The organism is Azospira oryzae (assembly GCF_004217225.1).
In the GTDB taxonomy this organism is placed as follows: Bacteria; Pseudomonadota; Gammaproteobacteria; order Burkholderiales; family Rhodocyclaceae; genus Azospira; species Azospira oryzae.
The window spans coordinates 1,304,726-1,757,815 of record NZ_SHKM01000001.1; the positions used below are offsets into that span (position 1 = coordinate 1,304,726).

At 67.0% G+C, this 453,090-nt stretch carries 423 protein-coding genes, 1 tRNA gene, 1 pseudogene and 2 riboswitches (2 of these 427 only partly in view); of the genes and pseudogenes, 172 read left to right on the forward strand and 253 right to left on the reverse strand.

Annotation, left to right across the window (positions count from 1 at the left end):
* The 4 genes from EV678_RS05930 to EV678_RS05945 form a co-directional block, all read left to right on the forward strand.
* A protein-coding gene (locus EV678_RS05930) for an efflux RND transporter periplasmic adaptor subunit (RefSeq protein WP_130458833.1) crosses the window boundary here: on the forward strand, positions 1-1,003 show its 3' portion. It extends 158 nt beyond the left edge of the window; the window shows 1,003 of its 1,161 coding nt (coding positions 159-1,161); the start codon falls outside the window, past its left edge; its stop codon occupies positions 1,001-1,003.
* Positions 1,000-4,140, forward strand: a complete 3,141-nt coding sequence (locus EV678_RS05935; RefSeq protein ID WP_328590241.1) for an efflux RND transporter permease subunit — start codon at positions 1,000-1,002, stop codon at positions 4,138-4,140. The genes EV678_RS05930 and EV678_RS05935 overlap by 4 nt, the downstream gene beginning before the upstream one ends.
* Positions 4,141-4,142: 2 nt before the next feature.
* Positions 4,143-5,552, forward strand: a complete 1,410-nt coding sequence (locus EV678_RS05940) for an efflux transporter outer membrane subunit (RefSeq protein WP_130458834.1) — start codon at positions 4,143-4,145, stop codon at positions 5,550-5,552.
* Between the two features lie 178 nt (positions 5,553-5,730).
* The gene (locus EV678_RS05945) at positions 5,731-6,174 is read left to right on the forward strand and encodes a YXWGXW repeat-containing protein (protein WP_207222186.1); all 444 of its coding nucleotides are present in this window, start codon (positions 5,731-5,733) and stop codon (positions 6,172-6,174) included.
* 339 nt (positions 6,175-6,513) lie between these two features.
* Here the strand turns inward: EV678_RS05945 and EV678_RS05950 are convergent, their stop codons facing one another.
* From EV678_RS05950 to EV678_RS06060, 23 genes are all read right to left on the reverse strand, one after another.
* Entirely contained in the window at positions 6,514-7,701 is a 1,188-nt protein-coding gene (locus EV678_RS05950; protein ID WP_130458835.1) for an O-succinylhomoserine sulfhydrylase, read from the reverse strand.
* 77 nt (positions 7,702-7,778) lie between these two features.
* On the reverse strand, positions 7,779-9,317 hold the full coding sequence (gene purF / locus EV678_RS05955; RefSeq protein ID WP_014238198.1) for an amidophosphoribosyltransferase: 1,539 nt from the start codon (positions 9,315-9,317) through the stop codon (positions 7,779-7,781).
* Positions 9,318-9,362: 45 nt separating this feature from the next.
* A complete protein-coding gene (locus EV678_RS05960; RefSeq protein WP_014238199.1) occupies positions 9,363-9,857 on the reverse strand; it encodes a CvpA family protein in 495 nt (164 codons plus the stop codon).
* 12 nt (positions 9,858-9,869) lie between these two features.
* Positions 9,870-10,607, reverse strand: coding sequence for an SPOR domain-containing protein (locus tag EV678_RS05965; RefSeq protein ID WP_130458836.1), 738 nt, complete (start codon positions 10,605-10,607; stop codon positions 9,870-9,872).
* Between the two features lie 13 nt (positions 10,608-10,620).
* Positions 10,621-11,937, reverse strand: coding sequence for a bifunctional tetrahydrofolate synthase/dihydrofolate synthase (gene folC, locus EV678_RS05970; RefSeq protein WP_130458837.1), 1,317 nt, complete (start codon positions 11,935-11,937; stop codon positions 10,621-10,623).
* A gap of 213 nt (positions 11,938-12,150) precedes the next feature.
* Positions 12,151-13,017: an acetyl-CoA carboxylase, carboxyltransferase subunit beta gene (accD, locus tag EV678_RS05975; RefSeq protein ID WP_014238202.1), complete on the reverse strand. Its 867-nt coding sequence runs from the start codon at positions 13,015-13,017 to the stop codon at positions 12,151-12,153.
* 169 nt (positions 13,018-13,186) lie between these two features.
* On the reverse strand, positions 13,187-13,990 hold the full coding sequence (trpA, locus tag EV678_RS05980) for a tryptophan synthase subunit alpha (protein ID WP_130458838.1): 804 nt from the start codon (positions 13,988-13,990) through the stop codon (positions 13,187-13,189).
* Positions 13,991-14,001: 11 nt separating this feature from the next.
* A complete protein-coding gene (gene trpB / locus EV678_RS05985; protein WP_014238204.1) occupies positions 14,002-15,198 on the reverse strand; it encodes a tryptophan synthase subunit beta in 1,197 nt (398 codons plus the stop codon).
* 143 nt (positions 15,199-15,341) lie between these two features.
* Positions 15,342-15,989 carry a phosphoribosylanthranilate isomerase gene (locus EV678_RS05990; protein ID WP_130458839.1) on the reverse strand — a complete coding sequence of 216 codons (648 nt, stop codon included), beginning with the start codon at positions 15,987-15,989 and terminating at the stop codon, positions 15,342-15,344.
* Positions 15,986-16,813 carry a tRNA pseudouridine(38-40) synthase TruA gene (gene truA / locus EV678_RS05995; protein ID WP_130458840.1) on the reverse strand — a complete coding sequence of 276 codons (828 nt, stop codon included), beginning with the start codon at positions 16,811-16,813 and terminating at the stop codon, positions 15,986-15,988. Before truA ends, EV678_RS05990 begins: the two co-directional genes overlap by 4 nt.
* On the reverse strand, positions 16,810-17,472 hold the full coding sequence (locus EV678_RS06000) for a CbiQ family ECF transporter T component (RefSeq protein WP_165397457.1): 663 nt from the start codon (positions 17,470-17,472) through the stop codon (positions 16,810-16,812). Before EV678_RS06000 ends, truA begins: the two co-directional genes overlap by 4 nt.
* A 97-nt stretch (positions 17,473-17,569) precedes the next feature.
* Positions 17,570-20,539, reverse strand: a complete 2,970-nt coding sequence (locus EV678_RS06005) for a FimV/HubP family polar landmark protein (RefSeq protein WP_207222188.1) — start codon at positions 20,537-20,539, stop codon at positions 17,570-17,572.
* Positions 20,540-20,781: 242 nt separating this feature from the next.
* Positions 20,782-21,915, reverse strand: a complete 1,134-nt coding sequence (gene asd, locus EV678_RS06010; protein ID WP_130458843.1) for an aspartate-semialdehyde dehydrogenase — start codon at positions 21,913-21,915, stop codon at positions 20,782-20,784.
* Between the two features lie 93 nt (positions 21,916-22,008).
* Positions 22,009-23,073 (reverse strand): 3-isopropylmalate dehydrogenase, encoded by a 1,065-nt coding sequence (gene leuB, locus EV678_RS06015; RefSeq protein WP_130458844.1) that lies wholly within the window; start codon positions 23,071-23,073, stop codon positions 22,009-22,011.
* 143 nt (positions 23,074-23,216) lie between these two features.
* Complete coding sequence (leuD, locus tag EV678_RS06020; protein WP_109040228.1) at positions 23,217-23,855, reverse strand: 3-isopropylmalate dehydratase small subunit; 639 nt, start codon at positions 23,853-23,855, stop codon at positions 23,217-23,219.
* Positions 23,855-23,977: an entericidin A/B family lipoprotein gene (locus EV678_RS06025; protein ID WP_014238212.1), complete on the reverse strand. Its 123-nt coding sequence runs from the start codon at positions 23,975-23,977 to the stop codon at positions 23,855-23,857. The genes leuD and EV678_RS06025 overlap by 1 nt, the downstream gene beginning before the upstream one ends.
* Positions 23,978-23,997: 20 nt before the next feature.
* On the reverse strand, positions 23,998-25,404 hold the full coding sequence (leuC, locus tag EV678_RS06030; RefSeq protein WP_130458845.1) for a 3-isopropylmalate dehydratase large subunit: 1,407 nt from the start codon (positions 25,402-25,404) through the stop codon (positions 23,998-24,000).
* A gap of 92 nt (positions 25,405-25,496) precedes the next feature.
* Positions 25,497-26,369 carry a M48 family metallopeptidase gene (locus EV678_RS06035; RefSeq protein ID WP_130458846.1) on the reverse strand — a complete coding sequence of 291 codons (873 nt, stop codon included), beginning with the start codon at positions 26,367-26,369 and terminating at the stop codon, positions 25,497-25,499.
* A 30-nt stretch (positions 26,370-26,399) separates the two neighbouring features.
* Positions 26,400-27,566 carry an MFS transporter gene (locus EV678_RS06040; RefSeq protein WP_130458847.1) on the reverse strand — a complete coding sequence of 389 codons (1,167 nt, stop codon included), beginning with the start codon at positions 27,564-27,566 and terminating at the stop codon, positions 26,400-26,402.
* 67 nt (positions 27,567-27,633) lie between these two features.
* Complete coding sequence (aroC, locus tag EV678_RS06045; protein ID WP_014238216.1) at positions 27,634-28,740, reverse strand: chorismate synthase; 1,107 nt, start codon at positions 28,738-28,740, stop codon at positions 27,634-27,636.
* Positions 28,741-28,838: 98 nt separating this feature from the next.
* Positions 28,839-29,492: an RluA family pseudouridine synthase gene (locus EV678_RS06050; RefSeq protein WP_130458848.1), complete on the reverse strand. Its 654-nt coding sequence runs from the start codon at positions 29,490-29,492 to the stop codon at positions 28,839-28,841.
* Positions 29,493-29,572: 80 nt separating this feature from the next.
* Positions 29,573-29,989 (reverse strand): DUF411 domain-containing protein, encoded by a 417-nt coding sequence (locus EV678_RS06055; RefSeq protein WP_130458849.1) that lies wholly within the window; start codon positions 29,987-29,989, stop codon positions 29,573-29,575.
* Complete coding sequence (locus tag EV678_RS06060) at positions 29,983-30,495, reverse strand: ankyrin repeat domain-containing protein (protein WP_014238219.1); 513 nt, start codon at positions 30,493-30,495, stop codon at positions 29,983-29,985. The genes EV678_RS06055 and EV678_RS06060 overlap by 7 nt, the downstream gene beginning before the upstream one ends.
* Before the next feature lie 262 nt (positions 30,496-30,757).
* Between EV678_RS06060 and cysK the strand changes: the two genes are divergently transcribed.
* Positions 30,758-31,690: a cysteine synthase A gene (cysK, locus tag EV678_RS06065; protein ID WP_130458850.1), complete on the forward strand. Its 933-nt coding sequence runs from the start codon at positions 30,758-30,760 to the stop codon at positions 31,688-31,690.
* Between the two features lie 68 nt (positions 31,691-31,758).
* Complete coding sequence (locus EV678_RS06070; protein ID WP_130458851.1) at positions 31,759-32,295, forward strand: RBBP9/YdeN family alpha/beta hydrolase; 537 nt, start codon at positions 31,759-31,761, stop codon at positions 32,293-32,295.
* 10 nt (positions 32,296-32,305) lie between these two features.
* Here EV678_RS06070 and EV678_RS06075 read toward each other — a convergent pair whose 3' ends face one another.
* Positions 32,306-32,788 carry a hypothetical protein gene (locus EV678_RS06075; RefSeq protein ID WP_130458852.1) on the reverse strand — a complete coding sequence of 161 codons (483 nt, stop codon included), beginning with the start codon at positions 32,786-32,788 and terminating at the stop codon, positions 32,306-32,308.
* Between the two features lie 241 nt (positions 32,789-33,029).
* On the opposite strand from EV678_RS06075, the gene gdhA reads away from it, so the two are divergent.
* Positions 33,030-34,376 carry an NADP-specific glutamate dehydrogenase gene (gdhA, locus tag EV678_RS06080; protein ID WP_130458853.1) on the forward strand — a complete coding sequence of 449 codons (1,347 nt, stop codon included), beginning with the start codon at positions 33,030-33,032 and terminating at the stop codon, positions 34,374-34,376.
* 69 nt (positions 34,377-34,445) lie between these two features.
* Here the strand turns inward: gdhA and EV678_RS06085 are convergent, their stop codons facing one another.
* The 5 genes from EV678_RS06085 to fdxA form a co-directional block, all read right to left on the reverse strand.
* Positions 34,446-36,113 (reverse strand): long-chain-fatty-acid--CoA ligase, encoded by a 1,668-nt coding sequence (locus EV678_RS06085; RefSeq protein ID WP_130458854.1) that lies wholly within the window; start codon positions 36,111-36,113, stop codon positions 34,446-34,448.
* Positions 36,114-36,443: 330 nt separating this feature from the next.
* The gene (locus tag EV678_RS06090) at positions 36,444-36,893 is read right to left on the reverse strand and encodes a CBS domain-containing protein (RefSeq protein WP_014238225.1); all 450 of its coding nucleotides are present in this window, start codon (positions 36,891-36,893) and stop codon (positions 36,444-36,446) included.
* Positions 36,894-37,018: 125 nt separating this feature from the next.
* The gene (locus EV678_RS06095; RefSeq protein ID WP_165397458.1) at positions 37,019-40,360 is read right to left on the reverse strand and encodes a UvrD-helicase domain-containing protein; all 3,342 of its coding nucleotides are present in this window, start codon (positions 40,358-40,360) and stop codon (positions 37,019-37,021) included.
* On the reverse strand, positions 40,353-43,154 hold the full coding sequence (locus EV678_RS06100) for a PD-(D/E)XK nuclease family protein (protein ID WP_130458856.1): 2,802 nt from the start codon (positions 43,152-43,154) through the stop codon (positions 40,353-40,355). Before EV678_RS06100 ends, EV678_RS06095 begins: the two co-directional genes overlap by 8 nt.
* Positions 43,155-43,169: 15 nt before the next feature.
* A complete protein-coding gene (gene fdxA / locus EV678_RS06105) occupies positions 43,170-43,493 on the reverse strand; it encodes a ferredoxin FdxA (protein ID WP_014238228.1) in 324 nt (107 codons plus the stop codon).
* 230 nt (positions 43,494-43,723) lie between these two features.
* On the opposite strand from fdxA, the gene trxA reads away from it, so the two are divergent.
* The 4 genes from trxA to EV678_RS06125 all read left to right on the forward strand — a co-directional run bounded on the left by trxA (position 43,724) and on the right by EV678_RS06125 (position 47,689).
* Positions 43,724-44,050 (forward strand): thioredoxin TrxA, encoded by a 327-nt coding sequence (gene trxA / locus EV678_RS06110; protein WP_014238229.1) that lies wholly within the window; start codon positions 43,724-43,726, stop codon positions 44,048-44,050.
* A 301-nt stretch (positions 44,051-44,351) separates the two neighbouring features.
* Complete coding sequence (rho, locus tag EV678_RS06115) at positions 44,352-45,614, forward strand: transcription termination factor Rho (protein ID WP_014238230.1); 1,263 nt, start codon at positions 44,352-44,354, stop codon at positions 45,612-45,614.
* 113 nt (positions 45,615-45,727) lie between these two features.
* Entirely contained in the window at positions 45,728-45,943 is a 216-nt protein-coding gene (gene rpmE, locus EV678_RS06120) for a 50S ribosomal protein L31 (protein ID WP_014238231.1), read from the forward strand.
* A 102-nt stretch (positions 45,944-46,045) separates the two neighbouring features.
* A complete protein-coding gene (locus EV678_RS06125) occupies positions 46,046-47,689 on the forward strand; it encodes a hypothetical protein (protein WP_130458857.1) in 1,644 nt (547 codons plus the stop codon).
* A 110-nt stretch (positions 47,690-47,799) separates the two neighbouring features.
* On the opposite strand, the gene EV678_RS06130 is transcribed toward EV678_RS06125, so the two are convergent.
* Together EV678_RS06130 and orn are read right to left on the reverse strand one after the other, a co-directional pair.
* On the reverse strand, positions 47,800-48,468 hold the full coding sequence (locus tag EV678_RS06130) for a c-type cytochrome (RefSeq protein ID WP_235832412.1): 669 nt from the start codon (positions 48,466-48,468) through the stop codon (positions 47,800-47,802).
* Positions 48,469-48,525: 57 nt separating this feature from the next.
* Positions 48,526-49,071 carry an oligoribonuclease gene (gene orn, locus EV678_RS06135; RefSeq protein WP_130458859.1) on the reverse strand — a complete coding sequence of 182 codons (546 nt, stop codon included), beginning with the start codon at positions 49,069-49,071 and terminating at the stop codon, positions 48,526-48,528.
* A gap of 140 nt (positions 49,072-49,211) precedes the next feature.
* Here orn and EV678_RS06140 point away from each other — a divergent pair, with 140 nt between their 5' ends.
* The 4 genes from EV678_RS06140 to rlmF all read left to right on the forward strand — a co-directional run bounded on the left by EV678_RS06140 (position 49,212) and on the right by rlmF (position 52,952).
* Positions 49,212-50,483: a M48 family metallopeptidase gene (locus EV678_RS06140; RefSeq protein ID WP_130458860.1), complete on the forward strand. Its 1,272-nt coding sequence runs from the start codon at positions 49,212-49,214 to the stop codon at positions 50,481-50,483.
* 11 nt (positions 50,484-50,494) lie between these two features.
* Positions 50,495-50,830 (forward strand): 4a-hydroxytetrahydrobiopterin dehydratase, encoded by a 336-nt coding sequence (locus tag EV678_RS06145; protein ID WP_014238236.1) that lies wholly within the window; start codon positions 50,495-50,497, stop codon positions 50,828-50,830.
* On the forward strand, positions 50,827-51,714 hold the full coding sequence (gene rsgA / locus EV678_RS06150) for a ribosome small subunit-dependent GTPase A (RefSeq protein ID WP_130458861.1): 888 nt from the start codon (positions 50,827-50,829) through the stop codon (positions 51,712-51,714). The genes EV678_RS06145 and rsgA overlap by 4 nt, the downstream gene beginning before the upstream one ends.
* 278 nt (positions 51,715-51,992) lie before the next feature.
* Positions 51,993-52,952, forward strand: coding sequence for a 23S rRNA (adenine(1618)-N(6))-methyltransferase RlmF (rlmF, locus tag EV678_RS06155; protein WP_130458862.1), 960 nt, complete (start codon positions 51,993-51,995; stop codon positions 52,950-52,952).
* Between the two features lie 64 nt (positions 52,953-53,016).
* Here rlmF and leuA read toward each other — a convergent pair whose 3' ends face one another.
* Positions 53,017-54,699: a 2-isopropylmalate synthase gene (gene leuA, locus EV678_RS06160; protein WP_130458863.1), complete on the reverse strand. Its 1,683-nt coding sequence runs from the start codon at positions 54,697-54,699 to the stop codon at positions 53,017-53,019.
* Between the two features lie 163 nt (positions 54,700-54,862).
* Here leuA and EV678_RS06165 point away from each other — a divergent pair, with 163 nt between their 5' ends.
* Positions 54,863-55,330 (forward strand): Lrp/AsnC family transcriptional regulator, encoded by a 468-nt coding sequence (locus tag EV678_RS06165; RefSeq protein WP_130458864.1) that lies wholly within the window; start codon positions 54,863-54,865, stop codon positions 55,328-55,330.
* A 222-nt stretch (positions 55,331-55,552) separates the two neighbouring features.
* Here the strand turns inward: EV678_RS06165 and EV678_RS06170 are convergent, their stop codons facing one another.
* Positions 55,553-56,467, reverse strand: coding sequence for a PoNi-like cognate immunity protein (locus EV678_RS06170; RefSeq protein ID WP_130458865.1), 915 nt, complete (start codon positions 56,465-56,467; stop codon positions 55,553-55,555).
* Between the two features lie 104 nt (positions 56,468-56,571).
* Here EV678_RS06170 and EV678_RS06175 point away from each other — a divergent pair, with 104 nt between their 5' ends.
* The gene (locus EV678_RS06175) at positions 56,572-56,862 is read left to right on the forward strand and encodes a hypothetical protein (RefSeq protein WP_130458866.1); all 291 of its coding nucleotides are present in this window, start codon (positions 56,572-56,574) and stop codon (positions 56,860-56,862) included.
* Positions 56,863-57,036: 174 nt separating this feature from the next.
* On the opposite strand, the gene EV678_RS06180 is transcribed toward EV678_RS06175, so the two are convergent.
* The 3 genes from EV678_RS06180 to EV678_RS06190 form a co-directional block, all read right to left on the reverse strand.
* The gene (locus EV678_RS06180) at positions 57,037-57,969 is read right to left on the reverse strand and encodes a transglutaminase family protein (protein ID WP_130458867.1); all 933 of its coding nucleotides are present in this window, start codon (positions 57,967-57,969) and stop codon (positions 57,037-57,039) included.
* Between the two features lie 2 nt (positions 57,970-57,971).
* On the reverse strand, positions 57,972-60,551 hold the full coding sequence (locus EV678_RS06185; RefSeq protein ID WP_130458868.1) for a circularly permuted type 2 ATP-grasp protein: 2,580 nt from the start codon (positions 60,549-60,551) through the stop codon (positions 57,972-57,974).
* A 66-nt stretch (positions 60,552-60,617) separates the two neighbouring features.
* Positions 60,618-63,971, reverse strand: a complete 3,354-nt coding sequence (locus EV678_RS06190; protein WP_130458869.1) for a transglutaminase family protein — start codon at positions 63,969-63,971, stop codon at positions 60,618-60,620.
* 253 nt (positions 63,972-64,224) lie between these two features.
* On the opposite strand from EV678_RS06190, the gene EV678_RS16140 reads away from it, so the two are divergent.
* Both EV678_RS16140 and EV678_RS16145 read left to right on the forward strand, forming a co-directional pair.
* Positions 64,225-64,647 (forward strand): ProQ/FINO family protein, encoded by a 423-nt coding sequence (locus EV678_RS16140; RefSeq protein WP_014238244.1) that lies wholly within the window; start codon positions 64,225-64,227, stop codon positions 64,645-64,647.
* Between the two features lie 14 nt (positions 64,648-64,661).
* Positions 64,662-65,093, forward strand: a complete 432-nt coding sequence (locus tag EV678_RS16145; RefSeq protein ID WP_207222189.1) for a hypothetical protein — start codon at positions 64,662-64,664, stop codon at positions 65,091-65,093.
* A gap of 70 nt (positions 65,094-65,163) precedes the next feature.
* Here the strand turns inward: EV678_RS16145 and EV678_RS06200 are convergent, their stop codons facing one another.
* From EV678_RS06200 to EV678_RS06210, 3 genes are all read right to left on the reverse strand, one after another.
* Positions 65,164-65,892, reverse strand: a complete 729-nt coding sequence (locus EV678_RS06200; protein WP_130458871.1) for a proteasome-type protease — start codon at positions 65,890-65,892, stop codon at positions 65,164-65,166.
* Between the two features lie 76 nt (positions 65,893-65,968).
* Entirely contained in the window at positions 65,969-66,913 is a 945-nt protein-coding gene (locus EV678_RS06205; protein ID WP_014238247.1) for an alpha-E domain-containing protein, read from the reverse strand.
* A gap of 151 nt (positions 66,914-67,064) precedes the next feature.
* A complete protein-coding gene (locus EV678_RS06210) occupies positions 67,065-68,480 on the reverse strand; it encodes a circularly permuted type 2 ATP-grasp protein (protein WP_207222192.1) in 1,416 nt (471 codons plus the stop codon).
* A 244-nt stretch (positions 68,481-68,724) separates the two neighbouring features.
* On the opposite strand from EV678_RS06210, the gene EV678_RS06215 reads away from it, so the two are divergent.
* The gene (locus tag EV678_RS06215) at positions 68,725-70,368 is read left to right on the forward strand and encodes a methyl-accepting chemotaxis protein (RefSeq protein ID WP_130458872.1); all 1,644 of its coding nucleotides are present in this window, start codon (positions 68,725-68,727) and stop codon (positions 70,366-70,368) included.
* A 72-nt stretch (positions 70,369-70,440) separates the two neighbouring features.
* Here the strand turns inward: EV678_RS06215 and EV678_RS06220 are convergent, their stop codons facing one another.
* From EV678_RS06220 to EV678_RS06245, 6 genes are all read right to left on the reverse strand, one after another.
* Complete coding sequence (locus EV678_RS06220) at positions 70,441-72,069, reverse strand: methyl-accepting chemotaxis protein (RefSeq protein WP_130458873.1); 1,629 nt, start codon at positions 72,067-72,069, stop codon at positions 70,441-70,443.
* Positions 72,070-72,233: 164 nt separating this feature from the next.
* On the reverse strand, positions 72,234-73,412 hold the full coding sequence (locus EV678_RS06225) for an acetyl-CoA C-acyltransferase family protein (RefSeq protein ID WP_130458874.1): 1,179 nt from the start codon (positions 73,410-73,412) through the stop codon (positions 72,234-72,236).
* 27 nt (positions 73,413-73,439) lie between these two features.
* Entirely contained in the window at positions 73,440-74,360 is a 921-nt protein-coding gene (locus EV678_RS06230; protein ID WP_014238252.1) for a CobD/CbiB family protein, read from the reverse strand.
* A 168-nt stretch (positions 74,361-74,528) separates the two neighbouring features.
* Positions 74,529-75,155 carry a CoA pyrophosphatase gene (locus EV678_RS06235; protein ID WP_014238253.1) on the reverse strand — a complete coding sequence of 209 codons (627 nt, stop codon included), beginning with the start codon at positions 75,153-75,155 and terminating at the stop codon, positions 74,529-74,531.
* Positions 75,139-75,399: a hypothetical protein gene (locus EV678_RS06240; protein WP_014238254.1), complete on the reverse strand. Its 261-nt coding sequence runs from the start codon at positions 75,397-75,399 to the stop codon at positions 75,139-75,141. The genes EV678_RS06235 and EV678_RS06240 overlap by 17 nt, the downstream gene beginning before the upstream one ends.
* A 21-nt stretch (positions 75,400-75,420) precedes the next feature.
* Positions 75,421-76,023, reverse strand: a complete 603-nt coding sequence (locus EV678_RS06245; RefSeq protein WP_235832413.1) for a retropepsin-like aspartic protease family protein — start codon at positions 76,021-76,023, stop codon at positions 75,421-75,423.
* Between the two features lie 70 nt (positions 76,024-76,093).
* On the opposite strand from EV678_RS06245, the gene EV678_RS06250 reads away from it, so the two are divergent.
* Complete coding sequence (locus EV678_RS06250) at positions 76,094-76,804, forward strand: type 1 glutamine amidotransferase (RefSeq protein ID WP_130458876.1); 711 nt, start codon at positions 76,094-76,096, stop codon at positions 76,802-76,804.
* A gap of 66 nt (positions 76,805-76,870) precedes the next feature.
* Here the strand turns inward: EV678_RS06250 and EV678_RS06255 are convergent, their stop codons facing one another.
* From EV678_RS06255 to EV678_RS06280, 6 genes are read right to left on the reverse strand one after another with little or no spacing between them, the layout of a single operon-like run.
* Entirely contained in the window at positions 76,871-77,365 is a 495-nt protein-coding gene (locus tag EV678_RS06255) for a YajQ family cyclic di-GMP-binding protein (protein WP_130458877.1), read from the reverse strand.
* A gap of 12 nt (positions 77,366-77,377) precedes the next feature.
* Positions 77,378-77,692, reverse strand: coding sequence for a pyrimidine/purine nucleoside phosphorylase (gene ppnP / locus EV678_RS06260; protein WP_014238258.1), 315 nt, complete (start codon positions 77,690-77,692; stop codon positions 77,378-77,380).
* Positions 77,692-77,913 carry a DUF2788 domain-containing protein gene (locus EV678_RS06265; protein ID WP_014238259.1) on the reverse strand — a complete coding sequence of 74 codons (222 nt, stop codon included), beginning with the start codon at positions 77,911-77,913 and terminating at the stop codon, positions 77,692-77,694. Before EV678_RS06265 ends, ppnP begins: the two co-directional genes overlap by 1 nt.
* Positions 77,914-77,925: 12 nt before the next feature.
* Entirely contained in the window at positions 77,926-79,155 is a 1,230-nt protein-coding gene (locus tag EV678_RS06270) for an argininosuccinate synthase (RefSeq protein ID WP_130458878.1), read from the reverse strand.
* An 18-nt stretch (positions 79,156-79,173) separates the two neighbouring features.
* Positions 79,174-80,097 carry an ornithine carbamoyltransferase gene (gene argF, locus EV678_RS06275; RefSeq protein ID WP_014238261.1) on the reverse strand — a complete coding sequence of 308 codons (924 nt, stop codon included), beginning with the start codon at positions 80,095-80,097 and terminating at the stop codon, positions 79,174-79,176.
* Positions 80,098-80,121: 24 nt separating this feature from the next.
* A complete protein-coding gene (locus EV678_RS06280) occupies positions 80,122-81,294 on the reverse strand; it encodes an aspartate aminotransferase family protein (RefSeq protein ID WP_130458879.1) in 1,173 nt (390 codons plus the stop codon).
* 214 nt (positions 81,295-81,508) lie between these two features.
* On the opposite strand from EV678_RS06280, the gene EV678_RS06285 reads away from it, so the two are divergent.
* A complete protein-coding gene (locus tag EV678_RS06285) occupies positions 81,509-82,273 on the forward strand; it encodes a ParA family protein (protein ID WP_130458880.1) in 765 nt (254 codons plus the stop codon).
* 48 nt (positions 82,274-82,321) lie between these two features.
* On the opposite strand, the gene EV678_RS06290 is transcribed toward EV678_RS06285, so the two are convergent.
* The gene (locus tag EV678_RS06290) at positions 82,322-82,540 is read right to left on the reverse strand and encodes a hypothetical protein (protein WP_014238264.1); all 219 of its coding nucleotides are present in this window, start codon (positions 82,538-82,540) and stop codon (positions 82,322-82,324) included.
* Between the two features lie 290 nt (positions 82,541-82,830).
* Here EV678_RS06290 and EV678_RS06295 point away from each other — a divergent pair, with 290 nt between their 5' ends.
* A complete protein-coding gene (locus tag EV678_RS06295) occupies positions 82,831-83,124 on the forward strand; it encodes a DUF3579 domain-containing protein (protein WP_130458881.1) in 294 nt (97 codons plus the stop codon).
* A 146-nt stretch (positions 83,125-83,270) separates the two neighbouring features.
* On the opposite strand, the gene rpsT is transcribed toward EV678_RS06295, so the two are convergent.
* On the reverse strand, positions 83,271-83,537 hold the full coding sequence (gene rpsT, locus EV678_RS06300; RefSeq protein ID WP_014238266.1) for a 30S ribosomal protein S20: 267 nt from the start codon (positions 83,535-83,537) through the stop codon (positions 83,271-83,273).
* A gap of 171 nt (positions 83,538-83,708) precedes the next feature.
* Here rpsT and murJ point away from each other — a divergent pair, with 171 nt between their 5' ends.
* Positions 83,709-85,253 carry a murein biosynthesis integral membrane protein MurJ gene (murJ, locus tag EV678_RS06305; RefSeq protein ID WP_130458882.1) on the forward strand — a complete coding sequence of 515 codons (1,545 nt, stop codon included), beginning with the start codon at positions 83,709-83,711 and terminating at the stop codon, positions 85,251-85,253.
* Between the two features lie 35 nt (positions 85,254-85,288).
* Entirely contained in the window at positions 85,289-85,918 is a 630-nt protein-coding gene (locus EV678_RS06310) for a YbhB/YbcL family Raf kinase inhibitor-like protein (protein WP_130458883.1), read from the forward strand.
* On the opposite strand, the gene EV678_RS06315 is transcribed toward EV678_RS06310, so the two are convergent.
* Both EV678_RS06315 and EV678_RS06320 read right to left on the reverse strand, forming a co-directional pair.
* Positions 85,908-87,053, reverse strand: a complete 1,146-nt coding sequence (locus EV678_RS06315) for a MalY/PatB family protein (protein WP_130458884.1) — start codon at positions 87,051-87,053, stop codon at positions 85,908-85,910. The genes EV678_RS06310 and EV678_RS06315 overlap by 11 nt on opposite strands.
* Before the next feature lie 2 nt (positions 87,054-87,055).
* Positions 87,056-87,448 (reverse strand): cupin domain-containing protein, encoded by a 393-nt coding sequence (locus EV678_RS06320; RefSeq protein ID WP_014238270.1) that lies wholly within the window; start codon positions 87,446-87,448, stop codon positions 87,056-87,058.
* Positions 87,449-87,586: 138 nt separating this feature from the next.
* Between EV678_RS06320 and EV678_RS06325 the strand changes: the two genes are divergently transcribed.
* Positions 87,587-88,357 carry an SDR family oxidoreductase gene (locus EV678_RS06325; protein ID WP_130458885.1) on the forward strand — a complete coding sequence of 257 codons (771 nt, stop codon included), beginning with the start codon at positions 87,587-87,589 and terminating at the stop codon, positions 88,355-88,357.
* Between the two features lie 65 nt (positions 88,358-88,422).
* On the opposite strand, the gene EV678_RS06330 is transcribed toward EV678_RS06325, so the two are convergent.
* The 8 genes from EV678_RS06330 to EV678_RS06365 form a co-directional block, all read right to left on the reverse strand.
* Entirely contained in the window at positions 88,423-90,492 is a 2,070-nt protein-coding gene (locus EV678_RS06330) for a sodium-translocating pyrophosphatase (RefSeq protein ID WP_014238272.1), read from the reverse strand.
* Between the two features lie 116 nt (positions 90,493-90,608).
* Entirely contained in the window at positions 90,609-91,877 is a 1,269-nt protein-coding gene (locus EV678_RS06335) for a 6-phosphofructokinase (RefSeq protein WP_130458886.1), read from the reverse strand.
* Positions 91,878-91,893: 16 nt separating this feature from the next.
* Complete coding sequence (adk, locus tag EV678_RS06340; protein ID WP_014238274.1) at positions 91,894-92,547, reverse strand: adenylate kinase; 654 nt, start codon at positions 92,545-92,547, stop codon at positions 91,894-91,896.
* Between the two features lie 148 nt (positions 92,548-92,695).
* Positions 92,696-93,475 (reverse strand): 3-deoxy-manno-octulosonate cytidylyltransferase, encoded by a 780-nt coding sequence (gene kdsB / locus EV678_RS06345; protein ID WP_130458887.1) that lies wholly within the window; start codon positions 93,473-93,475, stop codon positions 92,696-92,698.
* 20 nt (positions 93,476-93,495) lie between these two features.
* Positions 93,496-93,672 carry a Trm112 family protein gene (locus EV678_RS06350; protein WP_014238276.1) on the reverse strand — a complete coding sequence of 59 codons (177 nt, stop codon included), beginning with the start codon at positions 93,670-93,672 and terminating at the stop codon, positions 93,496-93,498.
* Positions 93,623-94,714 (reverse strand): tetraacyldisaccharide 4'-kinase, encoded by a 1,092-nt coding sequence (gene lpxK, locus EV678_RS06355; protein ID WP_207222196.1) that lies wholly within the window; start codon positions 94,712-94,714, stop codon positions 93,623-93,625. Before lpxK ends, EV678_RS06350 begins: the two co-directional genes overlap by 50 nt.
* Before the next feature lie 3 nt (positions 94,715-94,717).
* On the reverse strand, positions 94,718-95,137 hold the full coding sequence (locus EV678_RS06360; RefSeq protein ID WP_014238278.1) for an ExbD/TolR family protein: 420 nt from the start codon (positions 95,135-95,137) through the stop codon (positions 94,718-94,720).
* Positions 95,138-95,151: 14 nt separating this feature from the next.
* Complete coding sequence (locus tag EV678_RS06365) at positions 95,152-95,757, reverse strand: MotA/TolQ/ExbB proton channel family protein (RefSeq protein WP_014238279.1); 606 nt, start codon at positions 95,755-95,757, stop codon at positions 95,152-95,154.
* A 397-nt stretch (positions 95,758-96,154) separates the two neighbouring features.
* Between EV678_RS06365 and xseA the strand changes: the two genes are divergently transcribed.
* The 5 genes from xseA (at position 96,155) to leuE (ending at position 100,730) form a co-directional block, all read left to right on the forward strand.
* Positions 96,155-97,555, forward strand: coding sequence for an exodeoxyribonuclease VII large subunit (xseA, locus tag EV678_RS06370; protein ID WP_130458888.1), 1,401 nt, complete (start codon positions 96,155-96,157; stop codon positions 97,553-97,555).
* 102 nt (positions 97,556-97,657) lie between these two features.
* Entirely contained in the window at positions 97,658-98,245 is a 588-nt protein-coding gene (locus EV678_RS06375) for a superoxide dismutase (protein WP_130458889.1), read from the forward strand.
* 71 nt (positions 98,246-98,316) lie between these two features.
* Positions 98,317-98,994 carry a 2'-5' RNA ligase family protein gene (locus tag EV678_RS06380; protein ID WP_130458890.1) on the forward strand — a complete coding sequence of 226 codons (678 nt, stop codon included), beginning with the start codon at positions 98,317-98,319 and terminating at the stop codon, positions 98,992-98,994.
* 70 nt (positions 98,995-99,064) lie between these two features.
* The gene (gene clpX, locus EV678_RS06385; protein ID WP_014238283.1) at positions 99,065-100,066 is read left to right on the forward strand and encodes an ATP-dependent Clp protease ATP-binding subunit ClpX; all 1,002 of its coding nucleotides are present in this window, start codon (positions 99,065-99,067) and stop codon (positions 100,064-100,066) included.
* Positions 100,067-100,082: 16 nt separating this feature from the next.
* Positions 100,083-100,730 carry a leucine efflux protein LeuE gene (gene leuE / locus EV678_RS06390; RefSeq protein ID WP_130458891.1) on the forward strand — a complete coding sequence of 216 codons (648 nt, stop codon included), beginning with the start codon at positions 100,083-100,085 and terminating at the stop codon, positions 100,728-100,730.
* Positions 100,731-100,812: 82 nt separating this feature from the next.
* On the opposite strand, the gene EV678_RS06395 is transcribed toward leuE, so the two are convergent.
* The 9 genes from EV678_RS06395 to fdnG all read right to left on the reverse strand — a co-directional run bounded on the left by EV678_RS06395 (position 100,813) and on the right by fdnG (position 111,431).
* The gene (locus EV678_RS06395) at positions 100,813-101,448 is read right to left on the reverse strand and encodes a carbonic anhydrase (protein WP_014238285.1); all 636 of its coding nucleotides are present in this window, start codon (positions 101,446-101,448) and stop codon (positions 100,813-100,815) included.
* Positions 101,449-101,685: 237 nt separating this feature from the next.
* Entirely contained in the window at positions 101,686-102,357 is a 672-nt protein-coding gene (locus EV678_RS06400) for a dihydrodipicolinate reductase C-terminal domain-containing protein (protein WP_130458892.1), read from the reverse strand.
* A 248-nt stretch (positions 102,358-102,605) separates the two neighbouring features.
* Positions 102,606-103,436 (reverse strand): abortive infection family protein, encoded by an 831-nt coding sequence (locus EV678_RS06405; RefSeq protein WP_130458893.1) that lies wholly within the window; start codon positions 103,434-103,436, stop codon positions 102,606-102,608.
* An 85-nt stretch (positions 103,437-103,521) separates the two neighbouring features.
* Positions 103,522-104,457, reverse strand: a complete 936-nt coding sequence (locus EV678_RS06410; protein WP_130458894.1) for a hypothetical protein — start codon at positions 104,455-104,457, stop codon at positions 103,522-103,524.
* A 305-nt stretch (positions 104,458-104,762) separates the two neighbouring features.
* Entirely contained in the window at positions 104,763-105,797 is a 1,035-nt protein-coding gene (moaA, locus tag EV678_RS06415) for a GTP 3',8-cyclase MoaA (RefSeq protein WP_130458895.1), read from the reverse strand.
* 13 nt (positions 105,798-105,810) lie between these two features.
* The gene (gene fdhD, locus EV678_RS06420; protein ID WP_130458896.1) at positions 105,811-106,764 is read right to left on the reverse strand and encodes a formate dehydrogenase accessory sulfurtransferase FdhD; all 954 of its coding nucleotides are present in this window, start codon (positions 106,762-106,764) and stop codon (positions 105,811-105,813) included.
* 89 nt (positions 106,765-106,853) lie between these two features.
* The gene (locus tag EV678_RS06425) at positions 106,854-107,474 is read right to left on the reverse strand and encodes a formate dehydrogenase subunit gamma (RefSeq protein ID WP_130458897.1); all 621 of its coding nucleotides are present in this window, start codon (positions 107,472-107,474) and stop codon (positions 106,854-106,856) included.
* On the reverse strand, positions 107,471-108,364 hold the full coding sequence (gene fdxH / locus EV678_RS06430; RefSeq protein ID WP_130458898.1) for a formate dehydrogenase subunit beta: 894 nt from the start codon (positions 108,362-108,364) through the stop codon (positions 107,471-107,473). Before fdxH ends, EV678_RS06425 begins: the two co-directional genes overlap by 4 nt.
* 13 nt (positions 108,365-108,377) lie before the next feature.
* Positions 108,378-111,431 carry a formate dehydrogenase-N subunit alpha gene (gene fdnG, locus EV678_RS06435; protein WP_130458899.1) on the reverse strand — a complete coding sequence of 1,018 codons (3,054 nt, stop codon included), beginning with the start codon at positions 111,429-111,431 and terminating at the stop codon, positions 108,378-108,380.
* 446 nt (positions 111,432-111,877) lie between these two features.
* Between fdnG and fdhE the strand changes: the two genes are divergently transcribed.
* The gene (fdhE, locus tag EV678_RS06440) at positions 111,878-112,756 is read left to right on the forward strand and encodes a formate dehydrogenase accessory protein FdhE (protein WP_130458900.1); all 879 of its coding nucleotides are present in this window, start codon (positions 111,878-111,880) and stop codon (positions 112,754-112,756) included.
* Between the two features lie 618 nt (positions 112,757-113,374).
* Here the strand turns inward: fdhE and EV678_RS06445 are convergent.
* The 16 genes from EV678_RS06445 to aceK form a co-directional block, all read right to left on the reverse strand.
* Positions 113,375-113,755 carry a hypothetical protein gene (locus EV678_RS06445; protein WP_130458901.1) on the reverse strand — a complete coding sequence of 127 codons (381 nt, stop codon included), beginning with the start codon at positions 113,753-113,755 and terminating at the stop codon, positions 113,375-113,377.
* A gap of 116 nt (positions 113,756-113,871) precedes the next feature.
* Complete coding sequence (locus tag EV678_RS06450; protein ID WP_130458902.1) at positions 113,872-114,438, reverse strand: hypothetical protein; 567 nt, start codon at positions 114,436-114,438, stop codon at positions 113,872-113,874.
* 520 nt (positions 114,439-114,958) lie between these two features.
* Positions 114,959-115,174, reverse strand: a complete 216-nt coding sequence (locus EV678_RS16580) for a tautomerase family protein (protein ID WP_130458903.1) — start codon at positions 115,172-115,174, stop codon at positions 114,959-114,961.
* A 1,186-nt stretch (positions 115,175-116,360) separates the two neighbouring features.
* Positions 116,361-116,900, reverse strand: a complete 540-nt coding sequence (locus EV678_RS06460) for a hypothetical protein (protein ID WP_130458904.1) — start codon at positions 116,898-116,900, stop codon at positions 116,361-116,363.
* Positions 116,901-116,994: 94 nt separating this feature from the next.
* Positions 116,995-117,387: a hypothetical protein gene (locus EV678_RS06465; RefSeq protein WP_130458905.1), complete on the reverse strand. Its 393-nt coding sequence runs from the start codon at positions 117,385-117,387 to the stop codon at positions 116,995-116,997.
* A gap of 79 nt (positions 117,388-117,466) precedes the next feature.
* The gene (locus EV678_RS06470) at positions 117,467-118,015 is read right to left on the reverse strand and encodes a tetratricopeptide repeat protein (protein WP_130458906.1); all 549 of its coding nucleotides are present in this window, start codon (positions 118,013-118,015) and stop codon (positions 117,467-117,469) included.
* Between the two features lie 579 nt (positions 118,016-118,594).
* Positions 118,595-120,724: a cache domain-containing protein gene (locus tag EV678_RS06475; RefSeq protein ID WP_130458907.1), complete on the reverse strand. Its 2,130-nt coding sequence runs from the start codon at positions 120,722-120,724 to the stop codon at positions 118,595-118,597.
* Positions 120,721-122,106: a sigma-54-dependent transcriptional regulator gene (locus EV678_RS06480; protein WP_130458908.1), complete on the reverse strand. Its 1,386-nt coding sequence runs from the start codon at positions 122,104-122,106 to the stop codon at positions 120,721-120,723. The genes EV678_RS06475 and EV678_RS06480 overlap by 4 nt, the downstream gene beginning before the upstream one ends.
* A 64-nt stretch (positions 122,107-122,170) precedes the next feature.
* A complete protein-coding gene (locus EV678_RS06485) occupies positions 122,171-123,355 on the reverse strand; it encodes a SpoIIE family protein phosphatase (RefSeq protein ID WP_165397459.1) in 1,185 nt (394 codons plus the stop codon).
* Positions 123,356-123,419: 64 nt separating this feature from the next.
* Positions 123,420-123,731 (reverse strand): STAS domain-containing protein, encoded by a 312-nt coding sequence (locus EV678_RS06490; protein WP_130458910.1) that lies wholly within the window; start codon positions 123,729-123,731, stop codon positions 123,420-123,422.
* A 166-nt stretch (positions 123,732-123,897) separates the two neighbouring features.
* Positions 123,898-124,476, reverse strand: a complete 579-nt coding sequence (locus tag EV678_RS06495) for an SRPBCC family protein (RefSeq protein WP_130458911.1) — start codon at positions 124,474-124,476, stop codon at positions 123,898-123,900.
* A gap of 57 nt (positions 124,477-124,533) precedes the next feature.
* Positions 124,534-125,079, reverse strand: coding sequence for a chorismate--pyruvate lyase family protein (locus tag EV678_RS06500; RefSeq protein ID WP_130458912.1), 546 nt, complete (start codon positions 125,077-125,079; stop codon positions 124,534-124,536).
* Positions 125,076-125,534 carry a DUF192 domain-containing protein gene (locus tag EV678_RS06505; protein ID WP_130458913.1) on the reverse strand — a complete coding sequence of 153 codons (459 nt, stop codon included), beginning with the start codon at positions 125,532-125,534 and terminating at the stop codon, positions 125,076-125,078. The genes EV678_RS06500 and EV678_RS06505 overlap by 4 nt, the downstream gene beginning before the upstream one ends.
* Before the next feature lie 94 nt (positions 125,535-125,628).
* The gene (locus EV678_RS16045) at positions 125,629-125,787 is read right to left on the reverse strand and encodes a hypothetical protein (RefSeq protein ID WP_014238303.1); all 159 of its coding nucleotides are present in this window, start codon (positions 125,785-125,787) and stop codon (positions 125,629-125,631) included.
* Positions 125,726-126,391, reverse strand: a complete 666-nt coding sequence (locus tag EV678_RS06510) for a pseudouridine synthase (RefSeq protein WP_130458914.1) — start codon at positions 126,389-126,391, stop codon at positions 125,726-125,728. Before EV678_RS06510 ends, EV678_RS16045 begins: the two co-directional genes overlap by 62 nt.
* A 1-nt stretch (position 126,392) precedes the next feature.
* On the reverse strand, positions 126,393-128,153 hold the full coding sequence (gene aceK, locus EV678_RS06515) for a bifunctional isocitrate dehydrogenase kinase/phosphatase (protein ID WP_130458915.1): 1,761 nt from the start codon (positions 128,151-128,153) through the stop codon (positions 126,393-126,395).
* Between the two features lie 225 nt (positions 128,154-128,378).
* On the opposite strand from aceK, the gene EV678_RS06520 reads away from it, so the two are divergent.
* Together EV678_RS06520 and icd are read left to right on the forward strand one after the other, a co-directional pair.
* Positions 128,379-130,619, forward strand: a complete 2,241-nt coding sequence (locus EV678_RS06520; protein ID WP_130458916.1) for an NADP-dependent isocitrate dehydrogenase — start codon at positions 128,379-128,381, stop codon at positions 130,617-130,619.
* Positions 130,620-130,990: 371 nt separating this feature from the next.
* Entirely contained in the window at positions 130,991-132,217 is a 1,227-nt protein-coding gene (icd, locus tag EV678_RS06525; protein ID WP_130458917.1) for an NADP-dependent isocitrate dehydrogenase, read from the forward strand.
* Positions 132,218-132,301: 84 nt separating this feature from the next.
* On the opposite strand, the gene nfsB is transcribed toward icd, so the two are convergent.
* From nfsB to nosZ, 13 genes are all read right to left on the reverse strand, one after another.
* Positions 132,302-132,955, reverse strand: coding sequence for an oxygen-insensitive NAD(P)H nitroreductase (gene nfsB, locus EV678_RS06530; protein ID WP_130458918.1), 654 nt, complete (start codon positions 132,953-132,955; stop codon positions 132,302-132,304).
* A gap of 122 nt (positions 132,956-133,077) precedes the next feature.
* Positions 133,078-134,778, reverse strand: coding sequence for a cation:proton antiporter domain-containing protein (locus EV678_RS06535; RefSeq protein WP_130458919.1), 1,701 nt, complete (start codon positions 134,776-134,778; stop codon positions 133,078-133,080).
* A 248-nt stretch (positions 134,779-135,026) separates the two neighbouring features.
* Positions 135,027-135,545 (reverse strand): TlpA family protein disulfide reductase, encoded by a 519-nt coding sequence (locus tag EV678_RS06540; protein WP_014238310.1) that lies wholly within the window; start codon positions 135,543-135,545, stop codon positions 135,027-135,029.
* Positions 135,545-136,372 (reverse strand): ABC transporter permease, encoded by an 828-nt coding sequence (locus EV678_RS06545; protein ID WP_014238311.1) that lies wholly within the window; start codon positions 136,370-136,372, stop codon positions 135,545-135,547. Before EV678_RS06545 ends, EV678_RS06540 begins: the two co-directional genes overlap by 1 nt.
* A 24-nt stretch (positions 136,373-136,396) precedes the next feature.
* Positions 136,397-136,831 carry a protein NosL gene (locus EV678_RS06550; protein ID WP_130458920.1) on the reverse strand — a complete coding sequence of 145 codons (435 nt, stop codon included), beginning with the start codon at positions 136,829-136,831 and terminating at the stop codon, positions 136,397-136,399.
* Positions 136,828-137,697, reverse strand: a complete 870-nt coding sequence (locus EV678_RS06555; RefSeq protein WP_014238313.1) for an ABC transporter ATP-binding protein — start codon at positions 137,695-137,697, stop codon at positions 136,828-136,830. The genes EV678_RS06550 and EV678_RS06555 overlap by 4 nt, the downstream gene beginning before the upstream one ends.
* A gap of 102 nt (positions 137,698-137,799) precedes the next feature.
* Entirely contained in the window at positions 137,800-138,765 is a 966-nt protein-coding gene (locus EV678_RS06560; protein WP_130458921.1) for a NapH/MauN family ferredoxin-type protein, read from the reverse strand.
* Between the two features lies 1 nt (position 138,766).
* A complete protein-coding gene (locus EV678_RS06565) occupies positions 138,767-139,639 on the reverse strand; it encodes a 4Fe-4S dicluster domain-containing protein (protein WP_130458922.1) in 873 nt (290 codons plus the stop codon).
* Positions 139,636-141,027, reverse strand: coding sequence for a nitrous oxide reductase family maturation protein NosD (gene nosD / locus EV678_RS06570; protein WP_130458923.1), 1,392 nt, complete (start codon positions 141,025-141,027; stop codon positions 139,636-139,638). The genes EV678_RS06565 and nosD overlap by 4 nt, the downstream gene beginning before the upstream one ends.
* The gene (locus EV678_RS06575) at positions 141,024-142,007 is read right to left on the reverse strand and encodes a hypothetical protein (protein ID WP_014238317.1); all 984 of its coding nucleotides are present in this window, start codon (positions 142,005-142,007) and stop codon (positions 141,024-141,026) included. Before EV678_RS06575 ends, nosD begins: the two co-directional genes overlap by 4 nt.
* A gap of 189 nt (positions 142,008-142,196) precedes the next feature.
* On the reverse strand, positions 142,197-142,928 hold the full coding sequence (locus EV678_RS06580; RefSeq protein WP_014238318.1) for a c-type cytochrome: 732 nt from the start codon (positions 142,926-142,928) through the stop codon (positions 142,197-142,199).
* 139 nt (positions 142,929-143,067) lie between these two features.
* A complete protein-coding gene (locus EV678_RS06585; protein WP_014238319.1) occupies positions 143,068-143,379 on the reverse strand; it encodes a c-type cytochrome in 312 nt (103 codons plus the stop codon).
* A gap of 83 nt (positions 143,380-143,462) precedes the next feature.
* Positions 143,463-145,760, reverse strand: a complete 2,298-nt coding sequence (gene nosZ, locus EV678_RS06590; protein ID WP_130458924.1) for a Sec-dependent nitrous-oxide reductase — start codon at positions 145,758-145,760, stop codon at positions 143,463-143,465.
* A 327-nt stretch (positions 145,761-146,087) separates the two neighbouring features.
* Between nosZ and EV678_RS06595 the strand changes: the two genes are divergently transcribed.
* From EV678_RS06595 to EV678_RS06605, 3 genes are read left to right on the forward strand one after another with little or no spacing between them, the layout of a single operon-like run.
* A complete protein-coding gene (locus EV678_RS06595; protein WP_014238321.1) occupies positions 146,088-146,564 on the forward strand; it encodes a hypothetical protein in 477 nt (158 codons plus the stop codon).
* 8 nt (positions 146,565-146,572) lie between these two features.
* Positions 146,573-147,169, forward strand: coding sequence for an SCO family protein (locus tag EV678_RS06600; protein ID WP_130458925.1), 597 nt, complete (start codon positions 146,573-146,575; stop codon positions 147,167-147,169).
* Between the two features lie 25 nt (positions 147,170-147,194).
* A complete protein-coding gene (locus tag EV678_RS06605) occupies positions 147,195-147,692 on the forward strand; it encodes a copper chaperone PCu(A)C (protein WP_130458926.1) in 498 nt (165 codons plus the stop codon).
* Between the two features lie 67 nt (positions 147,693-147,759).
* Here the strand turns inward: EV678_RS06605 and EV678_RS06610 are convergent, their stop codons facing one another.
* From EV678_RS06610 to EV678_RS06635, 6 genes are all read right to left on the reverse strand, one after another.
* Positions 147,760-148,155: a hypothetical protein gene (locus EV678_RS06610; protein ID WP_014238324.1), complete on the reverse strand. Its 396-nt coding sequence runs from the start codon at positions 148,153-148,155 to the stop codon at positions 147,760-147,762.
* A gap of 108 nt (positions 148,156-148,263) precedes the next feature.
* A complete protein-coding gene (locus EV678_RS06615) occupies positions 148,264-148,680 on the reverse strand; it encodes an ExbD/TolR family protein (protein ID WP_130458927.1) in 417 nt (138 codons plus the stop codon).
* Positions 148,681-148,690: 10 nt separating this feature from the next.
* Complete coding sequence (locus tag EV678_RS06620) at positions 148,691-149,410, reverse strand: MotA/TolQ/ExbB proton channel family protein (RefSeq protein WP_130458928.1); 720 nt, start codon at positions 149,408-149,410, stop codon at positions 148,691-148,693.
* Positions 149,411-149,428: 18 nt separating this feature from the next.
* On the reverse strand, positions 149,429-150,097 hold the full coding sequence (locus EV678_RS06625) for an energy transducer TonB (RefSeq protein WP_130458929.1): 669 nt from the start codon (positions 150,095-150,097) through the stop codon (positions 149,429-149,431).
* Positions 150,098-150,307: 210 nt separating this feature from the next.
* The gene (locus EV678_RS06630) at positions 150,308-150,646 is read right to left on the reverse strand and encodes a c-type cytochrome (protein ID WP_014238328.1); all 339 of its coding nucleotides are present in this window, start codon (positions 150,644-150,646) and stop codon (positions 150,308-150,310) included.
* Between the two features lie 88 nt (positions 150,647-150,734).
* On the reverse strand, positions 150,735-152,327 hold the full coding sequence (locus EV678_RS06635; RefSeq protein WP_235832414.1) for a nitrite reductase: 1,593 nt from the start codon (positions 152,325-152,327) through the stop codon (positions 150,735-150,737).
* Positions 152,328-152,601: 274 nt separating this feature from the next.
* Here EV678_RS06635 and cobA point away from each other — a divergent pair, with 274 nt between their 5' ends.
* Positions 152,602-153,399: a uroporphyrinogen-III C-methyltransferase gene (gene cobA / locus EV678_RS06640; RefSeq protein WP_130458931.1), complete on the forward strand. Its 798-nt coding sequence runs from the start codon at positions 152,602-152,604 to the stop codon at positions 153,397-153,399.
* A 6-nt stretch (positions 153,400-153,405) separates the two neighbouring features.
* Here the strand turns inward: cobA and EV678_RS06645 are convergent, their stop codons facing one another.
* Both EV678_RS06645 and EV678_RS06650 read right to left on the reverse strand, forming a co-directional pair.
* Complete coding sequence (locus EV678_RS06645; protein WP_130458932.1) at positions 153,406-154,326, reverse strand: 1,4-dihydroxy-2-naphthoate polyprenyltransferase; 921 nt, start codon at positions 154,324-154,326, stop codon at positions 153,406-153,408.
* 152 nt (positions 154,327-154,478) lie between these two features.
* Positions 154,479-154,565, reverse strand: a tRNA-Leu gene (locus EV678_RS06650).
* A 132-nt stretch (positions 154,566-154,697) separates the two neighbouring features.
* Here EV678_RS06650 and queA point away from each other — a divergent pair.
* The 6 genes from queA to EV678_RS06680 all read left to right on the forward strand — a co-directional run bounded on the left by queA (position 154,698) and on the right by EV678_RS06680 (position 161,160).
* A complete protein-coding gene (gene queA, locus EV678_RS06655; protein WP_130458933.1) occupies positions 154,698-155,735 on the forward strand; it encodes a tRNA preQ1(34) S-adenosylmethionine ribosyltransferase-isomerase QueA in 1,038 nt (345 codons plus the stop codon).
* A 137-nt stretch (positions 155,736-155,872) separates the two neighbouring features.
* The gene (tgt, locus tag EV678_RS06660; RefSeq protein WP_130458934.1) at positions 155,873-156,997 is read left to right on the forward strand and encodes a tRNA guanosine(34) transglycosylase Tgt; all 1,125 of its coding nucleotides are present in this window, start codon (positions 155,873-155,875) and stop codon (positions 156,995-156,997) included.
* A 92-nt stretch (positions 156,998-157,089) separates the two neighbouring features.
* A complete protein-coding gene (gene yajC / locus EV678_RS06665; RefSeq protein ID WP_014238334.1) occupies positions 157,090-157,419 on the forward strand; it encodes a preprotein translocase subunit YajC in 330 nt (109 codons plus the stop codon).
* A 61-nt stretch (positions 157,420-157,480) separates the two neighbouring features.
* Complete coding sequence (gene secD, locus EV678_RS06670; RefSeq protein ID WP_014238335.1) at positions 157,481-159,349, forward strand: protein translocase subunit SecD; 1,869 nt, start codon at positions 157,481-157,483, stop codon at positions 159,347-159,349.
* Between the two features lie 23 nt (positions 159,350-159,372).
* Positions 159,373-160,320: a protein translocase subunit SecF gene (gene secF / locus EV678_RS06675; RefSeq protein ID WP_014238336.1), complete on the forward strand. Its 948-nt coding sequence runs from the start codon at positions 159,373-159,375 to the stop codon at positions 160,318-160,320.
* A gap of 123 nt (positions 160,321-160,443) precedes the next feature.
* Positions 160,444-161,160 (forward strand): cytochrome b/b6 domain-containing protein, encoded by a 717-nt coding sequence (locus EV678_RS06680; protein WP_130458935.1) that lies wholly within the window; start codon positions 160,444-160,446, stop codon positions 161,158-161,160.
* 102 nt (positions 161,161-161,262) lie between these two features.
* Here the strand turns inward: EV678_RS06680 and EV678_RS06685 are convergent, their stop codons facing one another.
* From EV678_RS06685 to purB, 4 genes are all read right to left on the reverse strand, one after another.
* Positions 161,263-161,733, reverse strand: coding sequence for a c-type cytochrome (locus EV678_RS06685; RefSeq protein WP_014238338.1), 471 nt, complete (start codon positions 161,731-161,733; stop codon positions 161,263-161,265).
* 242 nt (positions 161,734-161,975) lie between these two features.
* Positions 161,976-162,293 (reverse strand): DUF2322 family protein, encoded by a 318-nt coding sequence (locus EV678_RS06690; protein WP_014238339.1) that lies wholly within the window; start codon positions 162,291-162,293, stop codon positions 161,976-161,978.
* 37 nt (positions 162,294-162,330) lie between these two features.
* Positions 162,331-162,561, reverse strand: a complete 231-nt coding sequence (locus tag EV678_RS06695; protein WP_130458936.1) for a hypothetical protein — start codon at positions 162,559-162,561, stop codon at positions 162,331-162,333.
* A gap of 31 nt (positions 162,562-162,592) precedes the next feature.
* Complete coding sequence (gene purB / locus EV678_RS06700) at positions 162,593-163,960, reverse strand: adenylosuccinate lyase (protein WP_130458937.1); 1,368 nt, start codon at positions 163,958-163,960, stop codon at positions 162,593-162,595.
* Between the two features lie 205 nt (positions 163,961-164,165).
* Between purB and EV678_RS06705 the strand changes: the two genes are divergently transcribed.
* The 4 genes from EV678_RS06705 to EV678_RS06720 all read left to right on the forward strand — a co-directional run bounded on the left by EV678_RS06705 (position 164,166) and on the right by EV678_RS06720 (position 169,650).
* Positions 164,166-164,774 carry a glutathione S-transferase gene (locus EV678_RS06705; RefSeq protein ID WP_014238342.1) on the forward strand — a complete coding sequence of 203 codons (609 nt, stop codon included), beginning with the start codon at positions 164,166-164,168 and terminating at the stop codon, positions 164,772-164,774.
* Between the two features lie 166 nt (positions 164,775-164,940).
* Complete coding sequence (locus tag EV678_RS06710; protein WP_130458938.1) at positions 164,941-165,948, forward strand: response regulator; 1,008 nt, start codon at positions 164,941-164,943, stop codon at positions 165,946-165,948.
* A complete protein-coding gene (locus EV678_RS06715; RefSeq protein WP_130458939.1) occupies positions 165,945-168,584 on the forward strand; it encodes an EAL domain-containing protein in 2,640 nt (879 codons plus the stop codon). The genes EV678_RS06710 and EV678_RS06715 overlap by 4 nt, the downstream gene beginning before the upstream one ends.
* Before the next feature lie 85 nt (positions 168,585-168,669).
* A complete protein-coding gene (locus tag EV678_RS06720; RefSeq protein ID WP_130458940.1) occupies positions 168,670-169,650 on the forward strand; it encodes a response regulator in 981 nt (326 codons plus the stop codon).
* 51 nt (positions 169,651-169,701) lie between these two features.
* Here the strand turns inward: EV678_RS06720 and mnmA are convergent, their stop codons facing one another.
* The 3 genes from mnmA to EV678_RS06735 are packed head-to-tail and all read right to left on the reverse strand — an operon-like array spanning position 169,702 to position 171,868.
* Positions 169,702-170,826 (reverse strand): tRNA 2-thiouridine(34) synthase MnmA, encoded by a 1,125-nt coding sequence (mnmA, locus tag EV678_RS06725; protein WP_130458941.1) that lies wholly within the window; start codon positions 170,824-170,826, stop codon positions 169,702-169,704.
* Complete coding sequence (locus EV678_RS06730; RefSeq protein ID WP_207222198.1) at positions 170,823-171,419, reverse strand: hypothetical protein; 597 nt, start codon at positions 171,417-171,419, stop codon at positions 170,823-170,825. The genes mnmA and EV678_RS06730 overlap by 4 nt, the downstream gene beginning before the upstream one ends.
* The gene (locus EV678_RS06735) at positions 171,416-171,868 is read right to left on the reverse strand and encodes an NUDIX hydrolase (RefSeq protein WP_014238348.1); all 453 of its coding nucleotides are present in this window, start codon (positions 171,866-171,868) and stop codon (positions 171,416-171,418) included. Before EV678_RS06735 ends, EV678_RS06730 begins: the two co-directional genes overlap by 4 nt.
* Positions 171,869-172,015: 147 nt before the next feature.
* On the opposite strand from EV678_RS06735, the gene EV678_RS06740 reads away from it, so the two are divergent.
* The 9 genes from EV678_RS06740 to EV678_RS06780 all read left to right on the forward strand — a co-directional run bounded on the left by EV678_RS06740 (position 172,016) and on the right by EV678_RS06780 (position 180,768).
* Positions 172,016-172,936 carry a branched-chain amino acid transaminase gene (locus tag EV678_RS06740; protein WP_014238349.1) on the forward strand — a complete coding sequence of 307 codons (921 nt, stop codon included), beginning with the start codon at positions 172,016-172,018 and terminating at the stop codon, positions 172,934-172,936.
* Between the two features lie 26 nt (positions 172,937-172,962).
* A complete protein-coding gene (locus tag EV678_RS06745; protein WP_014238350.1) occupies positions 172,963-173,151 on the forward strand; it encodes a zinc-finger domain-containing protein in 189 nt (62 codons plus the stop codon).
* A gap of 28 nt (positions 173,152-173,179) precedes the next feature.
* On the forward strand, positions 173,180-174,187 hold the full coding sequence (gene waaF, locus EV678_RS06750; protein ID WP_130458942.1) for a lipopolysaccharide heptosyltransferase II: 1,008 nt from the start codon (positions 173,180-173,182) through the stop codon (positions 174,185-174,187).
* A gap of 15 nt (positions 174,188-174,202) precedes the next feature.
* Positions 174,203-174,640 carry a YybH family protein gene (locus EV678_RS06755; protein ID WP_014238352.1) on the forward strand — a complete coding sequence of 146 codons (438 nt, stop codon included), beginning with the start codon at positions 174,203-174,205 and terminating at the stop codon, positions 174,638-174,640.
* The gene (locus EV678_RS06760; RefSeq protein ID WP_130458943.1) at positions 174,640-175,632 is read left to right on the forward strand and encodes a hydrolase; all 993 of its coding nucleotides are present in this window, start codon (positions 174,640-174,642) and stop codon (positions 175,630-175,632) included. Before EV678_RS06755 ends, EV678_RS06760 begins: the two co-directional genes overlap by 1 nt.
* 61 nt (positions 175,633-175,693) lie before the next feature.
* A complete protein-coding gene (locus EV678_RS06765) occupies positions 175,694-177,088 on the forward strand; it encodes a phosphomannomutase/phosphoglucomutase (RefSeq protein ID WP_130458944.1) in 1,395 nt (464 codons plus the stop codon).
* 10 nt (positions 177,089-177,098) lie between these two features.
* Positions 177,099-178,343 (forward strand): EAL and HDOD domain-containing protein, encoded by a 1,245-nt coding sequence (locus EV678_RS06770; RefSeq protein ID WP_130458945.1) that lies wholly within the window; start codon positions 177,099-177,101, stop codon positions 178,341-178,343.
* A gap of 5 nt (positions 178,344-178,348) precedes the next feature.
* Positions 178,349-179,611, forward strand: a complete 1,263-nt coding sequence (locus EV678_RS06775) for an EAL and HDOD domain-containing protein (RefSeq protein WP_130458946.1) — start codon at positions 178,349-178,351, stop codon at positions 179,609-179,611.
* 218 nt (positions 179,612-179,829) lie between these two features.
* Positions 179,830-180,768, forward strand: coding sequence for a C-GCAxxG-C-C family (seleno)protein (locus EV678_RS06780; RefSeq protein ID WP_014238357.1), 939 nt, complete (start codon positions 179,830-179,832; stop codon positions 180,766-180,768).
* A 54-nt stretch (positions 180,769-180,822) separates the two neighbouring features.
* Here EV678_RS06780 and EV678_RS06785 read toward each other — a convergent pair whose 3' ends face one another.
* Both EV678_RS06785 and EV678_RS06790 read right to left on the reverse strand, forming a co-directional pair.
* Entirely contained in the window at positions 180,823-181,326 is a 504-nt protein-coding gene (locus EV678_RS06785) for an NUDIX domain-containing protein (protein WP_130458947.1), read from the reverse strand.
* The gene (locus tag EV678_RS06790; protein ID WP_014238359.1) at positions 181,326-181,637 is read right to left on the reverse strand and encodes a hypothetical protein; all 312 of its coding nucleotides are present in this window, start codon (positions 181,635-181,637) and stop codon (positions 181,326-181,328) included. The genes EV678_RS06785 and EV678_RS06790 overlap by 1 nt, the downstream gene beginning before the upstream one ends.
* A gap of 232 nt (positions 181,638-181,869) precedes the next feature.
* Here EV678_RS06790 and EV678_RS06795 point away from each other — a divergent pair, with 232 nt between their 5' ends.
* Genes EV678_RS06795 through EV678_RS06805 form a run of 3 tightly spaced genes read left to right on the forward strand, consistent with a single transcriptional unit; the run spans position 181,870 to position 184,244 of the window.
* Positions 181,870-182,178, forward strand: coding sequence for a DUF4242 domain-containing protein (locus EV678_RS06795; RefSeq protein ID WP_014238360.1), 309 nt, complete (start codon positions 181,870-181,872; stop codon positions 182,176-182,178).
* 52 nt (positions 182,179-182,230) lie between these two features.
* On the forward strand, positions 182,231-183,553 hold the full coding sequence (locus EV678_RS06800) for a cytochrome-c peroxidase (protein WP_130458948.1): 1,323 nt from the start codon (positions 182,231-182,233) through the stop codon (positions 183,551-183,553).
* Positions 183,554-183,587: 34 nt separating this feature from the next.
* Positions 183,588-184,244, forward strand: coding sequence for a Crp/Fnr family transcriptional regulator (locus EV678_RS06805; RefSeq protein WP_014238362.1), 657 nt, complete (start codon positions 183,588-183,590; stop codon positions 184,242-184,244).
* Between the two features lie 74 nt (positions 184,245-184,318).
* Here the strand turns inward: EV678_RS06805 and alaS are convergent, their stop codons facing one another.
* From alaS to EV678_RS06825, 4 genes are all read right to left on the reverse strand, one after another.
* Positions 184,319-186,940, reverse strand: coding sequence for an alanine--tRNA ligase (gene alaS, locus EV678_RS06810; RefSeq protein WP_130458950.1), 2,622 nt, complete (start codon positions 186,938-186,940; stop codon positions 184,319-184,321).
* A 251-nt stretch (positions 186,941-187,191) separates the two neighbouring features.
* Complete coding sequence (locus EV678_RS06815) at positions 187,192-187,575, reverse strand: hypothetical protein (RefSeq protein WP_130458951.1); 384 nt, start codon at positions 187,573-187,575, stop codon at positions 187,192-187,194.
* 120 nt (positions 187,576-187,695) lie between these two features.
* Positions 187,696-188,490 (reverse strand): glycerophosphodiester phosphodiesterase, encoded by a 795-nt coding sequence (gene ugpQ / locus EV678_RS06820; RefSeq protein ID WP_130458952.1) that lies wholly within the window; start codon positions 188,488-188,490, stop codon positions 187,696-187,698.
* 20 nt (positions 188,491-188,510) lie between these two features.
* Complete coding sequence (locus EV678_RS06825; RefSeq protein WP_130458953.1) at positions 188,511-189,875, reverse strand: extracellular solute-binding protein; 1,365 nt, start codon at positions 189,873-189,875, stop codon at positions 188,511-188,513.
* 175 nt (positions 189,876-190,050) lie between these two features.
* Between EV678_RS06825 and EV678_RS06830 the strand changes: the two genes are divergently transcribed.
* The 3 genes from EV678_RS06830 (at position 190,051) to EV678_RS06840 (ending at position 192,509) form a co-directional block, all read left to right on the forward strand.
* The gene (locus EV678_RS06830; protein WP_130458954.1) at positions 190,051-190,764 is read left to right on the forward strand and encodes a hypothetical protein; all 714 of its coding nucleotides are present in this window, start codon (positions 190,051-190,053) and stop codon (positions 190,762-190,764) included.
* Between the two features lie 79 nt (positions 190,765-190,843).
* Positions 190,844-192,028, forward strand: coding sequence for an acyl-CoA dehydrogenase (locus tag EV678_RS06835; RefSeq protein WP_130458955.1), 1,185 nt, complete (start codon positions 190,844-190,846; stop codon positions 192,026-192,028).
* 49 nt (positions 192,029-192,077) lie between these two features.
* Entirely contained in the window at positions 192,078-192,509 is a 432-nt protein-coding gene (locus tag EV678_RS06840; RefSeq protein WP_130458956.1) for a hypothetical protein, read from the forward strand.
* 204 nt (positions 192,510-192,713) lie between these two features.
* Here the strand turns inward: EV678_RS06840 and EV678_RS06845 are convergent, their stop codons facing one another.
* Entirely contained in the window at positions 192,714-193,766 is a 1,053-nt protein-coding gene (locus EV678_RS06845; protein ID WP_130458957.1) for an aldo/keto reductase, read from the reverse strand.
* 154 nt (positions 193,767-193,920) lie between these two features.
* On the opposite strand from EV678_RS06845, the gene EV678_RS06850 reads away from it, so the two are divergent.
* Genes EV678_RS06850 through EV678_RS06860 form a run of 3 tightly spaced genes read left to right on the forward strand, consistent with a single transcriptional unit; the run spans position 193,921 to position 198,168 of the window.
* Positions 193,921-196,074, forward strand: coding sequence for a hypothetical protein (locus tag EV678_RS06850; RefSeq protein ID WP_130458958.1), 2,154 nt, complete (start codon positions 193,921-193,923; stop codon positions 196,072-196,074).
* A gap of 16 nt (positions 196,075-196,090) precedes the next feature.
* Entirely contained in the window at positions 196,091-197,782 is a 1,692-nt protein-coding gene (locus tag EV678_RS06855; RefSeq protein WP_130458959.1) for a Na/Pi cotransporter family protein, read from the forward strand.
* Positions 197,783-197,802: 20 nt separating this feature from the next.
* Positions 197,803-198,168, forward strand: coding sequence for a Crp/Fnr family transcriptional regulator (locus tag EV678_RS06860; protein WP_130458960.1), 366 nt, complete (start codon positions 197,803-197,805; stop codon positions 198,166-198,168).
* A gap of 18 nt (positions 198,169-198,186) precedes the next feature.
* Here EV678_RS06860 and EV678_RS06865 read toward each other — a convergent pair whose 3' ends face one another.
* From EV678_RS06865 to EV678_RS16150, 6 genes are all read right to left on the reverse strand, one after another.
* Complete coding sequence (locus tag EV678_RS06865) at positions 198,187-198,405, reverse strand: hypothetical protein (protein WP_130458961.1); 219 nt, start codon at positions 198,403-198,405, stop codon at positions 198,187-198,189.
* A 53-nt stretch (positions 198,406-198,458) separates the two neighbouring features.
* On the reverse strand, positions 198,459-201,287 hold the full coding sequence (locus EV678_RS06870) for a class I SAM-dependent DNA methyltransferase (protein ID WP_130458962.1): 2,829 nt from the start codon (positions 201,285-201,287) through the stop codon (positions 198,459-198,461).
* Between the two features lie 224 nt (positions 201,288-201,511).
* Entirely contained in the window at positions 201,512-201,688 is a 177-nt protein-coding gene (locus EV678_RS16050) for a hypothetical protein (protein ID WP_014238385.1), read from the reverse strand.
* 180 nt (positions 201,689-201,868) lie between these two features.
* Complete coding sequence (locus EV678_RS06875; protein WP_130458963.1) at positions 201,869-203,023, reverse strand: pyridoxal phosphate-dependent aminotransferase; 1,155 nt, start codon at positions 203,021-203,023, stop codon at positions 201,869-201,871.
* 186 nt (positions 203,024-203,209) lie between these two features.
* A complete protein-coding gene (locus EV678_RS06880) occupies positions 203,210-203,932 on the reverse strand; it encodes a DUF2325 domain-containing protein (protein WP_130458964.1) in 723 nt (240 codons plus the stop codon).
* Between the two features lie 254 nt (positions 203,933-204,186).
* Positions 204,187-205,146, reverse strand: coding sequence for a YXWGXW repeat-containing protein (locus EV678_RS16150; protein WP_207222200.1), 960 nt, complete (start codon positions 205,144-205,146; stop codon positions 204,187-204,189).
* 196 nt (positions 205,147-205,342) lie between these two features.
* On the opposite strand from EV678_RS16150, the gene mtnA reads away from it, so the two are divergent.
* Positions 205,343-206,434, forward strand: a complete 1,092-nt coding sequence (mtnA, locus tag EV678_RS06890; protein ID WP_014238389.1) for an S-methyl-5-thioribose-1-phosphate isomerase — start codon at positions 205,343-205,345, stop codon at positions 206,432-206,434.
* On the forward strand, positions 206,424-207,074 hold the full coding sequence (locus EV678_RS06895; protein WP_130458965.1) for a class II aldolase/adducin family protein: 651 nt from the start codon (positions 206,424-206,426) through the stop codon (positions 207,072-207,074). The genes mtnA and EV678_RS06895 overlap by 11 nt, the downstream gene beginning before the upstream one ends.
* A 79-nt stretch (positions 207,075-207,153) precedes the next feature.
* On the opposite strand, the gene EV678_RS06900 is transcribed toward EV678_RS06895, so the two are convergent.
* Both EV678_RS06900 and EV678_RS06905 read right to left on the reverse strand, forming a co-directional pair.
* Complete coding sequence (locus EV678_RS06900; RefSeq protein ID WP_130458966.1) at positions 207,154-207,729, reverse strand: hypothetical protein; 576 nt, start codon at positions 207,727-207,729, stop codon at positions 207,154-207,156.
* A 339-nt stretch (positions 207,730-208,068) separates the two neighbouring features.
* Complete coding sequence (locus tag EV678_RS06905; RefSeq protein ID WP_014238392.1) at positions 208,069-208,980, reverse strand: universal stress protein; 912 nt, start codon at positions 208,978-208,980, stop codon at positions 208,069-208,071.
* A 386-nt stretch (positions 208,981-209,366) separates the two neighbouring features.
* On the opposite strand from EV678_RS06905, the gene EV678_RS06910 reads away from it, so the two are divergent.
* Positions 209,367-210,068: a Crp/Fnr family transcriptional regulator gene (locus EV678_RS06910; protein ID WP_014238393.1), complete on the forward strand. Its 702-nt coding sequence runs from the start codon at positions 209,367-209,369 to the stop codon at positions 210,066-210,068.
* A gap of 21 nt (positions 210,069-210,089) precedes the next feature.
* Here EV678_RS06910 and EV678_RS06915 read toward each other — a convergent pair whose 3' ends face one another.
* The 5 genes from EV678_RS06915 to EV678_RS06935 form a co-directional block, all read right to left on the reverse strand.
* Complete coding sequence (locus tag EV678_RS06915) at positions 210,090-212,054, reverse strand: monovalent cation:proton antiporter family protein (protein ID WP_130458967.1); 1,965 nt, start codon at positions 212,052-212,054, stop codon at positions 210,090-210,092.
* A 36-nt stretch (positions 212,055-212,090) separates the two neighbouring features.
* The gene (locus tag EV678_RS06920; RefSeq protein WP_130458968.1) at positions 212,091-213,359 is read right to left on the reverse strand and encodes a putative Na+/H+ antiporter; all 1,269 of its coding nucleotides are present in this window, start codon (positions 213,357-213,359) and stop codon (positions 212,091-212,093) included.
* A gap of 196 nt (positions 213,360-213,555) precedes the next feature.
* Entirely contained in the window at positions 213,556-214,215 is a 660-nt protein-coding gene (locus tag EV678_RS06925) for a response regulator transcription factor (RefSeq protein WP_014238396.1), read from the reverse strand.
* Positions 214,212-215,981, reverse strand: a complete 1,770-nt coding sequence (locus EV678_RS06930) for an ATP-binding protein (RefSeq protein ID WP_130458969.1) — start codon at positions 215,979-215,981, stop codon at positions 214,212-214,214. The genes EV678_RS06925 and EV678_RS06930 overlap by 4 nt, the downstream gene beginning before the upstream one ends.
* Positions 215,982-216,071: 90 nt before the next feature.
* The gene (locus EV678_RS06935; RefSeq protein ID WP_130458970.1) at positions 216,072-217,439 is read right to left on the reverse strand and encodes a citrate transporter; all 1,368 of its coding nucleotides are present in this window, start codon (positions 217,437-217,439) and stop codon (positions 216,072-216,074) included.
* Positions 217,440-217,517: 78 nt separating this feature from the next.
* Between EV678_RS06935 and scpB the strand changes: the two genes are divergently transcribed.
* The 4 genes from scpB to EV678_RS06955 all read left to right on the forward strand — a co-directional run bounded on the left by scpB (position 217,518) and on the right by EV678_RS06955 (position 220,539).
* Positions 217,518-218,354 (forward strand): methylmalonyl-CoA decarboxylase, encoded by an 837-nt coding sequence (gene scpB, locus EV678_RS06940; RefSeq protein ID WP_235832415.1) that lies wholly within the window; start codon positions 217,518-217,520, stop codon positions 218,352-218,354.
* 46 nt (positions 218,355-218,400) lie between these two features.
* Positions 218,401-218,793, forward strand: a complete 393-nt coding sequence (locus tag EV678_RS06945) for a VOC family protein (protein WP_130458971.1) — start codon at positions 218,401-218,403, stop codon at positions 218,791-218,793.
* Between the two features lie 34 nt (positions 218,794-218,827).
* The gene (locus tag EV678_RS06950) at positions 218,828-219,226 is read left to right on the forward strand and encodes a hypothetical protein (protein ID WP_130458972.1); all 399 of its coding nucleotides are present in this window, start codon (positions 218,828-218,830) and stop codon (positions 219,224-219,226) included.
* A gap of 788 nt (positions 219,227-220,014) precedes the next feature.
* Positions 220,015-220,539 carry a hypothetical protein gene (locus EV678_RS06955; protein ID WP_130458973.1) on the forward strand — a complete coding sequence of 175 codons (525 nt, stop codon included), beginning with the start codon at positions 220,015-220,017 and terminating at the stop codon, positions 220,537-220,539.
* Between the two features lie 129 nt (positions 220,540-220,668).
* On the opposite strand, the gene EV678_RS06960 is transcribed toward EV678_RS06955, so the two are convergent.
* From EV678_RS06960 to EV678_RS06980, 5 genes are all read right to left on the reverse strand, one after another.
* Complete coding sequence (locus EV678_RS06960; RefSeq protein ID WP_130458974.1) at positions 220,669-221,448, reverse strand: gamma-glutamyl-gamma-aminobutyrate hydrolase family protein; 780 nt, start codon at positions 221,446-221,448, stop codon at positions 220,669-220,671.
* 131 nt (positions 221,449-221,579) lie between these two features.
* Positions 221,580-222,704, reverse strand: a complete 1,125-nt coding sequence (locus tag EV678_RS06965) for a YbdK family carboxylate-amine ligase (protein WP_130458975.1) — start codon at positions 222,702-222,704, stop codon at positions 221,580-221,582.
* On the reverse strand, positions 222,697-223,941 hold the full coding sequence (locus EV678_RS06970; protein ID WP_130458976.1) for a cation:proton antiporter: 1,245 nt from the start codon (positions 223,939-223,941) through the stop codon (positions 222,697-222,699). The genes EV678_RS06965 and EV678_RS06970 overlap by 8 nt, the downstream gene beginning before the upstream one ends.
* A 186-nt stretch (positions 223,942-224,127) precedes the next feature.
* Entirely contained in the window at positions 224,128-226,875 is a 2,748-nt protein-coding gene (locus EV678_RS06975; RefSeq protein WP_130458977.1) for a cation-translocating P-type ATPase, read from the reverse strand.
* 64 nt (positions 226,876-226,939) lie between these two features.
* Positions 226,940-228,145, reverse strand: coding sequence for an MFS transporter (locus tag EV678_RS06980; protein ID WP_130458978.1), 1,206 nt, complete (start codon positions 228,143-228,145; stop codon positions 226,940-226,942).
* 134 nt (positions 228,146-228,279) lie between these two features.
* On the opposite strand from EV678_RS06980, the gene EV678_RS06985 reads away from it, so the two are divergent.
* Positions 228,280-229,152: a LysR family transcriptional regulator gene (locus EV678_RS06985; protein ID WP_130458979.1), complete on the forward strand. Its 873-nt coding sequence runs from the start codon at positions 228,280-228,282 to the stop codon at positions 229,150-229,152.
* 968 nt (positions 229,153-230,120) lie between these two features.
* On the opposite strand, the gene EV678_RS06990 is transcribed toward EV678_RS06985, so the two are convergent.
* The 6 genes from EV678_RS06990 to EV678_RS07015 form a co-directional block, all read right to left on the reverse strand.
* Positions 230,121-230,540, reverse strand: a complete 420-nt coding sequence (locus EV678_RS06990) for a hypothetical protein (protein ID WP_130458980.1) — start codon at positions 230,538-230,540, stop codon at positions 230,121-230,123.
* A 41-nt stretch (positions 230,541-230,581) separates the two neighbouring features.
* The gene (locus tag EV678_RS06995; protein ID WP_130458981.1) at positions 230,582-231,487 is read right to left on the reverse strand and encodes a potassium channel family protein; all 906 of its coding nucleotides are present in this window, start codon (positions 231,485-231,487) and stop codon (positions 230,582-230,584) included.
* Positions 231,488-232,148: 661 nt separating this feature from the next.
* Positions 232,149-232,652 (reverse strand): hypothetical protein, encoded by a 504-nt coding sequence (locus EV678_RS07000; RefSeq protein WP_014238409.1) that lies wholly within the window; start codon positions 232,650-232,652, stop codon positions 232,149-232,151.
* Positions 232,653-232,865: 213 nt separating this feature from the next.
* On the reverse strand, positions 232,866-234,305 hold the full coding sequence (gene tldD / locus EV678_RS07005; protein ID WP_014238410.1) for a metalloprotease TldD: 1,440 nt from the start codon (positions 234,303-234,305) through the stop codon (positions 232,866-232,868).
* Between the two features lie 99 nt (positions 234,306-234,404).
* The gene (locus EV678_RS07010) at positions 234,405-235,238 is read right to left on the reverse strand and encodes a carbon-nitrogen hydrolase family protein (RefSeq protein WP_130458982.1); all 834 of its coding nucleotides are present in this window, start codon (positions 235,236-235,238) and stop codon (positions 234,405-234,407) included.
* A complete protein-coding gene (locus EV678_RS07015; RefSeq protein ID WP_130458983.1) occupies positions 235,219-239,196 on the reverse strand; it encodes a YhdP family protein in 3,978 nt (1,325 codons plus the stop codon). The genes EV678_RS07010 and EV678_RS07015 overlap by 20 nt, the downstream gene beginning before the upstream one ends.
* Positions 239,197-239,354: 158 nt before the next feature.
* On the opposite strand from EV678_RS07015, the gene glnE reads away from it, so the two are divergent.
* Complete coding sequence (gene glnE, locus EV678_RS07020; protein ID WP_130458984.1) at positions 239,355-242,138, forward strand: bifunctional [glutamate--ammonia ligase]-adenylyl-L-tyrosine phosphorylase/[glutamate--ammonia-ligase] adenylyltransferase; 2,784 nt, start codon at positions 239,355-239,357, stop codon at positions 242,136-242,138.
* 135 nt (positions 242,139-242,273) lie between these two features.
* Here the strand turns inward: glnE and EV678_RS07025 are convergent, their stop codons facing one another.
* The 3 genes from EV678_RS07025 to EV678_RS07035 form a co-directional block, all read right to left on the reverse strand.
* Positions 242,274-242,543, reverse strand: coding sequence for a hypothetical protein (locus EV678_RS07025; RefSeq protein ID WP_130458985.1), 270 nt, complete (start codon positions 242,541-242,543; stop codon positions 242,274-242,276).
* A gap of 78 nt (positions 242,544-242,621) precedes the next feature.
* The gene (locus EV678_RS07030; protein ID WP_130458986.1) at positions 242,622-243,140 is read right to left on the reverse strand and encodes a YcxB family protein; all 519 of its coding nucleotides are present in this window, start codon (positions 243,138-243,140) and stop codon (positions 242,622-242,624) included.
* Between the two features lie 92 nt (positions 243,141-243,232).
* Complete coding sequence (locus tag EV678_RS07035; protein WP_130458987.1) at positions 243,233-243,442, reverse strand: hypothetical protein; 210 nt, start codon at positions 243,440-243,442, stop codon at positions 243,233-243,235.
* A gap of 431 nt (positions 243,443-243,873) precedes the next feature.
* On the opposite strand from EV678_RS07035, the gene EV678_RS07040 reads away from it, so the two are divergent.
* Both EV678_RS07040 and EV678_RS07045 read left to right on the forward strand, forming a co-directional pair.
* Entirely contained in the window at positions 243,874-245,298 is a 1,425-nt protein-coding gene (locus EV678_RS07040) for a DEAD/DEAH box helicase (RefSeq protein WP_014238415.1), read from the forward strand.
* Positions 245,299-245,404: 106 nt separating this feature from the next.
* A complete protein-coding gene (locus tag EV678_RS07045) occupies positions 245,405-246,553 on the forward strand; it encodes a methyltransferase (protein WP_130458988.1) in 1,149 nt (382 codons plus the stop codon).
* A gap of 83 nt (positions 246,554-246,636) precedes the next feature.
* On the opposite strand, the gene EV678_RS16055 is transcribed toward EV678_RS07045, so the two are convergent.
* The 11 genes from EV678_RS16055 to EV678_RS07100 all read right to left on the reverse strand — a co-directional run bounded on the left by EV678_RS16055 (position 246,637) and on the right by EV678_RS07100 (position 255,658).
* Positions 246,637-247,047: a hypothetical protein gene (locus tag EV678_RS16055; RefSeq protein WP_014238417.1), complete on the reverse strand. Its 411-nt coding sequence runs from the start codon at positions 247,045-247,047 to the stop codon at positions 246,637-246,639.
* A 135-nt stretch (positions 247,048-247,182) separates the two neighbouring features.
* Entirely contained in the window at positions 247,183-247,749 is a 567-nt protein-coding gene (locus EV678_RS07055; RefSeq protein WP_014238418.1) for a hypothetical protein, read from the reverse strand.
* Between the two features lie 68 nt (positions 247,750-247,817).
* The gene (locus EV678_RS07060; protein ID WP_130458990.1) at positions 247,818-248,558 is read right to left on the reverse strand and encodes a PP2C family protein-serine/threonine phosphatase; all 741 of its coding nucleotides are present in this window, start codon (positions 248,556-248,558) and stop codon (positions 247,818-247,820) included.
* A 21-nt stretch (positions 248,559-248,579) separates the two neighbouring features.
* Complete coding sequence (locus EV678_RS07065) at positions 248,580-248,891, reverse strand: hypothetical protein (protein WP_014238420.1); 312 nt, start codon at positions 248,889-248,891, stop codon at positions 248,580-248,582.
* Positions 248,892-248,952: 61 nt separating this feature from the next.
* Positions 248,953-249,849, reverse strand: a complete 897-nt coding sequence (locus EV678_RS07070) for an HDOD domain-containing protein (RefSeq protein ID WP_014238421.1) — start codon at positions 249,847-249,849, stop codon at positions 248,953-248,955.
* A 6-nt stretch (positions 249,850-249,855) separates the two neighbouring features.
* Entirely contained in the window at positions 249,856-251,118 is a 1,263-nt protein-coding gene (gene glcF, locus EV678_RS07075) for a glycolate oxidase subunit GlcF (RefSeq protein WP_130458991.1), read from the reverse strand.
* 1 nt (position 251,119) lies between these two features.
* On the reverse strand, positions 251,120-252,220 hold the full coding sequence (gene glcE / locus EV678_RS07080) for a glycolate oxidase subunit GlcE (RefSeq protein ID WP_130458992.1): 1,101 nt from the start codon (positions 252,218-252,220) through the stop codon (positions 251,120-251,122).
* Complete coding sequence (locus EV678_RS07085; protein ID WP_130458993.1) at positions 252,217-253,677, reverse strand: FAD-linked oxidase C-terminal domain-containing protein; 1,461 nt, start codon at positions 253,675-253,677, stop codon at positions 252,217-252,219. Before EV678_RS07085 ends, glcE begins: the two co-directional genes overlap by 4 nt.
* Positions 253,670-254,479 carry a FadR/GntR family transcriptional regulator gene (locus EV678_RS07090; RefSeq protein WP_130458994.1) on the reverse strand — a complete coding sequence of 270 codons (810 nt, stop codon included), beginning with the start codon at positions 254,477-254,479 and terminating at the stop codon, positions 253,670-253,672. The genes EV678_RS07085 and EV678_RS07090 overlap by 8 nt, the downstream gene beginning before the upstream one ends.
* Positions 254,480-254,535: 56 nt before the next feature.
* A complete protein-coding gene (locus EV678_RS07095; RefSeq protein ID WP_130458995.1) occupies positions 254,536-254,931 on the reverse strand; it encodes a hypothetical protein in 396 nt (131 codons plus the stop codon).
* Positions 254,924-255,658, reverse strand: a complete 735-nt coding sequence (locus tag EV678_RS07100; RefSeq protein ID WP_130458996.1) for a sulfite exporter TauE/SafE family protein — start codon at positions 255,656-255,658, stop codon at positions 254,924-254,926. Before EV678_RS07100 ends, EV678_RS07095 begins: the two co-directional genes overlap by 8 nt.
* Before the next feature lie 109 nt (positions 255,659-255,767).
* Between EV678_RS07100 and EV678_RS07105 the strand changes: the two genes are divergently transcribed.
* Complete coding sequence (locus tag EV678_RS07105; protein WP_130458997.1) at positions 255,768-256,667, forward strand: LysR family transcriptional regulator; 900 nt, start codon at positions 255,768-255,770, stop codon at positions 256,665-256,667.
* Positions 256,668-256,692: 25 nt separating this feature from the next.
* On the opposite strand, the gene EV678_RS16465 is transcribed toward EV678_RS07105, so the two are convergent.
* Both EV678_RS16465 and EV678_RS07110 read right to left on the reverse strand, forming a co-directional pair.
* Positions 256,693-256,818, reverse strand: a complete 126-nt coding sequence (locus EV678_RS16465) for a hypothetical protein (RefSeq protein WP_268907595.1) — start codon at positions 256,816-256,818, stop codon at positions 256,693-256,695.
* A 235-nt stretch (positions 256,819-257,053) separates the two neighbouring features.
* The gene (locus EV678_RS07110; protein WP_130458998.1) at positions 257,054-258,373 is read right to left on the reverse strand and encodes a glycerate kinase type-2 family protein; all 1,320 of its coding nucleotides are present in this window, start codon (positions 258,371-258,373) and stop codon (positions 257,054-257,056) included.
* A gap of 359 nt (positions 258,374-258,732) precedes the next feature.
* Between EV678_RS07110 and EV678_RS07115 the strand changes: the two genes are divergently transcribed.
* Positions 258,733-259,209: a bacteriohemerythrin gene (locus EV678_RS07115; RefSeq protein ID WP_014238430.1), complete on the forward strand. Its 477-nt coding sequence runs from the start codon at positions 258,733-258,735 to the stop codon at positions 259,207-259,209.
* 287 nt (positions 259,210-259,496) lie between these two features.
* Here EV678_RS07115 and otnI read toward each other — a convergent pair whose 3' ends face one another.
* A complete protein-coding gene (gene otnI, locus EV678_RS07120) occupies positions 259,497-260,306 on the reverse strand; it encodes a 2-oxo-tetronate isomerase (protein ID WP_130458999.1) in 810 nt (269 codons plus the stop codon).
* Between the two features lie 85 nt (positions 260,307-260,391).
* Between otnI and EV678_RS07125 the strand changes: the two genes are divergently transcribed.
* Positions 260,392-260,970: a cob(I)yrinic acid a,c-diamide adenosyltransferase gene (locus EV678_RS07125; protein ID WP_014238432.1), complete on the forward strand. Its 579-nt coding sequence runs from the start codon at positions 260,392-260,394 to the stop codon at positions 260,968-260,970.
* Between the two features lie 163 nt (positions 260,971-261,133).
* On the opposite strand, the gene EV678_RS07130 is transcribed toward EV678_RS07125, so the two are convergent.
* A complete protein-coding gene (locus EV678_RS07130) occupies positions 261,134-261,532 on the reverse strand; it encodes a RidA family protein (protein ID WP_130459000.1) in 399 nt (132 codons plus the stop codon).
* A 188-nt stretch (positions 261,533-261,720) separates the two neighbouring features.
* Here EV678_RS07130 and EV678_RS07135 point away from each other — a divergent pair, with 188 nt between their 5' ends.
* Positions 261,721-262,623 carry a LysR family transcriptional regulator gene (locus EV678_RS07135; RefSeq protein ID WP_014238434.1) on the forward strand — a complete coding sequence of 301 codons (903 nt, stop codon included), beginning with the start codon at positions 261,721-261,723 and terminating at the stop codon, positions 262,621-262,623.
* Positions 262,624-262,761: 138 nt separating this feature from the next.
* Here the strand turns inward: EV678_RS07135 and EV678_RS07140 are convergent, their stop codons facing one another.
* On the reverse strand, positions 262,762-263,286 hold the full coding sequence (locus EV678_RS07140) for a cysteine hydrolase family protein (RefSeq protein WP_130459001.1): 525 nt from the start codon (positions 263,284-263,286) through the stop codon (positions 262,762-262,764).
* Between the two features lie 118 nt (positions 263,287-263,404).
* On the opposite strand from EV678_RS07140, the gene EV678_RS07145 reads away from it, so the two are divergent.
* From EV678_RS07145 to EV678_RS07165, 5 genes are all read left to right on the forward strand, one after another.
* The gene (locus EV678_RS07145) at positions 263,405-264,364 is read left to right on the forward strand and encodes a helix-turn-helix domain-containing protein (RefSeq protein ID WP_130459002.1); all 960 of its coding nucleotides are present in this window, start codon (positions 263,405-263,407) and stop codon (positions 264,362-264,364) included.
* Between the two features lie 219 nt (positions 264,365-264,583).
* A complete protein-coding gene (locus EV678_RS07150) occupies positions 264,584-265,741 on the forward strand; it encodes an efflux RND transporter periplasmic adaptor subunit (RefSeq protein ID WP_130459003.1) in 1,158 nt (385 codons plus the stop codon).
* A complete protein-coding gene (locus EV678_RS07155) occupies positions 265,741-268,827 on the forward strand; it encodes an efflux RND transporter permease subunit (RefSeq protein ID WP_130459004.1) in 3,087 nt (1,028 codons plus the stop codon). The genes EV678_RS07150 and EV678_RS07155 overlap by 1 nt, the downstream gene beginning before the upstream one ends.
* Positions 268,824-269,144, forward strand: a complete 321-nt coding sequence (locus tag EV678_RS07160; RefSeq protein WP_014238439.1) for a DUF3240 family protein — start codon at positions 268,824-268,826, stop codon at positions 269,142-269,144. Before EV678_RS07155 ends, EV678_RS07160 begins: the two co-directional genes overlap by 4 nt.
* An 8-nt stretch (positions 269,145-269,152) precedes the next feature.
* Positions 269,153-270,421 carry a TolC family protein gene (locus tag EV678_RS07165; RefSeq protein ID WP_165397460.1) on the forward strand — a complete coding sequence of 423 codons (1,269 nt, stop codon included), beginning with the start codon at positions 269,153-269,155 and terminating at the stop codon, positions 270,419-270,421.
* Positions 270,422-270,545: 124 nt separating this feature from the next.
* Here the strand turns inward: EV678_RS07165 and EV678_RS07170 are convergent, their stop codons facing one another.
* The 14 genes from EV678_RS07170 to EV678_RS07235 all read right to left on the reverse strand — a co-directional run bounded on the left by EV678_RS07170 (position 270,546) and on the right by EV678_RS07235 (position 287,297).
* Positions 270,546-271,052, reverse strand: coding sequence for a GNAT family N-acetyltransferase (locus EV678_RS07170; protein WP_130459006.1), 507 nt, complete (start codon positions 271,050-271,052; stop codon positions 270,546-270,548).
* 82 nt (positions 271,053-271,134) lie between these two features.
* Positions 271,135-271,392, reverse strand: a complete 258-nt coding sequence (locus tag EV678_RS07175) for a YjhX family toxin (protein WP_014238442.1) — start codon at positions 271,390-271,392, stop codon at positions 271,135-271,137.
* A gap of 744 nt (positions 271,393-272,136) precedes the next feature.
* Positions 272,137-272,556, reverse strand: coding sequence for a hypothetical protein (locus EV678_RS07180; protein ID WP_130459007.1), 420 nt, complete (start codon positions 272,554-272,556; stop codon positions 272,137-272,139).
* A 136-nt stretch (positions 272,557-272,692) separates the two neighbouring features.
* Positions 272,693-272,962, reverse strand: a complete 270-nt coding sequence (locus EV678_RS07185) for a hypothetical protein (protein ID WP_130459008.1) — start codon at positions 272,960-272,962, stop codon at positions 272,693-272,695.
* A gap of 107 nt (positions 272,963-273,069) precedes the next feature.
* Positions 273,070-273,573: a hypothetical protein gene (locus tag EV678_RS07190; RefSeq protein WP_130459009.1), complete on the reverse strand. Its 504-nt coding sequence runs from the start codon at positions 273,571-273,573 to the stop codon at positions 273,070-273,072.
* 85 nt (positions 273,574-273,658) lie between these two features.
* Positions 273,659-274,018, reverse strand: a complete 360-nt coding sequence (locus EV678_RS07195; RefSeq protein ID WP_130459010.1) for a hypothetical protein — start codon at positions 274,016-274,018, stop codon at positions 273,659-273,661.
* A gap of 648 nt (positions 274,019-274,666) precedes the next feature.
* Positions 274,667-275,557, reverse strand: a complete 891-nt coding sequence (locus EV678_RS07200) for an NAD(P)-dependent oxidoreductase (protein WP_130459011.1) — start codon at positions 275,555-275,557, stop codon at positions 274,667-274,669.
* Positions 275,554-278,586, reverse strand: coding sequence for a sensor domain-containing diguanylate cyclase (locus EV678_RS07205; RefSeq protein WP_130459012.1), 3,033 nt, complete (start codon positions 278,584-278,586; stop codon positions 275,554-275,556). The genes EV678_RS07200 and EV678_RS07205 overlap by 4 nt, the downstream gene beginning before the upstream one ends.
* Positions 278,587-278,599: 13 nt before the next feature.
* Positions 278,600-279,499, reverse strand: coding sequence for an NAD(P)-dependent oxidoreductase (locus tag EV678_RS07210; RefSeq protein ID WP_130459013.1), 900 nt, complete (start codon positions 279,497-279,499; stop codon positions 278,600-278,602).
* Between the two features lie 145 nt (positions 279,500-279,644).
* On the reverse strand, positions 279,645-281,294 hold the full coding sequence (locus EV678_RS07215) for a methyl-accepting chemotaxis protein (protein WP_130459014.1): 1,650 nt from the start codon (positions 281,292-281,294) through the stop codon (positions 279,645-279,647).
* A gap of 127 nt (positions 281,295-281,421) precedes the next feature.
* Positions 281,422-281,631: a YgaP family membrane protein gene (locus EV678_RS07220; protein ID WP_014238448.1), complete on the reverse strand. Its 210-nt coding sequence runs from the start codon at positions 281,629-281,631 to the stop codon at positions 281,422-281,424.
* Positions 281,628-284,879: an efflux RND transporter permease subunit gene (locus EV678_RS07225; RefSeq protein ID WP_130459015.1), complete on the reverse strand. Its 3,252-nt coding sequence runs from the start codon at positions 284,877-284,879 to the stop codon at positions 281,628-281,630. The genes EV678_RS07220 and EV678_RS07225 overlap by 4 nt, the downstream gene beginning before the upstream one ends.
* 26 nt (positions 284,880-284,905) lie before the next feature.
* Positions 284,906-286,180, reverse strand: coding sequence for an NAD(P)/FAD-dependent oxidoreductase (locus EV678_RS07230; protein WP_130459016.1), 1,275 nt, complete (start codon positions 286,178-286,180; stop codon positions 284,906-284,908).
* Between the two features lie 82 nt (positions 286,181-286,262).
* On the reverse strand, positions 286,263-287,297 hold the full coding sequence (locus EV678_RS07235) for an efflux RND transporter periplasmic adaptor subunit (RefSeq protein ID WP_165397461.1): 1,035 nt from the start codon (positions 287,295-287,297) through the stop codon (positions 286,263-286,265).
* A 327-nt stretch (positions 287,298-287,624) separates the two neighbouring features.
* Here EV678_RS07235 and aroG point away from each other — a divergent pair, with 327 nt between their 5' ends.
* From aroG to EV678_RS07250, 3 genes are read left to right on the forward strand one after another with little or no spacing between them, the layout of a single operon-like run.
* Positions 287,625-288,722 (forward strand): 3-deoxy-7-phosphoheptulonate synthase AroG, encoded by a 1,098-nt coding sequence (aroG, locus tag EV678_RS07240; RefSeq protein ID WP_014238452.1) that lies wholly within the window; start codon positions 287,625-287,627, stop codon positions 288,720-288,722.
* 11 nt (positions 288,723-288,733) lie between these two features.
* Entirely contained in the window at positions 288,734-290,380 is a 1,647-nt protein-coding gene (locus EV678_RS07245; RefSeq protein WP_130459018.1) for an ArnT family glycosyltransferase, read from the forward strand.
* On the forward strand, positions 290,380-291,288 hold the full coding sequence (locus tag EV678_RS07250; RefSeq protein ID WP_014238454.1) for a decaprenyl-phosphate phosphoribosyltransferase: 909 nt from the start codon (positions 290,380-290,382) through the stop codon (positions 291,286-291,288). The genes EV678_RS07245 and EV678_RS07250 overlap by 1 nt, the downstream gene beginning before the upstream one ends.
* A gap of 230 nt (positions 291,289-291,518) precedes the next feature.
* On the opposite strand, the gene EV678_RS07255 is transcribed toward EV678_RS07250, so the two are convergent.
* Positions 291,519-292,889: an ATP-binding protein gene (locus EV678_RS07255; protein WP_130459019.1), complete on the reverse strand. Its 1,371-nt coding sequence runs from the start codon at positions 292,887-292,889 to the stop codon at positions 291,519-291,521.
* Entirely contained in the window at positions 292,889-293,587 is a 699-nt protein-coding gene (locus tag EV678_RS07260; protein ID WP_130459020.1) for a winged helix-turn-helix domain-containing protein, read from the reverse strand. Before EV678_RS07260 ends, EV678_RS07255 begins: the two co-directional genes overlap by 1 nt.
* An 86-nt stretch (positions 293,588-293,673) precedes the next feature.
* On the opposite strand from EV678_RS07260, the gene EV678_RS07265 reads away from it, so the two are divergent.
* A complete protein-coding gene (locus EV678_RS07265) occupies positions 293,674-295,797 on the forward strand; it encodes a putative bifunctional diguanylate cyclase/phosphodiesterase (protein ID WP_130459021.1) in 2,124 nt (707 codons plus the stop codon).
* 139 nt (positions 295,798-295,936) lie between these two features.
* A complete protein-coding gene (locus tag EV678_RS07270) occupies positions 295,937-297,232 on the forward strand; it encodes an acetyl-CoA hydrolase/transferase family protein (RefSeq protein ID WP_130459022.1) in 1,296 nt (431 codons plus the stop codon).
* 73 nt (positions 297,233-297,305) lie between these two features.
* On the opposite strand, the gene EV678_RS07275 is transcribed toward EV678_RS07270, so the two are convergent.
* Positions 297,306-298,589: an MFS transporter gene (locus EV678_RS07275; RefSeq protein ID WP_130459023.1), complete on the reverse strand. Its 1,284-nt coding sequence runs from the start codon at positions 298,587-298,589 to the stop codon at positions 297,306-297,308.
* A gap of 172 nt (positions 298,590-298,761) precedes the next feature.
* Here EV678_RS07275 and rfaE2 point away from each other — a divergent pair, with 172 nt between their 5' ends.
* The gene (gene rfaE2, locus EV678_RS07280) at positions 298,762-299,253 is read left to right on the forward strand and encodes a D-glycero-beta-D-manno-heptose 1-phosphate adenylyltransferase (protein WP_014238460.1); all 492 of its coding nucleotides are present in this window, start codon (positions 298,762-298,764) and stop codon (positions 299,251-299,253) included.
* 9 nt (positions 299,254-299,262) lie between these two features.
* Complete coding sequence (locus tag EV678_RS07285) at positions 299,263-300,171, forward strand: cation diffusion facilitator family transporter (protein WP_130459024.1); 909 nt, start codon at positions 299,263-299,265, stop codon at positions 300,169-300,171.
* A gap of 85 nt (positions 300,172-300,256) precedes the next feature.
* Here EV678_RS07285 and EV678_RS07290 read toward each other — a convergent pair whose 3' ends face one another.
* Entirely contained in the window at positions 300,257-300,673 is a 417-nt protein-coding gene (locus EV678_RS07290) for a YbhB/YbcL family Raf kinase inhibitor-like protein (RefSeq protein ID WP_130459025.1), read from the reverse strand.
* 77 nt (positions 300,674-300,750) lie between these two features.
* Positions 300,751-303,726 carry an HD domain-containing phosphohydrolase gene (locus tag EV678_RS16300; RefSeq protein ID WP_130459026.1) on the reverse strand — a complete coding sequence of 992 codons (2,976 nt, stop codon included), beginning with the start codon at positions 303,724-303,726 and terminating at the stop codon, positions 300,751-300,753.
* Positions 303,727-303,914: 188 nt separating this feature from the next.
* Between EV678_RS16300 and EV678_RS07300 the strand changes: the two genes are divergently transcribed.
* Positions 303,915-304,292 carry an oxidoreductase gene (locus EV678_RS07300; RefSeq protein ID WP_014238464.1) on the forward strand — a complete coding sequence of 126 codons (378 nt, stop codon included), beginning with the start codon at positions 303,915-303,917 and terminating at the stop codon, positions 304,290-304,292.
* Positions 304,293-304,366: 74 nt separating this feature from the next.
* Here EV678_RS07300 and EV678_RS07305 read toward each other — a convergent pair whose 3' ends face one another.
* A complete protein-coding gene (locus EV678_RS07305; RefSeq protein WP_014238465.1) occupies positions 304,367-306,250 on the reverse strand; it encodes a potassium transporter Kup in 1,884 nt (627 codons plus the stop codon).
* Between the two features lie 308 nt (positions 306,251-306,558).
* Between EV678_RS07305 and minC the strand changes: the two genes are divergently transcribed.
* The 3 genes from minC to minE are packed head-to-tail and all read left to right on the forward strand — an operon-like array spanning position 306,559 to position 308,534.
* A complete protein-coding gene (gene minC / locus EV678_RS07310; protein WP_130459027.1) occupies positions 306,559-307,407 on the forward strand; it encodes a septum site-determining protein MinC in 849 nt (282 codons plus the stop codon).
* A 46-nt stretch (positions 307,408-307,453) separates the two neighbouring features.
* The gene (gene minD / locus EV678_RS07315; RefSeq protein WP_014238467.1) at positions 307,454-308,266 is read left to right on the forward strand and encodes a septum site-determining protein MinD; all 813 of its coding nucleotides are present in this window, start codon (positions 307,454-307,456) and stop codon (positions 308,264-308,266) included.
* Position 308,267: 1 nt separating this feature from the next.
* Entirely contained in the window at positions 308,268-308,534 is a 267-nt protein-coding gene (gene minE / locus EV678_RS07320) for a cell division topological specificity factor MinE (protein ID WP_014238468.1), read from the forward strand.
* 93 nt (positions 308,535-308,627) lie between these two features.
* Here minE and EV678_RS07325 read toward each other — a convergent pair whose 3' ends face one another.
* Together EV678_RS07325 and EV678_RS07330 are read right to left on the reverse strand one after the other, a co-directional pair.
* A complete protein-coding gene (locus EV678_RS07325; RefSeq protein ID WP_130459028.1) occupies positions 308,628-309,485 on the reverse strand; it encodes a transporter in 858 nt (285 codons plus the stop codon).
* Positions 309,486-309,570: 85 nt separating this feature from the next.
* Positions 309,571-311,121 (reverse strand): tetratricopeptide repeat protein, encoded by a 1,551-nt coding sequence (locus EV678_RS07330; protein ID WP_165397462.1) that lies wholly within the window; start codon positions 311,119-311,121, stop codon positions 309,571-309,573.
* Positions 311,122-311,456: 335 nt separating this feature from the next.
* On the opposite strand from EV678_RS07330, the gene EV678_RS07335 reads away from it, so the two are divergent.
* The 17 genes and pseudogenes from EV678_RS07335 to EV678_RS07415 all read left to right on the forward strand — a co-directional run bounded on the left by EV678_RS07335 (position 311,457) and on the right by EV678_RS07415 (position 329,224).
* Positions 311,457-312,443, forward strand: a complete 987-nt coding sequence (locus tag EV678_RS07335) for an ABC transporter substrate-binding protein (protein ID WP_014238470.1) — start codon at positions 311,457-311,459, stop codon at positions 312,441-312,443.
* Positions 312,444-312,447: 4 nt separating this feature from the next.
* Positions 312,448-313,266 (forward strand): ABC transporter permease, encoded by an 819-nt coding sequence (locus EV678_RS07340; protein WP_014238471.1) that lies wholly within the window; start codon positions 312,448-312,450, stop codon positions 313,264-313,266.
* 2 nt (positions 313,267-313,268) lie between these two features.
* The gene (locus EV678_RS07345) at positions 313,269-314,060 is read left to right on the forward strand and encodes an ABC transporter ATP-binding protein (protein ID WP_014238472.1); all 792 of its coding nucleotides are present in this window, start codon (positions 313,269-313,271) and stop codon (positions 314,058-314,060) included.
* A gap of 143 nt (positions 314,061-314,203) precedes the next feature.
* Positions 314,204-316,036, forward strand: a complete 1,833-nt coding sequence (locus EV678_RS07350) for a sensor histidine kinase (protein ID WP_130459030.1) — start codon at positions 314,204-314,206, stop codon at positions 316,034-316,036.
* A gap of 19 nt (positions 316,037-316,055) precedes the next feature.
* Positions 316,056-316,415: a 5-carboxymethyl-2-hydroxymuconate Delta-isomerase gene (locus tag EV678_RS07355; RefSeq protein ID WP_130459031.1), complete on the forward strand. Its 360-nt coding sequence runs from the start codon at positions 316,056-316,058 to the stop codon at positions 316,413-316,415.
* Positions 316,408-317,754 (forward strand): sigma-54-dependent transcriptional regulator, encoded by a 1,347-nt coding sequence (locus EV678_RS07360; RefSeq protein ID WP_328590242.1) that lies wholly within the window; start codon positions 316,408-316,410, stop codon positions 317,752-317,754. The genes EV678_RS07355 and EV678_RS07360 overlap by 8 nt, the downstream gene beginning before the upstream one ends.
* 96 nt (positions 317,755-317,850) lie before the next feature.
* Positions 317,851-319,020 carry an ATP-binding response regulator gene (locus EV678_RS07365; RefSeq protein WP_165397463.1) on the forward strand — a complete coding sequence of 390 codons (1,170 nt, stop codon included), beginning with the start codon at positions 317,851-317,853 and terminating at the stop codon, positions 319,018-319,020.
* Positions 319,017-319,646 (forward strand): response regulator, encoded by a 630-nt coding sequence (locus tag EV678_RS07370; protein WP_130459034.1) that lies wholly within the window; start codon positions 319,017-319,019, stop codon positions 319,644-319,646. Before EV678_RS07365 ends, EV678_RS07370 begins: the two co-directional genes overlap by 4 nt.
* Before the next feature lie 246 nt (positions 319,647-319,892).
* Positions 319,893-320,252: a response regulator gene (locus EV678_RS07375; RefSeq protein ID WP_130459035.1), complete on the forward strand. Its 360-nt coding sequence runs from the start codon at positions 319,893-319,895 to the stop codon at positions 320,250-320,252.
* Positions 320,253-320,809: 557 nt separating this feature from the next.
* Positions 320,810-321,109: pseudogene (locus tag EV678_RS16585) on the forward strand (methyl-accepting chemotaxis protein); the annotation flags it as partial.
* 295 nt (positions 321,110-321,404) lie between these two features.
* The gene (locus tag EV678_RS07385) at positions 321,405-321,773 is read left to right on the forward strand and encodes a response regulator (protein WP_014238480.1); all 369 of its coding nucleotides are present in this window, start codon (positions 321,405-321,407) and stop codon (positions 321,771-321,773) included.
* A gap of 10 nt (positions 321,774-321,783) precedes the next feature.
* Positions 321,784-322,098, forward strand: coding sequence for an STAS domain-containing protein (locus tag EV678_RS07390; RefSeq protein WP_014238481.1), 315 nt, complete (start codon positions 321,784-321,786; stop codon positions 322,096-322,098).
* Entirely contained in the window at positions 322,095-324,314 is a 2,220-nt protein-coding gene (locus EV678_RS07395; protein ID WP_130459036.1) for a chemotaxis protein CheA, read from the forward strand. The genes EV678_RS07390 and EV678_RS07395 overlap by 4 nt, the downstream gene beginning before the upstream one ends.
* A gap of 57 nt (positions 324,315-324,371) precedes the next feature.
* A complete protein-coding gene (locus EV678_RS07400) occupies positions 324,372-326,543 on the forward strand; it encodes a HAMP domain-containing methyl-accepting chemotaxis protein (RefSeq protein ID WP_130459037.1) in 2,172 nt (723 codons plus the stop codon).
* An 11-nt stretch (positions 326,544-326,554) separates the two neighbouring features.
* Positions 326,555-327,073, forward strand: coding sequence for a chemotaxis protein CheW (locus tag EV678_RS07405; RefSeq protein WP_130459038.1), 519 nt, complete (start codon positions 326,555-326,557; stop codon positions 327,071-327,073).
* 15 nt (positions 327,074-327,088) lie between these two features.
* Positions 327,089-328,345: a two-component system sensor histidine kinase NtrB gene (locus EV678_RS07410; RefSeq protein WP_130459039.1), complete on the forward strand. Its 1,257-nt coding sequence runs from the start codon at positions 327,089-327,091 to the stop codon at positions 328,343-328,345.
* Between the two features lie 198 nt (positions 328,346-328,543).
* Complete coding sequence (locus EV678_RS07415; protein ID WP_130459040.1) at positions 328,544-329,224, forward strand: PLL family lectin; 681 nt, start codon at positions 328,544-328,546, stop codon at positions 329,222-329,224.
* Positions 329,225-329,329: 105 nt separating this feature from the next.
* On the opposite strand, the gene ssb is transcribed toward EV678_RS07415, so the two are convergent.
* Both ssb and EV678_RS07425 read right to left on the reverse strand, forming a co-directional pair.
* Positions 329,330-329,824 carry a single-stranded DNA-binding protein gene (ssb, locus tag EV678_RS07420; protein ID WP_014238487.1) on the reverse strand — a complete coding sequence of 165 codons (495 nt, stop codon included), beginning with the start codon at positions 329,822-329,824 and terminating at the stop codon, positions 329,330-329,332.
* A gap of 32 nt (positions 329,825-329,856) precedes the next feature.
* The gene (locus tag EV678_RS07425) at positions 329,857-331,035 is read right to left on the reverse strand and encodes an MFS transporter (RefSeq protein WP_130459302.1); all 1,179 of its coding nucleotides are present in this window, start codon (positions 331,033-331,035) and stop codon (positions 329,857-329,859) included.
* A gap of 336 nt (positions 331,036-331,371) precedes the next feature.
* On the opposite strand from EV678_RS07425, the gene aspA reads away from it, so the two are divergent.
* From aspA to EV678_RS07490, 13 genes are all read left to right on the forward strand, one after another.
* Positions 331,372-332,790, forward strand: a complete 1,419-nt coding sequence (aspA, locus tag EV678_RS07430) for an aspartate ammonia-lyase (protein ID WP_014238489.1) — start codon at positions 331,372-331,374, stop codon at positions 332,788-332,790.
* Between the two features lie 91 nt (positions 332,791-332,881).
* The gene (locus tag EV678_RS07435; protein ID WP_014238490.1) at positions 332,882-334,195 is read left to right on the forward strand and encodes a dicarboxylate/amino acid:cation symporter; all 1,314 of its coding nucleotides are present in this window, start codon (positions 332,882-332,884) and stop codon (positions 334,193-334,195) included.
* 20 nt (positions 334,196-334,215) lie between these two features.
* On the forward strand, positions 334,216-334,566 hold the full coding sequence (locus tag EV678_RS07440) for a GlpM family protein (RefSeq protein WP_130459041.1): 351 nt from the start codon (positions 334,216-334,218) through the stop codon (positions 334,564-334,566).
* A gap of 112 nt (positions 334,567-334,678) precedes the next feature.
* Positions 334,679-335,446: a sulfite exporter TauE/SafE family protein gene (locus EV678_RS07445; RefSeq protein ID WP_014238492.1), complete on the forward strand. Its 768-nt coding sequence runs from the start codon at positions 334,679-334,681 to the stop codon at positions 335,444-335,446.
* Between the two features lie 74 nt (positions 335,447-335,520).
* Complete coding sequence (locus tag EV678_RS07450; RefSeq protein ID WP_130459042.1) at positions 335,521-337,401, forward strand: sensor histidine kinase; 1,881 nt, start codon at positions 335,521-335,523, stop codon at positions 337,399-337,401.
* Positions 337,398-338,747: a sigma-54-dependent transcriptional regulator gene (locus EV678_RS07455; protein ID WP_130459043.1), complete on the forward strand. Its 1,350-nt coding sequence runs from the start codon at positions 337,398-337,400 to the stop codon at positions 338,745-338,747. The genes EV678_RS07450 and EV678_RS07455 overlap by 4 nt, the downstream gene beginning before the upstream one ends.
* Before the next feature lie 127 nt (positions 338,748-338,874).
* Complete coding sequence (locus tag EV678_RS07460; protein ID WP_014238495.1) at positions 338,875-339,336, forward strand: type IV pilin protein; 462 nt, start codon at positions 338,875-338,877, stop codon at positions 339,334-339,336.
* Positions 339,285-339,899: a GspH/FimT family pseudopilin gene (locus tag EV678_RS07465; RefSeq protein ID WP_235832416.1), complete on the forward strand. Its 615-nt coding sequence runs from the start codon at positions 339,285-339,287 to the stop codon at positions 339,897-339,899. Before EV678_RS07460 ends, EV678_RS07465 begins: the two co-directional genes overlap by 52 nt.
* Entirely contained in the window at positions 339,893-340,270 is a 378-nt protein-coding gene (locus EV678_RS07470) for a type IV pilus modification PilV family protein (RefSeq protein ID WP_014238497.1), read from the forward strand. The genes EV678_RS07465 and EV678_RS07470 overlap by 7 nt, the downstream gene beginning before the upstream one ends.
* Positions 340,271-340,288: 18 nt before the next feature.
* Positions 340,289-341,410: a PilW family protein gene (locus tag EV678_RS07475; RefSeq protein ID WP_130459304.1), complete on the forward strand. Its 1,122-nt coding sequence runs from the start codon at positions 340,289-340,291 to the stop codon at positions 341,408-341,410.
* 4 nt (positions 341,411-341,414) lie between these two features.
* Positions 341,415-342,047, forward strand: a complete 633-nt coding sequence (locus tag EV678_RS07480) for a pilus assembly PilX family protein (protein ID WP_050804331.1) — start codon at positions 341,415-341,417, stop codon at positions 342,045-342,047.
* Between the two features lie 35 nt (positions 342,048-342,082).
* On the forward strand, positions 342,083-345,586 hold the full coding sequence (locus EV678_RS07485) for a pilus assembly protein (RefSeq protein ID WP_130459044.1): 3,504 nt from the start codon (positions 342,083-342,085) through the stop codon (positions 345,584-345,586).
* A 53-nt stretch (positions 345,587-345,639) separates the two neighbouring features.
* The gene (locus tag EV678_RS07490) at positions 345,640-346,308 is read left to right on the forward strand and encodes an energy transducer TonB (RefSeq protein ID WP_130459045.1); all 669 of its coding nucleotides are present in this window, start codon (positions 345,640-345,642) and stop codon (positions 346,306-346,308) included.
* A 1-nt stretch (position 346,309) separates the two neighbouring features.
* Here the strand turns inward: EV678_RS07490 and ispH are convergent, their stop codons facing one another.
* The 8 genes from ispH to tsaE all read right to left on the reverse strand — a co-directional run bounded on the left by ispH (position 346,310) and on the right by tsaE (position 354,646).
* Positions 346,310-347,239 carry a 4-hydroxy-3-methylbut-2-enyl diphosphate reductase gene (gene ispH / locus EV678_RS07495; RefSeq protein ID WP_130459046.1) on the reverse strand — a complete coding sequence of 310 codons (930 nt, stop codon included), beginning with the start codon at positions 347,237-347,239 and terminating at the stop codon, positions 346,310-346,312.
* An 83-nt stretch (positions 347,240-347,322) separates the two neighbouring features.
* On the reverse strand, positions 347,323-347,766 hold the full coding sequence (locus EV678_RS07500) for an FKBP-type peptidyl-prolyl cis-trans isomerase (RefSeq protein WP_130459047.1): 444 nt from the start codon (positions 347,764-347,766) through the stop codon (positions 347,323-347,325).
* Positions 347,766-348,326: a sulfite oxidase-like oxidoreductase gene (locus EV678_RS07505; protein ID WP_014238504.1), complete on the reverse strand. Its 561-nt coding sequence runs from the start codon at positions 348,324-348,326 to the stop codon at positions 347,766-347,768. The genes EV678_RS07500 and EV678_RS07505 overlap by 1 nt, the downstream gene beginning before the upstream one ends.
* A gap of 15 nt (positions 348,327-348,341) precedes the next feature.
* Entirely contained in the window at positions 348,342-348,842 is a 501-nt protein-coding gene (gene lspA / locus EV678_RS07510; RefSeq protein WP_130459048.1) for a signal peptidase II, read from the reverse strand.
* Positions 348,835-351,627, reverse strand: a complete 2,793-nt coding sequence (ileS, locus tag EV678_RS07515) for an isoleucine--tRNA ligase (RefSeq protein WP_130459049.1) — start codon at positions 351,625-351,627, stop codon at positions 348,835-348,837. The genes lspA and ileS overlap by 8 nt, the downstream gene beginning before the upstream one ends.
* 26 nt (positions 351,628-351,653) lie before the next feature.
* The gene (locus EV678_RS07520; protein ID WP_130459050.1) at positions 351,654-352,577 is read right to left on the reverse strand and encodes a bifunctional riboflavin kinase/FAD synthetase; all 924 of its coding nucleotides are present in this window, start codon (positions 352,575-352,577) and stop codon (positions 351,654-351,656) included.
* A 225-nt stretch (positions 352,578-352,802) separates the two neighbouring features.
* Entirely contained in the window at positions 352,803-354,170 is a 1,368-nt protein-coding gene (locus EV678_RS07525; protein WP_130459051.1) for an N-acetylmuramoyl-L-alanine amidase, read from the reverse strand.
* On the reverse strand, positions 354,119-354,646 hold the full coding sequence (gene tsaE / locus EV678_RS07530; RefSeq protein ID WP_130459305.1) for a tRNA (adenosine(37)-N6)-threonylcarbamoyltransferase complex ATPase subunit type 1 TsaE: 528 nt from the start codon (positions 354,644-354,646) through the stop codon (positions 354,119-354,121). The genes EV678_RS07525 and tsaE overlap by 52 nt, the downstream gene beginning before the upstream one ends.
* 18 nt (positions 354,647-354,664) lie before the next feature.
* Between tsaE and queG the strand changes: the two genes are divergently transcribed.
* Positions 354,665-355,783, forward strand: coding sequence for a tRNA epoxyqueuosine(34) reductase QueG (queG, locus tag EV678_RS07535; RefSeq protein WP_207222240.1), 1,119 nt, complete (start codon positions 354,665-354,667; stop codon positions 355,781-355,783).
* Between the two features lie 7 nt (positions 355,784-355,790).
* Here the strand turns inward: queG and EV678_RS07540 are convergent, their stop codons facing one another.
* The 5 genes from EV678_RS07540 to EV678_RS07560 form a co-directional block, all read right to left on the reverse strand.
* The gene (locus EV678_RS07540; RefSeq protein WP_130459052.1) at positions 355,791-356,216 is read right to left on the reverse strand and encodes a DnaJ family domain-containing protein; all 426 of its coding nucleotides are present in this window, start codon (positions 356,214-356,216) and stop codon (positions 355,791-355,793) included.
* A gap of 12 nt (positions 356,217-356,228) precedes the next feature.
* A complete protein-coding gene (locus EV678_RS07545) occupies positions 356,229-357,077 on the reverse strand; it encodes a sulfurtransferase (protein ID WP_130459053.1) in 849 nt (282 codons plus the stop codon).
* A complete protein-coding gene (locus tag EV678_RS07550; RefSeq protein ID WP_130459054.1) occupies positions 357,077-357,433 on the reverse strand; it encodes a SpoIIAA family protein in 357 nt (118 codons plus the stop codon). Before EV678_RS07550 ends, EV678_RS07545 begins: the two co-directional genes overlap by 1 nt.
* A 93-nt stretch (positions 357,434-357,526) precedes the next feature.
* The gene (locus EV678_RS07555; RefSeq protein ID WP_130459055.1) at positions 357,527-358,384 is read right to left on the reverse strand and encodes a DMT family transporter; all 858 of its coding nucleotides are present in this window, start codon (positions 358,382-358,384) and stop codon (positions 357,527-357,529) included.
* A gap of 110 nt (positions 358,385-358,494) precedes the next feature.
* On the reverse strand, positions 358,495-359,604 hold the full coding sequence (locus tag EV678_RS07560; RefSeq protein ID WP_130459056.1) for an aromatic ring-hydroxylating oxygenase subunit alpha: 1,110 nt from the start codon (positions 359,602-359,604) through the stop codon (positions 358,495-358,497).
* Between the two features lie 146 nt (positions 359,605-359,750).
* On the opposite strand from EV678_RS07560, the gene EV678_RS07565 reads away from it, so the two are divergent.
* From EV678_RS07565 to folE2, 4 genes are all read left to right on the forward strand, one after another.
* On the forward strand, positions 359,751-360,017 hold the full coding sequence (locus EV678_RS07565; RefSeq protein WP_014238516.1) for an exodeoxyribonuclease VII small subunit: 267 nt from the start codon (positions 359,751-359,753) through the stop codon (positions 360,015-360,017).
* Between the two features lie 47 nt (positions 360,018-360,064).
* Positions 360,065-360,973 (forward strand): polyprenyl synthetase family protein, encoded by a 909-nt coding sequence (locus EV678_RS07570; RefSeq protein WP_014238517.1) that lies wholly within the window; start codon positions 360,065-360,067, stop codon positions 360,971-360,973.
* Between the two features lie 43 nt (positions 360,974-361,016).
* Entirely contained in the window at positions 361,017-362,870 is a 1,854-nt protein-coding gene (gene dxs, locus EV678_RS07575) for a 1-deoxy-D-xylulose-5-phosphate synthase (RefSeq protein WP_130459308.1), read from the forward strand.
* A 93-nt stretch (positions 362,871-362,963) separates the two neighbouring features.
* Positions 362,964-363,761, forward strand: coding sequence for a GTP cyclohydrolase FolE2 (gene folE2 / locus EV678_RS07580; protein WP_130459057.1), 798 nt, complete (start codon positions 362,964-362,966; stop codon positions 363,759-363,761).
* Positions 363,762-363,976: 215 nt separating this feature from the next.
* Here folE2 and rplS read toward each other — a convergent pair whose 3' ends face one another.
* Genes rplS through rpsP form a run of 4 tightly spaced genes read right to left on the reverse strand, consistent with a single transcriptional unit; the run spans position 363,977 to position 366,018 of the window.
* The gene (gene rplS, locus EV678_RS07585) at positions 363,977-364,348 is read right to left on the reverse strand and encodes a 50S ribosomal protein L19 (RefSeq protein ID WP_014238520.1); all 372 of its coding nucleotides are present in this window, start codon (positions 364,346-364,348) and stop codon (positions 363,977-363,979) included.
* 16 nt (positions 364,349-364,364) lie between these two features.
* A complete protein-coding gene (gene trmD, locus EV678_RS07590; RefSeq protein WP_130459058.1) occupies positions 364,365-365,174 on the reverse strand; it encodes a tRNA (guanosine(37)-N1)-methyltransferase TrmD in 810 nt (269 codons plus the stop codon).
* Between the two features lie 37 nt (positions 365,175-365,211).
* Complete coding sequence (rimM, locus tag EV678_RS07595; RefSeq protein WP_014238522.1) at positions 365,212-365,760, reverse strand: ribosome maturation factor RimM; 549 nt, start codon at positions 365,758-365,760, stop codon at positions 365,212-365,214.
* Between the two features lie 6 nt (positions 365,761-365,766).
* The gene (gene rpsP, locus EV678_RS07600; protein WP_014238523.1) at positions 365,767-366,018 is read right to left on the reverse strand and encodes a 30S ribosomal protein S16; all 252 of its coding nucleotides are present in this window, start codon (positions 366,016-366,018) and stop codon (positions 365,767-365,769) included.
* A 269-nt stretch (positions 366,019-366,287) separates the two neighbouring features.
* On the opposite strand from rpsP, the gene EV678_RS07605 reads away from it, so the two are divergent.
* Positions 366,288-367,814 (forward strand): hypothetical protein, encoded by a 1,527-nt coding sequence (locus EV678_RS07605; RefSeq protein WP_130459059.1) that lies wholly within the window; start codon positions 366,288-366,290, stop codon positions 367,812-367,814.
* On the opposite strand, the gene EV678_RS07610 is transcribed toward EV678_RS07605, so the two are convergent.
* Positions 367,811-368,641: a YihY family inner membrane protein gene (locus EV678_RS07610; RefSeq protein ID WP_014238525.1), complete on the reverse strand. Its 831-nt coding sequence runs from the start codon at positions 368,639-368,641 to the stop codon at positions 367,811-367,813. The two genes, EV678_RS07605 and EV678_RS07610, sit on opposite strands and share 4 nt — an antisense overlap.
* A gap of 84 nt (positions 368,642-368,725) precedes the next feature.
* On the opposite strand from EV678_RS07610, the gene EV678_RS07615 reads away from it, so the two are divergent.
* Entirely contained in the window at positions 368,726-369,088 is a 363-nt protein-coding gene (locus EV678_RS07615) for a DUF2069 domain-containing protein (protein WP_014238526.1), read from the forward strand.
* Between the two features lie 63 nt (positions 369,089-369,151).
* Here the strand turns inward: EV678_RS07615 and EV678_RS07620 are convergent, their stop codons facing one another.
* The 5 genes from EV678_RS07620 to EV678_RS07640 form a co-directional block, all read right to left on the reverse strand.
* Positions 369,152-370,693, reverse strand: coding sequence for a 2-isopropylmalate synthase (locus EV678_RS07620; protein ID WP_014238527.1), 1,542 nt, complete (start codon positions 370,691-370,693; stop codon positions 369,152-369,154).
* A 128-nt stretch (positions 370,694-370,821) separates the two neighbouring features.
* On the reverse strand, positions 370,822-371,703 hold the full coding sequence (locus tag EV678_RS07625; RefSeq protein WP_130459061.1) for a J domain-containing protein: 882 nt from the start codon (positions 371,701-371,703) through the stop codon (positions 370,822-370,824).
* 320 nt (positions 371,704-372,023) lie between these two features.
* Entirely contained in the window at positions 372,024-375,131 is a 3,108-nt protein-coding gene (locus EV678_RS07630) for an efflux RND transporter permease subunit (protein ID WP_130459062.1), read from the reverse strand.
* Between the two features lie 4 nt (positions 375,132-375,135).
* Positions 375,136-376,287: an efflux RND transporter periplasmic adaptor subunit gene (locus EV678_RS07635; RefSeq protein WP_130459063.1), complete on the reverse strand. Its 1,152-nt coding sequence runs from the start codon at positions 376,285-376,287 to the stop codon at positions 375,136-375,138.
* Positions 376,288-376,303: 16 nt separating this feature from the next.
* Positions 376,304-377,560: a TolC family protein gene (locus EV678_RS07640; protein ID WP_130459064.1), complete on the reverse strand. Its 1,257-nt coding sequence runs from the start codon at positions 377,558-377,560 to the stop codon at positions 376,304-376,306.
* 76 nt (positions 377,561-377,636) lie between these two features.
* On the opposite strand from EV678_RS07640, the gene EV678_RS07645 reads away from it, so the two are divergent.
* Positions 377,637-378,347, forward strand: coding sequence for a response regulator (locus EV678_RS07645; RefSeq protein ID WP_014238531.1), 711 nt, complete (start codon positions 377,637-377,639; stop codon positions 378,345-378,347).
* Positions 378,331-379,719: a sensor histidine kinase gene (locus tag EV678_RS07650; protein WP_130459065.1), complete on the forward strand. Its 1,389-nt coding sequence runs from the start codon at positions 378,331-378,333 to the stop codon at positions 379,717-379,719. Before EV678_RS07645 ends, EV678_RS07650 begins: the two co-directional genes overlap by 17 nt.
* A gap of 1 nt (position 379,720) precedes the next feature.
* On the opposite strand, the gene pssA is transcribed toward EV678_RS07650, so the two are convergent.
* The 5 genes from pssA to ilvB form a co-directional block, all read right to left on the reverse strand.
* Positions 379,721-380,485, reverse strand: coding sequence for a CDP-diacylglycerol--serine O-phosphatidyltransferase (gene pssA / locus EV678_RS07655; protein ID WP_014238533.1), 765 nt, complete (start codon positions 380,483-380,485; stop codon positions 379,721-379,723).
* A 12-nt stretch (positions 380,486-380,497) separates the two neighbouring features.
* Entirely contained in the window at positions 380,498-381,142 is a 645-nt protein-coding gene (locus EV678_RS07660; protein WP_014238534.1) for a phosphatidylserine decarboxylase, read from the reverse strand.
* A 138-nt stretch (positions 381,143-381,280) separates the two neighbouring features.
* Positions 381,281-382,297: a ketol-acid reductoisomerase gene (gene ilvC / locus EV678_RS07665; RefSeq protein WP_014238535.1), complete on the reverse strand. Its 1,017-nt coding sequence runs from the start codon at positions 382,295-382,297 to the stop codon at positions 381,281-381,283.
* Positions 382,298-382,326: 29 nt separating this feature from the next.
* Positions 382,327-382,818, reverse strand: coding sequence for an acetolactate synthase small subunit (gene ilvN / locus EV678_RS07670; protein WP_014238536.1), 492 nt, complete (start codon positions 382,816-382,818; stop codon positions 382,327-382,329).
* Between the two features lie 17 nt (positions 382,819-382,835).
* Positions 382,836-384,536, reverse strand: a complete 1,701-nt coding sequence (gene ilvB / locus EV678_RS07675; RefSeq protein ID WP_014238537.1) for a biosynthetic-type acetolactate synthase large subunit — start codon at positions 384,534-384,536, stop codon at positions 382,836-382,838.
* Positions 384,537-384,752: 216 nt separating this feature from the next.
* Here ilvB and EV678_RS07680 point away from each other — a divergent pair, with 216 nt between their 5' ends.
* The 4 genes from EV678_RS07680 to EV678_RS07695 are packed head-to-tail and all read left to right on the forward strand — an operon-like array spanning position 384,753 to position 386,861.
* Complete coding sequence (locus EV678_RS07680) at positions 384,753-385,292, forward strand: RNA polymerase sigma factor (protein WP_235832439.1); 540 nt, start codon at positions 384,753-384,755, stop codon at positions 385,290-385,292.
* On the forward strand, positions 385,289-385,660 hold the full coding sequence (locus EV678_RS07685; RefSeq protein ID WP_165397465.1) for a DUF3619 family protein: 372 nt from the start codon (positions 385,289-385,291) through the stop codon (positions 385,658-385,660). The genes EV678_RS07680 and EV678_RS07685 overlap by 4 nt, the downstream gene beginning before the upstream one ends.
* Positions 385,657-386,382, forward strand: coding sequence for a DUF3106 domain-containing protein (locus EV678_RS16165; RefSeq protein ID WP_207222202.1), 726 nt, complete (start codon positions 385,657-385,659; stop codon positions 386,380-386,382). Before EV678_RS07685 ends, EV678_RS16165 begins: the two co-directional genes overlap by 4 nt.
* Positions 386,382-386,861: an RDD family protein gene (locus EV678_RS07695; protein ID WP_130459067.1), complete on the forward strand. Its 480-nt coding sequence runs from the start codon at positions 386,382-386,384 to the stop codon at positions 386,859-386,861. The genes EV678_RS16165 and EV678_RS07695 overlap by 1 nt, the downstream gene beginning before the upstream one ends.
* A gap of 97 nt (positions 386,862-386,958) precedes the next feature.
* On the opposite strand, the gene lptG is transcribed toward EV678_RS07695, so the two are convergent.
* Together lptG and lptF are read right to left on the reverse strand one after the other, a co-directional pair.
* Positions 386,959-388,065, reverse strand: a complete 1,107-nt coding sequence (gene lptG / locus EV678_RS07700; RefSeq protein WP_014238542.1) for an LPS export ABC transporter permease LptG — start codon at positions 388,063-388,065, stop codon at positions 386,959-386,961.
* Complete coding sequence (gene lptF, locus EV678_RS07705) at positions 388,062-389,147, reverse strand: LPS export ABC transporter permease LptF (protein ID WP_014238543.1); 1,086 nt, start codon at positions 389,145-389,147, stop codon at positions 388,062-388,064. The genes lptG and lptF overlap by 4 nt, the downstream gene beginning before the upstream one ends.
* 101 nt (positions 389,148-389,248) lie before the next feature.
* On the opposite strand from lptF, the gene EV678_RS07710 reads away from it, so the two are divergent.
* From EV678_RS07710 to EV678_RS07725, 4 genes are all read left to right on the forward strand, one after another.
* The gene (locus EV678_RS07710; protein WP_130459068.1) at positions 389,249-390,745 is read left to right on the forward strand and encodes a leucyl aminopeptidase; all 1,497 of its coding nucleotides are present in this window, start codon (positions 389,249-389,251) and stop codon (positions 390,743-390,745) included.
* 15 nt (positions 390,746-390,760) lie between these two features.
* Positions 390,761-391,192: a DNA polymerase III subunit chi gene (locus EV678_RS07715; RefSeq protein WP_014238545.1), complete on the forward strand. Its 432-nt coding sequence runs from the start codon at positions 390,761-390,763 to the stop codon at positions 391,190-391,192.
* Positions 391,189-391,680 carry a hypothetical protein gene (locus EV678_RS07720; protein WP_130459069.1) on the forward strand — a complete coding sequence of 164 codons (492 nt, stop codon included), beginning with the start codon at positions 391,189-391,191 and terminating at the stop codon, positions 391,678-391,680. The genes EV678_RS07715 and EV678_RS07720 overlap by 4 nt, the downstream gene beginning before the upstream one ends.
* A 100-nt stretch (positions 391,681-391,780) precedes the next feature.
* The gene (locus tag EV678_RS07725; protein WP_130459070.1) at positions 391,781-394,618 is read left to right on the forward strand and encodes a valine--tRNA ligase; all 2,838 of its coding nucleotides are present in this window, start codon (positions 391,781-391,783) and stop codon (positions 394,616-394,618) included.
* A gap of 182 nt (positions 394,619-394,800) precedes the next feature.
* Here EV678_RS07725 and pabB read toward each other — a convergent pair whose 3' ends face one another.
* From pabB to EV678_RS07740, 3 genes are all read right to left on the reverse strand, one after another.
* On the reverse strand, positions 394,801-396,621 hold the full coding sequence (gene pabB, locus EV678_RS07730; protein WP_165397466.1) for an aminodeoxychorismate synthase component I: 1,821 nt from the start codon (positions 396,619-396,621) through the stop codon (positions 394,801-394,803).
* 67 nt (positions 396,622-396,688) lie between these two features.
* Positions 396,689-396,916 carry a sulfurtransferase TusA family protein gene (locus EV678_RS07735; RefSeq protein WP_014235129.1) on the reverse strand — a complete coding sequence of 76 codons (228 nt, stop codon included), beginning with the start codon at positions 396,914-396,916 and terminating at the stop codon, positions 396,689-396,691.
* Positions 396,917-396,996: 80 nt separating this feature from the next.
* Positions 396,997-398,484: a M48 family metalloprotease gene (locus tag EV678_RS07740; protein ID WP_130459072.1), complete on the reverse strand. Its 1,488-nt coding sequence runs from the start codon at positions 398,482-398,484 to the stop codon at positions 396,997-396,999.
* Between the two features lie 42 nt (positions 398,485-398,526).
* Here EV678_RS07740 and moaC point away from each other — a divergent pair, with 42 nt between their 5' ends.
* The 3 genes from moaC to soxZ are packed head-to-tail and all read left to right on the forward strand — an operon-like array spanning position 398,527 to position 399,851.
* A complete protein-coding gene (gene moaC / locus EV678_RS07745) occupies positions 398,527-399,021 on the forward strand; it encodes a cyclic pyranopterin monophosphate synthase MoaC (RefSeq protein ID WP_130459073.1) in 495 nt (164 codons plus the stop codon).
* A gap of 32 nt (positions 399,022-399,053) precedes the next feature.
* Positions 399,054-399,524, forward strand: coding sequence for a thiosulfate oxidation carrier protein SoxY (gene soxY, locus EV678_RS07750; RefSeq protein ID WP_130459074.1), 471 nt, complete (start codon positions 399,054-399,056; stop codon positions 399,522-399,524).
* A 9-nt stretch (positions 399,525-399,533) separates the two neighbouring features.
* Complete coding sequence (gene soxZ / locus EV678_RS07755; protein ID WP_014235133.1) at positions 399,534-399,851, forward strand: thiosulfate oxidation carrier complex protein SoxZ; 318 nt, start codon at positions 399,534-399,536, stop codon at positions 399,849-399,851.
* Between the two features lie 85 nt (positions 399,852-399,936).
* Here the strand turns inward: soxZ and EV678_RS07760 are convergent, their stop codons facing one another.
* Complete coding sequence (locus EV678_RS07760) at positions 399,937-400,140, reverse strand: cold-shock protein (protein ID WP_014235134.1); 204 nt, start codon at positions 400,138-400,140, stop codon at positions 399,937-399,939.
* Positions 400,141-400,452: 312 nt separating this feature from the next.
* Between EV678_RS07760 and clpS the strand changes: the two genes are divergently transcribed.
* From clpS to EV678_RS07785, 5 genes are all read left to right on the forward strand, one after another.
* The gene (clpS, locus tag EV678_RS07765; protein WP_014235135.1) at positions 400,453-400,770 is read left to right on the forward strand and encodes an ATP-dependent Clp protease adapter ClpS; all 318 of its coding nucleotides are present in this window, start codon (positions 400,453-400,455) and stop codon (positions 400,768-400,770) included.
* Entirely contained in the window at positions 400,771-403,026 is a 2,256-nt protein-coding gene (gene clpA / locus EV678_RS07770) for an ATP-dependent Clp protease ATP-binding subunit ClpA (protein ID WP_130459075.1), read from the forward strand.
* Positions 403,027-403,124: 98 nt separating this feature from the next.
* Positions 403,125-403,616, forward strand: coding sequence for a ribonuclease E activity regulator RraA (gene rraA / locus EV678_RS07775; protein ID WP_130459076.1), 492 nt, complete (start codon positions 403,125-403,127; stop codon positions 403,614-403,616).
* Positions 403,617-404,033: 417 nt separating this feature from the next.
* Positions 404,034-405,344, forward strand: coding sequence for an isocitrate lyase (gene aceA / locus EV678_RS07780; RefSeq protein ID WP_014235138.1), 1,311 nt, complete (start codon positions 404,034-404,036; stop codon positions 405,342-405,344).
* A gap of 221 nt (positions 405,345-405,565) precedes the next feature.
* Complete coding sequence (locus EV678_RS07785) at positions 405,566-406,453, forward strand: DMT family transporter (RefSeq protein WP_165397467.1); 888 nt, start codon at positions 405,566-405,568, stop codon at positions 406,451-406,453.
* A gap of 1 nt (position 406,454) precedes the next feature.
* Here EV678_RS07785 and EV678_RS07790 read toward each other — a convergent pair whose 3' ends face one another.
* Positions 406,455-406,937, reverse strand: coding sequence for a thioredoxin domain-containing protein (locus EV678_RS07790; RefSeq protein ID WP_130459078.1), 483 nt, complete (start codon positions 406,935-406,937; stop codon positions 406,455-406,457).
* Positions 406,938-407,062: 125 nt separating this feature from the next.
* A riboswitch (glycine riboswitch) is annotated at positions 407,063-407,167 on the forward strand.
* A 265-nt stretch (positions 407,168-407,432) separates the two neighbouring features.
* Between EV678_RS07790 and EV678_RS07795 the strand changes: the two genes are divergently transcribed.
* Together EV678_RS07795 and EV678_RS07800 are read left to right on the forward strand one after the other, a co-directional pair.
* Positions 407,433-408,047 carry a trimeric intracellular cation channel family protein gene (locus EV678_RS07795; protein WP_014235141.1) on the forward strand — a complete coding sequence of 205 codons (615 nt, stop codon included), beginning with the start codon at positions 407,433-407,435 and terminating at the stop codon, positions 408,045-408,047.
* Positions 408,048-408,181: 134 nt separating this feature from the next.
* Complete coding sequence (locus tag EV678_RS07800) at positions 408,182-408,613, forward strand: CBS domain-containing protein (RefSeq protein WP_014235142.1); 432 nt, start codon at positions 408,182-408,184, stop codon at positions 408,611-408,613.
* 39 nt (positions 408,614-408,652) lie between these two features.
* On the opposite strand, the gene EV678_RS07805 is transcribed toward EV678_RS07800, so the two are convergent.
* A complete protein-coding gene (locus tag EV678_RS07805; protein WP_130459079.1) occupies positions 408,653-409,561 on the reverse strand; it encodes a LysR family transcriptional regulator in 909 nt (302 codons plus the stop codon).
* Positions 409,562-409,700: 139 nt separating this feature from the next.
* Here EV678_RS07805 and EV678_RS07810 point away from each other — a divergent pair, with 139 nt between their 5' ends.
* From EV678_RS07810 to aceB, 3 genes are read left to right on the forward strand one after another with little or no spacing between them, the layout of a single operon-like run.
* A complete protein-coding gene (locus EV678_RS07810; protein WP_130459080.1) occupies positions 409,701-410,390 on the forward strand; it encodes a haloacid dehalogenase type II in 690 nt (229 codons plus the stop codon).
* Positions 410,390-411,175, forward strand: coding sequence for a sulfite exporter TauE/SafE family protein (locus EV678_RS07815; protein WP_014235145.1), 786 nt, complete (start codon positions 410,390-410,392; stop codon positions 411,173-411,175). Before EV678_RS07810 ends, EV678_RS07815 begins: the two co-directional genes overlap by 1 nt.
* 52 nt (positions 411,176-411,227) lie before the next feature.
* Positions 411,228-412,826: a malate synthase A gene (aceB, locus tag EV678_RS07820; protein WP_014235146.1), complete on the forward strand. Its 1,599-nt coding sequence runs from the start codon at positions 411,228-411,230 to the stop codon at positions 412,824-412,826.
* Positions 412,827-412,937: 111 nt separating this feature from the next.
* Here the strand turns inward: aceB and EV678_RS07825 are convergent, their stop codons facing one another.
* Positions 412,938-413,738: a TIGR01458 family HAD-type hydrolase gene (locus tag EV678_RS07825; RefSeq protein WP_130459081.1), complete on the reverse strand. Its 801-nt coding sequence runs from the start codon at positions 413,736-413,738 to the stop codon at positions 412,938-412,940.
* Positions 413,731-413,964, reverse strand: a complete 234-nt coding sequence (locus tag EV678_RS07830) for a DUF2789 domain-containing protein (protein WP_014235148.1) — start codon at positions 413,962-413,964, stop codon at positions 413,731-413,733. The genes EV678_RS07825 and EV678_RS07830 overlap by 8 nt, the downstream gene beginning before the upstream one ends.
* 109 nt (positions 413,965-414,073) lie before the next feature.
* Between EV678_RS07830 and EV678_RS07835 the strand changes: the two genes are divergently transcribed.
* The 3 genes from EV678_RS07835 (at position 414,074) to EV678_RS07845 (ending at position 417,043) form a co-directional block, all read left to right on the forward strand.
* Complete coding sequence (locus EV678_RS07835; RefSeq protein ID WP_014235149.1) at positions 414,074-415,012, forward strand: hypothetical protein; 939 nt, start codon at positions 414,074-414,076, stop codon at positions 415,010-415,012.
* A gap of 245 nt (positions 415,013-415,257) precedes the next feature.
* A complete protein-coding gene (locus EV678_RS07840; RefSeq protein WP_130459082.1) occupies positions 415,258-416,448 on the forward strand; it encodes an acetylornithine transaminase in 1,191 nt (396 codons plus the stop codon).
* A gap of 148 nt (positions 416,449-416,596) precedes the next feature.
* Complete coding sequence (locus EV678_RS07845; RefSeq protein WP_130459083.1) at positions 416,597-417,043, forward strand: c-type cytochrome; 447 nt, start codon at positions 416,597-416,599, stop codon at positions 417,041-417,043.
* A gap of 250 nt (positions 417,044-417,293) precedes the next feature.
* Here the strand turns inward: EV678_RS07845 and EV678_RS07850 are convergent, their stop codons facing one another.
* Together EV678_RS07850 and EV678_RS07855 are read right to left on the reverse strand one after the other, a co-directional pair.
* Positions 417,294-418,373 (reverse strand): hypothetical protein, encoded by a 1,080-nt coding sequence (locus tag EV678_RS07850; RefSeq protein ID WP_207222204.1) that lies wholly within the window; start codon positions 418,371-418,373, stop codon positions 417,294-417,296.
* Between the two features lie 129 nt (positions 418,374-418,502).
* Positions 418,503-419,789: a hemolysin family protein gene (locus tag EV678_RS07855; RefSeq protein ID WP_014235153.1), complete on the reverse strand. Its 1,287-nt coding sequence runs from the start codon at positions 419,787-419,789 to the stop codon at positions 418,503-418,505.
* A gap of 214 nt (positions 419,790-420,003) precedes the next feature.
* Here EV678_RS07855 and EV678_RS07860 point away from each other — a divergent pair, with 214 nt between their 5' ends.
* Both EV678_RS07860 and EV678_RS07865 read left to right on the forward strand, forming a co-directional pair.
* Positions 420,004-420,366 (forward strand): CidA/LrgA family protein, encoded by a 363-nt coding sequence (locus EV678_RS07860; RefSeq protein ID WP_130459084.1) that lies wholly within the window; start codon positions 420,004-420,006, stop codon positions 420,364-420,366.
* Positions 420,363-421,118 (forward strand): LrgB family protein, encoded by a 756-nt coding sequence (locus tag EV678_RS07865; protein ID WP_130459085.1) that lies wholly within the window; start codon positions 420,363-420,365, stop codon positions 421,116-421,118. The genes EV678_RS07860 and EV678_RS07865 overlap by 4 nt, the downstream gene beginning before the upstream one ends.
* An 83-nt stretch (positions 421,119-421,201) precedes the next feature.
* Here the strand turns inward: EV678_RS07865 and EV678_RS07870 are convergent, their stop codons facing one another.
* Entirely contained in the window at positions 421,202-421,549 is a 348-nt protein-coding gene (locus tag EV678_RS07870) for a nucleotide pyrophosphohydrolase (protein ID WP_130459086.1), read from the reverse strand.
* A 141-nt stretch (positions 421,550-421,690) separates the two neighbouring features.
* On the opposite strand from EV678_RS07870, the gene EV678_RS07875 reads away from it, so the two are divergent.
* The 5 genes from EV678_RS07875 (at position 421,691) to fliD (ending at position 426,203) form a co-directional block, all read left to right on the forward strand.
* Positions 421,691-422,383 (forward strand): Bax inhibitor-1 family protein, encoded by a 693-nt coding sequence (locus EV678_RS07875; RefSeq protein ID WP_130459087.1) that lies wholly within the window; start codon positions 421,691-421,693, stop codon positions 422,381-422,383.
* A 129-nt stretch (positions 422,384-422,512) separates the two neighbouring features.
* Positions 422,513-422,836 carry a DMT family transporter gene (locus EV678_RS07880; RefSeq protein ID WP_014235158.1) on the forward strand — a complete coding sequence of 108 codons (324 nt, stop codon included), beginning with the start codon at positions 422,513-422,515 and terminating at the stop codon, positions 422,834-422,836.
* Positions 422,837-422,927: 91 nt separating this feature from the next.
* The gene (locus EV678_RS07885; RefSeq protein ID WP_014235159.1) at positions 422,928-423,758 is read left to right on the forward strand and encodes an SIR2 family NAD-dependent protein deacylase; all 831 of its coding nucleotides are present in this window, start codon (positions 422,928-422,930) and stop codon (positions 423,756-423,758) included.
* A 9-nt stretch (positions 423,759-423,767) separates the two neighbouring features.
* Positions 423,768-424,670: a M48 family metallopeptidase gene (locus EV678_RS07890; protein ID WP_235832418.1), complete on the forward strand. Its 903-nt coding sequence runs from the start codon at positions 423,768-423,770 to the stop codon at positions 424,668-424,670.
* A gap of 93 nt (positions 424,671-424,763) precedes the next feature.
* A complete protein-coding gene (gene fliD / locus EV678_RS07895; protein ID WP_130459088.1) occupies positions 424,764-426,203 on the forward strand; it encodes a flagellar filament capping protein FliD in 1,440 nt (479 codons plus the stop codon).
* Between the two features lie 268 nt (positions 426,204-426,471).
* Here the strand turns inward: fliD and EV678_RS07900 are convergent, their stop codons facing one another.
* Positions 426,472-427,521 carry an ankyrin repeat domain-containing protein gene (locus EV678_RS07900; protein WP_165397468.1) on the reverse strand — a complete coding sequence of 350 codons (1,050 nt, stop codon included), beginning with the start codon at positions 427,519-427,521 and terminating at the stop codon, positions 426,472-426,474.
* Positions 427,522-427,636: 115 nt separating this feature from the next.
* Between EV678_RS07900 and EV678_RS07905 the strand changes: the two genes are divergently transcribed.
* Positions 427,637-428,212, forward strand: coding sequence for an energy transducer TonB (locus EV678_RS07905; RefSeq protein WP_130459090.1), 576 nt, complete (start codon positions 427,637-427,639; stop codon positions 428,210-428,212).
* 86 nt (positions 428,213-428,298) lie between these two features.
* Here EV678_RS07905 and EV678_RS07910 read toward each other — a convergent pair whose 3' ends face one another.
* Positions 428,299-429,510, reverse strand: coding sequence for a CaiB/BaiF CoA transferase family protein (locus EV678_RS07910; RefSeq protein WP_130459091.1), 1,212 nt, complete (start codon positions 429,508-429,510; stop codon positions 428,299-428,301).
* 85 nt (positions 429,511-429,595) lie between these two features.
* Between EV678_RS07910 and EV678_RS07915 the strand changes: the two genes are divergently transcribed.
* The 4 genes from EV678_RS07915 to EV678_RS16060 all read left to right on the forward strand — a co-directional run bounded on the left by EV678_RS07915 (position 429,596) and on the right by EV678_RS16060 (position 433,746).
* A complete protein-coding gene (locus tag EV678_RS07915) occupies positions 429,596-430,006 on the forward strand; it encodes an HIT family protein (protein ID WP_014235165.1) in 411 nt (136 codons plus the stop codon).
* A gap of 102 nt (positions 430,007-430,108) precedes the next feature.
* Entirely contained in the window at positions 430,109-430,885 is a 777-nt protein-coding gene (rsmA, locus tag EV678_RS07920) for a 16S rRNA (adenine(1518)-N(6)/adenine(1519)-N(6))-dimethyltransferase RsmA (protein ID WP_014235166.1), read from the forward strand.
* Positions 430,886-431,071: 186 nt separating this feature from the next.
* Positions 431,072-432,700: an NAD(P)/FAD-dependent oxidoreductase gene (locus EV678_RS07925; protein WP_130459092.1), complete on the forward strand. Its 1,629-nt coding sequence runs from the start codon at positions 431,072-431,074 to the stop codon at positions 432,698-432,700.
* A 38-nt stretch (positions 432,701-432,738) separates the two neighbouring features.
* Positions 432,739-433,746, forward strand: coding sequence for a hypothetical protein (locus EV678_RS16060; protein ID WP_165397469.1), 1,008 nt, complete (start codon positions 432,739-432,741; stop codon positions 433,744-433,746).
* A 146-nt stretch (positions 433,747-433,892) separates the two neighbouring features.
* Here the strand turns inward: EV678_RS16060 and EV678_RS07930 are convergent, their stop codons facing one another.
* The 20 genes from EV678_RS07930 to EV678_RS08025 form a co-directional block, all read right to left on the reverse strand.
* The gene (locus EV678_RS07930) at positions 433,893-434,084 is read right to left on the reverse strand and encodes a YgaP family membrane protein (protein WP_014235169.1); all 192 of its coding nucleotides are present in this window, start codon (positions 434,082-434,084) and stop codon (positions 433,893-433,895) included.
* A 135-nt stretch (positions 434,085-434,219) separates the two neighbouring features.
* Complete coding sequence (locus EV678_RS07935) at positions 434,220-434,888, reverse strand: Crp/Fnr family transcriptional regulator (RefSeq protein ID WP_130459093.1); 669 nt, start codon at positions 434,886-434,888, stop codon at positions 434,220-434,222.
* Between the two features lie 25 nt (positions 434,889-434,913).
* A complete protein-coding gene (gene xth / locus EV678_RS07940) occupies positions 434,914-435,687 on the reverse strand; it encodes an exodeoxyribonuclease III (RefSeq protein WP_130459094.1) in 774 nt (257 codons plus the stop codon).
* A gap of 6 nt (positions 435,688-435,693) precedes the next feature.
* On the reverse strand, positions 435,694-436,203 hold the full coding sequence (locus EV678_RS07945; RefSeq protein WP_130459095.1) for a glutaredoxin family protein: 510 nt from the start codon (positions 436,201-436,203) through the stop codon (positions 435,694-435,696).
* A gap of 34 nt (positions 436,204-436,237) precedes the next feature.
* Positions 436,238-438,319 carry a M3 family metallopeptidase gene (locus EV678_RS07950; protein ID WP_130459096.1) on the reverse strand — a complete coding sequence of 694 codons (2,082 nt, stop codon included), beginning with the start codon at positions 438,317-438,319 and terminating at the stop codon, positions 436,238-436,240.
* Positions 438,320-438,430: 111 nt separating this feature from the next.
* Positions 438,431-439,201, reverse strand: a complete 771-nt coding sequence (locus tag EV678_RS07955) for a DUF2189 domain-containing protein (RefSeq protein ID WP_130459097.1) — start codon at positions 439,199-439,201, stop codon at positions 438,431-438,433.
* A gap of 165 nt (positions 439,202-439,366) precedes the next feature.
* Entirely contained in the window at positions 439,367-440,305 is a 939-nt protein-coding gene (locus EV678_RS07960) for a phosphoribosylaminoimidazolesuccinocarboxamide synthase (protein WP_130459098.1), read from the reverse strand.
* 43 nt (positions 440,306-440,348) lie between these two features.
* Positions 440,349-441,659 carry a DUF3422 family protein gene (locus EV678_RS07965; protein ID WP_130459099.1) on the reverse strand — a complete coding sequence of 437 codons (1,311 nt, stop codon included), beginning with the start codon at positions 441,657-441,659 and terminating at the stop codon, positions 440,349-440,351.
* A 69-nt stretch (positions 441,660-441,728) separates the two neighbouring features.
* Positions 441,729-442,793 (reverse strand): class II fructose-bisphosphate aldolase, encoded by a 1,065-nt coding sequence (fba, locus tag EV678_RS07970; RefSeq protein ID WP_130459100.1) that lies wholly within the window; start codon positions 442,791-442,793, stop codon positions 441,729-441,731.
* Positions 442,794-442,991: 198 nt separating this feature from the next.
* The gene (gene bluB, locus EV678_RS07975) at positions 442,992-443,762 is read right to left on the reverse strand and encodes a 5,6-dimethylbenzimidazole synthase (RefSeq protein ID WP_130459101.1); all 771 of its coding nucleotides are present in this window, start codon (positions 443,760-443,762) and stop codon (positions 442,992-442,994) included.
* Between the two features lie 45 nt (positions 443,763-443,807).
* Positions 443,808-444,003, reverse strand: a riboswitch (cobalamin riboswitch).
* 67 nt (positions 444,004-444,070) lie between these two features.
* Positions 444,071-445,516 carry a pyruvate kinase gene (pyk, locus tag EV678_RS07980; protein ID WP_014235179.1) on the reverse strand — a complete coding sequence of 482 codons (1,446 nt, stop codon included), beginning with the start codon at positions 445,514-445,516 and terminating at the stop codon, positions 444,071-444,073.
* A gap of 91 nt (positions 445,517-445,607) precedes the next feature.
* A complete protein-coding gene (locus EV678_RS07985) occupies positions 445,608-446,312 on the reverse strand; it encodes a hypothetical protein (protein ID WP_130459102.1) in 705 nt (234 codons plus the stop codon).
* An 11-nt stretch (positions 446,313-446,323) separates the two neighbouring features.
* Entirely contained in the window at positions 446,324-446,884 is a 561-nt protein-coding gene (locus tag EV678_RS07990) for a sugar transferase (protein WP_014235181.1), read from the reverse strand.
* Positions 446,881-448,068 carry a glycosyltransferase family 4 protein gene (locus tag EV678_RS07995; protein ID WP_130459103.1) on the reverse strand — a complete coding sequence of 396 codons (1,188 nt, stop codon included), beginning with the start codon at positions 448,066-448,068 and terminating at the stop codon, positions 446,881-446,883. Before EV678_RS07995 ends, EV678_RS07990 begins: the two co-directional genes overlap by 4 nt.
* Positions 448,055-448,984: a glycosyltransferase family 2 protein gene (locus EV678_RS08000; RefSeq protein WP_130459104.1), complete on the reverse strand. Its 930-nt coding sequence runs from the start codon at positions 448,982-448,984 to the stop codon at positions 448,055-448,057. Before EV678_RS08000 ends, EV678_RS07995 begins: the two co-directional genes overlap by 14 nt.
* Positions 448,981-450,171 carry a glycosyltransferase family 4 protein gene (locus tag EV678_RS08005; RefSeq protein ID WP_165397470.1) on the reverse strand — a complete coding sequence of 397 codons (1,191 nt, stop codon included), beginning with the start codon at positions 450,169-450,171 and terminating at the stop codon, positions 448,981-448,983. Before EV678_RS08005 ends, EV678_RS08000 begins: the two co-directional genes overlap by 4 nt.
* Before the next feature lie 7 nt (positions 450,172-450,178).
* Entirely contained in the window at positions 450,179-451,060 is an 882-nt protein-coding gene (locus EV678_RS08010; protein WP_130459106.1) for an alpha-1,2-fucosyltransferase, read from the reverse strand.
* Entirely contained in the window at positions 451,053-451,787 is a 735-nt protein-coding gene (locus tag EV678_RS08015) for a glycosyltransferase family 2 protein (RefSeq protein WP_130459107.1), read from the reverse strand. The genes EV678_RS08010 and EV678_RS08015 overlap by 8 nt, the downstream gene beginning before the upstream one ends.
* A gap of 3 nt (positions 451,788-451,790) precedes the next feature.
* Entirely contained in the window at positions 451,791-452,765 is a 975-nt protein-coding gene (locus tag EV678_RS08020) for a GDP-mannose 4,6-dehydratase (protein ID WP_130459108.1), read from the reverse strand.
* Positions 452,762-453,090 carry the 3' portion of a glycosyltransferase family 4 protein gene (locus tag EV678_RS08025; RefSeq protein ID WP_130459109.1) on the reverse strand. Its footprint extends 775 nt past the window's final position, so 329 of the gene's 1,104 nt are visible here — the last part of the coding sequence; the start codon falls outside the window, past its right edge; it ends in the stop codon at positions 452,762-452,764. The genes EV678_RS08020 and EV678_RS08025 overlap by 4 nt, the downstream gene beginning before the upstream one ends.

Here is a 453,090-nt window from a genome sequence, read left to right on the forward strand (position 1 = left end):
GCCCGGCCGGGTCAGCGCCCTGCGCACGGCGGAAATCCGGCCCCAGGTCGGCGGCATCGTGCTGCGCCGGCTGTTCGAGCAGGGTGCCGAAGTGCAGGCCGGCCAGCCGCTGTTCCAGATCAACCCGGCACCCTTCAAGGCCGAGGTGGACAGTGCCGCCTCGGCCCTGAAGCGGGCCATCGCCGCCATGGAGCGGGCCAAGCTGCAGGTGGACCGCTTAAAGCCCCTGGTGGATGCGGATGCGGTGAGCCAGCAGCTCTTCGACGACGCCCTCTCCCAGTACAACCAGAGCTCGGCCGACGTGGCCCAGGCCAAGGCCGCCCTGGCGCGCCGGCAACTGGACCTGGACTTCGCCACCATCCGTTCCCCCATCGCCGGCCGCATCGGCGAGGAGCTGGTGACCGAGGGCGCCCTGGTGGGCCAGAGCGACGCCAACCCCATGGCCCGGGTGCAGCAGATCGACCAGGTCTATGTGGATGTGCGGCAGCCGGCCTCCATGCTGGAAGCCATCCGCAAATCCGCCGGCCAGAGCGCCAGCAGCGACGGCGGCAAGGACGGCAACGTGAAAATCCTCGACGCCCAGGGCAATCCCTATCCGGTCTCCGGCCACATCCTCTTTTCCGGCATCAATGTGGATGCGGGCACCGGCGACGTGGTCATCCGCATCCGGGTGAACAACCCGGAGCGGCATCTGCTGCCGGGCACGTTCGTGCGGGCCAAAGTGCCCCAGGGCGGCGACATCCAGGGGCTGCTGGTGCCGCAGCAGGCCGTGTCCCGCTCCTCCACCGGCCAGGCCCGGATCTGGGTGGTGGGCCAGGACGGCAAGGCCGGGGTCAAGAACGTGGAACTGGGCAAGCTGGTGGAACGCCAGTACCTGGTGCGCAACGGCCTCGTCGCCGGCGAGCGGGTCATCGTCGAAGGCCAGGACCGGCTGCAGCCGGGCATGCCCGTCTCGGCCCAGCCCTGGGCCCTGGCCGCTGACGGCAAGACGGTGGCGCCATGAGACTGCCTGCCTTCTTCGTCCGGCGCCCCATCTTCGCCTGGGTGATCGCCCTCTTCATCATCCTGCTGGGCCTCATCGCCATTCCCCAGCTACCCATCGCCCGCTACCCCACGGTGGCGCCGCCCATGGTCAGCATCTATGCCGTGTATCCCGGCGCCACGCCCCAGACCATGAACGACGCGGTGGTGGGGCTGATCGAGCGGGAGCTTTCCAGCGTCAAGAACCTGCTCTACTTCGAGTCCTCCACCGACACCTCCGGTTTCGCCCAGATCACCGCCACCTTCAAGCCGGGCACCAACCCGGAGCTGGCCCAGGTGGACGTGCAGAACCGCATCAAGACGGTGGAGCCGCGCCTGCCGGCCGTGGTGCGGCAGAACGGCCTCAAGTTCGAATCGGCGGCCTCCTCCTTCCTCATGTTCATCAGCCTCAAGTCCGACGACGGCCGCCACAGCGAGGTGGCCCTCAACGACTACATGGCGCGCAACATGGTGGAGGAACTGCGGCGGGTGGACGGGGTCGGCCGGGTGCAGCTGTTCGGCTCCGAAGCCGCCATGCGCATCTGGGTGGACCCGGCCAAGCTGGTGGCCTACAAGCTTTCCATGAGCGACCTGAGCGACGCCGTGACCCAGCAGAACACCCAGATCGCCCCGGGCCGGGTCGGCGGCGCCCCCACGGTGGAAGGCCAGCGGGTCACCTTTCCGGTCTCGGTGCAGGGCCAGCTGACGACCCCCGAGCAGTTCGCCGCCATCGTCCTGCGGGCCAATCCGGACGGTTCCAAAGTGGTGCTGGGCGACGTCGCCCGGGTCGCCCTGGGCGCCCAGAGCTACGGCGAGTCGAACCGGGAGAACGGCAAGCTCGCCGCCGCCCTGGGGGTGCAGATGTCCCCCGGCGCCAATGCGGTGCGCACCTCGGCCGCGGTCAAGGCGCGCCTGGCCGAGCTGGCCAAGACCATGCCGCCGGGCATGAGCTATTCGGTGCCCTTCGACACGGCCCCCTTCGTGCAGATTTCCATCGAGAAGGTGGCCCAGACCCTGCTCGAAGCCATGCTGCTGGTGTTCCTGGTGATGTACCTGTTCCTGCAGAACGTGCGCTACACCTTCATTCCCGCCATCGTCGCCCCCATCGCCCTGCTCGGCACCTTCACCGTGATGCTGGCCACCGGCTTCTCGGTCAATGTGCTGACCATGTTCGGCATGGTGCTGGCCATCGGCATCATCGTGGACGACGCCATCGTGGTGGTGGAGAACGTGGAGCGCCTCATGGCCAGCGAGGGGCTGTCGCCCAGGGAGGCAACCCTCAAGGCCATGAAGGAAATCTCCGGTGCCGTGGTCGGCATCACCCTGGTGCTGATCGCCGTGTTCATTCCCATGGCCCTGGCCGGCGGCTCCGTCGGCGTCATCTACCGCCAGTTCACCCTGTCCATGGCGGTCTCCATCCTCTTCTCCGCCTTCCTCGCCCTGACCCTGACGCCGGCCCTCTGCGCCACCCTGCTCAAGCCGGTGGACGGCGCCCACCACGAGAAGGGCGGCTTCTTCGGCTGGTTCAACCGCATGTTCGAGCGCATGACCGGCCGCTACGAAACCCGGGTGGTCGCCATGGTACGGCGCAGCGGTCGGGCCATGGCCGTCTTCCTGGCCATCACCGGGGTGCTGGCCCTGGGCTTCTGGCAGCTGCCTTCGGCCTTCCTGCCGGAGGAGGACCAGGGCTACTTCATCACCTCCATCCAGCTGCCCTCCGATGCCACCACGGAGCGCACCCTGGACGTGGTCAAGGCCTTCGAGGCCCATGCCGTCGGCCGTCCCGGCATCGAGGCGGTGCAGGCCGTGCTCGGCTGGGGTTTCTCCGGCTCCGGCCCCAACGCCGCCATCATCTTCACCACCCTCAAGGAATGGCACGAACGCCAGGGCGCCACCGCCCCCGCCGAGGTGATGGCCGCCCAGGAAGCCATGGGCGTGGCCCGGGAAGGCATGGTCATCAACCTGATGCCGCCGGCCATCGAGGAGCTGGGCACCTCGTCCGGCTTTTCCATGCGCCTGCAGGACCGGGCCAACCAGGGCTACGCCACCCTCATGGCAGCCCAGCAGCAGCTGCTGGCCATGGCCGCGGAAAGCAAGCTGGTAACCGGCGTCTATCCGGAAGGGCTGCCGCCAGGCAGCAGCGTCCGCCTCGACATCGACCGGCAGAAGGCCGAGGCCCTGGGCGTCTCCTTCGCCAACATCAGCGACACCCTGTCCACCGCCATGGGTTCCCTCTACGTCAATGACTTCCCCAATGCGGGACGCATGCAGCAGGTCATCATCCAGGCCGAGGCCCGTTCCCGCATGCAGGTGGAGGACATCCTGCGCCTGCACGTGCGCAACAACGCCGGCGGCATGGTGGCCCTGAGCGAGGTGGTGACGCCTCAATGGAGCGATGCGCCGCTGCAGCTGGTGCGCTACCTGGGCTATCCGGCCGTGCGCATTGCCGGCAGCGCCGCCCCGGGCGCCTCCAGCGGCGAGGCCATGGCCGAGATGGAGCGCCTGGCGGCGAAGCTGCCGCCCGGCTTCGCCGTGGAGTGGACCGGCCAGTCCCTGCAGGAGCGCCAGTCGGCGGCCCAGGCGCCGCTGCTGATGGCCCTCTCCATGCTGGTGGTGTTCCTGGTGCTGGCGGCCCTATACGAGAGCTGGACCATTCCCCTGGCGGTGATGCTGGTGGTGCCCCTGGGCCTGATCGGCGCCGTCTTCGCGGTGTACGCCCGGGGCATGCCCAACGACGTCTTCTTCAAGGTGGGCATGATCACGGTGATCGGCCTCTCGGCCAAGAACGCCATCCTCATCATCGAATTCGCCAAGCAGCTGCACGAGCAGGGCATGGGCCTGATCGAGGCCGCCGCCGCGGCCGCCCGCCTGCGCCTGCGGCCCATCCTCATGACCTCCCTGGCCTTCGCCCTGGGCGTGGTGCCCCTGATGCTGGCCAGCGGCGCCAGCGCCGAGACCCAGCACGCCATCGGCACCGGCGTTTTCGGCGGCATGATCACCGCCACCGTGCTGGCCGTGTTCCTGGTGCCGGTGTATTTCGTCTTCGTCCTCAGCCTGAGCGAGCGGCTGGCCGCCTCCGCCACCCTGCAACGCCTGCGCCAGCGCTGGAACAAGGATTGACCATGCGTTTATCTCCCCTCAGCCTTTCCCTCCTCTTGGCCCTCGGCGGCTGTTCCCTGGCGCCGGCGCTGCCAAAGCCGGCCCTGCCCGTGCCCGACACCTACGGCACTGCCCCGGTTGACGAGGCGACGGCAAAATCGGCGACTGCTTCCGCCGCCGCCATCGGCTGGCGCCGCATGTTCGGCGACCCGCGCCTGCAGCGCCTGATCGAAGTGGCCCTGGAACACAACCGGGACCTGCGCCTGGCCGTGCTCAACGTCTCCCAGATGCAGGCCCAGTACGACATCCAGCGCAGCTACCGGGTGCCCGGCGTCGATGCCGGGCTGGAAGGCTCGCGCCAGCGCAGCTCCAGCGACGGCGGCAACAGCACCGCCATCCAGGAGACCCGTTCCGCCAGCCTGGGCATCAGCGCCTTCGAGGTGGACCTGTTCGGCCGCGTCAGCTCCCTCTCGGAAGCCGCCTTCGCCCGCTACCTGACCAGCGAGCACGGCCTGCGGGCGGCCCGCCTCAGTCTCATCGGCGCCGTGGCCGAGGCCTATTTCGCCGAGCGCCTGGCCGACGAGCAACTGCGCCTGACCGAACTGACCCTGGCGGACTGGCGCCAGTCCCTGGACCTGGCGCGCAAGCTGAAGCTGGCCCAGCAGAGCAGCGGCCTGGACATCGCCCAGGCCGAAGGCCAGGTCGCCACCGCCGAAGCCGATCTGGAAAGCCGCCAGCGGGCCCTGGCCCAGGCCCGCAACGGCCTGGCCCTGCTGCTCGGCACGGAGCCGCCGGCGGACCTGCCGCCACCCACGCCCCTGGCCCAACAGCCGGTGCTGACCCAGCTGCCGCCGGGACTGCCGTCGGACCTGCTGGCCCACCGGCCCGACATCCAGCAGGCGGAACAGGCCCTCATCGCCGCCAACGCGGACATCGGCGCCGCCCGCGCCGCCTTCTTCCCGCGCCTGCTGCTGACCTTGTCCGTGGGCGCCATCAGCCCCTCCTTCGGCAGCCTCTTTGCCGGCGCCCACCAGACCTGGGCCTTCACACCCCAGATCAGCCAGCCCATCTTCCAGGGCGGGCGCCTGCGGGCCGAACTGCGGCTGGCCGAACTGCGCCGCTCGGCCGCCGTGGTCGAGTACGAGAAGGCCATCCAGACCGCCTTCCGCGAAGTGCGCGACGGCCTCGCCGGCAGCGCCACCTTCGGCCGCCAGATCCAGGCCCAGGAGCGGGCCGTGGCCAGCGCCGAGCGGCGCCGGGAGCTGTCCACCCTGCGCTACCGGGCCGGCCTGGACAGCCGCCTGGAACTGCTCGACGCCCAGCGCCAGGCCTATGCCTCCCAACTGGGTCTGCTGGAACTACGGCGGGACGACATCCGCAACGCCATCGGCCTCTACAAGGCCCTCGGCGGCGGCCGCCTGGAACAGGGCTGAGGGCCGCAGCAGCTCTCGATCTCCAGCCCGGCATGGCAGACAGGCCGTAGGGCTAAGGCGAGGCCGGCGCCTGCCGCCGGCCCAATGGCAACAAATTGTGTCCGGGCTCAACGGGGCGCCGGGGCCCGGCGTTATTTCCGCCAAGGGAGGCCTCCTGTCTCCCGCTGCGGAGATTGCCATGCCTACCCCCCGTTTCATCCCTCCCCGCCTCGCCCGCCTGCTGCTGGCCCTGGCCGCCACCCTGCTGGTGACGGCGCCGGCCCGGGCCGATCAATGGTCGGTACGGGCCATGCCCGCCGGCCTGGCCATCGGTATCGAGATCGGCACCCCGCCCCCGCCGCCCCGCTACGAAGTGATGCCGCCGCCCCGGGGCGGCTATCTGTGGGCCCCGGGCTACTGGGCCTGGGACGGCTACAACTACGTCTGGCTGGAAGGCCGCTGGCTGCGCCAGCGCCCGGGCTACATTTACGTGCCGGGCCGCTGGGAGCAGCGCCACCAACACTGGTATTTCAACGAGGGCAACTGGCAGCCCCGCCACCACCATCATCCGGGACCCGGCTACGGCCCGGGGCCGGGGAACTGGCACGGCGGGCCGCCGCCCCGGGGCCATCACCACCACTAGGTCGGTCCCCGCCATTGCCGAAGAAAAGGGAATGACATGCTTAACCTGCCCGGGGCATTTGCCGGTAGTCCGCGCCTGTTTCGGGGGTAAAAGCCACCATGGCTGAGAGGCAATAAGGACGGCCTTCTTCGGCATGGCACGGCTGACATTCCCGTCCCTATTGCCTCCTGGGGCAATGCTGTTTTCGGCCGCCGGCAGCGCGAACCCATTCCCTTTGGGGAGGGCGGTTCGCTCTCTCCGGGATGGCAGATCAAATGTGTGGCTGCCAAAGAAAAAGCCCCCGGCAAGCGGGGGCTTTCTCATCTGCGACGCGCGGCCGGCAAGGCCGTCCCGACGGCCTCAGAGCTGGGCCAGGCCCCGCTCCAGATCGGCCTGCAGGTCCTGCACCGCTTCCAGGCCGACGGCGATGCGCAGCAGGCCGTCGCCGATGCCGGCGGTGGTCCGGGCCTCGGCGCTGATGCGGCCGTGGGTGGTGGTGGCCGGGTGGGTGATGGTGGTCTTCACGTCGCCCAGGTTGGCGGTGATGGAGAGCAGACGGCAGTTGTCCACCACCTTCCAGGCCTCCGGCTTGCCGCCCTTGACCTCGAAGGAGACGATGGCGCCGCCGCTCTTCTGCTGGCGCATGGCCAGGGCGTGCTGGGGATGGGAGGCCAGGCCGGGGTAGAAGACCCGGGCCACCTTGGGGTGGGCTTCGAGCCAGGTGGCCAGCTCCAGGGCATTGGCGGACTGGGCGGCCATGCGGATCTTCAGGGTTTCCAGGCCCTTGGCCAGGACCCAGGCGTTGAAGGCGGAGAGGGTCGGCCCGGCGGTGCGCAGGAACTTGAAGACCTCTTCGGTGAGTTTCTTCGAGCCCACCACGGCGCCTCCCAGGACCCGGCCCTGACCGTCCAGGTACTTGGTGGCCGAATGCACCACCAGGTCGGCGCCCAGTTCCAGGGGCCGTTGCAGGGCGGGGGTGCAGAAGCAGTTGTCCACCGCCACCAGGATGCCCTTGGCGTGGGCGATCTCGGCCAGGGCGGCGATATCGGCCACTTCCGTCAGGGGGTTGGAGGGCGTCTCCAGGAAGAACAGCTTGGTTTCGGGACGGATGGCGGCGGCCCACTCTTCCGGACGGGTCTGGCTGGCGTAGGTGGTGCTGATGCCGAAGCGGGCCAGGATGTTGTTGAAAAGCTGGATGGTGGCGCCGAAGAGGCCGGCGGAGGCCACCACGTGGTCGCCGGCCTTCAGATGGGCCATGACCAGGGACATGATGGCGGACATGCCGCTGGCGGTGCAGATGGCGCTCTCGGCCCCCTCCAGGGCTGCCAGGCGGTCCTGGAACAGGCTCAGGGTGGGGTTGGAGAAGCGGGAATAGACATTGCCCTCCTCCTCGCCGGAGAAGCGGGCGGCGGCCTGGGCCGCGTTCTCGAAGACGAAGCTGGAGGTCAGGTACAGCGCCTCGGAATGCTCGTTGAACTGGCTGCGCTCCTGGCCGGCGCGCACCGCCAGGGTTTCCAGCTGCCAGTCGTTGTTGCTGTCGATGCTCATGGGGGTTCCTTAATGACCAAGCCCGTTCGGGAAATCCGGAACGGGCCTGGTGGTTTTTTCTCTGCTCCGGTGGGCGCTCAGTGTTCGGCGTTGTTGCCCATCAGGTTCAGGTCCAGCTGCTGGGTGGCATTGCTGTCATCCTCGTTGCTGGACTTGCCCTTGCCGCCACGGCCGTTCTCCACCTTGTCCAGGTAGGCCGGCGTGATGTCGCCGGTGACGTAGGTGCCGTCGAAACAGGAGGTGTCGAAACAGGTCAGCTCCGGATTGAGGGCGCGCACGGCGGCCTTGAGGGCGTCCAGCTCCTGGTACACCAGGGCGTCGGCACCGATTTCCTTGGCGATCTCGTCATCGGTGCGGCCGGTGGCGATGAGTTCGCCCCGGGTCGGCATGTCGATGCCGTACACATTGGGGTAGCGCACGGGCGGCGCGGCGGAGGCGAAGTACACCTTGAGGGCGCCGGCGGCCCGGGCCATCTCGACGATTTCCCGGCTGGTGGTGCCGCGCACGATGGAGTCGTCCACCAGCAGCACCCGCTTGCCCTTGAACTCGTGGGAGACGGTGTTGAGCTTCTGGCGCACGCTCTTCTTGCGGGTGGATTGGCCCGGCATGATGAAGGTGCGGCCGATGTAGCGGTTCTTCACGAAACCTTCCCGGTAGGGAATGTTGAGGGCCTGGGCCAGCTGCATGGCGGAGGGCCGGGAGGAGTCGGGAATGGGAATGACCACGTCGATGTCGGCCGGGTTGAGCACCTGCTTGACCTTCTCGGCCAGGAACTCGCCCATGCGCAGACGGGTTTCATAGACGGAGACGCCGTCCATGAGGGAGTCGGGGCGGGCCAGATAGACGTACTCGAAGATGCAGGGGGCGTACACCGGCTTGTCGGCGCACTGGCGGCTGGAGAGGTTGCGCTGCAGGTCGATGAAGACGGCCTCGCCCGGGGCGATGTCGCGCATCACCTCGAAGCCCAGGGTATCCAGGGTCACGGACTCGGAGGAGATCAGGTATTCGTAGCCCTCTTCCACCGGATTGCGGCCCATCACCAGGGGACGGATGCCGAAGGGATCGCGGAAGGCCAGCAGGCCGTAGCCGGCGATCATGGCCACCACGGCGTAGGCGCCGCGGACCCGGCGATGCACGCCGGCGACGGCGCGGAAAATGATGTCCGGATCGAGGCGGGCGCCCTTGGCGGCGGCCTGCAGTTCATGGGCCAGGACGTTGAGCAGCACCTCGGAATCCGAGTTGGTGTTCACGTGGCGCAGGTCCTGCACGAACATTTCCTCCTTCAGCACTTCGGCATTGGTCAGGTTGCCGTTGTGGGCCAGGGTCAGGCCGAAGGGGGAATTGACGTAGAAGGGTTGGGCCTCGGCGAAGTTCCAGGCGGAACCTGCCGTGGGATAACGGCAATGGCCGATACCCCAGTTGCCCGGGAGGGCCCGCATGTTGCGGGTACGGAACACGTCCCGCACCAGCCCCGGCCCCTTGTGCATGTGGAAGGTATTGCCTTCCGCCGTGGCGATGCCCGCGGCGTCCTGGCCCCGGTGCTGGAGCACCATGAGGCCATCGTAAAGGAGCTGGTTAACCGGCGTGGTCGCGACGACCCCGAGAATACCGCACATAGAACACCACCTGTCTGTTACAAAACTTGGGCCGGAAGCCGGAGGCTACCGGTACTTGATCCTTTTCGCCACCTCGTCGGGCAGCCAGGGCCTGGCCAGCAGCACCGCCGTCTCGAAGGGCGGCGCCAACTGGGCCTGGGCCCACCAGCTCGCCTTGGGCAGGGAAGTCATGCCCCCGGCGGCAAACAGCAACAACACGATCAGGGCGCCCCGGGCCACGCCGAAGACCACGCCCAGGAGCCGGTCCGCCAGGCCCAGGCCGAGGGCCCGGATCAGGCCCCGCACCGCCAGCCGCAGCAGAGCCAGCAGCAGCAGGACGCCGACGAAGACCAGGATGTAGCCGGCCACCAGGCGCCACACCGGATCGGCGATGAGGCCGGAGAGGAACACCTGGGCGGCTTCCGGACCGAAGGCCCGGGCAGCGAGGAAGCCGAGGATCCAGGCCACCAGGGCGATGATCTCGCCCACCACGCCGCGCCAGGCGCCCAGCAGCAGGGAGGCCAGGATGATGCCGATGATGGCAAAGTCCAGTGCGGTCATTGCCGGTCGTGCTTATTTCGCGGAGACGATGCCGTTGACACCGATTTTCTTCATTTTATCCAGGGCCTTTTCCGCCGCTTCCTTGCTCGGGAAGGGGCCGGCGCGTACGCGGGTCTTGGCGCCCTGGGGGGAATCCAGGTTCTCGGTGTAGGACTTGACGCCGATTTCGTTGAGCTTGGTCTGCAGCACCTTGACGTTGCCGGGGTTGGCAAAGGCACCGATGAGGATGACGTGCTGGCCGGCCGCGGCCGCCGGCTTGGCGGCTTCGGGCTTGCCGGCACCGAGCAGGGCGGCGGCGCGCTTGGCTTCGGCCTCGGCCTTGGCCTTCTCGGCAGCGGCGGCCTTGTCGGCGGCAGCCTTCTCCGCCGCCTGCTTTTCCGCAGTCCTGTCCACGGGCTTGGCGGCAGGCTTTTCTACCGGGGCGGGCGTGACGACGGGGGGCTTTTCTGCCGGCTTGGCGGGGGCCTCGGCGGCCGGGGCCACGGCGACCACGGGGGGCGGTGCCAGTTCGGTCCTGGCCGGGGCGGAGGGCTTGGCCGGCGCCGGCGTCGTCAGGGCCTGGGGATTGAAGGCGGTCTGGTCCTGGCCGGGGATGCGGATCTGCACGTCGGGGGTGGGCGGCGGCGGTGCCTGGTCCATGACCATGGGCAGCACGATGGCGGCGAACGTGACGAAGGCCACGGCCCCCACCAGGCGGCGCCGGGCACGTTTTTTCAGTTGCAGTTGTGCGTCACTGTCCGTCACTTGCATGCCCGAAGCACCTTTAGCTGGGGGTTTGACCCGGTTGGCGATGTCGCTGGCCCACATGGGGCAGCACACCGGCCACCGTATGGAAGGATCCGAAAACCAGGATTCTATCATTCTCGGCAGCCTGCTTCAGGGCTGCCTGCCATGCGGCGTAGGGGGAATCGTGGCAGTGCACCTCGCCGCCGAGGCCGGCCACGGCCTCCGCCAGCTGCACCGCAGAGGCGCCCCGGGGTACCGCCAGGTCGGCCAGCAGCCAGGTATCCACCTTGCCTTTGAGGGCGGCCAGGGTGGTGGCGATGTCCTTGTCGCCGAGCATGCCCACCACCGCGTGGGTGCGGTTGTAGAAGCCCATGTTGCCCAGGTTGTCGGCCAGCACCTGGGCCGACTGGGGATTGTGGGCCACGTCCAGGACCACCGCCGGCTGGCCGGGCAGGACCTGGAAGCGGCCGGGCAGCTCGGTCTCGATGAGGCCGGCGCGGATGGCGCCCATGGAGACGGGCAGGCGGTCCTTGAGGTAGTCCAGGGCGGTCAGGGCGGCGCTGGCGTTGGCCAGCTGGGCCGTGCCGCGCAGGCCGGGGAAGGCCAGGGCGCGGCGCTGCAGGGCCTCGCCCTGGCGCAGCCAGTAGCGCCATTGCAGGCGGTCCTCGGCGCTTTTCTCGAAACCGAAGTTGCGGCCGATGAGTTTCAGCTCGGCACCGATGGCGGCGGCGTGGTCCAGCAGGGACTGGGGCGGCTTGGCGTCGGCGCAGATGGCGGGCTTGCCGGGGCGGAAGATGCCCGCCTTTTCCCGGCCGATGTCTTCCCGGGTGGGGCCCAGCCAGTCGGTGTGGTCCAGGGCGATGCCGGTGACCACGGCCACGTCCGGCTCGTAGATGTTCACCGCATCGAGGCGGCCGCCCAGGCCCACTTCCAGGACGATGGCCTCGACCCCGGCAGCGGCGAAGACTTCCCAGGCGGCCAGGGTGCCGAATTCGAAATAGGTCAGGGCCTCATCGCCCCGGGCCGCTTCCACCCGGGCGAAGGCGGCGCACAGGGCCTCATCCGCCACCGGCTGGCCGTTGAGGCGCACCCGCTCGTTGTAGCGCAGCAGATGGGGGGAACTGTAGGAGCCCACCTTGCAGCCGGCCCGGTCCAGGATGTTCTCCAGATAGGCGCAGACCGAACCCTTGCCGTTGGTGCCGCCGACGGTGACGACCGGGCAGAACTCGCTCTGCCCCAGGGCTGCCTTGACCCGGGCCACCCGCTCCAGGCCCAGCTCGATGCCGGCCTGGCCCTTGGGATGGAGGGATTCGAGATGGGTGAGCCAGTCGGACAGGGTGGTGGGGGATGACATAGAAAGGCTAGCCACAGAGGGCACAGAGATCACAGAGGAAAGTCAAAAGCACCTACCCTGGAAGGCAGGAGGGACGCGGACTTCGGCCATGGCAGGCTGAAGAATGGCGTCCCTGTTGCCTCCCGGGGCACAGGTCCACACAGTTTGCTCCGGCCTTACGGCTGGAGAGAAAACCCTCTGTGTTCTCTGTGCCCTCTGTGGCAAAAAAGATTTTCAGGCAGCCGCAGGCAGCTTCTGCAGCAGGGCCAGCAGCTGGGCGATCTTGTCGCGCATTTCGCGGCGGTCCACGATCAGGTCGATGGCGCCCTTTTCCAGCAGGAACTCGGAGCGCTGGAAGCCTTCCGGCAGCTTTTCCCGCACCGTCTGCTCGATCACCCGGGGACCGGCGAAGCCGATCAGGGCATTGGGCTCGGCGATAACCACGTCGCCAAGGAAGGCGAAGGAGGCGGAGACACCGCCCATGGTGGGATCGGTGAGCACGGAAATGAAGGGCAGGCCGGCTTCCGACAGCTTGGTCAGGGAAGCGGTGGTCTTGGCCATCTGCATCAGGGAGAACAGGCCTTCCTGCATGCGGGCGCCGCCGGAGGCGGTGATGCAGATGAAGGGCACGTTCTGTTCCAGGGCCACCTGGACGCCGCGGATGAAGCGCTCACCCAGCACGGAGCCCATGGAGCCGCCCATGAAGTTGAATTCGAAGCAGGCCACGACCACGGGCAAGGTCTTGATGGCGCCCTGCATCACCACCAGGGAATCGGTCTCGCCGGTGTCTTCGGTGGCGTCGTTGAGGCGCTCCGGATAGCGGCGGCTGTCCTTGAACTTGAGGCTGTCCACCGGCAGCACTTCGGCGCCGATCTCGAAACGGCCTTCCGGGTCCAGCAGCAGGTCCAGGCGTTCCCGGGAATTGAGGCGGTTGTGGTGGCCGCACTTGGGGCAGACGTGCAGGTTGCCTTCCAGGTCGGTGGCGTAGAGCACCGCCTCGCAGGACGGGCACTTGCGCCACAGGCCTTCCGGCAGGTTGGACTTGCGCGGCGCGCCTTCACGCTTGATCTTCGGGGGCAGCAGTTTCTGCAACCAGCTCATGGCGTTCTCCGGTACTTTTTTAAATTCGGGTTGGCCGCAGAGGGCACAGAGATCACAGAGTTAAAACAGTTCCTGGACAACGCGACAGGGCCTGATCAAAAGCCCTCGCGGCATGACTGTCCTGTCGGTTTTACTCTCTGTGTCCTCTGTGCCCTCTGTGGCTAAAAAATTACTTGCTGGCGGCATCCACACCGCGGCGGATGTCGGCCACCAGGCCCTTGACGCGGGCCACGGCGTCATCCGGGTACTTTTCCATTTCCTCGATGATGCGGCTGCCCACCACCACGGCGTCGGCCATGCCGGCGATGCGCTTGGCGGTCTCCGCATCGCGGATGCCGAAGCCCACGCCCACGGGCAGGCCGGTGGCTTCGCGGATCTTGGGAATGCGTTCGGCCACTTCGTCGAAGTTGAGGGCGCCGCTGCCCGTCACCCCCTTGAGGGAAACGTAATAGACGTAACCCCGGGCCAGCTGGCCCACCTGATTGATGCGGGCATCGGTGGAGGTGGGAGCGAGGAGGAAGATGGTGTCCAGGTCCCGGGCGTTCATGGCGGCGCAGAAGGCGGCGCTTTCCTCCGGGGTGTAATCCACCACCAGCACGCCGTCCACACCGGCCTCGGCGGCGGCGGCGACGAAGGCTTCCATGCCCATGGCCTCGATCGGGTTGGCGTAGCCCATGAGGACGATGGGAGTCTCGCCGTCCTTCTCACGGAATTCGCTGACCATGGCCAGCACCTGGCGCAGGCTGACGCCCTTGGCCAGGGCCCGCTCGGAGGCACGCTGGATGGTGGGGCCGTCGGCCATGGGATCGGAGAAGGGCACGCCCAGCTCGATCACGTCGGCGCCGGCTTCCACCAGGGTGTGCAGCAGGGTGACGGTGAGGGCCGGATGGGGATCGCCGGCAGTGATGAAGGGAATCAGGGCCTTCTTGCCCTGGGCCTTGAGCGCGTCGAAAGTCTGTTGGATGCGGGACATGGGGCGGGCTCTCAGAATTGGATGCCGGACTTTTCGGCGACGGTGTGCATGTCCTTGTCGCCGCGGCCGGAGAGATTGACCAGCAGGATCTTGTCCTTGGCCAGGGAGGGGGCCAGCTTGGCGGCATAGGCCAGGGCGTGGGAAGACTCCAGGGCGGGAATGATGCCCTCGAAGCGGCACAGGTCATGGAAGGCCTGCAGGGCTTCGCTGTCGGAAATGCCCACGTATTCGGCCCGGCCCGAATCCTTCAGCCAGGCGTGCTCGGGGCCGACGCCGGGGTAGTCGAGGCCGGCGGAGATGGAGTGGGTCTCGGTGATCTGGCCGTTCTCGTCCTGCAGCAGGTAGGTGCGGTTGCCGTGCAGCACGCCGGGGCGGCCCTTCTGCAGGCTGGCGGAATGGCGGTTGGTATCCATGCCCTCCCCCGCGGCCTCGACGCCGATCAGCTTGACGCTCTCATGGGGAATGTAGGGATGGAAGATGCCCATGGCGTTGGAACCGCCGCCGACGGCGGCGATCACCGCGTCGGGCTGGCGCCCGGCCATCTCCGGCATCTGCACCAGGGCCTCCTTGCCGATGACGGTCTGGAAGTCCCGCACCATCATGGGATAGGGATGGGGACCGGCCACGGTGCCGATGATGTAGAAGGTGTTCTCGATGTTGGTGACCCAGTCGCGCATGGCTTCGTTGAGCGCGTCCTTGAGGGTCTTGGAGCCGGACTCCACGGGCACCACGGTGGCGCCCAGGAGCTTCATGCGATAGACGTTGGCGGCCTGGCGCTTGACGTCCTCGGAGCCCATGTACACCACGCACTCGAAGCCGTAGCGGGCGGCCACGGTGGCGGTGGCGACGCCGTGCTGGCCGGCGCCGGTCTCGGCGATGACCCGGGGCTTGCCCATGCGCTTGGCCAGCAGGGCCTGGCCGATACAGTTGTTCACCTTGTGGGCGCCGGTGTGGTTAAGGTCTTCCCGCTTCAGGTAGATCTGGGCGCCGCCCAGCAGCTCGGACCAGCGCTTGGCATGGTAGATGGGGCTGGGACGGCCCACGTAGTGCTTCAGCTCGTAGTCGAACTCGGCCTGGAAGGCAGGATCGGTGCAGGCGTGGGCATAGGCCGCCTTCAGTTCTTCGAGGGCGGCAATGAGGGTTTCGGAGACGAAGATGCCGCCGTAGGGGCCGAAGTGGCCGGAGGCGTCGGGCAGGTTGTAGGACATGGTAGGACTCCAGAAGACGAACGTTGAGAAGGACGGGGACTGCTTAGTCAGCCGCCGTCTCTCAGGTGTGGTCCGCCAGGTGGTGGCGCCAGTGAGTGCGAGTATGTCCGCCCGGTTTCTTGCGCATAAATCAGTTCGTCAAATCAATCGTTGTCGGCACTGCGAACGGCGGCGATGAAGGCCCGGATCTTGGCGGCATCCTTGATGCCCTTGGCCGCTTCGACGCCGGAGGACACATCCACCGCCGCCGGGCGCACCCGCCGTACCGCCTCCGCCACATTGTCCCCGTCCAGGCCGCCGGAGAGCACGATGCTCTGGGCCAGGCCGGCCGGGATGAGGGACCAGTCGAAGGTCTTGCCGCCGCCGCCGTAACCATCGACGAAGGCATCCAGCAGGATGGCCCGGGCCGAAGGGTAAGCAGCCGCGTATTGTACCAAATCCAGATCGGGCCTTACGCGGGCCGCCTTGAGGTAGGGCCGCAGGTAGCGCCGGCACTGGCTTTCCGTCTCGTCGCCGTGGAATTGCAGGACCTCCAGGGGCACTTTGGCCAGCACGGCCTCCACCTGGGCCGGTTCCGGATTCACGAACAGCCCCACCGCCGCGACGAAGGGCGGCAGCCGCCGGACCAGTTCCGCCGCCCGTTCGGGCGTGACGTAGCGCGGGCTGGGCGGGTAGAAGACGAAGCCGATGGCGTCGGCGCCGGCGGCCACGGCGGCATCCACGTCCGCCTCCCGGGTCAGGCCGCAGATCTTGATGCGGGTCTTGGTACGGGCATGGGTGGCGCTCGTCATGGTTCCAGGCTCCAGATTTGGGGCAGCACCGTGGTCTCCGGCAGGCCCCAGTGGGGTTCGTAGCTGACGCCGGCCAGGTAGAGGCCGGAGGGACTGAAGGTGGGGGCCGCCAGGCGCCGGTCCCGGGCCGCCAGCAGTTCGCCGATCCAGGCCGGCTCGTGCTTGCCCTTGCCCACATAGACCAGGCTGCCCACCAGGTTGCGGATCATGTGGTGCAGGAAGGCGGTGGCCTCGAAGTCGAACACTACCAGCTCGCCCTGGCGGCTGACCCGGGCCTGTCGCAGTTCCTTCACCGGCGTCTTGGCCTGGCACTCGGCGGCGCGGAAGGTGGAGAAATCGTGTTCTCCCAGGAGCAGGTCGGCCGCCGCCTGCATTTTCGCCACGTCCAGGGGCAGATGGAACCAGCCCACCCGGCCGGCGGCCAGACCCGGCCGCACCGGGCGGTTGAGCAGCAGGTAGCGGTAGCGCCGCCCCCGGGCGGAGAAGCGGGCATGGAAATCGGCGGGCACGGCCTGGGCCCAGCGCACGGCGACGCCGTCGGGCAGATGGGAATTGACGCCCCGCACCCAGGCCGATTCGGGCCGGGACACGGGCGCGTCGAAATGCACCACCTGGGAAGTGGCATGGACGCCCGTATCGGTGCGGCCGGCGCAGGTGGTGGCCACCGGCACCCCGGCAATGGCGCCCAGGGCGGCCTCCAGGGCATCCTGCACGGTGCGGCCGCCGGGCTGGGTCTGCCAGCCGTGGAAGGCATTGCCGTCGTACTCCAGGCCCAGGGCGATGCGGCCCGGGGTGGTGGTGGAAAGAACAGTGGATTCGCTCATGGCAACCACAGCGGAGAGGCAAGCAGGACGAGGATGCTGAGGCCCATGCCGGCGAGAAGCAGACGGTCAGGGCCTGGCAGGGGATGCAGTTCCACCTCCAGGACGCTTTCCTGCTCCTGGGCCGGCATCTCCAGAAAACGGCGCCAGTCCTGGCCCCGGGGCCAGGCTTCGGCGGAATCCACGTGCCGCATTACCAGCAGCAGGCGGGCGATGCCCCGCTCCGGCGCCAGCCCCAGGTAGCGCAGGGGCTGCAACAGGGTCAGCAGGCCCTGGGCCAGGGCCGCCGGCCGGGTGCGATGCAACAGCCAGGAGACGGCCAGCAGCACCGTCGCCAGGCGCAGGCACTGTTCCAGGCCGAGGAACACCCCTTCCCGGGAAGGGCTCCAGGCGTGGTCGTAGAGGGGCGTGCCCGGGGTGCCCAGGGCGAAGACGAGGAAGAGGGATAGCAGCAGCCAGCGCGTGCGCCGCAGCAGGGTGCGGCAACGCCCGGCCACACCGTCGGCCCGCAGCAAAGGCAGGACCAGGGCGGCCGCCAGGAGCGCCGGCAGGGCCTGGGCTGCCAGGGCCAGGAGCAGGCACAGCAGCAGGCGCACGGCCGGATGACGGGCGGAGGGCGTCGTCGGCATGGCAGCGGGCAAGGGCGGGGCGGAACGGTTCAAGAAGAGGGCCAGGGGGTGCGAAGCCCGCACTGTAAAACAAATGCCGCAGCCGGGATACCCGGGCTGCGGCATGGAGGGGGCGGAACGACGACGGCGCTCAGCTGCCGACGCGCTCCATCAGGGTGCGGGCCACGTCCTGCTGTTCGGCATTGCCTTCGCCGAGCACTTCCTGCAGCAGTTCCCGTGCCCCTTCCAGATCGCCCATTTCTTCATAGGCCTTGGCCAGATCCAGCTTGGTCGCCACTTCCTGCCAGCGGGCATCGTCGCCCTCGGCATCGGCAGCCTGCTCGGCTTCCAGCTGAGCCTCCAGCTGGGCGCCCAGTTCCGGATTGACCACGGTTTCGGCGGAGTCGAAGGACGGAGCCGGTGCAGCACTCACCTCCTCCATCGCCAGCTCGGGCATGACCACGGTTTCATCCGCCGCCGGCGTCAGGGTGGTCTCGGCCGCGGCTGCAGCAAGGTCATCCAGGCTGAGGGCTTCGTCGGCAACTTCCGGCAGCACCACGGTGTCGTCGGCGGCACTGACGGCCGGCTCGGCAGCCGGCGCGGGCGCCGCATCCAGGTCCAGATTGATGCTGGAGAGATCGAAGGCGCGGGGCGCCTCTTCCACCGGCAGGGCCTCGTCATCCAGCTGGATGTCCAGGTCGCCGCCGGGGGCTTCCGCGGTGATGGAAACAGGCTCTTCGGCCCCGGCCCCCAGATCGAGGTCGAAGTCGATGATGTTGTCGGCAGGAGCCGCCGGGGCTGCCTCAGGGGCCGCTTCCGGCAGCTGGAAGTCCAGCACTTCGGGCTCGGCAGCGGCGGCAGGGGCGGGCTCGGCCGCACCCAGATCCAGGTCGAAGTCCATGGCGCCGGACAGGGCGGCTTCAGGTTCGGCAGCGACGTCGGCAGCGGTATCGGCCTGGGGCGCGGCAGGAGCCTCGAGACCCAGGTCGAAGTCCAGGCTGACCAGGTCGGGCACCGGCTCGGCCGCCGCTTCCTGGGGCGCTTCCACCACCGGCAGGGGCTCCGCTTCGGCAGCGGCTTCAGCCAGCTGGGACAGGGTGCCGGGCATGGTCACCGTGTCCTTCAGCTGCTCGGCGCCGACGATCATGGTGGCATCGGGATCGAAATCGGCAGCAGCAGCCGCGGTCGCCGCGGGTGCCGGGTTGCCGCCGTAGAGCGGGTTGGCCGGGTCCAGCTTGGCGCCCATGGCGGCAGCCTTTTCCCACTCGGCGCCAACGCCGCCGGTCTGGGCGTAAAGCTCGCTGGCCAGGGTTTCGAACTGCTTGACGGCCTTGCGGTTGGAGTAGATTTCCAGCAGCTTGACGTGGATGGCGAAGCGCTTGGGATCCTTCTGCATGGCTTCGAGAAGGATTTCCTCGGCCTGGGCATCCCGGCCGTAGGCCATGTACACATCGGCTTCGGCCACCGGATCCACTTCGTCGGTATCGATGGTGCCGGGGCCGGCCTGGCTGAAATCGGTGGCCGGGGTGTTGGAGGTATCCACGCTCTGGCCGCCGGTGCTCTTGAACACGGAATTGGCGCCCAGGCTCGGCTGGGACAGGGAGCTGGTGGGCGGCAGGGTGGCCTCGCCGGCGGGAGCCTGGCGACGGCGACGGACCACGGCCAGGGCGCCGAGGCCGGCGATGGCGACCAGGCCGCCGCCCAGGAGGGGCAGGTTGTCCAGCAATTCGTCCACCAGACTGGGCTCTTCCACCGGGGCCGGCGGCGGCACCACCACCGGCGGCTTCGGTGCCGGCGTGGGCTCAGGCTTGGTTTCCGGTGCAGCAGCTTCGGCCGGTTTGTCCTCCGGCTTGGCGGCCTCGGCGGGCTTGGCGTCCTCGACCTTGGGCGGTTCGGGCTTGACCTCGGGCTTGGGCGGTTCCACCGGCGCCGTTTCGGCAGGCTTGGCAGGGGCGGCGGCGGGCAGCGGGGCCGCTGCGGCCGGCTTGGCCGCGGCCTGCTTCTGCAGATCGGCCAGGTTCTGGTTCTTCAGTTCCAGCAGTTTCTGCAGTTCGCTGACGTTCTTCTCCAGGGCCGCCATGCGTTCATTGGCGTCCTTGAGGGCCTTGTCCTTGGCAATCAGATCCTCTTCGCTGGCCTTGCCGGCACCGGCCTTGCCCGTGGCCGGACCTTCGGTCTTGGCGACCTTCACCTGGTCCTTGGGCGCAGCGGCCGGTGCCGCCTTGTCTTCCACCTTGGCGGTGACGCGGCCGGCAACGGCCTGGGTGGCGCCGTCGTCCTTGGGCGCCTCCTGGGCCACGGCCCCGGCCAGCTTGCGGCGGTAGGCATTCCAGTCCGAGGACTGGGCGAAGACGATCTTGCGCGCCTCGCTCTCGGAGACAGCAGCGACGGACTCCTTGTCCGGCACCGCCAGAATCTTGCCGGCCTTGAGGCGGTTCATGTTGCCGCCGTCAAAAGCCTCCTTGTTGGCCCGGTACAGGCCCACCAGCATCTGCTCCAGGGAGACGCCCTCGTGCACGGTCTCGCCGGCAATCTTGCGCAGGGTGTCGCCCTTCTTCACCTCGACGCTGCCCACGGCAGCAGCGGGCTGCTCGGCGGTCTTTTTCTCGGCGGCGGGCCGTGCCTCTGCCACCGGCTTTTCTTCCGCCGCCACCTTGGGTTTGCGGCTGGCAGTCACCTTGGCAGGTTTCTCTTCCACGGCCCGGGCGGCCGGCTTTTCTTCCACGGGCGCCAGGGGACGGGTTTCAAGACGGGGAGGCTGCTTGGCCTCGACCGTGGACACCTGGGCACCGCCCTTGATGGCCATTTCCGGCGGATCGAGAAGGAAGGTGTATTCGCGCACCAGGCGGCCGGAGGGCCAGCTCAGCTCCAGCAGCATGTCCACGAAGGGGTCGTTGATGGGCTTGTCCGAACTGATGCGGATGACCGGCTGGGCGCCCTTCTGGTCCAGGGAAAATCTGATGCCGAGCAGGGTGGAAGCGTATTCGATGCCGGCCTGGGCAAAGGCATCCTGGGAGGCCAGGCGGGCCGTCATGTTGGACAGTTCCGCCTTGGTGGCGGAAACCTCCACTTCGGCGCGCAAGGGCTGCCCCAGACCGGAATAAACGGTGATCTTTCCCAACCCTGCCGCATCCGCCGCGAAAGGCATACACGCAAGCGCGGTTGCCAGGAGCGAGGCACGAATTTTCATATTGGTATCTTTAGTTTTGGCCACGGCGCCACCCTGAGCGTCGATTTTGGAAGAAATAAAATAACATCAGCAAGTTAGCCATGCAAGCTAATCTTTATTCTAATGTAGTTATCCCTTTTGTATAACAAAACCGGGGCTCTCGGCCCCGGTTCTGGTATTGGCTCCCGGCCAAATCAGGCTTCGAGCAGGATGCGCAGCATGCGGCGCAGGGGTTCGGCAGCGCCCCACAGCAGCTGGTCGCCGCAGGTGAAGGCGGCCAGGTACTCGGGACCCATGGCCATCTTGTGCAGACGGCCGACGGGCACGGTCAGGGTGCCGGTGACGGCGGCAGGGGTCAGCTCGCGCTCGGAAATCTCGCGCTCGTTGGGCACCACCTTGGCCCACTGGTTGGCCTTGGCCAGCATGTCGCTGATCTCGTCCAGGGGCACATCCTTCTTCAGCTTGATGGTGAGGGCCTGGGAGTGGCAGCGCATGGCGCCGATACGCACGCAGAGGCCATCGATGGGAATGGAGCCCTGGCTACGGAAAGCGGGCTTGCCCAGAATCTTGTTGCATTCGGCGCCGCCCTTCCATTCTTCCTTGGACTGGCCGTTTTCCACGGGCACGTCGATCCAGGGGATCAGGCTGCCGGCCAGGGGGGTGTTGCGGAAGTTCTTCTTGGGGAAGGCGTCGGAACGGATGGTTTCGGCCACCTTGCGGTCGATTTCCAGGATGGCGGAAGACGGGTCGGCCAGCAGGTCGGCCACGGAAGCGTGGATGGTCCCCATCTGGGCGATCAGCTCGCGCATGTTCTGGGCACCGGCACCGGACGCGGCCTGGTAGGTCATGGAGGTGGCCCACTCGATCAGGTCGTTCTGGAACAGGCCGCCCAGGCCCATCAGCATCAGGGAGACGGTACAGTTGCCGCCGATCCAGTTCTTGCCGCCCTTGGCCAGGGAGTCCTGGATGACGTTCTTGTTCACCGGGTCGAGGATGATCACGGCGTCGTCGGCCATGCGCAGGGCGGAGGCGGCGTCGATCCAGTGGCCGTTCCAGCCGGCGGCGCGCAGCTTGGGGAAAACTTCCTTGGTGTAGTCGCCACCCTGACAGGTGATGATGATGTCGCAGGTCTTCAGGGCGTCAATGGAAGTAGCGTCCTGCAGGGGAGCAGCCGCCTCCTTACCACCGAACACCGGGGCCTTGCCGCCGGCGTTGGAAGTGGAGAAATACACCGGTTCGATATGGGCAAAATCACCCTCTTCCACCATGCGCTGCATGAGGACGGAACCGACCATACCGCGCCAACCAACCAGACCAACTCGCTTCATCACTGCTTCCTTGGGTAAGAACTTAATGAATATGTAACGGTATCACAGGCGGCGAGGTTTACCACCCCGCCGCCGTCAAGGTTTTGCCTGGGATTACAGGGCGGCCAGGACGGCGTCGCCCATCTGCCTGGTGCCCACCTTGGTGGTGCCCGGCTCGTAGATGTCGCCGGTGCGGTAACCCTGGGCCAGCACCTTCTTCACGGCGTTTTCCACCTTCACGGCGGCTTCTTCCATATTGAAGGTGTAGCGCAGCATCATGGCGGCGGAGAGGATGGTGGCCAGGGGATTGGCCACGCCCTTGCCGGCGATGTCCGGGGCGGAACCGTGGGAGGGCTCGTAGAGGCCCTTGTTGTTGGCGTCCAGGGAGGCGGAGGGCAGCATGCCGATGGAGCCGGTGAGCATGGAGGCTTCGTCGGAGAGGATGTCGCCGAACATGTTACCGGTGACCATCACGTCGAACTGCTTGGGATTGCGTACCAGCTGCATGGCGGCGTTATCCACCAGCATGTGGGACAGTTCCACGTCCGGGTATTCGGGGGCCAGTTCGTTGGCGATGTCGCGCCACAGCTGGGTGGTTTCCAGCACATTCATCTTGTCCACCGAGCACAGCTTCTTGTTGCGCTTGCGGGCGGCTTCAAAAGCCACGCGCAGGATGCGGCGGATTTCGGACTCGCTGTAGTGCATGGTGTTGAAGCCGAAGCGCTGCTTCTGGCCGTCGATCTCGCGCTCCTCGATGCCGCGGGGCTGGCCGAAGTAGATGTCGCCGGTCAGTTCGCGCACGATGAGGATGTCCAGGCCGGCCACCACTTCGGGCTTCAGGGTGGAAGCATTGGCCAGTTCCGGGTAGAGGATGGCGGGGCGCAGGTTGGCAAACAGGTTGAGTTGCTTGCGAATGCCCAGCAGGCCGCGCTCGGGGCGCTGTTCCCGGGGCAGGGTGTCCCACTGGGGGCCGCCCACGGCGCCCAGCAGCACGGCATCGGCTTCCTGGGCCAGCTTCTGGGTGGCTTCCGGGTAGGGGTTGCCGGTGGCATCCACGGCACAGCCGCCGAGCAGGGCGGTTTCCATTTCAAAGCCCAGGTTCAGGGCTTCCAGCACGCGCACGGCTTCCGCCATGATTTCGGGACCGATGCCGTCACCGGGGAGAACGCAAATTTTCATTTTCAGAACCTTAAAGGACTTGGCCACAGAGGGCACAGAGAACACAGAGGTTGAAACCTCGCGGTGCCACGGACACCTGCGTTAACAGGCCAAATCCGCTGCCTTTCTCTGTGAACTCTGTGCCCTCTGTGGCAAAAATTAGATCAGGAAAACAGCCAGGGCTGTTCGGCCCGGCGGCGCTCCTCGAAGGCCTTGATCTTGTCGGCATGGCGCAGGGTCAGGCCGATGTCGTCCCAGCCGTTGAGCAGGCATTCGCGACGGAAGGCATCCACTTCGAAGGGAATGGCGTGACCATCGGGGCGCACCACCTTCTGCTGCTCCAGATCCACCACCAGCTTGAAGCCCGGGGTGTATTCGGTGAGGCCGAACAGGGCATCGATCTCGGCCTTGGGCAGGACGATGGGCAGGATGCCATTCTTGAAGCAGTTGTTGAAGAAGATGTCGGCGAAGGATTCGGCGATGACCACGCGGAAGCCGTAGTCCAGCAGGGCCCAGGGGGCGTGCTCGCGGGAGGAGCCGCAGCCGAAGTTGCTGCGGGTCAGCAGCACGGAGGCGCCCTGGTAGCGCTGCTGGTTGAGCACGAAGTTCGGATTCAGGGGCCGCTTGGAGTTGTCCATGCCCGGCTCGCCGTGATCCATGTAGCGCCACTCGTCGAAGGCATTGGGACCGAAGCCGGAACGCTTGATGGACTTGAGGAACTGCTTGGGGATGATGGCATCGGTATCGACGTTGTTACGGTCGAGGGGGGCCACCAGGCCGTCGAGTTTGGTGAATGCCTGCATTATTTGGTCGCCTTCTGGATGGCCTCGCCACCCTTTTCGATGTCCTGGCCGATACCGCGCACGGTGTTGCAGCCGGCGGACAGGAAAGCCAGGGCTGCGAGAATCAGGGTCAGTTTCTTCATGGCTCTAATCTCCTCGGTCTTCAGAGAATGTCACGCACGTCGGCGAAATGACCGGCGATGCCGGCGGCAGCGGCCATGGCCGGACTCACCAGATGGGTACGGCCACCGGGGCCCTGACGGCCTTCGAAATTGCGGTTGGAGGTGGAAGCGCAACGCTCGCCCGGCTCCAGCCGGTCGGCATTCATGGCCAGACACATGGAGCAGCCCGGCTCGCGCCACTCGAAGCCGGCGGCAACGAAAATCTTGTCCAGGCCTTCGGCCTCGGCCTGGCGCTTGACCAGACCGGAGCCCGGCACCACCAGGGCCAGCTTGACGTTGGCAGCCTTCTGGCGGCCGCGCACCACGGCGGCGGCTTCGCGCAGGTCCTCGATGCGGGAATTGGTACAGGAACCGATGAAAACCTTGTCGATGGCGATCTTCTTGATTTCCAGATTGGGCGTCAGGCCCATGTACTGCAGGGCCCGCTCCATGCCTTCGCGCTTCACCGGATCGGCTTCCTTGGCCGGGTCCGGCACGGTGGCGCCGATGGGCACCACCATTTCGGGGGAGGTGCCCCAGGTCACCTGGGGCTGGATTTCCTCGGCCTTCAGATCGACGGTGCAGTCGAAGCAGGCGCCTTCGTCGGACTTCAGGGTGCGCCAGTAGGCCACCGCCTTGTCCCAGGTCTCGCCCTTGGGCGAGAAGGGGCGGTCCTTCAGGTAATTGATGGTGGTGTCGTCCACCGCCACGAAACCCATGCGGGCGCCGGCCTCGATGGCCATGTTGCACAGGGTCATGCGGCCTTCCATGGAGAGGCCGCGGATGGCGGAGCCGCCGAATTCGATGGCATAGCCGGTACCGCCGGCGGTGCCGATCTTGCCGATGATGGCCAGGGCCACGTCCTTGCCGGTGACGCCCTTGCCCAGCTTGCCCTCGACGCGGATCAGCATGGACTTGGACTTCTTCTGGATCAGGCACTGGGTGGCCATCACGTGCTCCACCTCGGAGGTGCCGATGCCGTGAGCCATGCAGGCGAAGGCGCCGTGGGTGGAGGTGTGGGAGTCGCCGCAGACCACGGTCATGCCTGGCAGGGTGGCGCCGTTTTCCGGGCCCACCACATGCACGATGCCCTGCCGCATGTCCTTGAAGGGCCAGTAGGCGAGAGCGCCCACTTCACGGATGTTGGCGTCCAGGGTTTCCACCTGCTGGCGGGAAATGGGGTCCTTGATGCCCTCTTCCCAGTGGTCCGTGGGGGTATTGTGGTCGGCGGTGGCGACGATGGAGGAGACGCGCCAGGGCTTGCGGCCGGCCAGCTTCAGACCCTCGAAAGCCTGGGGGCTGGTCACTTCATGGACCAGGTGGCGGTCAATGTAAATCAGCGCAGTGCCATCGGCTTCTTCATGTACCACATGGTTCTGCCAGAGCTTGTCGTAGAGGGTTTGCGGCATTTTTGTTCCGGCCTTGGGAAAAGGGTGGAAATTTTATCGCAAAAAGGCGTTTTCAGGGCCGCCCGGGGCCTGGGGGACTGGAAACCCCTGTCTCATTTCCGTCGTTTTGCCGGTTTCTCGGCGCCTTCCCTGGCGGCATCCTTCGCCGGCTCTCCCGCCTTTTCCCGCTCCCCTCCGGACGCGGCCTCCGGGGCCGCTTCGCTGTGGGGCACGTAGTAGCCCATGGCCTCGGGCAGCCACTGCTGGATCTGGCGGATGCGGGTGCCGTCCGCCGGGTGGGTGGAAAGAAACTCCGGCGGCTTGCCTTCCCGCTTGCTCTCCTCGGCCATGCGCTGCCACAGGGCCAGGGCCGCATGAGGGTCGTAGCCGGCCTTGGCCATGTAGATCAGGCCCATGCGGTCCGCCTCCGATTCCTGCAGGCGCGAATAGGGCAGCAGGTAGCCCACCGCCGCCCCGGCGCCGAGCAGGCCGGCGTACATATTGGCCTTGCGCGAGTCGCTGGCGGAAACCACCACCGCAGCCGTCAGCCCGGCCACCAGCATCTGCTGGCTCATGCGTTCGCCACCATGGCGGGCAATGGCGTGGGCCACCTCGTGGCCGACCACCGCCGCCAGGCCCGCATCGTCCCGGGTCAGGGGCAGGATGCCCGTATAGACGGCCACCTTGCCGCCGGGCAGGCAGAAGGCATTGATGGCCTTATCGTTCTCCACCACCTTGAATTCCCACTGGTAGTTCTTGCCCGTGGCGGCGGCAATGCGCTTGCCCACCCGCTGCAGCTGGGCATTGAGGGCCGGATCGTCGGAAATCTTTTCCTTTTTCAGAATGTCCTCGTAGGAACGCAGCCCCATCCGCACCTCCTCCCCTTCGCCGAGCAGCAGCAGCTGGCTGCGCCCGGTCAGGGGCACCGTCTGGCAGGCGGTAAAGAGGAGGACGGCGGAGGCAAGAAGCCAGGGACGCAGGTTCATGGCGCAATCAATCCGAAAGAAAGTGAATACTCAACGCACCGGGGCCGCCGGGGCTGACTCGTCCCGCACCCAGCCGGCCACCAGGACCAGGCCGCAGACGGCAAACAGGGCGCCGATGCCGAAGGTGGCGGCATTGCCCAGGCCGTCCCAGGTCCAGCCGCTGACCAGGCCGCCGAGGAGGCCGCCGGCACCGAAGGAGAGACTGGAATAGAGGGCCTGCCCCCGGGCCTGGCAGCGCCCCGGAAACCAGCGGTTGATGGCGGCGATGGCCGCCGCATGGTAGGCGCCGAAGGTGAGGCCGTGCAACAGCTGGGCGCCGAGCAGGACCGACAGGGAATCCACGCCCCAGCCGATGAGCAGGAAACGCAGCACGGCGGCGGCAAAGCTGGCCAGCAGCACCTGGCGCAGGGAGAAGCGGCGCAGCAGGCGGGCCATGAAGAAGAAGACGCCGATCTCGGCGATCACGCCGAGAAACCACAGGCTGCCCACCAGGGTCTTGCTGTAGCCGTGGTCGGCCAGGTAGATGGAATAGAACAGGTAAAGGGCCCCATGGGCCGCCGACATGAGAAAACAGGCCCCCAGCAGGGCCCGCACCCGGGGCTGGGCCAGGATGGTGGATACGGGCGGCGTCGCCACGTGCTGGGGCGGCGTCGGGCTCTCCGGCACCAGCAGGGCGAAGGCCAGGATGCCGCCCATGAGGGCGAAGGACATCCACAGCACACTGGCCGGCGGCAGGTAATCGAGCAGGGCGCCGGTGGCCAGCACGGTGACGATGTAGCCGATGGAGCCCCAGATGCGTACCCGGCTGTAGCGGGCCGGTTCGGCGTGGAGATGGTCGAAGACCACGGTTTCCATGAGGGGCAGGGCCGCCGACCAGAAGAAGGCCAGCAGGGCCATGGCGCCGAGCAGGGGCACCAGGGTCTGGGCGAAGAAGAACAGGTTGAAGACCACCACGCTGACCCCGGCCGCCAGCCGCACCAGGGGAATGCGCACGTGCAGGTGGTCCGCCAGCCAGCCCCAGACGGCAGGGGAGCACAGGCGCATGAGGGCCATCTGGCTTAGGATCAGGCCGATTTCCCAGGAGGAAAGGCCCAGGGACTGGAGATAGAGCCCGAAATAGGGCTGGAAAACGCCGACGAAGGCGAAATGGAAGAAGTAGTAGCCAGAGAGGCGCCAGTACGGCAGGGATGGGTGCATCCGGCAATTTTACCGGATGCACGGCCCCGGGCTCATGCCTTCGCCGCGGGGCCTGACGGGGGACCGATCAGCCGCGGCCGGGAGCGGCCGGCAGGCGGGGCGTGGCACAGACCACATCGCCGCACTGGGCGCGGTGGCGCAGGGCATGGTCCATCAGCACCAGGGCCAGCATGGCCTCGGCGATGGGCGTGGCGCGGATGCCGACGCAGGGGTCGTGGCGGCCTTCGGTGGCCACTTCCACCGCATTGCCCTGCACATCCACCGAACGGCGCGGCTGGGCAATGGAAGAGGTGGGCTTGATGGCCATGTTCACCACGATGTCCTGGCCGGTGGAAATGCCACCGAGGACGCCGCCGGCATGGTTGGAGAGGAAGCCGGCGGGAGTCATCTCGTCGCCGTGCTCGCTGCCCTTCTGGGCGATGCTGGCAAAACCGGCGCCGATCTCCACACCCTTGACGGCGTTGATGCCCATCATGGCGTAGGCGATTTCCGCATCCAGGCGGTCATAGACCGGCTCGCCCCAGCCCGGCGGCACGCCGGTGGCGGTGACGGTAATCTTGGCACCGACCGAATCCAGGGACTTGCGCAGGGCATCCATGTAGGCCTCCAGTTCCGGCACGATGGCGGCGTTGGGGGCGAAGAAGGCATTGCCGTCGATGGCGGCGGCGTCCACGAAGGGAATCTCGATGGGGCCCAACTGGCTCATCCAGCCCCGGATGCTGATGCCGTAGCGCTGCTGCAGCCACTTGCGGGCGATGGCGCCGGCGGCCACGCGCACCGCGGTTTCCCGGGCGGAGGAACGACCGCCGCCGCGGTAGTCGCGGAAGCCGTACTTCTGGGTGTAGCCGTAATCGGCATGGCCGGGACGGAAGGTGCTGGCGATATTGCCGTAGTCTTTGCTGCGCTGGTCCTGGTTGCGGATCAGGAGGCCGATGGGCGTGCCGGTGGTCTTGCCCTCGAAGACGCCGGAAAGAATCTCCACCGTATCCGGCTCCCGCCGCTGGGTGACGTGGCGGGAGGTGCCGGGCTTGCGCCGGTCCAGTTCGGCCTGGATGTCGGCCTCAGTCAGCTCCAGCCCGGGAGGGCAGCCATCGACGACGCAGCCGATGGCCGGGCCGTGGGATTCGCCGAAGGAAGTGACCGTGAACAGGGTGCCGAAAGTATTGCCGGACATGGGCGCAGAAACCTTGTGCTGGAAAGGTTTCGGAGTTTATCACAGGCCCGCCCGGCGCCCTCCCCGGCCAGGACGGCCGAGGCGTAAACAGGCCGATTTCAGAAGGGCGGCGGCGACTCGAAGCGGAGGACCTCGTCGGTGATGGGATGGCGGAATTCGAGACGGGAGGCGTGCAGCAGCAGACGTTCGGCCCGCACCTGGGCCGGCCCGGCATACAACTCGTCCCCCAGGATGGGATGGCCGATGGCCGCCATGTGCACCCGCAGCTGGTGGGTACGGCCGGTCACCGGCTCCAGTTCCACCCGGGAACAGTCTGCGGCGACATCGCTGGCCAGGCGGCGGAAACGGGTCAGGGAAGGCTTGCCCTCCTGGAAATCCACTTTCTGCCGGGGCCGGTTGGGCCAGTCCACGATCAGGGGCAGATCCACCTCCCCTTCCTTGTCCTGCAGCACGCCGGCCACCACCGCCTGGTAGCGCTTGCTCACCTTGCGCTCGCGGAACATCTCGAACAGCTTTTTCTGCATGGCCGGCCCCCGGGCCAGCACCAGCAGGCCGGAAGTGTCCATGTCCAGCCGGTGGGCGATCATGGCGTCGGCAAAGACTGCCTGCACCCGGGACACCAGGCAGTCCGCCTTGTCCTCGCCGCGGCCGGGCACGGAAAGCAGGCCGGCCGGCTTGTTGACCACCACCAGGGCGCCGTCTTCGTAGAGCAGGTCGAGGCCTGCATCGGGGGGAGGCTGATAGGAAATCACGGAAGCTGCCAGGTCGCAAAAAAGGCGCAGCCTACCTCAAGAAGGCGCCGCCCGGCCACCGCCGGCCCGGGAACTGCGGCTCAGGGCGCCGCCGGGAAGGGGGCGGAACGGCCGCCCCAGAACATCAGCTCGCTCTGGCCGGCGGGCGCCGGCGTGCCGGCCCGGGCCAGACCCAGGGCCACGGGCTTTTCCTTGAGCAGCTGGCGGATCAGGGCCGGCGGCACCGGCCCCTCGATGATGTAGCCGCCGGTGCGGGCAGTGACGAAGGAGGCGAAATTCTCCGGCACCGCCAGCCAGCGGCGGGTGGAGGCCACGCTCACCACTTCGTTGCGGCGCACGGTAAAGCCGTTGGCGCGCAACTGGGCTTCCCATTCACCGCAGGGACGGCAGGCGGATTCGTGGAAAATCTCGATCACCGGTGCCCCGCCCTCCTGGGCATGCAGGGGCAGGGCCGGGGCCAGCAGGGCCAGGCACAGCAGCAGGCGGCGGTTCAGCATCCGGCTTTCCCCGGCTTGCAGCCTTTGAGCATCCACAGGGAAATGATGCCCACCGCCTCGTTGGCCATGGTCTTGCGGCCCATGCTGGTGACCGTGCGGCCGTTGCTGGTCACCGCATTGACGTCGGCGCCGGCCTGCAGCAGCAGGGTGGCGTTGGCCGACTTGTCGGCGTAGGCCGCCAGATGCAGGGGGGTGGCGCCCTCCCCGTCCCGGGCATTGACGTCGGCGCCGGCGGCCAGCAGGGCCTTGACCACGCCGCTGTCCGGATTGGTGGCGGCCAGGTGCAGGGGGGTGGAGCCCATGTCGGTGCGGGCGTCCTTGAGGCCGGGCTGGCGCTTGAGCAGGGCCTGCATCTCGGCGGCCGTGCCCAGGCGGGCCACGTCGTGCACCGGCTGGTCCGGCGACAGGCTCTGGGCGTGGGCATGGGGCGCCAGGAAAACGGAGAGGAACAGGCTGAAGACGACGCCGATGCAAAGGCCGATCAGGGAGCGGAGGGCATAGGGCATGGCACGGTCTCCGGCGACGCAGGAGGGAAAGGCGGGGAACTGGCGTGGGCGCATGGTTTGAGCGGAGTCCGGGAATTTCGTTGGATGCAGCGTAGCATCTACCACCCCCTCGCGGCTTGTCTTTCACCTGCATCAAAACCCGGAGGCGCCGGGGCGGTCGAAATAACCAGACGTTATCTCTTTAGTCCCACCTGATCTTTGTTCGCCGGGCGCCATGGTTTAGATTGGCGCCATTCTCCGCATACCGCCCAAAGGAAATTCCATGAAAATCGCCAAGGATGTGACCCAGCTGGTGGGCAAGACCCCCCTGGTCCAACTCAACCGCGTCGCTGCCGGCATCGAGGGCACCGTGGCCCTGAAGCTGGAATATTTCAACCCGGCCCACAGCGTCAAGGACCGGATCGCCGTGGCCATGATCGACGCGGCCCAGGCCGCCGGCAAGATCAAGCCCGACACCATCGTCCTGGAACCCACCTCCGGCAACACCGGCATCGGCCTGGCCATGGTCTGTGCCGCCCGCGGCATCAAGGCGGCCTTCGTCATGCCCGAAACCATGAGCCGGGAGCGCAAGCTGCTGCTCAAGGCCTACGGCGCCGAGCTGATCCTCACCCCCGGCCCCGAAGGCATGGGCGGCGCCATCAAGAAGGCCCAGGAGCTGGCCGAGAGCGACTCCCGCTATTTCATTCCCCAGCAGTTCGAGAACCCGGCCAACCCGGAAGTGCATCGCAACACCACCGCTGAGGAAATCTGGGCCGACACCGACGGCCAGGTGGACATTTTCGTCGCCGGCGTCGGCACCGGCGGCACCGTCACCGGCGTCGGCGAAGTGCTGAAGGCCAAGAAACCCAGCGTCCAGGTCTTCGCCGTGGAGCCCGATGCCTCCCCGGTGCTCTCCGGCGGCGCCAAGGGCCCCCACCCCATCCAGGGCATTGGCGCCGGCTTCGTGCCCGCCGTGCTCAACACCCAGGTTTACGACGGCGTGGTGCGGGTCAAGAACGACGACGCCTTCGCCACCGCCCGCCGCCTGGCCACGGAAGAAGGCCTGCTGGTGGGCATTTCCTCCGGCGCCGCGGTGTGGGCCGCCCTGGAAATCGCCAGGAAACCGGAAAACAAGGGCAAGCTGACCGTGGTGGTGATCCCCTCCTTCGGCGAACGCTACCTGTCCACCGCCCTCTACCAGCACCTGGAAGTCTGACCCCGGATGCTCCCGAACGCCCCGGCCCGCCGGGGCGTTCGGCTGTCCGGGCACGGCAGGAAGCGCCCATGAGCAATCCCCATCCCGTCCTCATCGTGCCCGGCTTCGGCAACTCCGGGCCCGACCATTGGCAGAGCCGCTGGCAGGCTGCCGAGCCCCATTTCCGCCGGGTCGAGCAGCAATCCTGGGAGGCACCCCATTACACAGACTGGCGCCATGCCCTGGAAGCGGCCGTGGCGGCGGCACCCAACCCGCCCATCCTGGTGGCCCACAGCCTGGGCTGCCTGCTGGTGAGCCGCTGGGCGGAAGAAAGCCGCCTGCCGGTACAAGGCGCCCTACTGGTGGCGCCCCCCGACCCCCAGGGGCCGGCCTTTCCGGCCGAGGCCAGGGGTTTCTCGCCCCTGGCCCGTAGCGCCCTGCCCTTTCCCAGCCTGGTGGTGGCCAGCCGGGACGATCCCTACGGCCACCTCATCTTCGCCGCCCAGTGCGCCGCCCTGTGGGGCAGCCGCTTCGTGGACGCGGGCTACTGCGGCCACATCAATGCCGACAGCGGCCTCGGCGACTGGCCCTGGGGCCGGGAACTGTTGCGCAGCCTCGAGGCCTGAAGCACCGGCCTCAGTGGGCCATGGGCTTCCAGCCCGGGTGGTCGAAGTAGCGGCCGTAATCCTCCAGGGCGCCGAGCACCTTGGCGGCGCCGCGGCGGGGATCGCCGCCCTTGCTCTTGCCGGCCATGGCCTCGATGCCGGCGCCCAGGTCGGCCAGCACCAGATGCAGCATGGCGTCGGCTTCCGGTGCCAGTTTGCAGGCGGCAACGATGCCGCCCACCTCCCGCTCCAGACTCGCCGCCAGCTTGGCGTAGCCGGCCCGGTTCAGGCGGTTGCCGTGGATTTCCGCCAGACGGGGCTCCATGGCAGCCTGGATACGGCTCATGCCGTCCCGCAGGGGCGCATCGGTGGCCCACTTCTGGCCCTGGTTGAGCTGCAGGGTCGGCGTGGCGGCGCCGTGGTGGTGATGGCTGTGGTCCGCCGCCAGGCTGGATGACAGGGGCGCCGCCAGGGCCAGCAGGCTAAGGACGGTCACGAGGGGTTTCTTGTTCATGTGCTCACTCCGGTTTCTCTAGGGGCCCCTATGCTCCCCATCCGGCCAGGGAAATAACATGATCCGTCTTAAAACGAGGCGGCGGCAGAAGGTCGCAGCGCCGGCAGGAAACGGCGGCTGCCATGACCCGGCAGGGGAAGCCCAAGCCCTGCCGGCAAGGGGCATTCCGAGCTTTTGGCGTCTACGTGCACCAAATTGGTGCATAATTCCCGGCGTTTTTTTCATCTTCCGAAAGCACGCCATGAACGACACCCTGGATTCCTTTCTTGCCCGCCTGCAACTCCGGGACCCGCAACAGCCGGAGTTTCTCCAGGCCGTGAAGGAGGTCCTGGAAACCCTGTGGCCCTTCCTCCAGGAAAATCCCCGCTACCGCCGCCTGGGCCTGCTGGAACGCATCGTCGAGCCGGAGCGGGCCATCATGTTCCGCGTGCCCTGGGTGGACGATGCCGGCCAGGTCCAGGTCAATCGGGGCTACCGCATCCAGATGAGTTCGGCCATCGGCCCCTACAAGGGCGGCATCCGCTTCCACCCCTCGGTCAATCTCTCCATCCTCAAGTTCCTGGCCTTTGAGCAGGTGTTCAAGAACTCCCTCACTACCCTGCCCATGGGCGGCGGCAAGGGCGGCGCCGACTTCGACCCCAAGGGCAAGAGCGACCTGGAGGTGATGCGCTTCTGCCAGGCCTTCATGGCCGAACTGCACAAGCACATCGGCGCCGACATCGACGTACCGGCCGGCGACATCGGCGTCGGCGGCCGGGAGGTGGGCTACATGTTCGGCATGTACAAGAAGCTGGAAGGGGAGTTTTCCTCCGTCCTCACCGGCAAGGGCCTGGACTACGGCGGCAGCCTGATCCGCCCCGAAGCCACCGGCTACGGCACCATCTACTTCGTCGAGAACATGCTGGCCACCCGCAACATGGGTCTGGAAGGCCTGCGCGTCACCGTCTCCGGCTCCGGCAATGTGGCCCAGTTCGCCGCCCAGAAGGCCATGCGCCTGGGAGCCAAGGTCATCAGCGTTTCCGACTCCGGCGGCACCGTGCACGACCCGGACGGCATGACCGAAGAGAAGTGGTCGGCCCTGCACCACATCAAGGAAGTGCAGCGGGGCCGGGTCGAGGACTATGCCCGCCAGTTCGGCCTCACCTTCCTGCCGGGCCAGCGGCCCTGGTCCATTCCCTGCGACGTGGCCCTGCCCTGCGCCACCCAGAACGAGCTGGACGGCAACGACGCCCGCACCCTGCTGCAGAACGGCGTGCGCTGCGTCGCCGAGGGCGCCAACATGCCCTCCACCCTGGAAGCGGTCCATGCCTTCCTCGAGGCCGGCATCCTCTACGCCCCGGGCAAGGCCTCCAATGCGGGCGGGGTCGCCGTCTCCGGCCTGGAAATGAGCCAGAACGCCCTGCGCCTGTCCTGGACCCGGGACGAGGTGGACCAGCGCCTGAAGCAGATCATGCTCTCCATCCACGCCGCCTGCGTCGGCCACGGCAGCGGCCGGGGCCAGCGGGGCAGCATCAACTACGTGGCCGGCGCCAACATCGCCGGCTTCGTCAAGGTGGCCGATGCCATGCTGGCCCAGGGCGTGGTCTGATCCCGGCGCCAAGGCCAAAACAAAAGGCCCCGCATGCGGGGCCTTTTTCATGGGACCAGGTGCGGCGGATCAGGCCGCTTCCTTCAGGGCCCGGCGCAGGATCTTGCCCACGTTGGTCTTGGGCAGGTCGTCGCGGAACTCCACCAGATGGGGCACCTTGTAGCCGGTGAGGTTCTCCTTGCAGTGGGCGATGAGCTGCTCCTTGGTCACCGACTTGTCCTTGAGCACCACGAAAATCTTCACCGCCTCGCCCGAATGCTCGCTCGGCACACCCACCGCGGCCACTTCCATGACCGCCGGATGCATGGCCACCACGGCCTCCACCTCGTTGGGATACACATTGAAGCCGGACACCAGGATCATGTCCTTCTTGCGGTCCACGATGCGCACGAAGCCCTTCTCGTCCATGACACCCACGTCGCCGGTGCGCAGGAAGCCGTCGGCGTAGAACACCGTGGCGGTTTCATCCGGGCGCAGCCAGTAGCCCTTCATCACCTGGGGGCCGCGGATGCAGATTTCGCCGGCCTGGCCCACCGGCAGGTCGTTGCCCAGGTCGTCGCGGATGACGATCTCGGTGGAGGAGATGGGCAGGCCGATGGCGCCGTTGAATTCGCCCAGGTCCAGGGGATTGATGGTGGCCGCCGGCGAGGTCTCGGTCAGGCCGTAGGCTTCGATCAGGGGCTTGCCGGTGACCTGGCGCCACTTCTGGGCCACTGATTTCTGCACCGCCATGCCGCCCCCCAGGGCCGCGCGCAGGGCCGAGAAATCCAGCTTGGCGAAGTCCGGGTTGTTGAGCAAGGCGTTGAACAGGGTGTTCACCCCGGTGATGACGGTGAACTTGTACTGGGCCAGTTCCTTGACGAAGCCCGGAATATCCCGGGGATTGGTGATCAGCACATTGGTGGCGCCGATCTTGAGGAAGGTCAGGCAGTTCGCCGTCAGGGAGAAGATGTGGTACAGCGGCAGGGCGGTGATGATCAGCTGCTGGTCCTTGTGCAGGAAAGGCTCGATCCAGGCGTGGGCCTGCTGCAGGTTGGCGATGATGTTGCGGTGGAGCAGCATGGCGCCCTTGGCCACGCCGGTGGTGCCGCCGGTGTATTGCAGATAAGCGATGTCCTCGTGGCCCACCTGCACCGGACGTAGGGTGGCGCCCTTGCCCCGGACCATGGCGGCCTTGAACTTGACGTGGCGCGGCAGCTTCCAGGCCGGCACCATCTTCTTCACGTGGCGCACCACCAGATTGACCACGGTGCCCTTGAGCAGGCCCAGCATGTCGCCGAGGGAGGTGACGATGACGTGCTTCAGGCCCGGCACCAGGGGAAGGGCCTGCTCCAGGGTGTGGGCGAAGTTCTCGACGATGACGATGGCCTCGGCGCCGGAATCCTTCAGCTGGTGTTCCAGTTCCCGGTGGGTATAGAGGGGGTTGCAGTTCACCACCACGTAGCCGGCCCGCAGGGCGCCGAACATGCACACCGGATACTGCAGCAGGTTGGGCATCATCAGGGCGACGCGGGCGCCCTGGGGCAGCTTCAGCACGTCCTGCAGATAGGCGGCAAAGTCCCGGGAGAGCCGGTCCAGCTCGCCGTAGGTGATGCCCACGCCCATATTGATGTAGGCCACCCGGTCCCGGTACTGGGCACAGCTCTGCTCGAAAAGCTGGCCCAGGGACTTGAATTCGTTGACGTCGATAAACTCCGGCACGCCTTGCGGGTAACTCCGCAGCCAGATCTTTTCCATGGTTTGGTCTCCTCCTATGGCAGTGGCCAAGGGTCTTGTGGGTTTTCTTATTGACGGTTCAAACGACCGTTTGAAATCATTGTAACCCGAGTTTCACCCCCTTGGTAGTGGGACAGCCGGGGCCCGGGGGAAATCCCCTAGGCCCTGCCGATTCATCGCCTCACCCGGCCCCCGGCGGCCATCGCCACGGCCCTGCCGCCAGCCCCGGCAAAGGCTCCTCGGGCTGCGCCCCGGAACACCTCCCGGGCTTTTCCCGGGCCGTAAACGCCGCTGCCCGCCGGACCTGGAAGGCACGGCGGGCAGCTTGGCATGGGAGGCTACGGCGGCGGATCAGGCGGAGCCTTCCTCGTCCGGCCAGTTCTTGATGTAGTTCTTCAGCATCTTGTTCTCGAAGTTCTGTTCCTCGAGCACGGACTTGGCCACATCGAGGAAGGAGAGCACGCCCATCAGGGTGGTGCCGTCCATCACCGGCACGTAGCGCTGGTGGTTTTCGATGAGCAGGTGGCGCAGCTCGTTGGTTTCCATATCGGGGCTGGCCGTGATGGGCGCGGAGAGCATCACGTCCTCGACCTTGACGCTGGCCAGGTTGCCCTTGTGCCGGTGCACCGCCTTCAGCACTTCGCGGAAGGTCAACATGCCGACCATCTTGCCGCCGCCCATGACCACCAGGGAGCCCACGTCGTTTTCGGCCATGGCGGCCACGGCGTTGTCCAGGGTCTGCTGGGGCATGGCCGTGAACAGCACCGTTCCCTTGATCGCCAGAATATCCCGCACATGCATGTCTGTTCCCCTTGTCGCTTATGTTCGCTGTCGTCGCTGTCTCATTGTCTCCGGCACCTGGGGAGGGCCGGACCCGGATTAGTGATCGGATGTTAGTTCATCCCCTGCAATAGGGAAAGTGGCGTTTACCCCAAATCGGACAGCATTTCTTTCACCTCCAGCAGGGTGCCGTCGCCGAACACCAGGGCGGCGCGTACGGGCTTCTGCCCATAGAGGGGGGTCAGCAGTTCCCGGTATTCCGCCACCTGGCGACGGTACTCGGCCAGGCGCTTGGTGTCGGCGCGGGAACTCTTGTAATCCACCACCCACACCGCCTCCGGCGTTTCCACCAGACGATCGACCCGCTTCACCTGGCCTTCGGCGTTGCTGATCTCGGCCTCGTTGCGGGCCACCAGGGACGGGTCGAGCAGGAAGGCCAGCTCGGGCCGGGCCATCAGGCGCCGGGCGGCGGCCTCGGCTTCCTCGCCGCCGGCTTCGCTGGCCGTGGCGCCGCCCACCTTGCGCCACCAGTCCGGCTCCAGGGCAAGGCCGGCGGTGAGGCGCTCGAGGCAGCCGTGGAGGAGGATGCCGAAGAGGGCGTCCTCCCCCGGCCCCAGGCGCCGCTCGCCCACGGGCTCCACCGCCAGGAACGGCGCAGGACGCCATTGTTCAGGCAGACCCGGCGGAGACTGGCTTCCCTCCTGGCTCCCGGCCATGGCATCCAGACAAAGATCGCCGTAGACCAGGGTGCCGGCCTCGTCCGCCGTCGCCCCCAGGGCAGCCAGGGCCCGGGCCAGGCGCTGGTAGGGACTGTGCTCGGGAGAGTCGCCCTTCTTCGGCGCGCTGCCGCTGGCGACGAACACCTGCTTGGCCCGGGTGACGGCGACGTAGAGCAGGTTCAGTTCCTCCCGCTCCGCCAGCTTCGCCTCGCCCTCGAACAGGGGCTCCCGGGCCGCCCCCCGGTCGGCCTTGATGCCGTAGAGGGAAAGGTGCTCGGGCCGGGGCGCTTGCGGCGGCCAGTCCACCAGCAGGCTCCAGGCGTCGGCGGGACCGCCGCCCTCGGCATTGGCGTCGAGCAGCCAGACGACGGGCGCTTCCAGGCCCTTGGCGGCGTGGATGGTGAGGATGCGCACCCGGCCCTGGCCGTCGTTGCTGTCACCTTCGACGATGCCCTCGTCCGGTGCCTCGTCGGCATCCGCATCGCGCAGGCGGGACAGCTCGTCGATGAAGCGGGGCAGGCTGGGGTAGCGGCCGCCGTCCAGGTCCAGGGCCAGTTGCAGCAGGGCCAGCAGATTGGCTTCCACCCCGGGCCAGAGGGCCGCCGGCACGGCTTCCCGGTAGCGGGCCAGCAGCTCGCCCTGGTGGAAGACCCGGTCCAGCAGGTCGTGGGCCGGCAGCACGTCGGCAGCCTTCAGCCAGCCGTCCAGCAGGGCGAAGGCCCGGGCCAGGCGCGGCCGTGCCTCGCCCCGGTTGCACAGGCCCATGAGGCGCTCCCACCAGGGGCCGGGGCCGGCGGCGGCCAGTTGCAGCAGGTCGTCGTCGCCCACGGCGAAGAGGGGCGTGCGCAGCACCTGGGCCAGGGCCAGGTCGGCGGAGGGCAGTACCAGGAATTCAAACAGGGCGGCGATGTCCCGGGCTTCCAGGGTCTGCAGCAGGCCGCCCCGGGAGGCCGCCAGATAGGGGATGCCGGCGGCCTTGAGAGCCCGCTCGTAGGCGGCCAGCTGGGTGCGCTTGCGCACCAGCAGCATGACGTCGCCCCAGCGGGCCGGGCGTTCGCCCTCCCCTTCCTTGACCCGCAGCGTGGCCATGAACTGCTGCAGACGTGCTGCCAGGCGGGCCGCCTCCTCGTCCCGCCGCGGGTCCCTGACTTCCGTCGCCGGGGTGGTGAGGGGATCGCGCAGGGCAGCGCCGGCGCTTTGCTCCTCCTCTTCCGCCAGGCTCACCAGGGGCAGCAGCTCCACCTGGCCCGGCAACTGCCCGGCCAGGGAACTCTGGGGGCGGAAGCCGGTGAAGGCGGGCTCGACGCTGAAGAGGGCATTGACCACCTCCACCACCGACCGGGCGTTGCGCCGGGTGGCGTCCTGGGCCAGGCGGCGGGCGCCGAAGTTGTGTTCGAGGAAATCCGCCGCCGTGGCGAAAAGCCGGGGCTCGGCCTGGCGGAAACGGTAGATGGACTGCTTGGGGTCGCCCACCAGGAACAGGCAGGGGGCCTCGCCACCGTCGCCATGGGTGTAGGCATCGAGCCAGGCCAGGAGGATCTGCCATTGCAGGGGGTTGGTGTCCTGGAACTCGTCCAGCAGGATGTGCTTGTAGCGGGCGTCCAGGCGGGCCTGCAGGAAGGCGGCGTGGCCCTCGTCCTGCAGCAGTTGCAGCACCTGCCATTCCGCATCGACGAAGTCGATCAGGCGGCGGGCCTGCTTGTGCTTTTCCAGGCGCTCGAGGAAGGCGGCCCCCAGGCTGAGGCCGTGGCGGTTGAACTCGAGAATCTGCTCGGCCCGCAGCACTTCCCGGGTGGCCAGGAGAGACTGACCGAGACGCTGGTGCAGGTCGAGGAAGCGGGCAGCGCCGTCGCTGCCAAAGCGCTTGTCGAGGGCGCCGGAAGGCTTGCGCGAGCGCAGGGTGCCGCTCTGGGTCAGCAGCACGCTGCCGAGAATGTCGAAGGCAGCCTCCGCCGCCAGTCCCGGCTGCAGGGCCCCGCGCAGGGTGGCGGCCAGGCCCTGGTCGGTCTTGGTCTCGCTCTGTTCGAGAAAGCCCAGGTAGGCGTGGTAGTCGGCCTCCCAACCCGGGGTGAAGAAGGCCTCCAGGCCCTCCCCCGCTTCGCCGACGCCGAGCAGCTGTTGCAGCCGCTCCAGGGCATGGGCGACGCCGTCTTCCTGGCCGCCGGTGTAGGCCAGCCATTCGGCGCGGCGGGCCACCAGGCGCATCAGCAGACCGCGGGTGCTGTCCAGGCCGGCGCCCTGCAGCAGGGCGGTGAAGTGGCCGGCCAGTTCCCCTTCCGGATCGGCCTGCAGTTCGGCGGCGAAGTTCTGCCACAGCTCTTCCAGCAGGCGCCCGGTGGATTCCACCAGGCTGCTGCCGGCCAGGCCGGAGACCAGGGGCGCGGCGGCGATGAGCTGGAGGAACCAGCCGTGGAAGGTATGCACGGAAAGGGGCGGCTGGGCATCGGCCACCCGCTCGTAGAGGCCCCGGGCCCGGCGCAGCAGGCCGGCGTCCGCCGTCATGCCGCGCTCGGCGAGGAAAACAGTGGCCTCGACATCGGGCATGGCTGCCAGGTCCCGCAGCCAGCCCATGACCCGCTCCTCGATTTCCCGGGCCGCCTTGCGGGTGAAGGTGATGGCCAGGATGTCGCCGGGGGCGGCGCCCTCCAGCAGCAGGCGGACGATGCGGGAAGCCAGCAGCCAGGTCTTGCCGCTGCCGGCACAGGCTTCCACCACCACCGAACGGCGGGGGTCCAGGGCGTCCAGCACCAGTTGGCGGGGATCAGTCATGGCGGGGCTCCCCCGGGGCACTGGCATTCACGCCGTCGTTCATTTCATCCACGTGTTCGTAGCGGCACAGGCCGGACATTTCGCAATAGGTGCACAGGGCGGCGACGCCGTGGGCCGGCAGGGAGGCGCCGGCCCGCATGGCCTGCACCGTCCGCACCAGGCGCGCGGCCTGGGCCTGGGCATCGGCCTGCAGGTCTTCGCTGGCGGAGAGGGCTTCCACCTTGTCGTCGTCCAGCACCACGTAGGCGGCCTCTTCCGCGTCCTCGCCCACCAGGGCGGCGTAGGCGGCCAGCTGCAGGTCCTCTTCCAGGCCGGACTTGATGGCCTGGCGGCTGCGGGTCTTGTAGTCGAGCAGGGAATAGCCGTCGGGGCCGGTATCGGTGCGGTCGATGCGGCCATGCAGTTCCACCTGGACGCCGTCGGCCAGGGGGAAGAGGCGGCTCTGCTTGGTTTCGGCGTCGTGCCAGTACCAGCCCTCGGCCTCCCGCTGGCGCTGCCAGACGAGATAGGCGGCGAGGCGCTTTTCCCAGCGCAGGCGCCAGCCCAGGGCCAGGTAGTTGTCGGCCAGGGCCCGGGCGAAGACCTCCCGGGTGAGCGCCTGCAGGGCCGCCAGGGCTTCGGCCTCGGGCACCGGGGTCAGCACCGGGTATTGTTTATGGAAACGTTCCATCACTTCGTGCACCAGCAGGCCGTAGTCCCGCTTTTCCATTTCCTCGCTGACCTCGTCCAGCTCGTTGAGGCGCAGTACGTGGCGGGCGAAGAAGCGGTAGGGGCAGCCGACCAGAGCGGTGTAGGCGCTGACCGAATACTTGAGGGGCACCGCCTCCGGCGCCAACACCGGCGCCGGCCGCCGGGTGGGGCCGGGGCGCGCCTCGTCGCCTTCCGGCGGATCGGCCAGGGCGGCCACGGCGCCCTGCAGGCTGCTCCCCCAGGCGAAGCGGTGCAGGGCGGCGAGGCGGTCCAGCTCCGGCGCCAGCAGCTGGGGTTCCCCGTCCCGTTCCTCCTGCCAGGTCACCGCCACCTGGGGCACGCTGGCCAGGAGCAGGGCCAGGTCGGCACGCAGGCGCTCCTGGGCCACGGCCCGGGTGGGCAGGCCCAGTTCCTGGCGCACGCTCTGGTTGAAGAAGGCGGCGGCCGGCTCGGCGGGCTTGAGGCGCCCCGCATCGCCGCCCAGCAGCACGGCGGCCTCGAAGGGCCGCAGGCGGGTGGCGGCCAGGTGGGTCATGAGCACCGGACTGTCGATGGAGAGGTCGCGGAAGACTTCGCTTTCCAGCTCCCGGTTGAGCCAGTCGCGGAAGACGTGGAAGGGGAAGCGGTCCCGGCTCTCCGCCAGTTCCTCCCGGCGCTGGGCCAGCAGGTCCAGGATCACTGCCCCGGCGGCATCCTTGAGCAGGCGCTGGCGGGCGCCCAGGGCGTCCACCGCCTTTTCCAGGCGGGCGATCCAGTCGGGCAGGGTGGCATCGCGGCTGGCCAGCAGCTTGAGGGCCGCTTCCAGACGATCGAGCAGGGCCAGGGCCCGCTCCTGGGCGGCGGTGGGCTGATCCACGGCCTGCAGCACCCGGCGCATGCCGGCCAGGCCGGCCTTGACGCCGCCCCGGCGCACCGCCTGCTCCAGGGCGAAGACGGCACCCTTGCGGGCGTTGTCCCGCAGGTCGTCGCAGAGGAAGGGGGACTTCAAGAGGTCCAGCACGTCCTTGTAATAGGCGGCGCCGGCCACGGTCTCCAGGAGGCCGTCGAGGACGGCGCCGGCCCGGGAGGTGGACAGCTTCCAGCCGGTCTCGTCCGCCACCAGCACCTCGCGCCGCTCCAGCAGGGCCCGCACCCGGCGCGCCACCAGGCGGTCCTGGGCGATCAGGGCGATGCGCCGCTTGCCCTCCTGCAGCCATTGCAGCACCAGGGCAGCAGCGCCCCGGGCCTCCTGTTCCCGACCCCGGGCGGCAAGTATCTGCAGGCGCTCGGCCAGGGGGCTAGCGGGCACCCGGGCCGGCAGGGCGTGGGCCCGTTCCAGCAGGGGCGCCATCTCCTGAGCCGGATCGGGCAGGGGCCAGGCGGCGGCCAGGGTGCGCATCAGAGGCGCTTCATCCTGCTGCCGCGGCATGGGGTAGTAGAGGAATACCGGCTGGCGCTCGGCGTAGCGCTGGTAGAAGGCTTTTTCCGCCGGCTTCAGGGCCGTTTCCGGCGGACCGTCCAGCACCGCCACCAGAGGCGCCGCGGCGGCCTCGGCGGCCTCGGCGAGGCGGGCCAGTTGCAGGGCGTAGGCGCCGGGGGCGTCGGGCCGGCCCAGGCCGGCCAGGACCCGCCACAGTTCATGCACCACCCGGGCCTCGAAGGCCAGGGGCACGCTGTGGCGAATGGCGTAGGCCGCCTCCAGCTCGGCGACGAAGGCGGCTTCGTCCGCCGGCAGGGCCAGGGCATTCTCGGTGAGTTCGTCGAAGAGGGCCGCCATCTCCCCGGCCACGCCCCACAGGGCGCCCTCCTCGAACCAGCGGCGCTCGGCCAGGGCGGCCCGCAGCAGCAGCAGGCGCTCGCTCTCCGGCAGGGGGGCAGGCTGCAGCACCTGGGTCCCGGCCCAGCGGGCCAGGGTGTCGCACACCGGCAGCAGCAGGGGCTGGGCGGCCACCCTGCCCAGTTCACGGCGCAGCAGGGAGGCCAGGGGCAGGCCCGGGACGCAGACGTGCAGGGACGCCAGGTTGAGGCCCAGGCCGCGCTCGGCGCCCAGGGCCAGGATGCCCTGGGCCACGGCCGGCAGAAAACCGGGACCGGCAGGCAGGGGCAGGATTTGCAGGGCGGACATCGAGGCGGACCCGGCTCAGCGTTGCAGCAGCTTGAGCTTGTCCGGCTTGCCGTTCCACTCGTCCGCATCCGCCGGCGCCGGCTGGCGCTGGGTGATGGCCGGCCACTGGCGGGCCAGCTCGGCGTTGAGTTCGATCATGTGCCGCTGTTCCACGGGCACGTCGTCCTCGGCGAAGATGGCCTCCGCCGGGCACTCGGCCACGCACAGGGAGCAGTCGATACATTCCTGGGGGTCGATGGCGAGGAAGTTGGGCCCCTCGCGGAAGCAGTCTACGGGGCAGACATCGACGCAATCGGTGTACTTGCAGCGGATGCAGTTTTCAGTGACGACGTAGGCCATGGGAATCTCGAAATAATATCGGCATGCGGAATCGGGAATTGCCAGACGCAACCGGCCTTCGCCTGAAGTCGGGCCGTGGCGCCGGATTCCCGGGAGACGAAGTTTACGGCAACTTCCCATGCCCGTGGTTTTTCGTTAGGATAGGCCCGTTCCAACCTGTCCGCCCCTTCCGGCGCCGGACACATTTCCCCCAATCTCCAAAGACTTAGATTCCCAACGAGGCTTTTTCCATGAGCGAACACATCCATTACGTCACCGACGACAGCTTCGAGGCCGAAGTTCTTCAGTCCGAGCAACCCGTGCTGGTGGACTACTGGGCCGAATGGTGCGGTCCCTGCAAGATGATCGCCCCGATCCTGGACGAGGTGTCCACCGAATACGCCGGCAAGCTCAAGGTGGCCAAGCTGAACATCGACGACAACCAGAAGACCCCGGCCAAATACGGCATCCGCGGCATCCCCACCCTGATGCTGTTCAAGGGCGGCAACGTCGAGGCCACCAAGGTCGGCGCCCTCTCCAAGTCCCAGCTCACCGCCTTTATTGACAGCAACCTGTAAAGTCTTTAGGCTGCCTGCCTGAAAGTTCCGGCCGCGCCGCACCAGGGCGCCTAGCGCATACGAACACTAAAAACCTGCGCGATTAAGGGTTGGACTTTCAGGCTGCAACACACCGGGTTCTCCGGGCCAAGAAGCACCGTCGCTCTCCCCCGCCCTGACCGTTTTCGTTTCAGCCCTGACCGGGTCCGGCCCGCACGCCGCACCTTCGATTCCCGACACTTTCTCTGTCTGCCTTCCACTGCCTGTCGTTTCAACGCGGCTTCCGTCCGCCCTTCCTGAAACTCGACACTCCCCCTACGCCATGCATCTATCCGAACTGAAAAACCTCCACGTCAGCCAATTGCTGGAAATGGCGACGACCAACGAAATCGAGGGCGCCAACCGGCTGCGCAAGCAGGAGTTGATCTTCGCCCTGCTCAAGAAGCATGCGAAGAAGGGCGAGAGCATCTTCGGCGACGGCGTCCTGGAAGTGTTGCCCGACGGCTTCGGTTTCCTGCGCTCCCCGGAAACCTCCTACCTGGCCAGTACCGACGACATCTACGTCTCCCCCTCCCAGATCCGCCGCTTCAACCTGCATACCGGCGACACCATCGAGGGCGAGATCCGCACCCCCAAGGACGGAGAACGCTACTTCGCCCTGGTCAAGGTGGACAAGATCAACTACGAGTCCCCGGAAGCGTGCAAGAGCAAGATTCTCTTCGAGAACCTGACGCCCCTGCACCCCTCCTCCCACCTGCACCTGGAGCGGCCGATCCGCGCCGAGGAGAACACCACCTCCCGCGTCATCGACATGATCGCCCCCATCGGCAAGGGCCAGCGCGGCCTGCTGGTGGCCCCGCCCAAGTCCGGCAAGACCGTGATGCTGCAGCACATCGCCCACGCCATCACGGCCAACCATCCGGACGTGCAGCTGATCGTCCTGCTCATCGACGAGCGTCCGGAAGAAGTGACGGAAATGCAGCGCACCGTGCGCGGCGAAGTGGTGGCCTCCACCTTCGACGAACCGGCCACCCGCCACGTCATCGTCGCCGAAATGGTCATCGAGAAGGCCAAGCGCCTGGTGGAACACAAGAAGGATGTGGTCATCCTGCTCGACTCCATCACCCGCCTGGCCCGCGCCTACAACACCGTGCAGCCCGCCTCCGGCAAGGTGCTGACCGGCGGCGTGGACGCCAACGCCCTGCAGAAGCCCAAGCGCTTCTTCGGCGCTGCCCGCAACATCGAGGAAGGCGGCTCCCTCACCATCATCGCCACCGCCCTGGTGGAAACCGGCTCCCGCATGGACGACGTGATCTACGAAGAGTTCAAGGGCACCGGCAACATGGAAATCCACCTGGATCGCCGCATGGCCGAGAAGCGCATCTACCCGGCCATCAACGTGAACCGCTCCGGCACCCGCCGCGAGGAACTGCTGCTGAAGCCCGACGTGCTGCAGAAGATGTGGGTGCTGCGCAAGCTCCTGTACAACATGGACGACCTGGAAGCGATGGAATTCCTGCTGGACAAGGTCAAGGCCACCAAGGCCAACGCCGAGTTCTTCGACGCCATGCGCAGCGGCCGCTGAGGCCCGGCGGCGCCCCGACAAAACATTTGCAACTACTGGAAAGTTCAGGGATAATCCCGCGTTTTCCAGGGGCCGGTCACAACCGCCGGCCAAGAGACTCGAAAGGACACACCATGAAGCCCGGTATCCACCCCGAATACAACGACATCCAGGTCACCTGCTCCTGCGGCGCCACCTTCACCACCAAGTCCACCATGGGCAAGCCCCTGAACGTGGAAGTGTGCTCCTCCTGCCACCCGTTCTACACCGGCAAGCAGAAGATCATGGACACCGCCGGCCGCGTTGAAAAGTTCAACCAGAAGTTCGGCAACCTGCGCAAGTCCGCCTAAGCTTCTGCGGACGATCCGGCGCCTGGCGCCGCGCAATGAAAAAGGCAGCCACGGGCTGCCTTTTTTGCTTTGACCGCCCTTACCTCCAGTCACCTATCGGCCATGATCGACCGCCACTTCCCCGGCCCCGCCACGCGCTACCCCGTCCCTTTCCGGGGACTGCCCCTGCTCCTGCTGCTCGCCCTGTTCCTGCTGCCGGGACTGGTGGGCCACGATCCGTGGAAGGCCGAGGACGCCACCCACCTGGGCATCGTCTGGCGCCTGCTGCAGGGCGACGGCGGCCTGGTCCTGCAACTGGGGCGGGATGCCTGGCCCGACGCCATGCCGCTCTACTACTGGACCGCAGCCCTGGCCGCCAAGGCCTTCGCCTGGCTGCTGCCCTGGTTCGACGGGGCGCGCCTGGCCACCGCCCTCTATGCCGCCCTGACCCTGGGTTTTCTCGCCCTGGCCAGCCGGGAGCTGCACGGCCGCGACGAAAGCGCCTCTGCCCCCCTGCTGCTGGCCGGCTGCATCGGCCTGCTGGTGCATAGCCACGAAGCCCAGCCGGCCATCGCCTTCCTCGCCGCCCAGGCCGCCACCCTGGCCGGCCTCACCCTGCTGCGGCGCCACCCCTGGAGCGGCGCCCTGGTCTTCGGCGGCGGCGCCCTGACAGCCTTCCTCGCCGCCGGCCTGGCCGCCCTGCCCGGCCTGCTCCTGCCCCTGGTGCTGCTGCCCTGGCTGGCGCCGCGCAAAACCCTGGTCGTCCCCCTGTTGCTGCTGTCCCTGGCCCTGTCCGCCATCGGCCCCCTGCTATGGTCCGTGCTGCTGACCCCGGCCCAGGCCGGCGTCTGGTGGAACGGGGAACTGGCCCAGCTGCGCAGCCTGGAAGCCAGCTGGCGCAACGCCCTGGTCCTGCTCAACATGCTGCCCTGGTACGCCTGGCCGGCCTTGCCCCTGGCCCTGTGGACCCTGTGGGCCCGGCGCCGGGAATGGCTGACCGCGACGCCCGCCCCGGCCCTGCTGCTGCCCCTGGCGGCCTTCCTCGCCAGTTTCCTCACCGTGGTCAGCACCGTGGATGCCAAGAGCGTGGCCGCCCTGCCCCTGCTGCCCCCCCTGGCCCTGCTCGGCGCCGGCGGCATCAAGACCCTGCGCCGCGGCGCCACCAATCTTTTTGACTGGTTCGGCATGATGACCTTCACCGTGGCCGCCGCCCTCATCTGGCTGGGCTGGAGCGCCATGGTCTTCGGCCTGCCGCCCAAGATCGCCCGCAATTTCGTCAAGCTGGCGCCGGGCTTCGAAGGCAGCTTCGCCCTGTTCCCCGTGCTCTTCGCCCTGGCCCTCAGCGCCGCCTGGTTCTGGCTCATTTTCTCCTCGCCCCGTTCGCCCTACCGGGGCCTGACCCACTGGACCGCCGGCGTCACCCTGCTGTGGGGGCTGGTGGCCGCCCTGTGGTTCCCCTGGGTGGACTACGGCAAGAGCTACCGCCCGGTGGTGGCCGGCCTGACCCAGGCCCTGCCGGCCAAGCACGGCTGCGTCGCGGTGCGGGGCGAACTGTCGCCGGCCCTGAAGGCCTCCCTCGACATCTTCGGCGACCTGCGTCCCCTGCCCCTGGCCAGCAGCGAAGGCAAGCGCTGCGACTGGATGCTGGCCCTGGTGCCGGTGAAGAGCAGCGGCACCGCCGGCACCGGCTGGGAACGGGTCTGGGAAGGCGCCCGCCCCGGCGACAAGACGGAAAGGCTGCGTCTGTACCAGCGCCGCGCCGGCTGAGGCCGCCGCAAGGATCGCCTTTTTCCAGACAAGAAAAAACCCGGGCCCCTGTTCCTGCGAAGGAGAGGGGCCCGGGCTTTTTGACGACGCCAGACGCGGGCTGAAGCAGCTCAGCGCTTGGTGGTCAGGTAGGCGGCCACGGCCTTGATGTCGTCGTTGGTCAGGGGCGCGGTGGCGATCTGCATCAGGGGATCGATGCGCTCGCCGGTCTTGTCCCGGTAACGGGTGATGGAGCGGATCAGGTATTCCTTCTGCTGGCCTGCCAGGCGGGCAATTTTCTCGTTGCCGCGGGCGTCCTCGCCGTGGCAGCGCACGCACAGCTTGCCGAAGGTATCCTGGCCGCGGCGCACCAGGGCGGCGTCCGCATTGCCCGGCACCACCTTGGACTCGGAATAGAACAGGGAAATCTGCACCCGCTCGTCGTCGGACAGCACCTTGATCAGGCCCTGCATGAATTCATCCTTGCGCTGGCCGGAGCCGAACTTGCGGATCTGCTCCAGCAGGTAGGCCGGGTTCTGGCCCGCCAGGTTGGGCACTTCCGGGTACTTGCTGTTGCCGTCCTCGCCGTGACAGTTGGCGCAGAAGAAGGAGGCCTTCTTGCCGGCGGCGACGGCGGCGGCGATGTTGATCTTCATGGCCGCCAGCTTTTCTTCCGGCGTGGTCGGGGCCGGCGCGGCGGCGGGGGCCGGGGCGGTTTCCTTCTTGGGCGGCGCGGCGTGCGCGGGCGCCGCCAGCAGACCCAGGGACAGGCTCAGGGCAAGGGGCAGGGGAAATGCCATTCCCAGAATTTTTCTCATTGTTCCTCCCAACGTGGTAAATGTTTTTTCCGCGGATTCTCAGACCCGCAGGAATTTTTCGCGGTAGTACCGCAATTCTTCGATGGATTCGTGGATGTCGGAAAGGGCCGTGTGCAGGCCCTTCTTGGCGAAGCCCTGGGCCACCTCGGGCGCCCAGCGCCGGCACAGCTCCTTGAGGGTGCTCACATCCAGATTCCGGTAATGGAAATAGTCTTCCAGGGCCGGCATGTAGCGGGCCATGAAACGGCGGTCCTGGCCGATGGAATTGCCGCACATGGGCGTGGCGCGGCGGGGCACCCACTGGGCCATGAAGGCCAGGGCCTCGGCCTCGACCTTGGCCTCGTCGGTGGCGGAAGCGCGCACCCGGTCGATCAGGCCGGACTTGCCGTGGGTGTTCTTGTTCCAGTCGTCCATGCCGTCCAGCACCGCCTCGGCCTGGTGCACGGCCCACACGGGGGACTCGGCCAGGACGTTGAGATTGACGTCGGTGACCACCATGGCCATTTCGATGATGCGATCCTGGTCCGGGTTGAGGCCGGTCATTTCCATGTCCAGCCAGACGAGGTGGTTTGCGTCCTGTGCCATAATCCGAGGAGAAACTTGCGAAGCCTCTATTTTGTCACAGCTTCATGCCGGCTGACTGCCTTCCTGCATCATCGGCCTGCCGAACCTGCCCCGGACCAGCCCCGAATCCGCTTTTTCCCTGTCGAGACGACTTTCCTGCCGTGACCTTCACCCTCGTATTCCTCGCCGCCCTCCTCCTCAGCCTGGCCCTGCGCCTGGGTCTGGCCCGGCGCCAGATCGCCCACGTCCAGGCCCACCGCGGGGCGGTGCCGGCCGAATTCTCCGCCCGCGTCTCCCTGGAGGCCCACCAGAAGGCCGCCGACTACACCGTGGCCCGGAACCGCTTCGGCATGGCCGCCACCCTCCTGGAAGCCCTGGTCCTGCTCGGCTTCACCCTGGGCGGTGGCATCCAGGCCCTGCACGGCCTGTGGCAGGGCTGGCTGCCGGACAGCCCCCTGGGCTACGGTCTCGGCCTAATCGGCAGCGTCACCCTCATTTCCGGCGCCATCGACCTGCCCTTCGCCTGGTACCGCCAGTTCGTGCTGGAGGAGCGTTTCGGCTTCAACCGCATGACCCCGGCCCTGTTCCTCACCGACCTGCTCAAAAGCACCCTGCTGGGCGCCGCCATCGGCGCCCCGGTGGTGCTGGCGGTGCTGTGGCTGATGGGCTCCATGGGCGAGAACTGGTGGCTCTACGTCTGGCTCTTCTGGTCCGGCTTCAATCTTTTGCTGCTGTTCATCTACCCGACCTGGATCGCCCCCCTCTTCAACAAGTTCGCGCCCCTGGAAGCGGGCGAGCTGAAATCCCGCATCGAGGCCCTGCTGGCCCGCTGCGGTTTCGCCGCCTCCGGCCTCTTCGTCATGGACGGCTCCAAACGCAGCGCCCACGGCAACGCCTATTTCACCGGCTTCGGCAAGAACAAGCGCATCGTCTTCTTCGACACCCTGCTCTCCCGCCTCTCCCCGGTAGAGGCCGAAGCGGTGCTGGCCCACGAACTGGGCCATTTCAAGCGGCGCCACATCGTCAAGCGCATCGCCCTGCTCTTTGCCATGTCCCTGGGCTTCCTCTGGCTCCTCGGCCAGCTCATGGAAGCGCCCTGGTTCTATGCCGGTCTCGGCGTCTCGGCCCGGAACACGGCCCTGGCCCTGATCCTCTTCTTCATGGTGGCGCCGGTGTTCACCTTCCTGCTGACGCCCCTTTCCAGCCTGCTCTCCCGCCGCCACGAATACGAGGCCGATGCCTACGCGGTGGAGCACGCCGACGGCGAGCAACTGGTGGCCGCCCTGGTCAAGCTGTACGAGGACAACGCCAGCACCCTGACCCCGGACCCGCTCCATTCCCTGTTCTACGATTCCCACCCGCCCGCCGCCCTGCGCATCGCTCACATCACCCGCCTGAGCCAGCGCCGGACCGGCGCCGGGGCAACCGCCTGAAGGAAAGCGCCATGCTCCTGGACGATCTGGCCCGCGACACCTGCCGTCACCTCTCCGGCCCCCAGCACCGGCTGGACGACGCCACGGTGGCCATGCTGCTGCCCCTGCTGCCCGGCTGGAGCCGGGAGGACGGCCATATCGCCAAGACTTTCCATTTCACCGGCTACGAGGCGGCCATGCTCTTCGCCAACGGCGTCGCCTGGCTGGCCCAGCGGCAAAACCATCACCCGGAACTGCAAGTGAACTACAACACCGTGCGCGTCACCTACGGCACCCACGACGTGGGCGGCCTCTCCCGCAACGACTTCATCTGCGCCGCCAAGATCGAAGCGCTGGCGGCCCTATGAGCGAGCGCATCCCAGGTCAGGTGGTGGCCGCCCACGGCCGCCAGTACATGGTGGAACTGGCCGGCGGGGAGACCCTGCTGTGCTTCCCCCGGGGCAAGAAGAGCGACATCGCCTGCGGCGACCGGGTCGAGATCAGCCGCCCGGCCAAGGACCAGGGCGCCATCGAGGCCATCACGCCGCGCAGTTCCCTGCTCTACCGCTCCAACGAATACCGGCAGAAGCTCATCGCCGCCAACGTCAGCCAGGTGCTGATCGTGGTCGCCACCGAGCCGGGCTTCAGCTTCGAGCTGGTCTGCCGCACCCTGGTGGCCACCCAGGACCAGGGCGTGGCCGCCCGCATCATCCTCAACAAGTGCGACCTGGCGGACAAGATCGCCCCGGCCCGCCAGGCCCTGGCCCCCTTCGTCGCCCTCGGCGTGCCGGTGCTGGAGCTTTCCGCCCTGCACGGGGCCGAGGCCCTGCGCCCGCTCCTGGCCGGCCACACCAGCCTGCTGGTGGGCCAGTCCGGCATGGGCAAATCGACCCTGGTGAACGCCCTCATTCCCGAAGCCCGGGCCGCCACCCGGGAAATTTCCGAAGCCCTGGATTCGGGCAAGCACACCACCACCCACGCCCGCCTCTACCACCTGGACCCGGCCAAGCCCGAGGCCGGCGACCTGATCGACTCCCCCGGCCTGCAGGATTTCGGCCTGCAGCACCTGTCCCGCAGCGACATCGAGCACGCCTTCGCCGAACTGGCACCCCACCTGGGCCAGTGCCGCTTCCGCGACTGCCGCCACGACCGGGAGCCGGACTGCGCCCTGCGCAGCGCCCTCGAAGCAGGCCAGATCGACCCGCGCCGCTGGGCCGTGTTCCGCACCCTGTACCAGGGCGCCAGCAGCTAGGCAGGCCAGGGGCCAGGCAGGACGGCCATCCCGGGCATGCCATGACGGAAAGGCAGGAGGGACGGGCGTCCTGGCGGTGGTATCGGTAGAATCCGGGCCCGCCGCCGAACCGCCGCCCCGGCCGGAAACGCCGCTGCAAACCGCTCGCCTCCCTTGCTGCCCCACCCGCCGGCCTTGCCGCCGCCAGCCCAACGGCCATTCATGCCCTTCCCCACCCTTTCCCCGGCGCCGTCGCCGATCCGTGGGATACTCGCCCCCTCTCTCACCGCCCATCGCCCATGACCAATCCCGCCGCCCCCGCCAGCCCCAAGCCCGGCCTGCATCCGCGCAACCGCCACGCCCACGGCTACGACTTCGCCACCCTGGCGGCCATCACGCCCGAGCTGGCCCGCTTCATCGTCACCACGCCCGCCGGCAGCCCCAGCATCGACTTCGCCAACCCGAAGGCGGTCAAGGCCCTCAACAAGGCCCTGCTGGAAGCGGACTACGGCGTCTCCGGCTGGGACATCCCCCCCGGCTACCTGTGTCCGCCCATCCCGGGCCGGGCCGACCTGCTGCACCACCTGGCCGACATGCTGGCGGAAGGCAACGAGGGCCGCATCCCCACCGGGGAGCGGGTGCGGGTGCTGGACATCGGCGTCGGCGCCAACGGCGTCTATCCCCTCATCGGCCACGCCGAATACGGCTGGCGTTTCGTCGGCGTCGATACGGAGCAGAAGTCCCTGGACAACGTGGCCCGCATCGTCGCCGCCAACGAGCACCTGGCCGGCGCCATCGAGCTGCGCCACCAGCCGGTGCCGGACAACATCTTCGTCGGCGTGCTGCGCTCCGGCGAGAAGTTCGACCTGACCCTGTGCAACCCGCCCTTCCACGCCTCCGCCGCCGACGCCCGCTTCGCCAGCGAGCGCAAGCAGAAGAACCTGGGCCAGACGCCGGGCAAGGGCGGCTCCAACTTCGGCGGCCAGGACAACGAGCTGTGGTATCCCGGCGGCGAACGGGCCTTCCTCACCCGCCTGATCGAGCAGAGCGCCGGCATCCCCAAGCGGGCCCTGTGGTTCTCCGCCCTCATCTCCAAGGCGGAAAACCTGCGCCATGTGGAAGCGGCCCTGGCCAAGGTCAAGCCCACCGCCAGCCGCATCATTGCCATGAGCCAGGGGCAGAAGCAGAGCCGCCTGGCGGTGTGGAGCTTCGTCGGCCGGGCCGAGCGGCAGAAGTGGATGCTGGCCCGCTGGGGCTGAGCCGGCAGCACGAAAAAAACGGGGCCCGCGGGCCCCGTTTTGCATGCGGCGACGGCCGCCGGCCTCAGGCCGCCTGGTGGGTGCGGAACTGCTGGCCGCTGCGGTTGAGGCCGCTGACGATGGCCTTGAGGGAGGCGGTGACGATGTTGCCGTCGATACCGACGCCGTAGAACTCCCGGCCGTCGCAGGCCATCTCGACGAAGGCGCAGGCCCGGGCCTCGCCGCCGTCCTGGCTCGGCGCCATGGAGCGCTCCTCGTAGCTGCGCACCTGGACCTGCAGGCCGGCGCCGCGCAGGGCATGGATGGCGGCATCGATGGGGCCGTTGCCTTCGCCGCTGAGCAGGTGGGCGGTGCCGTCGATGTCCACCGAGAGGCGGATGCCCTGGGCGCTGCCGTGCTCGAACAGGTGGTGCTCCCGATAATGCACCGGCGCCACCGGCTCCAGGTAGGTGCGACAGAAGAGCTGCCAGATGTCGGCGGCGGTGAGTTCGCTGCCGTGGCTGTCGGCGTGCTGCTGCACCACCCCGGAAAACTCCACCTGCAGTCGGCGCGGCATGACCACGCCGTACTCCGTCTCCAGCAGGTAGGCGATGCCGCCCTTGCCCGACTGGCTATTCACCCGGATCACGGAATCATAGCTGCGGCCCACGTCGGCGGGATCGATGGGGAGGTAGGGAACGTTCCACGGCGCATCCGCCTTTTGAGCGGAAAAACCCTTCTTGATGGCGTCCTGGTGGGAGCCGGAGAAGGCCGTGAAGACGAGATCACCCACATAGGGATGGCGCGGGTGAATGGGCAACTGGTTGCAGTGTTCGACGGTACGGGCGACGGCGTTGATGTCGGAGAAGTCGAGGCCGGGATGGACGCCCTGGGTGTACATATTGAGGGCCACGGTGACGATGTCCACATTGCCGGTGCGCTCGCCGTTGCCGAAGAGGCAGCCCTCGACCCGGTCGGCGCCGGCCATGAGGCCCAGCTCGGCGGCGGCCACGGCGGTGCCCCTGTCGTTGTGGGGGTGCAGGCTGAGGATGACGCTGTCGCGGCGGGCCAGGTGGCGGTGCATCCACTCGATCTGGTCGGCATAGACGTTGGGCGTGGCCATTTCCACCGTGGTCGGCAGGTTGAGGATCACCTTGTTGTCCGGGGTGGCGCCCCAGGCGGCGGTGACGGCGTCGCACACTTCCAGGGCGAAATCGAGTTCGGTGGCGGTGAAGGTTTCCGGGCTGTACTCGAGCACCACCTCGGTCTCCGGCATCTCGGCGGCCAACTGCTTGATCAGGGTGACGGCTTCCACCGCCATGGCCACCACCTCGGCCTTGCTCATGCCGAAGACGAAGTCGCGGAAGGGCTGGGAGGTGGCGTTATAGACATGGACGATGGCCCGGGGGGCGCCCTTGATGGACTCCATGGTGCGGCGGATGAGGTGTTCCCGGGCCTGGGTGAGGACCTCGATGGTCACATCCTGGGGGATGTGGCCGTCTTCGATGAGGCTGCGCACGAAGTTGAAGTCGGTCTGGGAAGCGGAGGGGAAAGCCACCTCGATTTCCTTGAAGCCCACCTGGCAGAGGGTCTTGAACATGCGCATCTTCTTCTCGACATTCATCGGCTCGAAGAGGGACTGGTTGCCGTCCCGCAGGTCCGTGCTCATCCACATCGGCGGGGTGGTGATGACCCGGCTGGGCCACTGGCGGTCGGCGAGTTGCACCGGGGCGAAAGGCCGATATTTGCTGGACGGGTTGGACAACATGGCGGGCTCCTGAATGAATCAAACGATGGAGCAATGTTAGAGAATTCGGGCCCGCAGGTGCTTGCGTTCTTCAGCCCAAAAATGACATTTACGGCAATTTAATTGCGCTAAATCACCTATTGCACAATAATAATTTTACGCATTCACAAACCCCGGGAATTTTATGGAAATCGACCGCTACGACCGCCAGATCTTGCAGCTGCTGCAGGAGGACGGACGCATCAGCAACCAGGACCTGGCCGACCGCATCGGCCTCTCCCCCTCCCCCTGCCTGCGCCGGGTGCGGGCCCTGGAGGAAGCGGGCCTCATCACCGGCTACCGGGCCCAGCTGGACGCGAAAAAGCTGGGCCTGTCCCTGATGGCCCTGATCGGCATTTCCATGGACCAGCACACGCCGGAGCGCTTCACCAATTTCGAGGCGGCCATCGCCCAGGTGCCCGAAGTCCTGGAATGCCTGCTCATCACCGGCCAGCAGTCCGACTACCAGCTGAAGGTGGCGGTGCAGGACATGGACGCCTACCAGGAGCTGCTGCTCAACCGCATCAACCGCATCGCCGGGGTCACCGGCGTCCATACCAGCTTCGTCCTGCGCCGGGTCATCGACCGCAACACCCTGGCCGTGGCCCCTTGAAACTTGCTTATGGAGTAAGCGACCTGGATTGCGACGCAACCTTGATGATCGGCGGCACTTGGACTTGAGCCGACACTGATCGTAAAAACAAGCGCGATGGCAAATAAGGGAGCAAACGTTTCAAGTCAAGGCCACGGAATTTATAGAGGTGTTACTACTCTTGCTTTGGCTGCTGGAAGGTTTAGGTTGCCTCCATTGGCGGCATGGGGCTCACAAAGGTTACTACTTGAGCTTCCCCATGCCGAACAAGCGGGCAAGCCATCCTGTTTTTTGTTGAGAACAGCAAGGTAAGCACTTTCCATCAGTACCACTCTTGGCCTCATCCATTTTCACAGGGTGCGTAGTTGGCTTATCCGGTCGAAGAAGATCGCCGGGATAGTTGGGATGCCCAAGGCAAAGTTGGTCATCCAACCCAAAGGCTTTGACTGCCGCAACAGCCTCGATGCACCAATAGCCGAAATAGCCACCTTCAAGGGTGTGGTATTTATACCAATAAGGTTGCTCGTACAAGGCAGCATCCTCCGACAGCCCCTTTTTTTGTGGGCGATTCAACTCGGCATACCACTTCTGCACAAAGGTGTAGAGCAGTTGGGGCTGCTGATCCGCCGGGGCATTAATCGTTTCAAGTAGTCGTTGGTAGGGTTTGGGATGACAAAGCTTCGCACCTACCCTGCGCCCCGGCTGACGGGTTGCGATGATGCGGTCAAGCAATGCATCTTCACCTTCGTTGCCAATCAGGAGCAGCAAACGTTGCCACTGAACCTCGGGAATCTCTAGAGAAAGGGCAAGACCGACCAGCCAGAAGCAATTGATGTAATGATCAAGGTTCACTACCCAAGAATGACGCGTGTATTGCTGCCGCTCTGTCCAGACATCCTTACCCAAGCGTTCGGCCTCCTCCCAAGCGTCAAGCATTGGTGGGATGTATTGCGCTAACTCGCGGATGGGATCTCCATGGCAGTAATGCTGGAGAAGTAGACTAAGGTTGTACCCCAACAATGAGTAGACATACTGGGGACGATAGCCGGGATTGCCAGAAGGCTCCTGCAAGAGTCGTTTTCTCTCGTCTATAGTGCTTTCGTAGAAAAGCATCCACTTTTCAAAATAAACTGAGTCTTTCAAAGGATCACGGATCATCTCAGCACTCTCGTTAGTATCGTGCTCACCATCGTTGACGTCGCTTTGGTGATTTTTCCAGAACTATCAACGATGAAGATAAGGGGCTCTCCAGCGGAATCGGTTTGAACACCCTGTTCTTCGAATCGACCCTGAGAAGGTGGAGGTTCAATCTTCACCGTTTCGACAGGATTCCCCAACGACTTCAGTATCCGACCCGCGTCGGTATTCACCCCGGTCAGCCAATCATCACTCATTTGCATCCCATCCGCCGTCTGCTTGAGTGTCGACGTTCTGAATATGCACTCCAACACAACATAATCATCCGCCGATGTGCTGCTAATCCTATACAGGTCGTCAATGCCAGTCTGGCCAATACTGGTGGCGCGGCTGAGCCGTTCTGCATGGTGTTGTGAATCGCCACGGCTTTGCTAACCACTCTGTAGCCAGTTGGAATATTGGTTTTCGAACGTTACCGGAGAAGCGTTGCCGGCATAACCGTAACGGTATTTCGGGTTGCAGATCATTTCGATGTGGTTGAAGACATCGTGGCGTGCTTCGTCGTGGTCGATGAATATCTTGCGACGGGATCAAACCAGGGGCAGCACCGTCACCGCCACCTCCAGCTCGTGGGCGCCGCCGCCCAGGATGACGCCGCGCATGGGGGAAACGTCGCCGAAATCCCGGCCCCAGGCCAGGGTGATGTGGCGGCTGTCGGGAATGAGGTCGTTGGTGGGGTCCAGATCCACCCAGCCCAGGCCGGGACAGAACAGGGAAACCCAGGCGTGGGAGGCGTCGGCCCCGATCAGCCGGGGGCTGCCCGGGGGCGGCTCGGTGAGCAGGTAGCCGCTGACGTAACGGGCCGGCAGGCCGAGGGAGCGCAGGCAGGCCAGCATGAGGTGGGCGAAGTCCTGGCAGACGCCCCGCTTCCTGGCCAGCACCTCGGCCACCGGGGTGGCGACGCTGGTGGCCTGGGGGTCGAATTCGAACTCGGCATGGATGCGCCCCATGAGGTCCCGGGCCGCCGCCAGCAGGCCCCGGCCGGGGGTGAAGGACGGCGCCGCATAGGCGGCGAAGGCGGGCCCCAGGCTGACGAAGGGAGAGGGAAAGGCGAACTGCACCGCCTCCAGCAGTTCCGCCGGCGGCGGCAGGGCGCCCCGGTACACCAGGGCCTGGCGCCAGCCTTCCCAGGGCTGGCCCGGGGGCAGTTCGCCGGCAAAGCGGGGCAGCACCTCGATCTCGGTCTCGGCCCGCACCGTGAGGCTGTCGTGGGGACCGTCGAAGGCCAGCTGGGTGACCGGATTGCCGAAGGCGTCCCAGCGCTCCAGGCGCAGGGATGGCAGGGGCTCCACCTCCAGCCGGTGTTCCCGTACCGTCTGCCAGGGCAGGGGCCGGGGCGTCAGATGCAGCAGCTGCTGGGAGAGGGCCACCGGGGCGCCGTAACGGTATTCGGTGGCGTGGGTGATGCGGTAGGCCGCCGCCAGGGGCGCCTCCGGGGCCGGAACCGGATCGTGCAAGGGCATGCTCAGGCCGCCACCGTCTGATGGCTGACGTCGCCCACGTGGGTGAAGTAGCGCATGGCCAGGCGGTCGGAAAGCTCCCGCACCGCCGCCGCCAGGGCCCACAGCACGGCCGCCAGGTCCTCGCAGGCATTGCAGCCGATGCAGTCGCCGCAGACGTCGCCCTGGAAGCGGGAGAGGTCCACGCTGCGCAGGCGGGCCAGCAGCAGTTCCAGGTCGTCGGTGAAGGGGGCGCCGGCCTCCCCGGCCCCGCCGCCCAGGGACTGTTGCAGGCGGCCCAGGTAGCGCCCCACCACCTGGGCCTGGAAGGCCACCGAGTGGGGGTTGTCCTCGTCCAGCACCAGAAGGTCGATCACCGGCAGCAGTTCGGGCTGGGAGAGGTAGCGGGAGCGGTAGGTGATGGTGCTGTCGGCCAGCTCCAGCAGCCACTCCAGGCCGCCCTGGCCCTGGGAGCGGTCCTTGCCCTCCAGGGCGAGGAAGCCGGCGATGGCCGAGGCCAGGAAGTGCAGCCGCTCCAGGCGGCGGCCCACCACGTGGAAGCGCCAGCCGTCGTCCCGGGTCATGTTGTCCATGGTGAAGCCGGCCAGGGAAGCGCAGGAGAGCAGGGCCTGGTCGAGGCAGGCCAGGGTCTCGCCGGGCTCGGGCCGGCTTTCCTTGCTGGCCTGCATGTCGTGGTTGAGGCGGTTGATGGCGTGCCAGTGGTCCATGGAGAGGCGCTCCCGCACCTGGGTGGCGGACCATTGCAGGCGCTTCAGGCCTGCCGCCAGGCCGGTATCCCAGGCGTCGTCGAAGACCGCCCGGGTCAGCCGCTCGGCCAGGGTCGGGGGCAGGGCCGGCGGCCGGGCCGCCGCCTGTTCCCCGGCCTCGTCCCGGGGCGGCAGCAGGCCCATGGCCTCGCCCACCGCCAGGGCGGCGAACAGCTCCGGCCCCGGCTCGCCGCCGGCGTCGATGAGCCGGGTCAGGGCCACCCGCAGGAAGCGGCTGGTGTGGTCGCAACGCTCCGAATAGCGGCCCAGCCAGAAGAGGTTTTCCACCACCCGGGAAGAGAGGCTGCGACCGCCCCGCACCACGTCCCGGGCGCCGATGGAGGGTTTGAGCAGGCTGAAGGTGGACACCGGCTCGTCGGACAGCACCCAGGCGTCCTTGGAGGCGCCGCCCCGCTGCATGGAAATGACCCGGGCGCCGGCACCGCCGGCCACCCGGGCGAGGCCGCCGGGCATCACCCGGTAGCCCTGGGGCGTGGCCACGGCATAGACCCGCAGACCCGCCGGCCGGGCCAGCAGGCGCCGCTCGTGGCTGCGGCTCCAGGTGGGGGCCTGGGACAGCTGTACCAGTTCCTGGGCAACGTAGGCCTGGGGCTCGGCCTGCAGGCGGGCCAGCAGCTGCTCCCGCTGGGCGCCCTTCAGGTCGGCGCCGAAAATGGGGTCGAAGCGGCGGCCGGGAAAGGCCGCCTTGATCACCAGCTGGTCCAGGTGTTCGCTGGTGTATTTGAGGGCCGGCGCCTCGCCGCACCACCAGGTGGCCACCGAGGGCATCTGCAGGGGTTCCCCCAGGAGGCGCTCGCAGATGGCCGGGAGGAAGCCCGGCAACGCCCCCGACTCCACCACGCCGCTACCCAGGGCATTGGCCACCAGCACCCGGCCGGCCCGCACCGCCTGCAGCAGGCCGGGCACGCCGAGGGCGGAATCGCCGCGCAGCTCCAGGGGGTCGCAGAAGTCGTCGTCCTGGCGGCGCAGGATGGCGTGCACCCGCTTCAGGCCGGTGAGGGTCTTAAGGAAGACGGTCTCGCCCCGCACCGTCAGGTCCGGCCCTTCCACCAGGGGGAAGCCCAGGTAGCGGGCCAGGTAGGCGTGCTCGAAGTAGGTTTCGTTGTAGGGCCCGGGCGTGAGCAGCACGATCAGGGGTGGCTCGCCGCCCTCGCCGCTGTCCGGGGCGTAGTGGGCCAGGCTCTCCTGGACGCTGCGGAAGAAGCCGGCCAGGTGCTCCACTTTCAGGTCGCGGAAGAGGTCGGGGAAGACCCGGGAGACGATCAGCCGGTTTTCCAGGGAATAGCCGGCGCCGGAGGGGGCCTGGGTGCGGTCGGCGATGGCCCACCAGCGGCCGTCCGGCGAGCGGGCCAGGTCCACGGCGTAGAAATGGAGGAAGGTGTCGCCGGGCTGGCGCACCTGGCGGCAGGGCCAGAGGAAGCCGCCGTGGCCGTACACCAGGGCCGGCGGCAGCAGGCCCGAGGCCAGCAGGTCCTGGGGGCCGTAGAGGTCGGCCAGGACGGCGTTGAGCAGGGTGGCGCGCTGGGCCACGGCGGCGGCGAGCTGGCGCCACTCGTCGGCGGGGATGATCAGCGGCAGGGGGTCCAGTTCCCAGGGCCGGTCGGTGCCCTTGGGGTCGGCATAGACGTTGTAGGTGACGCCGTTTTCCTGGATGCGCCGCTGCACGAAGGCCAGGCGGGCCCGCATCTGCTCCGGCGAGGCGGCGTCCAGGTGGGAAAAGAAGGCTTGCCAGTGGGGACGCACCGCGCCGCCGGCGGCGAGCATTTCGTCGTAGCGGCCGGCGGAATCGGGATAGATGGAGAGAAGGGTGCGCGCCATGGCGTTCCGCAAAAAAGCGCGGCGGGGAAAAGGGGCGCCGCGCTGGTGGTTTTTTCCAGGGAGGGACTAGGGCCGGCCCTGGCGGCGCAAGTCTAGCGTAAACGGGAATTCCGGGTTCTGCAGCGGCGCCGCCTGGCCCCGGCCCGCCAGGGGGCCCGGAGTGTGGCCCATGGGGAAGAAGCGGGCCAGGCGCCGGCTCTCGGCCTCGAAGGCATTGACCGGGAAGGCCTCGAAATTGCGCCCGCCCGGATGGGCCACGTGGTACTGGCAGCCGCCCAGGGAGCGGTCCATCCAGGTATCCACCAGGTCGAAGGTCAGGGGCGCATGGACGCCGATGGTGGGATGCAGGCAGGCGGCCGGCTGCCAGGCCCGGTAGCGCACCCCGGCGACGAACTCGCCGACGGTGCCGGTGGGCTGCAGGGGCACGGCATGGCCGTTGCAGGTAAGGCGGTAGCGGTCCGGTGGCAGGCCCGTGACCTTGACCTGGAGCCGCTCCACGGAGGAATCCACATAGCGCACGGTGCCGCCGGCGGCGCCCTCCTCGCCCATGACGTGCCAGGGCTCCAGGGCGTGGCGCAGCTCCACGGCGACGCCGCGTACGGCGAAGTCGCCGATGCGGGGGAAGCGGAATTCCAGGTGGGGCGCGAACCAGGCCGGGTCGAAGGCGTAGCCCGCCGCCTGCATTTCCGTCACCACGTCGGCGAAATCCTGGGCGATGAAGTGGGGCAGCATGAAGCGGTCGTGCAGCTCCGTGCCCCAGCGGGCCAGCCGCTCCGGGGCGTAGGGACGGGCCCAGAAGCGGGCCACCAGGGCCCGCAGCAGCAGTTGCTGGGTCAGGCTCATGCGGGCGTGGGGCGGCATCTCGAAGGCCCGCAGTTCCAGCAGGCCCAGGCGCCCCGTGGGGCCGTCGGGGGAGAACAGCTTGTCGATGCAGAACTCGGCCCGGTGGGTGTTGCCGGTGACGTCGATGAGCAGGTTGCGCAGCAGCCGGTCGGTGAGCCAGGGGGCGCCTCCCTCCCCCGGCGGCGGGAACTGGCGGAAGGCGGTCTCCAGCTCGTAGAGGCTGTCGTTGCGGGCCTCGTCCACCCGCGGTGCCTGGGAGGTGGGGCCGACGAAGAGGCCGGAGAAGAGGTAGGATAGGCTGGGGTGGTTGTGCCAGTAGGAGATGAGGCTGCGCAGCAGGTCGGGCCGGCGCAGGAAGGGGGAATCGGCCGGCGTGGCGCCGCCGAGGACGAAGTGGTTGCCGCCGCCGGTGCCGGTGTGGCGGCCGTCGAGCATGAACTTCTCGGTAGAGAGGCGGGTTTCCCGGGCCGCCTCGTAGAGGTGGCTGGTGCGCTCCACCAGTTCGTCCCAGGATTTGGCCGGGTGGATGTTCACCTCGATCACCCCCGGGTCCGGCGTCACCCGGAACACTTCCAGGCGGGGGTCCCGGGGCGGCTCGTAGCCTTCGAACATGACCGGCAGGCCCTGGGCTTCGGCGGTGGCTTCCACCGCCGCCAGCACTTCCAGGTAGTCCTCCAGGCTGCCCACGGGGGGCATGAAAATGTAGAGCACGCCGTTACGGGGTTCGGCGCACATGGCGGTGCGGGTGATCCAGGCGGCGGATTGGTGATGCCCCGGGACCCGCTCCCCGCCTGCCTCTCCAGGAATGCCACCCGGAGATGCGCTTGCTGCCTGCCTGCCAGGCATGGCCTCCGTGGGGATGCCCGGCATCTGCCGCCGCAGTTCGGCGTGGCGGGCCAGGGGCGCCCGGGGCGCCGCCGGGTCCGGCGGATTGAGGTAGGGGTAGTCGGACTGGCTGACCCAGGGCTGGGAATCCAGGGGCAGGCGGTAGCCCACCGGGGAGTCGCCGGGGATCAGGTAGCAGCGCTCGCTGCGCAGGAACCAGGAACCGCTCTGCCAGCGGCCGGCGGCCGTCTTGCCCAGGGGCAGCACCTGGCCCACGGCCTGCTCCAGGCCCCGGGTGAACACCTTGGCCAGACGTGCCCGCTCCAGGGGATCGTCGAGGCGGGCATCGAAGGGATCCACGTTGGCCGGCAGGCGCCGCTCCCGCCACAGGTAGTAGAAGGCGTCCTCATAGGCGGGGAACACATGCTTTTCCTCCAGGCCCAGGCGCCGCGCCACCTCGCCGAGGAAGGCGCCGGCCCGGGCGGCATCGACGCCGTAGTCCCGGGACTCGTCGGCGTACAGCTCGGGCCGCTGCCACAGGGGCTCGCCGTCCTGGCGCCAGTAGCAGTTGAGGGACCAGCGGGGCAGCTGTTCCCCCGGATACCACTTGCCCTGGCCGAAATGCATGAAGCCCCGGGGGGCGTACTTCTCCCGCAGGCGGTGGAACAGGTCGGCCGCCAGCAGGCGCTTTTTCGGCCCCAGGGCCTCGGTGTTCCACTCGGCCCCGTCCGGGTCGTCCATGGAGACGAAGGTGGGCTCGCCGCCCATGGTCAGGCGCACGTCCCGGGCCGCCAGGTCGCTGTCCACCGTCTGCCCCAGGGCTTCGATGCGGGACCACTGTTCCTCGCTGTAGGGCTTGGTCACCCGGGGCGCTTCCCAGATGCGGCTGACGCCCATGGTGTGGCCGAACTCGCATTCGCACGGCTCCAGGGCGCCGCTGATGGGCGCCGCCGAGGAAGGCTCGGGGGAGGCGGCCAGGGGAACATGGCCCTCGCCGGCGAAGAGGCCGGAGGTGGGGTCCAGGCCGATCCAGCCGGCGCCGGGCAGGTACACCTCGCACCAGGCGTGCAGGTCGGTGAAATCGGCTGCGGGACCGGAGGGACCGTCCAGGGATTTGACGTCGGCGGTGAGCTGGATCAGGTAGCCGGAAACGAAGCGGGCCGCCAGGCCCAGGTGGCGCAGCAGCTGGCAGAGCAGCCAGGCCGAGTCGCGGCAGGAGCCGGAGCCCTTGGCCAGAGTCTCTTCCGGTGTCTGCACCCCGGGCTCGAGGCGGATCAGGTAGGAAATGTCCCGGGCCAGGCGGGCGTTGAGGGCCACCAGGAAATCCACGCTGCGGCACTTCTCCCGGGAGATGGAAGCCAGATACGCCTGGAATTTCGGCGTCGCCGGCAGGGTGTACAGATAGGGCGCCAGCTCGTGTCGCTGCCAGGCCTCGTAAGCGAAGGGCACCTCCTCCGCATAGGGTTCGAGGAAGAAGTCGAAGGGATTGATGACCGACATCTGGGCCACCAGATCCACCTCCACCCGGAACTCCCGGGTCTTCTCCGGGAACACCAGGCGGGCCAGCCAGTTGGCCTGGGGATCCTGCTGCCAGTTGATGAAGTGCTCCCCCGGCATCACCTTGAGGGAATAGGAGAGGATGGGGGTGCGGCTGTGGGGCGCCGGACGCAGCCGGATCACCTGGGGCCCCAGGGCGATGGGCCGGTCGTAGCGGTAATGGGTGACGTGGTTCAGCGCGACGTGGATGGACACGGGGCGGCTCCGGGCGATGGGCGATAGCCGGATTTAGCAAGAGCCGGGCCATGCCCCAGGACGGGTCACCCCCTGGAGAGGCGCATGGATACTGGGCCCCGGGCCGGCCGCCGGCCATCATCCGCACCATCCCGGAGCACGCCTGCCCCGGGCGCACCAGGAACGGGAGCCCCAGCCCCCTGTTACAGCCCAGTTGCAGCATTTTCCCTGCGTGATAACCTCCCACCCTTCCGCATTTCAACCCAACACCCAGATGACCTCTCCCGCCTTCAGCACGCCCCGCGAATTCCTCGCCGAACTGAGCGAAAAATTCCAGGTTTTCCGCGACCACCTGCCCCTGGCCATCGGCATCAACCAGCAACTGGCCGCCCTGTATCCGGAAATCGACCCCAAGCTGCTGAAGGTGAGCCTGTTCCGCCACACCAACTCGGTCCGCTACCTGAAGAACATGGAGAAGGCCACCCAGCGCCACGACCTGCAGGGCAACGCCGCCGGCGAGGTGGCCGAGGAACACCGCCAGCACGCCTCCGAAGTGCTGAAGGAACGCTTCAAGAAACAGGCCGAACAACGCCGCGCCGAAGCCGCCGCCAAGAAGGCCGAAGAAGATGCCAAGAAGGCGGAAGCCCAGCGCGCCGCCAAGCTCACCGCCCTGGCCGAAAAATTCGGCCGCAAATAAACAGGAAAACCGCCATGGCCACCAAAGCCCCCGTCAAAGCCGCCACCGCCGCCAAGCCCGCCACCAAGCCCGTCGCCAAAGCCGCCGTAAAACCGGCAGCGAAGCCCGCAGCCAAACCCGTCGCCAAGCCGGCAGCGAAGCCGGTCGTCGCCAAGCCGGCCGCCAGCACCAAGCCCGTTGCTGCCGCCAAGCCGGCGACCAAGAGCGCCGCGCCCCAGCGCCTGCTGGGTGCCGCCGACCTGATGGGCGCCCTGGACCTGGCCGACGAGTTCTACGCCATCGCCTACAACATCGAGACCTCCCTGCTCAACGGCGGCGCCGTGCCGGGCCAGGACTACACCCGCCTGGACCTCTACCAGCTGGCCCAGCCCTTCGTCCTGGAACTGTTCAAGGGCAACGAGAAGTTCTCCTACATCTATCCGGCGGTGGAAGTGAACAAGCCCTGAGCCGTTTCCCGGCCCAAGCAAAAGGCGCCCGCGGGCGCCTTTTTTGTTGCCTGCCGGCCCGCTCCCGGCCTCAGTCCCAGGCCGGGTCGGGCAGTTCGGCGAAGACCTGGCGCAGGCGCTCGCCCCATTGGGTGCGGATCTGGTTGAAGTAGGGATCGTCGGCGCCGATCTTGATCTGGTGGGTGACCTTGAAGTCCCCCCTCTCGTAGACCAGCAGGTCCAGGGGCAGGCCCACGGAGAGGTTGGAGCGGATGGTGGAATCCATGGAGATGAGGGCGCATTTGGAGGCCTCCTCCAGGCTGGTGGCCTTTTTCACCACCCGGTCGATGATGGGCTTGCCGTACTTGGATTCGCCGATCTGGAAATAGGGCGTGTCGTGGGTCGCCTCGATGAAGTTGCCGGCGGCGTAGATCTGGAACAGGCGCGGCTCCTCGCCGTGGATGTGGCCGCCGAGGATGAAGGCGGCGGCGAAATCGACGCCGAATTCCTTGAGGGCGGCCGCATCCCGCTGGTGCACCTCGCGCAGGGCGTCGCCCACCAGGCGCGCCGCCTCGAACAGGTTGGGGGCGTTGTAGAGATTGGGCTTGTCAGTGGCCGCCAGGTGCTCGTTCAGCACATTGACCACGGACTGGCTGATGGAGAGGTTGCCCGAGGTCATCAGCACCAGCATGCGCTCCCCCGGGCGCTCCCACACGGTCATCTTGCGGAAGGTGTTGATGTGGTCCACCCCGGCGTTGGTGCGGGAATCGGAAAGGAAGACCAGGCCGGCATCGAGCCGCATTGCCACGCAGTAAGTCATGTCGTCGTCGCTGTTTTTATGATGATGAAAAAAGGCCGGCGGCAGCTGCCGCCGGCGCCTCCCCGACTGATGCGCCTCAGGCCGGCACCAGGAAGTCCTGGGAGATGCGGTTGCCCAGGTCGTAGATGTCGTCCATGAACTCGGTCAGGTACTCGTGCAGGCCATCCTCCAGCACGTCGTCGATGCGGCCGTAGTGCAGGCGCGAATGCAGCAGGCCGGCCCGGCGCAGGGTCTCGCTGGACTGGCGGTTGCCCACCAGGCCCAGCAGGTGATTCACCTTGTCCAGGCAGTGGTGCAGGGAACGGGGCATGTCCATGCGCAGGATCAGCAGCTCCGCCACCCGGGCCGGGGTGATGACGTCCCGGTACACCTTGCGGTACACCTCGAAGGCGGAAAGGGAGCGCAGCAGGGCGCCCCACTGGTAGAAGTCGGTGACGCCGCCCTCCTCCCCTTCACCGTTGGGCTGCAGGAAGTGGTATTTCACGTCCAGGATGCGGGCCGTGTTGTCGGCCCGCTCCAGGAGGCCGCCCATACGGATGAAGTGGGCCGCCTCGTCCTGCAGCAGGGTGCCGAAGGTGACGCCCCGGGTCAGGGCCGAGCGCAGCTTGACCCATTCGAAGAACTCGGTGATGCCGCCGGCCATGATCTGCTCGAAGCTCTGGGCCCGCAGGTCGATCCAGGCGGCGTTGATGGTCTCCCACATTTCCGTGGTGAGGGTGCCGCGCACGGCGTGGGCGTTCTCCCGGGCTGCCCGCAGGCAGCTGTAGATGGAGGAGAAGTTGCTTTCGTCCCGCACCATGAAGCGCAGCACGTTTTCCGCGCTGGGCTCGCCGTAGGCCTTGGCGAAGGGCTCTTCCAGGCTGTTGAGGACGATGATGGCGTTCCAGTTCTGGTTCGCCGCTTCCGGCGACTGGGGCACCAGGGACATCTGGTAGGTGACGTCCAGCAGGCGGGCCAGGTTCTCGGCCCGCTCGATGTAGCGGGCCATCCAGTAGAGGTGATCGGCGGTTCGGCTGAGCATGATGGTTTCCTAGTCTTTTTTAGCCACAGAGGACACAGAGATCACAGAGAAAAAGCAGAAGCGTTCCGGGCCCGCACGTTTTGCGGCAACACGCCAGCCGCAGCCACGGTTTTACCCTCTGTGTTCTCTGTGCCCTCTGTGGCAAGGTTTCTCATTCCAGCACCCAGGTGTCCTTGGTGCCGCCGCCCTGGGAGGAGTTCACCACCAGGGAGCCTTCCTGCAGGGCCACCCGGGTGAGACCGCCGGGGACCATGGTCACTTCCTTGCCGGAGAGGACGAAGGGGCGCAGGTCGATGTGGCGCGGCGCCACACCCGATTCGACGAAGGTGGGGCAGGTGGACAGGGCCAGGGTGGGCTGGGCGATGTACTTCTCCGGGCTGGCGATGAGGCGCCGGCGGAAGTCCTCGATCTCGGCCTGGGTGGAGGCCGGCCCCACCAGCATGCCGTAGCCGCCGGCGCCATGGACTTCCTTCACCACCAGTTCCGGCAGGTGGGCCAGGGTGTAGGCCAGGTCCTCGGGCTTGCGGCACATGTAGGTGGGCACGTTGTTGAGGATGGGTTCCTCCCCCAGGTAGAAACGCACCATTTCCGGCACATAGGGGTAGATGGACTTGTCGTCGGCCACCCCGGTGCCCACGGCATTGGCCAGGGTCACCTTGCCGGCCCGGTAGGCCTGCAGGATGCCGGGCACGCCGAGCATGGAATCGGCACGGAAGACCTGCGGGTCGATGAAGTCGTCGTCGATGCGGCGGTAGATCACGTCCACCCGCTGGGGGCCCTGGGTGGTGCGCATGTAGACCGTGTCGTTATCGACGAAAAGGTCCCGCCCTTCCACCAGTTCCACCCCCATCTGCTGGGCCAGGAAGGTGTGCTCGAAGTAGGCGCTGTTGTAGGCCCCCGGAGTCAGCACCACCACCGTGGGATCGGAGACACCGTTGGGGGCGGAGGCCCGCAGGGTCTCCAGCAGCAGGTCCGGGTAATGCTCCACCGGGGCCACCTTGTGCTTGGAGAACAGCTCGGGGAAGAGCCGCATCATCATCTTGCGGTCTTCCAGCATGTAGGAGACGCCGGAGGGGACCCGCAGGTTGTCTTCCAGCACGTAGAACTCGCCGGCCCCGGCCCGCACCAGGTCCACGCCGGCGATGTGGGCATAGATGCCGGCCGGCACGTCCACCCCGCGCATGATGGGACGGAATTGGGCGTTGCCCTCCACCTGCTCCCGGGGAATGCGCCCGGCCTTGAGGATTTCCTGGTCGTGGTAGATGTCGTGGAGGAACAGGTTGAGAGCCTTGACCCGCTGCTTGAGGCCGGCCTTGAGGGCCTTCCACTCATCTGCCGGGATGACCCGGGGAATGATGTCGAAGGGGATCAGCCGCTCGGTGCCGGCCTCCTCGCCATAGACGGCGAAGGTGATGCCGACGCGGCGGAAGGCGATGTCGGCCTCGGCCCGCTTGCGGGCGATGCGTTCGTCAGGGGTTTCGGAAAGCCAGCGCCGGTAGGTCTGGTAGTGGGAGCGGACGGCGCCGTCGGCACCGTTCATTTCGTCGAAGAAGCTGGGCTTGTTCATGATGGTCGCGCCATGAGGAAGGGCGACAATCAAATAGCAGGGGTTGTGCCAGGATCATAATCGCTTGATCCTTAAAGGACTTCCGGGGAATTGGCGGAAGCGGCGCCAGAAAACGGTGCCACCATGCACCATGGGCAGAAGCGGGCGCACCAATTTGAAGCAGAAAAGTGTGATTTCCTTCACAGCATGGCTGGTGGCGGAAATATAATGCGCACTTCATGTTTCATATAGTTTGGACAATCCCATGCTTGATCAACTTTCCCTGCGTACCCGACTCCTGGCGGTAGTGCTGGTGGCGCTCCTGGGGGTCCTGGCACTGGCGGCCATCGCCGCCTTCAATACCCGCTCCCTCATGCTGGATGAGAGAAAAGGCCAGATTCGCGCCATCACCCAGGGCGCCTACAACGTGGTCGCCTACTATCAAAGCCAGGAAGCCGCCGGCAACCTCAGCCGCGACGAGGCCCAGGCCCACGCCAAGGCGGCCGTGCGGCAGATCCGCTTCAACGGCCCCGACGGCAAGAGCGACTATTTCTACATCTGGACCCCCGATGGCATCAGCGTCATGCATGCCCTGAAGCCGGAATGGGAAGGCAAGCCCATGGGCGACCAGGTGAAGGACGGCAGCGGCAAGCTGATCATCCGGGAACTGGCAAGCCTGCTGCAGAACCAGGCCACCACCTACATGGACACCCAGTTCGTCAAGAAGGCGGGCGACCCCACCATGTATCCCAAGGTGCTCTACGCCCAGAAATTCCCGGCCTGGGACTGGATCATCGGCACCGGCGTCTATATCGACGAAGTGGACCGGGAGTTCCAGCAAACCCTGATCTACCAGGGCCTGCTGGCTCTGGTGGTGCTGGCCCTGATCGGCAGCATCTGCTACCTGGTGACCCGCAGCGTGCTCAAGCAGATCGGTGGCGAACCTGCCGCCGCCACGGCCATCATGCAGCAGGTGGCCGGCGGCAACCTGCATGCGGCCATCGGCCAGACCCAGCCCGGCAGCCTGCTCCATGCCCTGAGCCAGATGGTGCTCTCCCTGCGCCAGATGCTCACCGAAATCCGCCAGGACGCGGAAACCCTGGCCAGCAACTCCCAGGCGATCAGCTCCGCCTCCAGCCAGCTGGCCGACACCACCGGTGCCCAGGCCGATGCCACCTCCTCCATGGCCGCCGCCATTGAACAGCTGACGGTCAGTTCCAGCCACATTTCCGACAGCGCCGAGGAGACCCAGGGGGATTCCCACAAAGCCGTGGATCTCTCCAAACAGGGCCGGGAACGGGCAGAGCAGGCCGCCGAGGCCATGCAGCGCATCGCCGCCACGGTATCCGAAGGCTCCACCCGCATCCGCACCCTGGATCAGCAGGCCAACCAGATTTCCTCCATTGCCGGGGTGATCAAGGACATCGCCGGGCAAACCAATCTGCTGGCCCTCAACGCCGCCATCGAGGCGGCCCGGGCCGGCGAGGCGGGCCGCGGTTTTGCCGTGGTCGCCGACGAGGTGCGCAAGCTGGCGGAACGGACGTCCTCCGCCACCATCGAAATCGAGCAGATGATCGCCAGCATCCAGAGCGAGACCAACAACGCGGTGCAGTCCATGGACGACGCCCTGCCCCAGGTGGAACAGGGGGTCAGCCTGGCCCAGGCGGCGGCCGAATCCCTGGCCACTATCGAGGCCGGCGCCCTGCGCACCCTGGAGCACATCCAGGAAGTGGCCAATGCCATCCGCGAACAGAGCGCCGCCAGCACCTCCATCGCCCAGCGCGTCGAAGCCATTGCCCAGACGGTGGAAGAAACCAGCACCACCATGAACAACACCATGACCTCTGCCCAGGACCTGGAACGGGTGGCCCACAACCTGAAGGGCCTGGTGAACCGCTTCCAGACATGAGGCCGGCAAAGCCCAATGAAAAAAGCCCGGAGCTTCGGCCCCGGGCTTTTTTTGTGGACCTCGTCGACCGGCTTAGCGCCCGGGCTGGAACTGAAAGTAGGCGATGAGGTTGCGCAGTTCGCCGGCGGTGGCCAGCAGCTGTTGCACATTGCGCTCCGCCTCGCCGATGGCGGCGGCGTTTTCCTCGATCAGGGCGGCAATCTCGGAGACGCTCATGGCCACGTCCTGGCTGGCCTGGGACTGCTGCACCGTGGCCTGGGCGATGTGGCGCGCCATCTCGTCGATGTGCTGCCCGTCCTGGACCACTTCGGCCAGGCTGACCCCGGTCTCGCCCATGGCCTCGTCGTTGTGCCCCACCTGGGCGCCGGCGGATTCGATGCTGCCGACGGCGCTTTCGGTGATCTTCTGGATTTCCGTCACCATTTCGGCGATTTCGGCGGTCTGCAGGCGGGTGCGCTCGGCCAGCTTGCGCACCTCGTCGGCCACCACGGCGAAACCGCGCCCCGCCTCGCCGGCCCGGGCCGCCTCGATGGCGGCGTTGAGGGCGATGAGGTTGGTCTGGTCGGCGATCTCCTGAATGCCCTGGGTCACCACCCCGATACGGTTGAGGGACTGGAACAGGGTGGCCATGGTGTTGGAGGCGGTATCCACCGCCGAGACCACGGCCCGGGAGGCCTCCCGGCCCTGGATCATGCGCCGCTCCACCCCGGCGATGCGCTCCCGGGTAGTGCCCACGGCGCTGGCCGTCTCCTGGGCATCGGCCGAGACCTGTTCCACCGTGGCGCTCATCTCTTCCATAGAGGCGGCGATGCGGCTCACCGAGTCGGACTGGGACTCGGACTGGGAGGAGACGCTGGACATCTCCAGGTTGAGCTGGGTGGTGTTGCCGCTGACCCGGTTCGCCGCTTCGGCAATCTCCGCCAGCATGACCTTGAGGTGAGCCTGGGTGGTGAGCAGGGAATCCTGCAGCTTGCCCACCTCGTCCAGACGGTCGTGCCACAGGTCTTCCGACAGGTCGCCCTGGGCCACCCGGTCCAGGCTGCTGTTGGTGGCATCGATGGCGCGGAAGATACCCTGCTGCAGGCCGATCTGCACCGCGCCGGCAACCAGGCCGGTGAGACTCAGTATCTGCACCAGGGCGACGATGCTGTCGGCGGAAAAGCCGATGCCGCTGCCGAACCAGACACCGATGCCAGTCAGCAACTGGGCCGCCATGACGAATAGGGTGAGGCCGGCCATCTTCTTGCGCAGGCTGACCTTGCGCCAGCCGCCCGGCCGGGGAATGGCGCCGCCCCCCTTGCCCAGCTTGGCGTAAAGAGCCTCGGCAGACTGCACCTGGGCCCGGGAGGGCTCGGTGCGCACCGACATGTAGCCGATGGTCTGACCCTTCTGCCGCACCGGCACCACCAGGGCATCGACCCAGTAATGGTCGCCGTTCTTGCAGCGGTTCTTGACGATACCGCGCCAGGGGCGCCCTTCCTTCACCGAGATCCACAGGTCGGCAAAGGCGGCCGGCGGCATGTCCGGGTGGCGCACCAGATTGTGGTTCTTGCCGATCAGTTCATCCCGGGTGAAGCCGCTCAGCTCGACGAAGGTGTCGTTGGCGTAGGTGATGATCCCCTTCAGATCGGTTTTCGAAACGATGTACTTGCCCTTGGTAAAGGGCACTTCAACTTGTGTGACGGGAAGATTGTTTTTCATGTTTCCCTACTACTCCCTGAGAGCCACTCTCATTTGGATGGCCTCGCGATGTTATCTCAACTTCATTACATTTGCCCTTAGCATGAATCACAGATCGTGCCCGGTAGACGAAAAAAAGCCCGACGGGATGGCTCCCGTCGGGCTTTTCAGCCTAACCCGTTGTTTTAGATGCGTTCGTAGATGGTGGTGATGCCCTGGCCGCCGCCGATGCACATGGTGGCCATGCCGTAACGGGCACCGGTACGCTGCATTTCATGCAACAACTTGGTGACAATGACGCCGCCGGTTGCACCAACCGGGTGCCCCAAGGCAATGGCGCCGCCATTGACGTTGGTCTTGGCGGGGTCCAGGCCCAGGCCCTTGGCCACGGCCAGGGACTGGGCGGCAAAGGCTTCGTTGGACTCGACCAGGTCGATCTGGTCCAGGGTCAGGCCGGCCTTCTGCAGGGCCAGCTTGGAGGACGGGATCGGACCTTCGCCCATGATTTCGTTGGGCACGCCGGCGATGGCGTAGGACACGAGGCGGGCGATGGGCTTGTGACCGGCAGCGGCGGCCTTGGCGGCATCGGCCAGCACCAGGAAGGCAGCGGCGTCATTGATGCCGGAAGCGTTGCCGGCGGTAACGGAACCGTCCTTCTTGAAGGCAGCCTTCATCTTGGCCAGGGCTTCCATGGTGGTGGCGCGGGGATGCTCGTCGGTATCGAAGACCACGTCGCCCTTCTTGGTCTGGAAGGTGATGGGCACGATCTGGCTCTTGAAACGGCCTTCGGCGATGGCCTTGGCGGCGCGGTTCTGGGATTCCAGGGCGAAGGCGTCCTGCTCTTCCCGGGTCAGGCCCCACTTGGCCACCAGGTTTTCGGCGGTGATGCCCATGTGGCCGACGCCGAAGGGGTCGGTGAGGACGGAGACCATGGCGTCGATGGCCTTGGTGTCACCCATGCGGGCGCCGGAGCGCAGGGCCGGCAGCAGGTAGGCGCCGCGGGACATGACTTCGACGCCGCCGCCGATGGCGTAGTCGGCGTCACCCAGCATGATGGCCTGGGCGGAGGAGACGATGGCCTGCATGGCGGAACCGCACAGGCGGTTCACGGCGAAGGCCACGGAATCCATGGACATGCCGCCCTGGATGGTGGCCAGGCGGGCGACGTAGGCATAGCGGGTTTCGGTGGGAATACAGTTGCCGACGGTGGCAAAGGTCACGGCCTTGGGGTCCACACCGGCACGGGCAATGGCTTCCTTGACGACCAGACCACCCAGCTCGGCGGGCTCCATGCCAGCCAGGGAACCGCCAAAACCACCCACAGCGGAACGAACGGCGGACAGAACTACGATTTCCTTGCTCATGAGCATCTCCTTGTTATAACTGACTTATCAACCCACCCAAGTGGCGAGCCCGATCAACAGCAACAGCAACAGCCACAGCACCAGGGCCCGCCAAACCAGGCCCACCGTGCTCTGCATGAAATCCACATCGGCTTCTTCGCCGACCCCCAGTTCGGCCCGGTCGGTGACCTCGCCGCCTTCCACCAGGGGCTGGCCGAGACGCACGCCGAGGGCGCCGGCACCGCTGGACAGCACGATGCCCAACTCGTGGTCGGCCCACTGGCCGGCCTGGGTGCGCCAGCAATAGACCGCATCCTCGAAATCGCCGACCACGGCGAAGGCGGCAGCGGTGGCCCGCAGGGGCAGCCAGTCGATGATGGCAAAGATTTGTTGCGAAAATTTGCCAAAGTCGCCGAATTCTTCATCCTGCCGCTGGCCCCAGCGCTCGGCCAGAATGCCGGCGAGGCGGTACAGCACCGCACCGCAGGGACCGGGAAGCAGGACGAAACAGAGGATCACCGCAAAAACATGGCGATGGGAAGCGGCCAGGGCCTCCTCGATGGCCAGGCGGGCCACCTCGCTGGACGACAGCCCTTCGGCGGAACGGCCCCGCCATTCGGCCAGAAGCTGGCGGGCCCGGGGCACGTCGCCCATGCGCAGGGCCAGGTGAATGTCGGTGAAATGGTGGCTGAACTGGCGGAAGCCCATGGTCAGATACAGCACCAGGACGTTCCAGGCCCACCCCAGCAGCGGCGTCACGGCACAGAGCAGGTAATAGATGCCGGCCGCCAGCAGCACGGGCGGCAGCACGGCGGCCAGCCAGGCGATCAGGCCATGCCGCGAGTCGCCGGCGTTGAGGCGCGACTCCAGGAAGTCGGCATAGCGACCCACCGGTTCCAGCAAAAGGCGATTGGGTAGCGGCCGGAACTGTTCGAGGAACAGGGCCGCGATCAGGGAAAAAAGGCTCATCCCGAACTTGAGGCGCGATGTTGATCGGAAGCAGGGAACCGCCTGGCAGGTGGCTCGGCGCGGAAACCACGCAACCGCCAAATGCTTTGCCAGCGCCCCTGTCGGAGAAGGTCCAAGATAACACATTTCGCCCCGGCCTGCAGATGACAGCCGGGAGCGGCGGGCATCCTACAGCGGTGTCGCCGGGTAGCCGAGACGGTCGGCCAGGGAGACGATCATGCCGGCGGTGGCGCCCCAGATGAAGTAGTCGCCATAGGGCATGGCGAAATAGTGGCGCAGCCGCCCCCGCCACTCCCGGGAGTGGCGCTGGCGATTGGCCGGGTCCAGGAGGAAGGCCAGGGGTACTTCGAAAACTTCGGCCACCTCGAAGGGGTCGGGCCGCAGGGTGAAGGGCGGGCGCACCAGGCCCACCACCGGGGTGACGCGAAAGCCAGTGCTGGTGCGGTACTCCGGCAGGTAGCCGAGCACTTCCACCAGTTCCGGGGACATGCCGATCTCTTCCTCGGTCTCCCGCAGGGCGGTGTGGATGGGGGACTGGTCCACCTCCTCCACCCGGCCGCCGGGAAAGCTGACCTGGCCGCCATGGTCCCGCAGGTGGGAGGTGCGCTGGGTCAGCAGCACCGTGGGATGGCTCTCCCGCAGCACAATGGGAAAGAGGACGGCAGCCGGCGTCAGGGTTTCGTTGCCGATGCCGTCTTCCAGGATCGGCGGGGCCGCCAGGGGTTCGGCGGAAAGGCTGGCACGGAGGCGCTCCAGGTCCACCACGCCGGCCGGGCCGTCAATGGGTTTCAGCACCGCTTTCCTCAATCTCGGCACTGACGGCCTGCAGGGCGTCCTGCAGAGTTTCTTCCGGCAGGCGGTTGATGTGGGTCGCCACCAGATCGGCGGCCTCCACGGCGCCGACCGGCAGGCGCTTGCTGTCCAGGCCGGCGATGAGGCTGGCGGCGGCACCGACGATCTGCAGCAGCAAGTGACGCTCGCCCATGAGCAGTTCCAGTTCTTCGCGCAGCAGGGCGATTTCCTGATCACGTTGGGGCATGGGGGGTTCCTCCAGGGGGAATCAATAACGTTTTTTTAGAATCATGCGCTGCCCGTCCCGCTGCATTTCCATGCGGTTGAGAAAACTCATGCCGAGCAGGGCGATGGGCATGTCACTCTCGTGCACCAGGCCATCCACATCGGTCAGGGTGACGTCACCGATGCGCACGGTGGACAGAAGTACCTTATACACCCGCGCCGTGCCGTTGGCTGTCTGGGTATAACCGACCTGGGCATTACGCAGGTCGAGGCCCAGACGGCGGGCATCGGACGCGCCGATGGAAACCATGGTAGCACCCGTGTCCACCAGGAAGCGGATGGTGCCGCCGTTGATGTTGCCGGTGGCGTAGAAATGGCCGCTGGCATCGGAAGACAGGGTCAGGGTGGGGGTGCGGTCGGAAGATTGCTGGGAGACGACGCTCTGGCCCACCCGCAGGGTGCGCCGCTTGCCGTCCACCTCGACGATGGCGGCACCGTCCTCCACCGCCACCAGCTTCACGCCCTGCTCCGTCTTCTGGCCCACGGCCACGCCCTTGGGCGGGGCGCCGTCGATGACCAGCAGGGCCTTGTTGGGAAAGACGCCGGCAATGCCGACTTCGACAGCCTGCAGGGGCGATGCCAGCAAAAGACATAGGCATGACAGCCAGCCCAGACTAGAATGCCCCGTCGCCATCCTTCCGCCCCATTTCCCTGCCATGCGTCCCGTTGCCATTTTTCGCCATACTCCGACAGAAGGTCCGGGCTATTTTGCCACATTCCTGGAAGGCCACGGCATCGCCTGGGAGCTGATTCCCGTGGATGCCGGCGCCCCCGTGCCGGCCTCGCCGGAGGCCTATGCCGGCCTCTGTTTCATGGGTGGCCCCATGAGCGTGAACGACCCCCTGCCCTGGATCGACCATACCTGTGCCCTGATCCGCAGCGCCGTCGCTGCCGGCATCCCGGTGCTGGGGCACTGCCTCGGCGGCCAGCTCATGGCCAAAGCCCTGGGCGGCCGGGTGACGCCTAATCCAATCAAGGAAATCGGCTGGGGCACGGCCCGCATCGAGGAGGGTGAAATTCCCGGCCACTGGTTCAACGGCCTGGGGGGCGAAGTCACCGTTTTCCAGTGGCACGGCGAAACTTTCTCCCTGCCGCCCCAGGCCGTGCGCCTGCTCACCAACGATTTCTGCGCCAACCAGATGTTCGCCCTGGGCCCCCACCTGGCCATGCAGTGCCATGTGGAAATGACGCCGGAGCTGATCGCCACCTGGTGCAGCGACTGGGCGGACGAAGCCCGGGCCGCCGCCCGGCACCCTGCCGGCCAGACGCCCGAGCAGATGGTGGCCGAAATCGAATGGCGCCTGCCCGCCATGCGGCAGCTGGCCGACCGCCTGTACGGGGCCTGGATCGCCAACCTGCGCCCCTGACAGGACTACGGCAAAAGAAAACGGCGCCCGCGGGCGCCGTTTTTCATGCAGGCGGAGAACGCCGGTTCAGTCGCGGAAATTGCCGTACTTGATGGGGAAGTCGGTAATGGACTTCTTCACCAAGGCAATGGTTTCCTGCAGCACATCACGCTTGGCGCCGGTGACGCGCACCGTGTCGCCCTGGATGGCAGCCTGCACCTTGAGCTTGGAGTCCTTCACCAGCTTGACGATCTTCTTCGCCAGCTCGCTCTCGATGCCGATCTTGATCTTCAGGTCCTGCTTCACCTTGTCGCCGGAGACCTTCTGCACGGCCTGCTGGTCCAGGCGCTTGACGCAGTCCGGCTCCTTCTTTTCCATTTCGGGAAAGAGGATGGTCTTGATCTGGTCGAGCTGGAAGTCGGAGTCGCCGTAGACCGTGATGACCTTGTCCTTCTCGTTAAGCTCCACCTTGGCGGTGGTGCCCTTGAAGTCGTGGCGGCCGACGATCTTCTTGCCGGTGGCATCGACGGCGTTCTTCAGCGCCACCATGTCCACTTCAGAGGAAAAATCGAAAGACGGCATGACGATCCTCGCTTAACCGAAGTAGCAGACGTAGTGGTAGGGCTCGCCGGTCACTTCGATGTCAAAGCTGGAATTTCCCGGCACATTAAAGGACTCACCGGCACCGGAAGTCTTCCATTCCGTCTCGCCCTTGAGGCGATAGCGGCAGGCACCGGCCACGGTTTCCATGACTTCGGGAGCGCCGGTGTTGAAGGTCAGGCTGGCGGGCAGGATCACGCCCACGGTCTTCTTGGAGCCGTCGGCGAAAATCACGGTGTGGCTGACGCACTTGCCGTCGAAGTAGACGTTGGCAGCCTTGACCACGGAAACATTATCGAATTGAGACATCAGATTCCCCACAATTTCTGGATGAAGGTCTTGGAGATGAAGCCGAGCATCCCCAGAGACAGCACGAAAAACAGGACGAAGGTACCGACCTTGCCGGCCTTGGACTTGTAGGCCAGCTCGCCGATGATGAACAGCATGTAGAGGATGAAAGCCCCGATCCCGAAAGTGACGCCGAATTCGGAGATCTGGGCTTCCGTAAAGCCGAAGAGGGTGCTTTCCACCAAACCCTCCGCTTAACCCTTGCGTGCCTTCAGGTTGGCGGCGATGCGCATGCGCAGGGCGTTGAGCTTGATGAAGCCGCCCGCATCCTTCTGGTCGTAGGCGCCAGCATCGTCCTCGAAGGTGGCGATGGTCGGGTCGAACAGGGAGTCGGTCTTGGAATCGCGGCCCACGACAATGACGTTGCCCTTGTACAGCTTGAGGCGAACGGTACCGTTCACGGTCTGCTGGGTGTGGTCGATCAGGGTCTGCAGGGCCTTGCGCTCGGGCGCCCACCAGTAGCCGTTGTACACCAGGCTGGCGTAGCGGGGCATGAGGTCGTCCTTGAGGTGGGCGACTTCCCGGTCCAGGGTGATGGATTCGATGGCGCGGTGGGCGCGCAGCAGGATGGTGCCCCCCGGGGTTTCATAGCAGCCGCGGGACTTCATGCCGACGTAGCGGTTTTCCACCAGGTCCAGGCGGCCGATGCCGTGCTTGCCGCCCAGCTCGTTGAGCTTGGCCAGCAGTTCGTGGGCCTTCATCTTCTGGCCGTTGATGGCCACCAGGTCGCCCTGGACGAATTCCAGATCCAGGTATTCGGCGGCATCGGGAGCGTTCTCCGGGGAGACGGTCCAGCGCCACATGTCTTCCTCGGCCTCGGCGGCGGGGTTCTCCAGGTGACGGCCTTCGTAGGAGATGTGCAGCAGGTTGGCGTCCATGGAGTAGGGAGAACCGCCCTGCTTGTGCTTCATTTCCACAGGGATGCCGTGCTGCTCGGCATAGGCCAGCAGCTTCTCGCGGGACAGCAGGTCCCATTCGCGCCAGGGGGCGATGACCTTGACGCCGGGCTTGAGGGCGTAGGCGCCCAGCTCGAAGCGCACCTGGTCGTTGCCCTTGCCGGTGGCGCCGTGGGAGATGGCATCGGCACCGGTCAGGTTGGTGATCTCGATCAGGCGCTTGGCGATCAGGGGGCGGGCGATGGAGGTGCCCAGCAGGTACTCGCCTTCATAGACGGTGTTGGCGCGGAACATGGGGAAGACGAAGTCGCGCACGAACTCTTCGCGCAGGTCGTCGATGAAAATGTTCTCGGGCTTGATGCCGAACTTCAGGGCCTTGGTGCGGGCCGGTTCCAGTTCCTCGCCCTGGCCCAGGTCGGCGGTGAAGGTCACCACTTCGCACTGGTAGGTATCCTGCAGCCACTTGAGGATGACGGAGGTGTCGAGGCCGCCGGAGTAGGCGAGAACCACTTTCTTGATGTCGCTCATGATGCTTCCCTGCAAAGATTAAGAATTGACGCGGCCCAGGAGCAGATACTCCATCAGGGCCTTCTGGGTGTGCAGCCGGTTCTCCGCCTCATCCCAGACTGCGGACTGGGGACCGTCGATCACTTCGGCGGTCACTTCCTCGCCACGGTGGGCCGGCAGGCAATGGAGGAAAATGGCGTCGGACTTGGCGATACGCATCATGTCGCCATCGACCTGCCAGTCGGCGAAGTCCTTCAGGCGTTCCTCGTTTTCAGCTTCGAAACCCATGGAGGTCCACACGTCGGTGGTGACAATGTCGGCCCCCTTGGCCGCTTCCATGGGATCGCTAAATTGCTCGAAATTGGCGGTGCCGTAGAGGCCCGCCCGTTCCGCTTCCACCTCGTAGCCCGGGGGCGTGGAGACGTGGACGTTGAAGTCCAGCACTTCGGCCGCCTGCAGCCAGGTGTTGCAGACATTGTTGGAATCGCCGATCCAGGCCACGGTCTTGCCCTGGATGGGGCCCCGGTGCTCGATGTAGGTGAAGATGTCGGCCATGATCTGGCACGGGTGGTATTCGTTGGTCAGGCCGTTGATCACCGGCACCCGGGAGTTGGCAGCGAAGCGCTCGATGATCTCCTGCTCGAAGGTGCGGATCATGACGATGTCGCTCATGCGGGAGATGACCTGGGCCGCATCTTCCACCGGTTCGCCGCGGCCCAGCTGGGAATCGCGGGTGTTGAGGTAGATGGCGGAACCGCCCAGCTGCTGCATGCCGGCCTCGAAGGAGAGGCGGGTACGGGTGCTGGCCTTCTCGAAAATCATCACCAGGGTGCGGTCGGTCAGGGGCCAGTACTGCTTGTAGTTCTTGAACTGGTCCTTGATCCAGCGGGTGCGCGCGAACAGGTAGTCGAACTCTTCCCGGGTGAAATCCTTGAACTGCAGAAAATGCTTGATTGACGACATAGTGGTCTCCCCTCCCCGACTGCCTCAGGCCGTCAGGAACTCCTTGATCAGGGCGGCCAGGCGCTGCACCAGCTCCTGGGTATCCGCCGCGCTGAAAGTCAATGCAGGCAACAGGCGCACCACCTTCTCGGCGGTGACGTTGATCAGCAGGCCGGCCTCCAGGCCCTTGGCCACCAGTTCGCCGCAGGGGCGGTCCAGCTCGATGCCCAGCATCAGGCCCTTGCCGCGAATCTCCACCAGGCCGCTGACACCGGCCAGGGCTTCGCTGAGCCCGCACCGGATGGCCTCGCCCTGGGCCACGGCGTTTTCCCGCAGCTTTTCTTCCTCGATGCAGGCGATGGTGGTCAGGGCCGCGGCACAGGCCAGCGGATTGCCGCCGAAGGTGGAGCCGTGGTTGCCCGGCTTGAACAGGCCGGCAGCCTTGCCGGCGGTCATGCAGGCGCCGATGGGCACACCGGAGCCCAGGCCTTTGGCCAGGGTGGCCACGTCGGGCAGGATGCCGGCGTGCTGGAAGCCGAACCAGGTGCCGGTACGGCCCATGCCGCACTGCACTTCGTCGCACATCAGCAGCCAGTCCTTCTCGTCGCACAGACTGCGCAGGCCACGCTGGAATTCGGGGTCAGCCACATGGATGCCACCTTCGCCCTGCACCATTTCCAGCAGCACGGCCACCACATTGGGATTCAGCTCGGCGGCGGCGCGGATGGCGTCCAGATCGTTGTACGGCACCCGCACGAAACCGGAGACCAGGGGCTCGAAGCCGGCCTGGGCCTTGCGGTTGCCGGTGGCCGACAGGGTCGCCAGGGTGCGGCCGTGGAAGGCCTTTTCCATGACGATGATGACCGGCGCATCGACGCCCTTCTGATGACCGAAGAAGCGGGCCAGCTTGATGGCAGCCTCGTTGGCTTCGCAACCGGAGTTGCAGAAAAAGACCTCTTCCATGCGGGAAAGCCCGGCCAGACGATCGGCAAGCTCCTCCTGCAGGGGAATCCGGTATAGATTGGAGGTGTGCAGCACCCGAGCCGCCTGGCTGGCGATGGCATTGACCAGCTTGGGATGGTTGTGACCCAGGGTATTGACGGCGATGCCGGACAGGGCGTCCAGATAACACTTGCCGTCGGTATCGTAGATCCGGTTCCCCTCGCCATGGCTGAAAGCCACCGGCAGGCGGGCGTAGGTATTCATCAGGTGGGGCATGACCTTGCCTTGAAGTGACGGGCGAGGGGCGCGAGAATGACAAACGGCGGCCAGTGCCGCCGCCGTGGCGCCCCCGTACCCGGTGCTGTGCTGTAGTGAAAAGCCCAGAAATACGGGGTTGCTAAAGGTTGAATACTAAGCGAAAAACGCCGCCTTGTATAGGCGACACCCGGCCCGAGAGTGCCGTAAAACCTAGACCGAACAGGACTCCAACATGCCCCGGCTGGCGATCTTCAACCAGAAAGGCGGCGTCGGCAAGACGACCACCACCCTCAACCTTGCCGCCGCCAGCATCCGCCACAACCGCCCACCCCTGCTCCTGGACCTGGACCCCCAGGGACACCTCTCCAGCATCCACGGCGGCGCCCCCAACCAGGTGGAGCACACCCTATATTCCTTCTACCAGGACAACCGCCCCCTGGGCGACCTTGAACTGCCCTGGCCGGAGATCGGCACCCTGATCCCCTCGCACCAGCAGCTGATCAAGGTGGACTCCATCTACGGCAAGGGCCCCACCATCCTCAACAAGCTGCGCCTGGGGCTCAACCACCTGGAAGAGAGCAAGGGCGAACGGGTCACCCTGATCGACTGCTGTCCCTATGTGGGCGTCCTGGCCCTCAACGCCATCTTTGCCGTGGAACGGGTGCTGATCCCCGTCTCCACCGACTTTCTCTCGCTCCAGGCCGCCTTCCACATGGCCCGCACCCTGGACATCCTGGAGCCGGTGCTGAAGCGGCGCGTGGCGCGGCGCTACGTACTCACCCGTTTCGACAGGCGCCGGCGCATGAGCGAGGACATCCGCCAGCGCCTCTGCGCCGCCTTCGGCGACGAGGTCTGCCGCACCGCCATCTCCGAGAACGTGGCGGTCGCCGAAAGCCCCTCCCTCAACCAGGACGTGTTCACCCACGCCTTTGCCAGCAACGGCGCCCAGGACTACCTGGCCCTGCATGACGAACTGCGGGGCAGCAACTTCCTCTGAAATGCAAAAGGGCGCCGCAGCGCCCTTTGTTACCGGAATACCGTCCGCTCAACCGGACAGCAAATCCACCACCTCCTCGAAACTGGCCCCGGCCCGGCCGGTCACCGCCAGACGGCGGGCCTCCAGCACCTCGCAGTCCCGGTACATCTGGCGCAGCTTGCGCTGGGCTTCACCCTCATCGCGTCCCTGAATGGTCAGATGATCCACCACCGCACCGGTACGGGTGCGGATGCGGAAACTGAACTTGGTGAAAAAGACGGGCGTCACGACGACCCCCTTTAATTCAATGGGATGGGATGCAGTATATGCACAGACATTTAACTATGCAACGCACTACCATAATTTCATTGGACATTCTCGAAAGCAAAACCTGCCGACACCCGTTCCCGGGAAAATCCGCCCGCCGCCAGCGACGACGAATGCGGCATTTCTGCTAGAATGCTTCGCGGCGCACGGAGGAGCCTCCCCGCCGATGCAGTCGGACATCATCCCGACATCCACACCACCCCGACCGGTACCCACAAGGCACCGGCGAGTCGATAAGAATACGTGGAGACATGACAACAGACGCAGCCCCCAACTTCATCATTGTCGGCCTGACCCGGGAGGGGCGAAAATTTCGCCCCAGCGACTGGGCTGAACGCCTGTGCGGCGTCATGTCTGCCTTTGGCGCCGAAAAGAAGATGAAATACTCCCCCTTCGTCGGCCCCTGTACCTTCCAGGGCGAAAAAGCCGTGTTCGTGGACGCCCAACTGGGCCGCCTCGAACCCATGGCCTACAAGTTCATGCTCAACTTTGCCAACGACAACGAACTGCAGGTCGTCGAAGGCGTGGAACGCCCCCACAACTGACGCTCCGATATCGGCCGGCATCCCGCCGCCGAAGCACGCTTACACCACACCCGACACCAGCAAGACCACGAATACCGGCTCCCCGGGAGCCAGAAAACAAAAACGGCACCCGCAGGTGCCGTTTTTTCCATCCGGAGACCGGGAGATCAGGCAGCCAGGGCCTTGATCGCAGCGGACAGGCGGCTCTTGTGACGGGAGGCCTTGTTCTTGTGGATGATTTTCTTGTCGGCAATACGGTCCAGAACGGCGACGGATTGCTGGAATACGGTTTGTGCGGCAGCCTTGTCGCCGGCCAGAACGGCCTTCTGGACGCGCTTGATAGCCGTACGCAGCGTGGAGCGCAGGCTGGCATTGTGAGCGCGTTGCTTCTCGGACTGGCGCGCGCGTTTGCGGGCTTGAGCGCTGTTGGCCATGAATTCTTCCTGAAAACGGGGGTTAATCGAAAGGGCGCGAGTTTACCGGTTCGCCAGAAAAAAGGCAAGCACTACATGCAATTGACCTTTTCGCCCCGCCCGCGGCCCGGGGACGGGCTAATATAGCGCCTTCGCCACGCCGCCGGCACCCCGGCCCCACGCTTCCCGTCTATGAATCTGCTTCGCGCCCTAGTCACCGTCAGCGGCATGACCCTGCTCTCCCGCCTGCTCGGCTTCGTCCGGGACTTCGTCATCGCCCGGGCCTTCGGCGCCGGCCTGGCCACCGACGCCTTCTTCGTCGCCTTCAAGCTGCCCAACCTGCTGCGCCGCCTCTTTGCCGAGGGCGCCTTCTCCCAGGCCTTCGTCCCCATCCTGGGGGAATACAAGAATCGCCGCGGCGAGGAAGAGGCCCGCCACCTGGTGGACCGGGTCGCCACCCTGCTCTTCCTCATCCTGACCCTGGTCACCGCCCTCGGCGTTGCCGGCGCCCCCATCCTGGTCTACATCTCCGCCCCCGGCTTTGCCGCCGAGGCGGAAAAGTTCGAACTGACGGTGACCCTGACCCGCATCACCTTCCCCTACATATTGTTCATGTCCCTGGTGGCCCTGTCGGGGGGCATCCTCAACACCTGGAGCCGCTTTGCCCTGCCGGCCTTCACGCCGGTACTGCTCAATGTCAGCTTCATCGCCCTGGCCCTCTTCGCCACGCCCTGGTTCGACCAGCCGGCCCTGGTGCTGGGCTGGGCCGTCTTTGTCGGCGGCGTGTTGCAACTGGGACTGCAACTGCCGGCCCTGCGCCGCATCGGCATGCTGCCCCGCTTCCGCTTCGACTGGAAGGACGAGGGGGTGCGCCGCATCCTGCGCCTGATGGCCCCGGCGGTGCTGGGCGTCTCGGTCAGCCAGGTGAGCCTGCTCATCAACACCGTGTTCGCCTCCTTCCTGCAGAGCGGCTCCGTCTCCTGGCTCTACTACGCCGACCGGCTCATGGAATTCCCCTCCGGCCTGCTGGGCGCCGCCCTCGGCACCATCCTCCTGCCTTCCCTGGCCAAGTACCATGCCGACGGCAAGGGTGAGGACTATGCCCGCCTGCTCGACTGGGGCCTGCGTCTGTGCCTGCTGCTGACCCTGCCGGCAGCCCTGGCCCTGGCCATCCTGGGCGTGCCCCTGATCGCCACCCTCTTCCACCACGGCGCCTTCACCGGCGCCGACGTGTTCCACACCCGGGACGCCCTGTCAGCCTACGCCGTGGGCCTCACCGGCCTGATCCTGGTCAAGGTCCTGGCACCCGGCTTCTACGCCCGGCAGAACATCCGCACCCCGGTGAAGATCGCCCTGGCCTCCCTCTGCGCCACCCAGGCCATGAACCTGCTCTTCGTCGTTCTCCTCGACCTGGGTCATGCCGGCCTGGCCCTTTCCATCGGCCTGGCCGCCTGCCTCAACGCCTTCCTGCTTTATCAGGGCCTGCGCCGGCACGACATCTACCGGCCCCAGGCGGGCTGGCTGCCGTTCCTGCTGAAGCTGCTGGCGGCCCTGGCGGTACTCGGCACCGCCCTGTGGCTGGGCATGAGTCGGGAGGCAGACTGGCTGCTCTATTCCACCCTGCAACGCCTGTGGCATCTGGGAGCCCTGGTGGCCGGCGGCATCTTCGCCTACTTCGCCACCCTTTATGCGCTTGGCTTTAGAATGAGGGACTTCAAACGCCGGGCCGCGGAATAGTCCGACGACCGGCACTTTTCAAGGAGGAGTGCAACGTGAAACTGGAAAGCAAGAGCTTCAGCGACGGCCAGCCGATTCCCGGGGAATTCGCTTTCTGTATCCCCCACGCTCAGCACCACGTTTGCCTCGGGGGTAACCACAACCCCCACCTCCGCTGGAGCGACGTGCCCATCGGCACCCGCTCCTTCGCCCTCATCTGCCACGATCCCGACGTGCCGTCCGCAGGCGACGACGTGAACCAGGAAGGCCGCAGCGTGCCGGCCGACCTGCCCCGGGTGGATTTCTTCCATTGGGTGCTGACGGACATCTCCGCCATGCGCCGGGAAATCCGGGCCGGCGAGTTCTGCAGCGAAGTGACGCCCCGGGGCAAGCCCGGCCCCGCCAGCCTGGAAGGCAGCCGCCACGGCATCAACGATTACACCGGCTGGTTCGCCGGCGACGGCGACATGAGCGGCGACTACTACGGCTACGACGGCCCCTGCCCGCCCTGGAACGATGCCCTGCGGCACCGCTACGTATTCACCATCTACGCCCTGGACGTGGAACAGCTGCCGGTGACGGGCCGCTTCAGCGGCGCCGACCTGCGCCAGGCCATGGAGGGCCACATCCTGGCCCAGGCCCAGCTGACCGGCACCTACAGCCTCAACCCTGCCCTCAAGGCCTGAGCAGCCGCCCCATGCGCTCCAGGGCTGCCTCCAGGGTGGTCCCGGGGCAGCCGAAATTGAGACGGACAAAACCGGGAGCGCCGAACTCCCGGCCGTCCGACAGCCCCACGCCGGCGGCCTCGAAGGCCCGGGCCGGCTCCTTCAGACCGCTCTGCCGCGCATCGATCCAGGCCAGATAGGTGGCTTCCGGCGCCACCATCTCCAGCCCCGGCCAGCCGGCCACCGCCTGCACCACCCGCTCCCGATTCTGCCGCAGATAGGCCAGCAGGGCCTCGCGCCACGGCTCGCCGCGGGCGTAGGCGGCACCGCAGGCGGCCAGTCCCAGCACATTGACGTGGGGCACGATGCCCGCCATGGCCCGGGTGAAGCGGCGACGGATGGTGCCGTCGGGAATCACCGCGAAGGCGCAGGACAGCCCCGGGATGTTGTAGGTCTTGGAGGGCGCCATGAGGGTGACGCTGCGCCGGGCGGCTTCGGCGTCGAGGCAGGCGAAAGGCAGGTGGCGGGCGCCGGGCTCCAGTTGCAGGTCGGCGTGGATTTCGTCGGAGCAGACCAGCACGTCGTAACGTCCGCACAGCTCTGCCACCGTCTCCAGTTCGCTCCGGCTCCAGGCCCGGCCCACCGGATTGTGGGGATGGCAGAGGAGCAGCAGGGACGGCCGGGGATCGGCCTGCAGCGCCGCTTCCAGGGCAGCGAAGTCCCAGCACCAGCGCCCCTCCCGGCAGTGCAGCGGCACCGTGGCCAGGCGCCGCTCCGACAGGGCCGGAGCGGAGAGGAAGGGCGGATAGACGGGCACTGCCGAGAGCACCGTTTCCCCCGGCTCCGCCAGCCCCCGGCAGGCCACGTTGAGACCGGTGACCAGGCCGGGCAGCCACACCAGCCACTCGGCCTGCACCTGCCAGCCGTAATCCCGGGCCAGGGCCTGCAGCACGCTCCCGGTCACCTCGGGCGTGGCCCCGCCGTAACCGAAGACGCCGTGATCCACCCGCTGCCGCAGGGCTTCCAGCACCGCCGGCGGTGCCGCGAAATCCATATCGGCCACCCACAGGGGCAGCACGTCCCGGCCGGCGTAGCGGCCCCACTTGAAGCTGTCGCTGCCCCGGCGCTCCACCGGGGTATCGAAATCGAAGGCCATGGTCAGACGCCGCTCCCCGCTTCCGCTTCCAGCAGTTCCGTATCGTCGTGGCGGTAGGCCGGGCTGCAGGCGCACAGCACCACCAGGGGCTGGTCGCCGCTGTTCTCCAGGGCATGGGCGGTGCCCGGGGCGATATGCACGGTATCGCCGACGGCGATGAGGAAACGCCGCTCCCCCAGGGTCATGACGCCGTGGCCGGCGGTGACGTGATACAGCTCCTCGCTCAGGCGGTGCCGGTGCAACAGGGTGCGCGTTCCCGGCGGCACCGTGGCCTCGGCCAGGCTCTGCTGGCGGTTGCCGTGGACGTCGGGATGCATCAGTTCGCGGATTTCCGAGCCGTCCTTGGTGCGGTAGGCGGGAATGTCGGCGCGGGCGGTATGAAAGACAGGGCTCATGGCGGCAGTCGGGCGTGGCGGAGGAAGCATGCTGCCACAGACCCGCCCCCCGGGGAAACGCCCATGGACGCCGCCGGTCCGGCCCGCTAAGCTGGGCCGGCGGGGCGATAGCCGCCCCATGACACAAGGAGTCAGCCCATGCACAAGACCCTCCTCATCACCGGCGGTTCCCGCGGCATCGGTGCCGCCACCGTGCGCCTGGCGGCCCGGGCCGGCTACGCGGTGTGCTTCAGCTACCGCCAGGATGCGGCGGCGGCGCAACAGCTGGTGGCGGAAGTGACCCGGGAGAGCGGCCGGGATAGTGGCCGGGAAGGCGCGCCGATATTGGCTTTCCAGGCCGACATCAGCCGTGAAGAGGAAATCCGGGCCCTCTTCGCCGCGGCGGAACAGCGTTTCGGCCCCCTCACGGCCCTGGTCAACAACGCCGGCATCCTGGAGCACCAGACCCGGGTCGAGGACATGGACGGGGATCGCCTGCAGCGCATCTTCGCCACCAACGTCATCGGCACCTTCCTCTGCTGCCGGGAAGCGGTGCGCCGCCTGTCCACCCGCCATGGCGGCCACGGCGGCGCCATCGTCAATCTTTCCTCCCGCGCCGCCCGCCTGGGCGCGGCCGGGGAATACGTGGACTACGCCGCCTCCAAGGCCGCCATCGACACCCTCACCCTGGGTCTGGCCCGGGAGGTGGCGACAGAAGGCATCCGCGTCAATGCGGTGGCCCCCGGCCTCATCGACACCGACATCCATTCCAGCGGCGGCGAGCCGGGCCGGGTGGAACGGCTGCGAACGGGCATTCCCATGCAGCGGGGCGGCACACCGGAGGAAGTGGCCAAGGCCATCCTCTGGCTGCTGTCGGAGGACGCCTCCTACACCACCGGCACCATCCTGGACGTGGCCGGCGGCCGCTAGTCCGCCGCCGGAACGACCATGAAAAAAGGCGGCCGCAGCCGCCTTTTGCTTGCCGGAGGAAAGCCTCAGGCCATCAGTTTCACCACCAGGGGCACGATCAGCAGGGCCACGATGTTGATGATCTTGATCAGGGGATTCACCGCCGGGCCGGCGGTGTCCTTGTAGGGGTCGCCCACGGTATCGCCGGTGACGGCTGCCTTGTGGGTGTCGGACCCCTTGCCGCCGAAGTGGCCATCCTCGATGTACTTCTTGGCGTTATCCCAGGCACCGCCGCCGGTGGTCATGGAGATGGCGACGAAGAGACCGGTGACGATGGTACCCATGAGCACTCCGCCCAGGGCCTTGGGACCGAGGAAGAGGCCCACCAGCACCGGCACTGCCACGGGCAGGATGGAGGGAATGATCATTTCCTTGATGGCGGACTTGGTCAGCATGTCCACCGCCCGGGAGTAATCGGGCTTGGCCGTGCCTTCCATGATGCCCTTCACTTCGCGGAACTGGCGCCGCACCTCCTCCACCACCGAACCGGCAGCCCGGCCCACGGCCTCCATGGCCATGGCGCCGAACAGGTAGGGGATCAGGCCGCCGATGAAGAGGCCGACGATCACCATGTGGTCGGAAAGGTCGAAGGAAAGCTTGAGGCCTGCCGTCTCCAGGGCGTGGGTGTAGTCGGCGAACAGCACCAGGGCGGCGAGGCCGGCGGAACCGATGGCGTAGCCCTTGGTCACGGCCTTGGTGGTGTTGCCCACCGCATCCAGGGGATCGGTGACACCGCGCACGGAGTCGGGCAGCTCGGCCATTTCGGCGATGCCGCCGGCGTTGTCCGTGATGGGGCCGTAGGCGTCCAGGGCGACGACGATGCCGGTCATGGAGAGCATGGAGGTGGCGGCGATGGCGATGCCGTAGAGGCCGGCCAGGCCGTAGGAGACCAGGATGGCCACGCACACCGAGAGCACCGGCAGGGCCGTGGACTTCATGGACACCCCCAGGCCGGCGATGATGTTGGTCGCATGGCCGGTCTGGGAGGCCGAGGCCACGTGCTTCACCGGCGCATAGTCGGTGCCCGTGTAGTACTCGGTGATCCACACCAGTACCGCGGTCAGCACCAGGCCGACGACGGAGGCGCCGAAGATGGCATTGACGCCGATGACCTTGCCGTCCGCCAGGGGCACGCCTTCCGGCAGCATCCAGGTGGTGACCGGGTAGAAGGCGATCAGGGCCAGCACGCCTGCCACCGCCAGGCCGCGGTAGAGGGCGGCCATGATCTTGCCGCCTTCCGTGGTCTTGACGAAGAAGCAGCCGATGATGGAGGCGATGATGGAGACGCCGCCCAGGGCCAGGGGATAGACCACCAGGTTGTCGTTGGCCGCCGGCACGCCCTTGAGCATGAGGGCGCTCAGCACCATGGTGGCCACCACGGTCACGGCGTAGGTCTCGAACAGGTCGGCCGCCATGCCGGCGCAGTCGCCCACGTTGTCGCCCACGTTGTCGGCGATCACGGCGGGGTTGCGCGGGTCATCTTCGGGAATCCCGGCTTCCACCTTGCCCACCAGGTCGGCGCCCACGTCGGCGCCCTTGGTGAAAATGCCGCCACCGAGACGGGCAAAGATGGAGATGAGGGAGCCGCCGAAGGCCAGGCCCACCAGAGGCTCGACGATGTGGTGGATTTCCGTGCCGGGCGCAGCGCCGGCCTTGAGCACGGCGTAGTAGCCGGCCACCCCCAGGAGCGCCAGGCCCACCACCAGCATGCCGGTGATGGCGCCGCCCTTGAAGGCCACGTCCAGGGCCGGGGCGATGCCGCCCCGGGCAGCCTCGGCGGTGCGCACGTTGGCCCGCACCGAGACGTTCATGCCGATGAAGCCGGTGGCACCGGAGAGCACGGCACCGATGAGGAAACCGATGGCGGTGCTCCAGGCGAGGAAAATGCCGATGACGACGAACAGCACCGCACCGACGATGCCGATGGTGGTGTATTGCCGGTTGAGATAGGCGGATGCCCCCTGCTGGATGGCCTTGGCGATTTCCTGCATCCGCTCGTTACCGGCGGGCAGGCCGAGGATCCACTTGCTGGAGATGGCGCCGTAAAGCACCGCCAGCACCGCACACACTAGCGCTAACAACAGACCTGATGACATGAACTCCCTCCTAGATAGTGGTAAAGCTCAGGCCGTTCGGGCGATGGTCCGTCCTTACGGTCCGGTTTGCTACAGAGAAACAAACCTTTCCTGCCGCGCCGGGGCGATGCTGGGTCTTACACCTTGAACTCTCCCAGCTGCCGGGGCACGGCAATATTCTTCAGACTGACGTAATCGGGCAGGCCGTGCCGGTAGGGCGGATAGTCCTCCCCTTCGATCAGGGGCGCCAGGTAGGCACGGCACTTGTCGGTGATGTGGAAACCGTCGGCGCTGATGAAATCCGCCGGCATCTTGCGTTCCACATTAGCCACGTCCTTCAGTTCGGCCACGCCCACTTCCCAGCGGTAGGGCGCGTCGGCGAGGCGCTGCACGGTGGGCATCACCGCATTGCGTCCGGCCACGGCCAGCTCCACCGCCGCCTTGCCCAGGGCATAGGCCTGGTCGGCATCGGTCTTGGAGGCGATGTGACGGGCGGCCCGCTGCAGGTAGTCGGCCAGGGCCCAGTGGTACTTGTGGCCCAACTTGTCCTTGATCAGCTGGGCGATCCACTGGCCGGCGCCGCCCAGTTGGGAATGGCCGAAGGCATCCTTGCCGCCCTGCTCGGAAACGAACTTGCCGTCGGCCGTCTTCAGGCCTTCGGAGACGGCGATGGTGCAATAGTCGTAGCGGTCTACGCACTGCTGCACCCGGGCCAGGAAGGCGGCCTCGTCGAAGGGCACTTCGGGGAACAGCAGGATGTGGGGCGGCTGGCCGGAATCGGCCCCGCTGCCGGAAGCCAGGCCGCAGGCGGCGGTGATCCAGCCGGCATGGCGGCCCATGACTTCGAGGACGAAAATCTTGGTGGAAGTGCGGGCCATGGAGGCCACGTCCAGCCCCGCTTCGCGGATGGAGGTGGCGACATACTTGGCCACGGAGCCGAAGCCCGGGCAGCAGTCGGTGAGAGGCAGATCGTTGTCCACCGTCTTCGGTACGCCGACGCAGATCAGCGGGTGGCCCATCTTCTCGGACAGCTGGGAAACCTTCCAGGCGGTGTCCATGGAATCGTTGCCACCGTTGTAGAAGAAATAGCCGATATCGTGGGCGCGGCAGACCTCGATCAGGCGCTCGTACTGGGCCCGGTGCTCTTCGATGGACTTGAGTTTGTAGCGGCAGGAGCCGAAGGCGGCTCCCGGGGTGGTGCGCAGCCGGGCGATGTCCGCGGGGGACTCCAGGCTGGTGTCGATCAGGTCTTCGGTGAGGGCGCCGACGATGCCGTTGCGCCCGGCGAAGACCTTGCCGATTTTGTCCGGATGGGCCCGCGCCGTCTCGATGACGGCGCAGGCGGAGGCGTTGATCACGGCGGTGGGCCCGCCGGACTGGGCGTAGAAGGCGTTTTTCACCGCCATGGTGATCCGCCTCCCCTTACTTCAGCGCTGCGAAAGCCGCGTTCTTGATGTCTTCCACGGAACCGACGCCGGCGATCTTGCGGTACTTGGGGGCGTTGGCGTCGCCGGTGGCGGCCCACTTGCCGTAGTAATCCACCAGGGGCTTGGTCTGGGAGTGATACACGTCCAGGCGCTTCTTGACGGTTTCTTCCTTGTCGTCGTCGCGCTGGATCAGGTCTTCACCGGTCTCGTCGTCCTTGCCGGCCACCTTGGGCGGGTTGAAGGTGACGTGGTAGGTGCGGCCGGAGGCCACATGCACGCGACGGCCGCTCATGCGGGAAATGATGTCGCTGTCGGGCACGTCGATTTCCAGCACGAAGTCGATGGCCACGCCGGCAGCCTTCATGGCTTCGGCCTGGGGAATGGTGCGGGGGAAACCGTCGAACAGGTAGCCGGCCTTGCAGTCGTCCTGCTGCAGGCGGTCCTTCACCAGACCGATGATGATGTCGTCGGAAACCAGGCCGCCGGCGTCCATCACCTTCTTGGCTTCGATGCCCAGGGGGGTACCGGCCTTGACGGCGGCACGCAGCATGTCGCCGGTGGAAATCTGGGGGATGCCGAATTTTTCGCGGATGAATTGGGCCTGGGTGCCCTTACCGGCGCCGGGAGCGCCGAGGAGAATCAGTCGCATGGAGTCCTCGGAATGTGTGCGATGACGTGATGTCAGTCAGAAGTGCGTTGATTGAATTTATGTTTTTGTACAGGTCTGGCGCTGTTCTGGCGGCGGCCTTGGGGAAGCCGCTGGGGTTGTGTTCACCCCTCTTTTTAAGGAGCGAAAATTACTCGGAAATTCCTTCTCGGTCAAACCATTTGCGCATGCGCACCGCATCTTCCGGGGTATCCACGCCGGGGGCCGGCAGGCTGTCGGAAATGGCCACGCTGATGCGGTAGCCGTGCCACAGGGCCCGCAGCTGCTCCAGGCATTCGAACTGCTCCAGGGGCGAGACGGCCAGACCGGAGTAGGCCTTGAGGAAGGCGGCCCGGTAAGCGTAGAGGCCGATGTGGCGGTAGGCGGGGAAGTCCGTCGGCAGGGTTTCACCGCCGCCTTCCCGGGCGAAATGGTCCCGGGCGTAGGGGATAGGCGCCCGGGAGAAATACAGGGCGTCGCCGTCGGCCTTGCACACCAGCTTGACGATATTGGGATTGAAGAAATCGGCGGCCTCGGACAGGCCGTGGCCCACGGTGGCGATGTCGGCCCCGCTCTCGGCCAGGCGGTTCGCCGTGGCGGAAATCAGTTCCGGCTCGATGAGGGGCTCGTCGCCCTGCACATTGACCACCAGGGTGTCGTCGCTCCAGCCCCGCAGGGCCACCACTTCGGCCAGCCGGTCGGTGCCGGTGGGATGGTCGTCCCGGGTCAGCAGCACATTGAGGCCGTGGGCCCGGCAGGCCGCCTCCACCTCCCGGTGGTCGGTCGCCACCCAGATTTCCTCGGCGCCGGAAAGGGCCGCCCGTTCCGCCACCCGCACCACCATGGGCTTGCCGCCCAGGTCCAGCAGGGGCTTGGCCGGCAGGCGGGAGGAAGCGTAGCGGGCGGGAATGACGACCTTGAAGCGTTGCATGGCGGGATTCCGGGCAGGGCTCAGTTTTCGTCCTGGCCCAGGGTGCGGGCTTCTTCCTCGAGCATGATGGGAATGTCGTCCCGCACCGGGAAGGCCAGCTTGCAGGGCTTGCAGACCAGTTCCTTCTGCTCCTTGCGGTACTCCAGACTACTCTTGCACACCGGGCAGACCAGGATGTCCAGCAACCGTGCGTCCATTGATTTTCTCCAGAACAAAAGCGGATAGGTCGGGGGTCAGCTGGGCGTCCACCGGCAACACCCAGGCTTCGCCCCCGTAGATGGCCGCGCATTTTACCCCATCCTTGGCGGTGGTAAGGAGCACGCCGTCCCGGGCGAAGGCCAGGTCGGCAGCGTTGTAGGCGTGGTGGTCGGGAAAGGCCCGGGCCTCCACCGTCAGCCCCAGTTCGGCCAGGGTGCGGAAAAAGCGCTGGGGATGGCCGATGCCGGCCACGGCGTAGAGCCGCTTGCCGGCCAGGTCGGCGGCGCTGCATTGCCGGGACGGGTCCTGCAGGCCATGGAACGATGCGGGCCGCAGGTCCATGCGGAACAGGGGCGGCGTCGCCGCCTTGGCGGAGAAAAGCAGTTCGGCGGCCATGCCGTTGCCCACCACCGCATCCACCTGGGCCAGACGCTGCCGCGGCTCCCGCAGGGGGCCCACCGGCAGCAGGCGGCCGTTGCCCAGGCCGCGCACGTCGCACACGGCGATTTCCACGTCCCGGGCCAGGCGGTAGTGCTGCAGGCCGTCGTCGCAGAGGATCAGGTTGCAATCGGGGGATGCCGCCAGCAGGGCCCGGGCCGCCGCCGCCCGGTCCCGGCCGATCCATACCGGACAGCCGCTTTCCCGGGCCAGCAGCAGGGGCTCGTCGCCCACCTGTGCGGGCGTCGCCTCGGGGCTGACGGCCGCCACGCCTTCCTGGGCGCTACCGTAGCCGCGGCTGACGATGCCCGGACGCAGGCCGGCAGCCCGCAGCTGCCGGGCCAGATAGAGGGTCAGGGGAGTTTTGCCGGCACCGCCGACGATGATGTTGCCCACCACCACCACGGGCACCGGCAGGCGCGCCGACCCCAGCCAGCCGTGGCGGAAGGCCAGGCGGCGCAGGGCCGTCAGGCCCCGGAACAGCCAGGAGATGGGAGTCAGCAGGTTGAACAGCAGGGTGTCGAACCAGGCCGGGGCGCCATCGCCCCGGCGCGGCAAGGCGCCGCGAAACCAGAACTTCTGCAGTCGCGGGCCTAGGGCCATGCCTTATTTCTGGGGCGCCTGGGTGGCGAAGGAGATGCGGGGATAGCCGGCGCTCTGGGCCGCCTGCATCACGTCCACCACGCTCTGGTGGGTGGCCTTGGCGTCCGCATTGATGACGATGACCGGGTCCTTCTGGCTACCGGCGGCCCGGCGCAGGGCCTCGGCGATGACCGGCACGTCGGGCGTGCTCAGGGGCGACTTGTTGACCAGCACCTGGCCGCTGGCGGTGACGGCCACACTGACTTCCTGGGGCTGCTCCGGATTCTGGGAGGAATCGGCGGTGGGCAGATTGATTTCCAGGCCGGAGAACTTGGCGTAGGTGGTGGTGAGCATGAGGAAGATGATGATCACCAGGAGCACGTCGATCAACGGAATCAGGTTGATCTCCGGCTCCTCCCGGTGGCGGCCTTGACGGAATTGCATGATCGGGCGCCCGCTCAGTTACGTTCGCCGTGGACCACTTCCACCAGCTTCACCGCCTGCTGCTCCATCTCGATGACGAAGCTGTCCACCAGGGCGCGGAAGTGGCGCCAGAAGATCATGGCGGGAATGGCGATCACCAGGCCGAAGCCGGTGTTGTAGAGGGCGATGGAAATGCCGTGGGCCAGCTGCATGGGGTTGGCGCCGGTGGGCGCCTGGGAGCCGAAGATCTCGATCATGCCGACGACGGTGCCGAAGAGGCCCATCAGGGGGCTGATGGAGGCGATGGTGCCGAGGGTGGTGAGGTAGCGCTCCAGCTCGTGGGTGACGCCGCGGCCGGCTTCCTCGATGGATTCCTTCATCACTTCGCGGCTGCTCTTGACGTTGCGCAGGCCGGCGGCCAGCACCCGGCCCAGGGGCGAACCCTGCTCCAGGGCGTTGATGGCGGCTTCATTGACGGTTCCCTGGCGCACTTCGCCGACGACCCGGGCCAGCAATCCTTCGGGAGCCACCTTGCTGCGGCGCAGGGCCACCAGACGTTCGATGATGAGGGCAAGGGCGATGATGGATGCGAACAGCAGGGGCCAGATGGGCCAGCCAGCAGCCTGGATGATGGCGAACACGGAACCTCCGAAGGGTCTTTTTAAGCCCGCAACTTTAGCCTGCCCCTCATGCTTCGGGCAAGTCCCGCCCGCCCGGCGGCAGCCCGGCCGGACCGTCCCTTTGCCCGGCCCGCCCCGGGCCCGGCATCCCGGAGGAATTTTCCACCGGCATGGCAGGCGCTGGGCGGGCTTATCCCGGCTTATCCACAAAACCTGTGGATAACTTTGTGGATAGCCTGTCATCAAATTGTCTAAGTCGGGCTGGGACAAGGGTTTTTCTTGCTCTGCCGCAAAAAGGGGCACTCCACAACAATTCATTTAAAAACATAGAGATAAGATAAATCCACAACAGGCAAGGGATATTTTTCCGCCGTTCCCCCCGGCTCGGCGGCGGGCCGGCTGACGTAAAATGGCGCCCATGCCCGACTACCCTGCCCGTCCCGCCTATTCCCCCGCCCGCCAGGAGCCCTTTGCCGCCGACGGCGGCCGGGAAGTGATCAGCGTCAGCAGCCTCAACCGCCTGGCCCGGCAGCGGCTGGAATCCGCCTTTCCCCTGTGCTGGGTCAGCGGCGAAATCTCCAACCTGACCGTGGCCGCCTCCGGCCACGCCTATTTCTCCCTCAAGGACCCCCAGGCCCAGGTGCGTTGCGTCATGTTCCGCAACAAGGCCCAGACCCTGGGCTTCCGCCTGGAGAACGGCCTCCAGGTGGAGGCCCGGGTGCTGGTCTCTCTCTACGAGCCCCGGGGCGACTTCCAGCTCAATGTGGAAGGCATGCGCCGGGCCGGCCAGGGCGACCTCTACGAACGCTTCCTGCGGCTCAAGGCCAAGCTGGAGGCGGAAGGCCTCTTCGCTGCCGAGCGCAAGCGCCCCCTGCCCGCCCATCCGCGCACCCTGGGCATCGTCACCAGCCCCCAGGCCGCCGCCCTGCGCGATGTGCTGACCACCCTGGCGCGGCGGGCGCCCCATGTGAAGGTGGTGCTGTACCCCACCCTGGTCCAGGGCGAGGAAGCGCCGCACCAGATCGCCGCCGCCATCGAGACCGCCGCCAGCCGCCGGGAATGCCAGGTGCTGCTGGTGGTGCGCGGCGGCGGCAGCATCGAGGACCTGTGGGCCTTCAACGACGAGGGCGTGGCCCGGGCCATCGCCGCCTGCCCCATGCCCGTGGTCAGCGGCGTCGGCCACGAGACCGACTTCACCATCGCCGACTTCGCCGCCGACCTGCGCGCCCCCACCCCCACGGCCGCCGCCGAACTGGCCAGCCCGGACCGGGATGCGCTGCGCGACCACCTGCAACGCCTCGCCGGCCAGTTCTCCCGCCGCATGCACCGCCGCCTGGAGGAAGCCCAGCAGCGCCTGGACTGGACCGCCCGCCGCCTCAAGCACCCGGCCGAACGCCTGGCCCTGCAGCAGCAGAATCTCCATGCCCTGGGCCAGCGCCTGCAACACGCCCTGGGCCGCCGCCTGGAACGGGCCGGCTTCGATCTGGAGCGGGCCCGCCAGCGCCTGCGCCTGGCCCGGCCCCAGCCGGGGGCCCAGGCCGCCCGCCTGGAAGCCCTGCAGCGCCGCCTGGCCAACGCCCAGCAGCGCGCCCTGCAGACCCGCCGCGGCCAGCTGGAACGCCTCGCCGCCGGCCTCACCCACCTCAATCCGGAGGCCGTGCTGTCCCGGGGCTATGCCATCGCCTTCGACCAGCAGGGCCAGGCGGTCCACGATGCCGGGTCACTGGCGGCGGGCCAGCGCCTGACCCTGCGCCTGCACCGGGGCGAACGCCAGGTGGAAGTGCGGGGCGAATCCGACAGCGCCGCCGGAGCGAACTGAACAATCCCGGGGAACCGCCGCCGACTTGCGTTGTCTGTGGTGCTGCGACTGTCTAGAATTGACGGTTACCCCAACCAACCCGCCTACTAAACGGAGAATAAGATGGAACATCAACTGCCCGCCCTGCCCTACGCCAAGAACGCCCTGGCTCCCCACATTTCCGAAGAAACCTTCGACTACCACTACGGCAAGCACCACCAGGCCTACGTGACCAACCTGAACAACCTGATCAAGGGCACCGAGTACGAGAACCTGGGTCTGGAAGAAATCTTCAAGAAGGCTCCCGCCGGCGGCATCTACAACAACGCCGCCCAGGTGTGGAACCACACTTTCTTCTGGAGCTCCATGAAGCCCGCCGGCGGCGGCGCTCCTGCTGGCGCCCTGGCTGACGCCATCAACAAGAAGTGGGGTTCCTTCGACGAGTTCAAGAAGGCCTTCACCGCCTCCGCCGTGGGCAACTTCGGTTCCGGCTGGACCTGGCTGGTGAAGAAGGACGACGGCTCCGTGGACATCGTCAACACCGGCGCCGCCGGCAACCCCCTGAAGACCGGCGAAGGCAAGCCCCTGCTGACCATCGACGTGTGGGAACACGCCTACTACATCGACTACCGCAACGCCCGTCCCAAGTTCGTCGAGACCTTCCTGGCCTCCCTGGCCAACTGGGACTTCGCTGCCCAGAACTTCGCCTGATCACCTGATCTGGCCGCAAAACGGGACTGGCAACAGTCCCGTTTTTTTATGCCCGGATTTTTCTAGCAATCATGCAACAAGCCACCGACGCCTTTACGCTCGCCTGCCGCCACGACGATTTCAGCGACTGGCACCAGGGCCGATGCCGCTACGCCGTGTGGGCCATTGCCGCCGACACCCCGGCGCTGACCACTGCCGTGGACAGCCTCAAGGCGCAGCTGGCACCCTGGCTGCTGCCCGGCTACCGGCGCCAGCCCCACATCACGGTGGCCCTGGGCGGTTTTCCCGCCCCGGCGCGGCAACGGGCCGACGACTACAGCCCCGCCTGCCTCGCCGCCCAGGTGGCGGCCCTGGAGCGGACAGCGCCGCCGCCCTTTTCCCTGGAACTGGGCCTCTGCGCCACCTTCGCCTCGGCCCCCTACCTGGCGGTGGGAGGCGACGGCCCCAGCCTGCTGCAACTGCGCCAGGCCCTGCTCGACTCCCATCCGGAGCGGGACGACTTCCCCTACACCCCCCACCTGACCCTGGGCCTCTACGACGACACCTATCCCCTGGCGCCCATGCAGGCGCGGCTGCAGGGCCTCGCCCCGGGACCGGGCCTGGTGCTGCCGGTGCGCCACCTGGACCTGATGACCTACGCCGCCGACACCATCGGCGGCCCCCTGCACACCGCGGCCCGCTTTGACCTGCAGCAGCGGCGCCTGGAAGCGGAACCGCAAGCCCTGGCCGGGCTCTTTACCCAGCTTTAACCGACGACGGGTAGTCGCCGGCGCCCGGCTGGATTACAGTCACGGCAACGTCATTGCCCCGGATACCGCCGTGCTGCCCGAGAACGCCACCCCCAGCGCCATCGTCAAATACCTCAACCAGTACGTCATCGGCCAGGAAGAGGCCAAGCGCGTGCTGGCGGTGGCGGTCTACGCCCACTACCGCAAGCTCACCGCCGCCGGCGAGACGGTGCGCCTGGACAAGAGCAACGTCCTCATCATCGGCCCCACCGGCACCGGCAAGACCCTGCTGTGCGAGACCCTCTCCCGCTTCCTGCAGGTGCCCTTCGTCACCACCGACGCCACCTCCCTGGCCCAGACCAAGTACGTCGGCGAGGAGATCGAGGCCATCCTGCTGCGCCTGCTGGAAAAGGCCGGCGGCGACACGGAGCGGGCTGGGCGCGGCATCGTCTTCATCGACGAGATCGACAAGCTCAAGGCCCGCCCCGGGGAAGCGGCCCGGGTCCAGGCCACTTCCGGCGAGAGCGTGCAGCACGCCCTGCTGAAGATCATGGAAGGCTATCCGGTGCGGCTGCCGGACAACCGCAGCATCGACACCTCGGGCATCCTCTTCATCTGCGGCGGCGCCTTCGTCGGCCTGGAGCAGATCATGGAGAAGAGCCACAGCTTCGGCTACATCGGTACCGGCGAGGACGACAACCAGAACATCCTGGACCGCCTCAACAGCCGGGTGAAGCCCACCGACCTCTTCGAATTCGGCCTGATCCCCGAATTCACCGGCCGCCTGCCGGTGGTGGCCCGCTTCCAGGACCTCTCCAAGGCCATGCTGGTGCGGGTCATGACCGAGCCGAAGAACTCCCTCTACAACCAGTTCCGCCTGCTGCTGCAAAGCGAGGGGGTGGAACTGCAGATCGAGCCGGCGGTGTTCCAGCAGATCGCCGAAATCGCCTTCGAATACAAGACCGGCGCCCGCAGCCTGCGGGGCATCTTCGAGGAACTGCTGACCCCGGTGCTCTACGCCGTGCCCGACCACAAGGAAGTGAAAAAGGTGGTCATCAAGTCCCTCTTCGAAGACCCCAGCTACTACAAGTAAGCGCAAAGGCTCCAGCATGACCTACGGCATCACCGACCTGGCCACCTTCATCCTCGGCACCATCTTCATCGTCCTGCTGCCCGGGCCCAATTCCATGTACGTCACCCTGGTGGCCTCCCGCTGGGGCATCGCCGCCGGCTACCGGGGCGCCTGCGGCATCTTCCTCGGCGACCTGATCCTGATGATCCTGGCCGCCTCCGGCGTCGCCTCCCTGCTGGTGGCGGTGCCGGCCCTGTTCATGGTGCTCAAGTACGCCGGCGGCGCCTACCTGGTGTGGCTCGGCATCGGCCTGCTGCGGGCCGCGGTGCAGCGCTGGCGCGGCATCGAGGCGCCCGCCAGCCGCCTGAGCGAAGGCGACGCCCGCCAGCCCTTTCGCACCGCCCTCGTCATCAGCCTGATGAACCCCAAGGCCATCCTCTTCTTCGTCTCCTTCTTCATCCAGTTCGTCTCCCCGGACTACCCCCACCCGGCCCTGTCCTTCCTCATCCTCGGCGCCATCGTCCAGTTCTGCAGCGCCCTCTACCTCTCCGCCCTGATCTTCGGCGGCAGCTATCTGGCCGATGCCTTCCGCCGGCGCCGCCGCCTCTCCGCCGGGGCCACCGGCGCCGTCGGCGGCCTCTTCATCGGCTTCGGAGTCAAGCTGGCGGGCGCCAGCCTGCGCTGACGGTGCCGGGCCGGCAGGGCCGCCACCAGCAAGAAAAAAGGCGCCCGCGGGCGCCTTTTTCGTTCCCTGCCGAGAGCCGGTCTCAGGTGGCATTGACCTCGGGATTGTCGGAGAGGGAGACGAAGGACATGGTGCGACCGTCGAGGGCGTCGATGGCGCCGTTCTCGATGTCATAGATCCAGCCGTGCAGGTTCAGCTTGCGCTGGGCCAGGGCCAGGGCCACCGCCGGATGGGTGCGGATGTTGGCCAGCTGGGCGATGACGTTCTCCCTCACCAGGTCGTCGGCCCGCTCCCGGGGCGTGGCGTATTCCCTGGCGGAGATGATGGCCTTGGCCGCATCCGCATAGCGCAGCCAGTGGGCCACGGCCGGCAGGTGGTCGAGGCACTGGCAGCTGGAGATGGCCGCCATGGCGCCGCAGTTGGAGTGGCCGCAGATGACCACGTCGGTCACCTTGAGCACGGAGACGGCGTATTCCACGGTGGCGGAAACGCCGCCGGGCTCGGGCCCGTAGGAGGGCACGATGTTGCCCGCGTTGCGGATGACGAAAAGGTCGCCCGGCTCCTGCTGGGTCAGCAGCTCGGGCACCACCCGGCTGTCGGAGCAGGTGACGAAGAGCACCTTGGGACTCTGGCCGTCGGCCAGATGGCGGAACAGTTCCGAACGGGCCGGGAAGACCTCTTTCTGGAACTTGAGAAAACCATCAATGATCTTTTGCACTTGGAAGCACCCATGAACTGAGGGAATGTGGGACCGCCGCCATTATCCCCCATGCCGCCGGAGGAACAAGGCAGGGGCCGCAGGCCCGCTGCCCGGCCCGTCGGCGGAGCGCCTGCCGGCGCCGGGCCCCACGCCTCCGGCAATGTTGGCGGCGGCAATGGCGGCGGCGCTTCGACCGCACCGTCCGACGGGGAGTTCAGGCCTGTCGGCTCCGCCGCCCCGCCCGGGTGGCTGGCACTACAGCCAGCCCCGGGTGATGAACTCCATGATCGGGTAGAGGCGCTTTTCCAGCGCCTTGCCATGCACCGCCTCGACGATGCGCGACACCCCGGCGGCGTAAGGCGCCTCCCCCTGGACCCGGGTTTCCAGGCGCAGGCTGCAGGCCCCGTCGCTGATGCTGAGGCGGTGGAAGGCATGGCGCGGCAGGTCGGCCTCGGGAATGCCCAGTTCCTCCCGCTGCACCCGGGGGTCCCGCACCGAGCGGATCGCCTCCGGACCCAGGCCGACGGAAGCCGCCAGATTCACCGCCGTCCCCGGCACCGAGCTTTTACTCGCCTGGTGGGACTCCACCAGTTCCATCTCGTAGCCGCGGAAGAAATGGCCGCTGGCCTCCAGCATGGCCATGAACTTGAGCATCAGGATATTGGTGTTGGGGCACAGCAGCACCGGAAACTCCAGCGCCTCCCGCTCCAGGGCGGAGCCGGTGGAAAGCTCGATCAGGGGCGACGCCGTGGCGCGGCAGAAAGCCGCCACCGCCTCCAGCTCCCGCCCCGAACCGGCATGGACAACGATGGCCGGTGCGTCCTCGGCCTGCCGGCCCCAGGGCACGACCTGAAAGGGATGGCCCAACTGGTGGGAAGAGAGGAGCTCACTGGCGAGCTTGCCGGTACCGACGATGACGACTTGCATGGGAAGGTGGGAGGAAGGCAGAACTGGGAGTATAGCGAAGCTCCGGCGTGCAGCTCGGCTGCTTATTTAGGGGTAAGCACAACCAGGAAGAGAAAAGGCGCCTAGCAGCGCCTTTTCTCCTCCTGCTATCGACCTCAAGCGGTAATTTCCCGCTAGGGAAAGCAGATTTTCAACGTGGCGCTAACCGGCGCTGCGCGGCTTAATCGCGCAGCGTCCAGCGACCGGAGGGAGCAAGGTTGAGCGCCGGGTTAGCGGTCTTCATCGAGCTTACTGAGCAGAAAGCTTGCAATGCTGCCAACCATCTCAATAGCAGCCTTAGCTTCGGTGTTTGTAATCGAAGGCAACCACGGACGCCCGTGACCTGTGCCCTCTTTGTTCCGGAGGCGATTAATAGCGCAGGCAGTTTGAAACATTGAGCGTTCGAGTGCTTTGGTTGGAGACTCGCCCGGTTGTGCGTTTTGTTCAGGAACAGTAAGTCCGAGTGCCACATAGGCTTGCCCAAGCAGACCTTGAAAGTTGGCTCCGCTTGGATACGAACCCCATTTTGTCTGAAGGATGTGTGCGGCGGTTGCTTCAAGAAGGTCTTTGCCAGTACCGGAAAGCAATGCTGCGTCGTGGGCGCCTTTCTGAGCCCGACGTGCATATGCATGAAGTGCTTGGGATAACTCACGGCCTTTAAGGCTTTCCAGAACTTTTGGTCGAATGTCTCCATCCTTAGAAAGTTCATAACCTTCGGCGTCAAATGCAGAAATGGCATTCAGAATCGGTTCTGTGCCAACAAAATTGGCCGATTGCTCTCGAAATCCCCCTGATGCTCGGACTTTTGATAGGAGTTGTTCAATGAGTTTTGAGCCAGCGATGGGGTCGTTGTCGATTGCCCATGACAGAATCGCTCGGACTCTCTTGGCCTTCCCAATTACTTGACCTTGAGCTTTTGGGTCTGCCAAGGTTAAACCGGTCCGCCCAACGTAAAACTCTATGTCGGAATGAGAAGGCTCACGATACTCTCCATTGGATTTTGAATCGTCAACGAGCTGTGCTAGCGCAGCGATTATGGTGTCGGTAATTGGCAGCGTCATATTCTTAACCGCTAACGGTTGAATTCACCGGCCTGCGCGGCTTTACGCGCAGATCCGGTGGAATGATGGGTTGGGCAGCGCGGTATCACCAGATCCTCTTGATTGAGACAGAGTCGAGAGCTGCAATCACCCGCTTGGCCTCAGTCGAGTATTCTGACTCAACAAGTGGTTTAAGCGCTTTCACCATTAGCTCCCTGAGCTTCTCGTAGTAAGCGGTATAAAGGTCATCGTCGAGCTCGCCTCTGGACTCAAAGAGGGTAAAGGTATGGTGTTGCATTCCATCTAACCAAGCTTTGAATCCTTCTTCATCGTCTCGCATGGCCACAAGAAATGCCTTGGGTGAAGTAACTAGGGCCTTCGATAACTCAATGCCAATCTCTGCGACTAATGCCCCATCCCTTGTCCTCCAACGCTCCAACAATTGCGCTATCGTTTTTTCACCGATCTTCTCATCCAACGTAGCTAATAGTCTTGGGCCAACATCCATAGCCCAATCTGCAGCACGAGGGTCTGTCTCAGCACCATGAGCAGCGCCATTCAATAATGGAAGCATGTCTTCTAGAGCTGAAACCTCTCTCTGGCTCAGGACATCACGGCTCTTCAAGCTATAAATGAGTGGGCGAATTCCCTTGCGGGTTATTTCGATGCCTCTAGCTTCTGCAATTCCTCGAAGCTTTGACTCGAGTTCAATTCTTAGTCCGGCAAGTGCCAGGTTCGGATCATCTCCGGCAACTGACTCAAACGCATATATATGGCGCTCCATCCCAGGTGCATCTTGAATAGGTGAAAGTAAGCCCGCTTCTTTTGCCTTTACTTCGGCGTTAATGAAATCTTGGAATTGAATCTTGACGCCACCGGGCAACTCAATGGCCTTGAAAAGCGGAGCTAGCCAAGGAAGTACTGCTATAGCCAATAAACTTACAGTTGTCCCATCAATCTTGAGGTCAGGAGCATAGGTGTGGATCAGCGCAACCAGTAGTGCGCCGAACGTAATTGCAAACTGAATCAGCCGAACACTCATAGCAATGCCCTACGTGAAGTAGACGGCAAAACTGCCGTATGAGCCAGCGGAATGCCGTATGAGCTGGAAAACGCGGCAGCCTGGGAGGCTTCCAAATAGAGGCTTCCGTTAGATCGGCAGCGATACTTGCGGGGATAGATGGCAGTCATACGCGGCCCGGTTCAATGTCGAGTTGATTCTGCCAGTCGCCCAGCCAAATGTCATGCACGCGGAATTTTTGCGAACGGCTGCATTGGCGCGACTTCCCTTACGCCCACTGATGGCCGTCTCCAGCCATCGACCGCAGACTTACCTAAAGAAAGGAATCAGCCGCCCGTACTCGACATGAAGCGCACGATCTTCGGGGTGGCCATGGCGGCGGTGAAGTCGTGGCCCTGGGCTTTGAGGCCCATGCCGGTGGCGATGGCGGCGCCGAGGGGGGCGTCGTCATGGGGGTGGGCGCGCAGCAGGGGCAGGAGGGGGATGGCGCCGTCGTCGCCGAGGCAGGGGTAGAGGGTGCCCTGGGCGCTGATGCGCACCCGGTTGCAGGTGTCGCAGAAGTTGTGGGAATGGGGGGAGATGAAGCCGACCCGGCTGTCGCTGCCGCCGACCCGCCAGTAGCGGGCGGGGCCGCCGCTGTTCTCCAGGGTGGGGATCAGTTCGAAGCGCTCGGCCAGACGGGCCCGGGCGGCATCGCTGGAAAGAAAGGTGGCGCTGCGGTCGTGGCCGGTGTCGCCGAGGGGCATTTCCTCGATCAGGGCCAGGTCGATGTTGCGGGCCACGGCGTAGGCCAGCAGGTCGCCCAGTTCGTCGTCGTTCACGCCCTGCTGCATCACGGCATTCAGCCGGATGCGGGAGAAGCCGGCGGCCAGGGCCGCTTCCACGCCATCCAGCACCTTGGCGAGATCACCGATGCGGGTGATGGTGCGGAAGCGCTCGGGGCGCAGGGTGTCCAGGCTGATGTTGAGGCGGCTGACGCCGGCCCGGCGCAGGTCCGCGGCGTGGCGGGCGAGCTGGGAACCGTTGGTGGTGAGCACCAGTTCTTTCAGGCCTTGCAGCCTGCCGATTTCCTGCAGCAGCCAGAGGGCGTTGCGCCGCACCAGGGGCTCGCCGCCGGTGATGCGCACCTTGGTCACGCCGAGGGAGACGAAGATGCGCACCAGGCGCAGGGCTTCTTCCAGGCTCAGGACGGCGCCGTGGGGCAGGAAGGTCATCTCTTCCGCCATGCAGTAGGTGCAGCGGAAGTCGCAGCGGTCGGTGATGGAGAGGCGCAGGTAGGTGATGCGGCGGCCGAAGCGGTCCATCAGGCCGCCAGGGGGCAGGTGCAGCGGGGCGCCGGAGGGCGCCTGCTCTGAAATCATTGCCGGGCGGGCCTTACATCAGGGTGCGGCCGCCGGAGCGCGGCGGCAGCGGCTCCTGGCTGGCACTGCCCTGGGATTGGCCCAGGGGGCGGGTCGCAGCCACGCCTTCGGCGGCCAGGTATTCCGGATGGCTGTAGATGACTAGGCGGGAACCCCGGGCGAAACCGGCCAGGGTGATGCCGCTTTCTTCGGCCAGGCGCACGGCCAGGCCGGTGGGGGCGGAGATGGCGACCAGGCAGCCGATGCCGGCGGCGGCGCATTTCTGCACCATCTCGTAGCTGGCCCGGCTGGAGGTGAGGACGAAGCCGGCGGCCGGGTCGATGCGGCTCTTGGCCAGCCAGCCCACCAGCTTGTCGAGGGCGTTGTGGCGGCCCACGTCTTCGCGCAGGGTGCGGATGTTGCCCAGGTTGTCCACCCAGGCGGCGCCATGGACGGCGCCGGTGATGCGATGCAGCTGCTGCCAGTCCGGCAGCTGGTCCAGGGCCCGGGCCACGGCGGCCACGGGCAGCAGCAGGCCCCGCTGCAGGGGCTTGTAGGGCCGGGCCACGGCGTCCAGGCTCTCGACGCCGCAGAGGCCGCAGCCGGTGCGGCCGGCCAGGTTGCGGCGGCGCTCCTTGAGGGCAACGAAGCGGCGGGAGGAAATTTCCAGATGCACTTCCAGGCCCTGGCAGCCGGAAACCACCTCGACGCCGTACAGCTCGGACGGCGACTCCAGGATGCCTTCAGTCAGGGCGAAGCCCAGGGCCATGTCTTCCAGGTTGTCCGGCGTGGCCAGCATCACCGCGTGGGAGATGCCGTTGAAGACCAGGGCCACGGGCACCTCTTCCACCACGTGGTCGTCGCAGGTCTCGGCCTCGCCGCCGCTCAGGCGCAGCACCGTGGTGCGGCAGACGGTGGCGTGTTCGGGGCCTTCCAGCTCGTCGTCGAACTGGGTGCCGTGGAGAAGGTGCAGGGATTCGCTGGCCATGGTCGTGTGTCCTGTACTGCAAAGATGGGGCTGCAGGGGCCGGAGGCGACAAGCGCCGCCCCCGGCCGCAACGTCAGGGAATCAGGGGATCAGGATTCCTTGCCGGTCATTTCCCGGAACCACTTGGGATGGTGCTTGCGCGCCCAGGCGTGGGTGACCACCCCTTCCACCATGGCGCGGATGGTGCCCTGCACCCAGAGGGCGGCATAGACGTGCACGATGATGCTGGCGATCAGCACCAGGGCGCTGGCGGCATGGACCAGCAGAGCCACCCGGATCAGGGGAATGGGGAAGTAGAGGGCGAAGTAGGGACGCCAGGCGATGACGCCGGAGATGAGCAGCAGGGCCATGCAGCCCACCATCACCCAGAACATGCCCTTCTGGCCACCGTTGTAGCGGCCGATGTCGCCCACCTCGTTGCCCTTCATCACCTCCTTCACCGACTTCATCCACTTCACGTCCTCGCTGGTGACGAGGTTGTGGTGCCAGTAGCGGAAGAACTGGCGGGCGAAGGCGATGAACATCACCACCCCGACGAAGGGGTGCACGATGCGGGCCAGCTGGGGCGTGCCGAAGACGCCGGTGAGCCAGAAGAAGGCCGGGTAGAAGAAGGCCAGACCGGAGATGGCCAGCAGGATGAAGCACACCGCCACCACCCAGTGGTTGATGCGCTCGGCGGCGTTGTAACGCTGGATCAGTTGCTCTTTCATTTGGTCACCTCTTCTTCAGCCTCGTGTTCGTCCTCGGCCCGGTTGGGGCCCACGGTGATGTAGTGGAAGAAGCCGAACAGGCCGGCGGCGGCGATGCCCAGGGTGGCGACGGGCTTGAGCAGCCCCTTCCACAGGCTGACCGTGGTGCTGATGGCCGGGTCCTTGGGCAGGTTGTTGTACAGCTCGGGCTTGTCGGCGTGGTGCAGCACGTACATCACGTGGGTGCCGCCCACCCCTTGCGGATCGTAGAGGCCGGCGTTGTCGTAGCCCCGGGACTTGAGGTCGGTGACGCGCTTGGCCGCCACTTCCTGCATGTCCTCCTTGGAGCCGAACTGGATGGCGCCGGTGGGGCAGGTCTTGACGCAGGCCGGCTCCTGGCCCACGGCCACCCGGTCGGAACACAGGTTGCACTTGTAGGCCTTGTTGTCCTTCGGGTTGATGCGGGGCACGTTGAAGGGGCAGCCGGAAACGCAGTAGCCGCAGCCGATGCAGTTTTCCTGGTGGAAATCGACGATGCCGTTCTTGTACTGGATGATGGCGCCGGGGGAGGGGCAGGCCTTGAGGCAGCCCGGGTCGGCGCAATGCATGCAGCCGTCCTTGCGGATCAGCCATTCCAGCTTGCCGCCGCTGACGTCGGGCTGTTCCACCTCGTTGAAGCGCATCACCGTCCAGGCCTGGGCGGAAAGGTCGGTGGGGTTGTCGTAGACGCCGACGCAGCTGCCCACGTCGTCACGCAGCTCGTTCCATTCGGAACAGGCCACCTGGCAGGCCTTGCAGCCGATGCAGACGGAAACGTCGATGAGTTTGGCCACTTCCAGGGGATTGCGGGCCTGGGGGGCCGCCGTCGGACTGGCCGAGCGGCGCAGGATGTCGAGAGATTGCAGAGCCATGTGTTCTTGCTCCTCAAGCCTTTTCAATGTTCACAAGGAAGGCCTTGTATTCCGGCGTCTGCGTGTTGCAGTCGCCCACGGCGGGGGGCAGGGTGTTGGAGAGGAAGCCCTTCTTGGCCACCGTCTCCCAACCCCAGTGCAGGGGAATGCCGACCTGGTGCACGGTCTGCTTGTTCACCGTCAGGGCCTTGATGCGCTTGGTCACCACGGCCTTGGCCTTGATGTAGCCGCGCTTGGAACTGACCTTGACCCAGTCCCCGGCCTTGATGCCCTTCTCGGCGGCCAGGGCCTCGCCCACCTCGACGAACTGCTCCGGCTGGGCGATGGCACTGAGGCGCACGCTCTTGGTCCAGAACTGGAAGTGCTCGGTGAGGCGGTAGGTGGTGCCCACATAGGGGAATTCCTTGTGGGTGCCGAGGCGTTCCTTGTCCGCCTTGAAAATGCGCACCGCCGGGCTGGTCACCACCTTGGGATGCAAGGGGTTGGTGCCGAGGGGGCTTTCCATGGGTTCGTAGTGCTCGGGGAAGGGGCCGTCCACCAGCTTGTCGGTGGCGAACAGGCGGCCCACGCCTTCCGGATTCATGATGAAGGGGTTCATGCCCGAATCCGGGGCCGCATCCACCTTGAAGTCGGGCACGTCGGCGCCGGCCCACTTCTCGCCGTTCCAGGCGATCAGCTTGCGCTTCGGGTCCCAGGGCTTGCCGGCGGCGTCGCAGGAGGCCCGGTTGTAGATGATGCGGCGGTTGGCCGGCCAGGCCCAGGCCCAGCCCGGGGTGTTGCCGAGGCCCGTGTCGGTGTTGTCGCGGCGGGCCATCTGGTTGCCGGCCTGGGTCCAGCAGCCGGCGAAGATCCAGCAGGCGGACATGGTGGAGCCGTCGTCCTGCAGCACGGCGAAGCCGGGAATCTGCTCGCCCTTCTTCACCAGGAACTGGCCCGGGTTCTTCGGATCGGGAATGTCCGCCAGGGCGCGGCCGTTGAGTTCCTTGGCCAGCTCTTCCGGAGTCGGATCGTAGGGGTTCTTGTAGGGCCAGGAGAGATTGAGGATGGGCTCGGGCACGGCGCCGCCCTGCTCCTGGTACAGCTTCTTCAGGGCCATGAACAGCTCGGCGATGATCTCCTGGTCGGTCTTGGCCTCGCCCGGGGCGTCGGCGCCCTTCCAGTGCCACTGCAGCCAGCGGGAGGAATTGACGATGGCGCCGTCCTCTTCCGCGAAGCAGGTGGAAGGCAGACGGAACACCTCGGTCTGGATGCTGGCCGGGTCCACGTCGTTCAGCTCGCCCTGGTTCTGCCAGAAGGTGGAGGTCTCGGTGGCGATGGGGTCGATGATCACCATGTACTTCAGCTTGGCGAAGTCGGCGGCGGTCTTTTTCGCGTCCGGGAAGGAGGTCAGGGGGTTGAAGCCCTGCACGATGAAGCCGTTGATCTTGCCCTGGTGCATCAGGTCCATCACCTGCAGCACGTCGTACATCTTGTCCCACTTGGGCAGCCAGTCGTAGCCCCAGTTGTTGTCCTTGGTGGCCTTGTCGCCCCAGAACCACTTCATCAGGCTGACGAAGAACTTGGGGGTGTTGCCCCAGTAGTTCAGCTGGCCCGGCTGCAGGGCCTTGGGCGTGGTCTTCTCCAGGTAGTCGGCGAAGGTCGGATGGGCCTTCTCGCTGGGCAGGGTCAGGTAGCCGGGCAGGCTGGTGGACAGCAGGCCCAGGTCGGACAGGCCCTGGATGTTGGAGTGGCCGCGCAGGGCGTTCACGCCGCCGCCGGGCATGCCGATGTTGCCCAGCAGCAGCTGGATCATGGCCATGGTGCGGATGTTCTGGGCGCCCACGGTGTGCTGGGTCCAGCCCAGGGCGTAGAGGATGGTGCCGACCTTGGTCGGCACGCAGGTCTCGCCCAGATGCTTGCAGACGGAGAGGAAGCCTTCCTTGGGGCTGCCGGTGAGGTCGGAGACCACTTCCGGCGTGTAGCGGGCGTAGTGGGCCTTCATCAGGTTCCACACGCAGCGCGGGTGCTGCAGGGTCGGGTCGGTCTTGGCCTGGCCCTTGGCATCCAGCTCGTAGCTCCAGGAGCCCCGGTCGTACTTGCCCTTGGCCTCGTCGTAGCCGGAGAAGAGGCCCTCGTCGAAGGTGAAGCCTTCATTGACGATGAAGCTGGCGTTGGTGAAGGACTTGACGTAGTCCCACTGGATCTTGTCGTTGCTCACCAGCCAGTTGATGATGCCGCCCAGGAAGGCGATGTCGGAACCGGCGCGGATCGGCACGAATTCGTCGGCGACGGCGGCGGAGCGGTTGAAGCGCGGGTCCACCACGATCAGCTTGGCGCCCTTCTTCTTCGCCTCGATGGCCCACTTGAAGCCCACCGGGTGGGCCTCGGCCGGGTTGCCGCCCATGATCAGGATGAAGTCGGCGTTCTTGATGTCCACCCAGGTGTTGGTCATGGCGCCGCGGCCGAAGGTGGCGGCCAGGGCGGCCACCGTGGGGCCGTGGCAGACCCGGGCCTGGGCGTCGGTACCGACGATGCCCAGGGAGCGCATGAACTTCTGGGTCAGGATGCCGGTTTCGTTGGAAGAGGCGGAGGCGGTCAGCATGGCGGTGGACAGCCAGCGGTTCACCGTCACGCCGTCGGCGTTCTTGGCGACGAAGTTGGCGTCCCGGTCGGCCTTCATGTGCTTGGCGATGCGTTCCACCGCCTCGTGCCAGGAGATGCGCTTCCATTCCTTGCTGCCCGCTTCCCGCACTTCCGGGTACTTGAGGCGGTTGGGGCTGTGGATGAAGTCCAGCAGGCCCGCGCCCTTGGGGCACAGGGAGCCGCGGCTGACGGGGTGATCCGGGTCGCCCTCGATGTGGATGATCTCCTGCTTGGCGTTCTTGGCGCCGTCGCCCAGGCTGTACATGAGCAGGCCGCAGCCCACCGAACAGTAGGTACAGGTGTTGCGGATCTCCTTGGCCCGGGTCAGCTTGTACTGACGTACCTCGGCCAGGGCGGTGGCGGGCGAGAAGCCCAGGGCCACCAGGCTGGAGGCGGAAAGACCCGCCGCCGAAACCTTGAAGAACTGCCGTCGTGTGACTTGCATGAATCCTCCCTTGAAAGCGGAATTGCCGTGCTCCGGGCCGCCCGTGCAGAAGTCGCCTGACCTTCCGCCGGACCATCGCCGCCCACGGCTCGGGGAACATTTCGCACTTTCCGTGCCACCCGCCAAAACCGCTTCGCCACAAGGGTTTTGTGCTTCGCAGCAAGCAAAAACGGGACATTCTGTCCCTCGCCGACCGGACAGAATGTCCCGCTGCAGCGCAGCAGAAGCGCCCTGCCCCGCCCCCGCAGCGGGGCCGAAAATGGGCCGCCGCCATCGACGCCGGACCCCGCCACAGCCCTGGCGCCGCGCCGTTCCGCCGCCCCGCCATTCGCGCCCGGCGCCGCTTCCGGGCACAATCCCGTGCACGATTCTTGCAACCCTGCGCAGATGGCCCGCCAGCCCGGGCCCAATCCGGCCCCCACCGCCCACTGAAGAGACCCACCCACATGACCCTCTCCGCCCACGACGACACCGCCGCCGCCATGGCCGCCGCCGGCCTGGTGCCCGGCCAGTCCCCCTCCCCCGTGCGCCTGCCCGCCGCCAGCGTCTTCAAGACCCGGGCCGCCCGCCTGCGCCAGCTGGCCGAAGGCCACAGCCTGGGCGACTGGCTCGGCTTCGTCGCCACCCTCAGCGACGCCCAGCAACAACGCATCGACGCCGCCCCCGGCCTGACCCCCGGCGCCTCGCCGGAACAGCAATGGCAGGGCGACCTGCAGGCCCTGCTGGCCCTGCTCCAGGACCAGGTGCCCGAACCGGCCCGTCCCACCCTGGCCGCCCTGCAGCACGCCGACGCCGCCAGCCTCAGCGCCCTGGCCGAGCGCATCGTCGGCGGCACCATGGAAGCGGACGACATGATCCTCGCCCCCTTCGTCATGGCCGCCCTGCAAGTGGCCTGGACCCGCCACGCCGCCGGCCTGGACGCCGCCAGCGTCGCCGCCCCCGCCACCGCCCACAGCTGCCCCGTCTGCGGCAGCGCCCCGGTGGCCGGCGTCATCCACGTCGGCAACGAATCCGGCGGCCTGCGCTACCTGCACTGCGGCCTCTGCCACACCGCCTGGCACCACGTCCGCGCCACCTGCGTCGCCTGCGGCGAAGGCAAGGAAGTCAGCTACCGCGCCCTCGACGAGCGGGAAGACGGCGCCCGGGCCGAAGCCTGCGACACCTGCCGCAACTATCTGAAGCTGCTGCTGGCCGAAAAGGTACCTGGGGCCCCCGGCCTGGACCCCATCGCCGACGACATGGCCACCCTGGCCCTGGACATCCTGGTGAGCGAGGAAGGCTACCAGCGCATCGGCATCAACCCCTTCCTGCTGCTGGGCGAATAAGTTCCCGCTCCGGCACATGCCGGAGAAGCACAAAAGACGGCCCTCCCGGCGATGCTATTGCCGGGATGGCCGTCTTTATTGGGGTGTAGCGGGGTGGGTAGTGGTGATGGTTCGCCTGGGTATGGCGGACTGTTCCTTGAGGCGCTGCCGGGTGTGATTCCTCGGAGGCGGGATGTCTGAGTCTTCAGGCGCAAGGGGTGTCTGAATCTTCAGGCGTGGTGGGTTTAGTTACCGCTGTGTTCCGCGCCTGACGCGCGGGTTACTTATTCTTGTCTCGCCAAGAATAAGTAACCAACAAGAAGGCGAGCCCGGTTTGGCGCCCCGCTACGCGGGGTCCCCTGCGCTACTCGCTTCCGGCGGGGGCTGCGAGTATTGGCAGTTCGTCGGGCCGAAAGGCCCTCAAACAGTGCTCGCCCTTTTCCCGCCACAAGCTCCGTTGCTCGGCGCCGCACAGGGCGGGATTGGCACTCTCTGAATTCTGCCATCAACTCAAATCGGTAATTGTCTAGGGAAAGCAGATGTTCAACGATTGACATGAGGGGCCGCCGGAGCGGCGAAGCCGCGGAGGGAACCGAGAAGCGTAGCTTCTCGGTTCCCTCTCGACCGACGGGTTAGAGGTCATGGGCACGTAGGTTCCTTCAAAACGTTCCCGTAAGGGTTTTTGTACGTCGCTAACTGCGCAGGGAGGTTTGGTTCTCGACTTGCAATGTCTTTTGCAAGCCAACCGCCCGGATGTTCTTTGAGGGCTGACGAAAGCAACATGGCCTCGGTTGCAGCGGAAATCTTGAGTTTCTCAAGAACAGCAGCACTGCAACCTTTGGACAGATTGGCCTCTAGTTCCCGATAACGCTCCAGATGGTTAAACGCCAGCATTCCTTGGATCTGCGCAAGCTCAGCCGCAAAACTACTCATTTGGTTTTTCATCGCTGCACGGGCAGAAAGCTCAGCGGCGGCGACGATGGAGAGGAGATAGAAAATGATAAGCGCAGCCTTCTTCATATGACCTCTAACGTTTGAATTCACCGGCCTGCGCGGCTTTGTGCGTAGGTCCGGTGGAATGATCGGTTGGGCCACAGGAAATTGCGGCTGCGGCTTGTTCTTGACTCAGCATGTAGTCAATGAAAGACGATAGCTCCGTCATTAGCGCACATGGAAAAGGCCTTCATCCAATCTTGATAGGAGGTACGAAAGTATTCGTCAGGATGCTTCGAGGCGGCGACTTGATACTGAAGGAAGTCCTTGTAAACACGCTTGCACACGACGGGGCCAATGACGCCTTCGGCGTCGGAGAAGTCAATTAGCTCCCAAAATGGTCCCCGCTTGATGTTCCAAACCGTAGCGTCGTACCGAAGCTCGGTCTTTCCATTGAACGATTTGAACGGCGTCTGCTCATTGCCGGCGAGCTTTGCTAACTCGTTTCGCCAGTAGTTGTAACCGGAGTAGGAACCTGCCCTGAACTCAAAGGCCGACTCGTAGTGGTAGACCTTTCCCGCCGTCAAACCAGCAAAGCGTTCCACAAACTCCACTGGGGCCAACTTAACTTGATTAGGTTCCCGTGGTTCTCCATCGCTATCGAATTGCGGTGAGGGAACGATTGAGAGTCTCTCGTAGGCTGATACGTCCAGGCCGGCATATGCAGCAACCGGCGAGAGGACTATTGCGACAAGTAACTTACGAAGCATGAGTACTCCTGGGGCCCAACGTTGTAGGTAAGGGGCGCTACGCGGCGCTTTATCGCGCAGCGCCCAGCGACCGGAGGGAGCGGCCTTGACCGGAATGTTAGACCTCGACCTGGTGAACTGCCCGTTGCGGAAGGTTTGGATTAGGTGGTTCATGACACTTAGCGCCCAGGAGGAATTAGAACTTCTGCCGTTCCTCGGCTTGTGAAGTCAATGGGCGGAACTTCGATTCCTTCAGTTGCGAAAGCCCAAGGATGATTCACGATTTTTGAAGCAAGGATATCTAGGTAAATCCATCTTTCGTTTGGCGAAAGTTCATGGTTGGTTTGGAAGCCAACGGATGTTCCACAGTTGACGGAAAGGACGAGTGCGCCACTCTCTAGCTCCATTAGGACCCACTCGTTGGGACTGCGCCAAACTTCTCTAGACACGTGGAGTTCCTTTCTAAGAGGTCTAACGTGCTAGCTCAGCCGCCGCCGAAGGCGGTCCGCTGGAGCGCAGGGTTGGGCGTGATTGCTGAGCATTACTCTGCCGACCTTTGCGCGGAAAGCTCTGCTCGAAGCTGATTAACGTCCTTTCCGGCGATCGCCACGTTTTCGTTTGGGAGTTCGTGAATTGACACGAAAAAATAGTCCTTTGGAATACGCATGACCTCCGCTGAGACTTCAGTGAGCCTTTGGATGAGTTCGCGCTTTATCTCGGGTGTTAAGGCTCCCGCTTCAAAACAGATGTATGGCATATGAGTTCCAGCAATAAGGTTGACGACATGTGTAACACACGAGAATTCAGTGCCTCACCAGGTTTCTAGGCTGATGATGCCCAACGTAGAGCTAACCGGCGCTGCGCGGTTTTATCGCGCAGCGTCCAGCGACCGAAGGGAGCGTGGTTGAGCGCCATGTTAGGACTAGAAGCATGATTGAACACCCCAAGTTTCGAATTGCATGCCAGCGAACCCCAGGCAAATAAGTGTAAGCAATGCAAAGCCTGCCCCATGCGCAATGCGATGGATGGACTGCGATGCCAAGCCGAGTGCTGCGCCACCGGAAGCAGCGCTGACCAGCAATGGAAGCAGACCAACACTCTCAAGCTCTAGTGCGCGAATTGGATCGCCGAGCGAGCCGCCTTTGGGGTCACCTGTACAACCAGCTTTGAACATCACGAAAAGAACCACTGCTGCGCTCACGGCGAATAACAGCCCAAGGCCGATAGGTAAGTATTTCGGAGCGCTAGCCGCCATAAGTGGTAAGCCCTAACGCACAAAGTAAATGGCGTGCCGCTTGCGGCACGTCCGAGCGCCTGCAAGGCGCGGTTTGACTGGGGGGTTAGAGCGCACGTTTGTGATGGCATCTAATGTCACCATACCCAGCCTCCCAATCCCACGCTTCATGAGCCGTGCACGTTTCCAACTGCACACTCTTGCGATGTGAAAACAGTCTGATGCTTATGATTGCAGGATTTGCATTCAGGCACGTCCAGTTAAAAGGCTGCCGTTCTGGAAGCACAGCCTGGTTTGTCACTTTCAAACTTTCAATAGAAACGTAGCCACCACCCATGCACATGCCGTTATCGCCACCATATACAGCGATGTTCGCTTCAACAGTTGCTTGGCCGACTTTGCACGACAACCTGTGTTTTCCGTGCGAAAGTTTCTGATACCCTGGTGGCCTCTCTCTGGTGCCAATACCTGGCTGGCTGGTATCAACCACAGAAACAATAGAAAACTCTTTCTTTGCTTGATTGCATTTGACAGCCACTCCAAATGAAGCCCAGTCCGCGCGTACGCCATTAGCGAGTATGCAGAGAAGGAGAAGTACCAGAAGTCGCACTGTATGCCTCAGCTTTGCGCTCTAACGTTTGAGTTGAGGGACCGCCAGCAAGCGCAGCTTGCCGGCGGTCCCTCTCGAACGAAAGGTTAGGCATCACTGTCATTTTTCAAACCGCTTCATGTCAATCAACTCGAAGTCACTCATCACGTTAAATGTCGGCAGATACGTTTCCCAAAGCTCCTTTGTTGTTCCAGCGATTGAGACAATTGCGACGTCCATTCCGCTGGTACCCCAGAACATGGAATAGAGAATGTGGTACGGCCCTTCCTCCGTCTCAAGACATATTCGAGAGAAGAGTCCTTGATTGCTCTCCGGACAGGAATTGATTACGGTCGCTTGCTTCGCCTTGGCGGCGGCAAAATCAAGGATGAATTGCTTTGCTGTTTTTCCCGTGCCGTCCTTGACGCCGACAAAGGTCTGAATTCTGACGCCGGTTGTATAAGGACGCCCGCCGGATGCATCTTCGCGGGAGATAGTCCAGCGATAGGCTCGACTGTTATGAGATTCTGAGTAGAACCAATCCTTCGGGCGGGAAATTTTTCCACCGGTTGGCTCAAAAATCTGTGTGACGTATTCGGTTGGCGGGACTTCAGCAGACGCGATAGCAGAAATCGCTAACGTGGCGATGAGGAGCAGCACTCTCGGAATGGGGTGGTTTGTCATTGATGCCTAACGTGCTAGCTCAGCCGACGGCAAAAAGCGCAGCTTTTTGACGGTCGGCTGGAGCGTGTTGTTAGCCATGGTTACGTTTAAAGCCGAGAACAAAATGAACCCCCATTCCGACGAAACCGATAACAATGCCGAGCATTGCGATGCGGATACCTGCATCGGTGTGAATTAACGTTGCAACCAACCACCCATTGATTGCGACGAAAAAACCAGAGAAGAATATTTTTAAGCCCAATAGCTGGCGCGGCTTGATAGGCGGAAGAGAGACAACAATGCGCCCTGATATGGATTTCGCGATAAAAACTCCAATTAGCGCAATGCCTACCCCCGCCAAAGAAAACAAAAAGCCTTGATCAGGCGAAAAGGTCTTTGTCCGAGTAATGGATAGGCCCATGAGGGCTCCGTAGGCTCCGGCAATTACATACATAGCGAGGTTGCGGACAAGACGGGTTTTCATTGTGGCTAACGTGGAGGTCACCGGCGCTGCGCGGCCGTATCGCGCAGCGTCCGGTGGACCGCAGGGTTATGTTTCACTTTCACCGGAGAGCCGTTGCCTTTGCCTCAAAACGGGCAGCTAGCTCACTGTCGGCTGTGCCCGCAAGGCGCTTGCCATACTGGGCAAACACCTCTCCCGCATAGGCGCGCTCTCGGTCGGAGAACTTATCGGTTAAGGGGAGCGCACGCTCAAGAAAACGTGCGCCCTCGAACCACTTGTCTTGACCCGCGAGGCTGACCGATAGCTCGACGAGCCGACGACCAATCTTCTGCTCGGAGGGAGCGGGCAGCTTCTCTTCGATTGCCAAGGACTCCTTGAACAATTGCTCGGCCTCCCCGAACTTTGACAGGCGACGCTTGATTCGCGCAAGGTTGTAGAGCTTCTGCGATTTCAACTCGGGGCCGAGGTTCCCCAAATCGACGTTAACCAATGCTCTGTAGCAAGCCTCCTCTGCAACATCAAGCCGGCCATTGCTTTCAGCGACTGCGCATGTTTCCGAGTAATTGTCGGAGGTGGCGCGGTTGATTGGGTTGGCACAGCCACCGACAAGCAATGCTGTAAGTAGCAGTGTCCAGAACAACACCTTCATGTGGCCTCCTGTGAAACATAACTAGTAGTAGACGACAAAAGTGTCCAATAAAAATGGGGCTGTCCAATATCCTGGAACACCGGACAGCCGAATCGATTGTCCTGCAACGGATTCAGCAAACCTTCCGTTTACTGGCCCCGCTAAAAATCCGTGAAACCGGACAGCCTCAAACTTACCGACAGGACGCCAGAATCGCAACCCGAAGTTGCGAATTGCATATTCCAATCAAATAGACAATTCCCTCCCAACCGATGCGATCACGTTCGCCACGCCACCGGGTTTCCACCCCCTTCCACCCCCGCCGAGCAGCGCAAGGCGGGCGGGGGGCTTTCGGCGAGGACTGTTTGAGCCCCCGCAGGGGGCGAGTTCCGCAGCCGCCCCGCTCGACTGAGCAGCGCAGGGGAGCCCGCAGGGCCGGGGGTGAGGGTTCCCCTTCTTTTGGTTCCTTTTCTTGGGGAAGCAAGAAAAGGAACCCGCGCGGCGGCGCGGAACACAGCCGCAAAATCAACAAACCACGCCCGAAGCACCACCCCAGCACAGCAACCAAAAACAAAGGGCGGTTGCAACCGCCCTTTAACCTCACTCCCCCGCCTTCATAAACCGCGCCGCAAACACCGGCGCCGACGGCTGTTCCGTGTATTGCGCTTCCCGGCGCAGCCACAGGGTGAAGGTGGTGTGCTCCCCCGGCGCGCTTTCCACCGTGATGCGCCCGCCGTAGCGCTGGATGATGGCGTAGGAGATGGACAGCCCCAGCCCCGTGCCCTCCTGCTTCTTGGTGGTGAAGAAGGGATCGAAGATGCGGTCCAGGTCGGCCGGGGCAATGCCGTGGCCCGTGTCCCGCACCCGCAGCAGGGCGCCGGGGAAGGAGGCTTCGCCGGGGATGGCGTCGTCGGGGCCGATGTCCCGGCTTTCCACGCTCAGGGTGCCGCCCTGGGGCATGGCCTGCATGGCGTTCATCATCAGGTTGATCAGCACCTGCTGCAGTTCGCCCCGGTTCATTTCCACATTGCAGCCGGCCTCGAGCCGGGTCTCCACCTTGACCCCGGCCTTGTTCAGGTTGTGCCGGGTCAGCACCAGGCAGTCGGCCACCACGCCGTTCACGTCCGTGGCTTCGGCATAGCCGGCGAAGTCGCCGGGGCGGGCGAATTGCAGCAGGCGGGTGACGATGGCGCGGATGCGCTGGGTCTGTTCGTCGATCAGGCGGATCTCGCCCCGCACCGGTTCGGCCTGCTCCCCCAGCACGTCCCGCAGCAGTTCCAGGTTGCCCTGGATCACGGCCACCGGGTTGTTGATCTCATGGGCAACGCCGGCGGTGAGTTCGCCGATGGCGGTGAGTTTTTCGTTCATCACCAGCTGCTGCTGGGCCCGGCGCAGGGTGGCGTTGGCCTCTTCCAGGGCGGCGGTGCGCTCGGCCACCTTGCGGTCCAGCTCGTCGGCGGAACGCTGCAGTTCCAGGCGGCGGGCGGAGAGGGAATCGAGCAGGTGGTCGAAGGCCCGGGAGAGGCGGCCCAGTTCGTCCTTGCTGGCGCTGGGGCCGACCCGGGCGGTCTCTTCGCCGGCCTCGATGCGGGCCATGACCCGGTTCATGCGCTCGATGGGGCGGAAGATGGTCTGGGCCCAGCGCAGGGCGGCCAGGGTGCCCAGGCCCGAGACCAGCAGGAAGAGCAGGAAGAGGCCGGCCAGGGCGCCGTGCAGGGCGGTCTGCAGGGGGGCTTCGAGAAAGCCCACGTAGAGCATGCCGACCCGCTCGCCGCGCAGGTTGAGCAGGGGCTCGTAGCCGGAGACGTAGGTGTCGTCCACCACGAAGGCGGAGCCGAGCCACACTTCGCCCCGGCCCAGCACCTTATCGCGCACGGCCTGGGAGACCCGGGTGCCGAGGGCGCGCCGGCCTTCGAAGAGACGCACGTTGGTGGCAATGCGGGTGTCGCCGAGGAACAGGGTGGCGGTGCCCTGGCTGCCCAGGGGCAGGGAGGCCTGCTGATAGACGATGGTGTTGATGCGGTCCACGATGCCCAGGTTGCCGTTGAGCAGGACGCCCCCTTCCAGCACTCCCAGCATCTGGCCTTCGCTGCCCAGCACCGGCACCGCGGCCTGGATCACCAGGCCCCGGTCTTCGGCCCGGCGCGGGTCGGGGGAGGCATTGCGGGTGGGCAGCAGGTCCAGGTGGGCCCGCTGGCGCAGGGCGGGCGCCAGTTCGTCGAGCTGCTCCGGGGCGAACACTTCCAGGCCGTGCTGGCCCCGCCCCTGCAGGGCGGACTGGACCACGTCCCAGGCGCTGCGGTCCACCGGGCCGCGGCCGCCGGCCCGCACCCGGCCGCGGGAATCGAGCAGAACCAGATAGTCCAGGCCCTGGGCCAGGGCCGCTTCCTGCAGCAGCAGGTCCATGTCGTCGGGAGCGCCCCGCTGCAGGGCCTGCAGCAGGCGGTGGGAGGAGGAGAAACCTTCCAGGTTGAGGCTGACGCCGCTCTGCACCCGGTCGAAAAACTGGCGGGCGGTGACCAGGTCGGAGCTGACCTTGTTAACCAGCAGCTGGTTGTAGCCCTGGGTGCCCCATATCCAGACGATGAGCAGCAGCACCGGCACCCCCAGCAGCAGGGGCGCCAGCACCAGGGCCAGCAGCTTGAGCCGCACCGAGCCGGCGAAGGAGGCCTGCAGTTCCTCCAGGCGCCGCCCGGGATGGCGCAGCCAGGCGCCCAGGCGGCCGCTCATACCCCCCACTCGGCGCACTTGCGGTCCAGGGTCTTGCGGGAGACGCCCAGGAGGTCCGCCGCCCGGGCCTTGCTGCCGTTGCTCTGAGCCAGAACCGCCAGGATGTGGCGCTTTTCCACCTCGGCCAGAAGCAGGGAGGGGGGCGCTGCCGCCGGCTCCATGGCGGCGCCGTCGCTGCCCAGGGAGTCCAGGGGAAATTCGCCGAAGAGCAGGGAGCGCTCGACGAAGTTGCGCAGCTCCCGCACGTTGCCGGGCCAGGCGTAGGCCGAGAGGGCATGAGCCACCTCGGGGGTGATGAGCAGGGGCGCCACGCCGAGCTGGACGCACAGGTTGTCCATGAACAGGGCCGCCAGCTCGGGCACGTCCTCGGCGCGCTGGCGCAGGGGCGGCACGGTGAGGGTCATCACTTCCAGGCGGTAGAAGAGGTCCTGGCGGAAGCGGCACTGGGCCACCTCCTGCTTCAGGTCCCGGTTGGTGGCGGCCACCACCCGCACATCCACCGGCACCTCGTGCTCGGTGCCGACGGGGCGGATCTTGCGTTCCTCCAGCACCCGCAGCAGCTTGGACTGCAGGGCCAGGGGGAACTCGCCGATTTCATCGAGGAACAGGGTGCCGCCGTGGGCGTAGTAGAAGAGGCCGTTGCGGGCCTCCTTGGCGCCGGTGAAGGCTCCCTTCACGTGGCCGAAGAGTTCGGATTCGATGAGGTCGGCGGAAATGGCGGCGCAGTTAACCGCGACGAAGGGCCGGGAGGCCCGGGGCGAGAGTTGGTGCAGGGCCCGGGCCACCAGTTCCTTGCCGACGCCGGATTCGCCCTGGATCAGCACCGTCGAGGGCGTCGGCGCCACCCGCCGCACCAGGGCCCGCAGGCGGGCGATGCTGTCGGAGTGGCCGACGATCTCGTCCCGGGCGCCGCCCCGCTCTTCCAGCTGGCGGCGCAGGACGAAGTTCTCCCGGGCCAGGCGGGCCCGCTCGAAGCAGCGGTTGATGGAATTTACGATCTGGTCCACGCGGAAGGGCTTGAGGACGAAGTCGGAGGCGCCGGCGCGCAGGGCGTCGATGGCCGTTTCCATGTCGGCGAAGGCGGTGATGAGGATGACGTCGCCGGCGAAACCGGCGGCCTTCAGTTCCTTCAGCCATTCCAGGCCGGATTTTCCGGGCAGGGCGATGTCCAGGATGATCAGGTCGAAGTGGCGCCCGGCCAGCTGGGCCGCCCCCTCCTCGGCGCTGGCCGCCGCCTCCACCTGCCAACCGCGCAGGGCCAGGGTGCGGGAGAGGAAGCTGCGCATGCCCTCTTCGTCGTCCACCACCAGCACCGTCGGTTCGGCGGGGCGGTCGGCAGGATCGGGGGATTCGGACCCGGGGGTTTCGGGAATGAAGGCCATGGCGAAGAAGGGAATGGGCGCGGAAAGGGCCGATTATAAGCCCCGCCGGCGCCCCGCCCGGCCCTCAGGGACGCAGTTCCACCAGGGTCAGGTCGTCGCGGAACTGGTCGCTGCCGTGGTAGCGGGCCGCCGCCAGCCAGATGCCCTGCACCGAGCGGCGCGGCCCCGGCTCCGCCAGGAGGGCGAAGATGGCCTCCTCGCCGAAGGCCTTGCCGTTCTCGTCCTCGCACTCGCAGAAGCCGTCGGTGAACAGGTAGAAGCGGTCCCGGGGATGGAACACCAGTTCCGTCGGCGCTTCCGTCTCCCCCAGGTTGGGCTGCAGGCCGAGGGGATAGTAGGCCGAGCCCACCAGGGTCAGCTTGCCCCGGCCGCTGCGGTTGAAGCAGCCGGGCATGCCGCCGTTCCACACCCGCAGCCGGTCCCGGGCGGCATTCACCTCCACCAGGGCGAAGGCCATGAACATCTGCAGCGGCAGGCGCTGGAACATGACCCGGTTGAGTTCGATCAGCAGGGCCTCGGCATCGCCGTTCTCCGCCGCCTGGGAATAGAAGACGTGGCCCAGCAGGGGCGCCACCACGGCGGAGGCGGGGCCGTGGCCGGAGATGTCGCCCACCAGCACCCACTGGCGCCGGTCCGGGGTCATGGCGGAGAGCAGCATGTCGCCGTTGCTGCGGTCCACCGAGGAAAGGACGTAGCGCAGCTTGTGGGGATCGAAGGTCTCGGTCTCCCGCAGCCGGGTGAGGATGTCCTCGGCCAGGCAGCGCTCATGCATCAGCCACTGGTTCTGCTCCGCCAGCTGGCGCCGCGCCTCGGCCAGGGCCACATGGCTGCGGATGCGGGCGCGCACAATGGAGGGACTGACCGGGCGGCCGATGAAATCCACGGCCCCCAGGGCCAGGCCCCGGACCTCGTCGCGGATGGCGGTCATGGCGGTGACGAAGACCACGGGAATGGCGGCGGTGGCCGGGTCGGACTTGAGCCGGTCCAGCACCTCGTAGCCGTCCATGCCCGGCATCATGACGTCGAGCAGGATCAGGTCCGGCGGCGGCTCGTCCACGGCGCAGGCCAGGGCTTCCGGACCGTTGTAGGCGAAGCGCAGGTCGTATTCGAACTGCAGGCAGTCGGCCAGCACTTCGACATTTTCCCGGGCGTCGTCCACGATGAGGACGATGGGGCGCCGGGGCGTCCGCCACGGACACCCCCTGCCGGCGGGCAGCCCGGGGCTGCCCTGGTCGGACGCATGGGACACGGAAGCCCTCCAGCCACTCCGGATCGGAACGGTCGCCGGCGGGCCGGAGCCCGCCATGGCGGCGTCAGACCAGCTTGAGCACCTTGTGCAGATTGACCAGCTTGAGGACTTTCTTGACGTCGCTGCTGCAGTTATGCAGCTCCAGGGACTTGCCTTCCCGGGTGACGCGGTCGTTGATGACCATGAGGGCGCCGATGCCCGAACTGTCGATGTAGGTCAGCTTGCCGCAGTCGAGGATGACCCGGCTGGCTTCCGGCATGGCGATCAGGCTGTTGCAGCGGCTGTGGAAATTGACGGTGTTGGAGTAATCCAGGCGGCCCTCCAGGACCAGGGAACACTCGCCATCCTGCTGGCGGATTTCAGCTTGGTTGTCCATTTCTTATCCCCCTGAAACTCCCGGGAGGCAGGCGGGGCCGGCCTCCGGGCAAGATTGAGCCACTCACCCGACCCAGTGCCTCCCTGGAAATGTCTCTCAGCGTTATATGGCGCGGGCCGGAGGGTCATTAGGCTACCGCCGCCGCCCCCGCGTCAAGCCCCTGCCATCAACGTACGGCAAACCGCTTTTCCATCTCCGCCGCCATGGCGTTGAACTGCTCGGCCAGCTCGTGCTGCAGCAGGGACGGCCCCAGCAGGGAGGGCAGCCAGAAGTCGGGAACCATCGCCACCCGGTAGGAAAAACGGGTGCCGCCGTCCAGGGGCGCCAGCACCATGTCGCTCTCGAATTGCCTGGTATTACCGGCCAGGCCGCGGGCCTGGATGCGCCGCCGGGGCGTCAGGGTGATCTCCCGCAGGGACTCGAAGGCGAAGGAGAAAATGCCGAAGCGGGCCCTCCCCTTCTGCTCCACCTGCAGCACCTGGCCCTGGCGGGAAAGCACCCGGCTGCTGCTGAGATTGGTGAGGATGGCGGTCATGTTGTCGAAGTCCGTCAGCACTTCCCAGGCGACGGACGGCGGCACCGGCACGACGAACTGCGCCTCCACCGTCCACGTCTCGCCCTGGCGGCGCACCTGGATCTCATCTTCGTCGATGCGGGCGGGGGCATTGGCGCCGGCGAGGACCAGGCCGGGGGCTAGCGGCAGCAAGGAGAGGGCCCGCAGAAGGAGGCGGCGGCAGGAATCCATGGCCCATTCTTGCGCCGGGCCCTGACCCGGGTCTGACCGGGCCGTGTAAAAGAATGTTCAGAGGGAGAGCACGGCAGGGAGGAAGACCTCGTTCACCAGGAGCCCCTTGGCGCCGCGGCCGAAGCGGGAGCGGCGGGCCCACAGCCAGCCGGGCTGGGGGCCGAGGGCGGCCTCGGCGCTACGGTAGAGGCGGTGACGCCGGTCCAGGGCGCGGAATTCGAGGCGGCCCCGGGCGATGCGCGGGTCGGAGAAGAGCAGGCTGCCCAGGGAACGCTGGCCCAGGGCGAAAAAACGCTGATCGAAGGGATGGCGCGGCGCCAGGGGCATGACGGTGTGGGCGAAGACCACCGGCACCTCGTCCGCCAGCAGCAGCACTTCCCGCATCCAGACCCGGGTGCCGGCGGGCAGGCCGAGGCAGGCCGCCTCTTCGCTGCCGATGGGGGCCAGGCACTGGCGCAGGCATTGCACGCGGAAACGGTCGCAGCGGGCACGGATGCGGGCGGTGAGGGAACCCCGCTCCTCCAGCCAGGGACGCAGGGCCGGGGCCGGGGCCCGGCCGCGTTGCAGCAGGGCCGGGCGCCAGGCGGCGCGGGCCGGGATCATCGCGGCGCGGGAGCGCGCTCGATGCCGCCCAGGGTCAGGCCGGCCTTGAGACCCCGCTGGGCGAACCAGCCCTGGTTCATCTCCAGGGCGAAGCGGGCGTCCTTGTCGGCGCAGTGGCTGTTCTCGGTCTGGGGCTGCATGTCGCGGATGTTGATGATGCGGCCCTGTTCATCGAGGAAGGCGACGGAAAGGGGCAGCAGGGTGTTCTTCATCCACATGCAGTGGCGGGCCGGGAAGGGGAAGACGAACAGCATGCCCTGGTTGGCCGCCATGCTGCGGCGGTTCATCAGGCCCTGCTGGCGGTCCGGATCGGTGTAGGCCACTTCGGCCTCGATGCGGTGGAAGCCGGCGGTCAGTTCCAGGCGGCCCATCTCGGCCAGGGCGCTGCCGCACCAGGCAGCGGCTACCAGGGCCAGGGCGGCGCCCAGGGAGCGGGAAAGGGTGGTGGTATGCATGGGGCGGAATTATAGGCCAGCCGGCAGCGGCTGCCCTATTTTGCGCAGCGCCGGGCCGGGCAGGCCGCAAGCCTGCCGGAGCGGCCGCGGCGGCTTAGTGGTGGCGCTTGGCGTGGTGCTTGGCGGCCTTGGCAGGCTTGACGTGCTTGGCATGGCTCGCCTTCTTGGCGTGGTGGCCATGGGTGGCGGCTTCAGCGACGCCGGTGCCGAGGGCGAAGGCCAGGGTCAGGGCGAGCAGTAGGGCTTTTTTCATTTGCAACTCCGTCAGGGGATGGGGTTCGGCCGGGAGCGCCGTCCGGCGCCAGGTCGGCAAAGCCGCCCTGCAGCAGACGCCACTCTCCCGGGGCCAGGCCTTCCACGGAAGCCCGGCCGATGGCGGCCCGGATGAGCCGGAGCGTAGGGTAGCCCACGCTGGCTGTCATCCGCCTGACCTGGCGGTTCTTGCCCTCACGGATTTTCAGTTCGATCCAGCTGGTGGGGATGGCAGCCCGGTAGCGGATGGGCGGCTCCCGCAGCCACAATCCATGCGGTTCTTCCATGAGCCTGGCCTGGGCCGGCCGGGTGACGCCATCCTTCAGGGCAACCCCCTGGCGAAGGGCTTGCAGCGCGGCTTCCGTCGGCACGCCCTCCACCTGCACCCAGTAGGTCTTTTCCAGCTTGTAGCGGGGATCGGCGATGCGGGCCTGCAGGACGCCGTCGTCGGTGAGCAGGAGCAGGCCTTCGCTGTCCGCATCGAGGCGGCCGGCGGGATAGACGCCGGGTATCTCCAGGTAGTCCTTGAGGCCCTGCCAGCGGCCTTCGGGGGTGAATTGGGAGAGAACGCCGTAGGGCTTGTTGAAAAGGAGGATGCGGGCCATCTCAGGCGTTTTCCCCGCCGGCGGCGTAGAGGCGGCTAAAGCGCAGTTCTTCCGGATAGGGGAAGAAGTCCTCCACCCGCCCCTGGCGGATCTGCTCCTGGGCCGCCTGCCAGAATTCGGGCTGCAGCAGGTCCCGGTGGTGCTTGAGGAAGGCCTGGCGCACCGGCCGGGAGCCGAGCAGGAAGGTGGCGAACTCTTCCGGGAAGACGTCGTTGCGGGCCACGGAATACCAGGGCTCGCCGGACATTTCCAGTTCCGGATAGGGGGCTTCCGGGATGGCCCGGAAATTCATGTCGGTCATGTGTTCGATTTCGTCGTAGTCGTAGAAGACGATGCGGTTGTAGCGGGTGACGCCAAAGTTCTTCCACAGCATGTCGCCGGGGAAGATGTTGGCGATGGCCAGTTCCCGAATGGCGTTGCCGTAGTCCTTCACCGCCGCTTCCACCTTCTCTTCCGGGGCGTTATCCAGATAGATGTTGAGGGGCGTCATGCGCCGCTCGATGTAGAGGTGCTTGATGATCAGGTCTTCCCCGTCCTCCTCCAGGAGGGAGGGCACCTGCTGCCGCAGTTCCTCCAGCAGGGCCGGATCGAAGCGGGAACGGGGCAGGGCCGCGTAGGAGAACTCCAGGGTGTCGGCCATGCGCCCCACCCGGTCCACCTGCTTCACCAGCTGGTACTTGTACTTGACCGTGGCGTGGTCCACTTCCTTGGAGCTGCCGAAGACGTCCTTGATGATCTTGAAGACGTAGGGGAAGGACGGCAGGGTGAACACCAGCATCACCAGGCCCCGGATGCCGGGGGCGACGATGAATTTGTCCTCCGAATGGCGCAGGTGGTAGATGAGGTCGCGGAAGAACATGGTCTTGCCCTGCTTGCCCAGCCCCAGCATGGTGTACAGCTCGGAGCGGGGCTTGCCGGGCATGATGGAGCGCAGGAACTGGACGTAGCCGGAGGGCACTTCCATATCCACCATGAAATAGGCCCGGGACAGGGAAAAGAGGATGGAGATGCGCCAGGCGTCGAGCAGGATCGTATCCAGATAGAGCTTGCCACCCGGGGTGTGCAGCACCGGGATGGCGAAGGGGTATTCCTGGTTGCCGTTGATGGCCTTGCCGATGATGTAGGCGCCCTTGTTGCGGTAGAAGGCGGAGTACAGCACCTGGATCTGGCAGTTGGCCTCCCGGGCCGGCAGTTCGCCTCCGAGATGGGTCCGGATGGTGCGGTAGAGGTAGTCCACGTCCCGCTCCAGGTCCTCGAAATCCCGCTGCCAGTCGAAGTCCAGGATGATCTGGCGCATAGTTTCCGCGAGGCCGCCCTCCCCCGGGTAGTAGCTGGAGTAGGTGGGCGGATTGGATTCGATGTTCTCCGTGGAGATGGCCGGCCGCACGAAGATGAAGTCGTTGTGGAAATAGGTTCGGTGCAGGATCTTGCAGCACACGGAGTTGAAGAAGGTCTCCGCCAGCTCCGGCTGCTTGTGATTGAGCAGCAGGCCGATGTAGAGCAGCTTCACCTGCTGCCAGGTGGCGTCGTCCAGGGCCTCGGCCCGGAATTCGTCGCGCAGGCGCTCGACGCACTCCTCCACCCGGTCGTCGTAGAAACGGATGCGGTCCTTCACCGCCTTGTGCACCGCCAGCCAGTCGCCGGACTCGAAACGGAACTTGGCCTCCCGGCTGGTCTGGCGGAACAGCCGATAATGCTTGTTGAAGCCGTCGATGAGGGCAATGGCGATGCGATTGGCGGTGGCGGCGGTCGAAATGTCCATCGGCACGGGCGGGACGCGGAAGAAAGCGGAAATCTTAGCACCGGCCAGCCCCGCCTCCCGCGGAAATGGGGCCCGGACAGGCCCCATGAGGGGCCCTGGGGAGGGAAAGGCGGGCATCCATCCCCACGGCATTCATTGCACGGTACGCAATAAGATTGCACCGGGTGATATAATATATATAAGAGTTGTCCGCACCTTTAACTACGAACTATGTGAGGGATTAGCATGTCTGCTGGTAAGTCGAAGATCATTTACACGCTCACTGATGAGGCGCCCCTGCTGGCGACCTGTGCTTTTCTGCCGATCATCCGCACCTTCACCGGTCCGGCCGGCGTTGAAATCGCCGAAAGCGACATTTCCGTGGCCGCCCGTGTCCTGGCCGAATTCTCCGACTACCTGCGCGACGACCAGAAGGTTCCGGACAACCTGGCCGAACTGGGCCGCCTGACCCAGGACCCCGACACCAACATCATCAAGCTGCCCAACATCAGCGCCTCCGTGGCCCAGCTGGTGGCTTGCGTCAAGGAACTGCAGGCCAAGGGCTACGCCATCCCCGACTACCCGGAAAACCCCACCACGGACGAGGAAAAGGCCCTCAAGACCCGCTACGGCAAGTGCCTGGGCTCCGCCGTGAATCCGGTGCTGCGCGAAGGCAACTCCGACCGCCGCGCCCCGGCCGCCGTCAAGAACTACGCCAAGAAGCACCCCCACTCCATGGGTGAATGGAAGCCCTGGTCCCAGACCCACGTGGCCCACATGGACCACGGCGACTTCTACCACGGCGAAAAGTCCCTGACCCTGGACAAGGCCCGGGACGTGAAGATGGAACTGGTCACCAAGAGCGGCAAGACCATCGTGCTGAAGCCCAAGGTGGCCCTCAAGGACGGCGAGATCATCGACTCCATGTTCATGAGCAAGAAGGCCCTGTGCGACTTCTACGAGAAGGAACTGGAAGACTGCCGGCAGGCCGGCATCCTCTTCTCCCTGCACGTGAAGGCCACCATGATGAAGGTGTCCCACCCCATCGTCTTCGGCCACTGCGTCAAGATCTACTACAAGGAAGCCTTCGAGAAGCACGGCAAGCTGTTCGACGAGCTGGGCATCAACGTCAACAACGGCATGGCCACCCTCTACGAGAAGATCGACACCCTGCCCGAATCCAAGCGCGACGAGATCATCCGCGACCTGCACGCCTGCCAGGAGCACCGTCCCCGTCTGGCCATGGTGGATTCCGCCAAGGGCATCACCAACTTCCACTCCCCCAACGACATCATCGTGGACGCTTCCATGCCCGCCATGATCCGCGGCGGCGGCAAGATGTGGGGTGCCGACGGCAAGCCTTACGACTGCAAGGCAGTGATGCCCGAATCCACCTTCGCCCGCATCTACCAGGAGATGATCAACTTCTGTAAGTGGCACGGCAACTTCGATCCCAAGACCATGGGCACCGTGCCCAACGTCGGCCTGATGGCCCAGAAGGCCGAGGAATACGGCTCCCACGACAAGACCTTCGAAATCGCCGAAGCCGGCATCGCCAACATTGTGGACCTGGCCACCGGCGAAGTGCTGCTGTCCCAGAACGTGGAAGAAGGCGACATCTGGCGCATGTGCCAGGTGAAGGACGAGCCGATCCGCGACTGGGTCAAGCTGGCCGTCACCCGCGCCCGCAACTCCGGCATGCCCGCCGTCTTCTGGCTGGACCCCTACCGTCCCCACGAGGCCGAGCTGATCAAGAAGGTGGAGAAGTACCTCAAGGATCACGACACCAGCGGCCTGGAAATCCACATCATGTCCCAGGTGCGCGCCATGCGCTTCACCCTGGAACGGGTCGCCCGCGGCCTGGACACCATCTCCGTCACCGGCAACATCCTGCGCGACTACCTGACCGACCTGTTCCCCATCATGGAACTGGGCACCTCCGCCAAGATGCTCTCCATCGTTCCCCTGATGGCTGGCGGCGGCATGTACGAAACCGGTGCCGGCGGCTCCGCCCCCAAGCACGTGCAGCAGCTGGTGGAAGAAAACCACCTGCGCTGGGATTCCCTGGGCGAGTTCCTGGCCCTGGCCGTGTCCCTGGAAGAGCTGGGCATCAAGACCGGCAACGCCAAGGCCAAGCTGCTGGCCAAGACCCTGGATGAGGCCACCGGCAAGCTGCTGGACGAGAACAAGTCCCCCTCCCGCCGTACCGGCGAGCTGGACAACCGGGGCAGCCAGTTCTACCTGGCCCTGTACTGGGCCCAGGCCCTGGCCGCCCAGTCCGAGGACAAGGACCTGGCCACCAAGTTCGCTCCCCTGGCCAAGTCCCTGGCCGAAAACGAGCAGAAGATCGTGGACGAGCTGAAGGCGGTCCAGGGCAAGCCCGTGGATATCGGCGGCTACTACCTGGCCGACCAGGCCAAGGTGACCGCCGTGATGCGCCCCAGCGCCACCCTCAACAGCCTGCTGCAGGCCGCCAGCGCCGCCTGATCGGCACCCGCCCGGCCCACGGCCCGGTCCAGCCCCCGTCCCGGGGGTTTGGCCGGGCCGTTTTTCTTGTGTCGGCACCGGCCTTGCCACCTGCCGGACGCTCCCTCCCGTTCCGCCCCTCTTCCACCCCCTTCTCTGCTCCTCTCCCCGCCAGCATCCCGGTCGGCAACACCCGATTGCCGCCGGCGCCAGCCCCCTGTCCCGGCCCTGGATGGGCGTCTGTCCCCCCTCCCCGTTTTTCATACATAATGCCCCGGTGCCGGCCTGAGTTTCTCCTGGCCCAAGGCCCTCGCCCGGCATGATCACGACGGGGTTTCAACGCAAAACCCTGCGCTCACATAACAACTCTCATCTCTCATGGAGCTAAGGAAATGAGTTCACACATCAAAGTCCCTCAGGGTGGCCAGAAAATCATCCCCGGCCAGCCGACCCCGAACCACCCCATCATCCCCTTCATCGAAGGTGACGGCATCGGCGTGGACATCACCCCGGTGATGATCAAGGTGGTGGATGCAGCCGTGCAAAAGGCCTACGGCGGCCAGAAGAAAATCCACTGGATGGAAGTTTACGCCGGCGAGAAATCCACCCAGATCTACGGTGCCGACGAGTGGCTGCCCAAGGAAACCTTCGACGCCCTCAAGGAATACTCGGTCTCCATCAAGGGCCCCATGACCACCCCGGTGGGCGGCGGTATCCGCTCCCTCAACGTGGCCCTGCGCCAGGAGCTGGACCTCTACCAGTGCGTGCGCCCGGTGCAGTACTTCAAGGGCGTGCCCTCCCCCCTGAAGCAGCCCGAGCTGTGCAACATGGTGATCTTCCGCGAGAACACGGAGGACATCTACGCCGGCATCGAGTGGGCCCACGGCTCCGAGGCCTGCAAGAAGGTGATCAAGTTCCTGCAGGAGGAGATGGGGGTGAAGAAGATCCGCTTCCCCGAATCCTCCGGCATCGGCATCAAGCCCATCTCCGTCGAAGGCACGGAGCGCCTGGTGCGCGCCGCCATCAAGTACGCCATCGACAACGGCCGCAAGTCGGTGACCATCGTGCACAAGGGCAACATCATGAAGTTCACGGAAGGCAACTTCCGCGACACGGCCTATGCCCTGGCCAAGCGCGAGTTCGGCGGCGTCGACATCGACGGCGGTCCGTGGCAGAAACTGCCCAACGGCATCGTCATCAAGGACGCCATCGCCGACGCCTTCCTGCAACAGATCCTGCTGCGCCCGGCCGAGTACGACGTGATCGCCACCACCAACCTCAACGGCGACTACATCTCCGATGCCCTGGCGGCCCAGGTAGGCGGCATCGGCATCGCCCCCGGCGCCAACATCTCCGACCAGTACGCCTGTTTCGAGGCCACCCACGGCACGGCGCCCAAGTATGCCGGCAAGGACAAGGTGAACCCCGGTTCCCTGATCCTCTCCGCCGAGATGATGCTGCGCCACCTGGGCTGGAAGGAGGCGGCGGACCTCATCATCAAGTCCATGGAAGCGGCCATCGGCGACAAGGTGGTGACCTACGACTTCGCCCGGCTCATGGAAGGGGCGACGGAAGTGTCCTGCTCCGAGTTCGGCGAGGCCATGATCGCCCGCATGTAAGCCGCCGCTGCGGCCACAAAAAAAGCCCCGCCATGCGGGGCTTTTTCTTTCTGCCTGCCAGCCGGAACCGGCTGGAGAGGCGCGTCAGATCTCGCTGATGACGGCGCTCTCGGGCAGGCGGGACTTGGGCAGGCGGGCATTGAAGTCGTCCTCGCTGCGGTAGCCCAGGGCCACCATGACCCGGCTGCGCAGCCCCTTGGCCGTGAGACCCAGGGCCTCGTCCACGGCCTCGGGGCTGAAACCCTCGATGGGGCAGGCATCGATGCCCAGGGCGCCGGCTCCCAGCAGCAGGGTACCGAGGGCCAGATAGACCTGCCGGTCCATCCAGGCGGCCTCGTCCTGCAATTGCTGCTGGTGCAGGCCCACGTAGAAGGCCCGGCCCTTGGCCTGAGCGGCCTTGGCCTCGGCGTTGGCAAAGCGGCCGTCGGCCTCCTCCTGCGCCAGGATGGCCGCCAGATGGCCTTCATCCAGGCTTTCCCGGGCGCACAGCACCACCACCTGGGAAGCATTGCGCACCTTGGGCTCGTTGTAGGGGAAATCGGCGCTGAGGGTGGCGGCGATGCGGCCCTTGGCAGCGTCGCTGCCGGCAATGACGAAATGCCAGGGCTGGGAATTGACGGAGGACGGGGCATTGCGCAGCAGGGTGCGCAGGGCCGCCAGATCGTCGGCGGCAATCTTGCGGCTGGGATCGAAGGCCTTGGTGGTGTAGCGTTGTTCGGCTACCTGGGCGATGTTCATGGAAGCTCCTGGGGATAGGGGAAGAAATTTGCCCGGGAGCATACCGCCGCCCGGGGCCGAAGCAAAGGCCGGGAATTCCCGGCCGGCCAACCTCTCGACTCGGGGCCGGCGCCGGCCGCCCCTCAGGCGCCCTTGCCCATCCGCGCCAGCACGTGGCGGGCCATGCCCTTGGCCAGTTCGTCCTCGCCCATGAAGACCGTGCCCAGGCTCTCCTGGCGCAGCAGGCCGGCCTCCTCCTCGGAGTGGGTGCGCAGCACCACTTCGATGGCCGGATTGAGGGTGCGGGCCATGTCCACGATCTTGCGCACGTCCAGGGTGTCGGGCGTGGCGATGACCAGCATGCCGGCCCGGGCGATATGGGCCTGGATCAGCACCGCCGGGTCCGAGGCATCGCCGGAGACGGCAGGCACCCCCCGCTCCCGCAGCTTCTCCACCACCTGGCGGTGCTGCTCGGCCACCACATAGGGAATCTTCTGGGCATCCAGGGCCTCGGCGATGCGCCGGCCGACCCGGCCGTAGCCCACCAGCACCACCTGGCCGGAGAGGAAATGCTCTTCCACCGTGGTCGGCAGGGCGGCCGTCGGATCTTCCCGCATCTCCAGGCGCCGCGCCAGGGCGGAATGGGCCAGGGCCCATTTGCGGGCCGGACCGATGGCGGCAAAGACGACGGAGTTGAAGGCGATGGAAATCAGGGCCCCGGCCAGGATCAGGCTCTGCCCGGCCTTGGGCAGCAGGTCCAGGGCAACGCCCAGGCCGGCCAGGATGAAGGAGAACTCGCCGATCTGGGCCAGGCTGGCGCCGACCGTGAGGGCGGTGTTGAGGGGATAGCGGAAGGCCAGCACCAGCAGGATGGCGGCCACCGTCTTGCCGACGATGACGACGGCGGCCACCGCCAGCACCTTGCCCGGTTCCTGCAGCAGCACCTGGGGATCGAAGAGCATGCCGACGGAGACGAAGAACAGCACCGAGAAGGCGTCCCGCAGGGGCAGGGATTCCTCCGCCGCCCGGTGGGCGAAATCGGATTCGCGCATCATCATGCCGGCGAAGAAGGCGCCCAGGGCGAAGGAAACGCCGAAGAGCTTGGCCGAGCCGTAGGCCACGCCGACGGCGGCGGCAATGACGCAGAGGGTGAACAGTTCCCGGGAGCCGGTGCGGGCCACGGCCCACAGAATGCGCGGGAAGACCCGCCGCCCCACCACCAGCATGAGGGCGATGAAGGCTCCCACCTTGGCCAGGGTCACCGCCAGGGTGCCCCACAGGCTGCCGCCGGCGCCGTGGGCATCGGCAGCGCTACCGCCCAGCAGCTCGGCCAGGGGCGGCATCAGCACCAGCACCAGGACGCACACCAGGTCCTCCACCACCAGCCAGCCGACGGCGATGCGGCCATTCACCGAATCCAGGATGCCCCGGGTCTCCAGGGCCCGCAGCAGCACCACGGTGGAGGCGCAGGAGAGGGCCAGGCCGAAGACCAGGCCGCCGCCGAAAGACCAGCCCCAGTACATGGCCAGCACGGTGCCCAGGGCGGTGGCCACGGTGATCTGCACCACGGCGCCGGGAACGGCGATGCGGCGCACATTCATCAGGTCTTCCAGGGAGAAGTGCAGGCCGACGCCGAACATCAGCAGCATGACGCCGATCTCGGCCAGCTGGCCGGCCAGCTCCACGTCGGCGACAAAGCCCGGGGTGGCCGGACCCATGATGATGCCGGCAATGAGGTAGCCAACCAGGGGGGGAATCTTCAGGCGGGCAGCAATGAAGCCCAGGATCATGGCCAGGCCGAAGCCGGCGGCCACGGTGGTGATGAGGCTGATGTCGTGGGGCATGTTGCGGTCCTTGCGGGGAGTGTTAGCAGACTAGCGCCAAACAGGCGGCCACGCACTCCCCTCCCCTCGACATCCGCCGGGATCGGGCCGACACGCGCTGACCTTTCGCCCGGCGAAGCCCATTGTCCCACGAAGGGCGCCGCGGCTGGATCAGGGGAACGCCGGACAAACGGACGGCAGGCACCGCGCCGGGGACCCGGCGCGGCCAGGAAAAATCGGGGGAAAAACAGCGGGGCGAGGCCCGCCGCTCAGAACAGGGGCGCCAGGGCCTTGTCCAGGTCTTCCAGCTTCATGCCGCCCAGCTTGCGGGCGACGATGTGGCCCTGGCGGTCCAGGATCACCGTGTAGGGCAGGCCGGCCTTCTCGTTGCCCAGCTGGCGCATCAGGTCCAGCCCAGGCTGCAGGCCGGAAACCAGCACCGGGTAATTCACCTCGTAGGCCGAGGCGAATTCCTTCACCGCCTCCTTGCCCTCTTCCACCGCCACGCCGACGATGGTCAGGCCCTTGGCCTTGTACTTGTTCTGGATGCTCACCAGATCGGGAATTTCCTTGCGGCAGGGGCCACACCAGCGGGCCCAGAAATTCACCACCAGGGGCTTGCCCCGATAGCGCTCCAGATTCACCTTCTCGCCGGCGGTATCGGGAAAGCTGGCGGCGAAGAGCGGCGCCGCGGAGGCCTGCTCTTCGGCAACAGCCGCCAGGGGAGCGGCAAACAGCAGGGCGGAGGCCAGGGCGGCGAGGGAGGAACGCAAGGGCAGCATGGGCATCAGGGCAGGTCGGTTTTGCGGAAAGTCAGGAAGCCGGCCAGGGCGGCAGCGCTGCCCAGGAGGACCGGATAGGCCAAAGCATAAACCTTGTACCCGAGAACGCCAAAGGTATCCAGGATCACGTACGCGGAGGGCCCGAGGACGATCAACTGGGGATCGAAGAGGGCCAGGGCCGCGGTGCGGAACACCTGCAGGGGGTTGGCCAGGGCGATGCCGATCACCGTTTCCGGGCTGACCTGGCCCTGGATCAGGACGCCGAGGAGGATCAGGTCGAGGAACACCAGCATCAGCAGCCAGACCATGAAGGCCGTGCCCTGGGCCACGTCGGTGCTGCGGGCCAGGGTGGAGATGAGCATGCCGATGCCGAGGAAGCACCAGGCCATGGCGGCCAGCAGGGCGGTGTAATAGACGAACATGCCCCAGGGCACTTCGATGCCCTTGATGAGGGCCCACAGCACGGCGCCCAGCATGGCGACGAAGACCGGCAGGAAGATGGTGACGTAGCGGCCCAGGAACTTGCCCCAGAACCAGGCCGCCAGGCCCACGGGCAGGGACAGCAGGTATTCGAAGACCCCCGCCTCCCGGTCGCCGGCGACGGAGCGCACGGTGGTGACGAGGACGAAGATGGGCAGGATGGCCATGGCCAGCTGGATGTAGGTCACCAGCAGGCGGGACAGGCCGATGAAGCCCAGGACCCGGGATTCGGTCAGGCCGAAGGCGAACAGCAGGGCCACGATGCCGCCGAAGACCAGGCTGTAGATGAGGAACCAGCGGGCCCGCAGGGATTCCACGATGTCGAGTTTGGCGGTGAGCCAGAGGGTTTTCATTGCTGTCCTATTCCCTGAGTGTTTTTATTTGCCTTTGGCGAGGACCTGCTTCTTCGCTTCGTCGAAGCCGATGCTGCCCTCCACCTTGTCGGCCACGGCACCGAAGCCGTAGGCCATGGGAGTGCGCTTGCCGCTCACGTAATAGGCCTTGCGTGCGTCGAGCCAGCGGCCGTCGCGGGAATCGGCGATCCAGAATTCCATGCGCGGGTCCGACGACCAGGGCTGGTGCTCGCTCCAGAAAATGGCGCAGCCGAAATCGTCGAACTTGTAGACCTTCTTGCTGTGGGGATCGCGGATCTGGGCCGCGTAGGCCTTGTCACTGATGGCCATGCCGCAGCGGGTGCAGCCGTCCCGGTCCCACTTGATTTCCACCGGGCCGCTGCTGGGCTGGCCGCCGCAGCCGGCGAGGGAGACGAAAACGCCGGCCGGCACCGAGAAGAGGAAGGTGCGGCGCTTCATTGCAGGGTCACTCCCGTGACCTCCTGCATGTCGATGCGGGTCAGCAGGCCGACGTAGCGCGACACCATGCCGAGGAAGCGCAGGCGGTCCGGGCCGGCCACCTGGCCGTGCCAGGAGAGGCCCTCGTTGCGGGCGGCGAAGCCCCAGCCTTCCAGGGCCTTGGCTATGGCCGGGTCGGCCCGGCGCAGATCCACATGGCAGTCGAGCAGGGTATCCATGCCGGAATCGTCGGCCACCCGGTCGTCCAGCACCACCTTGCCCATGTCCATCTCGATCACCCGGTTCACCAGGGCCGCCACCTCGTCGAGACGGTGGCTGGAAATGATCATGGTGCAGTTGTCCTGGCGCTCGGCCAGGAGCTGGAAGAAGATGTGGCGGGCTTCCGGGTCCAGGTTGGCGGCCGGTTCGTCCATCACCAGCACCTGGGTGTCGCGCCCCAGGGCGATGGCGATCAGCAGCTTCTGCTTCATGCCGCCGGAAAGGCGGTTGAAGGGACGGGCGGCGATGGCGTCCACGTCCAGGCCGAGGCGGTCGGCGATGGCGTGGATGCGCCGGGGATCGGACTTGCACACGGCAGCGGCGAAAGTCACCAGCTGGCCCACGGGCATTTTCAGGGGCGGCGGCAGCTGGGGCACAAAGCCCACCTTGCCCAGCACGTCGGCCCGGTGGGTCCGTGGCGCCTTGCCGTCGATGCTGACCTCGCCGCCGTAGGTGTATTCCCCCAGCAGGCAGCGGATCAGGGTGGTCTTGCCGGCACCGTTGGAACCGATCAGGGCGATGCGCTCGCCCAGCTGGATGTCCAGGCTGACCCCGGCCAGCACCTGGGCCTTCTTGAAGATCTTGCTGACGTTGTCGAAACGGATCATGGGAAAGGAGATTTCTCGCAAAGCGTTACAGGAGCAAAGCCGCAGGATGCCAAAGCCCGGGCTGCGGCGCTTTGATATTTATCCCCTTCGGCTCCATTTTGCCTAAAGCAGTTTGTCCAGACCCTTGACCCCGTAGGTCAGGGCGCCGCTGGGGCAGGTGTCCACGCACAGGCCGCAACGGGTGCAGTCGGGGCCAATGGACATCACCGCCTCCTCGGCCCGGCCCTTGATAACCACGTCGAGGACGTGGGGTACCAGGCAGACCTTGCGGCAATCGCCTTCGTGGAAACACTTGTCCAGGCGATAGACGATGCGCAGGGGCGACACGGTGCCCACCATACCGTAGGTCAGGCCGATGGGACAAACATATCGGCACCAGGCCCGGCGCGAGTAGAACACCTCGAACATGAGCAGCAGGAAGACCCAGGCCAGGGCCAGGCTGGGACCGTAGATCAGGGCCCGGGACAGGATGCCGGTGGGGGACAGGGTCTCGAACACGGTATAGCCGGTGACGATGGCCAGCAGGGAAAACAGCACCCAGAACACGGTGCGGGTGCCCCGGTGGAACTCATGGTCGGTGACCCACTTCTTCTCCACCAGTTTCAGGTGCAGGGCCTCGAACCATTCCGCCACCAGGTGGTAGGGACAGACCCAGGAACAGAAGGTGCGCCCCCCCAGCAACACCCAGAGGAAGAACACGGTGGCGGTGCCGATCAGCAGGTTCACGATGATGTGCTTGTGGGCCAGCATCACCTGCAGGGCGGAATTGAGGTCGATCAGGTGGAAGCCGACGAAGCGGGAAGCGGTGAGGGCCCCTTCCAGCATCTGGATGTCCAGCCAGAAGGAGAGGACGAAGAGCAGGTTCACGGCGATGAGCACGGCCCAGCGACGGTTGCGCCACTTGTGCTGCAGCAGCTGGTGCTCCCGGGTGTGCTGCTTCATGGCCTCGAAGTCGGCCTTGTTGAGGCGCTTCAGCTTGTGAATCTGTTCCGCCTCCGGACTGTAGGTGGCGGGTTTTTGCGACTCCCGGCCGAGCATGACCAGGAGCTTTTCCTTGAAGCTTTTCATTTCAGGCCTCCCAGGTCTTGCGTTCGTCCACCACGATGGCGGCCATGCCGCCCGCTTCCACGGGGCAGATCATTTCGCAGACGCCGCAGCCGACGCATTGTTCCAGGACTTCCGGCACCGCCCGTTTGACGCCGTCGCCGTTGTCCACGAACTTGAGGCGGATGGCGTCCTTGATCGGGCATTCGGTGACGCACAGGTCGCACAGTTCCCGCTCGTAGGGATGGTCCGCCACCGGAATGGGTTTCCAGCGGTCCACATCCATGTAGCGCATGGTGCCCTTGAAGCCGGCACCCCGGGCTTGTCCCTTGAAGCCCTGCCCCTGGGCCGCCAGACAGATCTGGGGTTGGGCCAGGCGGGCCAGGCCCATGCGTTCCTTGAGATTGAGGGTGGGTTCCGGGTCCTTTTCCTTGGCTTTGAGGATGGGCAGGCGGGCCAGGTGGGCACCGCGCCGTACCGCGAGAAAACCGGGCTTGTCGTAGGTGAGGGCGCCGGTGGGACAGGCCAGGATGCACTGGCCGGCATCGCAGGAAAAGTCGCAGGCCTGCTCCCGGGCGTCGATGTGGGGCACGCCGATGCCGTAACCGTCCGTCAGGTCGCCCAGCTTGATGGCCTGCACCGGGCAGACCTGGACACACTGGCCGCACTTGATGCAGGAGGCGAGAAAGTCCTTTTCGTCCAGGGCGCCGGGTGGGCGCAGGCGGGTGCGGCTGGCCCGGGCCACGGGCAGGTAGCCCAGCAGGGCCAGGCCGACGATGCCGCCGGTCAGGAGGGAGCTGCGGATGAAGCGGCGCCGGGCAGTGCGCTGCTTGGCGGAACCGGCGGGCTTGGTCGCCTTGCCGGCAGGTGCATCGGATTCCGGGTTGTTGTCACTCATGGTGCTTTCCTCCGGGGATTCTTGAACACCGGGGCTTCGTCCCGCACCATCAGCACGGGGTCGGAAAAGGGTGCCAGGCGCTCGAGGAAATCCAGTGATTCCATCATGGGGGCGCTCTTGAAAAAGAGGGCGAAGGGCACTTCCATCCACAGGCGGTCGGCGTAGGCGTAATCCTCGTAGGGCGTGTCGCCGATGCCATCGTTGTTGCGGTCGAAGCCCTGGTAACCGTCCCAGTAGTTGCCGTGCCAGCGGTTATGGGCGGCACCGCCACCCCCGGCCACGGCCACGTCGGCCAGGTTGCCCTCGAAGACATTGCTCTCGAAGACGCTGCCCTCCCGGTCGGAGACGAAGCTGACGGCAATGCCGTTGAAGGCGAAGCGGTTCTTGCGCACCTCGGTCTTGGAGCCGGGCTCGAAGGGTGACAGGTCGGTGCCGATGCCGGTGGAGCAGTAGAGGATTTCGTTGCCCTCGATGACCGTGTTGCTGGCCTCCTTCAGGCCCACGGCCATGCCGGTGGCGCCGGTGGCATGGGAGATGGTGTTGTTGCGGATGTAGGCGCCGTTGGTGTACATGAGATACACGCCGACGGCGTTGTCGTAGAAGCGGTTGCCCTCCACCGTGTTCTCGTGGGCGAACATGAAGTGGATGGAATAGCGGCTGCGCCGGCTGACGTTGTTGCGGAAGACGTTATGGTCGGAATACCAGGCCACCATGTCCCGGGAATCCTCGATTTCATTGCCTTCCAGCAGGTTGTTCTTGCTGTACCAGAGGCGCACGCCGTCGCCCCGCAGGCCCAGGTCGAAGGGCTTGGAGCGGATGTAGTTGCGGGTCAGCTTGTTGTCGTTGGACTGCTTCAGGTCGATGCCGAAAAGACAGTTGGTGATGCGTACCTGGTCGACCACGTTGCGGTCGCCGCGCACATTGAGACAGGCATCGTCGCTGTCGTGGGAACCGCCGGAGTTGGTCAGATGCACGCCGCGCAGCACGGCACCGCTGGTATCCAGGACGAACACCGTGCCCTTGCCGCCGCCGTCGATGATGACCTGGCCCTGGGCCTCGATGGTCAGGGGCTTGTTCACCACCACCGGACCGGAATAGCTGCCGGCCGGCACCTTCAGCACCGAGCCTTCGGGAGCCTGATTGACCAGGTCCTGGAACCAGGGAATGCCGGCCACCGCCGGCGCCGTGGGCAGGGGCACCTTCTCGCCGGAGGCGCCCCAGGCGCTGCCGGCAGGCTTGCCCATGCCGTCATCCGCACTGGATGCGGCTGCCGGCGTATCGGTGGCGGCGCCGAGGGCCCGCAGGGCGTAATCCGGGTCTCCCACGGCAACGCTTACCGCCGCCCACACCAGCAACGGCGAGGCGGCGACTGCAAGCAGGCGTCTCACTCGGCAGCCCCCTCGCGCACCTGCTTGCGCCGGATCAGCAGGGCCGGCATGAGGCTGAGGAACATCAGCACCAGCAGGCCGTAACCCCAGTAGGGATAGGAGTAGGTGGAGAACTGGGCCACCTTGCCTTCGCCGAAGACGGTGGGCATGAAGGGCTTCACCGTGAAGGCGCCCCAGGGGTGCAGGTTGTGGCCGAAGAACCACAGCCAGGCGGCGTAGGTGACGACGAAGAAGAGGGGCAGCAGGGCCGGCACCAGGGCCAGCAGCAGGCTGAAATTGCGCACCTTGGCAACGCCGGCGACGACGATGCCCATGACCAGGATCAGGCCGACGATGACGATGTGGCTGATGAGGGTGACGTTATCGCCCCAGGCCTTGATCTTCTCCGGTTCCTTGAAGAAAGTGCCGGCCTCCTGGACGTAGGCTTCGACGTGGCTGGCCAGATGGCCGAGCACGTACTGGTCCACCAGCATCCAGGCGGCAACGGCGGCAAAGCCGGCGGACAGGACCAGGATGCGGGTCTTGCGCTTGGTCACCATGAAGCCGGCCAGCATGACGGCGAAGAAGCCGAAGAAGAACTTGGCCAGGGGCTTCTCCACCGGTGCACCGGTGGCGATGGGGAACATGCCCACGTAGTGGTTGATGGTGTTCATCTCGTGGACGCAGTCCAGGCCCTGGGCCCCCTTGTTCACATCCTTCTTGGCATCCAGGATGGGGTTGTAGCGTTCGGTGTTTTCATCCAGGTCCTGCTGGATGATTTCGTTGGCCATGCGGGTGCCGACCCCGGCCGCCTTGCAGCCGTTGTAGACGCCATCGAAATGGAAGTGGATGCGGATGCCGTCAGGAAAGGCGTCCTTGGGGTAGTTCGGCGCCGTCAGGGAGACCCACCAGATGGGGGCGAAATAGGCGGCCACCATGGCCACCAGGGCGATCAGGGTCAGTCCCTGGACCAGGCGAGTCTGTTTGGTTTGGGTATCCATGTTCTGCTGTCTCTCGAAAAGCAGCCCCGCTTACCGGCGACGGCCGCAGGATGGTAGTGCTAGTTATTTTTGACCGGCCTTCCCTGAACCGCCGGAGGCCCTCTCCCCGGGAGAGGGGTGGATGGAGGGAGGATCGGGCCTCCCCCTCATCCGGGGCCTCCCTGCGGGGAGGCCCAGAGTGTTGCAAGCTTACTTCTTCTTGCCAGGCTTGGCTGCACACATGGAGCCGGGCATGGTCATGCTGGACTGGTAGGCGGAGATGGCCACCAGCTGTTCGTTGTTGTACTTCTTGATGATCTTCACCATGTCCGGGTTGGCGTTACGGCGGTGGCCGTCGCGGATCTCGGTCATCTGGCGCAGCAGGTACTTGTAGTGCTGGCCGGCGATCACGGGGTAGAACTTGTCCTTGACGCCTTCGCCGTTCTTGCCGTGGCACTCCAGGCATTCCTTCTCGTACAGTTCCTTGCCCTTGGCGATCTGCAGGGAGGCATCGGCACCTTCGTACTTGCCGTGATCGGTGGGGATGCACAGACCTTCAATGTAGGAGGCCACATCAGCCAGTTCCTGGGGATCGGTCAGGGTGGCGGCGAAGGGGTACATGGTGGGGTTGTCGCGCAGACCGGCACGGATGTCGGCCATCTGCTTGATCAGCACGGTGGTGTGCTGGCCGGCGAGCTGGGGGAAGGTGCCATCGGGACGGCCGGCACCGGAAGGCAGGTGACAGGCGCCGCAGACCTCGTAGGCTTCCTGGCCGCGCTTCTTGTCGCCCTTGAGCTTCAGGGCTTCGATCTTCTCGCCCTCCTGGGCATTCCACTTGTAGTCCTTCGACTCGATACCGCCTTGGTGGGGAGCCGGCGGACCGGCATGGGCCACCCCCAGGGCGATGAGGGAAAGGGAGGCGGCGATGATCAGCTTTTTCATTTGAATCCCCTTACAGAGAGAAAATTGCTATGTACTAATGTTAGTCGGGCCCGGCGGGGCCTGTATTTGATGCGGGTCAATCCGAAAAAAAGACGCCGGTCGGCAAGCTAGCCGCACCGCCGTCCTCCGGGGATTTGGATCAGGGCTTGACCTTGGACAGGTAGTCGGCCAGCGCCTTGATTTCTTCGTCATTGACCAGGTGCATGACGCCCTTCATGGCGGCAGTCTGGCCGTTGTTGCGGGCGCCGCTCTTGATGTCCTTCATCTGCTGCTCGGCGTAGGCGGCGTTCTGGCCGGCCAGCTTCGGGTAGTTGGGCATCAGGGGCTTCTTGCCTTCGGCACCGTGACAGGCATTGCAGGTCTTCTCGGCAAACAGCTTGGCGCCGTCGGCAGCAAAGGCGGGGGCGGCCACAGCGGCGGCCAGGGCGGTGAAAAGCACCAGTTTTTTCATGGGTATTCCCTTTCATAAGAAAACGGGGAGCATGGTGATGCTCCCCGCGTTCAACAACTATTACCTGAATCAAATCCGGCGGATTACTTCACCTTCTTGGCGCCGTTCTGTTCCAGATAGGTCTTGGCGCGCAGGCCGAGGTCGGCTGCCTTCACCTGGTACTGCCAGACTTGCTCGGCCCACAGGGTGGCCTGGTTCCAGTCCTTCTTCTTGGCGGCGTCTTCATGCTTGGCCTTGGCGTCCTTGATCTTGTTCAGCTGATCGACGGCGTCGTCCATCATGTTCACCACATCCGGGAAGTCTTTGTAATTCACGGAGGTGATGTAGCCGACCACCTGATCGATGACGGCCTGGGTATCGGCCACCTTCTTCAGCTGCTTCTTGTAGTCGTCTTCGCTGTAGATCGCCTTCTCGGCACCGGCGGTCTTGGTCGCCTTCCAGCCCTTCGGCTTGACCAGGAGGTAGCCCTGCATTTCCAGGTGCAGCGCGGAGCAGAACTCGGTGCAGTAGTAGGGATAGACGCCTTCCTTGTCGGCCTTGAACTTGACCGTGACGGTCTTGCCCGGCTCGACGGAAGCGTGGACGTTGTAGGTGGAGACGGTGAAGCCGTGGGTCTCGTCCTGGGCACGTTCGAGGTTGGTCAGGTGGATGGTGACTTCGTCGCCCACTTCAGCCTCGATGGTTTCCGGGGTGATGTGGGAACGGATCAGGGTACCCTTGACCTCGATCTTGTTGCCCTTCTTGGTGGTGACTTCCTCGCCGGCACGGACGGCGCCGGGGTGCGGCTTGTCGGTGCGGGAGTCGGTACCCACCTTGTAGCGGACGCCGGGCTTCAGCTTGGCGGCATCGATGGCGACAACGTAGTGCGGCTCGCCCAGCGGCAGGGGCATGTCGTACAGGAGCTGCATCTTGTCGTTGCTGATGTCGATCAGCTGGTGGTTCTGCGGGTGCAGGGGACCGACGGGCACGAAGCGGTCGATGGACAGCTTGTTCAGCGCCACCAGGTAACGGCCCTTGGGATCGGCGGAGTCACCTTCCATGGTCATCAGGTGACCGATGTTGTAGTGCACGCTGATTTTGTCGAGAACCTTGCCTTCACAGAAGTTCCACTTCACCACCTGGGAATCCACGTACAGGGAGGTGTAGGCCAGACACTGCTTGGAGTCGTACTGGGTGTGCAGGGGGCCTAGGCCCAGTTGCACCTGGGTGTGCAGCGCGTCCTTCATGGCGATCACGGGGATGCCGTAGGCGTCCTTGGACTCGAACTTGCCGGCCTTGATGGCGGCCTGGATCTTGTCGAAGGAATACACGGACACGTGGGTGTCGAGCTTGCCGGCAACGGTGATGAACTTGCCGTCCGGGGTCACGTCGACGCCGTGGGGAGACTTGGGTTCCGGAATCAGGAACAGCACGCCTTCCTTGACGGCAGTTTCGATTGCCAGGACGTTGTGGCCGTTGATCTTCTTGGCCATGCCCTTGGCGACCAGTTCGGCAGCCTTCTTCCAGTTGATCACGTGCAGATAGTCGGTGTCCTTGGCGGAACAGCCGGCTTCATAGGGAGGACGACCCTTCTCGATACCGCCCACATAGCGCTCGGAGCAGAAGGAGTTGGTGAAGGACCAGCCGTCGGACGGACCCTTGCCAGCGTCGGACAAATCCTGGCTGTAGGGGGGCAGTTCGAGGGAGAAGGACTGCTTAGGATCGATGCGGCCTTCTTTGCGGTCAAACTTCCAGTAGGTGACGCCGCCGCGGTACTTCTCGTTGAACTCTTCGAGGGGGTAGAACTTCTTGTTTTCCAGCGGGGAAGCGTACTGGGCAGCCTCGATGACGTAGTCGGTGTTCGGGGTGACGAAGGCGCCGCCGTGTTCGGACTTGAAGATCGGGTTGACCACGATCTGCTTGGTCTCGAAGTCGCGCAGGTCGATCACTGCCAGACGGGGATTGGCCTTGTCGTTGATGAAGAGGAACTGGCCGTCGTACTTGCCATCGGTTTCGGAGATGGCCGGGTGGTGGGTGTCGCCCCAGGTGATCTGCTTGCCGTCGATCATACCCTGGTTCAGCACGGCCTTGGAGTTCTCGTCGTAGCCGTAGCCCTGCCAGGGTTCGGGGGTAAACACGCCGATGTACTTGAGGATGCGCATGGACGGAATGCCATACACGATCACCTGACCGGACTGACCGCCGGAGGAGAAGGCGACGAATTCATCACGCTTACCGGTGGGAACGTAGGTCTTGGCCGCTGCCAGCAGGTCCTGCTGGGACAGGCTGCGACGTTTCATCACGTCCTGCAGGGACTCTGCTGCCGTGGCAGCCCCCGCTGCCGCGAAACCGATACCGGCTGCAACCAGCGCGGCGACGGTCTGCTTCATACGAGTCTTCATTTTGACTCTCCCGTTGATAAATAAAGGAAATTTCTCTGCTATTGCCCTAGGCACCATAGGGTGCGCACCTACTATGCGGCAATATGTCGCACATCATCGGCGCCGCCACACTTCTAAACTTTGATGCAGGTTAAATTGGGGAAATGGCTCGGGGTTGAGAATCGAGCCCATCGCCAAGCCAGTAGCGGCTTTGGCGCCATCGTGTCAGGATAGCCAAGGAAATACGCGCCTTCGCGGCACCGCCACCCGGTCCACCAAGCCCTACCGCGGTCCGCCGGCCCTCCGCAACACCGGTACCCATTACCTGCCCCAGCCCCGAAGCAACGAATGTCCAAAAAAATTATTTATGACCTGGCCATCCTCGGCGCCGTCATCGCCCTCGGCGGCCTCGGCTACACCCTGGCCCCCCTGCTCACCCCCAAGACCGACCTGGCAGCCCCCCTCTCGGACTGCGACCTGAACCGGGGCCCCTGCCGGGCGGCCCTGCCCGGAGGCGGCGAAGTGGAATTCAGCATCAGTCCCCGCCCGGTGCCGGCCCTCAAGCCCCTGACCCTGAGCGCCCGGGTCAGCGGCATCCCGGCCAGCCAGGTGGAGGTGGATTTTGCCGGGGTGGACATGAAGATGGGCTACAACCGCCCCCTGCTGGCCGCCGCCAAGGAAGCCGGCACCTTTGTCGGGCAGGGCAACCTGCCCGTCTGCATCACCGGCACCATGATCTGGCAGGCCACCGTGCTGGTCGGTAGCGGCGGCAAGAATATCGCCGTCCCCTTCCGCTTCGAGTCGGCCGCCCCGGAAGGCCACTGAAAGACACCATGCGCCTCATTGCCCTGCTCACCATCCTGGCCCTGGCCATCCCGGGCCTGCCCGGCTGTTCCCGCGACACCCCGCCAGCCCCCGGCGGCCTGACCCTGGCCGCCCCGCCCAGCGGCGGCGATTTCAGCCTGGACAGCGCTGACGGCCGTATTGCCACCCAGAACTTCCGCGGTCAGGTGGTCGCCCTCTATTTCGGTTACACCTACTGCCCGGACGTCTGCCCCACCTCCCTGGCGGCCCTCGGCAGCGCCCTGGAAAAGCTGACGCCGGCGGAACTGGCCCAGGTCCAGCCCCTGTTCATCTCCGTGGACCCGGAGCGGGACAGCGTGGCCCGCCTCAAGGACTACGCCGTCTTTTTCCACCCAAAGCTCAAGGGCCTGACCGGCACCCCGGCGGAAATAGCCGCCATTGCCCACGCCTACGGCGCCAGCTACAGCCGGCAGGAGGTCAAATCGGAAGGCGGCTATGTGGTGGACCACTCCTCTTTCGTCTACCTGCTGGCTCCCGACGGCCGCCTGGCCGCCTCCCTGCCCCACGGCACGACGCCGGAAGACATGGCCGCCGCCATGCGGCGCCTGCTGCCCCAACCCAAGTAACTGACTTCACCCACAGGAGTTCCCCATGCAACTGCACCGCCGCCTCATTTCCGCCGCCCTGGCCTGTTCCGCCCTGTTCGCCCTGCCGGCCCTGGCCGACAGCCCGATCAAGGTGGAAGACCCCTATGTGCGCCTGGTTCCCACCGGCACCCCCAACACCGGCGCCTTCATGGTCATCAAGAACAGCGGCAACGCCGACCGCAAGGTGCTGAAGGCCGAGAGCCCCGTCTCCAAGGTGGTGGAACTGCACAACCACATCAACGACAACGGCGTCATGCGCATGCGCCCGGTGGCCGACATCGAGGTCAAGGCCAAGGGCGAGGCCGTACTGCAGCCCGGCAGCCTGCACGTCATGCTGATCGGCCTCAAGCAGGACCTGAAGGAAGGCGACGTGGTGCCCATCACCCTGAAGCTGGACGACGGTTCCTCCACCAAGATCGAAGCCCCGGTACGCAAGATCCAGGTGCCCGCCGCCAAGCCGGAAGACATGGGCCAACACAACCACGGCGCCATGAAGCACTGAGCCTGTCCGGACGCAGCAAAGCAAAGGGACTCCCGCGGGAGTCCCTTTGCTTTGCTGGCCGGCGCCTTCAGAACTGGCTGAAGTTGCGCCCCATGACGTGTTCGTCGGTGCGGTACTTGTCCAGTTGCTGGGTGCGCTCGAAATACAGTGGCGGGTCTGGCACCTGCATGACGCCGCAGGTGCCGACGGGCATCCAGCGCAGACGCAGGGCCCGGGCCGCATGTTCGATGGAAATCTCCACGCTTTCCGAAATGCCCAGTTCCAGGCGCAGGAATTCCAGCATGTTGCGGCGGGTGCCGTCGTCAAAGCGGACGAAATCCTCCCAGGTGTGGGGCACCCAGGGCGTATCGTAGGTCAGGCAGAGCAGGCTGTGCCCCCTGTAGGAACGCAGGCGGCAACCGTCGGCGCAGCAGGTGCAGGCAAAACGCAGTTCCAGCGCCTTGACCAGGCCATCCATATCCATGCCCGCCTCCTTTCGCCCATCCCCAGATGCCCACCTGTTTCATAGTGGGAAAAAAGCGGGGCAAGCGCAAGGAGGGATTTTCCCGCCCCCGGCGGAACAATCCCGACCTCAGGGACGGCCGGGTTCCTCGGTGACGAAGGCGATCTTGGCGATACCCACCCGCTGGGCGGTGGCCATCACTTCCGCCACCTTCTCGTAGCGGGTACCGCGGTCGGCCCGCAGGTGCAGTTCCGTTTCCGGCCCGGCCAGGCCCTGTAGGCGGGTGGCCAGGGCTTCGCCGGCCACGACCTCGCCGTTGATGAAGACCTGGCTGTTGCCGTCCAGGGCCAGTTGCACCACCTGGGGCTTCTGCTCCACCTGGGTGGCGCTGACCTTGGGCAGATCCACCGGCACGGCCTGATTGAGCAGGGGCGCGGTGATGATGAAGATCACCAAAAGCACCAGCATCACGTCCACCAGGGGCGTGGTGTTGATTTCGGCCATGGGCTGGGCGCTGCCGCCCTCGTTGAAGGATCCGAAAGCCATGCCGGCGGCCTCAGGCAACCCGCACCAGGCCGCCCTGGGGCACGGTGCTGGAGAGACGCACGCCGGTGGTGAGATAGGCGTGGAGGTCGTGGGCAAAGCCGTCCATCTGGGCCAGCACCAGGCGGTTGGCCCGGGTAAAGGCGTTGTAGGCCAGCACGGCGGGAATGGCGACGAAGAGGCCGGCGGCGGTCATGATCAGGGCCTCGCCGACGGGACCGGCCACCTTGTCCAGCACCACCTGGGAAGAGCCGGAGAGGCCCACCAAAGCGTGGTAGATGCCCCACACCGTGCCGAACAGGCCAATGAAGGGCGCCGTCGAGCCCACCGAAGCGAGGAAGGTGAGACCCTGCTCGATGCGGGCCTGGGCGGTGACGATGCTCTGGCGCAGGCAGCGGGTGACGAATTCACTGGCATTGACGCCGGCGCCGATGCCCCGGGCCGCATGCTGCTCATGGGCCTGGGCGGCGTGGGCGCCGGAGAGGGCCAGGCCGGCTAGGATGCCGCTGGCGTCCTCGCGGCGGATGGCTTCCAGGGCTTCGGGCAGGGAATCGGCCTGCCAGAAGGCGGCCAAGGCCCGGCTCTGGGTGCGGGAAGCGCGCCAGTGGGCGATGAACTTGCCGACGATGACGCACCAGCTGGCCACCGACAGCAGCAGCAGGATCAGGGCGACGGAATGGGAAACCCCATCTCCCTGGGCCCAGAAATGGGAAAGACCGAGTTGGGTGTTCATGGGGACTCCTGCAATGGGTTAGCTGTCGAGAGCGAAAGTGATGGGAACGATGACAGAAGCCGCCACGGCCTCGTCGCCGCGCCGGGCGGGGACGAAACGCCAGCGCTGGACGGCCTCCCGGGCGGCGCTGTCGAGGCGGGAATAGCCGCTGCCGGTCTGGATATCCACCTGCTCCGCCGTGCCCTGGGGCGTCACCCGCACCTTGAGCAGGACCTTGCCTTCCTCGCCGAAACGGCGGGACATGGGGGGGTAAACAGGTTTCGGGTTGTGCAGGTAGTCCGCATCGAAACGGGCCGGCACCAGGGCGGGTGCCGCCGCAATGGTGCTGCTGGCGGGACGGCTGGGCGGTACTTCGGGAGCGACGAAGTCGCTGCTGACGGCCGCCGCCGGCGTTGCGGCCAGTATCGGCGCCGGCGTCTTCGCCAGCGGCACGGGGGCCGGGGCCTTGGGCCGCCGCGGCCGCTCGACCTTGGGCGGCATCGGCTGGGGCGGCGCCACCTCGGGCTGGGGCCTGGCCGCAGGCGCGGCGTCGATGAGGCGCACGCTCATCGGCTGAGGCACCATGGCGCTGACCACGGCACTACCGGAATGCAGGGCGTAGGCCAGACCGCCCCCATGGAGGGCCAGCACCAGCAGGAAGATCGAGCCCCGGCGCCCCCGGGAGAGGGAGGGCCATGGACTGGGCAATGAAGCAGACAGAAAACGATCCTTTTCGGGCCGCGAGGGGCCCCGCAGCGGCATCCCGACGAGGGCTCGCGGGACTGCCGGAAACGCCGTCGCCAGGGCGGCCATGCCGGCTTTGGCGAGAGGGTGGCGAACCCCGTAATTCTAGGGTTCAACGGCCGCCAAGGGGATGCGACCAAAGGTCGCAGGGGCGGCCGGAAAAGGGCGCCAGTCTTAGCGCAGGGAGAGTATCCAGCGCACCAGGGCCTGCAGGTCGGCATCGCTGACCCGCTTGTTGGGCGACATGAAATCGTCGCCCCAGACGCCGCTGCCGCCTTCCCTCACCTTCACCAGCAGGCGGGCCTCGGCTTCCGGGTCGTCCCGGTAGCGGCGCCCCACCTCGCGCCAGGCTGGGCCCCGCACCTTGACGTCCACCTCGTGGCAATTGAGGCAGCGGTGCCGCTCGGCCAGTTCGAGCATGGCGGCATCCCGCTTCTTGTCCGCGGCCTGGGCCGGTACGGCAACCACGCCGAGCAGGGCGGCGCAGAGCAGGGTTCGGGTCGTCAGCGACATCCTCATCTCCTTCGACAAAAGGCGTGCACCATGAAAAAACCGGGGGCCGCAGCCCCCGGTCATTAGACAACGATTCCGGCAATAACGCTTAGTACACGTCGTGCTGGGTGTTGTGGATGTTGAACTTGCCGGTGGGCGTGACCAGCTTCGGATCCTTGATCACGGTCTTGAACTTGCGGGTCTTGTCGTCCAGCACCACGATGGCGGAAGGCTCGGTCTTGTTGCCCGTCCAAACGGAGAACCAGACTTCGTCACCCTTCTCGTTGTACTCGGCATGCACCACCCGCTTCACGCCCTTGGTTTCCGGCAGGCCGGCCATCTTGGCGACGTTGATCACCTCAGGCTTGGCATCCGGGTTGCCCAGCTGGTCGATGCTGTACACGGTGACGGATTCGGCAGCATCCTTCTCCGGCATCAGCGGGGCATCGGCCCACAGGTTGTTGGACTTGGGATGGGTCTTGACGAACAGGGAACCGGAACCGTGGTTCTTCAGTTCGGCCACGACCTTCCAGGCGTACTGGGGATGCTTCTCCGGATCGGTACCGATCAGGCTGATGACGTCGGAACCCAGGTGGGAAGTGGACCACACGGGACCGAACTTCGGATGCACGAAGTTGGCGCCGCGGCCGGGGTGGGGCTTGGGCTTGGTATCGACCAGGGCGGCCAGCTTGCCTTCCTTGGTATCGACGACCACCACCTTGTTGGAGGCGTTGGCAGCGACGAGGAAGTAACGCTTGGTGGCATCCCAACCGCCGTCATGCAGGAACTTGGCGGTTTCGATGGTGGTTTCCTTCAGGTTCTTCACGTCGGAGTAGTCCACCAGCTTGACCAGGCCGGATTCCTTCACCGTCACCACCCACTCGGGCTTGATCAGGGAGGAAACGATGGAGGCGACGCGGGGCTCCTGGTGATACTCGCCATCCACGGTGATGCCGCGGGTGGAGACGTTCTTCAGGGGCTCCAGGGTCATGCCGTCCAGGATGGTGTACTGGGGCGGCCAGTAGGAACCGACGATGGCGTACTTGTCTTCCCAGCCCTTGAACTTGGAGGTATCGACGGAACGGGCTTCCAGGCCGGCCTTCAGGGTGGCGACGATGGTGGGCTTCTCGAACCACATGTCGATCAGGTCCAGACGGCCGTCGCGGCCGATCACATAGACGTAGCGACCGGAAGCGGAAGTACGGGAAATGTGCACGGCGTAGCCGGTCTTGACGATGCCCCAGATCTTCTTGGTGTCGCCGTCGATCAGGGCCACTTCGCCGGAGTCACGCAGGGTGGTGGAGAAGACGTTCTGCAGATTGATGTTGTTCATCTGCTTGGTGGGGCGCTCGGCCACGGGCACGTGCACCTTCCAGTTGGCCTTCATTTCCTTCATGCCCCACTCGGGCGGCACATCCGGCTGCTGCTGGATGTAGGTGGCCATGTTCTTGATTTCATCCTTGGACAGGATGTCGTCGAAGTTGGGCATGCCGCCTTCGGTACCGTAGGTCAGGATCTTTTCCAGACGGCCCTGGCCGAGCTTCTGGGTGTTCGCCGGCTCCAGGTTCTTGCCGGTGGCGCCCTTGCGCAGCATGCCGTGGCAGCCGGCGCAACGCTCGAAGTAGATCTTGGCGGAAGCCTCTTTGGCTTCCTTGGTCAGGCTCGGCGCGTTGGCTGCGGGTGCAGCGAAAGCGGAGCCCATGGCGGCCGCGAGGGCCGTAAAGATAAAGGCACTAACTCCCTTTTTCATGCTTTCCTCTCCTCAATAGGAATTATCAGCAAACCGTTACCCCCGACACAGCATCCGGGGATGGCGAAAGATTGCGCCCGGTGACTTGTCCAAATCCTTGATGCGAATCAACTTCAAAAAGTAGGGATATTCACTAGAGTGGTGCCTAGGCCGAAACACCCCCAAAAGGGATTGAAGGCCGACGGCCAGCCCGGCTATGCTGCCTTTTGCCAAACGAGAAAAAATAATGCTCATGCCCGATCCGAACCGCACCCACCCTGCCCTGCCCGGCACCGTCTATCTCGTCGGCGGCGGCCCCGGCGACCCCGACCTGCTGACGGTACGCGCCGCCCGCCTGATTGCCCAGGCCGACGTGCTGGTCTACGACCACCTCATCGGCGACGGCATTCTGGACCTGGCCCGGCCCGACGCCGAGATCATCTACGCCGGCAAGGAAGCCTCGAAACACACCCTGCCCCAGGACGACATCAACCACCTGCTGGTGCAGCTGGCCCAGAAATACCGCTGCGTGGTCCGCCTCAAGGGCGGCGATCCCTTCATTTTCGGCCGCGGTGGCGAGGAGCTGGAGATCCTGGCCCGCCACGGCGTGCCCTTCCAGGTGGTGCCCGGCGTCACCGCGGCGGCCGGCTGCGCCGCCTACGCCGGCTTCCCCCTGACCCACCGGGACCACGCCCAGGTGCTGGTGTTCGCCACCGGCCACCTGAAGGACGGCACGGTCAATCTGGACTGGCAGGCCCTGGCCCGGCCGAAGCAGACCGTGGTTTTCTACATGGGAATTGCCGGCCTGGGAGAAATCAGCCGGCAGATGATCGCCCACGGCCTGCCGCCGCAAACGCCGGCCGGCGTGGTGCAACAGGGCACCACCCGCCAGCAGCGGGTGGTGGTGGCCGATCTGGCCACTCTGGAAGCCAAGGTGCAGGAAGCGGGCATCACCACGCCGGCCCTGATTTTCGTCGGCGGCGTGCTGCAGCTGCAGCCCCAGCTCAGCTGGTTCGAACCCCAGGCTGCAGCCGAGACGGCTTAAGCCGGATCAGCCGGGTCGAAAGAGACAGCCCAGGAGCAGCAGGAAGGAGAACAGCAGCTGCAACTGGGCGGTGCGGCCGAGCAGCAGGTTGTGGCCGGTACCCGGCTTCGCCCGGGCGAAGCGCACCACCAGCAGCAGGGCCGGCGGCAGCGCCAGCAGGGGCAGGCCGGCGGCCAGATGGTGGCCGGAGGCGGCCAGCCAGCCCAGCAAAACGAAGGGGGCCAGCATCAGCAGCCCGTATTCCACCCGGCATCCCGTCAGGCCCAGGCGCACCGCCAGGGTCCGCTTGCCGGCCCGGGCGTCCCCGGCCCGGTCCCGGGTATTGTTCACCACGATCACCGCTGCCGCGAACAGGCCGGACATGTTGGCCAGGGCAAGAGCGGCCCGGCTGAGGCCGCCGGTCTGCAGGTAGTAGGTGCCGAGTACCGCCCCCAGACCGAAGAACAGCCACACGAAGACCTCGCCGAAAGGCCCGTAGGCAATGGGTTTGGGGCCGCCGGTGTAGGCCCAGCCGCAGAACAGGGAAGCCAGGCCGAGCAAGACGATGGGCCAGCCGCCCTGCCCCACCAGATAGATGCCCAGCAGGAAAGCGCCGCCCAGGGCCAGGAAGCCGCCCCGCTTGACCTGGGCGGCGCTGAGCCAGCCCATGGCCGTGGCCCGGGGCGGGCCCAGGCGGTCCGGCGTGTCCGTGCCGCGCTCGAAGTCGCCCACGTCGTTGAGCAGGTTGGTGCCGATCTGGATCAGCAGGGCCGCCGCCAGGGTCACCAGGGCCACCAGCCAGCGCAGCTGGCCCGTTTCCGACCAGGCCAGGGCGCAGGTGGACAGCACCGGGGCCGCCGCCACCGGCAGGGTGCGGGGCCGCAGGGCGAGCCACCAGGCCTGCCCGGGTGTGGGACGGGAGAGGCTGGCGAGTGTGGAAGCGTTCATGGGCAACGGGCGTAAGGGAAAAACAGGCCACAGTCTAACCACAGCGCGGCAAAACGGCGCATGGCCAGATCAAAAGGTGCCGAATTTATCCCGGAACGAAGACTGTGAGAGAATGCGGCCTTTGCAAAACCGCCCCACGGGGTGGGTGTATTTGGTGCCGGGAGAGGGACTCGAACCCTCACACTGTTACCAGCGGCGGATTTTGAATCCGCTGCGTCTACCGATTCCGCCATCCCGGCCCGGGACGCCCGGCCAGAGCTGGCGGGCACTACTGCGCGAGGGGCGCATTATCACCGATTCACGACGCCCCCACAAGCCGGACGAGGACACCCGCCGCCTGCTCCGGGCACCACCGCCAAAGCCGCAAGACCATGAGCCTTTCCGTCGACCTTTTCGACTTTCCCCTGCCGCCCGAACTGATCGCCCAGCATCCGGCCAGGGAGCGCTGCGCCAGCCGCCTGCTGCACGTGGACGGCCCCCACCTGGCCGACCTGCGCTTCACTGACCTGCCCGGCCTGCTGGCCCCCGGCGACCTGCTGGTGTTCAACGATACCCGGGTGATCAAGGCCCGCTTCTTCGGCCAGAAGGACTCCGGCGGCCAGGTGGAAGTGCTGCTGGAGCGCATCGTGGACGAGCGCCACGCCCTGGCCCAGGTGCGGGCCAGCAAGTCGCCCAAGGCCGGCACCCGCATCACCCTGGAAAACGCCTTCAGCCTGCTGTGCAGCGGCCGCCAGGGTGAGTTCTTCGCCCTCAAACTGGAGGGCGAAGGCAATCTGTGGGACCTGGCCGAGCAGTACGGCCGCCTGCCCCTGCCGCCCTATATCGAGCACGGGGTGGAGGCGGAGGATGAGGCCCGCTACCAGACCGTCTATGCCCGCCACCCGGGCGCCGTGGCGGCGCCCACCGCCGGGCTGCACTTCGATGAGGCAATGCTGGAGCGGCTCTCCGGGCAGGGTGTCCGCCGAGCCGCGCTGACACTGCATGTGGGGGCAGGCACCTTCCAGCCGGTGCGCGTGGAAAAGATCGACGAGCACAAGATGCACAGCGAGCGCTTCCACGTGCCGGAAGAAACCGCCGCGGCCATCGCTGCAACCCGGGAGCGGGGCGGCAGGGTGGTGGCGGTGGGCACCACCTCCCTGCGCACCCTGGAATCGGCCGCCTGCGGCAACGGCCTGGTACGGGCCGGCAGCGGCGAGACGGACATTTTCATCACCCCGGGCTACCGCTTCCAGGTGGTGGACCGGCTCATCACCAATTTCCACCTGCCCCGCTCCACCCTGCTCATGCTGGTCTCCGCCTTCGCCGGCCTGGACCCCATCCGCGCCGCCTACGCCCACGCGGTGGCAGAAAAATACCGCTTCTTCAGCTACGGCGACGCCATGCTGCTGGAGCGGGAAGACAAGTCATAGCCACAGAGGACACAGAGATCACAGAGTAAAACCAACGCCCCCTTCATCCACCGGGGCAAGACCTACGGTCAACTTCTCTCTGTGTTCTCTGTGCCCTCTGTGGCAAAAATGGTTTTCAGGAATTTAGGAATACGTCCATGCAGTTCGAACTTCTCAAGACCGACGGCCAGGCCCGTCGCGGCACCCTGACCCTGGCCCACGGCACGGTGCAGACCCCGGTGTTCATGCCGGTGGGCACCTACGGCACGGTCAAGGCCATGACGCCCCAGTCCCTGCACGACATCGGCGCCCAGATCTGCCTCGGCAACACCTTCCACCTGTGGCTGCGCCCGGGCCTGGAGGTGATCCGCGCCCACGGCGGCCTGCACGACTTCATGGGCTGGAACAAGCCCATCCTCACCGATTCGGGCGGCTTCCAGGTCTTCTCCCTGGGGGCCCTGCGCAAGATCACCGAGGAAGGAGTGAAGTTCTCCTCCCCCATCGACGGCGCCAAGCTGTTCCTGACGCCGGAAGAGTCCATGCGCATCCAGCACACGCTGAACTCGGACATCGTCATGATCTTCGACGAATGCACGCCCTACCCGGCCACCGTGGACGAGGCGGCCAAGTCCATGCGCCTGTCCCTGCGCTGGGCCCAGCGCTCCATCGACGAGCACCGTCGCCTGGGCAACGGCAACGCCCTCTTCGGCATCGTCCAGGGCGGCATGTACGAGACCCTGCGCGACGAATCCCTGGCCGGCCTGGATGAAATGGGCTTCGACGGCATGGCCATCGGCGGCCTGTCCGTGGGCGAGCCCAAGGAAGACATGGCCCGCATCCTGGCCCACACCGCACCGAAACTGCCCGCCCACAAGCCCCGCTACCTGATGGGCGTGGGCACGCCGGAAGACCTGGTGCATGCGGTGAGCCAGGGCATCGACATGTTCGACTGCGTCATGCCCACCCGCAACGCCCGCAACGGCCACCTGTTCACCCGCTACGGCGACCTCAAAATCAAGAACGCCATCCACCGCCAGGACACCGGCCCCCTGGACCCTTCCTGCGACTGCTACACCTGCCGCAACTTCAGCCGGGCCTACCTGCACCACCTGTTCCGCGCCGGGGAAATCCTCGGCTCCATGCTCAACACCATCCACAACCTGCACTACTACCAGGTGCTGATGGCCGAATTGCGCGCCGCTATTGAAGAAGGGCGCCTGCAGCCCCATATGGAGAACTTCCATCGGGACCGTTCCCGGGGTGCCAGCCCGGCGGCCGGCTAAAGCCGCACCGTAGGTCCGCCACCGGGCATCCGCGTCATGGCTCGGTGGTACAATGCCCCGTTCAAATTTCGAAGCAATCAAGGAGTAAAACCGTGCTGATTAGCGCCGCTCACGCCCAGGCCGCAGGCCAGGCTGCCGACCCCACCGGGGGCCTGATGCAATTCCTGCCCATCATCCTGATGTTCGTGGTGTTGTGGTTCCTCATGATCCGCCCCCAGATGAAGAAGGCCAAGGAACACAAGGCCATGGTGGACGCCCTGCAAAAGGGTGACGAAGTGGTCACCCAGGGCGGCATGGTGGGCCGCGTCTCCAAGATCGGCGACGCTTACGTCCATCTGGAAATCGCCCCCAACACCGAAGTCGTGGTGCAGAAACCCGCCATCGGGGTGCTGCTGCCCAAGGGAACCCTGAAGTCCCTGTAAGTCATCCCCGGGGCCGGATTCGTCCGGCCCCTTGCCTTTTTCGGTCCCCCAGGAACCGCCCATGAACCGCTATCCGCTCTGGAAATACATCACCGTCGTCGTCGCACTGGTGATCGGTTTCCTCTACACCCTGCCCAATTTCTTCGGTGAAGCCCCGGCCGTCCAGCTTTCCCCGGCCCGCGCCACCCTGAAGACCGATGCCCAGCTGCTGTCCCGCGTCGAAGCCGCCCTGCAGGGCGCCGGCATCAGCCACGACGGCATCTTCCTCGACAGCAACGGCGTCAAGACCCGCTTCAAGGACACCGACACCCAGCTCAAGGTCAAGGACCTGCTGGAAAAGACCTTCAACCCGAATCCCCAGGACGCCCAGTACGTGGTCGCCCTGAACCTGCTCTCCTCCTCCCCCAAGTGGCTCTCCAACCTGGGCGCCCTGCCCATGTACCTGGGCCTGGACCTGCGGGGCGGCGTGCACTTCCTGCTGCAGGTGGACATGGCCGGCGCGCTGACCAAGCGCCTGGACTCCATGTCGGCCGACCTGCGCACCCTGCTGCGGGACAAGAACCTGCGCCACGCCGGCATCAACCGGGAAGGCAATGCGGTGGTGGTCAAGTTCCGCGACGCCGACACCCGCACCAAGGCCCGCATCGTGCTGGAAGACAACCAGCCCGACCTGACCTTCGTGGACGGCCAGGACGGCTCCGACCTGAAGCTCACCGCCAGCTTGAAGCCCACGGCGGTCAAGCGCATCCAGGACTTCGCCCTGAAGCAGAACATCACCACCCTGCACAACCGGATCAACGAGCTGGGCGTGGCCGAGCCGGTGATCCAGCAGCAGGGCGCCGACCGCATCGTGGTGCAGCTGCCCGGCGTGCAGGACACGGCCAAGGCCAAGGACATCCTGGGCCGCACCGCCACCCTGGAAATCCGCATGGTGGACGATACCCCGGGCGCCCTGGAAGCGGCCATGGCCGGCCAGGCACCCTTCGGCACCGAGCTTTACAGCGAACGGGGCGGCTCGCCCCTGCTGGTGAAGAAGCAGGTGGTGCTGACCGGCGACCGCCTCACCGACGCCCAGCCCGGCTTCGACGGCCAGACCCACGAACCGGCGGTGCACCTGACCCTGGATTCCGCCGGCGCCCGCATCTTCAAGGACATCACCCGGGAGAACGTGGGCAAGCGCATGGCCATCCTGCTCATTGAAAAGGGCAAGGGCGAAGTGGTCACCGCCCCGGTGATCCGCACCGAAATCGGCGGCGGCCGGGTCCAGATCAGCGGCAAGATGAGCACCATGGAAGCCAACGACACCGCCCTGCTGCTGCGGGCCGGTTCCCTGGCGGCGCCCATGGACATCGTCGAAGAGCGCACCATCGGCCCCTCCCTCGGCGCCGACAACATCAGCAAGGGCTTCCACTCCACCCTGTGGGGCTTCCTCGCCATTGCCGCCTTCATGATGTGCTACTACCTCATGTTCGGTCTCATCTCCACCCTGGCCCTGGCGGCCAACCTGATGTTCCTGGTGGCCCTGCTGTCCCTCATGCAGGCCACCCTGACCCTGCCGGGCATCGCCGCCATCGCCCTGACCCTGGGCATGGCCATCGACTCCAACGTGCTGATCAACGAACGGGTGCGGGAAGAACTGCGCAACGGCGCCAGTCCCCAGGCGGCCATCTCTGCCGGTTACGAGCGGGCCTTCGGCACCATCCTGGACTCCAACGTCACCACCCTGATCGCCGGCGTTGCCCTGCTGGCCTTCGGCTCCGGCCCCATCCGGGGCTTCGCCGTGGTGCACTGCCTGGGCATTCTGACCTCCATGTTCAGTTCCGTGGTGGTCTCCCGGGCCCTGGTCAACCTCATCTACGGTCGCCGCAAGAAGCTGGACAAGGTCTCCATCGGCCAGGTCTGGAAGCCCGGCCTGGACAGCGCCAAGTAAGCGCCTAGCAAGGGATACTCAACATGGAATTTTTCAAGATCCGCAAGGACATCCCCTTCATGCGCCATGCGCTGGTGTTCAACGTCATTTCGTTGGTCACCTTCCTCCTGGCCGTGTTCTTCCTCGCCACCCGGGGCCTGCACCTGTCGGTGGAATTCACCGGCGGCACCCTGATCGAGGTCAGCTACAGCCAGGCCGCCGACCTGGAGAAAATCCGCGGCGCCCTGGGCAAGTCCGGCTTCTCCGACTACTCGGTGCAGAACTTCGGCTCCTCCCAGGACGTGCTGATCCGCCTGCCCCTGAAGTCCGAGCAGAACACGGCCAAGCTGGGCGAGTCCGTCATGGCCGCCCTCTCCGCCGAGGACGCATCCGCCTCCCTGCGCCGGGTCGAGTTCGTCGGCCCCCAGGTGGGCAAGGAACTGGCCGAGAACGGCGCCATGGCCCTGCTGGTGGTGATCATCGGCATCGTCATCTACCTGGCCTTCCGCTTCGAATGGCGCTTCTCGGTGTCGGCCATCATCGCCAACCTGCACGACGTCATCATCATCCTGGGCTTCTTCGCCTTCTTCCAGTGGGAATTCTCCCTCTCGGTGCTGGCGGCGGTGCTGGCGGTGCTGGGCTACTCGGTGAACGAATCCGTGGTGGTCTTCGACCGGGTGCGGGAAACCTTCCGCAAGGCCCGCGGCATGACCACGCCCCAGGTGCTGGACCACGCCATCACCAGCACCATCTCCCGCACCATCATCACCCACGGCTCCACCCAGATGATGGTGCTGTCCATGCTGGTGTTCGGCGGCGAGACCCTGCACTACTTCGCCATGGCCCTGACCATCGGCATCCTCTTCGGCATCTACTCCTCGGTGCTGGTGGCCAGCCCCCTGGTGATGTGGCTGGGGGTGTCCCGGGAGCAGTTCATCAAGGCGCCCAAGGCCAAGGACCCCAACGTCAGCGACGACGGCGCCTGCGTCTGAGTCTGGATCAGCAACGGCCGGTTACATTCGGCCACAGCCCCGCCCCTGCGGCAGGGGCTACAATTCGACGGGTCGCCTGCCACCGCGGGCGGCCCGTTTTACTTGCATGAGGGAGAAACACTCGTGAGCACGCAGAAAATCAAGGTGTGGGACCTGCCCACCCGCCTCTTCCACTGGCTGCTGGCCGCCCTGGTGCTGGGCGCCGTGGTCACCGGCCAGGTCGGCGGCAACGCCATCTTCGTTCACGGCAAGCTGGGGCTGGCCATCGTCGGCCTGCTGGTGTTCCGTCTGGTGTGGGGCGTAGCCGGTTCCACCTACGCCCGCTTCAGCCAGTTCGTGCCCGGCCCCGACGCCATCAAGGCCTATCTGCAGGGCCGCTGGCAGGGCCTGGGCCACAATCCCCTGGGCGCCCTCTCCGTGCTGGCCCTGCTGGCCCTGCTGCTGTTCCAGGTGGTATCCGGCCTCTTCGCCAACGACGACATCGCCTTCCGCGGACCCCTCATGGACCTGGTGGGCAAGGATCTCTCCGACACCCTCTCCGGTCTGCACAAGGGCGCCTTTCCCCTGATCCTGGCCCTGGTGCTGGTGCACGTGGGCGCCATCGTCTTCTACGCCCGGGTGAAGAAGGACAACCTGGTCAAGCCCATGCTCACCGGCTGGAAGGAACTGCCGGCAGCACAGCCCGCCGTGCCCGCCACCGCCCATGCCCAGGGCGGCGGCCTGGTGGCCTTCATCGTCGCCCTGGCCCTGGCGGCCCTGGCCGTATGGGGCGCGTCCGGCGCCTGGATCGCGCCGCCGCCCCCGCCGCCGGCATCGGCACCGGCCACGCCCAGCTGGTAAGCGTCGAGTCCCCAAAAGAAAAGGCCGCCCACGGGCGGCCTTTTCTTTGCCTGCACGCTCCGGACAGGGCGACGCCAGGGCCGCCTGCCGGGCGCAAGGACCTCAGTCCTTCATGCGGAACTTGTCGTGGCAGGACTTGCAGGTCTCGCCGGTCTTGCCGAACTGGGCCTTGATGGCGTTCACGTCGCCGCCGGCGGCCACTTCGGCCAGCTTGTTGGCTTCGGCATTGAAGGCGCGGGCGATCTTGCCCACTTCCTCCTGCTGCTGGAAGAACTCGGGCTTGACCCGGGTCTTCTGGCCGCCGGCGTCCTTGTCGGAGCCGGGCACATAGAGGGCGCCCATGCCGGAGTTGGCGATGGCGGCGATGGTGCGGGCAGCGGCCAGGACCTGGTCCTTGTTGTAGGCAGCCGGGTTGTCGATGGTCTGCTCCTTGATCTTGCCCATGTTCCAGGACATGTAGGAGTAGCCGGCCTTGCGGTACTTGATGGCGTCTTCAGGCTTGACCTGGGCGGAAGCGCCGGCGGCCACGGCCAGGGCGGAAAGGGCGAGCAGGAGCTTGGGCAGTTTCTTCATGGCATTTCTCTCGTGTTGTGGTTTGAATGGAAAGACTGACGGTGGCACCGCAAGGCGCGGCGCAACGACGGGCAATTATACGACTCAAGGCAATGGCATATCAGCCGGCGTTAATGTACGGCACCCACCGGACAAGACCGGAGCAACAGCCTGGAAACGGCCGCAGATGCGGCTGCCAGCCGGGCTGAGAGCAAGAAAAAAGGCGGCCGTAGCCGCCCTTTTCCACCGGATTTTTACAACTTTTACACGGCAAAGACGTGCTTGGCGCGCAGGGTCTTGCCCTCGGCCGCCAGCTGGATCAGGCGGTCGATATTGGGATGCTTGCCCGGATGCAGCTTGGCATCCTCGCTGTGCTCGGCATAGATCTCGATGCCCTTGAGGGCCGCCTGGGGCGTGATGGCGCCATAGGTCTGGGCCAGGTGGTTGTAGACGGCGACGGAACCGGCGCTGCCCGGCTTGTTCTCGATGGTGGCGACGGTATTGCCTTCGGCATCGAGCAGGTTGATGGCGGCCAGGTGGGAAATGCCCGGCAGCTTCTTCAGGTTTTCAGCAAAGCTCATGGGGAAACTCTGGTTGTAGTTCTTGGGAGAAAAAAAATCAGCGCCGGCGCAGCATGCCGAACAGCACGCCGGTGATGGCGCAGGCCGAGGCGATGCCGAAGGCGATGGCCTTGATGCCCCGCTCGGGCCCGTAGACGCCGAGCAGCAGGCCGGCCAGCAGCAGGCCCAGCAACAGGCCGGCCAGGCCGCCCTGGCGGGCGCCCCGGACCATGGCCTTCTGCCGGGCTTCGAGACAGTCGGGGCAGAGGTCGCTCCGACGGTCCTCCATGGGCTGATCGCAGCGGGGGCAGCGCATGGGCTTAGATGCGCTTGGCCAGTTCGGCAGCCTTGCCGGTGTAGTCCCAGGGCGTCAGCTTGAGCAGTTCGGCCTTGGCGGCTTCCGGGATTTCCAGGGACTGCACGAAGGTCTGCATGCCTTCGCGGGTGACGCGGGTGCCCCGGGTCAGTTCCTTGAGCTTCTCGTAGGCCTGGGGCACGGCGTAGCGGCGCATGACGGTCTGGATCGGCTCGGCCAGCAGTTCCCAGTTGGCGTTGAGGTCGTCGTGCATGGCCTGGGCATTCACTTCCAGCTTGTTCAGGCCGCGCAGCAGGGAATCGTAGCCGAGCAGGGCGTAGCCGAGGCCGACACCCATGTTGCGCAGCACGGTGGAGTCGGTCAGGTCCCGCTGCCAGCGGGAGATGGGCAGCTTCTCGGAGAGGTGCTTGAGCACGGCGTTGGCCAGGCCCAGGTTGCCTTCGGAGTTCTCGAAGTCGATGGGATTGACCTTGTGCGGCATGGTGGAGGAACCCACTTCGCCGGCCTTCACCTTCTGCTTGAAGAAGCCCAGGGAGATGTAGCCCCAGACGTCCCGGTCCAGGTCGATGAGGATGGTGTTGGTGCGGGCGAAGGCGTCATACAGTTCGGCCATGGCGTCATGGGGCTCGATCTGGATGGTGTAGGGGTTGAATTCCAGGCCCAGGCTCTCGACGAAGCGCTTGGCGAAGCCTTCCCAGTCGAAGCCGGGGTAGGCGGCCAGGTGGGCGTTGTAGTTGCCGACGGCGCCGTTGATCTTGCCCAGCAGGCCGACCTCGGCGATGCGGACGCGGGCCCGGTTGAGGCGATAGACGGCGTTGGCCAGTTCCTTGCCCATGGTGGAGGGCGTCGCCGGCTGGCCGTGGGTGCGGCTCATCATGGGCACCTCGGCCAGTTCATGGGCCAGGTCGCGCAGGCGGCCGATGACCTTGTCCAGGGAGGGCAGCATCACCTCGTCCCGGGCGGCCTTGAGCATGAGGGCGTGGGAGAGGTTGTTGATGTCTTCGGAGGTGCAGGCGAAGTGGATGAATTCGGTGACCTTGGTGACTTCGGCGTTGGCCTTGGTCTTGTCCTTGATCCAGTATTCCAGGGCCTTCACGTCGTGGTTGGTGGTGGCCTCGATGGCCTTCACCTCGGCGGCCTGTTCGGGGCCGAAACCGGCCACCAGGGCATCCAGCTCGGCCACGGTGGCGGCGGAGAAGGCGGGGATTTCGGCGAAATGGGGTTCAGCCGCCAGGGCCTTGAGCCATTCGATTTCCACCTGGAGGCGGCGGCGGATCAGGCCGTACTCGGAGAACTGGGGACGCAGGGCATCCACCTTGCCGGCATAGCGGCCGTCCAGGGGGGAAAGGGCGGTGAGAGCGTGAAGAGACATGGAATGGGTATCCTGTTGAGCCAAGAGCGGAATTTTACCCGCCGGGCAAAGGTCTGGGCAAACCGGAATTGCCGTCCCCGGACCAGCGCGGCATGGCGTACGTGACTTGCTTGGCAGGGGACGGTGGTCCGGGGTGTTATACTTTGCCTCCCCATCCGGCCGGGCCTGCCCGGTCGAAAACACGCATACAGACAACGAGAAGCTCATGAAACTGATCGGTTCCTACACCAGCCCCTTCGTGCGCAAGGTACGGGTGGTCCTGGCGGAAAAGAAGATCGAGGCCGAGTTCGAAATCGAGTCGCCGTGGACGCCGGAAAGCCGCGTTCCGGAGCACAACCCCCTGGGCAAGATTCCCGTCCTGCTGCTGGACGACGGCACACCCCTGTTCGATTCCCGGGTCATCGTCGAATACCTGGACAACGTCACCCCCAACAACAAGCTGATGCCCGCCCCCAACCGGGAACGCATGGAAGTGAAGCGCTGGGAGGCCCTGGCCGACGGCCTGCTGGAAGCGGCGGTGGCCACCTTCCTCGAAGGCAAGCGGCCGAAGCAGAAGCAGGATGGAGCCACCATCGCCCGGCAACGGGAAAAGATCCAGCGCACCCTGGACTACATGGCCAAGGAACTGGGCGAGAACCCCTGGTGTATGGGCACCCACTTCTCCCTGGCGGACATCGCCGTGGGCGTCGCCCTGGGCTACCTGGACTTCCGCTTTGCCGACATCGAATGGCGGCCGGCCTATCCGGGCCTGGCCCGCATCCACGAGAAACTGATGCAGCGCCCCGCCTTCAGCGACACCCTGCCCCACGACTGAACGCCAGGGCTCGGCGGCCAATGCGCCTCCCCGAAAAAGGCTGCCCGCGGGCAGCCTTTTTTCTTGCCCCCGGCATTATCCTAGGGCGAAAGGGGACGGTTTTTCGGTAGAGTAGGGACTATCGCCGGGACACCGGGGTCAATGCAGGCAGAGGCAGGAGGCTGGCATGGAATATGGGCACGATCATCCCACCCGCCACATTCTGGTGGTGGACGACGAACTGAGCATCCTCCATGCCGTGGAGCGGGAGCTCAAGGGCCGCCGCCTGGGCCGCTATGCCTTCACCGTGGCCGGTTTCACCGACCCGCGCCAGGCCCTGGTGGCCGCCGAGCGGCAGACCTTCGACGCCGTCATCAGCGACTTCCGCATGCCGGGCATGGACGGCCTGGAATTCCTCAAGGCCCTGGCGGCCATCCAGCCGGACTGTCCCCGCCTGGTCCTGAGCGGCCAGACCGACATGGACAGCCTGGTGCGCATGGTCAATGAAACCCACATCTACCGGTTCATCGCCAAGCCCTGGCCCGCCTACATGCTCCAGGCCGCCCTCGCCCAGGCCATCGACTACGCCGAGACCCTGGCCGAAAACCGGCGCCTGGCCGAAGCGGCCCGCCAACGCCAGCTGTCGGAACTGCTGCCGGAACCGGCGGCGGTGGAACAACTGCTGATCGTGGACGACGACATGGGCGTGCTCAACAGCCTGGCCCGGGTGCTCACCCACCACAGCAAGTCCGACGGCCTCTTCGCCGCCATCCTGGCCGAACAGCACGGCCAGCCCCGCCGCCGGACCCTGGCGGAGGACCACATCAGCGTCCAGATCACCCCCTCCCCCGCCTACGCCCTGCAGATGGCCGAGCGGGTCGCCTTTTCCTGCATCATCGCCGACTACCGCATGCCGGAGATGAACGGGATCGAACTGCTGCAGCGCTTTGCCGCCCGCCAGCCGGACTGCAGCCGCATCCTCATCAGCGGCCAGATCGGCGAGACCGAACTGGCCCAGGCCATCCAGCAGGCCCACATCTTCGCCTTCGTCGAAAAGCCCTGGAGCGACTTCGAACTGAAGGCCAACATCGCCCTCGCCCTGGCCCAGCACCGCCTGCAGCTGGAGAACCGCTGGCTGGCAGCATTCATGCGGCCGGAGGCGGAGCCGGCGGCTTCCGGAGTCTTCCCAGGATGATTGAAAACGACCTGCCCGAGGCGGGGGACGCCCCCCTGCACCAGGAAACCGTCCTGGTGGTGGACGACACCAAGGAAAACCTCACCGTCATCGGCGAGCTGCTCAATCCCCACTACAACGTGCGCATCGCCAACAGCGGCCAGCGGGCCCTGAAGGTGGCCAACAGCACCCCGGTGCCGGACCTGATCCTGCTCGACATCATGATGCCGGAGATGGATGGCTACGAAACCCTGGCCGAGCTGCGGGCCAATCCGGCCACCCGGCACATTCCGGTGATCTTCGTCACGGCCCTGGATGCGGACGAGGACGAGGAGCGGGGCCTGGCCCTGGGGGCCGTGGATTACATCGCCAAGCCCATCCGCCCGGCCATCCTGCTGGGACGCATCCGCACCCAGCTGGACCTGAAGCTGGCCCAGGACCAGCTGCGCCGGCAGAACGCCTCTCTGGAGGCGGAAGTGCAGCGCCGGGTGGCGGAAAACCTGGCCATCCAGGAACAGGGGCAGCGCAACGAGGCCCGTCTCAACCGCATGCGGCAGCTGATCCTTTCCTCCGCCAGCGAAGGCATCTTCGGCGTGGACGTGGAGGGGCGCATCAATTTCATCAACCCGGCCGCCACGGCCCTGCTGGGCTACACCGAGGAGGAACTGCTCGGCCAGGACTCCCACCGCATGCTGCACCACTCCCACATCGACGGCAGCCACTACGCCGTCGAAGACTGCCCCATGCACCTGTGCCTGCACTCCGGCATCACCATCCGGGACCGGGAAAGCACCCTCTGGCACCGGGACGGCACGCCCCTGCCCCTGGAGTGCTCCCACACCCCCATCGTCGAGGACGGCAGGATCATCGGCGCCGTCACCACCCTGCGCGACATCCGGGACCGCAAACGCTACCTGGAACAGCTGGAGCGCCACTCCAACTACGACGAACTGACGGACCTGCCCAACCGCAACCTGCTCTACGACCGCCTCAACCACAATATCGAGGTGTGCCGCCGCAGCGGCATGAACATCGCCGTTCTCACCCTCAACCTGGACCGCTTCAAGAGCATCAACGACACCCTGGGCCGGGCCGCCGGCGACCAGGTGCTGCGGGAAGTGGCCCAGCGCCTGGGGCGCCAGGTGCGCAAGATGGACACCCTGGCCCGCCTCGAAGGGGACGAGTTCGTGCTGGTGGTGGAGGTGGCCACGGCCGAGCAGTCCAGCGCCTTCGCCCAGCCCATCCTGAAGGCCCTGGCCAATCCCTTCCACGTGGCGGAGCGGGAGTTCTTCCTGTCCGGCAGTATCGGCATCGCCACCTTTCCCAAGGACGGCGACAACGGCGAGGAACTGCTGCGCAACGCGGATGCCGCCATGTACAAGGCCAAGACCAAGGGCGGCAACCGCTTCCAGTTCTACACGGCGGAAATGAACCAGCGCTCCCTGGAGCGCCTGGACCTGGAAAACGGCCTGCGCCGGGCCATCGACCAGGGCGAGCTGGTGGTGTACTACCAGCCCCAGGTGAACCTGCGCAACGGCGCCATCATCGGCGCCGAAGCCCTGGTGCGCTGGCAGGACCCGGAGAAGGGCCTGGTCATGCCCGGCTCCTTCATCGCCCTGGCGGAGGAAACCGGCCTCATCGTGCCCCTCGGCGAATGGGTGCTGCGCACCGCCTGCAGCCAGAACAAGGCCTGGCAGGACGCGGGCCTGCCCAAGATTCCCGTGGCGGTGAATCTGTCCGCCCGCCAGTTCGCCGCCCAGGATGTGGTGGAGCTGGCCGCCCGCATCCTGCACGACACCGGGCTGGCCCCCAACTACCTGGAACTGGAGCTGACGGAGAGCGCCGTCATGGCCGACGCCGAGGCCTTCATCCGCGCCACGGAAAAGCTCAAGGGCCTCTCCATCGCCCTCTCCATCGACGACTTCGGCACCGGCTTCTCCTCCCTCAGTTACCTCAAGCGCTTCGCCATCGACCGGCTGAAAATCGACCAGACCTTCGTCCGCGACATCACCCACGATCCCGACAGCGCCTCCATCGCCCTGGCCATCATTTCCCTGGCCCACAGCCTGAAGCTGCTGGCCATTGCCGAAGGGGTGGAGACGGAGGCCCAGCTCAATTTCCTGCGGGCCCGCAATTGCGACGAAATGCAGGGCTACTTCTTCAGCCCGGCCCTGCCCGCCGACGAATTCGAGGCCATGCTGCGCCAGGGCCGCAAGCTGGAGTTCCAGCCCGAGTCCAAGGTACCCGGGCGCACCCTGCTGCTGGTGGACGACGAACCGGGGATTCTCTCGGCCCTGAAACGCCTCTTCCGCCGCGAAGGCTACGTCATCCTCACCGCCGACAGCGGCAAGGAGGGCCTGGACATCCTGGCCGGCCACGACGTCGGGGTCATCATTTCCGACGCCCGCATGCCGGAGATGGACGGTGCCGAATTCCTGGGCAAGGTGCGGGCCATGTACCCGGACACCATGCGCATCATCCTTTCCGGCTACACCGACCTGAAGGCCGTCACCAGTGCGGTGAACCGGGGCGAACTGTTCAAGTTCCTGACCAAGCCCTGGGACGACGGCGAACTGCTGGAAACCATCCGGGACGCCTTCCGCCAGTACGAAATGCGCAAGCCGCCGCCCGCCGACGGCGCCGCGCCGGAGCACTGAGGCCGGCTGGGAAAGCCGGCCGTGCCTGTGCTACCCTTTTGACATGTCCCGCCGCCCCAGCGTGCGGCCACTCCCTCATTCAGGAATGCAGATCGTGGACCAAAACAACATCCGCCACATCCTCGTTGTGGACGACGAGCCCAACATTGTCAGCGCCGTGCAGCGGGAGCTGGCCTCGCCGCCCCACGGCCGCTACCGCTACCAGGTGACCGGCTGCACCGACCCGCTGCAGGCCCTGGCCAAGGCCCGGGAACAGAGTTTCGACGCGGTCATCAGCGACTACCGCATGCCCGACATGGACGGCCTGGAGTTCCTCAAGGAACTGACTCTGTTGCAGCCCGAATGCGCCCGCCTGGTGCTGAGCGGCCAGACCGACATGGCCACCCTGATCCGCATGGTCAACGAGACCCACATCTACCGCTTCATTCCCAAGCCCTGGCACGACTACTACCTGAAGAGCTCCCTGGCCCAGGCCATCGGCTATCACCAGACCCTGCGCCAGCACCGGGAACTGGCGGCTGTGGTGCGGCAGCGGCAGATCAGCGTGCCGCCCCTGCCCGAAGGCAACATGGAGCAGATCCTGATCGTGGACCACGACCCGGGCGTGCTCGGCTCCCTCTCCCGGGTGCTCACCCACCACTCCGAGGTGGACGACCTCTACCTGGCGATCCGTGCCGAAGTGGCCCACGCCACCACGCCGGTGCTGCAGGAAGGCAAGATCAGCGTGCAGGTCACGCCCTCGGCCCGCCACGCCCTGGAGCTGGTGAAGAACAACACCTTCTCCTGCATCATCGCCGACCGCAAGATGCCGGAAATGGACGGGGTGGAGTTGCTGCAGCGCTTTGCCGACCTGCAGCCCGACTGCTTCCGCATCCTCATCAGCAACGAAATCTGCGAAGGCGACCTGATCCAGGCCATCGGCGGCGCCAACATCTTCGCCTTCATCCAGAAGCCCTGGAGCGATTTCGAACTGAAGACCAGCATCGCCCAGGCCCTGGCCCAGCGCCGCATGCTCCTGGAAAACCGGCAACTGGCCGAGATCGTGCAGCAGGCCGGCGCCGTGTAGCACCGGGGCCGGCCCCGCGCCGGCCCGGCCACAGCCGGTTTTACCCGCCCTCTAGCGGATGACGCCGCCGCCCAGGCAGACCCGGGACTCGTACAGCACCACCGACTGCCCCGGGGTCACGGCCCATTGGGGTTCGGCAAAGTCGATCAGGCAGGATTCCCCATCCACCCGCTCCACCTCGCAGGGCGCGTCCTCCTGCCGGTAGCGGGTCTTGGCGCAATAGACCCAGTGGGGCCGCGGCGCCCGGCCCGAGACCCAGGACAGGTCATGGGCTTCCAGGCGGCCCGAGAGCAGGGCCGGATGGTCGTGGCCCTGGACCACGTAGAGCACGTTGGCCGCCACGTCCTTCTTCGCCACGAACCAGGCATCGTGCTCGCCGTTGGCCTTCTGGCCGCCGGCCAGGCCGCCGATGTGCAGGCCCTTGCGCTGGCCGATGGTGTGGTAGGTCATGCCGTCGTGTTCCCCCAGCACCTTGCCGCTGTCCAGATCCCGGATCTCGCCCTTCTGCGGCGGCAGGTAGCGCATCAGGAAATCCTTGAAGGGCCGCTCGCCGATGAAGCAGATGCCGGTGGAGTCCTTCTTCGCCGCCACGTGCAGCCCTTCTTCCAGGGCCAGCTTGCGCACGTCCCGCTTGTACCAGTCGGCCAGGGGGAAGAGGGTTTTGGAGAGTTGGGCCTGGTTGAGGCGGTGCAGGAAGTAGCTCTGGTCCTTGGTGCCGTCCTCGGCTTTGAGCAGTTGGTACTCGACGCCGACGCCGGCCGGATGGGGCACTTCCCGCACCCCGGCGTAGTGGCCGGTGGCGATCTTGTCGGCTCCCAGCTGCATGGCGTGGTCGAGGAAGGCCTTGAACTTGATTTCCGAATTGCACAGGATGTCCGGATTGGGGGTGCGGCCGGCCTGGTATTCCTTGAGGAACTCGGCGAAGACCCGCTCCTTGTATTCCTTGGCAAAGTTCACCACTTCCACGTCGATGCCGATGGTGTCGGCCACGCTCATGACGTCGATGAGGTCCTGGCGGGAGGAGCAGTATTCCTCGTTGTCGTCGTCCTCCCAGTTTTTCATGAAGAGGCCCACCACCTTCCAGCCCTGGCGCTTCAGCAGCAGGGCTGCGACGGAGGAATCCACCCCGCCGGAAAGACCGACCACGACCGTACCTTTTTCCTGTGCTGCGCTCATTGCTTCACCTGTCTTTCCATCTGTTCCTGGACCGCCTCGGCCACCCGGTGCCGTGCTTCCGGGTCCCGGCCGTCCAGCCAATCCTCGAAGGGGATGACGGCCGGCGTCTCCCCATAGTCAAAAAACCAGCTATCCACCGCAAATTTCTCACCGTTGCCGTCCTCGATGGCGGCGGTCCAGTGATCGAAGATCAGGCCGCGGCGCCGCATCTGGCGGGGCAGCAGGGTGTGGTAGCGCAGCCAGCCGCGGCCGGCCAGCAACTCGATGAAATGGGTGGTGTTGGTGGAGTGGTCGATGCAGTCCATGCGTCCCTCCACCGCGTCGTCCTCGGAATTGCCGCCCTTGTCGCGCCAGATGGGCGTCTGGGTGCCGGCGATGCGGTACAGGCGGGCCACCGCCTCGGCCAGGAAGCGGCGCTCGGACTCGGCGTCCCGGGCCTTGAGCATGTCCCGCCCGATGGCGTCCAGCTGGGCCCGACTCACCTCCACTTCCGTCTGCACCGTGCAGCCGTAGTTGTAGCAGAGTCCCACCGGCTCCGCGGCGGCCCCCAGGGGCAGCCCCAGGGCCAGCAGTGCGGCGACGAGGACTTTCATGAATAGTGGGTGATGAGGTCCAGGGGATGGCGCTTGCCGGCCACGTAGTCCTCGATGCAGCGCAGAATCAGGGGGCTGCGGTGGCGTTCCGCCGTGGCCCGCACTTCCTCCAGGGTCAGCCAGCGGGCGCCGATGATGCCCGTATCCAGGGCCCGCCCTTCCTCGAAACCTTCGATCTCGCCGGTGAAGGCGAAGCGCAGGTAGGTGATGTCGCCGGCCGGCCGCGGCCACTGGTAGATGCCGACCAGGGCGGTGGGACGGAAACGGTAGGCGGTTTCCTCCAGGCACTCCCGGGCACAGGCATGCACCAGGGACTCGCCCTCGTCCAGATGGCCGGCAGGCTGGTTGAAGCGCAGACCGTCGTCGGTCTCTTCTTCCACCAGGAGAAAACGGCCGTCCCGCTCGACGACGGCGGCCACGGTGACATTGGGTTTCCAGACGGGTGCCATGGGAATTCCGGATTGCGTAAAGGCCGCATTTTACCCCCAGGCCTAAGGCCGGGGCCAGCCGTCATGCCGCGCCGCACCAATGCAGGCGGTGCGGATTTGGGCTAGAATTTCGGACTTTATCGAACACGCAGCGAACGGAGATTCAACATGTCTATGTCGGACCGCGACGGTTTCATTTGGCAAGACGGCAAACTGGTGCCCTGGCGCGAAGCCACCACCCATGCCCTCACCCACTCCCTGCACTACGGCATGGCCGTGTTCGAGGGCGTCCGGGCTTACCAGACCGACAAGGGCACCGCCATCTTCCGTCTGCAGGACCACACCCAGCGCCTGGCCCGTTCCGCCCACATCTTCCAGATGGCCCTGCCCTACAGCCAGGAAGAGCTGAACGAAGCCCAGAAGGAAGTGATCCGCGCCAACAACCTGGAATCCGGCTACATCCGCCCCCTGGCCTTCTACGGCTCCGAGAAGATGGGCGTTTCCCCCAAGGGCGCCAAGGTGCACGTCATCATCGCCGCCTGGCCCTGGGGCGCCTACCTGGGCGAGGAAGGCATGCAGCGCGGCATCCGCATCAAGACCTCCTCCTTCACCCGCCACCACGTGAACATCACCATGGTGCGGGCCAAGGCCTCCGGCAACTACATGAACTCCATCCTGGCCAACAACGAAGCCCTCACCGACGGCTACGACGAAGCCATGCTGCTGGACCCGGAAGGCTACGTCTGTGAAGGCGCCGGCGAGAACATCTTCATCGTCAAGAACGGCAAGCTGTACACCCCGGACCTGACCTCCTGCCTGGAAGGCATCACCCGCGCCACGGTGATCCAGCTGGCCGGCGAAATGGGCATCGAGGTGGTGGAAAAGCGCATCACCCGCGACGAAGTCTATTGCGCCGACGAAGCCTTCTTCACCGGCACCGCCGCCGAAGTGACCCCCATCCGCGAACTGGATAACCGCCAGATCGGCGTCGGCCACCGCGGCCCCGTCACCAAGGCCCTGCAGGAAAAGTACTTCGACGTGGTCAATGGCCGTTCCGCCGCCCACGCCGACTGGCTGGCCTTCGTTTAATCCTTTCGCCCGTTCCGAGACCGACCATGGCCGACAATCTGACCGTCGAAGTCACCGCCGACGACCTGCCCCTGCACTGCCCCACCCCCAAGGCTCCCCTGTGGAGCCAGCATCCCCGGGTGTTCCTGGACGTGCTGAAGACCGGCGAAGTGACCTGTCCCTACTGCAGCACCCGCTACGTCTTCAAGGGCGAAGCGCCCAAGGGTCACCACTGACCCCGTGCCGTTTCATGGAGGAGAGGCGATGACCTTGCGTCGCGGGCTCATCGTCGCCCCCTCCTGGATCGGCGACGCCGTCCTCGCCCAGCCCCTGTTCCAGCGCCTGCAGGAACGCCACCCGGGGCTGGTGCTCGATGCCCTGGCGCCCCGCTGGGTGGCGCCGGTGCTCTCCCGCATGGACGAGATCGGGGAAGTCCTGGACAACCCCTTCGCCCACGGCGAACTCAATCTCAAGGCCCGCTGGGCCCTCGGCCGCCAGCTGGCGGCCCGGGGCTACGACGCCGCCTGGGTCCTGCCCAATTCCCTCAAATCCGCCCTGGTCACCGCCTTCGCCGGCATTCCGCTGCGTGTCGGCTTCACCGGCGAGGCCCGCTACGGCCTGCTCAACTGCCGCCACACCCTGGACAAAAGCGCCACGCCCCTGATGGTGGAACGCTTCGCCCAACTGGCAGAAGCCCCCGGCCGGCAGCCGCCCCGACCCATTGCCCCGCCTCGCCTGCACTCCCGGGAGGCAGACCAGGTGCGGACCCTGGCGGCCCTGGGCCTGGAACGCCCGTCCCGCCTGCTTGTCTGCTGCCCCGGTGCCGAGTACGGCCCCGCCAAACGCTGGCCCGAGGCCCACTACGCCAGCCTGGCCCGGGCCGCCGCCGCCCAGGGCTGGACCGTCTGGCTGCTGGGCTCCCACAAGGATGGGCCGGTGGGCGAAAACATCGCCCAGGCCGCCGACGGCTGCGCCCGCAACCTGTGCGGCGCCACCAGCCTGGACCAGGCCATCGACCTGCTGGCCCTGGCCGACCACGTGGTCTGCAACGATTCCGGCCTGATGCACGTGGCCGCTGCTCTGGGGCGCAGCCTCACCGCCCTCTACGGCTCCTCCTCCCCCGGCTTCACGCCGCCCCTCAGCGAGCGGGCCACGGTGCTGCAGCTGGGCCTGGAATGCAGCCCCTGTTTCAAACGGGAGTGCCCCCTGGGGCACTTCAAATGCCTGCAGGACCTGGAACCTCTCCGGGTCCTGGACACCCTCCCCCGCTGACCGCCGGAGTCCCCCATGCCGACACCGCCCTTCCCCCGCCCTGAAGATGCCGAAAACGCCTTCTACGAGGCCCTGGAGAAGGGTGATCTGGAGGCCATGATGGCCATCTGGGCCGACGACGAGGACGTCGTCTGCATCCATCCCGACGGCCAGCGCCTGTGCGGCCACGCCCAGATCCGCCACGGCTGGCAGAGCCTCTTCGCCAGCGCTCCCCGGCTCACCGTGCGCATCGGCGAGCGGGTCGCCTGGCTCGGCGGCATGCTGGCGGTGCACAGCCTGCAGGAAACCTTTTTCGCCGAAGGGGACCCGGAACCCCGGGGCCCGGTGCTGGTGACCAACGTCTTCATCCGCGGCAGCGACGGCTGGCGCCTGCTCTCCCACCACGCCTCCCCCGGCGCCGAAGAGGGCAACGGCGACAGCGACGGGGACGCCCAGCCCCGGGTCCTGCACTGATGGCCCATCCGCCGGCCTACACCCCGCCGGGGTGGCTGCCCGGCGGCCACCTGCAGACCATCTACCCCCTGCTGATCCGGCCGGCGCCCCCGGCCTACGTGCGGGAGCGCTGGGAAACGCCGGATGGCGACTTCATCGACCTGGACTGGCTGGACCCGGACCGGGAGGCCCCGCCCCTGGCCCATCCGCCCTGCCGGCGGCCCCTGCTGGTGCTGTTCCACGGCCTGGAGGGCAGTTCCCGCAGCCACTACGCCACCGCCCTCATGGCCGCCGCCGCCGAGGCCGGCTGGGGCGGCGTGGTGCCCCACTTCCGCGGCTGCTCCGGCGAACTGAACCGTCTGCCCCGGGCCTACCATTCCGGCGACTCCGCCGAAATCGACTGGATCCTGCACCGCCTCCGGCAGCGCTTCCCCGAACGGCCCCTGTTCGCCGCCGGCGTTTCCCTCGGCGGCAACGCCCTGCTTAAGTGGCTGGGGGAACAGGAATTCCAGGCCACCCGGGTGGTGGAGGCCGCCGCCGCGGTGTGCCCGCCCCTGGACCTGACCGTCTGCGGCGACGCCCTGGGCCGGGGCTTCAACCGGGTCTACAGCGCCCATTTCCTCGGCACCCTGAAACGGGGGGCGGAGGCCCGCCTGCGGCGCTTCCCCGACCTCTTCGACCCGCGCCCCATGCGCCGGGCCCGCAGCCTGCGGGCCTTCGACGATGCGGTGACGGCGCCCCTGCACGGCTTCGCCGGGGTGGACGACTACTGGCGGCGGGCTTCCAGCAAGCCCCTGCTGCAGGGCATCCGGGTGCCCGCCCTGGTGCTCAATCCGCGCAACGACCCCTTCCTGCCGGCCCATGCCCTGCCCACCCCTACTCAGGTATCATTGCAGGTCCGGCTGGAGCAACCGGCCCACGGCGGTCACGTGGGCTTCGTCCGGGGCGGCCTGCCGGGCCGCCTGGACTGGCTGCCCCGGCGTCTGCTGCACTTTTTCCGGCAACACTGCTGACGCCGCCACCAGGTGCTGCCACCCGAAAATTCGCCCGAACATAAAAACACGAGTCCGATTCATGAACGCCTCCGTCCAGATTCCCGCCCTGCCCCCCGAAATCTTCAAGGCCTACGACATCCGCGGCATCGTCGGCAAAAGCCTCACCGCCGACGTGGTGCGCGCCATCGGCCACGGCCTCGGCAGCCTGGCCCGGGAGCGGCAGCAGACGGCCATCGCCATCGGCCGCGACGGCCGCCTCTCCGGCCCGGAGCTGGCCGGGGCCCTGGCCGACGGCATCCGCACCGCCGGGGTGGACGTGATCGACATCGGCTGCGTGCCCACCCCGGTCACCTATTTCGCCGCCCACCACCTGGGCTGCCACTCCTGCGTCTCCGTCACCGGCAGCCACAATCCGCCGGACTACAACGGCCTGAAAATGGTCATCGGCGGCGAAACCCTGGCCGGCGAGGCGATCCAGGCCTTAAAGCGCCGCATCGAAGCCGGCGACCTGGCCCGGGGCGAAGGCAAGCTGACCCAGGCCGACGTCAAGGCCGCCTACGTGGAACGCATCCTGGCCGACGTCAAGCTGGCCCGCCCCATGAAGATCGTCATGGATTGCGGCAACGGCGTCGCCGGCGCCGTGGCGCCCGAGCTGTTCAAAAAACTCGGCTGTGACATCGTGCCCCTCTTCTGCGAGGTGGACGGCAACTTCCCCAATCACCACCCGGACCCCTCCAAGCCGGAGAATCTGGCCGACGTCATCCGCGCCCTGAAGGAGACCGACGCCGAGATCGGCATCGCCTTCGACGGCGACGGCGACCGCCTGGGGGTGGTGACCAAGGACGGCGAAGTGATCTTCCCCGACCGCCAGCTGATGCTGTTCGCCGCCGACGTGCTGTCCCGCGTCCCCGGCGGCGAGATCGTCTACGACGTCAAATGCACCCGCCTGCTGGCCCCCTGGATCCGGGAACACGGCGGCAAGCCGGTGATGTGGCAGACCGGCCACGCCCTGATCAAGAAAAAGCTGAAGGAATCCGGCGCCCCCCTGGCCGGCGAAATGAGCGGCCACGTTTTCTTCAAGGAGCGCTGGTTCGGCTTCGACGACGGCCTCTACACCGGCGCCCGCCTGCTGGAAATCCTGGCCCGGGCCGCCGACGCCAACCCGGTGCTGAAGAGCCTGCCCAACGCCACCTCCACCCCGGAGCTGAACATCAAGATGGCCGAAGGCGAACCCTTCGCTCTGCTGGACAAGCTCAAGGCCGGCGCCAAGTTCGAGGCCGCCCGGGAGATCATCACCATCGACGGCCTGCGGGTGGAGTACGCCGACGGCTTCGGCCTGGCCCGTCCCTCCAATACCACGCCGGTGGTGGTGCTGCGCTTCGAGGCCGACAACGCCGAGGCACTGGCCCGCATCCAGGCCGACTTCCGCCGCGAACTGGCCGCCGCCTGGCCCGGCCTGACCCTGCCCTTCTGACCCGACCGCCATGATCCTGCCCCTGGACGCCGACATCTTCCTGGCCCGCCAGCCCATCCTGGACCGGGAGCAGAAGCTCGTCGCCTACGAACTGCTGTTCCGCAGCAGCGGCGTGGACCGGGCCGCCGTGGCCGACGGCCGCCTGGCCACGGCCCGGGTGGTGGCCAATGCCTTCGGCGAAATGTCCCTGGGGGACGTGCTGGGGCCCTACAAGGCCTACATCAACGCCACCCCGGACTTCGTCCTCGGTCCCGAGGTGGAAATCCTGCCCGGCGCCAGCGTGGTCCTGGAACTGCCCGCCGACACGCCCGCGGACGAGGCCCTGCTGGCCCGCTGCCGCGAGCTGAAGCAGCAGGGCTTCACCTTCGCCCTGGGCGGCGTCGCCGAGTTCGCGGAAATCAACCTGCCCCTGCTGCCGGAAGCGGAAATCCTCAAGGTGGACCACCAGCTGCTGGACAACCACCAGCTGTTCCTCCTGGCCTGCAAGCTGCGCCCCCTGCAGAAGAAGCTGCTGGCGGAAAAGATCGAAAACCAGAGCCAGATGGAGCATTGCTTCGATCTGGGCTTTGAATATTTCCAGGGCTACTACTTCGCCCGCCCCACCCTCATCTCCGGCAAGAAGCTGACCCATTCGGCCATGACGGTGATGCGCCTGCTCGACCTGATCCTCAAGGACGCGGACACCGCCGCCCTGGAACGTTCCTTCAAGGGCGAGCCGGGCCTCACCCTGAACCTGCTGCGCCTCACCAACTCCTGCGCCAGCGGCCTGGCGGTGCGCATCGCCTCGGTGCGCCACGCCATCACCATCCTCGGCCGCAACCAGCTGCAACGCTGGCTGCAATTGCTGCTCTACGCCGATCCGGAAGGCGGCGAGGTGGGCCCCCTGCTGCAGCTGGCCGCCACCCGGGGCCGCTTCCTGGAACTGGTGACCCAGAAATTCCTGCCCCGGCAAAAAGACCTGCCGGACCGGGCCTTCATGGTCGGCATTCTCTCCCTGCTGCCCGCCGTCATCGGCCAGCCCATCGCCGACATCATCACGCCCCTGCCCCTGCCGCCGGACGTGAAGCAGGCCCTGATCGAATACAAGGGCGACCTGGGCCGCCTGCTGGCCCTGGCCGAGCAGCTGGAGAAAGCCGACGGCGACGCCACCTTCAACGGTCTCATCGCCGAGATGCCCGGCCTGCGGGGCGCCCTCCTCACCGAATGCCTGGCCCAGGCCATGGCCTGGGCCAACATGCTGGCCCGCGACAGCTAAGCGCCATGGCTCCCGACGCGACCCACACCACGCCCATCTACCTGGGCCGCCAGCCGATCCTGGATGCCCGGCAGAGCCTCTACGGCTACGAGCTGCTGTTCCGCTCCGGGCCGGCGCCCAACCGGGCCATCGTCGCCAACCACATGGTGGCCACCGCCACGGTCATCACCCACGCCTTCACCGAACTGGGCCTGGCCGACGCATTGGGGGAACAGAAAGCCTTCATCAACGTGGACGGCGACTTCCTCCTCAGCGAGGCGGTGGAGCTGCTGCCGAAGGACAAGGTGGTGCTGGAAATCCTGGAGACGGTGGAGGTGACGCCGGAACTCCTCAAGCGCTGCCGGGAGCTGAAGGCCAAGGGCTTCACCCTGGCCCTGGACGACATCGTCGCCGTCACCCCGGCCATGGAGCCCCTGCTGGACCTGATGGACATCGCCAAGGTGTGCATCTCCGCCGTGTCCGAGGAGGCCCTGCCCGGCCTGGTGCAGGCCCTGGCCCGGCGCCCCCTGGAACTGCTGGCGGAGCAGGTGGAAAGCCGGGAACAGATGGAACACTGCCGCAACCTCGGCTTCCATCTCTTCCAGGGCTACTACTTCGCCCACCCCACCATCCTCTCCGGGCGCAAGCTGGGCCAGTCCCGCCTCTCCCTGCTGAAGCTGCTGTCCCAGGTCCTGGACGATTCGGACACGCCCCAGCTGGAGCAGACCTTCAAGCACGAGCCCGGGCTCTCCATCAACCTGCTGCGCATGGCCAATTCCGCGGCCGTCGGCGCCCGCACCCGCATCACCTCCCTGCGCCACGCCATCACCCTGCTGGGCCGGCGCCAGCTGCAGCGCTGGCTGCAACTGCTGCTTTATACCGACCCGGCCGGCAACACCGGCTTCCCGCCCCTGCTGCAACTGGCGGCGACCCGGGCCCGGCTGCTGGAACTGCTGGCGGAAAGCCACATGGCGGCAGACCGGGATTTCGCCGACCGGGCTTTCATGACCGGCATCCTTTCCCTCACCCCGGCCCTCTTCGCCACGCCCATCGACGAAATCCTGAGCCAGATTTCCACCCTGGCCACGGACGTGAAGCAGGCCCTGCTGCGCCACCAGGGCTCCCTGGGGCTGCTGCTGCGCCTCATCGAGGCCCTGGAAAGCGAGGACCTGAGCCAGGTTCCGGCCCTGGTGGCGCAGCTGCCGGGGCTCTCGCCGGAGCGGGTCAACCTGGCCCAGGCCCAGGCGCTGGCCTGGACCCGGGCCATCGGCCAGGAACAGCAGAACTGATTTTGCGCCGGCCTGCCGGGCCAATTCCGCCTCCCTGCTGGGCTGGCGGCGAAATAAAGAAAGCTGATGGTGCACTGCAAATTGCACCCCTTGCCGGCTTCATATAAAACGTTGGAAAACCAGGCTCAAAGGTCGCCTCGCGGCGGCCTCCGTCCATCCGGAATCCCCGCTGCACACTGACCATCCGCCGCCCCCGGCGGACGAGGAGGAGGCAAGCAATGTTCCAGATTCGCCAAGCTGCCGGCGCCGATCACGACGCCATCCATGCCCTGCTGTCCCTGGCCCACCCGGACGAACCCAGCCACTGCCGCCAGGTGGAAGACGTGGTGTACGTCGCCGACTCGGACGTGGGCCTGGTCGGCGCCGGAGGCCTCGCCCCCTGCGGCGACGTGGCCCTGCTCCATTCCCTCATCGTCCGTCCCGGCTTCCGCAAGCAGCGCATCGCCCGCCAGCTCTACCAGCACGTCCTGGACCACGCCTACGGCATGGGCATCCGGGAGCTGTACACCCTGACCGCCTCCAGCCGCACCTATTTCGAGACCCTGGGCTTCACCCCGGCCCACCGCGACACGGCCCCCGAGTCCCTGCGCCAGGCTCTGCTGCGGGACGATCCGGACCCGGACCAGACCGCCCTCATGCGCCGCTCCCTGGCCCACGCCCGCAGCGTGCCCAGCACCCCCCACAGCTACCACGGCGTGGATCCCACCAGCCAGGCCGGCGACTTCTTCGATTCCGGTTTCTACTGCGCCGAGAGCGTGCTGCTGGCCCTGGCCCGGCACATGGGCCTGGACTCCCCCCTCATTCCCGGCATCGCCACCGGCTTCTGCAGCGGCCTCTCCCGCACCTGGGGCACCTGCGGCGCCTACTCGGGCGGCGTGCTGGCCCTCAATCTGGCCCTGGGCCGCAGCGACCCGCGGGAACCGGTGACCGCCAACTACGACGCCATCCAGCGCTTCACCGACGAATTCCGCGCCACCTGCGGCGGCGGCCATTGCAGCGAACTCCTCGGCTGCGACCTGCAGACCCAGGAAGGACGCCAGGTGTACCGGGAAAACCACCTGCACGCCCAGTGCCGGGAATACGTGGTCATCGCCACCCGTCTGGCCCGGGAAATCCTGGACCAGCAGAACGGCGACGAACGCCTGCCCAATCTCTGAGACGGGGGCTTGCTCCCCGGGCCGTGCGCCCCAAGCGGCGACGCAGGAATCCCTTCAGCCGGCGCTGCGCCGGCGCAGCCAGTCGGCCACCGCCAGACCGGTGCCGTAATCCCAGGGTTTCAGCTTTTCCGGCGCGATCAGACGGACTTCCGCCAGCTCCTCGTTGAGGCAGATTTCCCCTTGGGCCGGCACGTGGAAGGCCATGATCACCTCGTTCTTGCGGGCAAAGGGATAAGTGCCGATGAGCTGGGCACCCACCGCCACCAGCCCCAGTTCCTCCCCCACCTCCCGGCAGGCGGCCTCGGCCGGCGCCTCGTCCCGCTCCAGGAAGCCCGTCACCAGGCCGAACTGGCCTTCGGCCCAGGCCGCGTTGCGGGCCAGGATGACGCTGCCCTGCCACTCCACCAGGGCCGCCACCACCGGCACCGGATTGCCCCAGAAGACGTGGCCGCAGCTCGCGTCGTCGCAGACCTGGCGCGGCGCGCCGCCGATCTCGCGCCAGCTCAGGGTGCCGGCGCAGCAGGGACAGAAACGGTAGGGGGAAGACAGCTCCGACATCAGCGGGCCTTGGGGTTGAGGGAGCCCCGGTTGTAGTCCTTGTCGCCGGGCATCAGCATCTTGCTGCCCGGCACCCAGCCACCCTGGGCCTCAATGGGGCGAACCTGGTTTTCCGGGTACTGCTCGGCCCGCTTCCTGGCCTCGGCGGCCTTGGCCCCGTCCACGAATTCCCACTTGCCCGTGGGGTAGAGACGCACCTTGTCGCCGGCGGCGGTGGTGGCCTCCACCGGCGTGCGGTCCAGGTTGTCGGCGGCCAGGGCCGGGGCCAGGGAAGACAGGGCCAGGAGGGAAGAGAGCAGCAGGATGCGCATGATGTCGGCAAGCGGAAAAGGGAAAACCGCAGGATAGCACTGCTGGCGCCGCCGGCCCACGGCCGGGAACGGTGGCCGGCCTGCCGCAGGGGCACCCCGGAAGGCAGGAACGGTGCGCCTCTCCGGCCTGGCCGGCCCGGGAAGCTTGTGTAGCTTTTGCTACAGAGGTGCCGCCGGCAACGGCCTAAGCTCCGCCCCACTACATCCCGTAGTCACCGCCAAGGAGCCGACCATGCAAGCCCTGCGTTTTTTCATCGACACCCACGACCAGCAGCACGGCACTTTCCCCGCCGGCCTCAGCGCCGCCGACTTCGAGGGCTTCTACGCCCAGTACGAAGCCGCCTGCTACGCCGAAGGCGTCATCCCCCTGCGCACCCACCTCAGCTACGCCGACGGCCGCGCCTTCTGCCTCAACATGGCGCCCGACGCGGAAGCGGTGCGGCGGGCCCACGAACGGGTGGGCCTGCCCTTCGACAGCATCTGCGAAGTGTCCACCGCCACCCCGGCCGACACCTTCTTCCGCCGCCCCGCCCGGGCCTGACCCCAGGGCGCCCCCGGGGCCAGGGGGCGCCCGCCACCCAAGGGAGAACATCATGGACAGCGATCTGTTTGACTTACTGGCGATCGGTCTGGTCGCCGTCATCGGCCTCTTCACCCTGCTGGCCCTGATGGTGCGACAGGACCTGGCCCCCCGCGCAGGACTCACCCGGGAGGGGCGCTGGCTGCTCACCGGCGCCCTGGGTACCGGGCTGCTGGCCTTCAGCCTGAAAATGGCGGTGGCGGCGGTACTGGTCCAGGCCCCCGGCGGCACTGTGGCTCCCCTCATCGCCGCCGCCTACCGCCCACCCCCGGCGGAAGAGGAGGCGGCCGCCCCGCCGGTCGCCCTGCCGGCGGGGCCCCAGGCAGCCCCGGCCTATGTCTGGGAAGCCCTGCCGCTACAGGCGCCGGAGCCGGCCGACAACCCGGGCAACGCCGCCAAGATCGCCCTGGGCGAACGTCTCTTCCACGAAACCCGCCTCTCGGGCCGGGGCACCCAGTCCTGCAGTTCCTGCCACGACCTCTACGCCAAGGCCGGCGGCGACCGGCGCCCCACCGCCCTGGGGGAAGCGGGGCAGAGCGGCCCGCGCAACACGCCGACGGTATGGAACGCGGCCTTCCAGTCGGTGCTGTTCTGGGACGGCCGCGCCCCTTCCCTGGAGGAGCAGGCCAAGGGTCCCATCCTCAACCCCATGGAAATGAACCTGGACAGCCCCGGCGAGGCGGAACGGCGCCTCGCCGCCGACCCCGGCTACCGCCGGGACTTCGCCCGGGCCTTCGGCGACGGGGAGGTCACCTTCAACCGCATCGCCCAGGCCCTGGCCGCCTTCGAGCGCACCCTGATCACCCCGGACAGCGCCTATGACCGCTTCGTCCGCGGCGACGCCACCGCCCTCAGCCAGGCCCAGCTGCGGGGCATGGCCCTGTTCGAGTCCGTCGGCTGCGTCCTCTGCCACAAGGGGCCGGCCTTCAGCGACGCCAGCCTGCTCGGCGGCCAGGCCCCACGCCGCCATTTCCCGGCCAACCCCACGGCCTACGAGGACCAATACCCCCTGCTGCTGGAAGACGGCCGCCGGGGCGTCTGGCGCGTGCCCTCCCTGCGCAACGTGGCCCTCACCGGCCCCTGGCTGCACAACGGCTCGGTGGACCGGCTGGAGGAAGTGGTGCGCATCATGGCCAGCGCCCAGCTGGGCCGCTCCGGCCGCCTGACGGCCTGGCGCGGCCAGGACCGGGCCCTGCACCGCATCGAGCGCTCGCCCCTGAGCCCGCGGGAGGTGGCGGACATCGTCGCCTTCCTCAACGCCCTCAGCAGCGACAGCCTGCTGGCCCGGCAGCAGGCCGCCACCGGCAAGCATGCCGGCGCCATGCCGGCGGGCTAGAATGGCCCCATGCCGCCCCCCGGGAGACCGCCCCGTGCAGGACTTCGACACCCTTCCCCTCTTTCGCCAGCTCAGCCCGGACAGCCTGCAACTGCTGCGCCAGGGCGTGGTCACCGCCGAGTGTCAGCCGGGCTCGCCGGTCCTCTACAAGGGCCAGGCCATCTCCGGCGCCTATTTCGTCCTGCGGGGGCGGCTGCGGGTCTATTCCCTGGCCCCCAACGGCAACGAGGCCACCCTCTATTGCATCGACCCGGGAGAGACCTGCGTCTTCGCCCTCAACAGCCTCTTCAACGACCTGCGCTACCCGGCCTGGGTCCAGGCCGAACAGCCCACCACCGTGGCCCTGGTGCCCGGCCCCCTGTACCGCACCCTGTTCGCCCGGGAAGACGCCATCCGGGACCTGACGGTGCACACCCTGGCCACCCTGGTGTTCCGCCTGATGCAGGAACTGGAGCAGGTGCATGCCTACAAGCTCAACCAGCGCCTGGCCAACCTCCTGTTGCTGCAGGCCTCGGCCGCCGGAGAGCTGCGCCAGACCCAGCAGCAGCTGGCCGACCACCTGGGCACCACCCGGGAGGTGGTGGCCCGCCTGCTGGGGGAACTGGCGGCCGACGGCCTGGTGGCCACCGGCCGGGGCCTGATCCGCATCCGCGATGCCCAGCGTCTGGCCGCCCTCATCGCCAGCCCCTGAGCCAAGACGGGGAACGACCATAAAAAAAAGCCCTCCCGCAGGGGAGGGCTTTTTTTCCGAGGGAAAGCGGCAGCTTAGAGCTTGCCTGCCACCCAGGCAGCCACGGAATCCAGGGCTGCCGGCAGGTTTTCCGGCTGGGTGCCGCCGGCCTGGGCCATGTCGGGACGGCCGCCGCCCTTGCCGCCCACCTGCTGGGCCACCTGATTGACCAGTTCGCCGGCCTTGACCTTGGCGGTGAGGTCGGCGGTGACGCCGGCGATCAGGGTGACCTTGCCTTCGGCGCTGGAGGCCAGGACGATGGCGGCGGACTTGAGCTTGTCCTTCAGCTTGTCCATGGTCTCCCGCAGGGCGGTGACGTCGGCCCCTTCCAGGGTGGCGGCGAGGACCTTGGCGCCCTTCACTTCCACGGCCTGGTTCACCAGGTCGTCGCCCTGGCTGGAAGCCAGCTTGGACTTCAGCTTGGCCAGTTCCTTTTCCAGGGCCTTCACGGCCTCCTGGGTCTGGGCGATCTTGGCAGGCAGTTCGGCCACCGGGGCCTTGAAGGCGGCGGCGGCCTGGGCCAGCACGGCCTGCTGCTGCTGCACCAGGGCCAGGGCGTTGTCGCCGGTGACGGCCTCGACGCGGCGCACGCCGGCGGCAACGCCGGATTCGGCGACGATCTTGAAGAGGCCAATGTCGCCGGTGCGGGTGACGTGGGTGCCGCCGCACAGTTCCTTGGAGGAGCCGATGGAAAGCACCCGCACCTCGTCGCCGTACTTCTCGCCGAAGAGCATCATGGCGCCGCTCTTCTGGGCGTCGTCGATGCCCATGATCTGGGCTTCGGTGGCGGCGTTGGCCAGCACTTCCGCATTGACGATGGCTTCCACCTTGCGGATTTCCTCATCGCTCATGGGCGCGTTGTGGGCAAAGTCGAAGCGGGTCTTGTCCGGGTCCACCTGGGAGCCCTTCTGCTGCACGTGGCCGCCCAGCACTTCGCGCAGGGCCTTGTGCATCAGGTGGGTGGCGGAGTGGTTGCGCACGGTGCGGCTACGGGCCTGGATGTCCACCTTGGCGGTGACGTTGTTGCCCACCGTCAGGGTGCCGGTCTTGACCACGCCGTGGTGGCCGAAGACGGTGGCCTGGATCTTCTGGGTGTCTTCCACGGCAAAGATGCCGTGCACGCTCTGCAGCGCGCCCCGGTCGCCCACCTGGCCGCCGGATTCGGCGTAGAAGGGGGTGTTGTCCAGCACCACCACGCCCATGTCGCCTTCGTGCAGTTCATTGACCGCGACGCCGTCCTTGTACAGGGCCAGCACGTTGCCCTTGAACTCCAGGGTGTCGTAGCCGTGGAAGGTGGTGGCGGGGCCGTCGTATTCCAGATTGGCGGCCATCTTGAACTTGCCGGCGGCGCGGGCCTGTTCCTTCTGGCGGGCCATGGCGGCGTCGAAAGCCGGAGCATCCACGGTGAAGTTGCGCTCGCGGCAGATGTCGGCGGTCAAGTCCAGGGGGAAGCCGTAGGTGTCGTGCAGCTTGAAGGCAGTCTCGCCGTTGAAGACGGTGGAGCCGGCTGCAGCCATCTGGGCCAGCTCGTCTTCCAGGATGGCCATGCCGTGTTCGATGGTGGCGAAGAAGCGTTCCTCTTCCTGCTTCAGCACGTCCATGACGCGCTTTTCGCCGGAGGCCAGCTCGGGATAGGCGGCGCCCATCTCGGCCACCAGGTCCGGCACCATCTTGTGGAAGAAGGCGGCGCGGGCGCCCAGCTTGTAGCCGTGGCGGATGGCGCGGCGGATGATGCGGCGCAGGACGTAGCCCCGGCCTTCATTGCCCGGGATGACGCCGTCGGCGATGAGGAAGGAACAGGCGCGGATGTGGTCGGCCAGCACCTTGAGGGAGGGGCTGTCCATGTCGGCGCCGGAGGTTTCCCGGGCGGCGGCGGCGATCAGGCGCTGGAACAGGTCGATCTCGTAGTTGGCGTGCACGCCCTGCAGCACGGCAGCGATGCGCTCCAGGCCCATGCCGGTATCCACGCTGGGCTTGGGCAGCGGGTGCATGACCCCGGCTTCGTCCCGGTTGAACTGCATGAAGACGTTGTTCCAGATTTCGATGAAGCGGTCGCCGTCTTCCTCGGGGGATCCGGGAGGGCCGCCCCAGATGTGCTCGCCGTGGTCGTAGAAAATCTCGGTGCAGGGGCCGCAGGGACCGGTGTCGCCCATCATCCAGAAATTGTCGGAAGCGTAGCGGGAACCCTTGTTGTCGCCGATGCGGATGACCCGCTCCACGGGCACGCCGATTTCCTTGGTCCAGATGTCGTAGGCCTCGTCGTCCTCCGCATAGACGGTGACGGTGAGCTTGTCCTTGGGCAGTCCGAAGACGACGGTGAGCAGCTCCCAGGCGTAGGTGATGGCGTCGCGCTTGAAGTAGTCGCCGAAGCTGAAGTTGCCCAGCATCTCGAAGAAGGTGTGGTGGCGGGCGGTGTAGCCCACGTTCTCCAGGTCGTTGTGCTTGCCGCCGGCGCGCACGCACTTCTGGGATGTGGTGGCCCGGGTGTAGGGACGCTTGTCGAAACCGAGGAAGACGTCCTTGAACTGGTTCATGCCGGCGTTGGTGAACAGCAGGGTGGGGTCTTCGTGGGGCACCAGGGAGCTGGAAGAGACAATCTGGTGGCCCTTGGAGGCGAAGAAGTCGAGGAACTTCTGGCGGATTTCGGCGCTTTTCATCGTCGTTGCATCCTTGGCCCCGGCCAATGGCGGGGGCGGCTGAATTGGAAAAACGCGCATTTTATCATTGAACCGGGCCGGGACCGGCTTGCCGCAGTGCCCGCGATCGGCAGGAGCATGGCGGCCATGGACAAAGCGCCGAGGCCCGCGCCAGGCGGGCCCCGGGCCGGCCAGGATGCCCGCGGGACGGGGCTCCTGGCCGGGTGGTCGCAAATGCCGGCGGCGACGGCGGGGCCGCGGCCGGCGGCGGCTTACTGACGCGCGGCGCGGCGGGCAGCCCGGCGCTCGGCCCGGTCGCTGCGGCCGTCGTGGTTGAAATCGTGCTGGCCGTCCCGCTTTTCCCGGGCGATGCGGCGGCTCTGCACGTCCTGGGCATGGTCCAGGCGGGCCCGCTCCCGGGCCGTCACCTTGCCGTCGGCCTGGGTCCGGGTCTCCACGTTTTCCACGTGGGTCTGGCCCTTCTCCAGCCGGGCCGCTTCCTTGCCGGTGAGGGTGCCGCTCTGGGCGCCCTGGTCGATGCGCTGCTCCTGGTTGGCCTGGCGCTGATCCACCTTGGGCGTGACGGTCTGGGCCAGCAGGGGGCTGGACAGGGCGAGGAGGAAGGCGGCGGCGGCAACGGGCTTGAAGGTCTTCATGGCAGGTCTCCTGATTTGAATGTCATGGGCGATTCCCATGGCCACTTTAACGTCATGGCCCGGCGGCCGACGACAAGCAGGAAGTAAGCGTGTGTAAGCGGATGTATCCGAGATGCCAGGTCAGGCCGGGCCGGCCAGATCCAGGCGATCGGTGAACACCCCGGCGACGCCCCACTGCAGCAGGGCGGAAATACGAGCGGCGTCATTGACCGTGTAGCAGGCCAGGGCCCCGCCCCGGGCGGCCAGCCCGGCAACCAGCTGCCGCACCGTATGCTCATCCAGCCCGGCGGCGGCGCAATGCAGGGCCACCGCCCCCAGGCGCGCCAGACGGGCTTCCCAGTCCGCCGGCACGGCCGTCACCAGGAGGGCCCGGGCCAGGCCGGGGGCCGTCTGCCGCGCGGCAGCCAGGGCCTCTTCGGCAAAGGAGGAGAGCACCAGGGCGGACGCCGGCAGGCCGGCAGCCACCGCCCGGGCCGCCACCTCGGCCACGGCGGCGCCGGTTTCAGCCTCCCAGCCGCGACTCGGCTTGATTTCCAGATTGACCCACAGGCCCAGGCTGCGGCATAGGTCCAGGGCCGCTGCCAGGGTCGGCAGGGGTTCGCCGCGGAAGGCGGGGGAATGCCAGCTGCCCGCATCAAGGCCGGCCAGAAGCGCGTCGCTGCTGGCCGCCACGGCGCCGCGGCCGTTGCTGGTGCGCTCCAGGGTTTCGTCGTGGATGAGGAAAGGGGTGCCGTCGGCACTGAGCATGGCGTCGAATTCCACCCCGGAGAAACCGGCACGATGGCCGGCGCGGATGGCGGCCAGGGTGTTTTCCGGCGCGCTGCTGCCGCCGCCCCGGTGGGCGATGAGCCGGGGATAGGCGGGGGCGGATGCAAAAACGCCGGCCCCAGGGACCGGCGTTTCTTGCGGCGGCACTTGCAGGCCCACGACGCGGATCAGCGCACCTTGGAGGCCGCCGGCGCTTCGGCCAGGCGGGCGGCGGCGCCGGAGCGCAGAACCGCGTTGGCGCGGCTGACGGCGTTGTCCAGGGCCAGCTTGGCCGGCTTCTTGTTGGACCACACCTGCTCCAGCTCCTCGTCGATGATCAGGCGCACCGGGTTAATGGCGGAGACCACCGGGGTCAGGGCGGCGGCCTTGCTCACCGAGGTGCGGGGCAGCACCGGGCCGAGCTGGGCCTGGGCCACGTCGATGTTGCGCATGTCGTCCTTGAGCAGCTTGCCCTTGGCCGCGGCCTGGGCGGCGGCGGTGAGGGGCAGGTAGCCGCCGGAGCGGGCGATTTCCACCTGCATGTCGGGAGCCATGAGGAAGCCGACGAACTTGGCCACGCCCTTGTACTCGGCGGCCTTGTGGCCGGGGCCGACCCACAGGGAGGCGCCGTCGGCCAGGGCCTGGCGGGGAGCGCCGTAGGCGTCGTCGTAATAAGGCAGGGGCGCCACGCCCACGTCCAGGTCCTTGTTCTCGCGGAAGGTGACGAAGCGGTCGGAGGCGGTGGTGATCATGCCGCACTCACCGCTGGCGAAGTGGGCGTCGGCCTCGTTCTGGCCACCGAAGGTATGGAAGTAGCGGGCCTTGTACCAGGAGTTGAGCAGGGCCACGTGCTTCACCTGCATCATGCCGTTGAAGGCCATCTCGCCCCGTTCCCCCACGGTTTCCACGTTGTTGCGGGCGGCCAGGTTGTCGATGTGCACCCAGGCCGGGCGGGAGGTGGTGTAGGGGCACTTGATGCCGGCGTCGAACAGCTTGCCGGCCACGGCCTGCAGTTCCCACCAGGTCTTGGGCGGGGCCTCGGGATCCAGGCCGGCGCGGCGGAAGGCGCTCTTGCTGTAGAACAGCACCGGGGTCGAGTAGGCCATGGGCAGGCCCAGCAGACGGCCTTTGCCGTCGGTGACGCCGCTGCGCAGTTCGGGCGCCAGGCGGGCGGTATCGATCTTTTCCTTGCTCTCGCTGATGACCTGGAACAGGGCCCGGTAGGGCTCCTTGCCGTTGACGAAGTGGCTCAGCTCGTCGCGCAGGGCCAGGTTCATGTGGTAGTTGCCGGCGCCGCCCTGGCGGTGCACCAGCACCACCTTGTAGGCCTTCTGCTGGCCGTTGAAGCGATCCACCACTTCCTGCAGGCGGGAGGTGCGGGATTCTTCCAGCTGGTGGGACAGGGTCAGTTCCACCGGTTCCTGGGGAGCGGCCGTCTTGGCCGGGGCGGCAGAGGCTTTGGCCGGTTTGGCGGCCTGGGCGGGGCCGGCCAGGGCGAAGGCGGCGGCCAGGGAAAGGGCAAGCAAAGAAGTGCGTCGGGCGGAAATCAACATCGCCAATCCTCAAGCAGTGCTAAAACGACAATTATAGCGCCGGAAAGATGACCGCCGGACGACAACCCCCGACCCCGCCCGGGGCGGCCGCCGGCCTGCTTGTCAGCCCCCGGTCCAGCCACCATAATGACTCGTGCATGGGCGCCCATGCCCGGCACCACCGAGAGCGAGAGCCATGAACAAATATCAGAGACTGGTGTGCATCGTCGCCCTGCTGGACCTGCTGCTGATGGTGCTGTTCCCCCCCTTCAACAACATCCCCCTGGCCCGGGGCGCCCTCAATTCCTTCGACGGCTTCTACCCCCTGCTGACCCAGCTGGGGCACAAGCCCATCCACCAGGAGCTGCTGACCCTGCAGCTCATGTTCGTCGCCGCCAACGCCCTCAGCGCCTGGCTGCTGCTGCAACAGCGGGAGGCCCACGAGATTCCCCGCTTCCGCTACAGCCGGGCCATCGGCCTGTTCACCCTGGTGAACCTGGCGCTGATCTGCCTTTTCCCGCCCTTCGAGCCCTATCCCTCCCTGCTGCGCCAGGCGGCGACCTCGGGCTTCGACAGCTTCTACTTCATCCTCGGCGACCGTTCCCAGCGCCCCATCTTCACCCCCCTGCTCTATCTGGAGGTGGTGCTGGTGGTGATCAACGCCCTGGCCCTGTGGCTGCTCTTCAACGTCGTGCAGCGCAACGAGGACGCCACCCGGCGCAAGATCATCGAACTGGCCGAATCCCTGGACGACGAGGCCCTGCAGGCCCTGGGCGAGGAGATGCGGCAGAAGGTGCTGGCCCACAAGGCCCGCCCGACTCTGGGCCGGGGCGACGACCGGCGCCAGGCGGAACAGACCCACGCAGGACCCGAACGCCGCCAGGGCGACCGGCGCCAGGAGACCGAGTGAGCCCGGCGGCCGCCTGCGGCACCGGGGAATGCGGTTAAAATCCCCGCTCCATCAAGGAGGAATAAAGGAAGAGGAGCCCATGAGCCGCTTCAACTGGGAAGACCCCCTGCAGCTGGACGACCAGCTCAGCGCCGAAGAGCGCCAGATTCGGGACACCGCCCGCCACTACAGCCAGGACCGGCTGCTGCCCCGCATCGTCCAGGCCTTCCGCCACGAACAGACCGATCCGGCCATCTTCCGCGAACTGGGGGAACTGGGGCTGCTCGGCGCCACTCTCGACGGCTACGGCTGCGCCGGCGCCAGCTACGTTTCCTACGGCCTGCTGGCCCGGGAGATTGAGCGGGTCGATTCGGGCTACCGCTCCATGGTCTCGGTGCAGTCCTCCCTGGCCATGTACCCCATCCACGCCTTCGGCAGCGAGGCCCTCAAGGAACGTCTGCTGCCCAAAATGGCGACCGGCGAGCTGATCGGCTGCTTCGGCCTCACCGAGCCCAACCACGGCTCCGACCCCGGCTCCATGGAAAGCCGCGCCAAGGCCGTGCCCGGCGGCTGGGAGCTGACGGGGGCCAAGATGTGGATCACCAATTCCCCCATCGCCGACGTCTTCGTGGTCTGGGCCAAGGACGGCCAGGGTGAGGACGGCGGCGAAATCCGCGGCTTCGTGCTGGAGAAGGGCATGAAGGGCCTGTCCGCCCCGGTCATCCAGGGCAAGATGGGCCTGCGCGCCTCGGTTACCGGCGAGATCGTCATGGACAAGGTGTTCGTGCCCGAAGAGAACCTGCTGCCCAAGGTGAAGGGCCTCAAGGGCCCCTTCGCCTGCCTCAACCAGGCCCGCTACGGCATCGCCTGGGGCGCCCTCGGCGCCGCCGAAGCCTGCTGGCACGCGGCCCGCCAATACACCCTGGACCGGCCCCAGTTCGGCCGTCCCCTGGCCGCCAACCAGCTGGTGCAGAAGAAGCTGGCTGACATGCAGACCGAGATCGCCCTGGGCCTGCAGGGCTGCCTGCGCCTGGGCCGCTTGAAGGACGAAGGCAAGGATGCACCGGAGATGACCTCCCTCTTGAAGCGCAACTCCTGCGGCAAGGCCCTGGAGATCGCCCGGACGGCCCGGGACATGCACGGCGGCAACGGTATCAGCGACGAATTCCACGTGGTGCGCCACATGTTGAACCTGGAAGTGGTGAATACCTACGAAGGCACCCACGACATCCACGCCCTCATCCTGGGCCGGGCCCAGACCGGCATCGCCGCCTTCGCCAACTGACAGAAGCGCCAGCTGAGATAGAATCCAGGGACCAAATCAAAGGCCGACCATGAAAAGAAGCGCCATCGCCATCACCATTCTCGCCGCGCCCCTGCTGCTGGGCGGCTGCGACCAGGTCCAGAGCAAGCTGGGCATCGAGGACCAGGCGGCCAAGGCCGCCAAGCTGGAGGCCGAAGGCAAGGCCGTAGGCGGCGCCTGCCGCCAGTCCGGCCGCGCCATCGAGGATTGCTACAGCGTCTATTACTGGCTGCCCAAGGACGCGGTGTACGGCGGCTGGCGCGAGATGGACGTGTACATGCGGGAAAACCAGATCCAGACCATCGCCCCCACCCTGCCCCCGGCACCGCCGCCGGAAGACCCGAAAAAGAAGAAGACCAAGAAGAAGGCCGACGCCGAAGCCGCACCGGCCGAAGGTGGCGCCGAAGCGCCGAAGGAAGAGGCCAAGGACGCCGCCAAGGAAGGCGAAGCAGCCAAGCACTGAGCCTCGCCGCCACCGCCCAGAGAAGCCCGTTCCGGCCCCGTCCGCAACGGGCTTTTTGCTGCCCGTCGGGCCGGTGCCGCAATGCCGATTCCGGGCAGCGCGAGGGCAGCCGCCAGCGCCACCGGGCCTTCCATGGTGACCGCCGCAACGACAAGGGCGCCACCGGGGCGCCCTTGTGCCATGACGGAACAGCCGCTCGCCGTCCTACAGGGCGGGGTTGGGATAGCGCTGGTGCACGGCGTCGATGTCGGTCTGGATGGCGCGCCATTGCTCGGCCCCGGGCCGCCGTTCCCAGGCTTCCAGGTTTTCCTCCAGCTGGGCCAGGGAGGTGGCGCCGATGATGGTGCTGGTGACGCCGGGCCGGTTGTAGCAGAAGGCCAGGGCCAGCCCGGTCATGGAAAGGCCGTGGCGGGCGGCCAGCTCCCGGTAGGCGGCCAGGGCCGGCGGCACATTGACCTTCTCGTAACGCTGGCCGAAACCGGGGAAGGCGGTGATGCGCCCGGCCGCCTTGGCATCGGCCAGGTACTTGCCGGAGAGATGGCCGAAGGCCAGGGGCGAATAGGCCAGCAGGGACACCCGCTCCCGGAAGCAGACTTCGGACAGGCCGCCGGTGTCGTAGAGGCGGTTGATCAGGTTGTAGGCGTTCTGGGTGGAGGCGATGGCCGGCAGGCCGTGCTCCCGGGCCAGGCGCAGGAATTCCATGACGCCCCAGGGGTGCTCGTTGGAGACGCCCACCTGGCGGATCTTGCCCTCCTGCACCAGCACCGCCAGGGCCTCCAGGGTTTCCCGCAGGGGCGTGGACTCCCGCTCCTGTTCGGGCTCGAACTGCCACTGGCCGAACATGGGCTGGTTGCGGGCCGGCCAGTGCAGCTGGTAGAGGTCCACGTAGTCGGTCTGCAGGCGCTGGAGGGAATCCTCCAGGGCGCGGCGCAGATTGGCCAGGTCGAAAGCCAGGGGGCCGCCGCGGATCCACTCCATCCTGCGGGCGGGGCCGGCGGCCTTGGTGGCGATCACCACCTGGTCCCGGGCCTGGCGCTTGAGCCAGGAGCCGACGATGCGCTCCGTGGCGCCGTAGGTCTCGGCCCGGGCGGGCACCGGATACATCTCGGCGGTGTCGATGAAATTGATGCCGGCGGCGACGGCCCGGTCCAGCTGGGCGTGGCCTTCGGCCTCGCTGTTCTGCTGGCCGAAGGTCATGGTGCCGAGGCAGACGGCGGAAACCTTGAGCTCGCTGCGGCCCAATGCGCGATATTCCATGCTGTGCTCCGTAGAGGGGGTACGCCATTCTAGCGGCTCGCCCCCACTATTCAGAGCGGGTCGGGTTTCCTATACTCGGCGCATATCCAGGCACGGCCCCGCCAACGAAGGGCCGGCGCTGCCTTCCCGCCCACCGACCGAGGACCGCCATTCCATGACCACTCCCCAGAACACCCACCGCTGGCGCTTCTTCCGCGCCGGGGGCTTCGACCAGGTGCGCCTGGACCGGGCCGAGGACCTGCTGCACCTGGACCAGCTGGACCAGAAGCTGTGGGTCGCCCTCTCCTGCCCCATCCAGGGCCTGGAGTTCGACCGCCGCACCCTGGAGCTGATCGACACCGACCAGGACGGCCACATCCGCGCCCCGGAACTGATTGCCGCCCTGCACTGGACCGGCGCCCTGCTCAAGGACAAGGCCCTGCTCGGCGCCGGCGCCGCCACCCTGCCCCTGGACGCCATCGACGACAGCAGCGAGGAAGGCCGCCAGGTACTGGCCGCCGCCCGGCGCATCCTGCAGAGCCTGGGCAAGGGTGAGGCCGCCAGCATCACCCCGGCCGACACCTCCGACATCGCCGCCATCTTCGCCGCCGCCCGCTTCAACGGCGACGGCATCGTCACCCCGGCCAACTGCCAGGACGAGGCCCTGGCCGCCCTGGTGCAGGACATCATGGAGCGCATCGGCAGCGACACCGACCGCAGCGGCGAGCCCGGCGTATCCCAGGCCCAGGCCGAGCGCTTCCTGGCCGAGGCCAAGGCCTGGTGCGAATGGCAGGCCGCCGCCCGGCAGGATGGCGCCGTGCTGCCCCTGGGCGAGGCCACCGCCGCCGCCCGGGACGCCGTGGCCGCGGTGCGGGCCAAGGTGGAGGACTATTTCACCCGCTGCCGCCTGGCCGCCTTCGACCCCCGGGCCGGCGGCCTCATGAACGGCGCCGAGGACGACCTCAAGGCCCTGGCGACGCGCAACCTGGAAGCGGGGGATGCGGCCATCGCCGCCCTGCCCCTGGCCCGCATCGAAGCCGGCCGCCCCCTGCCCCTGGAAGGCGGCCTCAACCCGGCCTGGAGCGCCGCCGTGGCCACCCTGGCCTGCGCCGCCGTGACGCCCCTGCTGGGCCAGCGGCAAGCACTGACGGAGGCCGACTGGCAGGCCCTGCTGGCCAGGCTGCAGGCCCATGAGGACTGGCTCGCCGCCCGGGTCGAAACCCCGGTGGCCGAGCTGGGGCTGGAGCGGCTGCAGGCCATCCTCGCCGGCAACCTGCCGGCGCGCCTGCTCGCCCTCATCGCCGAGGACGCCGCCGTGGCCCCCGAATTCGAGGCCATCAGCAGCGCCGACCGGCTGGTGCATTACGTGCGCGACCTGGCCCTGCTGGCCAACAACTTCGTCTCCTTCCGCGACTTCTACACCCGCCGCGGCAAGGCCATGTTCCAGGCCGGCACCCTGTACCTGGACGGCCGCAGCTGCGAACTGGTGATCCCGGTGAACGACGCCGCCAAACACGCCGCCCTGGCCGGCCTCTCCCGCATCTGCCTGGTCTATTGCGACTGCCAGCGCGGCGGCGAAAAGCTCTCCATCGCCGCCGCCTTCACCGCCGGCGATTCGGACCAGCTGCTGGTGGGCCGCAACGGCGTCTTCTACGACCGCCAGGGCCGGGACTGGAACGCCACCATCAGCAAGATCGTGGACCACCCCATCAGCATCCGCCAGGCCTTCTGGTCGCCCTACCGCAAGGTGGCGCGCATGATCGGCGAGCAGTTCCAGAAATTCGCCGCCGCCAAGGCCGCCGCCGTGGAGCAGCAGTCCGCCTCCCTGGTGGCCGACGGCGCCAAGAAGGTGGAAAGCGCACCCGCCGCCCCCGCCGCCCCGGCTGCGGCCAAGCCGGCGCCGACGCCCTTCGACGTGGGCAAGTTCGCCGGCATCTTCGCCGCCCTGGGCCTGGCCGTGGGCGCCATCGGCACCGCCATCGCCTCGGTGGTCACCGGCTTCCTCGGCCTCTCCTGGTGGCAGATGCCCATCGCCGTGGCCGGCCTCATGCTCATGGTCTCCGGCCCCTCCATGCTGCTGGCCTGGTTCAAGCTCAGGAGCCGCACCCTGGGGCCCCTGCTGGACGCCAACGGCTGGGCGGTGAATGCCCGGGCCCGCATCAACATTCCCTTCGGCACCGCCCTGACCCAGCTGGCCAAGCTGCCGGAGGGCGCCGAGCGGGCCCTCACCGACCCCTACGCCGACAAGCGCCGGGTGTGGCCCTGGGCCCTGACCTTCCTGGTGCTGCTGGCCGTCTTCGCCTGGGTGGTGCTGCGGGGCCACGTCTGATGGGCGCGGGCCGCCCGTGACGGCAGGCTCCTCCCTCCTCGGCCTGCTGACCGCCCTGCTGGGCGGCATCGGCCTCTTCCTGCTGGGCATGACCATGCTCACCGACGGCCTCAAGCTGGCCGCCGGGCGGGCCCTGGAGCGCATCCTGGCGGCGTGGACGCGGACCCGCCTGCACGGCCTCATCACCGGCATCTGCGTCACCGCCCTGGTGCAGTCCTCCACCGCCATGACCGTGGCCGCCATCGGCTTCGTCAATGCGGGCCTGCTCAGCTTCGCCGCCGCCCTGTGGGTGGTCTTCGGCTCCAACCTGGGCTCCTCGGTGACCGGCTGGCTGGTGGCCTGGATCGGCTTCAAGATCTCCATCGACGCCTTCGCCCTGCCCTTCATCGGCATCGGCATGGCCCTCAAGCTCACCGGCGAAGGCACCCGGCGCAGCGGCCTGGGCATGAGCCTGGCCGGCTTCGGCCTGCTCTTCCTCGGCATCGAACTGCTCAAGGACGGCTTCGCCGGCCTGGGGCCGGACGCCCTGCCGCGCCTGGGCAGCGACCCGGGCGCCCTGGCCCTGGCCATCCTCATCGGCATCGCCCTCACCGTCATCCTGCAGGCCTCCGCCGCCACCCTGACCCTGGCCCTGACGGCGGTGGCCGGCGGCATGCTGCCCCTCACCGCCGCCGCCGCCCTGGTCATCGGCGCCAACGTGGGCACCACCCTCACCGGCATCGTCGCCGCCATCGGCGCCACCGCCAACGCCAAACGCCTGGCCGCCGCCCACGTCTTCTTCAACGTCGCCACCGCGGTGGTGGCCGCCGCCCTGCTGGTGCCCCTGCTGTGGCTGTCAAAGGCCATCGACCTGGGGCTGGGCGACGGCGACGACCCGGTGACCCAGCTGGTGATTTTCCACACCCTCTTCAACGCCCTCGGCGTGGTGCTGATGGGCCTGCTCTCCCGCTGGCTGGTGCCCTTCCTGCTGTCCCGCTTCGCCTCCACCGAAGACAACGCCGCCCATCCCCGCTACCTGGACCGCAACGTCGCCACCGTGCCCCAGCTGGCGCTGCAGGCCCTGCGCCGGGAACTGGCCCGGGTCGCCCACCTGGCCCTGGAACTGGGGGACCTGGCCTGCCGCCACCTGCAACAGCAGGCGCCGGCCGACGCGGTGCAATTCACCCGCCGCCTGGAGGTGATCGAAAAGCTCCAGGCCGAGATCGGCCGCTTCGTCGGCGAAGTCAGCCGCCGCCAGGTGCACCGGGACCAGGCCGAACAGCTGCCCGAGCTGCTGCGCATCGCCAACTACTACGACACCCTGGCCCGGGTCATGTACCACGTGGCCCTCAGCGGCCAGGCCGCCCCCCGGGTCGTCACCAGCCCCCACCGGGACGAACAGACCGACCTGCTGGCCGCCGTCGCCCCCGTGCTGGTCTCGGCCCAGGCCTTCTTCGGTGCCGCCGACCCGGACTGCGGCGAAGCCCCGGAGAACATCGCCCTGCGCGCCGAAGAGGCCCGGGACAGCTTCGAGGACACCTACCAGCGCAGCAAGGCCGCCCTGCTCCAGGCCGGGGCCGGCGGCACCGACGTCAATGCCATGTACGACTGGCTGGCCTGCCTCAGCGACCTGCGCCGCGCCGTGGCCCAGGGCTTCAAGGCCAGCCAGCGCTTCGCCTCCCTGCCCGAGCTGAAGGAACCGGCTCTGGACAGCGAGTCGGAAGACTGAACAATCCAAGGAGAAACCCCATGCTGTTCCACGACCTGTTCCGCCACGAACCCAACCAGCGCCGCATCGCCGCCGGCGACTTCCTCTTCCGCGCCGGCGACCCGGGCGACGCCCTCTACGTCCTCCTCGAAGGCCACGCCCGGGTGCTGGTGGGCGAGCGGGCGGTGGACGAAGTGGAAGCCGGCGCCATCCTCGGCGAAATGTCCCTGGTGGAACGGCTGCCTCACTCCGCCAGCGTCCTCGCCGTCAGCGACTGCACCTTCGCCGCCATCGACGAAAAGCGCTTCCACATCCTCATCGCCCAGACCCCCCACTTCGCCACCGAAGTCATGCGCATCATGGCCCACCGGCTGCGGGCCACCAATCAGTTGCTGCAGCAGGAATAGAAGTAGGGACAGGCCGCCTCAGTCGTCGCCCAGGGTCTTGCCCAGCCACACGCCCAGCAGCAGGGGCAGCAGCCAGCCGCGCCGCGGCGGTGGCGCCGGGACGCCCCGCCGGCGGGCCGGGCGCTTCAGGGCTGGGGCGGGCCGGCTGGAGGCCGGAGCCGCCACAGCAGCAAGGGAAGGATCGGGCGCCTCGCTGGCCCGGGCCCATTCGGCAAAGCTCTTTTTGCCCACCACCATGATGCCGCCCTCCTGCTCACAAGGCGCTGCCGATTGGGGCGGCGGCCACAGTCTTATGCCGCAGCCGCGGCCCGCTCCAGATTGAGGGCCAGCAGGCGGCGCAGGATTTCCTCTTCCGCCATTTCCGGCGTGTAGTCGGTCCAGCCGTAGGCCGCGGCCACGGCCGCGTCCAGCTCCCGGTGGGCCAGATCCAGCCAGGCCGGGCGGGCGTTGTAGAGATTGGTCAGGGTGCGCTTCTTGAGGTCCGCCTCATGGCCCGGCTTGGCCACCGGCCGCTTGGGAAAGCCGGCCTTTTCTTCCTCCGGCGTGATGACCCAATCCACCCACTCCGGCGGATTGAGCCAGGCCTCCCGCCGCTCGTTGAGGCACCGGGCGGCGGCGGCAATGCGCTCCGCCGCCACCTCCCCCGCCAGACAGGGCGGCGTGCCCTGCCCCGTCCGGGGCGCCGTGTCCCGTGGCGTCATGCCGGCCGGGAAGGGGAAGGTCTCGAAGGTGGTGGTGGGGGTGTAGCGGGGATCGTTGCCCACCCCCAGCCAAGTGCACAGGCGCAGGGACCATAGTTCGTGGAAACGGGAGTGGAGAATGCCGAAGGTAAGGTCGTCGGAGCGGGCTATTGCAATTAGCTGATGGTCAGCCAGGACACGCGAGTCCATCCAGACAAACAAGCGATGCTTCGCTACAACCGGAGTGGCAATAAAGCGGTTCAGGCCAATAAGCGCAGTTCGCATTTTGGGAATGGGCTCGGCCAAACGCCACCATCGAGTCTTATAAGCGGCTCGATTACTTTTCTCTCGCATTGGTCTGACCTGTTCGAGCACATGCGCGAATGGAACTTCATAGAGCATTGCGTCGGCCTCGGACATATCCACGCCGAAGTCGATGATCCATTTATCAGAGGAACGGCGCGTCACGTCCATGCCGTTTGACCAGGGACGGACCGCATCGCTATTCGGCCGTCCATTGGGATTGGGTATCTTGAGCCAGTCGCGTGCGACGTCCCCGGGAATATCGAAAGGCCCGGCCTTTACGGTGGCAACAAAAGCGCAGTTGGTGTTTTCTGCCAGTTTGGTTGCCTTGGACAAAGCACTACCGGAGGTGAGGTCGGCATTGATCTTTGCCACCGCCACCCCATCCAGTTGTGCCGGCTGGTCGCTATTACCGAAGCAGACCAGAGATACCCGTACAGCGGCACCTTCGTTGACCCACTCTTCATCACCCCAGGCTTCAAAAATTCGAGTACTCGCCACGATCCGATCCAGCACCTTGCGATTGGCACCGCCGCGGATGGAGTTGGTGGCCACCAGCCCCGCAACAGTCAGCCTTCCTGCCTCAATCTGGGCCCGGGCCTTCTCGAACCAGTAAAGCACCAGATCGGCAAAACCTGGAACACGGCCATCATAGAGTTGCCGCAAGCGATCCGTGTAGTCACGCCCGAGTTCGCTCCACTGCTTCTTGGTGCCGAGGAAAGGAGGATTGCCGACGATAACATCGCACTGGGGCCATTCCGCTTCGCTACCGTCTGCATTCATCAGGGCATCCTGGTGCACGATGCCGTCCAGGGGCTTGAGGATGGGGTTGGTGGCGTGGGCGTAGCCGTTGCGGCGGCACCACTGGATGTCGCCGATCCATACCGTGACCCGGGCCAGTTCGGCGGCGAATTCGTTGATCTCCAGCCCCAGGATGTTGTGGGGGCCGGTCTGCATGGAGAGTTCGGCGGGCAGGCCCAGTTCCTGGGCTTCCACATGGGCGCGCTTTTCCACGTCGCGCAGGGCTTTTAAGGCCAGGTAGAGGAAGTTGCCGGAGCCGCAGGCCGGGTCCAGCACGCGGAAGTGGTTGAGGCGCAGGAGAAAGGTCTGGTAGGCGGCCTTGGCCTTTTTCGGCTTGGCGGCAATCTCGGCTTTGACCGCCGCCCATTCGGCCAGCAGGGGCTCGCTGATGAGGGGGCGGATGAGTTTTTCGATGGTGCCGGTGTCGGTGTAGTGGGCGCCCAGGGGAGCCCGGGCGGCCGGGTCCAGGCCCCGCTCGAAGAGGGTGCCGAAAATGGTGGGGTCGATGGCGCGCCAGTCCATGTCGGCGGCGGCGGCATGGAGCCCGGCCAGATCGGACGGCTCCAGGGGCGGGATGTCGATACTCTTGAAGAGGCCGCCGTTGAACCAGGGAATGTCGGCGTCGCCGTATTCGCCATTTTTCTGCTGCATGGCCTGGAACAGCTTGGCAATGCGGCGGCGGGCCTTTTCCGCATCCTGGCCGGCGTTTTTCAGCAGGTCGGTGAAGATGCCGGCGGGCAGCAGGCTTTCGTCTTCGGCGAACATGCAGAACAGGCACTGCACCAGGAAGTGGGCCACCCGCTGGCCGTCTTCGCCCCGCTGGCGCATGGCCTTGGCCAGGCCGGCGAACTGGCCGGCAGCGGCGGCGGTGATGGCGGCAGTGGATTTTTCGGGGCGCAGCTTCTCCGGCTCGGTGAACACCCAGCGCAGCAGTTGCCGGGCTTCGGGCGTGACCAGCTGCTCGATGCGGATTTCCCTGGGTTCGTCCGGGTAGCCGGTGAAGGCGGTGTGGATGACGATGCGCTCCCGGTCGCAGACCACCAGCAGGGGCGGGTTCTCCAGTTGGAGGGCGTAGTCGGTGAGCTGCTTGAGGGCCTTCTCCAGGTCCCGCCCGGGCTTCTTGTTTTCCCAGCCGAAGTGCCCCCGTTTCCATACGTCGGCCCAGCCGTCGCCGCCGCCGGCCTTTTTGGCGCCGCGCTCGAAGCAGTAGTTGTCCGGGTCCCGGGGCTTGTCCACCTCCAGCAGTTCGCACAGGTCGTCGAAATGGGCCTGGGCGCCGGCCCGCTCCGAGAGTTTGTTGTCTTTCCAGCGGGCGATGAACTGTTCGGGCGTCATGGGGGCGGGGGAAGGTCGGTCGTAAAGATGCCATTGTGGCATCGGCACGATGCGATTGGAATCAAGCCGGCGCGCCGAACTCGATTACCGCTGCCTCAAAGCGCAAGGCGCAGCCTTGACTGCGCCTTGTCGATGCCGTGAAGGCCAGCATCCACGCCACTCTCCAGACACACAAGCCGAAGAATGGCGTCCCGCCTGGCCCCCAGACCAGGCGGATTACGGAATCACTTGCCGGCGTCTTCCGTCTTGCCGGCGGCCCGCTTCCATGCGGCTTCTTCGGCCAGTTCCTTGGCCCGCAGTTCCTGCCATTGGGCTTCGCTCAGCCCGTGGCTGCCGTCGCAGTATTCGCGGCGGCCGCAGCCGCAGCGGCCGATGTCGGCCGGATTTTCCTGTACCCGCATGGGGATGCTCCTGATGTTGCGGTTGATCGAGACGCCGGCTGTGGCGCCGGCCCGCTGCAAAGACCGCCGGGGCGGCGGAAAATTCCCCGGCCATGAAAAAAGCGCGGCGATTGCCGCGCTTTTTCTTTGGGACCGGGAGCTGCCGCCGGCCCGCCGATGGCGCTCCGGGCCGTGCCCGGCTCAGATGCCGCGCAGCTTTTCGCCGGCGGCGGCCAGGGTGGATTCCTGCTTGGCGAAGCAGAAGCGCACCACCTTGTCGTCCCGGCCGTCCGGGTAGAAGACGGAGACGGGGATCACCGCCACCCCCACTTCCCGGGTCAGCCACTGGGCGAACTCGGTATCGGGCAGATCGGAGATGGCGTCATAGCGGGCCAGCTGGAAGTAGGTGCCGCGGCTGGGCAGCAGTTCGAACTTGGTGCCGGCCAGCTGCTGGCGGAAGAAGTCCCGCTTCTGCCGGTAGAACTCGGCCAGCTGCAGGTGCCGGGAGTGGTCGGCCATGAAGGCGGCCAGGCCCACCTGGGAGGGGGCGTGCACGGTGAATACGTTGAACTGGTGCACCTTGCGGAACTCGGCCATGAGGGCGGCGGCGCCGTAGCAGTAGCCGATCTTCCAGCCGGTGATGTGGTAGGTCTTGCCGAAGCTGGAGACGATCAGGCTGCGGGCGGCCAGCTCCGGGTGGCGGGCCAGGGACTGGTGCTCGCCTTCGAAGCAGATGTGTTCGTACACCTCGTCCCCCAGCACCACGATATTGGTGTCGCGGGTCAGTTCCGCCAGGGCCTCCAGGTCGGCGGCGTCGAGCAGGCTACCGGTGGGGTTGTGGGGGGTGTTGACGATGATCATGCGGGTGCGGGGCGTGATCAGGGCGCGCACCTCGTTCCAGTCGGGCTTGTAGTCCGGGTAGCGGAGGTTGGCGTAGATGGCCTTGGCGCCCACGGTCTCGATGGCGGGCACGTAGGAGTCGTACACCGGGGCGAAGACGATGACCTCGTCCCCCGGGCCGGCGAAGGCGGCGATGGCGGTGAACAGAGCCTGGGTGGCGCCGGCGGTAACGGTGATCTCGCTCTCGGCATCGTAGGCGGTGCCGTAGAGGGCCTGGACCTTGGCGGCGATGGCCTGGCGCAGTTCCGGCAGGCCGGTCATGGGGGCGTACTGGTTGCGCCCGTCGAGCATGGCCTGATGCACGGCGTCGAACAGGCTGCGGTCGGCCTGGAAGTCGGGGAAGCCCTGGGACAGGTTGATGGCGCCGCATTCGGCGGCCAGCTTGCTCATTACGGTGAAAATGGTGGTGCCGACCCAAGGCAGCTTGGAGTCGATGGCGACGGGAGATTGGGGCATGGAAATCGGGACTTGAGGCTTGGGGAAGCGGAAGTTTAGGCCCTTTCGCCGGAATAGGCACCTGGGACCATCGCCTGCTGCAGTGGGAAGGCGACGGCGGGCCTGCCGGAGGTTTGGGCGGCGCCCGGCCCGCCTTCCCGGTTCGCGGCGGGTTGCCTTGATGGGGCCGGGCTGCCCCGGAACGCCTCAGTCCGCCGCGGCCCGGGCCGGCGCGGGAGCCGGAGCATCCTCCTTGGCCAGCAGCAGGCAGCGCTTGCCGCTGCGGGCGCAGTAGTCCTGCACCCGCCAGTAGTCGTCGTGGCTGAGGCAGCCGGTCTGGCACAGCACCAGGTCGGCCGCCGCCAGGGCCTCGGTCAGTTGGGCCTCGCCGGGCAGGGCCGCCACCAGGTCGGCGGAGAGGATGGCCACGGTGCCCGGCCCGGCGGCCGCTTCCCTGGCCCGCAGGCTTTCCCGCTCGGCCCGCCACAGGGCGGCGTTGCGCTCCCGCTCCAGGGCGACGATGCGCTCGGCCTGGATGTCCAGCAGGCGCACCAGCTCCTGCCGCCCGGCCAGACCCGGCACCTGGCGGCGCAGTTCCGCCAGTTCCTCCCGCAGCAGTTCCAGGGCCGTGTCCCGCACCATGAGCTGGCCGTGCAGGGCCAGCAGCTGGTCGTCCCGCGCTGCCAGCAGGGCCGCCAGGGCCCGGCGCTCGGCGTCGTGCTCGGCCTGCAGTTCCGCCTGGAGTTCGCTGTGCACTTCGGCACGCAGCTCCTCGAACTGCCGCCCCACCCGCTGCTGCACCTGGCCCAGGTAGCGCAGCAGGACGCTGCGCTCGCAGGGCGGGGCAGAACGGCCGGGGCCGGCCGGAAAAATGGCGGCGTCGGCAGTAGCGCCGGGCAGGGGCGGAAGATCGGCAGGCAGATGGGCCATGGTCGGCTCCCAGGAGAGGTGGATGGAGGGTGGCGCGGGGCGGCGTCCGCCGGCCCGTTTTGCGGCCCAGCCGGCCGCCCCGGGCTGCCCGCCAGACGGCGGCGGCAGGGGCGCCCGGCGAGGCGCCATGGCGTCATCCTAGTACAGTCTCCACCCCATGTAAACGCGAACGACTCGCAACAACTGACTTTTACAGGACATAAAAAAGGGCGCCCCTGGGGACGCCCGTATTGCCGCATCGCCGCGGCCAGGGCTCAGCGGTCGCCGTCGCCGCCCGGCCGATCGTTGCGCCGGCCGCCGCCCCAGGAGTTGCCTTGGCGCTGCTCGCCGCCATCGCCACCCCGGGGCGGGGTCGCCCGGCTCTCGCCGGAGCTGCCGCCGTCGGCGCTGCGGCCGCCGCCGTCCCGGCCCATGCTGCGCTCCCCGCCCGGCTGGCCGGACTGGCCCCGGGGCTGGAGCGGAGCGCTGCGGATCTCTTCGCGACGGTAGCCGCTGTCCCGGTCCAGGGGCGTCAGGCGGCGCTGCTCGACACTGCTGTCGGTAGCGGGCCGGTTGCGCTCCTGGGGGGCGACGCCGTTGCCCGGGGTGCCGCGGCGGCTGTCGTCACCCCGGTCATTGCGGTCGCCCCAGCCGCCATCCTGGTTGCCGCGGCGCCCATCGCGGTCGCGACCCGGGACGCCGTCGGGGATGCCGTCCCGGTCCCGGTCCTGCCGGCCGTCCCAGCCGCCGGCGCCGTCCCGGTCGCGCCGGGGCGAGACGTCGTTGCCGCCGTAGCCGTAACCGGGGCGGCCCTGGCCGTCGGCACCGGGGCGGGCAGGCTGGGGCACGGCCTGGGGCCGGGGCGGGGCCGGGGATTCCCAGCGATGCTCCCGGGGGGAATCGCGCATGGGTTCATCATGCCGTTCCCACTGGCCGCCCCGGGGCTGCCAGCGGTCGCCGTCCCGCTCCCACTGGCGCGGCACCCAGCGATAGCCGGGGCGGGGCGCCTCCCAGCGGCCCGGAACCCAGACGTAGCGCACGCCGATCCAGTTCCAGTAGCCGCCGATCCAGACATAGCCCACCACCGGCGGCGCCCCCATCACTTCCACCCGCAGCGGCGGCGGCGCCATGCGCACCGGTTCGCCGTAGTAGGGACGGCTGACGGGCTCGACGGCACAGGCGGCCAGGCCGGCCACGGCGGCGAAGAGAAGGGAAAGCCAGAGTTTGCGTTTCATGGTGCCTGCCTCATGGGGCGTTGGAAAAAAGCGCTGTTGCCGGCTTTAACGCGGCAGCGGCAGGCACCGCCGACCCGTTGCCCCGGGCCTTACGAATTGTTGCAACTGCCTTTACCCAATCTTGCCGCGGGCCCCTGGACCGGGCCGTGGCGTCGCCGTGCTTGGGCCGCCCGCCGCCTTGGCCTAGAATCGCCCCATGAGCCCAACCACCCTCCCCTCCCGCACCCTCTGGCCCGTGCCCGGCACCTGCGCCGTGGACATCATCGACCAGACGGCCCTGCCCCATCATTTCCGCACCCTGCGCCTGTTCACCCTGGAAGAGGCGGCCCACGCCATCCGCGCCATGCAGGTGCGGGGCGCGCCCCTGATCGGCGCCACCGCCGCCTACGGCGTCGCCCTGGCCCTGCAGCGGGACGCCTCCGACGCCGCCCTGAGCCAGGCCGTGGCCACCCTGGGCGCCACCCGACCGACGGCGATCAACCTGCACTGGGCCCTCAACCGCATGCAGGCCCTGCTGCGCCTGCTGCCCCAGGAAGACCGGGCCGAAGCGGCATGGACCGAAGCCGCCGCCATCGCCGACGAGGACGCGGAACAGAACCGCCGCATCGGCCAGCATGGTCTGGAACTGCTGCGGCCCCTGGCGGAAAAGCGGGGACGGCTGGAGATCATGACCCACTGCAACGCTGGCTGGCTGGCCACGGTGGAACACGGCACCGCTCTCGCCCCCGTCTATGCCGCCCACGCCGCCGGCCTGCCGGTGCATGTCTGGGTCTCCGAGACCCGGCCCCGCAACCAGGGCCTGCTGACGGCCTGGGAGCTGGCCCAGAAGGGCGTGCCCCACACCCTCATCGCCGACAACGCCGCCGGCCTGCTGCTGGCCCGGGGCGAGGTGGATGCCGTGATCGTCGGCGCCGACCGCATCGCCGCCAACGGCGACGTGGCCAACAAGGTGGGCACCTATCTCAAGGCCCTGGCGGCCCGGGAAGCGGGCGTGCCCTTCTATGTCGCGGCACCCCGTTCCACCCTGGATTTCGCCTGCCCCGGCGGCGCCGCCATTCCCATCGAGGAGCGGGAAGGCGACGAGCTGCGCCTGGTGCACGGCCTGGACGGCGCCGGCAGCCCCGGCTCCATCCGCCAGATCGCCGCCGCCGAGGCCGTGGCCAACCCGGCCTTCGACGTCACCCCGGCGGGCCTGGTGGCCGCCCTCATCACCGAGCGCGGCGCCTGCCCGGCCAGCGCCGACGGCATCTTCGGCCTCTATCCGGAGGAACAGGACCATGCCCGCTGATCCGCGCCAGAGCCTCATCACCGCCGCCCACCGCATGGCGGCGGAGGGCCTCAACCGGGGCACCGCCGGCAATCTCAGCCTGCGGGCCAAGCTGGACGGGGTGGACGGCTTTTACGTCACCCCCACCGGCATGAGCTACGACAGCCTGCAGGCGGAGGACGTCCCCTTCGTCAAACTGGCGGACGGCAGCCACGTGGGGCGCCGCCTGCCCTCTTCCGAATGGCGCTTCCACCGGGACATCTACGCCGCCCGGCCGGAGACGGGCGCGGTGCTGCACGCCCATTCCCCCTTCGCCACCTCCCTGGCCTGCCTGCGCCGGGACATTCCCCCCTTCCACTACATGATCGCCCGCTTCGGCGGCGACACGGTGCGCTGCTCGGATTACGCCACCTTCGGCACCCAGGCCCTCTCCGACACCGCCCTGGCCGCCCTGGAAGAACGCAAGGGCTGCCTCCTGGCCAACCACGGCATGATCGTCTGCGGCAAGGATCTGGGCGAGGCCCTGGCCCTGGGAGTGGAACTGGAAAGCCTCAGCGAGCAGTTCTGGCGCGCCAGCCAGCTGGGCTCGCCGATGCTGCTCGACACGGAACAGATGGCCGAGGCCCTGGGCAAATTCGCCACCTACGGCAAACAGACCTGAAGGGTCGGAACTCAACAACGGGGTCGCCTGGAAGGCAGCAGGGACGCCCATCCCCGGGCACCCTACCTGAAGAAGATTGCTAGGAGCGACCCCTGGCAGGGCGACGTCCCCGACGCCAGATCCGCCCCAGCAGCAACCAGGTCGGCACCAGCAACCCCACCAGCAGCAGACTCGCCGCCCACAGGCGCAGGGACAGGGCCAGGCTCCCGGGCTGGAACATGCCCACCAGCCAGGCCACGGGGAACGGCACCGGCACGCTCATGTCGGCCACGCCGATGACCGCCGGCGCCAGGCCGCAGACGCTGCGGAAGGACCACAGGGCCGGTCGGCGCCAGCTGCCCCGGGGCGCCGGCACCAGGAAGGACAGGGCCAGGGCCAGCAACAGCAGCCCCCCCAGGCTGCGCGCCGCCCAGGCCGGCAGGGCCGAATCCAGGGCCAGGAAAGCCTCGCAGCCCGTCACCCCCGGCAACAGGCAGGCCCCGCCCACCGCCAGGGTGAGCAGATAGAGGGCCAGGGCCGGCCAGACGAAGAGATAAAAGACACCGAGAAAGAGCGCGATGCGCAGGGCCGGGCTCGGTCCCTTGGCCGGTGCCGCCTCGGCAGTTTCCCGGGCACGGCGGGAAGCGGCGGTGGAGGGCTTGAAGGGCAGGCTCATGGGGCGGGCTCAGGTGGAAGCTGGGCGGAAAAAAGGGAAACGGGAAAATTCGCGGGCCGGGCACGCCGCCAGCAAAGCTCGCCGGCGGCAGAGCCGCGAACCACCCGGCAGCGGCGCCAGGCGCCACTATAGGCCCTCCGCGCGCCCCTGACGAGAGCGTGAACGCTGCAGCGACAGCCGGGCAGCGGAGCGCCGCGGCCGGGAGGAAGCGACGGAACAGGCACCCGTCGCCGGCCATCGCGGCCGCGGCCGGCCTGGGGCGCCATGTCTGCCGCAAACGCCGAAGGCGCCCGCGGCGCCGCCCTCATCCCGCCACCGCGACAGAAGCCAGGACGGGATTCAGTCCGGAGCGCCCATGCCCCGCACCACCAGCAGGTCGCACTGGATTTCCTCGATGACGTGGAGGCTGACGCTGCCCAGGAGGGCGGCGGTGAGTTCGGAATTGTCCTGGGTCGCCAGGGCGATCAGGTCGAAGCTGAAGTCCTGCACCACCCGCTCGATTTCCGCCGGGGCGTAGCCGTGGCGCAGGCGGGTGCCCGGGGCCGGGCCGTCCTGCCAGCCCAGCTCGGCGACGAAGCGGCCCATGGCTTCCCGGGCGTCGCTCTCGGCCTTGTGGCGGTAGAAATCCAGGGTGCTGTCCCGGGCGCCGGCGAAGTACATCTGGCGCTCGAAGGGGGCTTCATAGACGTGCAGGAATTCCCGGTCCGCCTCGGGGGCAAAGGCCCGGGCGATGGCGGCGGCGGTGCGGGCATTGGCGGAGAAGTCGGTGGGCAGCAGCACCCGCCGGTAGGGGCCGGCGGCGGCCTGCTTCACCACCAGCACCGGGCAGGGGGCCAGGCGCAGGGCCTTGTGCACCGTGGAGCCGAGCAGTACTTCCTTGAGGAAGCGTTCGCCGTGGGCGCCGAGGACGATCAGGTCGGCCCCCAGTTCGCCGGCGGCCTTGGCGATTTCCGCCCCCGGCCGGCCGACCCGCAGTTCCACCTGATGGGGCGGCAGCTCGGGCAGGCGGGAGAGGCGCTCCTCCAGCTCCTGACGGGCGCCGCGGCGGGCCTCGGCCTCGGCCGCCTCCGGCGCCTGCATGGCGAAGCGCCGGGCCAGGTCCAGGGGCCCCTGGGGAATGACGTGCAGCACCGTCAGGCGGGCGCCCCGCTGCCGCGCCAGCTGGGCGGCCCGGGCCAGGGCCCGGTCGGCGGCGGCGGAAAAGTCGGTGGCGATGAGCAGATGGCGCAAGGCGTTGACGGGGGCGTTCATGGGCGGTTTTCCGGAGCGAAGGGAGGCAGTCCAGCGGGAACATGCCGACGGCAAAATTCTAGCGGCGGGAGGACCATTGCACAGTCCGGCACGGCCCCAGCCGGGGCAGCCCCGAACCGACACCGAGGCAAAGGTTCGGCGAGGGCGGATGGCGCCTTGGCATCGGCCTGGGAATGTCTACAATGAATGTTCCCCGGCCCCTCTGCCGGGAGAGCGGCCAGAATTGCGGCATTCGAGGCACCCCCGGTGAAGATGCCCGTCCCTTGGGCCTTTCATGGCACCTAGAAAAACGTGACGTACGTCACGTTACGCAATATATTTGGCATGGTTGGTGTGCTAGCTTTCCGTCATAGCGACTGTCAAACAAGCAAAGGGAGGGGAATCCCATGCACCAGAACCACCGGCCCGTCATCGACGACGAGCTGTTCGGGGCCGCACTGGCCCAGACGGAGAGGGAAACGGCGGAGCGTCACGTGCGCGTGCAGATGTGGGAGCCGGGCGCCATCGGCCTCGACAGCCAGGGCCACAACGGCGGCCTCTACTGCGTCCAGCACGGCCGCCTGGAACTGATGGTGCGGGACGCCAACGGCGGCGAACGCTCCCTGCGCCTGATGGGCAGCGGCGACATCTTCGGCCTGGAATGCCTGCTGCCCCAGGCCCCGGGCGGTTACCAGGTGCGGGCCCTGACCCGCTCGGCGGTGATCGCCGTCAATCCGGAACTGGTGGACCGCTGGATCCTCTCCTGCCCCGATTTCCGCCGCGCCCTGGCCAATCGCCTGGCCTCCGGCATCTGCCACCTGGAACAGGAACGGGAGCACACCCTCTCGCGCCCGGTGGCGGAACGGCTGCTGTGCTATCTCATCTGCGGCGAGAGCTGCCAGTCCGAAAGCGCCGAGCGCCATCCCGGCCACGGCCCCCTGCCCATGCAGGTGCTGGCCCGGCGTCTGGGCTGCAGCGCCGGCCACCTGTCCCGGGCGGCGCGGCGGCTGTTGCAGAGCGGAGTGGTGCAGCGCACCCATGGCGGCCTGCAGATCGGCGACCTGAGCCGCTTCGAGGGCGCCCTGTGCGAGGGTTGCCGCAAGTCCTAGGGATGGCGGCGGGAACGACGGCTACTTGCCGTCGAGAATGAAGTGCATGGCGGCCGACAGGGCCTCGCTGGTTCCCACCAGAATCAACACATCCTCGGGCTGCACCACGGTCTCCGGCAGGGGCGCCTCGTCCCGCACCCGGTGCCGGCGCAGGGCTTCCAGCTCGACGCCGAAGCGGCCCAGGTCCAGCTCGGCCAGGCTGCGGCCGACGGCGTAGGCCTGCTGCTCGATGACGCAGGCCAGCTTCTCCTGGGAGATGCGCTGCAGGCGGTCGCTCTCGCCCCGGTAGAAGGCCCGCAGGGCGGTGTAGCGGTGGGCCCGCACTTCCCGCACCTGTTCCAGGGCCCGCTCCACCGGCACGCCGAGCTGGGTCAGGGTCTGGGCCGCCAGCATCAGGCTGCCTTCCAGCACTTCGGGAATGACTTCGGTGGCCCCCAGACTCTTCAGATGTTCCAGGTGCAGGTCGTCCTGGGCGCGGACGATGATGGGCATGTCCGGCCGCAACTCCCGCACCAGATGCAGCACCTTCTCCGTCGCCGGCAGGTCGGCGTAGGTCACCACCAGGGCCCGGGCCCGGTCCAGGCCCGCCGCCTTGAGAATCTCGCGGCGGTCGGCGTTGCCGTACACCACGTTCTCCCCCGCCTCCACCGCCTGGCGGATGCGGGCCTCGTCCACATCCAGGGCGATGAAGGGAATGCTCTCCAGGTCGAGGAAGCGGGCCACGCTCTGGCCGGTACGGCCGAAACCGCAGAGGATCACGTGCTGCTCGATGCCCATGGCGTGCACCGCCACCTCGTGGATCATGCGGGTGCGGTCGCTCCATTCCTGCCGCGACAGGTGCTTGCTCCAGCGGCCGGCCTGGCCGATCAGGAGGGGCGCGATGAACATGGAGAGCAGCATGGCCGCCATGGTCACCTGGAACACGTCGGTGGGCAGCAGCTTGTTGTCCCGGGCCAGTTCCAGCAGCACGAAGCCGAACTCGCCGGCCTGGGCCAGCTGGATGGCGGTGCGGGCCCCCACTTCCGGCGAATTGCGCATCAGGAGGGTGATGAGGAAGACGATGCCGCCCTTGGCCAGCACCAGCAGGGCCAGGGCCAGCAGCACCGCCGGCAGGTTCTGCAGGACGAAGTGCAGGTCCAGCAGCATGCCGATGGTGACGAAGAAGAGGCCCAACAGCACGTCGCGGAAGGGCCGGATGTCGGCCTCCACCTGGTGCCGGTAGAGGGTCTCGGAAATGAGCATGCCGCCGATGAAGGCGCCCAGGGCCAGGGAGAGGCCGGCCCAGGCGGTCAGGGCGGAGAGGCCGATCACGATCCACAGCACGCTGAGCATGAACAGCTCGGGGGACTTCTGTCGGGCCACAGCGTCGAACCAGCGGCGCATCAGGCGCTGCCCCACCAGGATCATGGCCGCCAGGGCCAGGGCGGCCTGGCCCAGGGCCATGGAAATGGCGCCGGCCATGCCCTTGGCGTCGGCGGCCAGGGCGGGAATGATGATCAGCAGGGGCACCACCGCCAGATCCTGGAACAGCAGCACGGCCATGGTCTGGCGCCCGGGCTGGGAATGCAGCTCCAGGCGCTCGGAGAGCAGCTTGCTGACGATGGCGGTGGAGGACATGGCGCAGGCGGCGCCGACGGCCAGGCCGATGCGCCAGTCCTGGCCGTAGTAGAGGATGGTGACCAGGGTGGTGCCCACCAGGGTCACCCCCACCTGGGCGCCGCCCAGGCCGAATACCAGGCGGTGCATGGCTTTGAGCCGGGCCAGGCTGAACTCCAGGCCGATGGAGAACATCAGGAAGACCACGCCGAACTCGGCGAAGTGGCTGGCCTCCTCACTCTCCGCCAGGAGGCCGAAGCCGTAGGGACCGACGATGAGGCCGATGGCCAGGTAGGCCAGCAGGGAGGGCAGACGCAGCTGCTTGGCGACGACGACGAACAACACCGCCAGGGAGAGCAGGAGGACGACGCTGAACAGTGAGTCGGTCACGGCGGACTCCGGCTCCGAATAATGGGTTGGGGCGGATTATAGAAGCTGGAAGGCCAGGACGGACACCAACGTAGGCGGCAACGCGCACAGCAGCAGGCCGATGGGGCTGATGGCCTGCTCGTGGAAAGTGCCTTTGAGGATGGAGAAGCCCGCCGGGTTGGGGGCGTTGGCGATCACCGTGAGACCGCCGCCGGTGACGGCCCCCGCCACCAGGGCGTACTGGAAGGCCGGGGTGACGCCCTCCACCAGGGAACCCAGGTAGGTCAGGGCCGCATTGTCGGTGAGGGCCGTGAGGGCGGTGGCGCCGAAGAACAGCACGGTGGGCGCCATGCCCGCCAGCACGTCCTGCAGCCACCACTTCTGCAGGCCGCCCAGGGTCACCAGGCCGGCCAGGAAGAAGGCCACCAGCAGGCCTTCCCGCAGGATGAGGCGGTCCTGGTGGTGCTTGTAGGCCTCGCAGAAGCCGAGGAAAAAGAGGAACAGGCCGAGGAACACGGCCGGATGGTGGGCGAACACCACCACCCCGACCAGGAAGGCCAGATGCACCAGCACCATGCCGGCCGGCACGGCGGGGGCGGCCTCGCCCTCGACGGCGCCGCACAGGCTGACCAGCTCCCGGCGATAGACGAAGGTCACCACCAGGGCGTTGATGCCGACGGCGATGGCGGCCTTCCAGCCGAAGGTGCTGGCCATGAAGGCCAGGTCCCAGCCCCACTTGCCGGCCACCATCAGCACCGGCGGCGCGGCGAAGGGGGTCAGGGTGCCGCCGATGGAAATGTTCACGAACAGCACCGCCAGGGTGGCGTACTTGAGGCGGCTGGAAACGGGTCGGGCGAAATAGCGGTCCCGCAGCAGCAGGGCCCCCAGGGTCATGGCGGCGGGCTCGGTGATGAAGGAGCCGAGCAGGGGCACCAGGAAGAGAATGACGAAGAAGGTGGCGACGCTGTCCGGCAGGGGCAGCGTTCGCGCCGCGGCGCGGACGCTGTGGCCGGCCAGGGCCAGGATGGGCCGGCTGGCGGCGATGACCATGATGACGAAGACGAACAGGGCCTCCGTGTAATTGCAGGATTCCAGGTAGGTCACCGCCTCCCCGGTGCCCTGCAGGCCAACCATGACCAGCACCAGCACCATGGCCCAGAAGCCGAACACCACCTCCACCTCGCCCAGCAGGTGCCACAGGCCGGCATGGGCCGGCTGGGTGTGGGCCAGGTGTTCGAAGTACTTGGTGGAAAAGGTATGCACGATGGCCAGGGCGAACAGCACCGTGGCGGCGATTTCAACGGGAGTGGGGGCGAGGGCCGACATCAGGGCAGGTCCGGGCGCGGGGCAAAAGAAACGCCCGCTGCGGATGACGACGCAGCGGGCGACACGAGTGGGTGTCCAACAGGATTGTTGCTGAATCCAGCCTGGGCATCATAGGCGCGACCGCCCCCGGCGGTAATTCGCCGTTCAGCGTACGGCCGACCAACGACGCGGCCAACCCTAGGGACACGCCGGGCCATCAGGCGGCCTCTTCGTCCGGCGCCGGGGGCGGCACCTCGTTGTCGAACTGGACGACGATGCGCACCAGCTCGGAGAGGTTGCGGGCCTGCAGCTTTTCCATCATGCGGGCCTTGTACACCTCCACCGTGCGGGGGCTGATGCCGAGCACCTCGCCGATTTCCCGGTTGGGCTTGCCGGCGGCGGCCAGGCGCATCACCTCCCGCTCGCGCCGGGAGAGGCGCTCCAGGCGGTCGCGCATCTCGGCGCCGGTGGCGGCCTCCTTGCGGCGGGCAGTGTCCAGGGCCAGGGCGGTGGCGACGGCGTTGAACAGCTGGTTGTCGTCGATGGGCTTTTCCAGGAAATCCACGGCCTGGGCCTTGAAGGCGGTGCGGGCGGTGGAGGCGTCGCCGTGGGCGGAAATGACGATCACCGGCAGCTGGATGCCCTTCTCCGCCAGGGTGGCCTGCAGGGAGAGGCCGTCCATGCCGGGCAGGCGCACGTCGGCGATGAGACAGCCGGGGGCGTCGGGATCGACGGCCGCCAGGTAGTCCTCGGCGGAGCCGAAGGCCTGGACCCGGTAACCCTTGAGGTTGAGCAGCAGACCCAGGGAATCCCGGATGGCCGCGTCGTCGTCCACCACATAGACGGTGGGGGCGTTGGGAGGAATGCTCAGATTCATGGGGCTCCTTTCACAGGCAGCGGTTTTACGGAATAAACGGAATGGTGCAGCGGCAGGGCGATGGTGAAACGGCTGCCGCCGGCGCTGGGCGATTCGGCCCACAGGCGGCCGCCGTGGGCCTCGACGATGGCCCGGCTGATGGCCAGGCCCAGGCCCATGCCGGTGGGCTTGCTGGTGGCGAAGGGCTCGAACAGGCGTTCGCGGAACTGGGGCAGGATGCCCGGCCCGTTGTCCTGCACCACCAGTTGCAGTTCGTTGCCTTCCCGGTGGGCGGCCAGGCTCACCACCGGCTCGTCGGTGCTGCGGCCGAAGCTTTCCGGCGACACGGCGTCGAGGGCGTTGATGAGCAGGTTGCGCAGCACCACCTGGAGCTGCACCCCGTCGCCCCGGGCCGGCGGCAGGTCGGCCGGGATGGCGTATTCGAGGCGGCAGGCCTGGCGCTTGGCCCGTTCCTCAACCTCGCCGATGGTTTCCACCACCAGGGGCAGGATCGGCACCGGATCGCGCCGGGTGTGGCCGGTCTTGAAGAAGTCCCGCAGGCGGCGCACCACGGCGCCGGCGCGGCGGGCCTCGGCCGCCACCTTGTCCAGCACGTCGGACAGCTCGCCGCCCCGCCCCGCCTCCAGCATCAGCTGGCCGGCCCGGGCGTAGTTGGCCACGGCGGTGAGGGGCTGGTTCAGTTCGTGGGCCAGGGCCGCCGCCATCTCGCCGGCCGCCGCCAGGCGCAGGGCCCGCTTCAGTTCGCTCTCGGCCACCTTGCGGGCGCTGGAGGTGACCCCCAGGGTGAGGCCGGTGATGGCCAGGGAGGCCATGAGGAACTGCATCTCCTGCACCGTGCCGCCCTTGTAGCCGAGCCACTGGGCGCTGACGATGAGGCCCACCTGGATCATGGCCAGGGTCAGGCAGGCGCCTTCCAGACCGTGGCGCAGGGAAATCCAGGTGAGGGGCAGGAACAGCAGGTAGAAATACTTGAATTCGTCGGTCCACGGCAGGCCGAACACCACCCACAGGGAGAGCATCACCGCCAGGCACTGCAGGGTGAATTCCCGGGTCTCCAGGAATTTCCAGTCCCCCGGGCGCAGCAGCACCAGGATCAGGGGGGCGCTGACCAGGACGCCGATGGCATCCCCCACCCAGAAACGCACCAGGGCGTAGAGGAAGCCGCGCTGGCTGTCGGGCAGGAAGGCGCTGACCACCAGCAGATAGAGCCCGCCCAGGAGCAGGGCAGTGCCGGCGAGGACGGCGAGAAAACGGGGCAGCGCGCCCCGGTCCCGGATGTCGGCGGCGCCGACCCGGTGCAGCAGGGCTGCCATGAGGCCGTAGCCGCCGGCAGTGATGCCGGTGAGCAGCAGGGTTTCCACGGACAGGGCGGCCATGCCGTGCACCAGCACATTGCCGCACCACACGGTGGCAAAGGCCAGGGGCCAGAAACGCAGGCCGAAGGCCAGCAGCAGGGCCAGGGTCAGTCCCGGGGGAGGATTCCAGGGCGTCACCTCGAAGGCCGGCAGGGGGTGGATGAAGCTGACCCAGTCCAGCAGGAGGTAAAGCAGCACGTAGACGCACCCTACGGCCGCAACCCGACTCGGGTTCAGCGCAGGGGGAACGGGCAGGTGGAAAAAGCGGGCAAAAGTCATACCCGGATCATGCCTGAAAACAGGCCAGGACTGGGTCTGCCGGGGTACGTACGGATTTGTCACGACACGCCGCCAGCGGAAATGCCGGACGCATCCCCCGTGCGGCGCAGTACGCACCCGTAAAAGCACCATGCCCGAGCAGCGCACGGGACGGCGCTGTCGGGCATGGGTGTCCGGAGAGGGCCGCGGAACCTTGGTCCCGGACCGGCCCTGAATCAGAAGTTAGGGCTTGGCGGCGGCCTCGGCCGGAACGGCGGCAGCGGCTGCCGCTTCCACGGCGGCGGGCGCCTTGTGGTCCGCGTCCGGATGCCAGCCGAGCACGGTGAGCAGGACGAAGAAGCCGACCACGTAGGCCAGGGCCACGTGCCAGCCGTGGCGCAGCCAGTTACCCACGGACTTGGCCTCGGGGAACATGTTGGAGAGGGCCACGCCGGCGGAGGAGCCGAACCACACCATGGAACCGCCGAAGCCCACGGCGTAGGCCAGGAAGCCCCAGTCGTAGCCGCCCTGCTTGAGGGCCAGGGCCGTCAGCGGAATGTTGTCGAAGACGGCGGAAACGAAGCCCAGGCCCAGGGCGGTCTGCCAGGAGGCGCCGGGCAGCTCTTCCACCGGCATCATGGAAGCGCAGGTGACCAGGGAGAGCAGGAAGATGGAGCCCTTGAAGGTTTCCGGCAGCACTTCCCAGTCGGGCCGGCGGATGGAGGTGGAAATGAGGATGGCCAGCCACACGGCGACGCCGATGAAGGGGAAGTGGTCCGCCTCCTCGGGGAAGTTGATGTTCACCAGCACGTTGGCGCCGATGGCGAAGGCCAGGATCATGCCGACGATACCGACCCGGGCCCAGTCGATCTTGGTGTGCTGGTGGCCGCCCTTGATGATGGGGGAGTAGGCATGCTGCTGCCTGGAGGCGACGAAGGCGACGATGAGCAGGGCGACGATGGCCGCCACGTAGGCGTCGAGCACGATGTGGGGCGGCACGCCGTCGATCCACATCATGGTGGTGGTGGTATCCCCCACCACGGAGCCGGAGCCGCCGGCATTGGAGGCGGCGACGATGCCGGCCAGGTAGCCCACATGGACCTTGCCGCGGAACAGCTGGTGGGCCATGGCGCCGCCGATGAGGGCCGCGGCGATGTTGTCGAGGAAGGAGGACAGCACGAAGACCATCACCAGCAGCACGAAACCGCCCTTCCACTCGCCCGGCAGGTACTTGGGCAGGATCACCGGCACGTGGCTCTTCTCGAAGTGGCGCGAGAGCAGGGCGAAGCCCATGAGCAGGCACAGCAGGTTGGAGAGGGTGACGAACTCGTGGCCCAGGTGGGCAGCGAAGCCGGCAAAGCCGACCCCGGTCTTGAAGCCGGTGACGAAGATCTTGTACAGGCTGATCACGGTGACGCCGGTGAGGCCGACGTAGAGGGTGTAGTTGTGGAACAGGGCCACGCCCAGCAGGGTCAGGCCGAACAGGATGAAGTCCAGGGGAATGCCGGCCACCAGCACCGGGCCGTCGGCCCAGGCGGAGAGGGGAAAAGCCAGGCACAGGGCCAGCAGGCCGAGGGAGCGCGCTCCCGGGCGGGACAGGGTCGACAGCATGGAATCCTCCAGATTTTTGTGGGCCGGATTCTAACATTCGCCCCGCGGCCTCCCCCTTAGGGGAAAACACTTAGCCCCATGCTGCAACGCCGCATTCTGGCGCACAATAGGACATCGTCTTCCACCACCCGCCCCATGTCCCTCATCAACGCCCACCTCGCCGAAGGCATCGGCAGCATCACCTTCAACTACGACTTCAAGCGCAACGCCCTGTCGGAAGCCATGACCGGCGAAATCGCCGCCGCCCTCGCCCTGTTCACCCAGGAAGGGGCCCGGGTCGCGGTGATCCGGGGCCAGCCGGGAGCCAAGGTGTGGTCCGCCGGCCACAGCGTGGACGAGCTGCCCACCGGCGGCCACGACCCCCTGGGCTGGAAGGACTCCCTGCGCATGGTGATCCGGGAGATCGAAGCCTTCCCCGGCCCGGTCATCGCCCAGGTGGGCGGCAGCGTCTGGGGCGGCGCCTGCGAACTGGTGTTCGCCTGCGACCTCATCGTCGCCACCCCCGAAGCCACCTTCGCCGCCACCCCGGCCAAGCTCGGCGTGCCCTACAACGCCACCGGCCTGCTCACCTTCCTCAACGCCCTGCCCCTGCACCTGGCCAAGGAACTGCTGTTCACCGGCAGCCCCATGGGCGCCGCCCGCCTGGAACGCCAGGGCGTCATCAACCACCTGGTGTCCGCCGCCGAGATCGACGCCTTCGTGCATGAGCTGGCCAAGGGCATGGCCCACAACGCCCCCCTCTCCATCTCCGTGATCAAGGAACAGCTGCGCATCCTGGCCGGCGCCCACGCCCTCTCCCCCCAGGATTTCGAACGCATCCAGGGCCTGCGCCGGGTGGTGTACAACAGCGCCGACTACGCCGAAGGCATCCACGCCTTCAAGCAGAAGCGCAAGCCGATTTATCGGGGGCAGTAGGTAGGATTAGGCTTCCGGCAATCGGGCCGCGAAGGGGAGACAAAGCGTGAAATTCGGTTACACCATCATCTACGTCGCCGACGTACCGGCCTCCATGGCCTTCTGGGAAAGGGCCTTCGGCCTGCACCGGCGCTTCATCGACGCAACGGGCGTCTACGGGGAGCTGGAGGCCGGCGCCACCTGCATCGCCTTCGCCAGCCACGGCCTGATGGCGGACCTGCTGCCCCCGGAATGCGTGACGGCGCCGCCATCGCCCCAGCATCACGCTTTCGAGATCGGCCTCTTCACGGAAGACGTGCCTGCCGCCTACGCCCAGGCCCTGGCCGAGGGCGCCACCGGCCTGACGCCGCCGCGCACCACCCCCTGGGGCCAGACCGTCTCCTTCGTCCGCTGCCCGGAGGGGACTCTGGTGGAGTTGTGTACGGCCATCAAGCGTTAGTGCCCCAGCGCCCGAATCCATATCGCCTGATCCAATGGAAACAAATCCCAGGCAGTCTCCGCGCCCCGAAGCGGAACGTCGGAAATATCAGACGCTGCATGCCGGCATTGTCTACGGCTTCGCCGCGGTTGTTCTCTTTATTGCTTTGACAGTCTCGTTGCAACTCGGACTGGGGATTGGTCTGGCGGCCCTGCTCCTCCTGGGCGCTTGGTGGGGCGTCCTCATCGTTTTCTGGAGCCACCCAGTTTTCTGCCGGTTCGAAATGGAACATGAGTGGTTGGCCAAGACGCGCCAACTGCCGACGGGGGTAGAAAGAACATTGCTCACAGGCCTATGGGTCACTTTCTACTGGCCCCTTCTGCTATCGAAGAACGTCTATTTCTGGGCATTGCTTGCAGGCGTCGGCATCTATTACGCCTTGAAACTCAGGTAAGCCTTGCAGCAGCGAGGTATCAGTCGCATCAGGAACGTACAAGGGCACCGACCACGTCGCAGACATCCACGCCTTCAGGCAAAAGCGCAAGCCGATTTATCGGGGCAGTAGGGCCGGGCAGCGGGAAAAGAACTTGGGAGATGGTGGCTGCAGCCTGTCAGGAGCAACTACAAATCAAGCTAATCACACCTGCCGTATAATGCCATTGGCACGCTTGAATACATTCAGGGTAGGGCTGGGCATTTAGGGACAGCCCCATACACCCATGGATTCACGTCAAAACAAACGATTAAGAAAAATCACAGCTACTAGCCGCTCCGCTACGAATCGGAGAAACCCTGCAATATTTAGGAACACTATGCTTACCCCTCCGGTCACGACAGGCTGCGGAACCGGCGTGGTTTCTCCGTTCATTCTCTTTTACGCCGCAACTCCTTACCTTCAACGTCACAGACTCCAGGAATCCGCATGTCGTCATGTCGTCTATTGCTTTTCCCCCTCCTCCTCCTTTCCGCATGCGCGTCGAATCCAAATTCCGTCTGGTTCGAGGGCGCGATGATGCACTACGAGGTGCTGGAGGTCGGCCCCCGTCAGTACAAGCTCATCGCAAACGGAGCCGGGCGTCATAAGAGCATCGAGGTCGAACGCGGATTCATTGCCCGTGCTGAGCAGCTTTGCAATGGCAGTGCTTTTAGCCATGAGTTTCAGACCACGCCCTACCAGTACGGCTCGTCTGGTGGAGGCATGTCATTCACACACAATGCGTTTAGAACAACGGGGATAGTCAAATGCTCGTAAGCCGCCATCTTGTTGCCCTCAGTGGTGCCATTACCCTCCTCTCAGGGTGCGCCTCTTTCGCGCCGCCCGTACCGGAGGGCTACTCCGGCCCCGTGGCCATCATTAAGGACTCGGTCAAACCGGCCAGCCAAAGCAAGGCGGATTTTTTCTACATCTCCGAAATAGACGGAAGGCGGATTGAAGACAGCAGAATTAGAACGCTTACCGTCAATCGTGGGCGCGGGTTCAACATGGTCCCGGAGGTTATCGAAAGAAACGTTCCAGCTCAAAAGGCAACGTTCACCCTCGTTGGACGGACAGAATATGCTGCACCGATCCTGGCTCTCACGAACACCGTCTATCAAGTTACCGGCAAGGTCACTTTCGCTCCAGAGACATATCGTCACTACGTGGTCCGTGGCGAATTGGGAGAAAACTATTCAGCCGTTTGGATCGAAGAGGAAGGAACGGGTAAGACCGTAGGAGAGAAGATCGAACTGCACGGCCCGTCAAAGCTCGGAACCTTCGAGAAGTAGTGGCGAAGGTCCCACATTGCAGTTGGGAGAGGGGGGCCGACCATCGACGGTTCGCGCTCCCCGACTTCACGGTCATGTCCATCCGCGTTCCAATGTTGGCGACGTCTGCCGACGATCGATAACAGCCCGCTACCACCGCCGCTTTCTTGCTTCGTCCAGAAATGCCTGCAGCAGCGGCTCCCCGTCCAGCAGTTCGCCCTTGCCCGGGGTGTGGAATTCCGGGTGCCATTGCAGGCCCACCACGAAGCCCCGACCGGTCCAGCGCACGGCTTCCACCAGGCCGTCGGCGGCGGTGGCTTCCACCGTCAGGTCCTTGCCCAACACCTTGACCGCCTGGTGGTGGATGGAAACCACCTGGCCGCCCGTCTGCTCCGGGTAGAGCCTGGCCAGCAGGCCGCCCTCGGCGAACTGCACCGGGTGGGTGTGACGGTCGTATTCGGGGGCCTCGTGGGCGATGGCGTCTTCCACCAGGCTGGGGATGTCCTGGTGCAGGCTGCCCCCCAGGGCCACGTTGATCAGTTGCAGGCCGCGGCAGATGCCCAGCACCGGCTTGCCCGCCTCCATGAACTCGTGCAGCAGTTCCATCTCGTAGGCGTCCCGCACCCGGTCGCCGGCCCATTCGGGCTTGAGGGGTTCCTCGCCGTAGCTGAGGGGCGAGAGGTCGGTGCCGCCCTGCAGCACCAGGCCGTCGAGGGCGCCCACGTAGTCGGCCAGGCGCATGTTGCTGCGCTGCATGGGGCTGTCCTGGACGATGGAGGGCACCATGAACACCAGCACGTCCCGGGACATGACCCAGTGGGCCACGGACTGCTCCAGGTACTGCAGGGTCTTGCCCAGCAGGCCGACGCTCTCGGGCTGGGGATGGTAGAGGCGGGCGGAAATGCCGATCTTGACGGTGCGCTTGGCCATGTCTGGCTCCTTTCGATCCGGGTTTCAGGGCATTGCCGCAGCAAGGACAAGCGCCCGGGAGCACGCCGCAAACCAGGCCCCTCTCGGTGAACGCTGTGCCCTCTGTGGCAAAAGCATTTTCAATACACCCGCTACACGCCCCCCGCCCAGCAACGGGCCGAGTGGCGCACCACGTCCTCCAGGGCGCCGCTTTCCTCGTGCCGGGCCCGCAGCCAGGCGCTGCCGTTGGCGCCGCTGCCGGCCATGGCGGCCAGCCGGGCCAGGGGCGCGCGGCTGCCGAGGATGTCGGCGAAGGGCTGCAGGCGCTCCAGGGTGGCCAGCAGGTCGTCCCGCAGCACCAGGCTCTGCTGGCTGCGCGGGTCCACCAGGGTGGCGTCGAAACCGAAGCGGGTGGCCTGGAAGCGGTTGTAGCCGTAGACCAGGTACAGGCCCTCCTCCACCCGGTCCGCCGGGTAGGGACGCTCCACCAGCAGCCAGAAGGCCAGGGCCTGGACGAAGGCGGCCAGGGCGGCGGCCGTATCCACCTCCAGGGGGGTGTCGCAGATGCGCACCTCCACGGTGCCGAATTCGGGCTTTGGGCGGATGTCCCAGTAGAAGTCCTTGATGCTGCCGATGATGCCGTAGCCCAGCATCTTGGCAAAAAACTCCTCGAAGCCGGCCCAGGTGCTCACCGGCGGCATGTGGCCGGAGAGGGGAAAGGCGGAAACGGCGTGCAGACGCGAGGTCTCGAAGGAGGTGTCCTGCCCCTGGGAAAAGGGCGAGGCCGCCGAGAGGGCGATGAAGTGGGGAATGTAGCGGGACAGCTGATGCGTCAGATACACCGCGTCGTCCCCCGACTCGCAGGCCACGTGGATATGCTGGCCGAAGACGGTGAACTGCTTGGCCAGGTAGCCGTAGAGGCTGGACAACTGCTGGAAGCGCTCGGTGGGGAAGATGCGCCGCTCGTGCCAGCGGTGGAAAGGGTGGGTGCCGCCGCCGGCGATGGCCAGGTTGAGGCTGCCGGCGGTATGCACCACCGCGTCGCGCATGGCGTGCAGCTCCTCCAGCAGGCTGTCGTGGCGGGCGTGGGGGCTGCTGTTGAGCTCGATCATGCTCTCGGTGATCTCGGGCTTGATCTCCCCCGGGTGGGCCACCTTCTCCAGGGCCCGCAGCAGGTCCGGGCCGCCCCGGGTCAGGTCCTGGGTATGGGGGTTGATCACCTGCAGTTCCAGCTCCACCCCCAGGGTGTAGGGACTGACGGACTTGAACTCAAGCATGCTCGTCTCCTTCCGGCCGGCTCTCGCCGGCGCCCTTGAAAGCCGCCTGCACAGCCAGGGGGCCGAGGAATTCCAGCAGCACCACCGCCGCCAGCACCAGGTTGCCCAACCGTTCGCCGAACTGGGGATAGAGGCTGGTGAGGTCGTGCACCAGGGCGATGGCCACCCCGGACATGGGCAGCAAAGCCAGGCTCAGCCAGGCATGCTGGCGCCAGGTAATGCGGGAGAAAGGTGCGGTGAGCATGACCCCGGCCGCCTTGCCCAGGCTGCGGGCCGCCAGATAGGCCAGCACCGGCAGGCCGGCGGCCAGCACCGCCGTCAGGGGCAGGCTGGCCCCGGTGAGGACGAAAAGGACGATGTAGAAGAGCTGGGCGGCGCCCCCCAGGTCCACGCTGAGCAGGGCGTAGCGGCTGTCCCACTGGCGGCAGGCCAGGCCGAACACCAGCAGGGCCAGGAACACCGACAGCTGGAAGGCGTGGGCCAGGCCCACCGCCGCCAGCAGCATGCCGGCCAGGAGGATGAACTGGGAGAACTTGGATTCAGGCCCCTTGCCCAGCAGGCGGGCGCCCCACAGCACCAGGCGGGCGGCCAGGCTGCCCAGCAGCACCGAACCCAGCAGCAGGTAGAGGGGATGCAGCAGGGTCTTGTGCCAGGGCGCCGCATTTTCCGCATGGGCCACCGAGAGCAGGGTGGTGGCGGTGAGGAAGGCGAGCAGGGTGTTGATGGCCACCAGGGCCAGGGTGCGCTCCGTCACCTGGCCTTCGGCCCGGAATTCCCGGGCCACCAGCAGCACCACGGCAGGCGAGGTGGACAGGCCGATGGCCGCCGCCAGGCCCGCCTCCACCCGGGTGAAGCCGAACAGGCACAGCACCCCGGCCATGGCGGCGAAGGCCAGGGCCGATTCGAGCAGGGCCGCGGCCAGCAGGGAGCGGTCCCGCTTGAACCAGGTCAGGTCCAGGCGCCGGCCCAGGTCGAAGAGGATCAGGCCCACGGCCACGTCGAAGAAGAGCCGGGTTTCCCCCAGCAGGGGATGCAGGGACCAGCCCGGCGGCAGCCAGGGACCGGCCTGGCCCAGCAGCAGGCCGGCCAGGAGCCAGCCCAGCAGGCGCGGCAGTTTCAGGCGGCGGGCCAGCTCGCCGCCGAACAGCCCGGCCAGCAGCAGGCTGCCGAACAGGGCGGCGGGGCCCAGGGCCGGCGGCAGGGCCGGCAGAAAAGCGAAAGAGATGTTTCCGTCCATAGCGCGGTGCTCCCATGGGACGGCTGTTCAGCAATGTCTCAACAATGCGGCGCCCGGGCGGCCTGCCCGATGGGGCAGGAGCGGTCAGCGCACAGCCTGTTTTTGTTATTGAAAGACGGGCGCCGGCAAGGCGCCCCGGGATCATCCCCGGGGGCGGGGACGGTGGAGGCCGTAGGTTACTTCAGGTCAGAGTCGGCCGGACCCCGGCAAGTTCCGTACGGCCTGACGGCGCGCAAAGCCCAGGCGCAGACGCTTCTCGGTGCCGATGACCAGGCCGCAGAAGAGGGCGAAAGCGCCGATTTCCAGCCATTCCGTGAGGCCGATGGGGGCCGTGGCGAAGAGCCGGTTCATGATCGGCGCGTAGGTGAACAGCAGCTGCAGGGCCGCCATGGTGCCGATGCCGCCCCAGAACCAGCGGTTGGTGAACAGGCCGATGCTCCAGAAGGAATGGGTGAGGGAGCGGCAGTTGAAGAGATAGACCGTTTCCACCAGCACGAACACATTGACCGCCACGGTGCGGGCCTCGGCCAGGGTGTGGCCCTGGTCCAACTCCCGCAGGAAGAGGCCGAAGGCGCCGAGCAGCAGCAACAGGCTCACCAGCAGGATGCGCCCCACCAGAGGGGCGTCCAGCACCGGCGTCTGGGGCGCCCGGGGCGGGCGGGCCATGACGCCCTTCTCGATGGGCTCGAAGGCCAGCATGAGGCCGAGGAACACGGCCGTGGTCATGTTGATCCACAGGATCTGCAGGGGCGTGATGGGCAGGGTGGCGCCGGCAACGATGGCGGCGACGATGACCAGGCCCTCGCCGAAATTGGTGGGCAGAGTCCAGGTGATGAACTTCACCAGGTTGTCGAAGACGCCACGGCCCTCCTCCACCGCTGCCTCGATGGCGGCGAAGTTGTCGTCGGTGAGGACCATGGCGGCGGCCTCCTTGGCCACCTCGGTGCCGGTGATGCCCATGGCGATGCCGATATTGGCCTGCTTCAGGGCCGGGGCGTCGTTCACCCCGTCGCCGGTCATGGCCACCACCTGGCCCTGGGCCTGCAGGGCCCGCACCAGACGCAGCTTCTGTTCCGGCTCGACCCGGGCGAAGACGTTGATCTGCTGCACCGCCGCCTGCAGCCCGGCATCGTCCAGGGCCGCCAGTTCGCCGCCGGAGAGGGCCTGCTCGCCCTCGGCGGCGATGCCGATCTGGCGGGCGATGGCCAGGGCGGTGACGGCATGATCGCCGGTGATCATCTTGACCCGGATGCCGGCGTTGCGGCAGGCCTTCACCGCCGCCACGGCCTGGGCCCGGGGCGGGTCCATCATGCCGATCAGGCCCAGGTAGTCCAGGCCCTCGCCGGCGATCAGGGAGTCGGCCTCCAGCACGGCCTCGGCCGCCCAGCCGCGGCGGGCCACGGCCAGCACCCGCAGGCCCCGGGCCGCCATCTCCCGGGCCTGGCGCTCGATGGCGGCGGCGTCGGCTGCGCTCAGGGGCACCGGCTGGCCTTCCGCATTGCAGCGGCGGCGGCAGTGGGGCAGCAGCTTTTCCAGGGCGCCCTTGGCATAGACCACCAGGCCGCCGTCGCCCCGGTGCAGGGTGGCCATGTACTGGCGGGCCGAGTCGAAGGGCAGTTCATCCTGGCGCGGATAGAGGGAAAGCAGGGTGTGCTCGTCCAGCCCGGCCTTGCGCGCCGCCACCAGCAGGGCGGCCTCCGTCGGGTCGCCGCTGATCTGCCAGTGGCGCCCCTCCTTGAAGAGGCCGGCGTCGTTGCACAGGGCGGCGGCCAGCAGGGTTTCCCGCAGGGCCGGCTCCGGCGGCGCCTCGTTGCCCAGACGACGGCCGCCGATCTCCCCTTCCGGGGCGTAGCCGTTGCCGCTCACCGGGTAGGCGATGCCGCCGGCCACCACTTCCCGCACCGTCATCTGGTTTTCGGTGAGGGTGCCGGTCTTGTCGGAGCAGATCACCGTGGTGCTGCCCAGGGTTTCCACCGCCGGCAGCTTGCGGATGATGGCGCGGCGCTTGGCCATGCGCGAGACGCCGATGGCCAGGGTGATGGTCATGGCCGCCGGCAGGCCTTCGGGAATGGCGCCCACGGCCAGGGCCACCGCCGCCATGAACATCTCGAAGGGGGATTCGCCGCGCCACAGGCCGACGGCAAAGGTGAACAGGGCCAGGGCACCGATGGCCATCAGCAGCCAGTTGGAAAAGGCCGCCATCTTGCGGGTGAGGGGCGTCATCAGGTCCGGCGTCTCGCCCATCAGCTTGGAGATGCGGCCGGTCTCGGTGGCGTCGCCGGTGGCGATGGTGATGCCGGCGCCCTGGCCGCTCACCACCATGGTGCCGGCGTAGGCCATGTTGCCCCGGTCTGCCAGCAGGGTTTCCGGCGGCAGGGTCTCGGCGTGCTTGTCGCTGGCCGTGGATTCGCCGGTGAGGGCCGCCTCCATGGCCTTCATCTCCTTGGCCCGGAACAGGCGCAGGTCCGCCGGCACCTTGTCGCCGGCGGCCAGCAGCACCACGTCGCCGGGCACCAGGGCGCGGGAGGGCAGGCGCTTCTTCTCCCCTTCCCGCAGCACCGTCACCTCGCTGGCGACGGAACGGGCCAGGGCCGCCAGGGCGCTCTCCGCCTTGCCTTCCTGGATGAAGCCGATGATGGCGTTGATCAGGGTGACCCCGAAGATGACCCCCGAATCCACCCACTCGCCGAGAAAGGCGGTGACGGCCCCGGCCAGCAGCAGCACCAGCACCAGGGGCTGGGCGAACTGCAGGGCGAAGCGCAGCAGGGGACCCTTGCCCGGCTTGGGCGTCAGCCGGTTCTCGCCGTGGGTCTGGCGGCGGCATTCCACCTCGGCCTCCGACAGCCCTTCGGCGCAGGAGGTCTGCCAATGCTCGGCTACGGCATCGCCGGAAAGGTGGTGCCAGACGGGTGAGGAAGCATCGGGACGGGGCATGGTGGGCGAGAAGGCAATGACGACAGCCTTATTGTCCGCCCTTTCCCCTTTCCGGTGGAGTACGTCAGGCTCCCGACACGGCCTTGTGCAAACGGCTGCCGCCGAGCCAGGCGGCCAGCCCGGCCAGGCTGACGATGCCGCCGCAGAGGCAGACGCCGCTCCAGCCGGCAGCGCCGTAGGCGGCGGCAGAGACCAGGGAGCCGGCGGCGCCGCCGATGAAATAGCAGGTCATGTAGGCCGCCGTCAGCCGGTTGCGGGCCTCGGGCCGGATGCGGTAGATGGCGCCCTGGTTGCTCACGTGCACGCCCTGCACCGCCAGGTCCAGAGCCAGCACGCCGAGGATCAGGGCCGCCAGGGACAGGGGCGCGAAATAGAGGGAGCCCCAGGAGAGCAGCAGCAGCCACCAGCCCAGGGTGGTGGCCCGGTCGCCGTGGCCCCGGTCCGCCAGATGGCCGACGGCGGAGGCAGCCAGGGCGCCGGCGGCGCCGGCCAGGCCGAAGAGGCCGATGGTGACTTCGGAAAAGCCGTAGGCGGGGCCGGCCAGGAGGAAGGCCATGGAAGTCCACAACACGCTGAAGGCGGCGAAGGCGGCGGCGCCGAGGAAGGCCCGCAGGCGCAGGCTCGGCTCCTCCCGGAAGAGGCCGAGCACCGACAGCAGCAGCCGCGGGTAGCTGAGGCCGACGCTGTGCTGATAGCGGGGCAGGCGCCGGGCCAGCACCAGGGCCGCCAGGGCCATGGCCGCGGCGCCGACCCAATAGACCGTGCGCCAGCCGCCCAGGGTGGCCAGGGCCCCGGCCACGGTGCGGGCCAGCAGGATGCCCAGCAGCAGGCCGCTCATCACCGTGCCCACCACCTTGCCGCGCTGGGCCGGCGCCGCCAGGGTCGCCGCCAGGGGCACCAGCACCTGGGCCACCACGGAGAACAGTCCGGCCAGGGCGGTGCCGACGAAGACGCCGGCCATGGAGGGCGACAGGGCGGTGACCAGCAGGCCCGCCGCCGCCAGCAGGGTCATCACCACGATCAGGCGGCGCCGCTCCAGCAGGTCGCCCAGGGGCACGATCAGCAGCAGGCCCAGGGCGTAGCCCAGCTGGGCCGTGGTGACGATGGCCCCGGCCCCGGCGGCGGACAGCCCCATCTCCCGGGCGATGGCCGGCAGCAGGGGCTGGGCGTAGTAGTTGCCGGCCACGGCCAGGCCGGTGGCGACGGACATGATGGGCACCAGGCCGGGCGTCAGGCCCGGGGTGACAGGAACGGCGGCAGCAGAGGACACGGCAATCTCCAGGGGAAGGTGGGCGCCCCGGTCCCGGCCGGAGCGGCGTTATGTGGCGCCAGTATGGGAATGGCGGATCAATGACGCCAATGCATTGTTATCATCCAACCAATCCATTTTTCAGATTGATCGCCATGAACCTGCGCCAGATCGACTATGCCGTGGCGGTGGCCGAAACCGGCAGCTTCACCCGGGCCGCCGAGCGCTGCCACACGGTGCAATCCGCCCTCAGCCACCAGATCTCCCGCCTGGAGGAGCAGCTGGGAGCCCGCCTCTTCGAGCGCACCTCCCGCCGGGTGGCCCTGACCCCGGCCGGCCGCACCTTTCTCACCCACGCCCGCCAGGTGCAGGAAGCCGCCCGCCGCCTGGGAGACGAAATGGCCGCCGCCACCGGCGAGATCCGGGGCACCCTGACCCTGGGCACCATCTCCACCCTCACCGTGGTGAACCTGCCCGCCCTCCTCGCCGACTTCCACCGCCGCCACCCCCAGGTGGACATCCGCCTGCACACCGGCATGAGCGACCGCCTGCTGGAAGAACTGCGGCAGCAGGAAACGGATGCCGCCTTCATCGGCGTCTGGCCCGGCGAGCCGGTGGCCGGGGTGGACGCCCGCATCCTCAGCGAAGAGCCCCTGGTGGCCCTGCTGCACCCGGACCATGCCCTGGCCGGGCGCAAGCGCCTGAGCCTGGCCGAACTGGCCCGGCAAACCCTGGTGGACTACCAGGCCGGCACCGGCCCCCGGCAACAGACCGACGCCGCCTTCCAGGCCGCCGCCATCGAGCGCCGGGTGACGGTGGAGGTCAATCACGTGGAATGGCTGGAGGCCCTGGTGCGGCAAAACGTCGGCATCGCCCTGGTGCCCCTGGCAACGGCCGCCCACTACCCGGGGCTGGTCACCATCCCGGTCCAGGCCGCACCCCGTCGCCGGGTCTACTTCGCCTGGGGCCGCCACCCCACCCCGGCCGCCCTGGCCTTTCTTGGGCTGGTGCAGCAGGCGCTGGAGTGAGCGGCGGGACGCTCAGGGCATCCCGGTCTGGGAGGCAGGAGGGACGGACCTTTCGGCCATGGCATGGCGGAGAGGGGCGTCGCTGTTGGGTTGTGGGGCTGGTGCTTTTCGGCAGGGGATATTGCCTGTGAGGCTGAATCCTCAGGCGTGGTGGGTTGATTGACCGCTGTGTTCCGCGCCTGACGCGCGGGTTACTTGTTCTTGTCTCGCCAAGAATAAGTAACCAACAAGAAGGCGAGCCCGGTTTGGCGCCCCTGCGGGGTCCCCTGCGCTACTCGCTTCCGGCGGGGGCTGCGCAACTCGGCCTACGGCCTCAGACAGTGCTCGCCCATTTTCTGCCAGAAGCTCCGTTGCTCGGCGCCGCACAGGGCGGGATTGGCGCTTGCCGGATTCAGCTATCGACCTAAAACGGGAATGACCTAGGGAAAGCAGATGTTCAACGTTAAATTAAGCGGCGTGCCGCTTGTGGCGCGTCTGAGCGACTGAAGGGAACGGTTTTGATGTGATGTTAGGGAGCATTAGTTCCTAAACTCACATCAATTGTTTGACATGTTGAAAGCTACACGTCGTTGGTGGCGTATCACTCAAGAAACGCCATTTAACAACGACATGATCAGCAGCCCGGATTGATAAAACGTAATCACACTGGTCCGATCTGCGACTTACAAGTTCATAGGTTTGGGAATTCACTTCACGCCGCTCAAATGACCACTCAATCGGATGGTCATATTTCGGCAATGGCTTTCCGACATATTGATCCAACACCGTTTCCATATCTTGGTAAGTGACCATCGGAACACAGCCACATAGAAAGCACAGAATCGAGAGAAGAATACCTTTCTCGACGGCAGCCACAAGCATGCGCGGCTCCCTAACGTGGAGCTAATCGGACCTGCGCGGATTTTCGCGCAGGTCCGGTTGAGCGCAGACAGACATAGCGATGAGAACTACAACCATACCAATTGACCTCAAATGATTTTGAAGTACCCCGTGAGATGCCATCCAACTATCCAGCAGATTAGTGAAAAAGCACCGCCGATATATACAACGATGCCACCAACGACTGGATCGGCAACTCGCGAAAGAGCCACAACAAGAATTGCGGCAAACCCAAAGGCGGTATTCCCAAGTGTGACGAGAGTGCTGCCGATTTGATGCTTTTGGCTAGGTGGCGGCCGTGTCAGAGGCGATTTCTCAGTTCGTGATCGGCGACGACCAAATACGAACCACGCAATCAGCGCCATACTAATAATGCCGGCAAGGCTGCCCGCAAGACGATCAGCAAATCCCAACATCCCAATCAAGGCGGCAAGTAAGGCCCATAGAACCCCACCCGCGATTAGGCATAGACCGAAAAACTGAGAGATCAGGATGTTAAGGGGTGGCATCAGTTGGTGCCCAACGTAGAGCTAACCGGCGCTGCGCGGCTTTATCGCGCAGCGTCCGTGTGGACTGCCGGGTTAGCCATTACTTTCGAAAATTCCTCTTCAAGCAAAAGAATCTGTTGAATTTGAAACTTCACGGTTCGGTAAAGAAGAATGGCCGGTGTAATAACGTTGGATTGATAAGCCTCTCCATCGGGGCATTGCTCATGTTCTTTAATCAGTTCCTCCAAGGTGTCTTTCAGCAGCTTTCCTCCACCCCCCATTGTTTCGTATGAGTAGAGTGCTTCACGGACATCTTGAGCTTTTGATATGGTTAAAAAATCTACGACGCCTTGATGAATGGCTGGGTACTCAAGCAAATCGAAATTTGCGATCAGAAATTTGAATTCATTTAACACTGCATCCAGTTTTTCAAAGTAATGATGGATGACTGGTTTGCTAAATCCGCTTTTAGTCAGCAGCGATGGCCTGTAAATATCTTGGAGATCAGAAAAAAGGAATTCACTATTTGGTTTTTTCTTGCCCTGTCTCTTACTCATAGGAGTGGTGAGTTCGACGAGCGCTATTTCATAATCGAAGATCACTACATGCAAATATTTGTAGAAACTGGCCAAGCTATGAAGGTTTTTTACCTGAATGCGACGAGTAATTGACGCCTCTTGCTGCGCCTCGATTCGACTGGCAAACGATTGCCACAGAGAACTCAAAAACAAACCAATTATCACAATGCCAAATATGGCTTCACTCGCAACAATCATCATAGCCAGTTCAGATTTTGGAGTTATGTCTCCGTAGCCAAGCGTGGTTATCGTTACCGTGCTGAAATAGATGCTCTTGAGCAGCGTGAAATCTGTCTCCTTTGTCGCATCAGGGATGTATCGATATGCGAACGCGTAAGCAACTATCAGAAATAGATAGATTGCCAGGAAAAACGAAGGACGTAATTTCATTGACGGTCCTAATGGCTAACTAGTAGTAGACGACAAAAGTGTCCAATAAAAACGGGACTGTCCAATATCCTGGAACACCGGACAGCCGAAGCGATTGGCCCGCAACGGATTCAGCAAACCTTCCGTTTACTGGCCTCACTAAAAATCCGTTAAACCGGACAGCCTCAAAGTTACCGTCGGCACACTCACACCGCAACCAAAAGTTGCAAATAGCATATCCCAAAGAACTACCCCCCAGCCCCAACCGGTGCGATCACCTTCGCCACGCCACCGGTTTTCCATCCCCTTCCCCCCCCGCCGAGCAGCGCAAGGCGGGCGGGGGGCTTTCGGCGAGGACTGCTTGAGGCCCGAAGGGCCGAGTTCCGCAGCCGCCCCGACCGACTGAGCAGCGCAGGAAAGCCCGCAGGGCCGGGGGTGAGGGTTCCCCTTCTTTTGGTTCCTTTTCTTGGGGAAGCAAGAAAAGGAACACGCGCGGCGGCGCGGAACCCGGCCGCAAAATCGACAAACCACGCCCCGCCAATCCCCAGAAACAAAGCCCCAAAACCACCCCGCCACCAAACAAAAAGGACGGCCATCTCCACCATGCCCCGGCGGAAATGCCCGTCCTTCCTGCCTCCTGGCGCACCCGGTGCGCCAGCCAATTCAAACCCGCCAACCCGGCTCACCAGCCGTAATAGACGCCCCCGCCCCGGCGGTAGTAGGGCCCCCAGCGCGGGCCCCAGAAGGGGTCGTAGTAGGGCATGGCCCGCAGCCGCTCCTGCTGCCGCACGGCCTCCACCTCCCGGGCGTTCTGCTGTTCCTTTTCCGTCAGGGTGGTGGCCAGATCGGCGCGCAGGGCCTTTTCCCGGTATTCGTGCAGGTAGTCGAGCACCGCCACCGGCAAGCCCTGGCGGGTCAGGTCCAGTACCTGGCTGGGAGTTGGGTCGAGGCGGGTCTGGGTTTCCTTGAGGCGGGCGATGATGGCGTCGGCCTTCATGCCGGACTTGGCCATGGCCACCAGTTCGGGAAAGCCCAGCTTGGGCGTGTCGGGCGCCAGGCGCTGCATCTGTTCGGGAGTGAGGCGGGCCAGCTTGGGGGTGGCGGTGCCGTCGGGAGGGGCGCTGGCGCAGCCGGCCAGCAGGGCCAGGGGCAGCAGGAGCGGGAATAGGCGGCGATGCACGGTCATGATGCTTTCTCCTCCATTACGGGGCCGGGGTCAGGGAGAGACCCCACGGCCGGCCCCCAGGTTCCGGAACCGGCCCGGCGGACACCAGGCGGCGGAACCCCGGGGACGCAGCCTGAGCGTCAGGCCCGGGGCCGCGGGCCAGGCGTGTCGCCGCAGACAGTACGCAAGTACGGCAAGGCGACACAACAACGCCCGGGGCCCCGGGCCGGGTACTCAGGCGGTGCCGCCGACAGTGAGGCCGTCAATGCGCAGGGTGGGCTGGCCCACGCCCACGGGCACGGACTGGCCGTCCTTGCCGCAGGTGCCGACGCCCGGGTCCAGGCCCAGGTCGTTGCCGATCATCTTCACCCGGGTCAGGGCGTCCGGGCCGTTGCCGATGAGGGTGGCGCCCTTCACCGGGTAGAGCACCTTGCCGTTTTCCACCATGTAGGCTTCGGACATGGAGAAGACGAACTTGCCGCTGGTGATGTCCACCTGGCCGCCGCCGAAATTGACGGCGTAGATGCCCTTCTTCACCGACTTGAGGATTTCCTCCGGCGACTTGTCGCCGGCCAGCATGATGGTGTTGGTCATGCGCGGCAGGGGCAGGTGGGCGAAGGATTCGCGGCGGCCGTTGCCGGTGGGCTCGACGCCCATGAGGCGGGCGTTGAGGGAATCCTGCATGTAGCCTTTCAGGATGCCGTCCTCGATCAGCACGGTGCGGCGGGTGGGGTTACCCTCGTCGTCGATGTTGAGGGAGCCGCGACGGTCCGGCAGGGTGCCGTCGTCCACCACGGTGACGCCCTTGGCGGCGACCCGCTCGCCGATGCGGCCGGAGAAGGCGGAGGAGCCCTTGCGGTTGAAATCGCCCTCGAGGCCGTGGCCGATGGCTTCGTGCAACAGGATGCCGGGCCAGCCGGGGCCGAGCACCACGGTCATGGTGCCGGCCGGCGCGGGCCGGGCGTCCAGGTTGGTGACGGCCTGATGCACGGCTTCGGCGGCGTAGCGCTTGAGCACTTCCTCGCTGAAATAGCCGTAGTCGTAGCGGCCGCCGCCGCCGGCGGAGCCCTGCTCCCGCTTGCCCTTGCCGCCGTCCACGATGACGGTGACGGAGACCCGCACCAGGGGCCGCACGTCGGCGGCCAGGCGGCCGTCGCTGCCGGCCACCAGCACCACGTCGTATTCGCTGGCGAGGGAGGCCATGACCTGGGTGACGCGGGAATCGATGGCCCGGGCGTAGCCTTCCAGGCGCTCCAGCAGCTTCACCTTGTCGGCGGCCTGCAGGGAGGGAATGGGGTCCTGGGCCGGATAGAGGCCGTGGCCCTTGCGCCCCTTCAGCTTGGGCGCCGTGCCCGACTGGCCGGCGGCGCCGATGGCGCGCACGGCGGCGGCAGCGTCGCCGAGGGCGTTGCGGCTGATGTCGTCGGAGTAGGCGAAGGCGGTCTTCTCGCCGGAGATGGCGCGCACGCCGACGCCCTGGTCGATGTTGAAGCTGCCGGATTTGACGATGCCCTCCTCCAGGCTCCAGGCCTCGGCCCGGCTGTACTGGAAGTAGAGGTCGGCGTAATCCACGTCGTTCTTCATGATCTGGCCGAAGACCTCGGACAGGCGCTTGTCGTCCAGGCCGTAGGGGGTCAGCAACAGGGATTCGGCTTGCTTGATGATCTTGCTCATGGGGAAACCTAAAGCCTTAAAAAACTTTTGCCACAGAGGGCACAGAGATCACAGAGTTTTTAGCGGTCCAGTCCTGGCTCTGCGTGAATAGAGGATACGTCACAGCACCCGGTGCTTGAGGGCCGGCAGGTTGGCCCGGGTCTCGGCGATGCAGCCGTGGTCGAGCAGGCCCAGGACCACGCCGGGGCCTTTCAGTTTGCGGTCCACGATGGTGCCCCAGGGGTCCACGATCATGCTGTTGCCGTGGGTCTCCCGGCCGTTCTCGTGCTTGCCGCCCTGGCCCACGGCCAGCACGTAGCACTGGTTCTCGATGGCCCGGGCCCGCAACAGGATTTCCCAGTGGGCGCGGCCGGTGGTTTCGGTGAAGGCGGCGGGCACCACGATCAGGTCCACCGGCGCCAGGCGGCGGTACAGCTCGGGGAAGCGCAGGTCGTAGCAGATGGAAAGACCGATGCGGCCATAGGGCGTGTCGAAGGCCACCGGCTCGCTGCCGGCCTCGATGGAGGCGGCCTCGTCGTAACGCTCCAGGCCTTTCTGGAAGCCGAACAGGTGGATCTTGTCGTAGCGGGCCACGCGCTGGCCGGCCGGGTCGTAGACCACGGTGGAATTCATCACCTTGGCCGCGTCCTTCGCCTCCAGGGGAATGGAGCCGCCGATGAGCCAGATGCCGTGCTGCTTTGCCGTGGCGGCGAGGAATTCCTGGATCGGGCCGTGGCCGTCGACTTCCCGCACCTTGACCTTGTCGCCCTCGGCCATGCCCATGATGGGGAAGTACTCGGGCAGGGCGACGATGCGGGCGCCCTGGGCCGCCGCTTCGGCGACACCGTGGGCGGCGGCCGCCAGGTTGTCGGCGACCCGGGGGCCGGACACCAGCTGCACGGCGGCGATCAGGGCATTTTCGGTCTTCTGGCGCTCAGGGCTTGGCGGATTCATCGGTCTTGGCCTTCTCGGATTTATCGGCTTTGGCGGCGGATACTTTTTCCACCTTGGGGTCTTCCCAGCTGCCGGTGACGGCGTATTCGAAAGCAAAAATCTGGTCCACCGGATTCTGCAGCACTTTCTGGGCGATGAGGGCGGCCACGCCGGCCACCGGATTGACCAGGGCCGCCGTGCCCAGGGCCACGGAGCTGCCCAGGGCCGGCTGCACCCGCACCCGCAGGTTCTGGGTTTCGTTGTCCAGGTTGATGTCGCCCTTGATGCCCACCTTGGCCGCCGGACCGTCGATGCTGAGGTCCGAGGTCTTCATCAGACCATTCTGCACCTTGAAGGTGCCCTCCACGTTGTCGAAGGCGAAACCTTCGGAGAAGACATCTCGGAAATCCAGGGTGATACGCCGGGGCAGGGACTGCAGGGAAAGCAGGCCGATGAGCTTGCCGATGCCCGGCTCCACCTTGGCGAACTGGCCCTTCTCCGCCGTCAGCTTGACCTCGCCGGAGAGGCTGGGAATGTCCAGGGTGGTGGGCGTGTTGTTCCAGGCCAGCTTGCCCGCCAGGGTGGCGCTGCCCCGCTTGAGGGTGCCGGGGAAACCCAGGCGGTCCAGGTACTTGCCGGCATCCCCCGCTTCCAGCCTGAACTCCACGTCGGTGCGGTGGGCGCCCCGGGGATCGGTGCGCCACAGGCCCTTGCCGTTGATGGAGCCGTCCGGGCTGGAGAGCAGCACCTTGTCCAGGCGCCACACCCGGCCTTCGTTGCGGGCCAGCAGTTCGAGCTTGCCGAAGCGGCGGCTGCCCAGGGTGAAGCTGTCGGCAACGATGTCCAGGCCCGGCAGTTCGTCCTGGTTCTCGGCCTCGCCCAGGCGCTGCATGGCTTCCTGCTGGGGCGTGCTTTCCGGCAGGGTCAGGTATTTGAGGCGGGCCTTGACCCTGCCTTGGCCGGCGCCGTCCCAGTTGATCTGGCCGGCGGCTTCCTTGGCGTTGACCTCCACCTGCCAGCTGTTGCCGGCGGGCGCGGCCTTCAGGGTGACGTCGTGCAGGCGCCGCCCGGAGATGTCCAGCAGGGGCGTCTTCAGCACCGCCAGGGAGAGGGGCGCCGCCGACTCGCCGACAGCGGCACTGCCGCCACTACTGGCGCTGCCGCCGTTGCCGTTGGCCGGGGTCAGGGCCTTGAGCCAGAAATCCGCATCCACGCTGGGCAGATTCACCGTCAGGGCGAGGCCCCGCTCAGGCAGGCTGAGGCCTTCGCCGATGGCGATGGCGCCGCGCTCGGTGACCGGGCCGGCGGCTTCCCGGCGGCGGATGATGTGGGCGCTGGCCAGTTTGCCCAGGGTGAATTTCACCTGTTCCCTCGCCACCGGCGCCGGCGCGCCCTTGCGGGGGGCGGCTTCGGCCAGGGCGCCCCGCTCCAGGTGCAGGGGCAGGGCGGCGGCGGCGCTCTTGTTGAAGGGCTCGGGCAGACTGGAGGCCAGACCCTTGAGGTCGGAATCCACCACCAGCTCCGCCGTCTTCTTGCGCACCCGCACCTCGCCCTTCCAGGCGGCGCTGCCGGAGACGTTGTCGAACAGGGGCAGGTCCAGCTGGCGGCGCAGGGCAGCGGCGGTGAGGCTGCCGGAGGCATTGACCAGCACCTTGTCGCCCTCGTTGCTGGCGGAGAGCTTCATGGGGCCGCCGAGGAACTGGCCGGTGATTTCCCTGACGCTGATGCCGGCGTCGGTGAAGTGCAGGCGGCCGTTGGCCTGGGTGATGGGCGGCAGGCCCGGCTCCACCGTCACCTGGTTGTTGAGGAATTCGTAGTCGCCCTTGATGCGGCTGTCGGCCATGCGGCGCAGGAACAGTTCCAGCTGCAGGTTGAGGCGGCCTTCGCCCTGGGCCTTCATGCCGTCGGTGAAGTTGTCGATCTTGTCGCCCACCGGGCTCTGGTCGATGAACTTGAGGAATTCGCCGGTGGGGCCTTCGGCCTTGCCGGTGATGCTGAGCAGCTCCTCCGGCGCCTCCAGGTCGGCGATCTCGGCCTTGACGCCGGAGAGGCGGGCTCCCAGCAGCTTGGCGCTCTTGGCTTCGATCAGCATGCGGGCGCCCTCGAAACGCAGGGAGCCCTGGATGTCGTCGATGCGGGGCCAGCCGGAGGCATATTCCAGGGTGGCGCCGTTGATGCGGGCGGTGACCAGGAACTGGCCGTCTTTGGGGTCGAGGAAGGGGAAGCGGGCCAGGTCGCCCTTGAGCACCAGCTTGGCCTCGGAGGCGGTGCCGCCGGTGATGGAGCTCTTCAGCCAGTCCCGGGCGTCCTGGGACACCACCTTGGGCATGTAGCGCCAGACGGCAGTGCCGTCGGCCTTGCTGATGCCGGCGGTGAGGTCGATGCTGCCGGGGCCGTCGCCGCTAAGGCGGTAGGTGCCCTGGGCCGAGCCGGTGGCGTCGGGGCCGTTGAAGGTGAGGCTGTCCAGGCTGACGTCGAGGCGGCTGCCGTCGATCTTCCAGCTGACCTGGCTGTTGAGGGCATCCACCGCCAGGCGCGGATCGGGGAAGACCTGGGGCAGTTCCAGCTGGGCCTTGGCCGAGCGCAGGGTGAGGCTGCCGCCCCGGTCCCCGGCGTCCACCGTGCCGCTCATGCCGGCAAAGCCCGGGAAGCGGCTGCTGGCCTTGATGCCGAGGCCGTCGAAGCGGGCCTTGAGGTTGTAGTCCTGGGGCTTGCCCTCGTTTTCCGTCCAGCTGGCCTTGAGGTCCCGCACCAGGCCCCGGGGGGCGTAGTCGTTCAGCCACTGGCGCACCTCGGCCCCCAGGGGTAGGTGCTCGGCCAGGGCCGCCAGGGCGCCCAGGTCCAGGGTGGTGGCGGCGGCGCTGCCGCGGCGGCGGTCGGAGAAAAGGCCGCCCTCCTGCCAGGAAAAGGCGAAATCCGTGGGTTCCAGGCTGGTGCCGTCCCGGGTGGCAAGGCCGACCCGCTTGCCGGAGAAGCGGGTGTCGCCGTTGCGCCGCTCGCCGCTGATGCGGCCCGCCAGGCGCAGCAGGTCCAGTTCCGGCAGGTCCTTGGCCAGCTTCAGGCGCAGGTCCTGCAGGCCCACGTCGGCGGTGGCCGCCACCGGCAGGCCCTTTTCCACCTCCAGCCACAGGCGCAGGGCGCCGCTGCCCTGGGGCAGGGAAACGGGGTAATCGACCCAGGCCTGCCAGGCCGCCAGGTCGGTGTGCACGAATTCGGTGTACAGCTCGCCGCTCCAGTCCTCCAGCCGCTGCGGATCGGAGCCCCGCAGGTCGCCCCGCAGGTCGAGGCGGGAAGCCAGTTCCGCCGGCGGCAGGGCAGAGAGGCCGAAGCGGTGGCGGCGCCCCCGGTTTTCCAGGAGGAAATTCACCGCCTCCAGGGTCAGGGGCGGGGCGCCCCGCTGCAGGTCTTCCCAGACGATGGTGGCGTCCTTGATGTGGATGCGCTCCTGGCTCAGCACCCAGTGCAGGGCGCTGCCGTCGCTCTTGCCGTCTTCCAGGGGAATGCCGGCCACCTCGAAGCGGCCGTCGGCGAGGCGCCGCACCAGCAGGGTCGGCTCGCTGATTTCCAGCAGGTGCAGGCGGGGCGAGAGATGGGGCACGCTCCACCAGGAGAGCACGCTCTCCACCCGCTCGAAGGCCAGGGCCGGATAGCCCTGCCTGTCGGCCACCCGCACGTCGGCCAGGGTCAGCTCGGGGCGCAGGCCGCGCCAGCCGGCGTCGATGTGGCCGATGGTGACCGGCAGGCCGACGGCCTGGCTCACCGCCTGTTCGATGTCGGCCCGGTAGTTGCCCACGTTGGGCAGCACCCAGTAGCGCAGGGCCAGCACCAGGAAGGCGAAGACGAAGTAGACCACCACCCCCGCCACCAGGGCCAGGCGGCCGACACGGCGCCAGAACTGGCGCGCCCGGGGGCTGACGAGGAAGGGCAGGAGGGCGTGCAGGCGGTGGTAAAGGGCCGACCGCAGGACGGAATCAGTCATGGGCCTCGACCGGCAACAGGGCGGAGGCGGCGGCAACGATGGCGGCGGCGCTTTGCAAAGGTATTGGGCGGGTCACTACAATGGCAAGTTCTGGGCGAAGGGGTGGATTTTAACCCAGCCACCCCCGGAAACCCCGGATATAACCGGATGATTCCCTGATGAATAACGATTCCAACAATAACGCCGCTCCCGCCCCCGCCGCCGACACGACTTTTCCCGCCGCCTGGCAACCCGCCCTGGACCACAGTGCCTACCTGCGCCAGCTGCTCTCCTGCCGCGGCGAACTGGTGCCGATCCTGGCCGAATCCTGGCAGCGCCCCCTCACCGCCGCCGACCTGGAGGAGTGGATCGCCCAGGCCGCCCCGGCCGACGAGGAAGCCCTGAAACCGGTGCTGCGCCGCCTGCGCCAGCGGGTCATGGCCCATCTCATCATCCGCGACCTGGCCGCCGCCGCGCCCCTGCAGGAGGTGGTGGAAACCATGACCCTGCTGGCCGACATCACCACCAACTTCGCCCTGGACTTCGTGCACCGCAGCCTGGTGCAGCAGTACGGCGAACCCCTGGACAGCCAGGGCCGACCCCAGCGCCTGCTGGTGGTGGGCATGGGCAAGCTGGGCGGACGGGAGCTGAACGTCTCCTCCGATGTGGACTACATCTTCGTCTATCCGGAAGAAGGCCAGACCGCCGGCCGCGCCGACGGCGGCGGCCAGGTGGACAACTACGATTTCTTCCACCGCCTGGGCAAGCGCCTCATCATCGCCCTGGGGGACCTCACCGCCGACGGCCAGGTCTTCCGCGTGGACATGCGCCTGCGCCCCAATGGCGATTCCGGCCCCCTGGTGTGCAGCCTGGACGCCCTGGAAAACTACTTCATCACCCAGGGCCGGGAATGGGAACGCTACGCCTGGATCAAGGCCCGGGTCATGAACGCCGGCGCCAACGACGTGAACAACTGGGGCCCGGTGCTGAGCCAGACCGGCCGCCCCTTCGTCTTCCGCAAGTACCTGGACTTCGGCGCCATCAACGCCATGCGCGACCTGCACGCCCAGATCCGCCGCGAGGTGGCGCGCAAGGACATGGCCAACCACGTCAAGCTGGGCCCCGGCGGCATCCGGGAAATCGAGTTCATCGCCCAGGTATTTCAGCTGATCCGCGGCGGCCGCGACACCGCCCTGCAGATCCGCCCCACCCTGCAGGTCCTGGCCCTGCTGCCGGAACGGGGCCTGATGGCCCAGGAGGCGGTGGACGAGCTGAGCACCGCCTACGACTTCCTGCGCCGCCTGGAACACCGCCTGCAATACGTGGCCGACCAGCAGACCCACAGCCTGCCTGAAGATGCGGAGGGCCAGGCCCGCATTGCCCGTTCCATGGGTTTTCCCGACTACCCTGCCCTGCTGGCCGTGCTCGACGGCCATCGCCAGCGGGTCTCCCTGCACTTCGAGGCCGTCTTTGCCGAACCGGAGGCCCCCAGCTCCCAGAGCGAAACCCTCACCGCCCTGTGGCAGGGCGCCCTGGAATGCGACGGCGCCCAGGAAAAATTCGCCGGCCTCGGCTTTGCCGACGTGCAGGACTCCCTGGAACGGCTGCAGGCCTTCCGCGACGGCGCCCGCTACCAGCAGCTGCCCGCCAGCAACCGGGAACGCATGGACGCCCTGGGCCCGCGCCTGATCGAAGCCGCCGCGGCCACGCCGACGCCGGACCTGACCCTCTCCCGCTGCCTCGCCTTCCTCGAGGCCATCGGCCGCCGCGGCGCCTACCTGGCCCTGCTGCAGCAGTATCCCCAGGCCCTGAAGAAGGTGGCCGAACTCATCGGCGGCTCCAGTTGGGCCGCCGAATACCTGACCCGCCACCCCATCCTGCTCGATGAACTGCTGGACCCGCGCCTGCTGGAAGTGGCCACCGACTGGCAGCGCTTCCGCCGCGAACTGCGCCGGGCCCTGGACGAATGCGCCGGCGACACGGAACGGGAAATGGACCTGCTGCGGGAAATGCACCACGCCCAGGTCTTCCGCCTGCTGGCCCAGGACCTGGCCGGCCTGCACAGCATCGAGAAAATCTCCGACCACCTCACCGAGCTGGCCGACATCATGGTGGCCGAGACGGTGCGCCTGTGCTGGGGCAAGCTGAAGACCCGGCACCGGGAAGAGCCCGTCTTCGCCGTCATCGGCTACGGCAAGCTGGGGGGCAAGGAGCTGGGCTACGCCTCCGACCTGGACATCATCTTCCTCTTCGACGAAAAGAAGGACACCGCCCAGGAGGCCGAAGAGGTCTACGCCCGCCTGGCCCAGCGGGTGAACACCTGGCTCTCCTCCCAGACCCCCGCCGGCCTGCTCTTCGAGACCGACCTGCGCCTGCGCCCCAACGGCGATTCCGGTCTCATGGTCTCCTCCCTCGCCTCCTTCCGCGAATACCAGCTGCACAGCGCCTGGGTGTGGGAACACCAGGCTCTCACCCGGGCCCGCTTCGTCGCCGGCGATACGGACGTGGGCCGGGGCTTCGACGCCATCCGGGAGGAAATCCTGCGCCAGCCCCGGGACCGGGCCAAGCTCAAGGAAGAAGTGCTGGCCATGCGGCAGAAGATGATCGACGCCAACGCCTCGGATGCCGAAACCGTGGCCCGGGGCGAATTCGACATCAAGCAGGACCCGGGCGGCATCATCGACGTGGAATTCATCATCCAGTACCTGGTGCTGGGCCACGCCCACGAGCACCTGGAACTCACCGGCAACCTGGGCAACATCGCCCTCCTCGGCATCGCCGCCCGCCTCGGCCTGATCCCCGCCGCCCTGGCCGAGCCGGTACAAAACGCCTACCGCGACTACCGCCGCCTGCAACACGCCAAACGCCTCAACGGCAGCCCCAAGAGCCGGGTGGCAAGGGACTCGGTAGCCGAGCGCATCGCCGCGGTACGGGCGTTGTGGGAGGAAGTGTTTAAGGGGTAAGGGCTAAGGGGCGGCGGATGCCGCGGGCTCGAAATGAAAAAGCCGCCGGGAATCCGGAGGCTTTTTCGAGGGGCGAACGTAGAGGTAAAGGTGACCGGAAAGCAAAGCGCAGAGGGATAGCCGAGTTGGGCAGCATTACGGCATACCCTTTAAGCCTTGAAATTCCAAGGCGGTCAAAAAATTTTTGAGCATGCGCGCTTGCTCTTCTGGACTGTTTGACACTGATGAATTGGCCCACCGCTCGAACGCTCTTGGGTTGAAGTCGATTAAACCGTTTCCTCCGCTCTCAACGTCAACCACGAAATAGCGAGTTCCTTCGCGGTACTCAACCGTGAGACGGCCCGTAAACTGGACTTCGAAGCCATCACTGCTTCGAACCCCTTGCTTATTGAGCCACGTGAACAAGGTTCTATGCTCCCAACGTTCGAATTCTTCGGACTGAGTAGCTTCTCGCGCGAGACCGGTGGAATGATGGGGTAGGGCTCACGAAGGGAGCCATGACTTAACCTGGGTCAGTTGATTCAAGGAACCCAGTGCCGCCTTAGGTAGGACAAATGCCTGAGAATTGTCGATGAATAGATACAGATTCTTGCCATCTTCTGCGAGGTAACGGAACGAAGACCAGGGGTAGTAAGCTTCGCCATATGCTCCCTTTGCGGAAAAACCACTGGGGTCAAGGTCGACCGTTTGTTCAGACAAGAACCAACTCTCAGGGGATAGCATTACCTTGCGATAGATTCGTTGCTTGAAAAAGGCTCCGGCAACTAGCAGACCGACGCCAACGACGAATGCGGCAGCAACAAACATCAAGTCGCGGGTCATCTCGGGGAATTTTTGGAACAGTGCAACATAAGAGGCAAACGCAATTCCTAAAGGCACCCAAATGAATAGGTTCGAAAAAAAGAGCTTCGAGTTGGCACTCGAAAGCTGAGTCAGCCGCCGATTTACGACTTTATGAAGTGCGACGAAATCGGCCTGAGACAGGGTAAATGAGCAATGCATCGGTGGTTAGCCTTGTGAGTCCCAACGTTCAAGCGTAGCCGACGGCAAAAAGCTCATCTTTTTGACGGATGGCTAAGCACTAAACGCGCTGCTTATTTTTTTAGCTTTGTCGCCGGGCGATGCTTCTGAACGATAGCGGCAATTTCAGAATTGAGATTTGCTTGATCTCGATCTATTTTCTCTTGCTGCTTTGCTTGCTGCTCTCTGAGTATCTGAGCGCCTTTGGGGTCAAACCGTACCCCAACATAATTTGCCGGGTTTTCTTCAGGAAAATCTTCGAAGTATTCAGACCATTCGCCCATTTTCATCTCCTGTAAAAATTTGGTGCCTAACGCCCAAGTTCACCAGCAGCCACACGAAACATGGGCATCCGTGTGCAATGCTCGGCTAAACACAGCGTAGTAGCGGCCAGCAAACGCCAGGCCATGAGCATAATCAGCCACCCAACATATGTCGAGTGACTAGGTCAAAACACTGCGCTTTCAGCCCCCGGAGAACCTGGGCACCAACTCAGCCACTGGCCATCCCTGAATCGTCCCGCCCCCCTGCCCTGCAACCCAATCCCCACGCCCCTCCCAGCCAGGCCATGCCGGAGAAGCGCATCCCGCCTGCCTCCCAGGCCGGCACCCGCAAACTCCCCATTTCCCCCATACCGGCCTCCGGCTCGCATGGGTGTATAATCCCGGCCCTATGTCCTTGATGCCACATTTACTTTTCTGCGGAGACGCCCCCTTTGCGTTTTGACGAACTGGGCCTGGCGCCCGAAATTCTTAAGGCCGTGACCGAGATGGGTTACGCCGAAGCAACCCCGATTCAGCAGCAGGCCATTCCCCTGGTCCTGCAGGGCAAGGACCTCAAGGCCTGTGCCCAGACCGGTACCGGCAAGACCGCCGCCTTCACCCTGCCCCTGATCCAGCGCCTGCTGCACCTCGATACGGCCAGCCCGTCGCCGGCCAAGCACCCGGTGCGCGCCCTGATGCTGGCCCCCACCCGGGAACTGGCGCTGCAGGTGTATGAGTCGGTGAAGTCCTACACCAAGTACACCCACTTCCGCTCCATCTGCCTCTTCGGCGGCGTGGATATCAAGCCCCAGATCGCCGAGATGAAGAAGGGCGTGGAGTTCGTCGTCGCCACTCCGGGCCGCCTGCTGGACCACGTGGAACAGAAGAGCGTCTCCTTCAATCAGGTCCAGGCCCTGGTGCTGGATGAGGCCGACCGCATGCTGGACATGGGCTTCATCCCCGACATCCAGCGCATCCTCAACATGCTGCCGAAGACCCGGCAGAGCCTGCTCTTCTCCGCCACCTTCTCCAACGAGATCCAGCGCCTGGCCGACACCATGCTGCAGTCGCCGATCCTGGTGGAAGTGGCCCGGCGCAACCAGGTGAACGACACCATCACCCACCGGGTGCACCCGGTGGCCGAGACGCGCAAGAAGGACCTGCTGATCAAGCTGCTGCGCTCCGGCGAAATCACCCAGACCCTGGTCTTCATGCGCACCAAGCAGGGCTGCGGCCGTCTGGCCCGGGAACTGGAGCGGGCCGGCATCGCCGCCGACTCCATCCACGGCGACAAGTCCCAGAACGAGCGCATCAAGGCCCTGGATGCCTTCAAGAACGGCGGCTGCAAGGTACTGGTGGCCACCGACGTGGCGGCCCGCGGCCTGGACATTGACCACCTGCCCTACGTCATCAACTTCGAACTGCCCCACACGCCGGAAGACTACGTGCACCGCATCGGCCGCACCGGCCGCGCCGGTCGCCAGGGCAACGCCATTTCCCTGGTCTGCGCCCACGAGGTCGGCTATCTGGCGGATATCGAAAAGCTGATCAAGATGCAGATCGAGCAGGTGGCCGTGGCCGGCTTCGAGCCGGAGATGGATTACGAATATCCCCCCGGCAGCGGCAAGAAGCGCCGGGCCCACGAGACCCACGCCCCGTCCCAGCCCGTGGCCGGCCGCAGCAAGCCCCCGGTGAAGCGCAACAACATGATCGCCAAGGACGGCTTCGACTTCTCCAAGCCCTACGAGCCCAAGGCCGCCCCGGCCACGGTGCCGAGCAAGGAGGAAGCGGCCCACACCCCGGTCGGCAAGCCCGATCCCCACAAGCCGAAGAAGCCCATGGTGGCGGCCCTCCTGGGCGGCCTGGGGCGCAAGTAAGGCAAGCCTGCGGGCAGCGAAAAGGCCACCTCCCGGTGGCCTTTTTTACTCCCGGCATCCGAATCAACCGAGCGGGCCGCCCACGGGGCCGGCCAAGAAAGCAAGCATGAGCGACGCACCGATGATCCGCTGGAGCGAAGACGGCACCGACCACACCGCCCTGTGGCGCTCCGAGGCCGGGCTGCCGCCGCCGAAGCGGGTGCTGGTGGCCGACGACACCCTCAACGCCGACCAGGCCTACCGTCTGGCCTGCGAGGGCACGGCCCTGCTCTGGCGCGGCGACTTCCACAACGGCCGCCAGCTGCTGCAGGCCCTGGCCCGGCGCATCGAGCGCAAGCAACCCAAGGGCAAAGGCAAGGCCAGCAAGGACACCGCGCCGGCCTCCCTGACCCAGGCCTTCCACCTGCACCGCCAGGCCCAGGGCCAGCGGGCCCGCATCCTGGCCATGCTGCTCATCGCCGTGGACGCCGACTACCGGGTGAACCTGCGCCGGGCGCCGGATTTCAGCGCCGCCTGCACTGAGGCCTACGGCCCGGCCGGGGAGCCCTTCGTCGTCAGCCTGCGGGAACTGCAGGCCCTGGTGGGAGCCCACGAATGGCGCAAGAAGGGAGTCAATATCCCGGCCCTGGGCGCCACCATCCACCCCCATTACGGCGTTTTCTCGCCCCTGCGCGGCGAATACCTGGAACTGCTGGCCCAGGCCCCCCTTCCTGCCTCGGACCTGGCCTTCGACATCGGCACCGGCAGCGGCGTCATCGCCGCCCTGCTGACCAAGCGGGGCCTGGCCAAGGTGGTGGCGACAGATCTGGACCCGCGGGCCCTGGCCTGCGCCCGGGAAAACCTGGAACGCCTGGGCCTGGCCGCCCGGGTGGAACTGCAGCAGCGGGACCTCTTTCCCGAGGGGCGGGCGCCCCTGGTGGTGTGCAACCCGCCCTGGGTGCCGGCCAAGCCCAGCTCCCCCATCGAATACGCCGTCTTCGACCCGGACAGCCGCATGCTGCGTGGCTTCCTGGCCGGCCTGAAGGACCATCTGGCGCCCGGCGGCGAAGGCTGGCTGATCATCTCCGACCTGGCCGAGCACCTGGGCCTGCGCTCCCGCCAGCAGCTGCTCGACTGGATCGCCGCCGCCGGCCTGGAAGTGGCGGCCCGCCACGACATCCGCCCCAGCCACGGCAAGACCCGGGACGCCGACGATCCCCTGCATGCCGCCCGGGCCGCCGAAGTCACCTCCCTGTGGCGCCTGCGGGCCGCTTAGCGCCGGCAGCAGGGCCCGCCCCGGGCCGGTCAACGCAAAAGGGCCGCGTCGTGACGCGGCCCTTGTCTTGAGGGGAGACTGTTTCAGGGATTGGCGTTGCGCATGCCGCCGGGGCCCATACCGCCACCGCCGGGACCCATCCCACCCCCACCGGGACCCATGCCACCGCCACCGGGACCCATGCCACCTCCCGGGCCCATGCCGCCGCCCCGGGCCGGCGGCACCTCGGGCAGGGTCACGCCTTTTTCCTTGGCCCGGGCCTGCATGGCCTCGTGGTGTTCCAGGCGCACCTTTTCCCGCTCCTCGGCGGTCTTGGCGCTGCGCATCTTGGCCCGGTGTTCGCGGCGCTCCTGGGGCGTCATCAGCTGGCTGCCGTAAATCTGCTCCTGCTTGGCCGGCGCCGCCTGTTTGGCGGTATCGGCGGCCTGGGCCAGGCCGGGCAGCAGCAGGGCGCCCAGGAGGGCGGAAACGGCACAGAGGGTCGGTGTTTTCATGATTGGCTCCTTCCACAGAGGGGTTGGCAAGACACGGCGATTCCCTGCCTTCAATCTAGGCCGCCGCGACCCGGGATGCCAGAATCAATATCAAAAAATGCTGATGAAGCGGTGAGAGCCGGCCACCGCCAAAGCTCAGGCCGTCACTCCCTGCAGGCCGCCGAAGAAGGTCTCGGTGCCGCCGTCGCCCTTGAGGGTGATGTAGAAACTCTGGTTGTTGTAGGCGATGCGGGCTTCCACCAGGGCAGCCTGGGCCGAGGGATTGCCCTGCAGCGCGGCATAGCGGGCGGCGTAGTCCTCGTAACCCTGAACGGCATGAAGCATCTCTTCGCCGGAAGCCACCTCGGCGAACTGGTCCCGCAGCTCCGTGTCTTCATGGAACAACTGCTCGATCCTGGCCTTGTCCGGGTGATCGTTGGCGACGCTGACGTAGCCCATGCGGTCCGGCGTCAGCACGGGCTCGGGTGGCACCTGGATGCCGGCCTGGCGGAACTTCTCTGCCGCATTGGCGGCAAACTTTTCCTTGGCGGCGGCCACCGATGCGGGCGTGGGGCACTCCAGGGGCGGCAACTCCTGGGGCAGGTTGCTGGCGGCCGCCGTCTGGGTGGCAGCGCTGCTGCCGTCAGTGGCGGCGGCCTTTACCGGCGTGGCCGAGGCGGTGCTGTAGGTTGCGTAGAGTCTGTTGAGGGAAGCGATGTTCATGACCGGCTCCGGGGGGAAGACGGCCATGCATTTGCGATTTCCATGCCAGCGGCCTGGCGGCGGATGGCTCAGGGCAGCAGGCGGAGGATGGCCAGGGAGCAGTTGTCGCCCTCCCCCTGGCAGCGCTGGCGGGCCCGGTTGATGAGGATTTCCGCCGCTTCCCGGGCCGGGAAGGCGGCCAGCACGCCGCCGATCTCGGCGTCGGAGAAATAGGCCCAGAGGCCGTCGGAGCAGAGCAGGAAGTTGTCGCCAGGCTGGACCTCGGCCTGGCCCACGTCGATCTTGGGATCGTCCTTGTCGCCCAGGGAGGTGAGCAGGACATTGCGGTTGGGGTGGATCAGGGCCTGCTCCGGCGTGATCTTGCCGGCCCGCACCAGATGCTCGACGTAGGAATGGTCGGCGCTGTGCTGCAGCAGCCGGTCGCCCCGGTAGTGGTAGAGGCGGGAGTCGCCGCAGTGGGCCCAGGTGGCGCCGCCGGGCTCCAGCACCAGCATGACGGCGGTGCTGTGGGGGTCCTTCTCGTTGAGGAAGCGGCTGGTGCGGATCAGCAGATGGGCCTCGTGGATGGCGGTGCGCAGCAGGTCGCCGGCAGCTTCATCTTTCGGGGCGTAGCTGGAGAAGTTGTTCTGGGCGGTATGCACCACCTGCTCGGCCGCCAGGGCGCCGCCGGTGTGGCCGCCCATGCCGTCGGCCAGCACGGCCAGCACCGTGCCCTTGAGCCGGGGATGGGCCATCAGCCCCACCCGGTCCTGCTGTTCCTTGCGGTCGCCCTGATGCTGGGCGACGCAGGCATCCAGGGTCAGCGCCATGAGAGGCTCCCGGGGCCGTGCCTAGCCGAGCAGCTTGTCCTTGATTTCCTCGGCGCTGGGCACCTTGCCCGCCATGTGGGGATTGCGGCTGTGGAAGACCCGGGTGGCGGCGACGATGACCTGATGCACTTCCTGCTGGGTCAGTTCCGGGTGGCTGTCACGCACCACGCGGAAAGCCAGGTGTTCCAGGGAGTGGCCGCCCCAGGTGTTCTTGGGGTCGAAGAAGGGTTCGATCTGCACATACACCGCGTCGAATACATTGCGCAGTTTGCTGTTGCCGCGGCGGTCGGGGCGTTCCTGACCGTTGGCGTCGATAAAGGTGGCCGTATTCAAGGGTGCTGTCCTTCAGGGGATGGTTTTTCCGGACGATTATAGCGCCGGGGCCGGCCCCGAGTCAGGATTGGTGCTGAAAGCGCTCCAGCAGCACGTCCAGGTATTCGGGCAGGTCGTCGGCATGGATGCCCAGTTCCTCCTGCACGTCCTCCACCACCCGGCCCCAGTCCGGGTCGTCCAGGTGCAGATACTGGTGGTAGGCGTGGATGGCCAGCTGGATGATGGCCGCCAGGCTGCGGGAGTCGCCCGGCACCAGCTGGGGCAGGTCGTGGTGGAAGCGGATGGCCTCGCAGATGAACTCGGGCAGGTGCCAGTGGCGGGCCACGAAATAGCCGACGACGCAGTGGTCCGCCTGGTATTTCTTGTCCTCTTCCAGCAGGTCGATCCAGGTGTCGTTCTCCTCCAGGTGCATGGCCCGGCAGTAGGAGGGGAAACGCTCCATCAGCAGGGGCACGCCGCAGTCGTGGAAGATGCCGGCCAGGTAGGCCTGGTCGGGGAAGACGTTGCACACCATGACCCGTTCGTCGGCGATCAGCATGGCCAGCTGGGCGATGGTCTGGGAGCGGCTCCAGAAGCGCTCGTAGGCCTTGCGGTGCTTGGAAACCTTGTTGGCGCCCATGAGGGCGATGGCCTGCACCAGGTTGAGGGTCTGCTTGAGGCCGATGGCCTGGAGGATTTTCTCCAGGTTGTCGAAGGGCTGGTGCTGGCGGTAGGCGGAGGACTGCACCGCCTTGAACAGCATGGCGGTGATGCCCGCATCCTGGGAAATGACCCTGGCCAGGGCCCGCAGGTCCGCCTCGTCGCTGCGCAGCAACCGCTCCAGTTCCTCCACCACCTTGGGCTGGGGCGGCAGCTTGACGCCCTGGGACAGCAGCCGCTGCAGCGTCTTCTCGTCCTTTTGCAGACGGCTTTCAGGGACGGATTCGACCGTTGCGGCGGCGGAGGCAGAGGAGGTCATGGGGCCTTAAGTCTGGGGTAATTGCTCTTCCAGCAATTCTACCCAGTGCCGCACCGGCACGGCACTAGGAGTCCCCCTAGGTGCGCCGCCGCTCTGCAGGTGGGTGAGACAGCCGATGTTGGCAGTGGCGATCACTTCCGGCAGGCCGGCGCCGAGGGCCGAGAGCTTGTTGTCCCGCAGCTGCTTGGACAGTTCCGGCTGCAGGATCGAGTAGGTGCCCGCCGAGCCGCAGCAGAGGTGGCTGTCGGCCACCGGGGTGAGGGTGAAGCCGGCGGCGGCCAGCAGCTCCTCCACCACGCCGCGGATGCCCTGGCCGTGCTGCAGGGTGCAGGGCGAGTGGAAGGCCACCTTGCGCCCGGCCGCCGGCTGGTGGGCCAGCAGGGGCAGCAGGGCTTCCTTCTGGGCCAGCACCAGTTCGGCCGCGTCCTTGGTCAGCTCGGCGATGCGGGCCGCCTTGGCGGCGTAGGCCGGATCGTCCTGCAGCAGGTGGCCGTATTCCTTGACGTGGGCGCCGCAGCCGGAGGCGGTCATGAGAATGGCCTCGGCGCCGGCCTCAACATGGGGCCACCAGGCGTCGATGTTGCGCCGCATGTCGTCCAGGGCCGCTTCCTGGGCATTGAGGTGAAAGCGCAGGGCGCCGCAGCAGCCGGCCTTTTGCTCCTCGATCATCTGGATGCCCAGGCGGTCCAGCACCCGGGCCGCGGCGGCGTTGATATTGGGGGCCAGGCCGGGCTGCACGCAGCCGGCCAGGGCCAGCACCTTGCGCTGGCGCACCGCCGTGGGCCGGGGCTTGGCCGGCCCGCCGGCGGCCGCGGGAATCTTGTCGCCGAGGACGGAGGGCAGGAAGGGTTTCAACACCTTGCCCACGGCCACCGCCGGGTTGAACAGCCAGGGCCGCGGCAACACTTCCCGCAGGGCCAGGCGGGTCAAGGCTTCCAGACCGCCCCGGGGCACCCGTTCCTCCACCACCTGGCGACCGATGTCCAGCAGGCGGTGGTACTTCACGCCGGAGGGGCAGGTGGTCTCGCAGGAGCGGCAGGTGAGGCAGCGGTCCAGGTGCAGGCGGGTGCGCTCGGTCACCGGGCCGCCCTCCAGCACCTGTTTGATCAGGTAGATGCGGCCCCGGGGGCCGTCCAGCTCGTCCCCCAGCAGCTGATAGGTGGGACAGGTGGCGGTACAGAAGCCGCAGTGCACGCAGGTGCGCAGGATGGCGTCCGCCTCCTTGCCGGCAGGCGTGTCCTTGATGAAATCGGCGAGTTGGGTCTGCATCTCAGAGGCCCTCGTAGAGGCGCCCGGCGGCGAAGACGCCGCGGGGGTCAAAAGTGGCTTTCAGGCGGCGATGGATGTCCAGCAGGGGCGAGGCCAGGGGGTGGAAGGCCTGGTCCCGGGCCGCTGCCGGGCCGCGGAACAGGGTGGCGTGGCCGCCGGCCTTTTCCGCCGTTTCCCGGATGCGCCGGGGCTCGGCGTCGGACACCAGCCAGCGCTGGGCACCGCCCCACTCCACCAGGGTGCGCCCCGGCAGGTCCAGCTGGGGCGCCGTGGAAGGCACGGCGAGGCGCCACAGGGCGGGCTCGTTGGCACCGCCGGCGCCGGCGAAGAAGGGATGGGTCTGTTCCCGCACCCCGGCCCAGAAGGCAGACGCAATGCCGGCCTCCACCAGGGTGCCGCCAAGAGCGGCCTGGGCTGCGGCGACGGCGGCACGGGCGCCGGAAAGGCGCACCGTGATTGCCTCTCCGTCCGGGTGCCCGGCGTCGCTCCACACCGTGGCGGAAATGGGCAGGGGCTTGCCGCCCCACTGGTTCATCAGGGCCAGGGCCTTGGCCTGGGAGGTTTCCAGGCGGATGGTGGCCTCGGCCACGGGCCGGGGCAGCACCTTGAGGGACACTTCCAGCAGCAGACCCAGCTGCCCCAGGCTGCCGGCCAGGAGCCGGGGCACGTCGTAGCCGGCCACGTTCTTCATCACCTGGCCGCCGAAGTTGAGCACCTGGCCCTGGCCGTCCATCAGACGCACGCCGAGGACGAAGTCCCGCACCGCCCCGGCCTGGGCCCGGCGGGGGCCGGAAAGACCGGCGGCGACCATGCCGCCGACGGTGGCGTCAGGGCCGAAATGGGGCGGTTCGAAGGCCAGGTACTGGCCCTTTTCCGCCAGCACCGCCTCCAGCTCGGCCAGGGGCGTGCCGGCCTTCACCGTGACCACCAGTTCGGTGGGCTCGTAGGCCACCACGCCGCGATGGCTGCGGGTGTCGACAATGTCGCCCTGCACCGGGCGGCCGTAGAAGTCCTTGCTGCCGCCACCCCGGAGCAGCAGGGGGGCGCCGGCGGCAGCGGCCAGGATGCGTTCCCGGCACTGTTGTTCAAAAACCTGGCTCATGCCTGTTCTCCACGGGTCTGGCGATACTCCCGGCAGCGGGCCGGGGTGGGGATGGCCTTGCCCGGGTTGAGCAGGCCGGCCGGGTCGAAGGACTGCTTGATGCCCTCGAAGCGGGCCAGCTCCTCCGGCGTGAACTGGGCGCACATCTGGGTGATCTTCTCCACCCCGACGCCGTGCTCGCCGGTGATGGAGCCCCCCAGGGCCACGGACAGCTCCAGGATCTCGGCACCGAAGGCGGTGGCCCGCTCCAGTTCGCCGGGCTGGTTGGCGTCGTACATGATCAGGGGGTGCAGGTTGCCGTCGCCGGCGTGGAAGACATTGGCGCAGCGCAGGCCGTATTTCTTCTCCATGGCGGCGATGGCGGTGAGCATCTCCGCCACCCGCTTGCGCGGAATGGTGCCGTCCATGCACAGGTAGTCCGGGGTGATGCGGCCCACGGCGGGGAAGGCGGCCTTGCGCCCGGCCCAGAAGCGCAGCCGCTCGGCCTCGTTGGCGGAGACCCGCAGGGAGGTGGCGCCGCTCTTTTCCAGCACGGCGCGCATGGCGGCGATTTCCTCCTCCACCTCCTCCGGCGTGCCGTCGGATTCGCACAGCAGCACGGCCTCGGCGTCGAGATCGTAGCCTGCCTTGACGTAGGGCTCGACAGCGTGGGTGGCGGGCTTGTCCATCATCTCCAGGCCGGCGGGAATGATGCCGGCGGCGATGACCTCGGCCACCGCGTTGCCGGCCTTGGTGACGGAATCGAAGTAGGCCAGCACCACCTTGGCCACCTGGGGCTTGGGCGTCAGCTTCACCAGCACCTCGGTGATCACCGCCAGCATGCCTTCGGAGCCGTTGAGCAGGGCCAGCAGGTCGAAGCCCGGGGCATCCAGGGCGGCGCTGCCGAAGGTCACCGGCTCGCCGGCCATGGTGTAGCCCCGCACCTGCAGCACGTTATGCACGGTGAGGCCGTACTTGAGGCAATGCACGCCGCCCGAGTTCTCCGAGACGTTGCCGCCGATGGTGCAGGCGATCTGGGAAGAAGGGTCCGGCGCGTAGTAGAGGTTGTAGGGCGCGGCGGCCTCGGATACGGCCAGGTTGCGCACCCCGGGCTGGACCAGGGCGGTGCGGGCCACCGGGTCCACCTTGAGGATTTTCTTGAACTTGGCCAGGGACAGCAGCAGGCCCTGGTGGTGCGGCATGGCGCCGCCGGAAAGGCCCGTGGCGGCGCCCCGGGGCACCACCGGCACCTGGAGCCGGTGGCACAGCTGCAGGATGGCCTGCACCTCCGCCTCCGTCTCCGGCAGGGCCACCGCCAGGGGCAGGTTGCGGTAGGCCGTGAGGCCGTCGCATTCGTAGGGGCGCAGGTCCTCCGGCTCCCCGTAGACCCGGCCCGGGGGCAGGATGCGCCCCAGGGCGGCCAGCAGGGCCGCCTGGTCCACGGCGAAATCCGGACTGTCCGGCAGACGGTCACCCATGGTCGTTCTCCTCGTGCGCTGGACCCACGGCCAGCTTGGCTTCAAGACAGGTTGCTTGGGGCGCCGCGCCCACCCGGGCCGCCGCCTGATAAAGATGGCCGGCCGCCGCCTGGCGTGCCGCCGCTGCATCGCCAGCGGCGATGGCGGCGTAGAGCCGTTCGTGTTCGGCCTGGGCCGCCGCGGCCCGGCCCGTGGCATGGCCGGCTGCGTCCCAGGTGGGACGGCGGCTTTCGGAAAACTGGGCGGAAAGGAAGCTGACGAAGCGGCGGATTTCCGGGTTGTGGGTGGCGGCGGCAATGGCCTGGTGGAAGACGTCGTCGTCCTCGGCGCCGTCGTCGCCCTGGCGCACCGCCTCCCCCATGGCCTGCAGGGCCGCGTACATGGCCGCCAGGTCGGCCGGGGTGCGGCGCCGCGCCGCCAGTTCCGCCGCCCCGGTCTCCACCAGGGCCCGCAGTTCGAAGATGTGGCTGAGGGCTTCCCCCGCCGGGGTCCCCGGGGCCAGCTTGAAGCTGCCGCTGTCGGGCCGGGCGGCCACGCTCATGCCCGAACCCTGGCGCGAGGCCACCAGACCGTCGGCCTTGAGGCGGGCCACCGCCTCCCGCACCACGGCGCGGGAAACGCCGAACTCGGCGGCCAGGGCCATTTCCGTCGGCAGGCGCGCCCCCGGCGCATAGGCGCCGCTGCGGATGCGCTGCTCCAGGGCCGCCCCGATGTCGGCGGAAAGCCCGGCCGAAGGGCCCACGCCACGGCCCCGGGCGGAACCCGGGGCGGCAGTGCTGGCAAGGGATGGGGAAGCGGCCATAAAAGTTGTCTGACAAATTTTTGCCAAGACTAAAACCCGCCCCGCCACCGGTCAACCTAGGGGAAACCCTCCCCGCCCCCGGCCTGTGCCCCACGCCGGGCGGAGAGGAAATGCAACAGCCCCGGCGGCATCTCCCTCGGCACTTCCAGCATGAACCCGGCCAGCCAGCCGGCAATGGGGTCAGCGGGCAGCGTGACCCCGCTAACGTCGCGGGCCAGATGGAAATAGGCGGCCCCATAGGCGCGCAACCCGGCCGGGCCGGCAGCGCCAAGCCTCGCGGCAGTTGGCGACAGCAACAGCCGACGGCAGCGGCCGTGACGGAACAGGAACACCACCCGGGCCGCCCCGCAGCCGGCCAGGGGCTCCCCCCAGCCATTGACCAGCCCTTCCCCCGGCCTCTCGTACAGACACAGCTGCCGGCACCCGGGCAAGGGCGGCAGGACTTCAGCCATAGGTGCGCCAGAAGAAGGCGCCGGCCATGAGGAAGTTGAGCAGCACCACCCCCTTCCGCAGACGCCGGGGTTCCAGGCGCTGACTGAGCCGCGCCCCCAGCCAGCCCCCGGCAACGGCGCCGGCCGCCAGGGCCAGGCCCGGCCCCCAGCGCACCTGGCCGGCGACAATGAAGCAGAGGACGGCCACCGCATTGGTGGCGCCGACGAACAGGCTCTTGGCACCGTTCACCGCCCGCAGTTCGGTATGGCCCCAGATGCCCCACAGGGCCATCATCATGATGCCCACGGCGCCGCCGAAATAGCCGCCGTAGACGGCCAGCAGGCCCTGGCCGGCCAGCATGACGCCCGCCCCCGGATGGCGCTGCCGTCGCAGCAGGCGGCCCGCCGCGCCGCCCCAGGCGAAGGCCACGGCCCCCAGCAGGAGCAGCCAGGGCACCAGCAGGTCGAAATGGCGCGAGGGTGTCAGCAACAGCAGAATGGCGCCGATCAGCCCGCCGGCCAGGCTGACCGCCAGCAGGCGGGAGGTGGCCACCCCGGGAAAGGGGCAAAAGTCCCGCCGCAGGGTCCAGGCGCTGGCCAGGGCGCCGGGGAACAGGGCCACGGTGCTGGTGGCATTGGCGACGGTGGACGGCACCCCGGCCAGGATCAGGGCCGGCAGGGTGACGAAGGAGCCGCCGCCCGCCAGGGCATTCATGGCGCCGGCCAGGGTGCCGACGGCGAGAAGCATGAGTGAGTTTTCCATGAGCCTCAGTCTGAAACATGGATCACCCCCTGAAAATCGGCATTTTTCTCAGGCACACTTCGGCTATTCCATAGGCTGAGCAGGGAGCCGCACCATGCGTTTCGATCTCACGGACCTCAATCTCTTCATCCAGGTCGCTGACAGCGGCAGCATCACGGCTGGCGCCGAGCGCTGCCATTTGTCCCTGGCCTCGGCCAGCGCCCGCATCCGCGGCATGGAGGAAACCCTGGGCACGCCCCTGTTGCAACGGGGCCGGCGCGGCGTCACACCGACACCCGCCGGCCGGGCCCTGCTGCACCACGCCCAGACCATCGCCGCCCAGGTGCAGCATCTGCGCGGCGATCTGGGCCAGTATGCCCAGGGCCTCAAGGGCCACATCCGGCTGCTGGGCAACACCGCCGCCCTCAGCGAGTTCCTGCCGGAGGCCCTGGCCGCCTTTCTCGCCGCCCATCCCCAGGTCGATGTGGACGTGGAGGAACGGCTCAGCCACCACATCGTCGAGGCCATCGCCGCCGGCCTGGGCGATGTGGGCATCATTGCCGACTCGGTGGACCCGGGGGAGCTGGAAACCCTGCCATTCCGGGAAGACCGCCTGGTGCTGGTATGCAGCCGCCGCCATGGGCTAGCCGGGAGCGAGACGGTCAATTTCGCCGACACCCTGGACTGGGAATGGGTCGGCCTCACCCCGGGCAGCGCCCTGCCCGACTTTCTCGCCGCCCATGGCGCCCGCATCGGCCGCCAGCCCCGCTACCGGGTGCGGCTCGGCAATTTCGACGCCCTCTGCCGCATGGTGGAAGCGGGCGTCGGCGTCGGCATCGTCCCGGTGACGGCAGCCCGCCGCTACGCCCGCAGCATGGACCTGGCGGTGGTGCCCCTGGCCGATGCCTGGGCCAGCCGCCAGTTGCGGCTCTGCTGCCGCCGGCTGGAGGCGCTGCCGCCCTACGCCCGGCAGCTGGTGGAGCATCTGCGGCAAGCCCCGCCGCCGGCCATCTGAGGCGCCACACCCGGCCCCCGGCGTCTCATTCGCCGCCCCTGCCCGGCGGCCCGTCCGCCAGTTCCTCCCACACCGCGGCGAAGACTGCGGCAGAAAGGGTTTCTTCCTCCACCGCCCGGGCCAGCACCACACCGCCTACATGGGAGGGCATCAGGGCCTGGGGCCGGCGACGAAATTGCCTGGCCTCGGCCGCCCCGGCCCGGCGACACCCTGCGGGGGAAAAGCGAGGTGCAGTCCGTGCTGCCCTCCCGTTCCAAACCCCAGCAGGGCATGGTCACGGTGCGCAGCGAAATCCTCAACCAGCACGGCGACACGGTGCAGATGCAGGTGCAGACCGCCAAAATGGTGGTGCCGCGCCGGCGCCTGAGCCGGCCAAGGGCCCGGCCTCAGCCGTTGCCCTCCTCCGGCAGCACCAGCACGGCGCGGAAGTCGTTGACGTTGGTGCGGGTGGGGCCGGTCAGCAGCAGGTCCCCCAGGCCGGCGAAGAAGCCGTAGGCGTCGTGGCCGGCCAGATGGCCCTGGGCGTCCAGGCCGGCGGCGGCGGCCCGGGCCAGGGTTGCCGGATCGATGCGGGCGCCGGCGTTGTCCTCGGAGCCGTCGATGCCGTCCGTGTCCGCCGCCAGGGCGTGGATGCCAGGCCGGCCGCCGAGGGCCAGCGCCAGGGCCAGGAGGAATTCGCTGTTGCGCCCGCCCCGGCCCAGGGGCGCGCCCGGCGCCACGCTGACGGTGGTCTCGCCGCCGGAGAGGAGCACGCAGGGCGGCGCCAGGGGCGTGCCGTGGTCCTGGCAGGCCAGGGCCAGGCCGGCCATGACCTTGGCCACCTCCTTCGCCTCCCCTTCCACCCGGTCCCCCAGCACCAGGGGCGTGATGCCGGCGGCCCGGGCGGCCTCGGCGGCGGCCAGGAGGGACTGCTGGGGGCGGCCGATGAGCCGGTAGTCGCTGCGGCCGAGCCGGGAATCGCCGGGCTTGGGCGTCTCCAGGGCGCCGGACTGCAGCAGGGCGGCCACTTCCGGCGGCACCTCGATGCCATGGCGGGCCAGTACCGCCAGGGCGTCGGCGCAGGTAGTGGGATCGGCCACGGTGGGGCCGGAGGCGATGACCGAGGGGGCGTCGCCGGCCACGTCGGAAATGGCCAGGGTCAGCACCGGGGCCGGCCAGGCCGCGGCGGCCAGGCGCCCGCCCTTGACCGCCGAGAGGTGCTTGCGCACGCAGTTGATCTCGCCGATGTCGGCGCCGCTGAGCAGCAGGGCCCGGGTCAGGGCCCGCTTCTGGGCCAGGTTGACGCCGGGGGCCGGGGCCGCCATGAGGGCGGAACCGCCGCCGGAAATGAGGGCCAGCACCCGGTCCTTTTCCGTCAGGCCCCACACCTGTTCCAGGATGCGGGCGGCAGCGGCCTCGCCGGCGACGTCCGGCACCGGATGGGCCGCCTCCACCACTTCGATGCGGCGGCAGGGCAGGCCGTGGCCGTAGCGGGTCACCACCAGGCCGGAAAGGGGGCCGGGCCAGCGCTCCTCCACCGCCCGGGCCATGGCCCCCGCCGCCTTGCCGGCGCCCACCACCACCAGGCGCCCGCCCTCGGGCAGGCTGGCCGGGTCCGGCAGATGGGGCGGCACCAGCCGGGCCGGATCGGCGGCGGCGAGGGCGGCCTGCAGCAGGTTGTGCAGCAGGGCGTCGGGGGCGAGTGGCTTGTGGGAGGCAGCGGACATGGGGACTCCGGGAAAAGTCGGGACTGGCCGGACGGCACTCGCCGCCAGCGTCGGCGGCTGGCGGCGGCTGGCGGCAGAAGCGGGGCCGATGGCCCGCGCCGGTGCTGCCCGGGCCGGCCGTGCGCTGGGCAGGTCGCCCGGCAGCGCGCTATTACCTCGCTATTACCTAATGCATACTTTCTTGACCTGGATCAACGGCCGCCGGCGTCCAGGGGTTAGGCTGACCGCCCAGCCTCCGGGCTCCCTGCGGCCAAGGGCCCGGTCTGCGCCGGCCTCGGGCCGGCCGGGGCGGACATGGGGCCGTTGCCCCGTTGCCGCCTTTTTACCGCCTTCTGCCTTTCTGACCATAGCGCCCGCCCATGAGCACCGAACTTTTCACCTGGAGCGACGATTTTTCCGTCGGCATCCAGGAAATCGACGAACAGCACAAGGTCCTGGTGGGCCTGCTCAACCAGCTCCACGAGGCCATCCGCGACCACCAGGGCAGCGCCACCTCCCGGGAGATCCTGGACCGGCTGGCCGACTATACCCGCACCCATTTCACCGTGGAAGAGAGCCTCATGCGGGTCACCAACTACCCGGATTTCCCCGGCCACAAGGCCCAGCACGAGGAGCTGATCCGCCAGATCCGGGAGCTGCAGGAGAAGCTGGACACGGGCAAGGCCGCCATCAGTTTCGAGCTGCTGCACTTCCTCAAGGTGTGGCTGACCAAGCACATCAGCGAGACCGACAAGCGCTTCGGCAGCCACTTCCTCGGCGTGCCCCTGGCCGCCGACTGGTCGCCGGAGGTGGAGGCGGCCATGAACTCGAAGAAGGCCTGGTGGCGCTTCTGGTAAGCCGGGCCGCTTGAGGCCGGCAGTGCAGGAAAACGGCAGCGAGGCTGCCGTTTCTTTTTGCCGCGGCCGTGGCGCCCCGGGCGATGCTGCCGCCCCCGCGGCTTGCCGCTTATAGGGGACTGCCGCCGGGAAAATCGGCCCGCCTGCCCCGTAAGCGACAACGCCCGCCGAGAGGAGCCCGGCGCGACCGCCGTACAGCACCTGCCCGCTGAGGCAGCAACGACGCCATTCTCCGATGACCCATGGCTGAGATGGCCGTCCTGCCTGGCCCCCAGGCCACTCCCCTTTCAGATGTCCCGCGCCGCCGCCAGCCAGCCCAGGCCGGCCTCGGTGCTGGCGGCGGGCTTGTATTCGCAGCCGATCCAGCCGTCGTAGCCCAGTTCCGCCAGGCGGCGGAAGAGATAGGGGTAATGGATTTCGCCGCTGCCCGGTTCGTGGCGCCCCGGGTTGTCGGCGATCTGCAGGTGGCCGATGGCGGCCAGATGGCGTTCCAGGAAACGGGTCAGGTCGCCCTCCATGATCTGGGCGTGGTAGAGGTCGTACTGCAGCCGCCCCACGCCCGCCTCCGCCAGCACCTCCAGGCCCTTGGCCGGGCGGTCGAGCCAGAAGCCGGGCATGTCCACCCGGCTGTTGATGGGCTCGGCCAGCAGCTCGATGCCGTGGGGCGCCAGCTTGGCATGGGCCCAGCGCAGGTTGGCGATGAAGGTGGCGCGCAATTCGGCTTCCACTTCCGCCGCTTCCACTTCCGCCGCCTCCACCGCCCCGGCCGGGGCCAGACCGGCCAGGCAGTTCAGCCGGCGGCAGCCCAGGGTGAGCGCATACTCCAGCGCCAGCTCAACGCCCTGGCGGAATTCCGCCTCCCGCCCGGGCAGGCAGCCGAGGCCCCGCTCGCCCGCCTCCCAGTCACCCGCCGGCAGGTTGAACAGCACCTGCTCCAGGCCGTGGGCCCGCAGGCGCTCGGCGATTTCCTCCTTGGCGTGGGCGTAGGGGAACATGTACTCGACGCCCCGGAAGCCGGCGGCGGCGGCCCGGGCGAAGCGATCGAGGAAGGGATGCTCGGCAAAGAGAAAGCTCAGATTGGCGGCAAATTTCAACATAAGGGCGGGAAACGCAAGGGCGGCGAAGGGGAAAGCCTCAGTATAATCGGCCCACCAAGTTATCTATAAGACAGAGGAGACTGCCATGGGCAACCGCCTTTCCAAGATCGTCACCCGCACCGGCGACCAGGGTGAAACCGGCCTCGGCGACGGTTCCCGCACCGGCAAGGACAGCCTGCGCATCGACGCCATCGGCGAGGTGGACGAGCTCAACTCCTCCCTCGGCCTGCTGCTGGCCGAAAGCTTCCCCGAGGCCATCGACGCCGCGGCGCGGGAAGCCCTGATCCAGGTCCAGCACGACCTCTTCGACCTGGGGGGCGAGCTGTGCATCCCCGGCATGGAAATGGTCAAGGAAGAACAGGTGCTGCGCCTGGAGCAATGGGTGGCCGACTTCAACGAGCCCCTGGCGCCCCTCAAGGAATTCATCCTCCCCGGCGGCACCCGGGCCGCCGCCCACGCCCACCTGGCCCGCACCATCTGCCGCCGCGCCGAGCGCGCCGTGGTGCGCCTGGCCCACGCCGAGAGCGTGGCCGACGGCCCGCGCCAGTACCTCAACCGGCTCTCCGACCTGCTCTTCGTCCTCGGCCGGGCCCTGAACCACGCCGCCGGCTGCGGCGACGTGCTGTGGAAGCACGAGCGCAAGGCCAAGCCGAAACAGGCGTGAAGGCCTGAGGCCGGAAAGGAAAAGGCACCGCACGGTGCCTTTTTCTTGGCCGGTGGCCGCAAGTCGCCAGCCAGCCCTGGCCGCAAGCCCTGGCGCCATCAAGGACGCAGCAACCGGCTGAGCAGGTCTCCCGGGCGGCCCCAGTCTGCTGGGCGTATCGGGCTCAGGCCCCGGGCAGGCGGGCGATGACCTTGATCTCGAACTGGAAACCATAGAGCCAGGTCACCCCCACCCCGGTCAGGGCGGGATAGGGAGCCTCGCCCCAGTAATCCGGCAACACCCGCCAGAAGGTTTCCAGCACGGCCTCGGGATCGACCAGGAACACGGTCACCTCCACCACGTCGGCAAAGGTGCAGCCGGCGGCCTCCAGCACCCCGTTCAGGTTGTCGAAGGCGCGGCGGATCTGGGCCTCCAGCTCCGGTTCCGGCGAACCGTCGTCGCGGCTGCCGACCTGGCCGGAGACGAAGAGGAAACCGTTCGAGCGCACGGCGGGGGAATAGCGGTTGCGTTCATACAGGGCTTGGCGCCCCGGCGGAAATACCGCATCGCGGGGTGATGTCATGGCAAGGGCTCTCTTTCTTGGTCGGCGGCGATGGCCGGACATGGCGGTAAGGGGAGCGCCCCCCGGAGGCGGGGCACGCTGCAGCGGAGCACCCACTGTAGCGCCGGGGCCGGGGCCGATAAATGGCAGCGGCTGGGCAACAGTGTTTGTAAAATACAAACAATCATCACCGGAAAATCAAAACAAACATGGACCGTTTCGATGCCATGCGCGCCTTTACCTGCGTCGTCGACACCGGCAGCTTCACCAAGGCGGCGGAGACCCTGCACATCAGCCGGGCCACGGCGACCCAGCTGGTGCAGCAGCTGGAGAAGCGGCTGCAGGTCCGGCTGCTGGACAGGACCACGCGCAAGGTGGGAGTGACCGGTGCCGGCAGCGCCTTTTACGAGCGGGCGGTGCGCCTGCTGGCCGATCTGGACGATGCGGAAAACAGCGTCACCGCAAGCCAGGAGACCCTGGGCGGCCGCCTGCGCCTCGACGTGCCCAGCCCCCTGGCGCGCCTGGTGCTGCTGCCGGCCCTGCCCGCCTTTTTCGCACGCCATCCCGACATCCAGATCGACATGCGGGTCAGCGACCGTACTTCGGACCTGCTGGACGAAAACATCGACGGCGTCATCCGGGGCGGCCCCATGGCGGACCCGACGCTGATTGCCAGACGCCTGGGCGACCTGCGCCTGCAGACCTACGCGGCGCCCGACTATCTGCAGCGCCTGGGTTCGCCGCAGCACCCCCGGGAACTGGAGGGTCCGGAGCATCGCATCGTCGGCTATCTGTGGGCCCACCGGAACCAGCAGGCGCCCTATCTGATGCGACGGCAGCAGGAGGCCCTCGGCATCCGCGGCCACTACGCCCTGGCCGTGGACGACGGCAACGCCTACCTGGCGGCGGCCCTGGCCGGGCTGGGGATCGTCTGGCTGCCCGACTACATGGCCCGGCCCCACGTGGCCGCAGGCTCCCTGATCCGGTTATTCCCGGACTGGCAACTGGACCCCATGCCCCTGCATGCCGCCTTCCCCCCCAGCCGGCGCAACAATGCCCGGCTGCGGGCCTTCATCGACTGGGCGGCCGAACTGATCGCCGGCATTTCCTGACGCCGGGCCGGGAGCCGGCCCGCGCCCCGGCCTGCCGGCGCCCTCGCCGCGATTGGCGGCCCGCCGGGCGTGGGTTTTCCACAGCAGCCGCCGCAGCGCCGGCAAACCGCCGGTGCCGACCGCCCCGGGCGCACCGGCCTACAGCAGCGCCGCCGTGTCCACCACCGCCACCCGGGTGGTCAGGGCGCTGAGGGCGATGCGGTGGATCATCTCGCTGACCGTGGTGCAGCAGTCCTTCAGCACCGAGACCGGGTATTTCTCCGCCGCCTTGGAGAGGGCGGTATGGGTGACGCAGTTGTGGGTCATCATGCCGCACAGCCACAGCTCGGTGATGCCCCGCTGTGCCAGCACGGCTTCCAGATCGGTCTGGTGGAAGCTGTCGGCGAAACGCTTCAGCACCACCGGCGCCTCCGGCGCAGCGGCCAGGAGACGGGGGTGGAGGTCCACGCCCGGCGTTCCCTGGTTGAAGAAAGGCGCCGGTCCCTTGGCCGGGTCGGCCACGTGCTGCACCAGGATCACCGGCACGCCCCGGGCCCGGGCCGCGGCCACCGCCGCCAGGGTGCGCTCCAGCACCGCCTCCGGCTGCCACAGGGGAAAGGCGCCGCCGGGGAAATAGTCGTTCTGCAGGTCGATGACGACCAGGGCGGGTTTGCTGTTGCTCATGGGAATCTCCTTGAGTGGGGTGCGATGGGCCGATTATTGGCCAGCCCCGGCACCACCGGCAGTGGCCCGAATGACAATTTCCGTTAATATCGGGCCACACCATTTCCCGGGAACTGCCATGAACCGGCTCCCCGTCGCCGTGCTGGCCTACCAGCGCATCAGCCCCTTCCACCTCTCCGTACCCTGCGTCGTCTTCGGCGAGCGCCACCAGGGCGCCCCGGCCTTCGCGCTGCAAGTGTGCGCCTGGGAGGACGGCCCCCTCGCCACCACCGCCGGCTTCAGCCTCAATGTGGAACAGGGCCTGGAGGCCCTGGCCACGGCCCGGGTGGTGATCGTGCCGAGCTGGCGCGACCCGGCGGAACGGCCGCCCCAGGCCGTGCTCGACGCCCTGGTGGCCGCCCACCGGCGCGGCGCCCAGGTGGTGGGCCTGTGCCTGGGGGCCTACGTGCTGGCCGAGGCGGGCCTGCTGGACGGCCGCCGCGCCACCACCCACTGGGAGTTCGCCGCGGACTTCGCCCGCCGCTACCCGGCCGTGACCCTGGACCCGGGGGTGCTCTACGTGGACGAAGGCAACCTCCTCACCTCCGCCGGCACGGCGGCGGGCATCGACGCCTGCCTGCACCTGCTGCGCCAGCGCTGCGGCGCCACTGCCGCCAACCGGGTGGCCCGCCGCCTGGTGACGCCGCCCCACCGCCAGGGCGGCCAGGCCCAGTACATCCCCCAGCCCCTGCCCGCCAGCGCCGGCGATTCCCGCCTGGCGGCGCTGCTGGACCGGGTGCGGGCCAGCCTGGAACAGCCCCACGACCTCAACAGCCTGGCGGCCCAGGCCCTGATGAGCCGGCGCACCTTCACCCGCCACTTCCGCCAGCTCACCGGCGCCACCGTCGGCCAGTGGCTGCTGGGGGAACGGCTGGGCCTGGCCCAGCGCCTGCTGGAGAGCACGGACCACGGCATCGAACGCATCGCCCAGCTGGCCGGCTTCGGCTCCCCGGAAGCCCTGCGTCTGCACTTCCGCCGCAGCCTGGGGGTTTCCCCCAGCCAGTGGCGGCAATCCTTCGGCGCCCGGGACGGGGCCTGAGGGCGCCGCCATGCCCGCAACACCGCCCGGCGGTCACCCCGCCAGCGCCCCCATGCCCGGAACGCCTTGTCCCGCCTGCATCTACGGCATGGCATGGCGGAAATCCGCGTCCTTCCTGCCCCACCGGACAGGCAGGGCGGCAAGCCCCATCCCTGCGCCTTAAGACCGCCTTAAGATTCGCCGGTTAAGGTGGCGCACAAACTGACTCAGAGTGCCGCCATGAACCGTCGCCATCCTTCCCCCAGCTTCAGCCTCGCCGCCGTCGCCCTGCTCTGCACCCTGGCCTTTCCGGCCCGGGCCGCCAACCCGGCCGACTTCATTGCCCTGGCCCCCGCCCAGGCCAAGGCCCTGGGGGTGGAAACCCGGCCCCTGGCCGCCGCCGACACGGGCAGCGCCGCCGGCCTGCCGGCCAAGGTGGTGGTGCCGGTGGAGCAGATGCGGGTGGTGGCGGCGCCCCTGGCCGGCCTGCTGACCCAGGTGGGCGCCGTGGCCGGGCAGACGGTGAAGAAAGGCCAGATGCTGGCCCGCCTGGCCAGCCCGGGCCTCTTGCAGGTGCAGCGGGACTACCTGCAGGCCAGGCAGCAGGCCGACCTGGCCCAGCGCAGCCTGGCCCGGGACGAACAGCTGTTCAAGGAAGGCATCATCGCCGAAGCCCGGCTCCAGGCCAGCCGCGCCAGCCAGGCCCAGGCGGCGGTGGCGGCGCGGGAGCTGCAGGCCGAACTGCGCATTGCCGGCGCCACCGCCGGCGGCGGCAGCCTGACCCCGGAAGTGGCGGTCAGCGCACCCCTGGACGGCGTGGTGCTGGAAGCCAGCGCCACCGTGGGCAGCCGGGTGGAGGCGGCCACCGCCCTGTTCACCGTGGCCCAACTGAATCCCCTGTGGCTGGAAATCCAGGCCCCCGCCGCCCTGGCCGGCAACCTGAAAGAAGGGGCGGCGGTGCGCATCGCCGGCAGCGAGGCCAGCGGCAAGCTCATCAACGTGGGCCGCCAGATCAGCCCCGGCAGCCAGACCGTGACCCTGCGGGCGAGGATGGACGCGGGTCTCGACTCCCTGCACCCGGGCCAGATGGTGGAAGCCACGGTGGCCGCGGCGCCCCAGGCCGGCGCCACTGCCGGCAAGAGCGCCACCTACCGCATCCCCCAGGCCGCCGTGGTGCGCCAGGCCGGCCAGGCCTGGGTCTTCGTGCAGACGGCCGGCGCCAGGCCCGGCTTCCAGGCCACCCCGGTGAGCGTGGCCGGTAACGCCGGCGCCGACGTGCTGGTGAGCGGCAGCGCCCTGGCAGCCAACGCGGCGGTGGCGGTGAAGGGCGTCAGCGCCCTCAAGTCCGCCTGGAGTACTGCTGCCAGCGCCGCCAGCGATGCCGGGAGCGCCCAATAATGCTTTCCCGCCTGGTCGAATTCTCCCTGGCCCAGCGCCTCCTGATGCTGGTGCTGACGGCCCTGCTGGTGGGCGCCGGCATCATGGCCTTCCACAACCTGCCCATCGACGCCTTCCCCGACGTTTCCACCACCCAGGTGAAAATCATCATGAAGGCCCCGGGCATGACCCCGGAAGAGGTGGAGGCCCGCATCGTGGTGCCCATCGAGCAGGAAATGCTGGGCATCCCCAAGCAGCGCATCCTGCGCACCACCTCCAAATACGCCATCGCCGACGTCACCATCGACTTCGAGGACGGCACCGACATCTACTGGGCCCGCCAGCAGGTGGCCGAGCGCCTCGGCGGCGTCGAGCTGCCCCCCGGCGCCAGCGGCGGCCTGGCCCCCATCACCACGCCCCTCTCGGAAATGTTCATGTTCACCGTGGAAGGCCCCCTCTCCCTGGAGGAGAAGCGGACCATCCTGGACTGGACCATCCGCCCCCAGCTGCGCACCCTGCGCGGCGTCGCCGACGTGAACAGCCTGGGCGGCCACGCCAAGGCCTTCGAGGTGGTGCCCGACGCGGCGGCCCTCAACGCCCGCGGCGTCAGCCTCAACGAACTGCGCCAGGCGGTGGAAGGCAACAACCGCAACGACGGCGCCGGCCGCCTCACCGAAGGCGAGGAAACCCTGCTGGTGCGGGTCGAAGGGGCCGTGCACAGCCTGGACGACCTGCGCGCCATCGTCATCGCCCAGCGCGGCGGCAACCCGGTGCGGGTGGGCGACGTGGCCGAGGTGCGCTTCGGCGCCCTCACCCGCTACGGCGCGGTGACCAAGGACGGCCAGGGCGAGGCGGTGGAAGGCCTGGTGCTGGGCCTGCGCGGCGCCAACGCCCAGCAGGTGGTGGACCAGGTGAAGGCCAAGCTGGCCGAAATCCAGGCCACCCTGCCCGAAGGCGTCAGCATCGTGCCCTTCTACGACCGGGGCCATCTGGTGGAGCGGGCCGTGGGCACCGTCTCCAAGGCCCTGGGCGAGGCCATCGTGCTGGTGGTGATCCTGCTCCTGGCCTTCCTCGGCAACCTGCGGGCGGCCTTGGTGGTGTCGGTGATCCTGCCCCTCTCGGCCCTGCTCACCTTCATCCTCATGCAGTACTTCGGCCTCTCCGCCAACCTGATGAGCCTGGGCGGCCTGGCCATCGCCATCGGCATGCTGGTGGATGCGGCGGTGGTGATCGTGGAAAACGTGGAGAGCCACCTCTCCAGCCCCCACACCTCCGCCCGCCTGCCCCTGCTGCACGTCATCTACCGCTCGGTGCGGGAGGTGACGGTGCCGGTGGCCTCCGGCATCGCCATCATCGTCATCGTCTTCGTGCCCCTGCTGACCCTGGAGGGGCTGGAAGGCAAGCTCTTCATCCCGGTGGCCCTGACCATCGTCTTCGCCCTGGTCTCCTCCCTGCTGCTGGCCCTCACCGTCATCCCGGCCCTGGCCTCCATGCTCATGCAGCGGGGCGGCCACCACGAGGCCTGGCTGGTGCAGAAACTCAACGCCACCTACGCCCCGGCCCTGGACTGGGCCCTGGCCCACACCCGGCAGGTGGTGGTCGCCGCCCTGGCCCTGCTGGTGCTGGCCATCGGCGCCTACACCCTGCTGGGCAAAACCTTCCTGCCCACCATGGACGAGGGCGACCTCATCATCCAGCTGGAAAAGCTGCCCTCCATCAGCCTGGAGGAGACGGTGGAAACGGATCAGCGGGTGCAGCGGGCCATCCTGGAGCGGGTGCCGGAGGTGAAGAACATCATCGCCCGGGTCGGCTCCGACGAACTGGGCCTGGACCCCATGGGCCTCAACCAGACCGACACCTTCCTCGTGCTCAAGCCCATCGACGAATGGCGCCAGCCGGACAAGGACTGGCTCACCGACCAGCTGCGCCAGGTGATGGAAGACTTCCCCGGCATCGCCTACACCTTCACCCAGCCCATCGACATGCGCATCTCGGAAATGCTCACCGGCGTGCGCGGCGACATCGCGGTGAAGGTCTTCGGCACCGATCTGGACCAGCTCAACCACGCCGCCGACGGCATCGTCGCCCTGCTCAAGGGCATCAAGGGCGCGGAGGACGTGTTCACCCTGAAGAACGAAGGGGTGCAGTACCTCAAGGTGGAGATCGACCGCCTCGCCGCCGGCCGCCTGGGCCTGCCCATTGAAGAGGTGCAGAACGCCCTCAAGACCCTGGTGGAAGGCCTGCCCGCCGGCCTGGTGGTGGAGCCGGGACGGCGCACCCCGGTGCTGCTGCGGGGCGGCCCGGACTACAAGACCAGCGTCGAGCGCTTCGCCGACCTGCGCCTGTCCCTGCCCGGCGAAGGCACCAATGTCCGCACCGTGCCTCTGTCCCAGGTGGCCAAGATCGAACGGGTGGAAGGCCCGGTCAAGGTGGACCGGGAAAACGCCCAGCGCTACGTGGTGATCCAGTCCAACGTGCGGGACCGGGACCTGGTGGGCTTCGTCGAGGAAGCCCAGGCCAAGGTGGCCCAGCAGCTGAAGCTGCCCCAGGGCTACCGCATCGTCTGGGGCGGCCAGTTCGAGAACCAGCAGCGGGCCGCCCAGCGCCTGATGCTGGTGGTGCCGGTGGCCCTGGGCCTGATTTTCATGCTGCTCTTTTCCACCTTCGGCTCCCTGCGCCAGGCCGGCCTGGTCCTGGCCATGATCCCCTTCGCCCTGGTGGGCGGCGTCTTCGCCCTGCTGCTTTCGGGCCAGTACCTGTCGGTGCCCGCCTCGGTCGGCTTCATCGCCCTGCTCGGCATCGCCGTGCTCAACGGCGTGGTGATGCTCACCTACTTCAACCAGCTGCGCACCCAGGGCCTGCCCCTGGAGCAGGTGGTGCGGGAAGGGGCCAGGCGGCGCCTGCGCCCGGTGCTGATGACGGCCTCCATCGCCGCCTTCGGCCTGGTACCCCTACTCTTCGCCAGCGGCCCCGGTTCCGAGATCCAGAAGCCTCTGGCCATCGTCGTCATCGGCGGCCTGCTCAGCTCCACCCTGCTGACCCTGCTGCTGCTGCCCATCCTCTACCGCCGCTTCGGCTTCGACAACACTCCGGGAGAACGGCCATGAGCGCAAACAATCGCCCCGTGGATACCTGCCTGACCCTGGTGATCCACCCCAATCTGGAAGATGCGGTGGTGGACTTCCTCCTCGACCGGGCCGAGACCGTGGGCCATTTCACCTCCCGCCCGGTGGATGCCCACGGCGGCGACATCGCCTACGAAACCGCCGCCGAACGGGTGCGCGGCCGGGCCCGCCGCTTCCGCATCCAGGCCCTCATGGCCGGCACCCATGTGCACGACCTGCTGCGGGACTTGCGCCAGCAATTCACCGGCGCCGACATCTACTACTGGACCGCCCCGGTCCAGCAATCCGGGAGGCTGTAATGGGCCCCATGCTGAAACTGATGCCCCTGGCCGCCCTGCTCTGCAGCGCCGCCCTCCAGGCCGCCGAACCGCCGCCCCTGGCCTACCCCACCGACCTGCCGCCGCGGGAAGCGGCGGTCAACGCCATCCGCCTCGCGCCCCAGGCCAAGGCCGCCGAAGCCATGCTGGAAGCCGAGGGCGAAAACCGCAAGCGCCTGGAAGCCGGCCCCTATGAATGGACCGCCCGGGTCGGCAGCCAGCGGCGCAACGTCAATGGCGTCAATGGCGCCGCCAACGAGCGCTACCGGGAATGGAGCGGCGGCATCGAGCGGGGCATCCGCCTGCCCGGCAAGGCCGCCCTCGACGAGCAGCTCGGCGCCAACGGCGAAGCCATGGCCAAGGTGGCCCTGGGCGACACCCTGCACGAGACCTCCCGCAGCCTGCTGCGCTACTGGTTCATCTGGCTGCGGGAAAACGAAGGCGCCGCCCAGTGGCAACGTCAGAGCGAATCCCTGGCCCGCCAGCGCCAGGTCACCGCCCGCCGCGTGCAGCTGGGGGACGCGCCACGCCTGGAACTGATGCAGGCCGAAGCCGCCGCCGCCCAGGCCCAGGCCGCCCTGGAACAGGCCCGCCTGCGCCGCCAGGTGGCCGAGGCCGACCTGGCCGCCCGCTTCCCCGGCCTGCCCCAGCCCAGGCAGGTGGCTCCCAGCGAGCCCCTGCCCCTGGAAGAGGCGGAGTGGCGCGAGCACCTGCTGGAACACAACCACGAGCTGATGCTGGCCCGGGCCGAAAGCGAACAGGCCCGGCTGGTGGCCAACCGGGCCGACGCCGAGCGGATGCCCGACCCCACCCTGGGGGTGCACGTGGGCTCCGACAAGGGCGGCGAGGAACGCATCGCCGGGGTCAGCATCTCCATCCCCTTCTCCGGCAGCCTGCGCAGCGCCACCGCCCGCCGCGACGCCGCCTACGCCAGCGCCGCCGCCAGCCGGGAAGCCGCCACCCTGGCCCGCATCAACGCCGAAGTGGCCGCCCTCCTGGCCAACGCCCGGGCCGCCTACGAATCCTGGCGCCGGGCCGAGGATGCCGCCCAGCGCATCGAGCAGGCCGCCGCCCTCATGGCCCGGGCCTACCAGCTGGGCGAAGCCGGCATCACCGAACTGCTCACCGCCCAGCGCCAGGCCAACGAAGCCCGCCTCGCCGCCAACCAGAGCCGCCTCGACGCCCTGGAAAGCCGCTACCGGGTGTACCTGGACGGCCACGGCCTGTGGCCGGTGGACGGGGAGCACACGGAGAAATAAGGCCGTCACGAAGCACCGCCCTGGAAGGCAGAAGGGACGGGCCTCCCCACCGTGCAACGGTGGGAAAGCCCGTCCCTTCTTGTTGGTGGCGATGGTGCCGCTGCCAGGCAGCGGACCGCTACGGCTAGGCGGTGGCGAAGAAGGCCGGATCGAAGGCGACGCTGGCAGCCGGCAGCGGGCCCTGGAAGGCCAGGGCCTGGAAGTACTGGGGCGGCACCTCCGGCAGCAGCAGCGGCGCCGCCTGGACGAAGCCGAAGCGGGCGTAGAAGGCCGGCACCCCCACCAGCACGCAGCCGGCGGCGCCGCGCCGGCGCAGTTCCTCCAGGCCGTGCCGCATCAGCCGGCTGCCGATGCCGCAGCCCTGATGCTCTGGCAGCACCGAAACCGGGCCGACCCCAAACCAGCCGGGAGCGGCCGGACTCAGGGTCACCGGCGAAAAGGCCACGTGGCCGAGGAGACGCCCGCCCTCCTCCGCCACCAGGGAAAGGCTGAGCCTGCCGCTATCTCGCAGGGCGCCGACGATGAACTGCTCGGTGCCCGCGCTGTGGGCCGCCGTGGCAAAGGCCAGGCGGGTCAGGTCGAAAATGGCGGCGCTGTCGGCCGGCTCTTCGGGACGAATGGTGATGGTCATGTGATGAATTCCTTTTTGCAATGCAGGCGCCGCTCCGCCCAGCCGCCAGTAGGGACCCGGGCCGGGCGGTGGCGCGGGAGGATTACTGGTTGTCGAGCTGGCCGCGCACGGCCCCCAGGCCGGCCCGGTTGATCCGGTAAGGCCGGCCGTCCAGGGAGGCGATGAGGCGCTTGGCCTTCAGCTTCTTGAACACCGGCAAGGTGCAGTCGCTGAGGACGAAACCTTCGCGGGTATAGCAATCGACGTGGGTAATGCGGCCGGAAGCATCGCGGTGATGTTCGATATGGCCGCCTTTGGCGAGGACGTGCAACGTCCGCTGCTCGGGCTTGGAAAGATTCATGTTGGATTGTTCCGCAATCAAATGCACACACGACGGCAGCCTCCGAGAGGCGCCATCGACGCTATGGGCATATCGATAACTCGCGGCCGGCGGGGCCAGACGGAGTTATCGGATTGCGGCAATCTCCAACATACAGACCTAACTCAAATGGAATGGGCTTGCCCGTTTGCCGGGCAGGCGCGAATGATAGCGCTCCCCTCGGGGCGGGGCAATCGGGGCGGTGTCGGGCAGGGCGCCGCCGGACGCCTGGCACCCGGCCTGCAAGGCCGGAGGGACGGCCCTTCCAGCCATGGCATGGCGGAAGGTGGCGTCGTTATTGGGTGGTGGCACTGTTGTTTCCGGGACTGCGGGCGAGTTGTTGCCGGTCTGAGTCTTCGGGCGTAGTGAGTTTAGTGACCGCTGCGTTCCGCGCCTGACGCGCGGGTTACTTTCTTTTGCTTCGCCAAAAGAAGAGTAACCAAAGAAAAGGCGAGCCCGGTTTGGCGCCCCTGCGGGGTCCCCTGCGCTACTCGCTTCCGGCGGGGGCTGCGCAACTCGGCCCTACGGGCCTCAGACAGTTCTCGCCCTTTTTCCGCCGCAAGCTCCGTTGCTCGGCGCCGCACAGGGCGGGATTGGCGCTCTCTGATTTTGCTATCGACCCAGCCAGTCAGAGGCTAAGGTTGAAGGCCCTTGGCTGCAGGAACCGCGCAGCGGTGGTGAGAATCCACAAGTAAAACTTGCAGAGCTTTCCACTCGGCTAAGTCGTTAGGCAATCTGTTGATGAGGGAAGCGGGCCGTAAAAAACTCAACAAGACGGTCAAAGTCGTCGTGGGGCATCATGTCTCGAAGCTGCGTACCGACCCTTTTCCCATCTTTGAGGACGAAGGTCAATTTGTGCTGACTGAATTCGACCGAACCAATCCTCTCCGCTGGAATGGCGAGCCTGTAGCCAACCAAAACCACGATGCCCGTTTCATCATAGTCGGCAATCGGGAGGTGTCGGTGGTACTTCACCAGATGGAAAGACTTGATGCCAATGGAAATGCAGTAGGCCCCAAGGAATATAAAGAAGACTCCCTTCGACAAGTCATAGACGAGAAAGTAGAACAACACTGCGAGAGCCGTGTGAACGACTAGCTTCGGCTTCAGCTTGCCGATGAACTCGGATGAGTAGTAGATCTTCATGATATTTGAGGGTTACAGGCAATAGATGAAAACAGGGGCAAGACTACCTAGCGTTGTAGGTAAGGGGCGCTGCGCAGCGGTTTATCGCGCAGCGCCCAGTGACCGAAGGGAGCGGCCTTGAGCGCAATGTTAGGGGTCATTGCTGTAGCCAAAGCATGGCAAGGAAGAAAAGTGCGACAACAACAGTGAGCCAACGAGCCCGGCGTGGGTTAGTTGGGGAAATGCCATACAAATTGTTGAGGCGTAGCTTTTCAGTAAACGACATTTTTGTAGGAAATGGCCCAACTAAATCTTCGAGGGCTTTAACTTGCTGATGCGGGTTATTGCCGAGTACATCGTTCGCACGAAGGAGTGCAAAAACGATGGCAATAAGAGCGCCAACAAGGAGCAAATCGAAAAGCGGCATGAGACCTCTAGCGTTCGACGTGAGGGGCCGCCGGAGCGGCGAAGCCGCGGAGGGTACCTGCCGGCCGCGCCGGCAGGCGGTCCCTCTCGACGGAGTTGTTAGAGCGCTTAGCTGACACTCCAAACCAAGCAGAAATAGGCATAGCTATTGGGCGCAACAATCCATGTTTCCAACTGGCTTGGCCAGCCATGAGAGTCATGAAGCCGAAAATGGATTTTGCCTTCCGGGTAGGACGAGTGGATTACATCAAGAAAGTTCGCAACGGTGGCTTCGGCGTCCGCGGGGCGGGTTACGGTGGTGTCGCCGATGACGCACGCGAAGAAGTCCACCAACTCGGCAGGGGATGTCACTGCCTCAGGCATTTGCTGGGAAGCGACACCATCGTTTACCTCAAAATCGCTAACAAGCATGCCGCCTTCCGGAAATGCCTTTTTTGAAATGGCCGACAGCCCGTCGAGAAATTCAAGTAGAGGTGTAGGCAACTCTCGCGTCGGTGTTAGGCCATTGGAGTCTATACGCGACACCGTTTCGAGCTTCCAGTGCGAGAGGGTGCTGTCACCCACCACGGCTTCGAGAAGTGTTTCCATCAGGCTTCGGCGGTCGTGGGCCATGCGCTCTAACGTGCAAAGTAAATGGCGTGCCGCTTGCGGCACGTCCAAGCGCCTGCAGGGCGCGGTTTGACTGGGATGTTAGATTTCATTTCAGTAGCCACTGCCCAAGGGCGAGAAATGACGCTGCAGTTGCAGCCCCCAAAAACCAAACCAACATTCTTCCCCAGACCCTGAGCAAGAAATTAAGACCTTCTCGATTGGTGGGGAAATATACGAGCGGAATTTTTGCTTTCAGTTCGCTTGGCGAAAAACTCTTCACGTCGATAACAAACAGCAAGACGCTAATGAAGAAGTACGCAGCGACCACCGGAAACATTCCTTTTTCGGATGAGCCAGCGGGGAGCACTTCAAAGTGCTCAAGTGCTTCGAGAACTGCGATGAGTACGACCAGTGATATGCCCGTTATGAAGGCAGATTTACGCGTGGCAGTTGGGAAAGCGAGCATAAAATTCTAACTAGTAGTAGACGACAAAAACGTCCAATAAAAATGGGACTGTCCAATATCCTGGAACACCGGACAGCCAAATCGATTGTCCCGCAACGGATTCAGAAAACCTGCCGTTTACTGGCCCCACTAAAAATCCGTGAAACCGGACAGCCTCAAAGTTACCGTCGGAACACCCACACCGCAACCAAAAGTTGCAAATCGCATATCCCAATAACCTAAATCACCCACCCCAAACCGGTGAGAACACCTTCGCTACGCCACCGGCTTTCCATCCCCTTCCACCCCCGCCGAGCAGCGCAAGGCGGGCGGGGGGCTTTCGGCGAGGACTGTCTGAGCCCCCGCAGGGGGCGAGTTCCGCAGCCGCCCCGCTCGGCTGAGCAGCGCAGGGAAGCCCGCAGGGCCGGGGGTGAGGGTTCCCCTTCTTTTGGTTCCTTTTCTTGGGGAAGCAAGAAAAGGAACACGCGCGGCGGCGCGGAACCCAGCCGCAAAATCAGCAAACCACGCCCAACCAATCCCCCAGTAACAAAGCCCCCCCCCACCCCGCCACCAAACAAAAAAGACGGCCATCCCCACCATACCCCGGTGGAAACGCCCGTCCCCATTGCCTCCCGGGCCAATGCCCGGATCAGATCAACACCGTCGAGACTAGCCCTTCCCCTCCAGCACCCGCAGCAGGGAGGAGGTGTCGTCCTTGCCCATGCCCTGCCCCATCAGGGCGTTGAGTTGCTGGCCCACCTGGGCCGCCACCGGCAGGGGCGCACCCAGGGCGTGGGCCTCGGCCAGGAGGATGCCGAAATCCTTGTGGTGCAGCCGGGCCTCGATGCCGGCGGCAAAGTCCCGCTCCGCCATGCGCTCGCCCATCACCTCCAGCACCCGGCTGCCGGCGGAGCCGCCGAGCAGGGCTTCCCGCAGGCGGGAGGTGTCCACGCCGCTGGCGGCGGCCAGGTGCATGGCTTCGGCGCAGGCCTGGATGGCGGCCACCATGATCATCTGGTTGCAGGCCTTGGCCACCTGGCCGGCGCCGTTGTCGCCGATGTGCACCACGGTTTTGCCCAGGCGCAGCAGCAGGGGCCGCACCCGCTCCAGTACGGCGGCGTCGCCGCCGGCCATGATGGCCAGGGTGGCGTGGATGGCGCCCTGCTCGCCGCCGGAAACGGGGGCGTCGAGGAAATGGATGCCCCGGGCGGCCAGGGCGGCAGCGATCTCCCGGGCATCGCCGGGGGCGATGGTGCTCATGTCCACCACCACGCTACCGGGGGCCAGGCCCTCGATGAGGCCGGCTTCGCCGAGGACCACGCTTTTGACGTCGCTGCCGCTGGTGACCACGGTGAACACGATCTCGGCCCGGCGCCCGACCTCGGCCGGGGTGGCGGCGACGGCGGCGCCCATTTCGGCCAGGGGCGCGGTGCTGGCGGGACGGCGGCCCCACACGGTGAGGGGATAGCCGGCGTCGAGCAGGTGGCCGGCCATGGGGCGGCCCATGACGCCGAGGCCGATGAAGCCGACGGCGGGTTTGGCGGAAGAGCTGGCGGTCATGTGGAATGCAGTGACTGAAGGGATGGGGATGGGGCGCCGCCGGGGCCGGCGGCCTGGCGGTGCTGCTGCTTGGCCAGGTACATGGCCTGGTCGGCGGCGCCGATGAGGGATTCGGCCACGTCGGCCTGGTCGGGGAAGACGGCGCTGCCGATGGAAACGCCGACCCGCAGTTCCTGGCCCTGCCACATCACCGGGCGGGCGACGGCGTTTTCGATCTCGCCCATCACCCGCTCCAGATCGTCCTCGACGGAGAGGTGGGCGAGGAGCACGGCGAATTCGTCGCCGGCCAGGCGGGCCACCGTGTCGCTGGTGCGCACGGCATTCTGCAGGCGGCGCCCCACCTCCTGCAGCACCGTGTCGCCGGCCTGGTGGCCGTAGGTGTCATTGACGCTCTTGAAGCCGTCCAGGTCCATGTAGAGCAGGCCCAGCCGCTCGCCCTGGCGCCGGGCGTGGGCCAGGGCCTGATCCAGGCGCTCGAGGAAGAGGGAGCGGTTGGGCAGGCCGGTGAGGGGGTCATGGTGGGCCAGGCGCCACATTTCCTCCTGGCTGCGGCGCAGCTCGGTGACGTCCTGGTACACGGCGACGAACTGGCGCACCCCGCCCTGGGCGTCGGTGACGGAGCGGATGTCCAGCTCCACCAGGATGGCTTCGCCGGTCTTGCGCCGGTTCCATATTTCGCCGCGCCACTCGCCCCGGGTCTTCAGGGCCTGCCACATGCGGGAGAAGAATTCCGGGCTGTGGCGGTTGGAGCGGAAGAAGCCGGTGCGCCGGCCCAGGCACTCCTCCCGGCTGTAACCGAGGAGGCTGACGAAGGCGGAGTTCACGTTGTTGATGGTGCCGTCGCCGTCGGTGATGAGGATGGCCCGACCGGCCCGCTCCAGCACGTCCCGGTAGATGCGGCTGGAGAGTTCCGCCGCCTTGATCTCGGTGATGTCGGCGAAGGAGGTGACGACGGCGAAGGGCTGCCGCTCGTCGGCGAAGTTGAGGGGCCGGCTGTTCACGCTGAGCCAGATGAGGCCGGCGTCGGGCCGGTGCAGGCCCATGATGATGTTGTCGCAGGAGACGCCGGTGCGCAGGGTGACCATGGCCGGATGGTCGCGGCCGGGGAAGGGGCTGCCGTCCTCCCGCACCGCCTGCCATTCCGGGTCGGTGGAATCCAGGCCCACCAGGTTCTCGCCGATGCGCAGGATACGCCGGGCCGAGGCGTTGGCGGAAATGATCTTGCCTGCCTGGTCCTGCACCACCACGCCCTCGGCCATGGCCGAGACCAGGGAACGCTGCATGGCCTCGCTGCGGGCCAGGTCCAGTTCGGCCTGCTTGCGCGCCGAGATGTCGGAGATGATGCCGAGCATGCGCAGGGGCCGGCCCTCCGGGTCCCGGGCGCAGACCTTGCCCCGGCTCAGCACCCAGCGGTAGTTGCCGTCCTTGTGGCGCAGGCGGAATTCCATCTCGTACACCGGCGTGCGCCCGGCGAAATGGTCGGTGACGGCGGCCATGGCCCGTTCCCGGTCGTCCGGATGCAGGCGCTCCAGCCACTCCTCGTGGCGGCTCGGCAGTTCCTCGTCCCGGTAGCCCAGGATGGCCTTCCAGCGCGGCGAGAAATAGGCCCGGTTGTCCGCCACGAACCAGTCCCAGACCCCGGCGTCGGCCCCGTCCAGGGCGAACTTCCAGCGCTCCTCCGCATCGGCCAGGGCCAGCTGCATGTTCATGTAGTCGGTGACGTCCTGCAGGGTGCCGGTGAGGCGGCTGGGGCGCCCGTTTTCGTCCCGTTCGGCGCGACCGCCCAGGTGCACGTAGCGCTCCACATTGCCCGGCAGCAGCAGGCGGCAGGCGATGTCGAGGGAACCGCCCTGCTCCCGCACCTGGGCGAAGTTGACCTCGATGCGCTTGCGGTCCCGGGGATTGACCCGGGCCAGGAAGGCCTGCAGGGAGGGCTTCTGGCTCTCCGGCAGATAGCCCAGGATGCGGTAGGTCTCGTCGGACCACCACACCTGGTTGCCCGGAATGTCACGCTCCCAGCTGCCCAGGTTGGCCACCCGCTGGGCTTCGATGAAATGGCCCCGCTCCCGGGCCAGCATGGTTTCGAGCCGGTCCCGGCGCAGCTGGTAGAAGGCGACGGCGCCGCCGCACAGCAGCACCAGCAGGGACAGCAGCATGCCCTTGCGCAGGTTGGCGTTGCGCTGGGCCAGCAGTTCCTCCTCCAGGCCCCGGGGCGACACGGCCACCATCACCAGCATGGGATAGCGGTCCAGCCAGCGGTAGGCGACGGTGCGGGTGATGCCGTCCAGAGCCGAAACCCGGGTGACCAGGCCGTGGGAGCTTTTCTTGAAGGGGCCGAACAACTCGTCGCTGAGCTGCTTGCCCAGGTGCTTTTCCATTTCCCGGGAGCGGCCCAGGACCTTGCCGGCAGCGGAATACAGGGTCAGCACCCCGTCCGGCCCCAGGTCCTGGTGCTGGACGAAGGCGGTGAGCTGGCGCGGCTCCATGAAGAAGGCGACGACCCCGGCAAACTGGCCCCGGGCATCGAAGATGGGGCGGGACAGCTGCACCCCCGGCGCCCCGGTCATGCGCCCCTGGACCGGCCCGCTGATGTAGAGGCTGTCGCGGCCGCCGCTGGAGAAATGGATGTAGTTGTCCCGGTCCCCCAGATAGACCCGCTCGCCGGGACGGCGGGGGGCATCGGAGGTGGCGACGTAGCCGTCCCGGTCGATGACGGTGACCCGGGCCCCCAGCTCCTGCAGGGAACCCTGGCGCAGCAGGGCGATGGTGGTGTCGACTGACTTGCGCTCGGCCACGTATTCGCTGCGCAGGAGCAGGAGCACGTCGTCCAGGCGCTGCAGCTGGCGCAGCAGGTTTTCCGCCACCAGGTCGGCCACCACCCGGCGCTCCGCCTCGAAGCGCTGCTGCCGCTCCTCGGCGAAGAGGCGGTTTTCCCGCAGCAGGAAGGTCCAGATCAGGGCCAGGGCCGCCGCCACCATGAGCAGCAGCGCGACGGGCCAGCGACGCCCCGGGAACAAGGGTTTGGGCATGGCCGGCGGGTTCTCAGTCGGCCCCGTCGGTCCGGCCGGAAAGGCGCTCCAGCAGTTTCAGCACCGCCACCGAATCCTCCTCCCCCAGGCCGGAACCGACCATGGCGTTGAACATCTGGGCCGTGGCAGCGGCGCCGGGCAGGCACAGGCCCAGTTCATGGGCGCTCTGCATGACGATGTTGAGGTCCTTCTGGTGCATCCAGGATTTGAAGCCGGGCTTGAAGTTGCGCTCCAGCATGCGCTGGCCGTGGTTCTCCAGGATGCGGCTGTAGGCGAAGCCGCCGAGCAGGGCCTCGCGCACCTTGGCCGGGTCCACCCCGGCCTGGCGGGCGAAGTTGAAGGCTTCGGCCACCGCCAGCACGCCCATGCCGGTGACGATCTGGTTGCAGGCCTTGGCCACCTGGCCGGCGCCGGCGGCGCCCACGTGGACCACGTTCTGGCCCAGGCAGAGGAAGGCCGGCAGGGCCTTGGCAAAGGCTTCGGCGGAACCGCCGGCCATGATGGAAAGGCTGCCGGCAATGGCCCCCACCTCGCCGCCGGAGACCGGGGCATCGACGAAGTCCACGCCCCGGGCCTGCAGCCTGGCGGCCAGGTCGCGGGCCGCGGCGGGAGCGATGGTGCTCATGTCCACCGCCACCAGACCGTGCTTGCCGGCCCCCTCGGCGCCGGCGGCAACGCCGTCGGGACCCAGCATCACCTGCGCCACGTCGGGGGCATCGGCCACCATGGAAATGACCACTTCGACCTGGCCGGCTACGGCCGCCGGGCTGCTGCAGCCGACGGCGCCGGCCTCCAGCAGAGGCGCCATGGATTCGGGCCGGCGCGCCCAGACATGGACGCCGTGGCCGCCCTTGAGCAGGTTGAGAGCCATGGGGCGGCCCATGATGCCAAGACCGATGAAGCCGATTTCCATACTGTTTCCTCTGGTGATTGATGTCGTTCCGGCCGCCTCTGCCGGGCGGCCTCTTCATACTAAAGTCATAGTTAGTTTAACCCCCTCGCGGCATGAAAAAAAGCGCCCGGGCGGGCGCTTTTGCATATTTCCTGCGCGACGGGGGTTAGACGCGGAAGCCGGCGATGGCCGTACTCAACCCACCGGCGGCGGAACGCAGTTGCACGGCGGACTGGCTCATCTGCCCGGCCACTTCGCTGGCCTCTTCCGCCGAGGAGGAAATGCGCTCCATGTTCTGGGCGATTTCCGTGCTGGCCACCTGCTGCTCCCGCACCGAGAGGACGATTTCATCGACCCCGCGGCTGGCCTGCTCCACCTTGCCCCGGGCCTGCTCCAGGGTGCCCTCGACACCGCCGGCCAGGCCGGCGCTGGCTTCGATGGATTGCAGCCCGGCCCCCACCGCCGCCCGCACCTGGTCGGTCTGACTGACGATGGCGCTGGCCAGGCGGGCGATCTCGGAGGCGGAGCCGCCGGATTTTTCCGCCAGCTTGCGCACCTCGTCGGCCACCACGGCGAAGCCCCGGCCCGCCTCGCCGGCCCGGGCCGCCTCGATGGCGGCATTCAGGGCCAGCAGGTTGGTCTGGTCGGCGATCTCCCGCACTTCCTGGGTCATGTGGGTGATGGCGCTGGTGCTGTGCACGAAGTCCTCCACCACCCGGGCCACGTCATCCACCGTGTCGCGGATGCGGTGAATCTCGGCCACCAGCTCGCTCACCTGCTGGCTGCCGGCGTTGGTGGAGCTGACGCTTTCCTGGGACTGGCCATGGACGTCGCCGGCCACTTCGGCCACGGTGGCGATGGCCACCGTCAGCTCCTCGATGGCGGCGGCGTTGCTGGCCACGGACTCGGACTGGGCATGGGAGGCGTCGTTGAGCAGCCCGGAAGTGTGGGCCAGTTCGCCGGCGGTGTGGTCCACGGTCTGGACCGAGGCCGCCACCTGCCCCACCAGGGAGTGCATCTTGCCCATCATGTCGTTGAAGGCCGCCGCCATGCGGCCGATTTCGTCGCGCTGGTCGATGCCCACCCGCTGGGTCAGGTCGCCGGTGGCGGCAATGCGGGTGATGGTGCCTTCCAGCAGTTGCACCGGCCCGGTGATGGCCCGGATCAGGTAGAAGGAAAGACCGGCCAGCAGCGCCAGCGCCAGGGCCAGGAAGGCCCCCAGCCAGAGCAGCATGGTGCGGTAGGTGGCAGCGGCGGCGGCCTGCTCGGCGGCGCCGTTCTCGGCGGCCGCCGACTGGATCTGGGCCACCAGTCCGTCGATCATCTGGGTCGGCTCCCGGTCGATGCCCCGCACCAGCTTGTCCACCGTCGCCGCCGGATCGCCAGCGGTACGCTCGTAGGATTTCAGCGCCGCCCGGTAGGCCGGCCCCAGCTTGGCGAAGGTACTGCCCGCCTCGGCCACCTTGAGCCGGTCGGCGATGCCCAGGCGACGGGCCAGGCCGTCCAGCTTCTCCAGGCCGGCGATGACCTGGGCCTCCTCCTTGTCGAAGCCGGCCAGGTGCTTCTCGAAGGCCTGGACGTCCTTGCCCCGCAGCAGGATGTTCTTCCATTCCTGCACCTGGATCTTGAAAGCGACCTGGACGCCCCGGGCGGTATTGACCGCCTCCAGGTAGGTCTGCTGGCGGTCGAGGGCCCCGACCATCTGGCGGTTGAGGTGGCTGCTCTGCAGGGCGGAAAATCCGCCCATGACCACCAGGGTGAGTACGGCAACGGCGGCCAGAAGCAGAAGCTTCCAGCGGATGCTGGCATTTTTCATGGAATCCCCCCGAATCGTTGTCAGGACCGAATGATCCGGCCTGAGCGAAGGACCATCATACGGCCGGGAGGTTCCGAAAAATGACGAAAAAGCGGATATTAATCAGCAACCTGGGAGTTACCCTAGGTCAGCCGCCACGCTTCACACCGGCCTTCAGCAGCATCATTTCCAGGGGGCAGAAACGGGTGAAACCGCTCTGCAGCAGGTTGGCGCCGACGAAGGCGGTGAACCAGAGGAAATTGGCATTGACGAACAGGGGGCTGGCTTCCACCCCCAGGGCCAGGGACAGCAGCACGAAGCTGCCGGCGAAGATGCGGATGAGACGTTCCGAGGTCATGGTTGTTGCTCCTTGAAAGTGGCGTAGTAGAGCACCGGGATCACCACCAGGGTCAGCAGGGTGGAAACCAGGATGCCGAAGATGAGGCTGATGGCCAGCCCGTTGAAAATGGGGTCGTCGAGAATGAACAGGGCGCCCAGCATCGCCGCCAGGGCGGTCAGGGCGATCGGCTTGGCGCGCACGGCGGCGGCGGTGACGATGGCCTCCTTGAAGGGCATGCCCTTGGCCGTTTCCTCCTTGATGAAATCCACCAGCAGGATGGAGTTGCGCACGATGATGCCGGCCAGGGCGATCATGCCGATCATGGAGGTGGCGGTGAACTGGGAGCGCAGCAGGGCGTGGCCGGGCATGACGCCGATGATGGTGAGGGGAATCGGCGCCATGATGATCAGCGGCGTCACATAGCTCTTGAAGTGGGCCACCACCAGCAGGTAGATGAGGATCAGGCCGACGCCGTAGGCGGCGCCCATGTCGCGGAAGGTCTCGTAGGTGATCTGCCATTCCCCGTCCCACTTGAGGGAGAAGCCGGCATAGGGGTCCGCCGGCTGGCGGATGAAAGTGTCGGCCAGGGTGCCGCCGGCCCCCTTGAGGCCGTCCAGGTTCATGCCGACGATCTCGCCCCGGGCGGCGAACATGCCGTAGAGGGGCGAATCCAGGTCGCCGCCCATGTCGCCATAGACGTACACCACGGGCAGCAGGTCCTTGTGGTAGATGGCTTTTTCCCGGGCCAGGCGGCGCACTTCCACCACCTCGGAGACCGGCACCAGGGCGCCGGAACGGGCCCTCACCTTGAGCCGCAGCAGGGCGTCCAGACTGCTCTGCACCTCGGCCGGGAGGGTGATGCGCACCGGAATCTCGTACTTGGAATCCTGGTTGTGGGCCGGAGTCACGTCCTCGCCGGCCAGGCCCATGCGCACCACCTCGACGATGTCCTTCTGGGCCACGCCGAGCTGGGCCGCCTTGGTCTGGTTCACCCGCAGCACGGTTTTTTCCGCATCGGCCTGGACCGAGTCGTCCACGCTGGTGAAATCCGGAGCTTTCTCGAAGACGCCGCGCACCTGCTTGGCCACGGCGATGCGCCCGGCCTCTTCCGGCCCGTAGATCTCGGCCACGATGGGGCTCATCACCGGCGGCCCCGGCGGCACTTCCACCACCTTGGCGTTGCCGCCGGCGCGGCGGGCCACCGCCTCGATCTCGGCCCGCACCGCCACGGCGATCTCGTGGGACTGGCGGGAGCGATGGTGCTTGTCCACCAGATTGACCTGGATGTCGCCCATTTCCGGCTCGCCGCGCAGGTAGTACTGGCGCACCAGGCCGTTGAAGTTGATGGGGCTGGCAGTGCCGGCGTAGGCCTGGTAGTCGGTCACCTCCGGCACCTGCTGCAGCACGGCGCCGATGTCCTTCAGCACCCGGGCGGTCTCTTCCAGGGGCGTACCCACGGGCATGTCCAGCACCACCTGGAATTCGCTCTTGTTGTCGAAGGGCAGCATCTTCAGCACCACCAGCTTCACCACCGCCAGGGAGACGGAGAGGAAGATGGCCGCCAGCACCCCGAGAAAGAGCTTCTTGCGGGCGGCGGCGCCGCTGCGCTCGTCGAGGAAGGGCGGCAGCACCTTGTGGAAGAGCCGGTCCAGCTTGCCCGCCACCTTGCCGTCGTCGGCCCCGTGGCCGCCGCCGTGGGCCAGCAGCTTGGCCGCCAGCCAGGGAGTGACGATGAAGGCCACGGCCAGGGAGATGGCCATGCCGAGGGAGGAGTTGATGGGGATGGGGCTCATGTAGGGCCCCATCAGGCCGGTGACGAAGGCCATGGGCAGGAGGGCCGCGATCACCGTCAGGGTGGCCAGGATGGTGGGTCCGCCGACCTCGTCCACCGCCCCGGGGATCAACTCCAGCAGGGTCTTCTCGGGGTGCAGCAGCTTCCAGCGGTGGATGTTCTCCACCACCACGATGGCATCGTCCACCAGGATGCCGATGGAGAAGATGAGGGCGAACAGGCTGACCCGGTTCAGGGTGAAGCCCCAGGCCCAGGAGGCGAACAGGGTGGCGGCCAGGGTCAGGGAGACGGCGATGCCGACGATGAGGGCCTCCCGCCGCCCCAGGGCGAAGAACACCAGCAGCACGACAAAGGCGGTGGCGAAGAGCAGCTTGCCGATCAGCTTCTGGGCCTTCTCCGTGGCGGTGGCGCCGTAGTTGCGGGTGACGGTGACTTCCACACCCTCGGGGATGAGGCTGCCCTTGAGGCTCTCGGCCCGGGCGATGACGGCGTCGGCCACATCCGCCGCATTGACGCCGGGCTTCTTGGAGATGGCCAGGGTGACGGCCGGATAGGTGCCGTCCGGGGAAGCATCCTCGCCCCCCGCGGCGATGCCCCGCTGGGCTGCCGCCGGGCCGGCGCCGAACCAGACGTAGCGCTTGGGCTGGTCCGGACCGTCTTCCACCGTGGCCACATCGGCCAGAAACACCGGCTTGCGGATGCTGCCTTCGCTGCGCACGGCCACCACCAGGTTCTTCACGTCCTGGGCCGATTCGATCAGGGTGCCGGTGTGCACCAGCATTTCCCGCCCGCCCTCCACCAGGCGGCCGGAAGGCTGCTCGTTGTTGGCGATCTGCAGGGCGTCGCGCAGGTCCTGGGCGGTGACGCCGTAGGCATTCATGCGCTCGGCGTCCATGGCGACCCGGATCACGTGGTCCGGCCCGCCCAGGGTGGTGACGTCCCGGGTGCCGGCCAGGTGCTTGAATTCCACCTCGGCGGAGCGGGCGATCTGCTGCAGTTCGAAGGCGGAGCGGCGGCTGTCCCGGGTCCAGAAGGTGAGGGAGACGATGGGCACGTCGTCGATGCCCTTGGGCTTGACGATGGGTTCGCCGACGCCCAGGTTGGCCGGCAGCCAGTCCCGGTTGGAATGGACGGTGTCGTAGAGGCGCACCAGGGCATCCTGGTTCTTCACCCCCACCTCGAACTGCACCGTGATCACCGCCATGCCCGGGCGGGAGACGGAAAAGACATGGTCCACCCCGGTCATGCGCGAGAGCACCTGCTCCCCCGGGGTGGCCACCAGGTTTTCCACATCCTTGCTCGAGGCCCCGGGGAAGGGCACCACCACGTTGGCCATGGTGACGTCGATCTGGGGCTCCTCCTCCCGGGGCGTCACCAGGACGGCGAACAACCCGAGGAGCAGCAGCACCAGGGCCAGCAGGGGCGTCATGGGGGACGCCTGGAAGGTGTGGGCGATACGGCCGGAAATTCCCATGTCTGTGTCGGCCCGGACGAACCGGACTATTTGCCTTTCAGTTTCATGATGCCCAGGGCCTCCATGACGATCTTTTCATAGACCGGCTCGGTGGCCCCCGTTTTCATCTTGCGCAGGAAGTACTTCTCGAAGGCCACCTTGGCCAGATGCACCCACTTGCCCTCGGAGAACCAGCTGACGTTGCGCGGCGGAATCTGGGGCAGGGCCACGAAGGCGGCGCCGGAGTCGCCGAAATCGGCCAGGCAGACCGCATTCCAGGTGGCCTTCTCGGTGGGCTCGCGCCCGTCCAGCACGGCGCGGATGTTCTTGGCCGTGGCGGTGACCATGGATTCGATCATGTAGCCGGTCTTGGGCGTGCCCGTGGGCACCGGCGTCGCCTCCACCGGGGGGATGGCGACGCAGACGCCGACGGAGAAGATGTTGGGATAGCGCGGGTTGCGCTGGTGCTCGTCGATGAGGACGAAGCCCCGGGGATTGGTCAGGCCTTCGATACCGAACACCGCCTCCACGCCCTTGAAGGCCGGCAGCATCATGGAGTAGCTGAAGGGCAGCTCGTGCTCCTTCTTCGGCTGACCCTCCTCGTCGTGCTCGGTGACGAACATCTTGCCGGCTTCCACCCTGCTCACCTTGGCGTTGCAGATCCACTTGATGTGGCGCTGGCGGAACATGGACTCGATCATGCCCTTGGAGTCGCCGACGCCGCCCAGGCCCAGGTGGCCGATGTAGGGCTCGGAGGTGACGAAGGTCATGGGCACCCGGTCCCGGATCTTGCGCTTGCGCAGGTCCGTTTCCATGATGAAGGCGTATTCGTAGGCCGGGCCGAAACAGGAGGCGCCCTGCACCGCCCCCACCACCACCGGGCCGGGCGCGGCGACGAAGCTTTTCCAGCTCTCGGCCGCCTGCTGGGCGTGATCCACGTGGCAGATGGACTGGGTGTGGCCCTGGGGCCCCAGGCCCTCGATCTCGTCAAAGGCCAGACGGGGGCCGGTGGCGATGATGAGGAAGTCGTAGTCCAGGCTGCTGCCGTCCTCCAGCTCCACCTGGTTACGCTCCGGATGCACCCGGCGGGCGCCGCACTGGACCAGGGCAATGCCCTTGCGACTCAGCAGGGGCGCCAGTTCCAGCTCGATGTCCTGGCGCTGGCGCCAGTCCACCGCCACCCAGGGGTTGGACGGCACGAAATGGAAGCGGGACTGGTTGGAGACGACGGTGAGCCTGTCGCCGTTGCGCAGCAGTTCGCGCATTTCGTAGGCCATGGGCATGCCGCCCAGGCCCGCGCCGATGATGATGATGTGCGCCATGGTGTCTCCTCCGTTGGCGTGGTGCGTGGATGAGCGGTCTTCTGCCGCTTCTGGGGAAACTGGAGTCGCGTGCTGCCGGGGTCTAGCGGGCTGCGCCCTGCTTCAGGGCGATGCCGCCCCGGACCGGATCGAGGACGATGGTCTCGCCGGCGGACAGCCCCGCCAGCACTTCCACCTCGCCGTCGCCGACGGCCTGGCCCAGGCGCAACTGGCGCAGGGACAGACGGCCCTGGCCGTCGCGCACATAGAGACCGGCCACCTCGCCGCGACGCACCACGGCACTGGCCGGCACCGTCAGCTTGACCGCCCGGCCGAGGACGAAATGGACCCGGGCCGCCATGCCCGGCAGCACATCCTGCAGGGAAGCGGCATCGCCGGGCAGGTTGAGGCGCACCTGGACCGTATGGGTGGCGGCATCCGCCGCCGGCAGCACGGTCACCTTGGCCGCCGCCACCTGGCGCTGCAGCTCCGGAAATTCGATGCGGCCCTGCAGATCCTTGCCGCCCTTCAGTTCCTTCAGCCGGTACTGGGGGATTTCCACCGTCACGCGCAAGCCCGCCGGGTCGTAGAGGGTCACCAGGGACCGGCCCTGGGCCGCCATTTCCCCCAGCTCGATGTGGCGCCGCGCCACCAGGCCGCTGATGGGCGCCGTGATGGTGCCGTGGCTCTGGCTGGCGCCGGAGGCTCCGGCATTGGCCATGGCCAGGTCCAGGTCGGCCTTGGCCTTGTCCAGGGCCGACTGGCTGATGAAATTCTGCTGTCGCAGGCTGCGGCTGCGCTCGTACTGGGCCCGGGCATTGACCAGGGCCGCCTGGGCCCCGGCGGCAGTCTCGGCCGCCTCGCGCACGTCCAGGCGCAGCATGACTTCGCCCTTCTTCACCGCCTGCCCGGCATCGACCCGCATCTCGGTCACCCGGCCGGCCACCTGGGCCGCCACCACGGCCTGGGAGAGGGCTTCCACCACCCCTTCCGCCGGCAATGTCAGTGCCACTTCCCGGGGCTGCACCACCCGGGTCGGCAACTCGCTCGGGGACGTTTCGGCAGCCACGACGGACCCAACCGCCAGCGACAGGGCCAGGCTCAGGCAGCGACGGAGGAAGAGGGATGAGGTATTCATGTATATAAGAATATACTTATGTTCGAGAATCGACAAGCGGGGCATTGCTTTCGGCTCATTCGGGGGAACGTCCCGTCCGCCATGCCGGTTCCGCCGCGGGGACGCGCATGAAGCGTGACGACGAATGGCGCATCGCCAGGCAGCAGTACCGGTCATGGCCGTTTCCGGCTGGCCGGGAAAAGCGACAGTGCAAAAGGTAGGCGGCGGGCCCTCGTCGCTCCCGCCAAAACAGCCCCGCCCTTCGCCCCAGGCGGGCTTTGGCGTAGAATCGGGCGCTTTCCCATTGCCTGGCGCCCTTGTGGGCGCTGCTGTTCCGAGGTCTGTACCATGACGTCCCTGAAAGCCGCCTCCCACGCCACCAAACCCGTCACCGACGATGTACGCATTCGCGAGATCAAGGAACTGGTGCCGCCGGCCCACGTCTTCCGCGAATATCCGGTGAGCAACCGGGCGGCCCAGACCACCTACGGCGCCCGCCAGGGCATCCACCGCATCCTGCACGGCGCCGACGACCGGCTGCTGGTGGTGATCGGCCCCTGCTCCATCCACGACTACGAAGCCGCCATGGAGTACGCCCAGCGCCTGCAGAAGGAAGCCGAGCGCCTCAAGGACGACCTGCTGGTGGTGATGCGCGTCTATTTCGAAAAGCCCCGCACCACTGTGGGCTGGAAGGGCCTCATCAACGACCCGCGCATGGACGGCTCCTTCCGCATCAACGAAGGCCTGCGCCTGGCGCGCAAGATCCTGCTCGACATCAACGAGCTGGGCCTCTCCTGCGCCACCGAATTCCTCGACACCATCAGCCCCCAGTACACGGCGGACCTGATCGCCTGGGGCGCCATCGGCGCCCGCACCACCGAATCCCAGGTGCACCGGGAGCTGGCCTCCGGCCTCTCCTGCCCCGTGGGCTTCAAGAACGGCACCGACGGCAACGTGCGCATCGCCGTGGACGCCATCCGCTCCGCCTCCGCCCCCCACCATTTCCTCTCGGTGACCAAGGGCGGCCACTCGGCCATCGTCTCCACCGCCGGTAACGAGGACTGCCACGTCATCCTGCGCGGCGGCAAGGGCCCCAACTACGATGCGGCCAGCGTGGATGCGGCCTGCAAGGACATCGCCGCGGCCGGCCTGGCAGCCCGCCTGATGGTGGATTTCTCCCACGCCAACAGCAGCAAGAAGTTCGAGCGCCAGGTGGACGTGGCCAAGGACGTGGCCACCCAGCTTGCCGCCGGCGACGAGCGCATCATCGGCGTCATGGTCGAATCCCACCTGGTGGAAGGCCGCCAGGACATCACCCCGGACAAGCCCCTGGAATACGGCAAGAGCGTCACCGACGCCTGCATCGGCTGGGAAGACTCGGTGCGGGTGCTGGACATCCTGGCCCGGGCGGTGCGCGAGCGCCGCCTGGTGGAAGCCACGGAATAAGGGCCCCCGCTTTGGCGGAACACGACTCCCCTGCCCCGACCGAGACGCCGGCGCCGACCGAGACCGGCACGGACACTTCCACCCGCGCCCTGCTCGGCCCCGGCCACTTCCTCGCCCGCCTGCCCATGCACCGCCTGGTGCTGGGAGTGGCGGCAGTGCTGCTGCTGTTCCGCATCTGGCTGGCGGCGGTCACCCCCATCACCGGCGACGAAGCCTATTTCGCCTTCTGGGGCTGGCAGCCGGACTGGGGCTTCTACGACCACCCGCCCATGGTGGGCTGGTGGCTGGCGCCCCTCATGGCCCTCTCCTGGGACGAATGGGTGGTGCGCCTGCCGGCCCTGCTCCTGCCCTTCGTCCTGGCCGGACTCTCCGGCTGGCTGGTGCGCCGCTCCGGCATTGCCTTCGCCGAGGAGCGGGGCTGGCTGACGGCCCTGCTGGTGCTGCTGCTGCCCACCTCGGTGTGGAACGTCTTCATCACCACCGACACGCCCCTGGTCTTCTTCTCCCTGCTCTCGGTGGCCGCCTACGTCGTGGCCCTGGAGCGCCAGGGCTGGCAGCGCTGGGCCCTGCACGCCCTGGCCGGCCTGATGCTGGGCCTGGCCTTCCTCTCCAAGTATTTCTCGGTGCTGCTGGGCGTCGCCTTCCTGGTGCATGTCATCGTCGCCCGCCGCGAGGAGGGCTGGAGGCGCTTCGCCGAGTTCGCCCTGTTCGTCGCCGTGGCCCTGCTGGGGCCGGCCCTCAACATCTGGTGGAACTGCAGCCACTGCTGGGCCAACATCATGTTCAACCTTTACAACCGGCACGAGAGTTCCGGTTGGGGCAAGTCCTGGGCCAATCCCTTCCTCTATGTGCTGACCCTGGGCTACGTCGCCACCCCCTTCCTCCTGGCCGCCCTGTGGAAGTTCCGCGACGAGGTGAAGAACGCCATCGCCCAGCCGGGCCTGGCCCGCACCGCCTTCTGGCTGGCGGCCGTGCCCCTGGGCCTGTTCGCCGCCCTGGCCCTGGCCAAGAAGATCGGCCTGCACTGGCTGCTCTCCTTCATCACCCTGCTCTGCATCCTGGCCGCCAGCAGCCTGCCCATGACCGCCCTGCGCCGCCTGGCGGCCTGGCTCGGCGCTTTCGCCGCCCTGCACGTGGTGCTGTTGCTGGTGGTCAGCCAGCTGCCCCTGTCCACCTGGGAGAAGGCGGACTTCCACCGGGGCCTGGTGCTCACCTTCCGCAGCCAGGAGCTGCTGCAGCGGCTGGAGCCCTACGCCAACGACTACGCCTTCGCCTCCGACGGCTATTCCAACGCCGTCACCCTGGGCTACAACGCCCGGCGCTATTTCATGGTCTTCGGCCTGGCCTCTTCCCATGCCCGCCACGACGACATCCTCACCGACTTCCGCGAGCTGGACGGCAAGAACATCCTCATCCTGCGGAAGAGCGAACCCAACCCGGGGGAATACGCGCCCTATTTCCGGGACGTGCAGCAGCTGGCCTTCCAGGTGGAGGGCGTCACCTTCTACCAGGTGCTGGGCCACGGCTTCGACTTCCACACCTACCGGGAACGGGTGCTGCGGGACGTGAAACAGCGCTACTACCGCATCCCCGGCTTTTTGCCCATGAACGGCTGCTACTTCTGCGAACGCTATTTCCCCGACGAGGAATGCCGCTGATGGCCCGCCGCCCCCAAAAGGCCGGCGACAGCACGCCCCGCGGCGGCCTCTGGCCCTACGTCAAACTGCTGCGCCCGCACCAGTGGGTGAAGAACGGCTTCGTTTTCGTCGGCCTCATTTTCGGCGAGGCCTTCGCCGACCTGGCCCTGCTGCAGTCCGTGGTCCTGGCGGCCCTGGCCTTTTCCCTGGCCGCCTCCAGCATCTATGTGGTGAACGACCTGGCGGACCGGGAAAAGGACCGCCTGCATCCGGTCAAGCGGCACCGCCCCCTGGCCGCCGGCACCGTCAATGTCACCGCCGCCCTGCTGCTGGCCGGGGCCTGCCTGTTCGGCGCCCTCATGCTGGCCTACAGCGTCTCCCTCACCGTGCTGCTGGTGGTGGCCCTCTACGCCGGCCTCAACGTGGCCTACTCCATGGGCCTCAAGCACGTGGCCGTGCTCGACGTCTTCATCATCGCCGCCGGCTTCATGCTGCGCATCCTGGCCGGCACCCTGGGGGTGGGTATCGCCCCCTCCCACTGGCTGCTGGTGTGCGGCCTGCTGCTGACCCTGTTCCTCGGTTTCGCCAAGCGCCGCGCCGAACTGAAGGCCCTGGAGGAGGATGCGGGCAGCCACCGCAAGGTGCTGGACGACTACGACCCGGTGCTGCTGGACCAGTTCATCACCCTCTGCGCCGCCGGCACCGTGGTCACCTACAGCCTGTACACCGTGGCCCCGGAGACGGTGGCCATGCACGGCAGCCAGTGGCTCATCGCCACCGTGCCCTTCGTCGTCTACGGCATCTGCCGCTACCTGTTCCGCCTGCACCGGCGCGGCGGCGGCGGCGACCCGGCGGCGGACCTGCTGGCCGACCCCCATCTCATCGCCGCCTTCGTCGGCTGGTTCGCCACCGTCCTGCTGGTGATCTGAGCCAGCCGGAGCGCCGCCGCCCCAGGTCAGCGGAAACCGGCCTACGCAACCGGCCTGCTGAAGGACCTTACCCAGGCACCTGCCCCGCCACCCGCCGGCACCGCCGCTGGCGGCATGACGCGGAATCTCGTCGGCACCATCGCCAGGAGCCAATAGGGGCGGCCCTGTCAGCCACGGCACCCCCAAAAGCACCGTCCCTGTTACCTCCCAGGGGAGGCATCACAAGCCGCCTATGCCGCCAGGGGCGGAAACACCACCAGCACCCGCAGGCCGTTGCCTTCCGGCCCCACGCCCAGGCTGAGGGCGGCGCCGTGCAGCTCCGCCACCCGCTGCACGATGGACAGCCCCAGGCCGGAACCTTCCGCCCGGGCCGGCGCCAGCCGGGTGAAGCGCCCCAGGGCCCGCTCCCGGGCCTCGGCCGGGATGCCCGGACCGTCGTCGGCCACCGCCAGCACCACCCGCTCTCCGTCCCGGGCCAGGGACACCCACACATGGCCGCCCTCCCGGGTGTAGCGGATGGCGTTGTCCACCAGGTTGCGCAGCAGGATGCGCAGCAGGTCCCCATTGCCGGCCAGGGTCAGGCTGCCGTCGCCGTCGCTGCCGGCCAGGTCCAGGGCCAGGTCCACCTGCCGGGACTGGGCCGCCGGGGCCAGCACGGCGCACACCTCCCGCGCCAGGGGCCGGGGGTCCAGGGGCTGCAGGCTGGCGTTGGCGCCCGGGTCCAGGCGGGCCAGGGTGAGCAGCTGTTCCACCAGCCGGGCCAGGCGTTCGGTGCCTTCCAGCACATTGAGCAGGGCCCGCTGCCGCACCTCCCCCTCCCCGGCCCGCAGGGCCACCTGGGCCTGGGTCTTGAGGGCAGCCAGGGGCGTGCGCAGTTCGTGGGCGGCGTTGGCGGTGAACTGGCGCTCGTTGTCCAGCAGACGGGCGATGCGGGCGAAGAGGCCGTCCAGGGCCTGCACCAGGGGCGCCACTTCCGCCGGCACCGGGCCGCTGCCCAGGGGCTGGGGCGAATCGGGGGGACGCCGGTCCAGCTGTTCGGCGATGCGGGCCAGGGGCACCAGGCCGCGGCCGACGGCCACCCACAGGGCTGCCGCCAGCAGGGGCAGGCCCAGGATCAGGGGCGCCAGCAGGCGCATGGCGGCCTCCTGGGCCAGGGCATAGCGGATGTCGTGACTCTGGCCCACCTGCACCTGGCGCAGCCCGTCCCGGCTCCATTCGCTGTAGAAGCGCCATTCGCCGCCATTCCAGCGGGTTTCGACAAAGCCCTCCACCGCCGTCAGGGGCGTCTGCCCGGCCCCGGCGGAATGGAGGGCCAGCACCGGCCCCTGGGGGGTGCGGCGCCAGATCTGGAACAGCACTTCGCCGCCGGCGGCGCCGGGAGTGGGCCGCACTTCCACGTGGCCGCTGGTGGGCTCGGTGGCCAGCAGCAGGCGGGCGGTCTGCTGCAGGTGGGCGTCGAAAATGTCGTCGGCCAGGTCGTGGGCCCGCAGAAAGGCGGCGGCGATGGTGGCCACCCAGATCAGGGCCGACACGGCCAGCAGCAGCAGGAGCAGGCGGCGGCGCAGGGAATAGGCCGGCGTCGGGCGTTGCACGGCAGCCATCAGGACTCCGGCGCCGCGGGCGCGGCGGACGCCTCCCGGGCCACGGTGTAGCCGACGCCGCGCACGGTGCGGATCAGATCGCTGCCGAACTTGCGCCGCAGGTGGTGGATGTGCACCTCCACCGCATTGCTGTCCACCGTCTCGTTCCAGCCGTAGGCGGCCTCCTCCAGCTGGTGCCGGGTCAGCACCCGGCCGGCGGCGGCGAGCAGGGCTTCGAGCAGGGCGAACTCCCGGGGCGACAGCTCCACCGGCAGCCCTGCCAGCTCCACCCGGCGGGCCGCCGGGTCGAGGCGGATGGCCCCGTGCACCAGCAGCGGCGCCGCCCGGCCTGCACTGCGGCGGATCAGGGCGCGCAGGCGGGCCGCCACCTCGTCCAGGTCGAAAGGCTTGACCAGGTAGTCGTCGGCGCCGCCGTCCAGGGCCGAGAGCTTGTCGGGCACCCCGTCCCGGGCGGTCAGCACCAGCACCGGAACCGGGTTGCCGGCAGCGCGGCAGCGGGCCAGCACCTCCTGGCCCGACAGCTGGGGCAGGTTGAGGTCCAGCACCACGGCGGCAAAGCAGTGGGCCTCGGGGCTGGCGAGGACGGTGGCGGCCTCCTGGCCGTCGCGCAGCCAGTCCACGGTGAAGCCGGCCTGGCCCAGACCGACCTGGAGCCCGTCTCCCAGCAGGGAATCGTCCTCGACGATGAGGATTCGCATGGCTTTATGCTATTTGAAAAAAACGAAATGACTACGGAGAATTAGGCGCTAGAATAACCGCTTTTCATGGCCCCCCCGATGCCGTCATGACCCCCAGGATGGACAACGCTGCCCGGCAGGACGATCCAGAACGCGAGCTTTTGCGCGGCCTGCGGGTGCTGCTGGTGGAGGACGACCCGGTGGCACGCTGCGCCGCCGCCGGCATCCTCAGCCGCCACGTGGGCACCCTGTGGGAAGCGGCCGACGGCGACGAGGGCCTGCAGCTGTTCCGCCGGCACCAGCCGGACCTGGTCATTTCCGACATCGTCATGCCCCACCGGGACGGTCTCTCCCTGGCCCGGGAGATCAAGGCCCAGAGCCCGGCGACGCCGATCGTCATCATCACCTCCCACAGCGACAGCGGCGCCCTGCTCGACGCCATCGAGATCGGCATCGACCGCTACGTGCTCAAGCCCCTCAAGGCCAGCGCCCTGCTCGAAGCCATGGCCACCTGCGCCCGGGCCGCCCGCCTGGAGTCGGAACACCGCCTGGCCACCACCGTCTTTCACGCTTCCAGCGAAGCCATCATGATCACCGATGCGGAAAACCGCATCGTGGACGTCAATCCCGCCTTCACCCGCATCACCGGCTTCTCCCGGGGCGAGGTGCTGGGCCGCAATCCCCGCATCCTCCAGTCCGGCATCCAGAGCGAGCACTTCTACCGGGAGATGTGGGCGGCCATCAACCAGTACGGCCACTGGCGGGGCGAAATCTGGAACCGGCGGCGCAACGGCGAGCTGTATCCGGAATGGCTGGCGGTGGACCGGGTGCTTTCCCCCGAAGGCGCCGTGCTCAACTACGTCGCCATGTGGTCGGACATCTCCGAGCGCAAGGAGGCGGAGGCCCGCATCCACTACCTGGCCCACTACGACGCCCTCACCGACCTGCCCAACCGGGTGCTGTTCAACGACCGCTTCACCCAGGCCCTGATCCACGCCCGCCGCTACGACCAGAGCGTAGCCCTGATGTTCGTGGACCTGGACCGCTTCAAGGTGGTCAACGACACCCTGGGCCACCGGGTCGGCGACGAGCTGCTGAAGCAGGTGGCCGAGCGCCTGCGCCGCTGCGTGCGCGAGGAGGACACGGTATCGCGCCAGGGCGGCGACGAGTTCGTGGTGCTGCTGGCCAACCTGGACATGTCCGCCGACGCCGCCGTGGTCTCCGACAAGATCCTCGAGGCCCTGGCCGAGCCCATGTACTTCGAGGGCCACGAACTGAGCGTCACCTGCTCCATCGGCATCGCCTGCTACCCCAGCGACGGCGCCGACCCGGACACCCTGATGAAGAACGCCGACCTGGCCATGTACCGGGCCAAGAGCGTGGGCCGCAACAACTACCAGTTCTTCAGCCCCGAGCTGGAACAGGGCGCCCTCACCCGCCTGACCCTGGAAAACGCCATGCGCCGGGCCCTGGACCGGGACGAGTTCGAACTGCATTACCTGCCCCAGGTGGACAACCCCTCGGGCCGCCTGCTCAGCCTGGAAGCCCTGATCCGCTGGCAGCATCCGGAGCGGGGCCTGCTCCTGCCCAGCCAGTTCATCCCCCTGGCCGAGGAAAGCGGCCTGGTGCTGCCCATTTCCCTCTGGGTGCTGCGCCGGGTGGCACGGCAGCTGGCCGACTGGCGGCGGCAGAACCTGACCCTGGTGCCGGTGGCCATCAACCTGTGCGAAGCCCAGCTGCGCCAGCCCGATTTCGCCGAGGCCCTGGGCCGCATCCTGAGCGAGGAAGGGGTGGAAGGGCGCTGGATCGAGCTGGAATTCACCGAAGGCGCCCTCATGCACGACACCGAGCGCAACCTGCGGGTGCTCTCGGCTCTGAAGCGTCTGGGGGTCGGCATCACCCTGGACGACTTCGGCGTCGGCTATTCCAACCTCAACGTCCTGCGCCGCCTGCCGGTGGATACCCTGAAGATCGACCGCTCCCTGGTCACCGACGTGACCCGTAACGAGGACGACGCGGTGATCGTTGACGCCATCATTTCCATGGCCCAGTCCATGAACCTCAAGGTGGTGGCCGAGGGCGTGGAAACGGCCGACCAGGCCGGCTTCTTCAAGGCCCGGGCCTGCGCCGAAATCCAGGGCCACTTCTTCTCCAAGGCCATCGGCGCCGTGGAAGTGGCGGCCATGCTGGGCCACGCCCCGGCCGCCGCCAGCACCTCGTCCCCGGCCTGAACCCCGCTCCCTCCCGGTAGATCCCGTACGGCCGTCCGGCGGATTTTCGCGCGTCGGCAAGACTCCATACGCAATCGTATGGAGTGTACGTATAATGTTGCGCGACAAAGATTCCCCGCGATCTAAAAAAGGAGACAGCATGGACCTGCAGGCCCTGTACCAGGAAAAACTCGTAACTCCCGCCGACGCCATCGCCTGCGTCAGGAATGGCGACACCATCGTCGTTCCCACCGGGGTCGGCGAACCGCCCGCCCTGCTCACCGCTCTCTCCGATGCCCGGCGCAACTACCGGGACGTCACCGTCTCCCAGATCCTGGCCCTGCGCAAATACGGCTACATCGACCCGGAAACCCGGGACCACGTGCGCCACACCGCCTACTTCTTCGGCGGCGCCACCCGCCCCGGCGGCCAGGCCGGCTGGGTCGATTTCATCCCCAACTATTTCGCCGAGCTGCCCCAGCTGATCGAGCGCGGCCTGTCCCCCGCCGACGTGGTCTTCACCATGGCCTCGCCCATGGACGAGCACGGCTACTTCGCCCTCTCCCTGGCCGCCGACTACACCATGGCCGCCGTGAAGAAGGCCCGGGCCATCGTCCTCGAAGTGAACCCCAACGTGCCCTTCGCCTACGGCGACTGTTACGTGCACATCTCCAAGGTCGCCGCCCTGGTGGAAAGCAGCGACCCGGTGCTGGAAGTGGGCCTGCCCACCATCGGCCCGGTGCAGGAAGCCATCGGCAAATACGTGGCCGACCTGATCGAGGACGGCTCCACCCTGCAGATCGGCTACGGCGGCATTCCCGACGCCGTGGTGATGCAGCTCCAGCACAAGCACGACCTGGGCATCCACACCGAGATGATCGGCGACGGCATCCTTTCCCTGATCGAGTCCGGCGCCGTCACCAACAAGAAGAAGACCTTCATGCCCGGCAAGTCCGTGGCCACCTTCGCCCTGGGATCGAACAAGCTGTACAAGTTCATGCATCGCAATCCGGCCCTGGAAATGCATCCGGTGGAATTCACCAACGATCCCTACATCGCCGCCCGCAACGACAAGCTGATCGCCATCAACGCCACCATGCAGGTGGACCTGCTGGGCCAGTGCGGCTCCGAGAGCCTGGGCTTCTCCCCCTACTCCGGCACCGGCGGCCAGGCCGACTTCGTGCGCGCCGCCAACCGCTCCAAGGACGGCAAGGCCTTCATCGTGGTGCCCTCCACCGCCAAGGACGACACCATCTCCCGCATCGTCCCCACCCTGACCCCGGGCACCCACGTCACCACCAGCAAGAACGACATCAACTACGTGGTCACCGAGTACGGCGTCGCCCAGCTGCGCGGCAAGAGCGCCAAGCAGCGGGTGGAAGCCCTGATCGGCATCGCCCACCCCAACTTCCGCAATGAACTGCGGGAAGCGGCTAAAAAGATGAACCTGCTCTAAAACGAAAGCCCCGGCAGCGCAGGCTGGCGGGGCTCGCTGGAGCGACAGGGCGCGGTCACCACCGCGCCCTTTTTCATGGCCCCGGCCGGGGCGCCTGCCAGATGTTGCGGCAGCCCGTCTCCTTGACCCAGAAGCTGGCGACGAAGCCGATGCAGGCGGCGGCGGCCATGCAGGCCATGCCGACGCGGAAGGTGTCCGGCCCATACACGCGCACGCCGTTGGCCAGGGTGCCGTCCCACACCTGGTCCATGGCCCAGCCGGCCAGGGGCTGCAGCAGGGCGCCGGCGAGGAAGCCGCCCATGTTGGTGACGCTGGTGGACATGCCGGACAGCATGGGCGGATTGACCTCCTTGGCGCAGGCCCAGGTGAGGGCGAAGCTGGCCGTGGTCAGGCCCATGAGGCCGAACAGGCAGTAGGTGGCCGCCAGGGGCAGGCGGATGTTGGTCAGCCAGAACAGCCACAGCAGACAGTAAAGGAAGGCCCCGGCGATGACCACCGGCTTGCGCTTGCCGAGCCGGTCCGAGAGGGTGCCGATGAAAAAGCAGCCCAGGGCGAAGCCGGCGAAATAGAGGGAAAGATGGGAGGAGGCCTGGGCCCGGGTCAGCTCATGCACCCGCATCAGGTAGGGCGTGGCCCACAGGCCGGCGAAGGAGAAGAAGCTGCCGGCCAGGCCGAAATTGACCACCACCGCCGGCCAGGTGGAGCGGTTCTTCAGCACCGAAGCCAGGCCGCCGAAGATCACCGTGCGGTCGAAGCGGGGCCGCTCGCCGCCGCCGTCCTTGACGAAGAACCAGCAGGCCACGCCCAGAAGGGCCGAGAGGGCGCCGGCGCCGACGAAAATGCCGCGCCAGGAAATGCTCTGGGCCAGCAGGGAAAGGGGCGCGCCGGCCAGCACCGAGCCCAGGTTGCCCACCAGCATGGAGGCCCCCACCAGGGTGGCGAAGCGCCGCTCGTCGAAATTGACGGCGATGATCTTGAGCATGGCGATAAAGGTCACCGACACCCCCAGGCCCACCAGGGTGCGCCCCACCAGGGCCTCGTTGAGGGTGTCGGCGAGGCCGAAGAGAACGCTGCCCGCCGCCGCCACCAGGCCACCGAGGAAGAGGATGCGCCGCGGCCCCAGGGTATCCACCAGGACGCCGGTGGGCACCTGCATGATGGTGTAGACGTAGAAATAGGTGGCCGCCAGGGCGCCGAGGGACGCCGCCGTGGTCTGGAAGGCCAGGGTCAGGTCGTGGGCGATGCCCGCCGGGGCGAAGCGGTGGAAGAAGGACAGCATGTAGGCGGCGATGACCACCGCCAGGGTCACGGCACGGGCCGTGCGGGCGGAAGAACCGCCGCTTTGATGTGGGGGCATTTATGCCTCTCCTCTTGTCTCCTTTGGGGGAACGGCATCGTAGCATACGCAACCGTATGTCGCGCCATTGGGGAATGCCCGCGGTCGGTCCGGGGCCCAGAAAGGGCGGCCCCTGCCGTGCTATCCTTGGCCCCCTGAGCGCCCTGCCGCACCCAATCCCATTGCCGCCGCCATGACCACCTACGCCCTGCCCGATTTCGAAGCCAAGATCTGCCCCCCCGACCAACTGGCCGAGCGCGCCGCCCGCCTGGCCCGCCCCCTGGTATTCACCAACGGCTGTTTCGACATCCTGCACCGGGGCCACGTCACCTATCTGGCCCAGGCCCGGGCCCTGGGCGCCGCCATGGTGGTGGCCCTCAACACCGACGCCTCGGTCAAGCGCCTGGGCAAGGGTGACGACCGGCCGGTAAACCGGCTGGAAGACCGGCTGGCGGTGATGGCCGCCCTCGGCTGCGTGGACCTGGTCACCTGGTTCGACGAGGACACGCCCCTGCAGCGCGTCCTCGAGGCCCGCCCCGAAGTCCTGGTGAAGGGCGGCGACTGGGCGCCGGAACGCATCGTCGGTGCCAGCGAGGTCCTGGGCTGGGGCGGCAGCGTCCACTCCATCCCCTTCCTCCACGAAAAATCCACCACCGCCCTGCTGACCAAGATCCGCGCCCTCTAAAGGCACGCCATGGCTCACGCCCACCACCACGACTGCGGCCACGGGCACGCCCACAGCAACCACCACGGCGGCAAGGGCCTGCTGCTGGCCACCCTGCTGACCCTGGGCTTTGCTGGGGTGGAGGCCGTGGCCGGCGCCTGGAGCGGTTCCCTGGCCCTCATCGGCGATGCGGGCCACATGGTGAACGACGGCGTTGCCCTGGCCCTGGCCGCGGCCGCCGCCTGGGTTGCCCGGCGCCCCCCCAGCCATCGCCATACCTACGGCTGGGGCCGGGCCGAAGTGCTGGCCGCCCTGCTCAACGGCCTGGCCATGCTGGCCCTGGTGGTGGCGATCCTGGTGGAGGCGGTGCAACGCTTCCAGGACCCCGCCCCGGTGGCCGGCCCGGCGGTGATGGCGGTGGCCGTGGTGGGGCTGCTGATGAACGCCTTGGTGGCCTGGATGCTCAGCCGCGGCGAAAGCTCCCTCAACACCCGGGCCGCCCTGCTGCACGTGCTGGGCGACATGCTCGGCTCCGTGGCCGCCATCGCCTCCGGCGCCATCGTCTATTTCACCGGCTGGAAACAGGCCGACCCCCTGCTGGCCGCCGGCATCGCCCTGCTCATCTCCGTCTCCAGCCTGCGCCTGCTGCGGGAGGCGCTGCACGCCCTGATGGAAGGCACGCCGCCCCACATCTCCGCGGCCGAGGTCGGCGCCGCCATGGAACAGGTGGACGGCGTGCTCGGGGTCTACGACCTGCATGTGTGGACGGTGGGCGACGGCGAGGTGATGCTCTCGGCCCATCTGCAGGTGGCCGACCTGGCCGCCTGGCCCCAGACCCTGGCCGGGCTGCGCCAGGTGCTGCAGCAGCGCTGGCACATCCGCCACGTCACCCTGCAGCCCGAGACAGACCCCATCGAACCGCTGCACCGCCCGGCCTGAAAGCCGCTCGCAGCAAAGCGAAAGGCCCCGCTGGAGGGGCCTTTTTCACGCCGGGAAAGCCGGATGCTCTCCCGGGATAGCGTTCCTACTTGGCCTTGCTGGCGGAAAAGTTCCTGGTCGCGCTGCCCCGGCCCAGTTCCGTCTGCCCATCGGCGGCCAGAGCCCGCACCGTGATGCTGTAATCGTGGCCGAAGGTGCCGAAGTTGTTGGGACAGGGGCCCAGATAACGCCCCAGGGCGCCCTCGGGCAGGCTGGCAGTGGCGCCGCCGGCATGGGGCACCGTGCCGCCGCCATGGTCCTTGTTCTGGAAATCCAGGTCGTTCATCGCCACCGCCAGGGAGGCAGTCCCTTCTGGAATGCCAGAAATCTCCAGGGCAGGGGAGGTGTTGTCGCAGCGGTGCTTTTTCAGCCACTCCCAGTTCACACTGAGGGACGACTGGGCCAGGGCCAGGGGGCTGACGAGCAAGGCGGAGACGGCGAGAAGGGTGCGCAGGGACGGCATGCAAGGCTCCAAAGAGGAAAGAAGAAACAGCGGCGCCAGTTTATGACGCCGGCAGTTTCGGCGACGTGACAAAAGCCTCAGCCGATACAACTCCCCACATCCACCGAATCGATCTGCTCCGGGCGCAGGTAGCGTTCGCCGTACTCCCGGTACACGCCCGAGGTGAGGAAGAGGTCGAACAGTTCCGGATCGATGTGCCCTTCCCGCTTCATGGCCACCATGATGCGGACGGCTTCGGAGAGGGTCTTGCCCTTCTTGTAGGGCCGGTCCACGGCGGTGAGGGCCTCGAAGATGTCGGCGATGGCCATCATGCGGGCCGGCGCGCTCATTTCCTCCCGCCGCAGGCGCCTCGGGTAGCCGCTGCCGTCCATTTTCTCGTGGTGGCCGCCGGCCAGCTCCGGCACGTTCTGCAGATGCCGCGGGAACGGCAGGGCGGTAAGCATGATGATGGTCTGCACGATGTGGTCGTTGATGATGTAGCGATCCTCCTCGGAGAGGGTGCCCCGGGCCACGGCCAGGTTGTGCAGTTCGCCCCGGTTGAACTTCCAGGCCGGCACCTGCAGCTTGAAGCCCCAGGGATTGTCGGCCGGCATCAGGTCCCGCGGGCCCCGCTCCAGGAGATGCTCCGGCTTGTCCGCCAGCAGGGGTTCGGGAGCCGGCAGGGGCACCGGCGGCAGCTGGGCCTTGCGCCGCCCCTCTTCCCAGGACAGACCCAGGCGGTCGTCCAGGGTGCGCCGCCAGGTGCGGCCGGCGATGCGCTGCAGGCGCTCCAGCTTCTCCGGCGCCATGAATTCGCCGCCCTGGTTGCAGCTGGCAACGAAGGCGAACTCCTCGTCCAGCACCTGCCACTGGGCATCCAGGGCCTGGCGCAGGGCTGCACCGTCGCCGCCGGCGGCCACCTGCCGCCAGAACTCGATCTCCGCGTCCCGCTTGAGCACCTCGAAGCGCATGCGCACCTCGTGGATGCGGTCGTACAGGGTTTCCAGCTTGGTCGCCTTGTCCACCACGTACTCGGGGGTGGTCACCTTGCCGCAGTCGTGCAGCCAGCCGGCGATGTGCAGGGCCTCCCATTCCTCGTCGCTGAGGGAGAAGTCGGCGTAGGGGCCGGCGGTGGCGTCGCAGGCAGCCCGGGCCAGCATCTTGGTCAGCTCCGGCACCCGCTGGCAGTGGCCGCCCGTGTAGGGGCTCTTGGCGTCGATGGCGCCGGCCACCAGCTGGATCAGGCTTTCCAGCAGGGCCTTCTGGGCCTGGATCAGGCGCTGGTTGTCGATGGCCACGGCGGAAGCCCCGGAGAGGGCCTCGATGAAGGAAATGCGCTCCGGCGACGGCGCCTCGGCGCTGCCCGGCAGGAACAGGGCCAGCACCCCCACCACCTCCTGGGCCCGGTTTTTCAGGGGCAGGGCCACCAGCAGCACCGGCAGGCCCACCAGGGGGCTGCCCGGGGCATCGAGGAATTCCATGCCGGGGGGACGCTGGGGCGGCACATCCAGCACCTGGGTGCGGGCCTCCAGGACCGCCAGCAGCAGGGGATGGGTCTCCCGGGCCGTCGGCAGGAAGACGAGGCCCGGCAGCCCCGCCACCTCACCGCTGGCCGGCGCCCCTTGTTCTTCCGCGGCGGCCCCCACCTCCCAGCGCAGAGCCGCCGGCAGCAGGCCGCGGCCGTTCTCCGCCATCAGGTAGACGATGCCGCCGCTGGCCTCGGCGCTGGCCAGGGTCTCCTGCAGCACCCGTTCCAGCAGCCGGTCGAAATTGCGCTCGGCGGTGAGGGTGGCGCTGATGTCGAGGAACTTGCGGATGGTGCCCTTCATCTGGTTCATGGAGCGGGACAGCTCGTCGATCTCCCAGATGGGGGAGCCCTTGGCCGGGGTGCCGTCGAAGCGGAAGCGGCGGATTTCCGCCGACTCCCGGATCAGGTCCTTCAGCTCGCCGGAGATGCGCCGGGCCAGCCACCAGGTGCCGGGAATGGCCAGGGCGATGAGGGCCAGGGTGACCCACAGGGTCCAGGTGCGGATGCGCACCGCCTCGGCCAGCAATTCGTTTTCCGGCGCCGCCACCAGCAGGTAGTTGGGCTCGTCCCCGGCCTCGGGGACCGCCACCGCCCGCCCGTGCCAGACCTGGCCGGCAGCCTCGATCACCCGGGAATTCCCGGCGCCAGCCGCGGCCAGGGCCCCCAGCACCGGCACTCCCAGCTGGTCCAGGGTCGGCAGCTGGCCGCCGGCCCGGGCATTGGCCCGGTGCAGCCGTTCCCGGTCCCGCTCCGCCAGAACCCGGCCCCGGGCATCTACCAGGGCCAGCTGGGAGCCGGGGGTGATGCCGGCACCGGCGAGGGAGGCGGAAATCTCTTCCAGAGTCAGGTCCGCCGCCACCACGGCGCCGCTGCCGGCGAGGCGGGCGAAGGTCTTGCCCACCTCCCGGGTGGTGAAGAAGACGTAGGGCTCGGTGCGCACCAGGGCGGTGGCGGTCTGGGCCCGGATGAACCAGGGACGGCCCCGGGGATCGAAATCGTAGGCGGCCGGATGGCGCCGCTCCAGTTCCTGCAGCCACTCGTCGAAAAAGATGAAGGTGGGGCGCGCCGCCCTGCCCTGGCGCTCCATGCTCTGCACCAGGAAACGGGCGCCGGCCGGCGCCTGCACTGCCAGGGCCACGGCCCGGCTGGCCAGGGAGCGGATAAGGAAAAAGTCCCCGTTGCCGTAGCCCACATAGACGGCGGAGAGATGGGCGTTCTTTTCCAGGGCCTCCCGCAGCATGGGCAGGGCCTGCAGCCGGGAATCCAGGCTGGGAGCCGCGGCCAGGGGATGGTGCACCAGCAGTTCGACCAGGGTTTCCAGGGGGCCGTAGAGGCGCTGCAGGTCATCCCCGGTCTGGCGGGCGGTGCGCTCGAAGACGTCGCTGGCGGCGGTCAGGACGATGCGGCGTGACTGGTGGAAATTGAACCAGCCGATCACCGAGCAGGCAACGAAAATGAGCAGGGTGAACAGGTAGGCGATGTGGATGTGCAGGGGATAGAGGCGGCCCCGCTGGCCCCTGGGAAAGACTGCTGCCTGAAGTGCCATGACCATTCTCCGCTGAGGCCCGTCGGGGCCGCGACATGGTCACAGGCTAACACCGGGACGCCGGGGGGAAACGCCACATCCGTCACGAAGTGGCCGGGGACGGGGGCGCCGGCGTTGATTTAGGTCAAGCCTGGCGATCGATTCTGGCGGCAGACTGGCGCTTTTCCCGATCCCGGAGTATTTCCACCATGCAAGGATTCCGCATTGCCGTCGTCGGCGCCGGCGAAACCGGCACCCCCCTGCTCAAGCAGCTGCTGACCGCCCCCTTCGTCACCGTCCTCGGCGTCGCCGACCTGGACCTGTCCATGCCCGGCATCGCCCTGGCCAAGGAGCACGGCGTCAAGGTCACCAACAACTTCATGGAGCTGGCCGCCCTGGGCAACGAAGTCGACATCATCATCGACGTCACCGGCGCCCCCAAGGTGCGCGAAGCCCTGCGCAAGCACATGGTGGACAGCGGCAACACCCACACCCTGATCATGCACGAGTCCATCGCCCTGCTGATGATGTCCCTCTCCGCCGGCAAGCTGGTGAGCGGCAAGCACGGCGACCAAGAATACGTCTGAAGCCAGGTCCCGGACCATGAAAAAAGCCGCCCGCGGGCGGCTTTTTCTTTGGCCGGAAGGCCGAGGCAAGGGGCTTACAGCACCACCTGGGTGCCCAGCTCCACCACCCGGTTGGAGGGGATCTTGAAGAAGCTGGTGGCACTGCCGGCGTTGCGGAACAGGGCGATGAACAGCTTCTCGCGCCAGAAGGCCATTTCCGAGCCGAGGCGGGGGATCAGGGTCTCCCGGCCGAGGAAGAAGGAGGTCTCCAGCATCTCGAAGGAGAGGCCATAGTCGGCGCAGAGGGAAAGGGCCTGGGGAATGTCCGGATCGTCCTTGAAGCCGTACTGGACGATGACGCGGAAGAAGTTTTCCTTCAGCTTGTGCACCTCCACCCGATCGATCTCCGGCACGTAGGGCACGTCGAAGATCTGCACCGAGACCATGATCACCCGCTCGTGCAGCACCTTGTTGTGCATCAGGTTGTGCAGCAGGGAATGGGGCACGCCGTTGGGGTCCGCATTGAGGAAGACGGCGGTGCCGGGCACCCGGGTCGGCGGCGAGACGGCGATGCTGTCGATGAAGGGCAGCAGCTGCAGGGCCTCGCCCTTGAGGCGGTCGGCCAGGAGCTGGCGGCCCCGCTTCCAGGTGGTCATGAGGACGAAGACGAAGACGCCGACCACCAGGGGGAACCAGCCGCCGTCGGGAATCTTCAGGATGTTGGCGGTGAGGAAGGTCAGTTCCACCACCAGGAAGCCGGTGAACAGCAGCACCGCCCGGCTCCAGCCCCAGCGCCAGACCTTGGCCGCCACCACGGTGGCGAGCAGGGAGGTGATGACCATGTCGCCAGTGACGGCGATGCCGTAGGCCGCCGCCAGGTTGTTGGAGGACTTGAAGCCCAGCACCAGCACCGCCACGGCGCCGAAGAGGCCCCAGTTCACGCCCGGCAGGTAGATCTGGCCCTGCTCCTTCTCCGAGGTGTGCTGCACTTCCATGCGCGGCACGAAGCCCAGCTGCATGGCCTGGCGGGTCACCGAGAAGGCGCCGGAAATGACCGCCTGACAGGCGATCACCGTGGCCAGGGTGGCCAGGCAGACCAGGGGCATGACCGCCCATTCGGGAGCCAGGTTGAAGAAGGGATTGGTGGCTGCGGCGGGGTCGGCCAGGATCAGGGCGCCCTGGCCGAAATAGTTGAGCATCAGGGCCGGCAGCACGAAGCTGAACCAGGCCAGCTGGATCGGCTTGCGGCCGAAATGGCCCATGTCGGCGTAGAGGGCCTCGGCCCCGGTCACCGCCAGCACCACGTTGCCCATGGCCACCAGGGCCATGGCCTTGTTGGCGAGGAGGAATTCGAAACCGTAGACCGGGTTGGCGGCCAGCAGCACGTGGGGGTTGGCCATGATATTCCACAGGCCCAGCAGGGCCAGGGTGGAGAACCACAGCATCATCACCGGCCCGAACATGACGCCCACCGTGGCGGTGCCCCGGCGCTGGATGAAGAAGAGGCCGAACAGCACCACCAGGGTGATGGGGATGACGAAGGGCTTGAAGGCCGGGGTGACGATCTCCAGGCCCTCCACCGCGGAGAGCACGGAAATGGCCGGGGTCACCATGCCGTCGCCGTAGAACATGGCGGCACCGAGGATGCCGATGATCATGATGATCTGCTGGCGCCGCTTGCGGTCCTGGGCCTCGTGCAGGGCCAGGGCGATGAGGGCCATGATGCCGCCTTCGCCCCGGTTGTCGGCCCGCATGATGAAGACCACGTACTTCAGGGAAACGACGATGATCAGCGCCCAGAAGAACAGGGACAGGCTGCCCAGGACGTTGGTCTCGGTCAGGGGGATAGGATGGTTGCCGGCGAAAACTTCTTTCATGGCGTACAGGGGACTGGTCCCGATGTCGCCATAGACCACGCCGAGGGCGGCCAGGGCCAGAGCTGCCAGCCGCGCCTTGGTGGTCTGAACGGAATCGTGCATGCGAACTCCCGCAGGGGTGTCGAAAGTAATGACAGCGCTGGGTCTTCCCCGCTTTTGCCGCGGTTTGGAAGACGGGCCGGCGCCCCTTGCCCAGGGGCATACCGACATCCGGCCGACCTTCCGCTACAGCATGGAGGCAACCGGGGTGCGCCAGTCTACACCCATTTATTGCGACGCAACATTCCCCTCCGTACGGCCCCGGCAGGGCGGCAAATGACCGCGTCCTGAATGTTGCCGCCGATGGTGGCGGAAAGGCCCCAACTGTCTGGTAAACTCGCGTTTTCTCACGTCCATGCCCCCGGGCCCCCATGAAGTCAGCCCCCAAGTCCGTCCCCCTGCTCGAAATCAAAGGCACCACCCTGGCCATGACGGTGCTGCAGGCCGCCCTCCGCTCGGCGGACCTGCCCTCCCTGGCCGACAGCCTGACCGACCAGTACGGCCCCAGTTCGGATTTCTTCAGTTTCGAGCCCACCGTCATCGACCTGGGCGAACTGCCCGCCGACATCGAGCTGGACTGGGCCGGCCTGCTGCCCCTGCTGCGCCGCTACCAGGTGGCCCCCATCGGCGTGCGCAACGCCTCCCCGGCTCAGGCCGAAGCGGCCCGCAACGTCGGCCTGATCGTGGTCGAAGAGGCGGAAACCCAGGTGCGCCACAGCCCGCGCCGGGCCGAAGCCGAGACTCCGGCCGCCCCCGCCGCCCCGACGGCAGCCGCCGCCGCGCCGGCCCAGGCCGAGCTGGACATCGCCCCCGCCAACGCCCCGGCCAATGAAGCGCCCGCTGCCGCCCCGGCCCCCGCCGCGGCAGCAGAAGCGGCCCCCAGCGGCACCCTGGTGCTGGACAAGCCCCTGCGCAGCGGCCAGCAGGTCTATGCCCGGGGCGGCGACCTGGTGGTGCTGGCCATGGTCAGCCCGGGCGCCGAGGTCATCGCCGACGGCAACATCCACATCTATGCCCCCCTGCGCGGCCGCGCCCTGGCCGGCGCCCGGGGCGACGCCAATGCCCGCATCTTCACCACCTGTTTCGAAGCCGAGCTGACCTCCGTCGCCGGGGTGTACCGCACCTTCGAACCGGGCTCGGAGAAGAGCCTCACCGGCAAGCCCGTACAAATCCGTCTGGAAGGCGAAAAGCTCGTGCTCGAAGCCCTCAAGACCAGCTGAACCCAAAATTTCCGACAACTCTTACTCTTACCAATCCAGAGGTCCCATGAGAATCATCGTCGTCACTTCCGGCAAGGGTGGTGTGGGCAAGACCACCACCAGCGCAGCCTTCGCCTCCGGCCTGGCCCTGCGCGGCTTCAAGACCGCGGTCATCGACTTCGACGTCGGCCTGCGCAACCTGGACCTGATCATGGGCTGCGAACGCCGGGTGGTCTACGACCTGGTGAACGTCATCAACGGCGAAGCCAACCTGACCCAGGCCCTGATCAAGGACAAGCACGCCGAGAACCTCTTCGTGCTGCCCGCCTCCCAGACCCGGGACAAGGACGCCCTGACCGAAGAAGGCGTGGAGAAGGTGCTCAAGGAACTGGAGCACATGGGCTTCGACTACGTGGTCTGCGACTCCCCCGCCGGTATCGAGCGGGGCGCCGTCATGGCCCTCACCTTCGCCGACGAGGCCATCGTCGTCTCCAATCCGGAAGTCTCCTCCGTGCGCGACTCGGACCGCATCCTGGGCATCGTCCAGTCCAAGTCCCGCCGCGCCAAGGAAGGCAACGAGGCGGTCAAGGAACACCTGCTGGTGACCCGCTATTCGCCCAAGCGCGTCGAGGACGGCGAAATGCTCTCCTACAAGGACGTGCACGAACTGCTGCGCATTCCCCTGCTCGGCGTCATTCCCGAATCCGAAGTTGTGCTGCAGGCCTCCAACCAGGGCACGCCCGCCATCCACATGAACGGCAGCGACGTGGCCGACGCCTACCAGGACATGGTGGCCCGTTTCCTCGGCGAGGAAGTGCCCCTGCGCTTCGTGGACTACGAAAAGCCGGGCATCCTGAAGCGCCTGTTCGGAGGCAAGTGACATGTCCCTGCTCGACCTTCTTTTTGGCCAGAAACAAAAGACCGCTTCGGTCGCCAAGGAGCGCCTGCAGCTCATCATCGCCCGGGAACGCAGCGGCGAGCAGAGCTCGCCGGATTTCCTGCCCCAATTGCAGCAGGAGCTGATCGCCGTCATCTCCAAGTACGTCAAGGTGAACCAGGACGACATCAAGGTCTCCCTGGAGAAGAAGAACAACTTCGAAGTGCTGGAAGTGAACATCGTTCTGCCGGAAGTGGGCCAGGCCCGCTGAGCCACTCTGCCACCAAGCAAAAAGCCGGGCATGCCCCGGCTTTTTCTTTGTCCTGCATTGTGCCCTGCCCTTGACGGCAGGCCCGGCCCCGCCTCAGAAGAAGCGGGTCAGGCGGACCACCCAGCGCCGGTCTTCCAGGAGGCCGTTTTCCGTGCGGAAATCACCGCCGTATTGCAGGGACAGCTTGCCGACGGGCGAGTTGGCAATCGCCGTGAGCTGGTAGCGCTCCAGCTGGGTGCGGTCGTTCTGGGCCACGCCCGCCACCCGGGTCTCGCCGCCCCAGGTGTAGAAATAGGTGGCGGCCAGGGCAAAGGTGGCATTGATGTCGTAGCGCAGGCCGGTCTGGGCGGTGTACAGCACCTCCTGGTCCTGCTCCCGGCGCAGGGGGCCGAATTCCTTGTTGGTGCCGGAGCGCATGCCGTCCACCGCGCCCATCCAGTGCAGATTGCGCAGCACGGCGGTCTGCAGGCCGACCTGCAGGGCCGTGCTGACCCGGTTGCTGCCCATGTTGAGGACTCGCCCCGCCTGGTAATCCCCGGTGGGCAGGGTCAGGTAGCCGCCCACGGCGAAATAGGTCTGGCTGGCATGGTTGGCGTAGGGCCACACGGCCAGCAGCATGGTGGTGTCGCCGAAGCCCGAAGCCCCCGGCAGGCTGGCCAGGGTGCCGCCCGGATGCAGGCTGCCGACGGGCTGCTGCAGATAGGAGAAGGCGGGCATGCCGCCCAGGTCGAAGGTGGCACCCAGGCGCAGCTGGGTCTGGGATAGGGTCACCTTGGGCTCGCCGGGCATCTTGCGGCCGCGGACGTACATGTCGCCCCGGTCGCTGTCCTGGTAGGCCAGCTGGATCATCCTGGTGCCGGAGGGCGGCACCTGCAGGTCCCCCGGCTGGAGGTCGATGGCCCAGGCGGCGGCGCTGGGCAGCAGCAGGGCGAGGTAGGTGAGTTTGCGCATGGCGCGCAAGTGTGGCGAAAGGCCCCCGGATAGGCAAGCTAGGGCCTTCCCCAGGCCAGGACTGGCCCGAGGCCGGCAGCCGCGCTCAGCCCCCGCGCCAGTCCGCCAGGGCGGCCGCCACTTGGGCCACGGCGCCGTCCCAGTCGCCCCAGGCCGGCTGGCGGAAGAGGCGCAGGCTGGCGTACCAGGGGGTCGCCGCCCCCTGCCGGCCCCAGCGCCATTCGCCGCCATGCTGCAGCAGCAGCCAGCAGGGGCGGCCGAGGGCGCCGGCCAGGTGGGCCACCGCCGTGTCCACGCTGATGACCAGGTCCAGCTGCTGCACCAGGGCGGCGGTGTCGGCCCAGTCCTCCAGCCATTCATCCACCCGCTGCAGCTGGGGCAGGGCGGCCAGGGCTTCCTGGTCGGCGGCCGGGATCATCTGCTGCAGGCAATAGAAGCGGCGCCCCGGCCCCAGCAGGGGCTGCAGCTGCGCCAGGGCAAGGTTGCGGCCGGCATCGCCGTCGGCCTTGGCCGACCACACCAGGCCGATGCGCCTGCCCTGGAAGGCAGGCAGGACGGGCATCCTGGCGGCACGCTCCGGGGATGCCCGCAGATAGGGCGTCCCAGGCCCTTCTTCGGGACGGCACAGGCCCAGGGCCAGGGGCAGGCTGAGCAGGGGACAGTGCAGGTCGTGGGGCGGCAGGTCGCCGCCCATGGGCAGAATCTCGATTCCCGGCCCCAGGCTGGCAGCCAGGGCGGCCAGGGACGGAGGCAGCAGCAACAGCACCCGGGCGCCGAGGGCGGCCACCCGGGGCACGTAGCGCAGGAACTGGAGGGTGTCGCCCAGGCCCTGCTCGGCCCACAGCAGCACGGTCTGCTCCTCGGGGGACTGCCGGCCCAGCCACAGGGGCGCGGTGCTGGGCAGCCAGGCGTCGGCCATCTGCCGGGTTTCCCAGCGCCATTCGTAGCGCTGCCAGCCTTCGCGCCAGCGCCCCAGGGCGAAGCAGCAGTGGGCCTGCTCCACCAGGGCCTCCGGGTGGTCGAGATGGAAGCAAAGCAACTGCTCGTAGCTGGCGAAGGCGGCCTCCCAGCGGCCCAGGGCCTGCAGCACCCGGCCCCGCTGCAGGCGCACCTGGAGATTGCCCGGTTCCCGCTCCAGGGCCCGGTCCAGGGCCGCCAGGGCTTCCTCGTGCCGGTACAGGGCGACCAGGGCCGCGCCCCGACGGGCCTCCAGACCCCAGCAGCGGGGATCGAGCCGGCGGGCCTGGTCGAAGTCGGCCAGGGCGGCAGCCGCCCGGCCGGCGCCGAGGCGGATATTGCCCCGCAGCACATGGAAATCCACGTTGTCCCGGTCGATCTCCAGCAGGGTGCCGTAGTGCTCCTCCGCCTCCTGCTGCAGCTGGCGGCACTGGGCCGCCGCCTCGCCGTCGTCCGGGGCGTCGCGCAGGTAGCGGCCGTAGGCGGCGATGGCTTCCTCGTAACACCCCAGCTCGGCCATCAGGCGGGCGCAGTTGAGGTGCAGGGGATAGAGCCGGGGATTGACCGCCAGGGCCTGCTGCAGGCAGCCCAGGGCGGCCTCGGTGCGGCCTTCCTGGCGCAGGCTGGCGCTGCGCCCCACCAGGGCGATGATCTGTTCCAGTCCGTCGATGTGCGACATGCGTTGCCAGCTCCCCGTGCTTGCCATGACCGGCGCCGCCGGCTGCGCCGGGACGCCACCGGGGCATTCTTGGCCCGGGGGATGTAAATACGGGTTAAGCCCCGGGTAAATCCGGGTTAAGACGATGGCCGACCCTGTGCGGAATCCCGGAACGAGCGAGCCATGGCGTGCGGTTTTCCGGAAAACCCGGGGAGGCGCGGCACCCAAATTCCGATCCAAATCCCTGAAAAAACAATCGCCTGCAAACCTTTCCGGCGGATGGCACGGTCCCTGCAAACAGGAGCCTCACAACCCGGCACTGCCGCCGGGGACATCCACCCTGTGAGGAGACTTCCATGCAACAACGCAAAGTTCTGGCTGCGGCCGTCACCGCCCTCTGTGCTTCCGCCCTGCTGGCCGCCGCGCCGGCCCGGGCCGAGGACGTGGTGCGCCTGGGCAACCTGAAGTTCGCCCACTACGGCGCCGTGTCCTACATGAAGGAGCTGTGCGCCAAGTACGACCTGAAGGTGGAGGAACGCATGTTCCCCAAGGGCCCGGACATCATGCCGGCCATCGTCGCCGGTGAGGTGGACATCGCCGCCCTGGCCTCCGACGGCGCCATCTCCGGCCGCGCCAACGGCGTGCCCATCTATACCGTGGCCGGCTTCGCCAAGGGCGGCGCCCGCCTGGTGGCCGGCGCCGACACCGGCATCAAGGATATCCAGGGCCTGAAGGGCAAAAAAGTGGGCGTCACCCGGGGCGGCGCCCACGAGCTGCTGCTCTACGCCGAGCTGGAAAAGGCCGGCCTGACCTGGTCCGACAAGCCGGGCAAGGACGTGCAGATCGTCTTCCTCGCCTTCGCCGACCTCAACCAGGCCCTGGCCGCCAAGCAGATCGACGCCATGTGCCAGTCCGAGCCCCAGTCCTCCCAGGCCCTCAACAAGAAGTTCGGGGTGGAGATCATGAAGCCCTACAACACCGCCATGGGCGAGCCGGTGCGCCTCCTGGTGATGACCGAGAAGCTGTACAACGAGAAGAAGGACGTGGCCCAGCGGGTCATGAAGTGCTTCGTCGAAGCCACCGCCCTGTTCAACAAGGACATGGCCCTGGCGGAGAAGTACGTGCGCGAGCAGATGTTCAAGGGCCAGATCAGCTCCCAGGACTTCAAGGACGCCATGGACAACGCCGACTACACCTACGACGTTTCCCCCGAGCACATCGACATCACCACCTCCTTCATGCAGAAGTACGGCGTCGGCCGCATGGCCAAGCCGCCCAAGGCCGCCGAGTGGGTCAAGCTGGACCTGCTGCAGAAGGCCAAGACCGAACTGAAGGTGAAGTAAGGCCATGCTGAAGAAACTGCAAGCCTTCGCCCACGGCGCCCTGGTGCCGGTGCTGGTGCTGATCCTGTGGGAGGCCGGCTCCCGGGCCGGCCTCTTCTCCGAGGTGCTGCTGCCCTCCCCCAGCGCCGTGGCGGTGAAATGGTGGGCCTACCTGCTGCCGACCCAGGACTACGTCCCGGGCAGCGGCAGCTACTTCACCTGGCTCATTTCCGGCGAGTTGCTGCACGACGCCTATTCCAGCCTCTACCGGGTCATCGTCGGCTTCATCATCGGCGCCGGCCTGGCCCTGCCCCTGGGCCTGGTGATGGGTGCCAACAACCGCATCTACGACCTGTTCAACCCCCTGGTGCAGATCCTGCGGCCGATCCCCCCCATCGCCTACATCCCGCTGGCAATCCTGTGGTTCGGCCTGGGCAACCCGCCGTCCTTCTTCCTCATCGCCATCGGCGCCTTCTTCCCGGTGCTGATGAACACCATCGCCGGGGTGCGCCACGTGGACGGCATCTACCTGCGGGCCGCCCGCAACCTGGGGGTCAATTACTGGACCATGTTCACCCGGGTGATCCTGCCCGCCTCCACCCCCTACATCCTGGCCGGGGTGCGCATCGGCATCGGCACCGCCTTCATCGTGGTGATCGTCTCCGAGATGATCGCGGTGAACGACGGCCTCGGCTTCCGCATCCTGGAAGCCCGGGAGTTCATGTGGTCGGACAAGATCATCGCCGGCATGATCACCATCGGCCTGCTGGGCCTGGCCATCGACACCGCCGTCAGCCGCCTCAACAACCACCTGCTGCGCTGGCACCGCGGCCTGGAGCACTAACCATGAGCGACATCCTGATTAAGGACGTGCAGAAGGTCTTCAAGACCCCCGGCGGCGACGTCACCGCCCTCAAGGACATCAACCTCACCGTCAAGCAGGGCGAATTCGTCTGCCTGCTGGGCCCCTCCGGCTGCGGCAAATCCACCCTGCTCAATGCCGTGGCCGGCTTCCAGCCGCCCTCGGCCGGAGAGATCGTCATCGAGGGCAAGAAGATCCTCACCCCGGGCCCGGACCGGGGCATGGTGTTCCAGGAATACGCCCTCTTCCCCTGGATGACCGTGGCCCAGAACATCGCCTTCGGCCTGCAAATCCAGAAGAAGGAGAAGGCCGAGATCGACCTGACGGTGAACCAGCTGTTGGACCTGCTGCACCTGAAGGACTTCCGCGACCGCTTCCCCAAGGACCTCTCCGGCGGCATGCGCCAGCGGGTGGCCATCGCCCGGGTGCTGGCCCTGGATTCGCCCATCATGCTCATGGACGAGCCCTTCGGCGCCCTCGACGCCCTCACCCGGCGCAACCTGCAGGACGAACTGCTGCGCATCTGGGAGAAGCTGAACAAGACCATCCTCTTCGTCACCCACTCCATCGAGGAGTCCATTTACCTCGCGGACCGCATCGTGGTCATGACCTACCGCCCCGGCACCATCAAGCGGGACCAGTACGTCACCATGCCCCGGCCCCGGGATCCCTCCAGCCACGAGTTCAACGAGCTGAAGCGGGAGCTGGGCCGCCTGGTGATGGAGGAGCAGCAGCGCCACGCTGCCGACGAGCTGAAGCTGGCGGCGGTGGACTAGGCACCGCCGCGGGGGGGGCGGCTGCCGTCCCCCGCTTTTTCTCCCCGCTTTTCCCGTCTTCCTTCCTTTGCGTCTGGCCGCCGCCGGGTCCGGGCATTAGCATAGGCGGCTGCCACCCAACCCTGACCGCGCCCCCTCCCACCGTGTCCCTGCCGCCCCTGCCCGCCCCCGCCACCTCCAGCCGCCGCCGGCTGCTGCTGGGCACCGCCCTGCTCGCCGCCTGCCTTGTCTTCGGCTGGCTCGCCTACCGGGTGGCCCTGACCATCTTCCTCGATGGCGAACGGCAGAACGCCGCCCGCCGCCTGGAGTTCTACGCCCTTTCCCTGGAAGCCACCCTGGCCCGCTACGAGGCCCTGCCCGGCCTGCTGGCCCTGGAGCACAAGCTGCACGAACTGCTGGCCCAGCCCGCCGGCAGCGCCCAGGCCAAGGCCGCCAACGCCTATCTGAAGACTGCCCAGAGCGGCGCCGAGATCAGTGCCGCCTACCTCATCGACCGCCGCGGCCACACCCTGGCCGCCAGCAACTGGGACAAGGCGGGCAGCTTCGTCGGCCACAACTACGCCTTCCGCCCCTATTTCCGGGAAGCCATCAAGGGTAGCCTGGGCCGTTTCTACGGCGTCGGCGCCACCACCGGCGAGCCGGGCTACTTCCTCGCCGCCCCGGTGCGGGACGGCAGCCACGGCCCCATCGAGGGCGTGGTCACCATCAAGGTGAACCTGGCCCCCTTCGAATCCGCCCTGGCCAGGAGCGGCGACACCGTGCTGCTGGCCGACGACGAGGGCGTCATCTTCCTCGCCCCCAAAGCCGAGTGGCGCTACCGCACCCTGGCCCCCCTCTCCCCCCTGGCCCGGGAACGGCTGGCGGCCAGCCGCAAGTACGGCGACAGTCCCCTGGAACCCCTCATCAGCGACCGGGCCCTGGAAGACGGCAGCGTGCGCCTGGCGGTGACCGACCGGCGCCCCCGGGACCTGCTCATGGAAAGCCAGGCGGTGGGCCACCAGGGCTGGCGCGTGGTGCTCCTCACCGACCCGGCGGAAGCCCGCCGCAGCGCCCTCGGCGCCGGCTTCACCGCCGCCTTCGCCCTGGCCTTCGTGCTGGCCCTGGCGGCCCACCAGAACCTGCGCCGCAAGCGCCGGGCCGAACTGCACCAGGCCCATGCCGCCCTGGAGGCGGCCATCGCCGAACGCACCGCCGACCTGACCCGCAAGGTGGAAGCCCTCAAGCAGGCCGAGGCGATCCTGCACCAGACCCGGGACACGGCGGTGCAGGCCGGCAAGCTGGCGGTGCTGGGCCAGATGTCCGCCGGCATGAGCCACGAACTGAACCAGCCCCTGGCCGCCCTGCAGACCTTCTCCGACAACGCCGTGGCCCTCATGGACCTGGGCCGCCTGGAGGAAGTGCGGGAGAACCTGGCCATGATCCGCCAGCTCACCGCCCGCCTGGGGCGCATCGTCACCCAGCTCAAGTCCTTCTCGCGCAAGGGCCCGGCGGAAAAGAGCCCGGTCCCCGTGGCCCGGGCCGTGGACAACGCCCTGCTGATCCTGGAACCGCGGCGGCGGGAGCTGCAGGCCGCCATCCAGGTGGCGCCCATCGCCCCAGAACTGGCGGTGCTGGCCGACACCACCCGCCTGGAGCAGGTACTGGTGAACCTGCTGCGCAACGGCCTCGACGCCATGCAGGAGCGGCCGGCGCCCCGCCTGCACCTGCAGGCCGAACGGCGGGGCTCCCAGGTGCGCATCGCCATCCGCGACGAGGGCCCGGGCCTGCCGCCGGAGGTCCTGGCCCACCTGTTCGAGCCCTTCTACACCACCAAGCCCGTGGGCGAAGGCCTGGGCCTGGGCCTGGCCATTTCCCTGGCCATCGTCGAAGGCTTCGGCGGTCGCCTGGAGGGCAGCAACCGGCCGGAAGGCGGCGCCGAATTCGCTATCATCCTGGAAGCCGCCAGCGGCACCCAGCCAACCCCCATCTCCGCCTGACCCGCCCCGGAACCACGCCATGCCCCACCTGACCCTGGAATACAGCGCCAACCTCTCCCTGGACCCGGCCGCCGGCCTCGCCGCCCTCAACCGCTGCCTGGCCGACTCCGGCCTCTTCGAGGAAGCCGACATCAAGAGCCGGGCCCTGGCCCTGGATATATTCTGCGTCGGCACCGCCGCCACGCCCCGGGCCTTCGCCCACGCCAAGTTGAGCCTCATGCCGGGACGCAGCATGGACACCAGGAAGCAGTTGGCCGACAGCCTGCTGGCCGCCCTCTCGCCCCTGGTGCAGGCGGCACCGGGTACCGAACTGCAGCTGTGCGTGGAGCTGTTCGAGATCGACCGGGCCAGCTATGCCAAGGAGAGCCGCCGTGTCTGAGGCCGCCGCCCTGCCGGTCTTTCTCGTCGAGGACGATCCGGCGGTGCGCATGGGCAGCGCCCAGGCCCTGACCCTGGCCGGCCTGGAGGTGCGCAGCTTCGCCGATGCCGAAGGGGCCCTGGCGGCCCTGGCCGCCGAACTGCCCGGGGCCGTGGTCAGCGACGTGCGCCTGCCGGGCAGGGACGGCATCGCCCTGCTGGGCGAACTGCGCCAGCTGGACCGGGAGCTGCCGGTGATCCTGGTCACCGGCCACGGCGACGTGGCCATGGCGGTGCAGGCCATGCGCGACGGCGCCCACGACTTCATCGAAAAACCCTTCACTTCCGAACATCTGGTGCGGGTCACCCGCCAGGCCCTGGAGAAGCGGGCCCTGCTGCTGGAAAACCGGCGCCTCAAGGAAGCCCTGCCGACCCAGGATGGCCTGCCGGTGATCGGCCAGACCCCGGCCATGCAGGAGGTGCGCCGCCTGGTGGCGGCCCTGGCCCCCACCGATGTGGACATCCTCATCAACGGCGAGACCGGCAGCGGCAAGGAAGTGGTGGCCCGGGCCATCCACAGCGCCTCCGGCCGGCGCGGCCCCTTCGTCGCCATCAACTGCGCCGCCCTGCCCGAGAGCGTCTTCGAGAGCGAGATGTTCGGCCACGAGGCGGGAGCCTTCACCGGCGCCGGCAAGCGGCGCATCGGCAAGATCGAATACGCCCACGGCGGCACCCTGTTCCTCGACGAAATCGAGTCCATGCCCCTCAACCTCCAGGTCAAGCTGCTGCGGGCCCTGCAGGAGCGCAGCATCGAGCGCCTCGGCGGCAACGCCCCGGTGGCCGTGGATTGCCGGGTGGTGGCCGCCTCCAAGGCCGACCTCAAGGCCCTCTCCGAGGCCGGCCAGTTCCGCGCCGACCTCTACTACCGGCTCAACGTGGTCAGCATCGACCTGCCGCCCCTGCGCCAGCGCCAGGAGGACATTCCCCTGCTCATGGGCCACTTCCTGCAGCAGGCGGCCAAGCGCTTCGGCCGGGAAGTGCCGGCCTGGGGCCCGGCCGAGCTGGCCCGCTGGCAGGCCCAGCCCTGGCCGGGCAACGTGCGGGAGCTGAAGAACGCGGCGGAGCGCTTCTGCCTGGGCCTGGACCAGCCCCAGGCGGCATCCGCGGCGGGCAGCACCCCGGGGGCCGAGCTGCCCCTGGCCCGACGCCTGGAACTGGCGGAACAGGGCTTCATCGAGGCCGCCCTGGCGGCCTGCCACGGCAATGTGGCCCTGGCGGCCGAGCGCCTGCAGCTGCCGAAGAAGACCCTCTACGACAAGCTGGCCCGCCTGCAGATCGCCGCCGACACCTTCCGCCGCTGAAGCCGCCGGCCGGGGCCCTTGCCGGGCCCGGTCCGATGCCGTCAAAATGGGTGGCACAAGAAGCGGCCCCCCAGGGCCGCAAACCGGGAGGCTCCCGTGCCTGCGCGATTCGACAACGGCATCACCGGCACCATCCTGCTGGCGGACGATTCCGCCCTGGACCGCCATCTGTTCACCCAGCTGCTGCAGCGCTACGGCCACACGGTGCACGCCGTGGCCGACGGGGCCCAGGCCCTGGCCGCCCTCGACGGCCTGCAGCCGGACCTGGTGCTGCTGGACATCCGCATGCCCGACATGAGCGGGCTGGAGCTGTGCGCCAAGCTCAAGGCCGACCCGGCCACCCGGGACATCCCGGTGATTTTCATCAGTGCCGCCAGCGCCGTGGAGGACCGCATCCAGGCCTTTTCCTGCGGCGGCGTGGACTACATCGGCAAGCCCATCAAGAGCGAGGAAGTGCAGGCCCGGGTCACCACCCACCTGACCCTGCGGGCCCTGCGCCGCACCCTGGAACTGCGGGTGCAGGAGCGCACGGCGGAACTGGAAGTGGCCAACCGGCACCTCAGCGCGGAGATCACCGAACGCCGCCGCATGGCCCAGGAACTGCTCGAATCCCGGCAGCAGCTGCGGGACCTGGCCGCCCACGGCGAAGCCGCCATGGAGCAGGAGCGCAAGCGCATCGCCCGGGAGATCCACGACGAGCAGGGCTCCCTGCTGACCGCCCTGAAAATGGACCTGACCCTGCTGCGACGGGAGCTGGGCGACGCCCCGCCGGCCATCGGCCAACGCCTGGACACCATGCAGCATCTGGTGGAGGAGGCGGTGCGGGTGATGCGCCAGGTGGCCTCCCAGCTGCGTCCGGCGGTGCTCAACCTGGGCATCCTGCCGGCCCTGGAATGGCTCACCGAAGAATTCCGCCAGCGCACCGGCATCGCCTGCCACCTGCTGGCCGGGGACGACATTCCCCTGGACGACAGCCGGGCCACCACCCTCTTCCGCATCGTCCAGGAATCCCTCACCAACGTCACCCGTCATGCCGAGGCCAGCCAGGTGGACATCGGCCTGAGCCTGGAGGCGGAGCACATCCGCCTGGAGATCGCCGACAACGGCAAGGGCTTCGACCCCAGCCAGGTGGGCGGCAACTCCTTCGGCCTGCTGGGCATGGGCGAGCGCCTGGAAGCCCTGGGCGGCAAGCTGCGCATCGACAGTGCCCCGGGCCGGGGCACCCGCCTGCACATCACCATTCCCCTGGCGGAGGAACTGCCATGATCCGCATCCTGCTGGCCGACGACCACAGCATCGTACGCAGCGGCCTCAAGCAACTCCTGGCCACGGAAGCCGACCTGGAGGTGGCCGGCGAGGCCAGCCAGGGCAGCGAGGTCCTGACCCGGCTGCGCCAGGGCGGCATCGACCTGCTGCTGATGGACATGTCCATGCCCGGCATCAGCGGCCTGGACCTGATCCGCCGCGCCCATACTGAAGCGCCGGAGGTCCCCGTCGTCGTCCTCAGCATGCACAACGAGAGCCAGCTGGTGTCCCGGGCCCTGCGCGCCGGCGCCAGCGGCTACGTGACCAAGGACAGCGACCCGGCCATTCTCCTGGCGGCCATCCGCAAGGTGGCCAAGGGCGGCCGCTTCATCGACCCGGCCCTGGTGGACGCCATGGTCTTCGGCGCCCCGGAAGAGGCGCCGCCCCACGAGGCCCTCTCCGACCGGGAATTCGAGGTGCTGCAGCTGCTCAGCCAGGGCCTGGCCCTGGCCGCCGTGGGCGAACGGCTGCACGTCAGCGCCAAGACCGTCAGCACCCACAAGACCCGCCTCATGCAGAAACTCGGCATCGACAACAATGCCGAACTGGTGCGCTACGCCCTGCGCCACGGCCTGGGCCGGCCCTAGGCCCCGCCTCCGCCCTGTCGTTGCGCTGCCCGTTTTACGTCTTCCTCCCCGCTTCCTCCCCACCTCCTTCCTACTTCCCCCTCCCATCCCCGGCATGGCCGGCCCGCTGCCGCGGGCACTCCTCTTGTAGGGTTTACCTGACCCCCGAATCAGGCTTGCCCTAAGTCACATTCCGCCGTTGCCGACGGCGGCGCTTTGGCGTCTGGCGTGAAATACACCCATCGCAGCACGCCACGGACAAGCGCCATGAAAATCCTCATCGTCGAAGACTCGAAGCTGGTCAGCGAAAGGCTGCGCCTGGCATTCGCCGACCTGCCCCGGGTGGAAACGGTGGTCACCGATCGCATCGACATCGGCCTGCGCCATTTCCGCCTGTTCCGCCCCGAACTGCTGATCCTGGACATCGAGGTGGCCGACGGCAGCGGCATGTCCCTGCTGGGCAAGGTGAAGCTGGAAGCGCCGGCCACCATCGTCGCCATCTTCACCAACCATCCCGGCTTCCGCCGCCGCTGCGCCGCGGCCGGCGCCGATTTCTTTTTCGACAAGTCCTCCGACTTCGAACCCCTGGCCAGTACGGTGCGCCACCTGGCGGAGGCCCGGCAATGAGCGCCCCCACCACCTGGACCCCGCTCGGCCTGGGACTGGCCGGCGCCGCCTGGTCCCTGGGCCAGGGCGGCAGCACGGCCGGCGGCATCGGCGGCGCCCTGCTGCTGGCGCTCGCCGGGGCAGCCGGCGCCTGGTATGGCCGGCAGCACAGCCGCCTGCTGCAGGAACGGCTGGCCGCAGCCCTGGCGGCCGGTGCCCGGGGCGAGGCGGAGGAACGCCAACGCCAGGCGGGACTGACCGCCCAGGTGCACAGCATCGAAGGCCACATCCTGCCCATCTGGCGCAAGCAGCTGACCCTGGTCGGCGAGCAGACGGAAACGGCCATCGCCGCCCTCTCCTCCCGCTTCGCCGGCATTGTGGACGGCCTGGAAGCCAGCGCCCGGGCCTCCGACGCCTCGGTGGGCGGCAATCTGCTGCAGACCCTGGAGCACAGCCGCCGGGAACTGGACGCCCTGCTCGCCACCCTGGCCGGGCTGCTGGCCAACAAGCGCCGCATGCTGGAAGAGATCGGCCGCCTCGCCGCCTTCACCGACGAACTGGATGCCATGGCCCAGGGGGTCGGCCGCATCGCCGGCCAGACCAACCTGCTGGCCCTCAACGCCGCCATCGAGGCGGCCCGGGCCGGCGATGCGGGGCGCGGCTTCGCCGTGGTCGCCGACGCGGTGCGGGAGCTTTCCAACGAATCGGCCGGCACCGGCCGGCGCATCGCCGACAAGGTGCAACTGGTCAACGAGGCCATCCACGGCGCCCTGCAGGCGGCGGACCAGGGCGCCCTGGCGGACGAGCAGGCCCTGGGCCAGGCCCAGCACTCGGTGGCGGGAATCCTCGAAGGCTTCCAGCGCGTCACCGGCGACCTGGCGGACACCGCCAACACCCTGCGCCGGCAGCACCAGGGCATCCAGCAGGAAGTGGCCGAATCCCTGGTCTCCCTCCAGTTCCAGGACCGCATCGGCCAGATGCTGGGCCACGTCCGCCAGGACATGGAAAGGCTGGAGCGGCACCTGGCCACCGGGCCGGACCACCTGGACGCCCAGGATTGGCTGGACAACCTGGCCAGCACCTACACCACGGCCGAGCAGCACGCCGTGCATGGCGGCAAGAGCAGCCAGGCACCGGCCGACTCCGACATCACCTTCTTTTAGGACCGCCCCCATGGCAAAGACAATTCTCATCGTCGACGACTCCGCCTCCCTGCGCCAGGTCGTCAGCATTGCCCTCAAGGGTGCCGGCTACGAAACCCTGGAAGCCTGCGACGGCCAGGACGGCCTGAACAAGCTCAAGGGCCAGAAGGTGCACCTCATCATCAGCGACGTGAACATGCCGGTGATGGACGGCATCACCTTCGTCACCGAGCTGAAGAAGCTGCCGGAGCACCGTTTCACCCCGGTCATCATGCTCACCACCGAAGCCGGCGACAGCATGAAGCAGCGTGGCCAGGCGGCGGGCGCCAAGGCCTGGGTGGTGAAGCCCTTCCAGCCGGCCCAGATGCTCACCGCCGTGACCAAGCTGGTCATGCCCTGAGGAGCGCGCCATGGAGATGAAAACCCATTCCGCCGACGGCGTCATGCACCTTGCCCTGCAGGGCGAATTCACCATCTACGACGCCGGCATCAAGGACGAGCTGCTGGCCCTGTGCGCCGGCCCCCGGGTGGAGATCGACCTGAGCCAGGTCAATGAGATCGACAGCGTCGGCGTCCAGCTCCTGCTGCTGGTCCTGCGCCAGGCCCAGATGCAGCAGCGCAGCCTGCGCCTGGTGGCCCTGCACCCGGCCGTCAACACCATGTTCGAGCTGTACGACCTGCACCAGACATTCGGTCTCGACAACAACGGGGAGCTGCCGTCGTGAGTACCGATGACGTCCTGCAGACCTTCGTCGCCGAAGCCCGGGAACTGCTGCTGGGCATGGAGGATTCCCTGCTGGCCCTGGAACGGGACCCGCGGGACGGGGAGGCCATCTCCGCCACCTTCCGCGCCATCCACACCATCAAGGGCTCGGCCGGGCTGTTCAGCCTGGACCAGCTGGTGGCCTTCGCCCACGTGGCGGAAACCCTGCTCGACCTGGTGCGGGACGGCCGCGTCGCGGTGGACGGGGACCTCATCGCCCTGCTCCTGGAGTGCAGCGACTACCTGGGCTTCCTCATCAACCAGATCGCCGGCGAGGAGGTGGCCGACGCCGCCACCCAGGAAGCCCGCAGGCCCACCCTGCTGGCCCGTCTCCAGGCATGCATCGCCAGCAGCGTCGCCCCTTCTGCCTCCCAGGCCGAGAGCCCCCGGCAGGCCCCGCCGAGCGCAGTGCCGGCCGCCGGCGAGGTGGCGGACCCGGTGCATAACGATGCCTGGCACATCTCCCTGCGCTTCGGCCCCGAAGTCCTGAAGAACGGCATGGACCCGGCCTCCTTCCTGCGCTATCTCGGCACCCTGGGGGAAATCGCTCACATCACCACCCTGTGGCAGCAGATGCCGGCGCCGGAAGCCATGGATGCGGAAAACTGCTACCTGGGCTTCGAGCTGGATTTCCGCAGCGAGGCCAGCCGGGAAGCCATCGACAGCACCTTCGACTTCGTCCGGGACGACTGCCGCATCACCCTCCTGCCGCCCCGCAGTTCCATCGATGACTACCTCAAGCTCATCGCCGAGGCGCCGGAAGGGCTGGAGCGCCTGGGCGAGATCCTGGTGGCCAGCGGCGCCCTCAGCCAGGCCGAGCTGGAACGGGCCCTGGAACGGCAGCGCCAGGCCGCCCCGCCGGCCCTGGGGGAGATGCTGATCCAGGAAGACGGCATTCCCGCCCCCGTGGTCCAGGCCGCCCTGGAAAAGCAGGCGAAGGGCCGGGAGAACCGCTCCGCCGCCACCCGCTTCATCCGCGTCGATGCGGAAAAGCTGGAGGACCTGATCAACCAGGTGGGGGAACTGGTCATCGCCGGCGCCTCCGCCACCCTGCTCTCCCAGCGTAGCGGCGACACTGCCCTGATCGAGGCCATGGCCCAGGTGGGACGCCACGTGGAGGAGATCCGGGACCGGGCCCTGTCCCTGCGCATGGTGGAGATCGGCGAATCCTTCAACCGCTTCCCCCGGGTGGTGCGGGACGTTTCCCGGGAACTGGGCAAGGACATCGAACTGGTCATCACCGGCGCCGAGACCGAGCTGGACAAGACCGTGGTGGAGAAGATCGGCGACCCCCTCATGCATCTGGTGCGCAACTCCATGGACCACGGCATCGAATCCATCGAAGAGCGCCTGGCCCGGGGCAAGCCGGCCCAGGGCCGCCTCAGCCTCCACGCCTACCACGAGTCCGGCAGCATCGTCATCGAGGTGGCCGACGACGGCGGCGGCCTGAAGCGGGACAAGATCCTGGCCAAGGCCATGGACCGGGGCCTGGTGGCGCCGGGCCAGGCCCTCACCGACCGGGACGTCTTCAACCTCATTTTCGAGCCCGGCTTTTCCACCGCCGAGCAGGTCACCAACCTCTCCGGCCGCGGCGTCGGCATGGACGTGGTCCGCCGCAACATCAGCGCCCTGCGCGGCAGCATCGACATCGAGAGCCAGGAGGGCGTTGGCACCACCATGCGCATCCGCCTGCCCCTGACCCTGGCCATCATCGACGGCTTCCTCATCCAGGTGGCGGACAGCGCCTTCGTCCTGCCCCTGGACCTGGTGCAGGAATGCATGGAACTGCCCGACGGGGAGCGCCTGCAGAGCCGGGGCCAGAGCAGCCACTACCTGGACCTGCGCGGCGAGGCCCTGCCCTGCCTGCGCCTGCGCAACCTGCTCAACCTGGAAGGGGAAAGCAGCCAGCGGGAGAACGTGGTCATCGTGCAGTACGGCAACCGCCGGGCCGGCCTGGTGGTGGACCGCCTGCTGGGCGAGTTCCAGACCGTGATCAAGCCCCTCGGCCAGATCTTCCGCCACCTGCGAGGCTTCTCCGGTTCCACCATCCTCGGCACCGGCGAGGTGGCCCTCATTCTCGACGTACCCACCCTGGTGCACGACGCCAGCGGCCGGGAAGCCCGCTTGTTGGGCGAAAGCAACGCCGGCCAAGCCATCGGCAGCGAACAGCCTGCCTAGATTCAGCCCCACGACGCCACATCCACAGACCGATTTCTTCGCCCGAAGGAGCATGCAATGACCCTCAAACAACGCCTCATCCTGCTGATCAGCAGCGCCGCCCTCGGCCTGATCGTCCTCGCCGGTCTCTCGGCCTACCAGATCGAGCGGGTATTCACCATCACCAACTATTCCAACGTCAACTCCCTGCCCTCGGTGCGGGTGCTGCAGGAAGCCTACGTGCCCCTGGCCAGCATTCGGGCCCAGGTGTGGCAGCACATCACCCTGGAGGACAAGGGACGCATGGCCGAGATCGAAGGCCGTATCAACACCAACATGGCCAAACTGGAAGACTCGCTGAAACGCTATGAGAGCCTGGTCTCGGACGAGAAGGACCGGCAGCTGCTGCGCGACGACCGGGACGCCCTGGAAGCCTACCGCCAGGTGCGGGAACAGACCATGGCCCTCTCCCGGGAGAACCGCATGGCCCAGGCCCGGGACTACCTGCTGGCCAACCAGGCCGCCTTCAACCGCATCAACGACGCTTTCCTCGCCCACCTGCAGTACAACCTGGACCTGGGCACCCAGTCCGCCAAGGAGGCGGAAAGCCTGAGTAGCGCTGCCGAATGGCAGTCCGCCGTTCTCAGCGGCATCACCCTGGTGCTGGTGGTGGGTCTGGGCATCCTCATCATGCGCTCCGTCTCCCGCCAGCTCGGCGCCGACCCCGCCATGGTGGCCGCCTGCGTCGATCGGGTGGCCCAGGGCGACCTGTCCCAGGACATCCCCCTGGAGGGAGTGGACAAGGATGCGCTGCTGGCCAACGTGGTGCGTATGCAGACTGCCGTGCGCAGCCTCATCGACGACATGAACCACATGAGCCGGGAACACGACCTGGGCGACATCGACGTCATCGTGCCCGTGGAAAAGTACCAGGGCGGCTTCCGCACCGTGGCGGAAGGGGTGAACAACATGGTGGGCGGGCACATCGCCGTGAAGAAGAAAGCCATGGCCTGCGTCGCCGAGTTCGGCAAGGGCAACTTCGAGGCCCCCATGGAACAGCTCCCGGGCAAGAAAGTCTTCATCAACCACGTCATCGAGCAGGTCCGCGCCAACCTCAAGGCCCTCATCGAGGACACCTCCACCCTGGCCACCGCCGCCCTCCAGGGCCGCCTGGAAACCCGCGCCAATGCTGAACGCCACACCGGCGACTTCCGCCGCATCGTGGTCGGCATCAACGACACCCTGGATGCCATCGTCACCCCGCTCAACGAAGCCATGCGGGTACTGCAGTCGGTGGAGCAGGGCGACCTGACCCAGAGCATCAATGGCAACTACCACGGCAAGCTGCAGGACCTGAAGGACTGCGTCAATAGCATGGTGGGCCGCCTCAGCACCGTGGTCGCCGAAGTGCGTACCGCCGCCGACGCCCTCAGCAACGCCAGCGAGCAGATCTCCGGCACCTCCCAGGCCCTCTCTTCTGCCGCTTCGCAGCAGTCTTCCAGCGTCGAGGAGACCAGCGCCTCCATGGAGCAGATGAGCAGCTCCATCAACCAGAACACGGAGAACGCCAGCGTCACCGACGGCATCGCCAGCAAGGCCTCCACCCAGGCGGTGGACGGCGGCAAGGCCGTCACCGACACCGTGGCCGCCATGAAGTCCATCGCCGCCAAGATCGGCATCATCGACGACATCGCCTACCAGACCAACCTGCTGGCCCTCAACGCCGCCATCGAGGCGGCCCGGGCCGGGGACCACGGCAAGGGCTTCGCCGTGGTCGCCGCCGAAGTGCGCAAGCTGGCCGAACGCAGCCAGGTGGCGGCCCAGGAAATCGGCCAGGTGGCGGGCAACAGCGTCTCCCTGGCGGAACACGCCGGCAAGCTGCTGGACGAGATCGTCCCCTCCATCAAGAAGACCTCCGACCTGGTGCAGGAAATCACCGCGGCCTCCAAGGAACAGGCCCTGGGCGTCGGCCAGATCAACAGCGCCATGTCCCAGCTGACCCAGACCACCCAGCAGAATGCGGCTTCCTCCGAGGAACTGGCGGCGACGGCCGAGGAAATGACCGGCCAGGCCGAGCAGTTGCAGCAGCTGATGGGCTTCTTCAACACCGGTCACGGCACCACCCAGCGCAACGTGCAGGTACGTGGCACCAAGAAGTCCGGCCAGGCACCGCGCCAGGCATCCCGGCAGGAAAGCTGGGAAAGCGCTTCTGCCGAAGTGGAAGCTGGCGGCGACTTCGTCCAGTTCTAAGGAGAATGGCCATGAACGCACCAGTCACCGCCGCTCCCGAGAGGGAGACGGAGGCCCGCACCCAGTGCCTCACCTTCCAGCTGGGCAATGAGCTGTTCGCCGTGGGCATCCTCAACGTCCGGGAAATCATCGAGTACGGCCACCTGACGGTGGTGCCGATGATGCCCGACTCGGTCCGCGGCGTGATCAACCTCCGCGGCGCCGTGGTCCCGGTGATCGACCTGCGCCGCCGCTTCGGCCACGCACCGACCGTGGTCGGACGGCGCACCTGCATCGTCATCGTCGAGACCCCCACCGCCGAGGAAACCCAGGTGGTGGGCATCATGGTGGATGCGGTGAACGAGGTCCTGGACATCCCGGACACCCAGATCGAACCGCCGCCGGCCTTCGGCACCCACCTGCGCACCGACTTCATCCGGGGCATGGCCAAAATGGACAAGGGTTTCATCCTGGTCCTGGATCTCAACCACGTGCTGGCCGAGGACGATTTTCACGCGCTGGTCCAGGACAGCGAATGCGCCGCGGCCTGAGCAGGGAGGAACTCCATGGAACCGGACCACAACCCCGCCGAGGATTCGCAGCAGCAACAGGTGCTGGCCGCCTTCGCCCGCTGGAGCCGCACCTACGAACTGATCCTGCACTCGGCCAGTGAAGGCATCTTCAGCCTGGATACCAACGGCTGCATCACCTTCGCCAACCCGGCTGCCTCGCGCCTGCTGGGCTGGCCGGTGGAGGACATGCTGACCCGGCCGGTGGCTGCCGTGCTCTATGGCGACAAACCCAATCCCCTGGCGGGGGAGGCGGAGTTCCAACACCGCCGCCAGGTGTTCCTGCAGCGGGACGGTTCCAGCATTGTCGTCGAGTGCAACCAGGCCCTGATCCTGGAGGAGGACCAGACGGTCGGCGCCGTCCTCATGTTCAACGACATCAGCGAGCGGGAACGGGCCGAACGGGCCCTGCAGGACACCCTGACCTCCCTGGAACAGACCAATCGCCGCCTGACCCAGACCCACGACCAGCTCCTCCATGCCGAAAAGCTGGCCGCCATCGGCCAGCTGGCCGCCGGCGTGGCCCACGAGATCAACACGCCCCTCGGCTACATCCAGAGCAACCTGGGCGCCATGGCCCGGCACCTGGAGGACCTGCTGACCCTGGTGGACGCCTACGAGAGCGCCGCCGGCCAGCAACCGCCCGGCCGGGAGCGCATCGACCTGGACTTCCTGCGCCAGGACGCCCCCCAGGTGCTGGCCGAAACCCGCCAGGGCATTTCCCGGGTGAGCACGGTGGTACGCCATCTCCTGGAGTTCTCCAGCACCTGCGCCAGCGGCGAATGGCGCCAGGCCGACCTGGAAGCCATCTGCCGCACTGCGGCGGAACGGGCCTGCCAGAAACGCCACAACTTCCGCCTGGAACAGCGCTACGACGCCCTGCCGCCGCTGCACTGCCTGCCGGAACGGCTGCAGCAGGCCCTGGAAAACCTCATCGACAATGCCCTGCTGGCCATCCCGGCCGAGGGCATGGTGCGCCTGCACGGCAGCTGCCCCGACGGCCGCCAGATCTGCCTGACGGTGGAGGACAACGGCTGCGGCATCGCGCCGCAGCATCTGGAAAGCATCTTCAATCCCTTCTTCACCACCCGGCCGGTGGGTTCCGGCGAAGGCATGGGACTCTCCGTCGCCGACACCGTCGCCCGCCTCCACGGCGGCAACATCGAGGTGGAAAGCAGCCCGGGCCTGGGCAGCCGCTTCACCCTCCACCTGCCACTTCAAAACAACCTTCCTCAGGCGAAGGCAGCCGAATGATCAATCCTGGCCGTTGGTGCAACTTGAATGCAAGCGAATCGCCTCGTAATCAGCGGGGATGAGAGCAAGCCAACGCCAAAACATACCAAAGTCATATTGCAATAATCCGGCGACAGACTATTGTTTTCCAACTGCCGTCTGCCCGCTTCTCAACCGCTCAGACGGCGGGTCGCCGGACTTCCCTGGATTGCCTTCATCATGGCACCCCCAGCCTCCGGCCTGTGCAAGATCACCAAGGAGGCAAGCATGAGCAAGACCAACTACATCATCAGGAACAATCCCAACAACGGCCCGCTGGAAGCATTCACCATCGGCCCCAATGCCGAACTCTGGCATTCGTGGCAGTCGCCCACCGGCCCCGGCGGCTGGAGCGGCTGGTCCAGCCTGGGCCGCCCAGCCGGCGTCTTCATCAGCCAGCTGGAAGTGATCGGCAACGCCAGGGACAGCGGCCCCTTGGAAGCCTTCGCCGCAGGCTCCGACGGGGCCCTCTGGCATATCTGGCAGGGCGGCGGCCAGAAGGACAACTGGAGCAACTGGGAATCCCTCGGCTCCCCCAGTCCCAAAGCCCTGATCACCTCGGTGGAAGTGGTGGAAAATGCCGGCAAGGGCACCCTGGAAGCCTTTTCCATCGCCACCGATGGCGCCCTCTGGCACAACTGGCAATCTCCCAACGGCCCGGGCGGGTGGAATGGCTGGTCGTCCCTGGGACAACCGCCGGGCGGCATTGCCATCGGCCAACTGCTGGTGGCCGAGAACGCCGGCACCAGCGGTCCCCTGGAAGCCTTCGCCCTGGGTTCGGACCGGGCCCTGTGGCACATCTGGCAGGGTGGCGGCCAGAAGGACAACTGGAGCAACTGGGAATCCCTCGGCGTGCCCTGACCTGGACGGGCACCGTTCCCACACCGGCGTGCCGGTTGCAATGAAAAAGCCCGGAATCCGTTACGGATTCCGGGCTTTTCTTCAGTGCAAGAGACTGGACGGCTCTTAAAACGGAATGTCGTCGTCCATGTCGTCGAAAGACGGGGCCTTCTTCTTCGGCGCAGAGGCAGCGGGAGCGGAGGAACGGGGGCTGAAATCGCCGCCACCGAAGTCGTCGCCGCCGCCGTAGGAGGCACCGCTGCCGCCACCTTGGCCGCCCTGGCCGCCACGGCCGCCGAGCATCTGCATTTCGGTGGCTTCGATTTCGGTGGTGTAGCGTTCCTGGCCGTCCTTGTCCTGCCACTTGCGGGTACGGATGCGGCCTTCGATATAGACGGAAGAACCCTTCTTCAGGTACTGGCCGACGATCTCGGCCAGCTTGCGGAAGAACACCACCCGGTGCCATTCGGTGGCTTCACGCTTCTCGCCGGAATTGCGGTCTTTCCAGGTTTCGGTGGTAGCCAGGCGGACAGTGGCCACAGCGTCACCGTTGGGCATGTAACGGGTTTCCGGATCGGCCCCCAGATTGCCCAAAAGAATCACTTTATTGACTGCAGCCATCGATGTTTCCCCAATAGTAAAAAATGTTGAATTCAGGCCGGGCGCTGCTGGGCGCGGACCGGCGGTTTCATGGTCAGCCCCAGGGCCAGCCAGACGAGACTCAGGATTCCGGTACACCACCACACCGCATCGCCCCCCAGACGTTGCGCCAGCATACCGCCGACGGCGCCGCCAAGGAACAACCCGAGAGACTGGGTCGTATTATAAATGCCAAGTGCCGCTCCCTTGGCTTCCGCCGGTGCGATACGGGAAATCAGGGAAGGCTGGGTCGCTTCCAGGATATTGAAGGCGACGAAAAAGGCGGTCAACAGCAGGGCCAGGGGCCACAGGCCCTGGCCGAAGAGGCCGAAACCGGCCTGCACCAGGAGCAACAGGACCACGGCGCCGTTAAAGACCATTTTCATGCGGCCGTACTTCTCCGCCGCGATCACTGCCGGCACCATGAAGGCGAAGGACACCAGCACGGCCGGCAGATACACCTTCCAGTGCTCGGCCAGGGGCAGGTCGCCGGTCTTGACCAGGGTGGCGGGGATCAGCACCCACATGGCGGTCTGGGTCAGGTGCAGAACGAAAACTCCGAAGTTGAGACGCAGCAGCTGGGGATGGAACAGCACGTCGGCAAAGCGGGTGCGGCCGCCATCCACCAGCACCTTGGGCGCCGGCGGCACCACCTTGTACAGGGCGACGATGGCCAACAGGGCCAGCCCCCCGGTGAGAGCGAAGATGCCGGCCATGCCGATGGCGGCGTAGAGCAGGGGGGCCGCCACCAGGGAGAGGGCGAAGACCAGGCCGATGGAGGAGCCGATCATGGCCATCACCTTGGTGCGGTGCTGTTCCCGGGTGAGGTCGGCGGCCAGGGCGGTGACGGCGGCGGAAATGGCACCGGCCCCCTGCAGCACCCGGCCGGCGATGATCATGGGCAGGTCGTCGGCGGCGGCCGCGATGAAGCTGCCCAGGGCGAACAACAGCAGGCCGAAGACGATCACCGGCTTGCGCCCGAAACGGTCCGAGGCGATGCCGTAGGGAATCTGGAACAGAGCCTGGGTGGCCCCGTAGATGCCGATGGCCAGGCCCACCAGCAGGCCATTGTCGCCACTGGGCAGGGTGTGGGCGTAGACGGCGAAGACCGGCAGGATGAGGAACAGGCCCAGCATGCGCAGGGCAAAGATGGAGGCCAGGCTGGCGCCGGCGCGGCGTTCCTCGGGGGTCATGGCATCGCCGGCGGGAGCGGCAGCGGTCAGGGGCTTGGCGGACACAGGGAGCAGGTAGGGATGGGGGGAAGAAGCAGGGGCGAATCTTAGCAGGTTTGCCCGGCGCCACGAAAAGCGCCGCAGCCCCACGGAGCCGCCGCCGGCCTATCCATTCGGATTTCCGAACGCCATGCTCAGCCTTTGTCCGGAAAGCCGAACGACACCCCCAAAACGACGGTCAAAACCCCATAAAAAACAAGCCACTAAAAACCAGATCCACCTCCCTCCCGATGGCACGGCCCGTGCTGGAGAACAGGGACCGCCGCCGAGCGGGCACATCAGAACAGAGGAGACACCATGAACCAGCCACACCGCGTCGAACACGACCTGCTGGGCGACCGCAAGGTCCCGGCCGAGGCCTATTACGGCGTCCATACCCTGCGGGCGGTGGAGAACTTCCCCATCACCGGCACCCCCATCTCCATCTACCCGGACCTGATCCGGGCCCTGGCCCAGATCAAGCTCGCCGCCGCCAAGGCCAACGAGCAACTGGGCCTGCTGGAAGCCCCCCTGGCCCAGGCCATCGTCGCCGCCTGCCAGGAGGTGATCGCCGGCAAGCTGCACGAACAGTTCGTGGTGGACGTCATCCAGGGCGGCGCCGGCACCTCCACCAACATGAACGCCAACGAGGTCATCGCCAACCGGGCCCTGGAAATCATGGGCCATGCCAAGGGCGAGTACCAGCACCTGCATCCCAACCAGCACGTGAACATGAGCCAGTCCACCAACGACGTGTACCCGTCGGCGCTGAAGCTGGCCACCTACGTCGGCATCTTCCGCCTGGTGGACGCCCTGGCCTATCTGCGCCGCACCTTCGAGCGCAAGGCCGAGGAGTTCAAGGACGTGCTGAAGATGGGCCGTACCCAGCTGCAGGACGCGGTGCCCATGACCCTGGGCCAGGAATTCTCCACCTACGCCGTGATGCTGGGCGAAGACGAGGAGCGGCTGAAGGAAGCCGCCCTCCTGATCCGGGAAATCAACCTGGGGGCCACCGCCATCGGCACCGGCATCAATGCCCACCCGGACTACGCTCCCCTGGTCTGCCGCCTGCTGGCCGAAACCAGCGGCGTGCCGGTCATCACCGCCCCCAACCTGGTGGAGGCGACCCAGGACTGCGGTTCCTTCGTGCAGCTCTCCGGCGTCCTGAAGCGGGTGGCGGTGAAGCTGTCCAAGACCTGCAACGACCTGCGCCTGCTCTCCTCCGGCCCCCGCGCCGGCTTCGGCGAGATCAACCTGCCGCCGCGCCAGGCCGGCTCCTCCATCATGCCGGGCAAGGTCAATCCGGTGATCCCGGAAGTGGTGAACCAGATCGCCTTCGAGGTCATCGGCAACGACCAGACCGTCACCTTCGCCGCCGAGGCGGGCCAGCTCCAGCTCAACGCCTTCGAACCCATCATCGCCCACAGCCTGTTCAAGAGCGTCAATCACCTGCGTCAGGGCTGCCTGACCCTGGCCGACCGCTGCGTGGACGGCATCACCGCCAACCGGGATGCCCTGCGGGCCCGGGTGGAGAACTCCATCGGCATCGTCACCGCGCTGAACCCGTACATCGGCTACGCCGCCGCCACCTCGGTGGCTGCCGAAGCCCTGGAATCGGGCAAGGGCGTGGCCGAGATCGTGCTGGCCCGGGGCCTCATGAGCCGGGCCGAGCTGGACGACGTGCTGCGCCCCGAAGTGCTGACCCAACCCCGCGCCCTGCCCCACCGCCAGGGCTGAAACCGTTTGCGCCGGCAGCCCGCTGCCGGCCCCTTTTTTTTCTGACTTTTACTGATCTTGACCGCCGCCCCCGCGGCAACGGAGCCCTTCGATGAAAATGAACAAGCTCACCACCTGGATCGTCCTGGCCATGCTGGCCGGGGTCGGCGTCGGCTATGCCTGCAACACCATGGCCCCCGACGCCGCCAGCGCCAAGGAAATCGCCGGCTATTTCAGCATCCTCACCGACATTTTCCTGCGCCTGATCAAGATGATCATCGCCCCCCTCATCTTCGCCACCCTGGTGGCGGGCCTGGCCAACATGGGCGACGCCAAGGCTGTCGGCCGCGTCGGCGGCCGCGCCCTGGGCTGGTTCATCTGCGCCTCCTTCTGTTCCCTCTTCATCGGCCTGCTCTTCGCCAATGTGCTGCAGCCGGGCCACGCCTTGAGCGTGCCCCTGCCCGAGTCCGCCGCCGGCCTCAACCTGAAAACCTCGGCCCTCAACCTGAAGGACTTCATCACCCACGTCTTCCCCAAGAGCATCATGGAAGCCATGGCCGGCAATGAAGTGCTGCAGATCCTGGTCTTCGCCGTGTTCTTCGGCCTGGCCCTGGGCCACCTGCACAACCAGGCCGCCCGCTCCCTGGTGAACACCATGGACGAAGTGGTGCACGTGATGCTGAAGGTCACCGACTACGTCATGCGCTTCGCTCCCTTCGGCGTCTTCGGCGCCGTGGCCGGTGCCATCACCACCAACGGCCTGGGCATGCTGCTGGTGTTCGGCAAGTTCATGCTCAGCTTCTACGTCGCCCTGGCCGCCCTGTGGGCCCTCCTGATCCTGGCCGGCTTCATCGTCCTGGGCAAGGACGTGTTCCGTCTCATCAAGCTGGTGCGCGGCCCGCTGCTGGTGGGCTTCTCCACCGCCTCCAGCGAGTCCGTCTATCCCAAGCTGATGGAACAGCTGGAAAAGTTCGGCATCAAGACCCGCGTCACCGGTTTCGTCCTGCCCCTGGGTTATTCCTTCAACCTGGACGGCTCCATGATGTACACCACCTTCCTGGCCCTGTTCATCGCCCAGGCCTACGACATCCCCATGAGCCTGACCGCCCAGATCACCATGCTGCTGGTGCTGATGGTCTCCTCCAAGGGTATCGCCGGTGTGCCGCGGGCTTCCCTGGTGGTGGTGGCCGCCGTGCTGCCCATGTTCAACCTGCCGGAAGCCGGCCTGCTGCTGGTGCTGGGCATCGACCACTTCCTCGACATGGGCCGCACCGTCACCAACGTGCTGGGCAACTCCATCGCCACCGCCGTGGTGGCCAAGTGGGAAGGGGCCATCGACCCGGTGAGCGAGGAGCTGGCCGAGGCCGAGGAATCCCTGCCGGTGCCGGAAGACGATTCCCTGGTCACCGCCAAGGCCGCCGCCTGATCCGTCCGGCCGGAGCCCCCATGTTCGCCCTGTTCCTGAAGAGCCTGCTGGGGGCCCTGGCCGTCCTGCTGATTGCCCTGCTGTCCCGCAGCAAGAGCTTTTTCATCGCCGGCCTGGTGCCCCTGTTCCCCACCTTTGCCCTCATTGCCCACGCCATCGTCGGCAGTGAGCGGGGCGGGGCGGCCCTGCGCACCACGGCCATTTTCGGCCTGTGGTCCCTGCTGCCCTACGGGGTCTATCTGCTGGTGGTGGCCTGGCTCAGCCTGCGCTGCAGCCTGGGCCTGACCCTCGCCAGCGCCACCGCGGCCTGGCTGGGCAGCGCCGGCCTGCTGCTCCTGGCCTGGAGCCGCCTGTTCCCGCAAGGGAACTGAAGCATGTCGCGGGAGGCGCCCGGATTTGACCGGGGGCCGCCCGCCAAACGTTGTTTTATCCCTCCGCTTTAGGCCCGGCATACAATGCCGGGCACTTTTTTCCTTTATCGCCATGGATATCAACTGGTTCCTCCTCGCTCCCGCAGCCTTTTTCGCCGGCATGGTCGATGCCGTGGTGGGCGGCGGCGGACTGATCCAGATTCCCGTACTGCTTTCCCAGTTTTCCCAGACGGCCATCCCCACCCTCTTCGGCACCAACAAGGTGTCGTCCATCGCCGGCACCGGCGCCTCCCTCTGGCGCTACGCCCGGGCCGTCCCCATTCCCTGGGCCGTGGTCCTGCCGGCCACCCTGGCCGCCCTGGTGGGCGCCTGGCTCGGCGCCGCCGTGGTGGCCTGGCTGCCCCGGGAGGCCATGCGCCCCCTGGTGCTGGTGCTGATGCTGGCGGTGGCCATCTACACCTTCCGCCGCAAGGACTTCGGCCATAGCGCCAGCCGCGAGCTGGTGCCCGCCGACCGCTGGCGCGGCGCCCTCCTGGGCCTGACCATCGGCTTCTACGACGGCTTCTTCGGCCCCGGCACCGGCAGTTTCCTCATCTTCGGTTTCGTCCGCCTGTTCGGCATGGACTTCCTCAAGGCCTCGGCCAGCGCCAAGGTCATCAACGCCGCCACCAACCTTTCCGCCATCGCCTTCTTCGCCAGCCACGGCCCCATCCTGTGGACCGTGGGCCTGATCATGGCCGCCTGCAACCTGGCCGGGGCCCAGGTCGGCACCCTGCTGGCCCTCAAGCGGGGCGCCGGCTTCGTACGCCAGGCCTTCCTCGTCGTGGTGGCCGTGCTCATCGTCAAGCTTGCCTGGGACATGCTCGCCCCAGCCGCCTGAGCCCCCGCAAAGGGCCCGGGAGCGGCATAATCCGGAAATCCGAACGGGGCTTCCCACCACCACCGCCACGCTCCATGCCACCCAGCCAGCGCCTCTTCCGCCTCGCCATCCTGCTCCTGGGCTTCGCCGCCCTGGTGGGCGGCACCAGCCTGCTGGCCTTCCGCTTCAGCCTGGCCATGGGCCTGGCCGAACTGCAGGCCACGGGCCGGCACCGGCTGGACCTCTACGCCACCAGCCTGGAGCGGGAAATCGACAAGTACGCCTACTTCCCCACCACCCTGGGGCTGGAAAAGGACGTGCTGCACCTGCTCACCACCCCCAAGCCCACGCCGGCCCAGATCGAACAGCTCAATCTATACCTCGAGCAGCTCAACGAGCGGGCCGGCACCCTTTCCATCTACGTCCTCAATGTCAATGGCCGGGTCATGGCCACCAGCAACTGGCGCCGCCCGGATAGCTACCTGGGGGAAGACCTCTCCTTCCGCCCCTATTTCCGCCAGGCCATGGATACGGGCAGCGGCCGCTTCTTCGGCATCGGCACCACCCGAGGCGAGCCGGGTTACTACCTGACCTCGGCCCTGACCAACGCCCAGGGCACGGTGGGCGTGGCGGTGCTCAAGGTGGGCCTGCAACAGCTGGAAAAGACCTGGTCCACCGTGGAGGCTCCGGCCCTGGTGGCGGACGAGAACGGCGTGGTCATCCTGGCCTCGGTGCCGGACTGGAAATTCACCACCCTGAAGCCCCTGGACGATGCCACCCGCCGTGCCTTCGACCAGACCCAGCAGTACAACCGCCGCGCCCTCAACCCCCTGGGGGTGGTGGAGCTGGCGGAACTGGACCACGGCGCCCGTCTGGTGCGCCTGCCCAAGGCCGGGCCGGAGATGGTTTCCATGTTCCCGGTGGCCGGCAAGTTCCTGGCCCAGACCCAGCCCCTGCCGGGCACCCCCTGGACCATCACCGTTTTCTCCCACCAGGAGCAGGTGCGTGAAATCGCCGCCAACCGGGCCGCCCTGGCCGGCATCGGCGCCGCCTTCCTGTGCATCCTGGCCCTCATGTTCAACGAACGCCGCCGCCATGTACGGGACCGGTTGGCCGCCCGGGAAGCCCTGCAGAAGGCCCACGACGAGCTGGAACGCAAGGTGGAGGAGCGCACGGCCGACCTCTCCGCCGCCAACACCCGCCTGCAGGAAGAAGTGGCTGAGCGCACCCGGGCCGAGCGTACCCTGCGCGCCGCCCAGGACGAGCTGGTGCAGGCCGGCAAGCTGGCGGTACTCGGCCAGCTCTCCGCCGGCGTCGCCCACGAACTGAACCAGCCCCTGGCGGCCCTGCGCACCCTTTCCGGCAACGCCCGCAAATTCCTCGCCCGGGGCGACCAGGAAACCGCCGGCAGCAACCTGGAGCGTATCGGCGAACTGGTGGACCGCATGGGCCGCCTCACCGGCCAGTTGAAGTCCTTCGCCCGCAAATCCACCGGCAAGCCCCAGGCCGTGCCCATCCGGCGGGCGGTAGAGAACGCCCTGTTCCTGCTGGAACAGCGCCTGCAACGGGCCGGCGTGGTGGCCTGCATCGACCTGCCCGAGGAAGAGCTGCTGGCTTGGTGCGACCCCAACCGGCTGGAACAGGTGCTGGTCAATCTGGCCGCCAATTCCCTCGACGCCATGGCCGGCCGTCCCCAGCAGGCCCTGGACATCAGCGCCCGGCGCCAGGGTGAGCGCATCGAGGTGAAGGTGCGGGACCAGGGCCCGGGCCTGGACGAGGAAGCCCGCAGCCACCTGTTCGAGCCCTTCTTCACCACTAAGGAAGCCGGCAGCGGCCTGGGCCTGGGCCTGGCCATTTCCGCCGGTATCGTCGCCGATTTCGGCGGCAACCTGACGGGGGACAACCACCCCGATGGCGGCGCTGTGTTCACCCTGGACCTGCCGGCCGCTCCCGCCGCCCCTGGAGCCCTCTCATGAGCCAACAAGAGTCCCTGCAAGTGCTGCTGGTGGAAGACGATCCGGACGTGCGTCTGGGCTGCGAACAGGCCCTGCAACTGGAAGATATTCCGGTGAGCAGCGTCGATAGCGCCGAGAAGGCCCGCCGCCGTCTGACCCGGGACTTTCCCGGCATCGTCGTCAGCGACATCCGCCTGCCGGGTATGGACGGCATGGCCCTGCTCAAGGAGCTGCAGGCCATCGACCCGGAGCTGCCGGTGGTGCTCATCACCGGCCACGGCGACGTTTCCCTGGCGGTGCAAGCCATGAAGGGCGGCGCCCACGACTTCATCGAAAAGCCCTTTTCCCCCGACTACCTGGTGGAAGTGGTACGCCGCGCCCTGGACAAACGCCGCCTGACCCTGGAAGTACGGCAACTCAGGGCCCGCCTGGAAAGCCGGGATACCCTGGAAGCCCGCCTCATCGGCCGCTCCCCGGCCATGGTCAAGGTGCGCCAGCTGGTGGCGGACCTGGGCAACAGCGCCGCCGACATCCTCATTTTTGGCGAGACCGGCACCGGCAAGGAACTGGCGGCCCGCTGCCTGCACGAAGCCGGCCCGCGGCGGAACGGCAACTTCGTCGCCATCAACTGCGGCGGCCTGCCCGAGACCCTGTTCGAGAGCGAAATCTTCGGCCACGAGGCCGGCGCCTACACCGGCGCCGCCAAGAAGCGCATCGGCAAGATCGAGCACGCCAGCGGCGGCACCCTGTTCCTGGACGAAATCGAGTCCATGCCCATGGCCATGCAGATCAAGCTGCTGCGGGTGTTGCAGGAGCGCAGCCTGGAACGCCTGGGCTCCAACACGCCCATTCCCGTGGATTGCCGGGTGATCGCCGCCACCAAGGCGGATCTCAAGGAACTCTCGGACCAGGGCCGCTTCCGCGCCGACCTCTACTATCGGCTCAACGTCGCCACCCTGCCCCTGCCGCCCTTGCGGGAGCGGCGGGAGGACATTCCCCTGCTGTTCGAACACTTCCTGCTGCAAGCCGCCGCCCGCCACGAGCGCCCGGTGCCCGCCGCCGATCCGGCGCGCATGGGGCCCCTGCTGGCCTATGACTGGCCGGGGAATGTGCGGGAACTGAGGAACGTGGCGGATCGTTGCGTGCTGGGGATTGAGGCGGGGGTGGCTCCGTTCACCGCGGAGTCGCCCGCTCAAAAGCGCTCCCTGGCCGAAACCGTGGACAGCTTCGAACGGGCCCTCATCACCGAAGCCCTTGAAAGAAACCAGGGCAGTTTGGCGCGGACCGCGGAAGACCTGAGAATCGCCAAGACCACGCTACACGACAAAATCCGGAAATACGGCCTGGCCAACCAGCCATCGGGCTAACGGGTGACCGGGGCCGGGACTGGCAGGGGAAACCACTCATCAAGGTAAACTTGCCGATAGTCGGCAGGAATTGTATTAATCCCCGCCATATTCCAAATTAATGCTAAACGACCCGTAGGAGCTTCCCATGCCCAATGCCCCGCTTTCCTACCTGCCGCCCACCAATACTGGAAGTTCCCGGCAAGCAGGATTTTCTCTTATCGAACTCATGGTCGTGGTGGCCATCATTGCCATTCTGGCAGCCATTGCCATCCCGGGTTATCAGGACTACATCGTCCGCAGCCGCTTGACCGAGGCGACCTCCCTTCTCGCTGCCAAGCGGGTCCAAGTCGAGCAGTTCTATGACAACAACCGGACCTACGTTAACGCTCCCGGTTGTGCCGACGATGCCACCAGCAGCAAGAGTTTCACCTTCTCCTGTGCCAATGTGGCAGCTAACACCTATCGCCTTGAAGCGACTGGGAAGAGCACCATGTCCGGCTTTACTTTGCGGATTGATCAGGACAACAACCGCTCCACTCCTAGCGCAGGCTCCGGGTGGTCAGCGAACAACAACTGCTGGGTCACCAAGAAGGACGGATCGTGTTAGGCAGAGCCCCCCGCCATCTGCCTTTTGAGGCAGGTGCGACACTGATTGAGTTGGCTGTTGCACTGGTCATCTTGGCGATCTTGCTGACGTTCGGCATGCCAAGCTTTTCCGAATGGATTCAGAACGCCCAGATCAGAACAGCAAGCGAAACGGTGATGACCGGCATTCAATTGGCCAGGAATGAAGCAGTCAAGCGCAATACAGCGGTTGAATTCGTCTTGGGCAATCCCGGGGCACAGGGCGGAACAGGCTGGACAGTAAGAGAAGCCGCCAGCGGCACCATCATCCAGCAGACCACAGCGGGAGAAGGATCGCGCAATGCCATCCTGACGCCAACGCCAGGAGACGCCACGACAATCACCTTCAACAGCCTTGGCCGCCTGCCGGTTGCGATGTTGAACCTTGATGGATCTTCGATCATCACCAGAATAAATGTCGACGTACCGGAATCGGTACTGGCAGCAGACAAATCCAACGACATGCGCATCACCATCAGCACCGGAGGACAAATCCGCCTCTGCGACCCCCACATCAGTGCTACGGGAGATCCCAGATCATGCTGACCCTCACTCCCCACCAACAACGCGGCTCGGTTCTACTGGAAGGACTGATTGCGGTACTGATTTTCTCTTTTGGCATCCTGGCGATCGTCGGCCTGCAAGCAGCCTCAACGAAAGCTGTCACCCAGGCAAAGAGCCGGGTCGACGCAGCATTCGTTGCCAATCAACGCATTGGTGAATTGTGGGGAGACCGGGACAATTTGGGTGCGTATGCCGAAAGCAAAAAGGAGATCGATGCCCTGCCTAACGGAAAGCGCACCACAGAAATCAACGGCACGACCGTTACGGTAACCGTGGAATGGAAGATGCCGGGCGATGCATCGTCAAACACGTATTCCACCGTTGCCCAAATCGTTGGCAATCCACCGATTTGAGCGGCGTAGGAGAGTCACATGAGTCGGCATAACAAAAGCAGGGGTTTCGGCCTAGTTGAGATCATGGTGGGCATGGTCATCAGCATGATTGCCTCCATCGTGGTGTTCCAGGTATTTGCCTCCGCCGAGCGCCAGAAGCGGGGAACCACAGGTGCAGCCGACGCCCAAACCAACGGCGCCCTGTCCTTGAGCATGGTGGAAAGTGACGTCAAAGCAGCTGGTTGGGGCCTCGACGCACACACGTTCTCAGACTGCGACCGCGTCTTCAGTTATATCGATGACGGGGTATCCGCGCCCGGGGCAGTCCCAAATTTGCTCACGCCGGCCGTCATTTCTGAAGGTGGAACCGGGCCGGATCAGATAAGCATCCGTTACTTCGACAACCCTGCCAATGCGAACTACAAGTTTGCACTGACTGCGCTGACCGCCAAGCCAGCGGCAGGCTCGGAATCCATGCGCGTCCGCAGTCTGTACGGCTGCACACCGACAGTTGCGGTACCAAAACCGCTAGCCCTCATTCAGCAGAGCGGCACCTGCACCTTGGTGCAAATCACCAAGGTAGAAAAACCTACGCTGACCATCTGGACGGAAAGCGGCCTGGGCGCTCCTTCCTACAATCCACCGGGGGCCTATAAGCTTGCCAATGCTTGGCCGGCATACGACAAGGGCGCGGACTTGCAATGTTTCCCGCAACTCAGCCAGAAGACCTATCGTATTACCAATGGGCAACTCGAATTGCAGGAACCGGACGCAAACGGGGTTCTCCAGACCTTCCAGATCGCTCCCGACATCCTCAGCCTGCAAGCCCAGTACGGCATCACGGACGTCTGTGCCGGCACTCCGTGCCCTCAGAAAATCACCGACTGGGTAGATGCAGGAGGAGCCTGGGCGGCCCCCCTGAGCAATGCCAACTCAAAGCGGATCAAGGCGTTGCGCGTCGCCGTCGTGGCGCGCAGCGCAGAGTATGAGAAGCCAGGTTCCGACGGAACCTGCAAAACAACGACAGAAGAAGCTGTGGCTGCCTGGTCTTCCTGGGCCAAATTTGACATCACCACATTCCCGGCTGATTGGCAGTGCTACCGTTACAAGGTGTTCGAAACGGTGGTGCCGCTACGTAACGTCATTTGGGGCAACGTGTGAGGACATGACCATGCCCAACCATATTCCGCCTTCACCAAGAAGCCAGGAAGGTCTGGCCCTATTCGTCGCCCTCATTGTGCTGGTTGCCATGTCGATCGCCGGCGTTGCCCTGATCCGTTCGGTGGATACAGGCACGTTGATTGCCCGCAATCTGGCATTTCAGCAGAGCGCCACCCTGAGCGGTGACCAGGGGATTGAAACGGCCCGCACGTGGCTATTGAACAACTCCAGCTCCCTCACCGGGGACCGGCCTGGCAATGGCTATTACGCCACCAGCCAGGACATGCTGGACCTGACCGGCAACGTGACTCCCGGCGACACCAGTGACAACGTCAATTGGGACGGTCAGGGAGGCCCCACCACTCCCACTTGCCAAGCCAAGGACAGCGTTGGCAACACTGTCTGTTATGTCATCCACCGCCTGTGCGACACCACTGGTCCGTTGGACTCATCCACCTGTTCCACGCGGCAGTACATTCGCACAGATAGTAGCAAGGGGGTGGTCGGAGGCCTTTCGAACTACCAACCCCCCTCCTGGGACCCGGAAATTGCCTCAATGGGCGTATACCGCGTCACCATCCGGGTTTCCGGGGCGCGGAACAATATCAGCTACCTACAGGCCTTCATCGTCATTTGAGTGGCATTCGGTCGACGCACTCCAAGGAGTCGAACATGAAAAAATCTCCCGTTTTATCCCCCTCGGTCCGTCTGCTTGCACTCGCCCTGGGCTACACCCTGATCGCCACTCCCACCGGCATCGGTGCTGCAGAAACGCCATTGGCCGATATTCCCCTGGCCAATGCCACTACCGAGAACATTCTGCCGAATATCTATTTCATCCTGGATAACTCGGGCAGTATGGACTGGGATTACATGCCCGATTACGTCAATGGCAGCTATTGCCGCAGTACGGGAACCAGTCTGACCAGTTGTACTAACGGCGATGCTCCTTATTATCTAAGCGCGTTCAATCGGGTCTATTACAACCCGATGGTGAACTACACTCCGCCTAAGAACGCCGACAATAGCGACAAGACCAATTACACCACCTGGACCAATGTTCCTTATGACGGTTACGGTATCCAGAGCGGCAGTTCGATCAATCTGGTTACCAACTATCCGGAACGGGTCGCCTGTAAAAATGGATGGGATGACGTCAACGGCAGCAACTGCGTATCCCAGATCGATGGCGCCAATGCCTATAGCTATCCCAACGGCACCTATAGCAACATCAAGACCCGCTACGGCGGCCCGTTCTACTACACGGCCACCGTCGAATGGTGTTCTGCCCAGGAAAGCAGCGGCCCGAGATTCGGCAAGGCCGGCACCTGCCAAGCTCAGAAATCCTCGACCTACCGATATGTCCGTTACAGCAACTGGAAACGGGTAAGTATCGTTCCCAGCACCACCAGCTATCCCGGCCCCAACGGAACGACACGCACCTACGCCCAGGAGATGACCAATTTTGCCAACTGGCATGCCTGGTACCGGACCCGGATGCAGATGACCAAGACTGCCGTTGGACAGGCATTTGCCGATATCCGCGGCACCCCCAATGCCAGCGACCCCCTCGACAAGAATTATTTCCACGCACGGGTCGGCTTTTCCACCATCAGCGACAAGGGGGCCACCGATAGCAATACTTTCCTGGCCATCAATAATTTTGACACCACCCAGAAAAACACCTGGTTTACCCGTTTGTACAAGGGAGACCCTACCGTCAGTACACCGCTCCGGGGTGCCCTGGCCAAAGCAGGTCGAATTTATGCTGGCAAGCTGGGAGCGGACCCCATCCAGTATTCCTGCCAACGTAACTTCACGATTCTCTCGACCGACGGCTACTGGAATACCAACGACGAAACGTCTACCTATGGACCAACCAAGGAAGACGGGAAAACAGCAGTCGGCGATCAGGATGGAGTCGCTACTGCGACACGGCCTTCCTTCGACGCGCTGAAGAAAAGCAGCACCCTTGCCGACGTAGCCTACTACTACTATCACACCGACCTGCGTACCGACATGCCGAACAATGTTCCGCCGGCTGGTACCAAACTGGAGGAGGACGATGTAGCCACGCATCAGCACATGACCACCTTCACCATCGGTCTCGGTGTGGATGGCAACCTGACCTATCAGGACGGCTACAAGACGGCCACCTCCGGCGCCTACTACGATATCAAACAAGGCACCAAGAACTGGCCGGACCCATTGGATGCCTCGGATGAAGACCGTATTGACGATCTCTGGCATGCAGCCGTCAATGGCCGCGGCACCTACTTCAGCGCCCGCAACCCGGAAGCTCTGGTCAACGGCCTGGCCAGCGCGCTAGGGGCCATGGAGGCCAGCAGCGGTTCCGGCGCCGCAGCAGCAACGTCAGCCCTGGAACCGACGGCTGGGGACAATTACATCTATGTTGCCAATTACCGCACCGTTGCCTGGGAAGGCGAGTTATCTGCCTACACCATTGACCTCAGCACCGGCAACATATCCGCCAATGCCACCTGGAAGGCATCTCCTCAGCTCAACAGCAAAATTCCCGCCGTCGGCAACACCGACACCCGGGCTATTTATACCTCCAGTGGCAGCACCCTCAAGGCGCTGGAATGGGCCAATCTGACTGCGGCGCAAAAAGCATATTTTGATAACACCAAGCTCAGCCAATACCTGGACTGGAGTGCTGCCGACAAAAGCACGGCGACCGGCGAGTTGATGCTGAATTATGTCCGCGGACACAACCGCTACGAGGACCAGGAACGGGACGTGGCTTTTGGCAGCTACAACCGCCTCTACCGGGATCGCTCCACCGTCCTCGGCGATATCGTTCACGGCCAGCCGGTCTACGTACAGACTCCTTCCCTGGAGTTCCTGGATGCGGGCTATGCCGAGTTCAAGGCCGCCCAGGCAGGCCGGACCGGCATGGTTTATGTCGGCGCCAACGACGGCATGCTGCATGCGTTCGACGCTGCCACCGGTGCCGAGAGCTGGGCCTATGTACCGCCCATGATCATCAAGGACCTGTGGCGCCTGGCGGACAAGGACTACGCCACCAACCACCGCTACTTCGTGGATGGCCCCATCATCGTTACCGATGCATTCGTCACCGGCAGTTGGAAAACCATACTGATTGGCGGCCTGGGCAAGGGTGGGCGCGGCTACTACGCGCTCGATATCACCACTCCGAGCGCACCCAAAGTACTGTGGACCTTCTCGGCAGATGACAACCCCAATATGGGCTACAGCTACGGCTCCCCCTTGGTATCCAAGGTAGATGGGCGCTGGGTGGCCTTGTTGCCCTCCGGCTATAACAACATTCCCGAAGGTTCCAATTATCCGACCGCTGATGGCAAGGGCTATATCTTCATGGTGGATGCAGGTACCGGTGCCCTGATCAAGACCCTCTCGACCAACACGGGTAGCTCCGGCAATCCCAGCGGCCTCGGTCGCATCAACGTCAAGGCCGACGATTTTGCCAAGGACAACACCGCGGTGGCTGCCTATGGCGGCGACCTCTTCGGCAACATGTGGCGCTTCGACCTGTCAGCAGGCACAGTCTCCCCGATCATGACCCTCGGCTCGTCCCAAGCCATCACCGCCGCACCCGAGATTGGTGAAATTGACGGCAAAACGGTTCTTTTCTTCGGTACCGGCCGCTATCTGGGACAGGATGACCTGGACAACCCGGCCTCCCAGTCCTTTTATGCAGTAAAAGACGATGGCACAAGCACCATCAGCCGGGGCTCCATGGTTGCCAAGGTAGCCAACGGCACTGAGGTTGGCGGACCGGAGGTCAATTGGAACATCCATGGCGGCTGGTACCTGGATTTGCCGATGGGCAAAGAACGGGTCTATCTCAATGCCCAGCTCTTCTTCGGTACCGTCATGTTCTCCAGCATCGTTCCCGAAGCCAGTGCCTGCCAGCCGGGGGGCTCCAGCCAGCTTTATTTCCTGGACTACAAGAGCGGCGGCGGCGTAGACGGCGGCCGAGCCATCTACACCTTCACCTCGCCCATCGTCGGCCTGACTGTGATCAAACTGCCGGGGGGAACACCCAAAGTATTCACCATCACTGCCGACGGCAATCTCAAGGGCGGGGCAATGACCCTTCCCATCAGCACCGGCAACGGCGGCGGCAATCTCAGTGGCAATCGCATGATGTGGCGGGAGTTGGCCAACTGACCTTCCGCAGCAATTCTCCGGAACCAACCACATTACGCCCCGCAAGGGGCGTAATGCTTATTCCCCTGATGCATCGACAACAGCTGGCCTCGGCCCTACTTCTTTCCTGCTGCCTGCATGTCTTGCTGCTGAGCCTCCCGCCGGGAACACTCGGTGGCAGTCCTCGCCTTGCGCTTGGATTGGAAGCCAAACTTGGCAATGCATACACACCACTGCAAGTCCGGCTGGGGTTGACTGCCCCGCTCCCACCCATACGGGCATTAGAGGACAAACTACGCTTGCAGGCGCCGCCAGCCGCGGCGCCACAACTGACAACCGCCCCAGATATCGTTGAGAAAAATACACAGAGGGACAGTTCCGAGGGCGCCAGTTCATCCGAGGGCGGGAAACCGGACATCGGCATTCCGGTACCGTACTACTACCCCCCGGCGGAAGTGACCCAACGTCCGCACGTTGCCAGCCCGATCGATACCAGCGTGGTGGATGACGAAGAGGGGTCTGGCAAAGCCATTCTGGTGCTCTACATTAACGAGCAGGGCAAAGTGGACAAGGTGGAAACGGAATCCACCCATCTCAGTGAGCGACTGAATGCCCTGGTCGCCCAGCAGTTCGGATCGGCCCGATTCCTGCCGGCAGAAAAGGACGGACAGCCGGTGAAGAGCCGGCTGCGCATTGAAGTGACGATTCGCCCCAGGCCGCCTCAAACCACGGCGGCCCCCTGAATCAGTTGCCCAGCAGTTCCTTGGGCAGGGGGAAGTTCACCTCCGGCTCCCCATCCCCCAACTGGCGCACATTGCCGGCGCCCAGCGCCTGCAGGCGGGAGATGACCCCCTGTACCAGGGTCTCCGGTGCGGAGGCGCCGGCGGTGACGCCAATGGTGTTCACTCCCTGCAGCCATTCGGCCTCAATCTGCTCGGCCCCATCCACCAGATAGCCCCGCACACCGCGCAGCTTGGCCACTTCGAGCAGGCGGTTGGAATTGGAGCTGTTGCGGGAGCCCACCACGATCACCAGGTCGCAGGATTCGGCCAGATGCTTCACCGCATCCTGGCGGTTCTGGGTGGCATAGCAGATGTCGTCCTTGCGCGGTCCTGCGGCATCGGGGAAACGCCCGCGAATGGCCTGGATGACGTTGGCGGCGTCGTCCACCGACAGGGTGGTCTGGGTGACGAAGCCCAGTTGCTCGGGGAACCGCACCATCAGCTGGTCCACATCCTCCCGGGTTTCCACCAGGTGCATGCCGCCATTGACGCTCTGCCCCATGGTGCCCTCGACTTCGGGATGGCCCTTGTGGCCGATCATGATGACTTCCCGCCCCTGTTCCCGCATCTTGGCCACCTCGTTATGCACCTTGGTGACCAGGGGACAGGTGGCGTCGAATACCTTGAGGCCGCGCCGGTCGGCTTCCTCGCGCACGGCCTTGGCGACGCCGTGGGCGCTGAAGATGACCGTGGCACCGGCGGGCACTTCGTCCAGTTCCTCGACGAAGACGGCGCCCTTGGCGCGCAGGCCGTCCACCACGAACTTGTTGTGCACCACTTCGTGACGCACATAGATGGGCGCGCCGAAACGCTCCAGGGCCCGTTCGACGATGGCGATGGCCCGTTCGACGCCGGCACAGAAACCGCGGGGATTGGCGAGGATGACTTCCATGGATGACTCTCAGTTGGGTCGGGAGCCACAGCTCCCGGCACCGGGGGTTGGACGCGGCGGGGCCAAGGCCCCGGGGCAAGCCTTTAGAGGATGCCGATGATCTCCACCTCGAAGCGCACGGACTTGCCGGCCAGGGGGTGGTTGAAATCGAAGAGGGCGTGGCTTTCCGTCAGTTCCCGCAGGAAGCCGGCGAACTCGGCACCCTCGCCGTCGTTGAACTCCACCACGGAGTTTTCCTTCAGTTCCATGCCCGGCGGCAGGGCTTCCCGGGCGATGCGCTCCACCAGCCGGGGGTTGTGTTCGCCGAAGGCCTGGGCCGGTTCCAGCAGGAATACGTGGCGCTGTCCGGCCACCTGGCCAAGCAGGCACTTCTCCAGGTTCTCCGCCAGCTGGCCGCTGCCCATCTGCAGGGTGGCGGGCTTCATGTCGAAGGTGTTGAGAATCTCGCTGCCGTCGCCGGTGGTGACGCGGTAGTGCAGGGTGAGAAAGCTGTCCGGCTGGACCGTTGCTTGATCGACTTGGCTCATCAGGAATACCGCTCTTCTTTCCAGGGATCTGCTTCGTTGTGGTAGCCGCGCACTTCCCAGTAACCGGGACGGTCTTCGGCGTGGAATTCGATGCCGGAGAGCCATTTGGCGCTCTTCCAGGCGTAGCGTTTGGGCAGCACCAGGCGCACTGGGCCGCCGTGTTCGACGGACAGGGGTGCATCGTCCACCGTGTGGGCCACCAGCACGTCGTCGTCCAGCAGCGCCGCCAGGGGCACGTTGGTGGTATAGCCGTCGTAGCTGTGCAGGGTGACGTGGCGGGCTTCCGCCAGGGGGCCGGCCAGATTCACCACGTCCCGGGCCAGCACGCCCTCCCAGGGCACGTCCAGCCGGGTCCAGGTGGTGACGCAGTGGAAATCGCTGGTCCGCTGCACCTGGGGCATGGCCAGCAACTGTTCCCAGTCCAGCACCACTTCCTGGGCCACCAGGCCGAACAGGCGCAACTGCCAGTTTTCATGGTGGATGTCGGGATGGATGCCCAGGTCCAGCACCGGAAAATCGGTGACGTGGCGCTGGCCGGGAGGAATGCGGTGGTCGCTCATGAACGGGCCCTGACGTTAGGAAGCGGAAGAATCCGGACTCCCTTGGACAGGTTTACGCCGGATTTGCTCCCAGGCCAGCAAAATTGCCCCCACGGTGATGGCGCAGTCGGCCACGTTGAAGGCCGGGTAGTACCAGCCGGCCACGTGGAACTGCAGGAAATCCACCACGGCGCCGAAACGCACCCGGTCGATGACGTTGCCCAGGGCACCGCCCATGATCAGGGTCAGGGAGAAGCACAGCAGGCGCTCGGCCAGGTGCTGGCGCAGCATCCAGGCGATCCAGCCGGACACGCCCAGGGCCAGCAGGGTGAAGAACCAGCGCTGCCAGCCGGACTGGTCGGCGAGGAAGCTGAAGGCGGCGCCCCGGTTGAAGACGAAGACCCAGTCGAAAAAGGGCGTCACGGTAACCGTGTCGCCGTAGTTCAGGCTCGCCAGCACCGCCCATTTGGAGAGCTGGTCGAGAACGATGACCAGGGCCGCCAGCCCGTACCAGCGGCCCAGGGAGGACTTAGGCACGCTCGCGCACCTCGCCCTCGCCGTGCAGGTTGCTGTCGCAACGGCCGCACAGTTCGGGGTGTTCCGGGTTGCTGCCCACGTCCTCCCGGTAGTGCCAGCAGCGCTCGCACTTCTTCTGGGTGGAGGCCTCGGCGGCGATGGCATCGGCGCCTTGGGCCACGCTCACCTTGGAGCAGATGAGGACGAAGCGCAGGTCGTCGCCCAGGCTGGCCAGGGCCGCGTACTTGTCGCCCTCGGCGCTGATCCGCACTTCGGCCTGGAGGGAGGAGCCGATCTTGCCTTCCTCGCGCAGGGCCTCCAGGGCCTTGGTCACTTCGCCGCGCGCCTCCCGGATCAGGTTCCACTTGGCCAGCAGCTCGCCTTCGCCGGCCTGGGCCGGCAGGTCGTGCCAGGTGTGGAACATGATGGACTGGTCCGCATCGCCGGAGAGGATCTGCCACACTTCCTCGGCGGTGAAGGAGAGGATCGGCGCCATCAGGCGGATGAAGCTCTGGGTCACGTGCCACAGGGCGCTCTGGGCCGAGCGGCGGGCCTTGGAGGCCGGCGCCGTGGTGTACAGGCGGTCCTTCAGGATATCCAGCCAGAAGCCGCCCAGGTCCTCGGAACAGAAGGTCTGCAGGGCCTGCACCACGCGGTGGAACTCGTAGCGGTCGTAGTCGGCCTGGGCCTGGGTCTGCAGCTGACGGGTCAGAGCCAGGGCGTAGCGGTCGATCTCGAACCACTCGGCCACCGGCAGCATATCCTTGGCCGCATCGAAGTCGGCGATGTTGGCCAGCAGGAAACGCAGGGTGTTGCGGATGCGGCGGTAGGCTTCCACCACCCGGGCCAGGATTTCCTTGGACATAGCCAATTCGCCGGAGTAGTCCGTAGCCGCCACCCACAGGCGCAGGATGTCGGCGCCCATCTTGTCGGAGACTTCCTGGGGCAGGATGGTGTTGCCCAGGGACTTGCTCATCTTGCGCCCCTGCTGGTCCACCGTGAAGCCGTGGGTGAGCAGGGCCTTGTAGGGCGGGTGGCCGTCGATGGCGGCGCCGGTGAGCAGGGAGGAATGGAACCAGCCCCGGTGCTGGTCCGAGCCTTCCAGGTAGAGGTCGGCCCGGGGGCCGGTGGCGTGGCCGTCGTTATGGGAGCCCCGCAGCACGTGCCAGTGGGTGGTGCCGGAGTCGAACCAGACGTCCAGGGTGTCGCTGATCTTCTCGTACTGGGCGGCCTCGGCCCCCAGCAGTTCGGCCGCATCCAGCTTGAACCAGGCTTCGATGCCTTCCTTCTCCACGCGCTGGGCCACTTCCTCCATCAGCTCCACGGTGCGCGGATGCAGTTCCCCCGTTTCCTTGTGCAGGAAGAAGGGAATGGGCACGCCCCAGTTGCGCTGGCGGGAGATGCACCAGTCGGGCCGGTTGGCGATCATGGATTGCAGGCGGGGCTTGCCCCAGGCCGGATAGAAGGCGGTGGCCTCGACCCCGGCCAGAGCCTTTTCGCGCAGGGACTTGCCGTCGGTGGGCAGGCGGTCCATGCCGACGAACCACTGGGCGGTGGCCCGGTAGATCACCGGAGTCTTGTGGCGCCAGCAGTGCATGTAGCTGTGGCTGACATTGCCGTGGGAAAGCAGGCAGCCCACTTCGGACAGCTTGTCGCAGATGGCCTGGTTGGCCTTCCAGATGGAGAGGCCGCCGAAGAAGGGCAGCTCGTCCACATAGACACCGTCGCCCTTGACGATGGAAATGATCTCGTCGTTGCCGCGGCCGTAATGGCGCCAGGCGTTGAAGTCGTCCACGCCGTGGGCGGGGGCGCAATGGACGATGCCGGTGCCCGCATCCAGGCCCACGTAGTCGGCCAGGTAGACGACGGAAACCCGGTCGTAGAAAGGATGGCGGAATTCCAGGCGCTCCAGGGCCTTGCCCTTGACGGTCGCCAGCACCGTGCCTTCGCAGCCGTAGCGCTTGAGGCAGTCGGCCACCAGCTCCTTGGCCAGCACCAGCAGGCGGTCACCCGCGTCCACCAGGGCGTATTCATGTTCGGGGTGGATATTGAGGGCCTGGTTGGCGGGAATGGTCCACGGGGTGGTGGTCCAGATCACCGCATAGGCGGGCTTGGGCAGGGCGTTGAGGCCGAAGGCCGCCGCCAGCTTGGGGGCATCGGCCTGGCTGACGGGGAAGGCCACGTCGATGGTGGGAGACTTCTTGTCGGCGTATTCCACCTCGGCCTCGGCCAGGGCGGAGCCGCAGTCGAAGCACCAATTGACGGGCTTCAGGCCCTTGAAGACGTAGCCCTGCTTGACCATCTCGGCCAGGGCGCGGATCTCGCCGGCCTCGTTGGCGAAGTTCATGGTCAGGTAGGGGTTGTCCCAGTCGCCCAGCACGCCGAGGCGGATGAATTCCTTCTTCTGCACTTCCACCTGCTCGGCGGCGTAGCTGCGGCACAGTTCCCGCACCTTGTCGGCGGGCAGGTTCTTGCCGTGGGTGACTTCGATCTTGTGCTCGATGGGCAGGCCATGGCAGTCCCAGCCCGGCACGTAGGGCGCATCAAAACCGGCCAGGGTCTTGGAGCGGACGATGATGTCCTTGAGTATCTTGTTCAGGGCGTGGCCCAGGTGCAGGTTGCCGTTGGCGTAGGGAGGGCCGTCGTGCAGGATGAACTTGGGCCGGCCGGCGCAGATCTCGCGAATCTTCTGGTACAGCTTCTTTTCCTGCCATTGCTGCACCCACTGGGGCTCCCGCTTGGGCAGGTCGCCGCGCATGGGGAAGGGAGTGTCGGGAAGATTCAGGGAGTTCTTGTAGTCAGCCATAACAGCCTCAAATGCCTAAGGTTTTCTTAACGCTGGAAAAATGCGCGGGCGGCTTCCGCGTCCTGGCCGATCTGGGCCACGAGCGCGTTGAAGTCGGGGAATTTCATCTCGTCCCGCAGCTTGTGCAGGAAGGAAACGGAAAGGTGGGCGCCGTAGATGTCGCCGTCGAAATCGAAGAGGTGCACTTCCAGCAGGGGCTGCAGCTGGCCGCCCACGGTGGGACGCACCCCCAGGTTGGCCACCCCGTTGAGGGGCCGGCCGGCAGCGCCGGTGACGCTCACGGCGAAGACGCCGGTGAGCGGCAGGGGATTGTGCTTGATGCGGATGTTGGCGGTGGCAAAGCCCAGCTGGCGCCCCAGCTTCTGGCCGTGCACCACGCGACCGTCGATGCTGTAGGGACGGCCCAGGAGACGGGCGGCCCGGGCCATGTCGCCGGCCGCCAGGGCCTCGCGCACGCCGGAGCTGGAAGCCCGCTCGCCGCCCTGCACCACGCTCTCCATGGCCTCCACCTGGAAACCGAGGGAGGCACCGGCGGCCTGCAGCAGGGCGAAATCGCCGGCCCGGCGGGCGCCGAAGCGGAAGTCGTCGCCGATGATGAGGTGGCGCACCCTGAGACAGCGCACCAGCACCTGCTCGATGAACTCGTCCGCCGTCAGGGCCGCGAAGACGGTGTTGAAGGGGCTGACGCAGGTGAGGTCGGCGCCGTAGTTCTGCAGCAGTTCCAGCTTCTCGCGCAGGGTGGTGAGCCGGGCCGGGGCCGAGGCCGGGTCGAAGAACTCACGGGGATGGGGCTCGAAGGTCAGCACCGCCGCCGGCAGGCCGCAGGCCCGGGCGGCCTGGCCGACGCGGGCAAGCAGGGCCTGGTGGCCAAGATGCACGCCATCGAAATTGCCGATGGTCAGCACCGTGGCACTGGGGGCCGGGGTTTTAACGCCGCGCAGGACGAGCATGGTGGAAGCCGGAATCCTTCTTATGCCCCGGGCGGGGCGCGAAAAAAGGCTGAATTATAACGGTTTTACCCCCGTCCTGCGGCACCGCCGCCCGCTCCGGGAGAGAACCGCCACAGGGGGCTGCCCGCCAGGGCAGAAGGGACGGCCCTGGACGGCATGACCTGCCTGCAAAGGCCGTCCCGCCTGCCTCTCCGGGCAGGCATCAGAGACGGTGGGGACTTGGGCTCAGTCGAGCCGGGCCAGCCTGGATTTGGCCAGGGGCGGATTCTTGGCGAAGTACTGGCGGATGCCCTTGAGCATGGCCTCGGCCATGCGATCCTGGTAGGCGTCGTCGTTGAGGCGCTTTTCCTCTTCCGGATTGCTGATGAAGGCCGTCTCCACCAGGATCGAGGGAATGTCCGGCGCCTTCAGCACGGCAAAGCCGGCCTGCTCCACGCTGGCCTTGTGCAGGGCGTTGATGCCGCCCAGCTCTCCCAGCACGGCCTTGCCCAGCTTGAGGCTGTCGTTGATGGTGGCGGTCTGGGAAAGGTCCAGCAGGGTGCGGGCGAGGAAGGGGTCCTTGACGCCGATGTTCACGCCGCCGATGAGGTCGGCCTCGTTTTCCTTCTGGGCCAGCCAGCGGGCCTGGGAACTGGAGGCGCCCCGCTCGGACAGCACGAACACGGAGGAACCCCGGGCATCGGGCTTGATCCAGGCGTCGGCATGGATGGAAACGAAGAGGTCGGCCTGGACCCGGCGGGCCTTCTGCACCCGCATGTGCAGGGGCACGAAGAAATCCGAATCCCGGGTCAGCACGGCCCGCATATTGGGCTCGGCGTCGATCTTGGCCTTCAGGCGCTTGGCGATGGACAGCACCACGTCCTTCTCGTGGCTGCCGCCCTTGCCCACGGCTCCCGGGTCTTCGCCGCCGTGGCCCGGATCCAGGGTGATGGTAACGAGACGATCCACCACCGGCTTGGTGTTGCGCTTGGCCGGTTCCGCCGGCCGGGCTTCCTGGGCGCGGCCCGGGGCCTGCTGGGCCTGGGACGGCTCCTCGGCCACCGGTTCGCGCCGGCCGGCCTCGGCGATGGCATCCAGCCCGTCGCCGTCCTTCTTGTCCAGCAGGGACAGCAGGGGATCGGGCGGATTGGCCGGGTAGACGTCCAGCACCAGCCGGCTGCCGTACTCGCCCACCGGCTTCAGGGAAAAGACCTGGGGCTGCACCTCGGTCTTCAGCTCCATGACCAGGCGCACCACGCCGGGCTTGAAGCGGCCGGCCCGCAGCAGCTTGATGTAGGGATCGTCCGGCGCCACCTTGTTGGAGAGGCCGTCGAGGACGCTGTTGAATTCGATGCCTTCGATATCCACCACCAGACGCTCGGGATTCTTCACCGAGAACTGGGTGAACTTCAGGGGAGCGCCGCCCGGGGCGTCATGCTCCAGGGTGACCCGGGTGTAGTCGGCGGCGGGCCACACCCGCACCGAGAGAATGGAGGGCGACTTGCCGGCGGCGGCCCGGGCCAGGGGCGTGACGAGCAGGACCAAGGCGGCCCCGCCGGCCTTCAGCAGGGCCCGGCGTCGCTCGACAGGCGGGACATGAGAGCGTTTACGCATTGCTCACCTCCCGGAGAATGGGGTTGCAACTGGAGATCACGGCCGTCATCGTCGCGGAAGCGGAAAGCCAGGACGAGATCGGGCGGCGGCACAAAGCCCGCGGCTTTGTCCGGCCATTCCACGAGGCACAGGGCCCCTTGGCGGAAATAATCATCCAACCCAGCATCGACAAACTCTTCCGGCGACTCGAAACGATAAAAATCAAAGTGATACAAGTATAAGCTCGAAAGTTTGTAAACTTCAACCAAGGCGTAGGTCGGGCTCTTCACCGGACCGGTGTGGCCCAGGGCCCGCAGCAGGGCCCGCACCAAGGTGGTCTTGCCCGCCCCCAGGTCCCCTTCCAGGTAGATCACCAGGCCCGGCCCAGCGGCCTGGGCCAGGGCGGTGCCCAGGGCCTGGGTCGCCGCTTCGTTAGCCAGCAGCAGACTTTGGCCTGGATTAAGGGATTGGGCAGCAGATTCGCTATGATCGGGCATATGGAACCAACGGAAGAAATGCAGCAAACGGGAGCCGGCACCCCCGCCCGCCCGGCGGCGGCGGGAGGAGCGGCCCCGGACTGGCCCGGACTGGCCGCCCGCCTCAAGGCCTGGGGCCGGGAACTGGGCTTTGCCGAGGTGGCCATCGGCCGGGCCGAGATCGGCGAGGCCGGGCAGCGGCTGCTGGCCTGGCTCGACCAGGGGCGCCACGGGAGCATGGATTATATGGCCAAACACGCCCCCCTGCGGCTCGATCCGGGCCAGCTGGTGCCCGGCGTGCAGACCGTCATTTCGGTGCGCCTGCCCTACCTGCCCCGGGGCGCCGAGCCCGAGCAGGTGCTGGCCGATCCGGCCCTGGGCTATGTGTCCCGCTACGCCCTGGGGCGGGACTACCACAAGGTCATCCGCAACCGCCTGCAGAAGCTGGCGGACCGGCTGCAGGCCGAGATCGGCGACTTCGGCTACCGGGTCTTTTCCGACTCGGCCCCGGTAATGGAGGTGGAATTTGCGCGTAAGTCCGGCCTGGGCTGGCGCGGCAAGCACACCCTGCTGCTGACCCGGGAGGGCTCCTGGCATTTCCTCGGCGAAATCTACACCGACCTGCCCCTGCCGGCGGATGCCGAGGTGAGCGATCACTGCGGCGCCTGTACCCGCTGCATCGACATCTGCCCGACCCGGGCCATCGTCGCTCCGTACCAGGTGGACGCCCGCCGCTGCATCTCCTACCTGACCATCGAGCTGGACGGCGCCATGCCGGAGGAACTGCGGCCCCTGCTGGGCAACCGCATCTACGGCTGCGACGACTGCCAGCTGTGCTGCCCCTGGAACCGCTTCGGCCAAATGGGGGACCCGGAATTCACCCCCCGCCAGGGCCTGGATGCGGCGCGGCTCTCGGCCCTGATGGCCTGGAGCGAGGCGGATTTCCTCGAACGCATGGCCGGCAGCCCCATCCGCCGCATCGGCATTAAACGCTGGCGGCGCAACATCGCCGTGGCCCTGGGCAACGGCCCGGCGACGGAGGAAGCCAGGGCGGCCCTGGCCGCCCGCCGGGAGGACGACTCCGCCGTGGTGCGGGAGCACGTGGCCTGGGCCGAACGGCAGCTGGAAAAGAAAACGCCGCCCACGGGCGGCGTCTGAAGCCTCTTCAGGCGGCGGGTCCGCGGCCTCCGCCGTCCCCTGCGCCCTCCTCCGCCCCATCCTCCGCGCTACCGGCGAAGCGCGCCTTGAGGCGCTCCCAGTAGCGGTCCTCCAGGGACAGATTGATGGCGGCGCCACGGGCCAGGCTCAGCTGGCTCATCAGCAGGCAGAGGCGCTGCCAGGCGGGACCGCGCTCCACCTCGTCGAGCAGCTCCAGTTCGGCACGCAGTTGGGCGATCTCCCGCCGCAGCCCCACTTCCGGCGGGGTGTAGCCGGCATTCTTGAGGATGCGCTGGGCCAGGCGCTGGTCTTCCGGCACCAGCAGGTCGTCGCCCAGTTCCAGGGGCCGGCCGCTGCCGGGCAGGTCCGACAGCTCGCCCTTGGCCAGGGCCTCGTTGATGCGCTGTTCCGCCAGCAGTTCGAAGGCCAGCACCGCCCTGCCCTTTCAGCGCTCCACCGGCCGTGCCGGATCGGCGCACCACTCGCTCCAGGAGCCGGCGTAGAGCCGGGCACCGGGCAGGCCGGCGATTTCCATGGCCAGCAGGTTGTGGCAGGCGGAAACGCCGGAGCCGCACTGGTGCACCACCTGCTCCGGCGCAGCGCCGGCCAGGGTCGCCGTCCATTCCTGGCGCAGCTGATCGGCCGGCTTGAAGCGGCCGTCGGGCCCCAGGTTGTCGCGGAAGAAGCGGTTGCGGGCGCCGGGGATATGGCCGCCCACCGGGTCGATGCTTTCGTTTTCGCCGCGGAAACGGTCCGGCGCCCGGGCATCGACAATGACCCGGTCCGGCCGGCCCAGGCCGGCCAGCACCTGGTCGGCGTCCAGCACCCAGTCCCGGGGCGCGGGCGTGAAGGTGCGGGCGGCAGGCTCGGGCATCACTGTGCTCAGGGCGCCGCCGGCGGCAGTCCACGCGGACAGACCGCCGTCCAGCAGGGCCACGGCCTCGTGGCCGAGCCAGCGCAGCAGCCACCACAGGCGCCCGGCCATCATGCCGCCGCAGTCGTCGTAGGCCACCACCTGGACCCCGGGGCCGATGCCGGCCCGGCCCAGGGCGGCGGCCAGGGTGGAGATATGGGGCAGGGGATGGCGGCCGTTGCGGCCGTTCTTGGCGGCAGAAAGGTCCCGGTCCAGATGCAGGAAGACGGCTCCGGGAATGTGCCCCCGGGCGTAGGCGGCCTCCCCGGCGGCCGGGTCGGCCAGATCATGGCGGCAATCCACCACCACCCAGGCCGGATCGCCCAGGCGGGCGGCCAGGGTGGCCCCATCCACCAGGGTGGTGTGGACGGCCGCAGGCATCAGATGACGTCCTGCTCGGCCAGCCAGGCCTTGGCTTCGGCTTCGTCGGAGAAGACGCGGATACTGGCATCGACGAAGGCGCGGGAGAGCCAGGCGCTCCAGGTCACCCACTGGCTCTCGGTGATGACGGCGATGCGCTCGAAATCGTTGGCGTGGGCCTTGGAGAAGCGGATTTCCTCCAGGGCCGTGTCCAGGGTCACGTCGGCCATCTGGCGCAGATCGAAAAAGAGATTCACCGGGCCTTCGAACTTCACCTTGAAATTCACCAGCTCCTCGAACTCCTTGTAGTCGGCCAGGGTGAATTCACCGAAAACGGCGACGGAAACCAGGCTATCCTGGTGGTCGGTAACGATCATGGCTTGCTCCGTGTTGTTATGTGGATATGAGTTTAACTTGGAATGGGGCGGCCGGCGCAGCCATGGGCGGGCCCGGCGGCGCCGGGTGCCGGCCTAGTCCTGCTCCGCCGGATTGGCCCGGGAGAAGCGGGTGGCGGCCATGCCGGAAAGGACGATGATGGCGATGGCCAGCCAGGCGGCGAGGGAAAGCACCTCGCCCCAGAAGAGCATGCCGAACAGGCTGGCGAAGACCACCGCCGTGTAGGCCAGGCTGGCCGCCACCAGGGTGCGGCCCCGGCTGTAGGCCCGGGTCATGGCCAGCTGGGCCAGGGTGGCGAAGATGCCGACCCCCAGCAGCAGGCCGGCGCCGCGCAGGGTCAGGGGATGGAAGCGGAAGAAGAGCATCCACAGGCCGGCGCCGAGGGTGGACAGCAGGGAGAAGTAGAACACCGTGCGCCACTCCGGCTCCCCCTTCTGCCCCAGCTCGCGCACGTTGTAATAGGCCAGGCCGGCGAGGACGCCGGAGGCCAGGCCCATCAGACCGCCGGCCAGCTGGTCCGCATGGAAGGTGGGCTGCAGCAGCAACACCACCCCGGCAAAGCCGGCCACCAGGGCACCCACCAGGCTGGCGGGCAGGCGGGCACCGGAGAGGCCGGCGAGGAACAGGGCCAGGAACAGGGGCGAGGTGTAGTTGAGGGTCACCGCCGTCGCCAGGGGCAGCCAGGCGATGGCGTAGAAGTACAGCATGAGGGAGATGAAGCCGGAGACGCCCCGGTAGATCTGGAATTTCCAGTGGGGAGTGCGCGGATCGAGGCGTCCCCACAACATGGAGGCGCTCATCAGGGCCAGGGCGATGGCGTTGCGGTAGAAGACGATTTCCGCCGGGGAATAGCCCGCCTCGGCCGCCAGCTTGACGCACACGCCCATGCAGGCGAACAGGAATGCGGCGGCGACCATCCACAGGGATTGCATGGGCAGGAAATCCTTCGGCGATGAAGCCGGAAAAACGACGCCGCAGAAAACGGCGCGGGGGAAACAAAAGGGGCGCCCGCAGGCGCCCCGATGCTTGGGCTGGGAGAATTCTACTTCAGGTGGGGCTCGACGATGCGGCGGTAGAACTCGTGGAAGTGCTGCATGCCGTCCTCGGTGGGGGACTGGTAGGGGCCCACTTCGTTGCGCCCTTCCTTGAGCAGCTGCCAGCGGCCCCGGTCCATGCGCTCGCCGATGTCGTCGTCCTCGATGGCGGTTTCCATGTAGGCGGCCTGCTCGGCCTCGATGAACTCCCGCTCGAACTCGACGATTTCCTCGGGGTAGTAGAACTCCACCACGTTCATGGTCTTGTTCACCGACTGGGGGATGAGGGTGGACACCACCAGCACGTGGGGATACCACTCCACCATCACATTCGGGTAGTAGGTCAGCCACACGGCGCCCTGCTTGGGCTGCTCGCCCCGGGCGCCGTAGAAGTCCTTGACCGCCTTCTGCCAGCGGCCATAGGGGGCGGAGCCGACCTTGTCCAGGTTGGTGATGCCCACCTTCTGCACGGAATACCACTCGCCGAACTGCCAGGTCAGGTCGTCGCAGGTAACGAAGTTGCCCAGACCGGGGTGGAAGGGCACCACGTGGTAGTCCTCCAGGTACACCTCGATGAAGGTCTTCCAGTTGTAGTTGCACTCGTGCATCTCGACCCGGTCCAGCTTGTAGCCGGCGAAGTCGAACTCGCCGGCCACGTTCATCCCGGCCAGGTCGGCCTGGGCGTTGCGCGGCCCCTTGAAGAGCAGGCCGTTCCAGGAATCCAGCTTGCGCTTGTTGAGGTTCAGGCAGGGATTGGCGGGGAAGTGGGGCGCGCCCTTGAGGCTGCCTTCGCTGTCGTAGGTCCAGCGGTGGATCGGGCAAACGATGTGTTCCGCATTGCCGCTGCCCTGCAGCATGATGGCCTGGCGGTGGCGGCAGATGTTGGACATGTCATAAACCCCGTCCGGCTGGCGCACCAGCATGCGGCCGTGGTCGCGCCACTCCATGGTGCGGTAGTCGTGCACATTGGGCACCATCAGCTCGTGGCCGACGTACCCCGGGCCCTGCTCGAAGAAGAGTTTCATCTCCAATTCGAACATTTTTTCGTCGAAATACCATTCGACGGGGAATTGGCTAACGGCAGGAGCCAGTTTGGTGCTGGATGCGATGTCGGACATGTCCACACCTCCGGAAAAAGGCAATGGGTGAAAAATGAAGCAAAATCAACGAAGGCGGGATTCTACCCCGGCGCAAATTTGACCAAAAGCCCCGTGATACGGTATTTTTTGCATTTCCACCGGTTATTGATATGGATCAATCGCCCATGCCCGCTTCCACCAGCGCCGGCGGCCAGACCGGAACCCCTCCCGGCTCTCCCTCCTCCCCCTCCTTCGAAGAAGCCCTCGCCGACCTGGAGCGCATCGCCCAGGCCATGGAAGGCGGCAACCTGTCCCTGGAAGAATCCCTGTCCGCCTACAAGCGCGGCGTCGAACTGCTGAAACTGTGCCAGGGCCAGCTGGCCGATGCGGAACAGCGGGTGCAGGTCCTGGAAAGCGGTACACTGAAGGACTTGAACAGCCCCGAGGCCTGAAGGCACGGCCCCACCTGCGCCTTCGCACCTCTTCTCCAGGTTTTCCCATGGCATCTTCCGACGCTTCCGCCCTGCCCTTCCCCGACTGGATGGCCCAGACCCAGGCCCGCACCGAGGCCGCCCTGGGCCGCTTCCTGCCCGCCGCCGAGACCATCCCCCAAGGCCTGCACGACGCCATGCGCTACAGCGCCCTGGGCGGCGGCAAGCGGGTCCGCCCCCTGCTGGCCTTCGCCGCCGGCGAACTGTGCGGGGCCACGGCGGAAGCCCTGGACTGCGTCGCCTGTGCGGTGGAGATGATCCACGTCTATTCCCTGGTGCACGACGACCTGCCCTGCATGGACGACGACGTGCTGCGCCGGGGCCGCCCCACCTGCCACGTGCAGTACGACGAGCCCACCGCCCTGCTGGTGGGGGATGCGCTGCAGTCCCGGGCCTTCGAGATCCTGGCCGCCCAGCCCTGGCCGAGCCCGGCCCAGGGCCTGGAACTGGTGCGCCTGCTGGCCCACGGCAGCGGCTCCTGCGGCATGGCCGGGGGCCAGGCCATCGACCTGGCCTCCGTCGGCAAGAGCCTCGACCAGCCTCAGCTGGAACTGATGCACGCCCTGAAGACCGGGGCCCTGATCCGGGCCGCCGTGCTCATGGGCGCCCACTGCGGCACGCCCCTGGCCGCTGCCGAACTGGAGCGCCTGGACGCCTTCGCCAAGCGCGCCGGCCTGCTCTTCCAGGTGGTGGACGACATTCTGGACTGCACCGCCAGCACCGCCACCCTGGGCAAGACCGCCGGCAAGGACGAGGCCGCCGACAAGCCCACCTACGTCCGCCTGCTGGGCCTGGAAACGGCCCGCCAGCTGGCCGACGACCTGCGCCGCGACGCCCTCGGCGCCCTGGAGGGTTTCGGTCCCCGGGCCCGGCGCCTGATCGAACTGGCCCACTACATCACGACCCGCAAGTTCTAGAGCGGGCCTTCGCGCATCCACCGAATTCGAGCGCCGCACCATGATGACCGCCACACCCCTGCTAGACACCATCGACAGCCCGGCCCAGCTGCGCCGCCTGGACAAGCGCCAGCTGCCCCAGCTGGCCGAAGAACTGCGCACCTTCATCGTCGAATCGGTGTCCCGCACCGGCGGCCATCTCTCCTCCAACTTGGGCACGGTGGAACTGACCATCGCCCTGCACTACGTCTTCGACACCCCGGACGACCGGCTGGTGTGGGACGTGGGCCATCAGACCTACCCCCACAAGATCCTCACCGGCCGCCGCGCCGGCATGGCCAAGCTGCGCATGCACGGCGGCCTCTCCGGCTTTCCCAAGCGCTGCGAATCGGCCTACGACACCTTCGGCGTCGGCCACTCCTCCACCTCCATCTCCGCCGCACTGGGCATGGCCCTGGCGGCCAAGCAGAAGGGGGAGAACCGCAAGGCGGTGGCCATCATCGGCGACGGCGCCATGTCCGCCGGCATGGCCTTCGAGGCCCTCAACAACGCCGGTGTCGCCGACGCCAACATGCTCGTCATCCTCAACGACAACGACATGTCCATCTCGCCCCCGGTGGGCGCGCTGAACAAGTACCTGGCCCGCCTGCTCTCCGGCGGCCTCTACTCCGCCGCCCGCCGCGCCGGCGAAAAGGTGCTGGGCGTGGCCCCGCCCCTGCTGGAACTGGCGAAACGGGCCGAGGAGCACGTCAAGGGCATGCTCACCCCGGGCACCCTGTTCGAGGAGCTGGGCTTCAACTACATCGGCCCCATCGACGGCCACGACCTGGATGCACTGGTGCCCACCCTGCAGAATCTGAAGGGTCTCAAGGGACCCCAGTTCCTCCACGTCATCACCAAGAAAGGCCAGGGCTACAAGCTGGCCGAGGCCAACCCGGTGCTCTACCACGGGGTTTCCAAGTTCCAGCCGGAAGTGGGTATCCAGAGCGGCAAGGGCGGCGGCAAGCTGACCTACACCCAGGTCTTCTCCGACTGGCTGTGCGACATGGCGGCGGCCGAGCCGCGCCTGGTGGGCATCACCCCGGCCATGGGCGAAGGCTCCGGCCTGGTGCGCTTTGCCGAGCTGTACCCGGAACGCTATTTCGACGTCGGCATCGCCGAGCAACATGCCGTCACCTTCGCCGCCGGCCTGGCCTGCGAGGGCTTAAAGCCGGTGGTGGCGATCTACTCCACCTTCCTGCAGCGAGGCTACGACCAGCTGGTGCACGACGTGGCCCTGCAGAATCTGCCGGTGGTCTTCGCCATCGACCGGGGCGGCCTGGTGGGCGCCGACGGTGCCACCCACCACGGCGCCTTCGACCTTTCCTTCATGACCTGCATCCCCAACCTGGTGATCATGGCTCCGGCGGACGAGGACGAATGCCGCAAGATGCTGACCACCGCCATGGGCATCGACGGCCCCAGCGCCGTGCGCTATCCCCGCGGCGGCGGCAGCGGCGTGACGCCGGAAACGGCCCTCACCGCCCTGCCCGTGGGCAAGGGCGAGATCCGGCGCCAGGGCAAGGGTGTGGCCCTGCTGGCCTTCGGCAGCATGGTGCAGGCGGCCCTGGGGGCCGGCGACGTTCTGGATGCCAGCGTCGCCAACATGCGCTTCGTCAAACCCCTGGACCGGGAGCTGCTGGCCGAGCTGGCGCGGAACCACGAGCTGCTGGTCAGCGTCGAAGAGAATGCCCTGATCGGCGGCGCCGGCAGCGAAGTGGCCCGGGCCCTGGAAGAGATGGGCCTGGCCGTGCCCCTGCTGCGCCTGGGCCTGCCCGACCATTTCATCGACCACGGCGACCAGAACCTGCTGCTGGCCGAGCTGGGCCTGGACGTGGACGGCATCGTCCGCCAGGTGCAGCAACGGCTGCCCGCCTGAAGGCCGGGAAAGCGCGCCCCCATTGGCTCACCGCCCGGCTGGAAGGCGCATCCCGATTGCCTCTCCGCCCGGCCCACTGCAGATAAGCCCGCCATGACTACTTCCCAGACTCCCATTCCCGACGTCCAGAACAGCGAAGACACCCGCCGCATTGCCATCAACAAGGTGGGCATCCGGGCCATCCGCCATCCGGTGAAAATCCGCGACAAGGGCGGCGACGTGCGCCACACGGTGGCCAGCTTCAACATGTACGTGGGCCTGCCGCACAACTTCAAGGGCACCCACATGTCCCGCTTCGTGGAGATTCTCAACAGCCACGAACGGGAAATCTCGGTGGAATCCTTCCCCACCATGCTGCAGGCCATGGCCGCCCGCCTGGAGGCCCGCAGCGGCCACATCGAGATGAGCTTCCCCTACTTCATCGCCAAGACCGCCCCGGTCTCCGGCGTGCAGAGCCTGCTCGACTACGACGTCACCCTGATCGGCGAAATCGCCGACGGCCGCATCACCTCCACGGTGCGGGTGGTGGTGCCGGTGACCAGCCTGTGCCCCTGCTCCAAGGAAATCTCCAACTACGGCGCCCACAACCAGCGCTCCCACGTCACCGTCACCGCCCGCCTCAACGCCTTCCTCTGGATCGAGGACCTGGTGCAGATGGTGGAAGCCCAGGCCTCCTGCGAACTGTTCGGCCTGCTCAAGCGGCCGGACGAGAAGTGGGTCACCGAGCGGGCCTACGACAATCCCAAGTTCGTCGAGGACATGGTGCGGGACGTGGCCGCCCGCCTCAATGAAGATCCCCGCATCGACCATTACGTGGTGGAGTCGGAAAATTTCGAGTCCATCCACAACCACTCCGCCTACGCCCTGATCGAGAAGGACAAGCGCGCCTGATAGCGCAAAACATTGCGAACCATTCTTGATAACACCTGACTAACCCGGCGAGTCCCCGGGGCGGGACACCAAGCCGAGGAGCCACAATGTCAGGCAAGTGCTGCAAGAAGGGTTGCAAGAAATGTCCCTGGCGCAAGAAGAAGTAGCGCCGGAGGAATTCAGGCATAAAAAAAGGGCGCCTTGCGGCGCCCTTTTCATGGCAACGGCCAAACAGCTTAGCCGCGCTTGAGGACCAGCTTTTCCTTGATGCGGGCGGACTTGCCGGAACGGTCGCGCAGGTAGTACAGCTTGGCACGACGCACGTCGCCGCGACGCTTCACTTCGATGGAAGCGATCAGGGGGGAGTAGGTCTGGAAAGTCCGTTCCACGCCTTCGCCGGAGGAAATCTTGCGCACGGTGAAAGCGGAGTTGAGGCCGCGGTTGCGCTTGGCGATGACCACGCCTTCGTAGGCCTGGACCCGCTTGCGGGTACCTTCCACCACGTTCACGCCAACCACCACGGTGTCGCCGGGGGCGAATTCGGGGATGGTCTTGCCGGCGGTCAGGCGGGCGATTTCTTCTTGTTCCAGTTGTGCAATCAGGTTCATGTGAGTACTTCCTAAGTTAAGAACTGCTTTTCATCTCACCGCATTGCTCCGCTTGCGCTTCTCTTTCGAGTTCGCCGAGGAGTTGCGTAATTTCCTTGGAAAGCTTTTTGCCTCCCTCGGTCTGTTGCGTCAGCCATTTGGCGTACAGCTCCGGGCGACGCTCCCGGGTCCGCGCCAGCGACTGTTTCAGTCGCCAGCGGCGAATGTCCTTGTGGTGGCCGGACAACAGCACCGGCGGCACCGGCATTTCTGCATACACCTCGGGGCGGGTGTAATGGGGGCAATCCAGCAGTCCGTCCACGAAGGAGTCCTGCTCGGCCGAGGTGGCATCGTTGAGCACCCCCGGCAATTGCCGCACCACGGCATCCATCAGGGCCATGGCCGGAATCTCGCCGCCCGAGAGGACGAAATCCCCGATCGACACTTCCTCGTCAACGCAGCGTTCGATCAGACGCTCGTCCACTCCCTCGTAGCGGCCGCAAAGCAGGATCAGACCCGCTTCTTCCTTCAGCCGCATGACGCTGGCGTGAGTCAGGGGGCGCCCCTGGGGTGACAGATAGATCACCCGGGGCTGGGCCACCCCATTCTGCCGCTGGGACTCCTTGGCCGCCGCAATGGCTTTTTCCAGAGGCTCAGGCAGCATCACCATGCCCGGGCCGCCGCCATAGGGGCGATCGTCCACGGTCCGGTAATTGTTGTCGGTGAAATCCCGCGGGTTCCAGGTGTTCAACACCCAGCGCCCGTCCTCCAGGGCCCGACGGCTGATGCCGAAGTTGGCCAGGGCGGCGAACATCTCCGGAAAGAGGGTGACGACGTCGAAACGCACGCTCAACCGATCCTCGGAGGCGAAGCCGGGCGGACTTTCACCAATCCTTTTCCCACTCGACGCGAATGCGGTGGTCAGCCTGCTCCACCGCCAGCACCACCGCGGCAACGAAGGGCAGCAGACGCTCCTCCCCGTCTTCGGCGGCGACGCGCAACACGTCGTTGGCCCCGGTTTCGATCAGCCCGACCACCTGGCCCAGCTTCTCGTCGCGGGTATTGACCACGTCCAGACCGATCAGATCGGTCCAGTAAAACTCGTTTTCCGACGTAGCCGGCATCGCTTCCCGGGGAGCGCCCACCAGAAACCCTTGCAGGGCCTCGGCGGCATTCCGGTCGTCAACGCCTTCAAGCCTTGCAACCAGCCCGTCTCCGTGCCAGCGGCATTGCTTCAACTTGCAGGAGCGCCATTGTGCCAAAGGCACTTCGGCCGCCCCATCCCCCTTCTCCGTTGCCACCCACCACTCGGGCATTTTGGCCCAGGCGAGGGGATCGTCGGCGAAGGGGTGGATTCTGACCCAGCCCTGGATACCGTAGGGGACGGTGATCTTCCCCAGGACGATGACCGGGTTGGTATCAGTTGCCGTCACGCTTTATCAGGCAGCCTTGGCAGCGAACTGCTTGACCAGGCGGGCCACGGTCGGGGACAGCTGGGCGCCGTTGTCGGTCCAGTAGGTCAGGCGATCCATCTTGATCACCAGGCCTTCGGCATTACCGGAGGCCACGGGGTTGTAGAAACCCACGCGCTCGACGAAACGGCCGTCGCGACGGTTACGGGAATCGGTAACCACCATGTTGTAGAAGGGGCGCTTCTTGGCGCCGCCACGGGCAAGGCGAATGACAACCATCGTTGTTCTCTTCCGAAATCAGAAAAAGGGCAAGATTATAACAATAAACCGCGGCAAAACAAGCAATAAAACAAGCCCCTACTTTGCCCCGGCGGAAACGGGAAACAAATCCGCCCCGCCCCCACCGCCTGGCGGCCGGGAACTCCCCGGAAACGCCCGCCTGTCGGGCAAATCCCTGGAGATGGCGGCACGGCACGCTATAATCCACGCACCTTTACACTCCCGCGGGCGCCCTTGAGCCGGCGCCGCCGCCCCTGACCGACCACACCATGAGCGAACCGTCCTCCGTTCCCCCGGAAACCGCGCCGCCCCCCCTGGGCATCACCGCCATCATCGAATGGCTGGGACTGCCGCCGTCCGGCGACCTGGGACAGGAGCTGACGACCCTCAAGGGCCACCTGCTGGCCATGGAGGACACGGCGGCCAGCGCCCAGCAGCGCCACCGGGTCCTGGACCTGATCCACGCCCGCAGCGTTACCGCGGTGGCCCGGCTGACCCCCAGCCTGGACGAGGCCGGCCTGCCCCTGCCGCGCAAGCTGCGTGCCCTGGTCAAGTCCGCCCAGGAACTGCTGGAACTGCTGGCCCGCAACTTCCTTACCATTCTGCAGGACCAGGTGGACGAACACCTGGTGAAGGGCCTGCGCCAGCCCCAGGACGTGATTCTCTGGCGCGCCCAGTACCTGCTCAAGCAGCACCTGCTGATCAGCGCCCTGGTAGCCTCCCCCGCCGCCGTCGGCATCTGGGAAGCCGCCCACCGCACCTACGCCCTGGCCCGGGAACGGGGCCTGCAGGGGCAACCGCCCGAAGGCACCGCCTCCAGCATCGAGAACGAATACGCCAGCACCCTGCTCCTGGCCTGCGCCCAGCCGGCCTCCTTCAGCGCCCGGGAACTGGAATTCATTGCCGACATCGCCCAACGGCACGGACACCGGCTGGAATTCCTCAGCATCACCGACGAGCGCCACCGGGGCCTGTTCTGGATCGATCCCAACCGGGACAGCCCGGCCGTGGCTCTGGCCCGCCGCCTGCCGCCGCCGGAAACGCCGGTGCTGTGGTTCTCCTGCGACCAGCTGGCCCATTTCCTCGAGCGGCAGCTGCACACCCTGGAATCCGGCAGCCAGCGGACGGGCACCAGCGAACTGCCCGAATTCGCCGCCACCTTGAGCGGGCGCAGCGTCCTGCGCCGCCTCATCCGCTTCTGGGGCAACCCGGCCCGGCGGCGCTTCCCGCGCCGGCGCCAGAGCTACCGGGTGACCCTGCACGCCGGCCTGGAACCCCTGGCCGGCCTGCTGCGCGGCCCTGCCCTGGAAGAAGGCGAAGGTTCCTCCTGGATGATCACCAACGAAAGCCCGGACGGCTACGCCCTGATGCACCTTGCCGGCACCTCGGAAAAGCTGGAAGTGGGCGACGTGGTGGCCCTCAAGCCGGAAAACCACCCGCCGGGCCGCGGCGGCTGGCAGGCCTGCATCGTGCGCTGGGCCCTCTCGGAAAATCCGGAGCACCTGGAGATCGGCCTGCAGATCCTGGCCCCCAAGGCCCTGCCCGCCACCATCGCCCTGCCCGGCGAGAATGCCAGCGCCCACCCCCATGTCCTGGTCCTGCCCGCCGTTCCGGGCCTGCGGCCCAACGACTCCCTGGTGACGCCGGCCGGGCTGCTGCCGGCGGACCAGGGACGCTTCGTGCTGCTGGTGGAACGGGACAATCTGGAAATCAAGGAAGTGCGCACCACCAGCCTGGACGAACAGACGGCCCGGGTGGAGATTTTCTCCATCGCCGTCGAGGAACAGCCGGACTAGCCTCCCGGCGGATTGCGGCGGTGCAGGGTGGCGGCCAGCAGGGCGCCCAGCAGCACCACCAGCCAGGACAGGTACAGCCACACCAGGAAGATGGGCACGGCGGCGAAGGCGCCGTAGATCAGGGTATAGGACGGCACCTTGGCCAGGTAGAACTCGAAGCCGCGCTGCATCAGGGTGATGGCCAGGGAGGCGAAGGCCCCGCCCCAGATGGCATGGCGCAGGCGCACCGGCACATTGGGCACGGCGAAGTAGAGGAAGGCGAAGAAGCCCCCCAGCAGCACCGCCGAAAGGGCCTTGAGCAGGGCGTTGCGCACCCAGAGGGCCTCGTTGAAGAAGCCCAGGGAGGCCGTCACCACGTAGGAGGTGACGCCGAAGACGGCGCCGAGCACCAGGGGCCCGAGCAGGGCGATCACCAGATAGAGTTTCAGCCGCCGGCCCGGGGAACGGGAGACGCCGACCTGCCACACGTGGTTGAGGGCCCGCTCGATGGTCAGCATCAGCACCAGGGCCGTGCCGGCCAGCACCATGACGCCGAGCCAAGTCAGGCGATTGACTTTCTGGGAAAAGATCAGGGTGTACTTGGCGATCACCACGCCGGCCTTGTCCGGCAGCAGGTTGGCCACCAGGAAGGTGTTCACCTGGTCCAGGATCACCGGGAAGAAGGGCAGGTCCGAGAGCACGGCCACCACCAGGCCCACCAGGGGCACCAGGGACAGCAGGGTGGTGTACGCCAGGCTGGCGGCGGTCTGGGTGAAGCGCTCCTCCCGGAAACGTCTGAACATTTCCGGCAGCATGCCTTCCCGCTGGGAGTAACGTCGTCTGGCCATCGCCACCATCAAATAGAAAAAAACCCGGGACAGGCCGCCCCGACACCGCCGCTATAATAGCCGACCCCGCCTGGAAGCCCCGTCATGGAAAAACGCCTCGTCCTCATCGCCAGCACCCTGCTGATCGCCCTGATCTTTCTCTGCCTGGCCTGGGAGCTATGGCTGGCGCCGCTCAAGCCGGGTGGCTCCTGGCTGGCGCTGAAGGCGGTGTTCCTGCTGCCGCCCCTGTTCGGCATCCTCAAGGGGCGCCGCTACACCTACCAGTGGAGCTCCCTTTTCATTCTCTTCTATCTGGCCGAAGGGTCCGTGCGGGTCACCTCCGACCAGGGCCTGACCCAGTGGCTGGCGGGCATCGAAACCCTGCTCAGCCTGGCCTTCTTCGCCTGCGTCGTGGCCTACGCCCGCCTCACCCGCCCATCCAAACAAAAGGCCCCCACCGCAGGGTGAGGGCCCGGGCCGGGCGCTGCCCGGCCGCTGCTGCGCTTGGCCGACGCGGCCAGTTCAGCCCATTCAGATATCGCCCTGGGGATTGAGCTTTTCCAGGGAGGAGTGGAGCTTGTTCAGGGCGTTGAGATAGGCCTTGGCCGAGGCGATGACGATATCCGTATCGGCCCCCTGGCCGTTCACGATGCGCCCGCCCTTGGCCAGGCGCACGGTCACTTCGCCCTGGGCATCGGTGCCGGTGGTGATGGCATTGACCGAATAGAGCAACTGCTCGGCGCCGCTGGCGGCGATTTTCTCGATGGCCTTGAAGGTGGCATCCACCGGACCGCTGCCTGAGGACGCTGCCTTGTGCTCGGCGCCGCCGACGGCAAGGGTGACGGCGGATTCGGGAATCTCCCCGGTCTCGGAGCAGACCTGGGAATAGACCAGCTTGTAGTGCTCCTGCTCCGGGGTCACGGTCTCGTCGGAAACCAGGGCCTGCAGATCCTCGTCGAAAATCTCGTGCTTCTTGTCGGCCAGTTCCTTGAAGCGGGCGAAGGCGGCGTTGAGGGCCTCTTCGCTGGGCAGGTCGATGCCCAGTTCAGCCAGGCGGGTCTTGAAGGCGTTGCGGCCGGAGTGCTTGCCCAGCACCAGCTTGTTCTGGGACCAGCCCACGTCTTCGGCCCGCATGATCTCGTAGGTTTCCCGGTGCTTAAGCACGCCATCCTGGTGGATGCCGGACTCGTGGGCGAAGGCGTTGGCGCCGACGATGGCCTTGTTCGGCTGCACCGGGTAGCCGGTGATCTGGGACACCAGCTTGGAGGCGGGCACGATCTGGGTGGTGTCGACCCGGGTTTCCACCGGGAAGATGTCGGCCCGGGTGCGGGTCGCCATCACCACCTCTTCCAGGGAGGCATTGCCGGCCCGTTCGCCCAGGCCGTTGATGGTGCATTCCACCTGGCGGGCGCCGGCCAGCACGGCGGCCAGGGAATTGGCCACGGCCAGGCCCAGGTCGTTGTGGCAGTGCACGGACCACACCACCTTGTCGGCACCGGGCACCCGCTCGATCAGCTGGCGGATGGTCTCGGCGAACTGGCTGGGCAGGTTGTAGCCCACGGTGTCGGGCACGTTGATGGTGGTGGCGCCGGCCTTGATCACGGCCTCGAAAATGCGGCAGAGGAAATCGATCTCGGAGCGGCCCGCATCCTCGGCGGAGAATTCCACGTCGTTGGTGTATTCCCGGGCCCAGCCGATGGCCTTGACCGCCTGTTCCACCACCTGGTCCGGGCTCATGCGCAGCTTCTTCTCCATGTGGATCGGGCTGGTGGCGATGAAGGTGTGGATGCGGCCCCGGGCGGCGGGCTTGATGGCCTCGCCGGCGCGGCGGATGTCGTTCTCGTTGGCCCGGGCCAGGGAACAGACGGTGGAATCCTTGATCGCCTCGGCGATGGCGTGGATGGCGTCGAAGTCGCCGGGAGAGGCGGCGGCGAAGCCGGCCTCGATCACGTCCACCCGCATCCGCTCGAGCTGGCGGGCCACCCGCAGCTTCTCTTCCTTGGTCATGGAAGCGCCGGGGCTCTGTTCGCCGTCGCGCAGGGTGGTGTCGAAAATGATCAGCTGCTGTTTCATGGTCTCTCTCCGGAATCTGCCGCCGCTGGAATTATTTGCGCAGGGGAAAGGATTCTAGCCTACCTTCGCCGGGAAACGACAGGCTGAACATGGTGATGGCTTCCCATAGGAAGATGCCCCACCCCGCTTCAAAACTCGGCTTCAGACAGACGGTAGGTTTGCATGTTGCCGTTCAACACCCGGTACAGGGTTACCGTGGTGTTGGAGTACTCAACCCGGCCAGGGCTTCTGACCTCTTGCAACTGGATCGCCTCAGAGCGAGTCAAACTGCCGCTGACAAGGTCGCGATAACGGAGGTCATAACTTCCGGGAGCAATCTTCTCCAAGTTGAACCGACCGAATGCCGGGATGTAAAACTGGCGGACAGTCCGCGCCTGCGCGCCCTCCAGGGCAACCAGCTTGACATGGAAATCGACATCATTGCGGCTGTTGTCCACCGTCAGGGTAGACAGGCCGGGCGCCGTTGCTTGCGCGTCTGAGCCGATATAGGCCGGACTGCTCGGCCAGGGTCGCCCGTCGGGAGCGGTAGGCGGGCGCAGATAGCGCGCGCTCCCCGGCAGATATCCTTCAAGAAACCTCCCCGCCCCCGGCGCCGGTGCCACTCGCTGGTTCAGCCACAAAAGCAAGACCGCCAAGGCCAGGCCGGCATACAAGCGCCAGTCCTGCAGCAGCGTCTGGGGAGCACGACGCCGCTTGGAGAAAACGAGCACGGAAGACGGTGTTTGCGTCGGCCTCGGTGGCGGCCGGACCTCCCACCGATCCCGAGGCGCAGCCTGCGCCACCGCCTCTTGCTGGGCCACCCAGAAATCATGGGCCTGGCGCCTGATGGGATCGGACAGCACGTCATAGGCCGCATTGATCAGGGCCATCCTGTGCGCCGCCCCGGCATCACCCGGATTTCGATCCGGATGATATTTCTGTGACAGGGTCTTGTAGGCAGCCCGAATGACTTCCGGCGGCGCATCGCGGGCCACCTTCAAGTGGTCGTAATGGGTGTGGATCTGCAGCATCTATGCAACGCCCCCGAAAAACGGACGGGAAAGAGGCCTGATCAGGCCTTTGCACGTGCCACACCAGCCAGCGGAGAAACACCACAGCCATGCCAGAAGCCATCCGCGGAAGCAGGCAGACCGGCAGTCGCATGAGCAGCAACGCGCACGTTCCATTACAGCACAGGAACGGCTGGTTAATACCAATGGAATTATTCGAACCCACCAAAGAGAAGAACCAAACCCAAACTGGCATTAGCCTGCGAGGCAGAAAGGACGCCACTGTCGGGCATGGATGCCCGGAGATGGCCGTCCCTTCTGCCTCCCGGGGGAGTACCGCCTCAGTTTTCCTCGGTCCGGCACAGGGCCGGGAACAGCAGGGGCAGCAGGATCAGGGTGAAGATGGTGGCGGAGACGATGCCGCCGACGATGACCACGGCGAAGGGCCGCTGGGTCTCCGAACCGATGCCGTGGGAGAGGGCCGCCGGCAGCAGGCCCAGGCCGGCCATCAGGGCCGTCATGAGGATCGGGCGCAGGCGGCCGACGGCGCCTTCCCGCACCGAAACGGCGACGCTCTGGCCGTTGCGCACGCCCTCGAGGAACTGCTCCACCATGATCACCCCGTTCTGCACCGAGATGCCGGCCACGGCGATGAAGCCGACGGCGGCGGAGACGGACATGTGCAGGCCGGCAGCGGCCAGGCCGAGAATGCCGCCGACCCAGGTGAAGGGCACCATGCCCAGCACCAGCAGGGCGAAGGGCATGGAGCGGAAGGCCCAGAACAGCAGCACGAAAATGCCCAGCACCGAGAGGGGCACGATCACCGCCAGGCGCTTGGTGGCCCGCTGCTGGTTCTCGAACTGGCCGCCCCAGGTCATGCTGTAGCCGCTGGGCAGATGCACCCGTTCCTTGACCTTGGCCATGGCCTCGGCGACGAAGCTGCCCTGGTCCCGCCCCAGCAGGTTGGCCTTCACCGCCACATAGCGGCCGCCGGCCTCCCGGGCGATGCGGGCCGGGCCCTGGCGCACTTCCACATGGGCGATGGCGGCCAGGGGTATGGTGCCGGGGTCGGCCAGGGAGGGATGGTCGCTGTGGGGCAGGGCGATGGGCAGGTCCGCCACGTCGTCCACCGCGTCCCGGTACTCCTTCTCCAGGCGCACCACGATGTCGAAGCGGCGGTCGCCGTCGTAGAAGACCGCCACGGCGCTGCCGGCCAGGGCCGTCTGCACCGTGGCATTGACGTCCTGGGCGCTGATGCCGTAGCGGGCCATGCGTTCCCGGTCCAGGGTGATGTCCAGCTCGGTCTGGCCGCTGACCTTGATGGCGGCCACGTCGGCAGCGCCGTGGATGGCGCCGAGCACGCCCACCACCTGCTCCGCCTTGTCCTCCAGGATGTCCAGGTCGGGGCCGAAGATTTTCACCGCGATCTCCCCCTTCACCCCGGAAATGGATTCCTGCACGTTGTCCTCGATGACCTGGGAGAAGTTGGTGGGCACCCCGGGAATGGCCCGGATCTTCCCGCTCATGTCGGCGATGAGGGCCTCCTTGCTGGGGAAGCGCCACTCGTTGTGGGGCTTTAAGTCCGCCAGGATTTCCATGTTGTTGGGGCCCTTGGGGTCGGTGCCGTCGTCGGGACGGCCGACGTGGGCGATGACCTTGCTCACCTCCGGATAGGAAAGCAGGATGCGCCGCACCTCCTGCTCCACCTCCTTGGTCTTGGCCAGGTTGGTGGCCGGCGGCAGGGTCACGGTGAGCCAGATATTGCCCTCGTCCAGCTTGGGCAGGAATTCGCTGCCCAGGTGGGGTACCAGGGCCAGGGAGAGGGCCAGGATGAGGCCGGAGCCGACCACGATCTGCCGCCGCCGGCCGTCGGCCCACTGCATCAGGTCCCGGTAGCGCCCCTGCAGGCGGTGCATCCAGTCCAGGTGCTTTTCCGCCAGGTTGTGCTGCTTCAGGTAGAAGGAGGTCAGGGCCGGGGTCAGGGTCAGGGTCAGCAGGATGGCGCCGATGATGGCGAAGGAGAGGGTGTAGGCCATGGGGGCGAAAATCTTCCCCTCCACCCGCTCGAAGGTGAAGATGGGCAGGAAGGCCAGGATGATGATGGCCTTGGAGAAGATGATCGGGTGCCCCATCTCGATGGCGGTGTGCTTCAGGGTCAGCATGCGCCACTGCAGGGTGCCGTGCAGGGGGTTCTTCTCCGGCTCGCCCATGGCCAGGCGCACCATGAGGGCCTCCACCAGCACCACGGCGCCGTCGATGATGATGCCGAAGTCCACCGCCCCCAGGGAGATGAGATTGGCCGCCACACCCTTGGTATGCATCATGACGAAGGCGGTGAGCAGGGACAGGGGAATCACCACCGCCACCACGGCGGCGGCGAACCAGGAGCGCAGGAACAGGATCAGGATGCCCACCACCAGCACCGCCCCCACCAGCAGGTTCTCGCTGACGGTGTGCACGGTGTGCTTGACCAGTTCGATGCGGTCGTAGATGGGCACCAGGCGCACGCCGGCGGGCAGGCGCTCGCCGACCCGGGCCATTTCCTCCTTGAGGGCGGCGGAAACCTTGATGGCGTTCTGGCCCTTGCTCATCTGCACGATGCCCTGCACCACGTCGTCCCGCTCGTTGAAGGAGACGATGCCGGAGCGGGTGCGGGGGCCGATCTCGACCCGGGCCACGTCGCCCACCAGGATGGGCTTGCCGTCCCGCACCGCCACGGTGACCCGGGCGATGTCGTCCATCTTGGACAGCAGGCCGATGGAACGCACCACCAGGGCCTCGTCGCCGCGGCGCATGATGCCGCCGCCGGCGTTGGCGTTGTTGCTGGCCAGGGCCTGGGAGACCTGGTCGATGCTGACCGCGAACTTGCGCAAGCGGGCCGGGTCGATGCGCACCTGGTATTCCTTCACCGCGCCGCCGAAGCTGACCACGTCGGCCACCCCGGTGACCCGGCGCAGGGCCGGCCGCACCACCCAGTCCTGCAGGGCCCGCACCTCGTGCAGGGGCATGTCCGCCGGGGCCTCGAAGACATAACGGTAGATTTCCCCCACCGCCGTGGTCAGGGGCGCCAGCCCGGGCTGGGCACCGGACGGCAAGACCACGTTCTGCAGCTTTTCCGTCACCTGCTGGCGGGCAAAATAGTCGTCCGTGTTGTCGGCGAAGGTCAGGGTGACGATGGACAGGCCGGTGATGGAGACGGAGCGCAGCTGGGTCATGCGCGGCACCCCGTTCATCTCCCGCTCGATGGGCAGGGAGATGCTCCGTTCCACTTCCTCCGGCGCCAGGCCCGGGGCCTGGGTGACGATATTGACCTGCACGTCCTGCACGTCGGGGAAGGCCTCGATGGGCAGATTGACCACGGCGTAGCCGCCCACGGCGATCAGCACCAGGACGCCGACGATGACGAACAGGCGCTGGGCCAGGGCGAAGGTAACCAGGCGTTCCAGCATGGCCTCAGTTCCCGGCCAATTCGGCATTGAGCAGCAGGGCGCCGGCGGTGACCACCCGCTCCCCGGCCTTCAGCCCGCTTTCGACGAAGCTGCTGTCGTGGCCGCGGAAGGCCAGCACCACTTCGCGCCGGGCCACCACCCCCGGCTCGGATTCGACGAAGAGATAGGTGTGCAGGCCTTCGGTCACCAGGGCGGTGTTGGGCACCTTGGGCAGGCGCCGGTCCGGGTTCTCCGGCACGATGCGGGCGAACATCTCCGGCTTCAGGCGGCGTTCCGGATTGGCCACGGCACAGCGCACCGGCACCCGGCGGGACTGGGGATCGAGCACGTCGCCGATGGCCTCCACCGTGCCGGGGAAGCGCTGTTCCGGATAGGCGTCCACGGCGATGGAGACGGCCTGGCCCACCTTCAGCTTGCCCAGGTCCTTTTCCGTCAGTTCGGCCATGACCCACAGGGAACGGGGATCGCTGACCACGAACAGGGGCGCGGCGCCGTCGGGGCGGACCTCGACGCCGGGGCTGGCCTGGCGCTCGGTGACGATGCCGGCCAGGGGCGTGCGCAGGGCGAAACCGCTCTCCCCGGCCAGGGGTGAGAGATTGCGCAGGCGGGCGCGGCTGCGCTCCACTTCGGCCTCGGCCGCCCGGTAATCGTTCTGGCTGGCTTCCAGATCCTTGCGCGCCACCACTTCCAGTTCGTAGAGGGCCTTGCTCCGTTCCAGGGCGGAGCGCTTGGTCTCCCGGTCCGACTCGGCCTTGCGCAGGTCGGCGTAGTCCGGCACGTCCAGGGTCAGCAGGGGGGCGCCGGCCTTGACCGTGTCCCCGGCCTGGGCCAGCACCTTCAGCACCCGGCCGCTGGTGGGGGCGAAAATGCGGGCGGTACGGTTCTCGTCGTAACTGACCCGTCCGGCCAGGGGTTCCAGCAGGGGCACCGGCAGCTCGGGCGCGGCTTCGATGCGCAGGTAGGCCAGCTGGGGCGCCCCCGGCGGGAAGCTGATGCTGTGGTTGGTGTTGAGGGCCGGCTTGGCCAGGGGCGCCGGTCCGGCCGGCGGCCCGGCCGGACGCAGGACCAGCACGGCCGCCACGGCCAGGGCGCCGGCGATGCCCAGGGGGAGCAGGACTTTTTTCTGCAGCAGGGGGGAGTGCTTCAGGGGCTTCATGGGCGTTCCTTTTGTTCTATTGGCCCAGGACCGCCTGCCAGGCGGCCAAGGCTTTGGCGTATTCGGCCCGGAGAATGGCGGCATCGAGACGCACGGCGCGCAGGGTGCGGCGGGCATCGAGCAGGTCGAGCAGGCCCAGGGCGCCGCGGCCGTAGGCATATTCACTGGCGCTGGCGACCCGCTCGGCCTCGGCCAGCAGGCCGTCCTCGAGCCGCTGACGGCGCTCCCGGGCGGCGCCCAGCAGGGATTCGGCCTGGGCCACCTCGCCCAGGGCCTGGGCCCGCACCTGTTCCTCCCGGGTGCGGGCGGCCAGCAGTTCGGCCTCGGCCCGGGCGATCTCGCCCTCGTAGGCATGGCGCAGGAACAGGGGCACGCTCAGGCTGACCCCGTAGGTGTTGTTGGGCGATGCATCGCCCGGGGGAAAGTGTTCGAACTGCACGCCCACCGTCACGTCCCGGCTGCGGGCGGCCCGCGCCAGCTCCCGGGCAGCTTCGGCAGCCTTGACCCGGGCCCGGGCGGCGAGAACGTCGGCCCGGCTCTCCAGCTCGGGACGGCGGGCGGTGACCGCCTCGCCTTCGCTGCGGGGCCAGGGCTCCGTCGCCCGCAGGCTGGCGGCCTCGGATTCCTTGCCGATGAGGTAGGCCAGGTTCTGGCGGGCCCGCTCCAGGTCGGCCTGGGCCGCCCGGGCCTCGTTTTCGGCGCGGCCGGCCTCGATGCGCAGGCGGGAAACGTCGGCCCCGGCCACATCGCCCACCTTGAGGCGCATTTCCGCCGCCTTGACGCTGCGCCGGTAGAGTTCGCCGCTTTCTTCGGCCACCTGGCGGCGCTCCTGGGCCAGGCGCAGGTCCCAGTAGGCGACCCGCAGCTGGAAGCGGCTCTGCCGCTGCACCTCCGCCAGGCCCTGGCCGGCGGCCTCGAGGGCGGCGCCGGCCACCTGCTGGCGCAGCTCCCGCTTGTCGCCCCGCTCGATCACCTGATCCAGGCGCAGCACCGAATCCACCCGCTTCTGCCCCAGGCTGCCGGCACCGATGCCGCTGCGGGGGTTGATGGAGGAGGTGGACAGGCTGAACTGGGGATTGGGCGCCTGGGCCGCGGTGAGGCTGTCCGCCTGGGCCGCCTGCACGCCCTCCCGGGCCAGCCGCACTTCCCGGTTTTGGGCCAGCCACAGGGCCTCGGCCTGGGCCAGGCCAAGCTCCTGCAGCGGCTCGGCGGCATGCAGAGAGGCGGGGCCGGTCGCCAGCAGGGCCAGACAGATGAGGAGGGAACGTGACATCGAAGCGGCCTGCAGTTTCTCGATACCTAGGAGGCTGGTATCGTATTGCCCCTTACTGACCAACTACTGACGCCCCATGCGCATTCTCCTGGTGGAAGACGACGAGTTGCTGGCCGACGGGCTGGTGAAGGCTTTGCGGCAATCGGGCTACGTCACCGACTGGACCCGGGACGGCAAGCAGGCCGACAGCTGGCTGACGGACCAGAACTATGACCTGGCCATCCTGGACCTGGGCCTGCCGGGAATGGAAGGCAGCGAGGTGCTGCAACGGCTGCGCGGACGTAAGCTGGCGACGCCGGTGCTGATTCTCTCGGCCCGGGAGGCCCTGGAGGAGCGGGTGCGCCTGCTGGACCTGGGCGCCGACGACTACCTGGTCAAGCCGGTCGCCCTGTCCGAACTGGAAGCCAGGGCCCGGGCCCTGATCCGCCGCGGCCGCACCCAGCCGGACCCGGAGCTGCGCCTGGGCAAGCTGCGCCTGGACACGGTGGGCAAGCGGGCCTGGCTGGGGGAGGAGCCTCTGGACCTGACCGCCCGGGAGTGGGCGGCCCTGGAGTTCCTGGTCAGCCGGGCCAACCGCATCGTCAGCAAGGAACAGATCATGCAGTCCCTATACAGCTGGGACGAGGACATCACCCCCAACGCCATCGAGAAATTCATCTCCCGCCTGCGGGTCAAGCTGGAGACCGGGGGCATTTCCATCCGCACCGTGCGCGGCCTGGGCTACTACCTGGAAAAGCCGAAGGACGAGGACGGCGCGGACGCGGCCAGCGATGATCCGCCAGCCTAGCCTGCGGCGCCTGCTGCTGATCTGGCTGCTGCCGGCCATGCTGGCCCTGGTGGCGGCCGGCGGCCTGATGGCCTACGGCATCGCCCTGCGTTCCGCCACCTGGGCCTACGACCGGGCCCTGCTCGACACCTCCCTGGCCCTCTCCGGCCAGATCCACATCGTCAGCGGCCACCCGGTGCTCAACCTGCCGTCCCAGGCCCAGGAGATCCTCCTCACCGACCGCTACGACAACGTCTTCTACGAGGTCATCGGCCCCCAGGGCGAATCCGTCGCCGGCCACCGGGGCATTCCGCGCCCGCCCCAGCAGCTGCCCGAGGACGGCCGCATCTACTACGACGGCTGGTTCCACGACCGGGAAGTGCGGGTCGCCGCCCTCTTCGTCCTGCGCGAAGGCATTCCCCTGCTGATCCTGGCGGCCGAGACCCAGACCAAGCGGGACAACCTGGTGCGGGAAATCCTCACCTCCATGCTGCTGCCGGAACTGCTGCTGGTGGCGGCCACCCTGGGCCTGGGCTGGCTCGGCATCCGCCACGGCCTGAAGCCGGTGGAGGACCTGCGGGAGCAGCTCTCCCAGCGCTCCCACCACGACCTCAGCGCCGTCTCCTCGGACCGGGTGCCCCGGGAAATCGGCCCCCTGGTGGAAGAACTGAATCATCTGCTGTCCCGCCTCGACGGCTCCCTCTCGGCCCAGCGCAACTTCGTCTCCGATGCGGCCCACCAGCTGCGCACGCCCCTGGCCGCCCTGCAGGCCCAGGCGGAACTGGCCCTGCGCCGCCTCAACGGCCCGGCCCCGACCCAGACCGGGGAACTGCGGGCCGAGCTGGAACGCATCCTGGCCGCCACCCGGCGCCTCACCCACCTGGCCCACCAGCTGCTGGCCCTGGCCCGGGCCGAGCCGGGCGGCGAACAGGCGATGAAGCCCCTGGACCTGGTGGAAGTGGTGCACCAGTGCGCCGAGACCTGGCACCCCCGGGCCCTGGAACGCAACATCGACCTGGGTTTCGACCTGGCGCCGGCCCCCCTCCTCGGCCACCCGCGGCTACTGGAGGAGCTGCTGAGCAACCTCATCGACAACGCCATCCATTACACGCCCGCCGGCGGCAGCGTCACGGTGCGGACTTTCGCCCGGGACGGGGCGGCCGTGCTGCAGGTGGACGACACCGGCCCGGGCATTGCGCCGGAGCAGCGGGAAAAGGTGTTCGAGCGCTTCCACCGCATCAACGGGGAACAGAATCCGGAAGGCTGCGGCCTGGGCCTGGCCATCGTCAGGGAGATCGCCAAACAGCACGGGGCCGACGTCTGGCTGGACGAGGCCCCGGTGCTGGGAGGTGCGCGGCTGGAAGTGAGCTTCCCGCCGCCACCCGGAAGGTGAATCAGAGGGGAGTGGAGGCGGGCTTGCGCCGCAGCAGGCGCAGGCCGGAGAGGGCGTAGCCGGAGAGGGCATAGACCACGAACAGGCCGAACAGCACGCCCGGGGGATACATGAAGACCAGGGCGAAGGCGAGGACGATGGCACCGACGAAGATGAAGGGCACGCTCTTGCGCAGGTTGATGTCCTTGAAGCTGTAGAAGCGGCAGTTGGTGACCATGGAGACGCCGGCAAAGATGGTCAGGATGCAGGCGATGACCCGCACGTCGCTGCCGACGATGTCGTTGTCCAGCATCAGCCAGACGAAGCCCGCCACCAAGGCGGCCGCAGCCGGGCTGGGCAGGCCCTGGAAGAAGCGCTTGTCGATCACTTCCAGGGTGGTGTTGAAACGGGCCAGGCGCAGGGCGGCGCCGGCGCAGTAGATGAAGGCGGCGATCCAGCCCAGCTTGCCCATGCCGCGCAGGGCCCACTCGTAGATCACCAGGGAGGGCGCGGCGCCGAAGGAAACCATGTCGGACAGGGAATCGTATTCGGCACCGAAGGCGCTCTGGGTGTGGGTCAGGCGCGCCACCCGGCCGTCCAGCCCGTCCAGCACCATGGCCACGAAAATGGCCACGGCGGACTGTTCATAGAACCCGTTCATGGCCTGGACGATGGCGAAGAAGCCGGCGAACAGGGCGGCGGTGGTGAACAGGTTGGGAAGGACGTAGATGCCCCGGCGTTTCAATTCCGGGTTGAAGAGGACCTTGCGGGGTTTCAGTTCGGACATTTTTTCTGTGAATTACGCCAACTCGGCAAGAACGGTGGAGGAAGCATACACCTTCTCCCCGATGCTGGCCTTGATGCGGGCATCCAGGGGCAGGTATACGTCCACGCGGGAGCCGAAGCGGATGAAGCCGTAACGCTGGCCCCGGGCCAGCTGCACGCCGCCATCCACATAGTTGAGGATGCGCCGGGCCACCAGGCCGGCCACCTGCACGGAGGTCACGTCCTGGCCGTCGGCGGTCTTGATCCACAGGGCGCAGCGCTCGTTCTCGACGGAGGCCTTGTCCAGGGCGGCATTGACGAAGGCGCCCGGGTTGTACCACTTCTGTTGCACGGTGCCATCCACCGGGCTGCGGTTGGAGTGCACGTTGAAGACGTTCATGAAGACGCTGACCTTCACTGCCTCACGGTTGAGGTAGGGGTCCAGGGCCTTTTCCACGGCGACGATGCGGCCGTCGGCGGGGGCCACGATGGTCTTGGCGCCGCCGGCGATCTTGCGCGCCGGGTCGCGGAAAAACTGCAGCACGAAGAGGGCGATGATCCACAGGGGCACGGCCACGTAAACCGGGGCAAAGGCGCTGCCGGCAAGGGCCGCCACCACGGCGATGGTCAGGAAGGGCCAGCCTTCGCGGGCGATGATGGGATGGGGATAGTTGTTCAAGGACGCGCTCTCAGGGCTGTTTTGCGGACGCTCCGGCCGGGGCCGCAGCGTGAAGACGGGAGTTGCAACGAAACCGGGGCGGAGCCCCGGAAAGCGCGTGCAGCCTGCGCCTCCGGTTAGCTCCGCCCCGCGCCAGTCTTAGTTCTTGGACTGGTCCACCAGCTTGTTCTTCTTGATCCAGGGCATCATGTCGCGCAGCTTGGAACCGACCTGCTCGATGGGATGATCAGCGGTCAGGCGGCGGCGGGCGGTCATGCTGGGGTAGCCGGTCTTGCCTTCCAGGATGAACATCTTGGCGTATTCGCCGGTCTGGATGCGCTTCAGAGCGTTGCGCATGGCGTAGCGGGATTCTTCGTTGATGACTTCGGGGCCGGTCACGTACTCGCCATACTCCGCGTTGTTGGAGATGGAGTAGTTCATGTTGGCGATGCCGCCTTCGTACATCAGGTCCACGATCAGCTTCAGCTCGTGCAGGCACTCGAAGTAGGCCATTTCGGGAGCGTAGCCGGCTTCCACCAGGGTCTCGAAGCCCATCTTCACCAGTTCCACGGCGCCACCACAGAGCACGGCCTGTTCGCCGAAGAGGTCGGTTTCGGTCTCTTCACGGAAGTTGGTTTCGATGACGCCACCCTTGGTGCCGCCGTTGGCAGCGGCGTAGGACAGGGCGATGTCCTTGGCCTTGCCGGTCTTGTCCTGGTACACGGCGATCAGGGAAGGCACGCCGCCACCCTTCAGGTACTCGGAGCGCACGGTGTGGCCGGGGCCCTTGGGGGCGACCATGATGACGTCCACGTCTTCGCGGGGCACCACCTGGTTGTAATGCACGTTGAAACCGTGGGCGAAGGCCAGGGCGGCGCCCTTCTTCAGGTTGGGTTCCACGTCGGCGTAGTACACAGCGGGGATGTTCTCGTCGGGCAGCAGGATCATGACCACGTCGGCGCCCTTGACGGCCTTGGCGATCTCTTCCACCTTCAGACCGGCCTTTTCGGCCTTGGCCCAGGAGGCACCGCCCTTGCGCAGGCCGACGGTGACCTTGCAGCCGGAATCCTTCAGGTTCTGGGCGTGGGCGTGGCCCTGGGAGCCGTAGCCGACGATGGTGACTTTCTTGCCCTTGATGAGGGAGAGGTCGGCGTCCTTGTCGTAATAAACTTTCATTTTTTTCCTTTCGGGTTCAAGGGCTTGCTTCAAACTTTGAGAATGCGGTCGCCGCGGCCGATGCCGCAGACGCCGGTACGCACGGTTTCGAGGATCAGACCGGCATCGAGGGCGGCAATGAAGGAGTCCAGCTTGGCGCCGGTGCCGGTCAGCTCGATGACGTAGGTCGAATCGGTGACGTCAATGATACGGCCGCGGAAGATATCGGCCATACGCTTCATCTCTTCGCGGTCCTTGCCGGTGGCGCGGACCTTGATGAGCATAAGTTCCCGCTCGGAATGAGCGGCTTCGGAAAGATCCACCACCTTGACCACGTCCACCAGCTTGTTGAGCTGTTTGGTGATCTGTTCCAGCACATCTTCTGACCCCGTGGTAACGATGGTCATGCGGGACAGGGAGGCATCCTCGGTAGGAGCCACGGTGAGGGATTCGATGTTGTAGCCGCGGGCGGAGAACAGGCCCGCCACCCGGGACAGGGCGCCGGCTTCGTTTTCCAGCAGGATGGAAATGATGTGTCGCATGGTTCTCTACTCCGGGCTCACAGGTCTTCGGACAGGATCATTTCGGACAGGCCCTTGCCGGCCGCCACCATGGGGTAGACGTTGGCTTCGGGGTCGATGATGAAGTCCATGAACACCAGGCGGTCCTTGTATTCGGTGAAGGCCTTCTTCAGGGCCGGCACCACGTCCTCGGGCTTCTCGATGCGCATGCCGACGTGGCCGTAGGATTCGGCCAGCTTGACGAAATCGGGCAGGGAAGTGACGTAGGACTGGGAGTAGCGCTTGGAGTAGAACATCTCCTGCCACTGCCGCACCATGCCCAGCATGCCGTTGTTGAGGTTGATGATCTTCACCGGCAGTTCGAACTGCTTGCAGGTGGACAGCTCCTGGATGCACATCTGGATGGAGCCTTCGCCGGTGATACAGGCCACCTGGGCGCCCGGATTGGCGAAAAGCACGCCCATGGCGTAGGGCAGGCCCACGCCCATGGTGCCCAGACCGCCGGAGTTGATCCAGCGGCGGGGCTTGTCGAACTTGTAGTACTGGGCGGCGAACATCTGGTGCTGGCCCACGTCGGAGGTGATGAAGGCTTCGCCCTGGGTCACCTCGTAGAGCTTCTCCACCACGTACTGGGGCTCGATCAGGTCGCCCTGCTTGTAGCCCAGGCTGTTCTTGGCGCGCCAGCCGTCGATCTGCTGCCACCAGTCGGAGACGTCGGGAGCCGCCTTGGCGCCGTCGTCCAGCAGCTTGAGCAGCTCGTCCAGCACATCGGGCACGTTGCCGACGATGGGCACATCCACCTTGACCCGCTTGGAAATGGAGGAAGGATCGATGTCCACATGGATGATCTTGCGCGGCACGCCGCCGAAATGCTCGGGATTGCCGATCACCCGGTCGTCGAAGCGGGCACCGATGGCCAGCACCACGTCGGCGTGCTGCATGGTCATGTTGGCTTCGTAGGTGCCGTGCATGCCCAGCATGCCGACGAACTGCTTGTCGGTGGCCGGGTAGCCGCCCAGGCCCATGAGGGTGTTGGTGACCGGGAAGTTGAGACGCTTGGCCAGCTTCACCAGCTTCTCGGAGGCGTCGGAGAGGACCACGCCGCCACCGGTGTAGATGATGGGCTGCTTGGCTTCCAGCAGCATCTGCACGGCCTTCTTGATCTGCCCCAGGTGGCCCTTGACCACCGGGTTGTAGGAGCGCATCTGCACGGAGGCCGGATATTCGAACTCGCACTTGTTGGCGGTGATGTCCTTGGGGATATCCACCACCACCGGGCCGGGACGGCCGGTCTTGGCGATGTGGAAGGCCTTCTTCATGGTGGAGGCCAGATCCTTGACGTCCTTCACCAGGAAGTTGTGCTTGACGCAGGGGCGGGTGATGCCCACGGTGTCGCATTCCTGGAAGGCATCCTGGCCGATGTAGTAGGTCGGCACCTGGCCGCACAGCACCACCATCGGGATGGAGTCCATATAGGCCGTGGCAATGCCGGTGACGGCATTGGTGACGCCGGGACCGGAGGTCACCAGGGCCACGCCGACCCGTTCGGAGGAGCGGGAATAGGCATCGGCAGCATGGACGGCAGCCTGTTCATGGCGTACCAGGATATGCTTGATGTCGTCCTGCTTGAACAGTTCGTCGTAAATATGCAGCACCGAACCGCCAGGATAGCCGAACACATAGTCGACCTTTTCTTCCTGAAGGCACCTGATTACAATCTCCGCACCGGTAAGCGTCATTTTTATGGCCTTACGTAAGTCGCTCGAAAAACCTGCTACGTTAATGGCTCGCCCCGGATTGGTCAAGGTAAAATACCCGCCCAAGGCCAGTAAAAGCCCGCCATTCAGCCGCACCCCGAGGCCCGCATCCAGGCCGGGCGCAGGCCGGAAAAACAAGCCCCGCACAGCGGGCAATTATCTCCCCGACTAGGATTCATTCTGGCTACACCACGCGAACTGTCGGATTTTCTCGCCGGCGTCGAACGCCGGGCCTTCAAACAGGCCCTGTTCGCCGTGCGTGACGAAGAAGCTGCCCTGGACCTGGTCCAGGATGCCATGATGCGCCTGGCCGAGAAATACGGCGACCGGCCGGCAGAAGAATTGCCGATGCTGTTCCAGCGCATCCTGCAAAATGCCATCCGGGACTATTACCGCCGCAGCAAGGTCCGCTCCATGTGGACCACCCTGCTCTCCTCCCTGACCCCGGGGGACGACGAGGACAGCGACCCGCTGGACACCCTGGAGGTGGAAGGCAAGGCCGGCGACAGCCCGGAGGGCTCTCTGGAACAGTCCCAGGTCCTGGCCGTCATTGAAGCAGAGATTTCCCGCCTACCCGGACGTCAACGGGAGGCCTTCCTCATGCGTTATTGGGAAGATATGGACGTCGCAGAGACGGCGGCAGCCATGGGATGCTCCGAAGGGAGCGTCAAGACCCATTGCTCCCGGGCCACCCACACCCTGGCCGCCGCATTGAAAGCAAAAGGAATAACCCTATGAACGAACAGCACTTTGCCTACCAGATACGGCGACATCTGAACCAGGAGACCATGGCGCTCAGCCCGAGCATCACGGATCGCCTGGCGGCAGCCCGTAGCCAGGCGCTCGCCCACCAGCGGGTGGCCGCCCACGCCCCCATCCTGGCCGGCCTGGGTTTCCACCTGCACCTGGACGGCTTCCGCCCCAAGCACATGCTGGCCGCCCTGGCCCTGGTCGTCGGCCTTTCCTCCGGCATGCTGTGGCAGGCCGACGAACAGATGAACGAACTGGAAGACGTGGATAGCGCCCTGCTGGCCGACGATCTGCCCCTGGACGCCTACACGGACCAGGGATTTGCCGCCTGGCTGGACCAGAACCCTGACGAATGACCGGTAAGCCGGCCTCCTTCCCCTTCCTGCTCTTGCTGGCCCTGCTGGCAGGCTTGGTTGCGCCCGCCGGCGCCCAGACCCCCGGCACCACCGCCGTCGTCGCCACCCCGCCCCAGCCGGCCTGGCAGGAGCTGGACCAGACCCAGCAGCAGATCCTTGCCCCCCTGGCGGAGGACTGGAACCGGATGGAGAACTACCGGCGCAAGAAGTGGCTCGGCATTGCCGCCCGCTATCCGCGCATGGCCGAGCAGGAACAGGAGCGGGTCCAGCGGCGCATGCGGGAATGGGCCAACATGACCCCCGAGCAGCGCAAGGAAGTCCGGGAAAAGTACAAAAACATCAAACAGTTGCCGCCGGAACGCAAGAACGCGGTGAAGCAGAAGTGGGAAGAGTACGCCAACCTGTCGGAAGAGCAGCGCCTGCAGCTCAAGGAAGCGGGCGCCGCCCGGCCGCGCCAGGCGGCGCCCCAGGGCATCGGCAAGGCCTTTACCACCCTGCCCCTGCGCAGCCTCGCCCCCCTGTCGCTGCGCCCGGCCCCGGCCACCCCCCATCCCAGACCGACGCCCCCCGCCCTGCCTAACGGCAAGAAGGTGCTGGGCAAGGGCGGCATCCCCCAATTGCCCCATCCGCCCCAGATCCTGCGCATTCCGGGCGACGGACAGATTCCCTCCCTGCTGCCGCCCATGCCGAAGCGGGCGCCGGCACCCAGCCGCAAGCCCTGATGACTTCCCGCCCCGACCCCACCCTGGCCAGCGGCCAGGGCAAGCCTGCCGCCCCCGACCAGCGCAGCCCGGCCAGCCTGTTCCGCCGCCTGGCCAGCATGCTTTACGACACCCTGCTGGCCCTGGCCGTACTTTTCCTCGCCTGGCTCCTGCCCCACATTCTGCTGGGGCTGGTCGGCAAGGTCATGGCACACCCCGCCCTGCTGTGGGGTCACTTTTTTCTGGTCCTGCTGCTCTACTTTGGCTGGCTCTGGCTCCATGGCGGCCAGACCCTGGCCATGAAGACCTGGCGCATCCGCCTGGTGAACGCCAACGGCGGCGGCATCCAGCCCCTGCAGGCCCTGTTGCGCTACCTGCTGGCCTGGCCCAGCCTGGGCTTTTTCGGCGCCGGCCTGGTGTGGGCCCTGTTTGACCGGGACGGCCAGTTCCTGCATGACCGGCTGGCGGGAACCCGCCTGGTCAATAGCAACCACGCCTGAACCACGGCAGCAGACAGGCTGCCAGCGGACAAAAAGAAACCGGGCTCAGGGCCCGGTTTCTTTTTGTCCATACGCAGGAATCTCCTGCCGCCTGCGCCTAACGCCGTTCGACCCACCACATCATGCCCATCGCCGCCAGGAGGAACATGGCGGACGGTGCCACCGCGCTGGAGAAGGGCGGCCAGCTGTTGATGATGCCCAGGTTGGAGAAAAGGCCGTTAAGCATGTGGAAGAACACCCCCAGCATGACGCCGGAGAAAATTTTCAGGCTGACGCCGCCCACCCGGTTGTGGCTGTAGCCGAAAGGCAGGGCCAGGGCCACCATCACCAGGGCCGCCAGGGGATAGACCACCTTCTTCCACAGGGCGATTTCGTAACGCTGGGTCTTCTGCCGGTTGTCGGAGAGGTGCTTGATGTAGGACATCAGGTTCCACACCGACATGCGCTCCGGGACCACCAGCAGCACCGAGAGGATGTCCGGATTCAGGGCCGACTGCCACATCACCTCGTCCTGGTGGGCCACCCGGCCCCGCACCGGCTGCCCCTTGGCGTCGTGCTCCAGGATGGTCTGCTCCACACTGTTGAGGCGCCATTCGCTGGTGGGGAGATATTCGCCTTCCTTGGCCTCGCTGACCATCTGCAGCCGCTGCTGGTCGTCGAACTCGTAGATGCGGATTCCCAGCAGCTTGGCTTCCGGCGTCACCGTGCGCACGTTGATGAAGCGGTTTTCGTCCTTGACCCACAGACCGGTGCGGAAATCGGCGGAAAGGGCCGTGCCCTGGGCCTGCAGGCGGATGCGCTGGCCCAGCTTCTCCGACGGCGGCGCCAGGAACTCACCGATGATGAAGGTGAGGAAGGCAAACAGGGCCGCCACCCGGAACAGGGTCATCAACAGTTCCCGGGTCGACAGGCCGGAAGCCCGCAACACGGTGATTTCCGAATGCCGGGCCAGGGTGGACAGGGCGAAGAGGGAGCCAATCAGCACGGCGATGGGCATCAGTTCATAAATGCGGCCGGGCAGGGTCAGGGTCACAAAAATGATGGCGTGCTGGATGCGGTAGGCCCCCTTGCCGATATCCCCCAGCTCGTTGATCAGGTCGAAAAAGCCGAAGAGGGCGAGAAATGCCGCCAGCACCAGCAAAGTGGCAAAAAACACCTCACGGAAGAGGTAGCGCTGATAGGTCTTGCCGAGAGGAAGCTTCATTTACGCAGCCGCAGGAAAGAGAACACCGCGATGCGGCGGAAGAACAGCAGGGGCAGCAGGGCCGCCATCAGCACGTGCACCAGCCACCAGCCGGTGGAGAAGGAAAGGCGCCCCTGGGCCACCCAGGCCTGGCTGACGGAGAGCAGATTGCTGTAGATGGTGAAGGTGAGCAGGGCCAGGATCATGTTGGCGGAACGGCCGGCCCGGGGATTGACGAAGCTCATGGGAATGGCCAGCAGGGCCAGCACCAGGGCGGACAAGGGCACCCCCACCCGCCACAGGAACTCGGCCATGTAGCCGGGACTGCCGTTTTTCAGCAATTCCCTGGTGGATGTGTTTTTCGGCGTCTTTTCGATGCCCTGGCTTTCCTTGGTATCCACCCGCAGGGCATAGCGCACGAATTCCAGCACCCGGAACTCGGGAATGCCGGGCGTCACTTCATAACGACGGCCATGCTCCATGACCATGAAACGGTCGCCGTTTTCCATCTGTTCGGAACGGCCGGTGGCGGCCATCATGACCCCCAGTTTCTGGTGCTGCATGGAACTGACGAAAATGTTGCGCACCTGGGTCGAATCGTCCGCCACCGCCTCGACGAACACCACGCGCTGGGAGGAACTGGCTTCCTTGAAGGCCCCCGGGGATACCTGGGCCGTGTCGTCCCGGTTCTGGCCGGTCAGCTTCTGCCGGTACTCGGCGCTCATTTTCAGGGCCCAGGGCGAAATCAGCAGGGACAGCAGGGCGATGCTCACCACCACCGGCAGGGTGAAGGTCAGCACCGGCCGCACCCAGGCGGTGAGGGACTGACCCGAAGCGAACCACACCACCATTTCCGAATCCCGGTAGCTGCGGGACAGGGTCAGCAGGATGGCCATGAACAGGGTCAGGGACAGCAGCACCGGCAGGGAATTGAGGGCGGCGAAGCCGAGCAGGGCCACCACGGCCTCGGATGCGACTTGGCCGGCAGCGGCCTGGCCCAGCAGGCGGATCAGCTGGGTGGTCAGGAGAATGGCAAAGAGGGCGATAAACACGCCCAGGGCCGCCTGGGTAAATTCACGCCGCACGGCGCGCTGGAAAATCATGCTTTGACTTTGCCGAAAGGAAACGGTGATAATCGACGCTGAATTTGCGGTTTAGCTACTTTTTTGCCGATTTATCACAAAGTTACGGATAGGAGCGGACGGTGGAATTTAGCATAAAAAGCGGTAGTCCGGAAAAGCAGCGCAGCGCCTGTGTGGTGGTCGGAGTTCACGAACCGCGCAAGCTGACCCTGCCGGCGGAACTGCTGGACAACGCTGCCCGCAGCTATATTTCCGACATCATTCGCCGCGGCGACATGGAAGGCAAGCTGGGCTCCACCCTGCTCCTGCACAACGTGCCCGGCACCCTGTGCGATCGGGTCCTGCTGGTGGGCCTGGGCAAAGAGAAGGAATTCCGGGAAAAGGAATACTGCCAGGCCGTGCGCACGGCGGTGAAAACCCTCAATGAAACCGGCTCCTTCGACGGCGTCGTCTTCCTCACCGAAATTCCGGTCAAAAAGCGCACCGTCAGCTGGCGTGTGCGCCAGGCCGCCATCGTCGCCCAGGAAACGGTTTACCGCTTCGATCAGCTGAAGAGCAAGAAGGACGAAGTCCGCCGCCCCCTGCGCAAGCTCACCTTCGCCGTCGAACGGCGCAACGAACTGACGCCGGCCGAAGAAGCCCTCAACCAGGGCCTGGCCATCGCCGAGGGCATGGCCCTGGCGAAGAACCTGGGCAATCTGCCGGGCAACCTGTGCACCCCCACCTACCTGGCCGAGCAGGCGACCGCCATGGCCCAGGAACACGGCCTGGAATGCCAGATCCTGGAAAAGGCCGAGATGGAAGCCCTGGGCATGTTCAGCCTGCTCTCCGTCGCCCGCGGCTCCCACCAGCCGCCCAAGTTCATCGTCCTGCAGTACAAGGGCGGCAAGAAGGAAGAGAAGCCCCTGGTGCTGGTGGGCAAAGGCATCACCTTCGACACCGGCGGCATTTCCCTGAAGCCGGCCGCCGAAATGGACGAGATGAAGTACGACATGTGCGGCGCCGCCAGCGTCCTCGGCACCATCAAGGCCGCCGCCCTGATGAAGCTGCCGGTGAACCTGACGGTGATCGTGCCGGCCACGGAGAACATGCCCGGCGGCAGCGCCACCAAGCCCGGCGACGTGGTCACTTCCCTCTCCGGCCAGACCATTGAAGTCCTCAACACCGACGCCGAAGGCCGCCTGGTGCTGTGCGACGCCCTCACCTACGCCGAACGCTTCGAGCCGGAAACGGTGATCGACGTGGCCACCCTCACCGGCGCCTGCGTCGTCGCCCTGGGCGCCGTGGCCACCGGCCTCTTCAGCAACAACGACAGTCTGGCCCGGGAACTGGCCCACTGCGGCGACGAGGCCTTCGACCGGGCCTGGCACATGCCCCTGTGGGAGGACTACCAGGAGCTGCTGAAGAGCAACTTCGCCGACATGGCCAACATCGGCGGCCGTTACGCCGGGGCCATCACCGCCGCCTGCTTCCTCGCCCGTTTCACCAAGAAATTCGAGTGGGCCCACCTGGACATCGCCGGCACCGCCTGGAAATCCGGCGCCGACAAGGGCGCCACCGGCCGCCCCGTGCCCCTGCTCACCCACTACCTGCTGAAGCGGGCCGGCAAGCTGGATTAAGGCAGGCCCACGACCATGACCCGGGTGGACTTTTACTACGACGTGCCGAACAAGCTGGCCATCGCCGTCAAGCTCGCCCACAAGGCCTTTTCCCAGCGCCTGCCCCTGGCCATCTACACCTCCCAGCCCCCCGTGGCGGAGCAGATCGATCGCCTGCTGTGGACCCAGCCGGCCCTGGGCTTCCTCCCCCACTGCCGGGCCGACGCGCCCCTGGCGGCGGAAACGCCGGTGCTCATCGCCGAGACGCCGGCCGCCCTGGAACGCCTGCCCCAGGACGAGCTGCTGATCAACCTGGACGACGAGGTGCCGCCCGGCTTCGCCCGCTTCAAGCGCCTCATCGAGATCGTCGGCCGCGAAGAGGAAGACAAGACGCCCGGCCGGGCCCGCTTCAAGTTCTACAAGGATCGGGGCTACGAGATCAACCGCCACGACCTTTCCGCCAAATGAGCGACTTCATGAACGGCAACGACGGCACCCCGACCCCGCCGACGGGCAACTCCAGCATCATCCCCTTCCCCCCGCGCCGCCGCAGCTTCGTCGCCGCCCCACCTCCACCGCCGCCCCCGGCACCGGCCGGCCCCCTGGATCTGGACCTCTCCGACCTGGTGCCGGAAGGCGATGACGACATTCCGGTGCTCACCGAAGTGGTGGATCTGGCCTCGGTCAGCGCCGACGCCCCCGACGAGAAGGACGCCGGCCCCGACCTGGAGGCCCTGCGGGAAACCCTGGCCGACGCCCTGGCGGCCGAACTGGCCCATTCCATCGAGCAACGCCTGGCCTCCGAGCTGCCCAGCCTGGTGGAAGCCACTCTGGCCGGCCTGCAGGACGACCTCAAGGCCGGCATCATCGCCGCCACCGAAGCCGCCCTGAAGGACTTCATCGCCCGTCGGCAACAGCTGCAGCTGCCCTTCGACCCACCCGCCCCGGGCAACTGAACGGGCCGACCGGCCCAAATCTCCGGACAAGCAGACCGGGAGCGCCCGCCGCTTCCGGTATAATTGCGCCCTTTCCTTTCGCCCCAATCCCCTGATTCCTATGGAACTCGCCAAAAGTTTTGAGCCGGCAGCCGTCGAACGCCACTGGTACCCGCTCTGGGAAGAACGCGGCTACTTCGCCGCCGGCCTGGACACCAGCAAGCCCGCCGACCAGTCCTTCTGCATCCTGCTGCCGCCGCCCAACGTCACCGGCACCCTGCACATGGGCCACGGCTTCAACCAGACCATCATGGACGCCCTCACCCGCTACTACCGGATGAAGGGCCACAACACCCTGTGGCAGCCGGGCACCGACCACGCCGGCATCGCCACCCAGATCGTGGTGGAGCGCCAGCTGGACGCCCAGGGCATCTCCCGCCACGACCTGGGCCGGGAGAAGTTCCTGGAGAAGGTGTGGGAGTGGAAGGAATACTCCGGCGGCACCATCACCCGCCAGATGCGCCGCATGGGCACCAGCCCCGACTGGAAGCGGGAACGCTTCACCATGGACGCCGGCCTCAACAAGATCGTCACCGAATCCTTCGTCCGCCTCTACAAGGAAGGCCTCATCTACCGCGGCAAGCGCCTGGTGAACTGGGACCCGAAGCTGCACACCGCCGTCTCCGACCTGGAAGTGGTGCAGGAGGAGGAAGACGGTTTCATGTGGCACATCCGCTATACCCTGGCGGACGGCAGTGCGACGCTCACCGTGGCCACCACCCGGCCCGAGACCATGCTGGGCGACACCGCCGTCATGGTCCACCCGGAAGATGAGCGCTACAAGCACCTCATCGGCAAGATGGTGAAGCTGCCCCTGACCGACCGGGAAATCCCGGTCATCGCCGACGCCTATGTGGACATGGAATTCGGCACCGGCGTGGTGAAAGTCACCCCGGCCCACGACTTCAACGACTACGCTGTGGGCCAGCGCCACAACCTGCCGATCATCAGCATCCTGACCCTGGATGCCAAGATCAACGAGCACGCCCCCGAGAAGTACCGGGGCCTGGACCGGTTCGACGCGCGCAAGGCCGTGGTGGCCGACCTGGAAGCCCTGGGCATCCTGGAAAAGACCGACAAGCACAAGCTCAAGGTGCCCCGCGGCGACCGTACCGGCGTGGTCATCGAGCCCATGCTCACCGACCAGTGGTTCGTCGCCATGAGCAAGCCCGGCGAGGACGGCAAGTCCATCACCGAGAAGGCCCTGGACGTGGTGCAGTCCGGCGAGATCAAGTTCTACCCGGAAAACTGGGTGAACACCTACAACCAGTGGCTCAACAACATCCAGGACTGGTGCATCTCCCGCCAGCTGTGGTGGGGCCACCAGATTCCCGCCTGGTACGGCGTGAACGGCGAAGTCTTCGTCGCCCACAACGAAGAAGAAGCCCGGGCCCAGGCCGACGCCGCCGGTTACGCCGGCCAGCTGACCCGGGATGCGGACGTGCTCGACACCTGGTACTCCTCCGCCCTGTGGCCCTTCTCCACCCTGGACTGGACCCCGGAATACCCGGCCAAGTCCAACCCGGCCCTGGATCTCTACCTGCCCTCCTCCGTGCTGGTCACGGGCTTTGACATCATCTTCTTCTGGGTGGCGCGCATGGTCATGATGACCAAGCACATCACCGGCAAGATTCCCTTCAAGCACGTCTATGTACACGGCCTGATCCGGGACGGCGAAGGCCAGAAGATGTCCAAGTCCAAGGGCAACGTGCTGGACCCCATCGACCTCATCGACGGTATCGACATCGACGCCCTGGTGCAGAAGCGCACCACCGGCCTGATGAATCCCAAGCAGGCCGAGAGCATCGCCAAGAAGACCAAGAAGGAATTCCCCGAAGGCATTCCCGCCTTCGGCACCGACGCCCTGCGCTTCACCTTCGCCAGCCTGGCTTCCCCCGGCCGCGACATCAAGTTCGACCTGAACCGCTGCGACGGCTACCGCAACTTCTGCAACAAGCTGTGGAACGCCACCCGCTTCGTGCTGATGAATGTGGAAGGCCACGACCTGGCCCTGGAGCACCAGCAGGCCGCCGGCGGCGCCTGCAGCGCTGATGCGCCCCTGAAGTTCAGCTTTGCCGACCGCTGGATCGTCAGCCACCTGCAGAAGGTGGAGCAGGAAATGGCCAAGCACTTCGAGGAATACCGCTTCGACCTGCTGGCCCAGACCCTCTACCGCTTCATCTGGGACGAGTTCTGCGACTGGTATCTGGAAATCGCCAAGGTGCAGATGAACGGCGGCACTCCGGAAGAAGCCAAGGCCACCCGCCGCACCCTGGTGCGGGTGCTGGAGACCATCCTGCGCCTGGCCCACCCGCTGATCCCCTTCATCACCGAGGAACTGTGGCAGGCCGTGGCCCCCATCGCCGGCCGCAAGGACGCCGAGTCCATCATGCTCACCCGCTACCCGGAAGCCAACCCGGCCAAGCTGGACGAGGCCTCGGAAGCCCAGGTGGCCCTGCTCAAGGAACTGGTAGGCGCCTGCCGCAACCTGCGCGGCGAAATGAACATGTCCCCCGCCACCAAGGTGCCCCTGCTCGCCGTCGGCGACAAGGAAGCCCTGGCCCGCTTCGCCCCCTACCTGGCGGCCCTGGCCAAGCTCTCCGAAGTGCAGATCGTGGACGACATTGCCAGCGACGAGCCGGCCCCCGTGGCCGTGGTCGGCAACTTCCGCCTGATGCTCAAGGTGGAGATCGACGTGGCCGCCGAGAAGGAGCGCCTGAGCAAGGAAATCGCCCGCCTCGAAGGGGAGATTGCCAAGGCCAATGCCAAGCTCTCCAACGAGAGCTTCGTCGCCCGGGCCCCGGAAGCCGTGGTGGCCCAGGAGAAGGAACGCCTGGCCAACTTCAGCGCCACCGTGGACAAGCTCAAGCCCCAGCTGGAAAAGCTGAACAAGGCCTGAGCCGGCCCGCTCCCCCCAGAAAAACGCCCCGGTTGAGCCGGGGCGTTTTTGTTTTCGGGCTTGGGAAGCTGAAGCCCTAGAGACATTGCAGGCACTCGGCCTGCGAGGCAATAGGCACGCCATTTCTGGCAGGACATCGCTGGCGAATGCCGTCCCTGCTTGCCCCCAGGGCAGGTGGCCTTTCAGCCCTGGGACGCCAGCGTCACCGGCACCAGCCCCCGCAGGGCGTTGCCCATGTACAGCGCTTCGGCCCGGGCCAGGTCGGTCAGGGTCAGCACCCGTTCCCGGGCCTCACCGGATTCCAGCAGGCGCCGGCGCAGGATGCCCGGCAGCAGGCCGCAGGCCAAGGGCGGGGTGTAGAGCACGCCGTCGAGGCGGACGAAGACGTTGCTGCGGGCACCCTCGCAGACTTCGTCCCGCTCGTTGAGGAAAAGGGCATCGAAGCCGCCGGGCAGGGCCATGACCCGCTGCAACTCCCCATCGTAGAGGGCCCGGGCGGTGGTCTTGTGGCGCAGCAGGTAGCGGCGGGAGTCGAGACGGTGGGGCGAGAGATGGACCTGCCACGGCCCCGGGGAGGACTCCAGGGGCACGGCCTGCCGCTGCAGGGTGCCGGCCTTGTTGAGGCTCAGGCGCACGCGGAAGCGCCCGCGGGGATGGGTCGTGGCCAGGGCCGCCAGGGCCTGGGCCACGCTGGCGTCGTCGTGGGCGAAGCCCAGGGCCTGGGCCGAGGCGGCCAGGCGCTGACGATGCAGTTCGCCGTCGGGGAAGGTGCCGTCATCCAGGCGCAGGGTCTCGATCAGCTCCAGGCCCGGGTCCAGGTCGGTGAGGAAGCGGGCCTTGAGCAGGCATTCCCGGTACTCGGCGGCGGGCTCGGAGTCGGTGACGATGCCGCTGCCCACCCCCATGACGCCGCGCCCGTCGGCTGCCAGTTCCAGGCTGCGGATGGCCACGTTGAGGCAGAAGTCCCCGTCCGGCCCCAGCAGCCCCAGGCTGCCGGTGTACAGGCCCCGGGGCCCGACTTCCAGTTCCTCGATGATTTCCATGGCCCGCAGCTTGGGCGCGCCGGTGATGGAACCGCAGGGAAAGAGGGCCGCCAGGGTCTCGCCCGGGCCGACGCCCGGGACCCGGGCGCTGACCGTGGAGGTCATCTGGAAGACGCTGGGGTAGGTCTCGATGGCGAACAGCTCTTCCACCCGCACCGAGCCGGTCTGGGCCAGGCGCCCCAGGTCGTTGCGCAGCAGGTCCACGATCATCAGGTTTTCCGCCCGGTCCTTGGCCGAGGCCGCCAGGGCGGCCCGGTTGGCTGCATCGCCGGCCTCGTCCGCACCCCGCGGCGCGGTGCCCTTCATGGGCCGGGTGCGCAGGGTGTCGCCGCGGCGCGCGACGAACAGTTCGGGGGACAGGGAGAGGATCCGTCGCTCCGCCGTCAGCACCAGGCCGCCCAGGGGCGTCGGCTGGCGTTGCCGCAGGCGGGTGTAGAGGGCCAGGGGATGACCGTAGGCCTGGAAATGCAGGGGAAAGGTGAAATTGACCTGATAGCAGTCGCCGGCGGCGATGTAGTCCCGGATGCGCTGCACCGCGGCGGCATGGGCGGCTTGATCCAGCCCCGGCGCCAGCTCGGCGATGCCGCAGGCGGTCTGCTCTGCCGGCAGGGCCGCCACCTGGTCCGCCAGCCAGTTCCGGGCGGCATCGGTATCAAGCCGTTGCGCCGCGGCGAAAAGCCACAGGTGGCCCCGGGGCGCCGGGCTGTCGGGCAAGCGGAACGGGCATCCCGCCTTGCCCGGCTGCAGCAGGCGCCCCAGTTCGTAATCCAGGGCCAGCACGGCCCACCAGCCCCGGGCGGCGCCATCCTTGGCGGCGGCCAGGCCCCGCTCCAGGTCCTGTAAGGTGTGCAGGGCATGGGTCTGCCGCAGGTCCGTGCACAGCCGGGCGCCGCCCTCCTCTTCGAGGAAGGCAAAGGCGGCGGCCTCGACGGGGCCCGGGGACGGCGGGGTCAGGGACAACGGGGAAGGGGAAAAGAAAGCGGCAGGAACGGCACGGCAAGGAGGCCGCCGCACCTGACGGCAGGGCCTACTTGCGCTTGAAGAGGAAGGTGAACACCCGCTCCTCTTCGCCGGAGGCCAGCAGTTCGTTGCCGGTCTGCTTGGCGAAGGCCTGGAAGTCCTTCACCGCCCCCGGGTCCGTCGCCAGGACGCGCAGCAGCTGGCCGCTCTGCATTTCCGCCAGGGCTTTCTTGGTACGCAGGATGGGCAGGGGGCAGTTGAGGCCCTTGACGTCGAGTTCGCGATCGGGGGTCATGGCAGGCGGGATTCAGGAGAAAGGCAGGCCGCCATGGTAGCGGCCCCCCGGGGCCTTGCCAAGCCGCCGGGAAGGCCGGCCTAGCGCTTCTGCCGGGCTTCCTCTTCCTGACGGGTGCGCAGCTCCCGCAGGCGGGCATCCACCACGGATTGCTCGTAGAAATTGCCGTCGCCGGAGCGCTGGGCCATCTGTAGCTGGTCGATGGCCGGCAGCAGCTGCCCCTGCAGGGCATAGGCCTCGGCCAGGGCCTGGTGCTGCTGCAGCCGCCGGCCCAGGGCCGAGGCGGTCTTGGCCTTCAGGCTCCACAGCTTGTAGTCGCCGGTGTACAGCTGCAACTGGCCGTCCAGATAGGCCAGGGCCTCGGCCGGACGCTTGTCCGCCAGCAGGGCCTCGCTGTAGCCATACATGAGGGACTTGGCGAAGGGGGCATTGCGCAGGGCGCTCTTGTAAATGGCGATGGCGCCGGCCACGTCACCCTGGGCGCTGCGGCTCTCCGCCGCCAGATTGTCCAGCATCGGCGAGGCGACCTTGAGCCGGCGCAGATTCTGGATTTCCTGTTCCACCGCGGCGTAGTTCTTGGCCCGCAGCTGGGCATGGGCCAGGCCGAAGCGGATGCCGGCCTCGTTGGCAAACTTGCGTTCCTTGAGCAGGTGCTCCAGGTCCGCCACCGCCTCCCGGGGGGTGCCCAGCTGGGCCCGCAGCTTGCCGCGCACCAGGTGGAAATCCAGGCTGTCCGGCACCTGCTTGTAGGGCGTCTTCTGGGCCCGGTTCTGCATGTCGGCGATCCGCTCCACCGTCAGGGGGTGGGTGCGCATGTAGGACGGGGCATTGTTCTCGTAGAGGCGGGAAGCCTGCTGCAGGCGCTGGAAGAAATCTCCCATGCCGCGCACGTCGAAGCCGGCCTTCTCCAGGGTCTGGAAGCCGATGCGGTCCGCCTCCCGCTCGAAGTCCCGGGAGAAACCGAGCTGGGACTGCACCATGGCCGCCTGGGAGCCGACGATGGCGGCGGAGGCGGCATCCGGATTCTTGCTGGCGGCCAGCAGGGCCAGGGCCATGGCGGCCATGGCGACGATGGAGTTCTGCTTTTCCTTGGCGATGCCCCGGGCCAGGTGATGCTGGGTGACGTGGGAGATTTCGTGGGCCAGCACCCCCGCCAGTTCCGATTCGCTCTGGGCCGAGGTGATCAGACCCGTATTCACCCCCACGTAGCCGCCGAAGGTGGCGAAGGCGTTGATGGTGGGATCCTTCATGACGAAGAAGGTGAAGCCGAAGCCCGGATCGGGACTGGCCGCCGCCAGACGCTGGCCCAGCTGGTCCACGTAGGCGGCGATTTCCGGATCGTCCAGGTATTGGGGATCGCGCAGGCGTATTTCGTTGAGGATGCTCTCCCCGACCTTCTTCTCCAGCTGGGGCGGAATATCGCTCTGGGAGGAGTCCCCCAGGTCCGGCAGACCGTCCGCCAGGACCGGCGGCATGGCACTGAGGAGAGCGGCCACCAGCATGGTGGCGAGGGCGCCGCGCCGGACACGCCGGGGGCGGGAAGGCTGGGTTCGCGGGGCAAAATTCATGGTGCTATGATACCGCGCTTCCCTTGCCCGTTCCCTGACGCCATGGCCGCCGAAACAACCTTTACACAATTTACCCATTTCGACGCCGGCGGCCAGGCCCACATGGTGGACGTGGGCGACAAGGCCGAAACCCAGCGCCGTGCCATCGCCACCGGCCGCATCCTGATGGAACCGGCCACCCTGGCCCTGATCCGGGACGGCAACGCGAAGAAGGGCGACGTCATCGGCATCGCCCGCATCGCCGCCATCCAGGGCGCCAAGCGCACCGCCGACCTGATTCCCCTGTGCCACCCCATCGCCCTCACCCGGGTGGCCGTGGACTTCGACATCGATGCCGCCGCCAATGCGGTGGAATGCACCGCCACCACCCAGTGCACCGGCCGCACCGGGGTCGAGATGGAAGCCCTCACCGCCGTCAGCGCCGGCCTGCTCACCATCTACGACATGTGCAAGGCCGTCGATCGCGGCATGCGCATCGAAGGCATCCGCCTGCTGGAAAAGGCCGGCGGCAAATCGGGCCTGTGGCAGGCCGAGTGATCCTCCGACAGATTCCTTACCCAAGAGACCCCATGGACGCCATCCGCCGTCATCTCCTGCAAAGCGCCGCCCGGGGCGGCCTCGCCGTCGCCCTCCTGGGGGCAGGCCTGCTGCGCCCGACCCGGGTGCTCGCCGCCGACTGGAACCAGCCGGCCTTTGCCGCCACCACCCTGGGCGACGCCCTCAAGGCCTACGGCACCTCGCCGGTGCCCGACAGCAGGGAAGTGCAGATCATCGCCGCCGACGTGGCAGAAAACGGCGGCAATGTGCCGGTGGAAGTGCTGGTCAAGCTGCCCGCGGTGCAGAGCATCGCCCTCTTCGTCGAAAAGAATCCCTTCCCCCTGGCCGCCAGCATCGAGCTGGCGCCGGGCGTCCTGCCCTACCTCAAGGTGCCCCTCAAGCTGGCCGAATCCACCCGGGTCAAGGCCGTGGTCAAGGCCGGCGGCAAAACCTATGTGGCCACCCGGGAAATCGGCGTCACCATCGGCGGCTGCGGCGGCTAGGAGAAGAAAATGGCAGAACCCATGAAAATCCGCGCCACCCACCAGGGCGAATTCACCGAAGTGAAGGTGCTCTTGCAGCACCCCATGGAAACCGGCCAGCGCCGGGACCCGAAAACCGGCAACAACCTGCCGCCCCACTTCATCCAGACCTTCAGCCTGGCGGTGAACGGCAAGCCCATGGTCCAGGCCCAGCTCAACACCTCGGTGGCGAAAAACCCGGTGCTGACCTTCCGCCTCCAGGGCGTCAAGGCGGGCGACCGGCTACAGGCCCAATGGCATGACAACAAGGGCGACAGCCGCAGCGACGAGGCTGTCGTCGGCGCCTGACTCCGGATCAGCATCCGGCACTACAAAACAAAAAAGCCCGCCTGGATGCCAGGCGGGCTTTTTCTTGGTGCAAATCCTGTGGGGCTTAAGCCTTCTGGATGTTGGACGCTTGCTTGCCCTTAGGACCTTGGGTGACGTCGAAGCTGACCTTCTCGCCTTCCTTCAGGGTCTTAAAGCCATTCATGTTGATGGCGGAGAAATGAGCGAACAGATCTTCGCTGCCATCATCGGGGGTAATGAAACCAAAACCCTTGGCGTCGTTAAACCATTTGACGGTACCAGTTGCCATATGTGCTACTTCCTTCTTGAATAAATCTTAAAACGGGAACTACTGTGCGTTGACTCCCCGACTGGCATGTTTGGTTTTCAAGACCGTGCGTGCGCCGTGCCAGAGTGTTTAAAGAATCCGGCAATTACTTGAAGCCAAACACAGCCGACGTTGTACGCTAAGTTGTTTGCATACGTCAAGCTATTTTGCGCCCCCCGCCGCCCATTTGCCCCGGACCCGGCGAAAGCCCTTGATAGACGGGGCTCCGGGCCAGTAAATACGGGCCTTGGCCAAGAGTGTTGCAGAATGTCCAAAGCCGATTAGAATCGGTCCATGGCGATACAGCATGAAAACAATCAGGGCAGCGTGGCCCTGGAAAAGAAGAGTTCCAAGGTCAAGCCGCCACCGATGTATAAGGTGCTGCTTTTGAACGACGATTTCACCCCCATGGACTTCGTCATTCTGGTGTTGCAAAAGTTTTTTGCCAAAGATCGAGAACAAGCGACGCGAATCATGCTCAAAGTCCATAACGAGGGGCGGGGATTGTGCGGGGTTTACCCCCGGGACATCGCCGCCACCAAGGTGGATCAGGTTGTTGCATTTGCACGCCAGCATCAGCACCCCCTGGTGTGCGTTATGGAGGAAAACTGAATGATCGCGCAGGAACTTGAAGTCAGCTTGCACATGGCCTTCGTCGAGGCTCGGCAAAAGCGCCACGAATTCATCACCGTCGAGCATCTGCTGCTGGCGCTGGTGGACAATCCTTCTGCCGCCGAAGCCCTGCGCGCCTGCTCCGCCAACGTGGAACAACTGCGGCGGGACCTGCAGACCTTCATCGACGAGCACACCCCCACGGTGAGCGGCGAGGACGAGATCGACACCCAGCCTACCCTGGGCTTCCAGCGCGTGATCCAGCGCGCCATCCTGCACGTGCAGTCGTCCGGCAAGAAGGAAGTGACCGGCGCCAACGTGCTGGTGGCCATTTTCGGCGAGAAGGACTCCCACGCCGTGTTCTTCCTGCAGAAGCAGGGGGTCACCCGGCTCGACGTGGTGAACTTCATTTCCCACGGCATCAGCAAGTCGCCCCAGCCGGCCAAGGCCGAAACGGAACAGGAGACGGACGGCGAGAACCGCCCCGAAGCCGGCCCGCTGGAAAGCTACACCATCAACCTCAACGCCCAGGCATTGCAGGGCAAGATCGACCCCCTCATCGGCCGGGACAAGGAGTTGGAGCGGGTCATCCAGACCCTCTGCCGCCGGCGCAAGAACAACCCGCTGCTGGTGGGCGAGGCCGGGGTGGGCAAGACCGCCATCGCCGAGGGCCTGGCCCGTCGCGTGGTGGAAGGGGAAGTGCCGGAAATCCTGGCCAAGGCCCACGTCTACGCCTTGGACATGGGCGCCCTGCTGGCCGGCACCAAATACCGAGGCGACTTCGAGCAACGCCTCAAGGGCGTGCTCAAGGCCCTGCAGGACAATCCGGACGCCATCCTCTTCATCGACGAGATCCACACCCTGATCGGCGCCGGCGCCGCTTCCGGCGGCACCCTGGATGCCTCCAACCTGCTCAAGCCGGCCCTCTCCGGCGGCCAGCTGAAGTGCATCGGGGCCACCACCTACACCGAGTACCGGGGTATTTTCGAGAAGGACCACGCCCTTTCCCGCCGCTTCCAGAAGATCGACGTGAATGAGCCCTCCGTGGCCGAGACCGTGGAAATCCTCAAGGGACTGAAGACCCGTTTCGAATCCCACCACGGCATCAAGTATTCCAGCGCCGCCATCAACTCGGCGGTGGAACTGGCGGCCCGTTTTATCACCGACCGCCACCTGCCGGACAAGGCCATCGACGTCATCGACGAGGCCGGTGCCGCCCAGCGTATCCTGCCCAAGTCGCGGCAGAAGAAGATCATCGGCAAGCCGGAGATCGAGGAGATCGTCGCCAAGATCGCCCGCATCCCCTCCAGCCACGTTTCCAACGACGACAAGGCGACCCTGAAGAACCTGGAGCGGGACCTGAAGGCCACCGTTTTCGGCCAGGATGCAGCCATTGACGCCCTGGCCAAGGCCATCAAGATGGCCCGTTCCGGCCTCGGCGCCCCGGGCAAGCCCATCGGCGCCTTCCTCTTCTCCGGCCCCACCGGCGTCGGCAAGACGGAAGTGGCCAAGCAGCTCGCCTACTTCCTCGGCGTGGACCTGACCCGCTTCGACATGTCCGAGTACATGGAACGGCATGCCGTTTCCCGCCTCATCGGCGCGCCTCCCGGCTATGTGGGTTTCGACCAGGGCGGCCTGCTGACCGAAGCCGTCACCAAGAAGCCCTACTGCGTGCTGCTGCTGGACGAAATCGAGAAGGCCCATCCGGACATCTACAACATTCTGCTGCAGGTGATGGACCACGGCACCCTGACCGACAACAACGGGCGCAAGGCCGATTTCCGCAACGTGGTCATCATCATGACCACCAACGCCGGCGCCGCCGAGTTGCAGAAGCCGTCGGTGGGCTTCACTTCCAGCAAAGAAGTGGGCGACGAGATGGTGGAGATCAAGCGCCTGTTCACGCCGGAGTTCCGCAACCGGCTGGACGCCACCATTTCCTTCAAGCCCCTGGACCACGACATCATCCTGCGGGTGGTGGACAAGTTCCTCATGCAGCTGGAAGAGCAGTTGCACGAGAAGAAGGTGGAAGCCGTGTTCACCGACGCCCTCAAGGACATGCTGGCGGAGCGGGGCTTCGACCCGCTCATGGGGGCCCGGCCCATGGCCCGCCTGATCCAGGACACCATTCGCGCCGCCCTGGCCGACGAACTGCTGTTCGGCCGCCTGGCCCACGGCGGCAAGGTCACCGTGGATGTGGACAAGGAGGGCAAGGTGAAGCTCGAATTCGCCAAGGAGGCGGAAGCGGTAGCCTGAACCCGACCCGACCCAAAAGGCTGCGCCCCTTCCGGCGCAGCCTTTTTTTTGCCTAGAATCCGGAACCGCCAACCACCACCAGAAAATCAGGAGACCCCATGAGCTTCACCACCCCGGACCTGTGCGATGCCAACGAAGCCGCCATCGGCCGCACCCTGCGCGTCGTCGCCCCCATGTTCAAGGCCTACGGCGGCCGTACCCGCTTTTCCGGCCGCATCCACACCCTGAAGATTTTCGAGGACAACTCCCTGGTGCGCGAAGCCCTGGGCCAGCCCGGCCAGGGCAAGGTGCTGGTGGTGGATGGCGGCGGCTCCCTGCGCTGCGCCCTGGTGGGCGACCAGCTGGCCGTGCTGGCCCGGAAGAACGGCTGGGAAGGCATCGTCGTGTATGGCTGCATCCGGGATTCGGCCGAGATCAACCGTACCGACCTGGGGGTGCGCGCCCTGGACACCCACCCCCAGAAAAGCATCAAGAAGGGTGTCGGCGACCAGAACATCGACGTCACCTTCGGCGGTGTCACCTTCAAGCCGGAGGAATGGATCTACGTGGATGAAGACGGCGTCATCGTCTCCGCCACGCCCCTGCTGTAAGCGACACCGCCCTGCCGGGGCCGTCCGCCGGGACGGCCCCGCCCGCCCTCGTCCCCTCGCCCTCTTCCATCCCGCCTGCGCGGCCCGCGGGCACCCGCCGTTTTCCCTACGGCGGCCGGCCATTCCCACCACCAGACAATGCCCACGGGTTTTCCCCTATTCCATTGAACAGGAAAGCCGGAGTCATCCCGCACCGCCCACCCATTTCATTTCACTGCCGCGAATATCGTTTCATATAGCGGAACTCGATTTGCAACACCATAAAAATACAGGGAAAAATATTGTCTTGTGTCTTATATAAGACATGTGTTGCTGTGCAAAATCGGCGCTATACTTTTTCCCATCGGAGCACAGGAAACGTCACCCCGACACTGGCCTCCGAATCTTCCGCCAACGCTATTTATAGAGGAACCGAACATGAGCACTCGCGAACAGCAAATCGCCGCCCTGGAAAAAGACTGGGCTGAGAACCCCCGTTGGAAGGGCGTCAAGCGTGGTTATTCCGCTGCTGACGTGGTTCGTCTGCGCGGCTCCCTGCAGCCCGAGTACACCTTCGCCCAGCGCGGTGCCAAGGTCCTCTGGGAAAAGGTCAACGGCGGCGCCAAGAAGGGCTACGTGAATGCTTTCGGCGCCATCACCGCCGGTCAAGCCATGCAACAGGCCAAGGCCGGCCTGGAAGCCGTGTATCTGTCCGGCTGGCAGGTTGCTGCCGACGGCAACACCTCCGAAACCATGTACCCGGACCAGTCCCTGTATGCCTACGACTCCGTCCCCACCATGGTTCGCCGCATCAACAACACCTTCAAGCGCGCTGACGAAATCCAGTGGTCCCGCGGCATCAACCCCGGCGACAAGGAGTTCATCGACTACTTCCTGCCCATCGTGGCCGACGCTGAAGCCGGTTTCGGCGGCGTGCTGAACGCCTTCGAACTGATGAAGAACATGATCGCCGCCGGCGCCGCCGGTGTGCACTTCGAAGACCAGCTGGCTGCCGCCAAGAAGTGTGGCCACATGGGTGGCAAGGTGCTGGTGCCGACCCGCGAAGCCGTGGAAAAGCTGATCTCCGCCCGTTTCGCCGCTGACGTCATGGGCGTTCCCACCCTGATCCTGGCCCGTACCGATGCCGAAGCTGCCAACCTGATCACCTCCGACTACGACGCCAACGACAAGCCCTTCCTCACCGGCGAACGTACCCAGGAAGGCTTCTTCCGCGTCAAGAACGGTCTGGAACAGTCCATCTCCCGCGGCGTTGCCTACGCTCCCTACGCCGATCTGGTGTGGTGCGAAACCGGCGTGCCCGACATCGGCTTCGCCCGTGAATTCGCCCAGGCCGTGCATGCTGCCTGCCCCGGCAAGCTGCTGTCCTACAACTGCTCCCCGTCCTTCAACTGGAAGAAGAACCTCAACGACAGCCAGATCGCTTCCTTCCAGGAAGAACTGTCCGCCCTGGGCTACAAGTACCAGTTCATCACCCTGGCCGGCATCCACGTCAATTGGTACAACACCTTCAAGTTCGCCAAGGCCTACGCCGGCGGCGAAGGCATGAAGCACTACGTGGAAATGGTGCAGGAGCCCGAATTCGCCGCCCGCGAAGACGGCTACACCTTCGTCTCCCACCAGCAGGAAGTGGGCACCGGCTACTTCGACGACGTGACCACCGTGATCCAGGGCGGCTCCTCCTCCGTCAAGGCCCTGACCGGTTCCACCGAAGAAGAACAGTTCCACTAAGCAGCACCCGCGGGCATCCCGGCCAGGGTCGGGATGCCCGGCAGCAGATCAGTCTGCTGCCATCAGGAATCCGAATTGCATCATCCCTTATCCTCTTGCTTGGGGAACAGGCCGACACCCACAAGGTGTCGGCTTTTTTTATGTGCCGTCACAAAAAGGCCCATGACAGAAGCGGGCCTGCAGGCAAGAATGGCGGCTCCTTCCGCCTTCGCCCCCAGGCCATGAACGCCGCCAGCCTCGCCCGACTGCTCCTGCTCGCCGCCATCTGGGGCGCCTCCTTCCTCTTCCTGCGCCTCACCGTGCCCGCCTTCGGCACCGTGTGGACGGTGGAAGTGCGGGTCATTCTGGCCGCCGCCAGCCTCACCCTGTTCGCCTGGTGGAGCGGCGAGGCCCTGCAGTGGCGCCGGCACTGGCGCCAGTATCTGATCATCGGCCTGTGCAACTCGGCCCTGCCCTTCCTGCTCTTCGCCTATGCCGCCCAGAGCCTGGGGGCCGGCCTGCTCTCCATCCTCAATTCCACCTCGCCCCTCTTCGCCGTCATCATCGGCGCCCTGTGGCTGCGCCAGCCCATCCGCGCCGTGACCGTGGCCGGCCTGCTGCTGGGCCTGGGGGGTGTGGCCGTGCTGGCCTGGGACGGGCTGCAGAGCAGCGCCAGTCCCGACGCCTGGCTGCCCATGCTGGCCGCCGCCCTGGCCCCTTCCGCCTATGCTTTCGCCAGCGTGTACAGCCGCCACCACGGCCAGGGCATCACGCCCCTGGCCACGACCCAGGGCAGCATGATCTGCGCCGCCCTGCTGGTGCTGCCCCTGGCCGCGCCCCAGGGCCTGCCGGCAGCGGCCACTCCCACCGCCTGGGGCGCCCTGCTGGGCCTGGCGGTGTTGTGCACGGCCTGGGCCTACCAGCTCTATTTCCGGCTGGTGCACGAAGTGGGCCCCCTGGGCGCCCTCTCGGTGACCTTCCTCATTCCGGTGTTCGGCGTGCTGTGGGGGGTGTTGCTGCTGGGAGAAAAGCTGGGCGGCCACTTGCTGCTGGGCGGCTCCCTGGTGCTGCTGGGCACGGCCCTGGCCAACGGCCTGCTGAAGTGGCCGCGGCTGGCCCGCCCGGCCTAGATCAGCGGCTAGCGCGACGCGCCACGACGCCGGCCAGGGCCAGGATTTCCTCGCCTTCGTCGGCAGAAAAGCCTTGCGGCAGGGCCGGCCGGCCGTCACCGGCCAGGGCGGCGGCGACGGAACGGCCCAGGATGGCGCCGTCCGGCAGGATGGGGCCGAAGAAGCGCAATTCGCCGCCCCGGATCACCGCCAGGGTGGGAAAGGTTTCCACATCGAGACTGGGCAGGGCGTCCGCCGCATCCTCGATGTCGATCCAGGCCCAGGCGCCCTCATGGCCCGCCGCGGCGGCCGCCGTGGCGGCCTCGAAGCCCCGGCAGACGCCGCACCAGGCGGCGCAGAGCACCAGCACCACCGGCGCTGCCGGCGCCCCATCGGCGTCGTCGGGCCATTGCAGGTCGGCAAAGCGCAACAGGGAAACGGGGGACTGGGACATGGCGGCAGAGGCCGCCGCAGCGGCCGCGAAGTGGGCGGGGAAGGCGGCCATTGTGCGCCAATCCTGCCGCCCGGGGGAATGGGTGGCGCGGGAAAAATGGGGGAACCGGGCGCTGGATCACTGAGAGCGGGCCCTGCCGCCCGGCATTGCCAAGGCGGCCCCGGGCGCGGATAATCCGCCCTCCCGCAGGAGAGAGGGGCCCATGCCGCTACCGGCGCCGGGCCTCCGCCGAAGGCGCAAGCTCCCATAATCGCTCAGGCACCAGGAACTGCGGGTTTCGTATTTGCCGTCTGGAGAGCGGCCGGCCGCAATGCGGCGCGGCCCACCGAAGGGGCTAAGCCGGCGCCGTGGGGCGCAGGCCGAAACTCTCAGGTACAAGGACAGGGGGAGAGGCGCATCCGGCAAGGGTCTTCAGCATGGCCTGCCGCCGGACCTTATCTGTAAAGGCGCTTCCGTCATGCCCTGCCACGCCCCAATACCGGCGCACCTGCCGGCCTATTCCCTTTGCTTTGTCGCATCCTGCCTGCCTCTGCGGGGAGGTGTGCCGTGCTGATCACCATCTACCTCATCGCCATCACCGCCGAGGCCATGTCCGGCGCCCTGGCCGCCGGCCGGCGCAACATGGACATCTTCGGCGTCGCCTTCATCGCCTTCGTCACCGCCCTGGGCGGCGGCACCATCCGCGACATGGTGCTGGGCCACTTCCCCATCGGCTGGACCCAGCATCCGCCCTACATCTACCTGGTCATTTCCGCCGGCCTGGTGACCACCCTCTTCGCCCGCTTCATGCACCACCTGAAGACCGTCTTCCTGGTGCTGGACGCCCTGGGCCTCATCGCCTTTTCCCTAATCGGCTGCGAAGTGGCCCTGGGCATGGGCTACGCCCCGGTGGTGGTGATCATGGCCGGCATGATCACCGGCATCTTCGGCGGCATCCTGCGGGACGTGCTGTGCAACCAGGTGCCGGTGGTGTTCCGCCAGGAGCTGTACGCCAGCGTCTCCCTGGCCGTGTGCAGCCTCTACCTGGTGCTGCGAGACCTGGGCCTGGGCACGGAGGCCAACACCCTGATCAGCTTCGGCCTGGGCCTGGCCCTGCGCCTCTGCGCCATCTGGCGCGGCTGGAAGCTGCCGACCTTCTCCTACCGCCAGCGCTGGGACTGATGCCGGCCCGGCCCCGGGAAATCCCCGGGGCCCGCCGATTCATTCTTTTGATGGCCGGAAACCGGCCCCGGGCCGCCGGGTCCATCCCTCATCGCCGGGCTTGACCCACCACAACAACGATGAGGAGACCCACCATGCCCCACCGCAGCATTGCCCACATCATCAGCCAGCAGACCCCGGTCACCGCGACCGCCGACCTTACCGTGCGGGAGGCCTGCCAGCGCATGGCCGCCGCCAGGGTCGGCGCCCTGCTGGTGGTGGAACACGGCTTTCTCACCGGCATCTTCACCGAGCGGGACGCCCTCAACCGGGTCCTGGCCCCGGGGCTGGACCCGGAGCACACCCTGCTGTCCGAGGTGATGACCGCCAATCCCCGCGCCGTGCCGCCGGAAAAGCCCCTCTCCTACGCCCTGCACCTGATGCACATCGGCGGCTACCGCCACATGCCGGTGGTGCAGGCGGGGCGCCCCCTGGGCATGGTCTCGGTGCGGGACGCCCTGGGGGCGGAAATCTGCGATTTCGAGCGGGACCTGGAATCCCTGGAAAAGATCGCCACCGCCCTGTAGGCCCCGCCGGCCCCGGACTACCGGGCAGGCGCCGGCGCCTCAGGCCGGCGTCTGCCAGTAGCCCGGGTTGCCGTAGGTGTTCTTGAGGAAGTCGATGAACAGCCGCACCCGCAACGGCAGATGGCGGCGCTGGGGAAAGACGGCGTAGATGCCCACCGGCGGCGCCGCCCATTCGTCCAGCAGGGACACCAGCCGGCCCGCCGCCAGATCCTCCCCCACCTCCCACACCGAACGCCAGGCCAGGCCGTAGCCGGCCAGGGCCCATTCGTGCAGCACGGCGCCGTCGTTGCACTCCAGGGTGCCCGCCACCTTCAGCACCAGGCTTTCCCCTGCCTTTTCCGGATGGCGGAAGGTCCAGCCCCGCTGCTGGCCGAGGGACAGGCAGTTGTGCCCGGCCAGATCCTCCAGGGCCCGGGGCGTGCCGTGCCGCGCCAGGTAGGCGGGGCTGGCCACCACCACCCGCCGCATGTCCCCCAGCTTCAGGCTCACCAGGCTGGAATCGCTCAGTTCCCCGATGCGCACCGAGAGGTCGATGGCCTCGTTCACCAGATCCACCAGGCGGTCCGTCAGGTCCAGGTTCACCGTCACTTCCGGATTGCCGGAAAGGAAGTCGGCCACCAGGGGCGCCACGTGCTTGCGCCCGAAACCGGCCGGGGCCGAGACCTTGAGGTGGCCGCTGGCCTTGACCCCGCCCAGGCTGACCGAGGCTTCGGCATTGGCCAGGTCGTTGAGGATGCGCTGGCAGTCCTCCAGGAAAGCGCTGCCCTCGAAGGTGAGGGACAGCTTGCGCGTGGTGCGCACCATCAGCTTCACCCCCAGGCGGGCCTCCAGGGCATCCAGGCGGCGGCCGATGATGGCCGGGGTCACCCCTTCCTGGGCCGCGGCGGCGGAGAGGCTGCCCTTGGCGGCCACGTTCACGAAGGCATTGATCTGCTTGAAGGCATCCATGACATTACATACTTAAAGTAAAAGATCATTCGCTGCAATCCTAGCTTATCTTTTACCTCGAGCAACAATAAACTGCGATGCGTAGGCTGATCCATAATCTCCGGATCGACCCGCAAACCCCAAGTCCGACAGAGAAAAAATGACCGCCCCCTGCCCGATCAAAGCCATCGCCTTCGACGCCTACGGAACGCTGTTCGACGTCTATTCCGTCGGCGCCCTGGCCGAGCAGCTTTTCCCGGGCAAGGGGGTGGCGCTCGCCGCCCTGTGGCGCGACAAGCAGATCGAATACAGCCGCATCCGCAGCATGAGCGGTCGCTACAAGCCCTTCTGGGAAGTCACCCAGGACGCCCTCATCTATGCCGGCGCCGCCATCGGCGTGGCCATGGGCGAAACGGAACGGGGCCGGCTGATGAGCCAGTACGCCTGCCTCTCCGCCTTCCCGGAAAACCTGCCGGCCCTCAAGGAACTGAAGACCCTGGGCCTGCCCCTGGCCATCCTCTCCAACGGCACCCGGGCCATGCTCGACATCGCCGTCAAGAGCAGCGGCATGGGCGGCATCTTCGACCACATCCTGTCCGTCGAGATGGTGCAGAAATTCAAGACGGACCCGGAGGTGTACCAGCTGGGACCCGACGCCTTCGACCTGCCGGCCCGGGAAATCCTCTTCGTCTCGGCCAACAGCTGGGATGCCTGCGCCGCCACCTGGTTCGGCTACACCACCTTCTGGATCAACCGTACCGGCCAGCCGCCGGAGCAGCTCAACGTCAGCCCCACGGCCAGCGGCCATCGTCTCTCCGACGTGGTGACCTTCGTGCGGGAGAGCCAGTGATGGAACTCCTCACCATTGCCCTGGTGGGTGGCGGCGCCTTTCTCGCCGGCGGCATGAACGCCATGGCCGGCGGCGGCACCTTCTTCTCCTTCCCCGCCCTGCTCGCCGCCGGGGTGCCCCCGGTCACCGCCAACGCCAGCAACACCGTGGCCCTGTGGCCTGCCAGCCTGTCTTCCGCCTGGGCCTACCGGCGGGAGCTGCTGCGGCACAAGTCCTGGGTCATCCTGCTCACGGTGGTGGCCCTGATCGGCGGCCTCGCCGGCGGCCTGCTGCTGCTGGCCACCTCCAATGCCGCCTTCGCCAAGCTCATCCCCTGGCTGCTGCTCACCGCCACGGCCCTTTTCGCCTTTTCCGGCCAGGTCGCGAAGCTGGTGGCCTGGAGCAAGACCCGCCTGGGCCTCCAGGCCGATCCCGATGCCGGGCGCAGGAGCGTCGGCGGAACCCTCTTTCAGCTCGCCGTATCGATCTACGGCGGCTTTTTCGGTGCCGGCCAGGGCATCCTCATGCTCGCGGCCCTGTCGATCCAGGGCCTGGAGGACATGCAGGAGCTCAACGCCATCAAGAACTGGCTGTCGGCAATCAACTACACGGTGTCGGGCCTCACCTTCATCATCGCCGGAGCCATCAGCTGGCCCCACACGCTGCTGATGCTGGTGACCGCCATGGCCGGCGGCTACGCCGGCGCCGCCCTGGCCCGGCGCCTGCCGGCCCTGTGGCTGCGCCGCCTGGTGGTGGCCGTGGGCACCGTGCTGACGATCATCTACTTCGTCAAAACCTATTTCTGAGATTTCCCTTTTCCCGATTACGCATTTTCAACGATTCAAACTAGGAGAGACCATGAGCCTGAACCTGCCCGCCGGTATGCAAATCACCGCTCCCATCCAGCCCCAGTACGAAAGCATCCTCACCCTGGAGGCCCTGGAGTTCGTCGCCAAGCTGCACCGCGCCTTCGAAGGCCGCCGCCAGGAACTGCTGAAGGCCCGCGTCGAGCGCCAGGCCCGCATCGATGCCGGCGAGATGCCCGACTTCCTGCCCGAGACCAAGCACATTCGCGAAGGTGACTGGAAGGTCGCCCCTTTGCCCGCCGCCCTGGAGCGTCGCCGCACCGAAATCACCGGCCCCGTCGAAGCCAAGATGATCATCAACGCCTTCAACTCCGGCGCTGATTCCTACATGACCGATTTCGAGGATTCCAACTCCCCCAACTGGGACAACCAGATCCAGGGTCAGGTCAACCTCTACCAGGCCATCCGCCGCCAGCTCTCCTTCAAGAACGAAGCCGGCAAGGAATACAAGCTCAACGACCAGATCGCCACCCTGCAGATCCGTCCCCGGGGCTGGCACCTGGATGAAAAGCACGTGACCGTGGACGGCCAGCGCGTCGCCGGCGGCATCTTCGACTTCGCCCTGGTCTTCTTCCACAACGCCAAGGAACAGATCGCCCGCGGCGCCGGCCCCTTCTACTACCTGCCGAAGATGGAATCCCATCTGGAAGCCCGCCTGTGGAACGACATTTTCGTCATGGCCCAGGATCACATCGGCCTGCCCCAAGGGACCATCAAGGCCACCGTGCTGGTGGAAACCATCCTCGCCACCTTCGAGATGGAAGAGATCCTCTACGAACTGCGCAACCACTCCGCCGGCCTCAACGCCGGCCGTTGGGACTACATCTTCTCCTGCATCAAGAAGTTCAAGAAGAACAAGGACTTCTGCCTGGCCCAGCGCGGCGTCATCACCATGGAAGTGCCCTTCATGCGCTCCTACGCCCTGGCCCTGGTGCAGGCCTGCCACAAGCGCGGCGCCCCTGCCATGGGCGGCATGAGCGCCCTGATCCCCATCAAGAACGACCCGGTGGCCAATGAGAAGGCCCTGGCCGGCATCCGCCACGACAAGGCCCGCGATGCCAAGGACGGCTTCGACGGCGGCTGGGTGGCCCACCCCGGTCTGGTTTCCATCGCCCACGAAGAGTTCGTCAAGGTCCTGGGCGACAAGCCCAACCAGTGGGAAAAGCAGGTGGAAGGCTCCTTCGGTCCCAAGGACTGGCTCAACTTCCAGCCCGAGCAGCCCATCACCGAAGCCGGCCTGCGCAACAACATCAACGTCGGTATCCACTACCTGGGCTCCTGGCTGGCCGGCAACGGCTGCGTGCCCATCCACAACCTGATGGAAGATGCGGCCACCGCCGAAATCTCCCGCTCCCAGGTGTGGCAGTGGGTGGTCTCTCCCAAGGGCATCCTGGACGACGGCCGCAAGGTCACCGTGGAAATGGTGCGCCCCATGATCGCCGAGGAACTGGCCAAGGTGAAGGCCACCGTTGCAGCCCAGGGCGAAGACACCGCCACCTACGACCAGGCCGCCGTGATCTTCGACAAGATGAGCCTGACCCCGGACTATCCGGAGTTCCTCACCCTGCCGCTGTACGAAGCCATGGCCTAAGCCAGGTCGGCTACCCGCCAAAGAAAAAGCCCCGGGAAACCGGGGCTTTTTTTTCAGACAGGGGGCAGGCGTGCGCTACCTAAATGGGTCATGTGCCGAAGTCGCCCCCGCCTAATGTCCCAGCAACAGCGCCACCGCCGCGGCAAAATCGTCCACCACCCGGGCAGCCCGGATGTCGCCGGCGCTTTCATCCGCCGGGCGAAACTTACCGGTGCGCACCAGCACTCCCGGAATGCCCACGGCCTGGGCGCCGCCAATGTCGTCCCGCAGGTCGTCGCCGATCAGCACCGCCTCGCCGGGAACCACGCCCAGTTCGGCCAGGGCGCCGAGGAAGAAGGGCGCCGCCGGCTTGCCCACCACTTCGGCCCGCACCCCGGCCCCGTATTCCAGGGCGGCGACGAAGGCCCCCAGGTCCAGGGTCAGGCCGTCCGGTTCCTGGAAATAGCGGTTGCGGGCCATGGCGATCAGGGGGCAGCCGGCCTGCAGCAGGCGGAAGGCCCGGTTGAGGGCATCGAAGGTGAAATGTTCTCCCGCATCCCCCAGCACCACCGCGTCCGGCTCGGGGTGGCTGGGCCCCACCTCCTCGGCGATGGCCGGATGCACCAGGTAGTGGGGATGCAGCCCCCGCTGGCGCACCAGCTGGGCCGTGGCCCGCACCGCCGTCTGGATTTCCTCCGGCGCCACAGCCAGGCCCATGGACTGCAGTAACTGCACCAGGGCCTGGCGCGGCGACCGGGTGGTATTGGTGAGAAAGCGCAGGGGCAGGCCGCTGGCCCGCAGGCGCTGCAGGGCGGCGGCAGCGCCGGGCACGGGGTGGTCGCCCACGTGCAGCACCCCGGCTAGGTCGATCAGCACGGCCCGGGGCTTTTGCGGCAGGGGCGGTGCCAACGGGACGGGATCGGGCTCAGCCATGGAAGCGGGCGTTGAGTTCGTCCACCACCTCGGCCCAGTCCGCGTCCTCCAGGATTTCCTCCCGCAGGAAGGCCGCCTGGGAGGGCGTCCAGAAGGGGGCGTCGGCCAGCAGCACATTTTCCGGCAGGGGGCCGTGCTGCTCGATAAAGCGGTTGATGGAGAGCCCGTCGGCCGGCAGGCCGAGCTGGGCAAAGAGATTGCTCATGGTCGGGGTAGGGAAGTCCATGCTTGACCTCCAGTTAGTAATGACGAGAAGCTAGCGGCTGCACCTACAACTATAGAACCCCGGACGGCGGCGAAGTTCACCCGCGGCCGAGCCGGGACCAAAAATCCCAATGGAAATCCTCGTCGACATCATCCTCAAGGCCGGCCGCTCCGCCGTCGAACTGTCCCTTTTCGTGCTGCTGCCGGTGATGGTGGTGATGCTCTCCCTGATGCGCCTGCTGGAGGCCCGGGGCGTGGTGGACAAGGTGGTGGCCTGGCTGGCCCCGGCCCTGAAGCCCTTCGGCCTCACCGGCCTGGGGGTGTTCGCCGCCCTGCAGATCAACTTCGTCAGCTTCGCCGCCCCCATGGCCACCCTTTCCATGATGGAGCAGCGGGGCGTCTCCAACCGCCACATCGCCGCCACCCTGGCCATGGTCTTCGCCATGTCCCAGGCCAATGCGGCCTTTCCCATGATGACCATGGGCCTCAACTTCGGTACCACCCTGGTCTTTTCCCTCCTCGGCGGCCTGGTGGCCGCGGCGGCCACCTACTACCTCTTCGGCCGCGGCCTCTCGGCGGAGGAGGCGCGGCTGGACGAAACCCTGCACCACCCGGTGGCGGAAGACGCCAAGGGCGTGCTCGACGTCATCAACCGGGCCGGGGCGGAAGCCTTCAAGATCGCCGTGGGCGCCATTCCCATGCTGGTGCTGTCCCTGGTGGCGGTCACCGCCCTGAAGCGCTTCGGCGCCATCGACCTGCTGACCCAATGGCTGACCCCGCTGCTGGCCCTGGCGGCCATCGACCCGGTGCTGATCCTGCCCAGCCTGACCAAGGTCCTGGCCGGCGGCACCGCCATGATGGGGGTGATGGACGACATGCGGCGCAGCGGCCAGGTCAGCGCCGAACTGCTCAACGCCAGCGCCGGCTGGCTGATCCATCCCTTCGACGTGCCCGGGGTGGCCGTCATCATCTCCGCCGGACGCCGCGTCGCCGCCGTGTGGAAGCCGGCAGCCCTGGGTGCCTGCGTCGGCATCGGCGTACGCACCCTGGGCCACATCCTGGCCGCCTAGGGCCGCAATGACACACTGTTACGAAAAATTCACGCCGGGCCCGCGCCGGCTGTGGCAAAGTTGCGCCATGGACCTCCTGACCCGCACCTGTTCCGCCTCCCGACGCCGCCGGCATTTCGCCCGGTCGCCGTCGCTCGTCCCCAGGTAAGGCAGCATCCCCGAAGTCCTCCGACTTCCCTACCCAAAGGCCACGGCAACCCCGTGGCCTTTTTGTTTTTTCACCATCCCACAAGGAGAAAGAAGCAATGGAAACCCCCTTCGCCGCCGCCCCTGCCGCCAACGCCCTGATGTGGATCACCCAGCGCCCCCAGCTGGTCTTCGCCGAAGGGCGCGGTTCCTGGCTGGTGGACCAGCAGGGCAAGCGCTATCTGGACTTCGTCCAGGGCTGGGCGGTGAACTGCCTGGGCCACGGCCATCCGGCCATCGTCGAGACCCTGGCAAGCCAAGCCGGCAAGCTGATCAATCCCAGTCCGGCCTTCTACAACGAGCCCAGCCTGAAGCTGGCCGCCGGCCTGGCGGCCCACTCCTGTTTCGACCGGGTCTTCTTCGCCAGCACCGGGGCCGAGGCCAACGAGGGCGCCATCAAGCTGGCGCGCAAGTGGGGGCAGAAGCACAAGGGCGGCGCCCACGAGATCATCACCTTCGCCGGCGGCTTCCACGGCCGCACCCTGGCCACCATGTCGGCCTCCGGCAAGCCGGGCTGGGACACCCTGTTCGCGCCCCAGGTGCCGGGCTTTCCCAAGGCCCAGCTGAACGACCTGGATTCGGTGGCGGCCCTCATCAGCGAGCGCACCGTGGCCATCATGCTGGAGCCGATCCAGGGCGAAGGCGGGGTGGTGCCGGCCCGTGTGGAATTCCTGCAACTGTTGCGGCAGATCTGCGACGACCGGGGCCTGCTGCTGATCGTGGACGAGGTGCAGACCGGCATGGGCCGCACCGGCAAGCTCTTCGCCCACCAGCACGCCGGCATCGAGCCGGACATCATGACCCTGGGCAAGGGCATCGGCGGCGGCGTGCCTCTCTCGGCCCTGCTGGCGAAGGAATCGGTCTGCTGCTTCGAGGCGGGCGACCAGGGCGGCACCTACAACGGTAACCCGCTGATGACCGCCGTCGGCGTCGCCGTGCTGGAAGTGCTGACGGCCCCCGGCTTCCTCGATGAGGTGGCGGCCAAGGGCGAGCACCTGGGCGCCGGACTGCAGCGCCTCTCCGACCGGCTCGGTCTCCGGGGCGAACGGGGCCAAGGCCTGCTGCGGGCCCTGCTGCTGGCCGACGAGCGGGGCCCGGCCATCGTCGAGGCCGCCCGGGAGCGGGGCCCCGAGGGTCTGCTGCTCAACGCGCCGCGGCCCCACCTGCTGCGCTTCATGCCGTCCCTGACGGTGAGCCGGGAGGAGATCGACCAGATGCTGGCCTGGCTGGAGGAACTGCTGCGGGCCTGAGGCGGCCCAAGCCCTGTCCGGCCGCCCCAAGCGGCCGGACCAACTCTGTTACAGGCAGGCCCGCCCGTCCCCGGCATAATGCCGCCCTGAGTCGTCCCGTGCCGCACCGCGGCGCCTGCCCAACCCCAGCCCAACGCCCGGAACACCGATGCGCAAAAAAATCCTGCTTCTCTCCCTGGCCCTGCCCCTGCTGCTCACCGCCTGCGGCGAGCCGGCCGACACCCATCCGGACAAGCCCGTGACCCAGCGCCGGGCGGCCTTCAACACCATCCTCAAGGCCTTCGAGCCCATGGGCATGATGCTGCGGGACAAGCGCTACGACGCCGACGCCTTCCTGCAATCGGCGGAAAAGCTGGAGGCGGCCAAGGAAGGGCCGTGGCGCCATTTCACCGCCGACAGCAACTATCCGCCGACCAAGGCCACGGACAAGGTGTGGAGCGAGGCGGCCCAGTTCGAGACGGAACGCCAGGGCTTCCTCGCCGCCACTGGCAAGCTGCTGGAAGCGGCCCGCAGCAAGGACGAAGCCAAGGTGCGCCCGGCCTACGAGGCGGTGCACGACGCCTGCCGCAGCTGCCACAAGACCTTCAAGAAATAAGGCCCGCGGGCCGGTGGGAGCCGGCCCGCTTTCTCCCACACCTGGCTTCGGCCGCCCGCTCTGACCAGCGGCTACCCCCATCAGCCGGGGCTCACCCGCCGCGCTCGCCTGCACTCGCCGTTGCCCGCGGCCAGAGCGAACGCCAGTCCTTTCCCCGCGCCTGACGGCGCTGCCGCTGTTCCTGCGACACGGCCATCCTTACCGCCAGGGTCTGCCCTGCCACCCAGGCAGGGAGCCATTCTTCAGAGACTCATTCGCCACCGCGGCGCCGGCGCCAGGCCTCCAGCAAGGGGCGGCTGCGGCCGTTGCCTGGAACCGCCTCCACGGCAGGCCCGGCCGCGAGCGGCGTCCCGTCTGCCTGGGGGGCCGGGCCGTCCTGCACTTCGCCGCTGACCCAGGCCCGGCGCAGGGCGGCGCCGCAGCGGGCGCTGGCCACCCCGGCGGCCCGTTCCAGGGCCTGCCGGGCCAGGATGCCGTAGAGCTGCCGGTCGGCGCTGATCCAGGGATAGAAGCCGAAGGCGCCGGCACTGGAAAAGGCGCCGTCGTCTCCCGGGCCGTCCTCCACCCAGTGGTGCAGGCTGTAATGCCAGGGCCGGGGCACCGGGCTGCGTACTGCCCCGGGACAGCTGCCCGGCTGGGTGCATACCGCCTCGGCCCCGAGCAGATGCCCCAGTTGCAGGCTGCCGCCCATGAGCCCCCGCAGGAAGGCGGCATAGCCGTTGGCGGAGGCGGCCATGCCGCCGGCGGGCTGGGGGCTGCGATAGTCGATGCCGGCCGCCGCCGGCAGCACCCGGTGCAGGTCCCGGTTGAGGGCGGCCAGGTCCAGGTCGCCCAGGCCCAGGGCCACTGCCAGTTTCTGGGCGTGGCCGCCGCCGTAGCTGAAATGGCCCACGTGGGCCGGGTCCCGCCCCCCGTTGTCGCCCTGGGCGAGGCACTCGGCCACGGTCTTGCTGCGCACGCAGGAGCGGTGCTGCAGGCGGTCGTCGCCGGCCTGCATCTGCAGGGCCTGCACCGCCTGGGGCGGCAGGCGGCCGTCGTAACGCTCCGCCGCATAGGCGCCGAACACCCACTTGGAGGCGGAGGCGATGGGCATCACCGTGTCGGCGCCGATCTGACGTGCCCCCGGGCTGCCGCGGCTGCCCCGAGCCAGGGGGCCGCGGCGGTCGCCGATTTCCCAGTAGAAACTGCCCAGGCCTTGGCACAGGGGCGAGCGGTCCAGGGTCTGCTCCACGGCGGCGCGGCGGCTGTCCGTATCGGCCGCCCAGGCGCCGGCGGCCGCGGCCAGCCAGCAGGGCAGGAAGAGGAGGTGGTGGCGGGGGCGGAAGGTCATGGCGCGGCACCGGGAAAAATGAAAGATGCCGTCAGGATAAATGGCCGCCGATGGGGCATGGGTAAGCAGGTGTAAGCAATTGCAAACGCCGGCGGCGCCTGCCGCCGGGTTCGCCTGGCCGGTGCGGCTTCAAGGCTCCAGGCGCTTGGCCAGGACTTCGTCCACCCGGTTCTTTTCCATGTCCATGACCTCGAAGCGCCAGCCGGCCCACTCGAAGGATTCGGTCTTCTTGGGAATGCGCCCCAGCTGGTACACCACGAAGCCGCCGACGGTGTGGTAATTGCCCAGCTCCTCTTCCGGCAGCTCGGCCAGGCCCAGCAGTTCCTTCAGTTCGTCGATGGGCAGCAGGCCGTCCAGCAGCCAGCTGCCGTCGCTGCGCTGCAGGGCCATGGGCGCCTCGACGGCGCCGGAGAGGACGTCACCCACCACGGTGCCCATGAGGTCGGAGAGTGTCACCAGGCCCTCGGTGCCGCCGAATTCGTTTACCACCAGGGCGATCTGGGTCTGGTTGGCCTTGAAGAATTCCAGCAGGCCGATCAGGGACAGGCTGTTGGGCACGTAGAAGGGGGCGTTGGGAGACAGCTTGCCGAAATCCAGGCTGCCGTCCCGCAGCAGGGCCTGCAACAACTCACGACCCTCGACGAAGCCCAGGGGGGTACCCAGGCCGCCCTTGCACACCAGGAAACGGGACACGGCCCGCTCCTGCAGCACCTTCATGTTGGCCTCCCGGGGCAGGGTCAGGTCCAGGTAGGCGATGCCGGTGGCCGGGGTCATGATGGCGCCGACCCGGCGGTTGTCGAGGCGGAAGACGTTGCCCAGGATTTCGCTCTCGGTCTGGTCCAGCACCCCTTCTTTGCGCCCGGATTCGATGAGGAAGCGGATCTCGTCCGCCGCCGAGGCCTCGGCCGAGCCCTTGCTGGGAAAGAGGTCGAGGATGCGGTCGGAAACCCAGGAGACGATCCACACCAGGGGCCGGGACAGGCGCAGCAGCCACACCACCGTACCGGCCAGGGCCACCGCCGTGGCCTCGGGCTTGGCCAGGGCCAGGCGCTTGGGCACCACTTCGCCGAAGACCAGGGTGAAGAAGGTGATCACCGTCACCACGCCGCCCAGGGCCAGGCCGTAGGCCAGACTGTCGCCCAGGCCCAGGCTCTGCCGCAGCCATTCCTCGGCCCGGGGCACCCACAGGGATTCGCCGAAGACGCCGGAAAGCATGGCCAGGGCGGTGATGCCCAGCTGGGTGGTGGCCAGCAGGCGGCTGGGATGCTGGCGGAAACGCAGCACCGTGCCGGCCCCCAGGGAGCCTTCTTCGGCCAGCATGGCCAGGTGGGAATTGCGGCTGGCGCCCACGGCCATTTCAGCCAGGGACAGCAGACCGCTGCTCAATACGAGAAAAACCAGAATCCAGATATCCATGATGCCTCCAGGTGCCCGCAATCCTTGCTGGGGGCCGGTTGGCCGCCGGAGACGGGCACAACAGCGTCATTCTACCCCGGCCCGGTGACGGCACCCGGGCCTGGCGGAGCACCATTCCCCATATAAAAGTATCGTATCCAAGAACCTTTAAGGTCTTAAAGATATTTCCAGGCAGGAATACACTGGCGACCTTTCCCCATTTCCCGGAGGCGCCATGCTTGCCGCCCTCACCCAACTCCTGCTGTTCCAGCTGGCCGGCGAAGTCATCGCCCACGGCCTGGGCCTCGCCGTGCCCGGCCCCGTCATCGGCATGGTGCTGCTGTTCGCCTTCCTGGTGCTGCGCCAGGGGCCCGGCCACGACCTGCAGCACACCTCCCAGAACCTGCTCTCCCATCTCTCCCTGTTGTTCGTGCCCGCCGGCACCGGGGTCATGCTGCATCTGCACCGCCTGCAGGACGAGTGGCTGCCCATCCTGCTCTCCCTGCTGCTGAGCACCGCCGTCACCCTGGCCCTCACCGGCCTGCTGCTCAAGGCCCTGAGCCGCCGCGCCGCCCCCGGCGGGGAGACCCGGCCATGAGCGCGCCTCTCGCCACCGCCCTCGGCGCGCCCCTGGCCCAGATCTGGGTCTATCTTTCCGCCTCGCCCCTGCTGGGCCTCACCGTCACCCTGCTGGCCTACCAGGGCGCCTTCGCCCTCTACCGCAAGGCAAAGTTTCACCCGGCGGCCAATCCGGTGCTGTTGGCGGTGGCTTTCCTGGTGGCCCTGCTGGCCATCACCGGCACACCCTACCAGACCTATTTCGACGGCGCCCAGTTCGTGCACTTCCTCCTCGGCCCGGCCACCGTGGCCCTGGCCATACCCCTCTATGCCCAGATCAAGCGGGTCAAGGCCATGTTCTGGCCCATCCTCATCGCCCTGGTGGCGGGCTGCCTCACCGCCGCCCTCTCGGCCATGGCGGTGGGCAAGCTCTTCGGCGCCAGCCTGGCCACCCTGCTGTCCCTGGCGCCCAAGTCGGTGACCACGCCCATTGCCATGGGCATCGCCGAACGCACCGGCGGCCTGCCGTCCCTCACCGCGGTGCTGGTCATCACCACCGGCATCCTCGGCGCCGTGGGCGCCCGCTACCTGTTCGACGCCCTCAACATCAAGGATCACGCCGTGCGCGGCTTCGCCATCGGCATCGCCTCCCACGGCATCGGCACCGCCCGGGCCTTCCAGGTGAGCGAACAGTGCGGCGCCTTCGCCGCCCTGGCCATGGGCCTCAACGGCGCCCTCACCGCCCTGCTGCTGCCCGTGGTGCTGCCGTGGGTAAAGGGCTGGCTGGGCTGATGCCCTGAGGACCAGAAGGGATGCGGCTGCCGGCCATGGCACGGCGGGCATGCCCGTCCCTGCTGGCTGACGGAGCCCCCCTCCTAAAGCTCCGTGTATTTCACCGCCCGCCCCTGCACCTTTTCCGGCGGGTATTTCTGGCGGTTGAGTTCCATCTTTTCGGCGAAGGCCGCGGCCAGGTCGATTTCCAGCAGGTCGGCGACCCGGATCACGCCCATCAGTACGTCCGACAGTTCGTGCCCCACTTCCCGCCGCTGTTCCGGGGTCAGCTTGAAGCTGTCGGCCTCGGACAGCCACTGGAAATGCTCCAGCACCTCGCCGGCCTCCAGGGTCATGGCGATGGCCAGGTTCTTCGGGTTGTGGTGTTGATCCCAGCCCCGCTCGCTGACGAATTGGCGGACGACGGCTCGCAGTTCTTCCAGTTGGCTCATGGCGGCAGGGGCAAGAAATGGGAAGCCGCCATGATAGCGGAGCCAGGGGACCGGGCCCTCCTCCAGCCCCTGGCCGAATGCCTGGGCAGCCATTGCGCAACGCCAATGGCATAATTGGATTTTCTCCGTAGCGCGCCCGCCATGCTCGATACCCTCTACGGCAAGACCTTCCTCATTCTCACCATCCAGCTGGCCCTGACCTGGGCCAGCACCTTCCTCTTCATCCTCTGGCTGCGCCAGCGCTACTACGCCCGGGCGGCCTGGGTCGGCGGCAGTCTGCTGGAATCCGGCGAGCTGGACCTGGAGCTGGACTGGCAGGCCGTCGCCCCCTGGTTCTGGCTGCTGCTGGGGGTGGATGTGGCAGTCTTTCTCCTGCTGCTCTTCGTCGGCCAGCACAACTTGGCCATCGGCCTGCCCCTCTTCTGCCTGTGGTCGCTGCTGACGGGCATCGAGCTGGCCCTGGCCCTGGTGTCGGTGGACGAGAACCTGGGGGGCAAGGTCCTGGCCCTCACCGCCATGCTCACTTTCGCCGCCTTCCTGGTGGGCGCCTATGCCGGCATCGACTTTTCCTTTCTCGGCAGCACCCTCTTCGCCGGCCTCACCCTGGTGCTTCTGGGGGGCCTCTACCGCCTGCTGTTTTCCATCTCCGACGGCTGGCGACGCCTGCTGGCCCTGTTCGGCTGCGCCGTCTTCGTCGGCTACCTGGTGTTCGACTTCAACCGCCTCACCCGCAGCCCCCGCAACGACTGGGAAAAGGCCCTGGACCTGGCCATCAGCCTGTACCTGGACATCATCAACCTGTTCCTCCACCTGCTGGACCTGCTGCATCGCTGAAGCGGCGCCGGCCGTGGCATAATCGCGCCCCTCCCGGCGCCGCGGCGCCCGGACGGCGGCGCCTTCTCCCGGGTTTCCAGACGCCCCGTCCCGTTCCCTGAGCCCGATCTTCTTGCACAGGAGCAAGCTATGGTCGGCTATTGGCTGATTCTCGCCGTGGCGGTGGTCACGGAAATCCTCTGGGCCCTGAGCCTCAAATACATCCAGCAGCATCCCGGCCCCTGGCCCGTGGCCGCCTCCCTCGGCCTGACCCTGGTGAACATGGCCCTGCTCTCCCTGGCCATGCGGGGCATTCCCGCCGGCGTCGCCTACGCGGTGTGGACCGGCCTCGGTGCCGTCGGCGTCGCCATCTGCGGCGCCCTCTTCTTCGGCGACCAGCTCAACGGCGGCCAGATGGGCGCCATGGCGGTGGTCATCGCCGGCGTGGTCGGCATGAAGCTGGCCACCGGCTGAAACGGCAGCAGGACCGGGCCGGCGGCGGCCCCTGTGCGGCGGCCGCCGCCGGCATTACACTGGACGTTCCGCCACGCCCGTACGTCCGCCCATGCAGGACCCCATCACCACTGCCGCCCAGTACGTGCTCGAAGCCGACGGCCTGCTCATCACGGCCGGTGCCGGCATGGGCATAGATTCGGGCCTGCCGGACTTCCGCGGCCCGGAAGGCTTCTGGCGGGCCTATCCGGCCCTGGGGCTGCAGCGCCTGATGTTCGAGGAAATCGCCTGCCCCGACGCCTTCGTGCGGGACCCGGAGCAGGCCTGGGGCTTCTACGCCCACCGCCTCAACCTCTACCGCCGCACCACGCCCCACGCCGGCTTCGCCCTGCTGCGGGCCATGGCCGAGCGCCTGGAACGGGGCGCCTTCGTCTTCACCAGCAACGTGGACGGCCAGTTCCAGAAGGCCGGCTTCGACGAACTGCAGGTGGCCGAATGCCACGGCAGCCTGCACCACCTGCAGTGCTTCCACGACTGCCGGGGCCACATCTGGCCGGCGGCGGATTTCGCGCCGGAGGTGGACGAGGCCCGCTGCCGCCTGCGCTCGCCCCTGCCCCGCTGCCCCGACTGCGGCGCCCTGGCCCGGCCCAACGTGCTCATGTTCGGCGACTGGAACTGGCAGTCCGGCCGCACCGAAGTGCAGCGCCAGCGCCTGGAAAACTGGCTGGCCACGGTGCAGCGTCCGGTGGTGATCGAGCTGGGGGCCGGCACCGCCATCCCCACGGTGCGCTGGTTCGGCGAAATGCGCGGCGCCCCCCTGATCCGCATCAATCCCGGCGAAGCGGAGGTGTGCACCGACCGCGGCGTCAGCCTGCCCCTGGGCGCCCACGTCGGTCTCCAGGCCATGGCCCGGGAACTGCGGGCCGCCGGCTTTCTCGATTGACCACATTTGATGCGTCTCCATCGCCGCGCCGGGCTTGAAGCCGGCGCCGCCGCCCCCAACTCCATGCCGTCATTACTCCCTGTCGCCGCCATGCCCAGCCGCTACCGTTGCCTCGCCCTGCTCCTCCTCGCAGCCCTGAACGCCGCGCCCCTGGCCGCCCAGGAAGGCATCGACGTGGGCAAGCCTTCGGCCCTGCGCCGCCTGGTGCCGGCGGAGCAGATCGAGCGCCAGGCCGGCCAGGAATACGAGCAGCTGAAGCAGCAGGCCGCCCGGCAGCGGGCCCTGGCGCCGGCGGACCATCCCCAGGCGCGGCGCCTGCAGGCCATCGCCCGGCGCCTGATCCCCTTCGCCGAGCGCTTCAACCCCCGGGCCGGACAATGGCGCTGGGAAGTGAACCTGATCGGCTCCCGGGACATCAACGCCTTCTGCATGCCCGGCGGCAAGATCGCCTTTTTCACCGGTCTGGTGGAAGGCCTGAAGCTGACGGACGACGAGATCGCCGTGGCCATGGGCCACGAAATGGCCCACGCCCTGCGCGAGCACGCCCGGGAGCAGACGGCCAAGAGCGGCCTGACCCAGCTTGGCGCCAGCCTCCTCGGCCAGTTCGTCGGCCGGGGCCAGTACGCCGACCTGTTCCAGTTCGGCGGCAACATGCTGAGCCTGAAATTCTCTCGGGACGACGAGAGCGAGGCCGATCTGGTGGGCCTGGATCTGGCGGCTCGGGCCGGCTACGACCCGCGGGCCGGCATCAGCCTGTGGCAGAAGATGGGCCAGGCCTCCGGGGGCGGCGGCAACCTGGCCTGGTTCTCCACCCACCCCGCCGGCAAGGACCGCATCGGCGACATCCGCCGCCACCTGCCCCAGGTCATGCCCCTGTACGAGAACGCCCGTAAAGCCACGGAGAAAAAGTAGGCATTTGGCGGCAAATGTCTCGTATTTCACGGAAATTGCCCCATGCCGGTGCTATAAAGAAAGCGTCCCCCTGCCTTTTACCGGGAGTACGCCATGGACAGCAGCGGTCTCACCTCCATCTACGCCTACTACAACCCCTATGGCCTATACGGCCTGGGCGGTCTGTCCTCCCTCGGCGCTGTCGCAGCTGCCAACCGCAGCCAGGGGAGTTCTTCCGTATCCGGCATCGGCAGCGGCAGCAGCTGGACCACGGTTTCCAGCCTGGGCCAGACCTTGAGCGCCGTCAGCAATCTGCAGACGGCAGCCGAAAAACTGACCAAGCCCGGCGCCTTCTCCTCCCTTTCCGTCGCCTCCTCCGCCCCCACCGTGGCCCGGGGTAGCGCCGCGGAAGGCACGGCCCAGGGGGCCTATACGGTGCGGGTGGATCAGCTGGCCCAGCAGCAGGTGCTCACCTCTGCCGCCCAGGCCACCCAATACACCGCCATCGGCAGCGGCGCCGACACCACGGTCAATTTCCAGTTCGCCAACGGGCGCAGCGCCTCGGTGGATATCGATGGTGGCGACAACACCGTCAAGGGGCTGGCAGCTGCCATCAACCGGGCCGACATCGGCGTTTCCGCCAGCGTGGTCAGCGGCCCCACCGGCTACCAGTTGCAGCTTTCCGGCGAAAGCGGGGCGGGCAATGCCTTCACCGTCAGCGCCAGCGGCGACAGCACCCTTTCCGACTTTTTCAGCAGCCCGCCGGGCGGCAACGGCCTTTTGCTGACCCAGCAGGCCCAGGACGCCAAGGGCTCGGTGAACGGCAGCGCCTTCACCTCCGGCACCAACACGGCCACCACCTCGGTGGAAGGCCTGACCCTCAAGCTCAACGCCACCGGCACCACCAATCTCACGGTCGGCGGCAATGCGGACCAGGCGGCGGCGGTGACCGACTTCGTCAAGGCCTACAACGCCGTGCAGAGCGGCCTCAACAGCCTGTCCCGGGAATACGCCGGCTTCAACCTGACGGCCCCCTATCTGCGCAACACATTGAGCCAGGCCCTGACGCCGGGAGCCGCCGCGGGCTCGGGCAACATCCAGAAGCTCGCGGACATCGGCATCAGCAGCAATGCAAACGGCAGCCTCAGCGTCGATACGGAAAAGCTGCGCTCGGCCCTGAGCAGCAATGCTGACGCGGTGGCCAGCCTCTTTTCCACCGACAAGGGCGAAGGGGTGGCCGATCGCATCCTGGCCCAGGTCAGCGAAGACGGCGCCCTGGCGGTGGACAACCTGCTCAAGTCCGCCGCTCCCAGCCTGACCACCGCCGGCCTCAGCACGGCCAACCTGCAGAGCAATCTGCTCAACGCCATGTTCAACCAGCAGCAGAACTGGCTCAGCCAGTACAGCGGCCTCGGCAGCCTGACCGCCTCCCTCGGCAGCACCGACTCCCTGCTGAGCAGCCTGCTCGGCAGCAGCAGCAACAACCTGAGCGGCCTGGGGCTGATCGGCGGCCTGAGTAATCCGGCCACGGTGACCTCCCTCTTCAGCAGTTGAGACCGGGAGCGGGCTGGCTCCGGGCTTATGCCCCAACGACAAAGGCCGCCCGCGGGCGGCCTTTGTCTTTCGTGGCAACGGACGGGTGAAGCGGACGGAGCGCTATCGAATCATCCAGGCGCCAGGCGCCATCGGTGGTCGACAGCCGAACTGGCGGCGGCGACAAGCGCCGGCAGCGGAAACGCCGCCAGGCGAGAATCAGGAACAGCCCCTCCCCGCAGACGTCCGCCGGACGGCCCTTAGCGGGCTGCCATGGCGGGACGGCGCGTCAGCGCTTCTTCGCCGGGGTGGCCTTGCCCCGTGCTGCTGCCGGCTTCTTCGCGGCGGCAGGGGCCGCCGGTTTGCCCACCAGGCGGGCCTTCTGGACCTGGGGATTGGCGCGGCTGGCGGAGATTTCCAGGCCGATGGCCGGCGGCAGGTCCCGGGCGCCGGGGGGCAGGCGGGCGTAGCGGGCCCGGGCTGCGGAGATGCGCTGGTCGATGCGGGACAGGTCGTAGCCCTTGGCCTCCATGGCCCGCCGCACTTCCAAGAGGCGCTGGATTTCCGCCGGCACCTTTTCCGACTTGCGGGCCACGCCCCAGTCGGCCTTGGGCCGGTTGGCGGCGTCGATGAATTCTTCCGGATTGGTGATGACCCGGGCCACCTTCAGGTGGTCGTATTTCATGGCCCAATCCAGGGCGGTCTGGCCGTTCTCGTTGCGCAGCCTGGGGTCGGCGCCCCATTCCATGAGACGCACGGCCAGGGCGTCCTTGCCTTCGTAGGCGGCCATCATCAGCACCGAGGAGCCGTTGGGGGCCTGGGCATTGACGTCGGCACCCCGCTTCAGCAGATATTCGGCCACCTCGGCGTGGCCGGCGAAGACGGCGTAGTGCAGGGCGGACCAGGCATAACCCTCCCGGTTCACCTGGGCGCCGTGCTCCAGCAGCCACTGCACCGCCTTCAGGTGGCCCTTCCAGGCCGCCAGCAGCAGGGCCTGCTCGCCCTTGTCGTTCACCGCGTTGAGGTCGGCGCCCCGGGCGTGGAACAGCTCCATCAGGGCCACATTGCCCTCCCAGGCGCCGATCATCAGGCCGGTGCCGACCCGGTCCGCCTGGTAGTCCGGCGGCAGGCCCGCATCCAGCCATTCCCGGGCCTGGTCCAGGTTGCCCATTTCCAGGGCGAGACCGAAGCTGATCGGACTGGGCGGCTGGAAGCCTGCCGCCTGCTGGGCCAGGGTTGGGCCCGTGCAAAAACACAGGCCGAGGGCCAGGGTGGCGAGGAGGCGCCGGGCCGGCGTCGCCAGGGGGCTGCAGGTGGGCAGGGTGGGGGAAAATTTCATCATTCGCTTCCGTTGTGCCGCCGAAGGCGCTTGCATCGCCCCCCCGGCTTGTGGTCTAAAGACGCTTTTGCTCACGGCCCGCAACGGGCCCCTTGCGATCCTTCTGCGACTGCCGATGCGGTTCCACCGGTTTCACGCCGCCCTTCTCTGTTCTCTCGCGCTCCATGCCGCCGCGCTCCTGCTGCTGCCGCCTCCGGCGGCGCCGGCCCGGGCCGCCGTGCCGTTGCAGGCGCGCCTGCGGCCGCCGCCGCTGACGCCTGCCGCCCAGGAACCGCCGCCGCCACCGCCCCGGGAAGAAGCAGCGCCGCCGCCACCGGAGAAACCTGCAAGCGCCAAGCCCAAGCCCGAGAAAAAGGCCCCGGCCAAACCGGCGCCGGCCCGTTTCAAGGAGCCGCCGGCCAGCTTCAACGGTTACCCGGTCCTGGCGGGAAACGCCGCCCGCAGCGCCTTCAGCCAGCTGGCACGGCAGCCCCTGTATCCGCCCGAGGCCATTGCCCGGGGCCTGCAGGGCGAGGTATTGCTGCTGCTGTTCCTCGACGCCAACGGCAATGTGCAGGCGGCCCGGGTGGAGCGCAGCAGCGGCCAGCCCCTGCTGGACCAGGCCGCCGTCGGCGCCGCCCGCCAGCTCAAGGCCCTGCCGGAAGGGGCGCCCCGGGAGGCGATCCTGCCGGTGCGCTTCAAGCTGGACTGAAACGGCCGCCCTCCGGCTCAGGCCGGAACCGCCGCCGGAGCACCTGGCGGCAGCGGCAACGGCCGCAGGCCGAGGCCCCTATTCTCTCAGATTGCCCCGGCCTCGCGCAGGGCGGCGATGGCCTCGGCGTCGTAGCCGAGCCGGGTCAGCACCGCCTCGGTATGTTCCCCCAGCCCCGGCCCCAGCCATTCGGTGCCGCCCGGGGTGGCGGAAAGCTTGGGCACGATGCCCGGCACCTTGAAGTCCTTGCCGTCCGGCAGGCGGGCGGACTGGATCATCTCCCGGGCCAGGAACTGGGGGTCGGCGAACATGTCGGCCACCGAATAGACCCGGGAGGCGGGCACCTCCGCCGCTTCCAGCTTGGCCAGCAGCTCGGCCTCGTCCAGGCCCGCCACCCAGGCGTCGATCAGGGCATACACCTCGTCCCGGCGCCCATCCCGGCCGGCGTTGTCGGCCAGGCCCGGGTCGGTGGCCAGATCCTCCCGCCCCAGGGCCCGCATCAGGCGCTGGAAGATGGCATCGCCGTTGGCGCCGATGGTGACGAACTTGCCGTCCCGGGTCTTGTGGGTATTGGAGGGGGTGATGCCGGGCATGATGTTGCCGGTGCGCTCCCGCACGAAGCCGAAGACGTCGAACTCGGGCACCAGGGATTCCATCATGGCGAAAATGGCCTCGTACAGGGCCACGTCCACCACCTGCCCTTTGCCCCCTTGCACCTCCTTGTGGCGCAGGGCCATGAGGGTGCCGAAGACGCCCCACAGGGCGGCGATGGAATCGCCGATGGAAATGCCGGTGCGTACCGGCGGCCGGTCGGCAAAGCCGGTGATGTAACGCAGGCCGCCCATGCTCTCGCCGACGGCGCCGAAGCCCGGCTGGTCCTTGTAGGGCCCGGTCTGGCCGAAGCCGGAGAGGCGCAGCATGACCAGGCCCGGGTTGAGGGCGGATAGTTCCTCCCAGGAGAGGCCCAGTTTTTCCATGACCCCGGGGCGGAAATTCTCCACCACGATGTCCGCCTCCGCCACCAGCTTGCGCACGATGTCCCGCCCCTGGAGATGCTTCAGGTTCACCGTCACCGACTGCTTGTTGCGGGACTGGACGAACCACCACAGGGAGGTGCCTTCGTACAGCTTGCGCCACTTGCGCAGGGGATCGCCGCCGTCCGGCGACTCGATCTTCACCACCTCGGCGCCGAACTCGGCCAGCAGGCGGGAGGCGAAGGGCCCGGCGATGAGGGTGCCCAGCTCGACGACCTTGAGGCCGGCCAGGGGCTTGGGAGGACAGGAGGCGGCTGGGGACATGGGGGCGGAACCTGTAAGGGAAGGCGCCATTATGCCCGCTCCGCCCCCTGGCCTATACTGCCCGCCACAGCCACGAGGAGAAGCCATGAACCAGACCGTTTTCAGCCGCATCATCAACGGCGAACTGCCCTGCGCCAAGGTGTACGAGGACGGCCACGTCTTCGCCTTCATGGATGCAGGCCAGGTCAATCCGGGCCACGTCCTGGTGGTGAGCAAGAAGCCCTTCGAGACCCTGCTTGACGCCGACGAGGAAACCGCCGCCGCCCTCATGCGCGCCGCCCGCAAGATCGCCCTGGCGGTGCAGGACGCCTTCGGCCCCGAAGGCATCACCATCCTCCAGGCCAACCGGCCCCAGGGCTGGCAGACCGTGCCCCACCTGCACCTGCACGTGCTGCCCCGCCACGCCGGCGACGGCGTCGGCCTGGTATGGCCGCGCAAGGAGCCGGGCCTGGAGCAGTTGCAGACCCTGGCGGCAAAAATAAAGGTAACGGACTGAAGCTGCGGGTAAAATACGCCCCCTTCGCCTGTCGCCCGCCCGCCGGCGTGGCAGTCCGGCGGCACCGACCCCAGCTCCCCACCCTTTAATCATCGAGTCCCCATGAAACACATCGCCCGCAAGCGCTTCGGCCAGAACTTTTTGCAGGACCCGCAAATCGTCGCCGACATCGTGGGCGCCGTGAATCCGCCCCGGGACGGCCAGGTGGTGGAAATCGGCCCCGGCCTGGGCGCTCTCACCGTGCCCCTGATGGCCCGGGTGGACCACCTGCATGTGGTGGAAATCGACCGGGACCTGATCGCCCGCCTGAAAAAGCAATACCCCAAGGACAAGCTGACCATCCACGAAGGCGATGCCCTGGAGTTCGACTTCGGCCAGCTGGGCCCCAACCTGCAGATCGTCGGCAACCTGCCCTACAACATCTCCACCCCCCTGCTCTTCCACCTGGCCAGCTTCGCCCCCATGGTGCGGGACATGCACTTCATGCTGCAGAAGGAAGTGGTGGAGCGCATGGTGGCCCTGCCCGGCGAGAGCGAATACAGCCGCCTCTCGGTGATGCTGCAGTACCGCTTCTACATGGACTGGCTGCTGGATGTGCCGCCCGAATCCTTCGACCCGGCGCCCAAGGTGGATTCGGCCGTGGTGCGCCTGATTCCCCGGCCCCAGGAGGAACTCACGGCGAAGGACCCGGCCCTGCTGGAAAAGGTGGTGCAGGCCGCCTTCTCCCAGCGGCGCAAGATGCTGCGCAACACCCTCAAGGAACTGGGCGGCGAAGCCTGGCTCGAAGCCCACGGCATCAAGCCCACGGCCCGGGCCGAAGACGTGCCGGTGGCCGACTACATCGCCCTGGCCAACAGCCTGGTCAAGCCCGAAAACTAGGCACCTCGGAGAGGCAGGCGGGATGCGGCTGCCGGGCATGGCATCGCCGGCAGGCCCGTCCTTTCTGCCTCCCAGCCCATCCCCCTGACGACTACTGGCGCCACGCCATTGCCGCCGCGGCGGGCCGCCGGCCAAGCGGGTAAAATGGCGGCCTTGGCTCCCCCCCCGGTGTTACGGATTCATCCCATGCTACGACTGACCGAAATCAAGCTCCCCCTGGACCACCCCGAAGCGGACCTGCGCAGCGCCGTCTGCCAGCGCCTGGGCATCGCCGACGGGGACCTGCTGGGCTATTCGGTCTATCGCCGCAGCTTCGATGCGCGCAAGAAGTCCGCCATCGTCTTCATCTACGCCATCGACGCCGAGGTGCGCGACGAGGCCGCCGTGCTCAAGCGCCTGGCCGGCGACAAGCACGTCATGCCCTCCCCCGACACCACCTACCGCTTCGTCGCCCGGGCCCCGGCCCAGCTGGCGACCCGGCCCGTGGTCATCGGCACCGGCCCCTGCGGCCTCTTCGCCGGCCTGCTGCTGGCCCAGATGGGCTTCAAGCCCATCATCCTGGAGCGGGGCAAGGCGGTGCGGGAACGCACCAAGGACACCTGGGGCCTGTGGCGCAAGGGCGAGCTGAACCCAGATTCCAACGTGCAGTTCGGCGAGGGCGGCGCCGGCACCTTCTCCGACGGCAAGCTCTACAGCCAGATCAAGGACCCCCAGCACCACGGGCGCAAGGTGCTGGAAGAGTTCGTCAAGGCCGGGGCGCCGGAGGAAATCCTCTACATCAGCAAGCCCCACATCGGCACCTTCCGCCTGGTGGGCATGGTGGAGAAGATGCGGGCCAACATCATCGAACTGGGCGGCGAAGTGCGTTTCGGCTGCCGGGTCGAGGAAATCGAGATCGAGCGGGACGCCGCCGGCAACGGCCAGGTGCGCGGCGTGGTGCTGGCCGACGGCGAGCGCATCCCCAGCGACCATGTGGTGCTGGCCGTGGGCCACAGCGCCCGGGACACCTTCCACATGCTCTACGCCAAGGGCGTCTACATCGAGGCCAAGCCCTTCTCCATCGGCGTGCGCATCGAGCATCCCCAGGCCCTCATCGACAAGGCCCGCTTCGGCCCCTTCGCCGGCCACCCCCTGCTCGGCGCCGCCGACTACAAGCTGGTGCACCACTGCAGCAACGGCCGCTCCGCCTACAGCTTCTGCATGTGCCCCGGCGGCACCGTGGTGGCCGCCACCTCGGAGCCGGGCCGGGTGGTGACCAACGGCATGAGCCAGTATTCGCGCAACGAGCGCAACGCCAATAGCGGCATCGTCGTCGGCATCGCGCCGGAGACGGACTACCCGGGCCATTCCCTGGCCGGCATCGACTTCCAGCGCCACTGGGAATCGAAGGCCTTCGAAGCCGGCGGCGGCACCTACGCCGCCCCCGCCCAGCGGGTCGGCGACTTCCTCGCCGGGCGCCCCTCCACCGCCCCGGGCGGAGTCGAGCCCTCCTACACGCCGGGAGTGCACTGGACCGATCTCTCCCAGTGCCTGCCCTCCTACGTGGTGCAGGCCCTGCGCGAGGCCCTGCCGGCCTTCGACAGGCAGATCCGCGGCTTTGCCATGGCCGACGCGGTCATGACCGGGGTCGAGACCCGTACCTCCTCCCCCATCCGCATCAAGCGCGGCGACGACCTGCAGAGCCTCAACACCCGGGGCCTGTACCCGGCCGGCGAAGGCGCCGGCTACGCCGGAGGCATCCTCTCCGCCGGGGTGGACGGCATCAAGGTGGCCGAAGCCGTGGCCCTGGACATGGTGGGCCGGCCCGCCGCCTGAGCGGCCGCGCCCGCCGGCATCCCGCTCACGCGCACGCCATGGGCTTTTTCGACTGGCTGCTCGGCCCCCGCCACAGCGACCTGGCGGACGACGGCCTGCAGCAGGCCATCCACCAGGTCATGGCCGGCGTCGATCCGCGCCTGCAGGCCATGCACGGCGCCCGGGAGCGCCTTGCCCCGGCCGTCGCCCACGCCCTCGACTACGCCCGCAGCATCGCCGCCCGCCAGGCCGACTGCCTTCCCCTGCAAGCCTCCCGCTGGGCCGCCAGCCCGGTGCTGCGGGCCCTCTTCGCCCGCCCCGAGGACATCACCGCCACCGTGAATGCCAGCCCGGACCTGCGGGAATTCGTCGACAGCGGCGGCGACGGCTGCGGCGACACCATCTACTGCATCGTCGCTGCCACGCCGCAACAGCACACCACCCTGGGCACCGCCCTGGAAGGGGACCTGCTGCGCCGGGACGTGGAGCGGCACAGCATCAGCTTCGGGGACTTCCGCCTGGTGGGCTTTTCCGCCAGCCCCCAGGCCCTGCAGCAGCGCACCCAGGAGATGGTGCTGGAAGCCCTGGTGCTGGACGCCCTGGCCGAAATCACCGCCAGCCAGGCCCGGGGCCGGGCCCTGGAGGCGGAGCACGGCCTGCTGCGGCACCGCCTGGCACTCATGGCCCAGAGCCGGGCCGGCCTCAACGGCCTGGAAGCAGAAGGCGCCCACCACCAGGACGTGGCCCAGCTGCGCCAACAGCTGGCCGACAACGAAGCCGCCCTGGCCGCCGCCCATAGCGGCAGCGGCTGGCTGGAAGCCACCCTGGAACAGCTGCAGGCCCACCTGGCGGCGGCCGAGGAGAGCCTGCCCATCCGCCCCACGGTGCTCTGGCTCGACCCCATGAACCTGATGACGGCACCCCAGGCGGCCAATGCCGCCCCCGTGGCCCTGACGGAAATCGCCCGCCCCGGCCGCCCCCTGCGCCTCACCTTCCCTGCCGCCATCCCCCGGGCCGAGGTGGCGCTGCCCCATCTGGATTTCGACTCGGCCCTGCGCCTGCTCTAGGCGCCTGCTCCCGCCTTCCCCATTTTCTGCCGCCACAAAAACAAACAGGGCGCCAGCGGCGCCCTGTCGGGGAAAACGGGAGAGAACCCGGGAGAGAGCCGGCGCAGAAAACTTCCGCCTCGGTGATTCCCGCGGGAAAAGCTCCCTCAGTCCTTCTTCATCGGGCAGGTCTTGATGCCCAGCAGGGTATAGGCCGGGCACCAGCCCATGAAGCCGGTGGCCAGGGGCACCACGCCGATCCAGGCCCACACCGGGCCGCCCAGGATGGCCCAGGCGATCAGGGCCAGGCCGACGACGATGCGCAGGATTTTGTCGATACCGCCAACGTTTGCTTTCATGTTTGCTGCCTCCAGTGAGTTTTGACCCTCCCAGCATAGCGGGGTCCCGGGCAAGCGTATGTAACCTGGGTCACACACCCACGAGCGATGCCCGGAGGCGCCCAGGCCACGGCCGGCCCAGGCGGCCGCCGGCCTTCAGCGGGCGGCCTCGGCTAGGCTCTTGAGGCCGTTGCGGTCCAGGATGCCGATCTGTTCCCGCCCCAGGGCCACCAGCCCCTGGGCGGCAAAGCCCTTCAGCAGCCGGCTGACGATTTCCCGCACGCTGCCCAGCTCTTCCGCCAGCTGCTGGTGGGTGGCGTGCAGGGTGTCGCCGTTCTTGGCCAGCAGCAGCTTGGCCAGGCGCTGGTCGAGACGGTGGAAGGCCACCTCCTCCACCAGCTGCATCAGTTCGGCCAGACGCTCGGAAAAGAGGTGGAAGACGAAATCGCGGAAGCGGGCCTGCTCCGCCACCAGCCGGTCGAACACCGGGCTGGGCAGGATCAGCAGGGTGATGGGCGTTTCCGCCTCGCCCCGGGCGGTATAGGGCGCATGACCCAGGAGACAGCTGGAGGTGATGATGCAGGATTCCCCCGGCTCCACCCGGTAGAGCAGCATTTCCCGGCCGCTGGCGGCGGTCTTCACCACCTTGATGCTGCCTTCCAGCAGCAGGGGGAAGCCCTGGCAGGGCTGGCGCTCGGCGAACAGCTGGGTGCCGGCGGGCAGCCGCAGCAGGGCCTCGGGCCGGCACAGGGCAGCCAGCTGGTCTGCCGGCAGGGCCGCCAGGGAGGGATAGAGGGCCAGCAGGCCGGCGGGGGTCAGTTCCATGGTCGGGCGCGGTCCTGTTGGGGAATCAGGCGACGGGGCCGACTTCGGCGATGGCCGGGGCGTGGTCCGACGGGCGTTCCCAGGTGCGGGGCTCCTTGTCGATGCGCCCGGCGCTGCAAGCCGCCGCCAGGGGGGCGGAGAGCAGCAGGTGGTCGATGCGCAGGCCCAGGTTGCGGCGGAAGCCGCCCATGCGGTAATCCCACCAGGAGAAGGTGGCCGACGGCTGCTCGAAGAGGCGGAAGCTGTCGCTCAGGCCCAGGCCCAGCAGGCGCTGCCAGGCGGCCCGCTCCGGCTCGGAACAGAGGATCTTGCCTGCCCAGGCCTGGGGGTCGTGCACGTCCGCATCGGCCGGGGCGATATTGAAGTCGCCGGCCAGCACCAGTCGGGGATGGGCGGCCAGTTCCTCGGCCAGCCACTTTTCCAGGGCTGCCAGCCATTCCAGCTTGTAGGCGTACTTGTCGCTGCCGACTTCCTGGCCGTTGGGGAAATAGGCGCAGATCACCCGCACGCCGGCCACCGTGGCGGCGATGAGGCGCTTCTGGGGATCGTCGTAATGGGGATTGCCCCGCTGCACCTCGGCCAGGGGCTGGCGCGAGAGCAGGGCGACGCCGTTGTAGGTCTTCTGGCCGGAAAAGGCGACCTGGTAGCCGGCGGCCTCGATCTCGGCCTGGGGAAAGTTGTGGTCCTCCAGCTTGGTTTCCTGCAGGCAGACCACATCGGGGGCCTCCTTGGCCAGCCACTCCAGCAGATGGGGCAGGCGGACCTTGAGGGAATTGACGTTCCAGGTGGCAAACTTCATCGACAACTATTTCTCCAGGGCGCCCCGGGGCTTGAAACCGTAGGGGGCCGTCTTGGGGTAGCCGGCCAGGTCCAGCAGATTGTTCCAGGCGGCGCTGTCCACGCCCCGGGTGGTCTGCTTGCCGACCATGAGAATGGGCACGACCGGCTCGCTGCCGGCCACGCGCTTGAGTTCTTCGTAATCCTCCGGGGTGGCGATCATCTTCTCGCGGAAGGGAACGCCCCGGGCGTTGAGCAGGTCCCGCCCCAGGCGGCAGGTCTCGACGCAGTCGCTGCTGGTGTACAGCACCACCGGGAAATTCTCCACGGCGCGGCGGGTGGCGTAGGGCAGGCTGCTCTCTTCCCCTTCGGCGGCAGCGCCCAGCTGCTTCTTGCTCACCTGCTTGACCCCGGCGGGGGGCGGCTTGTCGGAAAAGACCGTCTGGCCGGTCTGGGGGTCGATCCAGCGGTAGGTGGTCTGGGCCTGGGCGGCACCCCAGGCCAGGCAGCCGACGAGCAGGGACAGCAGCAGTTTCATGGCAAAAATCTCCCGACAGCGGTGTTGGGCCGGATTACGCGGGGATCATACCATTGTGCCGCAACAGGGCATCCACGCTGGGTTCCCGGCCGCGGAAGGCCTTGAAGGAGTCGATCGCCGGGCGGGAACCGCCGACGGACAAAATCTCGTCCAGGAAGCGCTTGCCGGTGGCCCCGTCGAAGGGATTGCCGGCCTCCTCGAAGGCGGCGTAGGCATCGGCCGACAGCACCTCGGCCCACTTGTAGCTGAAGTAGCCCGCCGCGTAGCCGCCGGCGAAGATGTGGCCGAAGCTGTTGGGGAAGCGGTGCCAGGCGGGGGGAATCAGCACCGCCACTTCCCGGCGCACCTCGTTCAGCACGTCCAGCACGGTCTGCTCGCCCTTGGGGTCGAAGCCGTGGTGGATGCACAGGTCGAAGAGGGAGAATTCCAGCTGGCGCACGGTCATGAGGCCGCTGTGGAAGTTCTTGGCCGCCAGCATCTTGTCGTAGAGGGCCCGAGGCAACGGCTCGCCGGAATCCACGTGGCCGGTCATGCCCTGCAGCACTTCCCACTCCCAGCAGTAGTTCTCCATGAACTGGGAGGGCAGTTCCACCGCATCCCACTCGACGCCGTGGATGCCGGAAACGCCCAGCTCCTCCACCCGGGTCAGCAGGTGGTGCAGGCCGTGGCCGGTCTCGTGGAACAGGGTGATGACGTCGTCGTGGCTGAAGGTGGCCGGTTTGTTGCCCACCGGAGCGGGGAAATTGCAGTTGAGGTAGGCCACCGGGGTCTGGATGCCGGCAGCGGTGGCGCGGCGGGTGATGGCTTCGTCCATCCAGGCGCCGCCCCGCTTGGTTTCCCGGGCGTAGAGGTCCAGGTAGAACTGGCCCACCAGCTCGCCGGCGGCGGTCTCGATGCGGAAGAAACGCACGTCCGGATGCCACACGGGGGCCGCGTCGGGCTTCAGTTTGACGTTGAAGAGGGACTCGATGACCTTGAACAGGCCGCCCAGCACCTTGGGTTCGGGGAAGTACTGCTTCACCTCCTCGTCGGAGAAGGAGTAGCGGGCCTGTTTGAGCTTTTCCGAGGCCCAGCCGATGTCCCAGGGTTCCAGGTCGTCCATGCCCAGTTCGCTCTTGGCGAAGGCCTTCAGTTCGGCCAGGTCCTTCTCGGCGAAGGGCTTGGCCTTCACCGCCAGGTCGTTGAGGAAGGCCAGCACCTGTTCCGGACTGTCGGCCATCTTGGGCACCAGGGAAACCTGGGCGAAGGTGTCGAAGCCCAGCATCTTCGCCTCTTCGGCCCGCAGTTCCAGGATGCGACGGATCAGGGGGGTGTTGTCCCACTCGGCCTTGCTGCTGCCGTCGGTGAACTCGGCGGCTCGGGTGGCGTAGGCCCGGTACAGGGCCTGGCGCAGGCGGCGGCTCTCGGCGTACTGCATCACCGGCATGTAGGAGGGGGCGTGCAGGGTGAATTTCCAGCCGGCCTTGCCCTCTCCGCTCTTTCCATCCCTCTCGGCGGCGGCCCGGGCGGCAGCCTGCACGTCTTCCGGCAGGCCCGCCAGTTCGGCCTCGTCGGTCACAATTTCGGCGAAGGCGTTGGTGGCGTCCAGCAGGTTTTCCGAGAACTTGGCGGAGAGGCTGGCCAGTTCTTCCTGGATGGCCTGGAAGCGGGGCTTCTGCGCTTCCGGCAGTTCGGCACCGGAAAGGCGGAAGTCGCGGATCTCGTTGTGCAGGATTCTCTTGCGGGCCGGGGAAAGGCCGGCGAATTCGGGGGAGGCGGCCAGGGCCTTGTACTTCTCGAAGAGGGCCAGGTTCTGGCCCAGTTCGCTGAAGAAGCGGGTCACCTCCGGCAGCAGGTCGTTGTAGGCCTCGCGCCATTCGGGCACGTCATTGACGCCGTGCAGGTGGCCGACGATGCCCCAGGCCCAGGAGAGGTGCTCGATGCCGTCGTTGAGGGGCGCCGCGAAATCGTCCCAGGTGGCCGGCACGGCGGCGGCGGTGAGGCGCGCCACCAGGGCCCGGCTGTCGGCCAGCAGCTGCTCGATGGCGGGCCGCACGTGGGCCGGCTCGATGCGGTCGAAGGGCGGCAGCACGGCACGGGGCTGGCCGACGGTGGCAAGAAGGGGATTGGCGCTCATGGGCTGTTCTCTGGAGATGTTATCGGTAGGGGCAACAAAAACGGGCGGCCTGGGCCGCCCGTGGGCTGGCGCTGAAACTGGACGTCTGTTCTTGCAGATGGGGTCTGGCGCCTATTCTACAAGGTCCGCGTAGGCATGCCAGGTGGCGTGGCCCAGCAGGGGCATGATCAGCACCAGGCCGGCCATCAGGGTGACGAAGCCGAACAGGGTCAGGCTGACGATGAGGAAGGACCACAGCAGCATGGCCGGCAGATTGGTCGCCACCACGTTGATGCTGGTGGCCATGGCGTGGTGCACCTCCACCTCCCGGTCCAGCAGCAGGGGCGCCGTCACCACCGAGAGCAGGAAGGTCACCGCGGCCAGGGTGGCGCCGCTGAGGGTCCAGATGGCGGCCAGGTTGGGGTGGCGGCCGGAGAGGAAGATTTCCCGGGCCAGTTCCTCGAAGCCCCAGATCCACTCGCTGCCCAGCAGATAGGCCACCAGGGCCGTGGTCAGCTGGGCCCAGATGAAGTAGATGGCGGCCAGGAAGAGGCCGTAGAGGGCCAGGGGGCGCCAGCGGGCGGCCAGGGAATGGGCCACGGCGGCGGCATCGAGCCGGTCGCCGCCGGCGATGCGGCGGCTGATCTCGTAGAAGCCCACGGCCAGCAGAGGCCCTACCAAGAGGAAGCCGGAGACGGCCGCCAGCAGCAGTTCGGGCCGGCCCTGGGCCAGGGCGAAGATGCACAGGCCGCCGATGGCGAACAGGGCGCCCAGGGAGAGGCTCAGGGCGGGCCGGCGGGAGAGGTCCCGCAGGCCGCCGGCCAGCCAGTGGAAGGGACGGAACCAGGCCACGTGGCGCACCCGGGGCAGGTCGTGATGAACGGGGGAGTGCAGGATGTCCATGATGATCTCCTTCTCAGGGTTGGAGCGGGGACATGGGTTGGACCGCAACTGCCCGTCCGGGTTTCCGGCCGGCAAAAACAAAAGGGGCGGGAGAATCTCCCGCCCCTTTTGGGGAAGCCCAGGCCGACCGGCACAAGCGGTGCGGCCCGCGGCAGTCCGGCCCGATCAGGCCATGGTCTGGCCGGTAAGGCGCTCGTAGGCTTCGCGATACTTGGCGGCGGTCTTTTCGATGACCTCGGCCGGCAGCTGCGGACCGGGAGCCTTCTTGTCCCACCAGGTCAGGGTTTCCAGGTGGTCGCGGACGAACTGCTTGTCGAAGCTGGGGGGGCTGATGCCTTCGGCGTAGCCGTCGGCGGGCCAGAAGCGGGAGGAATCGGGGGTCAGGGCCTCGTCGATGAGGTGCAGGGTACCGGCCTTGTCGATGCCGAACTCGAACTTGGTGTCGGCAATGATGATGCCCCGGGTGCGGGCATAGGCGGAGGCCTCGGTGTACAGGGCGATGGCGGCGTTCTTCGCTTCCTCGGCCAGCTGGGCGCCGGTCTTGCCGGTGCCCGCCAGGTCGGCGGCCAGGTGCTCGGCGCAGCGCACCTTGGATTCCTCGTAGGAGATGTTGATGTCGTGGTCGCCCACGTCGGCCTTGGTGGCCGGGGTGAAGATGGGCTCGGGCAGCTTGGCCGCCATCTGCAGGCCGGCGGGCAGCTGGATGCCGCAGACGGCGCCGGTGGCCTGGTAGTCCTTCCAGCCGGAACCGATCAGGTAGCCGCGCACCACGGCCTCGATGGGCAGGGGCTTCAAGCGCTTCACCACCAGGGCGCGGCCTTCCACCTGGGACCGCTCTTCGGGCTTGACCACGGATTCGGGGGCGATGCCGGAGAGCTGGCTGGGCAGGATGTGGCCCAGCTTCTCGAACCAGAAATTGGCCACCTGGGTCAGCACCTTGCCCTTGTCGGGGATGGGGTCCGGCAGGATCACGTCGAAGGCGGAGAGCCGGTCGGTGGTGACGATCAGCAGGTGGTCGGCATCGACGGAATAGATGTCGCGCACCTTGCCCCGGGCGACGAGGGGCAGGCTGGTGATGGTGGATTCAAAAAGGGGAGCGGTCACGGCAGGGTCCCGAAAAAGAGGGGAAAAAACGGATTATAAAGGATCAGTGGCCTTCGCCCTGCTCCAGCTCCTCGGCAGCCAGGGCGCGGCGCATGCGGCGGATGCTGACGGCGACGACGGCGGCGATGAGGGGGATGGAGACGGCGGAGGCGATTTCCGGCGACAGGTGGGGCAGCACGGTCTTGGACAGGCCCTTGGCCAGGTAGCTGACCAGCTGAGAGGCGTAGTAGGTGATGGCCACCACGGAGAGGCCTTCCACCGTTTCCTGCAGGCGCAGCTGCAGCTTGGCGCGGCGGTTCATCTGCCCCAGCAGCTGCTGGTTCTGGCGCTCCAGTTCGATATCGACCCGGGTACGCAGCAGGGCGCTCTTGCGCGCGATGCGGGTGGACAGGTCGGTCTGGCGCCGGGCCACGGAAAGACAGGTGTTGATGGCCGGGGCCAGGCGCCGGTCCATGAATTCGGAAATGGGGGGAAAGCCGTTGAGGCGGTGTTCCCGCAGTTCCCGCACCCGCTGCTGCACCAGGGCGTAGTAGGCCTCGGCGGCGCCGAAGCGGAAGGCGGTGCGGGTCACCGAGCGTTCGATCTCCGCCGCCAGCCGGGTCAGGCGGGCCAGCAGCAGGCGCTCGTCCTCGGGGCCGCGGGCCTCGCCCATGCGGTCCATGAGGTCGGCCACCTCGCCCTCGGCCCGGGCCAGCAGGCGGCTCACCTCCTTGGCCACCGGGAAGGCCAGCAGGGCCATCATGCGGTAGGTCTCGATCTCCAGCAGGCGCTGCACCGTGCGCCCGGCCTGGCGGTGGCGCAGGCGCTCGTCCAGCACCAGGAAACGGCTCCAGCCGTCGTGCAGCTGGAAATCGGAGGCGACCCAGGCGGCACCGTCGGCCACCGTGGTGGCGACCCAGGAGTCGCCGGAGCGGTGCAGGTCGGCCAGTAGTTCTTCCGGGTCCAGGTCAGCGGCGGAACGGAACTCCACATGGGTGGCCACCATCACCGAGCCGGGCAGGCCCGCCAGCCAGTCTGCCGGCAGGGCGGAAATGGCGGTGGTGTCGGGGGCGTCGCCGGGTTCCCGGGCGAGGAAGAAGGTGTAGCCGGAAAATTCGTTGTGCCGCTCCCACTTGAGGCGCAGGCGGCCCGCGTCCATGACCCAGTGGTCGCCCTGGATCACCGGGCAGAGATTGGCCCCCAGGGCGGCGCAGAGGCGCTGCAGATGGGCTTCTTCGGCCGCCGCCTCGGTGCCTTCGTGCAGCACCGCCAGGTAGCTGATCCACTCCGGCCCTTCCAGGGCCATGGGCGGGCGGGCGTGGACCTCGTCATTGAGGCGCTGGCGCAGCGGGTGTTCGGCGAGGTGCAGGGTCATGGCGGATAAAAAGAAAAGGGCGCCGGAGAAGTATCCGGCGCCTGGCAGCGGTTGGGAAGGCGGACCGCCTTACTTGACGATCTGGTTCAGCTCGCCCTTCTTGTAGCGCTCGGCCATCTTCTCCAGGGAGATGGGCTTGATCTGGCCGGCCCGGCCTTCGCAGCCGAAGGCCTGGTAGCGGGCGACGCAGATTTTCTTGGCGGCTTCCCGGGCGGGCTTGAGGAAGTCGCGGGGATCGAACTTGGAGGGGTTCTCGAACAGGTAGCGACGCACGGCGCCGGTCATGGCCAGGCGGATGTCGGTGTCGATGTTCACCTTGCGCACGCCGTGCTTGATGCCGTTCACGATCTCTTCCACGGGCACGCCGTAGGTTTCCTTCATGTCGCCGCCGAATTCCCGGATCTCGGCCAGCAGTTCCTGGGGCACGGAGGAGGAGCCGTGCATCACCAGGTGGGTGTTGGGGATGCGGGCGTGGATTTCCTTGATGCGGTCGATGGCCAGGATGTCGCCGGTGGGCTTCTTGGTGAACTTGTAGGCGCCGTGACTGGTGCCGATGGCGATGGCCAGGGCGTCGCAGTTGGTGCGGGCGACGAAGTCGGCGGCCTGGTCCGGATCGGTGAGCAGGTCTTCCCGGGTCATGTGGCCTTCGGCGCCGTGGCCGTCTTCCTTGTCGGCCTTCATGGTTTCCAGGGAACCGAGCACGCCCAGTTCGGCCTCGACGGAGACGCCGATGGCGTGGGAGAACTTCACCACTTCCTGGGTCACGGCCACGTTGTAGTCGTAGGAGGCGACGCTCTTGCCGTCTTCCTGCAGGGAGCCGTCCATCATCACGGAGGAGAAGCCGGACTTGATGGCGGCCATACAGACGGCCGGGGACTGGCCGTGGTCCTGGTGCATCACCACGGGGATGTGGGGATAGGCTTCCAGGGCGGCGAGGATCTGGTGGCGCAGGAAGGCTTCGCCGGCGTATTTGCGGGCACCGGCGGAGGCCTGCATGATCACCGGGGCGTTCAGTTCATTGGCGGCCTCCATGATGGCCCAGACCTGTTCCATGTTGTTCACGTTGAAGGCGGGCAGACCGTAGCCGTTCTCGGCGGCGTGGTCCAGGAGCTGGCGCATGGATACGATGGGCATGGTGTTCCTCCAATGGGCAATGCGGTTTGTTCTGGCGTGATCGGCGCCCGCTGTCGTGGCGCTCGGGAAAGACCGTGATTTTATCGTGGCTTTGCCCCCCGGGCGAGTACTGCGACCGCCGGGCAGCAAAAGAAAGACAAAGGCCGCAACCAGGGCGCCGGAGACGCCCCAACCACGGCCCTCTTCAGGCAGGCATGCCTAGAAGCGGCGTTTTTCCTGGGCCCTGGCCTGGTGCTCGCTGAGGACCTGGCGCAGTTCCTCCTCCACCGGCTTTTCCCACTGGCCGTCGTACACCAGGTCGGCCAGGGGCAGGCGCTGGCGCCAGCCGGCGCTTTCCAGCTCCGGCTTTTCCTTGAAGTGGCTGACGTAGCCCAGACACAGGTAGGCCACCGGGATGATGCGCGGCGGCAGGCTCAGGATGTCGCGCAGGGCCTGCTGGTGGAAGATGGAGACCCAGCCCACTCCCAGGCCTTCGCTGCGGGCCGCCAGCCACAGGTTCTGCACGGCGCAGACGCTGGAATAGAGGTCCATGGCCTTGATGTGGGTGCGGCCGATGACCACCGGGCCGGCCCGGTCCCGGTCGCAGGTGATGAGCAGGTTGATGGGCGCTTCCCGGATGCCCTCCAGCTTCAGTTCCTTGTAGATGGCCTGGCGCTCGCCCTCGAATTTCTCCGCCGCCTCCTGGTTGGCCTGCTGGAAGGCGGCGTGGATGCGGGCCTTGGTCTCCGCCTCACGCACCAGGAGGAAACTCCAGGGCTGCATGTAGCCGACGGAAGGGGCGAAGTGGGCGGCGGTGAGGACCCGGGCCAGCACCTCCTGGGGCACCGGGTCGGGCAGGAACTGGCCGCGCACGTCGCGGCGGGAGAAGATGGCGTGGTAGATGGCGTCCCGGGCGGCGTCGGAGAACTCGTGTTCGTTCTGGTAGCCGGCGAGGGAGATGACTTTGTTGACGGTGGGGTCGGTCTTCATGGAGTCCCCTTCAGAAGATCGGTGGCGGCGCGCCTGGCCGTGCGTGCCGAAAAGGGTCTCCTGGCCGGTCTTCTGACTCGGGATCACTCTGCGCCGGCGCCTTCCCGATCCGCGGATCAGTGGCATCTGCCGGCCCAGTCCCCCTCACAGCGTTGGGCACGTCGCGGAATGGGCGGCCCCAAGGCCTGCCGCACCGCGTTCCCGATTCTCCCTTGCGGGCACCCGGAGACGATTCGCCCCGGCGGACCGGGGCGACGGGAATTTTAACAGAGCCGGCGGATTCAGGCCCGAGGCCCGCGAGGGCGCTATCAGGCCCGCAGGGGCGGCATCTGGTGCTCGCCGACGCGGACGATCTTCAGGGTGTTGGTGCCCCCCGGGGTGCCGATGGGCTCGCCGATGGTCAGCACGATGAGGTCGCCCTTGGCCACGGCGCCGTTCTGCATCAGCAGCTGCTCGGCTTCGTAGAGCAGCACGTCCCGGTCCGAATGCTGCTGGCTCATGAGCAGGGGCGTCACTTCCCGGTAAAGGGACATCTTGGTCTGGGCTTCCGCATCCGGCGTCAGGGCATAGACCGGCACGCCGCAGTTGAGGCGGCTCATCCACAGGGCGGTGGAACCGGATTGCGAGAGGGCGGCGATGGCCTTCACCTTGAGGTGGTGGGCGGTCCAGATGGCGGCCATGGCCACGGACTGGTCGATGCGGGTGAACACCCGGTCGAGGAATTCCCGGTCCAGGGTCACTTCGGCGGAGCGCTCGGCCTCGATGCAGACCCGGGCCATGGATTCCACGGTTTCCACCGGATAGCGGCCGCTGGCGGTCTCGGCGGAAAGCATCACCGCGTCGGTGCCGTCCAGCACCGCATTGGCCACGTCGGACACTTCGGCCCGGGTCGGCACCGGCGACTGGATCATGGATTCCATCATCTGGGTGGCAGTGATGGCCAGCTTGTTCTTCTCCCGGGCGTGGCGAATCATCTTCTTCTGCAGGGCCGGCACGGCGGCGTCCCCCACTTCCACGGCCAGGTCGCCCCGGGCCACCATGACGCCGTCGGAGGCGTCCAGGATTTCATCCAGGGCCGCCACGGCCTCGGTGCGCTCGATCTTGGCGATGGTCAGGGCGCGGCTGCCGGCGGCCCGCATCAGCTGGCGCGCCATGTACATGTCGGCGGCGCTCTTGGGGAAGGAGACGGCGATGTAATCGACGCCGATCTGGGCCGCCGTCTTGATGTCGTCCATGTCCTTGGCGGTCAGGGCCGGGGCGGAAAGGCCGCCGCCCTGGCGGTTGATGCCCTTGTTGTTGGACAGCTCGCCGGCGTGGCGCACCACGGTGTGGATTTCGGCACCGATCACCCGCTCCACGTCGAGCACAATGCGGCCGTCGTCCAGCAGCAGCACGGCGCCGGGCTCCACGTCCCGGGGCAGGTCCTTGTAGTCCAGGCCGACCCGCTCCTGGTTGCCCAGGGCACAGTTGGCGTCGAGGATGAACTTGTCGCCTTTCTCCAGCTGGATCTTGCCGTTCTCGAATTTGCCGACGCGGATCTTCGGCCCCTGCAGGTCCCCCAGGATGCCCACCGGCCGCCCCACCTTGGCGGAAATCTCGCGCACGGTGCGGGCCCGGGCCATGTGGTCCTCGGCGGTGCCGTGGGAGAAGTTCATGCGCACCACGTCCACGCCGGCGCGGATCAGGCGCTCCAGGGTGACGGGATCGGTGGAAGCGGGGCCGAGGGTGGCGACGATCTTGGTATGGCGGGCCATGGCGGGTTCCTGTTGTTGGTCTATCCGGCCATTCTAGCGCAGCCTCCCCGCCGTTGCTGGCCCCCAGGCCATTTCCCGGCGCCGGGGCGCTTCAGTAGTAGGCCTCGATGGCCGCCAGCGATTGGGCGTAAGTGTGGCGGATCTGGGCCGGCTCGTAGCGGTGCCCCCGGCCCACCGGGCAGGCTAGCCGGGCCAGGCAGGTATGGCGGCAGGGCGAGGCGGGCTGCCGGCGCCAGGCGACGCAGGCGGCCAGGTCGAAACGGCCGCCGGCCAGGGCGCCGGCCGGGCAGGCCTCGATGCAGACCCGGGGCGCGCAGCTGGCACAGGGCGAGGCTTCCTGCAGGGGCGGCGTCGGCGGGAAGTCGCTGTCCGCCAGCAGGGCCGCCCGATAGGCATACCAGGAGCCCCACTGCTGCCGCACCCCGACCATGAAGGGCGAGGGATGGTGCCAGCCCGCCAGCTGCCCCAGCTGCTGCAGCCCCACCGGCGCATCGCCGGGATAGAGCAGGTGGAAGTCCCGGCCGGGACAGACGGCGGCAAACCAGCGGCCCACACTGGCAATGGTGAAATCGTCGATGGGATGGTCCGAATCCAGCCCGGCGGCCTGCACCGCCTGCCACAGGCGGCGTCCGCCGTGGCCCAGCAGGATCAGCTGGCGCCGGCCGTGGCCCGGGGCAGCCCGCTCTAGGGAGGCGGCCACCTCCTCCGGCAGGGCCGCCACGTCGAAGACGGCCTGCAGGTTGAGGCCGGCCTCATGCAGCAGGCTGGCGTCGAACGGCTGGCGCGGGGAGAGCATCGCCCGCCGCCTCAGTGGGAAACGCCGTCCCGCTGCACCACCTTGAGGAAGGTCAGCCAGATGATGCGGCAATCGAAGGCGAGGGAGCGCCGGCGCAGGTATTCCGCATCCAGGGCCACCTTCTGGGGAATGGGCAGCTCGTCCCGCCCGTTCACCTGGGCCCAGCCGGTAAGGCCGGGCACCAGCTCATGCACGCCGGCCTCGGTGCGCAGGGCGATCAGGTCGTCCTGGTTGTACAGGGCCGGCCGGGGACCGACGAAACTCATGTCGCCCTTGAGGATGCTCCACAGCTGGGGCAGCTCGTCCAGGCTGGACTTGCGCAGGAAGGAGCCCACCGGCGTCAGGTAGGCCTTGGGGTCCGTCAGCAGATGGGTGGCCACCGCCGGCGTGCCCACCCGCATGCTGCGGAACTTGGGCATCTTGAAAATGCGGTTGTGCCGCCCCACCCGGTCGCTCCAGTAAAGCACCGGCCCGGGGGAGGTGAAACGCACCAGCAGGGACACCAGCAGCAGGGGCAGCAACAGCACGGCCAGGGCCAGCAGGCCGAGCAGGAGGTCGAACAGGCGCTTCACGGATGCATTCCTTTATCCAGCTGGGTTTGATAGTAGTCGAGCCAGGCCGCCGTCACCGTGCGGCTGCTGAAATCGCCCTCCGCCCGTGCCCGGGCCTGCCGGCCCAGGGTCTGGCGCCGCTCGTCGTCGGTGGCCAGCCGCACCATGGCGGCGGCCAGGGCCTCCACCTGCCCGACGGCCACCAGTTCGCCGCTGACCCCATCCGCCACCGCGTCGATGACGCCGTCGATGCGATAGGCCAGCGCCGGAATGCCGCAGGCGGCCCCCTCGATGATGACGGAGCCGAAGCCTTCCCGGTAGCTGGGCAGGACCAGCACATCGGCCGCCGCCATGAAGCGCTCGGGCGTCGGCGTGGCGCCAAGCCAGCGGATGGGGGCCGGGCAATCGGCAGCGGCCTGCTGCAAGGCTGGCAGCAGGCCCTCCTCGTTGGGCCCGACCACCCACAGTTCCATGCCGGGCGCCGACCGGGCGGCCTGGGCGAAAGCACTGACCAGGTCGAACACGCCCTTGTCCCGGGCCAGACGGCCGACGAAGAGAAAGACGCAGGCAGCCGGCTGGCAACCGACCTCCTGGCGCAAGGCGATGCGGAATGCCCCGTCCGGATGGAAACGCTGCAGGTCCACACCGGCGATGGAGCCGGCGCCGAGCATGCCGATGCCGTCGCCACTGACCACCCCCTCATCGCGCAACAGCCGGCATTGAGAGGCGCTGTCGGCGAAGACCCGGGAAGCCAGCAGAACGATCAGGCGGTCCATGGCCTTGAGCAGACGGCGCCCCAGTCCCTGCCGGGTGGCCCAGACCTGTCCGGTGAAGGTGTGCCAGCGATGCGGCACCCGTGCCAGGAAACCGGCCAGCATGGCCAGCAGCCCGGCCTTGGGCGTGATGCTGTGGATGACGGCGGGCCGCACCTGGCGCACTACGGCCAGCAACTGCAACAGGGTACGCAGGTCGTCCCAGGGTGCGATCTTGCGCACGAAGGGAATGTGCCGGACCTCCACCTGTCGGGCCAGGGCCGGCAGCAGTTCATAGGCCTGGAGATTGACGCACAGGGTGATGCGGTAATGCCGGGCCAGAGTCTCCAGATGGGTGGCCAGGAAGGCATTGACGGCAAAGGGAGTGGTGGCCACGAACATGATGGCGGGCTTGGCAGCCCGGCCATCGCCAGCCGGATCAGGCAGGTTCATCGCCCTCCCCTCCAGGTGCGGCCTTGCCGCCCCCTTGTTTGAGCGCCTGGATCAGACGCTCCCATTCACGGCGCTCGCCTTCCGGTGCCGCAGCCCCCCAGTGGACCTCGGCCCCGGGCCGCAGGCAATGGCCGAGTTCGCGCCAGGAGTCCCTTGCGACGCGGGCTGCCGCCGTGACACAGCACAGCAGGGCGCTGCCCCATTGCCCCTGCCGGGAGAAGTACCCGAGCTGGGCCCGCAGCAGGGCCACCCGGGTCTTCCACAGCTTGAGCCAGGGAGTGTGGCTGCGCACCCGATAGGCCAGCAGACGCTCGGGCAGCGTGTGGTAACGGCTCTGCCGGTGGGCCCGCAGCAGCAGTTCGTTGTCTTCGCAGCAATAGGGACCCGGGTCCTGGTAAGGATGACGGCGGAACCACTCGATACGCCCCATCCAGGTCGGGTGGGGCATGGGAAAGCCCTGCCAGGGACGACGGCAGATGCTGTCGTGGTCGGTGGCCGCCGGCAGGGTGCCGTTCAGGCGCTCGGACTCGTCCATGGTGATGCACTCGGCCGCCAGCAGGTCCACTTCGGGATGGGCCTCGAGAAAAGCCACCTGGCGGGCAAAGCGCTGCGGATGGCAGAGGTCGTCGTGATCCATGCGGGCGAAGTAGCGCCCCCGGGCCAGAGTGACCGCCTGGTTGAGGCGACCGGAGAGACCCCGGTTATGGCCGTCCCGCACGACGATGATGCGGGGGTCGGCAAGAAAGGGCAGACGGTCGATGGCGCCATCCGTCGAACCGTCGTCGAGGATCAGCAGTTCCCAGTCGGTGAAGGACTGATTGACGACGGAGCGTACGGAGGCTTCCAGCACGGCACCGCCGTTGAAGACGGAAAGGGCCACCGTCACCAGCGGCGGCTGAACCTGGGGATTTGTCATAGCTTTTCCGGAGCGGGGGCCGGCCCCTCGCTCCCCATCATGTCGTTTTCCCCGGCCAGCACCGCCAGCAGCAGCCTGGCGACGGCCTCGGGGTGGTAGATATCCCGGGCGGCCTGGCGCCCGGCACGGCTCAGGGCCTGCCACTGGGCCTCGTCCTGCTCCAGGGCGTCGATCCGGGCGGCCATTTCGCGCCAGTCGGTGACCGCCATGCCGCCAGGCATGCCGGCAATGCAGCCGGTGCTGCGGGCGACGAAGGGCGTGCCAAGGGCGCTGGCATCGAGCAGCACCAGGGGCTGGCATTCGGTATGGGAACCGGAGAGCAGCAGCCGGGCCCGGCCATATTCCGCCACCAGGGCATCACCGGACACCCCTTCGTGAAAGACCACGCAGCCGGGGTCGAGTCCCAACTCCCGGACCAGGCTGTGCAACGTCTCGCTGTAGGCCGAGTGCTGCTGACCGAAGAGATGGAGGGGAGTCCGGTTGCGGGCCCCGGATGCGGCGTAGGCCCGCAGGACGAAATCAAAGCCCTTCTGCCATTGGTAGGAGCCCACCGCCAGCAGGCGGTCCCGCTGTTCCAGAGCGGCCGGCTCCACCGCCAGCGCTTTCACCGCCGCGGGAGAGAGGCTGTTGGGCACGACTCGCAGCGGCACACCGCAACGCCGGGCCAGCCCCAGGTCGTCGAAGCGGGAATCCGTACCGCCGCCGGCCAGGAACAGGACGCCATCCAGCCGCCGCATAAAGCGCGACAGACGCCACCAGTAGGGCCGCCAGGCCAGATAGCGGAGCAAAGAGCGCAGGGGCTGGTGTGCAAAGAAGACGTTGGTGGAAATGCAATGGCTATAGACGAACTTGCGCCCGGCGATCCGGTCGAGGTGGCGCAGGGCCAGATCGGTCGCCCAGTTCTGCCAGGCGTTTAGCAGCACCACATCCCAACCGGGCTGCTGCAGGAAATCCACATAGCTCTCCACATCGCCGCGGATCGGCTGCAGCCAGGAGGAGGCGCCGGTGACGGCAAAGGCCTCGACGCGGACGCCCCATTCGTCCCGGCGGCTGCCACGGACATCGCCGCCGGTTGCCACCACCACCTCATGGCCGGCCCTGGCCAGGGCGGCCGCCTGCTGGGCCGTGGCATTACCCAGGCCGCTGTTGAAGGGTGGATAGGTGGGGCTGGTCAGGAGAATGCGCATGGGACGGTCACCGACGCTCCCAGCTTGGCGGCAGCAGGTCCCGGGCATCCTTGTCGGAAGTCAGGAACCAGCGGGATGGGGCAATGACCCGTTTTCCCGCAGCCTGGCCCAGCCAGGCGCCCCACCAGCTGAGGGAACTGTTGGCAATGACGAAATGCTGGCAGGCAGCCATCAGGGCCAGGTCGAAATGGGCCTCGGCGGGACCATTCACATCCACCACGGTCATCGGACAGGGGAAGGCCAGGGAGCCTCTCACCCACTCGGGATCGTCGGAGAAGACAAAGCAGTGGGGACGGGCCAGGGATGCACTCAACTCCGCCACGCCCTGCTGGTAGTAATCCACCGGGCAGACGCCATGCACCTTGGCCGCCACGGGATTGCTCAGGTAGTCGCCGCGACGAACGTGCACACAGATGGCATCGCTATTGCCGATGGCCGCCAGGATCGGCTGGCAGGAGGCGGGCAAGGGCTGGCGCAGGGAAAAGTCCTGCAACAGCGGCTCCCGCAGTTCCCGGAAGTAGCGCTCGCTCTGCCAGTAGCCCTCCAGGAAAACCGGGGCAGCCAAGGCAGCAAAGGCCGGCACGTAATGAAAATGGGGTTCCCTGAACACCGGCGCCCCCATGATCCGGGGCGCCCAGCGACGGCTCAGGCGGGACAACTGGGCCTGCATGGCCGGAGGCAATCGGGGCCAGGCCCGCTCCAGGCTGGCGGCGATGTGGAAAGGCGCCAGGGCAAAGTGCCGGTCGCCACGCCCCTGGAACCAGGACAAGTCCAGGGAAAGGGGGTGTCCGAGGCGATGGGCCAGGGCCCGGCCGGCCGCATACTGGAACATCTGGTTGCCCAGGCCACCGGAAAGGCCGACCACCACCGGCTGCATTGCCTCAGCCATGCCGTAGCCCACCCACCAGGCCCTTGCCCCAGCGATACAGGCCGGCGACTGCATTGACCGCGAAATAACGCCATCCCAGACGCTGCCGTCGCACCTGATCCAGTTCCGCCTGGGAGCGGGCCACGTTGCCGGAAGCGCCACCGCGCTGGTGCATGGCCGTGACGACGGGCAGCACATGGAACTTCTGTCCCGCCAGATGGGCCCGCAGGAAGAAATCGTAATCGGAGACGATGCGCAGGTCTTCACGGAACGGCCAGCGCAGCAACAGGTCCCGTGCCACGAAGGAAGACGGGTGGGGGATGGTGTTGAAAAAGGGCAGCCGGCGCGGGACAGCCACCAGCACTTCGCTGGGTGAGCGGGCATCTCCCACCAGGGTGGTGGCGCAGACAATGCCGTGCCGCCCTTCCGCCAGGGCAGCCATGACAGCGGGAAAACCATCGGCTACCAGTTCGTCGTCGCCGTTGATAAAGAGGATGTACTTGCCCCTGGCCAGGGCCACGCCTTTGTTCATGGCGTTGTAAATGCCGCTATCGGGTTCGCTCAGGCAACGATCCACCAGGGTACCGTGCTGGCGGACCGCCTCCAGCGTCCCATCGCTGGAAACCCCGTCCACCACCACATACTCGATACCGTCACGCTTGACGGCCTGGACCGAGTCCAGGGTATGGCCGATGGTGCCGGCACAATTCTTCGTCACCGTGACGATTGTCAGCAGGAATTCGGACATGGCTCAGGGTTTTGCCGCAAGGATGTCCTGCTCGGCCCGTACCAGGTTGCCGATCAGCTCCGGGAAGGCCACTGTGGCCCGCCACCCCAGGCCGTTCAAGGCCTTGGCGGGGTCTCCGGCGCTATGGGCGATTTCCGAGGGACGGAAGAGAGATGGATCGATATCCACATGGTCGTGCCAGTCCAGCCCCAACTGGTCGAAGGCACTGGCGACGAAGGACTCGAGGGTGTGGGGCTCACCGGTGGCGATGACATAATCCTCCGGCTGCTCCTGCTGCAGCATGCGCCACATGGCATCGACAAAATCCGGCGACCACCCCCAATCCCTGGCGATATCGAGGCGACCGAGGGAAAGCTTTTCATGCGAGCCGGCAGCGATGCGGCAGGCAGCCGCAACGATCTTGCGCGTGACGAAGCGGGCCGGCCGCAATGGTGATTCGTGGTTGAAGAGGATGCCGTTGCAGCAATAAAGGCCGTAGGCCTCCCGATAGTTGGCAATCAGCCAGTGGGCGGACGCCTTCGCCACGCCGTAGGGACTGCGGGGACGGAAGGGGGTCATCTCATTGGCCCTCTCCCCCGGCAGAACATCACCGAAGCATTCGCTCGAACTGGCGTGGTAGATACGCACCGGGCGCCCCAGGAAGCGCACTGCTTCCAGCAGGTTGAGGGTACCGAAAGCGATGCTCTCGATGCTCTCTGCCGGCTGATCGAAGGACAGGCCCACCGAACTTTGACCGGACAGAAAATAAATTTCGTCCGGCTCGGAACGGGAAAGGGTGTTCAACACACTGCGGAAGTCGCTCTGGGCCATGGAAAGCACCTGAACCTGCTGCCGGATGCCGAGCCGCTCGAGATTGGAGAAACTCGACATCTGGGCATCCCGGGAAGTCCCCCAGACCCGATATCCCTTGCCCAGGAGCAGTTGGGCCAGATAGGCGCCATCCTGACCGGAGACACCGCAGATCAAGGCTTTTTTCATAGTAGCTTCCGGTAGATTGCCTCGGTTTCCCGGGCACACTTCTCCCAGGTGAACTGCTGGTAGCGGGTCTGCCCTGCGGCAATCAGGGCGCTGCGCCGGCTGGGGGACGCCAGCACCGCCTCCATGGCGGCGAGCATGGCCTCCTCGTCCAGCGGATCGAAACTTTCCGCCGCATCGCCGACCACTTCCGGCAGGGAACTGCTGTTGCTGCAAATGACCGGGCAGCCAACCGCCATTGCCTCCAGGGGAGGAATGCCGAACCCCTCATAGAGGGAGGGATAGACAAACGCCGCAGCCTGCTGATAAAGCGCCGCCAAGATTTCAT

Coding starts and splice junctions, on each gene's coding strand:
- EV678_RS05935 (WP_328590241.1), top strand. CDS start 1,000: ATGAGACTGCCTGCCTTCTTCGTCCGGCGCCCCATCTTCGCCTGGGTG.
- EV678_RS05940 (WP_130458834.1), top strand. CDS start 4,143: ATGCGTTTATCTCCCCTCAGCCTTTCCCTCCTCTTGGCCCTCGGCGGC.
- EV678_RS05945 (WP_207222186.1), top strand. CDS start 5,731: ATGCCTACCCCCCGTTTCATCCCTCCCCGCCTCGCCCGCCTGCTGCTG.
- EV678_RS05950 (WP_130458835.1), bottom strand. CDS start 7,701: ATGAGCATCGACAGCAACAACGACTGGCAGCTGGAAACCCTGGCGGTG.
- purF (WP_014238198.1), bottom strand. CDS start 9,317: ATGTGCGGTATTCTCGGGGTCGTCGCGACCACGCCGGTTAACCAGCTC.
- EV678_RS05960 (WP_014238199.1), bottom strand. CDS start 9,857: ATGACCGCACTGGACTTTGCCATCATCGGCATCATCCTGGCCTCCCTG.
- EV678_RS05965 (WP_130458836.1), bottom strand. CDS start 10,607: ATGCAAGTGACGGACAGTGACGCACAACTGCAACTGAAAAAACGTGCC.
- folC (WP_130458837.1), bottom strand. CDS start 11,937: ATGTCATCCCCCACCACCCTGTCCGACTGGCTCACCCATCTCGAATCC.
- accD (WP_014238202.1), bottom strand. CDS start 13,017: ATGAGCTGGTTGCAGAAACTGCTGCCCCCGAAGATCAAGCGTGAAGGC.
- trpA (WP_130458838.1), bottom strand. CDS start 13,990: ATGTCCCGCATCCAACAGACTTTCGACGCGCTCAAGGCCCAGGGCAAG.
- trpB (WP_014238204.1), bottom strand. CDS start 15,198: ATGTCCTACAACCTGCCCGACGCCTCCGGCCACTTCGGCCCCTACGGC.
- EV678_RS05990 (WP_130458839.1), bottom strand. CDS start 15,989: ATGACGAGCGCCACCCATGCCCGTACCAAGACCCGCATCAAGATCTGC.
- truA (WP_130458840.1), bottom strand. CDS start 16,813: ATGAGCGAATCCACTGTTCTTTCCACCACCACCCCGGGCCGCATCGCC.
- asd (WP_130458843.1), bottom strand. CDS start 21,915: ATGAAGCGAGTTGGTCTGGTTGGTTGGCGCGGTATGGTCGGTTCCGTC.
- leuB (WP_130458844.1), bottom strand. CDS start 23,073: ATGAAAATTTGCGTTCTCCCCGGTGACGGCATCGGTCCCGAAATCATG.
- leuD (WP_109040228.1), bottom strand. CDS start 23,855: ATGCAGGCATTCACCAAACTCGACGGCCTGGTGGCCCCCCTCGACCGT.
- EV678_RS06025 (WP_014238212.1), bottom strand. CDS start 23,977: ATGAAGAAACTGACCCTGATTCTCGCAGCCCTGGCTTTCCTGTCCGCC.
- leuC (WP_130458845.1), bottom strand. CDS start 25,404: ATGCCGCAAACCCTCTACGACAAGCTCTGGCAGAACCATGTGGTACAT.
- EV678_RS06035 (WP_130458846.1), bottom strand. CDS start 26,369: ATGAACCTGCGTCCCTGGCTTCTTGCCTCCGCCGTCCTCCTCTTTACC.
- EV678_RS06040 (WP_130458847.1), bottom strand. CDS start 27,566: ATGCACCCATCCCTGCCGTACTGGCGCCTCTCTGGCTACTACTTCTTC.
- aroC (WP_014238216.1), bottom strand. CDS start 28,740: ATGTCCGGCAATACTTTCGGCACCCTGTTCACGGTCACTTCCTTCGGC.
- EV678_RS06055 (WP_130458849.1), bottom strand. CDS start 29,989: ATGCTGAACCGCCGCCTGCTGCTGTGCCTGGCCCTGCTGGCCCCGGCC.
- EV678_RS06060 (WP_014238219.1), bottom strand. CDS start 30,495: ATGCCCTATGCCCTCCGCTCCCTGATCGGCCTTTGCATCGGCGTCGTC.
- cysK (WP_130458850.1), top strand. CDS start 30,758: ATGAAAATCGCCAAGGATGTGACCCAGCTGGTGGGCAAGACCCCCCTG.
- EV678_RS06070 (WP_130458851.1), top strand. CDS start 31,759: ATGAGCAATCCCCATCCCGTCCTCATCGTGCCCGGCTTCGGCAACTCC.
- EV678_RS06075 (WP_130458852.1), bottom strand. CDS start 32,788: ATGAACAAGAAACCCCTCGTGACCGTCCTTAGCCTGCTGGCCCTGGCG.
- gdhA (WP_130458853.1), top strand. CDS start 33,030: ATGAACGACACCCTGGATTCCTTTCTTGCCCGCCTGCAACTCCGGGAC.
- EV678_RS06085 (WP_130458854.1), bottom strand. CDS start 36,113: ATGGAAAAGATCTGGCTGCGGAGTTACCCGCAAGGCGTGCCGGAGTTT.
- EV678_RS06090 (WP_014238225.1), bottom strand. CDS start 36,893: ATGCATGTGCGGGATATTCTGGCGATCAAGGGAACGGTGCTGTTCACG.
- EV678_RS06095 (WP_165397458.1), bottom strand. CDS start 40,360: ATGACTGATCCCCGCCAACTGGTGCTGGACGCCCTGGACCCCCGCCGT.
- EV678_RS06100 (WP_130458856.1), bottom strand. CDS start 43,154: ATGTCCGCCCTGCAAATCCTGCCCCTGCCTGCCGGTCCCGGTTTTCTG.
- fdxA (WP_014238228.1), bottom strand. CDS start 43,493: ATGGCCTACGTCGTCACTGAAAACTGCATCCGCTGCAAGTACACCGAT.
- trxA (WP_014238229.1), top strand. CDS start 43,724: ATGAGCGAACACATCCATTACGTCACCGACGACAGCTTCGAGGCCGAA.
- rho (WP_014238230.1), top strand. CDS start 44,352: ATGCATCTATCCGAACTGAAAAACCTCCACGTCAGCCAATTGCTGGAA.
- rpmE (WP_014238231.1), top strand. CDS start 45,728: ATGAAGCCCGGTATCCACCCCGAATACAACGACATCCAGGTCACCTGC.
- EV678_RS06125 (WP_130458857.1), top strand. CDS start 46,046: ATGATCGACCGCCACTTCCCCGGCCCCGCCACGCGCTACCCCGTCCCT.
- EV678_RS06130 (WP_235832412.1), bottom strand. CDS start 48,468: ATGGCATTTCCCCTGCCCCTTGCCCTGAGCCTGTCCCTGGGTCTGCTG.
- orn (WP_130458859.1), bottom strand. CDS start 49,071: ATGGCACAGGACGCAAACCACCTCGTCTGGCTGGACATGGAAATGACC.
- EV678_RS06145 (WP_014238236.1), top strand. CDS start 50,495: ATGCTCCTGGACGATCTGGCCCGCGACACCTGCCGTCACCTCTCCGGC.
- rsgA (WP_130458861.1), top strand. CDS start 50,827: ATGAGCGAGCGCATCCCAGGTCAGGTGGTGGCCGCCCACGGCCGCCAG.
- rlmF (WP_130458862.1), top strand. CDS start 51,993: ATGACCAATCCCGCCGCCCCCGCCAGCCCCAAGCCCGGCCTGCATCCG.
- leuA (WP_130458863.1), bottom strand. CDS start 54,699: ATGTTGTCCAACCCGTCCAGCAAATATCGGCCTTTCGCCCCGGTGCAA.
- EV678_RS06165 (WP_130458864.1), top strand. CDS start 54,863: ATGGAAATCGACCGCTACGACCGCCAGATCTTGCAGCTGCTGCAGGAG.
- EV678_RS06170 (WP_130458865.1), bottom strand. CDS start 56,467: ATGATCCGTGATCCTTTGAAAGACTCAGTTTATTTTGAAAAGTGGATG.
- EV678_RS06180 (WP_130458867.1), bottom strand. CDS start 57,969: ATGCCCTTGCACGATCCGGTTCCGGCCCCGGAGGCGCCCCTGGCGGCG.
- EV678_RS06185 (WP_130458868.1), bottom strand. CDS start 60,551: ATGGCGCGCACCCTTCTCTCCATCTATCCCGATTCCGCCGGCCGCTAC.
- EV678_RS16140 (WP_014238244.1), top strand. CDS start 64,225: ATGACCTCTCCCGCCTTCAGCACGCCCCGCGAATTCCTCGCCGAACTG.
- EV678_RS16145 (WP_207222189.1), top strand. CDS start 64,662: ATGGCCACCAAAGCCCCCGTCAAAGCCGCCACCGCCGCCAAGCCCGCC.
- EV678_RS06200 (WP_130458871.1), bottom strand. CDS start 65,892: ATGACTTACTGCGTGGCAATGCGGCTCGATGCCGGCCTGGTCTTCCTT.
- EV678_RS06205 (WP_014238247.1), bottom strand. CDS start 66,913: ATGCTCAGCCGAACCGCCGATCACCTCTACTGGATGGCCCGCTACATC.
- EV678_RS06210 (WP_207222192.1), bottom strand. CDS start 68,480: ATGAACAAGCCCAGCTTCTTCGACGAAATGAACGGTGCCGACGGCGCC.
- EV678_RS06215 (WP_130458872.1), top strand. CDS start 68,725: ATGCTTGATCAACTTTCCCTGCGTACCCGACTCCTGGCGGTAGTGCTG.
- EV678_RS06220 (WP_130458873.1), bottom strand. CDS start 72,069: ATGAAAAACAATCTTCCCGTCACACAAGTTGAAGTGCCCTTTACCAAG.
- EV678_RS06225 (WP_130458874.1), bottom strand. CDS start 73,412: ATGAGCAAGGAAATCGTAGTTCTGTCCGCCGTTCGTTCCGCTGTGGGT.
- EV678_RS06230 (WP_014238252.1), bottom strand. CDS start 74,360: ATGAGCCTTTTTTCCCTGATCGCGGCCCTGTTCCTCGAACAGTTCCGG.
- EV678_RS06240 (WP_014238254.1), bottom strand. CDS start 75,399: ATGCCCCAACGTGATCAGGAAATCGCCCTGCTGCGCGAAGAACTGGAA.
- EV678_RS06250 (WP_130458876.1), top strand. CDS start 76,094: ATGCGTCCCGTTGCCATTTTTCGCCATACTCCGACAGAAGGTCCGGGC.
- EV678_RS06255 (WP_130458877.1), bottom strand. CDS start 77,365: ATGCCGTCTTTCGATTTTTCCTCTGAAGTGGACATGGTGGCGCTGAAG.
- ppnP (WP_014238258.1), bottom strand. CDS start 77,692: ATGTCTCAATTCGATAATGTTTCCGTGGTCAAGGCTGCCAACGTCTAC.
- EV678_RS06270 (WP_130458878.1), bottom strand. CDS start 79,155: ATGAGCGACATCAAGAAAGTGGTTCTCGCCTACTCCGGCGGCCTCGAC.
- argF (WP_014238261.1), bottom strand. CDS start 80,097: ATGTCGTCAATCAAGCATTTTCTGCAGTTCAAGGATTTCACCCGGGAA.
- EV678_RS06280 (WP_130458879.1), bottom strand. CDS start 81,294: ATGCCCCACCTGATGAATACCTACGCCCGCCTGCCGGTGGCTTTCAGC.
- EV678_RS06285 (WP_130458880.1), top strand. CDS start 81,509: ATGCCCCGGCTGGCGATCTTCAACCAGAAAGGCGGCGTCGGCAAGACG.
- EV678_RS06295 (WP_130458881.1), top strand. CDS start 82,831: ATGACAACAGACGCAGCCCCCAACTTCATCATTGTCGGCCTGACCCGG.
- rpsT (WP_014238266.1), bottom strand. CDS start 83,537: ATGGCCAACAGCGCTCAAGCCCGCAAACGCGCGCGCCAGTCCGAGAAG.
- murJ (WP_130458882.1), top strand. CDS start 83,709: ATGAATCTGCTTCGCGCCCTAGTCACCGTCAGCGGCATGACCCTGCTC.
- EV678_RS06315 (WP_130458884.1), bottom strand. CDS start 87,053: ATGGCCTTCGATTTCGATACCCCGGTGGAGCGCCGGGGCAGCGACAGC.
- EV678_RS06320 (WP_014238270.1), bottom strand. CDS start 87,448: ATGAGCCCTGTCTTTCATACCGCCCGCGCCGACATTCCCGCCTACCGC.
- EV678_RS06325 (WP_130458885.1), top strand. CDS start 87,587: ATGCACAAGACCCTCCTCATCACCGGCGGTTCCCGCGGCATCGGTGCC.
- EV678_RS06330 (WP_014238272.1), bottom strand. CDS start 90,492: ATGTCATCAGGTCTGTTGTTAGCGCTAGTGTGTGCGGTGCTGGCGGTG.
- EV678_RS06335 (WP_130458886.1), bottom strand. CDS start 91,877: ATGGCGGTGAAAAACGCCTTCTACGCCCAGTCCGGCGGGCCCACCGCC.
- adk (WP_014238274.1), bottom strand. CDS start 92,547: ATGCGACTGATTCTCCTCGGCGCTCCCGGCGCCGGTAAGGGCACCCAG.
- kdsB (WP_130458887.1), bottom strand. CDS start 93,475: ATGCAACGCTTCAAGGTCGTCATTCCCGCCCGCTACGCTTCCTCCCGC.
- EV678_RS06350 (WP_014238276.1), bottom strand. CDS start 93,672: ATGGACGCACGGTTGCTGGACATCCTGGTCTGCCCGGTGTGCAAGAGT.
- lpxK (WP_207222196.1), bottom strand. CDS start 94,714: ATGGCCCTAGGCCCGCGACTGCAGAAGTTCTGGTTTCGCGGCGCCTTG.
- EV678_RS06360 (WP_014238278.1), bottom strand. CDS start 95,137: ATGCAATTCCGTCAAGGCCGCCACCGGGAGGAGCCGGAGATCAACCTG.
- xseA (WP_130458888.1), top strand. CDS start 96,155: ATGCCCGACTACCCTGCCCGTCCCGCCTATTCCCCCGCCCGCCAGGAG.
- EV678_RS06375 (WP_130458889.1), top strand. CDS start 97,658: ATGGAACATCAACTGCCCGCCCTGCCCTACGCCAAGAACGCCCTGGCT.
- EV678_RS06380 (WP_130458890.1), top strand. CDS start 98,317: ATGCAACAAGCCACCGACGCCTTTACGCTCGCCTGCCGCCACGACGAT.
- leuE (WP_130458891.1), top strand. CDS start 100,083: ATGACCTACGGCATCACCGACCTGGCCACCTTCATCCTCGGCACCATC.
- EV678_RS06400 (WP_130458892.1), bottom strand. CDS start 102,357: ATGCAAGTCGTCATCGTCGGTACCGGCAAGCTCGCCAGTGAGCTCCTC.
- EV678_RS06405 (WP_130458893.1), bottom strand. CDS start 103,436: ATGACGCTGCCAATTACCGACACCATAATCGCTGCGCTAGCACAGCTC.
- EV678_RS06410 (WP_130458894.1), bottom strand. CDS start 104,457: ATGAGTGTTCGGCTGATTCAGTTTGCAATTACGTTCGGCGCACTACTG.
- moaA (WP_130458895.1), bottom strand. CDS start 105,797: ATGATTTCAGAGCAGGCGCCCTCCGGCGCCCCGCTGCACCTGCCCCCT.
- fdhD (WP_130458896.1), bottom strand. CDS start 106,764: ATGGCCAGCGAATCCCTGCACCTTCTCCACGGCACCCAGTTCGACGAC.
- EV678_RS06425 (WP_130458897.1), bottom strand. CDS start 107,474: ATGAAAGAGCAACTGATCCAGCGTTACAACGCCGCCGAGCGCATCAAC.
- fdxH (WP_130458898.1), bottom strand. CDS start 108,364: ATGGCTCTGCAATCTCTCGACATCCTGCGCCGCTCGGCCAGTCCGACG.
- fdnG (WP_130458899.1), bottom strand. CDS start 111,431: ATGCAAGTCACACGACGGCAGTTCTTCAAGGTTTCGGCGGCGGGTCTT.
- fdhE (WP_130458900.1), top strand. CDS start 111,878: ATGACCCTCTCCGCCCACGACGACACCGCCGCCGCCATGGCCGCCGCC.
- EV678_RS06445 (WP_130458901.1), bottom strand. CDS start 113,755: ATGAAGAAGGCTGCGCTTATCATTTTCTATCTCCTCTCCATCGTCGCC.
- EV678_RS06450 (WP_130458902.1), bottom strand. CDS start 114,438: ATGCTTCGTAAGTTACTTGTCGCAATAGTCCTCTCGCCGGTTGCTGCA.
- EV678_RS16580 (WP_130458903.1), bottom strand. CDS start 115,174: ATGCCATACATCTGTTTTGAAGCGGGAGCCTTAACACCCGAGATAAAG.
- EV678_RS06465 (WP_130458905.1), bottom strand. CDS start 117,387: ATGAAAACCCGTCTTGTCCGCAACCTCGCTATGTATGTAATTGCCGGA.
- EV678_RS06470 (WP_130458906.1), bottom strand. CDS start 118,015: ATGAAGGTGTTGTTCTGGACACTGCTACTTACAGCATTGCTTGTCGGT.
- EV678_RS06475 (WP_130458907.1), bottom strand. CDS start 120,724: ATGAGCGGCCGCCTGGGCGCCTGGCTGCGCCATCCCGGGCGGCGCCTG.
- EV678_RS06480 (WP_130458908.1), bottom strand. CDS start 122,106: ATGGCCTTCATTCCCGAAACCCCCGGGTCCGAATCCCCCGATCCTGCC.
- EV678_RS06490 (WP_130458910.1), bottom strand. CDS start 123,731: ATGGACAACCAAGCTGAAATCCGCCAGCAGGATGGCGAGTGTTCCCTG.
- EV678_RS06495 (WP_130458911.1), bottom strand. CDS start 124,476: ATGGATTCCTGCCGCCGCCTCCTTCTGCGGGCCCTCTCCTTGCTGCCG.
- EV678_RS06500 (WP_130458912.1), bottom strand. CDS start 125,079: ATGATCCCGGCCCGCGCCGCCTGGCGCCCGGCCCTGCTGCAACGCGGC.
- EV678_RS06505 (WP_130458913.1), bottom strand. CDS start 125,534: ATGCATACCACCACCCTTTCCCGCTCCCTGGGCGCCGCCCTGGCCCTG.
- EV678_RS16045 (WP_014238303.1), bottom strand. CDS start 125,787: ATGAAAAAAGCCCTACTGCTCGCCCTGACCCTGGCCTTCGCCCTCGGC.
- EV678_RS06510 (WP_130458914.1), bottom strand. CDS start 126,391: ATGGCCCGCATCCTCCTTTTCAACAAGCCCTACGGCGTTCTCTCCCAA.
- aceK (WP_130458915.1), bottom strand. CDS start 128,153: ATGGACATTTCGACCGCCGCCACCGCCAATCGCATCGCCATTGCCCTC.
- EV678_RS06520 (WP_130458916.1), top strand. CDS start 128,379: ATGTCTGCTGGTAAGTCGAAGATCATTTACACGCTCACTGATGAGGCG.
- icd (WP_130458917.1), top strand. CDS start 130,991: ATGAGTTCACACATCAAAGTCCCTCAGGGTGGCCAGAAAATCATCCCC.
- nfsB (WP_130458918.1), bottom strand. CDS start 132,955: ATGAACATCGCCCAGGTAGCCGAACAACGCTACACCACCAAGGCCTTC.
- EV678_RS06535 (WP_130458919.1), bottom strand. CDS start 134,778: ATGCCCCACGACATCAGCCTCATCACCACCGTGGCCGCCGGCTTCGGC.
- EV678_RS06540 (WP_014238310.1), bottom strand. CDS start 135,545: ATGCCCATGCTGCCCTTGCGTTCCTCCCTCGCCGCCCTGGCCTCCGCC.
- EV678_RS06545 (WP_014238311.1), bottom strand. CDS start 136,372: ATGAAAACCCTCTGGCTCACCGCCAAACTCGACATCGTGGAATCCCTG.
- EV678_RS06550 (WP_130458920.1), bottom strand. CDS start 136,831: ATGAAGCGCCGCACCTTCCTCTTCTCGGTGCCGGCCGGCGTTTTCGTC.
- EV678_RS06555 (WP_014238313.1), bottom strand. CDS start 137,697: ATGATCCGTTTCGACAACGTCAGCAAGATCTTCAAGAAGGCCCAGGTG.
- EV678_RS06560 (WP_130458921.1), bottom strand. CDS start 138,765: ATGAAAAGCTTCAAGGAAAAGCTCCTGGTCATGCTCGGCCGGGAGTCG.
- EV678_RS06565 (WP_130458922.1), bottom strand. CDS start 139,639: ATGAGTGACAACAACCCGGAATCCGATGCACCTGCCGGCAAGGCGACC.
- EV678_RS06575 (WP_014238317.1), bottom strand. CDS start 142,007: ATGGATACCCAAACCAAACAGACTCGCCTGGTCCAGGGACTGACCCTG.
- EV678_RS06580 (WP_014238318.1), bottom strand. CDS start 142,928: ATGAAAAAGCTGATCATCGCCGCCTCCCTTTCCCTCATCGCCCTGGGG.
- EV678_RS06585 (WP_014238319.1), bottom strand. CDS start 143,379: ATGAAAAAACTGGTGCTTTTCACCGCCCTGGCCGCCGCTGTGGCCGCC.
- nosZ (WP_130458924.1), bottom strand. CDS start 145,760: ATGAAGACTCGTATGAAGCAGACCGTCGCCGCGCTGGTTGCAGCCGGT.
- EV678_RS06595 (WP_014238321.1), top strand. CDS start 146,088: ATGTCCAAAAAAATTATTTATGACCTGGCCATCCTCGGCGCCGTCATC.
- EV678_RS06600 (WP_130458925.1), top strand. CDS start 146,573: ATGCGCCTCATTGCCCTGCTCACCATCCTGGCCCTGGCCATCCCGGGC.
- EV678_RS06605 (WP_130458926.1), top strand. CDS start 147,195: ATGCAACTGCACCGCCGCCTCATTTCCGCCGCCCTGGCCTGTTCCGCC.
- EV678_RS06610 (WP_014238324.1), bottom strand. CDS start 148,155: ATGGATATGGATGGCCTGGTCAAGGCGCTGGAACTGCGTTTTGCCTGC.
- EV678_RS06615 (WP_130458927.1), bottom strand. CDS start 148,680: ATGGCTTTCGGATCCTTCAACGAGGGCGGCAGCGCCCAGCCCATGGCC.
- EV678_RS06620 (WP_130458928.1), bottom strand. CDS start 149,410: ATGAACACCCAACTCGGTCTTTCCCATTTCTGGGCCCAGGGAGATGGG.
- EV678_RS06630 (WP_014238328.1), bottom strand. CDS start 150,646: ATGTCGCTGACGACCCGAACCCTGCTCTGCGCCGCCCTGCTCGGCGTG.
- EV678_RS06635 (WP_235832414.1), bottom strand. CDS start 152,327: ATGGGCTCCGCTTTCGCTGCACCCGCAGCCAACGCGCCGAGCCTGACC.
- cobA (WP_130458931.1), top strand. CDS start 152,602: ATGCTCATGCCCGATCCGAACCGCACCCACCCTGCCCTGCCCGGCACC.
- EV678_RS06645 (WP_130458932.1), bottom strand. CDS start 154,326: ATGAACGCTTCCACACTCGCCAGCCTCTCCCGTCCCACACCCGGGCAG.
- queA (WP_130458933.1), top strand. CDS start 154,698: ATGAGCCTTTCCGTCGACCTTTTCGACTTTCCCCTGCCGCCCGAACTG.
- tgt (WP_130458934.1), top strand. CDS start 155,873: ATGCAGTTCGAACTTCTCAAGACCGACGGCCAGGCCCGTCGCGGCACC.
- secD (WP_014238335.1), top strand. CDS start 157,481: ATGAACCGCTATCCGCTCTGGAAATACATCACCGTCGTCGTCGCACTG.
- secF (WP_014238336.1), top strand. CDS start 159,373: ATGGAATTTTTCAAGATCCGCAAGGACATCCCCTTCATGCGCCATGCG.
- EV678_RS06685 (WP_014238338.1), bottom strand. CDS start 161,733: ATGAAGAAACTGCCCAAGCTCCTGCTCGCCCTTTCCGCCCTGGCCGTG.
- EV678_RS06690 (WP_014238339.1), bottom strand. CDS start 162,293: ATGAGCTTTGCTGAAAACCTGAAGAAGCTGCCGGGCATTTCCCACCTG.
- EV678_RS06695 (WP_130458936.1), bottom strand. CDS start 162,561: ATGGAGGACCGTCGGAGCGACCTCTGCCCCGACTGTCTCGAAGCCCGG.
- purB (WP_130458937.1), bottom strand. CDS start 163,960: ATGTCTCTTCACGCTCTCACCGCCCTTTCCCCCCTGGACGGCCGCTAT.
- EV678_RS06705 (WP_014238342.1), top strand. CDS start 164,166: ATGAAACTGATCGGTTCCTACACCAGCCCCTTCGTGCGCAAGGTACGG.
- EV678_RS06710 (WP_130458938.1), top strand. CDS start 164,941: ATGGAATATGGGCACGATCATCCCACCCGCCACATTCTGGTGGTGGAC.
- EV678_RS06715 (WP_130458939.1), top strand. CDS start 165,945: ATGATTGAAAACGACCTGCCCGAGGCGGGGGACGCCCCCCTGCACCAG.
- EV678_RS06720 (WP_130458940.1), top strand. CDS start 168,670: ATGCAGATCGTGGACCAAAACAACATCCGCCACATCCTCGTTGTGGAC.
- mnmA (WP_130458941.1), bottom strand. CDS start 170,826: ATGAGCGCAGCACAGGAAAAAGGTACGGTCGTGGTCGGTCTTTCCGGC.
- EV678_RS06730 (WP_207222198.1), bottom strand. CDS start 171,419: ATGAAAGTCCTCGTCGCCGCACTGCTGGCCCTGGGGCTGCCCCTGGGG.
- EV678_RS06735 (WP_014238348.1), bottom strand. CDS start 171,868: ATGGCACCCGTCTGGAAACCCAATGTCACCGTGGCCGCCGTCGTCGAG.
- EV678_RS06740 (WP_014238349.1), top strand. CDS start 172,016: ATGTCTATGTCGGACCGCGACGGTTTCATTTGGCAAGACGGCAAACTG.
- EV678_RS06745 (WP_014238350.1), top strand. CDS start 172,963: ATGGCCGACAATCTGACCGTCGAAGTCACCGCCGACGACCTGCCCCTG.
- waaF (WP_130458942.1), top strand. CDS start 173,180: ATGACCTTGCGTCGCGGGCTCATCGTCGCCCCCTCCTGGATCGGCGAC.
- EV678_RS06755 (WP_014238352.1), top strand. CDS start 174,203: ATGCCGACACCGCCCTTCCCCCGCCCTGAAGATGCCGAAAACGCCTTC.
- EV678_RS06760 (WP_130458943.1), top strand. CDS start 174,640: ATGGCCCATCCGCCGGCCTACACCCCGCCGGGGTGGCTGCCCGGCGGC.
- EV678_RS06765 (WP_130458944.1), top strand. CDS start 175,694: ATGAACGCCTCCGTCCAGATTCCCGCCCTGCCCCCCGAAATCTTCAAG.
- EV678_RS06770 (WP_130458945.1), top strand. CDS start 177,099: ATGATCCTGCCCCTGGACGCCGACATCTTCCTGGCCCGCCAGCCCATC.
- EV678_RS06775 (WP_130458946.1), top strand. CDS start 178,349: ATGGCTCCCGACGCGACCCACACCACGCCCATCTACCTGGGCCGCCAG.
- EV678_RS06780 (WP_014238357.1), top strand. CDS start 179,830: ATGTTCCAGATTCGCCAAGCTGCCGGCGCCGATCACGACGCCATCCAT.
- EV678_RS06785 (WP_130458947.1), bottom strand. CDS start 181,326: ATGTCGGAGCTGTCTTCCCCCTACCGTTTCTGTCCCTGCTGCGCCGGC.
- EV678_RS06790 (WP_014238359.1), bottom strand. CDS start 181,637: ATGCGCATCCTGCTGCTCTCTTCCCTCCTGGCCCTGTCTTCCCTGGCC.
- EV678_RS06795 (WP_014238360.1), top strand. CDS start 181,870: ATGCAAGCCCTGCGTTTTTTCATCGACACCCACGACCAGCAGCACGGC.
- EV678_RS06800 (WP_130458948.1), top strand. CDS start 182,231: ATGGACAGCGATCTGTTTGACTTACTGGCGATCGGTCTGGTCGCCGTC.
- alaS (WP_130458950.1), bottom strand. CDS start 186,940: ATGAAAAGCGCCGAAATCCGCCAGAAGTTCCTCGACTTCTTCGCCTCC.
- EV678_RS06815 (WP_130458951.1), bottom strand. CDS start 187,575: ATGAAGACCTTCAAGCCCGTTGCCGCCGCCGCCTTCCTCCTCGCCCTG.
- EV678_RS06825 (WP_130458953.1), bottom strand. CDS start 189,875: ATGTTGATTTCCGCCCGACGCACTTCTTTGCTTGCCCTTTCCCTGGCC.
- EV678_RS06830 (WP_130458954.1), top strand. CDS start 190,051: ATGAACAAATATCAGAGACTGGTGTGCATCGTCGCCCTGCTGGACCTG.
- EV678_RS06835 (WP_130458955.1), top strand. CDS start 190,844: ATGAGCCGCTTCAACTGGGAAGACCCCCTGCAGCTGGACGACCAGCTC.
- EV678_RS06840 (WP_130458956.1), top strand. CDS start 192,078: ATGAAAAGAAGCGCCATCGCCATCACCATTCTCGCCGCGCCCCTGCTG.
- EV678_RS06845 (WP_130458957.1), bottom strand. CDS start 193,766: ATGGAATATCGCGCATTGGGCCGCAGCGAGCTCAAGGTTTCCGCCGTC.
- EV678_RS06850 (WP_130458958.1), top strand. CDS start 193,921: ATGACCACTCCCCAGAACACCCACCGCTGGCGCTTCTTCCGCGCCGGG.
- EV678_RS06860 (WP_130458960.1), top strand. CDS start 197,803: ATGCTGTTCCACGACCTGTTCCGCCACGAACCCAACCAGCGCCGCATC.
- EV678_RS06865 (WP_130458961.1), bottom strand. CDS start 198,405: ATGGTGGTGGGCAAAAAGAGCTTTGCCGAATGGGCCCGGGCCAGCGAG.
- EV678_RS06870 (WP_130458962.1), bottom strand. CDS start 201,287: ATGACGCCCGAACAGTTCATCGCCCGCTGGAAAGACAACAAACTCTCG.
- EV678_RS16050 (WP_014238385.1), bottom strand. CDS start 201,688: ATGCGGGTACAGGAAAATCCGGCCGACATCGGCCGCTGCGGCTGCGGC.
- EV678_RS06875 (WP_130458963.1), bottom strand. CDS start 203,023: ATGCCCCAATCTCCCGTCGCCATCGACTCCAAGCTGCCTTGGGTCGGC.
- EV678_RS06880 (WP_130458964.1), bottom strand. CDS start 203,932: ATGGCCCATCTGCCTGCCGATCTTCCGCCCCTGCCCGGCGCTACTGCC.
- EV678_RS16150 (WP_207222200.1), bottom strand. CDS start 205,146: ATGAAACGCAAACTCTGGCTTTCCCTTCTCTTCGCCGCCGTGGCCGGC.
- mtnA (WP_014238389.1), top strand. CDS start 205,343: ATGAGCCCAACCACCCTCCCCTCCCGCACCCTCTGGCCCGTGCCCGGC.
- EV678_RS06895 (WP_130458965.1), top strand. CDS start 206,424: ATGCCCGCTGATCCGCGCCAGAGCCTCATCACCGCCGCCCACCGCATG.
- EV678_RS06900 (WP_130458966.1), bottom strand. CDS start 207,729: ATGAGCCTGCCCTTCAAGCCCTCCACCGCCGCTTCCCGCCGTGCCCGG.
- EV678_RS06905 (WP_014238392.1), bottom strand. CDS start 208,980: ATGAACGCCCCCGTCAACGCCTTGCGCCATCTGCTCATCGCCACCGAC.
- EV678_RS06910 (WP_014238393.1), top strand. CDS start 209,367: ATGCACCAGAACCACCGGCCCGTCATCGACGACGAGCTGTTCGGGGCC.
- EV678_RS06920 (WP_130458968.1), bottom strand. CDS start 213,359: ATGTCGGCCCTCGCCCCCACTCCCGTTGAAATCGCCGCCACGGTGCTG.
- EV678_RS06925 (WP_014238396.1), bottom strand. CDS start 214,215: ATGAATCTGAGCATTCCTCCCAACGCCCCCACCGTCTATGTGGTGGAC.
- EV678_RS06930 (WP_130458969.1), bottom strand. CDS start 215,981: ATGGTGCTTTTACGGGTGCGTACTGCGCCGCACGGGGGATGCGTCCGG.
- EV678_RS06935 (WP_130458970.1), bottom strand. CDS start 217,439: ATGCTGTCGACCCTGTCCCGCCCGGGAGCGCGCTCCCTCGGCCTGCTG.
- scpB (WP_235832415.1), top strand. CDS start 217,518: ATGCTGCAACGCCGCATTCTGGCGCACAATAGGACATCGTCTTCCACC.
- EV678_RS06950 (WP_130458972.1), top strand. CDS start 218,828: ATGGAAACAAATCCCAGGCAGTCTCCGCGCCCCGAAGCGGAACGTCGG.
- EV678_RS06955 (WP_130458973.1), top strand. CDS start 220,015: ATGCTCGTAAGCCGCCATCTTGTTGCCCTCAGTGGTGCCATTACCCTC.
- EV678_RS06960 (WP_130458974.1), bottom strand. CDS start 221,448: ATGGCCAAGCGCACCGTCAAGATCGGCATTTCCGCCCGCCTCTACCAT.
- EV678_RS06965 (WP_130458975.1), bottom strand. CDS start 222,704: ATGCTTGAGTTCAAGTCCGTCAGTCCCTACACCCTGGGGGTGGAGCTG.
- EV678_RS06970 (WP_130458976.1), bottom strand. CDS start 223,941: ATGGACGGAAACATCTCTTTCGCTTTTCTGCCGGCCCTGCCGCCGGCC.
- EV678_RS06975 (WP_130458977.1), bottom strand. CDS start 226,875: ATGCCCCGTCCCGATGCTTCCTCACCCGTCTGGCACCACCTTTCCGGC.
- EV678_RS06985 (WP_130458979.1), top strand. CDS start 228,280: ATGAACCTGCGCCAGATCGACTATGCCGTGGCGGTGGCCGAAACCGGC.
- EV678_RS06990 (WP_130458980.1), bottom strand. CDS start 230,540: ATGCCACCCCTTAACATCCTGATCTCTCAGTTTTTCGGTCTATGCCTA.
- EV678_RS06995 (WP_130458981.1), bottom strand. CDS start 231,487: ATGAAATTACGTCCTTCGTTTTTCCTGGCAATCTATCTATTTCTGATA.
- EV678_RS07000 (WP_014238409.1), bottom strand. CDS start 232,652: ATGACCGTGCATCGCCGCCTATTCCCGCTCCTGCTGCCCCTGGCCCTG.
- tldD (WP_014238410.1), bottom strand. CDS start 234,305: ATGAGCAAGATCATCAAGCAAGCCGAATCCCTGTTGCTGACCCCCTAC.
- EV678_RS07010 (WP_130458982.1), bottom strand. CDS start 235,238: ATGAATCCGCCAAGCCCTGAGCGCCAGAAGACCGAAAATGCCCTGATC.
- EV678_RS07015 (WP_130458983.1), bottom strand. CDS start 239,196: ATGACTGATTCCGTCCTGCGGTCGGCCCTTTACCACCGCCTGCACGCC.
- glnE (WP_130458984.1), top strand. CDS start 239,355: ATGAATAACGATTCCAACAATAACGCCGCTCCCGCCCCCGCCGCCGAC.
- EV678_RS07030 (WP_130458986.1), bottom strand. CDS start 243,140: ATGCATTGCTCATTTACCCTGTCTCAGGCCGATTTCGTCGCACTTCAT.
- EV678_RS07035 (WP_130458987.1), bottom strand. CDS start 243,442: ATGGGCGAATGGTCTGAATACTTCGAAGATTTTCCTGAAGAAAACCCG.
- EV678_RS07045 (WP_130458988.1), top strand. CDS start 245,405: ATGAGCGACGCACCGATGATCCGCTGGAGCGAAGACGGCACCGACCAC.
- EV678_RS16055 (WP_014238417.1), bottom strand. CDS start 247,047: ATGAAAACACCGACCCTCTGTGCCGTTTCCGCCCTCCTGGGCGCCCTG.
- EV678_RS07055 (WP_014238418.1), bottom strand. CDS start 247,749: ATGAACATCGCTTCCCTCAACAGACTCTACGCAACCTACAGCACCGCC.
- EV678_RS07060 (WP_130458990.1), bottom strand. CDS start 248,558: ATGGCGCTGACCCTGGATGCCTGCGTCGCCCAGCATCAGGGCGACCGC.
- EV678_RS07070 (WP_014238421.1), bottom strand. CDS start 249,849: ATGACCTCCTCTGCCTCCGCCGCCGCAACGGTCGAATCCGTCCCTGAA.
- glcF (WP_130458991.1), bottom strand. CDS start 251,118: ATGCAGACCCAACTCGCCGATTTCATCAAGGACACGCCTGCCGGCAAG.
- glcE (WP_130458992.1), bottom strand. CDS start 252,220: ATGAGCCAGGTTTTTGAACAACAGTGCCGGGAACGCATCCTGGCCGCT.
- EV678_RS07085 (WP_130458993.1), bottom strand. CDS start 253,677: ATGGGTGACCGTCTGCCGGACAGTCCGGATTTCGCCGTGGACCAGGCG.
- EV678_RS07090 (WP_130458994.1), bottom strand. CDS start 254,479: ATGGCCGCTTCCCCATCCCTTGCCAGCACTGCCGCCCCGGGTTCCGCC.
- EV678_RS07095 (WP_130458995.1), bottom strand. CDS start 254,931: ATGGCTGAAGTCCTGCCGCCCTTGCCCGGGTGCCGGCAGCTGTGTCTG.
- EV678_RS07100 (WP_130458996.1), bottom strand. CDS start 255,658: ATGCTTCTCGCCGTCGGCACCCTGGCCGGCGCCATGAATGCCCTGGCG.
- EV678_RS07105 (WP_130458997.1), top strand. CDS start 255,768: ATGCGTTTCGATCTCACGGACCTCAATCTCTTCATCCAGGTCGCTGAC.
- EV678_RS16465 (WP_268907595.1), bottom strand. CDS start 256,818: ATGCCCTCCCATGTAGGCGGTGTGGTGCTGGCCCGGGCGGTGGAGGAA.
- EV678_RS07110 (WP_130458998.1), bottom strand. CDS start 258,373: ATGTCCGCTGCCTCCCACAAGCCACTCGCCCCCGACGCCCTGCTGCAC.
- EV678_RS07115 (WP_014238430.1), top strand. CDS start 258,733: ATGAGCACCGAACTTTTCACCTGGAGCGACGATTTTTCCGTCGGCATC.
- otnI (WP_130458999.1), bottom strand. CDS start 260,306: ATGTTGAAATTTGCCGCCAATCTGAGCTTTCTCTTTGCCGAGCATCCC.
- EV678_RS07125 (WP_014238432.1), top strand. CDS start 260,392: ATGGGCAACCGCCTTTCCAAGATCGTCACCCGCACCGGCGACCAGGGT.
- EV678_RS07130 (WP_130459000.1), bottom strand. CDS start 261,532: ATGACATCACCCCGCGATGCGGTATTTCCGCCGGGGCGCCAAGCCCTG.
- EV678_RS07135 (WP_014238434.1), top strand. CDS start 261,721: ATGGACCGTTTCGATGCCATGCGCGCCTTTACCTGCGTCGTCGACACC.
- EV678_RS07140 (WP_130459001.1), bottom strand. CDS start 263,286: ATGAGCAACAGCAAACCCGCCCTGGTCGTCATCGACCTGCAGAACGAC.
- EV678_RS07145 (WP_130459002.1), top strand. CDS start 263,405: ATGAACCGGCTCCCCGTCGCCGTGCTGGCCTACCAGCGCATCAGCCCC.
- EV678_RS07150 (WP_130459003.1), top strand. CDS start 264,584: ATGAACCGTCGCCATCCTTCCCCCAGCTTCAGCCTCGCCGCCGTCGCC.
- EV678_RS07155 (WP_130459004.1), top strand. CDS start 265,741: ATGCTTTCCCGCCTGGTCGAATTCTCCCTGGCCCAGCGCCTCCTGATG.
- EV678_RS07160 (WP_014238439.1), top strand. CDS start 268,824: ATGAGCGCAAACAATCGCCCCGTGGATACCTGCCTGACCCTGGTGATC.
- EV678_RS07165 (WP_165397460.1), top strand. CDS start 269,153: ATGCTGAAACTGATGCCCCTGGCCGCCCTGCTCTGCAGCGCCGCCCTC.
- EV678_RS07170 (WP_130459006.1), bottom strand. CDS start 271,052: ATGACCATCACCATTCGTCCCGAAGAGCCGGCCGACAGCGCCGCCATT.
- EV678_RS07175 (WP_014238442.1), bottom strand. CDS start 271,392: ATGAATCTTTCCAAGCCCGAGCAGCGGACGTTGCACGTCCTCGCCAAA.
- EV678_RS07180 (WP_130459007.1), bottom strand. CDS start 272,556: ATGAAGATCTACTACTCATCCGAGTTCATCGGCAAGCTGAAGCCGAAG.
- EV678_RS07185 (WP_130459008.1), bottom strand. CDS start 272,962: ATGCCGCTTTTCGATTTGCTCCTTGTTGGCGCTCTTATTGCCATCGTT.
- EV678_RS07190 (WP_130459009.1), bottom strand. CDS start 273,573: ATGGCCCACGACCGCCGAAGCCTGATGGAAACACTTCTCGAAGCCGTG.
- EV678_RS07195 (WP_130459010.1), bottom strand. CDS start 274,018: ATGCTCGCTTTCCCAACTGCCACGCGTAAATCTGCCTTCATAACGGGC.
- EV678_RS07200 (WP_130459011.1), bottom strand. CDS start 275,557: ATGACCGCCAGCTCTTCCGCCAAACCCGCCGTCGGCTTCATCGGCCTC.
- EV678_RS07205 (WP_130459012.1), bottom strand. CDS start 278,586: ATGCCCAAACCCTTGTTCCCGGGGCGTCGCTGGCCCGTCGCGCTGCTG.
- EV678_RS07210 (WP_130459013.1), bottom strand. CDS start 279,499: ATGGAAATCGGCTTCATCGGTCTTGGCATCATGGGCCGCCCCATGGCT.
- EV678_RS07215 (WP_130459014.1), bottom strand. CDS start 281,294: ATGAAAAATGCCAGCATCCGCTGGAAGCTTCTGCTTCTGGCCGCCGTT.
- EV678_RS07220 (WP_014238448.1), bottom strand. CDS start 281,631: ATGACCTCGGAACGTCTCATCCGCATCTTCGCCGGCAGCTTCGTGCTG.
- EV678_RS07225 (WP_130459015.1), bottom strand. CDS start 284,879: ATGGGAATTTCCGGCCGTATCGCCCACACCTTCCAGGCGTCCCCCATG.
- EV678_RS07230 (WP_130459016.1), bottom strand. CDS start 286,180: ATGGCGCACATCATCATCATCGGCGCGGGCCTGGGCGGCATGCCCATG.
- EV678_RS07235 (WP_165397461.1), bottom strand. CDS start 287,297: ATGAATACCTCATCCCTCTTCCTCCGTCGCTGCCTGAGCCTGGCCCTG.
- aroG (WP_014238452.1), top strand. CDS start 287,625: ATGACGTCCCTGAAAGCCGCCTCCCACGCCACCAAACCCGTCACCGAC.
- EV678_RS07250 (WP_014238454.1), top strand. CDS start 290,380: ATGGCCCGCCGCCCCCAAAAGGCCGGCGACAGCACGCCCCGCGGCGGC.
- EV678_RS07255 (WP_130459019.1), bottom strand. CDS start 292,889: ATGGCTGCCGTGCAACGCCCGACGCCGGCCTATTCCCTGCGCCGCCGC.
- EV678_RS07260 (WP_130459020.1), bottom strand. CDS start 293,587: ATGCGAATCCTCATCGTCGAGGACGATTCCCTGCTGGGAGACGGGCTC.
- EV678_RS07265 (WP_130459021.1), top strand. CDS start 293,674: ATGACCCCCAGGATGGACAACGCTGCCCGGCAGGACGATCCAGAACGC.
- EV678_RS07270 (WP_130459022.1), top strand. CDS start 295,937: ATGGACCTGCAGGCCCTGTACCAGGAAAAACTCGTAACTCCCGCCGAC.
- EV678_RS07275 (WP_130459023.1), bottom strand. CDS start 298,589: ATGCCCCCACATCAAAGCGGCGGTTCTTCCGCCCGCACGGCCCGTGCC.
- rfaE2 (WP_014238460.1), top strand. CDS start 298,762: ATGACCACCTACGCCCTGCCCGATTTCGAAGCCAAGATCTGCCCCCCC.
- EV678_RS07285 (WP_130459024.1), top strand. CDS start 299,263: ATGGCTCACGCCCACCACCACGACTGCGGCCACGGGCACGCCCACAGC.
- EV678_RS07290 (WP_130459025.1), bottom strand. CDS start 300,673: ATGCCGTCCCTGCGCACCCTTCTCGCCGTCTCCGCCTTGCTCGTCAGC.
- EV678_RS16300 (WP_130459026.1), bottom strand. CDS start 303,726: ATGGCACTTCAGGCAGCAGTCTTTCCCAGGGGCCAGCGGGGCCGCCTC.
- EV678_RS07300 (WP_014238464.1), top strand. CDS start 303,915: ATGCAAGGATTCCGCATTGCCGTCGTCGGCGCCGGCGAAACCGGCACC.
- EV678_RS07305 (WP_014238465.1), bottom strand. CDS start 306,250: ATGCACGATTCCGTTCAGACCACCAAGGCGCGGCTGGCAGCTCTGGCC.
- minC (WP_130459027.1), top strand. CDS start 306,559: ATGAAGTCAGCCCCCAAGTCCGTCCCCCTGCTCGAAATCAAAGGCACC.
- minD (WP_014238467.1), top strand. CDS start 307,454: ATGAGAATCATCGTCGTCACTTCCGGCAAGGGTGGTGTGGGCAAGACC.
- minE (WP_014238468.1), top strand. CDS start 308,268: ATGTCCCTGCTCGACCTTCTTTTTGGCCAGAAACAAAAGACCGCTTCG.
- EV678_RS07325 (WP_130459028.1), bottom strand. CDS start 309,485: ATGCGCAAACTCACCTACCTCGCCCTGCTGCTGCCCAGCGCCGCCGCC.
- EV678_RS07330 (WP_165397462.1), bottom strand. CDS start 311,121: ATGTCGCACATCGACGGACTGGAACAGATCATCGCCCTGGTGGGGCGC.
- EV678_RS07335 (WP_014238470.1), top strand. CDS start 311,457: ATGCAACAACGCAAAGTTCTGGCTGCGGCCGTCACCGCCCTCTGTGCT.
- EV678_RS07340 (WP_014238471.1), top strand. CDS start 312,448: ATGCTGAAGAAACTGCAAGCCTTCGCCCACGGCGCCCTGGTGCCGGTG.
- EV678_RS07345 (WP_014238472.1), top strand. CDS start 313,269: ATGAGCGACATCCTGATTAAGGACGTGCAGAAGGTCTTCAAGACCCCC.
- EV678_RS07355 (WP_130459031.1), top strand. CDS start 316,056: ATGCCCCACCTGACCCTGGAATACAGCGCCAACCTCTCCCTGGACCCG.
- EV678_RS07370 (WP_130459034.1), top strand. CDS start 319,017: ATGATCCGCATCCTGCTGGCCGACGACCACAGCATCGTACGCAGCGGC.
- EV678_RS07375 (WP_130459035.1), top strand. CDS start 319,893: ATGAAAATCCTCATCGTCGAAGACTCGAAGCTGGTCAGCGAAAGGCTG.
- EV678_RS07385 (WP_014238480.1), top strand. CDS start 321,405: ATGGCAAAGACAATTCTCATCGTCGACGACTCCGCCTCCCTGCGCCAG.
- EV678_RS07390 (WP_014238481.1), top strand. CDS start 321,784: ATGGAGATGAAAACCCATTCCGCCGACGGCGTCATGCACCTTGCCCTG.
- EV678_RS07400 (WP_130459037.1), top strand. CDS start 324,372: ATGACCCTCAAACAACGCCTCATCCTGCTGATCAGCAGCGCCGCCCTC.
- EV678_RS07405 (WP_130459038.1), top strand. CDS start 326,555: ATGAACGCACCAGTCACCGCCGCTCCCGAGAGGGAGACGGAGGCCCGC.
- EV678_RS07410 (WP_130459039.1), top strand. CDS start 327,089: ATGGAACCGGACCACAACCCCGCCGAGGATTCGCAGCAGCAACAGGTG.
- EV678_RS07415 (WP_130459040.1), top strand. CDS start 328,544: ATGGCACCCCCAGCCTCCGGCCTGTGCAAGATCACCAAGGAGGCAAGC.
- ssb (WP_014238487.1), bottom strand. CDS start 329,824: ATGGCTGCAGTCAATAAAGTGATTCTTTTGGGCAATCTGGGGGCCGAT.
- EV678_RS07425 (WP_130459302.1), bottom strand. CDS start 331,035: ATGACCCCCGAGGAACGCCGCGCCGGCGCCAGCCTGGCCTCCATCTTT.
- aspA (WP_014238489.1), top strand. CDS start 331,372: ATGAACCAGCCACACCGCGTCGAACACGACCTGCTGGGCGACCGCAAG.
- EV678_RS07435 (WP_014238490.1), top strand. CDS start 332,882: ATGAAAATGAACAAGCTCACCACCTGGATCGTCCTGGCCATGCTGGCC.
- EV678_RS07440 (WP_130459041.1), top strand. CDS start 334,216: ATGTTCGCCCTGTTCCTGAAGAGCCTGCTGGGGGCCCTGGCCGTCCTG.
- EV678_RS07445 (WP_014238492.1), top strand. CDS start 334,679: ATGGATATCAACTGGTTCCTCCTCGCTCCCGCAGCCTTTTTCGCCGGC.
- EV678_RS07450 (WP_130459042.1), top strand. CDS start 335,521: ATGCCACCCAGCCAGCGCCTCTTCCGCCTCGCCATCCTGCTCCTGGGC.
- EV678_RS07455 (WP_130459043.1), top strand. CDS start 337,398: ATGAGCCAACAAGAGTCCCTGCAAGTGCTGCTGGTGGAAGACGATCCG.
- EV678_RS07460 (WP_014238495.1), top strand. CDS start 338,875: ATGCCCAATGCCCCGCTTTCCTACCTGCCGCCCACCAATACTGGAAGT.
- EV678_RS07470 (WP_014238497.1), top strand. CDS start 339,893: ATGCTGACCCTCACTCCCCACCAACAACGCGGCTCGGTTCTACTGGAA.
- EV678_RS07475 (WP_130459304.1), top strand. CDS start 340,289: ATGAGTCGGCATAACAAAAGCAGGGGTTTCGGCCTAGTTGAGATCATG.
- EV678_RS07480 (WP_050804331.1), top strand. CDS start 341,415: ATGACCATGCCCAACCATATTCCGCCTTCACCAAGAAGCCAGGAAGGT.
- EV678_RS07485 (WP_130459044.1), top strand. CDS start 342,083: ATGAAAAAATCTCCCGTTTTATCCCCCTCGGTCCGTCTGCTTGCACTC.
- EV678_RS07490 (WP_130459045.1), top strand. CDS start 345,640: ATGCTTATTCCCCTGATGCATCGACAACAGCTGGCCTCGGCCCTACTT.
- ispH (WP_130459046.1), bottom strand. CDS start 347,239: ATGGAAGTCATCCTCGCCAATCCCCGCGGTTTCTGTGCCGGCGTCGAA.
- EV678_RS07500 (WP_130459047.1), bottom strand. CDS start 347,766: ATGAGCCAAGTCGATCAAGCAACGGTCCAGCCGGACAGCTTTCTCACC.
- EV678_RS07505 (WP_014238504.1), bottom strand. CDS start 348,326: ATGAGCGACCACCGCATTCCTCCCGGCCAGCGCCACGTCACCGATTTT.
- ileS (WP_130459049.1), bottom strand. CDS start 351,627: ATGGCTGACTACAAGAACTCCCTGAATCTTCCCGACACTCCCTTCCCC.
- EV678_RS07520 (WP_130459050.1), bottom strand. CDS start 352,577: ATGCTCGTCCTGCGCGGCGTTAAAACCCCGGCCCCCAGTGCCACGGTG.
- EV678_RS07525 (WP_130459051.1), bottom strand. CDS start 354,170: ATGCGTAAACGCTCTCATGTCCCGCCTGTCGAGCGACGCCGGGCCCTG.
- tsaE (WP_130459305.1), bottom strand. CDS start 354,646: ATGCCCGATCATAGCGAATCTGCTGCCCAATCCCTTAATCCAGGCCAA.
- queG (WP_207222240.1), top strand. CDS start 354,665: ATGCAGCAAACGGGAGCCGGCACCCCCGCCCGCCCGGCGGCGGCGGGA.
- EV678_RS07545 (WP_130459053.1), bottom strand. CDS start 357,077: ATGCCTGCGGCCGTCCACACCACCCTGGTGGATGGGGCCACCCTGGCC.
- EV678_RS07550 (WP_130459054.1), bottom strand. CDS start 357,433: ATGATCGTTACCGACCACCAGGATAGCCTGGTTTCCGTCGCCGTTTTC.
- EV678_RS07555 (WP_130459055.1), bottom strand. CDS start 358,384: ATGCAATCCCTGTGGATGGTCGCCGCCGCATTCCTGTTCGCCTGCATG.
- EV678_RS07560 (WP_130459056.1), bottom strand. CDS start 359,604: ATGTCCGACATCGCATCCAGCACCAAACTGGCTCCTGCCGTTAGCCAA.
- EV678_RS07565 (WP_014238516.1), top strand. CDS start 359,751: ATGCCCGCTTCCACCAGCGCCGGCGGCCAGACCGGAACCCCTCCCGGC.
- EV678_RS07570 (WP_014238517.1), top strand. CDS start 360,065: ATGGCATCTTCCGACGCTTCCGCCCTGCCCTTCCCCGACTGGATGGCC.
- dxs (WP_130459308.1), top strand. CDS start 361,017: ATGACCGCCACACCCCTGCTAGACACCATCGACAGCCCGGCCCAGCTG.
- folE2 (WP_130459057.1), top strand. CDS start 362,964: ATGACTACTTCCCAGACTCCCATTCCCGACGTCCAGAACAGCGAAGAC.
- rplS (WP_014238520.1), bottom strand. CDS start 364,348: ATGAACCTGATTGCACAACTGGAACAAGAAGAAATCGCCCGCCTGACC.
- rpsP (WP_014238523.1), bottom strand. CDS start 366,018: ATGGTTGTCATTCGCCTTGCCCGTGGCGGCGCCAAGAAGCGCCCCTTC.
- EV678_RS07605 (WP_130459059.1), top strand. CDS start 366,288: ATGAGCGAACCGTCCTCCGTTCCCCCGGAAACCGCGCCGCCCCCCCTG.
- EV678_RS07610 (WP_014238525.1), bottom strand. CDS start 368,641: ATGGCCAGACGACGTTACTCCCAGCGGGAAGGCATGCTGCCGGAAATG.
- EV678_RS07615 (WP_014238526.1), top strand. CDS start 368,726: ATGGAAAAACGCCTCGTCCTCATCGCCAGCACCCTGCTGATCGCCCTG.
- EV678_RS07620 (WP_014238527.1), bottom strand. CDS start 370,693: ATGAAACAGCAGCTGATCATTTTCGACACCACCCTGCGCGACGGCGAA.
- EV678_RS07625 (WP_130459061.1), bottom strand. CDS start 371,703: ATGCTGCAGATCCACACCCATTACGACCACTTGAAGGTGGCCCGCGAT.
- EV678_RS07630 (WP_130459062.1), bottom strand. CDS start 375,131: ATGCTGGAACGCCTGGTTACCTTCGCCCTGGCCCAGCGCCTGTTCGTC.
- EV678_RS07635 (WP_130459063.1), bottom strand. CDS start 376,287: ATGAAGCCCCTGAAGCACTCCCCCCTGCTGCAGAAAAAAGTCCTGCTC.
- EV678_RS07640 (WP_130459064.1), bottom strand. CDS start 377,560: ATGTCACGTTCCCTCCTCATCTGTCTGGCCCTGCTGGCGACCGGCCCC.
- EV678_RS07645 (WP_014238531.1), top strand. CDS start 377,637: ATGCGCATTCTCCTGGTGGAAGACGACGAGTTGCTGGCCGACGGGCTG.
- EV678_RS07650 (WP_130459065.1), top strand. CDS start 378,331: ATGATCCGCCAGCCTAGCCTGCGGCGCCTGCTGCTGATCTGGCTGCTG.
- pssA (WP_014238533.1), bottom strand. CDS start 380,485: ATGTCCGAACTGAAACCCCGCAAGGTCCTCTTCAACCCGGAATTGAAA.
- ilvC (WP_014238535.1), bottom strand. CDS start 382,297: ATGAAAGTTTATTACGACAAGGACGCCGACCTCTCCCTCATCAAGGGC.
- ilvN (WP_014238536.1), bottom strand. CDS start 382,818: ATGCGACACATCATTTCCATCCTGCTGGAAAACGAAGCCGGCGCCCTG.
- ilvB (WP_014238537.1), bottom strand. CDS start 384,536: ATGACGCTTACCGGTGCGGAGATTGTAATCAGGTGCCTTCAGGAAGAA.
- EV678_RS07685 (WP_165397465.1), top strand. CDS start 385,289: ATGAACGAACAGCACTTTGCCTACCAGATACGGCGACATCTGAACCAG.
- EV678_RS16165 (WP_207222202.1), top strand. CDS start 385,657: ATGACCGGTAAGCCGGCCTCCTTCCCCTTCCTGCTCTTGCTGGCCCTG.
- EV678_RS07695 (WP_130459067.1), top strand. CDS start 386,382: ATGACTTCCCGCCCCGACCCCACCCTGGCCAGCGGCCAGGGCAAGCCT.
- lptG (WP_014238542.1), bottom strand. CDS start 388,065: ATGAAGCTTCCTCTCGGCAAGACCTATCAGCGCTACCTCTTCCGTGAG.
- lptF (WP_014238543.1), bottom strand. CDS start 389,147: ATGATTTTCCAGCGCGCCGTGCGGCGTGAATTTACCCAGGCGGCCCTG.
- EV678_RS07715 (WP_014238545.1), top strand. CDS start 390,761: ATGACCCGGGTGGACTTTTACTACGACGTGCCGAACAAGCTGGCCATC.
- EV678_RS07720 (WP_130459069.1), top strand. CDS start 391,189: ATGAGCGACTTCATGAACGGCAACGACGGCACCCCGACCCCGCCGACG.
- EV678_RS07725 (WP_130459070.1), top strand. CDS start 391,781: ATGGAACTCGCCAAAAGTTTTGAGCCGGCAGCCGTCGAACGCCACTGG.
- EV678_RS07735 (WP_014235129.1), bottom strand. CDS start 396,916: ATGACCCCCGATCGCGAACTCGACGTCAAGGGCCTCAACTGCCCCCTG.
- EV678_RS07740 (WP_130459072.1), bottom strand. CDS start 398,484: ATGAATTTTGCCCCGCGAACCCAGCCTTCCCGCCCCCGGCGTGTCCGG.
- moaC (WP_130459073.1), top strand. CDS start 398,527: ATGGCCGCCGAAACAACCTTTACACAATTTACCCATTTCGACGCCGGC.
- soxY (WP_130459074.1), top strand. CDS start 399,054: ATGGACGCCATCCGCCGTCATCTCCTGCAAAGCGCCGCCCGGGGCGGC.
- soxZ (WP_014235133.1), top strand. CDS start 399,534: ATGGCAGAACCCATGAAAATCCGCGCCACCCACCAGGGCGAATTCACC.
- EV678_RS07760 (WP_014235134.1), bottom strand. CDS start 400,140: ATGGCAACTGGTACCGTCAAATGGTTTAACGACGCCAAGGGTTTTGGT.
- clpS (WP_014235135.1), top strand. CDS start 400,453: ATGGCGATACAGCATGAAAACAATCAGGGCAGCGTGGCCCTGGAAAAG.
- clpA (WP_130459075.1), top strand. CDS start 400,771: ATGATCGCGCAGGAACTTGAAGTCAGCTTGCACATGGCCTTCGTCGAG.
- rraA (WP_130459076.1), top strand. CDS start 403,125: ATGAGCTTCACCACCCCGGACCTGTGCGATGCCAACGAAGCCGCCATC.
- aceA (WP_014235138.1), top strand. CDS start 404,034: ATGAGCACTCGCGAACAGCAAATCGCCGCCCTGGAAAAAGACTGGGCT.
- EV678_RS07785 (WP_165397467.1), top strand. CDS start 405,566: ATGAACGCCGCCAGCCTCGCCCGACTGCTCCTGCTCGCCGCCATCTGG.
- EV678_RS07790 (WP_130459078.1), bottom strand. CDS start 406,937: ATGGCCGCCTTCCCCGCCCACTTCGCGGCCGCTGCGGCGGCCTCTGCC.
- EV678_RS07800 (WP_014235142.1), top strand. CDS start 408,182: ATGCCCCACCGCAGCATTGCCCACATCATCAGCCAGCAGACCCCGGTC.
- EV678_RS07805 (WP_130459079.1), bottom strand. CDS start 409,561: ATGGATGCCTTCAAGCAGATCAATGCCTTCGTGAACGTGGCCGCCAAG.
- EV678_RS07810 (WP_130459080.1), top strand. CDS start 409,701: ATGACCGCCCCCTGCCCGATCAAAGCCATCGCCTTCGACGCCTACGGA.
- EV678_RS07815 (WP_014235145.1), top strand. CDS start 410,390: ATGGAACTCCTCACCATTGCCCTGGTGGGTGGCGGCGCCTTTCTCGCC.
- aceB (WP_014235146.1), top strand. CDS start 411,228: ATGAGCCTGAACCTGCCCGCCGGTATGCAAATCACCGCTCCCATCCAG.
- EV678_RS07825 (WP_130459081.1), bottom strand. CDS start 413,738: ATGGCTGAGCCCGATCCCGTCCCGTTGGCACCGCCCCTGCCGCAAAAG.
- EV678_RS07830 (WP_014235148.1), bottom strand. CDS start 413,964: ATGGACTTCCCTACCCCGACCATGAGCAATCTCTTTGCCCAGCTCGGC.
- EV678_RS07835 (WP_014235149.1), top strand. CDS start 414,074: ATGGAAATCCTCGTCGACATCATCCTCAAGGCCGGCCGCTCCGCCGTC.
- EV678_RS07840 (WP_130459082.1), top strand. CDS start 415,258: ATGGAAACCCCCTTCGCCGCCGCCCCTGCCGCCAACGCCCTGATGTGG.
- EV678_RS07845 (WP_130459083.1), top strand. CDS start 416,597: ATGCGCAAAAAAATCCTGCTTCTCTCCCTGGCCCTGCCCCTGCTGCTC.
- EV678_RS07850 (WP_207222204.1), bottom strand. CDS start 418,373: ATGACCTTCCGCCCCCGCCACCACCTCCTCTTCCTGCCCTGCTGGCTG.
- EV678_RS07855 (WP_014235153.1), bottom strand. CDS start 419,789: ATGGATATCTGGATTCTGGTTTTTCTCGTATTGAGCAGCGGTCTGCTG.
- EV678_RS07860 (WP_130459084.1), top strand. CDS start 420,004: ATGCTTGCCGCCCTCACCCAACTCCTGCTGTTCCAGCTGGCCGGCGAA.
- EV678_RS07865 (WP_130459085.1), top strand. CDS start 420,363: ATGAGCGCGCCTCTCGCCACCGCCCTCGGCGCGCCCCTGGCCCAGATC.
- EV678_RS07870 (WP_130459086.1), bottom strand. CDS start 421,549: ATGAGCCAACTGGAAGAACTGCGAGCCGTCGTCCGCCAATTCGTCAGC.
- EV678_RS07875 (WP_130459087.1), top strand. CDS start 421,691: ATGCTCGATACCCTCTACGGCAAGACCTTCCTCATTCTCACCATCCAG.
- EV678_RS07880 (WP_014235158.1), top strand. CDS start 422,513: ATGGTCGGCTATTGGCTGATTCTCGCCGTGGCGGTGGTCACGGAAATC.
- EV678_RS07885 (WP_014235159.1), top strand. CDS start 422,928: ATGCAGGACCCCATCACCACTGCCGCCCAGTACGTGCTCGAAGCCGAC.
- EV678_RS07890 (WP_235832418.1), top strand. CDS start 423,768: ATGCGTCTCCATCGCCGCGCCGGGCTTGAAGCCGGCGCCGCCGCCCCC.
- fliD (WP_130459088.1), top strand. CDS start 424,764: ATGGACAGCAGCGGTCTCACCTCCATCTACGCCTACTACAACCCCTAT.
- EV678_RS07900 (WP_165397468.1), bottom strand. CDS start 427,521: ATGAAATTTTCCCCCACCCTGCCCACCTGCAGCCCCCTGGCGACGCCG.
- EV678_RS07905 (WP_130459090.1), top strand. CDS start 427,637: ATGCGGTTCCACCGGTTTCACGCCGCCCTTCTCTGTTCTCTCGCGCTC.
- EV678_RS07910 (WP_130459091.1), bottom strand. CDS start 429,510: ATGTCCCCAGCCGCCTCCTGTCCTCCCAAGCCCCTGGCCGGCCTCAAG.
- EV678_RS07915 (WP_014235165.1), top strand. CDS start 429,596: ATGAACCAGACCGTTTTCAGCCGCATCATCAACGGCGAACTGCCCTGC.
- rsmA (WP_014235166.1), top strand. CDS start 430,109: ATGAAACACATCGCCCGCAAGCGCTTCGGCCAGAACTTTTTGCAGGAC.
- EV678_RS07925 (WP_130459092.1), top strand. CDS start 431,072: ATGCTACGACTGACCGAAATCAAGCTCCCCCTGGACCACCCCGAAGCG.
- EV678_RS16060 (WP_165397469.1), top strand. CDS start 432,739: ATGGGCTTTTTCGACTGGCTGCTCGGCCCCCGCCACAGCGACCTGGCG.
- EV678_RS07930 (WP_014235169.1), bottom strand. CDS start 434,084: ATGAAAGCAAACGTTGGCGGTATCGACAAAATCCTGCGCATCGTCGTC.
- EV678_RS07935 (WP_130459093.1), bottom strand. CDS start 434,888: ATGGAACTGACCCCCGCCGGCCTGCTGGCCCTCTATCCCTCCCTGGCG.
- xth (WP_130459094.1), bottom strand. CDS start 435,687: ATGAAGTTTGCCACCTGGAACGTCAATTCCCTCAAGGTCCGCCTGCCC.
- EV678_RS07945 (WP_130459095.1), bottom strand. CDS start 436,203: ATGAAACTGCTGCTGTCCCTGCTCGTCGGCTGCCTGGCCTGGGGTGCC.
- EV678_RS07950 (WP_130459096.1), bottom strand. CDS start 438,319: ATGAGCGCCAATCCCCTTCTTGCCACCGTCGGCCAGCCCCGTGCCGTG.
- EV678_RS07955 (WP_130459097.1), bottom strand. CDS start 439,201: ATGGACATCCTGCACTCCCCCGTTCATCACGACCTGCCCCGGGTGCGC.
- EV678_RS07965 (WP_130459099.1), bottom strand. CDS start 441,659: ATGACCCTGCACCTCGCCGAACACCCGCTGCGCCAGCGCCTCAATGAC.
- fba (WP_130459100.1), bottom strand. CDS start 442,793: ATGCCCATCGTATCCATGCGCCAGCTCCTGGACCACGCCGCCGAGAAC.
- bluB (WP_130459101.1), bottom strand. CDS start 443,762: ATGAAGACCGACCCCACCGTCAACAAAGTCATCTCCCTCGCCGGCTAC.
- pyk (WP_014235179.1), bottom strand. CDS start 445,516: ATGGCCCGCCATACCAAGATCGTCGCCACCCTCGGCCCCGCTTCCACC.
- EV678_RS07985 (WP_130459102.1), bottom strand. CDS start 446,312: ATGCTCTCCCCGCGCCAGCCGTTCGACGCCAGCCTGCTGCATGAGGCC.
- EV678_RS07995 (WP_130459103.1), bottom strand. CDS start 448,068: ATGAACCTGCCTGATCCGGCTGGCGATGGCCGGGCTGCCAAGCCCGCC.
- EV678_RS08000 (WP_130459104.1), bottom strand. CDS start 448,984: ATGACAAATCCCCAGGTTCAGCCGCCGCTGGTGACGGTGGCCCTTTCC.
- EV678_RS08005 (WP_165397470.1), bottom strand. CDS start 450,171: ATGCGCATTCTCCTGACCAGCCCCACCTATCCACCCTTCAACAGCGGC.
- EV678_RS08010 (WP_130459106.1), bottom strand. CDS start 451,060: ATGGCTGAGGCAATGCAGCCGGTGGTGGTCGGCCTTTCCGGTGGCCTG.
- EV678_RS08015 (WP_130459107.1), bottom strand. CDS start 451,787: ATGTCCGAATTCCTGCTGACAATCGTCACGGTGACGAAGAATTGTGCC.
- EV678_RS08020 (WP_130459108.1), bottom strand. CDS start 452,765: ATGAAAAAAGCCTTGATCTGCGGTGTCTCCGGTCAGGATGGCGCCTAT.